The organism is Agarivorans sp. MS3-6 (assembly GCF_054112545.1).
On record NZ_CM134202.1, the window covers coordinates 574245 to 1035617 of the forward strand.

At 44.0% G+C, this 461373-nt stretch carries 399 protein-coding genes, 22 tRNA genes, 1 other RNA gene, 2 pseudogenes and 1 riboswitch (1 of these 425 cut by a window edge); of the genes and pseudogenes, 176 read left to right on the forward strand and 248 right to left on the reverse strand.

Annotated features, from left to right (window positions below; genetic code table 11):
- The 57 genes from rfbC to gyrA form a co-directional block, all read right to left on the reverse strand.
- A protein-coding gene (rfbC, locus tag ACVFI8_RS02660) for a dTDP-4-dehydrorhamnose 3,5-epimerase (protein WP_457872970.1) crosses the window boundary here: on the reverse strand, positions 1-89 show its start. The gene continues 457 nt to the left of window position 1, outside the view; the window shows 89 of its 546 coding nt (coding positions 1-89); the start codon lies at positions 87-89; its stop codon lies beyond the left edge, outside the window.
- Between the two features lie 74 nt (positions 90-163).
- The gene (gene rfbA, locus ACVFI8_RS02665) at positions 164-1048 is read right to left on the reverse strand and encodes a glucose-1-phosphate thymidylyltransferase RfbA (RefSeq protein ID WP_457872971.1); all 885 of its coding nucleotides are present in this window, start codon (positions 1046-1048) and stop codon (positions 164-166) included.
- Positions 1049-1187: 139 nt separating this feature from the next.
- The gene (locus tag ACVFI8_RS02670; protein ID WP_457872972.1) at positions 1188-2633 is read right to left on the reverse strand and encodes a lipopolysaccharide biosynthesis protein; all 1446 of its coding nucleotides are present in this window, start codon (positions 2631-2633) and stop codon (positions 1188-1190) included.
- A 2-nt stretch (positions 2634-2635) separates the two neighbouring features.
- Positions 2636-3286, reverse strand: a complete 651-nt coding sequence (locus tag ACVFI8_RS02675) for an ABC transporter ATP-binding protein (protein ID WP_457872973.1) — start codon at positions 3284-3286, stop codon at positions 2636-2638.
- On the reverse strand, positions 3283-4068 hold the full coding sequence (locus ACVFI8_RS02680; RefSeq protein WP_457872974.1) for an ABC transporter permease: 786 nt from the start codon (positions 4066-4068) through the stop codon (positions 3283-3285). The genes ACVFI8_RS02675 and ACVFI8_RS02680 overlap by 4 nt, the downstream gene beginning before the upstream one ends.
- On the reverse strand, positions 4068-5180 hold the full coding sequence (locus tag ACVFI8_RS02685; protein ID WP_457872975.1) for a glycosyltransferase family 4 protein: 1113 nt from the start codon (positions 5178-5180) through the stop codon (positions 4068-4070). Before ACVFI8_RS02685 ends, ACVFI8_RS02680 begins: the two co-directional genes overlap by 1 nt.
- The gene (locus tag ACVFI8_RS02690; protein WP_457872976.1) at positions 5164-6318 is read right to left on the reverse strand and encodes a glycosyltransferase; all 1155 of its coding nucleotides are present in this window, start codon (positions 6316-6318) and stop codon (positions 5164-5166) included. The genes ACVFI8_RS02685 and ACVFI8_RS02690 overlap by 17 nt, the downstream gene beginning before the upstream one ends.
- Positions 6315-7334: a glycosyltransferase family 2 protein gene (locus ACVFI8_RS02695; protein ID WP_457872977.1), complete on the reverse strand. Its 1020-nt coding sequence runs from the start codon at positions 7332-7334 to the stop codon at positions 6315-6317. The genes ACVFI8_RS02690 and ACVFI8_RS02695 overlap by 4 nt, the downstream gene beginning before the upstream one ends.
- Position 7335: 1 nt before the next feature.
- Positions 7336-9039 (reverse strand): polysaccharide biosynthesis/export family protein, encoded by a 1704-nt coding sequence (locus ACVFI8_RS02700; protein ID WP_457872978.1) that lies wholly within the window; start codon positions 9037-9039, stop codon positions 7336-7338.
- A 4-nt stretch (positions 9040-9043) separates the two neighbouring features.
- Complete coding sequence (locus ACVFI8_RS02705; RefSeq protein ID WP_457872979.1) at positions 9044-9430, reverse strand: hypothetical protein; 387 nt, start codon at positions 9428-9430, stop codon at positions 9044-9046.
- A 42-nt stretch (positions 9431-9472) separates the two neighbouring features.
- Positions 9473-10507 carry an undecaprenyl-phosphate alpha-N-acetylglucosaminyl 1-phosphate transferase gene (locus tag ACVFI8_RS02710; protein ID WP_248714957.1) on the reverse strand — a complete coding sequence of 345 codons (1035 nt, stop codon included), beginning with the start codon at positions 10505-10507 and terminating at the stop codon, positions 9473-9475.
- 238 nt (positions 10508-10745) lie between these two features.
- Entirely contained in the window at positions 10746-11747 is a 1002-nt protein-coding gene (locus ACVFI8_RS02715) for a response regulator (protein ID WP_457872980.1), read from the reverse strand.
- 231 nt (positions 11748-11978) lie between these two features.
- Entirely contained in the window at positions 11979-12734 is a 756-nt protein-coding gene (locus ACVFI8_RS02720) for an MlaA family lipoprotein (protein ID WP_248714955.1), read from the reverse strand.
- Positions 12735-13062: 328 nt separating this feature from the next.
- Complete coding sequence (ccmI, locus tag ACVFI8_RS02725; protein ID WP_457872981.1) at positions 13063-14331, reverse strand: c-type cytochrome biogenesis protein CcmI; 1269 nt, start codon at positions 14329-14331, stop codon at positions 13063-13065.
- Positions 14331-14801, reverse strand: coding sequence for a cytochrome c-type biogenesis protein (locus tag ACVFI8_RS02730; protein ID WP_457872982.1), 471 nt, complete (start codon positions 14799-14801; stop codon positions 14331-14333). The genes ccmI and ACVFI8_RS02730 overlap by 1 nt, the downstream gene beginning before the upstream one ends.
- Positions 14802-14803: 2 nt before the next feature.
- A complete protein-coding gene (locus tag ACVFI8_RS02735) occupies positions 14804-15334 on the reverse strand; it encodes a DsbE family thiol:disulfide interchange protein (RefSeq protein ID WP_305883156.1) in 531 nt (176 codons plus the stop codon).
- A complete protein-coding gene (locus ACVFI8_RS02740) occupies positions 15335-17329 on the reverse strand; it encodes a heme lyase CcmF/NrfE family subunit (protein WP_248714952.1) in 1995 nt (664 codons plus the stop codon).
- 12 nt (positions 17330-17341) lie between these two features.
- The gene (ccmE, locus tag ACVFI8_RS02745) at positions 17342-17836 is read right to left on the reverse strand and encodes a cytochrome c maturation protein CcmE (RefSeq protein WP_457872983.1); all 495 of its coding nucleotides are present in this window, start codon (positions 17834-17836) and stop codon (positions 17342-17344) included.
- Positions 17833-18039, reverse strand: coding sequence for a heme exporter protein CcmD (gene ccmD / locus ACVFI8_RS02750; protein WP_457872984.1), 207 nt, complete (start codon positions 18037-18039; stop codon positions 17833-17835). Before ccmD ends, ccmE begins: the two co-directional genes overlap by 4 nt.
- A 1-nt stretch (position 18040) precedes the next feature.
- Positions 18041-18796 carry a heme ABC transporter permease gene (locus ACVFI8_RS02755; protein ID WP_248714949.1) on the reverse strand — a complete coding sequence of 252 codons (756 nt, stop codon included), beginning with the start codon at positions 18794-18796 and terminating at the stop codon, positions 18041-18043.
- Between the two features lie 32 nt (positions 18797-18828).
- Positions 18829-19494, reverse strand: a complete 666-nt coding sequence (ccmB, locus tag ACVFI8_RS02760) for a heme exporter protein CcmB (protein WP_248714948.1) — start codon at positions 19492-19494, stop codon at positions 18829-18831.
- Entirely contained in the window at positions 19494-20138 is a 645-nt protein-coding gene (ccmA, locus tag ACVFI8_RS02765) for a cytochrome c biogenesis heme-transporting ATPase CcmA (protein WP_457873805.1), read from the reverse strand. Before ccmA ends, ccmB begins: the two co-directional genes overlap by 1 nt.
- 219 nt (positions 20139-20357) lie before the next feature.
- Entirely contained in the window at positions 20358-20783 is a 426-nt protein-coding gene (locus ACVFI8_RS02770; RefSeq protein ID WP_305883155.1) for a DUF2802 domain-containing protein, read from the reverse strand.
- Positions 20784-21272 carry a chemotaxis protein CheW gene (locus tag ACVFI8_RS02775; protein WP_248714947.1) on the reverse strand — a complete coding sequence of 163 codons (489 nt, stop codon included), beginning with the start codon at positions 21270-21272 and terminating at the stop codon, positions 20784-20786.
- Positions 21273-21413: 141 nt separating this feature from the next.
- The gene (locus ACVFI8_RS02780) at positions 21414-22238 is read right to left on the reverse strand and encodes a chemotaxis protein CheW (protein ID WP_457872985.1); all 825 of its coding nucleotides are present in this window, start codon (positions 22236-22238) and stop codon (positions 21414-21416) included.
- Complete coding sequence (locus tag ACVFI8_RS02785) at positions 22235-23020, reverse strand: ParA family protein (protein WP_248714945.1); 786 nt, start codon at positions 23018-23020, stop codon at positions 22235-22237. The genes ACVFI8_RS02780 and ACVFI8_RS02785 overlap by 4 nt, the downstream gene beginning before the upstream one ends.
- A complete protein-coding gene (locus ACVFI8_RS02790; RefSeq protein WP_457872986.1) occupies positions 23017-23958 on the reverse strand; it encodes a flagellar motor protein MotB in 942 nt (313 codons plus the stop codon). Before ACVFI8_RS02790 ends, ACVFI8_RS02785 begins: the two co-directional genes overlap by 4 nt.
- Positions 23915-24661 carry a flagellar motor protein gene (locus ACVFI8_RS02795; RefSeq protein WP_457872987.1) on the reverse strand — a complete coding sequence of 249 codons (747 nt, stop codon included), beginning with the start codon at positions 24659-24661 and terminating at the stop codon, positions 23915-23917. Before ACVFI8_RS02795 ends, ACVFI8_RS02790 begins: the two co-directional genes overlap by 44 nt.
- The gene (locus ACVFI8_RS02800) at positions 24654-25787 is read right to left on the reverse strand and encodes a protein-glutamate methylesterase/protein-glutamine glutaminase (RefSeq protein WP_457872988.1); all 1134 of its coding nucleotides are present in this window, start codon (positions 25785-25787) and stop codon (positions 24654-24656) included. Before ACVFI8_RS02800 ends, ACVFI8_RS02795 begins: the two co-directional genes overlap by 8 nt.
- 25 nt (positions 25788-25812) lie before the next feature.
- A complete protein-coding gene (locus ACVFI8_RS02805) occupies positions 25813-27921 on the reverse strand; it encodes a chemotaxis protein CheA (protein ID WP_457872989.1) in 2109 nt (702 codons plus the stop codon).
- Between the two features lie 11 nt (positions 27922-27932).
- Positions 27933-28673: a protein phosphatase CheZ gene (locus tag ACVFI8_RS02810; RefSeq protein ID WP_457872990.1), complete on the reverse strand. Its 741-nt coding sequence runs from the start codon at positions 28671-28673 to the stop codon at positions 27933-27935.
- A gap of 13 nt (positions 28674-28686) precedes the next feature.
- On the reverse strand, positions 28687-29070 hold the full coding sequence (gene cheY / locus ACVFI8_RS02815) for a chemotaxis response regulator CheY (RefSeq protein ID WP_055734955.1): 384 nt from the start codon (positions 29068-29070) through the stop codon (positions 28687-28689).
- 126 nt (positions 29071-29196) lie between these two features.
- Positions 29197-29916, reverse strand: a complete 720-nt coding sequence (locus tag ACVFI8_RS02820; protein WP_248714939.1) for an RNA polymerase sigma factor FliA — start codon at positions 29914-29916, stop codon at positions 29197-29199.
- Positions 29909-30802, reverse strand: coding sequence for a MinD/ParA family ATP-binding protein (locus ACVFI8_RS02825; protein ID WP_305883154.1), 894 nt, complete (start codon positions 30800-30802; stop codon positions 29909-29911). Before ACVFI8_RS02825 ends, ACVFI8_RS02820 begins: the two co-directional genes overlap by 8 nt.
- Positions 30792-32228: a flagellar biosynthesis protein FlhF gene (gene flhF, locus ACVFI8_RS02830; RefSeq protein WP_457872991.1), complete on the reverse strand. Its 1437-nt coding sequence runs from the start codon at positions 32226-32228 to the stop codon at positions 30792-30794. The genes ACVFI8_RS02825 and flhF overlap by 11 nt, the downstream gene beginning before the upstream one ends.
- 31 nt (positions 32229-32259) lie before the next feature.
- On the reverse strand, positions 32260-34371 hold the full coding sequence (gene flhA, locus ACVFI8_RS02835) for a flagellar biosynthesis protein FlhA (RefSeq protein ID WP_248714937.1): 2112 nt from the start codon (positions 34369-34371) through the stop codon (positions 32260-32262).
- Positions 34372-34469: 98 nt separating this feature from the next.
- The gene (flhB, locus tag ACVFI8_RS02840) at positions 34470-35597 is read right to left on the reverse strand and encodes a flagellar biosynthesis protein FlhB (RefSeq protein WP_248714936.1); all 1128 of its coding nucleotides are present in this window, start codon (positions 35595-35597) and stop codon (positions 34470-34472) included.
- A gap of 19 nt (positions 35598-35616) precedes the next feature.
- Complete coding sequence (gene fliR / locus ACVFI8_RS02845) at positions 35617-36396, reverse strand: flagellar biosynthetic protein FliR (protein ID WP_248714935.1); 780 nt, start codon at positions 36394-36396, stop codon at positions 35617-35619.
- On the reverse strand, positions 36396-36665 hold the full coding sequence (locus ACVFI8_RS02850; protein WP_248714934.1) for a flagellar biosynthetic protein FliQ: 270 nt from the start codon (positions 36663-36665) through the stop codon (positions 36396-36398). The genes fliR and ACVFI8_RS02850 overlap by 1 nt, the downstream gene beginning before the upstream one ends.
- Before the next feature lie 17 nt (positions 36666-36682).
- Positions 36683-37429 carry a flagellar type III secretion system pore protein FliP gene (fliP, locus tag ACVFI8_RS02855; protein ID WP_248714933.1) on the reverse strand — a complete coding sequence of 249 codons (747 nt, stop codon included), beginning with the start codon at positions 37427-37429 and terminating at the stop codon, positions 36683-36685.
- Positions 37419-37823 (reverse strand): flagellar biosynthetic protein FliO, encoded by a 405-nt coding sequence (gene fliO / locus ACVFI8_RS02860; protein ID WP_457872992.1) that lies wholly within the window; start codon positions 37821-37823, stop codon positions 37419-37421. The genes fliP and fliO overlap by 11 nt, the downstream gene beginning before the upstream one ends.
- On the reverse strand, positions 37823-38194 hold the full coding sequence (fliN, locus tag ACVFI8_RS02865) for a flagellar motor switch protein FliN (protein WP_248714931.1): 372 nt from the start codon (positions 38192-38194) through the stop codon (positions 37823-37825). Before fliN ends, fliO begins: the two co-directional genes overlap by 1 nt.
- Before the next feature lie 19 nt (positions 38195-38213).
- A complete protein-coding gene (gene fliM / locus ACVFI8_RS02870; protein ID WP_248714930.1) occupies positions 38214-39239 on the reverse strand; it encodes a flagellar motor switch protein FliM in 1026 nt (341 codons plus the stop codon).
- A gap of 9 nt (positions 39240-39248) precedes the next feature.
- Entirely contained in the window at positions 39249-39758 is a 510-nt protein-coding gene (gene fliL / locus ACVFI8_RS02875; RefSeq protein WP_248714929.1) for a flagellar basal body-associated protein FliL, read from the reverse strand.
- A gap of 83 nt (positions 39759-39841) precedes the next feature.
- Entirely contained in the window at positions 39842-42040 is a 2199-nt protein-coding gene (locus ACVFI8_RS02880) for a flagellar hook-length control protein FliK (protein ID WP_457872993.1), read from the reverse strand.
- Positions 42041-42135: 95 nt separating this feature from the next.
- Entirely contained in the window at positions 42136-42582 is a 447-nt protein-coding gene (gene fliJ / locus ACVFI8_RS02885; RefSeq protein ID WP_248714927.1) for a flagellar export protein FliJ, read from the reverse strand.
- Positions 42583-42649: 67 nt separating this feature from the next.
- Entirely contained in the window at positions 42650-43996 is a 1347-nt protein-coding gene (gene fliI, locus ACVFI8_RS02890; protein ID WP_248714926.1) for a flagellar protein export ATPase FliI, read from the reverse strand.
- Positions 43974-45002 (reverse strand): flagellar assembly protein FliH, encoded by a 1029-nt coding sequence (gene fliH / locus ACVFI8_RS02895; RefSeq protein WP_248714925.1) that lies wholly within the window; start codon positions 45000-45002, stop codon positions 43974-43976. The genes fliI and fliH overlap by 23 nt, the downstream gene beginning before the upstream one ends.
- A 3-nt stretch (positions 45003-45005) precedes the next feature.
- Complete coding sequence (gene fliG / locus ACVFI8_RS02900) at positions 45006-46040, reverse strand: flagellar motor switch protein FliG (protein ID WP_248714924.1); 1035 nt, start codon at positions 46038-46040, stop codon at positions 45006-45008.
- The gene (fliF, locus tag ACVFI8_RS02905) at positions 46030-47748 is read right to left on the reverse strand and encodes a flagellar basal-body MS-ring/collar protein FliF (RefSeq protein ID WP_371923119.1); all 1719 of its coding nucleotides are present in this window, start codon (positions 47746-47748) and stop codon (positions 46030-46032) included. The genes fliG and fliF overlap by 11 nt, the downstream gene beginning before the upstream one ends.
- 18 nt (positions 47749-47766) lie before the next feature.
- Positions 47767-48111, reverse strand: a complete 345-nt coding sequence (fliE, locus tag ACVFI8_RS02910; protein ID WP_248714922.1) for a flagellar hook-basal body complex protein FliE — start codon at positions 48109-48111, stop codon at positions 47767-47769.
- A 71-nt stretch (positions 48112-48182) separates the two neighbouring features.
- Positions 48183-50375 carry a putative bifunctional diguanylate cyclase/phosphodiesterase gene (locus ACVFI8_RS02915; RefSeq protein WP_457872994.1) on the reverse strand — a complete coding sequence of 731 codons (2193 nt, stop codon included), beginning with the start codon at positions 50373-50375 and terminating at the stop codon, positions 48183-48185.
- Positions 50376-50621: 246 nt separating this feature from the next.
- Positions 50622-51848, reverse strand: coding sequence for an EAL and HDOD domain-containing protein (locus ACVFI8_RS02920; RefSeq protein ID WP_457872995.1), 1227 nt, complete (start codon positions 51846-51848; stop codon positions 50622-50624).
- 155 nt (positions 51849-52003) lie between these two features.
- Positions 52004-53284: a 3-phosphoshikimate 1-carboxyvinyltransferase gene (aroA, locus tag ACVFI8_RS02925; RefSeq protein ID WP_457872996.1), complete on the reverse strand. Its 1281-nt coding sequence runs from the start codon at positions 53282-53284 to the stop codon at positions 52004-52006.
- 16 nt (positions 53285-53300) lie between these two features.
- Entirely contained in the window at positions 53301-54410 is a 1110-nt protein-coding gene (gene hisC / locus ACVFI8_RS02930) for a histidinol-phosphate transaminase (RefSeq protein ID WP_457872997.1), read from the reverse strand.
- A gap of 9 nt (positions 54411-54419) precedes the next feature.
- Positions 54420-55508, reverse strand: coding sequence for a 3-phosphoserine/phosphohydroxythreonine transaminase (gene serC, locus ACVFI8_RS02935; RefSeq protein WP_457872998.1), 1089 nt, complete (start codon positions 55506-55508; stop codon positions 54420-54422).
- 110 nt (positions 55509-55618) lie between these two features.
- Positions 55619-58348: a DNA topoisomerase (ATP-hydrolyzing) subunit A gene (gyrA, locus tag ACVFI8_RS02940; protein ID WP_248714916.1), complete on the reverse strand. Its 2730-nt coding sequence runs from the start codon at positions 58346-58348 to the stop codon at positions 55619-55621.
- 205 nt (positions 58349-58553) lie between these two features.
- Here gyrA and ubiG point away from each other — a divergent pair, with 205 nt between their 5' ends.
- The 7 genes from ubiG (at position 58554) to ACVFI8_RS02975 (ending at position 65437) form a co-directional block, all read left to right on the forward strand.
- Complete coding sequence (ubiG, locus tag ACVFI8_RS02945; protein ID WP_457872999.1) at positions 58554-59285, forward strand: bifunctional 2-polyprenyl-6-hydroxyphenol methylase/3-demethylubiquinol 3-O-methyltransferase UbiG; 732 nt, start codon at positions 58554-58556, stop codon at positions 59283-59285.
- Entirely contained in the window at positions 59278-59952 is a 675-nt protein-coding gene (gene gph, locus ACVFI8_RS02950; RefSeq protein WP_457873000.1) for a phosphoglycolate phosphatase, read from the forward strand. The genes ubiG and gph overlap by 8 nt, the downstream gene beginning before the upstream one ends.
- Positions 59953-60240: 288 nt before the next feature.
- The gene (gene nrdA / locus ACVFI8_RS02955) at positions 60241-62526 is read left to right on the forward strand and encodes a class 1a ribonucleoside-diphosphate reductase subunit alpha (RefSeq protein ID WP_457873001.1); all 2286 of its coding nucleotides are present in this window, start codon (positions 60241-60243) and stop codon (positions 62524-62526) included.
- 49 nt (positions 62527-62575) lie between these two features.
- The gene (nrdB, locus tag ACVFI8_RS02960) at positions 62576-63706 is read left to right on the forward strand and encodes a class Ia ribonucleoside-diphosphate reductase subunit beta (RefSeq protein WP_248714912.1); all 1131 of its coding nucleotides are present in this window, start codon (positions 62576-62578) and stop codon (positions 63704-63706) included.
- On the forward strand, positions 63706-63993 hold the full coding sequence (yfaE, locus tag ACVFI8_RS02965) for a class I ribonucleotide reductase maintenance protein YfaE (protein ID WP_248714911.1): 288 nt from the start codon (positions 63706-63708) through the stop codon (positions 63991-63993). The genes nrdB and yfaE overlap by 1 nt, the downstream gene beginning before the upstream one ends.
- Positions 63994-64121: 128 nt before the next feature.
- The gene (locus tag ACVFI8_RS02970) at positions 64122-64994 is read left to right on the forward strand and encodes a hypothetical protein (RefSeq protein WP_248714910.1); all 873 of its coding nucleotides are present in this window, start codon (positions 64122-64124) and stop codon (positions 64992-64994) included.
- 92 nt (positions 64995-65086) lie between these two features.
- Positions 65087-65437 (forward strand): DUF3802 family protein, encoded by a 351-nt coding sequence (locus ACVFI8_RS02975; protein WP_248714909.1) that lies wholly within the window; start codon positions 65087-65089, stop codon positions 65435-65437.
- A gap of 9 nt (positions 65438-65446) precedes the next feature.
- Here ACVFI8_RS02975 and ACVFI8_RS02980 read toward each other — a convergent pair whose 3' ends face one another.
- Positions 65447-66379, reverse strand: a complete 933-nt coding sequence (locus ACVFI8_RS02980) for a LysR substrate-binding domain-containing protein (protein ID WP_248714908.1) — start codon at positions 66377-66379, stop codon at positions 65447-65449.
- Positions 66380-66547: 168 nt separating this feature from the next.
- Here ACVFI8_RS02980 and ACVFI8_RS02985 point away from each other — a divergent pair, with 168 nt between their 5' ends.
- The 5 genes from ACVFI8_RS02985 to ACVFI8_RS03005 all read left to right on the forward strand — a co-directional run bounded on the left by ACVFI8_RS02985 (position 66548) and on the right by ACVFI8_RS03005 (position 71944).
- Positions 66548-67768: a pyridoxal phosphate-dependent aminotransferase gene (locus tag ACVFI8_RS02985; protein WP_457873002.1), complete on the forward strand. Its 1221-nt coding sequence runs from the start codon at positions 66548-66550 to the stop codon at positions 67766-67768.
- Between the two features lie 131 nt (positions 67769-67899).
- The gene (locus ACVFI8_RS02990; RefSeq protein WP_457873003.1) at positions 67900-69201 is read left to right on the forward strand and encodes an anti-phage deoxyguanosine triphosphatase; all 1302 of its coding nucleotides are present in this window, start codon (positions 67900-67902) and stop codon (positions 69199-69201) included.
- A 266-nt stretch (positions 69202-69467) separates the two neighbouring features.
- Positions 69468-69917: a CBS domain-containing protein gene (locus ACVFI8_RS02995; protein ID WP_457873004.1), complete on the forward strand. Its 450-nt coding sequence runs from the start codon at positions 69468-69470 to the stop codon at positions 69915-69917.
- Between the two features lie 524 nt (positions 69918-70441).
- A complete protein-coding gene (locus tag ACVFI8_RS03000) occupies positions 70442-71308 on the forward strand; it encodes a dienelactone hydrolase family protein (RefSeq protein ID WP_457873005.1) in 867 nt (288 codons plus the stop codon).
- Between the two features lie 51 nt (positions 71309-71359).
- The gene (locus tag ACVFI8_RS03005; protein ID WP_457873006.1) at positions 71360-71944 is read left to right on the forward strand and encodes an acyl carrier protein phosphodiesterase; all 585 of its coding nucleotides are present in this window, start codon (positions 71360-71362) and stop codon (positions 71942-71944) included.
- 136 nt (positions 71945-72080) lie between these two features.
- On the opposite strand, the gene aceA is transcribed toward ACVFI8_RS03005, so the two are convergent.
- The 5 genes from aceA to ACVFI8_RS03030 form a co-directional block, all read right to left on the reverse strand.
- On the reverse strand, positions 72081-73391 hold the full coding sequence (gene aceA, locus ACVFI8_RS03010) for an isocitrate lyase (protein ID WP_248714902.1): 1311 nt from the start codon (positions 73389-73391) through the stop codon (positions 72081-72083).
- 948 nt (positions 73392-74339) lie between these two features.
- Positions 74340-75044 carry a phosphate signaling complex protein PhoU gene (gene phoU / locus ACVFI8_RS03015; RefSeq protein WP_248714901.1) on the reverse strand — a complete coding sequence of 235 codons (705 nt, stop codon included), beginning with the start codon at positions 75042-75044 and terminating at the stop codon, positions 74340-74342.
- 25 nt (positions 75045-75069) lie between these two features.
- A complete protein-coding gene (gene pstB / locus ACVFI8_RS03020) occupies positions 75070-75888 on the reverse strand; it encodes a phosphate ABC transporter ATP-binding protein PstB (RefSeq protein WP_248714900.1) in 819 nt (272 codons plus the stop codon).
- 27 nt (positions 75889-75915) lie between these two features.
- The gene (gene pstA / locus ACVFI8_RS03025) at positions 75916-77571 is read right to left on the reverse strand and encodes a phosphate ABC transporter permease PstA (protein ID WP_248714899.1); all 1656 of its coding nucleotides are present in this window, start codon (positions 77569-77571) and stop codon (positions 75916-75918) included.
- Positions 77572-77593: 22 nt separating this feature from the next.
- Positions 77594-79807 carry an ABC transporter permease subunit gene (locus ACVFI8_RS03030; protein ID WP_457873007.1) on the reverse strand — a complete coding sequence of 738 codons (2214 nt, stop codon included), beginning with the start codon at positions 79805-79807 and terminating at the stop codon, positions 77594-77596.
- Positions 79808-80126: 319 nt separating this feature from the next.
- On the opposite strand from ACVFI8_RS03030, the gene ACVFI8_RS03035 reads away from it, so the two are divergent.
- Positions 80127-80630 (forward strand): glycine cleavage system protein R, encoded by a 504-nt coding sequence (locus ACVFI8_RS03035; RefSeq protein ID WP_457873008.1) that lies wholly within the window; start codon positions 80127-80129, stop codon positions 80628-80630.
- A gap of 46 nt (positions 80631-80676) precedes the next feature.
- Entirely contained in the window at positions 80677-82782 is a 2106-nt protein-coding gene (gene ppk1 / locus ACVFI8_RS03040) for a polyphosphate kinase 1 (protein WP_457873009.1), read from the forward strand.
- Position 82783: 1 nt separating this feature from the next.
- Here the strand turns inward: ppk1 and ACVFI8_RS03045 are convergent, their stop codons facing one another.
- Together ACVFI8_RS03045 and ACVFI8_RS03050 are read right to left on the reverse strand one after the other, a co-directional pair.
- Entirely contained in the window at positions 82784-83248 is a 465-nt protein-coding gene (locus ACVFI8_RS03045) for a GNAT family N-acetyltransferase (RefSeq protein ID WP_457873010.1), read from the reverse strand.
- Positions 83249-83281: 33 nt separating this feature from the next.
- The gene (locus ACVFI8_RS03050; RefSeq protein ID WP_457873011.1) at positions 83282-83917 is read right to left on the reverse strand and encodes an HD domain-containing protein; all 636 of its coding nucleotides are present in this window, start codon (positions 83915-83917) and stop codon (positions 83282-83284) included.
- A 571-nt stretch (positions 83918-84488) separates the two neighbouring features.
- On the opposite strand from ACVFI8_RS03050, the gene ACVFI8_RS03055 reads away from it, so the two are divergent.
- The 5 genes from ACVFI8_RS03055 (at position 84489) to ACVFI8_RS03075 (ending at position 88264) form a co-directional block, all read left to right on the forward strand.
- Entirely contained in the window at positions 84489-85298 is an 810-nt protein-coding gene (locus ACVFI8_RS03055) for a glycoside hydrolase family 11 protein (protein WP_248714893.1), read from the forward strand.
- A gap of 128 nt (positions 85299-85426) precedes the next feature.
- On the forward strand, positions 85427-86479 hold the full coding sequence (locus ACVFI8_RS03060) for a hypothetical protein (RefSeq protein WP_248714892.1): 1053 nt from the start codon (positions 85427-85429) through the stop codon (positions 86477-86479).
- Between the two features lie 380 nt (positions 86480-86859).
- Positions 86860-87492 (forward strand): DUF2975 domain-containing protein, encoded by a 633-nt coding sequence (locus ACVFI8_RS03065; protein ID WP_457873012.1) that lies wholly within the window; start codon positions 86860-86862, stop codon positions 87490-87492.
- A 12-nt stretch (positions 87493-87504) separates the two neighbouring features.
- On the forward strand, positions 87505-87747 hold the full coding sequence (locus ACVFI8_RS03070) for a helix-turn-helix domain-containing protein (RefSeq protein ID WP_248714890.1): 243 nt from the start codon (positions 87505-87507) through the stop codon (positions 87745-87747).
- Between the two features lie 25 nt (positions 87748-87772).
- Entirely contained in the window at positions 87773-88264 is a 492-nt protein-coding gene (locus tag ACVFI8_RS03075; protein WP_457873013.1) for a hypothetical protein, read from the forward strand.
- A gap of 44 nt (positions 88265-88308) precedes the next feature.
- On the opposite strand, the gene ACVFI8_RS03080 is transcribed toward ACVFI8_RS03075, so the two are convergent.
- From ACVFI8_RS03080 to ACVFI8_RS03090, 3 genes are all read right to left on the reverse strand, one after another.
- Entirely contained in the window at positions 88309-90420 is a 2112-nt protein-coding gene (locus ACVFI8_RS03080) for an alpha-galactosidase (RefSeq protein WP_457873014.1), read from the reverse strand.
- Positions 90417-93548 carry a beta-galactosidase gene (locus ACVFI8_RS03085; RefSeq protein WP_457873015.1) on the reverse strand — a complete coding sequence of 1044 codons (3132 nt, stop codon included), beginning with the start codon at positions 93546-93548 and terminating at the stop codon, positions 90417-90419. The genes ACVFI8_RS03080 and ACVFI8_RS03085 overlap by 4 nt, the downstream gene beginning before the upstream one ends.
- Before the next feature lie 409 nt (positions 93549-93957).
- Positions 93958-94905: a hypothetical protein gene (locus tag ACVFI8_RS03090; RefSeq protein ID WP_457873016.1), complete on the reverse strand. Its 948-nt coding sequence runs from the start codon at positions 94903-94905 to the stop codon at positions 93958-93960.
- Between the two features lie 296 nt (positions 94906-95201).
- On the opposite strand from ACVFI8_RS03090, the gene ACVFI8_RS03095 reads away from it, so the two are divergent.
- On the forward strand, positions 95202-95690 hold the full coding sequence (locus tag ACVFI8_RS03095; RefSeq protein WP_248714885.1) for a GNAT family N-acetyltransferase: 489 nt from the start codon (positions 95202-95204) through the stop codon (positions 95688-95690).
- Here the strand turns inward: ACVFI8_RS03095 and ACVFI8_RS03100 are convergent.
- The 6 genes from ACVFI8_RS03100 to phoB form a co-directional block, all read right to left on the reverse strand.
- A complete protein-coding gene (locus ACVFI8_RS03100; RefSeq protein WP_248714884.1) occupies positions 95687-96562 on the reverse strand; it encodes a Dyp-type peroxidase in 876 nt (291 codons plus the stop codon). The genes ACVFI8_RS03095 and ACVFI8_RS03100 overlap by 4 nt on opposite strands.
- Before the next feature lie 1006 nt (positions 96563-97568).
- On the reverse strand, positions 97569-98018 hold the full coding sequence (locus ACVFI8_RS03105; RefSeq protein ID WP_457873017.1) for a tetratricopeptide repeat protein: 450 nt from the start codon (positions 98016-98018) through the stop codon (positions 97569-97571).
- Between the two features lie 138 nt (positions 98019-98156).
- Positions 98157-99131: a PstS family phosphate ABC transporter substrate-binding protein gene (locus tag ACVFI8_RS03110; protein ID WP_457873018.1), complete on the reverse strand. Its 975-nt coding sequence runs from the start codon at positions 99129-99131 to the stop codon at positions 98157-98159.
- A gap of 124 nt (positions 99132-99255) precedes the next feature.
- The gene (locus tag ACVFI8_RS03115) at positions 99256-100734 is read right to left on the reverse strand and encodes a transglycosylase SLT domain-containing protein (RefSeq protein ID WP_457873019.1); all 1479 of its coding nucleotides are present in this window, start codon (positions 100732-100734) and stop codon (positions 99256-99258) included.
- A 103-nt stretch (positions 100735-100837) separates the two neighbouring features.
- A complete protein-coding gene (phoR, locus tag ACVFI8_RS03120) occupies positions 100838-102139 on the reverse strand; it encodes a phosphate regulon sensor histidine kinase PhoR (RefSeq protein ID WP_248714880.1) in 1302 nt (433 codons plus the stop codon).
- A 6-nt stretch (positions 102140-102145) separates the two neighbouring features.
- Positions 102146-102838 (reverse strand): phosphate regulon transcriptional regulator PhoB, encoded by a 693-nt coding sequence (gene phoB / locus ACVFI8_RS03125; protein ID WP_248714879.1) that lies wholly within the window; start codon positions 102836-102838, stop codon positions 102146-102148.
- 348 nt (positions 102839-103186) lie between these two features.
- Between phoB and ACVFI8_RS03130 the strand changes: the two genes are divergently transcribed.
- The gene (locus ACVFI8_RS03130; protein ID WP_248714878.1) at positions 103187-104068 is read left to right on the forward strand and encodes an HAD-IIB family hydrolase; all 882 of its coding nucleotides are present in this window, start codon (positions 103187-103189) and stop codon (positions 104066-104068) included.
- A 2-nt stretch (positions 104069-104070) separates the two neighbouring features.
- Positions 104071-105282 (forward strand): glycosyltransferase family protein, encoded by a 1212-nt coding sequence (locus ACVFI8_RS03135; protein ID WP_248714877.1) that lies wholly within the window; start codon positions 104071-104073, stop codon positions 105280-105282.
- Between the two features lie 195 nt (positions 105283-105477).
- Here the strand turns inward: ACVFI8_RS03135 and ACVFI8_RS03140 are convergent, their stop codons facing one another.
- Positions 105478-105879: an XRE family transcriptional regulator gene (locus ACVFI8_RS03140; RefSeq protein ID WP_457873020.1), complete on the reverse strand. Its 402-nt coding sequence runs from the start codon at positions 105877-105879 to the stop codon at positions 105478-105480.
- Positions 105880-105996: 117 nt separating this feature from the next.
- Here ACVFI8_RS03140 and ACVFI8_RS03145 point away from each other — a divergent pair, with 117 nt between their 5' ends.
- From ACVFI8_RS03145 to ACVFI8_RS03155, 3 genes are all read left to right on the forward strand, one after another.
- Complete coding sequence (locus ACVFI8_RS03145; protein ID WP_457873021.1) at positions 105997-107139, forward strand: hypothetical protein; 1143 nt, start codon at positions 105997-105999, stop codon at positions 107137-107139.
- Between the two features lie 65 nt (positions 107140-107204).
- Complete coding sequence (locus ACVFI8_RS03150) at positions 107205-107927, forward strand: hypothetical protein (RefSeq protein WP_457873022.1); 723 nt, start codon at positions 107205-107207, stop codon at positions 107925-107927.
- A 241-nt stretch (positions 107928-108168) separates the two neighbouring features.
- Positions 108169-108885 (forward strand): flagellar brake domain-containing protein, encoded by a 717-nt coding sequence (locus ACVFI8_RS03155; protein ID WP_248714876.1) that lies wholly within the window; start codon positions 108169-108171, stop codon positions 108883-108885.
- 14 nt (positions 108886-108899) lie between these two features.
- Here the strand turns inward: ACVFI8_RS03155 and ACVFI8_RS03160 are convergent, their stop codons facing one another.
- Positions 108900-110615 (reverse strand): sugar phosphorylase, encoded by a 1716-nt coding sequence (locus ACVFI8_RS03160; protein WP_457873023.1) that lies wholly within the window; start codon positions 110613-110615, stop codon positions 108900-108902.
- Positions 110616-111031: 416 nt separating this feature from the next.
- Between ACVFI8_RS03160 and galU the strand changes: the two genes are divergently transcribed.
- Positions 111032-111856, forward strand: coding sequence for a UTP--glucose-1-phosphate uridylyltransferase GalU (galU, locus tag ACVFI8_RS03165; RefSeq protein ID WP_248715607.1), 825 nt, complete (start codon positions 111032-111034; stop codon positions 111854-111856).
- A 29-nt stretch (positions 111857-111885) separates the two neighbouring features.
- Here the strand turns inward: galU and ACVFI8_RS03170 are convergent, their stop codons facing one another.
- Positions 111886-112335 carry a GNAT family N-acetyltransferase gene (locus tag ACVFI8_RS03170; RefSeq protein ID WP_457873024.1) on the reverse strand — a complete coding sequence of 150 codons (450 nt, stop codon included), beginning with the start codon at positions 112333-112335 and terminating at the stop codon, positions 111886-111888.
- A 287-nt stretch (positions 112336-112622) separates the two neighbouring features.
- Between ACVFI8_RS03170 and ACVFI8_RS03175 the strand changes: the two genes are divergently transcribed.
- The 3 genes from ACVFI8_RS03175 to trhP all read left to right on the forward strand — a co-directional run bounded on the left by ACVFI8_RS03175 (position 112623) and on the right by trhP (position 115715).
- The gene (locus ACVFI8_RS03175; RefSeq protein WP_248714873.1) at positions 112623-113138 is read left to right on the forward strand and encodes a DUF4124 domain-containing protein; all 516 of its coding nucleotides are present in this window, start codon (positions 112623-112625) and stop codon (positions 113136-113138) included.
- 121 nt (positions 113139-113259) lie between these two features.
- Entirely contained in the window at positions 113260-114168 is a 909-nt protein-coding gene (rdgC, locus tag ACVFI8_RS03180; protein WP_248714872.1) for a recombination-associated protein RdgC, read from the forward strand.
- A 179-nt stretch (positions 114169-114347) separates the two neighbouring features.
- The gene (gene trhP / locus ACVFI8_RS03185; RefSeq protein ID WP_248714871.1) at positions 114348-115715 is read left to right on the forward strand and encodes a prephenate-dependent tRNA uridine(34) hydroxylase TrhP; all 1368 of its coding nucleotides are present in this window, start codon (positions 114348-114350) and stop codon (positions 115713-115715) included.
- 101 nt (positions 115716-115816) lie between these two features.
- Here trhP and ACVFI8_RS03190 read toward each other — a convergent pair whose 3' ends face one another.
- The gene (locus ACVFI8_RS03190) at positions 115817-116983 is read right to left on the reverse strand and encodes an Lcl C-terminal domain-containing protein (protein ID WP_457873025.1); all 1167 of its coding nucleotides are present in this window, start codon (positions 116981-116983) and stop codon (positions 115817-115819) included.
- 359 nt (positions 116984-117342) lie between these two features.
- On the opposite strand from ACVFI8_RS03190, the gene ACVFI8_RS03195 reads away from it, so the two are divergent.
- The 5 genes from ACVFI8_RS03195 (at position 117343) to ACVFI8_RS03215 (ending at position 121532) form a co-directional block, all read left to right on the forward strand.
- Complete coding sequence (locus tag ACVFI8_RS03195; RefSeq protein WP_457873026.1) at positions 117343-118755, forward strand: ATP-binding protein; 1413 nt, start codon at positions 117343-117345, stop codon at positions 118753-118755.
- A gap of 11 nt (positions 118756-118766) precedes the next feature.
- Positions 118767-119453, forward strand: coding sequence for a response regulator (locus tag ACVFI8_RS03200; RefSeq protein WP_457873027.1), 687 nt, complete (start codon positions 118767-118769; stop codon positions 119451-119453).
- A gap of 93 nt (positions 119454-119546) precedes the next feature.
- Positions 119547-119813, forward strand: a complete 267-nt coding sequence (locus ACVFI8_RS03205; RefSeq protein WP_457873028.1) for a hypothetical protein — start codon at positions 119547-119549, stop codon at positions 119811-119813.
- Positions 119814-120159: 346 nt separating this feature from the next.
- Positions 120160-120432 carry a YfhL family 4Fe-4S dicluster ferredoxin gene (locus ACVFI8_RS03210; RefSeq protein WP_457873029.1) on the forward strand — a complete coding sequence of 91 codons (273 nt, stop codon included), beginning with the start codon at positions 120160-120162 and terminating at the stop codon, positions 120430-120432.
- A 215-nt stretch (positions 120433-120647) separates the two neighbouring features.
- The gene (locus ACVFI8_RS03215) at positions 120648-121532 is read left to right on the forward strand and encodes a mechanosensitive ion channel family protein (protein WP_248714865.1); all 885 of its coding nucleotides are present in this window, start codon (positions 120648-120650) and stop codon (positions 121530-121532) included.
- Between the two features lie 154 nt (positions 121533-121686).
- On the opposite strand, the gene ACVFI8_RS03220 is transcribed toward ACVFI8_RS03215, so the two are convergent.
- The 5 genes from ACVFI8_RS03220 to ACVFI8_RS03240 form a co-directional block, all read right to left on the reverse strand.
- On the reverse strand, positions 121687-123303 hold the full coding sequence (locus ACVFI8_RS03220; RefSeq protein ID WP_457873030.1) for a methyl-accepting chemotaxis protein: 1617 nt from the start codon (positions 123301-123303) through the stop codon (positions 121687-121689).
- 312 nt (positions 123304-123615) lie between these two features.
- Positions 123616-124713: an OmpA family protein gene (locus ACVFI8_RS03225; protein WP_457873031.1), complete on the reverse strand. Its 1098-nt coding sequence runs from the start codon at positions 124711-124713 to the stop codon at positions 123616-123618.
- Positions 124714-125194: 481 nt separating this feature from the next.
- The gene (gene katG / locus ACVFI8_RS03230) at positions 125195-127366 is read right to left on the reverse strand and encodes a catalase/peroxidase HPI (protein ID WP_457873032.1); all 2172 of its coding nucleotides are present in this window, start codon (positions 127364-127366) and stop codon (positions 125195-125197) included.
- Between the two features lie 470 nt (positions 127367-127836).
- Positions 127837-128514, reverse strand: coding sequence for an LrgB family protein (locus ACVFI8_RS03235; RefSeq protein ID WP_248714861.1), 678 nt, complete (start codon positions 128512-128514; stop codon positions 127837-127839).
- The gene (locus tag ACVFI8_RS03240) at positions 128511-128918 is read right to left on the reverse strand and encodes a CidA/LrgA family protein (protein WP_248714860.1); all 408 of its coding nucleotides are present in this window, start codon (positions 128916-128918) and stop codon (positions 128511-128513) included. The genes ACVFI8_RS03235 and ACVFI8_RS03240 overlap by 4 nt, the downstream gene beginning before the upstream one ends.
- A 92-nt stretch (positions 128919-129010) precedes the next feature.
- Between ACVFI8_RS03240 and ACVFI8_RS03245 the strand changes: the two genes are divergently transcribed.
- Positions 129011-130021 carry a 2-hydroxyacid dehydrogenase gene (locus ACVFI8_RS03245; protein WP_457873033.1) on the forward strand — a complete coding sequence of 337 codons (1011 nt, stop codon included), beginning with the start codon at positions 129011-129013 and terminating at the stop codon, positions 130019-130021.
- A gap of 129 nt (positions 130022-130150) precedes the next feature.
- On the opposite strand, the gene ACVFI8_RS03250 is transcribed toward ACVFI8_RS03245, so the two are convergent.
- Positions 130151-131050: a LysR family transcriptional regulator gene (locus ACVFI8_RS03250; protein WP_457873034.1), complete on the reverse strand. Its 900-nt coding sequence runs from the start codon at positions 131048-131050 to the stop codon at positions 130151-130153.
- A gap of 122 nt (positions 131051-131172) precedes the next feature.
- Here ACVFI8_RS03250 and ACVFI8_RS03255 point away from each other — a divergent pair, with 122 nt between their 5' ends.
- The 3 genes from ACVFI8_RS03255 to ACVFI8_RS03265 all read left to right on the forward strand — a co-directional run bounded on the left by ACVFI8_RS03255 (position 131173) and on the right by ACVFI8_RS03265 (position 135181).
- Positions 131173-133074 carry an alkyl/aryl-sulfatase gene (locus ACVFI8_RS03255; RefSeq protein ID WP_457873035.1) on the forward strand — a complete coding sequence of 634 codons (1902 nt, stop codon included), beginning with the start codon at positions 131173-131175 and terminating at the stop codon, positions 133072-133074.
- Positions 133075-133154: 80 nt separating this feature from the next.
- Positions 133155-133415 (forward strand): hypothetical protein, encoded by a 261-nt coding sequence (locus ACVFI8_RS03260; RefSeq protein ID WP_457873036.1) that lies wholly within the window; start codon positions 133155-133157, stop codon positions 133413-133415.
- Between the two features lie 593 nt (positions 133416-134008).
- Complete coding sequence (locus ACVFI8_RS03265; protein WP_457873037.1) at positions 134009-135181, forward strand: DUF1624 domain-containing protein; 1173 nt, start codon at positions 134009-134011, stop codon at positions 135179-135181.
- Positions 135182-135254: 73 nt separating this feature from the next.
- Here the strand turns inward: ACVFI8_RS03265 and ACVFI8_RS03270 are convergent, their stop codons facing one another.
- Positions 135255-135638 (reverse strand): nuclear transport factor 2 family protein, encoded by a 384-nt coding sequence (locus ACVFI8_RS03270; RefSeq protein WP_248714854.1) that lies wholly within the window; start codon positions 135636-135638, stop codon positions 135255-135257.
- A 330-nt stretch (positions 135639-135968) separates the two neighbouring features.
- Between ACVFI8_RS03270 and ACVFI8_RS03275 the strand changes: the two genes are divergently transcribed.
- The 3 genes from ACVFI8_RS03275 (at position 135969) to ACVFI8_RS03285 (ending at position 138610) form a co-directional block, all read left to right on the forward strand.
- A complete protein-coding gene (locus ACVFI8_RS03275; protein ID WP_457873038.1) occupies positions 135969-136370 on the forward strand; it encodes a DUF4345 domain-containing protein in 402 nt (133 codons plus the stop codon).
- Between the two features lie 293 nt (positions 136371-136663).
- Positions 136664-137296 (forward strand): glutathione S-transferase family protein, encoded by a 633-nt coding sequence (locus tag ACVFI8_RS03280; RefSeq protein ID WP_457873039.1) that lies wholly within the window; start codon positions 136664-136666, stop codon positions 137294-137296.
- Between the two features lie 123 nt (positions 137297-137419).
- Entirely contained in the window at positions 137420-138610 is a 1191-nt protein-coding gene (locus ACVFI8_RS03285; protein ID WP_248714851.1) for a class I SAM-dependent methyltransferase, read from the forward strand.
- A 153-nt stretch (positions 138611-138763) separates the two neighbouring features.
- On the opposite strand, the gene ACVFI8_RS03290 is transcribed toward ACVFI8_RS03285, so the two are convergent.
- The 6 genes from ACVFI8_RS03290 to ushA all read right to left on the reverse strand — a co-directional run bounded on the left by ACVFI8_RS03290 (position 138764) and on the right by ushA (position 144281).
- Complete coding sequence (locus tag ACVFI8_RS03290) at positions 138764-138970, reverse strand: cold-shock protein (RefSeq protein WP_248714850.1); 207 nt, start codon at positions 138968-138970, stop codon at positions 138764-138766.
- A 252-nt stretch (positions 138971-139222) separates the two neighbouring features.
- Entirely contained in the window at positions 139223-139888 is a 666-nt protein-coding gene (locus ACVFI8_RS03295) for a DUF3047 domain-containing protein (RefSeq protein WP_457873040.1), read from the reverse strand.
- A 128-nt stretch (positions 139889-140016) separates the two neighbouring features.
- Positions 140017-140400, reverse strand: a complete 384-nt coding sequence (locus ACVFI8_RS03300) for a hypothetical protein (protein WP_248714848.1) — start codon at positions 140398-140400, stop codon at positions 140017-140019.
- A 459-nt stretch (positions 140401-140859) separates the two neighbouring features.
- Entirely contained in the window at positions 140860-141240 is a 381-nt protein-coding gene (locus tag ACVFI8_RS03305) for a CBS domain-containing protein (protein ID WP_457873041.1), read from the reverse strand.
- Between the two features lie 113 nt (positions 141241-141353).
- Complete coding sequence (locus ACVFI8_RS03310; protein WP_248714846.1) at positions 141354-142358, reverse strand: lipase family protein; 1005 nt, start codon at positions 142356-142358, stop codon at positions 141354-141356.
- Between the two features lie 261 nt (positions 142359-142619).
- Entirely contained in the window at positions 142620-144281 is a 1662-nt protein-coding gene (gene ushA, locus ACVFI8_RS03315) for a bifunctional UDP-sugar hydrolase/5'-nucleotidase UshA (RefSeq protein ID WP_248714845.1), read from the reverse strand.
- A 229-nt stretch (positions 144282-144510) separates the two neighbouring features.
- On the opposite strand from ushA, the gene hutW reads away from it, so the two are divergent.
- Positions 144511-145866 carry a heme anaerobic degradation radical SAM methyltransferase ChuW/HutW gene (gene hutW / locus ACVFI8_RS03320; protein ID WP_457873042.1) on the forward strand — a complete coding sequence of 452 codons (1356 nt, stop codon included), beginning with the start codon at positions 144511-144513 and terminating at the stop codon, positions 145864-145866.
- 109 nt (positions 145867-145975) lie between these two features.
- Complete coding sequence (locus ACVFI8_RS03325) at positions 145976-147022, forward strand: acyltransferase family protein (RefSeq protein ID WP_457873043.1); 1047 nt, start codon at positions 145976-145978, stop codon at positions 147020-147022.
- A gap of 55 nt (positions 147023-147077) precedes the next feature.
- Here the strand turns inward: ACVFI8_RS03325 and ACVFI8_RS03330 are convergent.
- From ACVFI8_RS03330 to ACVFI8_RS03355, 6 genes are all read right to left on the reverse strand, one after another.
- A tRNA-Ser gene (locus ACVFI8_RS03330) sits at positions 147078-147168 on the reverse strand.
- A 53-nt stretch (positions 147169-147221) separates the two neighbouring features.
- A tRNA-Ser gene (locus tag ACVFI8_RS03335) sits at positions 147222-147312 on the reverse strand.
- 109 nt (positions 147313-147421) lie between these two features.
- Positions 147422-148420 carry a Gfo/Idh/MocA family protein gene (locus tag ACVFI8_RS03340; RefSeq protein WP_457873044.1) on the reverse strand — a complete coding sequence of 333 codons (999 nt, stop codon included), beginning with the start codon at positions 148418-148420 and terminating at the stop codon, positions 147422-147424.
- A 162-nt stretch (positions 148421-148582) separates the two neighbouring features.
- Positions 148583-150679: a TRAP transporter permease gene (locus ACVFI8_RS03345; protein ID WP_457873045.1), complete on the reverse strand. Its 2097-nt coding sequence runs from the start codon at positions 150677-150679 to the stop codon at positions 148583-148585.
- Positions 150680-150745: 66 nt separating this feature from the next.
- The gene (locus tag ACVFI8_RS03350; protein WP_248714840.1) at positions 150746-151750 is read right to left on the reverse strand and encodes a TAXI family TRAP transporter solute-binding subunit; all 1005 of its coding nucleotides are present in this window, start codon (positions 151748-151750) and stop codon (positions 150746-150748) included.
- Positions 151751-151921: 171 nt separating this feature from the next.
- On the reverse strand, positions 151922-152644 hold the full coding sequence (locus ACVFI8_RS03355) for a substrate-binding periplasmic protein (RefSeq protein WP_248714839.1): 723 nt from the start codon (positions 152642-152644) through the stop codon (positions 151922-151924).
- Between the two features lie 157 nt (positions 152645-152801).
- Between ACVFI8_RS03355 and ACVFI8_RS03360 the strand changes: the two genes are divergently transcribed.
- Complete coding sequence (locus tag ACVFI8_RS03360; protein WP_248714838.1) at positions 152802-153476, forward strand: L,D-transpeptidase family protein; 675 nt, start codon at positions 152802-152804, stop codon at positions 153474-153476.
- Between the two features lie 24 nt (positions 153477-153500).
- Here ACVFI8_RS03360 and ACVFI8_RS03365 read toward each other — a convergent pair whose 3' ends face one another.
- The 3 genes from ACVFI8_RS03365 to ubiT all read right to left on the reverse strand — a co-directional run bounded on the left by ACVFI8_RS03365 (position 153501) and on the right by ubiT (position 157160).
- The gene (locus ACVFI8_RS03365; protein WP_248714837.1) at positions 153501-155396 is read right to left on the reverse strand and encodes an ATP-binding protein; all 1896 of its coding nucleotides are present in this window, start codon (positions 155394-155396) and stop codon (positions 153501-153503) included.
- On the reverse strand, positions 155396-156562 hold the full coding sequence (locus ACVFI8_RS03370; RefSeq protein WP_248714836.1) for a sugar ABC transporter substrate-binding protein: 1167 nt from the start codon (positions 156560-156562) through the stop codon (positions 155396-155398). The genes ACVFI8_RS03365 and ACVFI8_RS03370 overlap by 1 nt, the downstream gene beginning before the upstream one ends.
- Positions 156563-156683: 121 nt before the next feature.
- The gene (gene ubiT / locus ACVFI8_RS03375; protein ID WP_248714835.1) at positions 156684-157160 is read right to left on the reverse strand and encodes a ubiquinone anaerobic biosynthesis accessory factor UbiT; all 477 of its coding nucleotides are present in this window, start codon (positions 157158-157160) and stop codon (positions 156684-156686) included.
- Positions 157161-157308: 148 nt separating this feature from the next.
- Here ubiT and ubiU point away from each other — a divergent pair, with 148 nt between their 5' ends.
- Positions 157309-158307, forward strand: a complete 999-nt coding sequence (gene ubiU, locus ACVFI8_RS03380; protein WP_457873046.1) for a ubiquinone anaerobic biosynthesis protein UbiU — start codon at positions 157309-157311, stop codon at positions 158305-158307.
- Between the two features lie 13 nt (positions 158308-158320).
- Positions 158321-159196, forward strand: a complete 876-nt coding sequence (locus ACVFI8_RS03385) for a U32 family peptidase (protein WP_248714833.1) — start codon at positions 158321-158323, stop codon at positions 159194-159196.
- Positions 159197-159205: 9 nt separating this feature from the next.
- On the opposite strand, the gene nlpI is transcribed toward ACVFI8_RS03385, so the two are convergent.
- The 6 genes from nlpI to hemA form a co-directional block, all read right to left on the reverse strand.
- On the reverse strand, positions 159206-160087 hold the full coding sequence (nlpI, locus tag ACVFI8_RS03390) for a lipoprotein NlpI (protein WP_457873047.1): 882 nt from the start codon (positions 160085-160087) through the stop codon (positions 159206-159208).
- A 122-nt stretch (positions 160088-160209) separates the two neighbouring features.
- On the reverse strand, positions 160210-161067 hold the full coding sequence (gene kdsA / locus ACVFI8_RS03395) for a 3-deoxy-8-phosphooctulonate synthase (protein ID WP_248714831.1): 858 nt from the start codon (positions 161065-161067) through the stop codon (positions 160210-160212).
- Between the two features lie 10 nt (positions 161068-161077).
- Positions 161078-161842 carry a SirB1 family protein gene (locus tag ACVFI8_RS03400; protein WP_248714830.1) on the reverse strand — a complete coding sequence of 255 codons (765 nt, stop codon included), beginning with the start codon at positions 161840-161842 and terminating at the stop codon, positions 161078-161080.
- A gap of 49 nt (positions 161843-161891) precedes the next feature.
- On the reverse strand, positions 161892-162743 hold the full coding sequence (prmC, locus tag ACVFI8_RS03405; protein ID WP_457873048.1) for a peptide chain release factor N(5)-glutamine methyltransferase: 852 nt from the start codon (positions 162741-162743) through the stop codon (positions 161892-161894).
- On the reverse strand, positions 162733-163824 hold the full coding sequence (prfA, locus tag ACVFI8_RS03410; protein WP_248714828.1) for a peptide chain release factor 1: 1092 nt from the start codon (positions 163822-163824) through the stop codon (positions 162733-162735). Before prfA ends, prmC begins: the two co-directional genes overlap by 11 nt.
- A 68-nt stretch (positions 163825-163892) precedes the next feature.
- A complete protein-coding gene (gene hemA, locus ACVFI8_RS03415; RefSeq protein ID WP_248714827.1) occupies positions 163893-165149 on the reverse strand; it encodes a glutamyl-tRNA reductase in 1257 nt (418 codons plus the stop codon).
- A gap of 201 nt (positions 165150-165350) precedes the next feature.
- Between hemA and lolB the strand changes: the two genes are divergently transcribed.
- From lolB to ychF, 6 genes are all read left to right on the forward strand, one after another.
- Positions 165351-165932, forward strand: a complete 582-nt coding sequence (gene lolB, locus ACVFI8_RS03420) for a lipoprotein insertase outer membrane protein LolB (protein WP_457873049.1) — start codon at positions 165351-165353, stop codon at positions 165930-165932.
- Positions 165925-166803 (forward strand): 4-(cytidine 5'-diphospho)-2-C-methyl-D-erythritol kinase, encoded by an 879-nt coding sequence (ispE, locus tag ACVFI8_RS03425; RefSeq protein WP_248714825.1) that lies wholly within the window; start codon positions 165925-165927, stop codon positions 166801-166803. The genes lolB and ispE overlap by 8 nt, the downstream gene beginning before the upstream one ends.
- A 67-nt stretch (positions 166804-166870) precedes the next feature.
- Complete coding sequence (locus tag ACVFI8_RS03430; RefSeq protein ID WP_248714824.1) at positions 166871-167812, forward strand: ribose-phosphate pyrophosphokinase; 942 nt, start codon at positions 166871-166873, stop codon at positions 167810-167812.
- A gap of 207 nt (positions 167813-168019) precedes the next feature.
- On the forward strand, positions 168020-168646 hold the full coding sequence (locus ACVFI8_RS03435) for a 50S ribosomal protein L25/general stress protein Ctc (RefSeq protein WP_248714823.1): 627 nt from the start codon (positions 168020-168022) through the stop codon (positions 168644-168646).
- Positions 168646-169236: an aminoacyl-tRNA hydrolase gene (gene pth / locus ACVFI8_RS03440; protein WP_248714822.1), complete on the forward strand. Its 591-nt coding sequence runs from the start codon at positions 168646-168648 to the stop codon at positions 169234-169236. The genes ACVFI8_RS03435 and pth overlap by 1 nt, the downstream gene beginning before the upstream one ends.
- A 25-nt stretch (positions 169237-169261) precedes the next feature.
- Positions 169262-170353: a redox-regulated ATPase YchF gene (ychF, locus tag ACVFI8_RS03445; protein ID WP_248714821.1), complete on the forward strand. Its 1092-nt coding sequence runs from the start codon at positions 169262-169264 to the stop codon at positions 170351-170353.
- Here ychF and ACVFI8_RS03450 read toward each other — a convergent pair.
- Positions 170343-170480 (reverse strand): hypothetical protein, encoded by a 138-nt coding sequence (locus ACVFI8_RS03450; protein ID WP_248714820.1) that lies wholly within the window; start codon positions 170478-170480, stop codon positions 170343-170345. The two genes, ychF and ACVFI8_RS03450, sit on opposite strands and share 11 nt — an antisense overlap.
- Positions 170481-170745: 265 nt before the next feature.
- On the opposite strand from ACVFI8_RS03450, the gene ACVFI8_RS03455 reads away from it, so the two are divergent.
- The 7 genes from ACVFI8_RS03455 to ACVFI8_RS03485 all read left to right on the forward strand — a co-directional run bounded on the left by ACVFI8_RS03455 (position 170746) and on the right by ACVFI8_RS03485 (position 171676).
- A tRNA-Met gene (locus ACVFI8_RS03455) sits at positions 170746-170822 on the forward strand.
- A 34-nt stretch (positions 170823-170856) separates the two neighbouring features.
- Positions 170857-170941: transfer RNA gene (locus tag ACVFI8_RS03460), tRNA-Leu, on the forward strand.
- A gap of 27 nt (positions 170942-170968) precedes the next feature.
- Positions 170969-171043, forward strand: a tRNA-Gln gene (locus ACVFI8_RS03465).
- A gap of 118 nt (positions 171044-171161) precedes the next feature.
- Positions 171162-171236 (forward strand) — tRNA-Gln (locus tag ACVFI8_RS03470).
- A 143-nt stretch (positions 171237-171379) separates the two neighbouring features.
- A tRNA-Met gene (locus tag ACVFI8_RS03475) sits at positions 171380-171456 on the forward strand.
- Between the two features lie 22 nt (positions 171457-171478).
- Positions 171479-171563 (forward strand) — tRNA-Leu (locus ACVFI8_RS03480).
- Positions 171564-171601: 38 nt separating this feature from the next.
- Positions 171602-171676: transfer RNA gene (locus ACVFI8_RS03485), tRNA-Gln, on the forward strand.
- Positions 171677-171837: 161 nt separating this feature from the next.
- Here ACVFI8_RS03485 and ACVFI8_RS03490 read toward each other — a convergent pair.
- Complete coding sequence (locus ACVFI8_RS03490) at positions 171838-172992, reverse strand: FAD-dependent monooxygenase (RefSeq protein WP_457873050.1); 1155 nt, start codon at positions 172990-172992, stop codon at positions 171838-171840.
- 218 nt (positions 172993-173210) lie between these two features.
- On the opposite strand from ACVFI8_RS03490, the gene miaB reads away from it, so the two are divergent.
- The 5 genes from miaB (at position 173211) to lnt (ending at position 178670) form a co-directional block, all read left to right on the forward strand.
- Positions 173211-174638 carry a tRNA (N6-isopentenyl adenosine(37)-C2)-methylthiotransferase MiaB gene (gene miaB / locus ACVFI8_RS03495; protein WP_248714818.1) on the forward strand — a complete coding sequence of 476 codons (1428 nt, stop codon included), beginning with the start codon at positions 173211-173213 and terminating at the stop codon, positions 174636-174638.
- Positions 174639-174701: 63 nt separating this feature from the next.
- Complete coding sequence (locus ACVFI8_RS03500) at positions 174702-175763, forward strand: PhoH family protein (RefSeq protein ID WP_248714817.1); 1062 nt, start codon at positions 174702-174704, stop codon at positions 175761-175763.
- 1 nt (position 175764) lies between these two features.
- Entirely contained in the window at positions 175765-176211 is a 447-nt protein-coding gene (gene ybeY / locus ACVFI8_RS03505) for an rRNA maturation RNase YbeY (RefSeq protein WP_248714816.1), read from the forward strand.
- A 22-nt stretch (positions 176212-176233) separates the two neighbouring features.
- On the forward strand, positions 176234-177118 hold the full coding sequence (gene corC, locus ACVFI8_RS03510; RefSeq protein WP_248714815.1) for a CNNM family magnesium/cobalt transport protein CorC: 885 nt from the start codon (positions 176234-176236) through the stop codon (positions 177116-177118).
- A gap of 1 nt (position 177119) precedes the next feature.
- On the forward strand, positions 177120-178670 hold the full coding sequence (lnt, locus tag ACVFI8_RS03515) for an apolipoprotein N-acyltransferase (RefSeq protein ID WP_248714814.1): 1551 nt from the start codon (positions 177120-177122) through the stop codon (positions 178668-178670).
- On the opposite strand, the gene ACVFI8_RS03520 is transcribed toward lnt, so the two are convergent.
- A complete protein-coding gene (locus tag ACVFI8_RS03520) occupies positions 178651-179145 on the reverse strand; it encodes a zinc ribbon-containing protein (protein ID WP_248714813.1) in 495 nt (164 codons plus the stop codon). The two genes, lnt and ACVFI8_RS03520, sit on opposite strands and share 20 nt — an antisense overlap.
- A gap of 303 nt (positions 179146-179448) precedes the next feature.
- Here ACVFI8_RS03520 and leuS point away from each other — a divergent pair, with 303 nt between their 5' ends.
- The 17 genes from leuS to ACVFI8_RS03605 all read left to right on the forward strand — a co-directional run bounded on the left by leuS (position 179449) and on the right by ACVFI8_RS03605 (position 197137).
- Positions 179449-182028 carry a leucine--tRNA ligase gene (gene leuS / locus ACVFI8_RS03525; protein WP_248714812.1) on the forward strand — a complete coding sequence of 860 codons (2580 nt, stop codon included), beginning with the start codon at positions 179449-179451 and terminating at the stop codon, positions 182026-182028.
- A gap of 51 nt (positions 182029-182079) precedes the next feature.
- Entirely contained in the window at positions 182080-182574 is a 495-nt protein-coding gene (locus ACVFI8_RS03530) for an LPS-assembly lipoprotein LptE (protein ID WP_248714811.1), read from the forward strand.
- Positions 182575-183585, forward strand: a complete 1011-nt coding sequence (holA, locus tag ACVFI8_RS03535) for a DNA polymerase III subunit delta (RefSeq protein WP_248714810.1) — start codon at positions 182575-182577, stop codon at positions 183583-183585.
- Positions 183572-184219: a nicotinate-nucleotide adenylyltransferase gene (gene nadD / locus ACVFI8_RS03540; RefSeq protein ID WP_457873051.1), complete on the forward strand. Its 648-nt coding sequence runs from the start codon at positions 183572-183574 to the stop codon at positions 184217-184219. The genes holA and nadD overlap by 14 nt, the downstream gene beginning before the upstream one ends.
- 59 nt (positions 184220-184278) lie before the next feature.
- Entirely contained in the window at positions 184279-184623 is a 345-nt protein-coding gene (rsfS, locus tag ACVFI8_RS03545; RefSeq protein WP_248714808.1) for a ribosome silencing factor, read from the forward strand.
- Positions 184620-185090 carry a 23S rRNA (pseudouridine(1915)-N(3))-methyltransferase RlmH gene (gene rlmH, locus ACVFI8_RS03550; RefSeq protein WP_248714807.1) on the forward strand — a complete coding sequence of 157 codons (471 nt, stop codon included), beginning with the start codon at positions 184620-184622 and terminating at the stop codon, positions 185088-185090. Before rsfS ends, rlmH begins: the two co-directional genes overlap by 4 nt.
- 9 nt (positions 185091-185099) lie before the next feature.
- On the forward strand, positions 185100-186962 hold the full coding sequence (gene mrdA, locus ACVFI8_RS03555) for a penicillin-binding protein 2 (RefSeq protein ID WP_248714806.1): 1863 nt from the start codon (positions 185100-185102) through the stop codon (positions 186960-186962).
- Between the two features lie 2 nt (positions 186963-186964).
- Positions 186965-188077, forward strand: a complete 1113-nt coding sequence (gene rodA, locus ACVFI8_RS03560; RefSeq protein ID WP_248714805.1) for a rod shape-determining protein RodA — start codon at positions 186965-186967, stop codon at positions 188075-188077.
- Between the two features lie 8 nt (positions 188078-188085).
- Positions 188086-189060 (forward strand): lytic murein transglycosylase B, encoded by a 975-nt coding sequence (mltB, locus tag ACVFI8_RS03565; protein ID WP_248714804.1) that lies wholly within the window; start codon positions 188086-188088, stop codon positions 189058-189060.
- Positions 189050-189865, forward strand: coding sequence for a septal ring lytic transglycosylase RlpA family protein (locus ACVFI8_RS03570; RefSeq protein ID WP_457873052.1), 816 nt, complete (start codon positions 189050-189052; stop codon positions 189863-189865). The genes mltB and ACVFI8_RS03570 overlap by 11 nt, the downstream gene beginning before the upstream one ends.
- Before the next feature lie 93 nt (positions 189866-189958).
- Entirely contained in the window at positions 189959-191137 is a 1179-nt protein-coding gene (locus tag ACVFI8_RS03575) for a serine hydrolase (RefSeq protein WP_248714802.1), read from the forward strand.
- A gap of 140 nt (positions 191138-191277) precedes the next feature.
- Positions 191278-191541 (forward strand): DUF493 family protein YbeD, encoded by a 264-nt coding sequence (gene ybeD / locus ACVFI8_RS03580; RefSeq protein ID WP_248714801.1) that lies wholly within the window; start codon positions 191278-191280, stop codon positions 191539-191541.
- The gene (gene lipB, locus ACVFI8_RS03585; protein WP_457873053.1) at positions 191541-192197 is read left to right on the forward strand and encodes a lipoyl(octanoyl) transferase LipB; all 657 of its coding nucleotides are present in this window, start codon (positions 191541-191543) and stop codon (positions 192195-192197) included. Before ybeD ends, lipB begins: the two co-directional genes overlap by 1 nt.
- The gene (gene lipA, locus ACVFI8_RS03590; protein WP_248714799.1) at positions 192194-193162 is read left to right on the forward strand and encodes a lipoyl synthase; all 969 of its coding nucleotides are present in this window, start codon (positions 192194-192196) and stop codon (positions 193160-193162) included. Before lipB ends, lipA begins: the two co-directional genes overlap by 4 nt.
- A 319-nt stretch (positions 193163-193481) precedes the next feature.
- A riboswitch (cyclic di-GMP riboswitch) is annotated at positions 193482-193568 on the reverse strand.
- 169 nt (positions 193569-193737) lie between these two features.
- The gene (locus ACVFI8_RS03595) at positions 193738-195393 is read left to right on the forward strand and encodes a response regulator (RefSeq protein WP_248714798.1); all 1656 of its coding nucleotides are present in this window, start codon (positions 193738-193740) and stop codon (positions 195391-195393) included.
- 182 nt (positions 195394-195575) lie between these two features.
- Entirely contained in the window at positions 195576-196556 is a 981-nt protein-coding gene (locus ACVFI8_RS03600; protein ID WP_248714797.1) for an ion channel, read from the forward strand.
- A gap of 101 nt (positions 196557-196657) precedes the next feature.
- Positions 196658-197137: an FKBP-type peptidyl-prolyl cis-trans isomerase gene (locus tag ACVFI8_RS03605; protein WP_248714796.1), complete on the forward strand. Its 480-nt coding sequence runs from the start codon at positions 196658-196660 to the stop codon at positions 197135-197137.
- 54 nt (positions 197138-197191) lie between these two features.
- Here the strand turns inward: ACVFI8_RS03605 and ACVFI8_RS03610 are convergent, their stop codons facing one another.
- The 6 genes from ACVFI8_RS03610 to ACVFI8_RS03635 all read right to left on the reverse strand — a co-directional run bounded on the left by ACVFI8_RS03610 (position 197192) and on the right by ACVFI8_RS03635 (position 202784).
- A complete protein-coding gene (locus tag ACVFI8_RS03610) occupies positions 197192-198427 on the reverse strand; it encodes a cystathionine gamma-synthase family protein (RefSeq protein ID WP_248714795.1) in 1236 nt (411 codons plus the stop codon).
- Positions 198428-198497: 70 nt separating this feature from the next.
- A complete protein-coding gene (gene iadA, locus ACVFI8_RS03615; RefSeq protein WP_457873054.1) occupies positions 198498-199646 on the reverse strand; it encodes a beta-aspartyl-peptidase in 1149 nt (382 codons plus the stop codon).
- Positions 199647-199706: 60 nt separating this feature from the next.
- Positions 199707-200426 carry an ABC transporter permease gene (locus tag ACVFI8_RS03620; protein WP_248714793.1) on the reverse strand — a complete coding sequence of 240 codons (720 nt, stop codon included), beginning with the start codon at positions 200424-200426 and terminating at the stop codon, positions 199707-199709.
- Between the two features lie 10 nt (positions 200427-200436).
- Positions 200437-201135 (reverse strand): ABC transporter permease, encoded by a 699-nt coding sequence (locus ACVFI8_RS03625; protein WP_248714792.1) that lies wholly within the window; start codon positions 201133-201135, stop codon positions 200437-200439.
- A gap of 58 nt (positions 201136-201193) precedes the next feature.
- The gene (locus tag ACVFI8_RS03630) at positions 201194-201958 is read right to left on the reverse strand and encodes a transporter substrate-binding domain-containing protein (protein ID WP_248714791.1); all 765 of its coding nucleotides are present in this window, start codon (positions 201956-201958) and stop codon (positions 201194-201196) included.
- Positions 201959-202013: 55 nt separating this feature from the next.
- Complete coding sequence (locus ACVFI8_RS03635) at positions 202014-202784, reverse strand: ABC transporter ATP-binding protein (RefSeq protein WP_248714790.1); 771 nt, start codon at positions 202782-202784, stop codon at positions 202014-202016.
- An 843-nt stretch (positions 202785-203627) separates the two neighbouring features.
- Here ACVFI8_RS03635 and ACVFI8_RS03640 point away from each other — a divergent pair.
- From ACVFI8_RS03640 to rlmA, 4 genes are all read left to right on the forward strand, one after another.
- Positions 203628-205169 (forward strand): DUF3360 family protein, encoded by a 1542-nt coding sequence (locus ACVFI8_RS03640; protein WP_457873055.1) that lies wholly within the window; start codon positions 203628-203630, stop codon positions 205167-205169.
- Positions 205170-205295: 126 nt separating this feature from the next.
- Positions 205296-207578, forward strand: coding sequence for a formate C-acetyltransferase (gene pflB / locus ACVFI8_RS03645; protein ID WP_457873056.1), 2283 nt, complete (start codon positions 205296-205298; stop codon positions 207576-207578).
- Positions 207579-207669: 91 nt separating this feature from the next.
- Positions 207670-208410, forward strand: a complete 741-nt coding sequence (pflA, locus tag ACVFI8_RS03650; RefSeq protein ID WP_457873057.1) for a pyruvate formate lyase 1-activating protein — start codon at positions 207670-207672, stop codon at positions 208408-208410.
- Between the two features lie 29 nt (positions 208411-208439).
- Entirely contained in the window at positions 208440-209237 is a 798-nt protein-coding gene (rlmA, locus tag ACVFI8_RS03655; RefSeq protein ID WP_457873058.1) for a 23S rRNA (guanine(745)-N(1))-methyltransferase, read from the forward strand.
- Here rlmA and yfbV read toward each other — a convergent pair.
- Positions 209225-209686, reverse strand: coding sequence for a terminus macrodomain insulation protein YfbV (gene yfbV / locus ACVFI8_RS03660; RefSeq protein ID WP_248714785.1), 462 nt, complete (start codon positions 209684-209686; stop codon positions 209225-209227). The two genes, rlmA and yfbV, sit on opposite strands and share 13 nt — an antisense overlap.
- 301 nt (positions 209687-209987) lie before the next feature.
- Between yfbV and ACVFI8_RS03665 the strand changes: the two genes are divergently transcribed.
- Together ACVFI8_RS03665 and pta are read left to right on the forward strand one after the other, a co-directional pair.
- Positions 209988-211187 (forward strand): acetate kinase, encoded by a 1200-nt coding sequence (locus ACVFI8_RS03665; protein WP_457873059.1) that lies wholly within the window; start codon positions 209988-209990, stop codon positions 211185-211187.
- A gap of 71 nt (positions 211188-211258) precedes the next feature.
- The gene (gene pta, locus ACVFI8_RS03670; RefSeq protein ID WP_248714783.1) at positions 211259-213394 is read left to right on the forward strand and encodes a phosphate acetyltransferase; all 2136 of its coding nucleotides are present in this window, start codon (positions 211259-211261) and stop codon (positions 213392-213394) included.
- A 549-nt stretch (positions 213395-213943) separates the two neighbouring features.
- On the opposite strand, the gene ACVFI8_RS03675 is transcribed toward pta, so the two are convergent.
- From ACVFI8_RS03675 to ACVFI8_RS03695, 5 genes are all read right to left on the reverse strand, one after another.
- Complete coding sequence (locus ACVFI8_RS03675; RefSeq protein WP_248714782.1) at positions 213944-214297, reverse strand: P-II family nitrogen regulator; 354 nt, start codon at positions 214295-214297, stop codon at positions 213944-213946.
- Complete coding sequence (locus ACVFI8_RS03680; protein ID WP_457873806.1) at positions 214287-215081, reverse strand: DUF1538 domain-containing protein; 795 nt, start codon at positions 215079-215081, stop codon at positions 214287-214289. The genes ACVFI8_RS03675 and ACVFI8_RS03680 overlap by 11 nt, the downstream gene beginning before the upstream one ends.
- Positions 215081-215815, reverse strand: a complete 735-nt coding sequence (locus ACVFI8_RS03685; protein ID WP_248714781.1) for a DUF1538 domain-containing protein — start codon at positions 215813-215815, stop codon at positions 215081-215083. The genes ACVFI8_RS03680 and ACVFI8_RS03685 overlap by 1 nt, the downstream gene beginning before the upstream one ends.
- 111 nt (positions 215816-215926) lie before the next feature.
- The gene (locus ACVFI8_RS03690; RefSeq protein WP_248714780.1) at positions 215927-216814 is read right to left on the reverse strand and encodes a class I SAM-dependent methyltransferase; all 888 of its coding nucleotides are present in this window, start codon (positions 216812-216814) and stop codon (positions 215927-215929) included.
- Positions 216804-217859 carry an AI-2E family transporter gene (locus tag ACVFI8_RS03695; protein WP_248714779.1) on the reverse strand — a complete coding sequence of 352 codons (1056 nt, stop codon included), beginning with the start codon at positions 217857-217859 and terminating at the stop codon, positions 216804-216806. Before ACVFI8_RS03695 ends, ACVFI8_RS03690 begins: the two co-directional genes overlap by 11 nt.
- A gap of 100 nt (positions 217860-217959) precedes the next feature.
- Here ACVFI8_RS03695 and ACVFI8_RS03700 point away from each other — a divergent pair, with 100 nt between their 5' ends.
- Positions 217960-218436, forward strand: a complete 477-nt coding sequence (locus ACVFI8_RS03700) for a 2-amino-4-hydroxy-6-hydroxymethyldihydropteridine diphosphokinase (RefSeq protein ID WP_457873060.1) — start codon at positions 217960-217962, stop codon at positions 218434-218436.
- Here ACVFI8_RS03700 and ACVFI8_RS03705 read toward each other — a convergent pair.
- Positions 218395-219108 carry an SDR family NAD(P)-dependent oxidoreductase gene (locus ACVFI8_RS03705; RefSeq protein WP_457873061.1) on the reverse strand — a complete coding sequence of 238 codons (714 nt, stop codon included), beginning with the start codon at positions 219106-219108 and terminating at the stop codon, positions 218395-218397. The genes ACVFI8_RS03700 and ACVFI8_RS03705 overlap by 42 nt on opposite strands.
- 86 nt (positions 219109-219194) lie before the next feature.
- On the opposite strand from ACVFI8_RS03705, the gene ACVFI8_RS03710 reads away from it, so the two are divergent.
- Positions 219195-220097 (forward strand): TIGR01777 family oxidoreductase, encoded by a 903-nt coding sequence (locus ACVFI8_RS03710; RefSeq protein WP_457873062.1) that lies wholly within the window; start codon positions 219195-219197, stop codon positions 220095-220097.
- Between the two features lie 12 nt (positions 220098-220109).
- Here the strand turns inward: ACVFI8_RS03710 and ACVFI8_RS03715 are convergent, their stop codons facing one another.
- The 5 genes from ACVFI8_RS03715 to ACVFI8_RS03735 all read right to left on the reverse strand — a co-directional run bounded on the left by ACVFI8_RS03715 (position 220110) and on the right by ACVFI8_RS03735 (position 225221).
- Positions 220110-220799: a DNA-3-methyladenine glycosylase I gene (locus tag ACVFI8_RS03715; protein WP_457873807.1), complete on the reverse strand. Its 690-nt coding sequence runs from the start codon at positions 220797-220799 to the stop codon at positions 220110-220112.
- 273 nt (positions 220800-221072) lie between these two features.
- Entirely contained in the window at positions 221073-222071 is a 999-nt protein-coding gene (locus ACVFI8_RS03720; protein WP_457873063.1) for a CobW family GTP-binding protein, read from the reverse strand.
- Positions 222072-222138: 67 nt separating this feature from the next.
- Positions 222139-222546 carry a MerC domain-containing protein gene (locus ACVFI8_RS03725; RefSeq protein ID WP_457873064.1) on the reverse strand — a complete coding sequence of 136 codons (408 nt, stop codon included), beginning with the start codon at positions 222544-222546 and terminating at the stop codon, positions 222139-222141.
- 36 nt (positions 222547-222582) lie between these two features.
- Positions 222583-223044 carry a Fur family transcriptional regulator gene (locus tag ACVFI8_RS03730; protein ID WP_248714773.1) on the reverse strand — a complete coding sequence of 154 codons (462 nt, stop codon included), beginning with the start codon at positions 223042-223044 and terminating at the stop codon, positions 222583-222585.
- 317 nt (positions 223045-223361) lie between these two features.
- Complete coding sequence (locus ACVFI8_RS03735) at positions 223362-225221, reverse strand: TIGR00341 family protein (RefSeq protein WP_457873065.1); 1860 nt, start codon at positions 225219-225221, stop codon at positions 223362-223364.
- Positions 225222-225695: 474 nt separating this feature from the next.
- On the opposite strand from ACVFI8_RS03735, the gene ACVFI8_RS03740 reads away from it, so the two are divergent.
- From ACVFI8_RS03740 to ACVFI8_RS03750, 3 genes are all read left to right on the forward strand, one after another.
- Positions 225696-226490 carry a transporter substrate-binding domain-containing protein gene (locus ACVFI8_RS03740; RefSeq protein WP_248714771.1) on the forward strand — a complete coding sequence of 265 codons (795 nt, stop codon included), beginning with the start codon at positions 225696-225698 and terminating at the stop codon, positions 226488-226490.
- A 102-nt stretch (positions 226491-226592) separates the two neighbouring features.
- Positions 226593-227540, forward strand: coding sequence for an amino acid ABC transporter permease (locus ACVFI8_RS03745; RefSeq protein WP_457873066.1), 948 nt, complete (start codon positions 226593-226595; stop codon positions 227538-227540).
- Between the two features lie 19 nt (positions 227541-227559).
- Positions 227560-228285, forward strand: coding sequence for an amino acid ABC transporter ATP-binding protein (locus ACVFI8_RS03750; protein ID WP_248715604.1), 726 nt, complete (start codon positions 227560-227562; stop codon positions 228283-228285).
- Between the two features lie 73 nt (positions 228286-228358).
- Here ACVFI8_RS03750 and ACVFI8_RS03755 read toward each other — a convergent pair whose 3' ends face one another.
- The gene (locus ACVFI8_RS03755) at positions 228359-229225 is read right to left on the reverse strand and encodes a LysR family transcriptional regulator (protein WP_248714769.1); all 867 of its coding nucleotides are present in this window, start codon (positions 229223-229225) and stop codon (positions 228359-228361) included.
- Between the two features lie 155 nt (positions 229226-229380).
- Between ACVFI8_RS03755 and ACVFI8_RS03760 the strand changes: the two genes are divergently transcribed.
- Positions 229381-230103, forward strand: coding sequence for a sulfite exporter TauE/SafE family protein (locus ACVFI8_RS03760; RefSeq protein ID WP_248714768.1), 723 nt, complete (start codon positions 229381-229383; stop codon positions 230101-230103).
- Positions 230104-230120: 17 nt separating this feature from the next.
- On the opposite strand, the gene ACVFI8_RS03765 is transcribed toward ACVFI8_RS03760, so the two are convergent.
- The 9 genes from ACVFI8_RS03765 to gltX all read right to left on the reverse strand — a co-directional run bounded on the left by ACVFI8_RS03765 (position 230121) and on the right by gltX (position 238521).
- Positions 230121-231569 carry an HDOD domain-containing protein gene (locus ACVFI8_RS03765; RefSeq protein ID WP_248714767.1) on the reverse strand — a complete coding sequence of 483 codons (1449 nt, stop codon included), beginning with the start codon at positions 231567-231569 and terminating at the stop codon, positions 230121-230123.
- Positions 231570-231744: 175 nt separating this feature from the next.
- Complete coding sequence (locus ACVFI8_RS03770; protein WP_248714766.1) at positions 231745-232740, reverse strand: GGGtGRT protein; 996 nt, start codon at positions 232738-232740, stop codon at positions 231745-231747.
- Positions 232741-232750: 10 nt separating this feature from the next.
- Entirely contained in the window at positions 232751-233443 is a 693-nt protein-coding gene (locus ACVFI8_RS03775; RefSeq protein ID WP_248714765.1) for an iron-sulfur cluster assembly scaffold protein, read from the reverse strand.
- 112 nt (positions 233444-233555) lie between these two features.
- The gene (locus ACVFI8_RS03780) at positions 233556-233957 is read right to left on the reverse strand and encodes a hypothetical protein (RefSeq protein WP_248714764.1); all 402 of its coding nucleotides are present in this window, start codon (positions 233955-233957) and stop codon (positions 233556-233558) included.
- 129 nt (positions 233958-234086) lie between these two features.
- A tRNA-Ala gene (locus tag ACVFI8_RS03785) sits at positions 234087-234162 on the reverse strand.
- 21 nt (positions 234163-234183) lie between these two features.
- Positions 234184-234259, reverse strand: a tRNA-Ala gene (locus tag ACVFI8_RS03790).
- A gap of 144 nt (positions 234260-234403) precedes the next feature.
- Entirely contained in the window at positions 234404-236101 is a 1698-nt protein-coding gene (locus tag ACVFI8_RS03795) for an ATP-binding SpoIIE family protein phosphatase (protein WP_248714763.1), read from the reverse strand.
- A complete protein-coding gene (locus ACVFI8_RS03800; RefSeq protein WP_248714762.1) occupies positions 236101-236412 on the reverse strand; it encodes an STAS domain-containing protein in 312 nt (103 codons plus the stop codon). Before ACVFI8_RS03800 ends, ACVFI8_RS03795 begins: the two co-directional genes overlap by 1 nt.
- A 621-nt stretch (positions 236413-237033) precedes the next feature.
- Positions 237034-238521 carry a glutamate--tRNA ligase gene (gene gltX, locus ACVFI8_RS03805; protein ID WP_248714761.1) on the reverse strand — a complete coding sequence of 496 codons (1488 nt, stop codon included), beginning with the start codon at positions 238519-238521 and terminating at the stop codon, positions 237034-237036.
- A 229-nt stretch (positions 238522-238750) separates the two neighbouring features.
- On the opposite strand from gltX, the gene ACVFI8_RS03810 reads away from it, so the two are divergent.
- The 5 genes from ACVFI8_RS03810 (at position 238751) to ACVFI8_RS03830 (ending at position 239516) form a co-directional block, all read left to right on the forward strand.
- Positions 238751-238826 (forward strand) — tRNA-Val (locus ACVFI8_RS03810).
- A gap of 47 nt (positions 238827-238873) precedes the next feature.
- Positions 238874-238949: transfer RNA gene (locus ACVFI8_RS03815), tRNA-Val, on the forward strand.
- A 146-nt stretch (positions 238950-239095) separates the two neighbouring features.
- Positions 239096-239171, forward strand: a tRNA-Val gene (locus tag ACVFI8_RS03820).
- Between the two features lie 47 nt (positions 239172-239218).
- A tRNA-Val gene (locus tag ACVFI8_RS03825) sits at positions 239219-239294 on the forward strand.
- 146 nt (positions 239295-239440) lie between these two features.
- Positions 239441-239516, forward strand: a tRNA-Val gene (locus ACVFI8_RS03830).
- 301 nt (positions 239517-239817) lie between these two features.
- On the opposite strand, the gene ACVFI8_RS03835 is transcribed toward ACVFI8_RS03830, so the two are convergent.
- Both ACVFI8_RS03835 and ACVFI8_RS03840 read right to left on the reverse strand, forming a co-directional pair.
- Positions 239818-240435, reverse strand: a complete 618-nt coding sequence (locus tag ACVFI8_RS03835; RefSeq protein WP_457873067.1) for a DsbA family protein — start codon at positions 240433-240435, stop codon at positions 239818-239820.
- Positions 240429-241298: an MBL fold metallo-hydrolase gene (locus ACVFI8_RS03840; RefSeq protein ID WP_457873068.1), complete on the reverse strand. Its 870-nt coding sequence runs from the start codon at positions 241296-241298 to the stop codon at positions 240429-240431. The genes ACVFI8_RS03835 and ACVFI8_RS03840 overlap by 7 nt, the downstream gene beginning before the upstream one ends.
- Positions 241299-241400: 102 nt before the next feature.
- On the opposite strand from ACVFI8_RS03840, the gene ACVFI8_RS03845 reads away from it, so the two are divergent.
- The gene (locus ACVFI8_RS03845) at positions 241401-242291 is read left to right on the forward strand and encodes a LysR family transcriptional regulator (RefSeq protein WP_248714758.1); all 891 of its coding nucleotides are present in this window, start codon (positions 241401-241403) and stop codon (positions 242289-242291) included.
- A 21-nt stretch (positions 242292-242312) separates the two neighbouring features.
- Here ACVFI8_RS03845 and ACVFI8_RS03850 read toward each other — a convergent pair whose 3' ends face one another.
- The 5 genes from ACVFI8_RS03850 to smc form a co-directional block, all read right to left on the reverse strand.
- A complete protein-coding gene (locus ACVFI8_RS03850; RefSeq protein WP_248714757.1) occupies positions 242313-243623 on the reverse strand; it encodes a hypothetical protein in 1311 nt (436 codons plus the stop codon).
- 258 nt (positions 243624-243881) lie between these two features.
- A complete protein-coding gene (gene focA, locus ACVFI8_RS03855) occupies positions 243882-244721 on the reverse strand; it encodes a formate transporter FocA (protein ID WP_248714756.1) in 840 nt (279 codons plus the stop codon).
- Positions 244722-244848: 127 nt separating this feature from the next.
- Positions 244849-246858: an NAD-dependent DNA ligase LigA gene (gene ligA, locus ACVFI8_RS03860; RefSeq protein ID WP_457873069.1), complete on the reverse strand. Its 2010-nt coding sequence runs from the start codon at positions 246856-246858 to the stop codon at positions 244849-244851.
- A 70-nt stretch (positions 246859-246928) separates the two neighbouring features.
- Positions 246929-247900: a cell division protein ZipA gene (zipA, locus tag ACVFI8_RS03865; protein WP_457873070.1), complete on the reverse strand. Its 972-nt coding sequence runs from the start codon at positions 247898-247900 to the stop codon at positions 246929-246931.
- Positions 247901-247920: 20 nt separating this feature from the next.
- Positions 247921-251352: a chromosome segregation protein SMC gene (gene smc / locus ACVFI8_RS03870; RefSeq protein ID WP_457873071.1), complete on the reverse strand. Its 3432-nt coding sequence runs from the start codon at positions 251350-251352 to the stop codon at positions 247921-247923.
- Between the two features lie 102 nt (positions 251353-251454).
- Here smc and cysZ point away from each other — a divergent pair, with 102 nt between their 5' ends.
- On the forward strand, positions 251455-252219 hold the full coding sequence (gene cysZ / locus ACVFI8_RS03875) for a sulfate transporter CysZ (protein ID WP_248714752.1): 765 nt from the start codon (positions 251455-251457) through the stop codon (positions 252217-252219).
- Positions 252216-252515: a hypothetical protein gene (locus tag ACVFI8_RS03880; RefSeq protein WP_248714751.1), complete on the forward strand. Its 300-nt coding sequence runs from the start codon at positions 252216-252218 to the stop codon at positions 252513-252515. The genes cysZ and ACVFI8_RS03880 overlap by 4 nt, the downstream gene beginning before the upstream one ends.
- On the opposite strand, the gene ACVFI8_RS03885 is transcribed toward ACVFI8_RS03880, so the two are convergent.
- Positions 252512-253987 (reverse strand): HD-GYP domain-containing protein, encoded by a 1476-nt coding sequence (locus ACVFI8_RS03885; RefSeq protein ID WP_457873072.1) that lies wholly within the window; start codon positions 253985-253987, stop codon positions 252512-252514. The genes ACVFI8_RS03880 and ACVFI8_RS03885 overlap by 4 nt on opposite strands.
- A 288-nt stretch (positions 253988-254275) precedes the next feature.
- Here ACVFI8_RS03885 and cysK point away from each other — a divergent pair, with 288 nt between their 5' ends.
- From cysK to ACVFI8_RS03925, 8 genes and pseudogenes are all read left to right on the forward strand, one after another.
- Entirely contained in the window at positions 254276-255244 is a 969-nt protein-coding gene (gene cysK, locus ACVFI8_RS03890) for a cysteine synthase A (protein WP_248714749.1), read from the forward strand.
- A 416-nt stretch (positions 255245-255660) separates the two neighbouring features.
- Positions 255661-255918 carry an HPr family phosphocarrier protein gene (locus ACVFI8_RS03895; RefSeq protein ID WP_248714748.1) on the forward strand — a complete coding sequence of 86 codons (258 nt, stop codon included), beginning with the start codon at positions 255661-255663 and terminating at the stop codon, positions 255916-255918.
- A 46-nt stretch (positions 255919-255964) separates the two neighbouring features.
- Positions 255965-257692 carry a phosphoenolpyruvate-protein phosphotransferase PtsI gene (ptsI, locus tag ACVFI8_RS03900; RefSeq protein WP_457873073.1) on the forward strand — a complete coding sequence of 576 codons (1728 nt, stop codon included), beginning with the start codon at positions 255965-255967 and terminating at the stop codon, positions 257690-257692.
- 44 nt (positions 257693-257736) lie between these two features.
- Positions 257737-258246, forward strand: a complete 510-nt coding sequence (gene crr / locus ACVFI8_RS03905; protein ID WP_248714746.1) for a PTS glucose transporter subunit IIA — start codon at positions 257737-257739, stop codon at positions 258244-258246.
- 154 nt (positions 258247-258400) lie between these two features.
- Positions 258401-258766 (forward strand): ArsC family reductase, encoded by a 366-nt coding sequence (locus tag ACVFI8_RS03910; protein ID WP_248714745.1) that lies wholly within the window; start codon positions 258401-258403, stop codon positions 258764-258766.
- Positions 258763-259909 (forward strand): annotated as a pseudogene (gene dapE, locus ACVFI8_RS03915) (succinyl-diaminopimelate desuccinylase). Before ACVFI8_RS03910 ends, dapE begins: the two are co-directional and overlap by 4 nt.
- A gap of 5 nt (positions 259910-259914) precedes the next feature.
- Positions 259915-260598, forward strand: a complete 684-nt coding sequence (locus ACVFI8_RS03920; RefSeq protein ID WP_248714744.1) for a M15 family metallopeptidase — start codon at positions 259915-259917, stop codon at positions 260596-260598.
- Positions 260598-261299 (forward strand): hypothetical protein, encoded by a 702-nt coding sequence (locus ACVFI8_RS03925; RefSeq protein ID WP_457873074.1) that lies wholly within the window; start codon positions 260598-260600, stop codon positions 261297-261299. Before ACVFI8_RS03920 ends, ACVFI8_RS03925 begins: the two co-directional genes overlap by 1 nt.
- Positions 261300-261476: 177 nt before the next feature.
- Here ACVFI8_RS03925 and ACVFI8_RS03930 read toward each other — a convergent pair whose 3' ends face one another.
- Both ACVFI8_RS03930 and bamC read right to left on the reverse strand, forming a co-directional pair.
- Positions 261477-261875 carry a hypothetical protein gene (locus ACVFI8_RS03930; protein WP_248714742.1) on the reverse strand — a complete coding sequence of 133 codons (399 nt, stop codon included), beginning with the start codon at positions 261873-261875 and terminating at the stop codon, positions 261477-261479.
- A 275-nt stretch (positions 261876-262150) separates the two neighbouring features.
- On the reverse strand, positions 262151-263332 hold the full coding sequence (gene bamC, locus ACVFI8_RS03935) for an outer membrane protein assembly factor BamC (RefSeq protein ID WP_457873075.1): 1182 nt from the start codon (positions 263330-263332) through the stop codon (positions 262151-262153).
- 234 nt (positions 263333-263566) lie between these two features.
- Here bamC and ACVFI8_RS03940 point away from each other — a divergent pair, with 234 nt between their 5' ends.
- Positions 263567-264094, forward strand: coding sequence for a glycine cleavage system protein R (locus tag ACVFI8_RS03940; protein WP_457873076.1), 528 nt, complete (start codon positions 263567-263569; stop codon positions 264092-264094).
- Between the two features lie 16 nt (positions 264095-264110).
- Complete coding sequence (bcp, locus tag ACVFI8_RS03945) at positions 264111-264575, forward strand: thioredoxin-dependent thiol peroxidase (protein WP_248714739.1); 465 nt, start codon at positions 264111-264113, stop codon at positions 264573-264575.
- A 12-nt stretch (positions 264576-264587) separates the two neighbouring features.
- On the opposite strand, the gene ACVFI8_RS03950 is transcribed toward bcp, so the two are convergent.
- Positions 264588-265664 carry an AI-2E family transporter gene (locus tag ACVFI8_RS03950; RefSeq protein ID WP_248714738.1) on the reverse strand — a complete coding sequence of 359 codons (1077 nt, stop codon included), beginning with the start codon at positions 265662-265664 and terminating at the stop codon, positions 264588-264590.
- Positions 265665-265674: 10 nt separating this feature from the next.
- Positions 265675-265902 carry a sulfurtransferase TusA family protein gene (locus tag ACVFI8_RS03955; RefSeq protein ID WP_248714737.1) on the reverse strand — a complete coding sequence of 76 codons (228 nt, stop codon included), beginning with the start codon at positions 265900-265902 and terminating at the stop codon, positions 265675-265677.
- A 126-nt stretch (positions 265903-266028) separates the two neighbouring features.
- Between ACVFI8_RS03955 and bepA the strand changes: the two genes are divergently transcribed.
- The 3 genes from bepA to ACVFI8_RS03970 are packed head-to-tail and all read left to right on the forward strand — an operon-like array spanning position 266029 to position 268221.
- On the forward strand, positions 266029-267471 hold the full coding sequence (gene bepA, locus ACVFI8_RS03960) for a beta-barrel assembly-enhancing protease (protein ID WP_457873077.1): 1443 nt from the start codon (positions 266029-266031) through the stop codon (positions 267469-267471).
- Between the two features lie 23 nt (positions 267472-267494).
- Positions 267495-267845, forward strand: coding sequence for an arsenate reductase (glutaredoxin) (gene arsC / locus ACVFI8_RS03965; protein WP_457873078.1), 351 nt, complete (start codon positions 267495-267497; stop codon positions 267843-267845).
- Positions 267838-268221, forward strand: a complete 384-nt coding sequence (locus ACVFI8_RS03970) for a DUF2069 domain-containing protein (protein WP_457873079.1) — start codon at positions 267838-267840, stop codon at positions 268219-268221. The genes arsC and ACVFI8_RS03970 overlap by 8 nt, the downstream gene beginning before the upstream one ends.
- Positions 268222-268230: 9 nt before the next feature.
- Here ACVFI8_RS03970 and hda read toward each other — a convergent pair whose 3' ends face one another.
- The 3 genes from hda to upp all read right to left on the reverse strand — a co-directional run bounded on the left by hda (position 268231) and on the right by upp (position 270673).
- On the reverse strand, positions 268231-268935 hold the full coding sequence (gene hda / locus ACVFI8_RS03975; protein WP_248714733.1) for a DnaA inactivator Hda: 705 nt from the start codon (positions 268933-268935) through the stop codon (positions 268231-268233).
- Between the two features lie 70 nt (positions 268936-269005).
- The gene (locus tag ACVFI8_RS03980) at positions 269006-270001 is read right to left on the reverse strand and encodes a DUF2066 domain-containing protein (protein WP_248714732.1); all 996 of its coding nucleotides are present in this window, start codon (positions 269999-270001) and stop codon (positions 269006-269008) included.
- A gap of 45 nt (positions 270002-270046) precedes the next feature.
- Complete coding sequence (gene upp, locus ACVFI8_RS03985; protein ID WP_248714731.1) at positions 270047-270673, reverse strand: uracil phosphoribosyltransferase; 627 nt, start codon at positions 270671-270673, stop codon at positions 270047-270049.
- A gap of 131 nt (positions 270674-270804) precedes the next feature.
- On the opposite strand from upp, the gene purM reads away from it, so the two are divergent.
- Complete coding sequence (gene purM, locus ACVFI8_RS03990) at positions 270805-271887, forward strand: phosphoribosylformylglycinamidine cyclo-ligase (RefSeq protein WP_457873080.1); 1083 nt, start codon at positions 270805-270807, stop codon at positions 271885-271887.
- Positions 271888-271895: 8 nt separating this feature from the next.
- Positions 271896-272537, forward strand: coding sequence for a phosphoribosylglycinamide formyltransferase (gene purN, locus ACVFI8_RS03995; RefSeq protein WP_248714729.1), 642 nt, complete (start codon positions 271896-271898; stop codon positions 272535-272537).
- A gap of 31 nt (positions 272538-272568) precedes the next feature.
- On the opposite strand, the gene ACVFI8_RS04000 is transcribed toward purN, so the two are convergent.
- Together ACVFI8_RS04000 and lpcA are read right to left on the reverse strand one after the other, a co-directional pair.
- Positions 272569-273333 (reverse strand): class II glutamine amidotransferase, encoded by a 765-nt coding sequence (locus ACVFI8_RS04000; protein ID WP_248714728.1) that lies wholly within the window; start codon positions 273331-273333, stop codon positions 272569-272571.
- Between the two features lie 40 nt (positions 273334-273373).
- The gene (lpcA, locus tag ACVFI8_RS04005) at positions 273374-273949 is read right to left on the reverse strand and encodes a D-sedoheptulose 7-phosphate isomerase (RefSeq protein ID WP_248714727.1); all 576 of its coding nucleotides are present in this window, start codon (positions 273947-273949) and stop codon (positions 273374-273376) included.
- Positions 273950-274163: 214 nt separating this feature from the next.
- On the opposite strand from lpcA, the gene fadE reads away from it, so the two are divergent.
- Positions 274164-276635 (forward strand): acyl-CoA dehydrogenase FadE, encoded by a 2472-nt coding sequence (gene fadE / locus ACVFI8_RS04010; RefSeq protein WP_248714726.1) that lies wholly within the window; start codon positions 274164-274166, stop codon positions 276633-276635.
- Positions 276636-276762: 127 nt separating this feature from the next.
- Positions 276763-278289 carry a DUF3369 domain-containing protein gene (locus tag ACVFI8_RS04015; RefSeq protein ID WP_248714725.1) on the forward strand — a complete coding sequence of 509 codons (1527 nt, stop codon included), beginning with the start codon at positions 276763-276765 and terminating at the stop codon, positions 278287-278289.
- 97 nt (positions 278290-278386) lie between these two features.
- Here the strand turns inward: ACVFI8_RS04015 and ACVFI8_RS04020 are convergent.
- From ACVFI8_RS04020 to ACVFI8_RS04050, 7 genes are all read right to left on the reverse strand, one after another.
- Positions 278387-278463: transfer RNA gene (locus ACVFI8_RS04020), tRNA-Asp, on the reverse strand.
- A gap of 39 nt (positions 278464-278502) precedes the next feature.
- A tRNA-Asp gene (locus tag ACVFI8_RS04025) sits at positions 278503-278579 on the reverse strand.
- 23 nt (positions 278580-278602) lie between these two features.
- Positions 278603-278679, reverse strand: a tRNA-Asp gene (locus ACVFI8_RS04030).
- Positions 278680-278715: 36 nt separating this feature from the next.
- Positions 278716-278792, reverse strand: a tRNA-Asp gene (locus ACVFI8_RS04035).
- 146 nt (positions 278793-278938) lie between these two features.
- Positions 278939-280192, reverse strand: a complete 1254-nt coding sequence (locus ACVFI8_RS04040; RefSeq protein ID WP_457873081.1) for a TIGR03503 family protein — start codon at positions 280190-280192, stop codon at positions 278939-278941.
- Positions 280193-280197: 5 nt separating this feature from the next.
- Complete coding sequence (gene dnaQ / locus ACVFI8_RS04045; RefSeq protein ID WP_256469335.1) at positions 280198-280974, reverse strand: DNA polymerase III subunit epsilon; 777 nt, start codon at positions 280972-280974, stop codon at positions 280198-280200.
- A gap of 248 nt (positions 280975-281222) precedes the next feature.
- Positions 281223-281939: a class I SAM-dependent methyltransferase gene (locus tag ACVFI8_RS04050; protein ID WP_457873082.1), complete on the reverse strand. Its 717-nt coding sequence runs from the start codon at positions 281937-281939 to the stop codon at positions 281223-281225.
- 71 nt (positions 281940-282010) lie between these two features.
- Between ACVFI8_RS04050 and gloB the strand changes: the two genes are divergently transcribed.
- Together gloB and ACVFI8_RS04060 are read left to right on the forward strand one after the other, a co-directional pair.
- Positions 282011-282781 (forward strand): hydroxyacylglutathione hydrolase, encoded by a 771-nt coding sequence (gene gloB / locus ACVFI8_RS04055; RefSeq protein WP_457873083.1) that lies wholly within the window; start codon positions 282011-282013, stop codon positions 282779-282781.
- 61 nt (positions 282782-282842) lie between these two features.
- Positions 282843-284444, forward strand: coding sequence for a LysM peptidoglycan-binding domain-containing protein (locus ACVFI8_RS04060; protein ID WP_457873084.1), 1602 nt, complete (start codon positions 282843-282845; stop codon positions 284442-284444).
- Here the strand turns inward: ACVFI8_RS04060 and ACVFI8_RS04065 are convergent.
- The gene (locus ACVFI8_RS04065; protein ID WP_457873085.1) at positions 284434-285258 is read right to left on the reverse strand and encodes an endonuclease/exonuclease/phosphatase family protein; all 825 of its coding nucleotides are present in this window, start codon (positions 285256-285258) and stop codon (positions 284434-284436) included. The genes ACVFI8_RS04060 and ACVFI8_RS04065 overlap by 11 nt on opposite strands.
- Positions 285259-285383: 125 nt before the next feature.
- Here ACVFI8_RS04065 and ACVFI8_RS04070 point away from each other — a divergent pair, with 125 nt between their 5' ends.
- The 3 genes from ACVFI8_RS04070 (at position 285384) to ACVFI8_RS04080 (ending at position 290207) form a co-directional block, all read left to right on the forward strand.
- Positions 285384-286265, forward strand: coding sequence for a patatin-like phospholipase family protein (locus ACVFI8_RS04070; protein ID WP_457873086.1), 882 nt, complete (start codon positions 285384-285386; stop codon positions 286263-286265).
- A 123-nt stretch (positions 286266-286388) separates the two neighbouring features.
- Positions 286389-288050 (forward strand): methyl-accepting chemotaxis protein, encoded by a 1662-nt coding sequence (locus tag ACVFI8_RS04075; RefSeq protein WP_457873087.1) that lies wholly within the window; start codon positions 286389-286391, stop codon positions 288048-288050.
- Between the two features lie 495 nt (positions 288051-288545).
- Positions 288546-290207 (forward strand): methyl-accepting chemotaxis protein, encoded by a 1662-nt coding sequence (locus tag ACVFI8_RS04080; RefSeq protein WP_457873088.1) that lies wholly within the window; start codon positions 288546-288548, stop codon positions 290205-290207.
- Positions 290208-290272: 65 nt separating this feature from the next.
- Here the strand turns inward: ACVFI8_RS04080 and purL are convergent, their stop codons facing one another.
- On the reverse strand, positions 290273-294166 hold the full coding sequence (gene purL, locus ACVFI8_RS04085) for a phosphoribosylformylglycinamidine synthase (RefSeq protein ID WP_457873089.1): 3894 nt from the start codon (positions 294164-294166) through the stop codon (positions 290273-290275).
- Positions 294167-294346: 180 nt separating this feature from the next.
- Here purL and mltF point away from each other — a divergent pair, with 180 nt between their 5' ends.
- Both mltF and ACVFI8_RS04095 read left to right on the forward strand, forming a co-directional pair.
- A complete protein-coding gene (mltF, locus tag ACVFI8_RS04090; RefSeq protein WP_457873090.1) occupies positions 294347-295816 on the forward strand; it encodes a membrane-bound lytic murein transglycosylase MltF in 1470 nt (489 codons plus the stop codon).
- A gap of 108 nt (positions 295817-295924) precedes the next feature.
- Positions 295925-296059 carry a hypothetical protein gene (locus tag ACVFI8_RS04095; protein WP_256469334.1) on the forward strand — a complete coding sequence of 45 codons (135 nt, stop codon included), beginning with the start codon at positions 295925-295927 and terminating at the stop codon, positions 296057-296059.
- Here the strand turns inward: ACVFI8_RS04095 and tadA are convergent.
- A complete protein-coding gene (gene tadA, locus ACVFI8_RS04100; RefSeq protein WP_248714714.1) occupies positions 296039-296554 on the reverse strand; it encodes a tRNA adenosine(34) deaminase TadA in 516 nt (171 codons plus the stop codon). The two genes, ACVFI8_RS04095 and tadA, sit on opposite strands and share 21 nt — an antisense overlap.
- A gap of 146 nt (positions 296555-296700) precedes the next feature.
- On the opposite strand from tadA, the gene ACVFI8_RS04105 reads away from it, so the two are divergent.
- The gene (locus ACVFI8_RS04105; RefSeq protein ID WP_248714713.1) at positions 296701-298626 is read left to right on the forward strand and encodes a methyl-accepting chemotaxis protein; all 1926 of its coding nucleotides are present in this window, start codon (positions 296701-296703) and stop codon (positions 298624-298626) included.
- 165 nt (positions 298627-298791) lie between these two features.
- Here the strand turns inward: ACVFI8_RS04105 and pnp are convergent, their stop codons facing one another.
- From pnp to rlmE, 14 genes are all read right to left on the reverse strand, one after another.
- On the reverse strand, positions 298792-300906 hold the full coding sequence (gene pnp, locus ACVFI8_RS04110) for a polyribonucleotide nucleotidyltransferase (RefSeq protein WP_248714712.1): 2115 nt from the start codon (positions 300904-300906) through the stop codon (positions 298792-298794).
- Positions 300907-301090: 184 nt separating this feature from the next.
- Complete coding sequence (gene rpsO, locus ACVFI8_RS04115) at positions 301091-301360, reverse strand: 30S ribosomal protein S15 (protein WP_016402372.1); 270 nt, start codon at positions 301358-301360, stop codon at positions 301091-301093.
- 102 nt (positions 301361-301462) lie between these two features.
- Entirely contained in the window at positions 301463-302410 is a 948-nt protein-coding gene (gene truB / locus ACVFI8_RS04120) for a tRNA pseudouridine(55) synthase TruB (RefSeq protein ID WP_248714711.1), read from the reverse strand.
- Complete coding sequence (rbfA, locus tag ACVFI8_RS04125) at positions 302411-302839, reverse strand: 30S ribosome-binding factor RbfA (RefSeq protein ID WP_248715601.1); 429 nt, start codon at positions 302837-302839, stop codon at positions 302411-302413. It abuts the gene before it with no gap.
- 90 nt (positions 302840-302929) lie between these two features.
- Positions 302930-305584, reverse strand: coding sequence for a translation initiation factor IF-2 (gene infB / locus ACVFI8_RS04130; RefSeq protein ID WP_248714710.1), 2655 nt, complete (start codon positions 305582-305584; stop codon positions 302930-302932).
- A gap of 22 nt (positions 305585-305606) precedes the next feature.
- Positions 305607-307103 carry a transcription termination factor NusA gene (nusA, locus tag ACVFI8_RS04135; protein ID WP_248714709.1) on the reverse strand — a complete coding sequence of 499 codons (1497 nt, stop codon included), beginning with the start codon at positions 307101-307103 and terminating at the stop codon, positions 305607-305609.
- 12 nt (positions 307104-307115) lie between these two features.
- Complete coding sequence (rimP, locus tag ACVFI8_RS04140; RefSeq protein ID WP_248714708.1) at positions 307116-307574, reverse strand: ribosome maturation factor RimP; 459 nt, start codon at positions 307572-307574, stop codon at positions 307116-307118.
- Positions 307575-307719: 145 nt separating this feature from the next.
- Positions 307720-307796, reverse strand: a tRNA-Met gene (locus ACVFI8_RS04145).
- A gap of 53 nt (positions 307797-307849) precedes the next feature.
- Positions 307850-307935: transfer RNA gene (locus tag ACVFI8_RS04150), tRNA-Leu, on the reverse strand.
- Positions 307936-307942: 7 nt separating this feature from the next.
- Positions 307943-308287 carry a preprotein translocase subunit SecG gene (gene secG, locus ACVFI8_RS04155; protein WP_248714707.1) on the reverse strand — a complete coding sequence of 115 codons (345 nt, stop codon included), beginning with the start codon at positions 308285-308287 and terminating at the stop codon, positions 307943-307945.
- A 160-nt stretch (positions 308288-308447) separates the two neighbouring features.
- Positions 308448-309785 (reverse strand): phosphoglucosamine mutase, encoded by a 1338-nt coding sequence (gene glmM, locus ACVFI8_RS04160; protein WP_248714706.1) that lies wholly within the window; start codon positions 309783-309785, stop codon positions 308448-308450.
- Complete coding sequence (gene folP, locus ACVFI8_RS04165) at positions 309785-310615, reverse strand: dihydropteroate synthase (RefSeq protein WP_457873091.1); 831 nt, start codon at positions 310613-310615, stop codon at positions 309785-309787. Before folP ends, glmM begins: the two co-directional genes overlap by 1 nt.
- 62 nt (positions 310616-310677) lie before the next feature.
- Positions 310678-312606 (reverse strand): ATP-dependent zinc metalloprotease FtsH, encoded by a 1929-nt coding sequence (ftsH, locus tag ACVFI8_RS04170; protein ID WP_248714704.1) that lies wholly within the window; start codon positions 312604-312606, stop codon positions 310678-310680.
- A gap of 49 nt (positions 312607-312655) precedes the next feature.
- Positions 312656-313285: a 23S rRNA (uridine(2552)-2'-O)-methyltransferase RlmE gene (rlmE, locus tag ACVFI8_RS04175; RefSeq protein WP_248714703.1), complete on the reverse strand. Its 630-nt coding sequence runs from the start codon at positions 313283-313285 to the stop codon at positions 312656-312658.
- Positions 313286-313399: 114 nt separating this feature from the next.
- Here rlmE and yhbY point away from each other — a divergent pair, with 114 nt between their 5' ends.
- Complete coding sequence (yhbY, locus tag ACVFI8_RS04180; RefSeq protein ID WP_248714702.1) at positions 313400-313696, forward strand: ribosome assembly RNA-binding protein YhbY; 297 nt, start codon at positions 313400-313402, stop codon at positions 313694-313696.
- Between the two features lie 42 nt (positions 313697-313738).
- On the opposite strand, the gene ACVFI8_RS04185 is transcribed toward yhbY, so the two are convergent.
- From ACVFI8_RS04185 to dnaK, 16 genes are all read right to left on the reverse strand, one after another.
- A complete protein-coding gene (locus tag ACVFI8_RS04185) occupies positions 313739-314230 on the reverse strand; it encodes a hypothetical protein (protein ID WP_457873092.1) in 492 nt (163 codons plus the stop codon).
- A gap of 169 nt (positions 314231-314399) precedes the next feature.
- The gene (locus tag ACVFI8_RS04190; RefSeq protein WP_457873093.1) at positions 314400-315005 is read right to left on the reverse strand and encodes an HAD family hydrolase; all 606 of its coding nucleotides are present in this window, start codon (positions 315003-315005) and stop codon (positions 314400-314402) included.
- A gap of 56 nt (positions 315006-315061) precedes the next feature.
- Complete coding sequence (gene greA, locus ACVFI8_RS04195) at positions 315062-315538, reverse strand: transcription elongation factor GreA (RefSeq protein ID WP_248714699.1); 477 nt, start codon at positions 315536-315538, stop codon at positions 315062-315064.
- A gap of 147 nt (positions 315539-315685) precedes the next feature.
- Positions 315686-318904 carry a carbamoyl-phosphate synthase large subunit gene (gene carB, locus ACVFI8_RS04200; RefSeq protein ID WP_248714698.1) on the reverse strand — a complete coding sequence of 1073 codons (3219 nt, stop codon included), beginning with the start codon at positions 318902-318904 and terminating at the stop codon, positions 315686-315688.
- A gap of 19 nt (positions 318905-318923) precedes the next feature.
- Entirely contained in the window at positions 318924-320066 is a 1143-nt protein-coding gene (gene carA / locus ACVFI8_RS04205; RefSeq protein ID WP_248714697.1) for a glutamine-hydrolyzing carbamoyl-phosphate synthase small subunit, read from the reverse strand.
- A gap of 317 nt (positions 320067-320383) precedes the next feature.
- The gene (gene pulA / locus ACVFI8_RS04210; RefSeq protein WP_248714696.1) at positions 320384-324391 is read right to left on the reverse strand and encodes a pullulanase-type alpha-1,6-glucosidase; all 4008 of its coding nucleotides are present in this window, start codon (positions 324389-324391) and stop codon (positions 320384-320386) included.
- Between the two features lie 347 nt (positions 324392-324738).
- The gene (gene dapB, locus ACVFI8_RS04215) at positions 324739-325551 is read right to left on the reverse strand and encodes a 4-hydroxy-tetrahydrodipicolinate reductase (protein WP_457873094.1); all 813 of its coding nucleotides are present in this window, start codon (positions 325549-325551) and stop codon (positions 324739-324741) included.
- Positions 325552-325982: 431 nt separating this feature from the next.
- Positions 325983-326822 carry an ABC transporter ATP-binding protein gene (locus tag ACVFI8_RS04220; protein ID WP_457873095.1) on the reverse strand — a complete coding sequence of 280 codons (840 nt, stop codon included), beginning with the start codon at positions 326820-326822 and terminating at the stop codon, positions 325983-325985.
- A 21-nt stretch (positions 326823-326843) separates the two neighbouring features.
- Positions 326844-327866, reverse strand: a complete 1023-nt coding sequence (locus tag ACVFI8_RS04225; RefSeq protein WP_457873096.1) for an ABC transporter permease — start codon at positions 327864-327866, stop codon at positions 326844-326846.
- 72 nt (positions 327867-327938) lie between these two features.
- On the reverse strand, positions 327939-329276 hold the full coding sequence (locus ACVFI8_RS04230; protein ID WP_248715600.1) for a CmpA/NrtA family ABC transporter substrate-binding protein: 1338 nt from the start codon (positions 329274-329276) through the stop codon (positions 327939-327941).
- A 292-nt stretch (positions 329277-329568) separates the two neighbouring features.
- Complete coding sequence (locus tag ACVFI8_RS04235; RefSeq protein ID WP_248714692.1) at positions 329569-330189, reverse strand: FKBP-type peptidyl-prolyl cis-trans isomerase; 621 nt, start codon at positions 330187-330189, stop codon at positions 329569-329571.
- A gap of 67 nt (positions 330190-330256) precedes the next feature.
- Positions 330257-330739 (reverse strand): GNAT family N-acetyltransferase, encoded by a 483-nt coding sequence (locus tag ACVFI8_RS04240; RefSeq protein ID WP_248714691.1) that lies wholly within the window; start codon positions 330737-330739, stop codon positions 330257-330259.
- A complete protein-coding gene (locus ACVFI8_RS04245; RefSeq protein ID WP_248715599.1) occupies positions 330720-331574 on the reverse strand; it encodes a M48 family metallopeptidase in 855 nt (284 codons plus the stop codon). The genes ACVFI8_RS04240 and ACVFI8_RS04245 overlap by 20 nt, the downstream gene beginning before the upstream one ends.
- Positions 331575-331620: 46 nt before the next feature.
- Positions 331621-332163: a bifunctional adenosylcobinamide kinase/adenosylcobinamide-phosphate guanylyltransferase gene (gene cobU / locus ACVFI8_RS04250; RefSeq protein WP_248714690.1), complete on the reverse strand. Its 543-nt coding sequence runs from the start codon at positions 332161-332163 to the stop codon at positions 331621-331623.
- A gap of 290 nt (positions 332164-332453) precedes the next feature.
- A complete protein-coding gene (gene dnaJ / locus ACVFI8_RS04255; RefSeq protein WP_248714689.1) occupies positions 332454-333593 on the reverse strand; it encodes a molecular chaperone DnaJ in 1140 nt (379 codons plus the stop codon).
- 114 nt (positions 333594-333707) lie between these two features.
- Positions 333708-335624 (reverse strand): molecular chaperone DnaK, encoded by a 1917-nt coding sequence (dnaK, locus tag ACVFI8_RS04260; RefSeq protein WP_248714688.1) that lies wholly within the window; start codon positions 335622-335624, stop codon positions 333708-333710.
- A 291-nt stretch (positions 335625-335915) separates the two neighbouring features.
- On the opposite strand from dnaK, the gene ACVFI8_RS04265 reads away from it, so the two are divergent.
- Positions 335916-337250 (forward strand): dicarboxylate/amino acid:cation symporter, encoded by a 1335-nt coding sequence (locus tag ACVFI8_RS04265; RefSeq protein WP_248714687.1) that lies wholly within the window; start codon positions 335916-335918, stop codon positions 337248-337250.
- 72 nt (positions 337251-337322) lie between these two features.
- On the opposite strand, the gene can is transcribed toward ACVFI8_RS04265, so the two are convergent.
- From can to grpE, 3 genes are all read right to left on the reverse strand, one after another.
- Positions 337323-337925, reverse strand: coding sequence for a carbonate dehydratase (gene can, locus ACVFI8_RS04270; RefSeq protein ID WP_248714686.1), 603 nt, complete (start codon positions 337923-337925; stop codon positions 337323-337325).
- 98 nt (positions 337926-338023) lie between these two features.
- Positions 338024-338281, reverse strand: coding sequence for a DUF1289 domain-containing protein (locus ACVFI8_RS04275; protein ID WP_457873097.1), 258 nt, complete (start codon positions 338279-338281; stop codon positions 338024-338026).
- Positions 338282-338489: 208 nt separating this feature from the next.
- On the reverse strand, positions 338490-339122 hold the full coding sequence (gene grpE, locus ACVFI8_RS04280) for a nucleotide exchange factor GrpE (RefSeq protein WP_457873098.1): 633 nt from the start codon (positions 339120-339122) through the stop codon (positions 338490-338492).
- Positions 339123-339275: 153 nt separating this feature from the next.
- Between grpE and nadK the strand changes: the two genes are divergently transcribed.
- Positions 339276-340157 carry an NAD(+) kinase gene (gene nadK, locus ACVFI8_RS04285; protein ID WP_457873099.1) on the forward strand — a complete coding sequence of 294 codons (882 nt, stop codon included), beginning with the start codon at positions 339276-339278 and terminating at the stop codon, positions 340155-340157.
- 41 nt (positions 340158-340198) lie between these two features.
- Positions 340199-340903: a flagellar brake domain-containing protein gene (locus ACVFI8_RS04290; RefSeq protein ID WP_248714682.1), complete on the forward strand. Its 705-nt coding sequence runs from the start codon at positions 340199-340201 to the stop codon at positions 340901-340903.
- Between the two features lie 55 nt (positions 340904-340958).
- Here the strand turns inward: ACVFI8_RS04290 and ACVFI8_RS04295 are convergent, their stop codons facing one another.
- The 5 genes from ACVFI8_RS04295 to ACVFI8_RS04315 form a co-directional block, all read right to left on the reverse strand.
- Positions 340959-342170 carry a multidrug effflux MFS transporter gene (locus ACVFI8_RS04295; RefSeq protein WP_457873100.1) on the reverse strand — a complete coding sequence of 404 codons (1212 nt, stop codon included), beginning with the start codon at positions 342168-342170 and terminating at the stop codon, positions 340959-340961.
- A 158-nt stretch (positions 342171-342328) separates the two neighbouring features.
- A complete protein-coding gene (locus ACVFI8_RS04300) occupies positions 342329-343186 on the reverse strand; it encodes an ABC transporter permease (RefSeq protein WP_248714680.1) in 858 nt (285 codons plus the stop codon).
- 8 nt (positions 343187-343194) lie between these two features.
- The gene (locus tag ACVFI8_RS04305; protein ID WP_248714679.1) at positions 343195-344052 is read right to left on the reverse strand and encodes an ABC transporter permease; all 858 of its coding nucleotides are present in this window, start codon (positions 344050-344052) and stop codon (positions 343195-343197) included.
- Positions 344042-345154 (reverse strand): ABC transporter ATP-binding protein, encoded by a 1113-nt coding sequence (locus ACVFI8_RS04310; protein WP_248714678.1) that lies wholly within the window; start codon positions 345152-345154, stop codon positions 344042-344044. The genes ACVFI8_RS04305 and ACVFI8_RS04310 overlap by 11 nt, the downstream gene beginning before the upstream one ends.
- 48 nt (positions 345155-345202) lie before the next feature.
- Positions 345203-346273 carry an extracellular solute-binding protein gene (locus ACVFI8_RS04315; protein WP_248714677.1) on the reverse strand — a complete coding sequence of 357 codons (1071 nt, stop codon included), beginning with the start codon at positions 346271-346273 and terminating at the stop codon, positions 345203-345205.
- Between the two features lie 221 nt (positions 346274-346494).
- Between ACVFI8_RS04315 and recN the strand changes: the two genes are divergently transcribed.
- Both recN and ACVFI8_RS04325 read left to right on the forward strand, forming a co-directional pair.
- Complete coding sequence (gene recN / locus ACVFI8_RS04320; protein WP_457873101.1) at positions 346495-348162, forward strand: DNA repair protein RecN; 1668 nt, start codon at positions 346495-346497, stop codon at positions 348160-348162.
- Positions 348163-348239: 77 nt separating this feature from the next.
- Complete coding sequence (locus ACVFI8_RS04325) at positions 348240-348599, forward strand: outer membrane protein assembly factor BamE (protein ID WP_248714675.1); 360 nt, start codon at positions 348240-348242, stop codon at positions 348597-348599.
- A gap of 51 nt (positions 348600-348650) precedes the next feature.
- On the opposite strand, the gene ACVFI8_RS04330 is transcribed toward ACVFI8_RS04325, so the two are convergent.
- Both ACVFI8_RS04330 and ACVFI8_RS04335 read right to left on the reverse strand, forming a co-directional pair.
- A complete protein-coding gene (locus ACVFI8_RS04330; RefSeq protein WP_248714674.1) occupies positions 348651-348998 on the reverse strand; it encodes an RnfH family protein in 348 nt (115 codons plus the stop codon).
- Positions 348998-349426 (reverse strand): SRPBCC family protein, encoded by a 429-nt coding sequence (locus tag ACVFI8_RS04335; protein ID WP_248715598.1) that lies wholly within the window; start codon positions 349424-349426, stop codon positions 348998-349000. The genes ACVFI8_RS04330 and ACVFI8_RS04335 overlap by 1 nt, the downstream gene beginning before the upstream one ends.
- Before the next feature lie 100 nt (positions 349427-349526).
- On the opposite strand from ACVFI8_RS04335, the gene smpB reads away from it, so the two are divergent.
- Positions 349527-350012 carry an SsrA-binding protein SmpB gene (gene smpB, locus ACVFI8_RS04340; protein ID WP_248714673.1) on the forward strand — a complete coding sequence of 162 codons (486 nt, stop codon included), beginning with the start codon at positions 349527-349529 and terminating at the stop codon, positions 350010-350012.
- A 91-nt stretch (positions 350013-350103) separates the two neighbouring features.
- Positions 350104-350470: a transfer-messenger RNA gene (ssrA, locus tag ACVFI8_RS04345) on the forward strand.
- A 153-nt stretch (positions 350471-350623) separates the two neighbouring features.
- Here ssrA and ACVFI8_RS04350 read toward each other — a convergent pair.
- Complete coding sequence (locus tag ACVFI8_RS04350) at positions 350624-351181, reverse strand: DUF3592 domain-containing protein (protein WP_457873102.1); 558 nt, start codon at positions 351179-351181, stop codon at positions 350624-350626.
- A 75-nt stretch (positions 351182-351256) separates the two neighbouring features.
- On the reverse strand, positions 351257-352990 hold the full coding sequence (locus ACVFI8_RS04355) for a PKD domain-containing protein (RefSeq protein WP_457873103.1): 1734 nt from the start codon (positions 352988-352990) through the stop codon (positions 351257-351259).
- Positions 352991-353333: 343 nt separating this feature from the next.
- On the opposite strand from ACVFI8_RS04355, the gene ACVFI8_RS04360 reads away from it, so the two are divergent.
- From ACVFI8_RS04360 to ACVFI8_RS04370, 3 genes are all read left to right on the forward strand, one after another.
- Positions 353334-354311 (forward strand): AraC family transcriptional regulator ligand-binding domain-containing protein, encoded by a 978-nt coding sequence (locus ACVFI8_RS04360; RefSeq protein WP_457873104.1) that lies wholly within the window; start codon positions 353334-353336, stop codon positions 354309-354311.
- A 438-nt stretch (positions 354312-354749) separates the two neighbouring features.
- On the forward strand, positions 354750-355469 hold the full coding sequence (locus ACVFI8_RS04365) for an outer membrane protein OmpK (protein WP_457873105.1): 720 nt from the start codon (positions 354750-354752) through the stop codon (positions 355467-355469).
- A 248-nt stretch (positions 355470-355717) separates the two neighbouring features.
- Complete coding sequence (locus ACVFI8_RS04370) at positions 355718-356767, forward strand: hemolysin family protein (RefSeq protein ID WP_248714667.1); 1050 nt, start codon at positions 355718-355720, stop codon at positions 356765-356767.
- 330 nt (positions 356768-357097) lie between these two features.
- Here ACVFI8_RS04370 and cynS read toward each other — a convergent pair whose 3' ends face one another.
- The 3 genes from cynS to ACVFI8_RS04385 all read right to left on the reverse strand — a co-directional run bounded on the left by cynS (position 357098) and on the right by ACVFI8_RS04385 (position 360213).
- Positions 357098-357547, reverse strand: a complete 450-nt coding sequence (gene cynS, locus ACVFI8_RS04375) for a cyanase (RefSeq protein ID WP_248714666.1) — start codon at positions 357545-357547, stop codon at positions 357098-357100.
- Positions 357548-357624: 77 nt separating this feature from the next.
- Positions 357625-359346: a protein kinase domain-containing protein gene (locus ACVFI8_RS04380; protein WP_457873106.1), complete on the reverse strand. Its 1722-nt coding sequence runs from the start codon at positions 359344-359346 to the stop codon at positions 357625-357627.
- 9 nt (positions 359347-359355) lie between these two features.
- Entirely contained in the window at positions 359356-360213 is an 858-nt protein-coding gene (locus tag ACVFI8_RS04385) for a formate/nitrite transporter family protein (RefSeq protein WP_248714664.1), read from the reverse strand.
- 504 nt (positions 360214-360717) lie between these two features.
- On the opposite strand from ACVFI8_RS04385, the gene ACVFI8_RS04390 reads away from it, so the two are divergent.
- Positions 360718-362442 (forward strand): tetratricopeptide repeat-containing sulfotransferase family protein, encoded by a 1725-nt coding sequence (locus ACVFI8_RS04390; protein WP_248714663.1) that lies wholly within the window; start codon positions 360718-360720, stop codon positions 362440-362442.
- 79 nt (positions 362443-362521) lie between these two features.
- On the opposite strand, the gene ACVFI8_RS04395 is transcribed toward ACVFI8_RS04390, so the two are convergent.
- Positions 362522-362830, reverse strand: coding sequence for a hypothetical protein (locus ACVFI8_RS04395; protein WP_248714662.1), 309 nt, complete (start codon positions 362828-362830; stop codon positions 362522-362524).
- Between the two features lie 27 nt (positions 362831-362857).
- Positions 362858-363427: a phosphoribosyltransferase gene (locus ACVFI8_RS04400; protein ID WP_248714661.1), complete on the reverse strand. Its 570-nt coding sequence runs from the start codon at positions 363425-363427 to the stop codon at positions 362858-362860.
- 96 nt (positions 363428-363523) lie between these two features.
- Between ACVFI8_RS04400 and ACVFI8_RS04405 the strand changes: the two genes are divergently transcribed.
- Positions 363524-364123 (forward strand): phosphoribosyltransferase, encoded by a 600-nt coding sequence (locus ACVFI8_RS04405; RefSeq protein WP_371923118.1) that lies wholly within the window; start codon positions 363524-363526, stop codon positions 364121-364123.
- 63 nt (positions 364124-364186) lie between these two features.
- Here the strand turns inward: ACVFI8_RS04405 and ACVFI8_RS04410 are convergent, their stop codons facing one another.
- The 4 genes from ACVFI8_RS04410 to ACVFI8_RS04425 all read right to left on the reverse strand — a co-directional run bounded on the left by ACVFI8_RS04410 (position 364187) and on the right by ACVFI8_RS04425 (position 370400).
- On the reverse strand, positions 364187-366919 hold the full coding sequence (locus ACVFI8_RS04410; RefSeq protein WP_248714659.1) for a right-handed parallel beta-helix repeat-containing protein: 2733 nt from the start codon (positions 366917-366919) through the stop codon (positions 364187-364189).
- Positions 366920-367058: 139 nt separating this feature from the next.
- The gene (locus ACVFI8_RS04415) at positions 367059-368786 is read right to left on the reverse strand and encodes a DEAD/DEAH box helicase (RefSeq protein ID WP_248714658.1); all 1728 of its coding nucleotides are present in this window, start codon (positions 368784-368786) and stop codon (positions 367059-367061) included.
- A gap of 184 nt (positions 368787-368970) precedes the next feature.
- The gene (locus ACVFI8_RS04420) at positions 368971-369276 is read right to left on the reverse strand and encodes a hypothetical protein (RefSeq protein WP_248714657.1); all 306 of its coding nucleotides are present in this window, start codon (positions 369274-369276) and stop codon (positions 368971-368973) included.
- Positions 369277-369431: 155 nt separating this feature from the next.
- The gene (locus ACVFI8_RS04425) at positions 369432-370400 is read right to left on the reverse strand and encodes a sensor domain-containing diguanylate cyclase (RefSeq protein ID WP_248714656.1); all 969 of its coding nucleotides are present in this window, start codon (positions 370398-370400) and stop codon (positions 369432-369434) included.
- A 532-nt stretch (positions 370401-370932) separates the two neighbouring features.
- On the opposite strand from ACVFI8_RS04425, the gene ACVFI8_RS04430 reads away from it, so the two are divergent.
- On the forward strand, positions 370933-371208 hold the full coding sequence (locus ACVFI8_RS04430) for a nitrogen fixation protein NifW (RefSeq protein ID WP_248714655.1): 276 nt from the start codon (positions 370933-370935) through the stop codon (positions 371206-371208).
- A gap of 227 nt (positions 371209-371435) precedes the next feature.
- Positions 371436-372614, forward strand: a complete 1179-nt coding sequence (malE, locus tag ACVFI8_RS04435) for a maltose/maltodextrin ABC transporter substrate-binding protein MalE (RefSeq protein WP_248714654.1) — start codon at positions 371436-371438, stop codon at positions 372612-372614.
- Positions 372615-372663: 49 nt separating this feature from the next.
- On the opposite strand, the gene ACVFI8_RS04440 is transcribed toward malE, so the two are convergent.
- The 5 genes from ACVFI8_RS04440 to ACVFI8_RS04460 all read right to left on the reverse strand — a co-directional run bounded on the left by ACVFI8_RS04440 (position 372664) and on the right by ACVFI8_RS04460 (position 378609).
- Complete coding sequence (locus ACVFI8_RS04440) at positions 372664-374127, reverse strand: nucleoside hydrolase (RefSeq protein ID WP_248714653.1); 1464 nt, start codon at positions 374125-374127, stop codon at positions 372664-372666.
- A 12-nt stretch (positions 374128-374139) separates the two neighbouring features.
- Positions 374140-375507: a GGDEF domain-containing protein gene (locus ACVFI8_RS04445; RefSeq protein WP_248714652.1), complete on the reverse strand. Its 1368-nt coding sequence runs from the start codon at positions 375505-375507 to the stop codon at positions 374140-374142.
- A gap of 96 nt (positions 375508-375603) precedes the next feature.
- A complete protein-coding gene (locus ACVFI8_RS04450) occupies positions 375604-376119 on the reverse strand; it encodes a hypothetical protein (protein ID WP_248714651.1) in 516 nt (171 codons plus the stop codon).
- A gap of 271 nt (positions 376120-376390) precedes the next feature.
- The gene (locus tag ACVFI8_RS04455) at positions 376391-377404 is read right to left on the reverse strand and encodes a M48 family metallopeptidase (protein ID WP_457873109.1); all 1014 of its coding nucleotides are present in this window, start codon (positions 377402-377404) and stop codon (positions 376391-376393) included.
- Positions 377405-377409: 5 nt separating this feature from the next.
- Positions 377410-378609 (reverse strand): YjgN family protein, encoded by a 1200-nt coding sequence (locus ACVFI8_RS04460; protein WP_457873110.1) that lies wholly within the window; start codon positions 378607-378609, stop codon positions 377410-377412.
- A 535-nt stretch (positions 378610-379144) separates the two neighbouring features.
- On the opposite strand from ACVFI8_RS04460, the gene ACVFI8_RS04465 reads away from it, so the two are divergent.
- The 8 genes from ACVFI8_RS04465 to ACVFI8_RS04500 all read left to right on the forward strand — a co-directional run bounded on the left by ACVFI8_RS04465 (position 379145) and on the right by ACVFI8_RS04500 (position 397837).
- A complete protein-coding gene (locus ACVFI8_RS04465) occupies positions 379145-390379 on the forward strand; it encodes a T1SS-143 repeat domain-containing protein (RefSeq protein ID WP_457873111.1) in 11235 nt (3744 codons plus the stop codon).
- Between the two features lie 7 nt (positions 390380-390386).
- Positions 390387-392513: a type I secretion system permease/ATPase gene (locus ACVFI8_RS04470; RefSeq protein ID WP_457873113.1), complete on the forward strand. Its 2127-nt coding sequence runs from the start codon at positions 390387-390389 to the stop codon at positions 392511-392513.
- On the forward strand, positions 392506-393825 hold the full coding sequence (locus tag ACVFI8_RS04475; protein ID WP_457873114.1) for an HlyD family type I secretion periplasmic adaptor subunit: 1320 nt from the start codon (positions 392506-392508) through the stop codon (positions 393823-393825). Before ACVFI8_RS04470 ends, ACVFI8_RS04475 begins: the two co-directional genes overlap by 8 nt.
- A gap of 16 nt (positions 393826-393841) precedes the next feature.
- Complete coding sequence (locus ACVFI8_RS04480; protein ID WP_457873116.1) at positions 393842-395152, forward strand: TolC family outer membrane protein; 1311 nt, start codon at positions 393842-393844, stop codon at positions 395150-395152.
- Positions 395152-395763: an OmpA family protein gene (locus tag ACVFI8_RS04485; protein ID WP_457873117.1), complete on the forward strand. Its 612-nt coding sequence runs from the start codon at positions 395152-395154 to the stop codon at positions 395761-395763. The genes ACVFI8_RS04480 and ACVFI8_RS04485 overlap by 1 nt, the downstream gene beginning before the upstream one ends.
- Before the next feature lies 1 nt (position 395764).
- On the forward strand, positions 395765-396679 hold the full coding sequence (locus ACVFI8_RS04490) for a substrate-binding domain-containing protein (protein ID WP_457873119.1): 915 nt from the start codon (positions 395765-395767) through the stop codon (positions 396677-396679).
- Between the two features lie 113 nt (positions 396680-396792).
- Entirely contained in the window at positions 396793-397440 is a 648-nt protein-coding gene (locus ACVFI8_RS04495; protein ID WP_457873808.1) for a 3'-5' exonuclease, read from the forward strand.
- Between the two features lie 94 nt (positions 397441-397534).
- Positions 397535-397837: an RNA recognition motif domain-containing protein gene (locus tag ACVFI8_RS04500; RefSeq protein WP_248714647.1), complete on the forward strand. Its 303-nt coding sequence runs from the start codon at positions 397535-397537 to the stop codon at positions 397835-397837.
- Positions 397838-397870: 33 nt separating this feature from the next.
- Here ACVFI8_RS04500 and ACVFI8_RS04505 read toward each other — a convergent pair whose 3' ends face one another.
- From ACVFI8_RS04505 to ACVFI8_RS04515, 3 genes are read right to left on the reverse strand one after another with little or no spacing between them, the layout of a single operon-like run.
- Positions 397871-398155: a Fis family transcriptional regulator gene (locus ACVFI8_RS04505; protein ID WP_248714646.1), complete on the reverse strand. Its 285-nt coding sequence runs from the start codon at positions 398153-398155 to the stop codon at positions 397871-397873.
- A gap of 8 nt (positions 398156-398163) precedes the next feature.
- Positions 398164-401277 (reverse strand): efflux RND transporter permease subunit, encoded by a 3114-nt coding sequence (locus tag ACVFI8_RS04510; RefSeq protein ID WP_457873120.1) that lies wholly within the window; start codon positions 401275-401277, stop codon positions 398164-398166.
- Positions 401277-402308, reverse strand: a complete 1032-nt coding sequence (locus ACVFI8_RS04515; protein ID WP_457873122.1) for an efflux RND transporter periplasmic adaptor subunit — start codon at positions 402306-402308, stop codon at positions 401277-401279. Before ACVFI8_RS04515 ends, ACVFI8_RS04510 begins: the two co-directional genes overlap by 1 nt.
- Positions 402309-402709: 401 nt before the next feature.
- On the opposite strand from ACVFI8_RS04515, the gene gltS reads away from it, so the two are divergent.
- The 6 genes from gltS (at position 402710) to ACVFI8_RS04545 (ending at position 406266) form a co-directional block, all read left to right on the forward strand.
- A complete protein-coding gene (gene gltS / locus ACVFI8_RS04520; RefSeq protein ID WP_457873123.1) occupies positions 402710-403939 on the forward strand; it encodes a sodium/glutamate symporter in 1230 nt (409 codons plus the stop codon).
- A 180-nt stretch (positions 403940-404119) separates the two neighbouring features.
- A complete protein-coding gene (locus ACVFI8_RS04525; protein WP_248714642.1) occupies positions 404120-404437 on the forward strand; it encodes a hypothetical protein in 318 nt (105 codons plus the stop codon).
- A gap of 101 nt (positions 404438-404538) precedes the next feature.
- Positions 404539-404970, forward strand: coding sequence for a DUF3429 domain-containing protein (locus ACVFI8_RS04530; RefSeq protein WP_457873125.1), 432 nt, complete (start codon positions 404539-404541; stop codon positions 404968-404970).
- Between the two features lie 11 nt (positions 404971-404981).
- Entirely contained in the window at positions 404982-405383 is a 402-nt protein-coding gene (locus ACVFI8_RS04535) for a thiol-disulfide oxidoreductase DCC family protein (protein WP_457873126.1), read from the forward strand.
- A gap of 30 nt (positions 405384-405413) precedes the next feature.
- Positions 405414-405677 carry a DUF3081 family protein gene (locus ACVFI8_RS04540; protein ID WP_457873128.1) on the forward strand — a complete coding sequence of 88 codons (264 nt, stop codon included), beginning with the start codon at positions 405414-405416 and terminating at the stop codon, positions 405675-405677.
- A gap of 91 nt (positions 405678-405768) precedes the next feature.
- Positions 405769-406266: an Mpo1 family 2-hydroxy fatty acid dioxygenase gene (locus ACVFI8_RS04545; protein WP_457873129.1), complete on the forward strand. Its 498-nt coding sequence runs from the start codon at positions 405769-405771 to the stop codon at positions 406264-406266.
- Positions 406267-406566: 300 nt separating this feature from the next.
- On the opposite strand, the gene ACVFI8_RS04550 is transcribed toward ACVFI8_RS04545, so the two are convergent.
- Together ACVFI8_RS04550 and ACVFI8_RS04555 are read right to left on the reverse strand one after the other, a co-directional pair.
- Positions 406567-406746, reverse strand: a complete 180-nt coding sequence (locus ACVFI8_RS04550) for a hypothetical protein (protein ID WP_248714637.1) — start codon at positions 406744-406746, stop codon at positions 406567-406569.
- 88 nt (positions 406747-406834) lie between these two features.
- Positions 406835-407740, reverse strand: a complete 906-nt coding sequence (locus ACVFI8_RS04555; RefSeq protein ID WP_248714636.1) for a hypothetical protein — start codon at positions 407738-407740, stop codon at positions 406835-406837.
- A 161-nt stretch (positions 407741-407901) separates the two neighbouring features.
- Here ACVFI8_RS04555 and ACVFI8_RS04560 point away from each other — a divergent pair.
- From ACVFI8_RS04560 to ACVFI8_RS04580, 5 genes and pseudogenes are all read left to right on the forward strand, one after another.
- Positions 407902-408114 (forward strand): annotated as a pseudogene (locus ACVFI8_RS04560) (VF530 family protein); the annotation flags it as partial.
- Between the two features lie 121 nt (positions 408115-408235).
- Positions 408236-409174 (forward strand): lipid kinase YegS, encoded by a 939-nt coding sequence (gene yegS, locus ACVFI8_RS04565; RefSeq protein ID WP_248714635.1) that lies wholly within the window; start codon positions 408236-408238, stop codon positions 409172-409174.
- Between the two features lie 415 nt (positions 409175-409589).
- On the forward strand, positions 409590-410213 hold the full coding sequence (locus ACVFI8_RS04570; RefSeq protein WP_248714634.1) for an NAD(P)H-dependent oxidoreductase: 624 nt from the start codon (positions 409590-409592) through the stop codon (positions 410211-410213).
- Positions 410210-412135, forward strand: a complete 1926-nt coding sequence (locus tag ACVFI8_RS04575; RefSeq protein WP_248714633.1) for a monovalent cation:proton antiporter-2 (CPA2) family protein — start codon at positions 410210-410212, stop codon at positions 412133-412135. Before ACVFI8_RS04570 ends, ACVFI8_RS04575 begins: the two co-directional genes overlap by 4 nt.
- Before the next feature lie 142 nt (positions 412136-412277).
- On the forward strand, positions 412278-412931 hold the full coding sequence (locus tag ACVFI8_RS04580; protein WP_457873131.1) for a DsbA family oxidoreductase: 654 nt from the start codon (positions 412278-412280) through the stop codon (positions 412929-412931).
- Here the strand turns inward: ACVFI8_RS04580 and ACVFI8_RS04585 are convergent.
- The 7 genes from ACVFI8_RS04585 to ACVFI8_RS04615 are packed head-to-tail and all read right to left on the reverse strand — an operon-like array spanning position 412928 to position 418280.
- On the reverse strand, positions 412928-413419 hold the full coding sequence (locus tag ACVFI8_RS04585; RefSeq protein WP_248714631.1) for a chalcone isomerase family protein: 492 nt from the start codon (positions 413417-413419) through the stop codon (positions 412928-412930). The genes ACVFI8_RS04580 and ACVFI8_RS04585 overlap by 4 nt on opposite strands.
- Complete coding sequence (locus tag ACVFI8_RS04590; RefSeq protein ID WP_248714630.1) at positions 413412-413885, reverse strand: DUF2878 family protein; 474 nt, start codon at positions 413883-413885, stop codon at positions 413412-413414. The genes ACVFI8_RS04585 and ACVFI8_RS04590 overlap by 8 nt, the downstream gene beginning before the upstream one ends.
- A 4-nt stretch (positions 413886-413889) precedes the next feature.
- Positions 413890-415113 (reverse strand): class I SAM-dependent methyltransferase, encoded by a 1224-nt coding sequence (locus ACVFI8_RS04595; RefSeq protein ID WP_457873133.1) that lies wholly within the window; start codon positions 415111-415113, stop codon positions 413890-413892.
- 22 nt (positions 415114-415135) lie between these two features.
- Positions 415136-415870 (reverse strand): DUF1365 domain-containing protein, encoded by a 735-nt coding sequence (locus tag ACVFI8_RS04600; RefSeq protein WP_248714628.1) that lies wholly within the window; start codon positions 415868-415870, stop codon positions 415136-415138.
- Positions 415867-417120 (reverse strand): NAD(P)/FAD-dependent oxidoreductase, encoded by a 1254-nt coding sequence (locus ACVFI8_RS04605; protein ID WP_457873134.1) that lies wholly within the window; start codon positions 417118-417120, stop codon positions 415867-415869. Before ACVFI8_RS04605 ends, ACVFI8_RS04600 begins: the two co-directional genes overlap by 4 nt.
- Positions 417121-417843, reverse strand: coding sequence for an SDR family NAD(P)-dependent oxidoreductase (locus tag ACVFI8_RS04610; RefSeq protein ID WP_457873135.1), 723 nt, complete (start codon positions 417841-417843; stop codon positions 417121-417123).
- On the reverse strand, positions 417840-418280 hold the full coding sequence (locus tag ACVFI8_RS04615; protein ID WP_457873136.1) for a nuclear transport factor 2 family protein: 441 nt from the start codon (positions 418278-418280) through the stop codon (positions 417840-417842). The genes ACVFI8_RS04610 and ACVFI8_RS04615 overlap by 4 nt, the downstream gene beginning before the upstream one ends.
- Before the next feature lie 146 nt (positions 418281-418426).
- On the opposite strand from ACVFI8_RS04615, the gene ACVFI8_RS04620 reads away from it, so the two are divergent.
- The 3 genes from ACVFI8_RS04620 to ACVFI8_RS04630 are packed head-to-tail and all read left to right on the forward strand — an operon-like array spanning position 418427 to position 420370.
- Positions 418427-419041, forward strand: coding sequence for a hypothetical protein (locus tag ACVFI8_RS04620; protein ID WP_457873138.1), 615 nt, complete (start codon positions 418427-418429; stop codon positions 419039-419041).
- A gap of 32 nt (positions 419042-419073) precedes the next feature.
- On the forward strand, positions 419074-419700 hold the full coding sequence (locus ACVFI8_RS04625; RefSeq protein WP_457873140.1) for a sigma-70 family RNA polymerase sigma factor: 627 nt from the start codon (positions 419074-419076) through the stop codon (positions 419698-419700).
- Positions 419693-420370: a ChrR family anti-sigma-E factor gene (locus ACVFI8_RS04630; protein WP_248714622.1), complete on the forward strand. Its 678-nt coding sequence runs from the start codon at positions 419693-419695 to the stop codon at positions 420368-420370. The genes ACVFI8_RS04625 and ACVFI8_RS04630 overlap by 8 nt, the downstream gene beginning before the upstream one ends.
- 60 nt (positions 420371-420430) lie before the next feature.
- Here ACVFI8_RS04630 and ACVFI8_RS04635 read toward each other — a convergent pair whose 3' ends face one another.
- A complete protein-coding gene (locus ACVFI8_RS04635; protein ID WP_457873141.1) occupies positions 420431-422008 on the reverse strand; it encodes a methyl-accepting chemotaxis protein in 1578 nt (525 codons plus the stop codon).
- Positions 422009-422183: 175 nt separating this feature from the next.
- Entirely contained in the window at positions 422184-423125 is a 942-nt protein-coding gene (locus ACVFI8_RS04640) for a chemotaxis protein CheV (RefSeq protein WP_248714621.1), read from the reverse strand.
- A 254-nt stretch (positions 423126-423379) separates the two neighbouring features.
- Here ACVFI8_RS04640 and trhO point away from each other — a divergent pair, with 254 nt between their 5' ends.
- Positions 423380-424366: an oxygen-dependent tRNA uridine(34) hydroxylase TrhO gene (trhO, locus tag ACVFI8_RS04645; RefSeq protein WP_248714620.1), complete on the forward strand. Its 987-nt coding sequence runs from the start codon at positions 423380-423382 to the stop codon at positions 424364-424366.
- Positions 424367-424413: 47 nt separating this feature from the next.
- Here trhO and ACVFI8_RS04650 read toward each other — a convergent pair whose 3' ends face one another.
- From ACVFI8_RS04650 to ACVFI8_RS04665, 4 genes are all read right to left on the reverse strand, one after another.
- Positions 424414-424920 (reverse strand): RNA methyltransferase, encoded by a 507-nt coding sequence (locus tag ACVFI8_RS04650; protein WP_457873142.1) that lies wholly within the window; start codon positions 424918-424920, stop codon positions 424414-424416.
- A 120-nt stretch (positions 424921-425040) separates the two neighbouring features.
- Positions 425041-425517: a VF530 family protein gene (locus ACVFI8_RS04655; RefSeq protein ID WP_457873144.1), complete on the reverse strand. Its 477-nt coding sequence runs from the start codon at positions 425515-425517 to the stop codon at positions 425041-425043.
- A 141-nt stretch (positions 425518-425658) separates the two neighbouring features.
- Positions 425659-426522, reverse strand: coding sequence for a DMT family transporter (locus ACVFI8_RS04660; protein WP_248714617.1), 864 nt, complete (start codon positions 426520-426522; stop codon positions 425659-425661).
- 120 nt (positions 426523-426642) lie between these two features.
- The gene (locus ACVFI8_RS04665; RefSeq protein WP_256469331.1) at positions 426643-426768 is read right to left on the reverse strand and encodes a hypothetical protein; all 126 of its coding nucleotides are present in this window, start codon (positions 426766-426768) and stop codon (positions 426643-426645) included.
- Positions 426769-427004: 236 nt separating this feature from the next.
- Between ACVFI8_RS04665 and ACVFI8_RS04670 the strand changes: the two genes are divergently transcribed.
- A complete protein-coding gene (locus tag ACVFI8_RS04670) occupies positions 427005-427904 on the forward strand; it encodes an HAD-IIA family hydrolase (RefSeq protein WP_248714616.1) in 900 nt (299 codons plus the stop codon).
- Positions 427905-427911: 7 nt separating this feature from the next.
- On the opposite strand, the gene ACVFI8_RS04675 is transcribed toward ACVFI8_RS04670, so the two are convergent.
- The 4 genes from ACVFI8_RS04675 to ACVFI8_RS04690 all read right to left on the reverse strand — a co-directional run bounded on the left by ACVFI8_RS04675 (position 427912) and on the right by ACVFI8_RS04690 (position 438064).
- On the reverse strand, positions 427912-428325 hold the full coding sequence (locus tag ACVFI8_RS04675; RefSeq protein ID WP_248714615.1) for a hypothetical protein: 414 nt from the start codon (positions 428323-428325) through the stop codon (positions 427912-427914).
- 83 nt (positions 428326-428408) lie between these two features.
- Positions 428409-433826 (reverse strand): response regulator, encoded by a 5418-nt coding sequence (locus ACVFI8_RS04680; RefSeq protein WP_457873145.1) that lies wholly within the window; start codon positions 433824-433826, stop codon positions 428409-428411.
- Between the two features lie 356 nt (positions 433827-434182).
- The gene (locus tag ACVFI8_RS04685; protein ID WP_457873146.1) at positions 434183-437005 is read right to left on the reverse strand and encodes a glycosyl hydrolase family 8; all 2823 of its coding nucleotides are present in this window, start codon (positions 437003-437005) and stop codon (positions 434183-434185) included.
- 348 nt (positions 437006-437353) lie between these two features.
- On the reverse strand, positions 437354-438064 hold the full coding sequence (locus ACVFI8_RS04690; protein ID WP_248714612.1) for a pirin family protein: 711 nt from the start codon (positions 438062-438064) through the stop codon (positions 437354-437356).
- A gap of 345 nt (positions 438065-438409) precedes the next feature.
- On the opposite strand from ACVFI8_RS04690, the gene rsgA reads away from it, so the two are divergent.
- From rsgA to ACVFI8_RS04715, 5 genes are all read left to right on the forward strand, one after another.
- Positions 438410-439465 (forward strand): ribosome small subunit-dependent GTPase A, encoded by a 1056-nt coding sequence (gene rsgA / locus ACVFI8_RS04695; protein WP_248714611.1) that lies wholly within the window; start codon positions 438410-438412, stop codon positions 439463-439465.
- A 172-nt stretch (positions 439466-439637) separates the two neighbouring features.
- Positions 439638-441050, forward strand: a complete 1413-nt coding sequence (locus ACVFI8_RS04700) for a hypothetical protein (protein ID WP_457873147.1) — start codon at positions 439638-439640, stop codon at positions 441048-441050.
- Between the two features lie 759 nt (positions 441051-441809).
- Positions 441810-442988, forward strand: a complete 1179-nt coding sequence (locus tag ACVFI8_RS04705; RefSeq protein ID WP_457873148.1) for a glycoside hydrolase family 11 protein — start codon at positions 441810-441812, stop codon at positions 442986-442988.
- A gap of 20 nt (positions 442989-443008) precedes the next feature.
- Positions 443009-443977 carry a HEAT repeat domain-containing protein gene (locus ACVFI8_RS04710; RefSeq protein WP_457873149.1) on the forward strand — a complete coding sequence of 323 codons (969 nt, stop codon included), beginning with the start codon at positions 443009-443011 and terminating at the stop codon, positions 443975-443977.
- Between the two features lie 438 nt (positions 443978-444415).
- Positions 444416-445327 carry an SMP-30/gluconolactonase/LRE family protein gene (locus ACVFI8_RS04715; protein WP_248714609.1) on the forward strand — a complete coding sequence of 304 codons (912 nt, stop codon included), beginning with the start codon at positions 444416-444418 and terminating at the stop codon, positions 445325-445327.
- Positions 445328-445389: 62 nt separating this feature from the next.
- Here ACVFI8_RS04715 and ACVFI8_RS04720 read toward each other — a convergent pair whose 3' ends face one another.
- Complete coding sequence (locus ACVFI8_RS04720) at positions 445390-445812, reverse strand: hypothetical protein (protein ID WP_457873151.1); 423 nt, start codon at positions 445810-445812, stop codon at positions 445390-445392.
- 189 nt (positions 445813-446001) lie between these two features.
- On the opposite strand from ACVFI8_RS04720, the gene ACVFI8_RS04725 reads away from it, so the two are divergent.
- Both ACVFI8_RS04725 and ACVFI8_RS04730 read left to right on the forward strand, forming a co-directional pair.
- The gene (locus ACVFI8_RS04725) at positions 446002-447912 is read left to right on the forward strand and encodes a glycosyl hydrolase 53 family protein (protein ID WP_457873153.1); all 1911 of its coding nucleotides are present in this window, start codon (positions 446002-446004) and stop codon (positions 447910-447912) included.
- Positions 447913-448047: 135 nt separating this feature from the next.
- Positions 448048-449781 (forward strand): hypothetical protein, encoded by a 1734-nt coding sequence (locus ACVFI8_RS04730; RefSeq protein WP_457873154.1) that lies wholly within the window; start codon positions 448048-448050, stop codon positions 449779-449781.
- Positions 449782-449898: 117 nt separating this feature from the next.
- Here ACVFI8_RS04730 and ACVFI8_RS04735 read toward each other — a convergent pair whose 3' ends face one another.
- Both ACVFI8_RS04735 and ACVFI8_RS04740 read right to left on the reverse strand, forming a co-directional pair.
- Complete coding sequence (locus tag ACVFI8_RS04735) at positions 449899-450576, reverse strand: response regulator (protein WP_457873155.1); 678 nt, start codon at positions 450574-450576, stop codon at positions 449899-449901.
- A gap of 4 nt (positions 450577-450580) precedes the next feature.
- Positions 450581-452194, reverse strand: a complete 1614-nt coding sequence (locus tag ACVFI8_RS04740) for an ATP-binding protein (RefSeq protein ID WP_457873157.1) — start codon at positions 452192-452194, stop codon at positions 450581-450583.
- Between the two features lie 236 nt (positions 452195-452430).
- Between ACVFI8_RS04740 and ACVFI8_RS04745 the strand changes: the two genes are divergently transcribed.
- The 3 genes from ACVFI8_RS04745 to ACVFI8_RS04755 all read left to right on the forward strand — a co-directional run bounded on the left by ACVFI8_RS04745 (position 452431) and on the right by ACVFI8_RS04755 (position 455552).
- Positions 452431-453402, forward strand: coding sequence for a tripartite tricarboxylate transporter substrate binding protein (locus tag ACVFI8_RS04745; protein WP_457873159.1), 972 nt, complete (start codon positions 452431-452433; stop codon positions 453400-453402).
- Positions 453403-453510: 108 nt separating this feature from the next.
- Positions 453511-453975, forward strand: a complete 465-nt coding sequence (locus ACVFI8_RS04750; protein ID WP_457873160.1) for a tripartite tricarboxylate transporter TctB family protein — start codon at positions 453511-453513, stop codon at positions 453973-453975.
- A 26-nt stretch (positions 453976-454001) separates the two neighbouring features.
- Complete coding sequence (locus ACVFI8_RS04755; protein ID WP_457873161.1) at positions 454002-455552, forward strand: tripartite tricarboxylate transporter permease; 1551 nt, start codon at positions 454002-454004, stop codon at positions 455550-455552.
- 50 nt (positions 455553-455602) lie between these two features.
- Here ACVFI8_RS04755 and ACVFI8_RS04760 read toward each other — a convergent pair whose 3' ends face one another.
- The 3 genes from ACVFI8_RS04760 to sstT all read right to left on the reverse strand — a co-directional run bounded on the left by ACVFI8_RS04760 (position 455603) and on the right by sstT (position 460185).
- A complete protein-coding gene (locus tag ACVFI8_RS04760) occupies positions 455603-456727 on the reverse strand; it encodes a tetratricopeptide repeat protein (protein ID WP_457873162.1) in 1125 nt (374 codons plus the stop codon).
- Positions 456724-458760 carry a DUF3857 domain-containing transglutaminase family protein gene (locus ACVFI8_RS04765; protein ID WP_457873164.1) on the reverse strand — a complete coding sequence of 679 codons (2037 nt, stop codon included), beginning with the start codon at positions 458758-458760 and terminating at the stop codon, positions 456724-456726. The genes ACVFI8_RS04760 and ACVFI8_RS04765 overlap by 4 nt, the downstream gene beginning before the upstream one ends.
- Positions 458761-458961: 201 nt before the next feature.
- Positions 458962-460185 carry a serine/threonine transporter SstT gene (gene sstT / locus ACVFI8_RS04770; protein WP_457873165.1) on the reverse strand — a complete coding sequence of 408 codons (1224 nt, stop codon included), beginning with the start codon at positions 460183-460185 and terminating at the stop codon, positions 458962-458964.
- Between the two features lie 365 nt (positions 460186-460550).
- Here sstT and ACVFI8_RS04775 point away from each other — a divergent pair, with 365 nt between their 5' ends.
- On the forward strand, positions 460551-461300 hold the full coding sequence (locus ACVFI8_RS04775; protein ID WP_457873167.1) for a TetR/AcrR family transcriptional regulator: 750 nt from the start codon (positions 460551-460553) through the stop codon (positions 461298-461300).
- Positions 461301-461373: the final 73 nt, after the last annotated feature.

The following is a 461373-nucleotide window of genomic DNA, read 5'->3' on the forward strand; positions in this document are numbered from 1 at the left end:
AAGGTTTCCATAAAAAAACCACGGTCGTCACCAAATACGGTAGGTTCGATAATTTTTACATCAGGTATTGCTGTTTCTACAAATTTCATTGCTGTCTCACTTTAGCTTCGGGCTTCGGGCTTCGGGCTTCGGGCTTCGGGCTTATCAACACTCAAGCAGTAAATTAACTAAACACTTTGTTTTTAGTTAAGGCCATTAAGTACTGCCCGTAGCCATTTTTAAGCATGGGTTTGGCTAAGGCTTGTAATTGCTCGGCACTAATTAACCCTTGTCGGTATGCAATCTCTTCAGGGCAACATACCTTTAAACCTTGACGTTTTTCTAATACCGATATGAAGTGTGCAGCTTCGAGCAGAGAATCGTGGGTGCCAGTGTCTAACCAGGCGCTACCACGCCCCATTAGCTCTACGCTTAATTCACCTTTTTGTAAGTAGAGGTTATTGAGATCGGTAATTTCTAGCTCGCCCCGTGGTGATGGTTTAATTGTTTTGGCCATTTCTACCACATGTTGATCATAAAAATACAAGCCTGTTACCGCATAATTTGATTTAGGTTCTGCTGGCTTTTCTTCTATAGATACTGCTTTGCCGCTGTCATCAAAGTCAACTACGCCGTAACGTTCGGGGTCGTGTACATGGTAACCAAATACACTAGCGCCAGTGGGTTGTTGATTAGCTTTTTTAAGCGACAGGCTCAAATCGTGACCATAAAAAATATTATCACCGAGAACCAAGCAAGCAGAGGCCCCATTTAAAAACTCTTCACCCAAAATAAAGGCTTGCGCTAAGCCATCGGGTGAAGGCTGAGCGACATAAGAAAATGTTAGCCCCCATTGCTCGCCACTACCGAGTAACTCTTTAAAACGCGGCAACTCTTCAGGCGTAGCAATGATTAAGATGTCTGTTATGCCCGCTAACATCAGAGTAGAAATCGGGTAATAGATCATTGGTTTATCATAGACAGGCATGAGCTGCTTACTAATTACTTTAGTTAACGGATAAAGTCGGCTACCGGAGCCGCCCGCTAATATAATTCCTTTTCTTTTCACATTTTTACCTTAGCTGTTCACGAGCAAGAGGATAACAATCACTTAACCGATATATTATTAGCTACTGTGTATAAACTGGATGCAGCCCAATGTAGCTGCCATACTTACATTATCAAGACAATTGATTGCTTCATATATTTTAATTGAGTTCTCTAATAGTAGCGACCAATATGTTACCAATACCAAACAACATCAGTAATACTGCAGCAGCTAATGTCAGATTGTATGACACCTTAGGGTATCTATTATCTTCTGGTTTTGTTGGAGCTTCTACACCGATCAAATACTTTATTTGACGATATGCTTCAATTCTTGATTTCTCCAAGGATACCTGAGATGACGTATAAGCAGACAAAGCTAATTCGAGCTCGATTTTATATCCTGTGAACCTTGCTAATAACTGACTAACAGACAATCCATCAGAGTTAGCGCCTTCTATATTAATGCCCCGCTGTACGGTCAATCGTTCACGCTCTATAGCTAATTGCTCATACAAAGAATCCAACTTTGCTTTCGCCATTACTACTTGCGGAGCTTGACTACTCATATTTGATTCTAACGCTCTTAATTCCGCCTGAGCAGTAGCGAGTTGTCCCTCTATAGCGTAAGCAATTTGCGAAAGAGCGGCGCCTTCAGCTTCAGGGTCTAACAGATTATACTTCTGCTGAAAACTAAGTAAATTTTGCTTTGCTTTTTGTAATCTTTTTTCAACTAAGTCATGCTCGCCTTGAATAAATTCAAGTTGTGCATTTGCTAACTGGTGCCCAATGGAATTAATGTACCACTCAGCCCTCTGCGCTATCGCTTTACTAAGTTGGAAGGCATATTCTGGTTCGAATGCTCTAACATAAATAGTCACTATTTGAGATGACTCATCGATATCTACTTGAACCTGGTTTTGAAAAAATTTAAACCCTTCTTCTTGCGTGGAATCGCTAGATAAACGACTAAACCAGTCAACCGATTGTTGACTAAAATGCTCCTTAACACCTAAGTGTTCTTGTAAATATTGGAGCATGTCATTTGAATATACGTAGGCCTTTACTAACTGAGGGTCAGTATTGCCGCTGCTAACTCCTAACCCACTTAATATAGCCATGGAAGCATCCATAGTAGCCATACTATCGGGCTGCTGCACAATGAGTTGCATTTTACTTTCAAACCGCGGACTAGCTATAAATAGCAAATAAATAGCAAAGATCAACCAAGGCAATACAACCAGAACCATTAATGGCTTGAGAAAAAACGACAAAATTGAACTTCTTTTAACTGTAGTTTCTGCAGTTTCTGTTTCTGAGGAAGCCCCTATACTGACCACTTTTTGGCTACGTTCCGGCTCAAACATTTCGGGAAATTGAGCTTTAGCTACTAGTCTGTATTGATTGTATAGTCGATTAATATCTGGACCATCACTTTTCAATACTTTAGCGCGCTGAATTAAACGATAAGATAATAAAATGTCAGTATGTGAGACATCTATTGCCAGTTGTTTCACATATTGAGGATGATTCCATTCGTCTTCAGATGCTTGTGCTTTTAATTTCAAGTAGCTTTCTTCAGCCGCTTTTGTAGTGTTTTCAACCATATTCATAGTACCTGGTATTGCTCAATAGCATCTTCTAAGTCGTTGTAGAACATGAGTTCCCCATTATGTAAGATAATTGCGCTATCACAAAACTGTCGAATTTCTCTCAAATCATGACTTACCATAATAACATTGGCCTGTTGGCTGCGCTCCAATAGAGCTTCTTTTGCCTTCTTTCTAAATTTAGGATCACCTACCGACGTCGCTTCGTCGATTAAATAGATATCGAAGTCTATAGATATACAACACGCAAACGCTAATCTGGCTCGCATTCCGCTAGAGTAACCTTTTACCGGTAAATCGAATTTTTCACCGAGCGCAGCAAATTCGACAACGTCTGCTTCGAAAGCACTTAAGTCAGCAATACCATTAACCCTGCCAATAAAGCGAGTATTTTCTCTTCCGGTCATCTCTCCATGGATTCCTGTCGCGAGCGCGACAGGCCATGAAATATTCAGGTCGGTAACCACCCTACCGCGATTAGGGTATTCACTGCCCGCCAATAATCGAAATAGCGTAGACTTCCCCGCTCCGTTCGCCCCTAAAATGGCAATATTGTGACCATCTGGAATAGTAAATGATACATTCTTTAATATGTATTGGTCACCTAACTTAGAGGGGTAAAACTTTGTCAAATTTTCCAATTTAATCAACGACTAATTGCCTTTTTCCAATAAACGCTATAAATAGAAAGTGCGAGAAATACAGTTGTTATGGTTACCGTTAATAAAAAGCCAAAACTGACACCTACCGCTCCAAAGGAAGGATAAGCAGCTTGTCTGGTTAACTCAATAGCATGCAAAATGGGGTTCCAATCAAAATATTTCCAATAGTCTTTTGGCATATCTTGTAAACTAAAAAACACTCCCGATATAAAAAATAGTGGCCGTGTCATTACCCCTTCTACTTTGCTAACTTCTTTCACAAAACATCGCGCAATACCAAAAATGAGACCTAGTGAAGCACTAAACAGCCAAAGAGACAAAAACACTACAAGGCTACTTAGAGGATCATGGAACGTGATATCAATATGTAATAAAAACATCATTACAAATAATAACAAAACGACGAATATTTTTACGATCAGCTCAAATAAGGCAGCTGCAACTACTGAACTGATCGGTTGCACTTGCCTAAATGCATAAAGAGACTTATTTTTGGAAATTGAATTAGAGCACGCGGTCATTGTTGATAAAAATAACTGGATTAACGTCATACCGTAGGCCATAAAAGCGAATGTAGGGATGGTGTGAGTTTCACCGCCATTTAGACGCCCCCTAATAATAGACAACATAAGTATAAATAGAACGGGTTCTAATACCGCCCAACTGACGCCTAATTTGTCATTAAATCGTCCACGAATTTCACGCAAAAAAATGGCAAAGATTACATCTTTCCACACAGCTAAACGGCTGCGTTTTAATACTGTGGCCATTAACCAACACCCTTTTCAGGTTTAACGGCGACTCGCTGAGCATGGCTGCGTTGCGAAATTGAAAGAGAAAACTCAGAGAGAACATCACTAATAATTGAAGGCATCTCACTTAACTCTTGCTGCATGTTGTTTTGCATGTCCTGCTTTAATAGAGGGCTATTATCCAGCTTTTGTAACTGCAGTGCAAAACTGGTATCGATTTCATCGGGTAACCATAAAGCAGATTTCAGGTTTTTGGTGTAAAACGGTATTTGGCCTACCGGCCTCACTAGAGGAATAAGCCCTTGCTGCATCGCTTCTAATACGATCATCGCCATGCCTTCATTTTTTGAAGGCAACACTAAGTAACTAAAGTTGGCTAGCGTAAAGGGCACTTGATTTGGTAACAGCGCCGGATGAAACTGCACATGTTCACCCAAGCTCAACTGCTCACCCAAAGCGATAAGTTCGGCTTTAGCCCCTTCGTCGGGGCCGTATATATCTAAGCGCCAGCCATTGTCTAGCTTACGCATTAAGCTAAGTAGTTGCAGGGCTGTATTTAAGCCTTTATTAGCGGCAACACGCCCGATGAAGACCATTGATTTTGGGTGTTTTTCTGCCGGCACCTTTGCTTGCGGTATAAAGTGGTGGATTATAGAGACGTTTTTCTGCGTTAGCGGCATGATAAAGGCTTGGCTGGCTTCAGAATCTGTACAAACCTTGTCAGATAACCTTAGTGACAACTGACTACTCAGCTTGTCCAGCCAATGCTTAAACCGATTATTGTGAAATATGAACGCGGTTGAGATGCCAGTGAATAAGCTAATCACCCATAACAACGGTTGGCTACGCCACAAAGAAAACATCGCCCACTCTGGCTGCAGTTTAACCATTAGCTTATAGGCTTTAAAGTAAGTGATGGGGCTAAAGCGCTTGCCATTGATAATGTGCAGCCGTTGGCCTAGTAACTCTTTAGGTAAGCTGTCCACCAAGCCTTGCTCCGCCTGTTCTAAGCACACAAGGTGATACTCGATTTGCTCAGGTAAGTTGCTTAGCAAATACAATGCAGCGTTTTCCACTCCACCAATTTTTAGATGTGGCAAAACATGGACTAATTTAACGGGCTTTAACATTCTTCACCAGATGTAGGTAACGCTCAGCCACTTGTTCTTTAGCAAAACATTTTTCCATCTCTTGCGAATGCACTAACACATGCTCTTGTTGGCAAGTGCTCACTATCGCAGCCACTAAACACGGCATATTTCTTATTGGCACAATGGTTGCACCCACGGCGCCTCTTACCGCCTCTCTCACCCCACTGCAAGCGGTAGCTATAACCGGCGTGTTTAGCAATAAGGCTTCGATAAGTACTGTTGGTAAGCCTTCGTAGTCAGAAGTTAGTAACAATGCTTTGGCTTGTTGTATTAATGGGTAGGGATTGCTCACATGCCCAACAAAATGCACCTTATCGCTAATATTTAGCACATAAGCTAAACGCTCAAGCCGTTTGCGTAAACGCCCTTCACCCGCTATCACCAAAGGCTGGGTAACCTTGGCTTGTGCATAGGCTCTTAATAATCTATCAAAGCGTTTTTGCTTATCTAAGCGCCCTACGGCAATAAGATAGTTATTGGGCTGCAATTGCAACGCTAAAGGCAGCAGCTGCTCGCCCGCTTTTAGGCGAATATCTTCAGCATCAATAATATTGGGGATCACTTCAATCATGTTATCGGTGACTTTAAGCCGACGCCGAATATCATTTTTAACTGACTTAGATACCGCTAGCTTGGGTCGGTTTTTTATCGACCTTGCCATCACCATCATATTGACCTTACTCGGCAGCCACCATTTGGCCTTGAGCTGCAAACTTTTTTTATTGTGCAGCACCATGTAGCAAGGCATTTGGCTGACTTGTGAGTAAAGCACTTTAGAATAATGACAATGTAAAAAAGCCACGTCGATGTCTTTTTCTAGCAGTAATTGCTCTAGCTCGGCACTTTTCCGCTTGGCTTTTAACCTGTAAAATACCAAGCCACCAACGCTATACTTGGCTATTCGCCTAACTAAATCGGTTTTCTTATTATTATTGTTAAGCAAACCTTTACTGTTTAGGCTGCTAATTTTAACCCCTTCAGGGGGCAAGATATCGGTGGGTTTTGCGACAATGATTTCTGATTCAATACCGCGTGAGCCAAGTTCTTGACATAAATTGAACACAGCTTTAGTCACACCGTTTCCATCAATACGATTAATGATATGTGCTACTTTCACTGTTGGCCTTGCCCCGCGTACTTTGTTTTACTGAAGCTTAATCGTAGTATGTCTTTAAGCAATGAGCTACTTGCTGCTGCATAGTAGTGATAGTAATTGGCCCGCCAATAGTGCGCCAAGCATTTAAAGCCAGCTAAACGGGCTTGTTTTCCTTGAATGATCGACAAGCGAAACTCTTGAAATGACTTTACTTGTAAGATTAATGCGCGCTGTTCACTTGAGCAATGCGCTGAGTCAAGCAAAGCTTGGTAAGCTTTCAAACGCATAAAAAACTCAGGTGGAAATTGATTACGCCAATAGCCTGTTAGCGCTTTTTTAATCTTCGTAGCCGTACTTTCGTATTGAGCACCCAAGGCATTTTGCTGATGTTGCCGATATTTAATTAATCTTTCAGGTATTAGACCAATGGCATCATTTTGTGCTGCTTTCAAGGCCAACCAGGCATCGTGAGGGTATTCACTATTTAGCGGCAACTGCTGCTTTACAAACTGCTTAGTGAGCGCCACCGTTGCGCCGGTCACCACGTTATGTCGAAGTAATACCGATAAAGCTTGTTGTTGATTAAAACGCTGCTGATTTAAAGACGAGAAGTGCACACACTGCCATAAGTCTGGCTGAATGATATTGAGCGCTTCGTCGGTGCGGTAAGCGTCACTAAATACCATCTGTTTATTAGGGTGTGACACCAAGTATGTTAGCTGTACTTCGGCCCTATTGCTTAGCCAATAGTCATCTTGATCGCTGAGCAATATATACTCTTGGGTACACAGGCTGAGCGCTTGCTCAAAGTTCTTAATAAACCCTAGGTTTACCGGGTTTTCAACTAATTTAAGCTTGATAGATGGGTGATTTTTTGCAAACAACCTGACCAGCGCCAACGAGTTATCGCTTGAGCCATCGTCACACACCACTAACTCATGAGGTGGGTGACTTTGCTTAGCGATGCTTTCTAGCTGCTGCTGTAAAAATAGAGCTCCATTAAAGGTGCACATGGCTACAGAGTATGCGGATAGCATATTAGTCTCGCAGTACTACGTTAGCAGCAACAGCGATTTGATAGATAATCTGAGTGATATCTTTAACGGTTTGCATCGTTTTGGCATCAACTTTTGGCATCACCAAGATCTGATCACCAGCCACTAAGGTTTGCTGAGGTGAGAAGTCAATCATACCATTAGCATGCACTATCGCTATTCGCTCAATATCTGCACGCTCGGTAAATCCACCCGCCCAGGCTATGTAGTCGAGTAACACCGCATTTTCATTAAACACAATTGCTTGCGGCATCAATACTTCGCCCGCCACCTGAATAAGATCGCTTTTAGGCGGGATGATTATCTCGTCGCCTTGCTCTAACCTTACATTAGCCACTTTACCGTTTGAGGCCAAAATAACCTTACCAAGTGGTTCAATTTGACGGGCTCGCTCAACAAACTGCAAAATTAACTCTGCTTCTTTTTGGCGAATTAAGGCTTCGCCATCTGACGACGCGGGCGCGGTAAATACACTTCGCTCTAAACGACGTAACGATTCTTCAATCAGTTCTTTTTGCTTTAAGGCGACACTTTCACGTTGAATATAAATTGATTGGGTATCGGCCAGATCAGGTTCGACAGAAATATAATCAAGTAGCTCTAATAAACGCGCATCTTTATTTACGGTGTAATAAGACGGCCCTAAATAACTACCTGATATTTTAACATCCACAACCTGCGGGCGTAGATCATCGTTAAAGGTGACTGTATCGCCATCTTTAAGCTCGTAAGACTGAAACTGCCTAAACGGTAAATACACCGATACTGGGCCAGAGTCTCTATTGCCCGCCACTGCTACATGGCTAATTTTAGCCATTGGGCGCGCATAGTCAGTTAAACGTTGGCCTAAAGATGTTTGTTCTAATAGTTCAAATCGAAACGGGTAACGCGCGCCCCCCTCTACTGTGACAGTAGGGCCTTGCTCTCCCACCAAGATAACGTCGTTATCTTTGAAAGTAACTTTTGGCAATACTCCGTTTCTTAAGAAGTCATAAAGATCAATGACTTGTAATGGTTTGCCATTTCTGATGATGGTAATATTACGGTAGCTACCTCTTTCTGAATCTACCCCGCCAGTGCGATTTAAATAATATAGTACGCTGTCTGACGCTAAGCCCGCGTATTGACCAGGGCGCAATACCGGGCCTGTTACAAATACACTAACCGGTGTGGCATTTAGTAGGTTGACATACACGTTAACGTTATTGGTATATACCGCTCTAATTTTACCAGCAACAACATTATTTACTTCTGTTGCTGGTACCTCAGATACCTTAATAGGACCAATCTCAGGGATGAAAATGTTGCCTTGATTATCTACCGTTACAATAGCAGCATGGCTTACCGCCCCCCATATTGCTATCGATATCTTATCGCCTGGTGCAACGATATAATCAGGATTTAGCCCATCGCTACGCTCGGCCTCGTAGCCACCTGTAAACAAATTAGCGCCATAAGGCGGCGGCAGACCTTCTTCGCCTACCGGCAATACATTCGCTGAACTAGGGTTGATTGATTGACTAGGGTTGATTGATTGACTAGAAGACGCCACTCTAGATTGGCCAGCGAGAGCTTCTGCTTGAGAAGCGGGGATCAGTTCATTAGCTTGAACAACACTTAGACTGAGAGACGCAATAGATACCGCTAACAGAAAATGACGAGTTAAAGTTTTAAAGAGATTTTTCACAAGCTTAACTACCTAAATTCAGGTCATAGGTTAAATCTGAAACAGCTGGAGACGAGAGGTACCAAGCATTATCTGTTCGTTGTTTACAGGCGACTCTTATTTCAGGTGAATCTTGAGTGTTGATTTCTTGCGCTTCAAACCTACGGCACAATTTACCACTAGCTGATTGATATAAATCTAGAAGGGTAATTTGATAAATTGATACTTGCAGCTGCTCGTAGGTTTGACCGCTGTCTAACACTGCCCAATAGGATTCGGGAATGAGGTTTTTGTCTTTCTCAATAACATTTTCTACCAACTCGCGGCTCGCCACAGGTTGTTCGATAGGTTTAGCGCAGCCTAGCATTATGCCGCTCACACCAAACACTAACATCCATTTAAACATTCTCATTAGTTCAACTATCTTTTTTTATAAGTTTAACAGTTCAAGCACCTAAACAAGGCTCTTAGACTTTATTTGACCCACTATAGCGTTATACAGAAAGAATGCGAACAAGAAGCTAGCGAACAGCAAAGGTTCTGGCATTTTGTACACGCAACTCACCACCCCAAAACAAGCCATGCCCAAGGCTAATAGACAGACAATCGCTAACACCTGCTTTTTACTGTAACCGGCGTTAAGCAGGCGGTGGTGAATGTGGCGGTGATCGGCTTTAAGTGGTGATTCGTTAGCTTGTACGCGATGGATGACTACTGAGGCCATATCCATTAAGGGAAGACCCACCATCCACAACGCGGTAGCGGAAGTGAAGCTAGGTGTACTACTCTGAGTACCGCCAATCAGTAGCCAAACCACACTGTAGCCTAACAGCATGGCACCGGCATCGCCAAGAAACACCTTGGTTTTAAATGGCGGCACGGTTAAATTCATCAGCAAGTAAGGGATAAGCGCCACTGAAAGGGATAAGGCTAACATGGTGTTAAAGCCGATGCCGTTAAAAGAGAACAATAGTGCCATTGAGGCAAAGGTGACCATGGCCACCCCTCCCACTAAACCATCGAGGCCATCTAACATGTTAAAAGCGTTAATAGCGCCGACTACAGCTAAAGCGGTGAGTAGGTAACTTGCGCTGCCTAGGTAAATATCTCCCATGCCCACCAAATCACCTAAATTAAATAGAAAGTGTTCCATTTGAAAACACAAAAATAGGGTAATCAGGATCTGCATGAATAACTTAAACTTGGCCGACAGACCCGAACGGTCGTCGATGACTCCCAGCAATACACACATCAGTGCGCCGGAAAAATAAGAAATACTGTCTGAATCAAAAGGAACAAATACGAGGGTACTGGCAGCTAAACCAAAGAAAACAGCAATCCCCCCCACCGCTGGGACGGGACAGTCGTGGTTTTTTCGGCTATCGGGAATATCGTGTAAGCCAATAAACTCAGAGAATGGCTTTAAAAAAGCCAGAGCGACAAACGTTAATACTGTGGTTCCCAACAGTAAAAATATCAGAGATGTCATGAAAAACCTTAGCCTAATACTTTCGAAAAATCCGTTTGTTAACTACCCATTGTCGCAGATACAAAATTGCGAGCAATTATCCATTAGCACTATGTTGTGCCTTTATGAATGCTTTAGGCGACATGAACAACTATGATTATGGCAGTAAATTACTAAATCACAACAGTGAACGCCGACTCGGACATATTAACCCAAAATCGACAAAAATAGGAAGGAAATAAACAAACAATTCTCTCAATTAGCCTACAGGAAACAATTTTAGGCTAATGCGATCTTCAACTAAGTTACGAAAGCGAAGGCTGAAACCGATATCAGCCAGTTGAGCCACCCCTTCGGGGTAACGGGTATCTGCGCGAAGACCTAAAGCAAGGCCCGGATGAGCGGCATCGAAAGGTTTTGGCGCATCAATCAAGCCGGCATTAGCATAGCGAACTTGGTCATGCTCAATGATGCCATATAAACATGCTGCGGGGGCGCGTAGGTCTGCTGCTTTAATAATGTTGTTTAAGGATTTTAAGGCTTCACTGGGTTGCAGCGCGGTAGGGTCGTTAACCAAAAAGCGGTTCCACATATCTTGAAAGAAGCCATTAACGATAACCGCTGCTACTACCCCTTCATCGCCAAGCAGGCAGATATCCACCACTAAAAAGCCAACGTGATGCTCATCGATTTGCTTAATAATAGGGAATAAGGTTTGGCCTTTAAGCCGATAGTGGCAAAAAAAGCCGACTATTTCTTGGGTCGCCTTAGGAAGAATTTCACGCAATACTAAACTGGCTTGAGCGTCGTTGGCTCTGAAGTGGGCTTTGTGCTCATCAAATTCGGCAAATTCCATTTGCAAGTCTTGCTCTTCTGCCATGGATAAGCTCGACAAAATGGTACTGATTAATTCTTGAAAATCGGTGAGAGGTTTAACCAAAAAGTCACTGGCTCCTAATTGCAGAACCCTGCGCAAGTCGGCCATGGTACTTTTGCCAGAAATGACAATAATGCTGCCGTTATAATTGTCTAAGCGCTCCAGCAGTTCGACACCATTCATGGTAGGCATCACTAAGTCCATTAATATTACGTCGTAATGTTGTTGGGCTAAGGTCTCTAAGGCTTCTTGGCCATTTTCTACGGCGCACACCATCGCACCTTGCTGAGTGAGATAAGCAAGTAACTGCTGACGAAATACCACTTCGTCTTCAACAACTAATATAGAAATTCCATATAATGGATTTTCAGCTTGCAGCGACATTCCTTAGTCACCTTTTCCTTATTTATTAATACGTTATTAATTAAACCGTGGTCTATCCAGTTGACTATATAAGCAAAAACGCGATAACGCCAGTAAGCAACCGTAAAAAATAACCAACAAAAAACTAACATTTTCATAAACACACAAGGCAGGCATTTAATACAGCAGTATTGAAGATGGCTAGCCGATGATAGAACTTAAGCCTATTTGCATAAGCATAGACTAGCTCGGCTAATATTCTTCTATCTCGTCTAAATATTCTTCTAGGGCATCGTCTACGTCTTGTTTTGAAGACGTTGGCGGCTTGCCGTTGTAGAAACGGTACAAACGATATTGCAAATAGGCATCTTTAACAAACGAGTAACTGTCTAGGGAGTTATCTAATAAAGGTTCTTGTTCAATCACTGAAGCACGCTTGTAGAGGCCATCTAAGCCCCACTTTATTGCTTGTTCTGTTAAAGTAAGGCCGGTTAACGGCGACGCAAAAGCGTCTATCCAGTCTCCCACTTCTTTACGAACAGTGGTTGGGCCCAACACAGGCAACATAACGTACGGGCCTTCTGGTACACCATAAAAGCCCATTACATCACCAAACTCTTCAATGTCACGGGTAACTCCAGAACGCCCCATAAGATCAAAAATCCCAAACAGGCCAAAGCTAGAATTAAACAAAAACCGCACTAAGTTATTCGAGGCTCGCTCTACTTTACCTTGCAGTAAATGGTTGGCAAAACTGGCGGGTTCTTCCAAATTACGAATAACGTTATTGACCGCTTCGCGTAGACCGAAGGGCAAATATTCTGCGTAAACATGGGTAACCGGTCGGTACAAAGGTTTGTCTAAATACTGATAGTTAAAATTCCACATGCTGCGGTTAAACCCTTCAAAGGGGTCTGAAAAGTCTTGGATTTCTTGGGCACGCGTCGGCAAAACCATTGAAAAAACGGTGGTAAACAACGCAAAAAACCAAACAACTCTATGTGGCACCTTACACCCCTTCCATGGCGACTTAATACCAAACTAAACAAATTATTAGCCATTCTGATGCGCGAAAAACAGCCACTATGCCTAGCAACGAGTAATCAGGATAAGCCCTTACTGTAATGCTTATTTCAATAACCGCGCGCTACCTGAGAAAGCTTCAGAACAACAATTTGTCTCAATTAGTATTACTACAAGCAGAGCTGGTTGAGTGTTAACAAGCTCTATTTTAGGAAATAAAAAGAGGCTGCATGGCAACCTCTATGCTTATTATGGCATCTAGTTACGAAACTGAATAGCAAAAATTATTAAGCTTAAAGTTAATAAGGTAACGCTATAGCTGAGTATCTATCAGTAGGGTTATCACATCTTCGCCCTCTTGACTTACCGGGGCCGATTTACCTTCCCAATCTCCGTCAGTAGTTTGCACATTATTGTCATAGGATAAACGTGCGGTGATGTAAAAATCCCCCTGCTGAGACAATTTTAGTCCCTCCATCATACTGTCGTTATCAGAAAGATTAACCGTAACTGGAAATTGCGGGTGGGCAATTTTTTTTGCGGCTAAGGGCATAGGTGGCCCATTCACCGCTTTAGCATAAACAAACAAGAAGCTTGAATCAGGTACCGAGAGCCCTTCTTTAATACTCACCCTAATGTTGTAGCCTGGCTCGCTGGCTACCCGCTCTTCACTAGGAGCTTGCGGTGCCTCTGTCGTAGCGTCTTTAGGGGGCGCTGTTTGCGCCAATTGGCCTTTGGCAAAGTCGATGCTTTGTTGCAGCATCAGCTCGCGCTCTGAGCCTTTTTCTACCAAGCCTAGCATGCGAGACCAACGATCGATGGCTAACTGAAACTGTTGTTGTTCAAGCGCCATAAAGGCGTATAAAGACCACAGCTCTAACTCACTAGGGTTTTGTTGCAGGGCTAGCACTAACAAACGCTCTGCTCGAGCTTGCTGAGCAGGCTCTCCACTGTAAAAAAGCGCTTGGGCGTAAATGGTAATATTGTTGGTGCTATTGGGCTCTCGCTGGTAAGCCTGCTCAGCGGCATCAGTCATAATGTCTAAGCGATTTAAGGCTTGGCCAACCTTTGCTAATAAAAACCACCCTCGAGTATCAGAGGGGTCTTGGTGTAATTTAGTTCGCAAGCCAAGCGCGAAGTCGGCTAAGTCTTGCTCGCTGACTTCACCACCTTGCCCCAGCAGCACTTTATTACTTAGCTCTGGCATGTTTTGCACAATGGCTTGCCAGTCTTGAACCTGTTCACTACTGCCTAGCTTCATATACAAGCCGATTGAACTGGCCACTACGAAAAACACCCCTGGCAACACCACCCAAGTAGATAGCTTTAGGCTCTGCTTAGGCTTATCGGCAGGTATGTCATCTAACAAGTTGTGTTGTAGCTCGCTGACTAGCACTTCGCTGTCGTCTGCTAAGCCTTGCTGGTCTTCTTTCTCAATTTCAGCTAAGCGGTCTTTGTATAGGGTCGTATTCAAATCAGTTTGAGATACCGATGTATTGTTCTTTGAAGCACGCAGCGGCAGTAATACTATCGCCACTGCTAGCAACGTTAACACGGCCGCAGCCAACCAAAACGCTGTCATTATTTATGTTGCTCCGTTTTTTTAATTAATTCAGCTAAGCGCTGTTGCTCTTGCTCATCCAGCGCTGGCTTGGCGCCTTTTTTACGCCTTGATAACTGAAATATGGTTAAACCACCAATTATAATAATGCCAATAGGTGCTAGCCACAGAGTTAACACCGCGGGTGTTAAGGGAGGATCATAACGTACAAAGTTACCGTAACGCGCCACCATGTAATCTAATACTTGTTGCTTATCGCTACCCGCTTTGACCATTTGATAGGTTTTTTCTCTCAGATCTTGCGCCAAACCCGCGTTAGAATCAGAGATATTATTGTTTTGACACTTCGGGCAACGCAACTCTCTGGTTAACTCGCGAAACAGTTGTTCTTGCTCGGCAGAGTCAAACTGATGCGCTTCAATGGCGGCCATCGCCAGTTGAGAAAAAGTTAACATTAGGCCGACGACCAAAGCGGTAATAAGTTTATTCATGTTTACTCCAAGCCTGCAAAAATAGGCCCAAGGGTTTGCTGCCAGTTACGCTGATTAACATCCCCCACATGGCGGTAACGGATCACCCCCTGACTATCGATGAAATAGGTTTCGGGCGCGCCATAAACACCCAAGTCTAAGGCTAGCAAACCTTTACCATCATAAAGGTTTACTTGATAAGGGTTACCTAACTGCTCTAACCAAGAGATAGCTTTATTACGGTCATCTTTATAATTAAGGCCAACAATTTTAACCCCTTGTGCTGCCAGCGAGTTTAAAAAGGTATGCTCGGCACGACAAGTAGGACACCACGTGGCCCATACATTAAGCAATAAGGGTTGCCCTTTGAAAATCTTGGCATCATGTTGCTTATCTTGCTGATAGATATCTTGCAAGGTGAATTCAGGGACTGGCTTGCCAATTAACACCGACTCTAGTTCAGTGGCGTCACTGTACAAACCTCGGTACAAAAATATCGCCACTAACAGAAAAGCAACTAAGGGCAGCATGAAATACATTAAGCGCTTATTCACCTAAACCTCCTCAGCCAAAGCTTTGGCTTCGCTAGCCGTTTTACCGCTAAGTTGCTGCTGCTTGACTTTAAAGCGATAACGTTTGTCAGCCATCGCAAAACAACCGCCCAGCGCCATAATCAGCGAGCCTAACCAAATCCAGCGAATAAAGGGTTTATAGTATAAGCGTACAGCCCAAGCCCCGCCGGGTAGTTGCTCACCCATAGCGGCATACAAATCTCGCCAGAATCCAGCATCAATGGCCGCCTCTGTCATCATATTACGCTGTACTCGATAAAAACGTTTTTCAGCACGTAAGGTAGTGGCCAATTGCTCGCCTTTATACACGTCAATCACGCCTACGTGACCTTCGTAATTAGGGCCTACCAAGGGCTCAACCTGCTTAAAGTGAAAACGATAAGCGGCAAAGGTAACAGAATCACCGGCTTCTAAGCGCAAGTCTCGCTCAATGCTGTAATGACTAGTCATAGAGATACCAATTACCGATACCGCCAAACCAATGTGCCCTAGCACCATGGCCCAATGAGAGCGACTCAACTTGGTGAGTCCGATGCTAAAGGTATGTCGATGGGTGGCACGTAAGTACACCTCTAAGGCGGTACAACACACCACCCAAACAGCGAGTACCAATGCCATATAGGCTAAGGCGTAAAATTGCGGAGCCAATAGCTGCAGTAACAACAGCGGTAATAGCAAACTTATCGCTGCTATCACTAGTAAAGGTTTAGTGAGAGGGCGGATATCTTGACGTTTCCAACGCAGTAGTGGGCCAATGCCCAAAGCCAGCGCAAACGGCACAATCATCCAACTGAACATGCGGTTAAAGAACGCTTCGCCAATCGAAATACTGCCAAGGCCAATCTCTTTATGAATAAGTGGTAACAGTGTACCTAGCAATACCACTACTAATGCAGCGACCAGCAGAATATTGTTAATTAATAAAAAGGTTTCTCGCGAAAATAGATTATAGGTGCCACGGCTTTTAACCTGTGAACCACGGATCGCAAATAGCAATAACGAGCCGCCAATGACCACTAACAAGAAGCCTAAAATAAACAAACCACGAGCGGGGTCACTGGCAAAGGCATGCACCGATACCAACACGCCAGAGCGAACCAGGAACGTACCTAATAAGCTTAAAGAAAATGCAGAAATAGCTAACAGCACTGTCCATGATTTAAATACACCGCGCTTTTCAGTGACCGCTAATGAGTGCAATAGCGCGGTGCCCACTAACCAAGGCATAAACGAGGCATTTTCAACCGGATCCCAGAACCACCAACCGCCCCAACCGAGTTCGTAGTAAGCCCACCAACTCCCTAAGGCAATACCTACCGTTAGAAATACCCATGCTGCCATTGTCCAAGGTCGAGACCAACGCGCCCAGGTAGAGTCTAAGCGGCCTTCGATAAGCGCTGCAATAGCAAAGGCAAAAGCGACCGAGAACCCCACATACCCCATGTATAACAACGGCGGGTGAAAAATAAGCCCTACATCTTGTAACAAGGGGTTAAGATCTTGTCCGTCGACGGGGAAAAACGGCAAGGTTCTGTCAAAAGGGTTGGACGTGAGCAGAATGAATAAGTAGAAACCTACACAGATCATCCCCATTACCGCCACCACCCGAGCCACTGCCGATAATGGCAAGCCTCGGCTAAATAAGGCTACCGCTGCCCCCCAAGCCGATAAGATAAGCGCCCACAATAGTAATGAGCCTTCATGGGCGCCCCACACTGCCGACAAGCGAAAATGCAAGGGCAACTGGCTATTAGAGTTATTGGCAACATACGCCACCGAGAAGTCGTTAATCGCAAAGGCGTAACTAAGGATAACAAAAGACAGCGTCACAAAGGCAAACTGCCCCAATGCCAAAGGCCGAGCCAGCTTCATTAATGTCACACTGTTTTTGCTCGCCCCCCAAAGAGGATAAATACTTTGTAAGATGGCTAACGTTGTAGCAAGAATGAGTGCGTAATGTCCAAGTTCAGGGATCATAGTTAACCGCCTCTAGTGCGTTGAGCCCTGTAATTGGGCCTCTGTATATTCTGGTTTAAAGTGTTCCATGCCAATTAACGCTTCGGCCACTTCTGACGGCATGTACTCTTCATCATGCTTGGCTAATACTTCAAAAGCCGCGACGGTATTCAGATCGCTAAGTTCACCTTGGGCAACAATACCCTGCCCCTCTCGAAATAGATCCGGCAAGATGCCTTCATAGGTCACGGTGACTATTCCGCCGCCTGCATCACTGAGCTTAAAGCTCACTGCTAAACTGGTCTCTGAACGCTCTACCGTACCCGGCAATACTAAACCGCCAATTCTGAGACGCTGCCCCAATTCAGGCTTTAGTGCCTTTGGCCCTTTACCCTCTACCAATTCAGTAGGTGTATAAAACAAGTCTATATTTTGCTGTAAAGCAAAAAGCAACAAACCGATTGATGCGCCTAAGCCAACCACAATAGATAAAATAATTGTTAGGCGTTTTTTACGTCTAGGGTTCATAAGCGTTCAGTTACCTCTTTTGCTGCTTGAGCTCGCTGCTGGCGCGCCGACTGGCGAGCCACAGATTTAAAAATAGCATTGCGTTTTACAATACTGTCGACCACAACGGCAATCATCGCTGCGGCGGTAACGCCAAAAGCTAGCCACACATAAAATCCGTAGCCGCCCATAGCAAGAAAATCGCTTAAAGATTCAAATTGCATGCTAATTACCCTTTGCTTCAAGCTGTTTATTAATGAGTTGTTGTACCCAAGGCCTACGTTGCTCTCGGCGTAACAGTTCAGTTCTGAAGCGAATTAAACTTACCGCCCCTAAAAATAAAGCGAACGCTAACACGTTAATCAGCAAAGGCCAAAGCATTCGCGAATCGATAGAAGGTTTAGCAAACTTGGTAATAGTTGCACCTTGGTGGAGGGTATTCCACCACTCTACTGAGTAATGAATGATGGGAAGATTTATCACACCAACGAGACTTAAAATACCTGCCGCTCGGCCAGCCATGGTTTTATCTGAGAAGGCATTGTATAAGGCAATAACCCCAAGATATAAAAACAACAAAATAAGCTCTGAGGTTAAACGCGCATCCCACACCCACCAAGCGCCCCACATTGGTTTACCCCAAGCGGCACCAGTGAACAAGGCAACAAAGGTGAATACCGCGCCCACCGGGGCGACGGCTGCTACATACATATCAGCTTGTTTGATCTGCCACACTAGGCCAATAAAGGCTGCAATTGCCATTGAGGAGTAGGCCCCCATAGACATAATGGCAGATGGCACATGAATATAAATGATGCGGAAACTATCGCCCTGCTGATAATCAGCAGGGGCAAATGCCAAGCCCCAAATTAAACCCACTGTAAAACTGACAGCAGCAAATACACTAAACCACGGTATAAACTTACCCGCTAGCTGGTAGCTTGCTTCTGGTTTTGCATAGGGATGTAGCCATTTCCACATAATTGAAAGTTCTCTCTGTCCAAATTATAACGTTAGTTAATACTGACTTTTAGAGCCGCAGCGGTTGCAAAGGGGGCTAAGGTTAACGCTGCCAAACTAATGGCCCCCATAATCGCTAAATGGCCCGTATAGGGCAAGCTTAAAGATGCCGCTTCAATCGCCGATGTTGCAAAAATAAGCACTGGAATATACAAAGGCAAGATAAGCAGGCTCAATAATACCCCACCTTTACGCAAGCCCACTGTTAAGGCCACCCCTACAGAGCCAATCAAGCTCAATACCGGCGTGCCTAACAGCAGGGTATAAAAGGTCGCTTGAAAACTTTGCCACTCCAAGGATAGCAATACCGCCAACAAAGGAGACAACAACAAAATAGGTAGGCCGGTTATTGACCAATGGGCAACGATTTTGGCTAATGCGATCAGCGGTAAGGGCGAACCACTAATCACCATCTGCTCCAGCGAGCCGTCGGCATAATCGTCGCGAAATAAGCGCTCTAAAGATAGCAATGAAGATAACAGCGCTGCGACCCACAATATGCCAGGTGCTATACGCGCCAACAGGGCCGGTTCTGGGCCCACGGCAATGGGAAACAAGGTGATAACAATTAGAATAAACCAAAGCGGATTTAATACATCGGATTTTTGGCGAAATGCAGCCAGCAGCTCACGCTTGATAACAGCTAAAAAGGCCTGCATTACATGGCATCCTCAAACGAAGGCTTAATGGTTAAAACGCGGTACAGGTTTTTACTTAAGCTTAACTCTTGATGGGTTGTAAGCAACACCATGCCGCCCGACTGTGCATGCTCAACAATAACCTTTTCCAAATAGGCAACGCCTTGCTTGTCAATGGCAGTAAAGGGTTCATCCAATATCCACAACTTACATTTTACTAGCCATAAACGCGCTAGACCAACACGCCGTTGTTGTCCGGCAGATAGGTGTCCTACTGGTTCGTCTTCAAGCCCGGCTAAACCGACGCGAGCGAGAATGGCATACAATTGATTCGAAGACTGAGATTGCCCCGCTAAACCGAGGTAAAACTGCAAATTTTCGAGAGCACTTAACTCTGCTTTTACGCCCGCATGATGGCCTAAATACAAACAGTCTTGGTGGTAACGGTCGTAAGTTTGTGCGATAGCCTGCCCTTGCCAACTAATATCACCGTGCTCGGCTCTTGATAAGCCGGCAATAAGCCGTAATAAGCTGGTTTTACCTGCTCCATTTGGCCCGGCAATTTGCAATATTTGGCCTGGCTCTAGAGAGAATGACAAATTGTCAAAAAGCACTCGGTCTTCTCTAACACAACACAGGCGTTTGACTTGCAGCATTCCATTCATTCTTGGTTTGGTAGGTTGTTCGGATGTTATCACAGCTAAACCTTAAATCTAGCTTAAGCGACTGATTTAAGGGATTAGTAAAGAAGAACTGCGGCGAGAATAACAGAACATGCAAATCGTGTTAATCTCAAGCCTAAATCAAGTGTGTGCTTTTTAAGGTTATACCGTCTTCACAGCTAAACATAACGGAAAATACCGAACTCTAGGTGCGTTAGCAGCCTAACTAGCCTGCCCTTTTATTTTATTGCGCAAACTGAGTAGCAGTTCAGCTTCGGCTTTGGGTAGCTCACATTCGCGCATCACTTCTTCTAAGTCAGCACCTAACTCAACCAGTTTTACCGCTCTAGTATAAAGCTTACTATCAGGGTCTTGCGATTGGATTTCTGAGGTACGTAAAAAGGCTTGTTCAACTTGCTCACTTTGTCGTTCCAGCTCTTTTACTAAAGAAGCATTAGCAAGATGAATTTCTTGCAATTGCTTTTCAACAGAGCGGTGACTCACTAACAGGTTTTTTGTCACCACTTCTAAACTTGCCATTTTTTTGTCACTGCTAGCCACTTGTTGTTTTGCCTTATAAGTAAGCCAATAGCCACCTATAAGGCAAATAATTGTCGCGAGCAGGGCAGTAAGATTAATCCAGTCCATTTACAGTGAGCTTACTTCATCCCATTCGTCATCAGATAGTAGCTTGTTTAAGTCTACTAAAATCAACAATTGTCCATCTCTATTGCTCACACCTTGAATGAACTTGGCGCTCTCTTCGGTGCCAACATTCGGGGCAGAGTCAATCTCTGATGAACGTAAATAAACCACTTCGGCTACACTGTCGACCAAAATACCAATTACCTGAGACTCTGCTTCGATAATCACAATACGCGAGTTTTCAGTAATGTCGGACGACGGTAAACCAAAACGTGAACGGGTATCGATAACGGTAACAACATTACCGCGCAAATTAATAATACCTAACACGTAATCTGGCGCGCCCGGTACGGGAGCAATTTCGGTATAACGCAGCACTTCTTGTACTTGCATTACGTTAATACCGTAAGTTTCACTTTCTAACTGAAATGTCACCCATTGAAGTACTTCGTCTTCAGCTACGTTTTCTGCAATGTTACGTTGCTCGCTCATCTGAATGTCCCTTTTTTATTGTTCATGAGTCCGTTAGGATCTCGCAACTCTTATCTGTTCAGTATATATCATAAGTTATAAAACTAAATGACGGATTTTCCTACTCTTTCAACTAAAGAAACCCGCCAAGCTCTCATTAATTTAGTGTCCTTCGATATTCACACCTTGAGAAAGCATTGCTAGTAGTTCTTCTACGTGCACTAATGCGCACATTTTCTTCTTCACCATGCCTGCTAACCAGCGGCGCTGACCAGGTACCTTACGCCACTTAACGTCATCGCGTGTTAAGCGTTCGGTACCAAATAGTTTTTCACAGCTCAAACCCCATGGGCTCTCTCCAAGCATAACGACATATTTATATTCTGGGTCGAAAGGTTGATTAGGCATCACCCATTTTGCGGTATCGACCACTGACAATTTTTGCTCGCGCTCGATCATGATTCCAGCAAACCATTCGGGCTTACCAAATAAAGGACTGACCTCACTGATTCGATGAATGCCACCTAATTCTGTTAAAGGCACCCCAAAGGTCACGCCGGCCACTTCAAAAAAGAGCGCCTGAAACTCATCATCGGTTTCGATGTTTTGCCACTCTGCGGCTTGCGGCTGTTCAACAAGCTCTGGCTCTGTCTGTTGTAAGGTTTCTGCTTGCGGTGACGCAACTACAGCCTCAACAGTATCTAGCACTGCCGGTTCAGCCACGGTGGGTTCAACCATGGTTGGCTCTACTTGTTGCTCCGGTAGCTCTTGTATCGGCAACAGAATAGGCGGAGCGTCGCTCATTGCGGCAACCCGCGTTTCTGCTTCAGCAAATAGCGTTGCTAAAGGTTTAACCTGAGGTTCTGCAACCAATGATGGTCTCTCTACAGTGGCTTCGCTAGGTTTAATCACTGGGGCGCTTTCTTCATTCAGCAATGAATCAAAATAGCTGCCTAGTGCTTGCTCCATTAATTTGTCACTGTTCATAATAAGCCCTGCTCGTCTGTCATTTGTAGTAAATGGGCCAGTAGAGTTTGATAGGCAAAAACACCACGACAGTTTTTAATATGGTAAGACGGCGGAGCATGACGCAAGCTGGCATCACGAAACTTAGTGTCAATCGGGATAACCGAGTTCCAAATGTTGTTGGGGTAGGTTTCTTGTAAGTCTTTTAAGGCTGCTAATGAGGCTCGGGTACGTTTATCGTACATAGTAGGCACAACCGTATAACGTAAGGGATCCGGACAAGAACGTTGCATAATCGCCAAGGTTTTCACCATGCGCTCTAAACCCTTAATGGCCAAAAACTCTGTTTGTACCGGGACTAACACACGGTCGCTCGCGGCTAATGCATTGACCATCATCACACCTAATACCGGCGGACAATCTATCAATACATAATCGTACTTGTCTTCGATTCTGGCTAGAATGCGTTTTAAAATAAGCCCCATGCCTTCACGTTGACCTAGCACTTTATCTAAGGTCGCTAAAGCCATACTGGCAGGGATGATATCCAAATTGTCGAAGGATGTAGCCTGAATACTATGAGTGACCATGGCATCGTCAAGCTGAGCATTTTGATAAAGCTCATACAAGGTGCCTTGCACACTATCTACATCAAAACCCAAATAACTGGTTAACGAGGCGTGAGGGTCAGTGTCGAGTAGTAATACTCGTTTGCCCTGTTGCGCTAACAAACCGGCTAACGATATCACCGTGGTGGTTTTACCCACCCCACCCTTTTGGTTAGCAACTGTCCAAACTTTCACTTATCATCCTGCCTTGTTGTAAACCTAACCCCACCACCTTCAAGTGGTACAGCCAACATAGTATCACTATCAGGCTTAGGCTTTGGTTTTTCTGTTGTCATCGTCGATTTCCCGTCTTCGACAATAGGCGCCCTTGGTGGCTGCCAACGCTTATTAGACAAGGCGATGACGACTCGCCTGCTCTTACTATGACTTAACTGACCGGTTTGAGGGGAATAGTGTGCATAGGCTTCAATCGCCATGCGTGCTGGTTGCACACCATTCGCTTCTAGTTCTCTTAATACACGGGTAGCTCTAGCGGCTGACAACTCCCAGTTACTTGGGTAAAGCGCACTGTCAATGCTGTCTTCATCGGTGTAACCGCGCACCCGTAAATAGTTATCCACCGTTTTTAGTTTGCCTGCCAACCGGATTATAATTTGTTCGGCTGGTTTAATCAGGTAAGCGCTACCACTGGCAAAAAACAATCGACTATCTAACTCAATACTTAACCATTGATCGTCATAACTCACTATTATGTCGTCAGTATGCAGATAATCTTTAAACTCTAGCGCAATTTGCTCTGCCAACATTGGCAAAGGTTCTAATTCAGGCTGATTTTTAATCACATCTTCAATAACTGCTTGGTTATTGTTTTCTAAAATAGTATCCCCTTCGCCCACCAAGATTGAGTGGTTTGAGTCTTCAACCGCTGGCGGTTCACTAATTTCTAATAGCGCGATAGCCTGTTGTAGACGCTGTTGTAACTCTGGGTATTCTTGTTCATTGGCTATGGCCATTGAGTACAGCACCACAAACAGCGCAAACATCAAGGTCATGTAATCCGCATAAGACACTAACCAGCGCTCTGTGTTGGCATTGCGCTTTGCGGGTGCCGCGTAACGATGCCGCATCTCAGTCGATATCCACGACAAAGCTTTTAAGACGTCGTTGCACATCTAAACTACTGGCACCTTCGGCGATAGACACTAAGCCCGCTAAGGTCATTTCTTGGTAAATAGCGCGATCGCCGGCTTGTGCACGTAACTTATTTGCAATGGGAAGAAATAAAAAGTTAGCGAAGCCCACCCCATAGATGGTCGCAACAAATGCAACGGCAATGCCCTGACCTAACTGTTCTGGGCTGCTGAGAAAATCCATGGCTTGAATTAACCCTAACACTGCGCCTAATATTCCTACAGTAGGGCAATAGCCCCCCATCGCTTCAAACACACCGGCTTGACGATCTAGCCGACTCTGCTCAAGATCTATAACGTCTTCTAAGGCTTGTTTTACTTGTTGTGGCTCGGCGCCATCGACCAGCATTTCTAGGCCTCGTAGGCTGAAACTATCGGCATGCTGTTGTTGAGTTTCTAAAACCAGATAACCGTCTTTTCGAACAGTATTAGACCAGCTCAATATTAACTTTATCTGGCTTTGGGTATCGTAGCTAGAATTTTGCCAAACTCTTGGCGCGGCTTTAATCGCTTGCAGAAACTGGGCTGAAGGCGTTTGCAACATCACCGCCCCAATAGTGCCGCCTAAAACGATAAATAAAGCATGTAGGTTAATCAGATCACTTAGCTCGCCGCCAGCCAACATATGACCGAAGCCAACTGCAGAAAACGCCAAAAATATACCAAAGACGCTAAGTTTATCCATTTCCTATTTCCGCGACTATCGCATCTGAGAAACGCTCTAGTGGCAGTTGATTAGAGGCTAAACCGGCGCTAGCGACGGCTTGTGGCATACCGTAAACAACACAACTAGCCTCATCTTGAGCCCAGATTGTTGAGCCTTGTGCTTTTAACAGGCGACAGCCGTCTCTGCCGTCTGCCCCCATCCCGGTGAGAATCATGGCTAATACGTTGCCTTGATGGCTTTTTGCTAAAGACGCAAAAGTAATATCGACACAAGGTTTGTAATTTACTTTGTCATTGCCCTCAATGATACGGATTCGACCGTGGGCACCTCTCGACTCAATCAGCATTTGTTTGCCGCCAGGTGCAAGGTAGGCCCAGCCGGGTCTTAAGTCATCACCGTCTTCTGCTTGTTTGACATTTATTTTAGATAAGCTGTTTAAACGTTGGGCAAATGCAGCAGTAAAGGTCGCGGGCATATGTTGAACCAACAGAATAGGCTTAGAAAAACCCGCGGGGATTTGAGTTAATATCATTTGCAAAGCTACGGGGCCGCCGGTGGATGTGCCAATGGCAACCAATTTATAGCGCTTACCAGAAGGCTTAAAGCGAGTAGCAGGGCTTGGCCTCTCAATGGTTGAGGTAGCTACAGTGGTTTTATTTACTGGAGAATGACCCGTTGATGGACTAACGCGCCTTGCTGAAGGTGTTGAGCTTGCAGGGCTAATTGGCGCACGGCGCGCCATAACACGGCGCCGAGCGATTGCTTTTACCCGTTGTTGCAGTAAGCTAACTGCTTCTTCGCGGTCTCTGGCAATATCCTCAAACTTTTTGGGAATAAAGTCTAAGGCACCTGCGTCTAAGGCCTCTAAGGTGGCTTTTGCGCCGTCATGAGTAAGAGAAGAAAACATCAATACCGGTGTAGGATACTTAGCCATTATCTCTTTAACAGCGGTGATCCCGTCCATCACTGGCATTTCAATATCCATGGTAATCACATCGGGCTTAAGCCTAGCGACCATTTCAATGGCTTCTTTACCATTTTTGGCGGTTTCAATCACTTCTAACGCAGGATCTGCGTTAATTATTTCGCTTACCCTACGTCGAAAAAAGCTTGAATCGTCAACTACTAAAACTTTTATAGCCATACTCAATTCTTCTTGGAGGCAACGCTTACATTTTACGAGCGTAGCGTTTTAACAGACTAGGGATATCGAGTATTAGAGCGATACGGCCATCACTGGTGATAGTCGCTCCTGCCATACCAGGAGTACCTTGCAGTAACTGGTCAAGCGCTTTAATCACGACTTCTTCTTGGCCAATCAGGTTATCAACCACAAAACCCACTTGCTGAGGACCAATTTGCACGATCACAACATGGCCTTGCGAACTTCGTTGACCGGGCTGCATATTCTTAATTAACCAATCCTGCAAATAAAATAGCGGAATCGCTTTATCTCGAACAATAACGGTTTCTTGGCCGTCGACAACGTTGGTTTTAGTTAAATCAAGGTGGAAGATTTCATTAACACTGGTTAGCGGTAAGGCAAATGTTTGCTTGCCAACATCTACCATCAAGGTAGGTAAAATAGCCAGCGTTAACGGAACTTTGATTTGCAGAATGGTGCCTTCGCCTAACTTAGAGTCGATATCAACCGATCCATTAAGTTGGGTGATGCTGGTTTTCACCACGTCCATACCCACACCACGCCCAGAAATGTCTGAAATTTCAGTTTTGGTAGAAAAACCAGGGGCAAAAATCAAACTGTAGGCGTCTTTATCTGGCATGCGAGCCGCAGCATCAGCGTCTAACACTCCGCGCTCAATGGCAATGCCTTTCAATTTGTCAGCGTTCATGCCGGCACCATCATCTTCAATTTTCAATAAGATGTGGTCTCCTTCTTGAGAAGCAGACAAACGAATAACACCGGTACGAGGTTTACCTGCAGCGACACGAATATCAGGCATCTCGATACCGTGATCTACTGAGTTTCTGACTAAGTGGACCAAAGGATCGGCGAGAGCTTCTACCAAGTTTTTATCGAGGTCGGTCTCTTCACCCACTAATTCTAAATTAATATCTTTCTTCAGGCTTCGCGCTAAATCACGTACCACCCGAGGAAAACGACCAAATACTTTCTTGATCGGCTGCATACGCGTTTTCATCACCGCGCCTTGCAAATCTGCGGTCACCACGTCTAAATTAGCGGTGGCCTTAGACATATCTTCGTCGTTACTCACTAAACCTAAACTGACAAGGCGGTTTCTCACTAATACGAGCTCACCGACCATGTTCATTATCTCGTCTAAAGTACGAGTATCAACACGAACCGTGGTTTCGCCTTGCGGTGCTTGTTTAGCGGCCTTCGCTGGCTCTTTAGCCGCCGCAGCAGGCTTGGCCGCAGCGGCGGGCTTAGCAGCCGGTTTTGGCGGCGCTTTTGGTGCCGGTGTCGCAGCTTTGGCTGCTGGAGCCGGTGCTTTTGGCTCAGGCGCTTTTCCTGCACCATGTAATTGGTCTAACAGTTTTTCAAATTCGTCATCGCCTATTTCACCATCACTAGCCGGGCTAGCAGCAGCGGTTGGCGCTTTAGCAGCGGGAGTTTTTGCGGTGGGCGCATTAGAGCCATGCAGCTCATCAAGTAGTTTCTCGAATTCGTCATCAGAAATATCGCCTGCACTGGCAGCACTCGGAGGGCTAGCAGGGGCTGGCGGAGTAGCGGGCGCATTGGGCGCAGCACCACCATGTAGTTCATCGAGCAAACGTTCGAATTCGTCGTCACTGATTTCATCAATGCTGGCACCACCAGCAGCGACATCAGCAGCAGGCGCAACCGGTTCAACAGGCTGCTCTACCACCACTTCTGGTTCTGGTGCAACCACCTCATCGGCGGACTCTGGTTTAGAGAGTTGATGTAAACGCTCGATAATTTCAGGAGAAGCAGGGGTTAAGGGCTCGCGAGCTTGCACTTGACCAAACATATCGTTGACCGCGTCGAGAGCTTCAAGGATTACATCCATTAACTCTGAAGATACGCCTCGCCCGCCATTACGGAGAGTGTCAAAAACGTTTTCTGCACCGTGACATACATCAACCAGTTCAGTTAATGACAAAAATCCCGCACCGCCTTTTACGGTGTGGAAACCTCTGAAAATGGCATTCAATAGGTCACTATCATCAGGACGTTTTTCTAAATCAACCAACTGCTCAGAGAGCTGTTCAAGAATCTCTGCCGCCTCTACGAGAAAGTCTTGTAAGATGTCTTCATCTACATCAAACGACATGCGCTACTCCCTTAAAATCCTAAACTAGATAACAGGTCATCAACATCATCTTGATCGTTGACTACGTCATCCCTTTGCTCTTTATTTATTATTGGACCTTCAGCTTCTATCGCTGATTTGGTGACCGGCTCAGCTTTAGCTAATTCGCTTTTCTCTGCACCGAATAAAGTCAGCATTTCTACCAAACTTTCTTCTACCTCTTGCACTAAGGTGATGACTTTACGGATCATTTGCCCGGTGAGGTCTTGAAAGTCTTGTGCCATCAATATCTCTGTCAACATGCTACGTAGTTTATCTGCATTTGTTGAAGAACTATTAAGGAAAATATCGATTTGGTGACACAGCGCCTTAAATTGGCCCAATTCAATTCGCCGTTCCATCAAACTCTGCCAAATCGGCATTATATCGTTGATGTCACTGGTTAATTTATCAGCAATGGGTAAGCCAGACTCTACCGCGTCCATGGTTTTGTTGGCTGCTTGGTCGGTCATTTCAATGACGTAATTTAAACGCTCTTTAGCGTCTGGAATTTCTTGATTCGCCAGCTCGTTAATACGCATATCGAGCTTAAAATCATTTAAAGAATCGTGGAGTTGACGAGTGAGCTGCCCAACTTTATCAAATAGCAGATTAGCTTTAGGTGCGCACAACTCACTAACGAGTTGATTGGCCTCTGCTACATTGCCTTGTTCAAGCAACGACACCAATTGTTTGGCATCAGCTAACGAAATAATCGGATTATCGGTGCTCACGCATCTTCCTTTATTATTGTAATCGTTCGAAAATCTTATCTAGCTTCTCTTTTAATGTAGCAGCAGTGAACGGTTTCACAATGTAGCCATTTACACCAGCTTGTGCAGCTTCGATAATTTGTTCGCGCTTAGCTTCTGCCGTTACCATTAACACAGGCAAATGAGCAAGGCTTTCATCGGCACGAATATTTTTCAATAAATCGATGCCTTCCATGCCAGGCATGTTCCAATCTGTTACTACAAATTCGAAATCGCCACCTTTAAGCATCGGTAATGCCGTATTGCCATCATCAGCTTCATGTGTGTTATTAAAGCCAAGGTCTCTCAATAGGTTTTTAATAATCCTTCTCATTGTTGAAAAATCGTCAACAACCAGAATTTTCATATTTTTATCCAAGGTACTTCCCCCAACAGGATGCTTGCTAGCTCACAACTGAGCCATAAATTTATAATATGTAGATATTATGCCTTAATAAACACAATATTAGTCCATCTTTTATTAGTTTTGTAAGGATGAATTTCGCTATTGTGTCCAATCTCGCATTCGAGTTTTCACTCTGGCCAGTGCTTGACTATGAATTTGGCTCACACGAGACTCACTTACGCTCAATACTTCACCAATCTCTTTTAGGTTTAATTCTTCGTCGTAATACAAAGACAATACGAGGGCTTCACGCTCTGGTAGCCCCTTAATGCACTCTGCTAAAGACTGCTGAAAACGTTGGTTGGCAAAGCCTTCAAAGGGACGATTAAGCTCGCGACTTTCTTCGCTTGAGATAACATCTTCACTTACGCCGAGGTCTTCAATGCCAAGGATTCGGCCACTATTAACATCGGCCAGCATTGAGTGGTATTCATTAATACTCACTCCCAGTTTTTCGGCTATTTCTGCGTCTTTGGCATCACCATTTTTTTCTCTTTCTACCGCCGCAATCGCATCGTTAATAGCGCGGCTGTTTTTATGTACAGATCGTGGTACCCAATCACCTCGACGAATCTCATCCAGCATAGAACCGCGAATACGGATCCCGGCATACGTTTCAAAACTCGCCCCTTTAGAGCCATCGAAATTACGGGCGGCTTCAATTAATCCAATCATGCCTGACTGAATTAAGTCGTCAACGATGACGCTTGCTGGCAATCTAGCCATAAGGTGGTGGGCAATCCGTTTAACCAAAGTCGCATGACGCTCCACTAAAACATTAGTGTCGTTCACGCTGGCATAAGCGGCAACTTTATTCACTAAGCTGTTCTCTATTTTTGCGTTGACCAAATTCGAGAAGATTCTCGATGAAAAACTCTAAATGTCCACCCGCTTGCTCTGGTATTGGCCAAGTGGTGGCTTTATTTGCTAAGGAGCGAAACGCTAATGAGGCCGGTGATTTTGGATACGCTTCTACAACAACCCGCTGCTTTCTTACTGCCAACCTAACGTTATTGTCATAAGGGATACAAGACACCAATTCTAAGGTTGCATCGAGAAACCGGTCTGTGACTCGGGTAAGCTTAGCAAACAATTCTTGCCCTTCTCTTAGGCTACGTATCATATTGGCCACAATTTTAAACTTATACACTCCATGATTATTAGAGAGTAGCTTAATCAGCGCGTAAGCGTCAGTTATTGAGGTGGGCTCGTCACAAACAACCACAACAATGTCTTGTGAGGCTTTCGCAAAACTTAACACCATATCGGAGATACCTGCAGCAGTATCAACCAACAAAACATCAATCGGCGTTTTTAGGCTGCTAAATGCGCGAATCAAGCCTGCATGCTCTGCCGGGCTTAACTCGACCATTGACTGAGTACCAGAAGTGGCAGGGGCAATCAGAATGCCGTTAGGCCCTTCTACGAGCACTTCGTCTAAGGTGCACTCTCCCGATAAGACATGAGATAAGTTTTTAGTTACCCGCAAACCCAGTAATACATCTACGTTCGCTAGACCCAAATCGGCGTCTAATACCATAACGCGTTTACCTTGTGCGGCCATGGCGATACCCATGTTTAGGGTAACGTTGGTTTTACCTACCCCACCTTTACCACCGGTGACAGCGATAACTTTTACATTATTTTTTTGTTGCATCATTCTGAGGCCGCTAGCTTGATCAAATTCATTATCTTTAGAATACATCTGAAACCTTCTGCTGCTCGGTTTCACTGAACCAGAAATGTTGTTGGGTATTGGAGTCCATCACTGATAAAGCTTGCTCTATCAACTTACTCGGCTCGGCCACCGCTATATCTTCTGGTACTTGCTGACCATTAGTCACGTAACTTATTGGTAAAGCGTGGCGCAAAGTGACATTGAGTACTTCACCTAAGGCTAAGCTTTCATCCAATTTGGTAAGTATGGTACCAGCTAAGGGAATGCGTTGGAATTGGTTCACAGTTTCTTCAATTACTCGGCGCTGAGCATTGGCTGACATGACTAAGTAGTTGCGAATATTAACGCGACTATTTTTCACCAACTTGTCTAATTGCTCATGCAGACGCAGATCGCGCTGACTCATTCCGGCTGTATCAATTAGCACCAATTTTTTGTCTTTAAATTGATAGAGTAGCTGCGATAACTCTTCTTCGTCATTGGCTACGCGAACAGCACACCCCATAATTTTTCCATAGGTAGCTAACTGTTCGTGAGCACCAATCCGATATGTATCGGTGGTTATCATTGCCACACTGTCGGGGCCATGGCGCATTGAAAATTGGGCCGCTAACTTCGCAATAGTGGTGGTTTTACCCACACCAGTAGGCCCCAGCAAAGCGATTGCGCCACCTTTCAATAAGATTTCATCTTGACCCACCGGTAACTGATTGGCGAGTAACTCGCGTAAATGCTGCCAACCTTCTTGAACCCCTAACTCTTCAGGGATGTAGCCGGCAATTTGGTCTGCCATGTCTTCATCAAAGCCAACCACTTGTAACTGCTTTATCAACATTGCTCGTACAGGCTCTTGGCGCTCTACTTCCTGCCACATTAAACCCGATACTTGATGCTCTAGCAGCTTACGCATGGCTGCCATTTCTTTCTTGAGCTCGCCGACTTCGCTGGCACTGGCGTCTTGAGCAACCGGATTAGGGCTTCGTTGTTGCGCTTTACTTGATAACGAACCTTGCTGAACCCAGCCTTGTTGCTGCGCAATTGAGCGCGGAGCTTGAACCGTGCGAGGACGCTGGTTGTCTGCTTGGCTCTGAGATTTGGCGCGAGTAGATTGCTGTAAATTTTCTTTCTGACGTTTTTGATGACGCTGCATAAAATTAGTGAGATTGTCTTTTAGGCTAGCGTTTTCGTCAAAATCATGACTAGGGTGACTGTTTGTTGGCGTTTTACGTGCAGGTGAACTTGGAGCAGCCGATAATTTGACACTATCTTCAGCCAACTCTCGCGTTGTGGTACTGGCTGCCTCGCCGGCGCTTGAAGGTTCAATGGCAGCTACGATCTCGATGCCACCAGTAACCTTTTTGTTAGACATTATCACCGCATCACTGCCAAGTGTTTCTTTTACTTCAGCAAGTGCAGTTCGCATGTCTTTTGCAAAAAAGCGTTTCATTTTCACTGTTCACCTTCCTTTTGCCAGTACGCTGAGGCTACTGCCCTACTGAACTCACAATACGTATTTGTTTGTCTTCTGGTACTTCTTGATAAGAAAGTACTCTTAACGCTGGTAGTGCTGTTTTAACAAACCGAGACATGCTTGAGCGCAATATTCCCGAGGTTAATAAAATAGCAGGTTGGCCAGCCAGCTCTTGGTTTTGACATGCTTCAGTGAGTGACACTTGAAGTTTCTCAGCCAAACCAGGCTCCATCCCTGCTCCATCATTTCCAGCTGCCTGCATAGACTGATGCAATATTTGCTCCAAGTCTGGCGATAAAGTAATGACGGGTAATTCAGCTTCGCTGCCAATCAACTCTTGGACAATCAGGCGTTTTAGGGAAATGCGGCATGCTGCGGTAAGAATATCTGCATCTTGGCTCTTCGGACCATACTCCACTAAGGTCTGAACGATGCTGCGCACATCACGCACCGGCACCCCTTCATTAAGCAAGTTCTGTAGTACCTTAACCACCGTTGATAAGCTCAATACATCTGGTACTAAGCCTTCGACCAATTTAGGTAAGTTATTACCTAGCATATCCAACAAGTTTTGAACTTCTTCATGGCCCAGTAGGCTCGAGGCATTATTGGTCAGTAACTGGCTCAAATGGGTAGCAACAACCGTTGCCGAATCGACCACGGTGTAACCAAGTGTTTGCGCATGTTCACGTTGTTCTGTAGCAACCCAAGCAGCTTCTAAACCAAACGCTGGATCGGTCGTCGCCTGCCCTTCTATCTTACCAAAAACTTGGCCAGGATTAATCGCCATTTCGCGGTCATGGAATACTTCAGACTCGCCGTAAGTCACCCCCATTAAGGTAATTCGATACTGGTTTGGCCCTAAGTCTAAGTTGTCTCTAATGTGCACTGCGGGCACCAAAAAGCCGAGGTCTTGAGATAATTTTTTACGCACGCCTTTGATGCGCGCGAGTAATTCACCCCCCTGAGTCTTATCGACTAATGGGATAAGGCGATAGCCCACTTCTAAGCCAATAACATCCACCGGTTGAACATCGTCCCAACCTAGCTCTTTCGGCTCACTGCTAGACCCAGTATTTGCTGTGGATGGTTGTAGCGCGGTATCGGCCACTTTTTTCGCGTCAGCTTTATGGCGCATCCACGCTGCGCCTAAACATACCGCGGCACAAGTTAAAAATGCTAAATGCGGCATGCCTGGCACGATACCCATTACAAATAGAATCGACCCACAAATGATCATGACCCGAGGGTCTTTAAACATCTGCAGACTGACTTGCTCGCCCATATCGGCTTCGGTATTTTGGCGAGTCACAATCAAGGCTGCAGCAATAGATAATAATAGAGATGGGATTTGTGCAACCAAACCATCACCAATGGTCAGTAGTGTGTAGACCTCAGCAGCCTCACCGAAGGTCAGGTCATGCTGAGCGACACCAATGATAAAACCGCCAAGAATGTTGATGAACAAAATCAATATCCCGGCGATGGCGTCACCTTTTACAAACTTACTGGCACCATCCATTGAACCGTAAAAGTCGGCTTCGTTGGTGACATCAGCTCGGCGTTCTCGCGCTTGCTCTTGGTCGATAATGCCAGCGTTAAGGTCGGCATCAATCGCCATTTGCTTACCCGGCATGGCATCCAAGGTGAAGCGTGCGCTTACTTCTGCAATCCGGCCAGCACCTTTGGTTACCACCACAAAGTTGATAATCATTAAGATTAAAAACACCACTAGACCTACGGCGTAGTTACCCCCGATCACCACCGAGCCAAATGCTTCAATAACATTACCCGCTGCGTTGCCACCGTTGTGACCTTCCAGTAATACGACTCGAGTAGAGGCAACGTTTAACGCCAAGCGTAATAAGGTGGCAATTAACAACACGGTGGGGAATACAGCAAAATCTAATGGTCGTTTAGTATAAACCGCCACTAGCAGCACGATAAGCGCCAGTGAAATGTTAAAAGCGAATAAAATATCTAGCAGCCAAGCTGCCATGGGTAATACAACCATACCCAAAGTGGCTAGCACCACCATTGGGGTGCCAAATCCTTTTATGATATTTACATCAACTTTTTTTAGATCTTTAAGCTTAAAGCTGGTGAGGCGATTGATGATTTCCATAAATGACGAAATACTGACTTCTTAACGACTGATTGAATGAGAAAAGCAATAACTGAGCCAACAACTAAGCTTGGGAAAGCGGAAGGATAAAATTGCGTTCAATATCGCAACTCGTTTGGAATAGGTAAGTCATCGGCAACCGGCTTAGGCCGCTTACCTTTACCTTTGCGGTATTGCTCCAACTGGAAAACAAAAGCCAGAATTTGGGCCACCGCTATGTATAAGCCTTCTGGTATATCATGCCCTAATTTCGTGGTGTGAAACAATGAACGCGTTAAGGCGGGTGCCTCCATGATGGGAACTTCATAGTGGCGTGCAACTTCACGAATTTTCATTGCTACTTCATCTACGCCCTTAGCCACCACTTTTGGCGCGCCCGTCCCATTGGTGTCATATTTTAAGGCCACCGAATAATGGCTTGGGTTAGTCACCACCACATCTGCTTGCGGCACATCGGCCATCATTCTGCGCGCAGCCATCTCCATTTGTAGACGACGGATCCGGCCTTTAACCTCAGGGCTACCTTCCATGTTTTTGTGTTCGTCTTTAACCTCTTGCTTAGACATTTTCAGCTGTTTGGTGTGGTTCCATATCTGATAAGGCACATCAATGATCACAATAACAATAAGGCTACATACTAAGGCCAACAGCATCCACTGCAGCATATCTAATGCATTGACAATTGAACCAGGAATGGACTGCATGCTTAACGATAAGATATCAGCAAATTTCCAGCGCAGTACAAACCATACCACCCCAGCTATCACCAATACTTTCGCGACACTTTTTATAAATTCAACAAAGGCCTGAACCCCCACCATTCGCTTAATGCCTTGCTTTGGCGACATTTTACTGGCTTTCGGCCGCATAGCTTCCCAGCTGAAAGAAATCCCCCCGAGCAAAGTATTGCCAATGAAAGCTGCCAGCATAATAAAGCTCATAATCCAAATTAATGGGCTTGCCAGCAAACTCGCCATTGAACCAATGATTTTTAGCATCAAGTTTACATCAAACACTTGCTCTCGAGTTAAACTGAAGGCCAGCTGAAACACCTTTACCATTGCCTCGGCTAACATCTCACCAAAGAACATGATGGACATTGCTGCCACAATCAACACCGCGGCGGTACCGAGTTCTTTTGAACGAGCTACTTGGCCTTTATTTCGCGCATCATCGAGTTTTTTCCCCGTGGGGTCTTCGGTTTTTTCTTGATCGTCATCCGCCATAAGATTCTCGGCCTAAGGCTTAACACCCTATTTGAAGCAAGCTACACGCTGTGCTTCGGCCAACCTCCCACTGTCGTTCGAAATGTGCCAAAAAACCACCAATGGTGAGCCACAAAATAAATAGCCCAAATAACATACTGACCGCAAAACCAATACTAAAGATATTCAGCTGTGGCGCTGCCCGAGTCATGATACCAAAGGAGAAGTTAACCAATAACATGGCCACCACAGAAGAAATAGATAAGGCTAACGCCGCCAAAAACAACTGAGAATACCACCCTGCCAGTTGTTGATAATCAATACTTGTTAAACCGTTCATGCCAATAGGGATGGTTTCAAAGCTCATTGCTATTAGGGTAATTAATTGTAAATGGCCATCCATTGCGAGGAACAACAAGGTAGCTAACAATAAATAGAATTGGCCGACAACCGGTGTGCTTTGGCCATTATTAGGGTCAACCATCGAGGCAAAACCTAAACTGGTTTGCATGGCAATGATTTGTCCACCGACCACAAAAGTTTGCATCAGTAGCTGTGAAATAAAGCCAATTGCCGCACCAATCAACACCTGCTGCAAGATCACAATAATCGCTTGAAAAGAAAACACTTCAATGCCTTGAACATCGGGTAATACCGGTACTAGCGCGAAGGTGATCGCTAAGGCGAGTAATAAACGCACTCTAGTGGGCACAGATTTACCCCCAAAGCTTGCCAAAACCATTAATAGCGCGGCAACTCTAGTTAACGCCCATAGGTATTGGCCTATCCATGCCAATATAATATCGGCAGAAAATTCCATTAACCCACGACCTGAGGGATCATATCCACCATGGTAAAGAATAGCTCCATGAGTTTTGCAGTAAACCAATGGCCAGCAAACATCAGTGAGGCCAAAGTGACCAATAAACGGGGTAAAAAGCTTAAGGTTTGCTCGTTAATTGAGGTGGCAGCTTGGAAAATAGCCACCATTAAACCCACTAAAAGGCTGGGAATAATAGCTGCTGATACCAACAGCATCACTTGACCTAAGGCAAGGCGGAATACATCAACAAAGACTTCCGGTTCCATCTAGCGGCTCCTTATGTCTATACGCCAAAACTATTAGCCAGGGTGCCCATAACGAGGCTCCAGCCGTCGACTAATACAAACAGCATCAGTTTAAAAGGCAGCGATACAATCATCGGGGAAAGCATCATCATCCCCATCGCCATCAGAATACTCGCCACGACCAAATCAATCACTAAGAAAGGAATAAACAACATAAAACCAATCTGGAAGGCGGTTTTTAACTCTGAGGTGATAAAAGCAGGAATGAGTACGTTAAATGGCACTTCTTCAGGAGAACCTACTTCTACTTTGGCTATTTTTACAAAGGTTTCTAAGTCGGTAAGCCGAGTCTGGGCGAGCATAAACTCTTTCATCGGCTCTTTAGCTTGTTCAAACGCCTGCATCGATGTGAGTTCTTCACTCAAATAAGGCTGTATCGCATTAGCATTCACTTCTTCTATCACCGGCGACATAATGAAGAATGTTAAAAATAGCGCAATACCAATAATGACCTGATTAGATGGGCTTTGTTGTAAGCCCATGGCTTGCCGTAGGATAGACATCACGACAACAATTCTGGTAAAGGAGGTCATCATAATCACTAAAGCCGGCAAGAATGATAACGCGGTCATCAAGGCTAAAACTTGCAGCGTCACCGAATACTCTTGCCCGCCATCTGAATTTGTTGTCATGGTTATGGCCGGAAGAATACCATCTTGGGCGTAACTAGGCAGGGCAAACATTGCAAGCATTAAAGCTAGCCAGTAGCAGCGCTTATTTTTCATTTTTCGACAACATTCCTTGCAGCTGTTTAGCAAACTGACTGGTCACTTTGTTGGTTTGCACAACCAGTGGTTGCTCTAGCTTATCAAGCAGGTTAATTGATTGGGCAGTCACACCGATCAGATACTGTTGCTCGCCCACTTCCACGACCATCACCCGCTCACGCGTACCCAAAGCCAGGTTTGCCACCACCTTTGCTTGGCCGCCGGCAAACTGGCTTAAGCGCGTTTTCTTTAATACCCAAGCACAAACAAATATTGTTACCAGCACCACAGCTAAAGACATAATCCAAGACAACAGCTCAACTTGGCTGCTAGGCGCTTTGGTCATAGCCTCTTCAGCTGCTACCGGTAGGCTTATGCTAAATACTAGGCTCAATAAGGTTCGTATTAACATTATTTAAGCTTTTTAATACGTTCTGTTTGACTAATGACGTCAGTGAGTCGAATACCGAACTTATCGTTTACTACCACTACCTCACCGTGAGCAATTAGGGTACCGTTAACTAATACATCCAGAGGCTCACCGGCAACGCGATCAAGCTCTACAACAGAACCTTGGTTGAGCTGGAGTAAATTGCGAATACTGATATTGCTGCGACCCACTTCCATAGAAATGGTTACCGGAATATCCATAATCGAATCGAGCTTACGCTGTTCCTCTTCGCTAATCGGCCTAGATTCGTCGACAAACTCCTCTAAAGGCGCAGGTTCTGCTTCCGCCATCGCTGCTGCCCACTCATCAGCCATATCATCTTGATCACTCATAGTTGTTCCTTATTGTCTATCACTCATCACCGGCAGGTCGGCGGCTACTGACCACCATTTCTAAGTCACTTTTTACAGTGTCTGGGCGTTTTAGTTGAGTATCAATTTTTAATGCCATTCTTTCGTTACGCTGACCCATTTTAACTCGGTAGCTAGGTAGGTCTTCAACATAAAGCATGGCTGTTTCTGGCATTTCTACCGGTATAATATCGCCAGCTTTTAGCTCCATTAGTTGCCGCAAGGTTACATCGGTTTCTAACAGTTTGGTATGCAAACCTACTGGTACATCCATGATTTCATCACCCAGCGCAGAACTCCAACGCTGGTCGGTATCTTGTTTATCACTTTGAACCCCGGCATCGAGTAGCTCTCTTATGGGCTCTAGCATTGAGTAAGGCATAGCAATATGGAAGTCACCACCGCCACCGTCTAGCTCAATATGAAATGAACTTACCACGATCACTTCTGTGGGGCTTACAATATTGGCCATTGCCGGGTTTACTTCTGAATCAAGGTAATCAAAGCCGACATCCATCACTGGCGCCCACGCCTCTACGTAATCTTCAAAAATAATTTTTAATAGCATTTGAATGATACGACGCTCGGTGGGCGTAAACTCGCGGCCTTCGATCTTAGCGTGATAACGACCGTCACCCCCGAAAAAGTTTTCTACCAAAATAAAGACTAAACGCGCCTCCATGGTCACCAAGGCAGTGCCTTTTAGCGGTCGAAAACGAACCATATTTAGACTGGTGGGTACAAATAAGGTATGCACGTATTCGCCAAATTTAATCATTTGCACGCCGTTGATTGATACTTCAGCAGTGCGGCGCATCATGTTAAACAGGCTGATTCGCATGTGACGAGCAAAACGTTCATTGACCAACTCCAAGGTTGGCATTCGGCCCCGAACAATTCGGTCCTGAGAAGAAAAGTCAAATTCGACCACACTGCCAGACATTTCTGGTTCAATGATGTCTTCTTCTATGTCATCGACACCATGTAACAGCGCATCGATTTCGTCTTGGCTTAATAAATCGCTCACAATGTTCCTTTATTGCATTACAAAGCCAGTAAATAGTATTTTCTCTACCACCACTTTACCGGTAATTTCTTTTAATGCTTTTTGTGTTTCAACGAGTGAATTTTCACGTAAGGTATCTTTACCTTCTTGGGTCGACAAGTCTTCGACCGATGCCGCGCTAAAGACACTCAGTAATGTACCTTCAATTAGCGGTATATGTAATTTTGCCATTTCTTCATTGTCGGTGCCTCTCACCAATAATTGTACTTTGATTTGTACTAATCGATCTCGGCTATCACCCACAATATTAAACACAAAAGGGCGAGGCATCCCTACATATAAGGCCGTATGGGTAACACTTGAGGTGGCTTCTGCTGCTGGGGTTGCTGCTGCAGGGGCTTGATCATCACCTCCGCTCATCAATAAAAACCCAACTACACCGCCAATAAGTAATACCACTACTATTCCAATGATGATAAACAGCTTTTTCTTACTGCCACCCTCACCGTCTTCTACTTGTAACTCTGATTCTTCAGCCATCTGTGCTTCCGTGAACTTGCCGCTAAACTGCTTTTATTATTACATAGTTAAGAGCCGCTTCAACAGCGCCACGATGAAATAATCTAAGCGTAGAAGTCAATCCCATCACTATTTGCTTGGTTTGCCAGCAAAGCGCTCAGGTCTTGCTCAGTTGATTCATCAACTCCATCAAAGTTTGTGCCCATTCCGGCACTGGCCGATTGACCCTGCCCATGCTGAGAGCTGCCACCTTGATGCTGTTGATTAACATGACTCTGCCCTAATTCTATCCCCTGTTGCTGCAACATTTCTCGTAAACGAGGCATGGTTTGCTCTAACGCTTCTCTGGCTTGAGGGTTTTGTACTTGAATTTGCACTGAGACTTGTTGGTCTTGATTCATTTGTAAACGAATGTGCATACTGCCAAGTTCGGCTGGGTCTAAGCGGATTTCCGCTTTTTGCATACCTTGGCTAAGCATGTATTGAACCCGTTGGTTCAGTTCTGCAGGGGCTTGATAGTGTGCTGGATTTAATCGCTGATTCATTTGAATATCTTTATCAAGCACCTGATTAGCTTGCTGTGCTTGTTTTAAGCTGACCTCATTTGACAGCTCAGCTCGGTTAGCGATGTCGGCCCCAGATACTGCCCGAAAAATGCTGTGATGATCTTGCGGGCGTGGTGCCTCAGAAGCATTGACAAGAGTAGCCGGTTGAGCTTGAGTTTGTTGGCCGGGTTCTCTATGGCTGCCTTCTTGCTGATTAGAATGTTGCTCTGGGCTACTGCCATCTGACGAGATATTGCTTAACTTTTCGGAAAACTGGTTTGCTTCAGCCGCGCTCGCTTTGTGGCTACTTGAGTGATTGACTTGAGTAGTTAATTTGGGCTCTTGCGACAGCACTACTTGCTCTTTGGTGACGGCAGAGCTGGATTCAAGCGTTTGGCTAGTCGCAGCGGTCTTTGCGTCAGTTTGTGCAGCGTTATGCTCTACAGAAGACGGTGGGTTGTTGATGACCACTTTGGCTGGGCTTCTGTTTTCATTAGCGCCCTCTCTCACTAAAGGCTTGTTCTCCGTTGTTTGGCTATTCCCTGATATGTCACCAGCACTATGTTTGGCCTGCTCTGAGTGGCTTTTATTTGCAAGGCTAGCATCAATGTCTTTCTTCTGAATAGGTTCTAGCTGCTTAGCGTTATCGGCATTTTTAGGCATTTTGTCAGCGTCTAAAGTATTCGCGGCCGATTTACCCGTTTGATTTCCATCGACGGGTAAGGCTTCTTTATTAGCCGCTAACTTTGAGCTGTCTTGCCCCTGCCCTGTTTTAGTTTCTAGTGCATCTTCACCTTTGACCGCCACCTGCTCAGCGTTAGTGACAGACGGAGCTTGCTCTCGTTTCACTGCGTCTGTGTGCTGTTTAGTGGTAACAAGCTCTGCTGCCACGGCCAAACCTTCGCCCTTTTTATTTTCGGCGGAAACACTGTTAGACGCCAACTGTACGCTGTTTGGGCCGGGTTCTGCTTTACCACTGGTCTCTACGCTATCTTTAGTGACGCTGGCGTGATTGGGGATTAACGCGCTTGTTGCGCTAACAGATTTAGCCTCTGATGATTGGCTAGCAGCTCCATTACCTTGTGCTTCTTGACTGGAACGACTCACCTGGCCACTGGTATTCGCGCTAGCTTGTTCAAGCATTGCGCCATCTTTAACGAGAGCTTTCCCCTCAAGCACCTGGCCATTGTCTGCCTCAGCAGCGTTGACGGTGACTTGATTGTTTGCGCTGGCTTTGGCCTCTATTTCCGCTTGTTGCGTCGGCACATGGGGCGCTAGTTTATTGTCAGCAGCCACTGGCGGCAATTCTCTGCCGCTTGCCTCACCGGCTTTAAGCTCGGCTTTACTCGCTAACAAAGCTTGCTCTGGCTTGGTTTCAGAATCAGCTTGCGCTTCAAGCCCGGTGTCTGCATCAATGTCTATGCTATCGACTAAAGGGTCCAAGCCACTGGTTGTGTTTGCTGCTTGCTCGGCTGACTCTAAACCTTTAGCCATCTGCGTTGCTTCAGCCAACTGCTGTAGCAATTCACTAGGGCTTTGAGCCCTTGGAGAAACGCTCGATGCCTTACTATCACTGGCGTTAGCGGCGCTATATTGTTTTTCTATTGCGGCACGTAAAGGGCTATCAGCTTTAGGTAATAGCGCTAGCTCTTTGACCATGTTGGCAAAGTCTTTTCCTTCTGCTGAAGAGGCAGTGGAAGTGCTATCAAGTGACCCGAATTGATTAGCATTTGCAGTGTCTGTTAACAATAATTCCATATTGTTGCTTACCTTTACGATTTGTCATTATAGTTTTAATTGAAGCTGCAGTTAAACTGCTCGCTTCAAAACAAAGCAATATTTGCGCCAGCAGCTTAAACTTGCACTTGACCACGCAAGTGAGAATACAAAGCGTATTCGTCTAGTAGCTTTTGTTCTTCGCGACTTTGTTGTTGCTCTCGTAACTTTATTTGTTTGGCTATCAGCATTTCCATGGCTTTCCTTTTTGCTTGCAAGTCCAACCATTGTTTACGCTTGAGTAACACGTTTTTCTTTACCTGCTCAATGCTCTTACCCTGCTGAACACTGGCTTGTTCAAGTTTTTGAATAAATACTTGGTATTGGTGAAAGCTATCAGCATAAAAACCATCAACACCTTTAGCTAAAGCTTGATCAAGATAGGAGCGTCGATATTGTTCTAAGTGGGCTAATTGCGCTTCAAACTCACCAAGCTGTTGCTGCGCCTCGGCCATTTCTCTGGCCGCATCTTGTTCTTGATCGTGTAGGCGTTCGGCCAATAAATGTAATGCTCTTCGTGCCATGATCAACTCCTAAATAACACCCTGAGACAGCTAAATGATTCTAAGCCAAGCGCCCCTTAACCAACCGTTAGTTGAGCGGGCCTTGCGCGTTGATATTTGCCATTTGCATGGTTCGTTCCATACGCGTCAGACTTTCGTCATATGCAACCACTTCTTTCATCTCTTGCTGCAAGAACTGATCCATATGGGGTTTCATGGCAATGGCTAAATCAATCCGTTTATCGGCACCGCGCTGATAAGCGCCAATGGCGATAAGGTCTTGGTTTTGTTGGTAGGAAGCATTGAGTGATTTAAGTTGGCGAGCCAATTGTTGGTGGCCGTCGCTGGTCACCGCTGGCATTACACGACTAATAGATTTTTCAATATCCACCGCGGGGTAATGCCCGGCATCGGCCAATTCTCGTGATAACACAATGTGGCCATCCAAAATGGCTCTGGCTGCATCGGCGATGGGATCTTGTAAATCATCTCCCTCGGTTAGCACCGTAAAGAAGGCAGTGATAGACCCCTGCCCTTCAGCACCATTACCCGCCCGTTCAACCAAGCGAGGTAACTTAGCAAATACTGAAGGTGGGTAGCCTTTTGTCGCTGGCGGTTCACCAATAGCCAAGGCTATTTCACGTTGAGCTTGCGCATAACGAGTCAGCGAGTCCATCAGCAACAGTACATTGAGTCCCTGGTCGCGGAAATACTCAGCAATGGTCAATGTGGTATCACAGCCTTTTAGGCGCATCAACGGTGATGCGTCGGCTGGGGCCGCCACCACCACGGCACGTTTGCGCCCTTCTTCACCTAAGATTTCGTCAATAAATTCTTTTACTTCTCGGCCACGTTCACCGATTAAGCCCACCACCACCACGTCAGCTGTCGTGCCACGAGTCATCATGCCCATGAGAACACTTTTACCGACACCTGAACCGGCAAATAAGCCCATGCGCTGGCCTTGACCAACGGTTAATACCGAGTTTATTGAGCGTACCCCCACATCGAGTGGCGTTTTAATCGGCATTCTGCTCATCGGGTTTAGCCGAACAGAACTTAAATTAGTCACTTGTTTACAGGCGATGTCGCCTAAGCCATCTAAAGGTTTTCCGACCCCATCAATAACCCTGCCGAGCAATTCCATACCCACCGGTACACCATGATTTTCATGCATAGGGATGACTCGGGCTCCCGGCAAAACGCCGGTTAACTGCTCGCTAGGCATCAGAAATAATTTGTCGCCAGAGAAGCCCACTACCTCAGCTTCTAAGAAGCCATCGAGGGTTTCAACCGAACACAAAGATCCTAAGGGAGCCCGACAACCTACAGCTTCAAGCGTTAGGCCCACAACACGGGTTAGTTTGCCTGCCACTGTGGGTTTATTGCGGCTATGCTGGGTTTGATACCGCTTAAGTCGTTGATTCAGTTTCATCGTTTTGGCCATTTTGACGGATGAAAGACTGTAAGCTTTGTTTGATCACTTCATTCATGTCGACCGATACCGAAGAAAGATCGTTTTCAATGAGGCAATCACCTTGGGTAAGGCTGCCATCGGCTAACAGTTGCCATTGTTTTTTCTCTCTAGTATCAGCGGGAAATACTTGTTCGATAATAGCGAGATCAACTGGATGAAGATGGATCCTAATATGCTGTTTTTGCAGGGGCAATGCTTCAACGGCTTGTTTAACCGTTTTAATTATCACGTCGGGGTTAGTCACTAACTCGACTTGGACAATTTCTGCGGCCAGCTTCATGGCTAAATCAAGCACTTGTTGCTCAACTTCATCGTCTATTTGGCGATTCGGTTGATGAAGTTGTCCAATCAGGCTAGACCAATTTGCACTCAACTCATCAATTTGCTGCTGCCCCTCGTTTAAGCCTTTGCTTAAGCCTTCTTGCTGACCTTGAAGGATACCTTGCGCTAACCCCTCTTCGTGACCGCTGACTAAACCTTGCTTATGTCCTTCTTCTTTGCCTTCTGCAAAACCTTCTTCATAGGCCGACTGGCGCAGCGCCTCTAACTCTTCAATGGTCATCGGCTCAAAGTGGATTTCAGGCTCTTGCTCAACAGGCTCTTCACTGAACCAAGCCGGTTTCATATTGAAGGCGTTACTGGCGGGATCTTTGACCTCTTGTTTTACCTCGGTAAAATCTGGCAGAGGCCAGGCGATATCGTCCTCTTGGCTAGGCTCACTGGCTGGCGCAGCTTGTTGGCCGACATCGGCTAACATGTCATCGATGGCTGCTTGCTGATCAGTGGATACTGGTGTATCCGCATCATTGTCAGCGGCTGCTGCTTGGTCAGCGGGTGGTTGCTGAGTTTGCTCTAACAGCGCGGCAATATCGTCATCGTCCATTAAGTCATTAGCAGTATTTGTTTGCTGCTCTGGAATGGATGAGGATGGCTCAGCATCGTCTTGTTTATCGTGTTCAGTCATGGTTTATAAGAACTCATCCCCACCACCACCGCCTATCATAATCTCTCCGGCTTCAGAGAGACGGCGAGCAATAGATAAGATTTCTTTTTGGGCGGTTTCAACTTCACTGACTTTAATTGGCCCCATGGCTTCCAAATCGTCCTTGAGCATTTCCGCTGCACGTTTAGACATGTTGTTAAAGATCTTATCTTTAAGTCCGTCATCTGCCCCTTTAAGCGCTTTTTGCAATAGCTCGCCGGGAACATCTCGTAACAAGGTTTGAATGCCGCGGTCATCAATGTCCACCAAATTCTCAAAGACAAACATAAGATCTTGAATTTGTTGAGCCATTTCTTCATCGCTCTCGCGAATTGAGTCCATTAACATGCCTTCCATATTGGTATCTAGGAAGTTCATGATATTAGCCGCTGCTTTCAAGCCGCCCATTTTGGCTGCTTGAGCGCCAGCTTGGCCAGCGAACTGTTTCTCCATGATTTCGTTCAATTCGGTTAATGCTGCTGGTTGAACTTCTTCTAAGTTAGCAATACGCATCATCAAGTCCAAACGCACTTTGTCTTGGAACTGCGACATAATTTCGGCAGATTGCTCTGCTTCTAAGTAAGACAATACGATGGTTTGAATTTGAGGGTGTTCGTTTTGAATAATGTTGGCGACTTGGCGAGCGTCCATCCATTTTAATGAATCGAGACCCTTGGCTCCACTGCCCATGATGATTTGGTCAACCAAACTAGACGCTCGGTCTTCACCCAAGGCGGCGGTAAGCGCTTTACGCACAAAGTCTTGGCTACCAATACCGATGTTGGTGTATTTTTGGATATCATCAATAAACAAACGGTGTACTGCTACCACCCGCTCGTGAGAAAAATCCTCTAACGAGGCCATCGCCATACCTAAGCGTTGAACTTGTTTTGGCTCTAGATGGCGGAATATAGTCGCCGCATCATCTTCATTGAGGCTCAGCATTAAAATCGCTGCGCGCTCAATACCATTCATATCTCCCAAAACTTCTTCTGGGTTGATTTCGTCATCATTTGGCATCGTTAATTACCCAATCTTTAATCACCATTGCCGCTAGGTCAGGCTCATTAGCCACCAGTGCACGAACGGCTTTCAGCATATCTTCATCTTTATGTAAGTCTGGTAATTTCAGCTGTCCATCGCGTATACCAAAATCTACTTCGGTATTGTCAGCTGAAATTAACTGTAAGTCATCATCATTTTCGTAAGCGGCTAGTGCAGCGTCTAAATCGGTTTCTGCATGTTCAGAGTCTTCACCATTGGCCAAAATACGATTAAGCATTGGTCTAACAACCGCGACAATCAATACGATCAGTACTAATACACTAGCCGCTATACGCATCGCCCGCCAAAACCAAGCTTGCTCCCAAACAGGCAAATCAGCTTCGGTAAAAATCTCTGGTCTTGAGAACGGTACACTGACCACTTCTAAAGTATCACCTCGACTCAAGTTGAAACCAACGCCACCCTGTAGCAAGCGACGAATACTGGCAATTTGCTCAGCGTTACGCGGTTCACGCGTGGTTTCTCCCGCGTCAGAAACTTGACTGTTGTAATCTAAAGCCACTGAAACACTTAAGCGCCTTACTACACCCACCTGTGAACGCGTATGGCTAATGGTGGTATCTAATTCATAGTTTCGCGTTGACTCTTTATGGCTACTGCCCGTTTGAGCTTGCGCATTTGCGCCTCCCGCTTGCTCAGGAATATCAGCGGCAACAGGAGGTTGATTGGTTAATGCTCCTGGAATGCCAATAGCGCCAGCGCCAATATTATTATCTTCAATGGTATATTCACTGCGAACCGCTGGTAAATCAGGGTTGAAACGCTTTTGGGTCTGCTCTACCGAGGTGAAATCTAAGGTGACATCCACTTCCGCGGTGTAATTACCAATGCCAACCACCGGAATCATAATCGAATCAATTTTGTCTTTGTATTCACTCTCGCGCTTACGCTCCATCTCAAACTCTTTACGGGTACGAGAGGATAGAGGGTCTTGGCTACCGGAGTTTAGTAGGCGACCATTTTGGTCTGTAACTGTGACTCGGCTTGGTATTAAGCCCTGCACTGCTGAAGCAACAATATCTACGATCGAGTCAATTTCTTCCTGCTTTAAGCCGTTACTACTTCTTAAATTAACCACCACAGTCGCCGAAGGTTTTTGCTCCCGGCGGGCAAATACGTTGCTTTTAGGTATCGCTAGTAGCACCTGAGCGTTACTCACGGAGTTCATTTGCTCGATGGCAGTGGCTAATTGACGTTCACGGCTAAGCTTTAAGCGCTCGCCTTCTAAACGCTGGCTAACACCAAAGCCCATATCGTTCAGTAGGATTTGTTCGCCGCCAGGGGTTGACTCAGTTAAACCAGAGCGACGTAGTTTGAGTTTAATATCTTGATATTGCTCGGCATTAACCAATACGGTATTGCCTTCGATGGTATAGGGGATTTTCGATAGGTCTAAAAAGTCTAAGGTTTCGACCAACTCAGGGGTCGTCATACTGCCCAAGGGACGCATTTCTGGCTCTTTCGCCCACATGAGTAAAAATACCGCCATGGCCAGACAAATCGCTAAGGCCAAAATCATAATGATTTGGCGCAGTACGTCGCCATTGCTCAAGAATGACAATGCTGAACTTTGCTGCTCTGTTGCTTCTAAACTATCAGCTTCTGCACCTGAACCTAATAGTGCGGGTTCTTGACTCATTGCGTTACTTCCTTCGCTTGCCATCTTAATTTCCTAGCCAAATTAAACCGGCATAGACATGATTTCTTTGTATGCATCAACAAATTTATTTCTTACCTGAACCGTTGCATCAAAAGCAACGCTGGATTTTTGGGCGGCGATCATCACATCACCAATACTCACGCTGTGATCGCCTAAATCAAAACGTGTACGTAACTCATTAGCCTTCGATTGATGGCTATTTACGTTATTAATCGCGTCGCTTAACAGGCTGCCAAAGTCACTGTTTACTTTAGAAACACCTAAGGGGCTATTTGCTTGGCCAATATCTTGAGCAATACCAGCGGGTTTCATTTCACCGGCCATTGATTGGAGTTCGCTAAACAAGTTTGCTGACTCTATTCTCATGATTTCCCTCTACCGCCAGATTAATGGCATTTGTCTATGTTATGTAGGGAAAAGCAAAAGGCGCGCCAAGATTAGTTAACGACGAGTCGAAGGTTCTCTTTGGCCCGTGTTTTTAGGAGGTAATGATTAACAAAATCTTTTTCTGGCTGAGGTCTAGCGAAGAAATAACCTTGCGCTTGCTCACAGCCCATGACCGACGCTAGATTAGCTTGGGTTTGGGTTTCAATCCCTTCGATCAATACTTGATACTTCATACTACGGGCGATCATAACCATTGCTTTAACAATATGTTGATCAGATAGATTGTCTTCTAAACCAACCACAAAAGCACGGTCAATTTTCAAAATGGTAACGGGCAGATGTTTTAGATAAGCCATTGACGAGTAACCCGTACCAAAATCGTCAATCGCGATACCAAAGCCTGCATCACGCATTCGTTGAATACTGGCTTTTGCTTCTAAGGGTTGCTCCATCATCGCGGATTCGGTAATTTCGATACAGATACGTTGGGGGTTAACTTGCCATTGGCGAGCATAACTAATCGCTATTTTCTCTGCGTGGCCCAAAGACACGGTACTCGCTGAAAAATTCACTGACAGTTTAAAACCCTCGGGTAACTGATTAGCGTATCGCGCCATAAAGCGCATCGCGTTTTGAAATACCCATTTATCCAGTTGTAGCACTAAGCCTGTTTCTTCGGCTACCGGTACAAATTCATCGGGAGAGATGGCGCCATCAGCAGTAAACCAACGCAATAGCACTTCTGCGCCAACGATAGTGTTTGTTTTTAAGCAATATTGAGGCTGAAAATATAATTCTAATTCGTTATTACCAATCGCTTTTCGCAATTTCGACTCTAAGGTTAATTTGACCAAACCCGCTTGACTCAAATCTGGATGATAGCGACAAATGCTCGCCCCTGTCTTAACGGCATGGTTCAGGGCGGTAAAGGTATTAGCTAATAGCGTGTCGCTGTGCAAGGCTTCTCGGCGAGGGTGATAGGCGCTATAGCCAACATGGCAACGCGTCAATAATTGCAGTTGTTCTAAGCGCAACCAACCCCGACAGCTTTGAACGATCTGCTTGGCAATCTCAATAACCTCTTTATCTTTATTTATTTGTGGCACTACCACCACAAAGTAATGATGGTACCAGTAGGCTAATTGCGCATCAGGATAGTGTTTCTTTAGGCTTTTTTGTACTCGCTTGGCATAGGCTTCTTTGGTGACCTCGCCTAAACGCTGACCAAAGTTTTCAAACACTTCGTTTTGTCGCGGAAAATCGAACATCAACACCGACAAAGGCATTGCGTCATCTAGCCAATTGGTAATTAATCGCGTGATTTGGCGTCGATTAGGTAAACCGGTGACTTCATCATGGTTTTTCCAATAATCTAATTGCTCTCGTAGTAGCAGGTTTTTATGGCTTGCTCGGCTAAGCTGCTGTCGAACCAGCAGAGTAATAGACGCCGTTATAGCCGCAACTAACAGCACGCCCAAAAACCACCAATAGGAGAACAACGAAGCCTGTTTATGAGGTGCAGCATAAGCTTGCCAGCGATGATAGCTTTGCTCAGTAAAATTAGCTTCTTGAGAATTAATACTGCGATTGAAGAGGGTAACTAAAGGTTCCCAGTCATCGCGAATAGCAAATTGGTGCGGCAATGACGGTGCCAACTCGACCGCTTGCTGTAGCCGCCATTGCGGCATGGCGCGCAAATGCGCGGCAACTTCATCGCTACCAGCCACTAAGGCAACGGCTTGTTGTTCGGCCACCGAGCGAATAGCCTCGATCAAAGTGGGATATAACAAAAGCTCTACACTGGGGTAAAACGTTAACAATGCTTCATGGGCGCTACTTCCAGATACCACCGCCACCGCTTGCCCAGAAAACTGCTGCATATCAGAAAAACGGGCTTTATCCAAAGGCTGGAATAAGGCTAGAGGTTGACTCCAAGTGGTTTGGGTATAACGAACAAAAGGATTGAGCCGTCGGTGATTGCTGGCGTTGCTAAGCATATCCACTTTACCTTGCTGTAAAGCCAAAATAGCTTCAGATACGCTAGCAAAGATTTTGTATTCAAGTTTTAAACGGGTTTGAAAAGCAAGTTGATTTAGCACTTCTACTGCATAACCTTGCGGAATGCCAGCATCGTCGACATATTCCAAAGGTAGGCTGTCGGCAATGACCGCAACTTTCACCTTTGGATTATCTTCAAGCCATTGATATTCATTCGCATTGACAATATAAGCATGAACGCTCAATGACCAACAGCAACCTACCACTAGCAACGTTAAAATTTTAACGAGGCACAACCGCAAACTATTTAGCTCCTAAAAAATACCACTGTCTTGGCGTTCTTCGGGCCAAGTACAATTTATCGAGAGAAATATTAACAAACTCACTCGTATCTTAATTTGATTTGAACTCAACAAAATACACTAAAACTTAGGTAAATGAGCATTCAACTCACAAAACTGGCAGGTCAGTCCAAAAACCCACGTTCTTCATTAACCGGAAGCGATCATCGACTGGTATTGCTCACTCCATAGCAGCGCTTGCAAATTCAATTGTTCAACTTGGCTATAGTCCATTCGCAACTGCACAGCTAAACGTTCAGTTAAATACCAATGCCCCTGCTCATAAGACTTAATGGTTAACAACATTGACCTTAATATCGATGGCTGCTCACTGCACAAAGCATCTCTGATTTCTTGGTCTAAAGGTAAACTGTACAACAAGTCATAAAGCGGTTTATCTAAAATAGCATCGAGCAAAGAAAACAAACCACACAAGAACGCAGCTTCACGCATGGCTGGCGATTTACGCATCGCCACTAGCTCACAAAAGCGCGCTCTATGCACCGACATTCGTACTAACTCTCTCGGTTTATGACTCACCGACATAGCACTTGCTAACAAGGCGACTAACTTGCGTAACTGAGCATTACCAATATACACAACCGCTTGTTTTATCGACGTTATATCGTCAATAATAGGTAAATTACCGGAGTTAACAAAACGTAATAACTTATAGGTTAAGCCCGTGTCACGTTCAAAGTAACGTACCACCTCGCTGACATTAACATCTTCTTTGGTTGCGGCATAAAATAAACGAGAAATCATCAGGTAGCTAGCGTCAAGATCCTTTGACAACTGCATCTCAGGCTTACAAAAATAATAACCTTGAAAGAAATTAAAACCTAACTCTGACGCTTTTAAATACTCTTGTTGGGTTTCAACTTTTTCAGCTAATAATTTAATATTCTTTCGCTTTTTAACCGCCGCAAATAAACTCTCGAGCTGCTCGAAAGGCGTTCGTTGAATATCCACTTTAATTAAGCGAATAAATTTTAGGTAAGGTTCCCATTCATCTTTGTAGACAAAGTCGTCGAATGCTAGTCGGTAGCCACGATGAAACAGCGATTGACAGCGCTTGTACAATTTTTCACTGGGTTTGACGGTTTCAAGAATTTCAATCACTACCTGTTTATTGGGCAGTAACTTGATGATCTCAGAGTGTAGGCTTTCTTCAGAAAAGTTGATTAAAGCAGGCTTACCTTGGGTTATCGCCTTTAAGCCATCATTAAGCTGGGTTCGAACAATAAGCTTAGAGGTCGCTTCATGAGGGTCAATATCCGGAAATACGTTCTCTGGGCCATCTCTAAAAAGCAATTCATAGGCGACAACTCGCTGCCGGCGATCAAATATCGCTTGGCGCGCAGTATATACATTCATAGTTATTAGTTACCGTTTTTGCCGTGTTTTAGTATTGGCTTTTTGCCTATTTATTTTTAAACCCAGTGATACTTGGGTCAAAACACGGATGAAAAAAAAGAGTCACACTGTGACTCTTTTAAGATTAACTAAGTTACTAGTAATTATCGACTTATTTATTCGCTAAGTTGTTGCAAGCGATCAAAATAATCGGGAAAAGTTTTAGATGTGCATTTCGGATCATTAATCGTTACCGCGGTATCGCTTAAAGCCACTAAAGAAAAACACATAGCCATACGGTGATCGTCGTAAGTATCAATCGCCGCATGGTTCAGTTTCTGTGGTGCGGTCACTTCAATAAAGTCATGCCCCTCAACCACTGTCGCGCCCACTTTTCTCAATTCTGTCGCCATCGCCGCTAAACGATCGGTTTCTTTAACACGCCAGTTGTACACATTTCGGATACAGGTTGTACCCTTAGCAAACAATGCTGTAGTGGCAATGGTCATAGCCGCATCGGGGATATGGTTCATGTCCATATCTACGGCACTTAATTCACCGCGGCGAGCGATAATATAGTCGTCTCCCCATTCGATGTCTGCTCCCATCGCCGCTAGCACATCAGCAAACAATACATCGCCTTGCATCGACTTTTTGCCAACGCCGGTCACTTTAACTTCACCGCCTTTAATCGCACCAGCGGCCAAGAAGTAAGAAGCCGACGAGGCGTCACCTTCAACTAAAAACTCACCCGCGCCACGGTAAACTTGCTGACCTTTAACCACAAACCGCTGATAATTATCGTTTTCAACCTCAACCCCAAAAGCTGCCATCATCTTTAAGGTGATATCAATGTAGGGTTTAGACACTAAATCACCGACAATCGAAATCTCGATGTCTTGCTTAGCGTAAGGTGCGGCCATAAGAAAGGCCGTTAAAAACTGACTTGATACCGAACCATCGATATCAACCTTACCGCCCTGCAAGCCAGTACCACTGATCTTAAGCGGCGGATAGCCCTCATTTTTTAAGTAAGTGAGTTTTGCGCCTACTTGACGTAATGCATCGACTAAAGCGCCTATTGGTCGCTCTTCCATGCGCGGTTCACCGGTTAAAGTGAACTCGCCTTGACTCAAGCACAAGGCTGCACATAGCGGGCGCATTGCTGTACCAGCGTTACCCAAAAACAGCTCTTCGGCTTGTTCAAGCTGAAATGCACGGCCTAAGCCATTTACTGTGCAGCGACTACGGTCTTCAGACAATTGGTAGTTAACACCCAATTTCTTTAGCGCGTTTAGCATGTGACGGATGTCGTCACTATCAAGCAGGTTACTTAATACTGTTTCGCCTTCAGCTAAGGCGGCTAACAACAAAGCACGGTTTGATACGCTCTTTGAGCCTGGTAGATTAATTTCACCATTAATACGCGAAATAGGCTGTAAGGTTAGTTGTTCCATGTTTCGAGTTCTCTACTTATTTAGTGCCAATAAGCTGGCTTAATGCTTGAATAAAGGTTTGATTTTCTTGCTCAGTGCCAATACTTACCCGCAAATAACCCGGCATTTGGTAAGGCCCAACAGGGCGTACAATCACACCCTTATGCAACAACTGCTGATAGAGTGCTTCGGCATCGCCATCTGGCGCTAAAAAGCTGATAAAGTTACCTTTAGACGGGATAAAAGTAATCTTATTGTCGCTAAAGAAGACGCTTAACTTAGCTAAACCTTGCTGATTTAAATCGACACTCTGCTGCAAATACTGCTGATCGTCTAAGGCTGCGACCGCCGCCACTAAGCTCAAGCTATTAACGTTAAATGGTTGGCGTAATCGATTAAGTAAGTCAGCTATCTGTGGGGTTGAAATTGCATACCCCACACGCAAGCCAGCTAAGCCATAGGCTTTAGAAAATGTACGAGTAATCACCAAATTAGCAAATTCACTCAGCCAAGCGGTTGATGGCGCTTGTTCTTCGACCGACAAATACTCGTAATATGCTTCATCAAGCACCACCACTACATTTTCGGGAACACGCTGCATAAAGCCATATAGCGCTTCACTGGTGAGAAAAGTTCCGGTTGGATTATTCGGGTTCGCGATGAATATTAAACGCGTTTTGTCGCTTATTGCCTCAGCCATGGCGGTCAAATCGTGGCCCCAATTTTTAGCCGGTACCACAACCGCTTTAGCACCAATCGCTTGAGTAACGATAGGATACACCACAAAAGCATGCTGTGAGAAAATCACTTCGTGCTCAGGGCTAACAAATACTCGAGCAATTAAATCTAATACATCGTTAGAGCCATTACCTAAGGTAAATTGCTCGGCCGACAGCTGGTATTTATCCGCCAAGGCTTGCTTTAGATAAAAACCATTGGAGTCTGGGTAGCGCGTTAATTCTGCCACCGCTTGTTCGATAGCCACGCTTGCTTTTGGGCTCATCCCTGTTGGGTTTTCATTAGAGGCCAATTTAACAATATCGCTAATGCCTAGCTCGCGCTCTAATTCATCAGTAGGTTTACCTGCTTGGTAAGGGCGTAATCCTTGAATACCCTCGTTCGCTAAGGCCTGAAAATCACAACTCATGTTTTATCCTTAGCTATTACGCTTAGCAAAATCATCCATGAAGGCCACTAAAGCTTGTACCCCTTCAATGGGCATCGCGTTATATATACTGGCGCGCATGCCGCCTACAATACGATGGCCTTTTAGCGTGACGAGTCCTGCAGCCGCAGATTCAGCTAAAAACGCAGCATCTAGCTCGCTGTTAGCCAATTGGAAAGGAATATTCATTTTAGAACGGTTTTCAGCTGCAACATTATTTTGGTAGAAATCGCTACCATCAATAAATGAATACAGTAGCTCTGCTTTGGCAGCGTTCTTTTCGACCATCGCGGTTAATCCGCCCTGTGCCTTTAACCATTTAAAGACTAAGCCCGCCAAATACCATGAGTAAGTTGGCGGCGTATTAAACATAGAGTCGCTGCCAGCCAACAAGCTGTAGTTAAAGATATTTGGCGTTAATGGGTGTGCTTTATCTAATAAGTCTTCACGCACAATGGCAATGGCTAAGCCAGATGGGCCAATGTTTTTTTGCGCCCCTGCGTAAATAAGGCCAAATTTGCTTACATCAATGGGTTGCGACAATATGGTTGATGAGAAATCCCCTACCAATACCATGTCACCGACGTCTGGGATTTCATCAATAGCGATGCCTTCAATGGTTTCATTGGGGCAATAATGCACATAGGCGGCGTCTTGATCTAGTTGCCATTCAGCGCTTGCTTTAACCGCTACCTGACCGTTTTCGTCAGTCTTTAAGGCATCGAACACTTTGGCATCTGCGTGTTTTTCGCCTTCGGCTACCGCGCTTTTAGACCACTGGCCGGTAGTAATAAAGCTAATAGATGTTTTCTCACCCAATAAATTGAGTGGAGCTGCGGCAAACTGACCACGCCCACCACCTTGGCAAAACAACACTTTATAGTTATCTGGGATATCGAGTAAATCACGTAAGTCTTGCTCGGCTTGTGCGGCCATGGCGATATATTCTTTACCGCGATGACTGACTTCCATTACTGATACACCTAGCCCCTGCCAATCACAAAACTCTGCTTGTGCTTGTTGCATTACAGCTTCAGGTAACATGGCAGGACCTGCACAAAAATTGTAAATTTTATCCATGTTAAATCTCTTACTAATATGTTGTGTGCGACCACTTTTGTGGTTCGTATATTGTTTTTAAAACAAAAACGAGCGGCTAAAAGCCGCCCGTTGTTTTTATTACTTTTTTACTATTCTTCTGGTTCGGGGTCACTGCTAGCAGCTTCATCACCGCCAGCTGCAGGCTCTTCACCACTGCTTGGGCTAGATTCTGCTTCAGCAGTGCCTTCTGCGTCGGCCACTTCACCTTCGGCTAGTTCGTCTAACTCTGGCTCTTCAATCTCGTCGATGCGCTGTAAGCCCACCACTTTCTCTTCTTCAGAGGTACGAATTAAAGTAACACCTTGAGTATTACGGCCTACCAATGATACTTCGTTGACTCGAGTACGCACTAAGGTGCCCGCGTCGGTAATCAGCATCATTTCTTGCGCTTCAGTAACCTGAACAGCACCGACTACCAAGCCGTTACGGTCACTCACTTTGATAGAGACCACACCTTTGGTTGCACGGCTCTTAGCTGGGTACTCTTCAAGTCGCGTACGCTTACCATAACCATTTTCAGTGGCGGTTAAAATATCACCATCACCGTTTGGTACAATTAGCGACACCACTTTTTGACCTGCGTCGAGAGAAATACCACGAACACCTGCTGCAGTACGTCCCATTGGGCGTAAAGCCAATAACTCTTCGCCAGTTTCTGGGTCAAGTTTCACGGCGCCGGTTTCGCTGTCGCGTTGCTTCTCGTTAAAGCGAACCACTTTACCTGCGTCAGAGAACAACATAACTTCATTGTTACCGTCAGTAATGTCTACACCAATTAATCGGTCATCATCGTTTAGGTTAATCGCGCGGATACCGCTTGATAACGGACGTTTAAACGCGGTAAGCGGGGTTTTCTTAACCGTGCCATTAGCGGTTGCAAACAAGATGAACTTGTCTTCTTCGTACTCACGTACCGGCAGAATCGCGGTAATACGCTCATCTTCAGTTAACGGTAGTAAGTTAACAATTGGCTTGCCACGGGCTTGGCGACTAGCAAGAGGCAATTGATACACCTTCATCCAGTACACTTTACCAACAGTAGAGAAACACAATACTGTATCGTGAGTATTCGCCACTAATAACTTCTCGATGAAGTCTTCATTCTTCATCTTAGTGGCGGCTTTACCTTTACCACCACGACGCTGAGATTCGTACTCAGTAAGCGGTTGGTACTTAACGTAGCCTTCGTGAGAGAGGGTAACTACCACGTCTTCTTCGTTAATTAAGTCTTCAATTGATAAATCAGAGCTGTTTGCTGAGATTTCAGTGCGACGCTCATCACCAAATTGTTCTCGAACTGCGATTAGCTCATCTCGAATGACTTCCATCAAACGCTCAGGCGTATTTAAGATGTGCAGTAATTCTGCGATAAGATCTAACAGCTCTTTATATTCGCTGATGATTTTTTCGTGTTCTAGACCGGTTAACTTGTGTAAACGTAAATCTAGAATAGCTTGTGCTTGAGTAGGCGTAATGAAGTACTGACCATCACGAATACCAAACTCTGCTTCTAACCAATCTGGGCGAGCGGCGTCGTCACCGGCGCGTTCTAGCATCGCCGATACAGCACCGAGGTCCCAACCCTTCGCGACCAAGGCAGCTTTTGCTTCAGCGGGCGTTGGAGAGGTTTTAATTAGCTCAATAATTTCATCGATGTTAGCCAGTGCAATCGCTAGGCCTTCAAGGATGTGGGCACGGTCACGGGCCTTACGTAATTCAAATACGGTTCGGCGTGTCACTACTTCGCGGCGGTGACGAATGAAACATTCGATCATCTCTTGCAGGTTGAATATCTTAGGCTGGCCGTTATCAAGCGCCACCATATTCATACCAAAAGACACCTGCATTTGGGTTTGTGAGTACAAGTTATTTAGTACCACTTCGCCCACAGCGTCGCGTTTCAGCTCAACCACAATACGCATACCGTCTTTATCTGACTCGTCACGTAATGCTGAAATACCTTCTAATTTCTTATCTTTTACCAGCTCGGCCATTTTTTCGATTAAGCGAGCTTTGTTCACCTGGTAGGGGATCTCGTGAACAATAATGGTTTCTTTACCGTTTTTATCGGTAACCACTTCTGCTTTTGAGCGAATAGATACTTTACCGCGACCAGTGTGGTAAGCCTGAATAATGCCAGCTCGACCATTAATAATACCGGCGGTTGGGAAATCAGGAGCAGGAATATACTCCATCAACTCGTCAATACTAATATCTGGTTTTTCTATCATCGCCAAACAACCATTAACCACTTCGGTTAAGTTGTGTGGTGGGATGTTAGTCGCCATGCCTACCGCAATACCAGAAGAACCGTTAACTAATAAATTAGGCACTCGGGTTGGCAATACTTCAGGAATTTGCTCAGTACCATCGTAGTTTGGTACAAAATCAACGGTTTCTTTTTCTAAGTCAGCCAGTAATGAATGGGCTAACTTATCCATACGGATTTCGGTATAACGCATTGCCGCAGCAGAGTCGCCATCAACCGAACCAAAGTTACCTTGACCGTCAACTAACATGTATCGCAGCGAAAATGGCTGCGCCATGCGAACAATCGTATCGTAAACAGCACTATCACCATGTGGGTGATATTTACCAATTACATCACCTACCACACGGGCAGACTTTTTATAGGGTTTGTTCCAATCATTTCCCAGTACGTTCATTGCGAATAGCACCCGACGGTGTACTGGTTTTAAACCATCACGTACATCCGGCAAGGCACGCCCCACAATAACGCTCATGGCATAATCAAGATATGAACTCTTTAGTTCATCCTCAATATTGACCGGCGTAATCTCTTTTGCAAGATCGCTCATAGACGACAAAATCCTTCGTTTTTATTGCTTTTTACAAATACTCAGCGTAATCGCAAACTTTACCATAAAATAGCGACCTTAACAGGCCTGATGTCGCTCTTTTCTATTAGAAAAACGAAAAAACACCAGAATTGAACAAAAGCTTGTGACTGCGATTCACAAGTTCATATAATGCCTATAAATAGTGACGTGGATTGATAAAATAATGGAACAGCGCAATACAAGCGAAAATGTTGACCACCAAGAGATTGCTCATTTTGCAGGTTTAGCCTCGCGTTGGTGGGATAAGCAAGGTGAATTCAAAACCCTGCATCAAATCAATCCGCTACGACTTGACTATATTGAACGTGGTTCGGTTGGCTTATTTGGCAAGAAAGTGCTGGACATTGGTTGTGGCGGCGGCATTTTAGCCGAGAGCATGGCGGTACGCGGCGCAGATGTCACAGCCATCGATATGGGGAAAGAACAAATAGAAGTGGCCAAACTGCATGCCTTAGAAACAGGCACCCAGTTACGTTATCTGCAAACCACGGCTGAAGCCCATGCCGACACTCACGCGGCCACTTATGACGTAATTACTTGTATGGAGATGATTGAACACGTGCCCGATCCAGGCTCGGTGATTGCGGCGTGTGCGCAACTGGTGAAACCCGGCGGGAAAATCTTTGTTTCAACCATTAACCGTACTCCCAAAGCCTACCTTTATATGATTCTAGCGGCCGAGAAACTATTGAAGATAGTGCCTAATGGTACTCACCAGCATGACAAGTTCATTCGTCCTTCAGAATTACTGGCTTGGGCTGATCAAAATGGATTGCGCTCAGAAGCCATTAGCGGGGTACAGTTTTTGCCGATTATTGATAGCTTTAGCTTAAGCACCAATGTTGATGTGAATTATATGGTGCAGTTAGCCAAGCCGGAGCAAAACCATGAATAAACAAGCCGCGGTGTTGTTTGACTTAGATGGAACTTTATTAGATACCGCGCCTGATTTAGGCGCAGCGGCAAACTATGTGTTAGCCCAATACCAACGAGCACCTCTTAGCCTAGCGCAAGCGAGAGAACTCAGTTCTCATGGCGCCATTGGCTTATTAAAAGCCGGCTTTGGCGACGATTGGGCTAGCCAAGCCCAAACAGAATTGCGCCAACAGCTGCTCGATTACTATCAACAGCACATATGTGAAGGCACAGATTTCTTCCCCGGCATAAAAGAAGCGCTGCAACTACTCAATCAACGCGCTATTCCTTGGGGCGTGGTCACCAATAAGCCGGAAGGCTTAAGTAAACAATTGCTGGCTTATTTCCCTGAATTTTCGCAGTGCGGCGTATTGGTCGGTGGCGACACTATTGCTCAGCGCAAACCGGATCCTGAACCGATGCTGCTGGCTTGTAAAAACATCGCCGTTGAGCCAAACAACTGTTTGTATGTTGGTGACGCTGAACGAGATATTGCAGCGGGTAATAACACCAATATGACAACGCTATTAGCCTTATGGGGCTACATTTCAGCGCATGATAAAACGGATGACTGGGCGGCCGATTTACATTGTCAAAAAAGTGAGCAACTCGAGCAAACAATAAGCGACTGGTTGAATGATTTGTAAGCAAGTTCAAGTTTTATAAAAATAATTTTTTTGGCTAAAAAATCGTGAAAAAAACCTTGCATTGGTGCCAGCTGTTTAACACATACCGATAGCTAGTTAGTAGTCACTAACATTCATGAGTTATCTGCAAGTTATACACAATTTTTACACTTTTCCTAGATCTTGCTTAAAAGCCAAAACCTCATTATCTTGTATCCATAAATGTAAAAAACACTATATCTAGTGGCTAAAGAAAAACAGAGCAACTAGATAAGCAATAGCGAAATTAGGATAATAGGCCCCCCCTTCATGAATAAAGATCTACTGGTAACCAAACGAAGCGGTAAACAAGAAGCGATCAACTTAGACAAGATCCACCGAGTGATTACTTGGGCCGCTAAAGGGCTTAATAATGTATCGGTATCGCAAGTAGAGCTTAAGTCACACATTCAGTTCTATTCGGGGATGGCCACTAAAGATATTCATGAAACCATTATTAAATCTGCAGCCGATTTAATCTCGCAAGAAACGCCAGACTACCAATTTTTAGCCGCGCGTTTAGCGGTATTCCACTTGCGTAAAAAAGCCTATGGCCAATTTGAGCCACCGAAGCTGTACGACCATGTGGTAAAACAGTGTGAAGCAGGTCGCTACGACATGCACTTGCTGCAAGACTACACGCCTGAAGAGTTTGCCCAAATGGATGATTTTATCGATCACTGGCGTGATATGGACTTCTCTTACGGTGCCGTTAAGCAATTAGAAGGCAAATACTTGGTTCAGAACCGAGTAAGCGGTGAAATTTACGAGAGTGCGCAATTTCTCTATATTCTGGTAGCCGCTTGTTTGTTTGCCCATTACGACAAATCGGTACGCTTGCAGTACATTCGTCGTTTTTATGATGCGACCTCGAAGTTTAAAATTTCATTACCTACACCGATTATGTCAGGTGTACGTACCCCTACGCGTCAATTTAGCTCTTGTGTACTGATTGAATGTGGCGATAGCTTAGAGTCTATAAACGCAACGGCGTCTTCTATTGTTACCTACGTGTCGCAACGTGCAGGCATTGGTATCAATGCTGGTCGCATTCGCGCCTTGGGCAGTGAAATACGCGGTGGTGAAGCCTTCCACACCGGCTGTATCCCTTTTTATAAATACTTCCAAACGGCAGTAAAATGTTGTTCGCAAGGCGGCGTTCGCGGTGGTGCAGCCACTATCTTCTACCCGTTTTGGCATTTAGAAGTAGAATCGTTATTAGTACTTAAAAATAACCGTGGTGTAGACGATAACCGAGTTCGTCACATGGACTACGGTGTGCAGCTAAACAAATTGATGTACCAGCGCTTGGTAAAAGGTGAAAACATCACCCTATTCTCGCCAAGTGATGCGCCTGGCCTTTACGATGCCTTCTTCCAAGACCAAGACGAGTTTGAACGTTTGTATGTGCAATACGAACAAGACTCAAACGTTCGTAAACAGTCGATTAAAGCGGTTGAGCTATTCTCACTGCTAATGCAAGAGCGCGCCTCTACTGGTCGTATTTACATTCAAAACGTCGACCACTGTAATACTCACAGCCCATTTGACCCAGTACAAGCGCCAGTGCGCCAATCTAACCTATGTTTAGAAATCGCCCTGCCAACTAAACCATTACAGCATGTACACGATGAGAATGGTGAAATTGCCTTGTGTACCCTCTCAGCCTTTAATTTAGGTGCGATTGAAAACCTGGATGAGCTTGAAGAGTTATCAGATTTAGCGGTACGTGCTTTAGACAGCTTATTAGATTACCAAGATTACCCAATATTAGCGGCTAAAAAAGGCTCTGATGGCCGCCGTACGCTTGGTATTGGTGTGATTAACTATGCCTACTACTTAGCTAAAAATGGCACCAAGTACAGTGATGGTAGTGCCAATAACCTGACCCACCGTACTTTTGAAGCGATTCAATACTGGTTATTGAAAGCCTCTATGCGCTTAGCCAAAGAACAAGGCGCTTGCCCAATGTTCAACGAGACCACTTATTCGCAGGGTATTTTACCTATCGACACTTATAAGAAGTCATTGGATACGCTGAGCAACGAGCCGCTACATTATGACTGGGAAGAGCTGCGCAACGAAATCACCACCCATGGCTTACGCAATTCAACCTTGTCAGCGCTGATGCCATCAGAGACTTCAAGCCAAATTTCTAACGCAACCAATGGCATTGAACCACCGCGTGGTTTCATTAGTGTTAAAGCCAGCAAAGACGGTATTCTTAAGCAAGTGGTTCCTGATTTTGAAAACGTTAAAGACAACTATGAGTTGTTGTGGGACATTCCCAATAACGACGGTTACTTACAACTCGTTGGTTTAATGCAAAAATTTGTAGACCAAAGCATCTCGGCCAACACAAACTATGACCCATCGCGTTTTGAAGGTAACCGTGTACCAATGAAAACGCTGATTGCCGACTTGCTAACCGCCTATAAATACGGGGTTAAAACGCTGTATTACCATAACACCCGAGACGGTGCTAGTGATCAACATGACAACATGAAACCAGAGCCAGAAGACGATGATTGCGCTGGCGGTGCATGTAAGATTTAAGCCAAGTTTACGCGCTCTAGCGCAACATGAATGTTTAGGAAAAATGTAGATGAGCTACTCAATTTTCACACTAGAAGCCAACGATGCCACTAAAGAGCCAATGTTCTTTGGGCAGCCGGTAAACGTGGCCCGTTATGACCAACAGCGTCATGAAATTTTCGAAAAACTAATCGAAAAACAACTGTCTTTTTTCTGGCGTCCAGAAGAAGTAGACGTAAGCCGAGATCGAATTGATTACAATAAGTTACCGGCTCACGAGCAGCATATTTTTATCAGTAACTTAAAGTACCAAACCCTATTAGACAGCATTCAAGGGCGCTCGCCTAATGTCGCCTTGCTGCCTTTGGTGAGTTTGCCAGAGCTAGAAACCTGGATAGAAACGTGGGCCTTTAGTGAAACTATTCACTCACGTTCATATACCCATATTATTCGTAATGTAATGGGTAATCCTGGTGAAGTGTTTGATGACATCATGCAAAATGAAGAAATTATCAAACGCGCTAACGATATTGCCGGTTACTATGATGACCTGATTCAAGCCACGTCTATTTACCATTTACACGGTGAAGGTCAGCATGAAGTTGATGGCACAATCCACAACATCACTATTCGCGAGCTAAAGAAAAAGCTTTATCTATGTTTGATGTCGGTAAACGTTTTAGAAGCGATTCGCTTCTACGTAAGCTTTGCTTGTTCATTTGCTTTTGCCGAGCGAGAGCTCATGGAAGGCAATGCCAAAATCATCAAACTGATTGCCCGTGACGAAGCCTTGCACCTTACCGGCACCCAGCACATGATCAACTTAATGCGCGAAGGTAAAGACGATCCAGAAATGGCCGAAATTGCTGCCGAGTGTGAAGTAGAAGCGTGGCGTATGTTTACCGATGCAGCAGAGCAAGAAAAACAATGGGCCAAGTATCTATTTAAAGATGGTTCAATGATTGGTCTGAACGAAGAAATACTGTGCCAATACGTTGAATATATTACTAATAGTCGTATGCAAGGTGTTGGCTTATTACCTTGCTTCGAAGATCGTAGCAATCCGATCCCTTGGATTAATTCTTGGTTAGTCTCTGACAACGTACAGGTAGCACCGCAAGAAGCTGAAATAAGTTCTTACCTAGTGGGCCAAATTGACTCTAGTATCCACGTAGATGATTTTGAGGACTTTGAACTGTAATGTCTCAACAAGAAGGGCGAGTTATTGCAGGTGGTATTGAGGTGGTCGTAGATGGCCACCACAAAAGCATTTTAGAGGCCTACGAGCAAGCTGGTTTTACCCCAGAGTACCACTGTCGTGAAGGTGTTTGTGGCGCCTGCCGAACCACCTTAGTGAAAGGCGAAGTGGAATACAGCCACACGCCTTTAGCGAACATCCCGCAAGGCCAAATACTCAGTTGTTGCAGCAAGCCCAAAGGCACTGTTGAGCTCGCAGAGTTACCCCCTGTAAAACAAAAAATAGCCTAAATCCCTCCAAACATTGCGAGCATGGCTGGCAATGCTTGGGCTATACTGTGAATAAGACCTTCAGTTTTACGCTTAATGACAGATAACAAAGATACGTCTTTTTTATTTGTGTTGCTTGTGAGGCCGTAATGATCATTCGACGCCAACCGCTGATTGTGATTAGTAGCTCCCTATTATTGATTACCGCTGTGCTTATTGGCTGGAAAGTCATGAGCGCGCCCGCCATTGGCGAAACCGCCATTTGTCGTGCGGCCATCGCCACCCATTTTATGCAACGCCAGTTAGGCCAAATACAAGCGCTGCCCGATTACCCTCACCAGTATGTTAGCGCTAGCCAAGTCGGTGATGTGCCTAAATCGATTGGCTGCCAGATTAGTGGGCAATTGATTAGCATAAGCGAACAACAACAAGCGCTCGCCAACCTCTATTTCCAACAGAAACGTCATCAAGTAGCGATCATCGTGCCTCGAGCAGCGGCGCCTAACCGAGTGAGGTTATTTACCCGAGAGCAACTGACCTTTCCGAAAGTGCGCTTAGCTAAACATGACTTAGCCACCGGCATTCATGAAATGTACGGTGAAGGATTTGATACCAACCAAGTGATTCAGCAAACGGTTGCCTTAGTAAAAGCCAATCATATTTGTGGGCAGTTAGAGCGCCAACAAGACTTAAAACTGTCACCGGTGCCAGTCGAAGATAGCTATATGAAGCAAGCTCATAAACTAACCCCTTATCTGATAAATTTGGTACAGCGCTCGCCACTTAATGTTGAAGAAATGCTTAAAACCAAGCAGCAAATTGCAGATCTAGAACAAGGATTTCAAAAAAATACCGAAAGCTTGGTAAGCTGGCTTAACAAAACCGAGAGCAGCACCCCGATAGATAAACGACTACTGGAATACCATTTACGCGATTTAAAACGGGCTAATCCGCGTTTAAATATACCGAGTTCATGTAATCAGGCCTATATCCACTCGGCAGAATTAACCCAAACCTTGTGATCGACAACAAAATTATTCTATGACAGGTTTTTTTACACCCTAATCGTTATACACTAGGCGAGCATTTTGAATATCGAGAGGAACTTTGCGCGATGGTTACAGATAGTGAAGGATACATTCAGCTTATAGGTTTTTTAACCGATAACTTGGCGTTGTTTGAGCATACTCGAACGCAACAAAACCCTTTGACTATATGCGACTACGTGACAGAGCAATTGGCTGAAAGCGTCATGTTAGTCTGCAGACAACATGAGCACCTAGACAGTGAGCATCGCTTTACCGTGATTAGAGAGATTGATTCGGTAGTGAATGACTTGGAACAAGTATTGTCAGGGGTATGGATGCGCAGCCCTACTCAGCAACAACTGCAATTTATTGATGAGTTTGTCGGCTTGATCAAAAACATGTTCGACAATCAACTTATCGCCATTGACCCTATTTAAGCCTGCCAATCACGATACATCTTCCTCATCAATGTTCTTAATGCCATCTAAATGGCTAAAGCAATGTTCACGGGCAATATTTAAGAAAGCATCGATATAAGCACTATCTTGATGACTTTGGTGTTTGGCTGCGTACAAGTTTTGCCATAATTTTCCATCACCCAAAGGCCGAGTAACGATATAACCTTTTTTAACATACTCGGTTAAGGCCCAGTTAGGCAGCACTGCAACCCCCCTACCACTTGCCACTAACTGCATCATCATAATGGTCATATCAACTTTTCGAATAGCCAAAGGTTCTACCCCTGCAGGGTCTAAAAACAAATTAAACAGATCTAAACGATGGCTATCTACCGGATAAGATATCAGTACTTGCTTGGCAAAATCTTCAGGTTCGATCAGCGCCTTCTTGGCTAAGGGATGATTTGGACTTAGCGCCAAGGTGGGCTGATAAGAAAAAAGCGGGGAAAAAATAATTCCCTCACTGGGTTGGGGATCAGAGGTAATCACCAGATCCAATTGCCCCTGAGCCAACTCGGGTAATGGTTCAAAGCTAAAGCCACTACTAAAATCTAGCTCTACGTCTGGCCACAACGCTCGGTAGTTGTCGATAGCAGGCATTAACCAGTTAAAACAGCTATGACACTCTATCGCAAGGTGCAAGCGCCCTGCTCCACCGTCAACTAAACGGGCTAATTCTCGCTCGGTATGCTGAACTTGTTCAATCACACTATCGGCTAAATCTAATACTCGTAAGCCAGCCATTGTGAAACGCAAGGGCTTAGTTTTACGCACAAATAGCTTAGCGCCAATGCGCGATTCTAAATCTTTAAGCTGATGAGACAAAGCCGATTGAGTCAAACACAAACGTTGAGCAGCCACCACTAAAGAGCCTGTTTCTCTGAGGGCTTGTAAGGTTTTTAGGTGTTTGAGTTCTAACATTGGCTCACAATATAAGGCTAAAATTTAGTTAAGTTTATCATTAAGTTGCTAGTACTCACTGTTTAACTAAACAAAAAACCAAGAAAAAACTAAATACTCTTAGCAAATACTTGCATGCAGCGGCAAAAAATAAGTTAATAGCCCTATTCGCCAACGGTCGTAAAAATCATGCATCAAATAGTCAAATCACATAAGCTCGACAACGTCTGTTATGACATTCGTGGTCCAGTACTGAAACAAGCCAAGCGCCTTGAAGAAGAGGGGCATAGAGTTCTTAAATTAAATATAGGCAATACCGCCGAATTTAATTTTGAAGCGCCAGAAGAAATTTTGGTCGATGTTATTCATAACCTGCCTACCGCTCAGGGTTATTGTGACTCGAAAGGATTGTTTTCCGCCCGCAAAGCGGTGATGCACCATTACCAACTGCAAGGGTTGCGCACAACCACCCTAGAAGATATTTATTTAGGTAACGGCGTTAGTGAGCTGATTGTTATGGCCATGCAAGCGCTATTAAACAACGGTGACGAAATGCTGGTACCGTCACCTGATTACCCTTTATGGACAGCTGCCGTAACGCTGTCAGGCGGCAATCCCGTTCATTACCAATGTGATGAAGAGGCGGACTGGTTCCCCGATATCGAAGACATACGCAGCAAAATCACGCCGCGAACCAAAGGCTTAGTGGTAATTAATCCGAATAATCCAACCGGTGCAGTATACAGCAAAGAAATATTGCTAGAGTTGGTAGAGCTGGCGCGTGAACATAACTTGATTTTGTTTGCTGACGAAATCTATTCAAAAGTGATATACGATCAAGCCCTACATATTCCAATGTCGACCTTGTCAGATGACGTACTAACACTCACCTTTAACGGCTTATCTAAAGCTTATCGAGTATGTGGTTTTCGTTCTGGTTGGCTACTCGTTAGCGGGCCTAAGCATCGGGCCAAAGATTATATTGACGGCTTAGACATGCTAGCTTCTATGCGCCTATGTGCCAATGTACCGGTGCAACATGCGATACAAACGGCATTAGGCGGCTATCAGAGTATTAATGAGTTGATTGTGCCTGGTGGGCGTTTATACGAGCAACGTAACCTGGCTTGGCAACTGCTTAACGATATTCCAGGGGTAAGTTGTGTAAAGCCGCAAGGTGCCATGTACTTATTTCCGAAACTTGATGTGAAAAAATTCAACATTAAGGACGACCAACAATTTGCCCTCGACTTGCTCCAACAAGAAAAAATCTTGGTGGTACAAGGTACCGGCTTCAATTGGTCTAAACCCGATCACTTCCGTATCGTGTTTTTACCACGAGAAGAAGAGTTGCGAGAAGCCATTGGCAAAATAGCCAACTTCTTAGAAGGTTACCGCCAAGCAGATTAAGCAAATACCTAAAAAGACTAAAGGGCGCTCACTAGCGCCTTTTTTTATCCGTGCTGTTTAGTATAAGGTCATGTAATTTTTAGAAAAGGTAGTGTAATGTAAATTAAACGCTTTAGCCTGGAGCTATCATCATGACCGAATTAAGCCAACAAGCTGGCACTGCGCGCTTCGCCGAAGAACAAAGCCAACGACGTAATGATCATAGAACCCCTTGGCAACGAGACCGCGCAAGGATCCTTCACTCAGCAGCATTTCGGCGTTTACAAAACAAGACTCAAGTATTGAGCATAGGCAACAATGACTTTTACCGAACTCGACTCACTCACTCTCTGGAAGTTGCCCAAATTGGCACCGGAATTGTCGGGCACCTGCAAGCCAAAAACCAAACCCTCAATAACTACCTTCCTGAGTTAAACCTCATTGAAAGTCTTTGTTTAGCCCACGACATTGGTCACCCCCCTTTCGGTCACGGCGGTGAAGTAGCTCTCAACTATATGATGCGCGACAATGGTGGTTTTGAAGGCAATGCTCAAACCTTTAGAATATTAACGAAATTAGAGCCCTATACCAAAGATGACGGGATGAATCTCACCCGCCGCACCCTATTAGGCATTATCAAGTATCCTTGTTTGCTAAGCCAATTACAGCGCCACCCCTTACCACCTGTCGCTAAAAGCTTTAGGCAGCTTAAAGTAGCAGATTGGACCCCAGCTAAAGGGATTTATGACGACGACCAGAGCCTTTATAACTGGGTTCTGGCTAGCTTAAGCGCTAAAGATAGCGATCGTTTCACCCAATCCAAAACAGTAAACCCTTTACGCCATAAAAAATCCATTTATAAGTCTTTAGATTGCTCGATCATGGAGTTAGCTGACGATATCGCCTATGGGGTTCATGATTTAGAAGATGCCATTGTAATGGGGATCGTCAATCGACAAGACTGGCAAGAGCAAGTGGCTTCGGCCATTGCCGATATTAAACAATGCTGGTTGGCCGATGAAATAGGCGCGCTATCAGTAAAGCTCTTTAGCCGCCACCATTATGACCAAAAAGATGCTATTGGCAGCTTAGTTAATGCGTTTATCACATCAATAAGCTTGCAAGCACAGCAGCGCTTTGATGAGCCATTGCTCGATTTAAAAGCACAGATGGCCCCTCCCATGGCGCAAGCCTTAGAGGTGCTTAAGCGCTTTGTACTACATTACGTTATCCAGACGCCCGAGATTGAAATGGTGCGCTTTAAGGGGCAGCAAGTCGTAATGGAGTTATTTCAAGCATTTGCCAGTGACCCAGAGCGCTTATTGCCGTTAAATACTCGAGTTCGTTGGTTAAAAGCTGGTGAAGACCAAGAGAACCCAGCGAGAGTTATTGCCGACTATATTGCGGGTATGACCGATGACTATGCTAATCGACTATTCCAGACCTTATTTTAATAAGCTCAACCACCAGACTAAGCGCCCCTAGATACAACACTGCGTTTAATCGCTTTAGTTCTATTTGCGGTAACAGACAGCATAGAATGCAGTATAAGTTTGCTTAATAAGCAAATTTTCTGCTGCTTTTTTTCTGATTTTTCAAGCTACTCGACAACTCTCACTGACTAAAAACCAAACCGTCAAATTCGTTGATTTTTATCAAGCCGTTTTCAGCATAAGCTTCTAAATTTAAAGGTGAGTGTAACTAAAAAGAGGCGACCGTTATGATTAAAGTATCAGACATCATGACAACTAATCCGCACACTGTTTTTGAGCAGACGACCTTAGAAGAGGCCGTTAGCTTGTGTAAAGAACATAAAATCCGTCATCTACCGATTATTGATGTAAACGAACACTTGATCGGTTTAGTCAGTGAGCGGACTTTACTTGCCGCGCAAGAATCATCGCTAAGCAAAACCACCGCTTCACAACGCCGCGCCCATGAACAACAAGTCATGCTTAAACATATTATGCTAACTAAATTGCATACCGTTGCTCCAGCAGCCGGAGTAGAAGAAGCAGCCAGGCATATAGAACGGTATCGAATAGGCTGTTTACCTGTTGTAGAGGGCAAAAAGCTCATCGGGATAATTACTGATACCGACTTCGTGGGAGTGGCAATCTCCTTATTAGAAATGCTGGCAGAGCAAGAACCTATCGCCCCTGATAACTAAGTAACATTACAACATATAATGAAAATTAGGTGATGTAGGTCTCAATGGCCAGGCTAAACTTTACTATTTTAGTAAAAAAATTACATAAAGAGATTGTTTTGTGAGCGACATCACGTTATTATCAAATCATAAATCGCTAGGTGCTCTCATCCTATAGCGTCTTTTCAGCCGATACTGAAATTGTCGATTTATGGGGCTTACTAATAGCCCGCTAATTTGCCTTTGCAATAGCATGTATTAGTCATTCCTTATGTTTTTTTAGTCCAGCCTCGCGCTGGATTTTTTTTTTGCCTAACGGTTAACGCAGGCGGTTGTCGCGCAAACACTAGTCAATAAAAAACCATTAACCCAATTGCAAACGTAGTCACATCATTTTCAATAGTGGAGCTCTAACTTTAAAACGTTTCTGCTTGGCCGGTTGCTGTTATATGCTTACCTTCAACAACCTCAGTGTACTCAAGACTGTTTTTTGAAACATACACTGCGAGTAACCACCATCACCTCTGCTAAAGGGTAAGCTAACGATGCACCTGGTTTTCCGCTTCTTTGCGCTATTTTTGTTCACTGTCAGCATAGCTAGTGTAGCTGACGACATAGGCGAAACAGTTTGGATCCCAATGTCCGACCCGGGGGTATTCTGGGATAGCCAGATAAAGCTAGAAGCCACCTTATATATGCCCGAAGGTGAAGGGCCTTTTCCCTTAGTCGTGTTTAATCATGGCTCAACTGGCCCAGGTATTATTGAAGAAAACCTAAGCATTAGGCCTTGGGGTTTAGCGGCTTTCTTGACTCAACAAAATATCGCGTTATTGGTACCAATGCGCCGAGGGCGAGGGTTATCAGAAGGCGATTACAATGAATCATATAACTGCAGTGTTAATAGCGTAGAAGCAGGCTTACGTTACGCGTCACAAAGCTTAGATGCCGCTTTTGCTTTTATCAAAGAACAACCTTGGGTTGACCCAAATAGAATAGTAATTAGTGGCAATTCACGGGGCGGTCTGCTTTCGGTTATTTACGCCGCAAAACATGCTGAATTATTTAAAGGTGTAGTCAATTTCTCAGGTGGTTGGATGGGCGAGCAGTGCCAAATAAATGCCCCCAGTGCTAGCAACGTAGGCTTGTTCACCAACGCGGGTAAAACTAGCCCTCTGCCTCACTTATTTATATATGGGCATAATGATGCTTATTACTCTGATGAGGCGATTCAAAGCTATATAAGCGCATTTAAAAAAGGCGGTGGGCAAGTGGACTTTCAATTTTACCAATTAGGTAACGAAGTAAACGGCCACGAAATTTTTTATAAACATGCCGATTTGTGGTTATTTGGTTTTAACCAGTTTTTACAACAAACAGGTATGGTCAGTAACACCCCATTGACTGAAGAATAGATAGCGAAATAAATCACTGCACAGAACAGCCCACTAATATATGCTTAAGCGATGAACTATCTTGCGCATTTCCATATCGCCCAGCATACCTCAACCTCCATTTCTGGCGCTTTACTGGGTGACTTCGTAAAGGGTAATCAATGGCAAGACTACCCACTCGTCACTCAACTTGGGATCTTGCTACATCGGCAAGTAGATAGCTTTACCGATCAACACATCGCTGCCGAGAAAATAAGCCTGTGTTTTCAACCTGCCCTGCGTCGCTACAGTGGAATAGCCTTAGATGTTTACTTTGACCACTTGCTCACTCAGCAATGGGAAAACTACGCGTCACTCCCGCTCAACACGTTCATAAAGCATTGTTACCAGCAACTAAAGACATCCCCCTTAAATGACCGAGCCTTAGTCACGGCAAACCATATGCGTGAATATAATTGGTTAAAACAATATCAAACCAGAGACAACATTAAGCTTACGCTACAAGCGATAAGTAAACGCTTACGTCGCCCAGTACGATTAGACTTACTGATGGATGATATTGATAAGCATGAAGCAGTCATTGAAGCCGTATTTATCAGGCTTTATCCGCAAGTACTTTATAGGGCTGAGCAGTTTGTTAAACAACAAAGCCTATAACTGGGCTCGTCGCTTAGCTAAGTGAGCGCTTACAAGGTAAGCTACATTGACAAAAATAAAGAGCAGCTCAAGAGCTGCTCAAAGGGTATTAACTTAGCTTTTTATTATTGGTTTTATACTTAGCTTAACTAAGCGTTTAGCTAAATTGCTCTTCTTCGGTAGAGCCAGTTAACGCGGTGACTGAAGACTGACCACCTTGAATCACGTTAGTTACTTGGTCAAAATATCCGGTACCTACTTCTTGTTGGTGCGCGACAAAGGTATAACCACGGTCAGCAGCCTGGAACTCTTTCTCTTGAACCATGTTCACATAGTGCTTCATGCCTTCACCTTGAGCGTAATTATGCGCGAGGTCGAACATGTTGTACCACATGTTATGGATACCGGCTAAAGTGATGAACTGGTACTTGTAGCCCATGTCACTCAGTTCTTGTTGGAACTTAGCAATTGTTTCGTCATCAAGGTTTTTACGCCAGTTGAAAGAAGGAGAACAGTTATAGGCTAATAGCTGGTCTGGGTATTTAGCATGGATGGCTTCAGCAAACTTACGGGCTTCTTCTAAGCACGGAGTAGCCGTTTCACACCAAATCAAATCCGCATACTCGGCATACGCAAGACCGCGACTAATCGCTTGGTCTATACCGGCATTTACTTTGTAAAAGCCTTCAGCGGTGCGTTCGCCTTGAACAAACTCTGCATCATAGGGATCAACATCAGAGGTGAGTAAGTCTGCGGCATTGGCATCAGTACGTGCAATCACCAAGGTGGGGACTCCAGCAACGTCAGCTGCAAAGCGAGCCGCCACTAGTTTTTGTACTGCTTCTTGGGTTGGAACCAATACTTTACCGCCCATATGGCCACATTTTTTCACTGACGCGAGCTGATCTTCAAAGTGGACACCTGCCGCGCCCGCCTTGATCATATTTTTCATTAATTCGAACGCATTTAATACGCCACCAAAGCCAGCTTCCGCATCGGCCACAATAGGTAAGAAGTAATCTAAGCCACCATTTGCAGGTGATAATCCATTTGCCCATTGAATTTGGTCAGCTCGTTGGAAAGAATTATTAATACGCTCGACGACTTTTGGCACAGAGTCTACCGGATACAAAGACTGATCGGGATACATGCTTGATGCTGAGTTGTTATCCGCCGCTACCTGCCAACCAGACAAGTAAATAGCTTCAATACCTGCTTTAGCTTGCTGCACAGCTTGGCCGCCAGTAAGAGCGCCTAGGCAATTTACGTAACCTTTTTTGGCTTGACCATTGACTAAAGACCATAGTTTTTCAGCACCGTGACGGGCAATGGTATTTTCTGGAATGACTGAACCGCGCAATTTAACCACTTCTTCAGCGCTATAAGGACGCTTAACTCCTTTCCAGCGAGGGTTTTCGGCCCAGTCTTTTTCTAATGCTTGAATTTGCTGTTCTCTTGTTAATGTCATGTTCAATCCCTCTTAGACTTCTATTCCTAAGTACAGCAAGCTGTACTGCATATTCACGTAGGTTATTTAAGGCCGCTTATGATTGCGGATTGCCTTATGGCTATGGGTCAATTGACCGATAAAATATGGCTGAGTACTTTTAGTTATTGTTGTTTTATCTAAAAATACTAAGCCAAAGTTTGGGGAGCTCTATTCAGCCTTATTATTGCTATTGGCTGAGGCCTTTCCCCCCGTTTCTAGCGTTAATGATGTGAACGCTTTTTTTTACTGCGTTTATCACATCAAATTGGTCGACTATATACTCATTCCCGCTCGGCCCTGACTAGGGCCCTGTTTATTGGCTTATACAGGTCAAAAACTGTAATCATCTTGTATCTGCCAGAAAACTTACATAAAAAACAAAGTAATTCCAACACTGTTAAAACTAAAGTATTACAGGCTCATATTTTAAAACGCTTGTTTCAAAACCACTTCAAGAGCCTGTTTTTTATACCACCCAATAAACAAAACGCAAAGCTTTTTTTAAAGTATTAACTCTAATTAGCCAACAAGACATTAACATACCGTTTACCACTAAGGTCTCAAATGGTTGTAAAATTACGAAAATTAATTACAAATTAAGGAGTAACAAAGAAAACACTGCAACAACCTTTACGTTTACGTAAAGGTAATGGGTATATTGCATTTACAAATAAGAACAATTGAATAGCTAATTATTCAAATAAAGCATGTGCTTACACGTCATTTTAAACGGCCGTTTAAAATATTAGCAGGTAGGATATTTATCAGAATAAATTTACAAAGAAGCTGAAGGACCCACAGATCGTTATAATACAAAAGTTTTTGTATTCACTGCTCAGACCAGAAAATTGAAAATAAAATAAAATAAATTTTACTTAAAGTAAAAAAGCTGACGTGAAGTCAGCTTTTCTCAGGCTAGTTTTAAGACTAAAGCAGTTTTTCTACTTCATCACCGGCTAAATGCCGTACGTCTTTACCTCGTACAAAATAAATAATGTACTCTGCAATGTTTTGACAACGGTCCCCTACTCGCTCTATGGCACGAGCAGCACTTAGGGCGTCAAGCACCTGAGGGATTGAACGAGGATCTTCCATCATGTAAGTCATTAGCTCACGAATCAATCGCTCATACTCTTTATCCACCTTCTTATCTTCTTGGTGAACCCTCCACGCCATATCAACATCCATACGGGCAAAGCCATCGAGTACATCGTGCAGCATCTTAGCGGTATGCTGACCTAAATGCTCCAGGCTGGTTAACGACGCTTTAAAGGGTTTATCCATATTGCGCTCAACCATTCGAGCAATACTTTCAGCAGCATCGCCAATTCGCTCTAGGTCGGCAATGGTTTTAATGATTGCCATAATCACCCGTAGGTCACTCGCTGCCGGTTGGCGTTTAGCAATGATACGGGTACATTCTTCATCAATAGCCACTTCGTAAGAATTGACTTTGCTATCGGTAGAAATAACCTTATTGACTAACTCGGCATCGGGACGGTTTAACAAACTCAAGGCGTCATTGAGTTGCTGTTCAACTAAGCCCCCCATTGCCATAATTTGATTACGCACATGATCGAGTTCAGCATTAAACTGACCAGATATGTGTTTGTTCATGTTCAACTTATCCATAATTATTCCTCAGCTACGGACTTTATTAACCGTAACGGCCAGTAATGTAATCTTCAGTTTGTTTCTTCGCGGGTGTTGTAAACAAGGTATTAGTATCAGCATACTCCACCATATCGCCCATATACATAAAGGCGGTTTGATCTGATACACGCGCCGCTTGTTGCATGTTGTGAGTAACTATCACTACCGTATAACGACTCTTCAAGTCGTTGATTAATTCTTCGATAGTTAGAGTCGAAATGGGATCAAGTGCAGATGTTGGCTCATCCAATAACAGCACTTCGGGTTCAATGGCAATAGCACGAGCAATGACCAAACGTTGCTGCTGTCCACCAGATAAACCAAATGCATTTTCATGCAAGCGGTCTTTTACTTCTTCCCACAATGCAGCGCCGCGCAGCGAACGTTCTACTGCTTCATCTAATACCCGGCGATCTTTCACACCTTGCAGGCGCAATCCATACACCACATTTTCGTAGATAGACTTAGGAAAGGGATTAGGACGTTGAAATACCATCCCCACATTACGGCGCAAAGCCGCTACATCGACACTCTTATCGTAGATATTTTGCCCATGCAGCAAGATTTCGCCACTGATTTTACAAATATCGACTAAGTCGTTCATGCGGTTGATACAACGTAACAAGGTTGACTTACCGCAGCCTGAAGGGCCAATAAACGCGGTAACTTGCCCCTTAGGAATCTTCATCGATACGTCAAATAAGGCCTGCTTATTCCCGTAATGTAGATTCAAGTTTTTTACTTCTAAGGCTGTTTGTTCTGCACTTAAGTTAGCCAAGTCTATTTTTGTATCTCGACTGTTTTCTGTATTCAAAGAAATCATTATTTTTCCTACAAATTTGCCGTTAGCTTATTGGTCTAACGTTTTAAACTTTTCACGTAAACGGTTACGGATCTGAATCGCAGCTAGGTTTAAACCTATGATAACCGTGACTAACAAGAAGGCTGTCGCGTAAACCAGTGGTCGAGCGGCCTCTACATTCGGACTTTGGAAACCCACATCATAAATATGAAAACCTAAGTGCATAAATTTACGCTCTAGGTGAACAAACGGGAAGTTTCCATCTAATGGTAAGGTGGGCGCTAACTTCACCACCCCTACTAGCATCAAAGGTGCTACTTCACCGGCCGCCCGCGCTACCGCCAAGATTAAACCGGTCATAATGGCTGGGCTGGCCATGGGAATAACAATTCGCCATAGGGTTTCAGCCTTGGTTGCACCTAAGGCTAATGAGCCTTGGCGCACTGCACTAGGGATCCGTGATAAACCCTCTTCCGTGGAAACAATCACCACAGGCAAAGTCAAAATGGCTAAGGTTAACGCCGACCACATCACACCTGGCGAGCCAAAAGTAGGTGTTGGTAATGACTCGGTGTAGAACAATGAATCGATACTCCCACCCAGCATATACACGAAGAAACCTAAGCCAAATACGCCATACACAATAGAAGGAACACCCGCTAAGTTAATCACTGCGATTCGAATCAAACGGGTAAAGCTGTTATTGCCAGCGTATTCGTGCAAATAAATAGCGGCTACAACACCCAGCGGGGTCACAATCACCGCCATTAGCATAACCATGAATACTGTACCAAAAATGGCAGGAAATACTCCCCCCTCAGTATTCGCTTCACGAGGCTCATCGACAATAAACTTGCCCGCTTGGTGAACCCAATGGCCAGCTTTTTGGAACCAGTTCATCTCATTAGGGAAGAACACGTCCAACACGTTATCCATAGGAATCGTGACTAACTCTCCGCGCATATCACGAATAATTAACTGGTCACGTCGTGCATCATCGCGATAAGCAAACAATTGCTTCTCTAACACTAAGTAGTCTTGATGCAATTGCTCGGCATCGGCTTCGATACTGGCTAATAGCGTATCGTTAAGCTCACCATTCATTTCAAGCTTACGTTGCTTTAAACGCAGGCGCTCAAGCTTGTAGTTGATGCTACCAATATCATGACGCTGCAAAGAATCCGCTTGTTTAATGATGCCATTAGAACGTTCTAGCAATTCAAATAGCTGAGCATGCTCGCTATCAGCGGCGGCATCTATGGTGTCACTACCCTTTACAATACCTTCTACATAACCATAAAAGTTACCGTTGGTTCTACGTTCAACCACGGCCACATTGGAGGGAACACGTTTAGACAAGATTTCATTTTCGGTTAACCAGCGAAAATCCAAATTTACGTATTCACGGTTACCGGTCTTAATCAGTATCCTTTCAACAAAATCACCTTTTAGGCCTTCAGTATTAGCACCAGACGCATGTAAACGCTCAATTGGCACCAATTCGGTTTCATAAAGCTCACCAATGACCGTTTCATTTTTACCATACTGATTAACTTCCATTTCAAGCACTGGGCTTGGCCAGAAATAAACTAAACCGCGGGCAGCGATTAATAGCAGCAAACCTATTACTGCTACCAAGCTAATGCTTACTGCACCGGCTGTCATCCAAATCCACGGGTTACCTGATTTAAACCACTTATTCATCGGTTATTTCCCATATCCCTATTTACAGCGAGCTGTATTTTTCGCGAAGACGCTGACGAACAAATTCAGCAATCGTGTTAAATATGAAGGTAAACACAAACAATACGAACGCGGCTAAAAACAGCACTCGATAGTGTGAGCTTCCAACTTCTGACTCTGGCATTTCTACCGCAATGTTTGCCGCTAAAGTACGCATCCCTTGGAAAATACTCCAATCCATCACTGGCGTGTTACCCGTCGCCATTAATACGATCATAGTTTCACCAACCGCACGGCCTAAGCCCATCATCACGGCAGAGAAGATACCAGGGCTTGCGGTCAGAATGACCACCTTAGTTAAGGTTTGCCATGGCGTAGCGCCTAGCGCCAAGGAACCATTACTCAAGTGCTTAGGCACAGAGAAAATAGCATCTTCAGCGATCGAGAAAATCGTAGGGATAACTGCGAAACCCATTGCTAAGCCCACTACCATAGAATTACGCTGGTCGAAGTTAATGCCTAACTCATTGGTTAGGTAAAGACGCGCGTCTCCATCAAACATCCAAGCTTCTAGCATTGGGCTAAGCTGAATACAGCCCCAGCCAATAAATATTACTACCGGAATTAGCACCAACACATCACAGCCTTCGGGCATCATCTGTCGCAGTTTCTTAGGTAATTTTGACCACGCAAACGCAGTGGCTAAAAATCCAATAGGCAACAACAGCATGATGGCTATAACACCGGGTAGATTGTCTTCAATCAGTGGCGCTAGCCACAAACCAGCCAAAAAGCCCAAAATTACCGTAGGTAAGGCTTCCATAATTTCGACGGTAGGCTTGACCACTTTGCGTAATGAAGGGGACATAAAGTAGGCAGTGTAAATCGCGCCTGCGAGCGCAATAGGTGCGGCAAATAACATCGCATAAAGCGCCGCTTTTATCGTACCAAACGATATTGGTACCAAGCTAAGCTTAGGTTCAAAGTCATCACTGGCTGACGTCGACTGCCAAACATACTGGGGTTCTGGGTAGCCTTCGTACCAAATTTTACTCCATAAGGCACGCCAGGTTACCTCTGGGTGCTCATTATCAACGTGATAAAACTCTAACCCGGCAGCCGTTTCACTCAAAAGCCCACTAGCGCGCGGTGAAAAGGCCAAACTTAAACTGTTACTACTATTGGTATCTTCGCGAACTAAGCGACCGCCGCCAGTGGTATGAAATATCGAAATAGCGCCATCTTCGGTGCCAACAGCAAACCCTTTACGGAAGTACTCAACACCTATATCGAGAATGTTAGCGCCCGCATCAAACTCCCGAATTTGGGTCAGTTTTCGCGCGCCATTTTTCGCTACATCAAACCATTGAGACACTTTACCGTTGTCGTTAGCAACAATTAACGAGCTCGCGCCAGTTAACAACGCCACGTTAGTGACATTGGCATTACTGCTATTAATAAAGTCTACCGAGGTGAGTTTTACATCATCAACATCTGAAATATTGTAGTTGGCTAACTGATTACCACTTCGAATATATAAGCGGCGTAAATCAGGCGTCACCAGCATTTGATCTACGGTTTTTGACAAGCTAGGAATCGTAGCACGCGACGCCACCCATTCTAAAGACTCGCTGAACATGTCTTCTTCAGCTTCCAATCGAACCAGTAAGCCACGCCCATCATCAGTAATGGCAGCAAAAACCGCAGACTCTTCTTCACGCTCAAAAGCCAATTTAGTAATCGCATGCCCTTGGTCGTCGATGCTTAAAGGGGCATCTCCCATTGGGTAGGCTAAACTTGGCGTTATTAGACGCTTATCATTGGGGTAGCTCACACTGAACTTAGGAGCCACCACATAGGCTTCACCTTGTTCTGTCGCATAAGCCACTAAACCCTGATTAGGTACTGTACGGTCAGCGGCGGTAATGTTGGCCTCTAGCTGATAGTCGTCAAACTCGCGCTGTCCATCGGTTAAATTGAAAAAACGTAAACGCCCATCAGCATTGAAGCGATAAGCAATTTCATTTTGTTCTTCCACGCCGATAGCAATGGTACTACTGTTGTCATGCAGTGGAATAGTCTTCAATTTTTCTAGGCTGGCCCCATAAAAAATAGGCGCAACAACATATAATAAGTAGAAGAAGATTAAGATTAGCGCCAAAAGCACCACTATTCCGCCAGCACTTACGCCCCAGCGGGTTAGTCGATCCTTAATTTGCCGCTGGGCACTGCTATTAAATGACACTGACTGCGTCATATATCCCTCACAATTTAATAGGTCTGGCGAAAGTATATGGCAGTTTTATGACACTATTGTTACAGAGTGAAATACTAAAAAAAAAGTCACTTATAACAGCCGAAAATGCGGCGATAACACTATCTTTAGCAACTCAATATGACAATAATATGTATCTAATATTAAAGATAAAAAAATCAGCTAAGCTTAGAATATTAAGGGGTTATAACGCACAGAGTGGCTTCCCTAAAGCATAAAAGCTATGCATACTTTAGATTCTGGGTAGACACAACAATACTCTGAATTTATCCGACTAGTCTTACCATTCAAGGAGTATTTTATGAAACAATTGGTTATCAGCGTTTTAGGCAAAGACCGTCCCGGTATTGTTGACCAGTTATCCTCGTTAGTCGTAAAACATCATGGAAGTTGGTTAGCCAGTAGCCTTACAGAATTAGCAGGGCAATTTGCTGGTATCTTGCACATAGAAGTCGCCAAAGAAAACGTTGCAGCCTTAAGTGAAGAATTACTCAATCAGCCACAGCTACTCATTAATATAGCCGAAGGTAGCGACAGCGATAACACCGCCGATGAACAGGTGATGATTACGGTTACCGCCAACGACCGCGTAGGAATTGTTCAAGAAGTCACTCAGGTGCTAAATTCATTAGGCATTAGCTTAAGCGAAATTAATACGCATGTGGGCAGCGCGCCCAATTGGGGAGGTCTTATTTTTACCGCTCAGTTATTGGTTCCCTGTGCTAGCGATGACCAACGCAACCTGATTCAAGATTCTTTAGAATCCTTAGCTGACGATTTAATGGTCGACTTCTCAGACGAATAATACGCACAAGTGGCAATGGAAAAGTTTTAGATAAGATAGGTGTAAAATGAGCGACAGTCTTTATATTGAGAAAGAGCTAAGTTGGCTATCGTTTAACCAACGGGTTTTGCAAGAAGCACAAGATCATTCAGTGCCAATCATAGAACGAGTCAGGTTTCTCGGTATTTTTTCGAATAACCAAGATGAGTTTTATAAAGTTAGGGTGGCAGCTCTCAAGCGCCGAATTATCTTAAATGAGCTTAAACAAACCGATGACGGCTCTATTAAGTTACTCAATGATGTACAAGCGAAACTCGCCCAACTACAGCAAGATTTTGATGACACCTATCGGGAAATCATCCTGACTTTGGCTCGCCGTAATATCTTCTTAATCAACGAAGACCAATTGAGTAGCAACCATCAAAACTGGGTGAGAAAATATTTCAAAGACAAAGTATTACGCCATATCACCCCGATTGTTATTACCAAACGTACTGATTTGGTTCGCTTCTTGAAAGATGAATACACTTATCTAGCGGTAGAAGTAAAAAAAGGTGAAAAAGAAGACCACCTATTAATAGAAATACCTACCGATGACTTACCGCGATTTGTCGTGCTACCACCAGATGGCTCTAAGACCCGAAAAACCATGATTATTCTCGATAATATCATTCGTTTTTGCTTAGACGATTTACTCAGAGGATTTTATAAATACGATTCCTTGGCTGCCTACTCAATTAAAATGACCCGCGATGCAGAATACGATCTGACTGATGAAGTTGACCAAAGTTTGTTGGAAAAGATGTCTGAAGGCATTAAACAACGTTTAACCGCCGAACCGGTTCGCTTTGTTTACGATCGGGAAATGCCAAATAGCATGATCAAACGGCTTAGCAAAATGCTACACATTTCTAAGTTAGATCACAGTGTTAGCGGCAGCCGTTACCATAATTTTAAAGACTTCATTGGTTTCCCTAATGTGGGAAGGAAATATCTAGAAAACGCCAAGTTATCAGCCTTAAACTGTAACGATTTTGACCAGTTTGATACCGTATTTGACGCCATTAGCCAGCGGGATATTCTGCTTTATTACCCCTACCATAAATTCCGTTATATATCTGAATTTGTCCGCCAAGCCTCTTTCGATCCAAAAGTTAGCAGTATTAAGATAAATATTTACCGGGTAGCGAAGAAATCCCATCTAATGAATTCGTTAATCGATGCGGCGAATAATGGTAAGCGCGTAACCGTGGTGATTGAATTGCGCGCCCGTTTTGATGAAGGCGCGAATATTGGATGGGCACAGGTACTTACTGATGCAGGTGTTAAAGTGGTATTTGGCGTTCCGTCTTTAAAGGTACACTCCAAACTGCTGTTGATTACTCGAAAGGAAAACAACCAACGGGTGTTCTATAGCCACATTGGTACTGGTAACTTCCATGAAAAAACAGCAAAAATATATACCGACTTTGCTCTGTTTACCAAAAGCCAAGAAATAGGCCAAGAAGTTGAAAATGTCTTTCGTTTCATTCATCAACCTTATCGCCGTTTTAAGTTCCAACACTTAATTGTTTCCCCCAACGAAACGCGCAGACGCCTATTTAGCCTTATTGACTATGAAATAAACCAAGCCAATGCCGGTAATCGAGCAGCAATTACCATTAAGGTTAACAATCTGGTTGATAAAGGCATCATTACTCGACTTTACGCAGCCAGTAAAGCTGGGGTAAAAATACGTATGATCATTCGGGGGATGTGTTCTTTAGTACCAGGGCTAGAAGGTATTAGTGACAACATAAAAATCATTAGTATTGTAGACCGTTTTTTAGAACACCCACGGGTTTTTCACTTCCACCATGCCGGCGAAGAGCAAGTGTATATCGCTTCTTTCGATTGGATGACTCGAAATATTGAAGAGCGAGTAGAGGTGGGGGTTCCGATCTACAACGAGGAACTCAAGCGCCGAGTGATCGACTTACTTGATTTACAGTTTGCCGATACCACTAAAGCTAGGATCATTGATGCCCAGCAGCAAAACAAATACGTACCAAGAGGAAACCGCCGTAAAATCCGCTCACAAATTTGGACTCATGACTACCTAAAGGCGATTGAATCTCGACCACTAAAACCGGTAGAACCCACTAAGACCATCCAGCCCAATAAAGGCGATTAAACTAAAAAGACTTACTCATATTTATACCAGTAACTTGATAATCCAGTTGCTGGTATAAATGTTGCGCCTTAGTATTGTGCGAAAATACGTGCAACGAGATTTTATCCCCGCCCAGTTGTAAGACACATTTTTCAGCCTCTAGCTGCGCCGCCTTAGCATAGCCGCATCTTTGAAAAAGAGCATAAATTTCAAGATCGTAAACAAACGCACCAGCCCTTGGTTTATGCCTATCAAACATTAACCAGAGGTGCCCTACTGTTTGTTTATGATGCACAATCTGCAATAAATAATGATTTGGCGTCGCTATACCTTGTGGCAATAGTTTTTGATGAGCACCTTTAGAATCTTCCAAAGACTCTTCATCTGAGCAGCGCCCAGCTTGAACATTGTCCTTCGCATAGCTGACAATTGCAGCAGCCAAATAGGTAGAGAACTGCTGTTCGGTCATCGCAATCAGTTGTATCACTGAAATCAAGCTCCTTCCATTAAGTCTATAATTTTAGCTAGGTCTTAACTCGTGCTTAAGTTGCTGTAGGTAGTTCAGCATAAACTGGGTGCGTAACTGAGCTTCGCAACGAGCTGACGGGGTACAAACCGATTCACTGATGTGCAGTAGCTTGCTATAAAAATGATCGAGGGTATATTCTCGATCGTCGGGACATCTTTGCAGGCAAAAGGGATCGTGTTGGTTATATAGTGGTCGGTTTAAGCTGGTGCCTACCTGTAAACAACGACTAAGTCCTATCGCACCTAAAGCATCAAGCCGGTCAGCATCTTGGACGACTTCCGCCTCTATACTATTAGGTTTTACATCCGCGCTATAACTATGAGCCACAATCGCATGGTGAATGGCTGCAAAGTAGGCCTGCGGATAGCGTATACGGCTTAGAAATTCGAGCGCTTTATCGGCAGCCATTTGCGAAGCTAAATGACGTTGAGGGTGGTTTTTAGCCAAAGATACACAATCGTGTAACCAAGCCGCTGGCACTACGACCTCTAGTTGAGCGTGTTCTTGCTTCGCCAGGTGCTTGGCTAAAGCGACCACTCGGCGAACATGATCGATGTGATGGGCACTATCACTATGCTCAAGATCGCAAACGAACAGCGCGCATTGTTGCTCTAAGTCAGCTAACACCACATCCCCTTATACATTTTTTATTGGCGCCACGCTAACCATAATATCACCCACTGTCAAAGCGCTTTAAAAGGAGATGAAAACAGCGTCGCTTATTACAGCGGCTTTAGCGTTATCTTGCTTAGGTGAAGAAACGACGACTTAGTTAAGGCGTTTGGTATACAACTATCATCCTGGCAGTCGACATCATTTTGACTAATTACGTATTTAGCCTGTTTATTTTGGTGATTGTTGAGTAAAGTACAATATATCGTTAAAAAGCGTGAACTCGCGCATTAAAAAGTATAATCACACAGCCCTACCAATTTATTCAATATATTGCATTGTTTTTTCTGCCATTCCCTTTTCGTTATTTAGTTATCACCTACCTTTCATTGTTTATCATGACGCCGCCGCGCCTTTTGATCTTTTGAATTGACCTAAAAAAGACAAAAAAACAATACTAAATGGCAACAAAAAATTCACATTATAACCGCGTTTTCGAACGCTCTTTTGACGAGTTGTATAGTCGCAATACATAAGCCATGTATGACTAGTTCGTTGGTACTTTTAACGAAATTAGGACACTTTAATGAAGACACAACTTTTAGCCTTGTCACTCGCTTTAGGCGGATTACTCACCATTACCCCAAGCACCAGTTATGCTGCAAGCATCACCAAAACGATTTGTGATCCAGCTGGAGACTCTGATAATGGTTACGGCTCAGGCACTTATCGTGGACATTTTTACTCGTGGTTTGAGCTAAGCCAAAATAATATAAAAACCTGTGATGTCAAGATTGGTTTTTATAACGATGCTGGTCGCCATTATCGAGCCGAATGGAACATGGCCAAATCATGGGGCGAAGATGCCATTGGCGGCTTAGGTTGGAGCAAAGGGGCTAGATACCGAAAAATTGGTTATAACGTGGGTGAATTAACCAGTAATTCCAGCATTCAAAAAGCATTGATAGCCCTTTATGGTTGGTCTTGTAGTGGCAGTACCTCTCAAGAGTATTATGTGGTCGATACTTGGAAAGGCCCAGGCCAGTTTGTCCCTTGGGATGAAACAGCAGGCGCTCCTGCTAGCTCTAAAGGAACAGTAAATGCTAATGGTGCCACCTACGATGTGTATCTGGTTGACCGTGATGGCGCACAATTTTGTGGCAGTGGAGACAGTCGTAAATTTAAACAATATTGGAGTGTTCGCCGCTCACCTACCAAGACAGGTGACAACCATAATTTGAACTTTGGCCCTCACGTCAATCGGTGGGACAACTCAGATTTGGGCTTTAAGCGTGATGGCTTAGCAAACGGATATCAAATTTTGGCCATTGAAATATTCGGCGATGCTAACACTAATCACAAAGGTGCGGTCGATGTATCGCTGTGGTTAAGATAATGAATAAATAAAGCAACCAAAGAGATTGAATTAGCCCGCTCAATTTAATCTCTTTCTAGCAACACGTATTCAATTAGTATTTAGAATAACGTACTATTTTTCAGTGAATAAACCATAGAGGTTGAGTAATGAAACCTGTCATCGCGCTGCTGTCAGTCGCTACTTTATGTTTTGCTGGCGGATATCAATATGCACTTTTTAGGCATTCAGGGCCGTCGAATTATTCACAACACCAACAAGACGCTAGCGTATCAAGCTTTGTTGAAAGCCGTGCAACAAGTGCAAACATACCAGATGGTAGCTATACGCAAGATAGCGCTTTTAAGGCCCCAAGTGACTGGCAAGCTGAACCTGACCTGAATCGAGCTAAGCCTAATACGCCGGATCAGCGTACTATCGACGAATTAGACAGTATTCTGTCGAGCATAGACAACATTAACGAGCAAGACGATAAAGGCCAGATTATTGCCAATCAGTTCGATTTACTTAAACAAATGTTAATAAGTAGACCTGAACAGTTAGCTTATACCGTCGCTCAGCTCGATGACTACTCTATTGATGACCCTAAATTCAAACTGCTCATGTCGGTAATACAAAACATGCCCAACAACACTGCCGATGAAGCTTTATTTTCACTAGCAAAACAATATGGAATGTATTCTGACCCCGAATCACAACAAAAATTTGTGACCTTATTGGCCAGTACAACTTCAACGATTGACTCTGAAGAGATCGTACAAGGTTTAGTTGATTTATCCGTGATGGAACACACCGATAGCAACACCCGATTAGAGGCACTCAGTTTACTTAAACCCTTCCAGATTGAGACTGCTGAGAAAAACTTGTTGGTCACTGAAATTGAAAGCCTTATATATAAAAGCAATGCTTCAGACGCTGAGTTGCTGTTACCACAATTGATGCGCTTTGCCATTGACGAACAGCGAACAGCTATGGCAACCGATATGTTGTCTTACGATAACTCTGAATCACTGCGAATGGCTGTATTAGAAAATATAAGCGCAGGCAGTATAAGTGTATCGGACAACGTAAAAATTACTCTCTTGGAAATGGCAAATAATGACTCTGACCCGCTAAATATGGCGGCGAAAAATACCCTAATTGATAGCGCAACACTCAGCCATCAAGAATATTCCCAACTAAGGTATCATTCCCCTCCCTAAGGGCATCAACAGTGTTTGCTTTATCCCATAAACTCGCTGTTCGCCTGCGCTAATATTGGCCTCATGGCAGTGGTTGTTAAGACAGTACAACATGCTCTTTACTATCGTTTTTGTTCGGTATTGGCTCATATACCCAGCAAATTAGGCGTAGCAATGATGGCGGGTTTTCATCGACCTCATAGTATCTCAATTAACGTAAATACCCTTCAGTAGCGCCAGCAAACAATCCAAAAAGAATAAATTCCTGGTTTACAAAAAGACTAAATTCATTCATTATTTAACGATAAACGATAAATAAATGTCATTTTTAGTAATATTGGTCGGCAAGGAAGAACAACAATATGCAATCAATTCAGGCCATAAGCGCAGTAGGAAAACACATGCGGCGCGTATTATGGGGCTTGGTATTTTTCGTGCTGTTATGCTTAGTGGGATTTCCCAGCGAGTTGGGCATTGATATTGAACCGATGAAAAAAAGTCCGTGGGTGTTTAGTTTTTATACCGTCACAGACATGGTAACGGGGCCCCCCGTTGACGAATTGACAAATCTGCCGCCTCATTTCAGGCCTAAAACGCTGAAGCCTCCTCATCTGCCCTTATCCATTTCTCATCGGATTATTACCGTTGCCATTTTTTTTGCCACTAGTGTGCTAATTGCCTCACTAATATGGCAAATAGACCGCTTATTTAAAGCCTATAGTGCTGGCAAGGTATTTACGGTAGAAACCGCCAAATATTTTCGCTCAATTGGGTGGTTTTTAGTCGCTTTGTTTCCAGTAAACAGTATTTCAAATTATTTCATTGAACAAATAGTACTGCCGCTTAAGCGACCCTTTCATAAAGGTCCACCTGATAATTTATATGACGTAATGCCTCCCGATATGGAGTGGACGGCCATTCAATACATCAGCTTAGATTTCCCATTATTGCTAGCAGGTTTATTTATGGTTGTTGTTGCATACGTCATGCAACTTGGTGTGCAAATACAGGCCGATGTAGACGCCACTATTTAATAGGAGTTGCCCATGGCGATCGTGATTAATTTGGATGTGATGCTAGCGAAACGCAAGATGCGCTTAAACCACTTATCTGAAGCAGTGGGAATTTCGATTCAAAATTTGTCGGTATTGAAAACAGGTAGAGCAAAGGCGATTCGCTTTTCGACACTCAACGCAATTTGTCAGGTGTTAGACTGCCAACCCGGTGATTTATTAGAATACCAACCAGATCAGGATGCCCCCGAAACTGACGGGCTTAACATAAAATAAAATGCCAGTTCATCAGGACGTTAGCATGATAAATAGACTTAAACAAAACCTACGGGTGATTGCCCCTATACTGGCACTAGCTTTCTATTTAGGTGGCGCACAAGCTGAATCTTTCAGTGAGTTGGAAGATCCTTTTGTGGTGATAGACTATGACGCCTCAATTACCCGGCTACCCAGTGAATATCAACAACAAGCAAGAGAGTGGCGCAAGCAATTACTTGGCTTAGAGAGTCAGTTAAGCCAAGAAACAGCTAATCAGCATTTACGCCTTGAAGTAAGTTTTAATGCTTTATACCAACAACTTGAACAGCTGTTTTATGAGGCGAAAATAGACGTTGTCAAAGTTAATATATTAGAAGAACTGCCCGCAGAGGAACAATTGAGCGTATTAAAGCTGTGGCGTGATATTCAAAGCAAAGAAATAGCATTACTTGCAGAATACTATAACCAAAACACAGAACAGCAACTCGCCGAACAATATGCTCGATTAGATGAGATATTAAGCTCGCTAAATTAGCAACACCTTATAAAGGGTGCGCTAAGCGCCCCCTTGTCTTTAGATTACAGTTGGCGAGTAACCTTAATCAATAATGCTGATTCGGGATCCATAATTGGCAGCTGTAAACCCAGCTTCATCAAGCTATCACCGCTAAAGTCAGTCGCTTGATTTATCCAACTTGGTCGTTGCTTCATAATGTGTTTAAAGTCGGGTTTATCTAATACCTCTACCCAATACCGTGCTTTAGGATCTAGGTTTAGTAATTTTAGTGCCCCCGGTAAACTGTAGCTTGGCATCGTTAACTGCACCGCCCAATATACCCCTTCTCCCGTTCGCTGATCTTGCACACCATAGGCTTGCCAACTGGCATCAGATTGCGGTAACTGCTGCCAAGTACCACTGTGTAACAGCGGGCGTAGGGTTTTATGCAAGGCGATATAGTGAGCAAATTGTTGCCGTTCTTGCTCTTCTACAGCGACTGGATCCAACTCCACCCCCATATGTCCCAACAAAGCGGTAAGGCCTCTAAAGCCAATGCTATGTTGCCGATAGGTAGTATGGCTATGCGCTGGACCAATGTGCGACCCCATCACTTCAGGCGGGAAGAAATACAACATGGCTGGCTGCATTATCTGCCGCTCTAAAGCATCATTGCTGTCAGATAACCAAAAACGCTGACTGCGTTTGAGCACCTCATAATCGATACGCCCTCCGCCTGACGAACAACTTTCAATTTCCAAATCAGGGTGGCGCTGAGCTAACTCATCAAGCAACGCATAAAACGCCTTAGTTTGACCATGCACCGCGGCTTCACCTAAGTGACTGGGTTGCACTAATTCTCGGTTCATATCCCACTTGATATAAGAAATAGTATACTGGCTAAGTAGGCTATCTAGTCGCGCTAATAAATAATCAAATACTTGGGAATGCTGTAAATCCAATACATATTGATAGCGTCCTGTTTTTTGCTGATAACCCGCTTGACCAAGGATCCAATCAGGATGTTGACGGAACAAATCGGAATCAGGATTAACCATTTCAGGCTCAAACCACAGACCAAACTCCATGCCAAGGGCAAGAACGTGGTCAATCACCTCCTCCAAGCCGTTCGGATATTTTTGCGTATCGAGATACCAATCCCCTAAGCCGGCCTTATCGTTATCTCGCCCAGGAAACCAACCATCATCAATAATAAAGCGCTCAACCCCCATATCTGCGGCTAAGCTGGCCATTTTTTTGATATAAACAGGGTCATGGTCGAAGTAGATCCCTTCCCAGGTATTTAGATGAACTGGCCGAGCTTTAGTTTTGGGAAACCGTAGGATATGTTGACGGACAAAACGGTGAAAGTTTGCACTCATTTGATTAAGGCCATTGGCCGAATAACTGGCATACAAAATCGGTGTTTGATAAGTCTCGCCTTGCTCTAAACCGACTTCGCCACTTAATAATAACTCTTCAGCTTGTAACCAGCGCCTGCCATCGGTTTTCACGCCGCTTTGTAGCCGATGGTTGCCGCTCCACGCTAAATGAAACCCATATACCTCGCCTTGCTGATGATTAAAACCTTGGCTGCCAATCATTGCACCAGGGAAGTATTGATGAGAAGTACGACCACGACGATTTTCTTGAGCGATGATCCCACGCTCTAGAGGCTGACGATACTGCTGAAACTCTTTTGTCCAGCGACCGTGCAGTGATAATAATTCATTACATTGTTGAGGAAGAGGCAAGGTTAACGCTAAACGCTGCAAGTTATAACGTTTAGCCCCTAAGTTGCTCAACGTAGTTTGCAAGGTCAGTACATCACTGGCTTCATCTAGATTCACACTGAGTTGCAGCGCTAATTGTGCACGCGTGTCTTGCGCCTTGATGGTGAGATGACTATGCCCACTTAAGCTGCAGCTAGCAGTAAAGCTTGGGCACCAATCTTTACCTGCCCGGTTCCCCTCTAAGCCGGGGCTAGCAAACCAGCCCTCGCTCGCTTCTGGACAAACCGTTAATGCGACATCTTCATCTAAACTCGCTTCGCCAACGGGCCGAGAAATAGCACTTAATAAGTTATCATCTAAAGGGTGGTTTAGCTTAGCCCCCCAATAAATTATTTCCGGTAAGCTACTGGTTTCTCTCATAACCACACTGCTGCTTTGTCCGTATAAATGATAAATGCTCATTGCTCTGACCCTTTAACAGCAAATTCAATTTGATAATGATAAAACTCAGCGTGTACTTGGTGTTTAGGGTGAACCGATGGACTCCAGGAATCATCGCCACCCACTCCTTGATGCGCGACATCAAGCTGCACATACACCGTTCCACTATCACTTAATTGATAGTTGTGCGTCGCTTCACTCAACTGTTGCTGGCTGTATCGTCGAGCAGCAAACTGCAAGCTTGGTTGACACTCTATTAGCACCATTACGCCCTTATCGTGGTTTAACTCCAGCTGGCGAACGGCTCCCCTTCCTCCGTTTTCACTAGGATAAATATAAGGTGTATGTAGATCATCAATGCTCGATTGATAACGTCCAACCATGGCTGACGCCAAGCGATCACGGTAGTTTTCATGTGGTCCCAAGCCAAACCAACTCACTTGACTAAATTGTTTATCTAAGCTGAGTTCTAAGCCTACCCGAGGTAACGGTGGCAAATAAGGCGCAGCATTAATAGTCACAGCCAGCTTTACTTTGTCGGCACTGATAACAAAGCGATGTTGTACCGAAAAGGCCAAGCGCTGTTCAAAGCTATAATCACTGTTACTCTCTACCAGCCAGCAACCATTGCTTAATTGGGAAAACTCAAAGCCTACATTGTTACGCTGCAGTTGGTCTAAACCGGCATTCTGCCAACGAGCTATCCAAGAGTTAGGGTCCATTTGGCTCGCTTCGCTGACCCCAATATCGTTATCTAGCGGTGCACGATAGAAATTATCGGTTAAAGCGGCGCTAAATAATTCGCTGCCAGCGGATACCCATGATAGCCACTGAGCGGAAACACCATCAAATACTACCGTTTGCTGCGCGCTAACAAAGCTAATTAGTGAGTCTTGCTGCTGACACTTGACCTTTGCTTTGCTTAACGCCCCTTGCCTGATTAAACCGCCCATCGGCAGCTTAAACTGCTGGTGAGCCACACAGTAACCAGCTTTCGCCCAGTGCTTATCTTCTCTAAGTTTTACTTCAATGCTTAGCCATAATTCTCCACTGAGTTGCTTGGATACCGCCAACAAGGCTTCAGCAGGAAGCTGCAGATATTGCTGCTGTTGAGGAGCCAGCCTTAGCTCCAACTCTCCTTGAGTAAACAATTCACCTTGCTGCTCAATCCGCCAGAATAGACTCACATCGCGGCTATCGGTAAACAAATACTCATTGCTAACGCTAAATCGTCCTAGTGCTAAATCATCGGCTTGTATTTGCCAATATTGCTGTAAGTATTTAATTTCAGCCAAACTTGGGTGTGCTGTTCGATCAGGAAAAACCAAGCCATTAATGCAAAACTGTCGATCATTGGGCTTGTCACCAAAGTCTCCACCATAAGCCCAGTAAGCATCGCCAGACTCGGTGTATTTGGTAATACCTTGGTCAACCCAATCCCAAATAAAGCCCCCCTGCAAGCGAGGATGTAAACGAAATGCTCTCCAGTACTCTTCAATACTGCCTAAACTATTGCCCATGGCGTGGGCATATTCACACAAAACTAATGGTCGTTGCTCATGAGGGTCGCCGATATGGGCGGTAATAGCACGCTTGGGTATACCTTCACCGCCAGTATCCCAATCGACTCGTGCATACATCGGACAAAGTATGTCAGTTGCAGGGGTATTAGCACCACCACCTTCATACTGGATAGGTCGGCTGGGATCAGCTTGTTTCAACCACCCGTACATCGCATCGTGATTGCTGCCATAGCCAGATTCGTTCCCCAGAGACCAGACAATAATCGAAGGGTGATTTTTGTCCCTAGCCACCATTCTAGTAAGCCGCTGCATATAGGCATGCATCCATTGCGGATCGTCAGATAAACGACACATAGGGAACATGCCATGGGTTTCTAGGTTGCTTTCATCCACCAGCAATAGCCCGTATTCATCACACAGTTCATACCAGCGAGGATGATTAGGGTAATGGGCGGTGCGCACCGCATTAAAGTTATTCTGCTTAAGCAGTTTAATGTCTTGCACCATCCTTTGTTCGGTCATGACATGCCCTAATTCAGGGTCATGCTCATGGCGGTTTACTCCGCGAATTAAGAGCGGCTTACCGTTTAGTGTTAACAAGCCCTTATTCACTTCTACACAACGAAAGCCTAGCGAGCTTTGTTCAACTTCTAGCAATTCTCCGCTCGCATTAAATAAGCCAATTACTGCTCGATATAAATGCGGTTGTTCATCACTCCACAGCTTAGGCTGAGCCACCGGCTTGCTCAAAACTATCCGATCTGCAAATCCCCCCTTCTCATCGATGAGCTTATTGTTAGTATGCCCCACCAGTGCGGAGCCAAACAGGGGGGTGTCACCGTCATAGACTTGTAGCTCGACATAATAGCTATCAAGCTCGTTCAGCGCCCCTCCCGCTAACAGCACTTCCACCTCAAGCCGTGCATCGCGATAACAGGCATCTAATTGGGTTTGAATTGAAAAATCAGCAATATGTATTTGAGGTTTTGCGTAAATAGTCACATCGCGAAAAATGCCACTTAACCACCACATATCTTGGTCTTCCAAATAACTGCCATCGCTCCAGCGATACACCACCACAGACAGTTGATTTTCGCCCTGTATTAAGTACTCACTAATATCAAACTCGCTCGCTAAACGACTATCTTGGCCGTAACCGACCATCTGTCCATTTAGCAATACATGAAACGCCGAGTTCACACCATCAAATCGCAAGCGTATCTGCTTACCTTGCCAGTCACCTTGATAGTTAAAGCTAGTGCGGTACACCCCTGTAGGGTTATCGCTAGGCACTAAGGGTGGCGTTACTTCAAAGGGGTAAATAACATTGGTATATATCGCTTTGTCATAACCATGTAGCTGCCAATTGCTCGGCACTATCAAGCTTTGCCATTGCCCCTTAGCACCGGCTAACAACTGGTCATTGAGTATTTCGGGCTTAGCCAGTAAACAAAACTGCCATTCGCCGTTAAGATTCAAACAATGAACGGGATCTTGCTTATCTAAAGCCTGCTTTAGGTTTGGCCAAGACCGCAATGGCACGTGAGACGCTAAACGATTGCGCTCTGTAACTGCAGGGTTTTCCCAATCTCGGTGGGCTAATAATGTGGCGCTTAAGGGCGTCATTCCTTTCTCCATTGTCCAAACCATATAGGCTAAATGTCGAGTGCATTTATCATTATGGAATGATTTTAGTTGGCCTGCCCACCTGATAATGAGAACCTAATCACGAAAGCGGGAAAACGTTTACACTTGAATTACTCAGCTAAACTCGAATTTACAAAACAAGCGACGGCTAGCAGCCTTAAAACAAACTTGATCAAAGCTCAGCATTGCAGTGTGGATGTGAAATAAAGAAAACTACGTCAATAGTGAGCCTACGGTCCTGCCTTTGTTAATAAACTTAGACGCTAACGACAGAAAGGCTTATATAAACGCAAGAAACGAGGAGTGGCGAGAATAGGTATTGAGGAGAACTTCGAGCAATGCCCTAACATACAGCCTCCTGTTACCCATTGAGGAGGCTGAAATGCATCTATTGAGCTTTCAGGCGACCCAAACGGGTACTAATAAAACCCAGCACAGCCAACACAAAGATACCAAAGGTACTTGGTTCATTAATCCGAGTAATAGTGGTGGGGTCTGAAGGGTCTCGGGCCCATACGTTTAAATGCGATATCGCTTGGGCATTTCCCCTCTGATTAGGGAAATCGTCGGTATCTAGCGTGCCTGATAATTTGTAAGGCGTGTTGAAGTCTAAGCTCGATGCAGGGTAAGCGAGGAGTTCTGCAGCAAAAATATCGATGAAGTCAAAATCATAAATAACGAAACCGTTACCCGCCTTAATTGAAATAGCCAAGTGGTCAAAGGTAGCCTCTCCCAACAGCTGTGAGACTTGATCAATAATGGTAGGGTCAGTTTCAATCACCCAATTTAGCGCGGTACATTCTCCATCATCACTCACAACACAGGTGAAGGTCATATCTAACAAAGCATCAATATCTAAAAAAGAGCCACCGTCAACGATGGGACCAGCTTGGTTATAATCCACAGCCAACTTGTTATCACTGCCAACCTCTCCGCCGACACTGGCTAAATGAATCCAACCAGGGTCATCGGCAATGCCCACAGGGAAATTGTCTAAATTTTGTAGCTCGGAAGGCTCAATAAAAAACAAGGAATCATCAGGCCCGTATTTGGTGTTCAACAACCCATCGTCTTTTTGGCCAATGTTCACCACTGGCGCATTAGCGCTACCATCATCATTGCCATCAAACACCAAACAAGAAGAAGCGGAATAAGCAGGAGATGCTCCCCCCAATAATTCGTTAAACTGTCCTGACTCCATGATTGACGTTAACTGAACATTGTCGGTGTTACATACACCATCGGGCACAAAGGCGGTCACTGGTGTCGCCCAAGTGTTTATCGAAAACATCAAAGCCAAAGAAACACTCAACGCATTAAAAATTTTAGTACTCATAAAGCCCTCGGTTACTGCCATTAGGTTTAAGCGCCTATCTAAGTTAAACCAAATACTGTCTTATATGCTAACAAAGCATAATTCACGCCACCCTCACATAACGATTACATATCAACAAGTTGATTTTTGTATCAACGAAGTCAAGTTAACGACTTGTAAATAAAACCGACAAGTGTATAAGATTTATTACACTGATAGAATCATCTATTAATCAATAACTTATTAGTAGCTTTACGAATAGTACCAAGGCTGAGCACTTGCTATAATTCACGCAAAATACTAACAATGGCCTCTTAATGACCAGCACCGTTTACTACCTTGAGCAGACCACCCTGCAACAACTAAAAGCTAAACCACTCCCCACTTCTATACAGGTGTGCGAAGTCATCGAAAACCAAGCACTTCGAAGCGAACAGTTTTACCGTGAAGTGGGTCAATATTGGCAGTGGACCGATAAACTAATTTGGTCAGCGTTGCAGTGGCAACACTATACTGACGATCAAAGCTTACGTACTTTTGGCGCTTTTTTTGAAGGGCAATTTGTCGGCTATTTCGAGCTATACAAGCAGCAAGATGCAAGCGTAGAAATTGCCTACTTTGGCTTGGCTAAGCCATATTTAGGACAAGGTTTAGGAGGCAGCTTACTGACTCGGTGCATAGAAACCGCCTGGCAATGGCAAGCAAAACGAGTATGGGTACATACGTGTGATTTAGACCATCCCAGCGCGCTGGCTAACTACCAAGCGCGTGGAATGACATTATATAAAACAGCATTAGAAGATTAACGTTGCAAGTAGCTAAGGTCTAATTGCTCACCATTAACCGGTGGGCACCAATAATAAGCCGTGCTTAAAGGTCTGCTAAACTCAAACAACCCATCTTCAATGCCATCTTCGCAACCCAACATTCGCTTTAACTGTGCTTCAAAAGGGTAAAGACTGTTTGCAAAACACACAAAATTTAGGCCGCATTGCTGATCTTTTACCCAGGGTAAACTTCTACGTAACATGAAGGCTTCTGGAGTAAAACTCTCCTGAGCAGTGCGCCGCACGTGGGCAGAAGGAGGCGATTCAGCAAACTCTACATTATCACTTTTACGACGACCAATAATATTGTCTTGATGTTTGCTTGGTAGCATATTGAAGTGTTTTAGTTGATGTTGCCATTTTTGTACCGCTAGCATGGATGAACCAGCCATGCCCTTATCACCCATTAAGCTCACCACGGACTCAGCATTATCTTCAGGGTTTTCAGTGCCATCTTCATAACCTGTTAAGTCTTTGCCACCTTGATGACAAAAACCGTCTAATTGCTCATTGATACTAAATGTTGGACACAATACATCTAACCACTGCTGTACACGCAGCATCACTTGACCAGGATCGCCACCACTTAAGCGCAACCAAAGATCGTCCTGGTTGGCTGGGCTAGTGCGATTAACACCAACAATGCTGTTAGCAGACTTGAATTCAGGGATAGTTTTGCCTAATTGAGCGATTAGCGGAGCACCAAAACCCACTAAACTATCTTGGCAAGAGTATAGCGCGCTAAACGCTTGTATACATGACGCTAGCTGTTGATTATCTACCAAGCTAAAACGCAGAAAGCAGGCGTAACTGGAGACAGGCTTAAGAATTTGCGGTTGAATACACGACATAAGAAACTCTCATTCATCAATTATTACCTAGCAGTATAATTAATTTTGAGAAGTCGTTATTTGATTAAGCGTAAAATAATAGATTAACTAAAGGAGGCCGCTAACTGATTAGCGAAAAAAGAAAAAATCCCTGATGCGTTGATGCAATCAGGGATTTTAGAACATTTGACTCATGGTTTATTCTCGCTCAGTTGACTATTGCTATCTCGACTAATAAAAGTAGAGCGCTAAGTGCTAAGCTCACATGTTCAAATGTGAGGATTAACGGTGGATGTTTTTAGAATCAGTCGCCTTGTTGTAACCATCAGCTTTAGTGAAATAATAGGTTGTGTATAAAGAACCAAAGTAATCAAACATAGTGTTGCTCCTAATGAAAATAAAGTGTGATCCAAGTCACAACTTAGATATTAATGTGACATACGTCACATTGCAAGTCTAATTTTGCTTCAAGCAGAAATTTTTCTATACCAGCTGAACCTGAGTCAACTAAGCAGGCATAAAAAAATGCCTGAATGAGCGAACTCGTTCAGGCACTGGGGTTAATTTGATTCATTACATTCTTCTCTGTTGTCGTTTACCTTGCCCTAAGCACCCGAAACGAACACAAGTCAATAATGCTGAACCAATGATCGGATGAAGAACCATATATTCACCTGTCAGCTTAATCTAGCGGTGAATATCTTTGCGAGTTTCGCAATAGAAGTTGTAATCATCGGCTTTAGTAACGTAATACGCTGAGTAGGTAGCAAAAAAGTAATCAAACATAATATTTCTCCTAAGTGTTTAATATTATTAGTGTCTTGGAACAATAGTGATCCAAGTCACACTTACAATTTAGTGTGATACAGATCACATTGCAAGTGACAATTTGATTACATTTAATGTTTACTCAGATCTACCAATGAAATGATTTTCAAGCCCTGTTCAGCGTGATATTTAGCTAGTAGACGTCTTCCAGCGCTATAAATCACTAGCAGCAAAATACTTCATTCAAGGACGAACAACATCATTCCTTAATTTTATGCTGCTGTATTGCCACTGTTAGCTGTTGCTGCTCGACACAATTTTCACAAAGCAACTTAAGTCGTTCAAGATTCTCTTGGGCACGGACTACTTGACCAAGATTCAAATACAACTCGCCAAGGTATTCTAAAGCCCCTAGGTGGGAAGGATCGATTGCCAGCGCTTGCTGATAGGCATAAAGCGCTTCTGGATAATGCGCTTGCTTCCTTTGGCTAAAGCCTAATAAATTCCATGCATCAGCCGATCGTCGGCCTTTTGAGCTGTCAACGTACTTGACCAACCAAGTGCTAGCTCGCTCATAGTGTTGCTGAGCTAGCATTTTTTCAACATAGGCTAAGGCACTCTCGTCAGTACTAGAGTCATAGCGGCCACTGCCTGCAGAAAAAGTAGGCAAAGACACGAGGCTTAGTAGTAATACAATTAAGACTTTCATTTTTATTCCTGATCTCATTATCTTGTTATTACTACGTCCCATCAGCGTAATTAGTTTTTAATGAAATGATGGCTATGCTTAGACCCCTAAACCTAAAAACCCCCGCCAAGGCGAGGGTTTGTCAATTAAGCCAGTCTCTTAAAGAGAGATACCTAATTTTTCGAGGTCAGCCATAACTACTTTCGAAGGTAGTGGTACGTAACCGTCTTTAGCCACGATTTGTTGCCCTTTCTTGGACAATATCATTTTAAGGAACTCACGATCCATTGGCGCTAAAGGCTTATTAGGGTGCTTATTTACGTAAACGTATAGAAAGCGAGATAGAGGGTATTTGCCGGTAGCAGCGTTGTCTAATGTCGCCGCGATGTAGTCATTGCCTTTCTTCGATAATGCTACAGCTTTAACACCTGACGTTTTATAACCAATACCAGAGTAACCAATCGCGTTCAACGAAGAAGACACTGATTGAACTACAGATGCCGAACCTGGCTGCTCATTGACAGTGTTCTTGAAATCACCTTTACATAGGGCTTTTTTCTTAAAGTAACCATAGGTGCCTGATACTGAGTTACGGCCAAACAACTGAATGTCTTTATTCGCCCATGACCCATCAAGCCCTACATCACTCCAGCGTTCAGCTACACCATTCTCACCACATTTTAGTGTCGACGAAAAAATCGCATCTACCTGAGCAAGGTTTAAACCTTCAATCGGGTTATCTTTATGGACAAATACTGCCAAAGCATCAATTGCTACGCGAACTGCTGTAGGCTTGTAACCAAAGCGTTTTTCGAAGGCTTCAATTTCTTTACTTTTCATTTGGCGGCTCATAGGGCCGAACTGAGAAGTTCCTTCGGTTAAAGCTGGAGGAGCCGTCGATGAACCGGCGGCTTGAATTTGCACATTTACATTTGGATATTCACGTTTAAACTCTTCGGCCCATAAAGTCATCATGTTGGCTAAAGTATCTGAACCGACTGATGAAAGGTTACCTGAAATACCTGTAGTTTTTTTGTATTCAGGAAGAGTGGCATCCAGGCCAGCTGCAAGTACGGTAGTTGTAAGCAATGAAGCAGAAATCGCTACTGCACTAACAAGTTTTTTAAATGTCATCTTTATCTCCATAAATGACGTGTGAAGTTATTTTCGTCATGTAGTATTGGTGAATTCGATGACAATTATATTTCTCTAGTGTGACAGTTGTGTGTCAGTCTCATTATTTCGTAAAAAAACGGTCTTATTCTTCAGCACGTTCAACTTCAAGCTCTAAAGCCATCGTATAAGCAATATAATATTTGTAGACGTTAGATACGTAACGTACTGTTTCTTTACCTATAATTTTTCCTGCTGCAATTTCAACATTACCAAACCAAACATTAGGATCTAAATTCATTTCTTTAGTTAAACGGCGCATTTTGTTCATTTTGCTGGGGCCTGCATTGTAAGCAGCCCAAATAAGCGCCATGCGTTCACTATCTTCAATGTCGTGCTGATTGATATAGTGCTCTCTTAGCCACGCTAAGTACTTTATTCCTGCAGCAATGTTTTGCTCTGGGTCATCAAGATTGTTGTAGCCCATTTCTTTAGCCGTTGAAGGCAATAATTGCATAATTCCCTTCGCGCCACGGTGGCTCACTTTACTGTTGTCTAAGCCCGACTCTTGATAGCCCTGCGCCACAATAGCTAAATAATCAAATTCATATTCACTAGCATACTTTTTAAATAGAGGGGCGTAACGATTAAAACGATTACGGTCTTCAGAGTTGGCGAGACGATTGATCCAAGCCGTATGGTCAAAGTAACGATTTAGGAGCGTATTCCCTAATAAACTCCCCTGCTTCACCTGCTTATTGACGAACTCCTGTAAATTTTTCTGCAATTGAGGGTTTGTTTTACGTACCGCCCAGCCTAGGCTTTGCCCTTCGCTGGTGGTTAAGTGGTTATCAACTCGAATGTCCTTGAACACTTTTTCCCACAAATGCGCCTTGTAGTCATCTATTACTGTGTACTTCATCACCCCTGCATTTACCATCTCAAGAATATCCTCAGAGAGTAAATTACCATCGGCTTCAACCACCTTAATGGGCTTTACGCCTTGGCGTTTCAATGTGAGGTTCAATCGATCAAGATGCTCAACGTAACTACTGCCATCCATCACATATACTTTTTGACCTGATAGCTCTGCCCATTGTTCTGGTTTAGCGGTGTCTTTATGACTCACCAGCACCTCACTAATACCTTCAGCATTGCCTAAGGCAAACCGCAGTTGCTTTTTACGCTCTGGAGTGGCGGTCAAAAAGGCTGCCACTATATCGCCTCGGCCTGCTTCTAAGGCAGGTATCAGCTGATCAAAATGAACTGGCACTATTTTAACTTTGGTTTTTTCTACATCTCGGCGAATGCCTTTATTCAAAAATTCTTCATATAAGCGCAATAACTCAATTTGAATACCGAGGGGGCGCCCGTCGGCTAGGTGGAAGTCAGATTTTCCGTAGGTCACTAAAGCGCGAACGATCTTACGCTGCTTGATATCAGCTAAATCGCCAGTAAACGACTGCTGAATATAATAAGGGAAATGCAGCAAGTCTGAATCTTGCTCTGTGTCAGCGGCGCTAGACGTAGCTTCTGTAGCGTGACTTAGGCCAAGGCTAAGCGACAGTATGCTAGTCAGCAATATTAGGTATCTAGACAGGCGGTAGGGAAGAGTTAATCGCAAAAGAATACCATTTAAAATCAAACTTATAGTTCAGTATAAGCTTAATTTTTCAAAAAATGGTAGTTAAGCAAAAAGCTGTGAAGCTAGGCAAGCTTCACGCGGCTTATGACTCGTTAGTAAACAACTTTCGTGGTAACACAAAGCTAAAGGTACTGCCTTTATCCAAAGTGCTTTTAATCTTCAATTGACTATCGTGATGTTGCAATGCATGTTTAACGATAGACAAACCTAGGCCAGCCCCACCAGTATCACGAGAACGCGCTCTGTCTACTCGATAAAAACGCTCTGTCAGTCGCTGTAAGTGCTTTGGCGCGATGCCTGGACCAGAGTCTTTTACTTTGAATAAGGCTCCTTGAGGGATCAAGGATAAGCTTACGGTTATTTCTCCGGGCTCTGTACAATACTTAATGGCATTGCCTAATAAATTGCCGCAAGCACTGCGCAATTGCTCGCGTTCGCCTTGAATGGTAACCCCCGCTTCAATGTTAAAGCTGAAGGTTAATTGTTTATCTTTGGCCAGCCCTGCTACGTCTGCCTCTAAATTGCTTACCATAGCCGAAAAATCTATCGACTCTTGGCTATCCTCAACTGAAGCCGACTCAATTTTTGCCAGTGTAAGCAGTTGGTTAACTAAATTTTCCATTCGGCTGCTTTGATCAAGCATGGTGTTGCGAGCTTTGCCCCAGATCATCGGATCCACTTGGTCTTGATCCAGCATTTCTAAATAGCCACGCAACACGGTTAACGGTGTGCGTAATTCGTGGCTAACGTTAGACACAAAGCGCTTACGCATTCTTTCCAATTTGCGCAGTTGACTCACATCTCTAACCACCAACAAGAGTTGCTGCTGACTATACGGCATTGCCCTAAACTCCAGCCAAACATCGGCTTGAACAGGGCTCATTATTTCTAGCGGCTGGTCAAAGTCTCCTTTGCGTAAGTAACTGACAAACTTGGGGGTTCGAACTAAATTGGTCAAATACTGGCCTGCATCAGCTGGCCACTTTAAGCCCAAAATGCTCTGCGCCAACTGGTTACACCAAAGTATCGCGCCGTCTTGGTTGGTCACAACAATAGCATCAGGCAACGCTTCAGCGCCCAGACGAAAGTATTTCATCAATTGGGCAAGTTCTCGTTCGCGGCCTAAGCGCCGCTTTAGCATATTGTAAATACCGTGAAATACCGGTTCCCAACTGCCAGAACCGTGAGGAGGAGAAAGTTTTCGCTGGTTATACAACCAATTAAGTAGTTTGTGCTGCTGGCTATACATCCAAATGATATGGCTAACCGCCGCTAACAAGCACATTTCTAATAAGTAGCCCGTTAAGGCACCTAAAACGAACAAGGGCGAGTACACTAATGCCACTCGCCATACTACCCGTTGCCAAGAAAAAGGCACAAACATCCGTATTTACTTCGCTCTAGTTGAAAAACGGTAGCCAGAACCACGTACTGTTTGAATGAGTCGATCATATCCTTGATGGCCGATGGCCTTGCGTAAACGACGAATATGAACATCAACAGTACGATCTTCTACATACACGTTAGTACCCCATACGTTATTTAGTAGCTGCTCTCGGCTATAAACACGCTCAGGGTGAGTCATAAAGAAGTGTAACAGCTTAAACTCTGTCGGCCCCATATCCAAGGGTTCATTTTCAACACTAACACGATGAGATACCGGATCTAAACGCAAGCCCTGAACCTCGATGGTTTCTTCTAATGAGGTTGGCGAAATTCGACGTATCACCGCTTTAACGCGGGCCATCAATTCCTTAGGAGAAAACGGCTTGGTTAAGTAATCATCCGCTCCTGCTTCTAGGCCTTGAACTTTATCTTCTTCTTCACCTTTAGCGGTAAGCATAATCACCGGTATTTGGCGGGTAAGGTCGTGGCGACGCATATGCTTAATAATCGAAATACCACTACCACCGGGTAACATCCAGTCTAATAAGGCTAATTCTGGGTAGGGTTCAGTGAGTTTTTCAATAGCTTGATCATAGTCAGCGGCTTCAATAGGTTCATAGCCATGCTGCTCTAATACAAAGCACAACATCTCACGAATGGGCGCTTCATCTTCTACTACAAGGATCTTCCTAGGCATTCCGTTTATCTCAATCTAAGAAACTGTGGCAATTATGCGACGTATTAATGACAGATTTATGACAAGGCAGAGTGTAAATCAAACACTTAGCTAAATATAGCCAGCAAATTACCACATTACGACAAAGCACCATAGTGGTGCGCATTTTAAAGAACCCGCTTATTTGCACCAATAAGGCTCAACATTAATCGAAGTTAGCACTAACAAAACTTTATTTATAATTTTAAAACTAAGCGTAAGACACTAATAAATAATAACTTTATATCTATAGCAAGTATCACCTTAGCAATTGTGGCATTGCTCGTGCTTCTCCAAATATAAACTCGTCAAAGAGTATTAAGGAATCTCATGCAACATATAGCCAAGCAACTTTCGCCAGCCGAATTGCATATTACATCCAGTAACTTGCTGGTGTTTACTGATTTAGACGGGACCTTGCTCGACCACGACTCTTATAGCTTAGAGGCTGCCTTACCAAGCCTAAACCAACTTAAATTGCTGGATATCCCGGTTATCTTCAATACCAGCAAAACCTTTATGGAAGTGTTAGAAATACAGAAAAAACTGTCAATGGAACAGCCATTTGCGGTTGAAAATGGCTCAGCTATTTGTATCCCACTCAATAGCCCATTGCTCATAGAAGGTATGGATTCGCTTTCTGTTGGCAAACGACATTGGAAGATAAAAATATTTGGCCCCAGCTACCCTGATATATGCCAATACCTAAGTGTACTTCGCCAAAAGCATCATTTTCGCTTTCAAGGCTTCAATGACATGAACGTAGAGGAAGTGCAACTCCACACAGGTTTAGCAAAATACGATGCCCAATTAGCAAAACAACGGATGGCCTCCGAGCCAGTAGTTTGGAACGATAGCCAAGAAAATCTAAGCATTTTTATTAAAAAACTTGAGGACCATAACCTCGAGGTTGTTCAAGGAGGGCGTTTTCTTCATATCAAAGCGCGCTTTGACAAAGCAGATGCAATGATGTGGCTAAACCAAGTTTATCAAAGCAACTTTCAACATGACTTCATTAATCTGGCTTTAGGTGATAGTGACAATGATAGAACAATGCTTGAAAAAGCTGATGTCTCGGTGGTGATCCCACGTAAGCATTCTGCTGCGCTATTTATCGACCACCCACATTGCACTTTAGCACCTCACTCTGGCCCGCACGGCTGGAACCAAGTAGTTCAACAAGTTTTACAATCTTTTCTAAACGGAGCATAACCATGGCTGACTTTTATCAAAACGGCATTGTTACCACCTTACATAACCTTACAGACCGTCCACTAGAAGAATTAGAGCAAGAGCTCATTGCTTTCTCTAAAGTTAGACCTATGAGTTTAGTGCTCCCCTCCTTATTCTCTGAACTAGAACGTCCCGCTTTGGCGAAAATTGTAAAAGAACTGGCCAAGGTTCCTTATCTTAACGAAATCATTATTGGCCTTGATGCGGCCACCAAAGAGCAGTTTGATTATGCTAAAGAGTACTTTGCTGATTTACCGCAGCACGTGCGAATTTTGTGGAATGACGGTCCACGCTTAAGAGCGCTAGACGCGCAACTTGCCGAGCATAATCTAGCCCCAAAAGAAGCGGGTAAAGGACGTAATGTTTGGTATTGCTTTGGTTACGCGTTAGCCTCTGGTAAAAGTAAAGCCATTGGCCTGCACGACTGCGACATTATTACTTACGACCGCAGTATGTTAGCGCGCCTAATGTACCCAGTGGCCAACCCCTTGTTTAACTATGAATTCTGTAAAGGATTTTATGCCCGCCATGCCGATGGGAAACTCAATGGCAGAGTGGCCCGTTTATTGGTCACGCCCTTGTTAAAAGCCTTGAAAAAGATCGAAGGCTACGATGACTACTTAGAGTATTTAGACAGCTTTCGCTATTCACTCGCGGGTGAATTTTCAATGCAATCAGATGTATTGAATGACTTAAGGATCCCATCAGATTGGGGTCTTGAAATTGGCGTACTATCAGAAATTTACCGAAATCACTCTACCAACCGAATTTGTCAGGTAGACATTGCTGATGTATATGACCACAAACACCAAGATTTAAGCTTAGATAACTTGGATGCTGGTTTAGCCAAGATGGCCACCGATATTAGTAAGGCTATTATTAGAAAACTGGCGACACAAGGCCATACCTTCAGCCCCGGTAAACTGCGCTCATTAAAAGCCACCTACTACCGCATAGCATTAGATTTTATTGAAAACTACCACAGTGATGCCTTAATCAACGGCCTCACCTTAGACCGACACGCCGAAGAAGATGCTGTAGAACTTTTTGCCAAAGCCGTTATGTCAGCTGGTGATACTTTCTTAGAGAACCCTTCAGCGACACCGTTTATTCCAAGTTGGAACCGCGTACAAAGTGCCGCTCCTGATTTCTTAGAGCGTTTGTACGAAGCTGTAGAAGCGGATAATTGCTAGACTTTTCTGAATAATCCTTTCGCTCGGCAGCCTGCCTGCCGAGCACTTTTTTGTTGCTAATTAGTACGCCCCGATTTGAATCGAACAAATACCAAGAAACGGTAATGAGTAACCCCGCCCCTAAATTTGACCATCTAAGTTTTGCTACTGAACAGCGCAAACACTTGATACTAGAAGCTGAACAACAATTTGGCTTTAAGTCTTTTTATCGTGTAATAGTTTGTCTATTTTATAAATAGTGTCTAGCTCATCAGCACTGCGTGAAAGCAGCTGATCCCACATCTTTAACATTGACGCTTTTGCGGGAGGCTTTACCCCGGCCTCTCGTTCTTCTGCGGTAAGAGGCAGTAATTGCACCACACTAATATCCATCGCTTTTGCAATGGCACATAGATCCAGTAGTGTTAGCTGACTGGTGCCCTCTCGGTCGAGCTTTGCGTAGACAGAGCTGGTGGGTAAACCGGCGTTACCCGCCAAGTTTTTCCTAGACCACTTCAAATTAGCCATTAAAAACTCAAGACGCTCAATTTGCATACTTCTTATTTGGGCATCCGTAAGTCCGAAAAATTCATACCCTTCGCTCTCCAACTTTGGCATTCCAAAATCCATAAACCAGCCTATTTATCCTTCCAATATATAGAAACCCCCTTTGCTAAGCTATTTCCAAGTTAACAAATCAACGCTTATTAGCGCTCAACCTCCAAGGCGAATACAATGAACAAACTAAGCAAACGAGCAGTAAAATCGGCGACGACTCTATTACTGGCCACCGTAATAAACGGATCTTTTGCAGCAAACAAACCGGGTGATGACCTCCCTTATTTCGACGCTCAACGAACAGCCCAACAAAACACTGTTGAAGTGGTCGACTTCACCGGTAAAACTAGTCAAGAACTGGCCGCTTTTTTAGCGTTACAATCTCGAGTACAAGCCCCACAACATGTCATCGACGCCTTTGAGGTGGCTGTTGAAAACAACCGTAAAATTGCACCCGACTACACCGCAATGATGGAACAACAAGCTACCATTCGTGGCGTATCCGTTGCTCAGCTTTTTGCTGAGGCGAGCGTAACCGATTGGCAAGTGAACCAAACCATCATTAAATCATTGGCCGCTAATCAGGATGTTAAAGAATTAAATGGTTGCACCACAGTGGCCTTTAATAATGGCATCGTTGGTCAAACTAACGACCTATCAATCAAAAATTTAAGTTCAGATACCATGATGGTAAAAACCAACGACACGATATTTTTGCCAACCGATGGTGCACACTTTCAAGGCATGGGTAAACACGTCGGAATAGTTATTAATTTTCTGGGGGTAACCGCAGGAGAAGACGCATTAGGAAACAACAACCTAATCTCAACAGATGCGCTCTTCGCCGCAGCCACCAGCGCGGCGTCTATACAAGACTTTATTAGCAAAATAGAAGGCTACAGCACCATTACGCCGCTTAATTTCACCCTAGCGGATGATCAGGGTAATCACGCAGCGATACGGATACACGCAGAAGGTATGGAGTTATTAACCGGAGAACAGCGCGGAATTGGTCACGCCAATCACACCGAAAATTTTAAACAGCAGATATTTGAAAGCATGACCCCCTTTGAAGCTAACCAGGCCTTTTTCAATACTTTTGCGCGTGAAGAAGCAGTGTCTGCCTTTTTGGATTACTCACCAGAGCTAAGTGTTGAGTCAATGCAATGGCTGTTTAATCGTAAGCCGATCAATCTCTCCAAATTCCAGGGCAAAGATTTTGTCACCGTAGAAGCAATGGTATTTGACCTAAAAAATGGATGTGCTTATGTTGCTGGTGATAACCCTCGCTTTACTGACTACAGCAAAACCTGCTTCTGACACTCACTCATTGCGCACTGCAAGGTGCGCCTTAGGCAATCTTTAATACAATTATTGGTACTACTATGAACTTAATCTTAAAAATACTATTGGCTGTTGGAGTAGTGATGGCTATTTCCGGCTGCGAACCAGAAGGCGGTATTGACCTTACCAAAAAATGTGCGCCAAATTGCATGAAAAGTGGTGGCAATAACGGTGGTAAAACACCTGTATCACCAAATCCAGAAATAACCATAACCAGTGGGATATACCGAGACTCTGCCAACGACCATGTGGCGACGATTGACAAAAATGGCCGGGTGCTTTTTTGGGATGATTACACAACAGATCGAGAATTAGAACAACGCGGCTTAGTGCAAACGCAAGTGCGACTAAATAGCCAGTACCGCGAAGAAAATGCCTGTACCATTGCCTATAACGGCGCTCGCTTTCAGCACAATTATAGCTTTGAGAAGACCGGGTCAAGTTTGCTGTTCTTCACCTCTTGTGGCGATGCTAGAGCTTACCAAAAATCGCTTAACCCAACACCAGCCAGGACCACTATAGCCAGCAAAAATTCAATCTCCTATTTGTACACCGCAGCGGGCGAGTCTCTAGAGCTAAGCGCGGATGCCTTAACAAACATCGACCAACAACAAGCGATACTTAACGATAACGGTCTACTAAGTTTACCTGCGCCTTACCAACACTGTACTCAAGAATATTTTTTGGATGAACAAAGTGTGGTAATTCTAAGCAGCCCAAATTGTGAGTCGACTGGTTTTGAGTCTGGGCTTTACAGCCGCTAATAGCAAAAACAGAGGCAAGGCTTGTATTAACTAGATTCGGATGAATAGCAACAACATTGTTGAGCAAACGCTGCGCCAAATTGTTCAACATTGTAGCCCTTACACCCGCAGCCTGCCTGCCGAGCACTTTTTTGTTGCTAACAAACACCAGCCGTTCGTGAAAAGTCAATTTTAGATCAACTCACTCATTCATACTTCATACCAATAACATAACGACTCAGGATATTAGGGGTGATTGGTATTGAGTAAACATCAAATAAGCAACGACAGAGCATTAATTGTCAGTACACTTACCAAGCTAAGCCCAGGCGTAATGGTAGACATTCAGCTATCTGCTGGTGACAAGCTACGTCTAAAAGCCAAATTGGTGGGCTATGAGGAAGGTGGATATTTTGCATTTTCACTACCAAAGCAGGTATATCATCAGTATCAAGACCGCTTATTTGAAGGTAAAAGCTGTGTGGTAAGAATGATCATTGAAGGTGAGTCTGGATTATGTGTTGCCTTTAAATCACAAATAATCACCTTAAATAAAAAACCACAAATTATGCTGTTTACTCAATACCCTGAGCAAATTGAATTCATTCGTTTACGTAAAAAAAACCGAATAAACACCCATTTACCGGTATTGCTAACGGAACAACAAGCGCCTAGCGACACTGCATCCATCGATCCAAGTGATCGTTTGGAAGGGGTAGTACTCGATTTATCTGAAGATGGGTGTCGGGTTGAATTAGCAGCCCCGCAAGGCCAACACAAATCATCATTGGTATTTGTACAACTACTCCTTCGTTTTCCGCTTAACCCCGACAAACCAATATTGTTAAACGGACAAGTTAAAAGCCAACAACGCTGCGCCAATAATAAGGTACGTGTCGGCATTCAATTTGAATCTAACAAATACCTTGAAACGGTATTTAATAAACTCAATTTATTTAGTCATCCAAGCTTTGCTTAAACAGCCAATAAGCTTTATTTCGGCGCTAACCACAACACTTGATAAGGTTTCAATTTGTAATCTGCTAAGCTGACGTTCTCTTCGCTCAGCAAGTCGTCACATTGTTCCAAAAAAGCCTTTGGTAGCTGAGCTAAGTGCTCCAATTGTTGAGGGTATTTAGTCAGGTTGAATACCGCTAATACCGAATGAAATTTATCAATATAACTGTCTCTTGGCGCATCGCCTCGCTGCATAACAAATACCGCATCGCCGCAATCGTAAACCCGCTGAGCTGACTCAGGGTGAAAGGCCGTGATGGTTTTACGTAATGCTAACAAGGCACGATAGCGCTGAAAGACTTGTGCTTGCGGGCTATGCTCTTGAGCCAATAGCGTTTCAAATTCCTCTCTTTGCCAACGATGGCGATTGATAGAACGCGTGCGACCGGTTTGTTCTACTAAAGACTGATCGTTAGCGGTAGCCGTTAAGCTGTGAATATAAATGCCAGGGATGCCTTGCAAGCTCAGTAACAGCTTTTGACTACACAAAAAGCGCTCTACTTGCCACTGATCTGATCCAGTTCGGGTACCTTGCAGCGCATCAAATAAAGAGATATTGAGCTCATAGGGGTTTTGGGTACCGTCACCGTTAGACTTCATGCTAACAAACCCACCAAAGTTATGAACCGATTCGCCTAAATCGGCAATTTCGTGCTTAGGAATAATCTGCTCTACTGCTCTCACCCCGATGCCGTCATGAGAAGCGACAAAATTGAAGTAGTTACACCCTTTTGGCAACGCGACTAAATCACGAGCCCAAGCGGTTAAGTAGTGGCCATTACCTCGGTTTAAGGCGTGCAGCAACAGCGGTGGCAAGGCAAACTGGTAGACTAAGTGGGCTTCATCACCATCGCCAAAGTAACTAATGTTTTCCTGATGGGGCACGTTAGTTTCAGTTATCAACACTAAATTCGGATCCAATTGCTCCATGACCCAGCGTAGCAGTTTCACTACTGCATGCGTTTGGGGTAAGTGAATACAATTGCTGCCCAGAACTTTCCAAACAAACGCTACCGCGTCTAAACGCACAAAGCGCGCGCCTTGTTGCAGATAGAAGATAAAAATGTCGACAAAAGCCAATAGCACTTTGGGATTAGAAAAATCGAGGTCTATTTGATCATCACTAAAGGTCGCCCATACATGTTTTATCCCTTCTCGTGTATAAACATCGACGATCAGAGGGCTGGTTCGAGGTCGTGTCACTGCGCTGTAATCAAGCTTAGGATCTGACTCTATAAAGTAGTCTTTACCTTCACCTGAACCGTTTACAAAATCGTTAAACCATAAACTTTGTCTCGAACAATGATTCATGACCAAATCAAACATTAACTCGAAATCTTGGTTCAGCTGCTCAATGTCTTTCCAATCGCCCAAGTTGTAATTGACTTGGTTATAGTCAATTACCGAGAAACCGTCATCAGAACTAAACGGGAAAAAAGGCAGTATATGAACCGAGCTAATCAATCCGGTTAAATACTCCCGCAAAAACTGATGCAAACTTTGTAAGGGTGGTAAACCACCACTTAATACGCTATCCCCATAGGTAATGAGAATAACGTCTTTTTCAGACCACGCTTGGTAACGAGGAAAACCAGCTTGGGCGGCTTCAACTTTTGAGAATATCTGCTTACTCAGTGGCTCAATTAACGAGGGTTCAAAAATTTGTTTTAACAGGTGTTCGAGTTGCTGCATACACGGCCCTTAACAATCAGCTAATACTGTTAGGCAAAAAGATTCCAAGTAACGTGCCAACCCTCAGGTAAACGACCTATTTTAAAAAATACACGCTAAGCAATTGTAAAATATACATTTAAATACTTAGTAGAAACAGCGGTTGTTTTATTGCTTATTTATTGAGTCATTTTTCAAATCGTTATGTTCATTTTTGATGCATTGGTATAGTTCAAGCACCGACAGCGCACCAATACAGTGCAAAAATATCAACGACACTATCGACAAACAATCGAGACAATAACAATTAAACTAACAAATACAATTACTTAACATGCTTCACATTGAGTACTGGCACTGCTCTTGCTGTACTAAATATAGTATTAATATCAAATCAACCTCACAGCAAAGAGCTGTACCAAGGAGTTTGTATGACCATGATTAAGAAATGTCTATTTCCTGTAGCGGGTTACGGTACGCGGTTTTTACCTGCCACTAAATCGATGCCGAAAGAGATGTTACCGATTGTAAATAAGCCTCTGGTTCAATACGGGGTTGAAGAAGCGGTTGCTGCCGACATGAGCGATATGGCCTTTATTACCGGTCGCGGAAAACGCGCTATTGCTGATCACTTCGACATTAGCTATGAACTCGAAAATGAAATAGCCGGCACCAGCAAAGAGGAGTATCTAAAAGAAATTCGCCACCTAGTCGATAATGTGAATTGTACTTACACTCGACAGAAAAAAATGATGGGACTAGGCCACGCAGTTCTGTGTGGTGAAACACTCATTGGCCAAGAACCCTTTGGCGTTGTGTTAGCTGACGACTTATGTTTTGGTGATGATGGCGGCGTACTGGCACAAATGGCAAAACTTTATGAACAGTTTCGCTGTTCAATCATTGCGGTGATGGAAGTCCCTAGAGAAGAAGCCCACAAATATGGCGTGATAGAAGGCGAAGCCTTACGTGACGATCTATTTCGAGTGACGTCGATGGTTGAAAAACCGCCGCTAGGAGAGGAGCCTTCTAACTTAGCAGTGATTGGCCGCTATATTCTGACCCCAGATATTTTCAGCTTATTACGTGATACCCCTCCGGGCAAAAATGGCGAAATACAATTAACCGATGCCTTACTGACCCAAGCTCAAAACGGCTGTGTCATGGCCTATAAATTTAAAGGTAAACGTTTTGATTGCGGCAGTGTAGAAGGATTTGTTGACGCCACCAATTATTGCTTTGAAAACTTATACGGCAAATAGCGCTTACATCGATACGCCAGTGATAAGTATTACTGGTGTATCAATTGCTTACTGGGGTAAGGATCGAAGCCCATATGTACCAAAGGATACCCGGTGTAACGCTCTGGGCGCTTCCAAAGGACTTCGAAGCGATGACGCAAGTAGAAACTAAATGCCTCTGAATTATCGGCAAACAAATGTAATTCTAAGCGAGATCGTAAACTTTTTGCCAACTCTAATAATTGCGAACCAATGCCCCTTCTTTGCCAGTTAGGCGCTACAAATAGCGCGATCAGTTTATGGTCGACTAAGGCTAGAAAGCCGCAAATTTGTTTTGATACTTCAGCTACCCATACTTCAGATTTAAACTGATATAAGCGCTGTAAAGCCTCTTGTCGCTCCCACCAATATTTTCCAGGCAAAAAATCATGAGCTCGTAGGCTAGCCGATAACCATATTTCACTAATATCGTCATAATCCGTGTCTTTTGCTTGTCGCAAAGTTAAACCTTGGGCAGTAGTGAAAGAGTTCAATGTGTTTTTCATCAAGAAGTGATCAATGTTTGCTGATTATGGTAGCCATCTATTAAACATGGTGTGAAACAGATCGAATTTCCTAGGCTGGTAGAAGATGTAGATCGCAGTTTACAATGAAAGGCTGTTTCATCAGCACCAAAGTGACCCGCGCCAAATAAACTAAGAAATATTAAAACTAACTGAGAAAGCAAAACTTAATGCCGATATAATGCTTCTACATTATAAGAGAAAACTCAATATTAAGGATGATAATGAGCTTAACTAACATCTTAAAACTCTTCAGTTTAACTATCACTCTCATGGCAACAATGACAAGCAATGCGCAAGTTTATAAGTGGGTAGATGAAAATGGAACCACTCACTTTAGCTCGCAGCGCCCCGCACATGATAAATATCAGGATATAGACATCAGTGTGTCTCCCAAGAGACAAGCGAGTAAAGAAGTACAAGAGTTTGCCGAAAGTCTCCAGCAAGCTGTACTCACCGACCACGGTGATGCACAACAACTTGACTGCTCCGCCGCGGTGGTAAATAGCAAAGACCAATTAAGCTCGATGCAAGCGGTCAGCCTTAAGAACCTACAAGATGGATACTTAAGCCAAGCTGATTATGACCAGGCCAAGGTTGCAATCAGCGGGGCAAAAAATCAAATTTCGACCCAAGAATGCTTAAGCGCCACTGGCCCCGTGAAAAAATTCTACCTATGTATGAGCAACCAAATGAATCATGTGATGCGATGCGGAAAAAAATACGATTATGGCGCATAAGCACTGCGATGAACTACAAACGCTAAGTTCACATCGATGTAAAAAAAGCGTAAATCAGCACTGACAAGCCAAGTAGTTTTGTTAGAATAGCGCCCCTAATTTATTAATGAGTTATTCCGTTATGTGGTTTAAAAATTTAATGTTGTTTCGAATTACCAAAGAATTGGAACTCGAACCAGAAAAGCTAGACGCCACCTTAGAAGAGCTAAGCTTTACCCCTTGCGGAAGCCAAGACCTAAGCAAATTTGGTTGGGTAACGCCAATGGGCAAATTTGGTCAAAGCATGATCCATGTTGTGGGCAATGAGTATTTAGTATGCGCTAAGAAAGAAGAGAAGATGCTACCCGCATCAGTAATTCGCGATACCTTAGCCGATAAAATTGAGCTAATCGAGCAAGAGCAACAACGCCCGCTTAAAAAAGCTGAGAAAGATGCGTTAAAAGAAGAAATTGTCATGACGCTATTACCGCGTGCCTTTTCTCGTACCAGCTTAACCTACGCATGGATAAGCCCAGACAATAACTTAATCGCGGTTGATGCTGGCAGCGCCAAAAAAGCTGAAGAAGTTATTTCACTATTACGTAAATCTTTAGGCAGCTTACCGGTTACGCCCATTAACTTAGCCAACCAAGCCGATGTAACCATGACCGACTGGATCAATGAAAAAGCTATTCCAGCCAACTTTGAACTGGGCGAAGAAGCTGAGCTACGCAGTGCCCTAGAGGGTGGCGGTATTATTCGTTGTAAAGAACAAGACTTGTTCAGCGACGAAATTAAAGTGCACTTAGATGCCGATAAGTTTGTAACCAAACTTGAACTAACGTGGGCAGAATCGGTTCGCTTTGTGATAAGCGAAGATATGAGTATAAAAGGAGTTAAGTTCACCGATACCATTACCGAGCAAAACGAAGACATCGAAAAAAGCGATGTGGCCGCGCGTTTTGACGCCGACTTCGCACTCGCCAGTGGCGAGCTGAGTAAAATGGTGCCTGATCTTATCGCCGCTTTAGGTGGCGAAATAACCAGCTAAACACCCCCATAAAACTTACCTATTTCACCAGCCATTAACATAGTTTCAAGTACTTAGTTACTGGCTGGCGATTTTTTAATCAAAAGCATTGCAAGCCCTCTTCTCTACGCGTAAAATGCGCGCCCTTATTGTGCTGTACGCAGCCCTTCTCAATGATTCGACTCAGACCCGGAGCTTTGATGTTTAAACCAGAATTACTGTCGCCTGCTGGCAGCCTTAAAAACATGCGTTACGCTTTTGCCTACGGGGCAGATGCGGTTTATGCTGGCCAACCTCGCTATTCCTTACGTGTAAGAAATAACGAATTTAATGCTGAAAACTTGCAGCTAGCGATTAACGAAGCACACGCACAAAACAAAAAGCTGTACATGGTCAGTAACATTGCCCCGCATAACGCCAAGTTGAAAACTTACCTGCGAGACATAGAGCCCATCATTGCGATGAAACCTGATGCACTTATTATGTCTGACCCAGGCATGATAATGATGGTGCGCGAAGCGTTCCCTGATCAAACTATTCATCTTTCGGTTCAAGCCAATGCCATTAACTGGGCTACCGTTAAGTTCTGGCATCAACAAGGTGTAGAACGGGTGATTTTGTCGCGCGAATTATCGCTAGATGAGATCGAAGAAATCCGTATGCAAGTGCCTGAAATGGAACTTGAAGTATTTGTACATGGCGCATTGTGTATGGCCTACTCTGGCCGATGTTTGCTGTCTGGTTACATCAATAAACGTGACCCAAACCAAGGTACTTGCACCAACTCGTGCCGTTGGAAGTACAACGCCCACGAAGCCAAAGAAAACGAAGTCGGCGACATTATTGCGGCACAACCGCAAATTGTAGAACCCACCTTAGGCGCAGGAGCCCCTAGCGACCAAGTATTCTTGTTGCAAGAGCAAGGTCGACCTAATGAGTATATGCCAGCCTTTGAAGACGAGCATGGTACCTACATTATGAATTCGAAGGATTTACGTGCTATTCAACACGTAGAGCGTTTGACTAAAATGGGTGTGCATTCGCTTAAAATTGAAGGCCGTACTAAGTCATTTTATTACTGCGCCCGTACTGCACAAGTTTATCGCCAAGCGATTAACGATGCAGTAGCGGGTAAGCCTTTCGACCCAAGCCTAATGGGTACCCTAGAAAACCTAGCGCACCGTGGCTACACCGAAGGTTTCTTACGTCGCCATACGCATGATGAATACCAAAACTACGACTACGGCTATTCAATTAGCGACACCCAACAGTTTGTGGGTGAAGTAGCAGGCCGCAATGCGGCAGGCCTTGCCGAAGTGACGGTTAAAAACAAATTTTTGTTAGGCGACACCTTAGAGTTAATGACTCCACAAGGTAACCTCAACTTCAAATTGGAGCACCTTGAAAACAAAAAGGGTGAGCTGATTGATGACGCTAAAGGCAGTGGTCATACGGTATTCTTACCCGTACCCGAACATGTAGATTTAGAGCATGCACTCATCATGCGTAATCTACAAACAGGACAAAACACCCGAAACCCACACCAAGAGACTGAAACTAAAGTGTAAATAAGCATTGCCTGTCTAGGCTAATCAGTTTGTTTACCCATTAGCACTTACCCGCCGATAACTCATTGCTATCGGCTTTTTAGTGCCTATACACCCCTTAACTAAGGTGCATCTCTGACTAAACGCACATAGTTATAATAACGTTCTCCTCCCTCGCCCAAGGCGCCACCTTGATATTTAGTATCAAATCGCACACCACCCGCACCGTGGAAGTCATTTCCCTCGCCGTCGCTTGCCGTTCCAAATGCCACATACCATGCGTAATAATATTCTTGGCTATCACTACCCAAATAGGCGCTAGTACTAGACCAAAAATAACCATAATCCTTGTCATATACAGTCTCGTCATCTCTCAATTCTGTAATATCAAAAAAATCGGTATCAATAGCAGGCCCTAGGTCTACCTCATTTTGCGCACTAGGAGAGTGAGTGTAATCAACAATGCTGTGCAACTCTTTAATATTAGGCACCCGCCAATCAGTGTAACTTGCCAGCGTTGAGTCTGTTGCATAGGCCAGCGCTTCTTGCCAGTTCATACCATAGCCGCTGTCTTGTTGTGCCCACATTAAGCCTGTTGCTATGTCAGTAATGGTGCCATCATCATTGTTGACAAACTGATTCACGCCGTAACGATCTCCGCGCACAGCGCGTACATAGTTACCCATTTGGCCAGAGGCATAAGCTTTTATGTGACCAGAACCGTGGTTCACCCCAAAGGCGGCTGAGTCAGGTCCTGCTATGGTGCTCCCAACATAGACCTCCGTCCAATATTGCTCATCCTTGCTGACGACACTGCCCGCTAAACCAAAATAGCTCGTATCCAAATAAGGCCAACCTATTGAAAAGTCACTTAATGAAAACAGTTCTTTAGTGCTAGGAACCCGCCAATCACTATAGCCAGCTAACGCTAAGTCATTACAATAATCCACCGCTTCTTGATAACTCAACCCCCGGTTGTCGGGGATTTGTTGCCACATTAGGCCGGTGATATTGTCGCTTACGGTGCCATCGTTGTTATCGGTGAAACTAAAAGGATTTCCTGAATATTGAGCATCTTGACCAAAATAGTCCTCTCCAGCAACGGGGCAATTAATGACAGCGCCATCATTGTCTAAGCAATTTACCTGCCCTGTGTCGGCCAAATTGAAATCCAAAACATCGTTGGCTTCTTCACTGCTATCGATAATGCCTTCGATGCCATTACACCCACAAAGGACGATCCCTAAACTGACTATACTTAAACGTTGAGGTAGGTATGTTCGCTGCATTATGGCTCCATCCTAAAGCTTATCCCGCGTTATTTACCCCTCGATTATTGACAGTGAATATGCAAAAGAGATGGAGAAAAAAGGGAAATTGGCAGTAATTGCCTTGGCGCAGAAGTCCGCCACAAATAGGTGGTCAACACGTTCGCCGACGCTTCTCTATTCACCTAAGTCAGTCTTCATCTTTTCTGCACAATTGGCGAACAAAATGCTTGTTATACTGAAGTGAGGTGACAACGTTCTCACTGACTAAGGCTTGAGCAAACGCAGCCTTCCGATCCACCAAACTATGATACTCTGAACATGGCTCAGATTAAGCGTTTACCCAACGCTACGGTATTAACCATAAACGTCTCTAAAGTATGACCTTAACTCAAAAACTAAGTACCGCTTTTATCGGTATCACTTTATTTATCCTTGCGGCAACTTTGCTACTCGCGCGTTGGAGCTTTGAGCGCGGTTTTTTAGACTACGTCAATGCGCTTGAGCAGCAACGACTTCAGAGCCTTTCAGCAGAACTGTCTGTTGAATACCAAAAAGCTAACAATAATTGGCAGGCGATCCCTAGTAGAACCATTGATCACCTCATTGAAAGGTCAATTGAGGGAGCATCGAGAGAACTTGGTCAGCCTTCGGGCCATAGGCGCCCGCCACCCCCTCGATCCCCTGACTTCAACCAAGCGCCTCCGCCTCCTAGGGTGGCGGTACCTACCTCTCTTTATGATGAAACAGGAACGCTCATCGCAGGGCCAATGCTCAGCGACATTGCAGAGCTTACAGTGGTTGATATTTATGTTGAAAACAGCAAGGTTGGTGAACTTCACAGTGCACCAAAACGAAAGTTCTATTCGCTTCAAGAAACTGCGTTTTCTCAACACCAAGCGCGCACCAGTATCATTATTGGCTTAATTTGTTTGGCTATTTCGGTGTTTGTTTCAGCCATACTTGCCCGCAAGTTACTGGCCCCAGTGAAACGACTATTGGCAGGTATATCTGAGCTATCAAAAGGTAATTACTCAAACCCCATAGGCGAACGGCGCAACGACGAATTAGGCGCGCTGATCCGCGATTTAGACAGACTAGGCCTACAACTAGAACATAACCGCAGCGCTCGCCGCCGCTCACTGGCCGATATATCTCATGAATTACGCACTCCGGTTACCGTATTAACCGGAGAAATAGAAGCGATTAAAGACGGTATTCGTCCCTTAGGCATGGCTCAGTTACACTCAATAGACAATGAAGTGTCTCGATTAAGACGACTCATTGAAGACCTATACTTACTGTCACTATCTGACATTGGTGGTCTACATTATCATTTTGAAACACTCAATCTCGCCGAGTATGTAGGCCAAGTGGCACAGCAGTCCGCGAGGCGAGCAAACGAGCAAGGCCTTTCACTAAATATGACGTGTGATGCGCAACCACTCATCAACGGTGACCCAGTACGCATACAACAACTACTAACCAACATTGTGGATAATGCTCTCGCCTATACTGACTCCCCTGGCGTTATTAACATTGCGCTAAAGCAAGGCCCGCATGAGGTTTTGCTTTCGGTTAAAGATTCAGCGCCCGGTTTGGGTGATGCTCCACCAGAGCAACTCTTTGAGCCGCTATATCGTCAAGATTCTTCACGTAGCAGACGGACCGCCGGAGCAGGTTTAGGCCTAACTATTTGCAAAAACATTGTTGAGGCCCATCAGGGTAGTATTACCGCTGCACCTGCCGAACTTGGCGGTATAGCCATTGAAATCCGTTTCCCCTCCCTTTAAATGAGGTACCAATGAATAACAGCACAATTCTTATCGTTGAGGATGAAGAGAAAATTGCTCAGTTGTTAGCCGACTATCTACGCAATGATGGTTTTCAAGTGAGCATCCTTCACGAAGGCACTCATGCAGTGAGCGCGATTAAAGCGTCTAAGCCGGCCTTTGTCATCTTGGATTTGATGCTGCCAGGTATGGACGGTTTAACCATTTGCCAACAAGTTAGACAGTTTAGCGACGTGCCAATTATGATGATTACTGCCCGAGTCGACGAAATTAGTCGTTTGCTGGGTTTAGAGCTAGGTGCTGATGATTATGTGTGTAAGCCATTTTTACCTAGAGAAGTGGTCGCCAGAGTTCACACTATTTTAAGGCGGGTGCGTTCGATATCGATGGAAGATAGTCATTCATCTATCCAGTATCGCAATATCAAATTAAAGCCTGAAGAATTTAAGTGTTTGGTCAATGACAAAGACCTTGAACTGACCCCCGTTGAGTTCAAACTATTACAAACCTTGCTAGAGCACCCCGGTCGCGTATATTCGCGTGAACAACTGATGCAACAGTGTTATTCCGACAACCGAATTGTGAGTGAACAAACCATTAACAGCCACATTAAAAACTTGCGCAAAAAAATAACTGAGGCAGCCAATGGTGAAGAAGTCATTCACTCTATCTATGGTATTGGCTATAAAGTTGAATAAAACAAAAATTCGCTATTTCTGCATAATCACTACGCAATGTTTGCATGATGCTCAACTAAACTGTAGTCACTCATCAAATAATAGGATTTAGACATGTGGCTTAACAAACTTTCCCATAAATCACTGCTAACAGCACTTATCGTCGCTGGCCTGGCGCTTCCATTAACGACGGTGCAAGCTAAAGGGCCGCGTAAACCACCTCAAGAAGCCATAGATGCTTGTGAGGGGATGTCAGAAGGTGATAGCTGTAGTTTTTCAGGTAGAGAAGATGAAGCAATGAGTGGTATTTGTGGTGCACCACCACATGAAGAAGATGCTGTACTCGCATGTATGCCAGAAGGCGGCCCGGAAAGACAATAATTGTCAGTGTAAAAACCATGCTGTAGCAAGGATGCCGTGGCGTGGTACCTAGCTCTATCGCTAGTCCATAGCATTAATATTTAGCACCAGTTTACAGCTGACCATTATCACCAATGTGACTCAGTTGGCATTTTTCTGCATTATGGTAGAATGCGCCCGCAGCTTGCACCTAGCGTGATCATAATAAAACTACAGTGACCTGTGCGTCATCGATTCATAACAACAAATCATATTTGGTTATAAGCAATTAGCATTCATAAAGCCTTAGCATTATTCTGCCCAATGACAGAAATAATCGGGTTTTGTAATCGACGGTATTGATAAAAAATATTACGAGTATTGTTTTATGGCCCTGAAAATTAGTAAAAAATGCATCAACTGTGACATGTGTGAGCCAGAGTGTCCTAACCAAGCCATCTCTTACGATGGCGTTATTACGGTTATCGATCCCGATCGCTGTACAGAATGTAAAGGCCACTACGAGCGCCCTACTTGCATTGACGTATGCCCGATCGATTGCATAGCAGTAGACCCCGCTCATAAAGAAACCGAAGAACAGCTGTACGATAAGTTTGTAGCCTTGCATGGAGACTTACTGATAGCAAAGGGCGCAGTGTAAAACTTTAGGTCTCTCGCCATACCAACAAAAACTCTATAAAACAAATACTTGCCATTCCTTAACTGGCACCTATTGCTTCTTCAGACAATCCAAGGTGTGGCTGTCATTTATCGCTCAGGTAAAGTGAATCAATGTCTAAAAATACACGCATCTCATACATTTAGCGGTAAACTCTAATTAAAATTAGGCTTGTTTATACATATCAAGGAAGCTCAATGAACATTGACAAAATAAATGAAGTGCTCGCGATACCGGTTTTCACCATTCAAGATAAGGCCATCAGTTTAGGCGACATTTTGCTTATTCCCTTTTTACTACTGCTTAGTTACCTCACACTGAAAACTATTATCAAATTACTAGTCAGGCGTATGACTCGCAAAGGCGTAACGCCGGATGTGATTCATTTAGTCAGTCGCATCGCTTACATACTTGGCATAGTAATAGTGTTAGTAATGGCCCTAGAACTGATCAACATCCCCATTACCGCTTTTGCATTTCTTTCCGGTGCGATAGCTATCGGGGTAGGTTTTGGTGCACAGAACATCATCAACAATTTCATTAGTGGCTGGATTTTGATGTGGGAGCGCCCGATTAAAATCGGTGATTTCTTAGAAGTTGATGGAGTGAAGGGCAATGTTGAAGCCATTAATACTCGCTCAACCCGAATTCGCCGAACTGATGGCGTACATTTACTGATCCCAAATAGTAAATTGCTTGAGAACACCGTGATCAACTGGACGTTAATTGATACTCGAACGCGTACCACTATTAATGTGGGCGTGGCTTATGGCTCACCTTGCCGCCAGGTCGCGTTGTTAATTGAACAGGCAGTAAAAGAACAAGAAGCAGTATTAAGCCAACCCGCCCCCACAGTCGTTTTTAACGACTTCGGTGATAATGCCCTAGCCTTTGTGGTGTATTTTTGGGTCGAAGCCCAAATGGAAGGACAACTTAGGCAGGTGAGCAGTGAGATTCGGTTTAGAATTGATGAATTGTTCGCTGAGCACGACATTATCATCGCTTTCCCACAGCGCGATATTCATCTAGATGGCGCGCTAACAATTTCTCATGCTCAGCAGACAAGTAGCACTGTCGCTTAGTTTCACCCAGCAGGCGCAACCTTGCCCTGCTGATATTTTAATCTGGCGTAGCATGCCGACTAAACAAATTGTAAATCACCATGCTACTTCCACAATTAGCGGTCTTTATTCTCTGACCAATCGGTTTTAGAAACGAATAGTAATACCGCACCAGTTATACTTTATAGTCATTGACCATCGTTCTTAGCTGGGTGGCTAATGCCACTACACGGTCACTGATAATGTTATCTTCACTGGCATCTTTGGCGGTCAATTCAGCGATATCTTGAATATTAGTAACATGAATATTCACTTCGCTAACCGCTTTATTTTGCTGTTCGGCAGACAGTGCCATTTGCGAATTTAGTTCGGCTATCTCGCCACTATGGCTGGCAATATTATCTAAAATGTCACACAACTCATTAATATGGCTTTCTGAATCTAGCGCTGAGCGATTAGCTTCGCCCATGACATCAACCACCCGATCCTTTTGCACACTCAACTGCTCGTTAATCGCTTTTATTTCGTCGGTAGATTGGCGGGTTCTGCTCGCCAACGAGCGCACTTCATCGGCAACCACCGCAAACCCTCTGCCTTGCTCTCCGGCACGGGCGGCTTCAATCGCAGCATTTAGGGCTAACAAATTAGTTTGCTCTGCAATCGCAGAAATAGTATCAACCATCAGGTTCACTTTCTCGCTGCGCTCACCCAACTCTGCCAGGCTTTGATTGGCCTTATTAACGATGCCCACTAAAGTTTGCATATGGGTCAATATTTGCTGAGCCTTATTGGCCCCCGATTCAACTTGTAAATTGGCCCCTTGAGTTCGTTCTGTAGTGTATTTAGCGTTTTGTTTAACCTCATTGGATGAAGCTTCAATTTCCAATAAGGTGGCTGCCACTGAGTCGGTCCCTGATTTTAGGCTAACCACCGATTGCTCGGTAGACTCAGCCACACTTTTTACTCGCTCAGCCGCATTATGCAACTCTTCACTACTGCTAGAAATGTGGATCAGATTTTTTCTAAAAGAGGCGACTAAACTGTGAATAGAAGCGTATACCCCGCCTATTTCATCATGCCGCTCATCGCTGAAATCTACGCGTAAATCAGAATGGGTGGAAGCCTCTAGCAAACGACTACGCAATAGGTTAAGCCGCTTGGCCACCGCACTGCGAAATATCAGCCCCAGCATCAACATACCAACAAAAAAGACGATAGCTAACAAGCCGGCCTGCTTAAACAACGCGCTATAAATCGCTTGCTGGGCATGCGCTAAAGAAAACTCCACTTGAATCACCGCCGCAACGTCTCCTTCTTTACTGGTAAGGTGACACGACAAGCAATCAATGCCGCCGTGATCTTTACTCATAAACACCGGTTGTAGCGCCGTAATAATCGGCTGACCATTGGCCATACCCGCTATCGATAAACGCTCCCCTTTAAAAGCCTGTTGCTGACTAACATTTAAACTGGGTAAAGGATCGTTGGGATGAAACATACTTTGAATAGGCGTAGCGGGGATTAAACGAATATCGAGGATATTATCTTGGCTTAGCATCTTCTTATGCAGCAGCTGTTTATTAGCCATTGCCCCCGATAACATCAAGGTATTTAGGGCTTCAAAGTAACTATCACTTAGTGATTTTATTTGCTGATTAGCCATCTCACGAACTAAGGTTTGTTCATGGCTATAGGTGAAACTAAGTGTAATAGCAAGTAGCGACAGGCCAACAATAACCATAGTGATATACAGCTTTGCTGCAATAGACCAACGATAAAAAATCGCCCTCATAAGTATCTCCGCCCTTAAGAATTGAATCCGTTCAACAATCCCCATTTAACCATAGTGTAAAAACCACAAAAATAAATTGATATTTTTCGCAATATACTCAGCCCTAGTCATCACTACGTTAAACGGTGAGACACTAAGGCTAACAAGCAAAAGCCACCTTGAAGGGAACGGCTATTCGGGCCATAGCTAATAACGCTAAATATTGGAGGACATAATGCTTAGATTGACTCGCCCCCAAAAAAAAGCCAGCGACTGTTTTAGCTGGCTTTTTGCCCAATAAACGATATTTGTCAGCCCAAACAGGCCGTAACACTAAAATAGTTTAAAGATTTTGCCCGCAGTATCGGCTGCTTTGCCAATATCATCGAGGTCAATGCCGCTAGACTCTTGTTCCGCTTTGCTGTTGTTGGTTGAGTCCGTTTGCTTAGTGTGCGCAATTTTCGGAGCCGCTTGTTGCTGTGCTTCTACGATGGCTTGCGCATTCAAAGCAGTAATTTCAACTCGACGGTTTAGCGCACGGCCTTTGTCAGTGCCGTTATCGGCGACAGGCTGAGTTTGACCACGGCCAATGGTGTTTAGGCGGTCCTGACTAATACCATGTTCGTCAATTAAGTAATCCATTACTGCCTCAGCACGTGCTGCAGACAGCTTACGGTTGTCACGTTTAGCGCCCACATTGTCGGTATGACCAACAATGTCTATCTCAAGTTTGGGGTAGTCGCTAAGCACTTGGGCTAAATCGGCCAGTTCACCAGCAGAATCAGGCTTAATTTCAGCCTTGCCGGTATCAAATAGAATACCGTACAAATCGATTTTACCGCTTTCAACTAGGCTAAGGGCGATGGGCGAGATGAGCGAGTCGTTAAGTTGTTCTTGTTCTATAACATATTGAAATACATGTGTATAAGAAGAAATCTCCGTCACAAAAACAACTAAGTTAAGATTCCCTTTACGGGCTGCTAAATAACGTGCTTTTCCCCCATTTAGGTAATTATCACGGCCATCATCAAATATTCGACGAAGATCGTGAGTGCTAAAATTTTTACTACAAGCCTTATCGCATTCAAAGAGTACCTCCATTCCCTGCCGTTTTGCCAAACTCAGGTAATTACGGAACGCTTGTGTAAGAGATATATTCGAAGGCAGTCGATAATCAATATAGGTATAATCACCGCCAATAGATTCGGTTTTATCGACGATCCACTCATGATCTTTTTTATAAGGTTCACTTAGTATTAGGTTAAGCTCATCGTACTCCACTTTATCGTAGTGCTTAATTACAGCATCAGGAATACGATTAAAAGCAGGATGATCTTTACCTTGTCCAGCCAGTACAGAAAAACAACTTAAGCCCATTAGTGCGCTCAAGCCCAACACTAAGCTTTTACGCAAACACTTACTCAACAACATTCTTTTAACATCCTTATCAATAACTAAGGACAAAAATATCAAAAATAGTTAGTAATTTCTATTCAATAACTTAAAGAAGCGAAACTTAATCTAGCAGCTCTATGGATATGAGTAACAAAGCCATTGATGCGCTCAATGCAAATATCAACTATTGCTAGGGTCTGTTGATATTTGCTGATGGTTTTTGCAGCAATTTATTAGCCATTTAGGCAAGGCAGTGAGTGTGCAGTTAAGTGGGCTTAATAATCACTCGCTAACGCTGAATAAATGGCTAAGAAATGCTGCCCGAAGGGTTCGGATAAGCGAACTTTACTCTTTGTTAAGCACTTCTTGCTTAGCCCACTAGGCTTCTAAGTGCTCGCCGCGATTAAAGCCCGCTTATCTCGAACAAAATTTCAACACCAAAGATCAACAGACCCTAGTAAATCCATTAAATAAAAAGGGCTCCATAAGGAGCCCGTTAGTTAATTATAGATTGAGCTTATACATCGAAGCGATCGGCATTCATTACTTTAGTCCAAGCAGCAATAAAGTCTTTGGCGAACCTTTCTTTATTGTCGTCTTGCGCATAAAACTCGGCGTAAGAGCGTAATACCGAGTTAGAACCAAACACCAAATCAACCCGTGTTGCTGTCCATTTAGCTTCTCCACTAACACGCTCACAGATATCATAAGAGTTTCTGCCAGTTGGTTTCCAGGTGTTAGCCATATCGGTAAGGTTTACGAAGAAATCATTAGTCAGTGTGCCAACCTTGTCGGTAAACACTCCCGCTTCAGAATCAGCATGATTGGTGCCTAATACTCGCAGACCACCAATTAGCACGGTCATTTCTGGCGCACTTAAGCCCATTAATTGAGCGCGGTCGAGCAGTAACTCTTCTGCGGTAACCACATAGTGCTTCGGCAAGTAATTACGAAAACCGTCTGCTTGTGGCTCCAATACTTCAAAGGACTCCACATCCGTCATCTCTTGGCTCGCGTCACCTCGGCCAGCCGTAAACGGTACAGCCAAGTTTAAACCCGCTGCTTTAACGGCGTGCTCAACACCCACATTACCAGCAAGTACAATAACATCAGCAAGACTTGCACCAGTATCTGCAGCAATTGCTTCCAACACACTTAATACTTTAGCCAGTTTTTCTGGTTCGTTAGCCTGCCAATCCTTTTGCGGAGCAAGGCGGATCCGTGCCCCATTGGCTCCACCACGTTTATCAGAGCCACGATAAGTACGGGCGCTATCCCAAGCAGTAGTCACCAATTCGGCTACGCTTAGGCCGCTATCAGCAATGCGTTGTTTTACTGCATCTACATCATAAGATGTTGCTCCTGCTGGAATAGGATCTTGCCAAATAAGATCTTCGGCTGGAATATCGGGCCCGACATAAACAGACTTAGGCCCCATGTCGCGATGGGTTAATTTGAACCAAGCTCGCGCAAAGGTTTTAGAGAAGTACTCTGGGTCATTCTTAAAGCGCTCAGAAATTTTGCGATACTCTGGGTCTACTTTAAGCGCCATATCTGCGTCGGTCATCACCGGGTTGTAGCGAATGTTCGCATCTTCAACGTCAACCGGTTTATCTTCTTCTTTAATATCTACAGGCTCCCATTGAACAGCTCCTGCAGGGCTTTTTGATAGCTGCCATTCATAACCAAACAGCAATTCAAAATAACCATTATCCCATTGGGTTGGATGGGTGGTCCAAGCACCTTCGATACCACTAGTAACGGTATCTCTGCCGATGCCACGCTTGCTATGGTTATTCCAGCCTAAACCTTGTTCTTCAATGCCCGCGCCTTCTGGCTCTGCGCCCAATAAAGAAGCGTCGCCATTACCGTGACACTTACCTACAGTATGACCACCAGCAGTTAAGGCAACGGTTTCTTCGTCGTTCATCGCCATACGTGCAAAGGTAGTACGCATATCTTGAGCAGTTTTAAGTGGGTCTGGCTTACCATCTACGCCTTCAGGGTTTACATAAATCAAGCCCATCATTACTGCAGCCAATGGATTTTCTAAGTCGCGTTCACCAGAGTAACGTGACCCTTCTCCGCCACTTTCTGCTAGCCATTCTTTTTCAGCACCCCAATAAATGTCTTTTTCTGGGTGCCAAACATCTTCGCGTCCAAAAGCAAAACCAAAGGTTTCTAAGCCCATTGATTCGTAAGCCATATTACCAGCTAACAGCATTAAGTCGGCCCAGCTAAGTTTGTTGCCGTATTTCTTCTTGATTGGCCATAATAGGCGACGCGCCTTATCTAAATTGGCATTATCTGGCCAAGAATTTAACGGTGCAAAACGCTGGCTACCACTAGCACCGCCCCCGCGGCCATCTGCAACACGATAGGTACCAGCCGAGTGCCAAGCCATACGAATCATCAAACCACCATAATGCCCCCAATCTGCTGGCCACCAATCTTGGTTGTCGGTCATTAAGGCTTTTAAGTCTTTTTTTAAGGCTTCTACATCAAGGGTTTTGAGCGCTTCGCGATAACTAAACGCCTCACCAAAAGGGTTGGTTTTAGTATCATGCTGATGAAGAATATCTAGGTTCAGTGACTTGGGCCACCAATTCATATTTGCTGCTTGGGGGGTGGTTGCTCCGCCATGCATCACAGGGCATTTACCACCAGAGCCATTATCATTCTCTTTCATAGTCACTCCTTAAATATCACGTTTATATTGTTTTTATATCGGCTGTAAGAGCAGCCTTAGACTAATTTCCAACTCGAAATTAAGCGTATAGCCATATCGTTGAGCAAGCCAATTTGTATAACCTATCGCAGCGATAAGCGGCGATAACCTTATAAAAATAATGGTTAATTAGAGTTTTAACCCAAAGTAAGTAGGAAGGGCCAAGAGCTTTACAATTCTTTACTTTGTGGTTAGCAATTAGAGCGTAGAACCCACAACTATTTGACCAAAACTTATGCAACTGCGGTGGTTGAAACTATAACTAAACTTACTAGCACATTAGGTAAGCTTAGCGCTAGAAACTAGGTGAGTTGCTGGAAGTTAGTCCGAAACATCCGGGCTATGAGGCTTAATAGGGAATAAAGTGTTCAGTGAGCGAGTGTAGGCATCAAGTGAATACATCAAGCTTTAAGGGTAGAGCAAGATTAAGTTCAGGCAAACAACGGCACAATAAGTGGACAAAGCATTGCACTAAAAGTAGCACTGAGCACTAGGGCTAATGCGCCGTAAGCGCCATGCTGGTGGCCTTCTTCGGCGATTCTTGCAGTGCCTAAGGCGTGGCAAGCCGTGCCCATGGCAATGCCTTGCGCTTTGCTTGAATGCACACCACACAGTTTTAGCACGGGGATCCCCACCACAGCCCCTACCAAACCGGTGATGACCACAGCAATGGCGGTTAAGGCTGGCTGACCAGCAATTTGTTCACTGATCAACACGGCAATGGGTGTAGTGACAGATTTTGGTGCCAGTGACGCGGCGATTTCGGGGGTAGCGCCCACCAACAAGGCCATGGCGACAGTAGTACTAATGGCTACTGTCGCTGCCACAATGATAGTAATAATAATTCTTGGAAGTTCTTTTTTTATCTCATGAAGCTGCTTGTAAAGTGGCACGCCTAACGCAACCACCGCAGGCTCTAGCAGTTTACTTAACCAACCGCTGTACTGGTTGTAGTCGTTAAAGGGAATATCTAAGGCTAATAAGGCGATAACTAAAATAGTGAGCGTAATCAGTACTGGGTTTAGCCAGGTGACCGACAAGCGTTGCTGTAAGTGTTTAGCGGCAATAAACAAGGCAATAGTGAGAGGTAAATAGAGGAAGTTAATCATGGTTTAGCCTCGCCTTTTAATGCGCCCTTCTGCTCTGAAGTATGCTCCCAATGCTGGTAAAGCTTGCCTACCACCACCAGCAACACCAAGGTAGCTACAGCGCAAGTCAGTAACATTGCCGGTAAAGCCTGTAATAAAGTTTCAATATGATCGACTAAACCGATACTGATGGGGACAAAGAGAAGTGACATCCAACGCACAAATTGATTAGCGGTACGCTCTACCCAAGACAAGCGAATCCAACGGAATTGTAAGGCGATGGTTAAGGCTAACATACCCATAATGCTTGCAGGGAGAAGCTGTCCGCTTATTTCACTTAGCCAACGACCAAGCCACAAAGCTGCGTAGATAACTAACAGACCAGAGCAAATTTCTAGTAACACTGATTTCTGAAACTTTCTCATAACACTTGTCGACTTTTGTTATTGAATGACGCTATTATGTAATAAAATTACAAAACAAGCTATCGTTAGCTAACATTGTTTTAGGAGACGCTATGAAGATCAGTTTTTTCAGCGCTAAGCGCTATGACCGCGAGCATTTCGATGCCCAAAATACATCTTCAGCTGTAAGCATTGAGTACTTTGACATAACTCTATCTGCCAAAACGGCACGTTTAGCACATGGTGCTGATGCGGTATGTGCCTTTGTGAATGACGACTTATCGGCAAGTACCTTACAAGAGTTACACAAAGAAGGCATTAAGCTGATATTGTTGCGCTGTGCGGGGTTCAACAATTTAGATATAAGCTGTGCTGAAGAATTAGGCATAACGGTATCTCGCGTACCCGCCTATTCACCTGAAGCGGTAGCCGAACACGCGATAGCTTTGATGATGACGCTAAACCGTCGTATCCACAAAGCGTATCAACGCACCCGTGACGCCAATTTCTCCTTAGAAGGTTTAACCGGGATGAATATATTCGGTAAAACAGCGGGGGTCATTGGCACCGGAAAAATTGGCTTAGCCACGGCGCGTATTCTTAAGGGGTTTGGCTGTAAGTTGATTGCTTTTGACCCTTACCCCAACCAAGCTGCTTTAGATTTAGGTATTGAATACGTCAGCATGCCAGAGTTATTGGCGCAATCACAAATTATTACCTTGCACTGCCCGCTAACGCCTGAGAATACCTACCTCATTGGTAAATCGGCCTTCACCCAGATGCAAAAAGGCACCTTATTAATTAATACCAGCCGCGGTAAATTAGTCGATTCAACCGCCTGTATTGAAGCCCTAAAAGACGGCACCCTAGGCGGCTTAGCCTTAGATGTATACGAACATGAAAAAGAGCTATTTTTTGAAGATTTATCCGCTGAGGTGATTCTTGATGACGTATTCCGCCGCTTATCGGCATGCCACAATGTTATTTTCACCGGCCATCAAGCGTTTTTAACCCAAGAAGCCTTGCAAAGCATTGCAGATACCACGCTAGTGAATGCTAAAGCCTTTAGCGAAGGCCAACGCAGCGGTAACGAAGTGACTGCCGAAGCGATTGACAATAGCTAGTCCCCGTTAACGTAAAGCGCGTTAATAAAAAGCAGCAGGTAATTGCTGCTTTTTTGTATCTCACAAACCCACTTAATAGCTGGGCCGATTGTGATTGAGTATTTAACGCACGCCCTACTATTTAACTATTTAGTCGCGCCCAGACAGCAAACATTGATCTCGTAACCAGCGGTGGGTTGGCTCATTAGTGCGTGAGGGATGCCAGTACATATTCACTACGATGTACTCTGGTAAAAAATCGGCTTGTAAGCACTTTAAACCAAAAGCAGCACAATGCTGTTTAGCTAAACGTTCTGGCAATATGCCAATACAGTCACTTTGGCCAATCAGTGGCAACATATCCATAATACCGCTAGATTGCCAAGCTATTTGGCGCTCTGCTAAGCCGGCAATTCCCATGTCTCCTAGGTAGCCAGCTCGCTGCTCTGGCTGAGAGTGAATCACGTGTTTTTCACTCAAGTATTGTTCTAGGTTTAGCTGGTTGCAGCTATATCTTGGATGTTGCTGCCTACATACCACCACCAAGCCATCTTGCATGATCACCTCAGATCGCAAATGAGGGTAGCGAGTAGAGTCGGCCTCTATCAGTAGATCCGTTTGGTGAGAACTCAGCAAACTATTCATATCTTGGCCAAATAAGGGCTCGGTTTTAATCGAAGCCATTGGGGCTTGTTCAAATATTCGCTTAGCTAATTGCGGGAACAAGGTAAAACTAAACACACTTAAGGCAGCAATGGTGAACTGGCGCTGACAGTTTGCTGGGTTAAAGTGACGCTGCTCGGGTAGCATGTGCGCAATGCTCTCTACAGAGTTAGCTAAAGCCGGATAAATATCCATAGCATAAGGTGTTGGCTCTACCCCATGGCTGCCTCGCACAAACAAGTTGTCTTTAAATACATCACGCAAACGGGTCACACTTTGACTCACCGCCGATTGGCTTATCCCTAAACGTTTGGCGGCTTTACTGTAGTTTCGCTCCTCTACTATTGCCACAAAGGTAGGAATTAGACTGTAGTCGGAGTGCTTCATATTTATTTCAAACTCAATAAATGCCACATGTTATTAGATATCTTATATCAGTTATCGCCAAACAAATAGTGCTTTCCCTTAACCTACGGCCATCACAAACGTAAACAAGACATTGGCTTGATATGAAAAAAACAACGATTGCTTTATCTGCGGTACTTGCTATTGGCCTTGCCAACGTTGCATCTGCTGGAACGGAACATCGCTTTGACAATGTTGAAGTAACAATTCCCACCCTGTCTCACGATTACTACTTGGGCAAAGACTCGGGTGCGACCCACTACTGGCATGGTGAAAACCAAAACATGAAGTGGACAGCAACCGGCGGTAACGATGCGTTCGACGCTAAGTCAGACAAAGTACATCCGCAACTTACTGCTCATTCACAAAAAATGGAAAAAGGCATTTTTGCGTACCAAAACACCTTCTTCCAAGTTTACGGTTATGGTTTAACCTCGCCAATGATTGTTGACGGTGATAAAGGTTTGTTAATCTTCGATCCGGTTGAGTCTGTAGACAAAATGCAAGCGGTTATGAGCGACTTCCGTAAAGTAACCGGCAATACTAAGCCTGTTGCTGCAGTTATGTACTCTCACTGGCACCCTGACCACTACGCTGGCGTACGTGGTATTGAAGGCGCAGATGACGCGCTTATTATTGCTCACGAAACCTTTATGGCTAATGTAGTAAAAGGTTCTATGGGCGGCACTGGTCCAGCGCTTGGTTTTCGCGTTGACTACTCGCTGGGCACCCTACTTAACGTAGAAGAAGACGGCCGAATTAACGGTGGTCTAGGTCCAGATTTCGAAATCCGTGAGCACAGCCTTATTGCGCCAAACACCTTAGTGGAAGGTAAATTTGGCCAGCTAAACATGGAAATTGAAGGTGTTAAGGTAGAGTTCAAACACGTTCCTTCTGAAGCGTCTGACGAAATCACTGCCTACTTCCCAGAAGCTAACTTACTGTTTGGTTCTGAAGTAATCCAAGGCGAAAGCTTTCCTAACTTGCACACTATTCGTGGCACTCAATACCGTGACCCAAGCATTTGGTTCCCTGGTGTAGATACGCTTCGCGAATATAACGCCGATGTAATGATGGTATCTCACGGCCGACCTGTTGTGGGTGCTAAGCACGTAGACAACACATTAACGGCTTACCGTGATGCGATTCAATATACTTACGACCAGTCAATCAAAGCGATTAACAACGGCGCTACCCAAGAAGACTTGATTCGCGACATTAAATTGCCTAAACACTTAGAAAACCACCCTTGGTTGGGCGATTTCTACGGCTCTATCCGCCATGCGGCTAAGCAAATCTTTGTAGGTGAAATGGGCTGGTTTGATGGTGACCCAACAACCCTAAACCCCACTTATTCTGTTGAAGCCTCTAGCCGTTATGTTGCAATGGCTGGCGGTAAAGACAAGATGATGACTCTTGCTAAGCAAGCGTTTGACTCGGGTGATTACCAATGGGCTGCTGAGCTAAGCACTCACGTTATTCGAGTAGACCTTGAAGACATGAAACCGCGACGACTTAAAGCAGAAGCACTGCGTGAACTAGCTTACCGTGAAACCAATAACAACTGGCGTAACTGGTACTTAACCTCGGCGCAAGAACTAGACGGCACCATTGATTACTCTAAAAAAATCAATCTACAAGCTCCAGACTTAATGGTTGAGTTTAAACCTGCGCAACTGGTTAACGCTTTGCGCTTTAGCCTAAATGCAGAACGCAGTGCCAACCAGCACTTCGCCATAGCTTTTAACTTCTCTGATAGCAAAGAAGTTCACGCTTTAGAAGTACGCCGCAGTGTTGCTCAATTCCATGAGAACTACACTGGCGAAGCTAAAGCTACGGTTAACCTCACTAAACCAGTATTTCTTGGTTTACTTGTGGGCAAGGTAGATTTTTCTGAAGCAGTTAAAGCGGGCTTTATCACCTTAGATGGTGACGCTGCTACCGTTCCAGCATTCTTTGGCTTGTTAGACAAACCAGCAGAAAACCCAAAGATCACTTTGCGTTAATCGCCTAGTCGTCTCTTGGTTATGATGTAGAGCACCATAGGTGCTCTACTTTTTAATACTAAATCAACCATAGGCTAACCATGAAAAAGTATCTGTTAGTAGCAATGCTCACTGTTATTCCAGCAACCAGTTATGCCTGCAGCCACGATATGTTGTTTTCGGCGCCCCATCTACACGACCACGACGCACTAGTAGAGGCCTTAAACCAATCACAAGGCAAACAACCTAAACCGTTTACTCTAAGCGAGTTACCCGCTAAGCCGAATAAAGCTAAATTTCAAGCCAAAGGATTGCGTAAACTGCCCGGTTATAAGATGCCTCCCCCACAAGAAAAAACTTAAAAACCCACCAAAATATGATGAAGCCTTAAGACGCTCACGCAAATTAAAATTGCGTTAAAATACATATATCGGTAAAAAGCTCCACTCTTTACCGCTTAACTAGAGTTATCAACTTCCAACTATGACCAATGGCCGTTTTATAGCGCGTGCACTCATTATATGGACATTACTGATAAGCCAGTACTCCAGCGTAATGGCGTTTGCCGAACAGTTACACCATAGCGGATCCCAACGCAGTTTAAGTACCGATACTAACGAGCAGCATCAAAATGATAACTGTGCTTCACAGTCTTTAATTCAACACTGTGCAACAAGCTTATTAACCAGCAGTTTTACATGGCGCGTAACGACGCCATTTAGCCCAATACTAGAACCATTGGCTACAGCCTATTTACCCTTTACAAACCAGCACCAATTAATTCGCGCGCCGCCTCCCCATTCTCTTATCGTTAAACATACGTATATATTTACGCCACACTGATTAAGCACTAGCGTAAATGGTTACCGCTATAACTTGCAAAGCGCAAGAGTATGGCTTAGTGAACACAGCTTATTTATAGTAAATGAAGCCGCAAAAACAGCGAATGAATTTGATGACTACGATTACAAAAAACACCTACTCGGCCACTATGGTTAAATCACCTAGGCTGGCATCTATTGATGTAATGCGCGGCTTGGTAATGCTATTTATGCTGCTCGACCATGTACGCGAGCGCTTTTATTACCAACATCGAATTACCGACCCCATTACGATTGAAGATACCGAAGCAGAGCTATTCTTTACCCGAATACTGGCTCACCTCTGCGCCCCCATTTTTGTATTTCTTACTGGTGTATCAGCATGGCTATATGCCAACCCTAGTAACAAGGCACCCCGGTCGCCACGCGCGTTTCTATTAAAACGCGGGCTATTTTTAGTTTTACTAGAAGTTACCGTGATTAATTTTTCTTGGTTTGGTAATTACAACGCGCTGTACCTGCAAGTTATTTGGGCCATTGGCATTAGCATGATTGCATTAGCCCTGCTTAGCAGCTTACCTAACAAACTCATTGCTATAATCGGTTTACTCATTGTATTTGGTCACAACGCCTTGGCGCCTATTCAGTTTGCACCAGGAGAATGGGGATATAGCTTATGGACCATACTACATGACCGTAATCAGCTATTTAGTTCCGACACCTTTAGCGTATTTGCCTCTTACCCTGTTCTGCCGTGGATAGGCGTTATTTTACTGGGCTACGCTATTGGCCCGCTATTTAGCAACAAAGTACCGCCTAAGCAGCGCCAGCGAGATTTATTAACCCTATCAGCCAGTTTACTAGGCCTTTTAGCGGTATTGCGCGGCTTTAATATCTATGGCGAAGCCTTACCGTGGCAACTGGGTTCTAGCCATATAGAAACCATCATGTCGTTTTTAAACTTCACTAAATACCCACCGTCGTTGCATTTTATTTTGCTCACCTTGGGTATCGCTTTTGCATTATTAGCGCTATTTGAAACCTTTAATAACAAAGCAACAACAGCCTTAAAAACTTATGGTTCTGCACCGATGTTTTTTTATATATTTCACCTTTACATATTGTTGATTGCTTACAAGCTAGCCATGCTAACGTTTGGGCCCAATGCAGGGGATATTTTTGGTTTTGCAGCACTATGGCAAGTGTGGTGTGTAAGCGCGATATTAGCGGTTGTGTTGTACTTCCCTACTCGGGCGTTTGCCAACTATAAACATACCAGCAACCAAGCATGGATTAAGTACCTGTAGGTGTTTGTCACGTAAATCTTAACACCAACAACGCCGACTTAGTCGTCGGCGTTGTTGTGTAAGCTAAAAGACACTAAAGCATTGAGTTACCGTTAGCGGTTTCTTCCGGCACCATTTGAATACTATCCCAGTGCTCGATAATTTTGCCTGTTTCATCAAATCGAAAAAAATCCATAGTGACGTATTGGTCATTGCCAGGCCAAGTTTGATGAGTATGTAGGGCCACGGTGTCACCTTCGGCAATGCACCTAAGAAATTCTATTTGCTTGTCTGGGTAGTCACGCTGCATCTCGTCAAAATAGTCTATAAAACCCTGCTTACCATTGGCTACCACTGGGTTGTGTTGAATGTAATCCCCTCCCACATAAGCCGCCACGGCTTTAGCGGGTTCACCTAAATAAGCCATTTTGTAAAATGCGATGGCATTGGCTTTGTTTAACGCTAGTTGATGACTCATAAACGCCCCTAACAACAGAATGCTTAACCATTGATACTAGACCACTCGATCCGCTTTGTAAGCCGCTTAAAGTTAAAGAAACAGGCCTGTTTCAATCTCACGTCACACTCAAAGAATAGTATAAGTCTGCCTTAATCTCTTAGAGAAAAACTAAAATCCTAAGCGCAGCTTGCCAATTCAAGCTGATTATTAACCTTCAGCAGTTGCCAAAAACCCTATGCTTAGCCACTTAGATTGCAATAACCACCAAAGCAGCTATTAATTAATCAAAGCTGATGAATTCATTTGCTGTATGTCAAACCGACTACTGAACGAGCACAAAGGATATTTATGACACTGCCACAGAAATTTTTAATCTTAGCTGCTTTTGGGTTGAGCCCTATCGCTTTGTCTTACGGTTTGGCACCACAAACCAGCTTAAATTGGTTATTCGATATATCCGTAAATAGTACTAATGCCACCCATATATTTCGTGCTGTTATGGGCCTTTATTTTGCCATGGTGGTGTTTTGGTTACTTGGTGCCTTTAAGCACAAATACACCCAAGCAGCCTTATATAGCCTCGTGGTTTTTATGCTTGGTCTGGCAGCAGGAAGAGCCGTGAGCTTGGTGGTTGACGGGCCTGCGCATTGGTTACTTATTAGCTATTTTTTACTGGAACTAGCGTTTGGCCTAGTCGCCATAGTCATGTTATATCGGCTTGATTCTGCGAAGGAAGCTAATGCTACCTAAACGACAATCGAAAGCGGCTAGCTTAGCGTAAATTGGCTAAACCAAAATGTTAGTCTTACTATCCAGATACACCATGATTTTACTAACAACACCATGTGATCTTTTAGCGAGGAATCGCTCTTCAATACTCGTTACATTACAGGCTAGCATGCTTTTTCATTCGCTATTTACAACAAGATTAAATTAGTCGATATCAACAAAGCTGGCTAGTTACGGTTTAATCACTCGCTAACGGCAATAGAAGCGTCTATTTTAAAGAACCTGAACCAAACGAAAACTCAAAGGACTGCTGCATGATTACTCTTTACGGTTCGCCACGCTCTCGCTCACTGCGTGTATCTTGGATGCTCGAAGAACTAGCTATAGATTGGCATTACCATTACATTAATTTCCAAGCGGGCGACCATCGCAGTGAAGAGTTTCTTAAACTTAATCCCTGCGGCAAAGTGCCAGCATTAACCGATGGCGACTTAGCATTTAGCGAATCGGCCGCTATCTGCTTATATTTAGCCGAAAAATATGGCCCTCAATTTTTACCCACACCAGGCAGCAAGCAGGCAGCTCTGCATCACCGATGGGTGAGTTTCATTATCAGTGAGCTAGAACAAGCCCTTTGGACAATGGGCAAGCATCGCTTCGCCTTGCCTGAAGCACTACGCTTACCCGAGATGCAAACCACAGCAGAGTGGGAATTTAATAAAGCTGCAGCCATCGCCGAAATGTGGCTGCCAGACAGTGGCTATCTGATAGGTGAACAATTTAGCGTAGCCGATATTTTGTTATGCCAAACACTAAACTGGGCGGTTACTTTTCAACAACAGTTACCAGAAAAACTAATGGCCTATCGCAAACATGTTAGCCAACGCGAAGCCTTACAGCGAGGCTTGGAAAAAGAGCTCAATGGTAAAGCGATGAGTAAGTTATAACTCTCACCCTCCTTGGTTTTAGTGAGCCAAGGCCAAGCTTATTCTATAATTAGCGCAGTCTCTGCTTGGTGAAGACTCTGTAGATGACTATAATGCGCGACATTACAATCTAGGATAAGCATCATGAGCGGTATCATCACCCTTAAAGCCAAACGCGACAAAGCATTGTTGCGCCGGCACCCGTGGATTTTCTCTAACGGTATTCACAAAGTATCTGGCAAACCATTATCTGGCGAAACGGTTGAGGTTTATAGCGCCGAGGGTAAATACTTAGCGACTGCCGCCTATTCACCAGAGTCACAAATTAGAGCGCGAGTTTGGAGCTTCAATCAAGAGCAACAGATTGATAAAGCCTATTTTATTGAACGCTTGCAAGATGCAGAAGCTGCCCGCAGCATTTTGTCTGAGTTTGCTAATACTAACGCTTACCGTCTGGTCGCAGGCGAAAACGATGGCTTACCAGGCATTACTATCGATCGTTATGCCAATGTACTGGTATTACAGTTACTAAGTGCTGGTGCCGACTTCCAGCGTGCTAACTTAATAGAAGCATTGAAACATTGTTATCCTGAAGATGTGATTTACGAGCGCTCAGACGTAGCGGTACGTAAAAAAGAAGGCCTAGCGCCTGCACAAGGGTTAATCCACGGTGAACTGCCCGCACAGCCGATGGAAATAGAAGAAAACGGGCTACGTTTATTAATTAATGTAGAAACGGGCCATAAAACCGGTTACTACCTCGACCAACGCAATAACCGCAAGTTGGTAGGCCAGTTAGCCAAGGGCAAAAAAATCCTTAACTGTTTTTGTTACACCGGCGGCTTTGGCACTTACGCCTTAGCGGGCGGCGCTAAAAAAGTGGTTAACATAGATGTATCAGATGCTGCACTGGACATTGCAGCTAAAAACGTTGAGCTAAATGGCCTCGATGCCAGTAAAATTACCCAGCTAAATGCCGATGTATTCAAGCAACTACGGGCCTACCGTGACTGCGATGAGCAGTTCGACATGATAGTGCTAGACCCACCGAAGTTTGTAGACAGCAAAGCTAGCTTAAATCGCGCTAGTCGCGGCTATAAAGACATCAACATGTTAGCCATGCAAATGTTGCGTCCGGGTGGCATTTTATTGACTTATTCGTGCTCTGGACTCATGCCTACTAGCTTATTTCAAAAAATCGTAGCCGATGCCGCCATTGACGCTAAGCGCGAAATGCAGTTTTTAAAAACCTTAGAGCAAGCTGAAGATCACCCTGTAGGCGGCCCTTACCCTGAAGGCCACTACCTAAAAGGTTTTCTGTGTAGAGTGAAATAACACTCCAACAGCACACTAGCTTTTTAATGCTATAAAAACAAAAACCGCAGGCTAGCCTGCGGTTTTTTATAGGTATAACGCTTCAAACCATTGCACGCTTTAGCGTGTTACACCAATACATGGCGATACGGTTTAATTGGTTAAATATGCAGCTTAAAGTGGAACAACTTTATTTGCACATGGACCTTTTTGGCCTTGGCCAACTTCAAATTCAACGGCTTGACCATCATTCAAAGTTGCGTAACCACCGCCAGCTTGGATCTCTGAGTGATGAACAAACAAATCTTTGCTGCCATCTTCAGGTGTAATGAAACCGAAACCTTTATCGGCGTTGAACCACTTAACTGTACCTTTACTCATTTTTTTTACTCATACTGTTGGTGAAATATAAAAATTATATTCGAATTCACCAGTTCGAATACAAAACTAAACTGTTAGATTGCGCTAAAAGTACTGCTATAGCTTAAAGGCAGAGTTAACACTCAAACACTGTCAATACCATGCCCGCATTCTCGAGTAACTGCAAGCGGCATGACCAGAGTAACACAGTTAAAGGGATTAATGTTGAGACCTCTATTTGTTATTTCTGTAATAAATTAGAACAATAATGCGCTAATTAGCCGTAAAAATGATATCGCCATAGTAGGACTCTGCTTTGCTACCGCTATTATCGGTGTCGGTCATAATGGCGATAACATCAATATAACGATAGGCCTGGAGATTTGCTTGGGCACTTCCTTTATCACCAAAATATTTAATGAGATCGTCATAAACATTGCGTTTTTCACTGTACCATTGGCTTATTAGGTCATCCCTCCCGCGTATTGATAGCATTTTGACATTAGCCCCAGCAAAGGCATTGTTCCACACTCGTCCTTTATCCTGACGGCTTGACCACACATAGCTTAAACACTGAGTGTTCCAAAACAACAACCCGCCGTCGATAAGCACATAGATTCTGGCTACGTAATCATCCCCCTGCTTACTCTGCTCATCCAATAAAGGAAGCTTACTTTCGCTTAGCCAGCTCCAATTGATAAAGGGCGTTGCCAACAAATCAATTTGCGTTCTTAACAAAAGACCTGAGGCTGAATTATCACTCTTTGCCTGTATCGCAATGCGATTTTTATACTGCAATACGCGGTATTGGGTTTCCCTTGAGAAAACCTCATGCTCCCAATCCTTAAGACCGTTGTCCTTTAAAGAGCTTACATTATTCGAAGCAAGGGCACTCAAACTAAGCACGACAGCAAGGACTAACACTACACATCGAAACATTGGCTATTCCCTACAAGTATGTATTCGGATGAAGAAAATATCGGCGAAAGCTAAAAATAACCGTGATCCCTTAGGCTAGCTAGATGTCTTATTCTATACCTCGTTTTGCTGTAACCACTGCGGAGCATTTATTCGGTATGTTGATTGAGTAACTGGTATTGCTGGCTAAGTTCTATTTCTTGTTTACTCAATCTATACATAGCAAAAAATAAAAGTGCTGTAATCGGATTAAAAAAGGGGAAAAGTTGAATACCGGTCAAAGCTAACAATTGACCTCGACTTCTTTTTGAAATAGCTCTTTGTATCCAGAATGCATACGCCAGAGAGAAAAAGACCATCGCATACAAGACAAACGGTGAAAAGCCCAACTCTTGATTCATTATTTCTGGCACAAATATCCAGACACCTGCACCCAATACAATCACAGCAACGGATAGCCAATGAACAATCAGAAATAGCTTTCTAAACCAGCCTAAGCTAGAAAAATTCAATTGGTAGTTATTAATGTCCATATTTATCCTCAAGTTAAAACCCTTCACGGCAGCGCCACTCTCATCCGTCAACCTTTCAAACACTCGGTAAGTAAAAAATACCCGCGCTAAGAAGTGTTGTCATCACATATAAATCACCAGGAAAATTATCACTAATTCATATGGAATTCAGTTAGATAGAGCAAGAAATCACAATATTGTAATTATCCTGAAACTGAAACAGCATGATCATTGAGAACGTGAAAGTCTAAAATGCTGACAGTTAGCCTACACGATCAACTCTCTCGTGATGTTGTAGATTATTGCTTGATTCTTCAGGAAGGCTTGAGAAATCGGCTTGTCTCGATATGTATATGTCAATACATAGTCACCAAAACGCATACGCCAATGGCCACTGCCTAGATTAGACTCAATAATCGAAGTCAGACAGGACCCACTTACCAGTGGACAAAATGGCTTTGAAAGCGACCAAACAAAACGTTACTTATTTAAGTATGCTCTTAGGATATCCGTCGCCGAGACAATGCCTATAAAAAATGTACCTTCCATGACCACGAGGTGGTGAACTTTCTCTTTCACCATTAGCTCACCCGCTTCCTGAACAGACATATCAGGAGCGACTTCAATCACCTTATGAGTGCATAGCTCCCATGCATGTTCTAACTTGGGGTTCACGTGCAAGGTATTAAAATGCACTAAGTCGGTAGCACTTATCACCCCGAAGATTTTGCCGTCAGGTGTTAACACTGGTACACAATGCAGCTTGTTAGCATCGAGAACTTCACAGACTTTTTCAGCCGAATCATCAAGCTCTACACTAATCACATTGCTTTCCATAAAGGAAGTTACTCGACTATTCATAGTACCCTCACTCTTTAATTAACCAACAGCCCTGTATTAACGATAAAATACTCTGTTCTTATGTAATTATAGTTAGATAACCCGCCTTTCGCTTCTGATATATCGGCTAATAATTAGCGATTAACAGACTGTTGCGGTAAGTTATTCCAAAGCTTGAGACTATAGTAAACGGGCATATGGTCGGTAAAACTTATCGAGGTGTCTGCTTGCCACTGCTTTAAATTATCACGCCATTCTTTAAATGACTCTAACAGGTGCTGGTTTATCTCATTTAAATCCATGTTGAGGCTTTTACGGCGAGCTTCCTGCGATTTAAAGGTGCTAAGCACTAACTGCTTATATTGCTCAGAACTCTTCTCTGGTCGCTGATATTCAAGGGTTTGGTCGCTGTGAATATAAACCAACTCACCGGTACTTTCGAAGCAAAACTTTAGCGCGGGTAAATTCGGTGGCAACATCGGGATCGGATCTCTGGCGTGCTCTATTCGCCATGCTGGACGATTGTCTATTAGGCCGTTAAACGCTTTATCACCAACTCTTGGGGCACCATATATATACAAGCCTGTAGCCCGCTTAGTTTTAGCAAAACATAAACTGGCCAGGGCCCCACCTAAACTATGTCCTGTCATCCACATTGGTCGATTGGGGTACAGATCGATTTGCTGCTGAATAAATGCAGCCAATCCAGCTTGGCCCTGCCAAATCTCATCTAGCGCCTTTTGAAACCCGGTATGTACCCGCCCACCTTCGGCAAAAGAACTGGGTAAGGCGTCTAGATCACTTCTTAGTTCATATAAAGCAGATAACGATTTTAGCTCGGTGCCACGAAAACTAATGATTAACACATCTTCATTTGCGGCAGCCATACATTCGGTACCGGTACCTTGGAAGAACCTAAACTGCTCAAAGCCCGCCAGCTTATAGGCCATTCGAGCGAACCCCGGGTGGGTATACGCCAGCAGAGCACAATCGGCTAACCACCAAGCATTCACCTTGGAAAACACTGTATTGGTGGGCTCGAACGGATGCGTCTCTGCCGCATCAAAATACACATACCCCATATCAGGTGGCACAATATCGTAGCTTTTGGGATCAGGAATAGGCTTTATCAATGTCATCACTCATCACTTATGACTAAGCGCCTAGCTTACCTCATTGATAAGCTAAGCGGCTAAAGGCGAACAGCAGTTATTTTTGAAAATTTGAACTGAGCGAATACTTCAGCACATTTGCAGTAACAACTAAATGATGGCTAGCAGCAAACAAACCACCACAAAGCTAATTCAACGATGGGGCGTAAACCTAAATAGCGTGTGAGAAAAAAAACCACCGACTAATGCAGGTGGTTTCTGAAAAGGTTTATTCTAATGTCGGTCTAATTACTGATAACTAATTTCACCTTGGTCATCGAAGTCTGCCGCGTTGATCGGGCTATGCTGCTGCATAAAGGCTTTTAACACCTCGGCATCAACAAAACCGGTATCCACAAAACCGCTATGCTCAGTTATTTTAGGGTAACCGTCGCCGCCAGACGCATTGAAGTTAGGAATGGTAAAACGATAGCTTTCACTTTCTTGCAAGGCTTTACCACCAATCACTACATCACTCACCTTGCCATTAATCACTCGCATACTTATACCTGCAAATTGCGCATAAGCACCAGTATCTACCGGCATAGCAGCCACAACAGCAAGGTATTCTAATACTTCCGCGCCAGTCATATCCACATAGGTAATGGTATTAGAAAATGGCTGAACGGTAAGCACATCTTTATAGCTCACTGCGCCTTCTTCAATAGAGGCCCGCACTCCGCCAGAGTTCATTACCGAAAAGTCAGCATTCACTCGTTGCATGTGAGCCGAAGCAATTAAGCGCCCCAAGTTAGTTTGACCAAAACGAACTTTGTCTCGATCTCCAATTAAGCGGCCGCTGAGATCGGCAATTTCAACATTTAGCTGTTCTTGACCCTGTTCTTGATAAGGAGTCAGCAGGGCGAGAACCGCAGGGTCTTGCGCGATTTCATCCTGCACAAATACCCGTTGTTTTTTTCCATCTACTTTTATTTTTTTCTTTAGGTTAACCGGTATCAGCTGGTAGCTATCTAGGGAAAACTCGCCATTTTTAAACGTATAGTCGGCACGACCAACATATTTACCCCATTCATGGGCTTGAACGATCCACGTTCCATTTTGCTGGTCAGGCTTGCAATCATCACCCGGTTTGAAAGATTCTGCATAGTGATTATCACCTTCCATACAGACAGGCTCTTGAGAATGCCCCCCCACTATTAGGTCTAACTCACCATGGTTCAAGGAGCGAGCCAAGCTCACATCACCGGGTGCATTTACGCCATGTTTTGCATTGGCATAATGCCCCATATGAGTCACAGCAAACACTAAATCTGGCTGTTCCTTTTGGTATAACTCTGCGATGACCTGCTTTGCTTCAAGCTTGGGATCGCGAAACTCTAAGTCAGCCACCGTATCCGGATGAACTAACTTATAAGTATCTTCTGTAGTAAAGCCGATAACCGCAACTTTAACCCCCTGCAAATCAAAGGTTTGATAAGCTTGGAACTTACGTTCACCACTAGATTTTTGATAAATATTGGCTGACAAAAAAGGAAAACCGGCCCACTGTTGCTGCTTAGCCAAAACGTCTAAAGCATTATCAAATTCGTGATTACCTAAAGCCATAGCATCATAGCCCAGTAGGTTCATACCTTTAAAGTCAGGCTCTGCATCCAGTAGATCTGACTCTGGTACACCGGTATTAATGTCACCACCAGAGAGTAATAATACACTGCCCCCCTCGGCGGCAACCTCTTGCCGAATACTGTCAATTAGGGTTTTACGCGCGGCTAAACCATATTCACCATATTTATTCTGCCAAAAACGGCCATGATGATCATTGGTATGTAATACCGTTATTTGATAACTGCGGTCTACTTGCCAAGTTTGACTAGGCTCAGAGCTGCAGCCTACTAGCAGCCCCACTATCAATAATGAGGGGAGAATTCCGGTACGGTAAGCTATCTTCATCTTCAATCCTTGATGACATCAATAAGTTGCTTAATCATAGTTCAACAACAAGCTCTTATAACAGGCTAACAGGGATATAATTGCTTAAACCACAGCAAAAATTTACATCTTAGCCTAAGGTGTTGATGCTTATCAAAATCTGCTTAATTGAAAACATAACTTGGGCTAGATCAATAAACCCCAAATGATAATGATTTACATTTAGATTAAATGATAACTCGAGTAAGTCATGTCTAGCACAACCTGTTCAAGCAACATCGTATTACCTGAAATAATGACCGGTCAAGCAAGCCCTTCTCCACTGCAGTTCGCCTTTACCCAAAAAACCGCAGCGCATGCCAAACACGGGCAAAGAAAAACCCTCACTGGAGATGAAGCACATCGTGAATTGCGTAAACACTTAGATACTCCGGCTACAAGCCTACGCCAGCGGGCTATCTACATACATGTTCCCTTTTGTCGGGTTCGTTGTAGCTTTTGCAATTTCTTTCAATACGCCAGTAGCCAGCAAATGATGGATGATTACTTTAAACTGTTGGAACAAGAGCTAATTGCTAAGTCTCAGTATGCATGGAGCCAAGCAAAACCATTTGATGCTGTTTACGTAGGCGGTGGCACTCCTACCGATTTGACCGCAGAGCAATTATTAAGGCTTGGTAAACTAATTCGCCGCTATTTCTCGCTCACTGCCCTTTGCGAAATAACCCTTGAAGGTCGGCTAAATCGCTTTACTGACGACAAGTTTCAAGCAGCCTTAGACGGCGGTTTTAACCGTTTTTCCTTCGGTGTTCAAAGCTTTAACTCTACAGTACGTAAAGCGGCAAAAAGGCTAGATAAACGTGAATACATACTTGAGCGCTTACACCAACTCACTGATTCAGGTAGCGCGACTATCGCTATCGACTTGATTTATGGTTTACCACATCAAACTCCTGAAAATTGGCAGCAAGACTTGCAAGATGTGGTTTCCAGCGGTGTACATGGGGTAGATTTGTATCAGCTACTCACCTTTGGCGGTAGCGGCTTACAACGCAATATTGATGCTGGTAGAGCAAACGTTCCTTTAAGCACTAGCGACAAGGCCTTAATGTATCAACAAGGCCACCAGTTCTTTAAGGAAAAAGCATTCTCGCAATTAAGTTACTGTCATTGGGCTAGTCACCCTAGGGAACAAAGTCGCTACAACAGCTTAGCTAAACAGGGGGCAGAAATACTGCCTATTGGTGCTGGTGCCGGTGGAAATATCAATGGTTATGGGCTTATGCAGGCAAGAGACATTGATAGTTGGAGAACAGGTATTGAGCATAATCACTGGAGTTTCGAGCAACTCAGCTTACCCGCTGCAAACGCAGAATTAACTGCCGCAATTACCAGCGCCTGTGATCGAGGGGTGATTAAAGCTAGTGCATTTACCAATGGTCAAACACTATTTAAACAATGCCAACCTCTATTTGAAGCGTGGAAACGTAACGGTTTAGTAAGCACGGCTGACGACCAAGTAAAACTCAGTCTTGCTGGGCAATTTTGGTCGGTAAATTTAGCCAACGCCATGAGCAGTTACATACAGCAATATACGAGCATTTAAGTTGCCATTCCAAACCCATGACGAAAAATGCACACACTACGGTTGTTTATTTCGCTCGGAAGCACGATGATTAAAGCACGCTGATTTTATAAAACTAAAAGGGATTTTGGTGTTTGGATCTGTAAGAACTTTCTGGGCTTTAATGGTGGTATTTGGTCATATATTTTGGCTCAGCGACTTTGGTCGCTTTGCTGTCTTTGGCTTCTATATTCTTAGTGGCTACCTCATGACTTATGTGATGCAAAATAGTTACGGGTATAGCAATAGTGGTCGTAAACGATTCGCCCTCAATCGCTTTTTACGGCTTTACCCGGCCTATTGGTTTGCCTGTATCACCAGCCTTATTTTACTCATAGTGTTGGCCAACTATCTACCTGAGACGGGCTTTTCAACAATACGATTACCGCATGATAGCTTAAGTATTCTATCTAATATTACGATGATTTTCCCACACTGGATCCCTCATACGATTACTCCACGATTGTCGCCCGCCACTTGGGCGCTTACGGTAGAAATATTCTTTTATATCGCCATTTGTTTAGGTGTATCTAAAACATTAATAAGAACCTATATTTGGTTGGGCTTATCGATAGCTTTCGTAGTGTTTAGCTACACAGTTGATTTATTTTGGCATGCTCGTTACTTCTCTATTCCAGCAGGTTCTTTGCCCTTTGCAATAGGCTCACTGATTTACTTTATGGTAAAAAACCAAAGCATCCCTAAAAGCTGGAACGTGTTTTTAAAACACCCCGCGGTTATTTTGATCCTTATGGTAACTATTTCAGCGGCAGTGGCGTGGCTAATACCTCAAGGTTTAGACCATCGTGTCGTTGAACTACTCTTTTACTTAAACATGCTAATTAGTGCTCTATTAGTGATGAGCTTGGCAATGGGTTACCAAGTGAGCCAGTTAATAAGTAAGAACTTAGACAAGTTTATTGGCGACTTTTCATACCCCATTTACCTTCTTCACTACCAAGCATCGATGATCGCAAGTGTGCTCTTACTAGGCGAAGTAGCGAGGTTTAAGCCTGTTTTTGGAAGCCTTGATTTGGTGACCGTGTTCACTTTACTCACATTGCTATCACTGATAGTTATAAAGTGTATAGATATACCAGTAGAAAGACTCCGACGAGCAATACGACGTTCTAAGTAATTCTCGATTGGGAGATGAAACGAAAAAAGCCACGCAATAGCGTGGCTTTTTAAAATGGCGGAGGAGGAGAGATTTGAACTCTCGAAGGGCTATTAACCCTTGCCGGTTTTCAAGACCGGTGCATTCGACCACTCTGCCACCCCTCCGCAGGGGTGTTGCTGCGATTAAAAAAGCCATGCTTTGCATGGCAGTCTTAATATGGCGGAGGAGGAGAGATTTGAACTCTCGAAGGGCTATTAACCCTTGCCGGTTTTCAAGACCGGTGCATTCGACCACTCTGCCACCCCTCCGCAGCGGTGTGAATATTACGTATATGACTTTCAAAAGTAAAGGCTAATTCTGTTCAACCGCTCGCAATTCAGTCAATTGGACTGAAGTTTCTGATTAAGTGATGAAATCTTAATCACCACTGGCAACGAAAGGATAACTAACCCCTACTTGATTCAATATTTCATCCATCACTTGCATGGTAGCAACACTGTCATTCCAACTAATCACCTCACTTTGAAGCTTGCCATTGCGAACGCAGCGCATCACTTCTTCAATTTGGTATTCAAAGCCAGAGGCCTTAAATGGAAAATCGATTGTTTTCTCTACTTCTCCGCTAATGCAAATAGAGGCCTTAGTAGCGACCCAAAACATGCTGGGGATCGTAATCCGCCCTTTGGTACCGTAAATAGTAAAGTCATTTGCGGTATCGGCCAGAAAGTTACAGGTGAACTGACTTACAGCCGCTGGGTAGCGCAATATTGCCGTGGTACGTTCGTCGACGCCGGTCACGCCTACATGCCCATCGGCAAGTACACTAACCGGATTATCCCCCATCACAAATTGCGATAACGACACATTATATACCCCCATATCCAGTAGCGAGCCACCAGCAAGCTCTAGATTAAGCAAGCGGTCAGTTTCGTCTCGGGGAATATTGAAGCCAAATGAAGAGTTGATCAGCTTGATGTCGCCAATGCATTTTTCGTCCAGCCAACGACGAACTTGCTGCCAAGCAGGTTGAAACCTAGACCACAGCGCTTCCATCAAAAAAACATTATTTTGCTGGGCAATGTCGACAAGCTGTTGCGACTGTTTGGCGGTAACAGTTAAGGGTTTCTCGCACAGCACGGCTTTACCCGCTTCTAAGCACATTTTTATACTGTCAAAATGAAAACGATGTGGATTAGCAATATAGATGGCATCCACCGCAGGATCATTAACCAAGCATTGATAATCATCCATGGCATGCTGAGCTGAAAAATCTGCTGCAAACGCTTTAGCTCTATCTAAATTAGAGCTGGCGACCGCATAAAGACAAGCATCAGGAATAACCGCTAAGCCTTCAGCAAAGTTGCGGGCTATCCTACCGGGGGCTATCACCCCCCAATTAAACATTTCGGTTGACATACAGCCTTCTATAAGTGAACACTAAAAAAAACATAGTACCCCGTCTTTGTTGGCTTACCAGCCACATTTTACCCCGTAGCTAAGCATAATAGTAAACTGTGAGTCAGCTCAAAATGACAGGCCAGCCAATGAAATAATTCATCATTAATATGCAGCAAAACATTACACCGCAGGTCTACTAAGATCTGCAGCTAAGCGCTTGTTCGCACTACGACTTAAATATCCAACCAAGATGACTAGACTACATAGCGAGAGTAACTGCCAGAGCCATGGTAATGGGCATAATAACAGTAAGGCTAAGAGCCCAAATGAAGCTCGTTCCCACAACAACAATTTACGTTTGTGCCAGCCTTGCATGACTAAAGTAAAGGCATATAAGCCCGGTAGAGCAAAAGTAAACACCCACAACGCAGCCAGCCAGTCGCCATGGACGAGCGGCGTATAGGCAAATAATAGTGGAATAATATAAAGGCCTTTAGCAATCTTCCAAGAGGTAAATCCGGTGGCCATTGGCGGTGATTTAGCAATAGCTGCAGCTGTAAAGGTACATAGGCATACCGGAGGGGTAACATTGCTATCTTGCGATAACCAAAATATCACCAGATGCGATGCTAACAGCAGCATCGCGATGGTAGCATCGTCAAGCAACATCGGTCTTAACAGCGCCATCATTTCATCTGGCATTTGTTGTATCAACTGTTGCGCCTGACTAACACTCAAAGCCCCCTGCTCTGGGCTCACGCCAACTAAGGCTAATACAGCTTGAACCTCGGCACTAATGTCACCCGAACTTAAAACATTAACTAACTCTGTATTGGCCATTAATTGCAACAATGCAGGTGCAGATAAGGTCGCTAATACAATATAAGATGCCGTTACTGGCAGTCCCATACCCAGCACTAAAGAAGCGATGGCCACCAATAGCATTGCCACCAATAAGCTCCCGCCTGACCACTCTGTAATCATCAAAGAAAAGGTATTGCCAATTCCAGCAGTAGCGATGACATTAACAATCAGACCTACCGAGCATAACAGAATGGCTGTCACCACCATGTTTCTAGAACCCAAAGCAAACGCGTCTGCGATGGCTCTTAACCCCATTTTGTTAGGGGTAAACCATGAACTGACGATAACAGCAATGATGGCAACAACCGCTGCGTAAGTGGGAGTGTAGCCAATCACTAACAGCACAATAAGCAAGGTAACAGGAACAATAAACGACAAGCCTTCTCGCATTACCATCGGCAATAAGGGAGCACTAGGTTCCATTATTCGAGTCAAACCAGACTTATAAGATTCGGTGCGCACATAAAAAACTAAAGAGGCAAAATACAAAATAGCGGGCAATATGCTTACCATTACAATAGTACTGTAAGGGATCTGCGTATAACTGGCCATGACAAACGCCCCTGCCCCCATTATAGGCGGAACGATTTGCCCGCCAGTAGAAGCGGAGGCTTCAACAGCAGCAGCAAAGCGCGCACTAAAGCCAGCGTTTTTCATTAAGGGAATGGTCACCACACCTGTAGAGGCCGTGTTAGCAACCGCACTACCAGAAATTGTTCCTGTTAATCCGGAGGCAATTATTGCCACAATACCAGGGCCACCAACCATGCGACTGGCGATGCTTTTAGAGAGGTGAATAACAAAGTCGCCAGCCCCTGAACGTAATAAAAAAGCACCAAACAAAATGAACATGAAAACAAAGCTAGCGGATATTCTAGCGATGTTGCCAAAGATGGCATCATCGCCATAAATACTTCTAAATAAAAGCGTTTCTAAACTTAAACCTTTAAATTGAAATACCCCAGGAACGTAATTGCCCCACCAAGCCAGATAAGAAATAGCAGTAACAATGAGAACCGGGATAACCCAACCGGTCGCTCGGCGGGTCATATCGATGGCTCCCACTATAACAATGGTTCCACATAGCCAATCTAGAGCAACAAGACGAACCCCCCGTTCATAGATCAAGTCTTCGGCAAACAACAAATACACCGCAGAGCATGCGATAGCCACTACCCATCCCCGGTCTAGCAAAGTGGTAAAACGATGTTTTGCTAGCGGCTTCAGTAAACCGCACAATAAAACGAAGCCCGCAAAGTGTAAAATATTTTGTTGTAACACCGCTATGTCGGCAAAAATATTAAAATAAACATGGCCGAGACTAATAATGATCCCTAGAACATACACCAGAGGGACGGCACGCGTGTCTTCAATTTCTTGACGAATACTTTCAGGTACAGCATTCCATTGCATAGTAAAAATATCCTGGGAAGTGGTTAGTTAAATAGCCCCTGACGGGGGCTATTTAGCTGAAAAGACTTAGTTAGCAACTAAGTTATCTGGGATGGTTAACCCTGCTTCTCGGTAATAGCGAGCGGCGCCAGGGTGAAGTGGTGCAGGCAAACCGGCTAATGCTTTCTCTAAAGCCATCGCATTGGTGGCTTTATGAATCGCCTGCAAAAAACCGAGGTTTTCATAGATAGTTTTGGTGAGCAGGTAAACAAACTCTTCATCAACATCGGCATGTACCGCCAAGAAATTTGGCTGAGCCATGGTGTTCCAATCATTATCTTGTTTTGGGTAAGTCCCAGCCGGAATCACATAGCGGGTCCATAAACCTAAGCCCCCATTGGCTTGCTCTATTTGCTGGTCAGTAACATCTAGAGGGGCGACATCTTTTGCAGCCGCTGCAAATAACTTAGTCACGGCACCGGTTGGTGCACCAGCGGGTGTATTAATACCGGCTACTTGACCATTTTGTAGTGCTTCAGCAGAAGGGCCATATCCAGCAGAAAACAATTCCATTTGCTTGTCGATATCAACCCCTAAGTTACCTAACAAAAAGCGATTAGATCCGATTGTGCCGGAATTCTTTTTACCTAATGCAAGCTTCTCACCGGTTAGGGCCAGTAAATCACTGAGGTCACCATTCTTGGCATACTCTTTCTTAACCACAAATTGCTCAACGTTCTGCCATAACATGGTGATAGAGCGTAAATGGGCTTGCTTGCCTTCTTTTTCAAGCGGGCCCGTGCCATTCACTGCATAAGAGCCATATAAGCCTTGTAAAATCGCAAATTGCGCTTCTTTATCACGCAGCAGTTTAATATTTTCACCGGAACCGGCCGAGTTAATCGCAGAGACACTGACTTTGTGTTTCGGTTGGATTTTCACTTTAGTTAAGGTAGCTAAAGCCACACCAACTGGGTAATAAGTACCACCTGTACTGGCAGTCGCTAATAGGTAATTAGTGCCGCTATCAGCTTGCACGGTAAAGGTTAAAACACTAGCAAGTAGTGCAGCCTTTCTAAGCCAGAAACGCATAGTTTTACTCTCCTTAGTAACAGACTTACTGAAGCTGAAGCCAAACCGACAATTTATGAGACGACACTTCAATGATTTTGTTGATTTTTCATCCTAAACACTACTCATAACATTAACAAGGCATTAACATCTTTCTACTACTAAAGTAGCAGTTATATTGACCTTTAAGGGCTATTCAAAATACTTGGTATATAAGTCGCTATAATCTTGAGATAAGCGGACTTGCGCTAAGGCTTGTTGAAAACGATTGAGCTCCTTAGTACTTAAAGATGAGTTAAAGGCAAAGCAATATTCTTTCTCAAAAAGTTGATATATCGGTTTAAAGCTACGCGGGTGGTCATCTAAATACTCTGAAACTAGCGCAATCATGTCTACCCTTCGCAAGGCTAATAACTTAAATGATTGCTCCACTGATTTGGTAGGCACTGCGCTAAACTGTAAGCCAGCTTTGTGCAAATAAGCTTCTATGGCTTGATCTTTTAAGACCGCGATTTTATAAGCGCTTAAATCAGCCAAATTTTGAACAGATAATTGGCTATCACTGAGTACATACAAATTTGCACTGCTTCGATTAATGGGACAAGCCCAGTGAAATAGAGGGAAACGTTGTTCAGTTTTTATAGTCGAAAACAGTGCTGTGTAGTCAAGCTTTTCAAGTAAAGTGTAACCACGCTTCCAGGGCACAATTTTCACCTCTGGAGGTGGGCTACCCAACTGTTTAAACACTAAACCCAGTAACTCAACGGAAAAGCCTGTGACTTGCAGATTTTCGGTATAGTTGTACGGGAAAAACTCTTCACTATAAAAAGTTATCTCTTCAAGGCTATGCGCTTTAGTTGTGCTACTAAGTAAGCCACTAAGAAAAATGACAACCGCCCCTATATGACGCAACATATTGATCCTTATATAAAGTAGCAACGACTCACAAAAGTGGTCAAGGACAAACAGTCCACCAGCGATAGCACTTAGGATAAACTCCAAGTACACTCTCTTTTCATTCTTTAAAAGAGTCGTCGTTTTGAAATTCAACAGGCTGTTTACGACAGCAATTATGGGTATATTTTGCTTCTCTCTTTCTGCTGAAAGTTGGCCAGAGCCAGCAGCGAAGTCCCAGCACAAACGAACAATTAAACAAGTAGTTAAGACTTACCATAACGATAGTCTAAAGCGCCTATTACCGCTATTTGTTGCCGCTAAAGTCGATTACCCGCCACACAAAATAACGCTACTGGCCAGCAAACGCTCTCGTAGACTTGAATTATGGGCAGATAGCGGTGAAGGCCCTAGATATATCCATACTTATTGGATCCGCCATGCTAGCGGTACTGCAGGCCCTAAATTAAGAGAAGGTGACTTACAAGTGCCTGAAGGCATTTATCAAATAGAAGCGCTTAATCCCAACAGCAACTTTCATTTGTCGATGAAGCTTAACTACCCCAACAGCTTTGATTTGAAAAAGGCTAAGCAAGAGCAACGCCACCGTCCAGGATCAAACATATTTATTCACGGAAAAGCGTCTTCGGTAGGCTGCTTAGCAATGGGAGACCAAAATATTGAGGACCTATTTATTTTGGTAGAGCGAATAGGCCCAGGTAATAGCAAAGTCGTTATTGCCCCTCATGACCCAAGGCTACTGCCGCTATTTCCGGTACCTGATCACCTACCTGAATGGACAGCTGATTTGTACCAACAAATTCAAGGTGAATTTGAACAGTTTATTGAATAATTTATGGCTAGGTTATAAGAGAAACTAACGAGGTAGCCTAATTCGAAATCCTAATCCTTGAGGCTCAGCATTAAAACACTCAATGCTGCCCATTAAGTGCTGGTGAACCAGGTTATATACTTGGTTTAACCCTAAACCAACATTGCCTGCACTTCGATGGGTTGTATAGAACGGATTAAAAATCAATCCCAAATCATCATTTTGCACCCCTGAACCATTATCTTGATAATTAATGCAAATCTGCTCTTGCTGCGCGTCTATATAAACTTTGAGATGCGGAAAGCTATGTTTGCTGAAGCCGTGTTGAATAGAGTTATCGATTAAACAAGAAAGTATTAGCTCTAACGCTCGTTGGTTAATCAGTAAACTGGGGTTACTACCACTAATGGATAACTGAATGTGTAATTCACTAAAGGGTTGTAACAGCATTTTTAAGTGCTGTTCAAGCCACGTTTTTAGCTTAATTTGCTGTAAGTTCTCATCGATATCACTACCCGCTAAGGATTTAAAAGTATTTACTAAGGCCGCCGAGCGTTGCAAACTACTTTCCAATAACTCACAGCCTTTGGCACCTTGACTTAGCATTTCCTGCAGTTCTGATTTGGCTAAGGTCCCTTCAGCCAAGCTTTTTTCAATAACTTGGTAATTACTCGCTAGCTGCGAAGCGGCAGTAATACCCACACCCAAGGGCGTATTTAACTCATGTGCCATACCCGCAACTAACCCACCTAAGGCGGCCATTTTTTCTTGTTCTACTAGCTGTAATTGAGTGTCATTAAGCTTCTCTAAAGTATGCTTTAGGGTTGAGTTAGCTTCTTCCAGCTGATAGGTGCGTGCCACCACGCGCTGTTCCAATTGCTCTTGATCACTAATCACTTTGGTGGCCATACTTTTCAATAAGCCTCCTACTTGATTAAACTCTTCAAAAGCCAAATGCGGTACTTGGGTATCGTACTTACCTTGCGAGTACTTAGACACCAAGTGGCTTAATTTGCTTAGCGGTTCAACAATGCGTTTCATCAATAACACAGCAATTATTGTTACCAGTGCAAATACAAACAACAAAATGAGCACAAGATTGAATTGCCGTTCTACTAACAAGCTCCATAAAGAACGGCTTTGAGCGCTAAGTGACAACGACAACGGCTCGGGCATATTGTCTAAGAACAGATCTACATCTATATAAAACCGTCGGAGCGGTACTTCGCCTTTGTTGCCGCGAAATAGAAGCTGTTGTGAAAAAAATAATTCCAAAGAGCCTTGTTGCTCAATTCTCGACTCAACCGCATGCCAAATTGATTGCATTGGAATAAAAACAATTAGCGTTCCTACTTGTTGGCTTTCTTTGAGCGCGTTCAAATTTGACTGCATAATTGGCTGCATCAGTAGCAAGCCCGAGTCGCTGTATATGTCGCGCCCATCAGCAACCAGTTGGGCGAATTCAGGGTTTTGATAAACTTCAATTAAGGTTTGGCTATTGCCTAATTTTACCTGCTGGTTTAAACGGTCTATCGCGGGAAGGTGGGCTTGTATATCAAGCACCTCAGCCTGAAGCGGCGCGCCTTCGATAATTCGCCCTTCTGAATCAACAATATAAATAGCCGACACCCAGTCATTTTGTTGTAGCAACTCACTAATTAGTTGGTTAGATTGAAAACCAAAGATAGCCGACGTAGGCGTTAATATAATGTCATTCACCTGCGCTAAGCTTTGTAAATCTAGAGAGACTTGCTGAACTCGATGCTGAATACTTTGCGCAATATTATTAGCTTTTAAATACAGAGTTTGAGTAACACCTTGTTGATCTTGCTCGGAAATTTGCTTTAACAAGAATGAACCAATAAGAATACTCGGCAGCAAAGCTCCCAGCAGAATGCTGATAGTTAAGAACGTTCGAAGTTGATTAATTTTTACGCTCATTACTTTGCTTGCTGCCCGTAATCTCTATCGGCATATTGCTGCATATATCCACTGGCTTTTTCAGCATCAACTAACCCTTTGTTGAATAACTCGAAACCTTTGCGCATGCCAACCCAAGCGCTCGCTTGAGCGGCCTCTGCAGACATTGGCACAGCAAGCTCTAGCTGACTAAGAATAGCTTGCTCATTGCTAGTAGATTGTTGTTTTATTTGCTGAATCAGGGCTGAGTTAGCTGGCAAAAAACGAGCCTGAGTATGCAAGCGGAGTTGTACTTCAGGTGTCTGTAAAAATTCACTTAATTGGCGCAGTGCAGCCGCTTTAGCTGACGACAAACTTTGGTTAGGAAAAACCAATACTAAACTTGATGATAAAGGTCGAAAAGGACGCTCACCAATGCTTGGTATTACCGCAATCCCCAAGTCATCATCTAACTGCTTTTCAAAATCGTCGATGGCCCATTCACCATTGATCGCGTAGGCAACCTTTCCTTCAATAAAATCTCGATAACCACAATCATAAGCACAATCAGCAGACACTAAGTTGCGCGTGGCAATATTTCGATAAAAGTTTAAGGCATCATGCATTGCAGGTTCGTTCAAGGTCACTTTCTTACCACGGGTCATTCGACCACCAAAGGTATTATAGAAACCGGCAAACCAATACATTTCTGAGTAGTTCCAACCTATGGTTGCTACCCCTTGTTTTTCTATGACTGGCTGCTGTTCCAGTAACTCTTGCCACGTTTTTGCAGGTTTACCTACGAAGCGGCGGTTGTAAAATAGCATCAAGTGGTTTCCCTGCAATATTGGGATCCCGTATATTTTTTGATCGATACTAGCTGTAAGCAGCAGCTCTTTGCTCATATCACTACTAATAAGCGTTTCAGGTACCTCAGAAAATTTGGCTTGGCGGGCGATGCCAATGACATCGGAAGGGGCAAATACAACATCAGCTGACTGACCTTGCATTACCGACTTGATCAAGGTGGGTTTTAACGAGTCTGACGTAATCGTATAGATCGTGACTTGGTGATTATATTGCTTAGAAAACTCATCTAATAGCTCGCTAAAAGCTGCTTTCCCTTGCTCTCTATAATACATAAAGCTAAGTTGTTCAGCGCTTAACTTTGAGCAACAGAAAAAGATTAGTAGCAAACAAACGCGCATATTTCATCCTATGAACCACACCTAGGTTTAGTGTAGTCCAATTAACAATAATTGCGTGTTGAGATTCTATATATTGATAATTAGCAAGCACTTAAGCGCTTGCTAATTGAGTATTAGTCGTTCAAGCAGCTTGATATTTAGCGACTAAGCCAGCGCTTTTCTGGAGGCTATCACTCAACCAATCCGGTAAATTGTCAAAATCTAAATTATCCAGTAGGTTTTTAAGCTCCAAGCCCAGCTCAGTATCACCTTCTACTCTAAGACGGCGCTGAAAAAACAGCGTATCAGGGTCTTCCTGACGACCCATTAGCAAAACAAACTCATTTAAGTTACCAGAGAAACTCACGTCTGCATGTTCAACAACAGATTTTACTTTGAGTTGCTGTGCTTCAAAGGTAATAAACCAACTCGCCGATAAATCGCTGACTTCAACCTTTAACCAGCGATTCTCTAGAAAAGCGAGGTCCCCATCGTCAATGGCTTCGGCAAATGCCAATTTAAGCGCCTTTTCTAAGGCATAGCTCTGAATAGCAAATGGACAGTATCTAGCGGGGATACTTAAGATTCGTGGCATATCTTTCACTAAAGATTTCTTCAAGCTATCTAGCACCTAGGTACCTCATAAAAAATAATCGCATTGGGGCTCAAGTTTACTTAAGTTTGCCTAAGCCAAACCTGCTCTGAGTCAATATCCATTGGAACTAAGCCCAGTAGAATGATGAAAAAACTCATCAGTTGAAGGACTTATGGAATTACTATGCCCTGCAGGTTCATTGCCTGCGGTAAAAGCTGCGGTGGACCACGGTGCCGATGCTATTTATATCGGCTTTAAAGACGCGACCAACGCGCGTCACTTTGCAGGTCTAAATTTTGAAGGTAAAAAATTGGACAAAGCGGTTGACTACCTAAAACAACACCGCCGTCAATTACATGTTGCCATTAATACCTTTGCCCATCCGCAACAACAACACCTATGGTTCGCAGCCATTGACCGCGCAGTCGCTATCGGTGCTGACGTGGTGATTTTGGCGGATATAGCTTTATTAGAATATGCCCAACAAAATTACCCAGAACTTACTGTTCATTTGTCGGTGCAAGCCTCGGCGACCAACGCTTCTGCGATTGCTTTTTATCAGCGAAATTTCAATGTGAAACGGGTGGTATTGCCTAGAGTGTTATCCATTCACCAAGTAAAGCAACTGTCTCGGGCTTGTCCCGACATGGAACTGGAAGTATTTGCTTTTGGTAGCCTCTGTGTCATGGCTGAAGGTCGCTGTTATTTATCATCCTACCTGACTGGCGAGTCGCCCAATACGGTAGGCGCCTGCTCGCCGGCATCTTATGTTCGCTGGCAAGAAACCGAGCAAGGCTTAGAGTCACGTTTAAATGATATCTTAATTGATCGTTACGGGCCCAACGAAACCGCCGGTTACCCAACGCTTTGTAAAGGACGTTTCGACATTGATGGTCAGCGCTCACACGCGCTGGAAGAACCCACCAGTTTAAATACCATCGAGCTGATACCAGAACTATTTGCCGCTAATATTTCAGCAGTGAAAATTGAAGGTCGTCAGCGCAGTCCTGCTTATGTCGCACAAGTGACTCAAGTATGGCGAGAAGCCATTGATAGTTATCAAAGCAATCCCGAGCAATTTAGTGCGAAAAACCATTGGATGAGCCAACTATCCAAATTATCGGAAGGTAGCCAAACGACCTTAGGCGCCTATCACAAGGCGTGGCAGTAACAGAAGGTATATTATGAAGTATGCATTAGGGCCAATTTTATATTACTGGCCAAATCAACAAATTGAAGAATTTTATCATCTCGCTAAAGCCAGCAGCGCTGACATAATCTATATCGGCGAAACGGTATGTAGCAAACGCCGCAATATGAAAGCCAATGATTGGATAGACTTAGCCAAACAACTGCACCAAGCGGGTAAGCAAGTGGTCATTTCAACGATGGCCCTATTGGAAGCGCCATCAGAGGTTAGAAACCTAAAAAAACTCATCGACAATGGCGACTTTATTATCGAGGCTAACGATTTTAGTGCCATTGAAGAAGCGCATAACGCTAGGCTGCCTTTTGTGTGTGGGCCCGCCATTAATATTTACAATGCCTATGCCCTGAACGTATTACTAAAGCAAGGGATGCAACGCTGGGTGATGCCGGTAGAGCTTTCCCGTGATTGGCTACAAAAACTGGTGAGTGAATGCAACGAAATGGGTATTCGCGATCGCTTTGAAATAGAAGTCTTTGCTTACGGTCATTTACCGCTAGCCTACTCTGCACGTTGTTTTACCGCGCAATCGGAAGGCAAGAGTAAAGACGATTGTGAAACCTGTTGTATCAAATACCCTAATGGTCGCCAAGTCGATAGCCAAGAGGGACAATCGTTATTTGTATTAAACGGTATTCAGACTATGTCTGGAGATTGTTACAACTTAATCAACGACCAGCAAAGTATGCAGGGCTTAGTTGATATCGTGCGCATTAGCCCAACGGGCGAAGAAAGCATAGAACATTTAGAAGCCTTTCGCCGTCGTAACCAATCTACCGAGCATTTTCCAACACCCGATAGTGTCAACGGTTACTGGCATCAAATTGCCGGCATAAGAAATCAACAAGAATAAGATTAAGCCCTACAGAGCCAACTGAGCTTGGCTCTCGTAACGACTTAATTCAAACAAGGCTAAACGGTGCTCTACGAAATCATACACATTATTTGCCAACGATAACTTAAAGTAACTACTGGCTAATGGGTGATTGCCTGCCTGCTGCTCTAACTTTGCCATATAAAAATAGGCTTCGCATAAACGCTCTGCTAAATCACGATTATTACCATCCACGTTCGCCGTTTCAGTTAAAAATTGTTGTTGAGTGATTTCGCCCGCGTATAAACGTACGATTTGCCAGCCCCAGTCATCGGTTTTATAGGTCTCGAAGGCTAGGTCTAACTCTTGCTGTGCTTTAGGGGCGTCTGTTTCCTGTTGAATCAGGTATCGCCATAAAACGCGGTAGGGGTCATTGGGCGCTTGATCAGCATAATAATCAACATCGACTACCGCCAACTCAGGCTTGTTCGCGTAATTAAGCGCAATGCCTCGGTAGAAGTAAGCAAAGCTGTAATCGGGTGCGAGTTCAATGGCAGAATCGAAAGATTCAAAAGCGCTATCAAAATCTTCGGCCAAAGTGTAGTAAACCCCTAAGAAGTTATAGGCCTCAACAAAATTGGGCTTTAATTGCACCGCCCGTTTAAAGTCAAAGCGAGCCAGTGCTCGAAGACCGACTCGGTCAAACACAATGCCTCGTTCGTAAAACAACTGGGCTGTTTGTTCTTGGTTGTACTCTCCAGAATTTAACATTTGCCCTAAGCGGGCTAAGGCATTTTCAGACTGGTAGTCAACTTGCAGAGGCGTTGCTAATACTATCGTTGGCAGGGCTTGACTCGAGGTGTTAGCACACCCACTGAGATAAGCTATAGCCACCAACAAAAATCCACTGCGCCAGGCTCGTTTTAACATATTGCTTCCACTCGTTGAATCAAACTTAAGGGCTGCAGCGACAATTACAGCCTCACTATCTGTTTACCCTAACAAGAGAAAAAGCTTAGGGAAACTTAAAATTATCATTATAGATAAATATCTTATTTGGAATGAGTGTCTAAATGATCAAAAGACTTCACCAAGTCATCCAGTGCTTTTATCTGAGTCAAGAAAGGTTCCAACTTAGATAACGGTAATGCACTTGGTCCATCACATCGCGCATTTTCAGGATCAGGGTGCGCTTCAAGAAACAGGCCTGCCAAGCTAGTCGCCATTCCCGCTTTAGCTAGCTCACCCACTTGTTCACGGCGCCCACCAGAGGCCGAGCCCAATGGATCGCGACACTGTAAAGCATGGGTCACATCAAAGATAACCGGTGAACCATTGCTCACCTTCTTCATAGTGCCGAAACCGAGGGTATCCACGACCAAATTGTCGTAACCAAAGTTACTGCCACGTTCACATAAAATAATGTTGTTATTACCGCACTCAGCAAATTTATCAACAATATTACCCATTTGAGAAGGGCTCAAAAATTGTGGCTTCTTAACATTTATTACCGCTCCCGTGTTGGCCATCGCTTCAACTAAATCTGTTTGACGAGCCAAAAATGCGGGTAATTGAATAACATCAGCGACTTCAGCGACAGGGGCAGCTTGAGCAACTTCATGCACATCCGTAATCACCGGAATAGAAAACTGCTGCTTTATTTCTTCCAGTAAGCGTAAGCCTTCTTCCATACCCGGCCCGCGGTATGAATGAATAGAAGAGCGGTTGGCTTTATCAAATGATGCTTTGAAAATATAGGGAATACCAAGCCGGGTAGTGACTTCAACAAAATGCTCGGCAATTTGCATGGCCAAATCACGAGACTCAAGTACATTCATACCCGCGAATAAAGTAAATGGGGCATCATTGGCTACTTTAATTGAGCCTACGTTAATTGTTTTTTGCTGCATGCTGTTCCTCTTAATGCAAAATTGCAGGTTGAGAGTCCATCGTATGGATCTGCACTTTTAGTATCTTCGATAAAGGATCATCTGGACACTGTTCAATAAAATATTCAAAATCGTTAATAGCGACACTATTACAGTCTAACTGCTGATAGATAAAACCTCTATCACGCATCTCATGGGGGTCACCAGGTTTGAGTCTAATCAGGATTTGAGAGGTTTGAAGGGCCCGCTCAAATTCATCTTCGCGTAAACACGCACTTTTTAGTTCACCAAGCCAACGTTTCGTCATGTCGGCAGAAGACATCGGCTCTAGGTTATCGCTTAACAAGCGAGCGAGATTCCCTTTATGGCCACGATGGATCACCTCTAGTTGAGCGACGGTTTTTTGTTCCGCTGAAAACGCATCAAAATAAATACACTTTGTGCCTAGACTAAACGCCAGAATGGTTTGCGCTGGAAATGCTATCGCGTGACACTCAATATCGAGTTTACGCGCGAAGTAATGTAACAGCACCGATAGGCTCGTACCATTACCGCAACGACGCGACAGTACATCGCTAATCAGGGAATTTTTACTGTGATAATAACTCTGCCAATCACTACTAAAACCTAACTCTTTATAAAACAGGTTTTTTAGTTGTTCAAAGCGTTGCTCGGGAGAGTCTTCGATAGGATTGAGTTTTAGCCAATCTAACCAAAGCCTGTGCAAGGTTTTTCTTACCAGCGCAAAAGACTGACCAGAGATTTCTTCTTCAAGACCTAAAATGCGAAAAATCACTGCATCTCTTTCCTTTAATAAATCTATTTTTGTTATTCGTTGCTAATGGCTAGACCAAATAACAACCGCCGCTTACTCGGTCCATTCCACCATAGTCTTGCTCAGTAAAGATTTGGCTATAACCGGCCTTATCTAACAACTGCTGTACAGCTTGTTTTTGGTCATAGCCATGCTCCAGTAACAGCCAACCGCCAGCTTTTAAGTAGTCAGTCGCAGTATCGATGATATGTTTAATATCGGCTAAACCGTTTTGCTCAGAGGTCAAGGCGCTTATCGGCTCAAATCGCACATCACCCTGAGATAAATGCGGATCTTGCGGGTCGATATACGGTGGATTACTCACTATCAAATCAAACGTCTGACCTGAAAACGGCTCAAGCCACGATCCTTGTCGTATATCTACCTCAGACAAATGCAAACTACTGGCATTTTCCCGCGCTAACTGCACAGCATCTTCACGTAAATCACTGGCGTAAACCTTCGCTAAGGGGCACTCACTTGCTATCGCCAATGCAATGGCACCCGTTCCGGTACCCAAGTCTACGATTTCTGTATCGGCGAGGTTAACGATTTTCTTTAGGCTTTGTTCTACTAAAACTTCAGTATCTGGGCGTGGAATCAACGTTGCTGGAGAAACCTTCAAGGATAGCGACCAAAAATCGCGTAGCCCGATGAGATAAGCGACTGGTTGCCCAGCCTCTCGCTTTTCCAGTAAGTCTTGGTATTGCTGCCATTGAAGCTCTGTTAAACAGCGTTCTGGCCAAGTTAACAAATATACCGGTTCACAACCCAATACATGCTGCAACAATACCTTAGCATCCACTTGTGGAGATTCACCCAAGTGAAGCTTTTCTCTAGCCCAATTGAGCGCCTCAGCAATAGAAGGATACTTATCCTTCATTTTCGGCCAATGCTGCCAACTGGTCAGCTTGGAATTCTTGTTGAATAGGATCCAACAATGCTAGCAATTCACCTTCCATGATTTCGTTTAAACGATAAAGTGTTAGGTTAATTCGGTGGTCACTCACTCGCCCTTGCGGATAATTATAAGTACGAATACGTTCACTACGGTCACCACTTGCGACTAAGTCACGGCGCATACTGGTTTCTTCCGCGCGGCGCTTATCATCTTCAGCCGCTTGCAGGCGTGCCGACAATACCGACATCGCTTTAGCGCGGTTTTTGTGTTGCGAGCGCTCTTCTTGACACTCCACAACCACGCCGCTGGGGATATGGGTAATACGAATAGCCGAATCGGTTTTGTTTACGTGCTGACCACCCGCTCCAGAAGCTCGGAAGGTATCGATGCGCAAGTCACCTGGGTTAATTTCAATTTGTTCTGCTTCTGGAATTTCAGGCATGACCGCCACGGTACAGGCCGAGGTATGAATTCGCCCTTGTGATTCGGTTTCAGGAACACGTTGAACACGGTGACCGCCAGATTCAAACTTCATTAAACTATATACGTCTTCACCGTCAATTTTAGCAATCAGTTCTTTATAACCGCCCTGCTCACTTGAGTTGCTAGACATTACCGACATGCGCCAGCCTTGCTGCTCAGAAAACTTGCTGTACATACGGAATAAATTGCCGGCAAAAATAGCCGCCTCATCACCGCCGGCCCCGGCTCTAATTTCCAAAAAGATACTTCGAGAGTCGTTAGGATCACGAGGTAACAACAGTAATTGCAAATCTTCAGACAGCTTGGTCATGCTTTCTTTAGCTTCGTCAATTTCCATTTGCGCCATTTCACGCATCTCAGGGTCTTCATCATTGAGCATTTCTTTCGCTGAATCGAAGTTTTCTTGAGCTTGTTGGTAAGCGCTAAAACAAACCACTACTTCTTCTAATTGCGAGTATTCCTTAGTGAGACCTCTAAACCTATTTTGGTCAGAGATTACCTCTGGCTCACCAAGCAATACTTGTACTTCTTGATAACGCTCTTGCAAGGTTTCAAGTTTAGATATAATTGACGCTTTCATGCTTTCTCTCTTTCAACGCAACATTCCGTCCGCTAACAATTAGCAACGAAACATCATCAACAATCGGGTTATTTTCTTAGGCCAATGGCCTCACGTATTACCGCTAATTCTTCTAAGCGACCATCACGCCCAGCCTTATTTATAGCTTCGGTGGGAGCATGGATTAATTTATTAGTAAGCTGGAAGGCCGTTTCGCGAATAATCAGTGCCGGATCTTTTCCGTTGGCTAACGATTCTAAGGCTTTTTCTACTGCTGCATCACGTACCCGTTCACTGTGACTTCGATAATCACGAATAGTGGTTACCGACTCAAGCGAGCGCAACCACCCCATAAACGCTTCACAGTGTTCTGTAACAATCAGCTCGGCTTGTTCGGCTGCCTCTCGGCGTGATGCCATATTTTGCTCAACAATACCCTGCAAATCATCAACGCTATACAAATAGGCATCACGCAGCTCTCCTACCTGCTCCTCAATATCTCGAGGTACCGCTATATCAACCAAAAACATCGGCTGGAAACGCCGTTTTTTAAGGGCCGTTTCTACCATGCCTTTACCTATAATGGGCAAAGGACTTGCCGTTGAGCTAATCACAATGTCGTAATGAGCTAAATGGTCGGGTATTTCATTTAGGGTAATAACATCGCCAGCAAATCGCTCAGCCAACAACTTAGCCCGTGAAGCCGTGCGGTTGGCCACCATTAGCTTTTTAACGCCCTGATCGACCAAGTGCTTAGCCACCAGTTCAATCGTTTCTCCAGCACCAACTAGAAGAACCTTAGACTGGCTCAAATCATCAAATATCTGTTTTGCCAAACTGACAGCTGCAAACGCTACAGATACCGCATTCACCCCAATATCGGTATCTGTTCTAACCTGTTTGGCTACCGAAAAAGCGCGCTGAAAAAAACGCTCAAGTACACTTCCTACCGCGCCAGCTTCTCGCGATTCGGTATAGGCTTGTTTAATCTGGCCAAGAATCTGTGGCTCACCTAGAATCAACGAATCTAAACCACTGGCCACACGCATCAAATGCGCCACCGCTGTTTGCTGATGATATTGGTAAAGGCACGGAAGAACCTCAGCTTGCTCGAGGTTTTTATAATTAATCAGCCACTGCACCACAGCCGCTGCATCGGTTTCGGCTTCAACAATGTGGCAATAGAGCTCGGTTCTATTACAGGTAGATACAATCACCATTTCTACACCAAGCGCAGAAACCGCATGGTTAAGCGCCTGGTTTACTTGCTCTGGACTAAACGCCACTTTCTCTCGCAAGTTAACGGGGGCTGATTTGTGATTGATTCCTAGAACTAACAGAGTCATCGTTGTGGGGCTGTTGCGCGCCGTATCCAAATAAATAAAGAGCCAAATTGTACGGGAATATAGGGGCAAATAAAAGAAACTCCCGCCCTAACCCGCCTCAATTAGCTAATTTTGCTGTGACAAGGGGACACATCTTTAGCTTTAAAGAATTTACAGCCACCCAGTAGAGCTTTTATACTGCAAAAAAAATACGGATTTATTGTGCGCCAACTCTTTATAATCATTTTGCTCGCTTGCACCATAACAGCCTGTACAACACCACCGCCGATCAGCACGGTTGATAGTGAATGGGAGCGGCACTTAGCAGCGCTAAATCAGCATCAGCACTGGCAGCTCAGTGGAAAAATAGCCTTTATAGGCGACACCACACGCCAAGCAGCTAACTTATTTTGGCAACAAGACGGCCAACGCAGCATACTAAAAATCAATGGGCCTTTAGGTATTCAAGCCATCGAGCTGCATTACCAACCCGGTAAAGTGTGGGTAAAAACCAAAGACCAAGAATACACCGGCAATGATGCTCAGCAATTGGTTAACCGCTTGACGGGTTGGCAAGTCCCGGTTGAGCAACTCCCTAGTTGGCTACTGGGTATTCCAACCCAGAATGACTATCAACTGAATCCACAACATCGCTTAGCTAGCTTTACTACCAAACAACAGTGGACAGTGAGTTACCTAAATTACGGTCAGTACCAAAGCTATCTATTGCCTAGGCAGATGGAAATGCGTTCAGCTGAAAACCTTTTGAAAATTAATATTCATAAATGGCAAATCAATGACTAAGCAACTTTCAAGCGGCCCATGGCTATCACCCGCTAAGCTCAATCTATTTTTATATGTCAATGGCCAACAAGCTAACGGCTACCATGAGCTACAAACCTTGTTTCAGTTTGTCGACTACTGCGATCATTTATATTTCTCCGTAAACAAGCAAGATACTATCTCGCTAAGTTGCGAATTAGATTTTCCTAATGATGATAACTTAGTGGTTAAAGCCGCTAAGCTACTTAAGGCGCATTGCCAAATTGTTCAAGGTGTCGACATTAAACTGGTAAAGCACCTGCCTATGGGTGGAGGCATTGGTGGGGGGTCATCAAACGCTGCTACCACGTTACTGGTGTTAAATGAACTATGGGACTGCCAATTAAACCTTGAACAATTAGCCCGCTTGGGTTTGCAACTTGGCGCTGATGTGCCTATTTTTATTCATGGTCATAGTGCCTTTGCAGAAGGTGTGGGTGAGAAACTACAATCGGTAACCGTGGATGAACCTTGGTATGTTGTTTTGCATCCAGATGTTCATGTTTCTACTGAAAGCGTTTTTGGCCACCCAGACCTAACCAGAACAAGCCCTAAGAGAACTTGGCAACAATTATCAAAGGCTAATTGGCAAAATGATTGCGAAGAAATTGTGGCTAAAGTTTATCCGGAGGTTGCACAAGCTCTTAGCTGGTTGGTAGAATACGCGCCGTCAAGAATGACTGGGACAGGTTCTTGTGTATTCGCCGCGTTTGACAATGAGCGTGAAGCCTTGTCAGTACTGGCGAAACGTCCAAAAAATGTATCCGGCTTTGTGTGTAAAGCCTGTAATCAATCGCCGCTTCATCAGCAATTGACTAACGAAAAAACACTCACAAACACAGCTGGGGCCTAAGAAATAACATTCTTAAGCCCTAAAAAACGTAACGCTCTTTTGACCCGATAAATCTGAGGTTTCCATCGTGCCAGACATGAAACTCTTCGCCGGTAACGCCACGCCCGAACTTGCCCAGCGTATTGCTGATCGCCTTTATACCACCCTAGGTGATATTTCAGTAGGTAGATTCAGTGATGGCGAGATTAGTGTACAAATCAACGAAAACGTTCGTGGTGGAGACATCTTTGTTGTCCAATCCACTTGCGCTCCAACCAACGACAACGTAATGGAGCTGATTGTTATTGTTGATGCTCTACGCCGTGCCTCTGCGGGTCGTATTACTGCGGTAATCCCCTACTTTGGTTATGCTCGTCAAGACCGCCGCCCTCGTAGTGCTCGTGTGCCTATTACTGCAAAAGTAGTAGCAGACTTCCTATCTAGTGTGGGTGTTGACCGCGTACTAACCGTTGACCTTCACGCCGAACAGATCCAAGGTTTCTTCGACGTACCGGTAGACAACGCATTTGGTAGCCCAGTACTTCTGCAAGATATGCTAGACAGAAATCTAGAATCTCCGGTTGTTGTATCGCCAGACATTGGTGGTGTAGTGCGCGCTCGTGCAGTCGCTAAAATGCTAAACGATAGCGATTTAGCGATTATCGACAAACGTCGTCCACGTGCCAACGTAGCCCAAGTAATGAACATTATTGGTGATGTCGATGGTCGTGATTGCATCATGGTTGATGACATGATTGATACTGGCGGTACCCTATGCCAGGCAGCAGCAGCGCTTAAAGCCAAGGGCGCTAAGCGGGTATTTGCTTATGCAACTCACCCTGTCTTTTCAGGTAATGCAGCACAAAACATCACAGAATCAGCACTAGATGAAGTTATTATTACTGACTCAATCCCACTGTCTGATGAAATGCGTAATGTTGAAAAAGTACGTCAATTATCATTGGCACCAATGCTAGCTGAAGCTATTCGTCGCGTGAGTAACGAAGAATCAATATCTGCAATGTTCTAAACAGCATTAAATAAAGATTGATTTAAAAGCGCGGTAATGTGAATTACCGCGCTTTTTTATTGGCTTTCAAAAACGTCAATGGTAGAATGCCGCGCCTTTTGAATTGAAGTGCTTAGGTGTTAATCACTTTTTCACCAAATCAACAAGGTACTGGTTAGAGTTTGGTCGCGAAACTTTAGCCTCATTAATTTATTTGGAGAAACACAAATGTCTAACATTAAACTTGACGCTGAACTGCGTACAGACCTAGGGAAAGGTGCGAGCCGCCGCCTACGTCACGCTGATAAAGTTCCTGCTATCGTATACGGTGCTGGCCAAGAGCCTGTATCAATCACTCTTGAGCAACGCCATGTGATGAAGGCTCAAGAAGCTGAAGCGTTTTACTCTAGCATTATTACTGTAAACGTTGCTGGCGAAGCCGTAGACGTATTAGTAAAAGACATGCAGCGTCATGCCTACAAGCCACGTGTACAACACATTGACTTCCAACGTGTTGATAATACTAAAGCTATCCACAAAGCCGTGCCTATTCACTTCTTAAACGAAGACACTGCAGAAGCGGTTAAAAATGGTGGTAAAGTACATCACTTGGCGACAGAGATTGAAGTTAGCTGTCTAGCTAAAGATCTTCCTGAGTACATCGAGCTAGATGTAGCGAACCTAGAACTAGGTGCTTCACTACACATCTCTGATATCACGCTACCTGCTGGCGTTACATCAGTTGAGTTAGCTAAAGGTGAAAACCACGACCAAGCTGTAGTATCTATTACTACTCCTAAAGGCGTGTCTGAAGAAGCTGACGATTCTGAAGAAGCAGCAGCTTCAGAAGAATAGTGATAAACGATATTCGTTTACTCGTGGGTCTGGGTAATCCAGGCCCCGAATATGCCGCCACCCGCCATAACGCTGGCGCATGGTTAGTCACGCAACTAGCCAACAATCATCACACCCAATTAAAACCAGACAGTAAACATTTTGGACTTACCGGGCGAATTCAGCTGGCAGACCAAGAGCTACGTTTATTGATCCCCACAACGTTTATGAACCTCAGCGGCAAAGCCGTTGCATCTTTGGCTAAATTTTATCGTATCGAACTTGAGCAGATCATGGTTGCTCACGATGAACTTGATTTACCCCCTGGCGTAGCACGCTTTAAAAAAGGTGGTGGACACGGCGGACATAACGGTTTGCGCGATATCATCAGTAAATTTGGTAATAACAAAGATTTTCATCGTTTACGGATTGGTATTGGACATCCAGGTCATAAAGATCGTGTTTCAGGTTACGTATTAGGTAAAGCACCTAAAAGCGACCAAGAACTAATTGATGATGCAATTGATGAAGCGGTGCGCAGTACCGATGTATTGCTTAAAGATGGTTTAAGCAAAGCAATGAATCGATTACATAGTTACAAAGCGGGCTAAGCCCCTTAAACAAATAGGTATTATTATGGGATTTAAATGTGGCATCGTTGGTTTGCCAAACGTGGGCAAGTCGACCCTTTTTAACGCTCTGACTCAGGCCGGCATTGAAGCTGCTAACTTTCCATTTTGTACTATTGAGCCAAATACGGGCGTAGTACCCGTGCCTGATGAGCGCTTAAATGCCTTGGCTGAAATTGTAAACCCACAGCGCATATTACCCACCACCATGGAATTTGTAGATATTGCAGGTTTGGTTGCGGGCGCATCTAAAGGTGAAGGCTTAGGTAACAAATTTTTAGCTAACATTCGTGAAACAGATGCCATTGGCCATGTTGTTCGTTGTTTTGAAAACGACAACATTGTGCACGTATCGGGTAAAGTTGACCCAGCAGAAGACATCGACACCATTAATACTGAGCTAGCACTGTCTGACTTAGATACCTGTGAAAAAGCCCAGATCCGCGTTGCCAAAAAAGCTAAAGGCGGCGACAAAGAAGCCAAGTTTGAGTCAGAAGTGTTGGTAAAAGTCCAAGCACATCTAGAAGCAGATTTAATGCTACGTAGTTTAGATTTAAGCAAAGAAGAAAAAGCAGCTATTGCTTATATGAACTTCTTAACCGCTAAACCGACGATGTACATCGCCAACGTTAACGATGACGGTTTCGAAAACAACCCTTACTTAGATAAAGTAAAAGAAATTGCCGCTAGCGAAAATGCTGTAGTGGTGGCGGTTTGTGCCGAAATTGAAAGTGAAATCGCAGAATTAGACGCTGATGAAAAAGCAGAATTCATGGATGAAATGGGCTTAGAAGAGCCAGGTTTAAACCGTGTCATTCGCGCCGGTTACGAGTTACTCGACTTGCAAACTTATTTCACAGCCGGCGTAAAAGAAGTTCGCGCTTGGACAGTGCCCGTTGGTGCCACCGGCCCTCAAGCTGCAGGTAAAATTCATACCGACTTTGAAAAAGGCTATATTCGCGCCGAAGTTGTTGGTTACGACGACTACATTGAGCATAAAGGCGAGTCTGGCGCTAAAGTTGCTGGCAAATGGCGCCAAGAAGGCAAAACTTACGTCGTTAAAGACGGTGACGTTATTCACTTCTTATTTAACGTATAAGCGCTAAGCTAAAAATAAAAGCCAACTTAAGTGTTGGCTTTTTTATTTCTGCCTGCCAAACAGCGATGTTAATCTCAATGCTCACCAGTAAGGCATTGCCCGCCCCACCGCGCCTATTTCTACACATTAAGTCACCACGTTAAATAGCACTATTTAGTGAACACTGAGAAGCCCTGTTTAGCGGCTAAACAACCCGCTATTTTTAAAGCAAGTTGAAAGCCTTCAACAAAGTTGTGTATAAAGCAACCAGACAAACTGAACAAACGGCCATCACCACGTACACAAAGTGTGCAAACAGACTTTTTTGCGGATTTTTGGCAAAAAAACGGTTGACGCTCCTAGGTCTGATACGCATAATACGCGCCGTTAACAACGCAAAGCGTCGTTCACAAGGCTATGTAGCTCAGCTGGTTAGAGCACAGCACTCATAATGCTGGGGTCGCAGGTTCAAGTCCCGCCATAGCCACCATCTTTCTCACTACCAAGAGTCTGATGTAAAATTTGCGGAAGTGGCGGAATTGGTAGACGCGCTAGATTTAGGTTCTAGTATCGCAAGGTGTGAGAGTTCAAGTCTCTCCTTCCGCACCATCTTTCTTTATGAAAGATACAATTTGTAGGGATATCGCCAAGCGGTAAGGCAGCGGCTTTTGATGCCGCCATTCGTTGGTTCAAATCCAGCTATCCCTGCCACCATTTTAGGCTTGAGTAGTTATACTTGAGTTAAACAACAAGAATTCGCTTTCTTAGTTGTCGGTCTACACTTTACAGTGAAGGCCATCGAAACGCAGTTTCGATGTTAAGTTTCTGCAGGGATATCGCCAAGCGGTAAGGCAGCGGCTTTTGATGCCGCCATTCGTTGGTTCAAATCCAGCTATCCCTGCCACTTTTATTGTGCTCAGGTTATAATCTGGGAAGCAGTAACTGAATAGGGCATTTGCCCAGGTAAGACAGTAAGTACTATGTCGTAGACTAGAATTTGCTAACCCTGCCGAGAAATTTGTAACTTTACCGAGTGAAGATACAAATGGCTATGTAGCTCAGCTGGTTAGAGCACAGCACTCATAATGCTGGGGTCGCAGGTTCAAGTCCCGCCATAGCCACCATTAGTTTTAAGAAGTATTTCGTGCGGAAGTGGCGGAATTGGTAGACGCGCTAGATTTAGGTTCTAGTATCGCAAGGTGTGAGAGTTCAAGTCTCTCCTTCCGCACCATTCTTCTTTAATGAAGAACCCAATTCAAAGAGTTTTGTAGGGATATCGCCAAGCGGTAAGGCAGCGGCTTTTGATGCCGCCATTCGTTGGTTCAAATCCAGCTATCCCTGCCACCTTAAAAGGCCTGCTTTTTAGCAGGCCTTTTTTCTTGTTTCAATTCACCGTCAATAAAAAAACCTGCATCGAGCAGGTTTGCATATCTATCGCTTGATTGTATCTGCTTAAGCACAACTCAAAAATAGGACAAGCCATTATTGTCCAGAGCTAAGATTAGTTAAAGATCGCCCAGCGCATATTTTAAGGCCTGATCTTTGATAGGTCCGCTAGCTTGTACGACTTTAATGGCTAGCTTTCGGAAACGCTGTAACGGCGATAACGAATTTGAAAATAACAAGTAGAACATGTCCATGCTACCTTGCATGACGAGGTTATCGGGACGACGACGCACTTCAAAGCGCCTTAAAGCCTTTGCTTTAGCATCCAGACCACAGTGTTCAATTTGCTCTATTAAACACTTCACATCACGATAGCCGAGGTTTACCCCCTGCCCCGCCAGCGGATTAATAGTATGCGCAGCATCGCCAATAATGACCGCACTGTGTTTGACGTAACTGGCGGCATGGCGTCGAGTTAAAGGGAAACTGGCACTAGCCAGTATCTCAAAACCTCCTGGTAGTGTCGGAAACTCAGCGTCAATGCGTTGCTTAAGCTGCGCTTTATTTAACTGTTTTAAACCACGAATCGTGTCTTTAGCGTCATACCAAATTAATGCCGCATGTTGATCGGCTAGTGGTAATAAAGCGCGAGGGCCAGTCGGGTAAAACTGTTGCCAAGTCGCCGTTTGCTGCGGTGCATCCAACTTAATATTGATGGCCAAACAATCGTGGCGATAATCCCAAGCACTAATGCCTACACCAAGTTGCTGGCGCATGGTTGAATTAGCCCCGTCGGCTACCACCATAAGCTTGGCACTATATTGGGTATCGTCTGCCGCCAACACAATACCTTCGGGGTGATTACTCAGTAATCGGCTTTGCTTAGCAATTTTACAAGTGACCCCCGATTGCTGAGCGACTTGCCAAAGCCCCAATTGGATTATTCGATTTTCAACCATAAAACCTAATTCAGGTAAATCCAGCTGGGCAGAATCAAAGATTAACTTATGTTGGGGGTCTTCCCATACCTGCAACTGCCGGTAGGGGCATAATCGCATCGCATTTATCGCAGGCCAGGCTTGCAACTTTTTAAGCAAGCTAACGCTCGCTTGGCTAATCGCGCTAACACGTAGGTCCATCGCTTGGCTAAGCTCAAAGGCTTTCGGCTGAAAAGACTCTAGCATCAAGACCGATAGACCTTGCAGTGCAAAACCTTGGGCACTGGCTGCACCGATCATGCCCCCTCCCACTACAATAACGTCAAAATTTTCCACTACCGTTCAAACCAGGTTAGATATTTAGTTGAAGTTTAACCCGAAGCCCTAAGCGGATGCGAATCAGCTAAGGAATAATTGTGAATCAGATGGCCAGAGAGCCCAAGCGAACGTTTTTTAGTCTTTTTATGGTAAACAGCATGATTGTCTCTAGTCATCGAAACTTTAAACCAGTAAAATACGCGTCCTTTTTTAGCGATGTAATAAAGAGTAAAACAATGGGAAATAAGCTGCATATAAAAACTTGGGGCTGCCAAATGAACGAGTACGATTCGTCTAAAATGGCCGACCTGCTGGATGCGACCCATGGTTTTCAGTTGACAGAAGAAGCCAATGAAGCCGACGTATTACTACTAAACACCTGCTCTATTCGTGAAAAAGCTCAAGAGAAGGTTTTTCATCAATTAGGCCGTTGGAAGACGCTAAAGCAAAAAAATCCAAAGCTAGTGATTGGCGTAGGTGGCTGCGTAGCTTCCCAAGAAGGTAAAGCGATCCGCGAACGCGCACCCTACGTAGACATCGTGTTTGGCCCACAAACTCTGCATCGTTTACCTGAAATGATTAAACAAGTAAGAGGAGGCGAGAAATCCGTCGTCGACGTAAGCTTCCCTGAAATTGAGAAGTTTGATCGTTTGCCGGAACCTCGCGCTGAAGGCGCTACCGCGTTTGTATCTATAATGGAAGGCTGTAGTAAGTACTGTACCTTTTGCGTAGTCCCCTATACTCGCGGTGAAGAAGTGAGCCGCCCGCTAGACGACGTGCTCTACGAAATAGCGTCTTTAGCCGATCAAGGTGTGCGCGAAGTAAATCTGTTAGGTCAAAATGTCAACGCTTACCGAGGCCTTACTCACGACGACAATATTTGTAGTTTTGCTGAATTACTGCGTTACGTGGCCAGCATTAACGGTATCGACCGCATCCGTTTTACCACTAGCCACCCGATTGAATTCACCGACGATATTGTTGAGGTATATGCTGATACCCCTGAGCTTGTCAGCTTCTTGCACCTGCCTGTACAAAGTGGTGCCGACCGTATTCTTAACTTAATGAAGCGTGGCCATACAGCCATTGAATATAAATCTATTATTCGCAAGCTACGTAAAGCCCGCCCTGACATTGAAATAAGCTCTGACTTTATTGTTGGCTACCCAGGTGAAACTACCGAAGACTTCGCTGACACTATGAAGTTAATAGAACAAATCAACTTTGATATGAGCTACAGCTTCGTATATAGCGCTCGCCCAGGTACACCTGCAGCTGACTTGCCAGACGACGTAAGCGAACAAGAAAAGAAACAACGCTTATACATTCTACAAGAGCGTATTAACCAACAAGCTATGCAGGTTAGTCGCCGTATGCTCGATAGCGAACAGCGTATCTTGGTTGAAGGCCCGTCAAAGAAAAACCCAATGGAACTGCGCGGACGCACTGAAAATAACCGTGTGGTTAATTTCGAGGGTAGCCACGATACCATTGGCCAATTTGTCGATGTGAAAATTGTTGAAGTATTCGCCCACTCTCTTCGCGGTAACTTGCTAAGAACAGAACAACAAATGAAGTTGCGAAATGATGTGGCTCCTGCCACTATTATCGACAAAGCGGATGGGCAAGCAGACCACTTAGGTGTGGCAAGCTTTACCCCCTAGTCGCGCATTTGCAAAACTATTAAGGAGTTGGCTGGTTTTAGCTAAACCAGCCCATAAAACAATTTGAGTAATAAAATCAATTCTATTGAGATTTACCTGGAACCCGCTTCCGGTCCCCGTCTGGCTCAATTATGTGGCCCACTTGATGATAACTTAAAGCAATTAGAACGCCGTTTAGGGGTTGAAATTAGTTATCGCAATAATGAATTTCAAATCACTGGTCGCCATGGTATGTGTTTAATTGCCGCCAGTATATTACGCAGTTTGTACCTGGAAACTGCTCCGTTAAAAGGCGGCGATATTCCAGAGCTTAGCCCTGAGCAGGTGCACTTGGCCATTCAAGAGAGCCGAGCGTTAGATCAAGATGACGACGATAGCCAACACTATGGTAAACAGTTAAACATAAAAACCAAACGTGGCGTGATTAAGCCACGCACCCCAAATCAAGCCACCTATATTGGCAACATGCTAGGGCATGATGTCACCTTTGGTATTGGCCCTGCGGGTACCGGTAAAACCTACTTAGCAGTAGCATGTGCCGTTGATGCGCTAGAGCGCCAAGAAGTTCGCCGAATATTGCTCACGCGTCCTGCAGTAGAAGCAGGTGAAAAACTCGGTTTTCTTCCCGGTGATTTAAGCCAGAAGGTGGACCCATACTTACGCCCACTCTACGATGCGCTGTTCGAAATGCTAGGTTTTGAAAAAGTAGAACGGCTCATAGAGAGAAACGTCATTGAAGTCGCGCCACTGGCTTATATGCGTGGTCGAACGTTAAACGATGCGTTTATCATCTTAGATGAAAGCCAAAACACCACGGTGGAACAAATGAAAATGTTCTTAACCCGAATTGGTTTTAACTCTAGAGCGGTGATTACCGGTGATATCACTCAGGTTGACTTACCTCGCCATCAAAAATCAGGTCTTCGCCACGCCATTGAGGTGCTAAGCGATGTACCAGCCTTAAGCTTCAACTTTTTTCAAGCGGCTGACGTGGTTCGCCACCCAATTGTTGCAGCCATCGTAGAAGCGTATGAGCAACAAGATGAGCGCGATCGTATCGCTGAAGAAAAACAGAAACAACGCCGCGATGCAGCCCAAAAGCTTAGTCAAAGCGGTGGAGAATAAAATGGCAATTGTTGACCTACAAATTGCCAGTGGCGATGAAGAGAATCTTCCCACTATTACCGCATTTGAATCATGGCTTCATGCAACTTTAGTCGAGGAAGATGAAGATACCGAACTCACTATTCGTATTGTTGACGAAGCTGAAAGCCAAGCCTTAAATCATCAATATCGTGGTAAAGAGAAACCCACCAATGTACTGTCGTTTCCATTTCAGGCTCCAGCAGGTGTACCCTTACCATTATTAGGCGATTTGGTTATTTGTCGGCAAGTCGTCGAAAAAGAAGCGGAAGAACAAGGAAAAGCTGTATTTGATCATTGGGCGCACATGGTTGTACATGGTAGCCTTCATCTGCTAGGTTATGATCATATAGACGATCAAGAAGCTGAAGAGATGGAAGCATTAGAAGTAGCAGTGCTGACCAAACTTGGTATCAGCAACCCTTATTAATTGATTAGGTAAAACAACGTATATGAGCGACGACAACCCTCACTCGAGCACCGGCTCTGTCAGGAAAAGTTGGATTGAACGAGCAATTCAGCTAGTACAAGGCGAGCCGAAGAGTAGAGAGGAATTGGTAGAAGTAATTCAAGATGCCAATCAAAGAGAATTGATCGACCAAAACACCCGAGAGATGATTGAAGGTGTATTAGATGTATCAAGCCAACGCGTTAGAGACATCATGATCCCCCGCTCGCAAATGGTTACCTTAGACATAAGCCAAACCATTGCCCAAAGTTTACCTACACTTACCGATGCTCGTCACTCCCGTTTTCCGGTGATAAACGAAGACAAAGATCATATTGAAGGCATCTTACTGGCTAAAGATTTACTCTATTATGCTTTTAAAGAAGGCGGCGGAAAAACCCCGCTAGCTCAAGTGATTCGACCCGCGGTGGTGGTACCAGAAAGCAAACGTATCGACAAACTGCTAAAAGAGTTTCGTAGCGAACGCTACCATATGGCGATCGTGGTTGATGAATTTGGTGGAGTATCGGGCCTAGTTACCATTGAAGATATCCTAGAAATTATCGTTGGTGATATCGAAGATGAATTTGCTAACGAAGAAAATTTGCAAGATGATATTCGCCGAATTAATGACAAAACCTTTGCCGTTAATGCACTCACCGATATTGAAGATTTCAATCATTACTTCAGCAGTGATTTTAGCGATGATGAAGTGGATACTATCGGCGGTTTAGTCACTCATGCCTTTGGCCACTTGCCAGGGCGTGGTGAAAGCATTGATATTGAAGGTTATCACTTTAAAGTTCGAACCGCTGACCGTCGCCGCTTGGTGCAGTTACAGGTTAGCATTCCTGAAGATAAAGCCCTAAACTTGAGCGTTCAAGAATAACATGCCTTTAAGCTTGACACCGCGGCTACGTTTATTAGCCGCTTTTGCTGGTGGGTTAATCGCGCCTTTCGCCTTTGCTCCTTTCGGCTTTTGGCCTCTGATGCCAATCTCCCTATTAGCGTTAATATACTTGTTAAACCCAAAGCAATCGGGCTTTAAGCTTGGCTTATGTTATGGCTTAGGTTGGTTTGGCTATGGGATCCACTGGGTACATGTCAGCATGGCCGAGTTTGGCGGCATGCCACTGGTGGTTAGCATAGCGCTGATGGCCTTATTAGTGACCTACTTGTCGCTTTATCCCGCCTTAGCCTGCTGGCTAGCCAATAAATGGCAAGCAAAACGCGGGGCGGCCTTTTATCTATTGTGGTTTCCTGCCTGCTGGCTATTTTCTGAATGGTTGCGCAGCTGGGTGCTCACTGGCTTTCCTTGGTTGCAGCCCGGTTACAGCCAAATTGATTCGCCATTATCAGCAGTTGCGCCCATTTTGGGATTATACGGTGTTACCTGGTTAGTGTTAGTCGTCGCTGCAGCGGGAGTATTACTAATACGCGGACAACAGCGTATGCGCTGGCTAGCAAGTTTGGCGATTACGGCGCCTTGGTTACTCGGCATCGCTTTAACGGGGCATAGCTGGACCACCCCATCGCCCTCAATGACGGTGGCGCTGGTTCAAGGCAATGTGCCCTTAGACATAAAATGGCTGCCTGAAAATAGAGCTGCCAGCCTGCATATGTATCAACAAGAAACCTTAAACATATCTGATGCAGACGTTATCGTTTGGCCAGAGTCGGCCATTGCAGCGCTAGAATATGACGTCATTGAATTTTTGCACCAACTCGATGGTCAACTATTAGCCAAACAGCAAGCCTTAATCACAGGGGTAATCGCCCATGATCTGCAAACCAACGACTACTACAATGCCTTAGTGACACTTGGTCAAGAGAGCCAAGAAAATAATGCTAGTGCTAGTTACTATTACGAAAACCCCAATCGTTACTATAAAAACCACTTACTACCGATTGGTGAATTTGTGCCTTTTGAAAAGCTATTACGCCCTTTAGCCCCCTATTTCAATCTACCTATGTCTTCCTTTGGCCGAGGTGACCCCTTGCAAACCAACTTGCAGGTAAAAGGGCATCAATGGCTCGCGGCCATATGCTACGAGATTGCTTTTGGCGAGCTTATGCGCCCACAATTTACCGCAAACACCGATGCAATCATTACAGTCAGCAATGACGCTTGGTTTGGCACATCTATCGGCCCACAACAACACCTAGAAATAGCACAAATGCGAGCCTTAGAGTTTGGCCGCCCAGTGGTCCGCTCAACCAATACCGGGGTAACCGCTATCATTGACCGATTTGGTAAAGTGCAGCAACGTGCTCCAGAGTATCAATTGCTCACTTTAAAGGGAGAAATCATACCCGCAACCGGAGTCACCCCTTATCAACGCTTAGGTTTATGGCCAATGGGCTTGATAGTATTAGTCGGCTTTATCGTTCGGCTGCTACCGACACGGCGTAACAAGTCACTTAAGACTGCAGTTCACTAATTGAGTGACGATAAAAACTGTCACCTTGGCAGTGGTCACATCGGGCGATAATTGTTGGATGCCATAATGCGGTCTTATCACCGCATTGCGCGCATTCAATCACTCCTAAACCGATCAGTTCACCACTTTTATAAACCCCCTGATGTTGCAAATCGCCGATCAGCTCGTGCCATTCGACTTGGCTTTGGTCACTCATTTTAGCCAACCAATACCAGATGCTTTCTTTTAGCATCGTCATTGAAGGGCTTTCATCATAAGCGCGTTTGTAGTCACTGCGCCAATCACTTAAGTCTCGCCGCACATAATTTGCAATTAGCTGCCACTCATCTTTACTTAGATCACTAGCTGCTTGCAGGTACTCTTGAGTAGTATCAATTAACTTGGATAGCTCTTCTTGCCCCACTTCACCGCTTTCTTGTATGCGTTTCTCCAAATCCTTCACAAAGGTTTGATAAGCTTTAACTCTTTTTGGCATAACTCACCCGCTCTCTAACGTGCATTATCAGGTTTAAGCATAGACCTTTTGTTGACTAGCAAATGTGCGCCAAACCAGATTTATCTTTTCCTGATCTTCGCTGAAACACCCCTAAGGGCTATATTAACAAGCCCCCTGCAAAAGCTGAGTACAGAGAAATCATCAGCATTGAACTCAACAAGCTAAGATAAACATGCTCCAGCTATTGTTGTCAGCAAGCGGACTCGGTATCCTATGCGGATCAAATACGGTGGCTACGTGCTGCCAAGTCCAAATTTTGGTTTATTCTGGAAGATCCCATAGATGCAAGAGCAATACAGTCCGCGTGATATTGAAACCAAAGTGCAGCAGCACTGGGAGCAAGCGCAAACCTTTAAAGTCGTTGAGCAACCGGGTAAAGAAAAGTTTTACTGCCTATCAATGTTCCCTTACCCAAGTGGCCGTTTGCACATGGGCCACGTGCGCAATTACACCATTGGTGATGTCGTTTCTCGCTACCAGCGCATGCAAGGTAAGAATGTTATGCAACCTATGGGTTGGGATGCATTTGGTCTTCCAGCCGAAAACGCAGCAATTAACAATAATACTGCGCCCGCTAAATGGACTTACGAAAATATTGAATATATGAAAACTCAACTAAAACAGTTGGGTTTTGGCTACGACTGGGATCGCGAGCTAGCGACCTGCAAGCCAGATTACTACCGCTGGGAGCAGTGGTTCTTCACTAAACTTTACGAGAAAGGTTTAGTGTACAAGAAAATGGCCACGGTTAACTGGGATCCAGTTGACCAAACCGTATTAGCCAACGAGCAAGTAATCGATGGCCGCGGCTGGCGCTCTGGCGCTTTAGTTGAACAAAAAGACATTCCGCAGTGGTTTATTAAAATCACTGACTACGCTCAAGAGTTGTTAGACGATTTAGACCAACTAGACGATTGGCCAGAGCAAGTAAAAACCATGCAACGTAACTGGATTGGGCGCTCTGAAGGCGTTGAAATGCAGTTTGGCTTGGAGAATAGCGAACAGTTAGTACCCGTTTATACTACCCGTCCAGACACGGTCATGGGGGTAACTTACGTAGGTATTGCTGCTCAACATCCGCTTGCCTTAGAAGCGGCTAAAACTCATTCTGAGTTAGCCGCCTTCATCGAAGAATGCAAGAACAATAAAGTAGCGGAAGCTGACATGGCCACCATGGAGAAGAAAGGTATGGCCACTGGCCTTAATGCCGTTCATCCACTGACTGGTAAGCTTGTGCCTATCTGGGTAGCTAACTTTGTACTAATGGGTTATGGCTCTGGCGCAGTAATGGCCGTGCCCGCTCATGACCAACGCGACTTTGAATTTGCTCAAGCTTACGGCTTAGATATTGTGGGTGTAATTAAGCCTAGCGATGCAGAGTTAGATTTATCAGAACAAGCATTCACCGAGAAAGGTGTATTGTTTAATTCTGGTGAATTCGATGGTTTAGAATTCACCGCCGCTTTTGATGCCGTTGCCAGCAAATTAGAATCTATCGGCAAAGGTACCAAACAAGTTAACTTCCGCCTGCGTGACTGGGGCGTAAGCCGTCAACGATACTGGGGCACGCCAATCCCAATGCTAAACCTAGCAAATGGCGATGTTGTACCAGTCCCCGAAGACCAGCTACCAGTAATTCTGCCAGAAGACGTAGTGATGAATGGCGTTACCTCGCCAATCAAGGCAGATCCAGAATGGGCAAAAACCGAATTTGAAGGTCAAGAAGCCTTCCATGAAACCGACACTTTCGATACCTTCATGGAGTCGAGTTGGTACTACGCGCGTTACTGTAGCGCCAATAACGAAGACATGATGTTAGATCCTGAGCAAGCAAATTACTGGCTGCCCGTGGATCAATATATTGGTGGTATTGAGCACGCCATTTTACACTTGCTGTATGCCCGTTTCTTCCATAAGTTACTGCGCGATAGCGGCTTAGTTGAGTCAGACGAACCATTTAAGCGCTTGCTAACTCAAGGCATGGTATTAGCTGACGCGTTCTATTACGAAGATGCTAAAGGTGGCAAGGTATGGGTATCTCCGGTAGATGCAGTCACCGAAAAAGATGAAAAAGGCCGCATTACGAGTGCTAAAACTGCCGAGGGCCAAGAGCTGGTTTACGCAGGCATGAGCAAAATGTCTAAGTCGAAAAATAACGGTATCGACCCTCAGGTTATGGTTGATAAATACGGCGCTGACACAGTTCGCCTATTTATGATGTTTGCCGCCCCAGCAGAGCAAACACTCGAATGGCAAGACAGCGCAGTAGAAGGGTCGTTGCGTTTCTTACGTCGCCTATGGAAATTTAGCTTCGAGCATCTAAATGCCGGTGAAGCAGGTGCGGTAGATGTTGCTAGCCTGAATGCCCAACAAAAAGACTTACGTCGAGATGTGCATAAGACCATTGCAAAAGTCAGCGATGACATTGGCCGTCGTCAAACCTTTAATACTGCCATTGCAGCGATTATGGAGTTGATGAACAAATTAGCAAAAGCAGACCAAAGCGATGTAAATACCCGTGCAGTCACACGTGAAGCCATTAACGCAGTGGTATTAATGTTGTCGCCGATTACTCCGCACGTTTGTGACCAACTTTGGACCCATTTAGGTAATGTTGGCGAGATAGATACCGCCGATTGGCCAGTAGCCGACCCAAAAGCCATGGTTGAAGACAGCAAACTTATTGTCGTTCAAGTAAATGGTAAATTACGCGCGAAGCTTACAGTAGCCGCTGACGCCGACCAAGATACCGTACAAAGCTTAGCCATGAACGATGAAAATGTAAGTAAGTTTGTCGATGGTAAAACTATTCGTAAAGTGATTTATGTAGCGGGTAAATTGCTCAACATAGTAGCAAACTAAGCCTTTAGGGCGGGTTGCTTATCGGCCCGCCCTTACTAATTGCGAGATAGCATGAACTATAAAATTGCCAGCGTTGGATTTATTGCTCTGTGTTTAAGTCTATTAACCGCTTGTGGGTTTGCGCCACGAGGCAGTTACTTATTAGATGAAAAACTCACCCAAATTTACGTCTCGTCTAGTGATGAATTTAGCCCGCTCGTTCGCGAGTTAAAGCGCCAGCTTTCTCAAAACAACGTAGCTGTATTTGAGTTTCCTCAAGACGATATCCCCACCTTGCACATCGGCGGCGAAAATATCAGCAAGCGCACCCTATCTTTGTTTGATAATGGTCAAGTAGCCGAGTATGAACTGAGTTATCAAGTTGCTGGCTACTTACAAATTGCTGAACAAGGTAACTTTCCGATTAACGTACAGTTACACCGGGACTTCCAAGATAACCCCCTAGCGGCGTTGGCCAAACAACGAGAGCGTGAACTGCTTTATTCAGAGTTGCGCGTCATGGCTTCAGACCAAATCATGCGCCAATTGGCCACGGTAAGCTGGTAAATGCGAATTTTTGCTGACCGTCTTGCGCAGCAAAACTGCGCCAATTTTAATTGCTTCATCATCGCCGGTGAAGAACCGCTAATTAAGATTGAGAGTATCGACAGCATTCGCCAACAGCTGCAACAACAAGGTTTAGCCGAAGAGCGCTTAAAGTTTACCTTTGATACTGATTTTCAGTGGGGTGACATCTTTGATGCGATGTCTGAATTGTCCTTATTCAGTCAGTACAAACTGATAGAGTTACAAATAGACCGAGCCCCGGACAAAGCGATTCAAAATCAGCTGACTGAATTGTTGCCGCTGATTAACTCAGAAACCCGCTTTTTGCTCAGTTTGCCTAAGGTCACCAAGGCGAACGAAAAACAACAGTGGTACAAGCACTTCGAGCAACATGGCTTAGTAGTAATGGTTTATCCACCAGAGGGCAATCAGCTTCAAGCGTGGGTACGCCAGCGTCTTCAGCAGCACAAATTACCCGCCAGCAATGACCTTATAGCGCTATTGTTACATTACTACGAGGGTAATTTACTCGCGTTGAACCAAGCGGTTGCCAATATTGCGTTACGCTGGGGAGAAAAGCTTCCCTCGCTGAAAGAGATCGAAGCGGGTTTATCTCATGCCAACCATTTTTCTAGCTTTCAATTAGTCGATGCCCTATTAGCTGCTGACTTCCAGCGTAGCTTACTGATCATCAAGCAGCTACGACTAGAAGGTGAAGAGCCAACCTTAATAAACTGGGGGCTAGACAAAGAATTTAAGTTACTACAAATTCTGCAGGCTCAACCTACCAGCCATCACCCCAGCATCTATAAGCAACATGGAGTTTGGAATAAGCGCCAAGGCTTAATTTCTCAGGCGGCCAAGCGCTTCAAACCACAGCAAATAGAGCAAGTGCGCTTGCAAATAGCTGTGATTGACCAAGCCATTAAAGGCTTTACTGGCGATCAAGCTTGGCATCACCTAGAACGTTTAGTTTTCCAACTGGCTTCTCCACATCATGAGCACGCTTAAACTATTTTTCGGAGGGTCTTTTGACCCAATCCATCTAGGACATTTAGCGAGTGCTGAACGCTTGCTCGAGATAACTCAAGCGCAAGACATCACTTTACTGCCTAATGCACTATCGCCACTAAAATCTCGGCAGCACATTCCCCCTCATCAGCGTAAACAACTGCTAGAACTGGCACTGCGGCAGTATCCCAATTTGAAATTAGATTGGCGAGAAGTAGAACGAGGTGGTCACTCCTTTACCAGTGATACCCTTCAAGAACTGTCACTGCAATATCCCAATAATCCCATTGGCTTTGTCATGGGCTTAGATTCGTTTAATTACTTAGACCGTTGGCATAATTGGCAGCAACTCAGTGACTACGCCCACCTGATCGTGATTGCTCGACCGGGCTATCAGTTACACATGTCTAAGCCTCTAAAACAGTGGCTAAACGCTAGACTTTGCCACAATGTTGCAGAGTTAGACCAATCAAAAGCCGGTAAGGTCTACTTCTGTGAATTGCAGCCAATGGATATTTCATCCTCGAAGATTCGTGAAAACATTGCCAGTCAGGTCAACCTGCATACCCTAGAAGATATGCTTCCCGCAGATCTAATCAGTTATATTGTTCAACATAAACTCTACGGCGCTTAACCTAGCTAGACTGAGCATGATATACTTAGCCTTTAAATCCAATTTTTGGGGTGCAATAGTTGCAAAACCAACAACTCGTCGATTTTGTTATCGATAAGATCGAAGATATGAAAGGCCGTGATATTCAAAGCCTAAACGTTAGCGAACAATCAACCATTACCGATACTATGATTATCTGTAGTGGCAACTCCAAACGCCACGTTAAGTCTATTGCTGATAATGTTTTTAGGGAAGCGCGTTTAGCTGAACTTGAAGTCATCGGTATGGAAGGCATTGATGAGTCAGAATGGGTATTGCTTGATTTAGGTGATGTGGTCTTACACGTTATGCAAGACAGCGCTCGTGATTTTTACCAATTAGAAAAGTTGTGGGCACCAAGCCACTCCGAGTCTAAGGCCGGATGAAAATACAGTTAGTAGCGGTAGGCACAAAAATGCCTGCCTGGGTCGAAACTGCCTACCAAGAATACTCCCGCCGCTTTCCCAAAGATATGCCCCTAGAGTTAATCGAGGTTAACGCAGGCAAACGTGGGAAAAACGCCGATATTAAGCGAATTCTTGATAAAGAAGGCGAAGCGACACTGGCGGTAATACCTAAAGGAAACCGAGTGGTCACTTTAGAGGTCACCGGCAAACCATGGACGACTCCACAATTAGCTCAGCAATTAGATGCCTGGAAGATGGATGGCCGAGACGTTAGCCTATTAATTGGTGGCCCTGAAGGCTTAGCACCCAGCTGTATTAAAATAGCAGAACAACGCTGGTCGCTGTCGGCACTAACCCTTCCTCACCCAATGGTTAGAGTGATAGTCGCAGAAACGCTATACCGTGCTTGGAGCGTCACTGCCAACCACCCCTACCATAGAGAGTAGCGACTGATTATGGTAAGAAAACGCGTCGCTATGCGAGACCACTCTGCTGAATCACGATTATTTAATCGTCGTTCTTTGGTCTCAATTATTGGCACTTTTGTATTGATTTGCGTGCTGTTAGGAAATCTTTATTACATTCAATTTGAACAGCATGAAACCTATACCACTCGCTCTAACGACAACCGTATAAAAGTATTGCCTCTGGCACCACCTCGCGGTTTAGTTTACGACAGAAATGGCGTTTTACTGGCAGAAAACCGCCCTAACTTTAGCTTAGAAATTGTGCCTGAAAATGTCGATGACCTCGATTTATTGCTGTCTGAGCTCAGCACCTTACTCGGCTTAAGTGAAACCGACATAGAGCGATTCTACCAGCTTAAAAAGCACACCCGTCGCTTTAAGCCTGTAGCCCTAAAATCACAATTAAGTGAACAACAAGTTGCCGTGTTTGCGGTTCAGCAACACAAATATCCTGGGGCAAGTATTGAGGCTAGCCTGATTCGTTACTATCCCTATGGCGATAGCCTTACCCATCTACTTGGTTATGTTGCCAGAATCAACGCGAGAGATTTAGAGCGCTTAGAAAAAGAAAACAAGCTGGCAGAATACGATGCGACGAGAACCATCGGCAAACAAGGTATAGAGCGATACTATGAAGAAATTCTGCACGGCAACGTCGGCTATCAAGAAGTAGAAGTCAATAATCGCGGGCGAATTATTCGCACCATGAAGATTGTTCCGCCTATTCCCGGCAAAGACTTATATCTGAATGTAGACATTCGATTACAATTAGAAGCCCAAAGACTGCTGGCTGGACGTAGAGGCTCGGCAGTATTATTAGACGCTAAAACCAGCGGGGTGTTGGCAATGGTGTCTAGTCCCAGCTACGATCCCAACTTATTTGTAAATGGAATCAGTAGCAAAAACTACAACAAACTACTTAACTCTACCGACCGACCTTTAATTAACCGAGCCACTAAAGGGGTCTACCCTCCTGCTTCTACCGTAAAACCACAACTTGCGGTGATGGGCTTAGAGCTAGGAAAAATAACCGTAGAGCAGCGTATTTGGGATCCTGGTTGGTTTCAAATTCCTAATACTAAACGCCGCTTTCGAGACTGGAAACGCTGGGGCCATGGTTGGGTTGACGTTTATAAAGCGATTGAACAAAGTGTCGACACCTATTTTTACAAATTAGCCTATGAAACGGGCATCAATGACATGCACGCCTATATGAATAAATTTGGCTTTGGTGAATACACCGGCATTGATATTCATGAAGAAAGTAAAGCCAACATGCCCAGCCGCGAGTGGAAACGGGCAAGGTATCGTCAGCCATGGTGGCAAGGAGATACTATTTCAGTGGGTATTGGCCAAGGCTACTGGACGACAACCCCTATTCAGTTAGCTCAAGCAACCAATATCTTGGCCAATCGAGGTAATGTCATTACTCCGCGAATTTTAAAAAGTGTCGGTAATTCCAATTCTCACATAGGGCTTCCCCCTCAAGTCAAAGAGCCCATTAAGTTAAACGATAGCAACAACTGGCAAGTGGCATTAGACGGTATGTATGGGGTAATCAACAAGAGTAACGGTACCGCGCGTAAAGCCTTTAAAGATACTCGCTATGTTGCCGCAGGGAAATCAGGAACAGCACAAGTGGTGAATATCGCAGAAGATGAAGAATACGATGCAGATAAACTTAAAGAACAGCATCGTGATAATGCCATGTTTGTCGCCTTTGCGCCCTTTGAGAAACCTGAAGTTGTCGCGTCTGTAGTGGTAGAAAATGCCGGTGGCGGTAGCTCAATGGCTGCCCCGCTAATTCGCCAGTTATTTGATCGTTATTTTGAAACTAAAGGCAGTTATTAGTTATGGGGAACTATAGCCAAGAACAAAAAAACTCACTGTGGTGGCGACTCCACTTAGACTGGCCACTGTTACTGGGTTTAGTGGCACTAATGAGCCTGGGGCTATTTGTTTTATATAGTGCCAGTGGTGAGAGTATGGACATGCTAAACCGCCAATTTATCCGTATTGGGCTGGCAGCTGTAGTGATGTTTGTTCTCGCTCAGGTTCCTCCTGATGTATATCTTCGCTGGGCCCCATTTTTCTTTTTTACTGGTTTGGTGATGCTGCTTGCGGTATTGATTGTGGGTGACGTTGGTAAAGGCGCTCAGCGTTGGCTTGATCTTGGTTTTATCCGTTTTCAGCCCTCAGAAATAATGAAGCTTGCCGTTCCACTTATGGTTGCGCGTTATATTAGCCAGCACCCACTTCCCCCGAGCTTCAAACATTTATTGATTGGCGCAACTATCGCTATTGCACCTACATTACTGATTGCAAAACAGCCCGATTTAGGGACTTCATTACTGGTAGCCGCCTCAGGGATATTTGCCCTGTTCCTCGCAGGTATGAGCTGGCGCTTAGTCATGGCTGCAGGAGGAATGATCGCGGCATTCATTCCGCTACTGTGGTTCTTTTTAATGCGTGATTACCAGCGACAGCGGGTTCTCACATTACTCAATCCTGAAAGCGATCCTTTAGGAGCGGGTTATCATATTATTCAATCAAAGATCGCCATTGGTTCTGGGGGATTTTCAGGCAAAGGTTGGCTACAAGGCACCCAATCTCAACTAGACTTTTTGCCGGAGCGTCATACTGATTTCATATTCGCGGTATTTGCTGAAGAATTTGGCTTTATCGGCGTAGTATTGTTGCTGTGTTTATATTTTTACATCGTAGGGCGAGGCCTATTCATTGCCACCCAAGCACAAACCGCTTTTGGCCGCTTACTGGCAGGGTGCATTATCCTCACATTCTTTGTTTATGTCTTTGTAAACATTGGTATGGTAAGTGGCTTGCTGCCGGTGGTAGGTGTTCCATTACCTTTAGTGAGTTATGGTGGTACTTCGATAGTGACACTGATGGCTGGTTTTGGCATTCTGATGTCTGTTCATACTCATAAAAGGCTTTATGCCCAATAAGGATAGCTATGCGCTTGTGCTGTTGCTTGGTTTTTGCTGTTACTCAATTATGGTTTAGCTCTGCGTTTGCCAATACCGAACAACAACGCATGGAAGCGTTAAGCAATGAGTTAAATATTCCTTTAACTCAATTGCAACAGGCCGCAGGACAAGCCCAATACCAACAAGCGGTCATTGATGCCATTACTCGCCCTTGGGAAGCCAAACCATGGCATTTATATCGCGCGCTTTTTCTTACAGAAGAACGTCTAAATGCGGGTATAGCTTTTTGGCAAGAGCATCAGCAGACACTGGAGCGAGCCGAAAAAGAATTTAACGTTCCTGCTCAAATGATCGTAGCCATCATTGGCGTTGAAACCTATTACGGGCGACATAAAGGCACCTATCCAGTTATCGATGCCTTATATACCCTAGGTTTTCATTATCCGAAGCGGGCTCAGTTCTTCAGTAAAGAATTCGCCTACTTCATCCGTTTAGCCGAGCAACAAGGTTGGCAATTAGACGAAGTTAAAGGCTCTTATGCTGGAGCAATGGGTTACGGCCAGTTCATCCCATCTAGTTACATTCATTATGGTGTCGATTTTGACCGAGATGGTGAGATAGATATGTTAAACAATCCGGTAGATGCGATTGGTAGCGTGGCCAACTACTTCAGCAAACATCGCTGGCAATTAGGTGAGCCGGTGGTTCACCCTGCTACTGCGAGTCAAATACAAGCAAAACCGTGGTTAACGAGTGAATTGAAATTGAAAGATACCTGGCAACAATTGCATCAAGCAGGCATCACTACTAAGGTGCAGTTAGCCGATAATACGCCACTAAAGTTACTCGAGTTAGAGGAAGTAGAAGGGCATAGTTACTGGCTTGCAGAGCATAACTTCTACGTTATTACTCGTTATAATCGCAGCCCACTTTACGCCATGGCGGTACACCAGTTTAGCGAGCAGCTCAAGCAAACCAAGGCCCAACTCGATGCTAACTAGCCCGCATAACTCTCAGCCTTTACGTCGCTTATTTAGCCTAGCCCTCACGCTAATTGTTGGCGCGTGTAGTTCACCTCCCAGTGAGCAGCGTTATGGCATGAGTAATGATACGGCGCCGGACTCGGCGCCAACTCTAGCGCACCTAGAAAACCCGGTTCCTCGTTATGAGGCATACAGCCGCCAAGGCAATAGAGATTACACAGTACGAGGGAAAAACTATCAAGTATGGCGCGATATAAAAGAGCATGAGACCACGGGCAATGCATCATGGTACGGTAAAAAGTTCCATGGACACCTCACCTCAAATGGTGAGATCTACGATATGTACAGCTTATCTGCCGCCCATAAAAACCTGCCTTTACCCAGCTATGTGGAAGTCACTAACCTTAGCAACGATAAATCAGTAATTGTTCGTGTCAATGATCGCGGCCCGTTTCATCAAGAGCGCATCATAGACCTCTCTTATGCGGCGGCCTATAAACTAGACATGCTCAAGTCAGGCACAGCAAAAGTCAAAATAAAACTGCTTAAATTTGACAACACAGACTCGAATGCTGAGCGCGCGTTTATCGATGGCAAACAGTATTATGTGCAACTCGTAGCGAGCAAAAATACCGAAGTCATCAGCCAGCATAGAAGCCAACTTGATGCCGCCGGCCTAAGCACCGTATTGATTACAGAAAATGGTTGGCAAAAGCTTCGGGTGGGCCCCTACTACGATGTATTAAGTGCCGAGAACACCTTATTGAAAATGCAGCAAAGCCAATATAAAGATGCTTATATAATTAACCGAAAAGCTAAATAGTCGATTTAGCCTAGGAACTTACCAACACCGCTTAAGTTTTGTTATAGTGAGTGCCGTCCGAGTTTTATTGACTAACAAGCCAAAGAGCCAACAATGATTAAAAATGTATTCCAGCGTGTTAGCTACGCCTCTGTGCTTCTGATTGCAAGTAGCGTGAGTGTCGCTAACGCTGCTCCTCAAGTCATCCCCAACGCCCCTATTATTTCAGCCAAAGGCTATTACTTAGTAGATTTTGATTCAGGGCGAGTGCTCGCAGCCGAAAATGAAGAAGCAAGCCTGGCACCAGCCAGTTTAACCAAGATAATGACCAGCTATATCATTGGTAAGGAAATCAAATCGGGTAAACTAAACCCAAATGATATGGTGACGATTAGCGAGAAAGCTTGGTCTAAAAACTTCCCTGACTCGTCAAAAATGTTTATCGAAGTCGGTAAGCAAGTGCAAGTCGCCGACCTCAACCGCGGTATTATCATTCAATCAGGCAACGATGCTTGTGTTGCAATGGCCGAGCACATCGCTGGTAGTGAAGATTCTTTTGCAAGTTTGATGAACTCTTGGGCTGATCACTTAGGCATGGTGAATACTCACTTCGCCAACAGCCACGGTTTAGATAGCACAGAGCAATACACTACCGCTAAAGATATGGCTATTTTGGCCACAGCGATGATACGCGACGTGCCTGATGAGTATGCTATTTACAAAGAGAAGTCTTTTACCTTCAACGGCATTACTCAACATAACCGCAATACCCTATTGTGGGACAAGAGTCTAAATGTTGATGGCATGAAAACAGGCCATACGAGTAAAGCCGGTTACAGTTTAGTGTCTTCTGCTACCAACAATGATATGCGTCTAGTCGCCGTTGTCATGGGTACCAATTCTTCGAAAGCTCGCGCCGCGGAAAGTAAAAAGCTGCTCAACTGGGGCTTTAGGTTTTTTGAAACGGTCAAGCCCTATCAAGCAGGTGATAGCTTTGTCGAGCAAGCTGTATGGATGGCAGACCAAGACTCTGTAGCACTAGGCGTTGACCAAAACATTGCGCTTACCCTGCCTCGCGGTCAAGCCAGTAAATTAAAAGCCAGCTTTGAGTTAAAAGACGAGCTAAAAGCCCCATTAACTAAAGGCCAAGTTGTCGGTTCTGTGTATTTCCAGGTAGATGAAACGGATGTCGCGGAATACCCACTAGTGGTGCTAGAAGACGTAGAGCAAGGCAGTATTTTCAAACGCTTACTGGATTACATAAAGCTATTTTTTGCTTCTTTGTTTAGCTAACAATTCAAGGGGCTAGCTTATTGGCTAAGCGGCTTCACATAAATCCTAGGTAAACATCACAAAAACGCGTTAGAATAACGCGTTTTTTATTTCCATCTGCTGCTTTATCGAGTAGCTAGATCTGTATTTTTAGGTCAGTTATGCAAACTAAATTTGATGAGTACTTAGAGTTCCCATGTGATTTTACTTTCAAAATCATGGGCGTTAACAATGACACCTTAGACGACCAAGTACTGAGTGTAATTCAACGCCTCGCGCCGGGTGACTATAGCCCTAAAACAAGACCCAGCAGTAAAGGCAACTACAAAGCGATTAGCCTCGTTGTAAAGGTTACCAGTAAACAGCATATAGAAAGCTTATACACTGAGATTGGCGCTATTGAAGATGTCCGCCACGTATTGTAATGCCTGAACAAAACACACTGCTCGTTCGCCACTTAGGCCTGCAAGAATACAATCAAGTCTTCCAAGCAATGCGTGATTTCACCGATCAACGTGATGCTGAACAGACTGACGAATTGTGGCTGGTAGAGCATAAACCAGTGTTTACCCAAGGCCAAGCCGGTAAACCAGAACACTTGCTGGCGAGCAGTGACATTCCAATTGTTCAAGCTGACCGCGGTGGACAAGTCACTTATCATGGCCCAGGCCAATTGGTGGCGTACCCTCTATTGAACATTCGCCGCCGAAAACTAGGTGTGCGAGACTTAGTCACCATTATTGAACAGAGCATTATTCAAACCTTAAGCGCTTATCAAATAGACGCCTACGCAAAAAAGGATGCGCCCGGCGTTTATGTAGACCAGAAGAAAATAGCCTCTTTAGGTTTACGCATTCGCAAAGGCTGCTCTTTTCATGGATTAGCATTAAACGTAAACATGGACCTTAGTCCATTTTTGCTGATAAACCCTTGCGGTTATGCCGGCCTAGAAATGGCCCAAATAAGCGATTTTGTAGATACCCTCACTGTTGAGCAAGTGGCCGAACAACTTACCCAAGTTATGGTTCAGCAACTGGCTTACTGCAATACCGAACATCAACAAGGACTGCCCACACTATGAGTGCAAAGAAAGTGCGTATGGAGCCCGGAGTAAAACTTCGCGATGCCGACAAGATGGCGTTTATTCCTGTGAAGGTAATACCCTCAGAAAAAGAAACAATGCTACGCAAACCAGAATGGATGCGTATCAAACTGCCTTCTGACACCACCCGCATTAATGAAATCAAAAGTGCAATGCGCAAGCACGATCTGCACTCGGTGTGTGAGGAAGCCTCTTGCCCAAATTTAGCCGAATGCTTTAATCACGGTACCGCTACCTTCATGATTATGGGTGACATTTGTACCCGTCGTTGTCCATTCTGCGATGTTGGCCACGGTAAACCCTTAGCGCTAGACAAAGAAGAACCGACAAAATTGGCAGCAACCATTGCCGACATGAAGCTACGCTATGTGGTGATCACCTCGGTTGATCGCGATGACTTGCGTGATGGTGGTGCGAGCCACTTTGCTGAATGTGTAAGCGAAATACGCAAACATAGTCCAAATATTCAAATTGAAACCTTGGTCCCTGATTTTAAAGGCAGAATGGATAAAGCCCTAGAAATCTTAGATAAAAATCCACCCGATGTATTCAACCACAATTTGGAAACTGCACCAGGTTTATACAAGCAGGTACGTCCAGGTTCAGACTATCAATGGTCATTAACCTTGCTTAAACGCTTTAAAGAGTTACACCCTAATGTCCCAACAAAATCGGGCTTAATGATGGGCCTAGGCGAGACTAACGAAGAAATATTGCAAGTGATGCAAGATCTACGTGACCATGGCGTAACCATGCTGACACTCGGCCAATACCTGCAACCCAGTAAGCACCACTTACCGGTGACACGCTATGTACCCCCAGCTGAGTTTGATGAACTAAAAGCCAAGGCAGAAGCGATGGGCTTCACTCACGCCGCTTGTGGGCCGCTAGTTCGCTCTAGTTACCATGCAGACCTGCAGGCTAAAGGTGAAGAAGTAAAATAGCGTCGCTGTTTTTATTTCGGAACAAACAGGAGAGCAGCAGCTCTCCTTTTTTATGGGCGTTTATCCCCATTCACCAGAACCATAATAAGCAGGCAAAGCAATAAGCTGAGCTACCCAGCAGCAGAAAGCTATAATAAAAAACCCGAAAAGTCCGACACGGTTCATTAATGCCAGTAATAGAAGAGAATAAATACGTAGAAACAAATACGCCAAGCTAAATTAGCTTGGCGTTCCAACCAAATACGGAAAGTAATAAACGGTAAATAGACTAACTTACTAAGCAGTGGGACTCACAAAACTACAAATCACACCACTCAACTAAGGCGGTCCAGCCATCTTAAGGATAAGCTCCTTAAGATCTGTAACTTTCCGACCTTGGATCACTCCAAGTTTGGCTTTGACTCAGCGCTGGCGAGACCAAAATACTCACCAACAAATTAATATTAAATCAAATTAGGTTGCTTTGGCAAGATTTAATCATCGATACTAGTAGTTAGTAAAATGTCTATACTTACCATACTTTCATAGCCTTAAAGTTATGCTACGATACCGCAAAAGGACTAGAAAACTCAGTAATGGCTACGCAATACGATTATAGCGGCAAACAGATCCTCATCGTTGACGACCAACGCGCCTTTCAAGTCATGCTGAAAGCTATGCTGCAAAACTTTGGTGCTACCGAAGTCTATTTTGCAAACACTGGCGAAGCCGCGGTTAAAGCCTGCAAAAAGCGTAAATTTGATATTCTACTTGTTGATTACAACCTAGGAACGGGTAAGAACGGGGGTCAACTTCTGGAAGAGTTGCGGGTCAGTAAACTACTCAATGTAGATGCCTTATTCTTCATCATTAGTGGTGACAATAATAAAAGCATGGTTCTCAGTGCACTAGAAATGGAACCCGATGAATTTATTACTAAACCCTTTTCGCAATTCCAGTTACACAATCGCTTAGCGAGGTCGCACTTAAAAAGGCAATCTTTACGCAAAATATATCAAGCGCTAGCCGACAAAGAGTACCAACAAGTTATCACCTTGTGTGACCAACAAATTGAAGCTGACAATAAATACAGTAATTATTGTCGAAATCTTCGCGTAGAAGCCCAAATTGCATTAGGTGAATATACAGCTGCCAAAGCTGCATTAGAAGCCATCTTAAAAGAACGTAAACAAACATGGGCAAAGGCAACCCTAGGCCGCGTTCATCTCTTGTTAAATGACAACCAAAGTGCCATAGCAACGCTTAACCGCTCAATTAGCGAAAGCCCTTTATTGCTTACCGCTTATGATTGGTTGGCGCGCGCTTACCGCGCCGAGGGAGACTTAGACAAAGCGTTAGAAACAGTACTTAAAGCCGCTAAACTGGCAGTAAATAGTATTGAACGTCAGCAACTGTTAGCTGAATTAGCCATGGACGCGGGAGATCTCAGTTTAGCTAAAGAAACCTTTTCTACCATTTTACAACTGGCCCGCCGCTCGATACATCGTGGCCCACACCACCTTTGTAACTACGTGCGCAGCCTGATCGACGAAGCGCAAAGCGAGGACGATTTATACCGTAAGAATCGTTTATTACAAGAAGTGAATTCGGTGTTGTTTCACGCTAGACGTGAAGAAGGTAAAGACGACGATTTCAATTTTGAAGCCTTTGAGGGGATTAGCCAAGCCAGAGTGCATGCCACTAAGGGAGAACTAAATAAAGCCAAGCGTTTACTCTTTGATAGCCATGATGGTTTATTAGATTCCCCCAGCAAGGTAAGCGGCGAGTTATTACCGGATACCTTCTTAACCCTAAATTCTGTCGGCGAATTTGAATACGCAATGCCATTTGCAGAAGAGTTAGAAAAACGCGATAACATCGACCCTGTATCACTATCTTCGGCCCATAAGGTGCTAAAAGCCGAAGACTTTGAGCTAAAATTAGGCCAATTTCGCGAATTTAACAAAATGGGCATTGAAGCTTACGAAGAGCAGCGTTTTTATGAAGCGACCAACTTTTTTGATAAGGCTCTGCAAGTAGCGCCCGGTAATACAGGGGCGATTTTGAACAAAATTCAAGCTATTTTAAAACAAATAAACGCCTCTCCAAAGGGCGTTAGCGGTCAGTTGCTAGGTGAATGTAAAATCACTATCAAACTTCTGGATGGCCTCAAACTCAATGAAAATCATGCTGAACGTTACTCCACCTTAAAAAGTGAATTTCAACAACTTGGGAGTAACCGCGGCAAGTAACCCGCCAATCGAAATCTATAACGTTAACGATTTACCACACTGATATATTTGTTATCCCAAGCAGGCATTAAAAGCTATTTACACCTCTCGCAGTTTCATTTATTTGGCATACACTTATAAAGATTGCAGCGAAGCAAGACTGATTTAGGCTTATGTTTTGTAACGGCCAGCGGGGTATTTGAATGGTGAGATGCGCAAAATGTTTATATCAAGATGCCTCTGGAGCCAGTTGCCAAGAACCGGCCTTGAAGAGTGGTTTATGTTTTTGGCATGATCCTGATGAAGATAAAACTGGGCCCGAAATAAAAGTAAAATTGGAGAACTACGCTAAAGGTGGCGGTGTGCTGCGAGGTATCAGTTTAAAAAAAGCCCAGCTAGTCGATATTGATTTGGTTAAATATAACAGTAAGCAAGGCTACGATATGAGTGGTGCTGATTTATATCGTTCAAACTTGAAAGGAGCCCACCTATTCAACATCGACTTCCAAAACGGCAGTCTGATGAAAGCCGATCTAAGAGGCGCTAACCTAAACCACGCGAATTTAAGCAAAACCAACCTACTTGGCACCAAAATGGATCTCTGTAAATGCGACAGTTTATGTGTTGGTGACAAAATACTGCAAGAACAACTCGGCAGTGCTGCTGAACGCCAGCAAGATAAAGAAGCAATGCATGATTATTACCAACAAGCTGAGGAAATTTATCGCTGTTTACGTAAAACCGCTGAATCCGAAGGCTTATTCACCACAGCAGGTGCTTTTTTAAGAAAAGAGCTCACCATGCGTCGCTATCAAATGCCCAAATTATCTTATCGCCGAGGCATATCTAAATTGGTCGATTTAGTATGCGGTTATGGTGAGTTGCCAACACGAGTAGTACTGACGTCTTTAATCATCATACTTAGCTGCGCCATTGTTTACTTTTTTACTGGTATTCATTTCAACGGCAACATTGTGGCCTTAGACCTCAACCAAAGTGTTAGCCATAACTTCGTGTCTTTTTTTGAATGCTTGTATTATAGCGTGGTCACATTTACCACTTTAGGTTACGGTGATTTTACCCCTGTAGGTTACTCGCGGGCTTTCGCCGCTATCGAAGCTTTTAGTGGGAGCTTCATTATCGCCTTGTTTGTGGTAGTTTTTGTAAAAAAAATGACGCGCTAGCTTACACCAGCAACGGCTGACGACTTCGATAAACAAATATAATGCAATTCTAAGAGTAGTTACGTAAAGTTGTATTAATACATACTTATGGAGGTTCTACATTGAAATTTGTAGTGCTAGCGCTGCTGGCAGTTTTTGTTATTTTATTTATTCTTCGAGCAAACAATGGCGCTAAGGTTACCAAACAAAACCGCCAGTTAGGTCAGGACTTCTTGACCAGTAACGGACAGCAAGAAGGTGTGATTACTACTGAGTCAGGGCTTCAATACAAAGTCTTGGAAGATGTAGTAAGCGATAACGACAAACCCACACCGCACAGTGTTGTAACAGTACATTACCATGGCACCTTACTCAGTGGTTTAGTCTTCGATAGCTCAGTAGACCGAGGGCGCCCCGCTCAATTTCCACTCGGCCAAGTTATCGCCGGTTGGACAGAAGGGTTACAGTATATGAATGTTGGTGAGAAATTTCGCTTTTTCATTCCTAGCCAATTGGCGTATGGCGACCGCAGTGTAGCTTCTATTCCATCAGGATCAACGCTCATTTTTGATGTTGAACTGTTGTCTATCGACACCAAATAGACTTAACCATAACAAAGCGTTGGCTCTGCCAAGGCTTTGTTATTTAGCTAACTATCAAACCTGTTGTAAAGCCTGCTCAAAATCGGCCAATAAGTCTTCTGTATCTTCAATACCGATAGAACAACGGATCATTGTTTCGCTAATCCCCGAAGCTTGTCGCGCCGCTAATCCCATCTCAAAATAGATGGTCTCTGCTACCGGTAAAGCGAGTGTTCGGTTATCCCCTAAATGCGTTGCGTTAATAACCACCTTAGTTTTATCTAAAAACGCGGCGCAATCGATACCGTCAACCAAATCAAAGCTCACTAATGCGCCGAAGTGCTTAAACAATTCAGACGCGCGTTGATGTTGTGGATGTTGCTCTAAGCCTGGGTAGTATACCTTGGCTACTTTTGGATGAGCATCTAGCATCTTTGCTAACGCAAGTGCATTAGCACACTGTCGCTCCATCCGTAGTGCCATTGTTTCTGCACCAACTGATAACAAGTGAGCGGTTTGAGAGCACAAAGCACCACCAAAATCTCGTAGACCTTTTTTCTTAATCTGATTAATGCCCCACATTTTCGAATCACCGCTTCGGTATCCCTCAAAAATATTTGCATAGTTTGACCAGTCGAATAACCCTGTATCGCTAACTGAGCCACCTAACGCGTTGCCATGCCCACCAACATACTTAGACAATGAAGTTACTATGAGGCTGGCCCCAACGGCCTTAGCCTGGAATAAATAAGAAGAGGTTAGTGTATTATCTACCACATAAACCAAACCTCGCTGCTGACAAAGTTCGCCGATACCGACTAAATCAACAACTTGAGTGGCAGGGTTAGCAATGGTTTCCACAAACACCATTTTAGTATTGGCTTGGCAGGCCTCAGCCACTGCTTCTGCGCTGGTTGCATCGACTAAGGTTACTTCAATACCATAACCTTTTAGTGTGCCAAAAATACTGCTGGTATTCCCAAACAAAAAGCGACTCGCTACGATGTGGTCACCGGCTTTCAACAAGGTAAGAAACACCGTGCCTATCGCCGCCATTCCGGTGGCAAATACTAAACTAGCGATACCACCATCTAACATGGCGATTTTGCGTTGAAGGTAATCTAAGGTAGGAGTGGATTGACGCGCATAGGCATGCCCTACTTGCTTGCCTTGAAAGACATCGACCAAATCTTGGGTGGCGGCATATCCATACGGTACCGAGTTATGAATCGGAGCGTGTACAGCACCGTCTTCTACGCCAGCTAAGCGATCACAATGCACTAGCTGGGTAGTAAATCCTTTAAACGTCATAGGGCTACTTCTACTAAAAACCAAGTCGGGCTATTATGCCCCAGCACTGGTCTAAAAACGAGACGCCCACTTAAACTTGTTCAGTCCAAATACTCTGCCCTTTAGCAATAACTTGTTTTATCGCCAAGGATTGAGGGTCAAGCACCACACAATCAGCGTCAAAACCTTTAGCTAATTGACCTTTGTCCCTCAGACCTAAAGTTTTAGCCGGATTAGCGCTAATCACCGACAGCGCAATCTCCAAAGGAACCTTATAGCGTTGCACCGCCTCTCTTGCTGCTGCATATAAACTATCAAGCTTACCCGCTTGCATACCTACCAATTCACCTTCGAGGTTGAACATAGGGAGGCTCGCATTGGCATCTGAACTGAAACTAACTCGGGTCCAATCTAAGCCTTTATCATAAATAGCGTGCAGCGCTTCAGGACAACTAACTTCGCCCTGCTCCAACAATTGAGGACTGGTGCTAGTGGTTAAATCTATAGCCCCGCCTTCAGCTAAGAAGAGCAAAGCGTCATCAAACAAAGCTCGATTGCGATTACAATGAGTAGGATAAAGTTGAGTAATTGATAAGTCTGAGCAACTAACAATCTCTCGCAGGATATTCAACTTACCGTTACCGTCTCCAACATGAAAAAAGCTAATGCCCTTTTTACCCGCAAGCAAACCAGCAACTCTGGCTTCAGCGACAACGTCAATGAACGCCTGCAACGAAGCTTGACTAGCGCGATGATCCGCAATAGCGATTTCGCCTACCCCTATCATCTCTGGGATGAGTATGATGTCTTGTTCAATAGAGCCCGTTATCGTTTTAACAGGAAGATGATAAGACCCCGTATAACAATAACAACTTAAGCCCTGCGCCGATAACTCACGAGCCTTACCTAGTACTTGAGCCGGCGTGCGAGTCACACTGTCGGTACCTAAGGCGCCAACTAAAGTGGTAACACCGGTAGGTGCTGCGTCTGCAAAGCTCAATTCAGCAGTGCGATAAGCAAACCCTCCTTCACCTCCACCACCAGTAAAATGAACTAAAGCATCAACAAAACCAGGCGCTAAAATAGCTCCTTGCAGATCAATTATAGAGACTAAACCAAGGTTACTTTGCAGGGGGATATTTGGCGATACTTCAGCAATTTTTCCATTTGCTATAAGCACATCCATGGTTCCTAACGGACGAGGAGAATAGACCTGAGCATTTTTCAATAAACTAAGCATGATAATTACTTCTTAAACTAAAATAGCCAAAGGGGGCTATTTAGCCCCCTTTGTATGTATTTAACTGAGTGGCCTCAAATGGCGATGCCAGTGTTTTTCCCAATGTTTAAAACCAAACACCAACATGAAAGTAACACATAAATAAATTAACGCAGCGAAGGTGAACGCTTCAAAAGGTGCATAGTATTTAGCATACACATCTCTAGCTGCGCCAGTTAAATCAATAATTGTCACCACACTCGCAATTGAGCTGGCATGTAACATAAAGATCACTTCATTACTGTAAGCTGGTAGAGCTCTGCGTAAAGCACTGGGTAAAATAATTCTTCGCATAGCTTTAGCATTGGACATTCCATAGGCTTTAGCCGCCTCAATTTCTCCACGGGGGGTGGCTACGATAGCACCACGGAAAATTTCGGTCGTATAAGCTGCCGTATTAAGTACGAAAGCGAGCAAACATGGATAGAACGCTTCACGAACAATTGGCCAAAACATCGATTCTTGGATGCCCTCGATATACGTTACACCGTAATAAATAATGTATAACTGAATTAACAATGGCGTGCCACGAAATACATAAGTAAACAACCACACGCTACGGCTAATGAAAAAATTATCTGATGCTCTCATCACCGCTAAAGGTATAGCGATAATTAAACCCAATATAAGCGACAAGAATACCAACTGGACAGTCATTACCAATCCGTCCCAGTAGGTAAGTACTGTGGCTAAGTTAAAAATGTCATTGCTGGCGAGCAAGTTTTCGATAGTTTCATACATAACTTAATCCCTACCTTTCAGTACCAGCACTGAAACGAATTTCTAGCCGCTTAAGAAAAATTTCTGACACGCTGGTTAGCGCTAAATAAACGAATGCAACCGGAATGAAAAACAAAAAAGGTTCATGCACAGCGCCAGCGGCTTCTTTTGCTAAACGCACCATATCAGCCAAGCCAATCACTGATACTAAAGCGGTTGTCTTAACTAATACCAACCAATTATTACCAATACCGGGGATCGCATGACGCATCATTTGTGGCACTGTTATTCTGCGAAACACCTGCATCGCACTCATGCCATAAGCTTTACCCGCTTCAATTTGGCCGTTATCTACCGCCAAAAATGCGCCACGGAAAGTCTCAGCCATGTAGGCGCCAAAAATAAACCCAATGGTGGTAACACCGGCAACAAATTCATTAATATTGATATAAAATTCAATATCAAAACTATCGTACACCCAATCAGACACTGCATTAACCATGATTTGGGCGCCAAAGAATATCAATAACATCAATACTAAATCGGGGACCCCGCGAATCACGGTGGTATAGGCAACAGCGACCCCATTAGCGATGCGATTTTTAGACAGCCGAGCGACAGCAGCCAGCATGCCAAGCGCTAATGCCACTGCTAATGATAAAAAAGCGACTTCAATTGTAACAATCGCCCCCATAAATATAGAAGGGCCGTAACCATGAAGATCTAGCATAATGAATCTCTTAGAAAGTTAACCCGAGCAAGGCTCGGGTTAATGGTAGTGCAAGGGTTTACTTTTTGATGCTGTATTCGAAGTATTTGTCGTTAATTTTGTCGTAAGTACCGTTAGTTTTAACAGTAGCTAGCGCTTTGTTGAACATCTCAATCAAATCACCATCACGCTTACGAGCAGCAACACCAACACCCTCACCTAACTGAACGTTTTCACCTAGCGCTTTAAACTCTGCACCTTTTTCCACTTCTAAGATAGTGCTAACACCAACCGGGAAATCAATAACTACTACATCTAAACGGCCACCTTGAAGGTCAACAACCAAATCATCACCGGTAGTGTAACGCTTGATATCGGCTACTTTTGAATAGTTTTCTGTCGCGTAGGTATCTTGAATAGTGCCACGTTGTACGCCAACACGAAGTCCTTTCAAGGTTTCTGGCTTAGCCGGATCAACCATGCTAGCACTAGGGCCGAAGAAGCCGGTTGGAGTGTTGTAGTATGGTTCTGAGAACAACACTTTCTTAGCACGATCTTCATTGATAGACATTGAAGAGAAGATAGCGTCATATTTACGAGCCAACAGACCAGGGATAATTCCATCCCATGCTTGAATAACCCACTCACACTTAACTTTCATTTCTTCACAAACCGCGTTACCTAAATCGATTTCGAAACCAGTTAATGAGCCATCAGGCGCTTTATATTCAAATGGTTCGTAAGGCACGTCTACCGCAAGGCGAACGACTTCCCAATCTTTTGCTTCAACAACAGTAGTGGTTAGTGCTAAAGCACTCATCATCGCGACTAGTGTTTTTTTCATTTCATTTCTCCATTTTATTTATATTTAGAGCGCTATAGCGCCTTCTTCCATAGTTTTAATATTTCGGCGCAAGAAATTGTTTCATACGCTCGGAATCTGGATTTCCAAATACTTTTGAAGGGCTGCCTTTTTCTTCAACAACGCCTTGATGTAAAAACAGCACCTGATTAGATACATCTCGAGCAAAAGCCATCTCATGAGTCACAACCAGCATGGTGCGCCCTTCTTCTGCCAAACTACGCATCACCTTTAATACTTCGCCGACTAATTCCGGGTCTAAAGCCGAGGTGGGCTCGTCAAACAACATCACTTCGGGATTCATTGCTAATGCTCTAGCTATTGCTGCGCGCTGTTGCTGCCCACCAGACATATGTGCAGGGTAGTAATCTTTGCGATCGTGTAAGCCCACTCTTTCTAAAAAAGCTTCGGCTTGTTCAATCGCCTCTTTCTTAGGTAGTCCGAGAACATGTACCGGTGCTTCAATGATGTTTTCTAATACCGTCATGTGCGACCAAAGGTTGAACCCTTGAAACACCATAGATAGGCGGGAACGAATACGTTCTACTTGTTTATTGTCGGCGGGAAGGCGTTCACCATTACGAGCGTGCTTAAATGCTATTTGTTCACCGTGGAGTAAAATTTCACCTTGAGTGGGGACCTCAAGTAAATTCATACATCGAAGAAAGGTGCTTTTTCCCGACCCTGAAGAGCCGATAATCGAAATCACGTCGCCTTTTCTAGCAGTTAAATCGATCCCCTTCAGTACTTCATTATCGCCAAATACCTTATGGATATTCGATACTTCTAGTGCCGCAGCATCTTGCATACTTTTTACCTTGTTAATAGCTACGTTGAGTAACTAAGCCTTATTTCCCGAGGCGCGTTTTTATTGTTAAATATTTTGTTACACGTTCAACCCCACAAAAAGTATCATTCGAAAAGACAAAACTCAACATATTATGGGGCATTTAGCACAACAACGATTACAAAACACCCTGAACAGCCATTTTACCAGCATCTTTATATTCACGATGAGTGCATAGTTAAGCCGATAACCGTCAACCAAACGCATTTAATTTCAGTTTTCTCAAACCCACATTAATTTAAAGTGTGCCCAAACACCCCACACATCGGGCTAACTGAAAACGCACCTCTTGTTAATCTATTGTAAAAACAATCAATAAATTCGCCCCAATTTGGTGATTTAGATCTCAATCTTTAAACCCTTCTTTTAGTAAGTAAATTACATAATTAGCTCTATCACGGACTATCTCCGGCTTTATACCTTAAAAAAAAGTAATAAAATTACACGAATCAGGGCTTTCTTGATTTAGATCAAATTCCATTTCTTACTTACTTTGCTACAATTTTGCCAACTAAATTATTAGGTAGATGTTGAGATTACTAACAACAAAGCAGCGGGTTTTGTTAATGACAATTTTTTGTCAAATATCACCTTTATTTTGTTAGTATGGCGTCACCAACTTCTGACGTTACCGTCTAAACTTCTACAGCGAAACCGCATGCTGTTATCCATGTGTATATACTCACTATCCTTATATGCTGTTCGTCATAATGAGGCGATTATCGCAAGTGAGAAGGATCTCAAGCTAAACGGCGCGTAAGCGCTAGCGATTAACCAAATTTTAAATTGTTATTTGAGGAAATTATGTCTAGCAATACCAACCAAACTCAAGACGAAGAGTTGAGTTATAAGGATGCCCACCGACCGGCTTCAGAGTTTGATTCGCGTTCAGATTACTTAGATCACGAATTGCAAATCATGAAGCCTCGTCGTTGGGGTGTAAACTTGCCCGGACGTGATTTCCGCTTTGAGTGGGAAGATTTAGTTCCTGCTATTGCCGGTACCATCGGAATCATCGCGATGTATTCTGCGGTAATGATGGCATGGGCAGACGGCCTTACCGAGCGTTGGGACCACATAAACTTAGGTACTGAATTTGCCATTGAAGTAGCACGTGTAGAAATGCTAATTCCGGCACTACTATTCTGTGTTCTTGCTTCAGGGATATTTAACCCGCGCGCTAACCTAGCGGGTAACCATGGACCAATGATCCCATTAATTGGCGCAATTGCTTTAGCAGGTGCACACCCATTAGCACTGGCTATTCTATTGGGTGTATTCGGTCTTTTATTAAGTTTCTTCAAGGGCGGCTCAAAACTAGTTAACCTTACTAGTGAAGGTGTTGCAGGGGGCTTATTAGTATTCCTTGGTTTTGGCGGAACCATGTCAATGATTGGCGATATCCAATCTTGGGCAAAAGGGCTAGAGTCTATCGATGCTGGCGTTGCCGCCGGTGAAATGGGGTATGTAGGCTTAGTGGTATTAGCTGCTACCGTTATCCTCTACGCCTTTTTAGCTAAAATCAACAAACGCTGGCTGGCGATTCCTGCTTGTGCAGTAATGGGACTAGCCATTGCTCTTGCATTTGGTGCAGGCTTTGACCTTACCTTTAAAACAGAAATGGGCTTACCTAACCTAAACCCTATATACTGGTGGGGCTCTACTGAGCAAGGTTGGCAGTTAGGTTTACCTAACCTTGAGCACTTTATTGCTTCTTTACCATTCGCCATTTTAGCGGTTGCAATGTGGTCACCTGACTTCTTAGGGCACCGTATCTTCCAAGAGCTAAACTACCCGCGTGGTACAGACAAAGTACTCATGGATGTTGATGACACCATGACCACCTGTTCAATCCGTCAGATCGTTGGTACAGCAGTAGGTGGTGGTAACATCACTTCAAGTTGGGGGACATACATGATCCCAGCAGCTATTGCTAAGCGCCCAATTCCAGGTGGTGCAATCTTACTGGGCTCACTATGTATTGTGATTGCCATTCTAGGGTTCCCAATGGACGTCGCCGTTTGGCCACCAGTAATGAAGATTGCTTTACTAGTCGGTGTATTCTTACCGCTACTAGAAGCTGGCATGCAAATGATTAAAGATACTAAAGATTCTCAATCTGCTGGTATTTGTATTTTTGCAGCCGCGGTAACCAATCCAGTATTGGCATGGGCCTTAACCATGTTATTAGATAACAATGGTCTTATCGGTAATAAAGAACGCCCTAAAACCTTATCCATGATTGACCGTATAGTGATTCCTGGCACCGTATTGCTAATCTGTTTCGTAGCGATGCTGGCAGTCGGCATGTTGGAAGGTAAATACGGCATTCCAGCACTATTGTAGTTTTAAAAACTTTACCTCTTGGAACAAGCGCTATACTTGTTCCAAGGCTTGATTCCGGTGCCTTTGGTACCGACATCTAAACCATAGAATATTCATTTGTATACCAACTTATAGGTGGGACAAAAAATGGCAGAGAAGAACGATGTATTTGCTAGTGCTTGGGCAGGCTTTGCAGCCGGCGAATGGCAAAATGAAGTTAATGTTCGTGACTTTATACAAACTAACTACACTCCATATGAAGGCGATGAGAGCTTTCTAACTGGCGCAACCGAAGCGACGGATCAGCTTTGGGACAAAGTTATGGAAGGCATTAAAGAAGAGAACCGCACTCACTCACCGGTTGACTTCGATACTTCAGTAATCTCAACCATCACCTCTCACGATGCTGGTTACATCAACAAAGACTTAGAAACTGTTGTTGGTTTACAAACTGAAGCTCCACTTAAACGTGCGATTATCCCGAACGGCGGTATTCGTATGATTGAAGGTTCTTGTAAAGCTTATGACCGTGAATTAGATCCAGCAGTAAGCAAAATTTACACAGACTACCGTAAAACCCATAACCAAGGTGTATTTGACGTATACACTGGCGCGATTATGAAGTGTCGTAAGTCTGGCGTGCTAACAGGTTTACCTGATGCTTACGGCCGTGGCCGAATCATTGGTGATTACCGCCGCGTAGCACTATACGGTATCGACTTCTTAATGGCGGACAAAGTTAAGCAACACCGTTCTTTAGAAAAAGACATGGTCAATGGCTCAGACTTACAAGCGACAATTCAGCTTCGTGAAGAGATTAGTGAGCAACATCGTGCACTAGCTCAAATAAAAGAAATGGCCGCTAAATACGGTTGTGACATTTCTCGCCCAGCAGAAACAGCTAAAGAAGCAGTTCAGTGGACTTACTTCGGCTACCTAGCTGCAGTTAAATCGCAGAACGGCGCCGCTATGTCATTTGGCCGTACAACGACTTTCTTAGACGTATACATTGAGCGTGATATGGCTGCCGGTACCCTTACCGAAAGCGAAGCGCAAGAATTAGTCGACCACCTAGTGATGAAGTTGCGTATGGTACGTTTCCTACGTACTCCTGAATACGATGATTTGTTCTCTGGTGACCCCATTTGGGCGACAGAGTCAATTGGTGGTATGGGTGTTGATGGTCGTACTCTAGTAAGTCGTACTGCATTCCGTTTCTTGAATACCCTTTACACTATGGGTCCTTCTCCAGAGCCAAACATCACAGTTCTTTGGTCTGAGCAATTACCTCTTAACTTCAAGAAATACTGTGCAAAAGTATCTATCGATACCTCATCAATTCAATATGAAAATGATGACTTAATGCGCAATGACTTCGACAACGATGATTACGCCATTGCTTGTTGTGTATCACCAATGGTTGTTGGTAAACACATGCAATTCTTTGGTGCTCGTGCCAACTTAGCTAAAACATTGCTGTACGCAATAAACGGTGGTGTTGACGAAAAGCTGAAAATCCAAATTGGTCCAGTTACCGATAAAATTACTGATTCAGTATTAAACTACGAAGACGTAATGGGTCGCTTAGACGTATTAATGGATTGGTTAGCAGAGCAATACGTGACCGCCTTGAACTGTATTCACTTCATGCACGATAAATACAGCTACGAAGCGTCATTGATGGCTCTTCACGACCGTGATGTACGCCGCACAATGGCTTGTGGTATTGCTGGCTTATCTGTTGCTGCTGACTCTTTAGCTGCAATCAAATTTGCTGAAGTGAAACCAGTACGTGACGAAGACGGTATTGCTGTAGATTTCGAAATCAACGGTGACTACCCTAAATTTGGTAACAACGATGATCGTGTAGATACTATTGCTGTTGACTTGGTTGAGCGCTTCATGAACAAGATCCGTAAGCTAAAAACTTACCGTGATGCGATTCCAACTCAATCGGTTCTAACGATTACATCTAACGTTGTATACGGTAAGAAAACGGGTACTACTCCAGATGGCCGTAAAGCCGGTGCTCCTTTTGCTCCTGGTGCTAACCCAATGCACGGTCGTGACGAAAAAGGCGCAGTAGCTTCATTAACCTCGGTTGCTAAACTACCTTTTGCTAACGCTCAAGACGGTATCTCATACACCTTCTCTATCGTGCCAAACGCACTAGGTAAAGATGACGATACGCAAAAAGCTAACTTAGCCGGTTTGATGGATGGTTACTTCTATCACAACGCTGATGTTGAAGGTGGTCAACACTTAAACGTTAATGTTATGAACCGTGAAATGTTAGTTGACGCAATGGAAAATCCTGAGAAATACCCTCAGCTTACCATTCGTGTATCTGGTTACGCAGTGCGTTTTAACTCACTGACCCCAGAGCAACAGCAAGACGTTATTACCCGTACTTTCACACAAAGTATCTAAACTAAGGTTTAGTAGTTTCTGCTAAGCAGAAACTACGGTTATAATTGACCTTGTCCAAACTATTGGACAAGGTTTTTTTTTGGAGAAACAGATGTCAAAAATTGGTCGAATTCATTCTACTGAGTCTTGCGGAACTGTAGATGGCCCGGGGATCCGGTTTATTGCCTTTATGCAAGGCTGCTTAATGCGCTGTCAGTACTGCCATAACCGTGACACTTGGGACTTACATGGCGGTAAAGAAGTCACCGTTAGTGAGCTAATGAATGACCTTACCCCGTATCGCCGTTTTATGAATGCCAGTGGTGGTGGTGTAACCGCTAGCGGTGGCGAAGCCATTCTGCAAGCCGAATTTGTTCGGGATTTATTCCGCGCCTGCCAAGAGCAAGGTATTCATACTTGTTTAGATACTAACGGCTATGTCCGTAAACATACCGATGTTATCGATGAACTATTAGACGTCTCAGACTTGGTGATGTTAGACATTAAGCAAATACATGATGATGTTCACCAGGACTTAGTGGGCGTAAGTAATAAACGAACCTTAGATTTTGCCCGTTACTTAAACAAAGTCGGTCAAACAACCTGGATCCGTTATGTTGTGGTGCCAGGCTTTACCGATGATGAACAATCGGCTCATGATTTAGGCGAATTTCTAGCGCCATTTGATAACGTTGAAAAAATCGAGTTGCTGCCCTATCACGAGCTAGGCAAACATAAATGGACCGCCATGGGTGAAAACTACCCATTAGCCGGTGTGAGCCCGCCTAGTAAAGACACCATGGAAACCATCAAAAACATATTGCAGCAGTACCACTCAAAAGTAATTTACTAGCACTACTACGTTAAAAGGTTACTGCGTAAATGATTATTTGCCCAATTTGCCAAGCTAGCTTGAGCAAGCAAAATAAACAATGGTTTTGTGACAACGGCCATTGTTTTGACCAAGCCAAAGAAGGCTATACCAATCTACTGGCGGTGCAACATAAGCATTCAAAGCAACCTGGCGACAGTAAAGCGATGCTACAAGCTCGCCAACAGTTCTTGAATCAAGGTCACTTTGCTTTTTTGGCTTCGGCAATCAACCAAACCCTTAATCGCTACCAAGCGAGCAAGATACTTGATATTGGGTGCGGCGAAGGTTACTACACCGAATCAATTCAACACCATCAGGTTCAAGCAGAATCAGTGATAGGAATTGATATTGCTAAAGATGGCGTGAGAATGGCAGCTAAACGCTGCAAACAAGCGCAATTTTTTGTGGCCAGTAACCATCGACTGCCGATTGCTGATGCCAGCGTTGATTGGATCGTTAAAGTATTTGCGCCCAGCAATAACCAAGAATTGCTTCGCGTTAGCCAAGCCAACGCCTATCTACTGAAAGTAGTACCAGGCGCTAATCACCTATCTCATTTGCGCAAGCTACTATATAAAGAGGTGCAATCACACCGCGAAGACGCCGAAGAGATGGAAGGCTGGCAATTAGTCGAGCAACAAAAGATTAATCAACTAAGCGTGTTAAATCAGCAAGATATGAATGCTCTGTGCATGATGACGCCATTTGCATGGAAAAAAAACCAACAATTAGCAGAGCACTTATCTACGCAGCAGCAGTTCGAGATGGATTTTGAATTTGTATTACAATTGTATCAGCGTAATTGATCGTTGAAATCATCGGCTAACACAAAACTTTTATCAAAACGCTTAAAGGCTTTTCTTAGTAACTCCGCTAATTCAGCGTAACGAGGCCGCGTTGCTGCAGGTGTAATACTCTCTCCCGCCTCTTCAAGTTTGTGATGAAGATCACGATACCAAGTCGCTAATGCGGGAGGCAATAGTTGATTAGCTCGGCAGCCCAGCCAATATAACCCATGCATTGGTAACAGAAAAATCACCAAAGCCATCATCAGTGATTGTGGTAATATTTCAGTCAAATTAGCCATATATGGCATCATTACGGTGACCACAGCGATAGCTGGCATGGTTTTCATAGCCAATGAAGTAGCAAAAATAACGCGATTCTCAGGAAACAAAGGAGACAGAATTCGTTGGTTCGGCCAGCGTTTCATATAGCTTCGACCATCATTTAACATTTCAGAGAATTTGCCCATGGGCACCTCGTGTACAAAAATTGACTTAAACCAATAAACTAGTAATTTTTTTACATTTATAGCTAGTTATTAGTATGACATATATGATTGGAAAAACCTTTCAGGTATTATTACTGCGCGAACGGTTTCATATAAATCAGCTTACAATTTAAGTGTAGCTTGATTGAGACCAAGTCACTAGGCCAATTTAATTGGGCGGTGTCTGTAATTGATCGTTTGAAATGGAAAACGTGTCTACTACTCCCTACGTTTTTCCTTTCACTGACTATAATTGAACAAATTCAACAACAGGTGTCTATAGATGAGCAATAAGCTAGTACTCGTTCTTAACTGCGGTAGTTCTTCACTAAAATTTGCCGTGCTGAATGCCGAGAATGGCCAAGAAATAATTTCAGGCTTGGCAGAATGCTTCAATTTGGAAGATGCTCGCCTCAAGTGGAAAAACCAAGGTACCAAACAAGAAGCGAGTTTAGGCGCTTATGCGGCTCACCGAGAAGCGATTGAGTTTATCGTTAAGAATATTCTGGAAGAAAGCCCAGAGATCTTAGAAGACATCGTTGCTATTGGTCACCGTGTTGTTCATGGCGGAGAGAAGTTCACCCAATCGGCCATCATTACTGAAGCCGTAGTCGCCGGTATTCAAGAGTGCTCAGGCCTCGCTCCACTGCATAACCCTGCCGCATTAATTGGTATTAGAGCAGCTCAAGCTTGTTTCCCTAAACGCCCTCATGTGGCCGTATTTGACACCGCCTTCCACCAAACAATGCCTGAAAGCTCATACCTATATGCTCTACCTTACAAGCTATACCGCGAGAAAGGTATCCGTCGCTACGGTATGCACGGCACTAGCCACTTGTTCGTTGCTCGCGAAGCATCTGCAACTTTAGGCCTAGCAATAGAAGATACCAATGTAATTACCGCTCACCTAGGTAATGGCGCGTCGATTTGTGCGGTTAAAAACGGTAAAAGCTTTGATACCAGCATGGGCTTAACACCGCTAGAAGGCCTAGTAATGGGAACCCGCTGTGGTGATATTGATCCTGCTATTATTTTCCACTTAGTAGACCGTGAAGGTTACACCTTAACCGAAGTCAATAACATGCTACACAAACAGTCAGGGCTAATGGGTCTAACTGAAGTAAGTAGCGATTGTCGCTTTGCTGAAGAGGGCTACGCAGAAGGCAAAGAAGCCGCTATTCGTGCGATGAACGTATTCTGTTACCGTTTAGCTAAGAGCATTATGTCTTACGCTGCTTCCATGGACGGTAAATTAGATGCCTTAGTATTTACTGGTGGTATTGGTGAAAACTCGGCCTTAGTGCGTAAGCTGACAGTTGAAAAACTGGCTTTGCTTGGTTTTAGCCTAGATGAGCAAGCTAATTTGGATGCGCGTTTTGGTCAATCAGGTAATATTGGCACCAGCGATAGCAGACCCATTTTAGTTATTCCAACAAATGAAGAAATGGTTATTGCACAAGATGCAGTAACATTAACTCAGTAGTCATACTGAAACACTATCAAGGTTAAGCACTAGCTTAACCTTTTCTACTACTTAACTTAAGAGGTACAGCCGTGGCTCGTACAATTATGTTAATCCCAGTTGGCGTCGGTGTTGGTGTAACATCCGTCAGTCTAGGTATGGTTCGCGCAATGGAACGCAATGGCGTAAACGTAAACTTCTTTAAGCCTATTGCTCAACCCAAAAGCCGTGAAAAAGGCGCAGAACGCTCAACAGCAATTATCCGCCAAGCGTCAAATATCATTCCTCCAGAGCCATTTACCCAGTCTTACGCAGAAAACCTGATAAGTGCTAATCAAATTGATGATTTACTTGAAGGTATTGTTGCCCGTTTTAATTCGGCAACCTTAGGGGCAGAAATTGTGGTGGTGGAAGGTTTAGTGCCTACCTCTGAATCACCTTATGCAACTAACGTAAACTACGGTATCGCTAAAGCGTTAGATGCCGATATGGTATTTGTAACCAACCCCGGTGGCGATACTTCGCAGCAATTAAAAGAGCGTATGGAGATAGCCTGCAACAACTTTGGTGGCTTGAAAAACAAACGCATCATTGGTTGTATCATCAACAAAGTAGGGGCACCTATCGACGAGCATGAAATTACTCGTCCTGACCTTACCGAAATGTTTGATAATAAATCAGATCATTCGACTAATCTTGAAGTACTGCAGATGTTTGGTAAAAGCCCGCTGCGCATCTTAGGCTGTATTCCTTGGAATGCCCCATTAGTTGCGCCTCGTGCTAAAGATTTGGCGAATCATTTAAATGCCGTGATTATCAATGAAGGCGATATGGATACTCGCCTAGGCCGAGTAACCTTCTGTGCCCGCAGTATTCCTAATATGGTTGAGCATTTTAAAGCAGGTAGCTTACTGGTCACCTCTGGCGATCGCTCTGATGTCATCGTATCGGCTTGTTTAGCGTCGATGAATGGAGTGAAAATTGGTGCGCTATTGTTAACGGGCGGATACCAACCAGAACCTCAAGTATTAAAACTTTGTGAGCGAGCATTTGCTACCGGCTTACCGGTCATGCTGATCAATTCTAATACTTGGCAAACCTCGTTGGCGCTGCAAAGCTTCAATGCTGAAATACCGGTAGATGATTCGCACCGCATAGAGCTGGTTCAAGATTACGTAGCAGGTCACATTGACAAGCATTGGATTGAATCATTAACGGCAATCTCAGCACGCGCTCGTCGTTTATCTCCACCTGCTTTCCGCTACCAATTAACAGAAATGGCTCGCAATGCAAACAAACGTATTGTATTGCCTGAAGGCGAAGAACCTCGCACTATCGCAGCAGCGGCTATTTGTGCACAACGTGGTATTGCCCGTCCTGTTTTATTAGGTGACCCTGATATCATCCAACGTATTGCTCATCAGCAAGGTGTTGTGCTGGGCGAAAATGTAGAAATTTTTAACCCTAGCGATATTCAGTCTAAATATGTTGCGCCTATGGTTGAATTACGCAAAGGCAAAGGCTTAACCGAAGTGGTAGCCAAAGAACAGTTAGAAGACAACGTTGTTCTAGGCACTATGATGTTAGCCAACGACGAAGTTGACGGCTTGGTGTCTGGTGCGGTAAATACTACCGCTAATACCATTCGCCCACCTCTACAGCTAATTAAAACTGCACCAGGGTATAACTTAGTCAGTTCAATCTTCTTCATGCTCTTGCCTGATCAAGTATTAGTATACGGAGACTGTGCAATTAACCCTGATCCAACTGCAGAGCAGCTAGCTGATATCGCCATTCAATCAGCTGAGTCAGCTGAAGCCTTTGGTATTGAGCCGCGAGTAGCAATGATTAGCTACTCAACCGGTAGTTCTGGTTCGGGTTCAGACGTTGAAAAAGTACGAGAAGCCACCAAAATTGCTAAAGAACGTCGTCCTGAACTCATCATCGACGGTCCCCTGCAATATGATGCGGCTATCATGGAAAATGTGGCTAAAAGCAAAGCGCCTAATAGCCCTGTTGCAGGTAAAGCCACGGTATTCATCTTCCCTGACTTGAATACCGGCAACACAACTTATAAAGCGGTACAGCGTAGCGCAGACCTAATTAGTATTGGCCCTATGCTGCAAGGCATGGCTAAGCCGGTGAACGATCTATCCCGTGGTGCATTGGTAGACGATATTGTTTACACCATTGCCTTAACGGCGATTCAAGCAGGTCAACGCAAATAGTTACACCGCAATTAGCCATAGAAGCCGATCTTATGATCGGCTTTTTTTTACCTATAATTCCCTACAGTATAGGTTTACAAATCTCTGCATGTTGATTCAAAGCGGCTTGCCCAGCGGTAAGGGTGATTGACAACATATTTTGCAGAAACGTGTTTTTTTGCCTTACAGACAAACTTCAACCAAGCCATTAATCAGCGAATCGACACCCCGACATCAATGAAATGTGGGGGCATAAACTCAAAAAATGACCCAGGGCATAATCAACAAATAAGGTAAGCTTGAATCACACTGCTATTTATGACTCAATAATCCAATAAATAAAGAGAAATAAACTTGAAAAACGATACTTATAATAAAGCGTCAAATCGGGCGCTTCTTTTTTGCACAACAAACAAAAACCTTTAAAAACAACAACATAAAATAAAACACCGCTGTCATACACATATTAATCCACAGATTGTGTGGATAACAATGCCAAAACCCAAAAGTTATACACAAAACTATGAGTTTACTGCATCTTGAACGAATACTTATTCACAACTCACTGAGTTACTCCTGATCAAGTGGCACTTTATGGGTTAAAGCTTGAATTTGATGGGCGACCCCTACTGCCTCCTCAACATCTAATAATACAGCGATACCTTGGCCTTCTTCTTGATCAAACTCTGCCACGGCACTAATGGTATTCAGAATAGGTTTAGCTAAATGACTCTCTACTACAAAGAGTAATACGTCACGTTGAGATTCTAAATTTAAGCCAAAAAAGGTCTTTTTTCGATGAACCCCCTCGCCGCGAGCATTATTGATAACCGTTGCTCCTGTTGCGCCTGCAGCCCGTGCAGAGTCCAACACAACGGTCGTTTTTTGATCGTCAACAAAAGCTAAAATCAATTTAAATTTCATCGTCATCTCCTGACAAAGTAGATCGAGCTAAATAATGGGTCATTTGCGCGTAGGCCAATACAGAAATAATCGGGAACAAACTAGCAAAAGCGATTAAACCAAAGCCGTCTAATAGAGGGCTACGGCCTGGCACCGATTCGGCTAACCCCAAACCTAACGCGGTAACCAGAGGCACCGTTACCGTAGAGGTAGTGACACCACCGCTATCGTACGCCAACGGCACGATAGCTTTAGGCGCAAATACTGTTTGTATAACCACCAGCACATAGCCCGCAATGATGTAATAGTGCAGTGGATCCCCGACAACGATTCGATAACTGCCTAGAGCCAAACCAAAAGCTACGCCGAAGGCTACTGAGATACGCAGGCCACCCACCGATACCGCACCACCCGATACAGCATTTGCTTTAATTGCAACCGCCAGCAAAGACGGCTCGGCAATCGTGGTACTAAAACCAATAGCGGCAGAAAAAAAGTAAATCCACGCATAAGCAGTCCAATGTTCAGATACCACATAGGGCACTGAATCACTTAAGCCTAGAAAATCAGTACTGGTAAGCTGCTTGGCCATGGATTGGCCTAAAGGGAATAAAGCTTGCTCTAAACCTAACAAAAACAACACCATACCTAGAATGACAAACAGCACACCAAGCAATAACTGTTTTGGCTGATGTAAGGGCTTTTTAATGATGAAGTATTGAAATACTAAAATAGTCACCACAATAGGAAGCAAGTCTCCAAGGGTGCTAAATAGGGTTTCAATAAATGCTAAGAAAGCAACCATCAATAGATAATCCCGTACAGCATCACAAACATGATTGGAGTAAGCGAGGCTAAGGCGATGAGACCAAAACCATCGAGCAAGGGATTTCTTCCCTTAATCGAAGCTGCCAAACCTACCCCCAATGCGGTGACTAAAGGCACTGTTATGGTAGACGTAGTCACCCCGCCAGAATCATAGGCGATACCAATAATTTCTTGCGGTGCAAACAAAGTGAGAACAACAATAAGCAAGTAGCCACCAATAATAATTTGATATAAGGGCCAGCCTTTGATGATTCTTACGACCCCAATAACGATGGCGAACCCCACCGCAAAGGCCACGCTCAAACGTAATCCGGCTGCATATTCAGACATGCTTGCTTCGGAATTTTCAATATGTAATGCCTGCGCGGCAACCTCTGCCGCTTCCTTGGCTACCGCCACCAAAGCGGGCTCAGCAATGGTGGTACCAAAACCCAAACAAAATGCAAAAGCCAGTAAAGCGCTCAAACTGCCTTTGTTCGCAAATGCATGAGCAAGATTTTCGCCAATAGGAAATAAGCCCAGTTCTAATCCCATTACAAAAAAGGTCAGCCCTACTACGACCATGGCAGTGCCGGACAAAATACTTAATACATTAGGTAGCGGGCTATCGAGAACGAAAAGCTGAAAGAACAATATCACCACCACAATGGGTGAGATATCACGAAGGCTTTTTAATAGAGAGGAAAATAAGTGAGACAAGCGAAAGCCCATACTAACTCCTTGTATTAGCCCTTTTAATCAAAGACTAATACAAGCTTAGCAGAGCTATCTTAACAGCTAGGCTAAGCACCTTAGTGAAAGCCCGAATTGTGAAGTTTATTGTTATTTAAGGGAATGGTTCTTAAATATGAGTACTTTCAAACCATCATCTCGGCTTTTCTCTAACACTAAAGCTGGGCGCTCTAACGTCTCTACCAATTGCAATTGTGGTGTCTCTTCAGCTATCACATCTAAAATAAATGCTCTGCTTAACCATGGCGCATTTAAACACAGCATGGCGATGCCATCTTCAGTTAACAAGCTAGGTAATTGACGGATAATTCTAGGGTAGTCTTTTTCAACCAAAAAACTGCCCTTCTGCATTGAAGGTGGATCAGCAATCACTAAATCATAAGGGCCGTGTTTGCGTAGTTTTCCCCAGGATTTAAATAAATCATGGCCAAAAAATCGAGCTTTTTTATCATCCAATTGGTTAAGTCGCAAACTGTCTCGGCCAACACTTAAGGCTGCTTTACTCATATCAATATTAACCACCGATTTGGCGCCACCAGCAATCGCCGCGACAGCAAAACCACAGGTATATGAAAATAGATTGAGAACCTGTTTATCTTGAGAATGTTGTTTAACCCATTCTCGCCCTTTGGCCATATCGAGGAACAAACCAAAATTTTGGTGAGTACCCACTTCAATTTTGTAACGAAGCCCAAACTCGGTCACTTCACTCGGTGTTTGTTCTATCCCCCACAAGTGGTTCACTGGCGCCATAGCTTGATCGCGTTGTTGCAAAAAAATCCCTTCGACCAATGGCTGTTCTTTAAGTTGATCCACTAATTGTGTGGTTATTTCTTTCGTTAAAGGTGCATAAGCCACAATCAACATAATGGGCGGTAGCCACTCAATATTGAATGATTCAGCCCCTTTAATACAGTGCCCACGGCCATGAACAACCCGCAAGGCCTGCTCATTTAATAGCGGAAGTTCAAGCTTCATCTATTTGTTTACTCTCTTTTTTCAAATCATCTGGATGGCTCAAGATCCGTGAGAACCAATGGCCACTATTGCTCGATTCTAAGCCAATTTTGATAATCATAGTTAGGGGTACAGACAACAACATACCTACGCTGCCAAATAGCCATCCCCAGAAAATCAATGATAACACCACCACCAAAGAGGACAGGCCTAAACCTTTCCCCATAATCCGAGGTTCGACAATATTGCCCATCACCAAATTCACTGATACATATAAGCCCGCCACCGCCAAAGATTGGCTAGCGCCAAGTTGCAAAAGGGCTAATAATACCGGTGGAACAGCAGCAATTAGCGACCCCACATTGGGAATATAATTCAGTAAAAAGGCCAAAATCCCCCACAAGATAGCGTAATCTAAATCCAACAAACTCAACACGATAGTGATGGGTATCGCCGTAAATAAACTAATCATGGTTTTCACCGCAATATAGCTATTCACCGCTTTAAGAAACTTACTGACCTGAGACATACGTACATCGGGATTGTGGATAGCATCGTGCATCCGCTGCGGCATGGTATCTGCTTCAAGTAACATGAAAATAGTGACCAGCAAAATAATAAATATATTGGCTGCAGCACCGCTCAATCCCGTTAAAGTATTAGCAAACAAACCAAGGATTATGCCCGGGTCAAAATAGTCGGTAACAATACTCATTGATAAATCGACATCAAACTTAGCCGCTAAGGCGACTAGCCCGGCTAAATAATCCAGCAATTGTGCGCGATAGATGGGGATAGAAGCTCGGAAATCGCTAATAGAGCTCCCCACTACACCCGCTAATAGCAAGATAAGGCACACGATAAACAGCAATACCATCATCACTGATATAACCCGAGGGATCCGAAAACGCGTCAAAAAGCTTACAATTGGGCTGGCGATAATTGCGATAAACATCGACAATAAAAAAGGAATTAGCACTGCAGTGGCGGCTTTTAATCCCGCCAACAAAACCACTAAAGCAGCCGCGGTGACTAAGCCATCACGTATTGAGGTGGGTTGATTCACCGTTCACTCCTAGAAATAACTGAACATGCTCAGCAGTTTAGCTTGCATATGCCTTAACTAAAAGGCTAAATAAATGCAAATCAGTAAGAGGGAGCTATAGATGTACTATCTTTGCAGTTTAGGCAGCAACATTAGGCCCCTCCAGCATATCCCAGCAGCAGTAGTTCAATTAAGTAAACGCTTAAGCCCAATAACTGTTAGCGCATTTATCCAAACTACGCCGCTAGGTATAGACGCCGAGCAAGACTTCGTAAACGGTTTAATGTGGTTTAGTAGCCAGCAATCAGAGGCCTGTTTAAAAAGGTTCTTTAATCAACTTGAAGATCGCTTTGGCAGAAATCGCAAAGACCCCTTGTCTAGCAGTAAGTCTCGCACACTAGATATCGACCTCATCGGTGCTGCTCAGCGAGTTGAAGATTTACAACAACTGACTGTTGACCCTTTCTTAGCGCCTCTTAAACAGCAACTATTTGCGACTCAGCCTGAGCTTGACCGTATCGTCAAATTTGAAATAGTTAATGCTCATGGGCAAACCTTACCACTGGGCCATCGAACGACCACCGTCGACTTTAATTGAGCAGGCAGTGAGATAATCATTAGTAATAAGTAACTGAATGGTTTGCCAAATAGGTAATAAGCCCCCCTCTTTAGCTAAGGGTGTTTGCTCAATAACCCGTTCACGATGCGCTTTGTCGTGTTCGTCCAAAAATAACATGGGACCCGGTTCTATAGCATTGACCCTAACCTCTGGAGCCCAATGCCCCGCGTAGGATTTCATCAAATTGGCCAAACCTGCTTTAGAGGCGCAATAAGAGCGAAACAAAGAGTGAGGCTGGTCGGCGTATATATCGGTCATCATGACGACACAGCCCTTCGCTTTCAACAATGCAGGGTGTAAGGCTTCATTGATAAGCTTTGGGGCCAACATGTGTACCGCATACATCGCGTCAAAAAATTCGGCTTGTTGTAAACAACTATGCTTAGGGTCGTCTTTAACAAACAGTGAAGCATTGTGAACTAACACATTCAAGCTTTTGCATTGCAGGCTGATTTCTTCGGTAAAAGCAATCAGCTGCTCACGCAGGCTAAAATCAGCTTGAATAAGCGTTACCCCTTTATTGCGTAACGCAGTAAGCTCAGCACGCTCACTGCGATATTGACCGATCACCTGATAGCCCATATCAAGAAATTGATGTGCAAGGAAAAAACCTAAACGTCGTCCAATACCGGTGATTAAAACTGTTGGCATAATCTATCTATCCTAAAAAAACCTGCTATTGTTAACTAAATCAAAGAGTAACATTACAAGCCCTCGATAAGGACTATGTATATAATATGAAGATTTTACTCACTGGCGGAACCGGCTTTATCGGTTGCCGTTTAGTCAAACACTTACAATTTAGTCACGAACTAACCGTATTGTCACGTAATCCTATAAAAGCTTACCAAAAGCTCGGTCATAATTTGTTAGCAATACCTTCGCTAAAGGACCTAAAGGATTTAAACGACTACGACGCTGTGATCAATTTGGCTGGTGAGCCGATTGCCAATAAACGTTGGACAGAGCAACAAAAGCAACGAATATGCAGTAGCCGCTGGCAACTCACCGAGCAAATAGCCGAGCTATTTAAACAAAGCGAACACCCCCCTCATACCTTCATCAGTGGCAGCGCAGTTGGCTACTATGGCGAACAGGGTCAACAAGAACTCGATGAATCGAGCATTATCGAAGATGACTCATTTCCTCATCAAGTCTGTAAAAAGTGGGAACAAATAGCTTTGCAAGCCGCTTCTGAGCAAACTCGCGTTTGCCTATTACGCACCGGGGTGGTGATAGGTATCGAAGGGGGGGCATTGTCTAAATTGCTTCCTGTTTTCAGATTAGGTCTGGGTGGGCCTATCGCCCATGGTCAACAGCAGATGTCGTGGATCCATATTAGCGATATGGTAGAAGCGATTATATTTTTGTTAAACAATAAGCATTGTCAGGGAGCTTATAACCTAACCGCCCCTAACCCTGTCAGTAATCAAGCATTCAGTGAGGCCTTAGCTAAGCAGCTAAAACGCCCTTGCTTACTGAGAACCCCTGCTTGGCTAATGAATTCAGCCTTAGGTGATATGGCCACCCTGATTGTTGGTGGCCAAAAAGTATTACCAAAGCGCTTAACTAATGACGGTTTCAACTTCCGCTATAAAGATTTGAGCCATGCTTTCAAAGAGATATTAGCTCGCGCTTAATCACCGCAAGTTTTAGGGCTTATTTTCACCAAAAGAGTAAGCGACCACTTGGCTGATTACCGTTAAGGGCATGCTGCTTTGTAGCTGCCAGCCGTTAAAGACCTGCTGCACAGCATTAAGGCCTTTGGCACTTGTGGGGGCTTTATTAACCACTCCTCTGCTGACTAAATACCCCACCACATCATTCGACAAAATAAATGTATCTTTACCCATACGACGTAATGCATAAGAGGCCGAGTTACCACCAAGGCGAGCGCCTTGTTTTTTTAGCATTAACCACAGGCCCACAATGTCGTCGCTAGGCCACTGGGCAATAAACTTGGCAAAGCTGCCATGCTCACGGGCAATGTCTATGATCAATTGCGCGTTGTGCGGCACGGTAATAATTTTTTGGCGATTACGAATAATGCTCGCGTCGTTGCACAACCGCTCAATGTGGCTATCGTCTAACATCAGCATTTTCTCTGGGTCAAAATCAAAAAAGGCACGTTCAAAATCTGGCCATTTGTTCTCTACCACTCGCCAAACAAAACCAGACTGAAAAATCGTTTTAGTAAAAGTCGACAACCAACGGTCGTCACTAATGCCAGCCAAATACTCACTACTCAATGGTGTAGTAAGTATCTGTTGTAAGGCGGCGTCACCGCCTTTTCGTTCAGCAGCTCGCTGCCAAATTGATGAGAAATCTTCAACCAAAGCCATCATCCTTATTAATCGAGAAGCAAACACTATGCTTAATATGCGGCTAATTCTAAACTGTATTTCAGGTTTAGGTCACTGCTGTTTAGCTTTAATTGAGTAATTTTGTCCGCGGCTTAAGGCAGGTAGGCGCTTTCAGGTTTGTGGATGGCTTATACAATAACAAGGTGTGTCTTCATGCACCCACCAATCACCTAAGTAATAAGTGATTGAACAGTACGAGCGACCACTTGCGGTACGCTCGCATTGTCGATCTATTCTACCTGTACCGCGAGCTTAATGACTTAAGCACGCTAGCAACTGGTCTTCTAAGTTCTCATCAAGCTGGTTTGCAATAATTTCTATACGGCTTTCTTGGCAGTCGTCTAGTTCGGCTTCGCTTAAGCCATCGCTGGTGTAGTTATAGCCAAATACGCCGCTGCTCGTAATAAACACCGCTTTTATACGTTCTACTTTTAGGCTAAGTAGCAGTGCGCGCAACTTCTTTCGGTCAAATACTTTGGTGGGCGCAAACCGCCAACCAATGCTATTAAAGCCTTCACCTTGATTGCTGGCTTTTAGGTAACCGCTCTCGGGGATCGGCAACTCTGACGCCAGCGCTTTTTTATGGCTATGGTGATGATGCTCATCTGCCGCATAATTGCTGGCGGTGGCGCCTTGCAAACTGGCAAGATCTATCCTGCCGTGCTCACTAAACTGCACTTGCGCGCCTTTACGGCCATGTTGCGCTACATAGTTAATCAGGGCTTGTTTATCGTCGGCTTGATAAAGATCTAGCTTATTGCCAATGACCCTATCGGCAATGGCAATTTGCTGATTAAACGTATCGTGGCTGGTGTAGCGCGAGTCGGCTAAATGTCTTGCGTCTACGAGGGTTAAGGTTTTGTTTAACGACAGCACTTGCTGGTAGTACTTGGACGAGAGGACTTGTAGTACTTCTTTGGGGTGGCCCAATCCAGTTGGCTCAATCAGCAATCTGTCTGGCGTTGATTCACTTAACAGCTGGTTTAAGGCAATTTGCATCGGCAAACCGGCCGCGCAGCACATGCAGCCACCGGGCACTTCACGAATATAAACCCCCAGCTGTTGGTGCTGACCTTGCAATAACGCGCCATCGATGCCAATTTCACCAAACTCATTGACCAATACAGCCCAGCGCTCGTTCTCTGGTTTATTGCGCATTAACTGCAAAATAGCGGAGGTTTTACCCACGCCTAAAAAGCCGGTGATAATGTTGGTAGGTACGGCGCTAATTGGCTGGCGCTTACTGCTCATGGTGTTGTATTCCAGTGGTTGCTTATTCAGTTTATGGGAGTTCAGTTTTTAGAGTCATTAGATTGCACTATTTGGCGCAGTCGCAGTTTTCATGCTCATGCTGGTGACATAAGCGGTAATTAAGCCAGTGCCCTATTGCCACCGACGTAGCTCCCAATAGAGTCAGCGCTTTTTCGCCAATTTCACCCATTCTATCTTCGCCTAATACAAGAGCCAATACTAATAATGCTAGGCCTATAAAACCCCATACCAGCACTTTAGTACGTTTATGTTGCTTACAGCCCATGGTTAGGGCGTAAATGCTAACCGGTAACACTGCCCCTACCATCCAAAGATGAAAGGCTTCGTTCTGTAGCGGCAACGCGACCATGCTGGGTACCAATATAAATACCAAGGGCAAGGCCAAACAATGAATGGCACACGCAAAGGATAACCCTATGGCAAATTTGTCGCTTATAGCTTGAGATACTTTCATTAACCCTTCTTCCTTGTTTTTTAAGTCGTTTGTTGCTTAAGCCGCTTGTTGCATACAGTCGTCACACAGGCAGTTCATTTCTAGCTGTTGGCTCACTAAGGTAAAACCAGCCTGTTGGGCGTTTAGTTTGAGTTCGGCGATGGTTGAGGCAGCAATACTGATTTCTTTTACTTTGCTGCATTTACCACAAATCAGAAACTGAGGTACGCCATGACTATGGCTGCAACAAATGTGCGCGCAGGCAACATATTTGTTAGCCAAACTAAGCTTGTGCACCAAATGCTCGGTTTCTAAAAACTCCAGTATTCGATACACAGACATAGCAGGAATACTCTCATTAAACAGCTGCTTACAGTAATCAATCAGCTCATAAGCAGAGAGCGCTTTATTAGATTGCACTAAGCCAGACAATACCTGCTTTCGTTTGTTAGTTAAGCGAACTCCTCGCTGCATGCAGTGTTGCTCGGCATGTTTAATAACGCTATCACATTGATCCATAATGAAAACTCACGCTCTGTTTACTGTGTGTGTGGTTAAACTCAAACAAATGTTACGTTGTAACATATCATTAATGCAAGCTTTGATTTTGCATTTTTGATTACGTTTTTTTTACCAAGCCAAACGCGAGTAATGAAGATGAATTTAACAACAAGGATTAAGCTGCTGAGAGGGTATCGCTGTGTTTCGCGGTTACCAGCAAGTTTATCTAGAGACTTGCAGCATACTCGCCGACAAAACAACGCTATAAAGACTGAGGTTTATAGCGGATATGAGATGCCAACTTATTGGCCGACTTGGCTGAAATTACACGCTTATTAACGGCGGATAATAATAGAGGCCTCTAGCGCGAAGCTTTGCCCTAGCTCTTGGGTGATTTGTTGTTTTAGTAAGTCCAATTGTTGGTCACTCATGGCCTGTTTGCTTACCAACTGTAGGTGCAAGGTTAATGGTTTGGCGCTTCGTGCGCGCACCGTTCTTACCAATACGTCGTTAAAGGTTTTGCCCTGTAAACGCTGCACAATTCTGGCCTCTTCCGACAAGCGGTTAAAACTAAACACCAGTGGCACACTCACTAAAGCAACGGCCACTAAGGCGATGGCTAGGCCCTTTTTGGCGCGAGTAAAAGGTGCATAACCTAAGGCTAAAAAGGTTAACGCTGCCGAAAAAACAATACCCGCTAAGTTAGTTAAAAACAGTAATAAGGCGCCAGATGCTACCGATATATCTAACCAACCTAAACCAATGCCAGCTACCGCTAAAGGCGGTACCAAGGCCACTGCAATAGCCACACCCGCTAAGCTTTTGGCGGCATCAATTCGTGCATGGGCATAAGCGCCAGCTATGCCTGAGATAATGGCCACTCCCAGATCTAACAAGTTGGGACTAAGCCGCGCGGCAATTTCTGGAGTGACTAGTTCCATAGGAATAATGAAACTAGCGGTAGCAGCAAACCCTAAGGCCACACACAAACCAGTGGTTAAGGTGCGTATACTGGCGGTCATTAAACTCGGGTCTTGGCGGGTTAAGGCCATAGACAAGGAAATAATGGGTGCCATTAACGGCGCGAGGATCATCGCACCAATAATCACCGGTGCCGAACTGGCATATAAACCAATGGTGGCTAATAAAGTAGATAACACCATTAAGGTAAGAAAAGCTGGCGAAGTAGTGGCGTTATCACGCAACAATTGATAAAGCTCTTTAAATTCATCGGTGGCTGCGTGAGCGATCCACGGTAACGGTCGAGCAGCCATTGCGTTAATGGCTTCGCCTTCTGGAAGGTTAGTAATTTTGCGACTTTCTTTTACTGCCACCACATTGTCTTGGCACACCATGCCCACGGCTGGCAGCATAGACAGCGCTCTATGTTGACACTCTACGTTTAACTCGTTGCCATTTTTCTCAATGCCGTCATGCCAATAAACTATCTCTCGTTCGGCATTAATGGTGATTGACTTAGTTTTAATTAAACTTAGGAAGCGTGGTTTTCTGACCACCCGGCCAAACATAGCCAGAACTAAGAAACGAAACATCTCCATGATGCTACGCGGCGCGATTAACATGCTTTCTAACATGCCATCATTACAATGGGAATCTGGCAGAATTTGTTTCGATAACATTGAACCATGAGCATGTTCGACCACCACCAAGCCCACCACCGATGTTTCAAGGCAAGTTTCACTCGCCGTTGTGATAGCCAGCTTTTGTGGTTTAATTTGGCCAATTTTTTTTATGTTCAACCACGTTTGCGCCATACGCTGTCGCCATGATGCGTTATGCCCCCCGGGGCGCAGATTAAAACTATGTCCAACAACCAGATGATTGAGCACCACTTGCTGATTACACCGTAACAAGTCTATTTGAACAGCTTCAGTTGTTTGAAAGTGTTGTATCGCTTTTTCCAAATTAGCGGTCAAACCAAACGCCCGCCGCGCATGACTTCCCTTAGGGTGTGGCAGCACTGCAATACGCCATTGCTGGTCTGCCGCCAAATCAATAGCATCAGCCAAGTCTTTATCACTGAGGTAACAATACACCAAACTACCCGCTTCAAATTCTGGAGGTTCGGCGCTATCCCAAGATTTAGGTAAAATCACCGTGTCAAATAAAGGGAGTATCTTTTGGCTTACTTGCTCACTAGCACTCGACTCAAACAATAAAAAGCTATCTGCCATTCCTGTGTCCATACAAGAGTTTATGGTTTTACTCAGCATGGAGGCTGTTTTTTCAAACTGCAAGTAAGTTGTCACAAATAGTGTGAATTGAATGGCCGAGTAAACGTAGAAAAACCATTAGCATGTTCCGTTCATTGACTGGCCAGCATTCGCACAATTAGTTTCAAATTTGTACAAACCGTTCAATCATCCAAAAAAACTCAGATTAATCTTTGCCAGCTCTCATCCAGCGTACGCTGCAAGATAAGATCTCGCCAAAGCCTTAAATAACGGGCGTTTAGACGGCTAAGCGGCTAGTTAAATAGTAAAAGAGTCAGGTTTTCGCTACATGTTTGGGTGAAAGCGCCGCTATTCTTCCTTAGCGTATTCTGCTATAACTGGCCTGAAACACTAAGAGTTCAGGCTGTTTTCCAAGGAAAGTACAGAATATGAACTCAATAAAAATAATTAACTATAAACACAACAAGGACTATTATGAAACGTGTCATTCAAACAGCAATTGCTGCAGTTACGCTTTTATCAAGCGCGGCATTTGCGCAACAAACGCTGCTACAAGAAATCACCGAAAGTGGAGAGTTACGCGCTTGTTTTGATGCTGGCTATATGCCTTTTGAAATGAAAGCTAAAAACGGTCAATTCATCGGTTTTGACATCGACTTAGGCAAGCAAATGGCTCGCGCCATGGGCGTAAAATATGTACCTGTAAATACTGCCTGGGACGGAATCATTCCTACCTTGCTTACTGGCAAGTGTCATCTAATAATGGGCGGTATGACCATTACTCCACAACGTAACATGCAAGTTAACTTTGCAGACCCTTACGTTGTCATCGGCCAATCAATTCTATTGAGCCCTAAATTAGAAGGTAAAGTAACTAGCTACCGTGAGCTAAACAGCGACCAATACACCGTAGTCACTAAATTGGGCACGACTGGTGAAGGTGCAATTAAGCGCTACTTACCGAAAACTAAAGTAAACTTGTTTGAAACCCAGTCTGAAGCCGTATTAGAAGTGACCAACGGTAAAGCCGATGCCTTCATCTACGACTTACCTTTCAACGCTATTTACGCGGCAGAGAACCAAGGCCAATTGGTTCACCTAGACCAACCATTTACCTTTGAACCATTAGGTTGGGCGGTACGCCAAGGTGATCCAGACTTTTTGAACTTCTTGAACGGCTACTTGCGTCAAATAAAAGGTGATGGCACCTACGACCGCATTTACGACAAGTGGTTTAAAGATGATGCTTGGTTAAAACAAGTTCAATAGAAAGACCTAAGTGGCGGCCTATAATCGCCACTTTTCTTTAGCGTGTCGCACCCTTTTGCGGCACAGCTAAAGTAAAACTAAAAATCAATAAAAGAGCTTTAGATGCAAACTCAAGCAAGCAAACTTCTGTGGAATGGCGTTTTTGTGGCCATTTTACTTAGCCTATGTGGCCTAATTTACCTCTCAGGCGAAAAAATTGACTATAACTGGAACTGGCAACGCGTTGTTCCTTACATTGTAAACAACGAAGCCGCCAGCGTTAGCGCTCCGCAAGATGGTTACATTGTGGCCAGCACCACTGGACAACTGCAACTAGTATCAGATGCTGGCGATATCCTGGTGAACTTAGCTGATTATGAAAACATCAGCGTTTATGAAGGAGATTTAGTTTTTGAGGGCGACCAACTAGCGTCTTCAGAAGAGTGGCGTATTGGCCCACTGACCGAAGGGTTAATCGTTACTGTAAAAATATCTATATGGTCGCTTTTCTTTGCTATTTTTCTTGGCCTAATTATTGGCCTGATGCGCATTGCCGATAATCCAGCCCTACGCAAATTAGCGATTACCTACATCGAAATCATTCGTGGTACTCCGCTATTAGTACAAATTTTTATTGTTTATTTCTTTATTGGTACGGTCTTCGATCTCGAGCGTTTTACCGCTGGTATCATTGCTTTATCCGTATTTACCGCAGCCTACGTGGCCGAAATTATTCGAGGGGGTATTCAATCAATCCCCAAAGGCCAAATGGAAGCCGCTCGGTCCTTAGGAATGAATTACCCACAAGCGATGGTGAATGTCATTTTACCGCAAGCATTCAAACGCACGCTTCCGCCTATGGCAGGCCAATTTATTAACCTTATTAAAGATTCTTCACTGGTATCGGTTATTTCAATTACCGACCTGACCAAAGCTGGCCGAGAAGTGGTAAGCGGCAGCTTCGCACCTTTTGAAGTATGGTTTACCGTTGCGCTACTATACCTAGTACTTACCAGCAGCCTATCTTGGGCTATTCAACGCTTAGAAAAGAGGTTAGCTGCCAGTGACTAAAGATTATCAAGGCGACGACATGATCGTTGCAAAAAATATTAATAAAATTTATCCCAATGGCTGCCATGCATTAAAAGATGTTTCAGCTAGGGTTTCGCGTGGCGAAGTGGTGGTAATTGTCGGGCCTTCAGGTTCAGGTAAATCGACCTTTTTACGAACGCTAAATCAACTTGAAACCGTGAGTAGCGGCAGTATCCATATTGATGGTACCGACATGTATGCTAAGGGAACCAATATCAACAGCTTGCGCGAAGAAGTCGGTATGGTGTTCCAAAACTTCAATCTATTCCCACACAAAACTGCCCTAGGTAACGTAATGTTGGCTCCGCTAAAAGTGGCTAAACGGCCTAAGCAGCAGGTGGAAGATGAAGCCAAGGCCTTAATGCTTAAGGTCGGTTTAGCCGATAGAATGAGCAACTACCCATCGCATTTATCGGGGGGGCAACAACAACGAGTAGCCATAGCACGAGCATTAGCTATGCAACCCAACATTATGTTGTTTGACGAACCTACATCGGCCTTAGATCCTGAAATGGTGGGTGAAGTACTAGACGTAATGAAAGGCTTAGCTAACGATGGCATGACCATGGTAGTGGTAACCCATGAAATGGGCTTTGCTCGCGAAGTGGCCGACCGAGTATTGTTTATGGAAGAGGGTGAGCTACTCGTGGAAGCCTCGCCCAGTGAGTTTTTCGACAAGCCAGCTCATCCAAGGCTGAAGCAGTTTTTGTCTATGGTTCTGTAATTACGTTGCTAAATAAACGCTAAACAAAGGGAGCTAAGGCTCCCTTTGTTTGCTTGCCAAATACTAAACAGTCCTAACTAAACTGTTGCCAAAAGGCACGCACAATTTCTTTATCGGCGCGCTCTCGTAGCTTGATTAAATAAATAGACTCTTGGCTTCTATAGGCAAATTGTTCCACTTTTAATGACACCAGTAGGCCTTGCTCGAGTTCCTGCTGTACGATGTGCTCTGGCACCCTTGCCCAACCTAATCCCGCTAACAACAGTTCTTTCTTTATGTGGTAGTCATTTACGTACCAGCGCTGCCCCCCTGAAATGACGTTAATGTTGTCTGAACACTTCCCTGTACCTGAATCGGCCAGCAAAATATGCGGCTTATTACGCAGCTTACTTTGCTTTAGCACCTGCTCATGCTGCTTTAACAATTGTGGTGCAGCCACCGTTATCATGCGAATACTCGCTACTTCAATAAAATTAAAGCGAGCATCTAAGCCAATATTTGGCGCTAAGGCTAAATCTGACTGTTGCTTTAGCAGGGACTCTAAAATCCCAGATAAATGGCCAGAACCTAGTTTGAGCTGCAAGTTAGTAAATTGCTTGCCAAAGGCTTCTATCTTGCTAACTAAGGGGGGTAAATAGCACATAGGACTTAGGGTGAGTGAAAGCTCGGGATCAGCGCCCTGAGCAAGTTCGTGGCCGAGCAATTCCAACTCATTGGCCTGCTTTAACAAGCTTTTGGCTTTCACCAAAAAGCGTTCGCCTTCTGTAGTAAGCGTTGGTCGATAGCTACTGCGATTAAACAGCGTAATTGAAAAGTGCAGCTCTAAACTTTTAACAGATGCACTTAACGTGGGCTGGGTTTTGTTTAAATGCTGCGCTGCTGCGCGAAAGCTACCTAGCTTGGCAACACTAACGAAGGCACGTAGCTGCTCATAATTCATGGCTATCCTAGATGTAAATAATCTTCATGTTCAGCTTAAACTATATAGAAAAATATAATCAATATTATCCAAATAAGTAATTATTTATCTTTCATATAATTTGTTATTCTGCACGCACATTCACAAGCTCAATGGCTTACATTGAAAGAGGTAAAGTGGATAGCACGATCATTATCTTGCACTTAGTCGCCCTCTTAACGGGTGTTTCCAAATTCTCAATTGGTGGAATGGGCGCGCTTATTTTGCCACTATTGTTGATTGCCTATCCCGGCGGGCAAGCCCTTGCCATTCTCATCCCATTGTTTTTGTTCACTGACCTACTCACTATGGCGGTGTATCGTCATCAAATCTCCTGGCGGATCCTCGCTAGGTTACTGTTATTTATGGTAGTTGGCAGTGGGTTTGGCGCATTGCTCTTGTCTTACTTAGATACCAGCCGGTTCACTCTTGCCATTGGTAGTATCATTATTGGCATGTTGGTTTTGAGCATCTATTTAGAGCGCAGTAACTCTCAGTGTATGAAAGCGCCTGCTGTGGCCGCTGGCAGCGGAGTATTTGCTGGTTTCATTAGCATGACTGCCAACTCAGCCGGGCCTATCATCAGCTTATATATGATGCAGCAACAATTAGGTAAAACCAGTTATATAAGCACTCGTGCTTGGGTAGCAGGCCTGGTAAATGTTGCCAAAGTGCCCTTATTAATGAGCATCGGTTTACTCAATTTTGAGACGGCAAAAACCAGCTTAAGTGCTCTTCCTAGCTTGTTATTAGGTTGTGCCTTAGGTTTTCTTATTCTTAAGAAGGTAAACCTCAAACAAATGACTTGGGCCATTAGAGTGTTAATTTTTGCTGCGGCCATAAAACTATTAGTGAGTTAGCTTGAATGCCCTGAAGTTTAACGGTTCAGCCTTAGTACGACTGATAGGCATAAGTCAGTTTGTTTAGCAAAATGGATAAACATGTCAAAATCGTCTTGATTCAGGCTTGTCCTATCTGCTGTTCCATCAGCATAAATCAAGGCAATACAACGCCCATCAATAACGAGTGGAGCGAGAAAAAAAGGTTGTTCTCTACTGATACGACGGATCTGGGCATTCATAAGCGAAGCGTAGCGCGGGTTATTTTTGCCTTTAACCCAGATATTACGCTGGTCATTATAGGCTTGAATAAAAACCGTTTCGGTGCCTTTTAAACTCAATTTAAAATCAACTTTGTCTTGCTCAGGCTCTAAGCTGGTGACAAATCGAGGTATCAACTGGTCATGATTTTGATTAACCATTAGTACAATGACTCGATTTAAGCCGATCCCCCGCTGGATCCCTTCCATTGCCGTATGAATAACTAAATTAAGATCTGGGGTTTCTGTGGCCACTAAAGTTAATTCACGTAGCAATTGTAGTTGTAGATTTTGTTTAGTTTGCTCGTCAGTGTGTTCAGGTTCATCATTTGTATCACCATCCCTAAAACCAAAACTCAAGTATGGTTTCAAAGCCCCCGCCCCATAAGAAATCGCCAATTGACGAGTTTCTTCTGTACATTGATTTACCGCTTTGATTAGCTCCGGCAATGGGATCTGCATTTGCTCGGCAATATGCTTAAAGGCTTTTTGTCTAGCCGCTTGATCCTGATCGACCATGGCTTTACTAAATGTGTGAGCAAGATGAATACAGCGTAATTCTGGTGAGCGAGTATTGGGATCTTCCAAAGACTTAACTAACATGGTGCCCATATTCCAGTTGCTGGCTAAACCCACGCTTAGCTGTTGAAAACTGGTACCTAACAAGCCATGAACAATCTTCTCTTCTGTTTCACTCGATGACATTAACTCTTGATCTAAGCGCTCTGTCACCTCTCCACCGATTGTCCAAAAAGCCACTTCACCTAAATTATGTAACAAAGCCGCTATGTAGACTTCCTCTTGCGTTTCCTCGGCGTAATCTCGCAGCATCATCTTGGCCAACATAGCTGCGTGAAAAGAACGCGCCATCAACTTCAATACGCGTTTATAAACAGCCTCGCTAATATCATGGTTTTGCAACAGGCTATCAATCATTCTTGCGGTGATACAAATATGTTTCAAGCGGTCATAGCCTAAGATTACAGCAGCTCGACTAACGGTAGTTATTTGACTGCGGCTTCTATTATAACTAATGCTGTTTACGACTCGTAGGATGCGGGAAGTAAGACCATGGTCGTGCAATACCGACTGACCAAGAATGGCTAAAGAAGAAGTATCATCTTGAGCTATTTTCTCTAATAAGCGTACCGTTGCTGCTAGGGCGGGTAGTTCATGCTCACTAATCCGGTCGACCCATTGTTGGGTACCAAAAGTCTCTTTTCTCATCCGTTACTTACTTTAATTGGCTTACTAAGCAGTATGGCTGGAAAACAACAGAATTGGCCAACAATTTCGTAATATTTGTTATATAACTCAAGCCTTTAGTGACAAAGAAAACAATACAAGATATTTAAAATGTAGCTACTCGCTCTCAACGCACAGCACTAAGAGCGAACAATTGTTATTGAGCTTGCTCGACAGCTACACTCACAGCGACACTCGCGCCGACCATAGGGTTGTTCCCCATACCCACTAAGCCCATCATTTCAACATGCGCCGGAACCGATGAAGAACCAGCAAATTGGGCATCACAATGCATTCTGCCCATCGTGTCGGTGAGCCCGTAAGACGCCGGCCCAGCACCGACATTATCAGGGTGCATAGTTCGTCCGGTCCCCCCTCCAGAAGCCACGGAGAAGTATTCTTTGCCTAATAGTAAGCGTTCTTTTTTATAGGTGCCAGCAACAGGGTGCTGAAAGCGCGCAGCATTAGTAGAATTGCCCGTTATAGAAATATCAACATTTTCATGATGCATAACCGCGACCCCCTCTACGACATCATCAGTTCCATAACAGCGAATACTGGCTCTGTGGCCCTTACCGAACACTTTCTCTTTTACTATATTCAATGTGCCTGTTTGATAATCAAACTGAGTTTGCACATAAGTGAAACCATTCATACGAGCAATCATGTAGGCGGCATCTTTACCTAAACCATTTAAAATTAAGCGTAATGGCTGGTTTCTTACTTGGTTGGCGTATTCTGATATTTTTATTGCACCTTCAGCCGCCGCATAAGACTCATGCCCCGCCAAAAAACAGAAACAATCTGATTGACTAGACAATAAACGGGAAGCTAATTGGCCATGACCTAAGCCTACCTTACGCTGGTCAGCTACAGAACCTGGCACACAAAAGCTCTGCAAACCTTCACCAATCGATAGCGCGGCTTGTTCAGCGGTTTTATCTTGTTTTGAAAGTGCGATGGCAGCCCCCACCACGTAAGCCCAAGCGGCATTTTCAAAAGCAATAGCTTGAGTTTGTAACACGATGTCATGGGGATCAAATCCTCGAGATAGGCATAACTCCCGGGCCGCTTCCAGCGATGCAAGTTTATACTGCGCCAATACTTGGTTAATTCGCTCGATACGGCGCTCTTTTCCTTCAAATTCGACCATTATCTTGCCCCTATACTTTTCTTGGATCAACAAATTGAACGCCATCTTCAAAACGCCCATAAACCGACTTGCTGTCATCTAAAGCTTGATTTGCGTCTATTCCATCTGCAATAGCACTCATCATTTTTCCCATCTGTACGATTTCATAGCCAATAATTTCATTATCTTCATCCAATGCCATACGGGTTACATAACCTTCAGCTAGCTCTAGGTAACGAGCACCTTTCGCTTTGGTGCCATACGCCGTGCCCACTTGCGAGCGCAAGCCTTTGCCAAGATCATCTAAACCAGCACCTACTGGTAGGCCACCTTCAGAGAATGCGGTTTGGCTACGTCCATAAGCCAAATTTTCAAATACTGAACGCATGGCTACGTTTATGGCATCACAAATTAGGTCAGTATTTAACGCTTCCAATATGGTTTTACCGGTTAAAATTTCTGATGCCATAGCTGCTGAATGAGTCATACCTGAGCAACCTACGGTTTCAATTAAACACTCTTCGATAATGCCGTTTTTCACGTTAATTGAAACCTTGGTCGCGCCTTGGTGCGGAGCACAAGTTCCTACGCCATTAGACAAACCAGAGATATCGGTCACTGCAATGGCGTTCACCCATTTACCTTCAACAGGAATGGGGGAATTTCGATGATGAGGTCCTCGAGCTATTGGGCACATGGACTCAATAGTATTGGTAAAAGACATACTTAACACTCCTCAATTCAACCGTTTAATCAATAAGATAGACGATAAGTAACCAAGTAAAAAAGCCAAGCTCCGTGTAATGAGGAAATTGGCTATCTAAGTCATCAGATTTTTAATAAGGTAAACGTGAGCAATCTTTATCAGTTTGAATAGCTTGGTAAAGCGACTCACCATCACTGCCGTTAATAACGAGTTTAACCCGCACCCCGCGATACAAAGACTGCTGTTCCACTTTGCATATATCCGCTTTTATTTGTTGGGCAAACAACTCGGTGTCGTCGCGACTAAACACCTCCCGTGGCAAAGTTAGGTAATAATGTACTAAGTCCCCTTGCGCACTTGCTTGAGTTGCTATTGGTTTGCCTGAGAGCAGTCTTTGTTGATGATTGAAGCTAGCAGCTAAGGCTTGTGCAGCGTGGTCTCGAGTAGGAAGTGGTTCGGCAAAAGCAAGATTGATAAAGGCAAATATACTGCCAGAGAGTAGCCATACAAAATTACGTTTACGCATCAACATAAGCGACACTCAAAGTTAAACATCAAGCTTTGAGTGTAGTTACAGATGGCTTAAAGCAACAGGCCTCATCTACAAGAAAATACCACTAAGTGATACTTTTTGATTCTGATTGACTTAAATCTAAAGATTTGGTGGAGCTACGCGGGATCGAACCGCGGACCTCTTGCATGCCATGCAAGCGCTCTCCCAGCTGAGCTATAGCCCCGATATACGGTGGGATGTGAATTGGTGGAGCTACGCGGGATCGAACCGCGGACCTCTTGCATGCCATGCAAGCGCTCTCCCAGCTGAGCTATAGCCCCAAAATCACATTGCTTTCAAATCAATAAGCCTTGAAAGCGAGCAGAATTCTAAGCAGCCAGCCTTATGCTGTCAACCGTTTTTACTCATAAACGCTTCACCTGCTCATTTAGCCAACAATTAGGGCGACTTAAGTTCAATTTTTCTCAATATTGACAACGATAAACGACCTTTAGTACTGAACCGTTTTCTAAAATATCTAGTGATTCACACAACGACTCCACCAATAACAAACCTCTCCCAGAATACTGTTGGGGTTTAGCTTGTTGAGATAATTTTAGTTGGTCAAAACCCGCGCCACTATCCTCTACAACAATGGTAAAATCTCGATTCACTTTACCATCATAGCTAATCGATATTTTTACCCATCCCAACTCTAGTTGATCGGCCCTTAGCTTTCGTTGATGATAATAATTTTCAAAGCCCTCAGCGGAGTTTTTCAATGACGAATCAAGCTTTAACACACCGTGCTCATAGGCATTGTTGTATAGCTCACTGACCACCGTGAACAAAATATTCCGGTCAACATGATTAACTGACAACTCTTGGAGAGACGTCATCAATAACGGGATCGGCATGAGCGTTTTTAAACTATCCGCATCTAAACTTAATTGCCAAGTCCAACAGCCTTTTTGCACGGTGATATTTGCATTGCTGTTTTCTTCCAATGCGCTGGGGCGGCTCAGTAAATCAGGCAGTTCTACCATACTAATATCGTCAAGCTGAGGCGCATTTTGGCAAAAGGAATGCAGCTGTTCTTGAATAGAAGCAATGAAAGATGCGTGATCACGCTTATTCTTAATGGCGTGCTCTAAACGTTGCTGGCCAAACATTTGCTGATGTTGGTTTACTGCCTCGGTGACTCCATCACTTAATAACAAAACATGATCGCCCTTAAGCCACTTTAGTTGCTTAAGTTCAAATTCAAGATCAACTTGAATACCTAAGGGTAAACTTTCAGAAAGAGCCCTATCTCTGATATCCCCCAGCTGATTATTAAAGATAAGCAGTTCCGGCATTCCGCCATTCCATACGCGCAAAGATTGTTGCTGTAGTGATGCTTCGACTAAAATTCCAGCCATAAACATGCCAGTAGGTAATAAACGAAATAATCGTTTGTTTATTTGCTGAAGAATGGCGTCGGCAGAATAGCCTTTACGGGTCATACCTCGAAAAATATCTGCTACTGGCATTGCGCCAATTGCAGCACGCAGACCGTGCCCAGTAAAATCACCTAACAAGAAATTAATGTCCCCATTAGGCCGATATTCGGCAAACACCACGTCACCTGAAAAAGTAGAGGCGCTGTTTAAAGAAATCAATAACTCTTTATCTGCGCACAGAGAGTTACTCACCGCACTACTAAATACGCGCTCGGCTAACTCTTCTTCCTCTTGACGCTGAGAATGTAACCGGCTGATTTCATTATAGATAGCTCTTGTACGCTCAAACCCTAAGACCTTCGCTTTAAGCACAGCCTGGTGAACGGGTTTAAATAGAATGTCATCACCACCGCAAGCAATACACTTAACCAAGGAGTCTACATCGGTTTCTGCGGTGACAAATAGAATGGGGGTAAACTGGCGTCCGCTGATTTGCTTTATCTGTGCCGCCGCTTGGTATCCAGCCACTTCAGGCATAAATACATCCATAAATACAATATCGATATGCTGCTGCTTGAACAGGGTGACCGCTTCTTTACCATTTTCAGCAAAAATGACTTTATAGCCTATGTCACCAAGAATTTTCCCCAGCAATAAACGGCTAATACGAGTAGGATCTGCGACTAAGGCCGTACCTTTTACCGCTCGATTTAAAAAGCTAGCGATGTCATGCTCAAGCACTAGCTTTCAATTTTTAGCAGTTTGTCAAAATTAGCTACCTCTAGAATTTTCAAGATAGCTGGCGACGGTTTACGAATAATAAGCCCCATAGCCTGACTTTTTTCAGTATGCTCTTTCAATAAAAGCATCATGCCAAGTGCTGAGCTGTCCATGTAATCAGCAGCACTCAAATCTAAGATTAATTGCAGCCCCTCTACAGATATATTCTCGTAACATGCTCTAAAGTCGCGATGTAACGAATAGTCAAAGCGCCCTGCCACAATAATTGTCAGTTGGCCAAGCTCTCGATTTAATTGACTACTTATAGACATCTCTGCTCCTTGTATATACACACTATTAATTTTAGATAGTGACATCTAATTGTCTGACCGGTATTGATAACCAATCTAAACTAGCACCTACTAATATGAAAGAAAATATGAACATGCAACATCCTGTTTTTCTTGCTTAAAACCAACCATATCATTAGCTGATAGCCGATCACCATAGCAATTAGTGAACAAGCCGGACTAGCGGTCAACAATAATCACAAAACAAGCAACTATTAAGTTAACTACGGTGACGTAAGAATGGATCAGAAAACATTCAAATATATGAATTGAGTACCAAGCTTCCGCTAACAGTAAGATCCAAATGACGATACTTAAGGCTATAAATGAGATCTAAATTGGATTTTTATAAGGGGACCCACCGACAAAAAGCAAACTGTGAACTATTTCATGGTTTTCGAGCGTTGTTTTATCGCAATATGCCTTATCAGCTAATGCATATTAAAGGAACACGATGAGTATCAAGCTTCAATTGCAGTTCTTGTTAGCCCTAGGCTTACTTTTAGCCGCTTGTGGTAGCATATTATTGGTATAATAATTTAGCGGAAAGATTAAAAAAGCCAACTCAATATGAGTTGGCTTTTTATTATCTGAGCTAGGCCATTACCAGCTAGCTTTGTAAGCACGATAAGCTTTGTCCAAAGATTTAGCCTGTTTTTTACTTACACCTACATGGCTAAGAGCAAAACGCAAACGCGCTCGACTCATGTCTGAACCTAAAATAGCCATTGCATCAACCACCGATGTAGAGCTAGTTTTTCCGGTAATAGCTACAAATACAGGCTCAAGAAAATCACGGATCTTCACATCTAAGTGTGTAGACAATTGTTTAGCAACAGCAAAAACGGTGTCTTTATCCCAGCTGCGTTGTTCTTCTAATTGCCAAATAAACATCTGCAATAAACTACGCACTTGTTCTTCTTCTAGTTTACCCGCTGTCAGCAGTTCAGGCGCGTACTCAGGCATGCCAGAAACAAAGTGCCCCGCTAAAGGTGCTAAATCACTCATTACTTCAAGGCGAGCCTTAGCTTGTGGAATAATGCTCATCAACGTTTCTTGATTATACGCCCACTCTACTAGTCGTTGAGCTAACTGCTCATCACTTAACTCTTCGCGGATCCAAAGACCATTAAGCCACTTTAGCTTTTCAACATCAAAAACAGGCCCACCTAAAGAAACACGTTTCATATCAAAGTGCTCAATCATCTCGGCTAAGGTGAACTTTTCACGCTCATCTGGCATAGACCAGCCCATACGGCCAAGGTAGTTAAGTACCGCTTCTGGCAAAAAGCCCATTTTACGGTAGAAATTAATGCTGGTTGGATTTTTACGTTTACTTAACTTACTTTTATCTGGATTACGCAACAAAGGCATATGACCTAGCACTGGCGCTTCCCAACCTAAATCTTGATATAACTTAAGTAGTTTTGGTGCAGAGTTTAACCACTCCTCACCTCGGAATACGTGAGTAATTCCCATCAAATGGTCGTCTACTACGTTGGCTAAGAAATAAGTAGGCAAACCATCTGCTTTAAGCAATACCTGCATGTCTATCTGTTGCCAAGGAATTTCTACTTCACCACGTAAGTAATCGTTAAAGCTAAAGCTACCCGACTCAGGTATTTTCATCCGCACAACGAAAGGTTTACCTTCCGCTAAATTCGCAGCCACTTCTTCTGTACTAAGTGTTAAACCACGACCGTCATATTTAGGTTGTAAACCTTCAGCCATTTGCTGCTTACGCATTTCATCTAATTCTTCAGAGCTTGCAAAACAATAAAATGCTTTACCTTCTTCAATCAGTTGCTGGGCATATTTTTTGTAAATATCGCTACGTTCGCTTTGGCGATAGGGGCCTACAGCGCCGCCACAGTCTGGGCCCTCATCCCACGCAAGACCTAGCCAACCAAGACTGTCATATAATGCTTGTTCTGATTCACGTGAGCTACGCGCTTGGTCAGTATCTTCAATGCGCAGAATAAACTCACCGCCATGTTGCTTAGCGAAACAGTAGTTAAATAGTGCAATGTAAGCGGTACCTACATGTGGGTCACCCGTTGGTGAAGGCGCGACGCGAGTGCGAACTGTCATGATTATTCTCTAAGTAAGTGTTAGACCGAAGTAATTGCCGCGGATTTTACCACACCAGCAAAAATTCGCTAGACAAGAGCCTTGCGAACATTAGCTTAAATGAGCCGAAAAATTGCCCTGCGAAGTTGCCATATTAGTCAATTTGACGAGATTTTGTGCAAGCAGTCATTTTCCTTAAAATTTGCGTTGACACCCACGCTGACCTCCCTATAATACGCCCCCACAAGACGGTCGCTTAGCTCAGTTGGGAGAGCATCGCCCTTACAAGGCGAGGGTCACTGGTTCAAGCCCAGTAGCGACCACCATATTTAAACAAATGGTTCATTGAACGGTTTGTAGTAAGACACAATTCGGTCGCTTAGCTCAGTTGGGAGAGCATCGCCCTTACAAGGCGAGGGTCACTGGTTCAAGCCCAGTAGCGACCACCATATTTAGACACTAATGATTTAGTGTTTTTGGTGGGTAAGGGCGTCGCCCTACTCTCTACATGGCGAGAATCACAAGTTCAAGCCCAGTAGCGACCACCATATTTAAACAAATGGTTCACTGAACGGTTTGTAGTAAGACACAATTCGGTCGCTTAGCTCAGTTGGGAGAGCATCGCCCTTACAAGGCGAGGGTCACTGGTTCAAGCCCAGTAGCGACCACCATATTTAAACAAATGGTTCATTGAACGGTTTGTAGTAAGACACAATTCGGTCGCTTAGCTCAGTTGGGAGAGCATCGCCCTTACAAGGCGAGGGTCACTGGTTCAAGCCCAGTAGCGACCACCATATTTAGACACTAATGATTTAGTGTTTTTGGTGGGTAAGGGCGTCGCCCTACTCTCTACATGGCGAGAATCACAAGTTCAAGCCCAGTAGCGACCACCATATTTAAACAAATAGTTCATTGAACGGTTTGTAGTAAGACACAATTCGGTCGCTTAGCTCAGTTGGGAGAGCATCGCCCTTACAAGGCGAGGGTCACTGGTTCAAGCCCAGTAGCGACCACCATATTAAGAAGGCCTGCATTAATTGCAGGCCTTTTTGCTTTCTGGCAAATAGGAAACTCGAACCTATTGCTTAGCCATAAAGAGCGGGAGAGCACCGCCCTCCTCTTTGCTAGGCGAGGGTCACTGGTTCAAGCACCGTTGCGACCACCATATTAAGAAGGCCTGCATTAATTGCAGGCCTTTTTGCTTTCTGGCAAATAGGAAACTCGAACCTATTGCTTAGCCATAAAGAGCGGGAGAGCACCGCCCTGCTGGTTCGCTTTATAAAACGAAGATTAGTCCTCAGCTCCATATGGTAATAGTTATTTACATAAATCGGCTACTATTGCATTCCACAGCTGGGTGTTTCCATAAAAATCCGTATGAGGCAGCTTAATAAGCTCCCCCTTACGGGCCAATAATAAACTAGGAAACCCTGTCACCTGCCAACGTTGCATTAACCATTGAGTGTGCTCAATTTGTTGTTCAATAGCATTATGCTCTAATCCCTTGTCCCATTCCTGCTCAGAAATGCCTAGTTTTCCTGCTAAGTACTTTAGTACCTTGATATCACTAGTATCTTTAGCCTGAACAAAATGCGCATTTTGGATGGCCTTTAACATTTCAAAACCTTTTGCCTGAGTTCGCTCTACTAAGTCGATAGCTTTAGCGGTTAAATAAGAATCTAAGACTATTGTTTCATTACCGGCAATTTTTGTTTTGTAAGCTTCTCCAAATTGCTGACCAGTTAAAGACTCAATGCTTTGATCAAAGCGTTTTACTTTACTGCGAAAAGAAGCATCCATAACTTGTCGTTGAATCATCCCGCCTGCATACATTTTTAGTTCAACTCTAGAGTTCAGCCGCAACGCTTCCACTAGAGGGGTAGCACCGAAGCACCAGCCGCATAGCGGGTCGTAAAAATAATGTATTGTTACCACTTCATCTCTCCCATATGCACCTTGGCCCCGATATCAAGAGCTACTGCTAAGCCCGCAGATGGGTAAAGTGTTGTCATTTTCATGATAAGCGCATCGCTATCAGTGCTGTCACGTTTTGCCTTAGAAAAAGCCTCTAAATACTCTAGGGTATAACTGATATTGCTGATTTCAAGTGAAGTACCAGCTTTCATATGACCAGGTATAACTTGCAGTGGTTGTAGTGCTTGCATTTCTTTGAGCTGCCTTTTCCAAGCCTCTAGAGCTTGACGACTTTGAGTATCTGCAGTCCAAACATGTAACTGCCCAAAAACCCCAATATCACCCAAGATCGTCTTACTCGATGGTATCCATAAATAAGGTCGATGAGCTAAAATACCGTCATCGGCCTTAATCTCTACTTTATATCCATCGACTGAGAATGAAGATGCCTTGTACGCATCAGGCAGCACTGGTGAGTTAGGAGCGTTGTTGAACATTTTAGGCCCCCAAAAAGCCAGCTTGGCAGCCATTTTCTTGGCAATAGCATCTCTCACTGCGGGCGTAGCAAAGACCTTAACATCTGGGAACAACTGCTTAAGTGTTTCTACGCCAAAGTAGAAATCAGGGTCGGCTTGACTAACAAAAATAGTGGTTAAATGCTTACCTGAATCCAGTACATTGGCGGCAATACGTAATGCATCCGCTTTGGTGAATCCAGCATCAACCACCACTGCTTCTGTTTCACCATAAATCAGGGTGGAATTGACGTGAAAACTGTTTGAATCAGCGTTATATACTTTAAGTGTCAGAGGGGCTTCACTCGCGCCCCAAGTCGCGGTAGTAAGCAATAGCGAACTGGCTAATAATATTAGGTTATTGAGCATTTCTTATATCCATGTTTTGAGAAGACCATGAAATAGTAGGCACTTGACCTGCTCAAATATACATTCAATAATGAGCAACATTATTTCTTAATTCGTGCATATATGGATAGAGTAACTGCTGCGAAAGTATTTGTTGATGTCGCTCACTCAGGTAGTTTCACTGCAACAGGGGAGCGGTTAAACATGTCTCGGCCAATGGTGACCCGCTATATCGAAGCCATGGAAGATTGGTTTAACCAGCGCTTGCTACATCGCACAACCCGAAAAGTTAGCCTAACAACTGCCGGAGAACTGTGCTTACCTAATATTGAACAATGGCTAGATACGATAGACAATATGGTTGGTCAAGTCGCCCCAGTGAACGAGTTAGCGGGTTCAATCCGCATAGCTACCAGCATGTCCTTTGGACATTCTCAATTAATCGTAGCCCTCAGCGATTTTATGCAAAAGCATCCTAAAGTATGTGTCGATATAGACTTACAAGATAGCACCGCTGATTTGGTAAAAAGTCGTATCGACTTGGCAATTAGAATCGCAGCAAACCCTGCCGCTAGCTTAATAGGTAAGCCGATAGCTAAATGCCACTCAGTCTTGGTTGCTAGCAAGGCATATATGGCACGCCAACCTAGCCTAAAGCAGCCCGACGATCTTAGTGCGCACCAATGTTTAGGATACAGCAACTTTGATCAGCATATTTGGCATTTAAACCAGCGGGATAAACACCGTTCTGTAGCCGTTAATTGTCGTCTTAGCGCCAATGAAGCCACCACGCTAATGCAAGCTTGTCTCTGTGATGCCGGAATAGCGATGCTTCCCACCTATTTAGTTAATCCGCTTATCGCCGATGGTAGCCTATCAAGAGTACTGCCTGAATGGACACCTAATGAGATGAACATTTATGTACTTTACTCCTCAAGAAAACATTTGCCCGCAACCGTGCGGGCATTAATCGATTTTCTTAGTGTCTATTTCAACGCTCACCCTTGGGAGTAACAGGCGTAAAAGTGAGAGGCTTTATGCCTCTATCTGTTTCCTGAAAAATTGGATCATTTCATCACGAGTTTTACGGTGGTTAAGATGAAAAATGTCCATCGGAAATAACAATTCAATCACCCCTGTATCAAACATGCGCTTCACTTCATACTCGTTGTGCGCAACATCTTGCTGATACATATAGTTTAACCAAGTGCGGTTGGTGTGAATAATAAACTCAACCCGCATTCCACCAAGGCGAGCGAAAAACTTCATCATTGGCGTTTTATAACTCGACCCCACCGCCGAACCACGATATTCCGACCTATCGGTTAAGGTATCGGAAATATCTTCCAGTACCATTAAAGAGTTTGCTTGCGACGCACTGCGGGTTAAGTGCTTTTGAAAAGCCTTAATATCACTAACTGAATCTAGCACAGCCATTAACCCTAGCTCGTCGTCTACCGCAACGGCTGGGTTCTTCTGGTTTTTACGCAGTAGTTTTAACACTTTAGCTTCTGGTGGTTTTTTACGAATAGATACATACACTGGGATCTTACGCTCCCCAACGGTGATACTACGCCGCTTGAGCAAGGTAAGCTTCTCACGCTCACCTTGCTGTACTAATTTTGCTTGGTGAGTATTCAATACCTTTACTTCAGAGCAGGCATAATCTTCTACTTGATGTTTAGAATGTAAATAAACGGGGTCGAGCTCGCCTATCTTCAGCTCATTACTCCACACATAACCGTTTAAAAATTTTAAGAATGCTGAGAACTTATTCTCAATTTCAGTTTCCCTCTCCCGTTGCTCAATACTGCCAGCTAAAGTCATCAGTATTAGCTTGCGCCGCGCTTCAAAGCGCGCCTTTTTATGGTAATCATCGTTAAACATAATCAACAATAACTCAACGGGGTTATTGGTGACTTCAATTTCGTTGGTATTTTCTATGTGTGAGGCATAAGGAGATAAAATTTTACCTTTTATGGAGTGAATCACTGCATCTGCTGTCCGCGCATACTCATCAATGCGGCTCTCAATTTCATTCAAGTTGCCATCAATACCAAACATATTACCAAGTAGATGCAAGGCACGCTCACTGCGTTGTTTACGTAAACTAGCATCATTAATTAGAGCTTGGATCTGAGAGAAGTTATCGATCCCCAAAAACTCAAAGATTTGACTACGTAAGGCTCGATACTTAGACACATTATTACTATCAAGCTGCAACTGCTTTACCCAAGTTCGAACAGATAAAGAAAACGGATGTACTACAACAGCATCACGACTCACCGCAAACGGGCCATCTTGCTGAAGGGAAGTAAAAACACTATTTGGAGAAAGAACCGACATAAGCTACCTAAACGCGAGCAACAGCAATAACTGACAATGATTAATCAAAGCAAAATATACACCAAACTGTATTAACAATCAGGTGCTTCACTCAGTCTGATATTTTATTTAAGCTTTTCTTGACCAAACGGCCAAAATAGCGCCTCATTTTACGGCAACAAACCAAATGATGTTGTCATTAACACTCGCCAGCGCGAGTTATGCCTAATTTTGATGCACCCCAGCACCGAAATTAAGCACAGACTGGCTAACGCTTTTTTAAGGTCTGCGCAGATAAATAAGCCAATAACCGAGACCAACAAATACGCCCCCACCAATAATGTTGCCGAGTGTTACCGGAATAAGGTTGTTTAAAAGGAAGTTACTGAAGGTCAAATCGGCAAAGTCTGCGGCACTTAACCCCGTAGCTTGCCAAAACTCTGGTCCAGCTATGGTTTTTATCCCAATCGCCATGGGTACTTGAAACATATTGGCGACGCAGTGCTCAAAGCCCGCAGAGACAAACATCGCTACCGGCAATATCATCACCATCACTTTATCGGTTAAACTGCGGGCACTAAACGTCATCCATACCGCTATACACACCAGCACGTTACACATAATACCTAACGCAACCGCCTGAGAAAAATCATGATGTAGCTTATGCTGGGCAATACGCATAGTGTTAATGCCTACCTCGCCATCAGCAAAGGTATATTGCTTAGTCAGCAGCATTAACAGTACCAACAAAATCGCCCCGGCAAGGTTACCCAAATACACCAAAGACCAATTTACGCATAAGCTTTTCCAGGAAATTTTACCACTGGCTTTTGCCACCAAAGTCAGTACCGAACTAGTAAATAACTCACCACCAGTAATGATCACAAAAATGAGCCCCAAGCTAAAAGCGACACCGCCAATCAGACGAGTAAAACCCCATGGAAAATCTCCCGCACCGGTTGTCACCGTAGTGTAAAACACAAAGGCAATACCAATGTGGGCGCCCGCAGTTAGCGCTAACATAAAAGCTTTAAGCGGATCTTTAGTCGCTTTGCTTACGCCAACATCAGCGGCCTTTTCAGCCATTTGTGGGGGGAGTAAGGAATCGAACTGGCTCATATTTTTCACTAATTCAGTGTAGATTAGCTAAAGAATAGTCGAATATGCTGCTTACAGATTAGGGGGTTATAAATCACTATAAATAGCAAAAGGCCCCTAAGGGCCTTTTTTAGGTGATAACTGCAGATTAATGTTTAAGTAAATCAACCAGTTGCTGTTCGTTCCATACCTCAATGCCCAACTCTTGCGCCTTAACCAACTTAGTGCCCGCAGCGTCGCCAGCAATCACGATATCTGTTTTTTTAGACACGCTGCCGGTAACCTTTGCACCTAGAGTTTGCAGAGCTTGTTTGGCTTCGCTGCGGCCCAATTGGCTTAGCGTTCCGGTTAATACAATTACTTTACCATTCATGGCTAAATCTTCTGTAGCTCGCTCTTCTATTGAAGGCCAGCTTAGCTGCTCGGCCAGATCAGCGACTAATTTAGCATTTTGCTCTTGAGTGAAGAAGAAGCGCAAATGCTTAGCCACAATCTCACCTACATCGGGTACATCCTGTAACTGCTCGACACTTGCTTTAGCAATAGCCTCTAAGCCTTTAAAATACTGGGCTAAATTACTGGCGGTAGCCTCTCCTACTTCGCGAATACCTAAGGAATATATGAAGCGCGCTAAGCTAGTTTGTTTAGCAGCCTCAATCCCCGCTAACAGCTTGTCCACTGACTTCTCTCCCATGCGATCCAATTGCATTAATACGTCGCGTTTTTGGTGTAGATGAAAAAGATCCAGGGGCGTTTCTAGTAGCTTTTCTTCGACCAACTGTTCAACCAGCTTATCGCCAATCCCGTCGATGTCTAAAGCCTTGCGAGCCACAAAATGCTTAAGGGCTTCTTTGCGCTGTGCGCCACAACGTAGGCCTGCAACACAACGAGCCACCGCTTCACCTTCTATCCGTTCAATGGGGCTATCGCAAACAGGACAGCTTGTCGGGAAGTGTATTTCTGTCGCGTCATCAGGGCGGCGCGCCAAAATGACTCCAGCAACTTGCGGAATAACGTCACCAGCACGGCGCACAATGACGCTATCACCAATGCGCACACCCAAACGCTCAATTTCATCAGCGTTATGCAAAGTGGCATTACTGACTGTAACGCCACCAACAAATATTGGCGCTAAACGCGCTACTGGGGTAATCGCTCCAGTACGACCGACTTGAAACTCAACATCACGCAATAACGTGATTTCTTCTTGAGCAGGATATTTATGAGATGTTGCCCAGCGCGGTGCCCGTGCTACAAAACCAAGTTGCTGTTGAAGTGCTAAAGAATCAACTTTGTACACCACCCCATCAATTTCATAACTCAAGGCATTACGTTTATCACCAATGGCTTGAAAATACTCAAAACAAGCATCACTGCCAACCACCGTTTTTATCTCAGGGCATACAGGTAAGCCAAAAGACTTAACAATCTGTAAGTTACCAAAATGGCTATCACTTAGTTCTTGGCTCACAACCCCCAATGAGTATGCATAAAAAGCTAAAGGGCGAGTAGCGGTTACTGTGGGGTCCAATTGACGTAGGCTTCCTGCCGCAGCATTACGTGGGTTAGCGAAGCCTTTTTCGCCCTTTTCTTTTGCTTGCCGATTTAAGCGTTCAAAGCCCGCTTTAAGCATGAAAATTTCGCCACGAACTTCTAATCTTTCAGGCCAATCACTGCCTCTTAAACGCAACGGAATAGAGCGAATCGTTTTTACATTTTCAGTGACATTCTCACCCGTTGCGCCATCCCCACGAGTAGCAGCCTGTATCAAAATACCGTCTACATAAAGTAAACTGACAGCGAGGCCATCTAACTTAGGTTCGACACAGTAAGTAACGGAATTTACACTTGTTAAACGATCTTGCAGTCGTTTGTTAAACGCTTTTAGCTCATCTTCACTAAATACATTGTCTAACGACAGCATGGGCATTTCATGCTGAACTTGTTCAAAAGCCGATAAAGCTTTACCACTCACTCGCTGAGTGGGTGAATCATTACGCAGCAAATCAGGATGTTGCTTCTCTAGCGCATCCAATTCGCGAAATACACGGTCATACTCTGCATCAGGAACCGTGGGTTCGTCGAGTACGTAATATTGGTAGTTATATTGCTCAAGCTGAGCTCTTAAATGCTCTATTTTTTGTGCTGGCTTGTCCATGGGCGACCTTCAAATAAAAAAGCCTTTCCAAAGTTCACATCTGGAAAGGCTTTAAAACAAATACAAGAAATTAGTTTACAAGCAATTGTTTACGTTCGTATTCGCGAACACGTTGCTCATAATGATTAACGGTTTGCTTGGTTAAAGGATTACGCTGGTCATCGAGCATAATCGCGTCTAAGTCTTTTGCTAGCGTCACCGCTGCGTTATACATTAAAGCAAAGTTTTTAGTGGGCTCACCTTTACAAGGCACTGTCATAAAAATACTGACGCCACGAGTTTCTAACTGATCGATAGTGTTCAAATCAAAAGTACCGGGGTTAACCATATTGGCCAAGCTAAAGATCACCGGCCCTGCTCCGCTATTATCTAGATGACGGTGGAAGATATCCATCTCGCCATGGCGTAATCCAATCTTTTCAAGGCTGGCTAACAAGGCTCCCCCCTTTAAAAAACGCCCGGTCTGTGCCATCACATTTAAAATGAACACATCATCAGGCGCTTGCGGCTCTGGTAGGGGCTCAGCGACAGTTTCGATAGATTGCTCTGCCGGCTGCTCTTTGGCTTCGTCCATATCAAAAGCAAATTCGGGTTCAGGCTCAGATAGGCTTACTTCAGAGCTTGGTTCTGGTTCCAAACCACTTAAGCCCTGGCTATCAGCCATTACCGGCGCTTCATCAACCGCAGAGAAATGAAACTCAGGCTCTTGGCGTTGCGCAGTTTGCTTAGATACAGTTTCAACATTAATATTACTTGAAGCTGATGGCACAGGCTCAGTTACTGCTTTTTGTTGAGGCTCAGCATTATCAAATTCAGTGATAGCGTCATCGATGGGATCACCGATTACTCTAGCCTGGCCGACGCCAAAATCATCAAAACCTTGCTCATCACGCGATTTGGATGAGTCTTTGCTGCTAATATTTGTCTTGGGGTTAACCAGTTTTTCAGGACGTTGTTTGCGACTACTCCAAAAACCATGAGCGAGCAAAGCAATGATTAATATGATTCCTACAACGATAAGTACGATGCGTAATTCCTGCATTTAACTGTTCTCTAAAGCTATTATTCCACCATGGCTATCGCTTCTGCGATATCCACTGCCACTAAGCGCGAAACGCCGGGCTCCTGCATTGTAACCCCAGCGAGTTGCGAGGCCTTTTCCATAGTCACTTTATTGTGACTAATAAATATAAACTGAACCGTATCCGACATACTATGCACTAAATCAGCAAAACGTCCCACATTTACTTCATCTAAGGGAGCATCCACTTCATCAAGCATACAAAATGGCGCAGGATTTAAGCGAAATATAGCAAAAACCAAAGCCAAGGCCGTCAAAGCCTTCTCTCCCCCCGACAACAAGCTAATGCTAGCATTCTTTTTACCTGGAGGCCGAGCCATTATGGTTACACCCGTTTCAAGCAAATCATCAGATGACAATTCTAACCAGGCTTTCCCGCCACCAAACACCTTAGGGAATAGCTGTTGCAAGTCAGCATCTACTTTAGCAAATGTTTCACTAAATTTTGAGCGAGTTTGTCGATCAATTTTAGCAATTGCCGCACGAAGTACCTCAATAGCAGCTTCTAGGTCAATAAGTTGCGCGTGTAACTCCTGATATCGGGCATTTTGCTGATCGTACTCCTCTTCAGCCGCTAGGTTTACCGCCCCTAAGCGTTTTATCCGTGCATCTACTTGACTAAGCTCGCTATGGTAATCATCTTCTAAACGGGCTTCAGGTAAAGACAGCTCAAGATGTTTAAGCTTGTCGCCCTGCTCAGCGAGTTGTTCAAGCAATATTGTGCGCCTTGCTAACAAGTTTTGTTGCTTAATCCGCTGCTCGGTGCCTTGCTCTACCATCTGCTTAAGGCGCATTTGAGCCTCTTTCAATTGCAGCTGCCTTGTTTGCTGTTCACTCACTGATTGTTGGTGCGCTATTGCGGCCTTAGCTTGCTGTGCTTCTAATATCAGACTTTGATCAAGCAATTGTTCTATATGCTCAGCCAGCTGTTCCAGCTGCTCATTATGGGTCTCAGGCTCTACACTTAACTGTTGTTCCAAGTCATCTAACTTTTGCTTCTGATAAACCTGCTGCTGTTGCAGAGCTTGATAGTTAGCTTGCTGTTGGCCAATCGCTAACTGCAATTGATGAGTGGCAGTTTGCTGTTGTTGCATACTCGCGCGAAGTTGCTTTACAGCTGCTATTGCTTGTTCAACCTGTTGCGGCAAACCTAGCTGCTGATGCTGCTGGTTTTCTAACTGATGCAGCTGAACCGCTAACTGCTCTTCTAGCACTAGCTGTGACTCTTGGTCTTGTTCAAGATTTAGGCCCAATTCCTCTAGCTGCAGCTTAAGCTGTTCAGCTTGCTGTTGAGTCAACTGCTGCCGCTGCTCGAGTAATGCCAAACGACTTCGCCAATCCCCAACCTCCACGTGTAAATCTTGCAATGCGCAACTCACCGCCGTTATTTGTTCCTTGAGTTGAATTTGCTGCTGCTCGAACAAAACCTGTTGCTGCCTAAATACTTGCTTGGCAGAATCCAATTGGGCCAAATTATCACTAAGTTCTGACCGCTCTTGCTGCAAACTTAAGAGTGAAAGTTGGTAACTGGGCGGACTAAGTTGTTGCCAATATTTACCTAGCCATTCACCTTTGGCTGTAATCAGTGACTGCTCAGCACTTAGATACTCCCGTAATAGCAAAGCCTGCTCCAGTGACTCAACTAACAATACTTGACCACATAAGTAACTAAGATCTACATTTTCAAGCTGCTCGGCCAAACTTTTTAAGGCTGCAAGTTGTGGGGCTAAAGAGCGATTAAAAGGTTCTTTTGGCGAACACAACGCTAAGGCGAAATGAGGTTCTAGGGTTTCACACCACTCCGCTTGAAGCCAAGTAGCCAATACCGTATCGGCTGCCAACTCCCAACCAGACTTAATACCGATGACATCAATGAGTGGGCGTCTTGCCTTGGTATCTACCTGCGCCAATAGCTTATCGACCCCTTCTAACCGAGTACGTTCAGCAGTGTACTGTAAATTATGTTGCTGCTGCTGGTGATGACAAGCTTGCAGCTGCTGGCGGTTGGTTTGTTTATCATCTTGCAGAGCGTCAAGTTGTTGCTGTAGCTGATTTAACGTCGGTTCAGCAACCGCTATTTGAGCGATTAACTCATGGATTGACTTATCGTCATCACTATTATTCGTGAGATCTGCAAGCTTTTGCTGCAATTGATTAATTTGCTGTTGATGCCTTTGCTGTATTTGCTGACAATGGCGCAATTGCGCTTCTGTTTGCTCAACGGCATGCTTAAGCTGCTGATGTTTCCTAAAGTAATCAGCTTGCTGCTTCTGTTTCTCAGCACTGAGCTGCTCAGCATCCTCAAGCTTCGGCTCCAACTCCAATAAGCTATGTTGTTGCAACGTCAATTGTTCTTGTTGCTCAAATAAAGAGTCGTTTTCGCTGGCCAATTGTAAAACTAAAGCCTGTAAATTTTTTTTAAGCTCAGTTTGCTGTTTACTATTATGAATTCGTGTTTGTTCAGATTGACTCTGTTGCTGCTTGATATGAACCTGTTGTTGCTCTAACTTTGCTAACTCTGTTTTTAATTCAAAGCTTTGCTGTTGTAGTTGCTGTTGGGCTTCTTGCTGTTCAACCAATAGGTTATTTAATAAGGTGAGGCGATTCTCCGCTTGAGTTATCAGGTATTCTTCTGCCCGCTGGCTTTGCTCAGCCTGAGCATTATGTTCGCTAGCCCCTTCGATACTTTCATCTAGCTGTCGTAACTCTTGCAAACAAATCAACGCTTTTAGCTCTCGATGACGAGCGCGGTATTGGCGATAACGCTTGGCAGCTTGGGCTTGGGTTTTGAGTTTGCCGACCTGTTGTTCTAACTCAGACTCAATATCGCGTAACCGCAAAATATTTTCGTCAGTATGTTTAATCCGTAGTTCGGTTTCACGGCGGCGCTCCTTGTATTTTGAGACGCCCGCCGCCTCCTCAATAAACACTCGCAACTCTTGCGGCTTAGACTCAATTAGGCGACTTATCATCCCCTGTTCAATAATGGCATAACTACGCGGACCTAAACCTGTTCCTAAGAACAAATCTGTAATATCACGTTTGCGGCACTTTACACCGTTTAACAAATAGTTATTTTGACCATCACGGCTCAATTCTCGGCGCACAGCTATTTCACTATAACTCGCGAATTCTCCGCCAACCCGCCCCTGTTGATTATCAAAAATCAACTCAACCATGGCTTTGGAGACTGCTGCACGCTGCGTTGAGCCGTTGAAAATCACATCGGTCATTGCACCACCGCGTAAATGACGGGCATTGCTTTCTCCCAGTACCCAACGTACCGCGTCGATCACGTTTGACTTACCGCACCCGTTTGGCCCAACAATGGCGGTCATATCAGTAGGGAACGGAATAGTGGTTCGGTCAACGAAGGACTTAAATCCGGCAAGGCGGATTTGTTTCAAGCGCATAAACGGTTTTGCTTTATTTGTTGCTATTGTTACGCAAGACTTTACCAGAGCTATCAACGCTTTGTAATATAGCAGTCCATAAACAAATGAGGGATCACAACAATGACACAGAGTTCGCTAGCTTCTCGCAGCGGCATATCATACATCGCGCAGGGTTTTAGTTTAATCACTCAACCTGGACTGCGACTTTTTGTAATGATTCCACTGCTAGCAAATATCTTGTTATTTGGTGCTGCTTTTATTTATTTGTATCAACAACTTGGTAGTTGGGTACAACAAATTGTCGATTACTTACCCAGCTGGTTAGATTGGTTAAGCTGGCTGATTTGGCCCAGCGCAATTATCGCTATTTTAATGGTATTCGGTTTCACCTTTAGCATTATTGGTAACTGGATTGCCGCTCCCTTTAACGGCTTACTGGCCGAAAAAGTCGAGCTGCATTTAAGTGGAAAAAAAATTGACGATATGTCTTTAGTGGATTTAATCAAAGATCTACCAAGAATCTTCTCTCGTGAATTACAAAAACTATGGTATTGGCTACCTAAAGCATTAGGGATATTACTATTATTCTTGATTCCAGCCATAGGTCAAACCGTGGCGCCGGTGTTGTGGTTTCTGTTTACCGCCTGGATGATGAGCATTCAATATATTGATTACCCTTTTGATAACCACCGGGTCCCTTTCTCTACTATGCGTGACCAACTAAAGCAAGACCGCGTCCGTAATAGCGGCTTCGGTGCGATCGTTTTATTCTGTAGCACCGTACCTCTGTTAAACCTTATCATTATGCCTGTGGCAGTGTGTGGCGCCACTGCCATATGGGTAGATATTTATCGAGATAAACTGGTTGAGGAGAAATCATCATGAAGGCAAAACCCATGTTATTAGCAAGCTTAATACTAGGTTTAAGCTGTCTTAGCTTTTATTCTACATCAGCAGAAAGCAGCGCCTTACAAAAAGTAAGCTATGCCGAAGCCCAAGAAATGAACCTAAGCAAAGTTGCCCAGAAAACATTCCTGAATAGGTTAGATCTAGATTTAGCCGAAAAAGAAGGCCTTGAGTGGGCGAACACGCAAAATGCCAGCCATTACTCGGTTTATACACTGGAGCGCAGTTCTAAACGCGAGCGCTACCGAGTATCGGTTGTGCTTTACACTAATTAAACCACAGGCTCTGATTTATCTTGATATTGAGCAGCAATGTCAACAAATTGCTGCTCACATCGGCAAAATGCCTCTACCACAGCAGGGTCAAAATGCTTGCTCTTACCCTCTAGAATGATTTGCTTGGCTTTGTCGTGAGAAAAGGCAGGTTTATAGACCCGCTTGCTAATAAGAGCATCATACACATCTGCTAATGCCATTAAGCGAGCGCTAAGAGGTATATCTGTTCCAGCAACACCGTGAGGGTAGCCACTACCATCCCACTTTTCATGATGGGACAAAGAAATTTCCTTGGCATATTGTAAGAATGCAGCATCTTCAGTACCAAATTGCCGTTCAGCCTCCGCTAATGCATCTGCTCCAATTTGAGGATGCTGTCGCATAACCAACCATTGTTCGTCATCTAATTTACCCGGCTTAAGCAAGATGGCATCGGGTACCCCGACTTTACCTATATCATGCAACGGCGCAGATTTATAAATAAGCTCAATAGTATGATCACTGAGTTGTTCAGCAAAGCCCGCCTCAGATTGCAACTCTTCAGCTAAAGCTTTAACGTAATATTGGGTACGTAAGATATGGGCCCCCGTTTCGTTGTCTCGTGTTTCGGCCAAAGTAGCTAAACTATGAATGGCAATATCGCGGGTTTGATGTAAAGAGCGGGTACTGCGCTTTAAGCTCGCTATCATGGCGTTGGTTCGTTGAGCAATAACACCAAATTCATCATTGCTACTTACGGTAACCTGACTGTCCAGATCTCCTTGCTGTACACACGCTAAGGTTTTATTTTCATTTGCTAATAACAAACTCAAATTTTTAGAATAACTGCTTATAACCCGCATTACATAAGCCATAATTACCAATACTACAAAGGCTATTTCGATCACGATAAAACGCTGTGCTTGCTGCATAGAGTAGCGCTCGTTTCCTACCGTCACTAACCAATCCAAATCTTTATTAATCACCAGAAAAATAACTAAGGCTAAGACCAGCGCACTTATTGCGGCAAACAAGGAGAACTTTTTACTGACCGGTAAAGCCTGCTCGTCGATTGGTAGATGCTCATCTCGCTCAGATAGTTGATGAGCAATGGTGTTTTCTTTTGATAGCGCCAAGTCACAAGCCACATAAAAACCTAAGGCAGTTAGCCCCAATAACACTTTCAGGTTAGATTCCCAAGGAGGATCAAAAAAGCTCGTATTATAGATAACAACCATCACACCAGCCAAAATGAACATTATAAAATCAAGCCTAAACTGGGCGCTCACCTGTTGCTTAAGTGCTTGCCGCTTAATCTTGTACATAAACAGTGCTCTAAGAACAAAAGTGGCCACAAAACTAATAACAATAGGGAATAAAAGTTGAAAAATAGTTTGAGACTCCAAAAAAGGACACACTTGTACGCCATAAATTGAAAACAACAACATAGCGACGAGCCAATGTTTATTTGCCAAGCGGGTGACCTGATCCATTTAGTTTTTCTCTCTTAGGTGATTGTTAATAAACAGTAATTCAGCTCGAAGCATTGTGAGCATAAACGCTTGTAGTGTAAATATAGACCGTTCAACTCAACAAATCTTCGTAAACGACCTCTAAATAGTAGTTACAATAGATTCAATTTATCTCTTAATTACATACCTTATAAACAAACGTTACTTCACCTTATGAATAAGCGCGTTATGCTAGTACGACTATTTATGTTGCAAGGCGCGAACAGCCTTAGATTGTAGCAACCGTAAAAACCTAAAAAGGAAGTTTCAATGAGCAAGATATATGAAGATAATTCACTAACTATTGGCCGCACCCCCCTAGTTCGCCTTAATCGCGTTAGCAAAGGCAACGTACTGGCAAAAGTAGAAAGCCGCAACCCAAGCTTCAGCGTTAAGTGTCGCATTGGCGCAAACCTAGTATGGGATGCTGAGAAAAAAGGCTTGCTTGGCCCTGGTAAAGAAATCATTGAACCAACCAGTGGTAACACCGGTATCGCATTAGCATTTGTCGCCGCATCGCGCGGTTATCCGATTACGCTAACCATGCCTAACACCATGAGCCTAGAGCGTCGTAAGCTGCTTAAAGCGCTTGGAGCTAACCTAGTATTAACCGAAGGCGCTAAAGGTATGAAAGGCGCAATAGGTAAAGCCGAAGAAATTCGTGATAGCAACCCAGAGAAATATGTATTACTCGGTCAATTTGATAACCCTGCTAATCCAGAAATCCATGAAAAAACTACCGGTCCTGAAATCTGGGAGGATACCGATGGTGAGGTTGATGTGTTTGTAGCAGGTGTAGGTACAGGCGGTACACTTACTGGTGTTAGCCGTTACATTAAGCTTGAACAAGGTAAAAACATTACTTCCGTTGCTGTAGAGCCGGTAGATTCTCCGGTTATCGCCCAAGCAAAAGCGGGTGAAGACCTAACACCAGGCCCACATAAAATTCAAGGTATCGGTGCAGGCTTCATTCCTGGCAACCTTGATTTAGAGATGGTTGACGTAGTTGAACAAGTCACTAATGAAGACGCTATTTCAATGGCACAACGTCTCATGGAAGAAGAAGGTATCTTAGCTGGTATTTCTTCTGGAGCGGCAGTTGTAGCGGCTAACCGTATTGCAGAGAAGCCTGAATACGCAGACAAAACCATTGTGGTTATTCTGCCAAGTTCTGCTGAGCGTTACTTATCAAGCGCCTTGTTTGCCAATATTTTCACTGAGCAAGAAAACGTTCAGTAAATGAAATAAGTAAACCGAATCATTAGAGCGACCTAAGCGGGTCGCTTTTTTTTGCGATCAACACTTTATTTTCACCGAAAAATAACATTATAGACTTGTGCTATTTTTTTGCAAAAACTATACTCCATCGCGTTAAATGTTACCGTTTTCAATGTATCTGAATGTAACCAAAAGTATCAAAACAGATACATTGTTCACAGCGATAAATTAAGTTTAATTCATATTATTCATTAACTTAAGCTGAAAACAGCTTTGTAATATTAGGTAACTTTGTACAATTAAGGTTAAAAAGTTGACGCAGATTAATTTTTAACTTTATTTTTTACGTTATTTTTCAGGTGAAAACCTTTTACTAATAAACGTCTAAGCTTATATCAAGCATTAGACGGCTAAATTAAAAAATAAGGAATGTACGCATGTTTGAGAAAAGTGTTGTAATTACTGCAGAAAATGGTCTTCATACTCGCCCTGCAGCTCAGTTTGTTAAAGAAGCTAAAGCATTCGCTAGTGATATCACTGTTGAAAGCAATGGCAAATCAGCTAGCGCTAAAAGCTTATTCAAACTTCAAACTCTTGGCCTGACTAAAGGGACCAGTGTGGTTATTCGCGCTGAAGGCGATGACGAAACAGCTGCAGTAGAAAAACTTGTCGCTCTAATGGATGAACTCGAATAAGTCTTTTTTTACCCATAAACGAGTTTCAACTAAATAGGTGTAGGTTATGATTTCAGGTATTCCAGCTTCCCCAGGAATTTCATTTGGTAAGGCGCTATTGCTTGCGGAGCAAGAAGTAGTAATAAACCAAACTAAGATTGATGCGAGTAAAGTAGACAGCGAAATTCAACAATTTTTCGATGGCCGTAGTGCGACTTCAGCTCAACTCGAAGAAATTAAAGTAATGGCAGGCAAAACCTTCGGCGAAGAAAAAGAAGCTATCTTCGAAGGCCATATCATGCTGTTAGAAGATGAAGAGCTTGAAGAAGAAATTCTAGCCTGCATCAAAGAAAACTTAGTCTCAGCGGATAATGCGGCTCATACTATTATTGAGCAAAATGCTCAAATGCTAGCTGAGTTAGATGATCCCTATTTAAAAGAGCGTGCGACTGATTTTCGCGATATCGGTTCTCGCTTAGTCAAAAACATCCTTGGCATAGACATTATTTCTTTGAGCACCATTACCGAAGAAGTTGTATTGGTGGCTAACGATCTAACGCCTTCTGAAACCGCTCAAATTAATCTAGATAAAGTATTAGGTTTTGTTACCGATATCGGTGGCCGAACATCGCATACTTCTATCATGGCTCGCTCTCTTGAGTTGCCTGCGATTGTGGGTACTAACGATATCACTAAGCGCGTTAAAAACGGTGACATCATTGCGCTAGACGCAATCAACAACGAAGTGGTTATTAACCCAAGCGAAGAGCAACTCAATACCTACAAACAGCGCCAGCAAGCTTATTTAGATGAAAAAGCCGAGTTAGCCAAACTAAAAGATTTACCCGCTATTTCTTTAGATGGCCACCAAGTGGAAGTATGTGCCAATATTGGTACCATCAAAGACGTCGATGGTGCTCACCGCAACGGTTCTGAAGGTGTGGGCTTATATCGTACTGAATTCTTATTTATGGACCGTGATTCACTGCCGACTGAAGAAGAACAATTTGAAGCTTACAAAGCTGTAGTAGAGTCTATGCAAGGCCATCCGGTGATTATCCGTACTATGGATATCGGTGGTGACAAAGATCTTCCTTACTTAGACTTACCCAAAGAAATGAACCCATTCTTAGGTTGGCGCGCAATTCGTATTTTCTTTGATCGTGAAGAAATTATGAATGCCCAACTTCGTGCACTACTTCGAGCTTCGGCCTTTGGTAAAGTGCGCATTATGTTCCCTATGATTATTTCTGTTGAGGAAATCCGTACACTTAACGGCGTATTAGACACACTAAAAGCAGAACTTAAGCAACAAGGCATCGCTTACGATGACGAAGTTGAAGTAGGTGTAATGGTAGAGACGCCAGCAGCGGCAGCTATTGCTCATCACCTAATTAAAGAAGTTGATTTCTTTAGTATTGGAACCAATGACTTAACTCAGTATACTTTAGCGGTCGACCGAGGTAATGAACTGATTTCAGCACTGTACAACCCAATGTCTCCAGCGGTACTAACCTTAATAAAACAGGTTATCGACGCTTCACATGCCGCGGGCAAGTGGACAGGGATGTGTGGAGAATTAGCCGGTGACGAAACCGCAACGCTATTATTAATGGGTATGGGTCTTGATGAATTTTCAATGAGTGCCATTTCTATACCTAGGATCAAAAAACTGATCCGCAATTCAAATTATGCTGATGTGAAGAAACTAGCTGATGAGGCTTTATCACTGCCTACTGCGAGTGAAATAGAAACATTAGTTGATAACTTTGTTAAACAAAATGCCGTCTGCTAAGATAGCTTCAACTACACAATACATAAGAATTTAGGAGCTCGATAATGGGTCTATTCGACAAATTCAAAAAAATGGTTTCTGACGATAGTTCAAGTAAAAGCGGTATTGATATTATTGCTCCACTGTCTGGTGAAATCGTTCCTATTGAAGAAGTGCCAGATGTAGTCTTTGCTGAAAAAATTGTTGGTGATGGCATCGCGATTAAACCTAGCGGCAACAAAATGGTAGCTCCATGTGACGGTACTATTGGTAAAATTTTCGAAACTAATCATGCATTTTCATTAGAGTCTACTGATGGTATCGAGCTATTCGTCCACTTTGGTATCGATACTGTTGAACTTAAAGGTGAAGGTTTCACTCGCATCGCCGCTGAAGGGCAAGAAGTGAAACAAGGCGATGTTGTTATTGAGTTTGATCTAGCGGTTCTTGAAGAAAAAGCTAAATCAACTCTAACACCGGTTGTGATCTCTAATATGGATGAGATTAAAGAGTTAATTAAGAAATCTGGCTCTGTGACCATTGGTGAAACGCCGGTACTTACTATCATCAAGTAAGCACAACAGAAATAAACTAAACCACGCTTTATAGCGTGGTTTTTTTTGTCTTTTTTCAGCTAACTACAACTAATTACCGCACGAGACTCAATTGACCGATGAGCTTTTCGCTGAGCTCTGGTATTCTAATGCCAAAATATTAAAGGGAATTTACATGCCTGATACCAATATCGTCATGTTCGGCATCCCCAACTGCGACACAATAAAAAAAGCCCGCCGTTGGTTGAGCGAACACAACATCGAATTTAACTTCCATGACTATCGTAAAGATGGTGTCACTCAACAGCAAATTGTCCGTTGGTGTGAACAGCTAGGTTGGGAAGCAGTGCTTAACAAGCGTGGCACAACTTATCGTCAGCTTAGTGATGAGCAGAAAGAAAACCTTAACCAGGACGCTGCGATTGAGCTATTAGCCCAATATCCAGCGATGATTAAGCGACCCCTGCTGCAAGTTGAACAACACTACACTCTGGGTTTCAAAGCCGAGCTCTACCAACAACTCTTTTTTCCGGAAGCATAAAACACATGTCTGATAGCCCAGTGTTACATCTAGCCAAAGATCTCATAAGCCGACCATCAGTGACGCCTGAAGATTACGATTGTCAAAAACTAATGGCCGAACGCTTGAGCCCTGCGGGTTTCAATATCGAAGAAATGGTATTTGAAGACACCACTAATATGTGGGCCCGCAAAGGTAAAACCAGCCCACTGTTTTGTTTTGCTGGACATACCGATGTCAGTGCCGCCTGGTCCTGCAGAAAAATGGCACACTCCCCCTTTTGAGCCAACCGTTATCGATGGCGTATTGCATGGTCGTGGCGCTGCAGATATGAAAGGTTCTTTAGCTGCTATGGTGGTCGCTACTGAACGCTTTGTCGCTGATCATCCAAACCATAAAGGCTCTATCGCATTTCTGATCACCTCTGACGAGGAGGGGCCGTTTATTAACGGTACCACTCGTGTGGTTGATACTTTAATGGCCCGAAATGAAATTATTGATATGTGTTTAGTAGGAGAACCCTCTTCTACCCACCGCGTTGGCGATGTAGTTAAAAATGGTCGCAGAGGGTCACTCACTGGCGATCTCGTCGTGAAGGGTATGCAAGGTCATGTCGCCTACCCGCATCTCGCGAAAAACCCGATTCATGACGCCGCTCCTGCCTTAGCCGAGCTAGCAGCAATGCATTGGGATAATGGCAATCAGTTTTTCCCTCCCACTAGTTTTCAGATAGCGAATATACACTCTGGAACGGGTGCCTCTAATGTAATACCTGGTGAGCTAGATGTTCAGTTTAATTTCCGCTACTCAACCGAACTTAGCGATCAAGACATTGTTAAACGAGTACATAACATCTTTGATAGCCATGGCTTAGATTATCAATTGGACTGGACCTACAACGGCCAACCTTTTTTAACTGAAGAAGGCGACTTTCTTAGTGCGGTTAGCGCTGCAGTGACCAAAGTGGCTAAAACAGCCCCTGAGTTACTCACTACAGGCGGTACTTCAGATGGTCGATTCATTGCCAAAATGGGTACCCAAGTAGTTGAATTAGGGCCTATTAATGCCACTATCCATAAAGTAAACGAGTGCGTGAAGGTAGCCGATCTAGAACAGCTGACCGATATGTACTACGAACTATTGGTGAACGTACTTGGACAGTAATCGGCATGCCAGTTAATCAATTAGCCCTGTACGGGCTAAGTAAAGACTTACTGCTCAATGTTCCCAATCTCGGTTGGGTGCATAGAGAGGTGCTGGCTGATTTAGAAAACTTGCGCGCTGCTGCTAAACAGGCCGGTTTCCAATTATCCATTTTTAGCGGATACCGAGACTTTCAGCGACAACTGACTATTTGGAACAATAAATGGAATGGGCTTCGTCCGGTACTCGATGCTGATAGTAAGCAAATTGATACCTCTACGCTTAGTAAGCAGCAAAAAATGCATGCTATTTTACGCTGGTCGGCACTACCCGGAGCAAGTCGCCACCACTGGGGGTGCGACTTTGATTTGTACGACCCAAGCTTACTCAAGCCGGATCAATCACTTGAACTTATCCCCCAAGAGTATGCTGCTAATGGGTGCCAACACCCCTTTGCTTTATGGTTAGAGCAACACGCTCCTCAGCATGGTTTTTTCTACCCCTACCACCATTTTCAGGGAGGGGTGGAGTTCGAGCCTTGGCATTTAAGCCATTGGCAGACCAGCTCAATGTTAATTAGCCAGCTTGAGCCGCAAGCAGTACTTTCCCACTTAAAAGCCGCCAATGTTGCAGGCTTTGCCACTATCGAAAAACACATTGATCAACTATTCAACCAGTATGTTACCAACATTTGTTTACCGGAGAGTTAATGCCAAGTTTGTACTCAATTTTATTCGTTAGCCTGGTCGGCAGCTCATCTATCGCGTTTTTACTCATCATGTTAATTCTGCATAAAGGCGAACTATGCCCCGGCCAGAAAGGCAGAATTCAACGCCAAATAAGTACCTTAGTGAGTTTTATTACCTTAGCCGGATTAAGCGGCTTTGAAAGCCAGCAAGACAGTTGGTTAGTAGTGTTGGTGTTTGCCAGCGCATTGATTGGCTGGGGGTTAAGCTATCGACTGAATAAGCTTAAACACAAACGGAGCCTGCCCCTGATGACTTGGTGGGGAATGGGCGCACCTCTACTGGTGGTTGCCGCGACGCTAACCAGCCTCAATGGTGTAATACTATTTAGCCTCCTCACCAGCGGTGCTGCCATTAGCCACTGGCTAATAGTGAAAGCTAAGCACCGACTAAGTAGTTTCGATAAGCTGTTACCCTTACTCGGTCTAATTAGCGCTATGCTTAGCATGATGACAGTGTGTATTTACTTGCTGCTGAATCAGCAGTTAGTAGACAACGTTGAGTCAATTAAACAATTTGTGATTATGACCACGTTGCTGGTTAGCGCCTGCTTGCTATGGTTAGTTCCGCAATTTAGAAAAACGCCACCACCAGCCCAGCTATTACTCGCCGTCGCTTTACTTAGCTTTATATCTAACTTGAGCCTTCAAAAGCTTATCGCTTAATCCAGCACTTGTAGGGGTAATAAGCCCACAACATGTTAGTTTACTCATGATATTAGCCTTTGAGCTGTACGCGAGTTGATAGCTATTGAAAAAAGAGCAACGATAAGTTCCTCCTTGTTCAATAGCAATAATAAAAACAGTGGAGTCAATCTAAGCCAGCCGCTAGAGTGCTAAGGGCTACTTATTTGTGGCTTCCAAATAGGTGTCCCTGGCTTTAACAGAGCCAGCTTGCTCGGCATCCAGAACAAACCTTAGCGCCTTTTGGTCATTCCCTTCAGCAACAGCTTGCTTAATTAGCTGCTCAAACATCGCTTCAACTTCTGGCTCTATATTCGCTATTCGCACATCACTGGTGGCTGTATTCCCGCCGATGCTGTCAGCACTAGAGTTACTGGCTACAGCACTTGTTGTAGTATTACTACTAGCCTCGTTAGCACCGATACTATCAGCACTAGAGTTACTCGCTTCGACACTTTCCTTTGGACGCTCTTGCATCGTGTTATCTGTATTCATTTCTTGATTATGACTACAAGCACTCAATGCCAGTAATAGGCTAACAGCTAACATTGCTTTCATGATTATCTCCTGATTATCTCAGTGACACCTTTAAGCCATAAGGATCTAAACCCCAAATACAGGCTTCTATTTAGGTATATAAATTTACCTACCAAAAAAATTCAACGAACATTTTTTGCTCATCAACATAGTATAGCTTTACTTACATCGGTAGAGTGATTTTATTATCATGGAACAAGGAGTTAAAGAGTTAAGCAGCTAGCTTATTACATTTTTCATAGCAACAAAAAAGGCCCCGTTTGGGACCTTATCAATGTTGGTTCAGGTTGATGATACTAGCGCGACAAACTATCGCTAGTATCTAAGCCCATCTTCATCAAAATAGCCAAATATGGATATAGGCCCTTCACTTCACTAGGCTTCAGTATCACCCCTTCTGCATCAGCTAGGGTAATTTGGGTTACATTGCCATTTGACCCGACCGTAAACAAATAGTCTTTTTCTTCGAACTCCATGCTCGCTAAGCCATAACTTTCTAAAACGTCTTCTGGAGGTCGATCGTAGCTTAAGAATAAACTACCAGAGTTTTCGATGTAGTCAGTGATAGTAAACCCAGCAATAGGTAAAACCAAACGCAAGCGTTTCATGGTTTTTTCCATGTTAGCACGCGCTCTATAGTATGAAGCTCCACCGTCTTCTACCAAGACCAAACTTACCGTTTCATCAAAGAGTTGTTCTTTTTCCGCTTCACTCATAACGGCTAAACGTTCGCTCTCGCGTTTTGCAACTAACTCAGCCTCTAAAGCCTCTCGACGCTCACTAACATAACCAATCAAACGGTTTAGCTCTACAATTGCCAAACGCTCTTTATCAAACTCATCCAGTTGCAATGGCAAATCGCTGCCGTCTCGATACATTTCTGCATCGACAAAATCCACCGTTAAGCCCGCTGTACGGCCATGTGGTTTAACGTCGATTTGGTAAGTAAACTTTTGTCGCTGTTCCAGTGTTTTATCACGCGTAAACCAACTACCCTCGATGACTTCTTCATCAACCAACCAATTCGACGCTATTTTAGCTTGCTCATCATTACGCTCAACAACCGATGAATTACGATAAGTAATATAATCAGTCACCAGTTGCATTATAGTTTCACTGGTTTCTTCAGCAGTTTCTGATTGTAATATGTCAAACCAAAAGACCAATCCTTTATCTGTTTTTTCGGTTCTACTTCCAGCAATTAACGGAATAATCTGTACCGGTGAGCGAACATCAACAGCACCGCCTAACAAAGGCTCGCCGTCTGGCTGAGGGCTGGGTATATTGAATTCGTTACTGGTATTCGGTGGCTTAACCCCCTCAGGGATAACTAAAGGTTCAACTTGAGCAACGTCAAGGTAATCGAAGTCGCGCTCTGCTTGACGGTGTTTAACTGCGCTATCTGAGCAGGCCATAAGAGTTGTCACAAGAACACTCAAGAATGCGAGCTTAATGGTTGGAAAAGAAACTGGTTGCATATCTCACTACATTTACAAACAAAACTGTTGAACTGGCACTCAGCTTCGACCTGCGAAAGCTGTCCAGAGTAAGGCCGTTATACTACTCAGCCACTTTAATAAACACAAGGTGAAAACCATCAGGGCTTGATACAAACTCAGCTTTTCCTATTACTGTCACTTATCTCTGCTAGAAATCACTTCTTTAAGCAAGTATCCTGAAGTTCTCTATCAGCGATGTAATAAAAATATTATATGAGTCAACACTTAGTAGTTACTGCACTTGGCACCAATCGCACCGGCATTGTGAATGAACTTACTCAACTAGTTGCTAGCTGTGGTTGTAATATTGTTGATAGTAGAATGGCCTTGTTTGGCTCAGAGTTCACACTGATCATGCTTGTGTCAGGCTCGCACAATGCAATCATTCAGATTGAAAACCGTCTACCAGCAAGCGCGCAAGAACTTCAACTACTCACCGTATTAAAGAAAACTTCTCGCCACGAATTGATCGATTATTCACACTCCGCCGTTTTGCAATTATCGTTGCCGGATACAGCAGGTGTTATTAGTAAAATAACCCAGTTTATTAGTGACAACAAAATGAATATGGTGAGCCTGAAGTCTAACTTATTTAGCAAAGACAGTGTTGAAATGCTACACGCCGAATTTGAAGTAAAACTCAGTCCAGAACATCAAACAATCGATATTGAACAGCAATTTGCTGAATTGTGTAATGAACTAGGAAGCGAAGATTTCGGTCTACAATTCTTATCTAATTGAGTAATAAGGAATAATAATGAAGACGCTTACTGCAGGTAGCGCCGCGCCGCAATTTGATTTACCCAATCAAGATGAAAAACGGATAAAACTAAGTGACTATGCGGGTAAAAAAGTACTGTTTTATTTTTACCCTAAGGCTTTGACACCAGGTTGTACCACACAAGCTTGTGGCTTGCGTGACAGTATTCAACAATTGGCTGACGCCAATGTTGTCGTGTTTGGTGTAAGTCCAGATCCAGTAAAACGCTTACCCAAGTTTATTGAGAAGCACCAATTGAATTTCGACTTATTATCGGACGAAGACCACCAAGTGGCCGAACAATTTGGTGTTTGGGGACTGAAAAAATTCATGGGTAAAGAGTACGACGGTATTCACCGCATCAGTTTTTTAATTAACGAACAAGGTGTCATTGAGCACGTGTTCGACAAATTTAAAACGAAAGAGCACCACCAAGTGGTGCTCGACTATTTAGCGGGTTAATACTCAACGCCTTTAAGGCTGAGGAAGCTCTTCTTCAGCCTTTTCACCATGCGGCCAGGCGTTCATAACCGCTTTTACTAAAGTAGCTAAAGGAATAGCGAAAAACACTCCCCAAAACCCCCATAAGCCACCAAACACTAATACCGCGACAATAATAGCTAAGGGGTGAAGGTTAACTGCTTCAGAAAATAGCACTGGAACTAATACATTGCCGTCGATCATCTGAATGATGCCATAAGCTAAGATTAAATAACCAAATTGAGGGCTTAAGCCCCATTGAAATAGGCCAACCATGGCTACAGGTATAGTCACAGCAAAAGCCCCAATAAAAGGTATCAGTACCGACAGCCCAACGAGTACTCCAAGCAATGCAGAATAACGTAAATCCATTACCGCAAATACGATATAGCTGGTTCCACCGACAACCAATATTTCTATCGCCTTACCTCGAATATAATTTATCACCTGACCATTCATTTCCGACCAAACCTGAGTCAGTAAACGTCGGTCATTGGGCAAAAATCGCGTCACGCTATTGATCAGCAATGTTTTGTCGCTAAGCATAAAGAACACCATTAATGGCACTAATACGCTATACACCATGACCGTCGCTAAATTGACGATAGATGCGAAGGAAGACTGCAACATTTGCTCGCCAACTCCCATTAAGCGAGTTCTAACGTTATCAACGACACTTTCAACTAATGCGCCATCAATAAACTCGGGGTACTGCTGAGGCAGTTGCTCCAACCATTGCTGACTACTGTTTAGCATAACGGGGTATTCAGCAATTAAATTCATTCCCTGCCCCCATACCGTAGGCAATACTCTAAGTACCGTAAACGTCGCGATAAGAAAAAATACCAATAGTACTACAGCACTAGCCAAGCCTCGTTTAAAGCCATGGCTTGCTAAAAAACTTACTGGCCAATCAAGTAAATATGCAAGTACTAAAGCAATAAGTAATGGCGCTAATAAATCGCCGAGAAAGTACAATGAAACAAACCCTATCACCAACACCAAAGCCATAGCTACGGCTTCTGGGTCGGAAAACATCCGTTGATACCAACGAGAGATCACTTTAAACATAATTGCTGCTTTATTCCTTAAGCGAACGAACGGTAATAGTGACGAGAAAGCCACCTAATTCTTGATTGATAACGACCCGATGACCTAGGCGCTGAAAATACTTAGGAATATCACTGCGCGAGCCAGCATCACCTAATAGTAGTTGCAGCTGTTCACCCGATTTAGCCTGTTTTAACCACAGCTTACTTTCTAATAAGGGCGTTGGACAACAATGTTTTTCGAAATCTATGTAAAGCATTAATATTCATTACCATAAAAAACCAAAGCTATTATTACAGTCTATGGGTAAGGACTCAATTTATAGCTTTTGAATAACAAGCTAAATCGGGGTATTCTCGCGATACTAATCTAATGAAAATGGAAAATGATGACGCGCCTCGCTCAACTTTTTTTAGCTAGTATGCTAGTTAGTTATGCTCCACTGATGTCAGCCAACAACCAATTACCTGAAATAGGTACTGCTGGTGCGTCTGCTCTATCGATAGACAAAGAGGTTATTTACGGCGAAGCTTACATGCGAATTATTCGAGCGAGCCACCGTATGACCAATGATCCGGTGTTATCAGAATATATTAGCGAATTAGGTAATCAGTTGGTCGCTAAAGCAGACCAAGTGCGCACTCCATTTAACTTCTTTTTAGTGACCGATAACGAAATAAATGCTGCGGCCTTTCTTGGTGGTTATGTGAAAATTCATACCGGTTTGTTTCTCTACGCTGCGACTGAAAGTGAATTCGCCTCGGTGATTGCTCACGAGATTGCCCACGTGACTCAGCGTCATATCGCCCGTAGTATCGAAAACCAAGCCGCAGCGCAAAACTTATCAATGGCAGGTATGTTGGGTTCACTGTTGTTGGGCTTAGCTAACCCCATAGCAGGTATTGCAGCACTACAGGCTACGATGGCCGCAGGTGTTCAAAACTCGATTAACTATACCCGAGCTAACGAATTTGAAGCAGACCGAATAGGCTTAAGAACACTAGCCAATGCCGGATATGACCCCAGCGGTATGGGCAGTTTTTTCGGTAAACTGTCCGAGAAATATCGATACGCCAGTAAGCCACCACAAATGCTCATTACTCACCCACTACCTGAGACTCGAGTAAGCGAAGCCCGTGCGCGCGCCAATCAATATCCGCACCGTTTTATAGCGCCATCGTTATCATTCCAGCTTGCCAAATCCAGAATTATTGTCCGTCACGGAACCCTAAACCCCAAAGAGGCTTTAGATTATTACCAGCAACAAATTACCCGCAAAGAATACCGCATTGAAGACGCGGCTTTTTACGGTAAGGCCCTGGCATTGTTTGGCTTAGGCGAATACCAAAAGTCACAGGCTATTATTGACGGTTTGGTAAAGCGTCACCCAGATAACCTGTTTTTGTTGGACACCCTGACCGACCTTGATGTGGCGCAAAAACACTATGAAAAAGCGATTAGTCGTTTAAAAGAAGCTCAACCTCGCTATCCGGATAACCAAGTGATTATATTAAACCTATCACATGCCCTAAGCGAAGATGGTAAGTTTGAAGAATCCGCTAAATTACTAGACCGATACTTACGTAATAAACCGAATGATGCGCTAGCTTGGGGAGAGTTAAGCCGAACCCAACGTAGATTGAATAATATGGCAGCCAGTCACACCGCCCAAGCGGAGTATTTATCCCTACATTCAGATTATCGACGAGCGATTGACGAACTACATAGCGCTTTCAATTTAACAAAAAACAATCTAGAGCAAGCGCGTATTCAAGCGAGAATTGAACAGTTTAAATACGCAGAGCAAGAATTAGAAGCTCTTAACTAAAGCAAACTCATTAAGGAACAAACATGGCTAATGTAAGCATATTACATAATCCGCGCTGCTCAAAGAGCCGCCAAACTTTGCAACTTTTACAAGATAAAGGCATTGAGCCAGAAGTCGTCTTATACCTAAACACCCCACCCAGTGAAACAGAGATTAGCAATATCTTAGCTATGTTACAGCTAGAGCCTCGCCAGCTGATGCGTACTAAAGAAGATATCTACAAAGAACTCAACTTGGCTGATAGCGCGCTAAGTTCAGAACAGCTAATAGCAGCAATGCACGCAAACCCTAAGCTTATTGAACGCCCTATTGTGATTAACCAAGGGCAAGCACGAATTGGCCGCCCACCAGAGCAGGTACTTGAGATTGTCTAAGCTTTCCACACCTCAGCTATTAAATTTGGCAAAGGCTAGTTATCTAGCCTTACTTATATGGGTACTACTATGGCATTTATGGTTATCACCGCCCGCTGAAATAAGCGTCATATTAATGCTGGTATTTTGGGTGCTGCCCTTGTTGTTTCCTTTACAAGGGATCTTAACCGGCAAGCCTTACACATACGCTTGGTCCTGTTTTATCCTGCTACTTTATGTATTGCACAGCACCACCTTATTGGTGGTTTCCGTTGAAGAACGCTGGCTTGCAGCCATTGAATTAGTGTTGGTTTTAGCCGCATTTTGGTTTGGCTTAAGCTATGCCAAACAACGAGGGAAAGAGCTGGGTATTGGTTTAAAAAAAACGAAAAGATAAACAGTCAGACTAAATATCGAGTATTTCTTTAACAAATGGCACAGTCAGCTTACGCTGTGCCGTAATGCTCGCTTGGTCGAGTACGTCTAGCTTATTTAATAAGGTTGGCATATCGCGTGATAAGCGTTTCAATAGGAAACGGGCAACTTCGAGTGGCATCTTTAGCCCACGAAGTTCGGCACGCAATTGTAAAGCACTCAACTTTTGCTCATCATCGAGTTCATGCAATTTATAGGTTAATCCCCAGTTTAACCTAGACTGTAGATCAGCCAAACTAAATGATAACTGTGGAGCAGGGGCATTGGCAGTCACGATTAAACGAGTTGTAGACGCTAATTCTTTGCGGCGATTATAAAAATCAAAAATCGCTTCTTCCCAGGCGCTAATACCAACAATCGCATCAATGTTATCTAAGCACACCAAGGCCATTGTTTCCAAACCTTCTAACATTTGCGGAGACATTGCCTCATGCAAGTCTAGAGGTAAGTAAGCACTTGCAGATCCAACATCTGCCATCTCGGTACAACTGGCGTGCAATAAATGAGTTCGACCGCTACCCTCTCCCCCCCAAAGATATAACATCCGCTCGCCTTTATCTAAGGCAAGATTACGCAAAGCATTCAATAGCTGCTGATTATCGCCGGGGTAGAAACTAACCAAGGTTTCATCATCAGGTAAATGCACTGGGAGTGATAATTGTGGAGAAAAACTCAATGTAATAAATCAAAGCCGATACAAAACTTGCGTTATTGTACCAGCTCACTAAGAAGATGAGAAATTTTTGCTATTGGAAATAATAGTACTTTGCTTTCGTTTCGTCAGCTTGAAAGCGTGGGGCAATATCCAACGAAGACTTTAAGTCTTGCCAAGGACTCAGTAACTGAACTTCAAAGGTAAATACATCATGTTGCACCTTGTGCAACATGATACTAGCAACGCTGGGCTGCTGGTTAAGGAAACGCTCTAGCTCAACAGATTGGCTGATCGTGGTGATATTAGCAAAGCTAACTAATATCGCCTCATCAGCATTCTCCCCAAGCATCACTCCGTAGCGCTCAGCTAACTTCTCAGTGACCGCGCTAATAGCAGAGGTCGATACTTCAGCTAAAGTCCCCTGAACCACGCCTGAGTCTAACTGGGTTTGCGCATTACTATCTAATAAGCGCCACTGGATTTGCCAATGACTTCCTTGTGGGTATTGACGAAAACTAAGAATAAGAGGAGCAGAATAACGCTCACTGGCTCGATACACTGGGCCATCAAAGCCCCCCCATACATCGTTTACGCTCAGCGCCATGCTATCCTCAAGATCCATAACCGGTAAACGGATAGGCAAACCAAGCAATTCGGCTTGTTCTCTGGCGTTTTGTAACCAATCTTGTTGATCACTGTCAGCTAATAACTGTCGATTAAAATCTTGCTCGTTAGCGTACCACAACACGATATTGGGACGTTGTTTGCCCCATAGTCGCAACTGAGCTTGCATCAATAATTGATTAACCTTAGCTTCATTAAACAACACAGAGATTTTTTGGTCACGATAAGAAAACTGTTGAATATAAGGGTCTATATTCGCTTTAGCCTTAGCCACTAGCGGGTTCGATTTACTCGAACTGTCTCCAGTTAAGCGCAGCAACAATAGTTCAAAAGCCTGTTGTTGGTCTTCTTTATTAGTACCGTTTGCCGCCGCTTCAATTCGGTATAAATCGTTTTGCTGCGCAGCCTGTACTGGTAATAATACCAGGGCTATAACAAGTCCCAACAACCACTTTTTAATCACTACACTCTCCCAGATAAACCATTATATACAGACATTCACACTAAATTATTTGGTTCCGAATATCTTGTCACCCGCATCGCCCAACCCCGGAAGGATGTAACCCTGCTCATTTAGCTTTTCATCAATTGATGCAGTATACAAGACCAAATCAGGGTGTGCAGCTTCTAAGGCCTTTAATCCTTCAGGTGCAGCTACCAATACTAAAACCACAATATCTTTACAGCCTTGTTCTTTTAGCAAATCGATGGTGGCGATCATCGAGCCACCGGTAGCTAACATGGGGTCTACGACTAAGGCTAAACGTTCTTCAATCTGACCGACCAGCTTATGGAAATAAGGCACAGGTTCTAAGGTTTCTTCATCACGGTAAATACCAACAACACTGGTCTTCGCTGAAGGCATGTGCTCTAACACACCGTCCATCATTCCCAATCCCGCACGTAAAATAGGCACTACAGTGGCTTTTTTACCTTTAATTTGGTCAATAGTAACTGGACCGTTCCAGCCGTTGATAGTGACTTGCTCAACGTCCAAATTAGCGGTGGCTTCATAGGTAAGTAAGCTAGAAACTTCGCGAGCGAGCTCTCGAAAACGCTTAGTACTGATATCTGCTTCGCGCATTAAGCCAATTTTGTGACGCACTAAAGGATGTTTTACTTCAACAACTTTCATCTCTATTCCTTTGAATTACAGGTTTGTAAGCTGGTAGTGTAAACCAAGCTTGATATTGATATGTTAGCAAAAATCAACAAAATGTCTTAGTTATCGTTTATTACTGTTCCAGCGACGCGAACACTGCTAAAATGTCGCGAAATTTTTTTCCATGTTCGTTGCAAGGTAATCCCGTGACTAAACCAAACACTCCTTTAAGTTATAAAGATGCTGGCGTTGATATCGAAGCTGGTAATGCATTAGTAGAACGTATTAAAAGTGTAAGTAAACGTACGCAGCGCCCTGAAGTAATGGGTGGACTAGGAGGCTTTGGTGCACTTTGTCAATTGCCGACTGGCTACAAAGAACCTGTATTAGTTGCTGGCACCGATGGTGTAGGGACTAAATTACGCCTTGCATTAGATTTGGAAAAACACGACACCGTGGGTATCGACTTAGTCGCCATGTGTGTAAACGACCTTATTGTCCAAGGTGCCGAGCCCTTATTCTTCCTAGATTACTATGCAACCGGTAAACTCGACGTAGATACTGCCGCAGATGTAGTTAAAGGTATCGGTCAAGGTTGTGAGCAATCAGGTTGTGCACTGATTGGTGGTGAAACCGCTGAAATGCCAGGCATGTACCATGGTGACGACTACGACATAGCGGGTTTCTGTGTGGGCGTTGTTGAAAAAGCTGACATCATTGATGGTACTAAAGTAGCTGCCGGTGATGCACTTATCGCACTTGCATCAAGTGGCCCTCACTCAAATGGTTACTCTTTAGTTCGTAAAATCCTTGAAGTATCAAATGCAGATCCTAAACAAGCTTTAGGTAACAGTACGTTAGGTGAGACCTTGCTCACTCCAACCAAAATCTACGTTAAATCAGTATTAGCGCTACTTAAGCAATGTGAAGTACACGCTTTATCACACATCACTGGTGGTGGTTTCTGGGAGAACATTCCTCGCGTATTACCTGCTGGCGCCAAAGCAGTGGTTGACGAAAACAGCTGGCAATGGCCTGAAGTATTCAACTGGCTACAAAAAAATGGCAATGTTGAGCGTGAAGAAATGTACCGCACCTTTAACTGTGGTGTAGGCATGGTCATTGCTTTACCTGAAGCTGAAGTAAACGCTGCACTTGCCTTATTGACAGAGCACGGCGAAACAGCCTGGAAAATTGGCCACATTGAAGATGTAGCTGCCGGTGAAGGTCAAGTAGAGTTTAAATAGGATAGCTAATGGCGCGCAACATTGTTGTATTGATATCAGGTTCAGGGACTAACCTGCAAGCCATTATTGATGCCTGTAAAGAGGGGCGTATTAACGCCTCTATCGCCGCTGTTATCAGCAACAAGGCCGATGCATTCGGCCTTGAGCGAGCGCAACAGGCAGCAATTAACACGGTAGTTGTAAACCCTAAAGAATATAGCGACCGCAACAGCTACGATCTCGCCTTAGCAGAAGTCATTGAACAACAGCAAGCGGATTTAATCGTTATGGCCGGCTTTATGCGCATCCTAAGCCCAGCTTTTGTGGAACGCTTTAGCGGAAAAATGCTTAATATTCACCCTTCATTATTGCCTAAGTACCAAGGCTTACATACTCACCAGCGGGCCATAGAAGCCAACGATCAAGAACACGGTTGTAGCGTGCACTTTGTCACTGCTGAGTTAGATGGTGGCCCAGTAGTATTGCAAGCAAAAGTGCCTGTCTTCGAAGAAGATACCGCTGAAGACCTCGCGGCAAGGGTGCTAGTCCAAGAGCACGCTATTTACCCTATGGTCATTAACTGGTTCATGGAGCAGCGTTTATCGATGGACGGCGACGTCGCCCTACTCGACGGACGACAACTGCCCAGTAGCGGTTACGCTAGCAATTAAAAAAAGCGCCTAGGCGCTTTTTTACGTTTAACTACTGTAACTCTCCGTCCTTAAACAATACATAACTACCACTGGCAATTTTTTGCCAATGCTCATTATTGGTTAAAGGCTGGGTAGCAATCATGGTAACAACATCATTAGGGGTTGTTTCTTTACAAAAATCGATGGTCACATCAGCATCAGCCAATTGTGCTTCACCAAAAGGCGCACGGCGAGTAATCCAATGTAAATTGGTTGAGCAATAGGCCATCACAAATTCACCGTTACTCAATAGCATATTGAACACACCTTTTTCTCGTAACTGATCTGCTAGGCTAGCTACATACTTAAACATCGCTTTCATGTTGCTTGGTTTACGTGGATATTTAAGCCTAAGTTGCTCCAAAATCCAACAGAAAGCCCGCTCGCTATCGGTAGCGCCTATCGGCTTATAGAATCCAGTATCTAACTGTTTATAAGCTTTTAGTTGGCCGTTATGTGCGTAAGTCCAATTTTGGCCCCATAATTCACGGGTAAAAGGGTGAGTATTCTCTAACGAAACGCAACCACGATTAGCTTGCCGTATATGGCCAATTACCGCTTGGCTTTTAATCGGAAAAGCTTGAACTAATTCGGCAATTTTAGACTCACAGCTTGGAGCAGGATCTTTAAAGCTACGACAGCCCTTCCCTTCATAAAAGGTGATCCCCCAACCATCTACATGTGGTCCAGTCACTCCACCACGTTGCACTAGGCCGGTGAAAGAGAAACAAATATCGGTAGGAACATTCGCACTCATTCCCAATAATTCACACATACCACAACTCGCTAGTTTACTTTTGGGGTGAGATACTGATTTATTCAGCCATGTATTTTTCAATTAATTGAATCAAGATATGAATCACCTTAATGTGAATCTCTTGAATTCGATCAGCAAAGCCAAAATGTGGAACTCTAATTTCCACATCAGCCAGGCCAGCCATTTTACCGCCATCTTTACCTGACAAAATAATGACTTTCATGCCTTTTGCTTTGGCCGCTTCAATCGCTTTAATGATATTGCCTGAGTTACCACTAGTACTAATACCAAACAAAACATCACCAGCTTGCCCTAAACCTTCGATGTAACGAGAAAACACAAATTCGTAGCCATAATCGTTACTGACACAAGATATATGACTAGGGTCAGAAATAGCAATGGCCGGATAGGCGGGACGATCTTCGCGGTAACGCCCTGTCAGCTCTTCCGCAAAATGCATAGCATCACAATGCGACCCACCATTACCACAAGCTAAAACCTTACCTTGCTGTTTAAAAGTGTCAGCTAATAAACGAGCGGCTTGCTCAATCGCGTTAATATTTGTGTCATCGGCTATAAATGCAGATAACACCTTGGCCGCTTCTTGTAACTCGTCAACAATCAAATTTTTCATTAATTTATCCTTTTTAAGGCAAGGCTTAATAGTCGAACACTATACCAATTTTTCAGCTTCAAATCAGCGCTCTAAATGCGCTAAAAGCAAATTTGTTAAGCGAATAATACACAAACCATATGTTGTAATTTTGTAAATCACTTGAACATTTGTAACCAATGCGTTACAAATAACCAAAGAGGTCGGACCTCTAACCAAGTTCAAGGAGATTTAAATGTTAAGTTACTTACCGTTGTTGGCCATTGTTGGCATTGTGATATTAGTGGGCGGGCTCGCCTATTTCCGAGCTTCACTGATTGCCTTTAGCTTAGTCATTACAGCTGCGCTGCTTGGCTACAGTGCCATATCCCCATTTAGCGAGCTTTTCTGGTTAGGCTATTTAGTGGTCGTTGGCGGTGTAAACTTCAAACCACTTAGGCAACAACTGATTTCTAAGCCACTATTTAACATGTTCAAGAAAATCATGCCGGAAATGTCTCGAACAGAAAAAGAAGCCATTGATGCGGGCACCACCTGGTGGGAAGGAGAGCTTTTTCGCGGAGCGCCAAATTGGAAAACCCTGCATAGTTACCCAGCCCCTCGCCTCAGCCCAGAAGAACAAGCCTTTATGGATGGACCGGTAGAGCAAGTATGCGCAATGACAAATGATTGGGAGATCACCCATGAGCTGGCCGACTTACCAGAGGAAATTTGGGATTTTTTAAAAGAGCACAAATTTTTCGCCATGATCATCAAAAAAGAATACGGCGGTTTAGAGTTTTCTGCTTATGCGCAGTCTTGCGTATTGCAAAAGCTAGCAAGTATATCAGCTGTATTGTCGAGCACCGTAGGCGTCCCCAACTCACTAGGACCAGGTGAATTACTACAACACTACGGAACCAAACAACAGCAAGACCACTATTTACCCCGCTTAGCAGAGGGTAAAGAGATCCCGTGTTTTGCTTTAACTAGCCCAGAAGCCGGCTCTGATGCAGGCTCGATTCCAGATGCTGGAGTGGTATGCATGGGTGAGTGGCAAGGTGAGCAAGTGCTCGGAATGCGTATCACTTGGAACAAACGTTATATTACTTTAGCGCCAGTAGCCACAATATTGGGGCTAGCCTTTAAACTATCCGACCCCGATGGTTTATTAGGTGGGCAAGAAGAGTTGGGGATTACTTGTGCCTTAATCCCAACCGATATTGAAGGCGTCGAAGTCGGTCGCCGTCACTTCCCTCTTAACATCCCGTTTATGAACGGCCCAACGAAAGCCAACGATTTATTTGTTCCGATTGATTATATTATCGGTGGCAAAGCGATGGCAGGCCAAGGCTGGCGCATGTTGGTGGAATGTCTATCGGTAGGCCGCGGTATTACTTTGCCTTCTAGTGCCACTGGTGGCATTAAAAATGCCGCATTAGCCACTGGCGCCTATGCGCGCATTCGCCGTCAATTCAAATTACCGATTGGTAAAATGGAAGGTATTGAAGAGCCTTTAGCTCGCTTGGCGGGTAACGCTTACATGATGGGTGCCGCCTCGGATTTAACCGTTACAGCAATTGACCTTGGCGAGAAACCCTCGGTCATTACCGCTATCGTTAAATATCACCTAACCCATCGCGGCCAACGAGCCAGCATTGATGCGATGGACGTGGTCGGCGGCAAGGGGATCTGCTTAGGTCCTAAGAACTTTTTGGCTCGTTCATATCAAGGCGCCCCCATTGCTATCACCGTTGAAGGTGCAAATATCCTTACTCGAAGTATGATTATTTATGGCCAAGGAGCGATTCGTTGCCACCCGTATGTCCTCGCCGAAATGGAAGCAACTCAACATCCAGATTTCAATCAAGGTTTGCAACAATTTGATAAGGCACTATTTAGCCACCTTGGTTTTGCTACTAGCAACTTTATCCGCAGTTTCTGGTTTGGTCTCAGCGCCAATAAACTGGTTAAAACCCCTTTTTCAGATCAAACCGCGGTGTACTATAAGCAACTCACCCGTTTTAGTAGCAATCTAGCATTATTGTCTGATGTAGCTATGGGTACGTTGGGCGGAAACCTAAAACGCAAGGAACGTGTATCAGCGCGACTTGGCGATATGCTAAGCCAGCTATATCTTTGTTCTGCCGCCCTTAAACGCTTTGCTGATGATGGTAGAAAAGCCGAAGATTTACCGTTGTTACATTGGAGTATGCAAGACTCGCTCTATCAATTACAAACAGCTCTAGATGAGTTATTACGTAACTTTCCCAATCAAGTTGTGGGCAAACTAATGCGTTTGGTTATTTTCCCATTGGGCACTCCACTGCATGCCCCAAGCGATGCACTTGACCATAAACTAGCGCGCATACTCCAGCAGCCTAGTGAAACACGTAACCGTGTAGGACAAGGGCGTTTCGACAGCAGAGTGGCAGGTAATGTATACGGTGAGTTAGAGCAAACCTTAGAGGATGTGCTCGCTTGTGAAGCTATCTATGAAAAAACCTGCAAGGCTTTAGCTGAAAAACGTCCATTCACTCAACTGGACAAACTTGCTGAAGAAGGGCTCGCACTCGGGGCTATCACTGAACAAGAAGCGGCGTTAATGCGTCGGACCGAGCAAGGCCGATTAAACGCGATTAATGTTGATGACTTTGATCATCAACAACTGGAAAATACCAAGGCTACAAAGACTCAGCGTACTACCGAGCTAGATTCAGTCGCCTAAGTCCCCCCCCCCACCTTGTTAAAGCGAGCCAAGTTGGCTCGCTTTTTTTATATATAAAACAATCAACACATTGAATTTATGCTGAAAATACTCTTTACTTATACAAAATAAGAAGCACGGAACGCGAATGAATAACGACATATTTGTGCTAGATGATACGGTTAGCGCGACAAGCCCACTCAAAGAACAATGGAAATTGCTAATTGTTGATGATGAACCCGAGGTTCATGACATTACTACCATGACTTTATCTCAGTTTGAGTTTGATAATAAGTCGATCCAATTTTTACATGCAAATTCAGCTACAGCAGCTAAAACGGTGTTAACTGAACATCCCGATATCGCCTTAGTACTGCTCGACGTGGTAATGGAAACCGATGACGCGGGGTTGCGCCTAGTCAAATACATCAGAGAACAATTGAATAACCAAAGTGTCCGTATCGTGCTTCGCACTGGGCAACCAGGTCAAGCCCCTGAAGACGAAGTTGTCGAAAACTATGATATTAATGACTATAAAGATAAAACCGAATTAACCTCGCAAAAGTTACGCACGTTAATCCGCTCTAGTTTACGTTCTTACCGAGATATCTGCTCTTTAGAGAAACACAAGTTAGGCTTAGAAAAAGTAGTTAGAGCATCACGTGGCATTTTCGAAAAAACGGCGTTATTTACCTTTGTTGAAGGCGCTTTAGAGCAATTAGCGGCTATTTTAGATATTGAAGATAGCTGTATTTATCATGTTGAGCAGTTTGCTTATAAAGTCAAATCAACCCAACTACAATTACTCGCCTACCAAGGCCCACAACGCCCTACTGAGCTTCAGCAACAATTGACTGATTTCCCTCAACCACAGCAAGCACTCTTCAATAAAGCTATCAGCACCAAGAAAAACATCTTTGAACATAACACCTTAGCAGTCTACTGTGAAAATACTGCGCATAGCTTATTATTTTATATCACCCGTCAAACTCCGTTCAATCAAGCAGAGCATCACTTTATCAATCTGTTAAGCGAAAATATTATTGCCGCTTTAGAGAACATACGCCTCAATGAAGTGATAACAGAGAACCAGAAGGAAGTGTTATATCGTTTGGGTGAAATTGTTGAGACACGCTCCAAAGAATCCGGCATGCATGTACGTCGAGTGTCCTTATTTACGGCCCTGTTAGCAGAGCAAAGAGGGCTTCCGCCGTTAATGGTTGAGAAACTTAAGCTCGCTTCACCATTGCATGATGTCGGCAAAGTAGCCATACCTGATTCTATTCTGCATAAACCCGGTAAGTTAGACGAAGCCGAATGGGAAATAATGATGACTCACGCCGAGATTGGCGAACGAATGCTAAGTGGTTCCAATATAGAGGTCATGCAGCTGGCTTCTGAAATTGCTGGTTCACACCATGAGAAGTGGGATGGCTCGGGTTACCCAAAGGGCTTACAAGGCGAGCAAATCCCTCTCTGTGGGCGTTTAACAGCCCTTGCTGATGTATTTGATGCTTTAGGTAGTATTCGTTGTTACAAGAATGCTTGGAATGACCAAGAAATTATAGAGTATTTGAAACAACAACGAGGCTTACAATTTGACCCTCAATTAGTCGACAGCCTCATCGATAATTTCGAGCAATTCCTTGCGATTCGCGAAAAATACCAAGACTAGTACCAGTATAAGTACAGCGGCACGCTGTACTTTGTACTCATTGACTAAACGCCAGATACAAAAAAACCTCGCATTAACGAGGCCTTATGTTTAGTAGTGGCGGAGTGGACGGGACTCGAACCCGCGACCCCCGGCGTGACAGGCCGGTATTCTAACCAACTGAACTACCACTCCGCATATACTAACGTCACGATTGTATTACTTATTCAATGCTGGCGGAGTGGACGGGACTCGAACCCGCGACCCCCGGCGTGACAGGCCGGTATTCTAACCAACTGAACTACCACTCCTACGCATTAAATTGTTTCGTCGTTGGCGGAGTGGACGGGACTCGAACCCGCGACCCCCGGCGTGACAGGCCGGTATTCTAACCAACTGAACTACCACTCCGCTACATCGAAACATTACACACAGACTAAACAGACTTGGCGGAGTGGACGGGACTCGAACCCGCGACCCCCGGCGTGACAGGCCGGTATTCTAACCAACTGAACTACCACTCCGCAGAACCATCTCGTCTGGTGCGGCGCAGATAATACGGTTATGCCTATGGTGAGTCAACAAAGAATTGCCTTATTTCTTTAAAAATCTGTTCAAGCGCTGATGTTTTAGCCAAAGCGATGACCTTTTAGCCATAACGGTTAAAAAATCACTCGGGTGGCATCTTTAATCCACCAGCCTCATCCATTTTAGGTTCTGCAGTCACGCTGGTTTCTGAAGCTTCACGCGCTCCCTTTAACGCTTCAGCAAAAGCTTTGCGTTTTCTCCACCAAATAAAGCCAAACGCCGAACCGACGAGTATTAAAAACCCACTAACCGATAACAAAATGATCAACCACAGAGACATTCCAGGATCTTCGACCTTGACCGGTATAGGCGCTACAACTTTTGGTGGCGGTGGGGGGGGCGGTAAAATCACAAAGTCTTCTTCCGGTAAATCAATCACGATCTCTCTGTTTTGCAGAGTAGTCGCCAGCAAGGTGCCCATTACGCGGTAGCGTCCTTGTTCTTTTGGGGTGGGCAAATCCACGGTAAACTGCTCACTCGTCGCATAAGTTTGAAAGGCCTGCTCCCAGCCAACGTTGTTATACACCTTGCCACTAATCACCACTGATTCAGGCTTGAGTTCATCGGTATCAATGACCAAAGCCATCCGCGCTTGCCGCTCCTCATCTTTCGGCGACATCACTTTTATCGCCACAGGATTAGGATAAATGAGTACCGGAGAACGTTGAGCACGAGTAAACACTTGGTTGAGCGTACTAATCACCATCTCGTATTTACCGGGGCGAGCCTCAAGCTTTACATGAGTAGTAAAAATACCGTCGTCGGGATACTCATCATGATTTTTCCCGTCATCATAAAACTTGCCTAGCTCTAACCTTCTTATTTCGACCTGTTGATCGTCTGATAGTTGTTGGCGCATTAACGCAATATTCATCAACGCTTCTTTAAGCATGAGCTCTAAATCGATACGCTCTCCTTTAGTGCTTAAACGAGCAGTGATTTTAAGCCGTTCACCTTGATAGAGTTGATGGGGTATCGGGTCTGTGGTGAGTTCTACTTCACTGAGTATACGAACCCTATTACGCCCTTTATTTTCGGCCACTGCTTGCCAAGGACCGCGCATCGGGTTAGCAATGGTAACAATGTCTAACTCGTCTGTTTCCAGCCAACTCACATTTTTGGGCACGTCCCAAGCGTAAATTTTACTTCCATCGGGGCGAACCAATATTGCGGCGGGCGAACCGGGGGTTCGATAAAGTAAAAACGTGGCTTTATCGATACTATGATCTAGCCTAAAACGGTTGTCGATTAGCGGAATATCCCGGTTTTCAAAAACCGTTGTAGCCTGCAGTGGTAACACTAAACATAAGCATAACCATAGGGTTGTTTTTATCATTATAATTAGTTTCGCCAGAGACACTGGCCTCCCTTTTTTTCAACCAAATCTAAACGTTCCTGATGATTCACTAGCTCTTGCTCGGTAGCAAACACTACCTTTAAAGGAGCTCTGTTGGTGTCAATAGGTCGCACACCTGCACCATCACCACTCCCCTTTTGCTTCAAATTTAGTTTATTTTGACCGCCGGTCATTTTCAGGAAAACATCAGCCAACAACTCAGCATCAAGCAAAGCGCCGTGATAGGTTCTTGAAGAGCGATCTACACCATAATAGTCACTTAAAGAGTCCAAGTTTTTACGAGCAGGTAAAGGCTTATTACCCGCTAATTGAATCTCTCGTTTATTATATTCGCCGCGTCGTGCCACCAACAGCGAATCGGTAATACTACAAATATCGGCACACTTAGGCATTGCTTGAGTTAATGTGCGAGACATCATGGCAAACTCGTGATCTAGGAAGCTAATATCAAAGTTTGCGTTGTGGGCCACTAACTCGGCTCCGCGAATAAACTCAATGAAATCGCGGGCCACTTCTCTAAATAAGGGTTTATCAACCACGAACTCATCGGTAATACCGTGAACACGTATCGCATCTTCATCAATTAATTGTTCTGGGTTGATATAAACATGAAAAGTATTGCCCGTTAACTTTCGGTCAATCACCTCTACGCAACCAATTTCAATCACTCGGTGGCCTTGATAAATGGGGCCACCACTATCATTCATACCGGTGGTTTCTGTATCAAATACCACTAAGCGGTGGTTCTTGGCTTGGCTCAAAATAGCTCCTATACGACACTATGCGGATAATATCTCTAGTTTAACAAAGATATGCCAAAAGAAGTTTACTTGTTTAATCGTGTTCATTAGCGCAAAAAGGGCAAGCCTAACCAAACCCACTTCATTTGACTCAATCAAGTAAACAAACAGGGAATAAATAACAAGACCAGCAAATGACGGAAATCAACGGGCTGCATAATGAGTGATAGATGCTCCGGCTGTTGCTAAGGGAGAACAACAGGCCGCCTTTAACCACTTATAGAAGAAGGAACCGAGATACGACGTTTAACTCGCCACGCTTTTTTAATTGGCGTGAGCGGTGCCCGGCGCTTTCTTGCCACGATAAAATAAGCCGAGGCAGTGACCCTGAAGTAACGTTTCCCCCAACGCTCAAACCACTTTGGCGCTGGGCTACTGTTAATAAATGAGGTGTAAGCGAAGCGCTCATCATTGAGTATTTCAAAACCTAATAAATTTAACCAATCTTTTACTCGTGCAGGCGTAAACATTCGACAAGACCACGGCATACCACGCTTGCGAAATGGAAAATAACGACGTAAACCGACCAAACTAAAGGGATTAAAGCCACTAATAATAACGTAGCCATCGGCAGTAAGAACCCGCTCAACTTCGCGTAAAATTTGATGAGGGTCTCTAGAAAAATCCAAACAATGCGCTAATAAGCAAAGGTCTAAACTGCTCTCTTGAAAGGGCAATTGTTCTGGTTCAGCCCTTAAGCCAACTAAATGTCCTTTATGAGCAACATTAAGTTGATGACGAATCATTGATGCATGACAATTCAACTGAGCACTTAAATTGCCTAATTTAAGCATGTGGTACCCAAAGGCCACGGGTAAATATTGATCAAGCAAGCTTTGTTGTTGCTCCATCAACCAATCACCTAGAGGTAGATCTTGCCAGAAGTCTGGGCTGGCTATTACATCGCGTATTTTTGCCGGTTTCATCAATTCCCCGTACCAATCTACTGCAGTTAAGGCAATAATGTCCCAACGACTTTAACGACAGAGATATCATAATGCAAATCATCCATATTCCTGCCTTCAATGATAATTATATCTGGTTAGTAAAAGAGCCTGATTGTAACGATTGTATCGTAGTCGATCCTGGTGATGCGCAGCCAGTGTTAAAGCGCTTAGCTGATATGAACTGTCAATTAAGTGCAATACTGATTACTCATCATCATAGTGATCATATAGGGGGGGTAGATGCCTTATTGGCGGCCTATCCACATGCCCAAGTATTTGCGCCTAGTAACGCTCGTTATCACTTTCCTCATACCGTTGTTAAGGGTGGCGTGAAACTGACGCCCAATGGCTTGCAAAGCAAGATAAGAGTAATTGAAGTGCCAGGGCATACACTAGATCACGTTGCCTATTTAGCAGATGACCACCTTTTTATAGGTGATACCCTTTTTTCCGCTGGCTGCGGCCGACTGTTTGAAGGTAGCGCCAAGCAAATGCATACCTCTCTGAGCAAAATTAAGGCATTAGCACCCGAGGTGCTCATCTATGCCGCCCATGAATATACCCAGGCCAACTTGCAATTTGCCTTAACGGTAGAACCTGACAATGTTGCACTACAAAAATATCAACAACATGTCAGCAAACAAAGGCAAATGGGCCTGCCTACCCTCCCCTCCAGCCTTAATGAGCAATTGGCTATCAATCCATTTTTACGTTGTGGAGAAGATAGTATTCGTGATTCAGTCGCACTAGAACTGATGCAACCACTAAACAATGAGATAGAAGTGTTCGCAGGTTTAAGATCATGGAAAGACCGCTTCTGACTTGCTAATTAAAGCCGACCTCAATACCATTAGCGGCTAATTAACACCAAACGGATAGATCATGAAAGCGCTCATAGTTGGCCTTTTTACATTGTTATTGGGCGCTTGCCAACTGACGACACCTACCACTCAAGATGCAGCGGTGGCTGTAGAAGAGCCCGCCACTAAACCATTAGACGCTCAGGCAGCAAAACCTGACGAGCGGGCACTCACGCAGTCAATCACCGATCAAGCCACAGCTACCGACGCTGAATTAGTTAATGCCCCTGTCGTTTACGACGACGTGTGGATTCGAATCGAAGACCAGTTATCCATTCCATTACCTGAAAATAACCGCCGCCTACAAGCACAGTTAAACTGGTTTCTAAAACACCCCGATTATATGAACCGGGTGTCACAACGCGCTAACCCCTATTTATTTTTTATTGTTGAAGAAATAGAACGTCGTGAACTGCCGCTTGAATTAGCCTTGTTACCGATTGTTGAAAGTGCCTTCCAACCTTTTGCTTATTCTCATGGGAGAGCTGCAGGTATGTGGCAAATCATTCCCGGTACAGGTACGCGTTTTGGCTTACAACAAAACTGGTGGTATGACGGACGTCGAGACGTATATGCCTCAACAAATGCCGCGCTCGACTACCTAGAATATCTCAATAAGTTTTTTGATGGCGATTGGTTACATGCTTTAGCGGCCTATAATTCTGGCGAAGGTAGAGTAAGAAGAGCGATAAGAGCGAACCAAAAAGCGGGCAAAGCCACCGATTTTTGGTCTTTAGATTTACCTAAAGAAACTCGCGCCTATGTGCCTAAATTACTGGCCTTAAGTCAAATGCTAACAAACCGAGAGGCCTACCAGTTAAATATTCCAGCGATAAGCAACCAGCCTTACTTTCAAAAAATAGATACCCATAGCCAAATTGACTTAGCCTTAGCAGCCGATTTAGCGGACATAGAACTTAAGGAGCTTCACCGTTTAAATCCAGGCTTTAACCGCTGGGCTACCGCTCCAGACGGACCACATTACTTAATGATACCAGTAAAAAGTATCGCTAATTTTGAAATAGCCCTAGCGTCACTATCAAAAAGCGACCGAATGCAGTGGGCACGCTATAAAGTTAAACCTGGTGATAGTTTGAGTGTTATAGCCAAGCGCTACAATACCACTAGCCAACAAATAAAAGAGCTGAATCAACTCAATAGCACTCGAATAAGGGCAGGCCATCACCTACTGGTCCCCGTGTCATCTAGAGACCAAAGCGCTTACACTTTAAGTCAAAGCCAACGACTTGCGGCCAAGCAGAATAAACCTCGTGGCGATATTAAAATGAGCTATACGGTAAAACCTGGCGACAGTTTTTGGAGTATTGCTAAGGCCTATAAAGTCAACCATCGCAATATTGCCAGTTGGAATAGTATGGCACCAACCGACACGCTTAAGCCGGGTAAAAAGCTGGTTATTTGGAAAAAATCTAACGCCAGTGATGAACGGACTCAAACGATCACCTACCAAGTAAGAAATGGTGACTCGCTGTCCCGTATAGCTCAGAAGTTCAAAGTGTCGGTCAATGACTTGCTTAAATGGAATGATTTAAGCAAAAGTCACTACTTACAACCCGGCCAAAAGCTGAAACTGCATATTAATGTGGCAGAGGTTAGCGCCTAAGCAAACTAAAATTAGCTAATAAAGCGTTATGATCAGAGCTTTCTGAAATAACGCTTTGGCTACTATTTAGGCTGAGCCCTCGGTAAAAGATGTGGTCCAGAGCCTTACCGAAAAATCGCGTTCGGTCATCAGGCTTAAACTTAACGGTTTTTAGTTGGTGAGCACTGATAAATTGTTCAAGAATCGATAGCCGGCCTTCGCTCCAAGTATTGAAATCCCCCGCCAACACCATAGCGCCATCATAAGCTGCCAACCAAGGACCTAACTGTTGTAACTGCTTCATATAGTCATCTTCACTCAAGGTAAAATTGATGCTATGCACGTTGATCAATAACAGGTCCTGCCCTTGCCAGTGGTACAACTGTAATAACGCAGACTTAGGTACACGGATCCATGGCTCTGTGCTTAACGCTAAACAACTTTGAATACTGGCTTGTTTGGCAAAATTCATCACGCCTAAGCCATCACCCAGCCACTCAAAAGCTATTGCTTGGTACTGATGCCATCGAGGGCCTTCCGACCACCTAGCTAGCTGCTTACGACTTGCCTCTTGCAATAGAATGAAGTCTGCTTGCTGGCTTATAGCTGTAAAAGTGGCTAGCCAGTCAACATGTTGTCCCTTGTAACTATTCCATACTGCGATAGTAAATGGTTCAGTATCGTTTAAGCGCTGAATAGCGTCAGGTGATGGAGGTGTATACTGTAATGTTTGATTATTACAGTCGGGCAATTGTGCATGGCTTAGCCAACTAGTCACCAATAAAAAGGTACATAGCAATAACTTGCTAAGCAAAACACGCCAATTATTTTTCAAACTACACCTACCTATATCCCCAAACGAAGCCGCTATTGATTAAGCAATTAAGTTATTTCAATAAAGGCTAGCGATGTCAAAAATATGCGACATACTTTAACTATCATCAATCAAGGAAATGACGAATGCAATCAAGTGAGGCGAGAACCTTAGTACCTATCTTTGCAGGAGGAGGAACTCGCCTACCCGCACACATCGGAATTTTGGCAGGCCTAAAAGAGCTCAACGTAGACTTTACTCACATTGTAGGCGTATCTGGCGGGAGTATTATCAGTTCACTATTTGCCAGCGGAATGAGTGTAGCGCAAATCAAAGCGATAGCCTTAGACACCGATTTCGAGCAATTTAAGGGCTTCTCCCTCATCAGTTTATTACGTAACGGTGGCTTGTGTTCCGGCGACAAATTTGAAGCTTGGATAGATGATTTATTGCAAGGAGCTCGATTCAAAGATCTTCCAATGAAATTGCATGTTGTTGCTACCGATGTACGTTCAGGTTCACCAGTCGTGTTTGATGCCATAAAAACCCCCAATGAAAAAGTATCTCGAGCGGTGCGGTTTTCAATGTCGATCCCGCTTATTTTTTCTTTTAAGCCCTATCAAGATCATCTCATGGTTGATGGTAGCATTTTGTCTGAAGATGCTTTACATCAAGACTGGGCCACCGACGGCACCCCTGTTATCTGTTTTCGCTTACGTGGCGATAACGATATAAAACCTTTACAAACCAACGGTATCTTTCCTCTAGCCGCTTATATCTCACTGCTTATTCGTACCTTTATGACGACTATTTCCCGTGAGTACGTCAACGAGAAGTTTTGGCACCGAACCATCGTTGTCAATACCGGTAATACATCTCCTGTAGATTTTCATTTAAGCGATAAAGATAAACTACGATTGTTTGATATTGGCTATAAGACAGCACTCGATATTGTTCCCACTAAAATTTGGCATCAGCAGCACCCAGCTCCTGCCATTGTTGGAAATGATAACAATCGAAACATTTAATTGGCTTTGAAAACAAAGTCTTGATCACATTTACGAATTGATTTAAAGCTCAGCAAAATATTCAACACTAAGGCGACTACACTTACAATAAATTGCTAACTAACTATTGAATGGAATATCAATATGTCGCTAACCATACGTCAACGCTTAATTTTCTTAGCGCTTGCTCCAGTGCTGATTTTGGCCGCGAGTATCCTTGTACTCACCGTGACTGAAACTCAAAAATTAATCAACGAGCAATCATCTGAAACTCGAGAAAACATGTTAAATATGAAGAAGGTAGAACTTAAAGCCTTCATGGACATGACTTATTCCTCCATTTCCGAAATTTACGAAAACGGCGGAAGCTTAGACAGTGCATTACCACTGCTAAAGCGCCTTGAGTATGGAGATACAGGCTATGTATTTGGCTACACCAATAAGGGGCTTAGAGTATTTGTTGGAAATTCTGACAAAGGCATCGGCGACAACTTCTGGTCACTACAAGATAAGCAAGGCCAATACCTGATTCAAGACCTGATTAAAGCGTCAAAAAAAGGAGAGTTCTATACCTACTATTTCCCTAAACCGGGCGCTTCAGAACCCCTACCAAAGCTTAGTTACGCGCTGTATTTGGACCGTTGGAACCTGATGATCGGTACCGGGTTTTACACCGATGACGTTGAAGAAATGATTGAGGTAATTGAAAGCAATGCAAATGACAGTTTAGATGCCTCATTAGTGTTTATTTGCTTTACCGCCGCCGTTTTACTCGGGTTTGCCCTAATAACTGGCTACTTCATCAATCGAAGCATTATGGCCCCATTACAAGATCTCAATCACTCGTTTGAAAAGCTGGCCAGTGGCGAGGCTGACCTAAGTGCCCGCTTAAAAACCGATTACGTGCATGAGTTTGGCCAGTTGGCAACCAACTTTAATGCCTTTATCGAACTGCTACATGAAATTATCAGCATGGTTGGAAAGGTTTCGCATGATGTGGCCGATGAAACATCTTCAATGTCGAACAGAGCAAATACCGTTGACCAACTGCTAGTTGAGCAACGCGAAGAAACAGAACAAGTGGCGACCGCAATGACTGAAATGACAGCCTCTGCCCATGATGTTTCTGACAATGCTAACCAAGCTGCTGAGTCAGCACAGCAAGTTGATAATAATGCCGAGCAAGCCATGAACACCGTAAATAGTGCAGCAGAAACGGTACAATCCTTAGCCAATGAAATAGGTGAGGCCAGTGCTGTCATCGCCAAACTCGAAGGTGATGTTCAAAACATTTCATCGGCATTAAGCGTGATTCAAGGAATCGCAGAACAAACCAACCTACTGGCATTAAACGCTGCTATTGAGGCTGCTCGCGCCGGCGAACAAGGCAGAGGATTTGCTGTAGTGGCTGATGAAGTTCGTCAATTAGCTAGCCGAACTCAACAAAGTACCGGCGAAATCCATACTATGATTGAGCGCTTGAAAAGCGGCTCTGACGCCGCGGTATCTGCCATGGATACCAGCCAAGGGCGCAGTGGCGATGCGGTTACTGGCGCTAATGCGGCCAGTGAGGCCTTGTTATTAATCAAACAATCGATACAACATATTATGGATATGAATGCGCTAATTGCCACCGCGACCGAACAACAAAGCCATGTTGGCCAAGAAATTTCTCAACGCATCGTGCATATTGCAGATCAATCCAGTCAGTCGGCATCCTTGGCTCAAGAAAACCGCAACGGCAGCATAAACCTCAATGAACGAGCCGAACAACTAGAAGAGTTAGTCAAACGTTTCACCTTGTAAGCTTGACAGCAACGAATAAACAGCCCTCATTTAGTGAGGGCTGTTAGGTGATAATTCGAAGCCCACATCATCTCCTTGTTAAATGGCGATTGAGCGATAAAATCGAGACAAGCAGCCGCTCAAAAAATGACAATAAACTCAGTTAAAACAGAGCCTTTATCACAATTATAAGGCTTAAGCCCAAGATGCCCTCTCCCTACACCAACTGCCGCCTATACTGATATAAGAACTCCTCAATACATTAGCGCATTAGCTATTTATAGCTAATTTGGAGACAGCAACTACGTTGGCTGTTAAGGCATTTTCTACGCTGTATCGTGCCCAAATATGTTCACCATGCAATTAAGCTCAGATGTAGCAACAAAAATCTACCTATCTTTGGTATTGCTTAGGCGGGAATGGCTATGATTCACAAAACTCAATCTTCAACTATGTTAGCCTCCCCTAATATTATAAATAATTTGTAACCAAAACGTCATCGCGAGGGAATCTGCAATGTCATTAACCATCCGTCAACGCCTTTTAGTGTTAGCTTTAGCTCCGGTTCTTATACTGGCTAGCTGCATTTTGCTGCTGACTTACTCTGAAACCAATGAACTTAGTCAAGCGCAGTCTGCCCAAACAGAGCAAAGCATGCTATCCATGAAACAAGCTGAATTAAAAGCTTATATGGATTTAGCATATTCAGCCATTGCAGACATATACGAATCAGGGGGGAGCTTTGAAGACGCCCTGCCCATTCTTAAGCGTCTACAATATGGAGACTCGGGTTATCTGTTTGGCTACGACAAGACCGGTACTCGGGTATTACTCGGAAAAAGCGATAAGGGTATAGGTCAAAACTTTTGGTCATTACAGGATAAAAAAAACCAATACCTTGTTAGAGACCTACTCAAAGCGTCTAAAAATGGAGAATACTACACTTACTACTTTCCAAAACCCGGCAGTAATGAAGCACTGGCAAAGCTAAGTTACGCTATCTATTTGGATAAGTGGGATATCTACATTGGCACCGGTTTTTACACCGAAGATGTTACTGCGATAATCGCCGAGTTAGAGGCTCACGCTAAACAAAGCCTGCAGTCTTCAATGCTATTTATCATGCTTACCGGCTTGGTATTATTAGGTGTCGCTTTGATCATTAGTTACTTTATCAACCGTAGTATTATGGCACCATTGCAAGACTTAAATCAGTCATTTGCCCGCTTAGCCTCTGGTGATGCAGATCTTAGCGCGCGCTTAGATACGAATTATGTTCACGAATTTGGTCAGCTAGCCACCAATTTCAACGCCTTCATCGCTTTACTCCATGACATTATCGGCATGGTGGGAAAAGTGGCTCACGATGTGGCCAGCGAGACATCATCAATGTCAGATCGTGCTAATACCGTTGACAAATTGTTGGTTGAACAACGAGAAGAAACCGAGCAAGTGGCTACCGCGATGACAGAAATGACCGCATCAGCCAATGACGTATCGGATAACGCTAACCAAGCCGCCAGCTCTGCTCAAGAAGTGGACAATAATGCCGGACAAGCCATGAGTACGGTAAGTTCAGCGGTAAGTACTGTGCAGCAATTAGCCGATGAAATAGGCCAAGCCAGTGAAGTAATAGGCAAGCTTGAAAGTGATGTACAAAACATTTCATCCGCGCTTGGCGTCATTCAAGGCATTGCCGAGCAAACCAATTTATTAGCATTGAACGCCGCTATTGAGGCCGCGCGTGCTGGCGAACAAGGTCGTGGATTTGCAGTTGTCGCTGATGAAGTTCGACAATTGGCTAGCCGCACACAGCAAAGTACTGGCGAAATTCATACCATGATTGAGCGCTTAAAAAATGGTTCTGATGCAGCTGTATCAGCGATGGATAGTAGCCAAAGTCGCAGTGACGAAGCCGTAAGTGGTGCGAACGCCGCCAGTGATGCGCTTCAGCTCATTAAAGAGTCGATTCAACACATTATGGATATGAATGCGCTGATTGCTACCGCAACCGAAGAACAAAGCCATGTAGGCCAAGAAATATCACAGCGGGTAGTACATATTGCCGACCAATCGAGCCAATCAGCCTCACTCGCCCAAGAAAATCGCGCGGGTAGCTTGACCTTGAATGAACGGGCAGAACAACTAGAAGAGTTAGTCAAACGCTTTACGCTATAGCTTGCCTTAGGCATTAAAAAGCCACCTTGCGGTGGCTTTTTTTATTGCGAAGCATAAATGTTAGGCTAGCCTACATTAACTCGAGCATTACGGAACATACGCATCCAAGGGCTATCTTCACGCCAGTCATCCGGGTGCCAAGAGTTTGCAACCGTGCGGAATACACGCTCAGGGTGCGGCATCATAATAGTGACTCGACCATCTTTACTTGATAAACCAGTAATCCCCAACGGTGAGCCATTCGGGTTCGCGGGGTATTGCATGGTTGCGTCACCGTAGTTGTCAACGTAACGCAATGCGACTGTACCACTTTGCGCAATAGCGTCTAGATGAGCCTGATCACGCACTTCAACGCGGCCTTCACCATGTGATACCGCAATTGGCATTTGTGAACCCGCCATACCATTCAAGAAAATAGACGGTGATTGCTGAATTTCAACCAAACTGAAGCGGGCTTCAAAACGCTCTGATTCATTGCGCACAAAGCGTGGCCATAAATCAGCGCCAGGGATTAATTCACTTAAGTTAGACAACATTTGACAGCCGTTACATACACCTAAAGCAAACGAATCACTACGCTCAAAGAATGCACTAAATTGCTCACGAGCGCGCTCATTAAACAAAATCGACTTAGCCCAACCTTCACCCGCTCCCAATACGTCACCGTAAGAGAAGCCACCACAAGCCACTAGACCGGCAAACTTGTCTAAGCTAACCCGCCCAGCAAGTATGTCACTCATGTGAACATCAACCGCGGCAAAACCGGCTCTGTCAAAGGCTGCAGCCATTTCATGATGCGAGTTTACTCCTTGCTCACGCAAGATAGCCATTTCTGGTTTCAGACCCTTAACAATGTAAGGAGCGGCAACATCTTCGTTAATGTCAAAGCTCAAACCAACGTTTAAACCAGGGTCAGCAGCATCGAGTTTCAGCTCAAATTCTTGCTTGGCACATTCAGGATTATCACGTAACGCTTGCATCTGTAGGGTTGTTTCAGCCCAAATGCTACGGTAGTAAGTACGGCTGTTAGCCAAAACGACTTCGCCATTAAGGGTAAAGCGAACGGCGTCATCGTCATTTAGCGAGCCGATAACGTGGCTACAAGTAGCTAAACCATGTCCTGCCAATACATTAAGAACTGCTTCTTTATTTTCAGATTTAACCTGAATTACTGCGCCTAGCTCTTCATTGTATAATACCTCAAGAGGTTCTCCAGCCAGCAAATCAAGCGCAACATCTACACCACAATGTCCAGCAAACGCCATCTCTGCAATAGTCGTAAACAAACCTCCGTCACTACGGTCATGGTAGGCAAGCAGCTTTTGCTCAGCGGTTAAGCTTTGAATGGCGTTGAAGAAGCCTTTTAATAATTCAGGCGAATCAACATCAGGCACCTTGTTGCCCAACTGTTTATACACTTGCGTTAAACATGATGCCCCCATGCGGTTCTTACCTTGACCCAGATCGATCAAAATCAAGTCTGTATCACCGGCATCATTACGTAGTTGCGGAGTAACAGTAAGGCGAATGTCTTCGACTTTGCCAAAGGCACTAATAATTAGAGATAGAGGCGATGTCACCGACTTATCTTGGCCATTATCTTGCCAAGCAGTCTTCATCGACATCGAATCTTTACCTACTGGAATAGTTAACCCTAAGGCTGGACATAATTCTTCACCAACCGCTTTAACAGCTGCATATAAGCCAGCATCTTCACCTGGATGACCAGCCGCAGACATCCAGTTGGCAGACAACTTAATGTTATTTAGCGACCCGATGTTGGTCGCCGCTATGTTAGTCAGTGATTCAGCCACTGCTAAACGCGCAGAGGCTGCATGATCAATCAACGCCACAGGGGTACGTTCACCCACAGACATAGCTTCACCATGGTAGGTATCATAACTCGCAGCAGTCACTGCACAGTTAGCGACAGGAACCTGCCAAGGCCCCACCATTTGGTCACGAGCCACTAGGCCGGTTACGCTGCGATCACCAATAGTGATTAAGAAGGTTTTCTCTGCAATGGTGGGTAATCGCAATAAGCGCTCTGCAGCTTCAGCTAAATCCAGCTTACTGCTGTTAAATGCTGGGCCATTAAAGCTTGCTGATTGCACGTCGCGATGCATCTTAGGAGCTTTACCTAACAAAACTTCAAGAGGCATACGAATAGGGTCGTTACCAAAATGTGAATCGTGAAGCACTAAGTCGCGTTCTTCGGTGGCCACACCAATCACCGCATAAAGGGCTCGCTCGCGCTCACAAATAGCATCAAATACCGCCAAATGTTCAGGCGCTACTGCCAACATATAACGCTCTTGAGATTCATTACACCATATTTCTAATGGAGACATGCCCGGTTCGTCGTTTGGCACTGCGCGCAGGTCAAAAATACCACCTCTACCACCATCATCAACCAATTCAGGACAAGCATTGGATAAGCCGCCAGCGCCGATATCATGGATAAAGGCGATGGGGTTCGCATCACCAAGTTGCCAACAACGGTCGATCACTTCCTGACAACGTCGTTCCATTTCAGGGTTTTCACGCTGCACCGAAGCGAAATCTAAGTCTTCACTAGATTGACCTGAAGCCATAGAAGAGGCTGCGCCACCGCCTAGACCAATGTTCATTGCTGGACCGCCCAACACAATGATTTTGGCACCAACTGGGATTTCGCCTTTTTCAACATGGTCTTCACGAATGTTGCCTAAGCCGCCAGCCAACATAATCGGTTTATGGTAACCGCGAACTTCTAAGCCATTAAAACTTTCTACTTGTTCTTCATAAGTACGGAAGTAACCTAAAATATTTGGGCGACCAAACTCATTATTAAAGGCAGCGCCACCCAGTGGGGCTTCCAACATAATTTCAAGTGCATTAACAATACGACTTGGCTTACCAAAATCGCTTTCCCAGGCTTGCTCAAAACCAGGAATGCGTAGGTTACTGACAGTAAAACCAACCATGCCTGATTTAGGTTTTGAGCCACGTCCGGTAGCGCCTTCATCACGAATTTCCCCTCCCGACCCCGTTGCTGCGCCAGGGTATGGCGAAATAGCGGTTGGGTGGTTGTGAGTTTCAACCTTCATCAATATATGAATGGCTTCTTGGTGGTAGTTGTATTGCTTGGTTTCAGCATTAGGGAAAAAACGCCCGGCCACTGAGCCAGTCATTACCGCCGCATTATCTTTATAGGCCGACAATACGTAATCGCTATTCAACTCGTAAGTATTCTTAATCATTTTAAACAGCGATTTAGGCTGTTTTACACCATCAATAGTCCAATCAGCGTTAAAGATTTTGTGACGACAGTGTTCAGAGTTTGCTTGAGCAAACATCATTAACTCTACGTCGTTAGGGTTACGCTTCATTTTTTCGAAATTTTCTACTAAGTAGTCAATCTCATCATCAGCCAGAGCCAAACCTAGCTCTTGGTTAGCTTGCTCTAAAGCCTGCTTACCACCTGACAGAATATCTACAGATGCGAATGGAGCTGGGCTGGCGTGCTCAAATAAAGCGTTAGCTTGGTCTGTTTGCGCGTAAACCACTTCCATCATTCGGTCGTGAATTAGACCTTTTAATAGCGCAGATTGCGCATCGCTTAGTTCAGTGCTTGCTTCAACATAGTAGGCAATGCCCCGCTCTAAACGTTGCACATTGTTTAAGCCACAATTATGAGCAATATCACTGGCCTTTGAAGACCACGGTGAAATTGTTCCTGGGCGCGGCGTCACTAATAGTAACTGTCCAGCAGGAGTATGTTCCGCAATAGTCGGTCCATAAGTTAATAGCTTATCTAATACTTGTTGTTCTGCATCGCTTAGGTCATTCGCTATTTCAGCAAAATGCATAAATTCAGCGTAGATAGAATTAATCGGAAGATCTAGTTCTGCACAACGCTTTAGCAGTTGTGCAATTCGAAACTCAGACAGTGCAGGTGCACCACGTAGTACCAACATATTTATGTGCTCGCTTTTCCTGATGGAGGTGGGAGGGGGAAAATTGCGCGTATTATAGATAAAAACCGAGACAATGGTAAACAAAACGTTAGCTTAACGATGAAAACCAAGCTTAATACTAGACAGTTAAGCAGATATCCATAAAATCGAGTAAAAATATTTGTCTGGATACCAAATTTGATGATTAATCAGCAACGCTCTGCAATTCTATTTGCGTTGCTTGCCTTGTTTTTGTTACAAGGCTGTGAGCCGATACCATTCACTTCCGAGCTTGAACAGATCCGCCAGCGTGGAAAACTACGCGTGGGTACCTTATATAGTCAGCAAATTTTTTACTACGACCAGCACGAACAACCCACGGGCATGGAATACGAGTTACTCGAAGGTTTCGCCGATTACCTAGGTGTTGAGTTACAGATGGTGCCGCTGTATAACCAAACCGAACTTTATCGCGGCTTACATAGCCAACAAGTCGATTTGTTAGGTGCAGCCCTTTCCCCCACTAAAGCCTTACGTGAAAATTTCAGGTTTTCGCCAGAAATATATCAAGTAGATGCGACGGTGGTGTATAAGAAAAATACCCGTAGACCGCGCGACATTAGCCAAGTAGATTCACCTCTTTGGATTACATCGGGCAGTTATCATCAACCCCTTCTGAAGAGCTACCAAAAACAAAACCCCGAATTAACCATTGAGGCCACAGATCGCCTAGACAGCAGTGAATTGCTAAAAAGCATTGTAGACGAAGAGATCCGCTTCGCCCTAGTGGACAATACAACATTGGCGCTACATCAGCGGTTTTATCCTGATTTAGCAGAAGCGTTTACCTTACAAAAAGCCACCCCTGTAGTATGGATGGTAAAACGCCTTCGCGATGACAGCTTATATAGTGCGTTGATCGAATATATCGGTGAAAGGCACAGCAACGGTGACATAAGCCGTTTATACGAACGCTATTTTGGGCATATTCAAAAATTCGACTATGTCGATACTCGGGCCTTTTTAAGAGCCACCGAAACGCGCCTGCCTAAATACACGAAATGGTTTCAGCAATACTCGGGCACTCTCGACTGGCGTTTAATTGCAGCGGTGTCTTATCAAGAATCGCATTGGCGGCCACATGCAAAATCTTTTACCGGGGTTCGCGGAATGATGATGTTGACCCTACCCACCGCTAAATCAGTAGGAGTGACAAATCGTCTCGACCCCGAACAAAGTATTAAAGGTGGTGCAGAGTATTTGCAGAAATTAATTAATCGGGTTCCCGATAGTGTCATAGCTGATGACAAAATTTGGTTCGCCTTAGTATCCTATAATATCGGCTTTGGTCATATGCTAGATGCTCGTCGCATAACCCGCATTCAAGGTGGCGATCCTGATGCTTGGATTGATGTAAAAGAAAACCTCCCCCTATTAATGCGTAAAAAATGGTATCAGCAAACTCGGTATGGCTATGCCCGAGGACAAGAAGCGTACAACTATGTAAATAACATTCGTCAGTATTATCAAAGCCTATTGTGGCTAGATGCCCAAAAGAAAGAATCAGACCGTCGGCAGCAGTTAATGGAAAACCGAGCGCCTTACCCAGTAGAAAATCCTAGCGAAGACGGCGAAAAGCAAAACAATGAAGAGGCAACGCCCAAAAAATAGAGAATAATCTTGACGATATGTCATATTACTGTCATGTTTTATGCTTAGTCTATATGGAGATTAAGCCAGTAAAGCGTCCTACCGAACATAATGGAGAGGATAGATAGTATGATGAGAAAGAAACGCGTTACCCTTCACTCGCCACGCCGCCGCATTCAATTGGCCCGTCAGCATCGTAAGGTTTTATTAAGACAACGTTCTTTTGTGTTGTCTGAAATGGGTTTAGTCGGCTTCGCTGAGTAAACCACTGCTCTGTTGTTTTTTTCGCAATTTATGTTGTTCACGACGTTTGCGAAAAAAACGACTAATAGTCTCACCACAGGTTTCAGCTAATACCCCAGCCTCAACCTCTACTCGATGATTCAAACACTCACTACTAACAATGTTAAACACACTGCCAGCCGCCCCCGTTTTTAAGTCACTAGCGCCATAAACTAAACGTTTAACGCGAGCATGAACCATTGCTCCCGCACACATTGTGCAAGGTTCCAGTGTCACATATAAAGTGGTGTCGAGTAATCGATAATTACCAATATTAGCCCCAGCTTCACGCAGTGCTAATACCTCAGCATGGGCTGTGGCATCATGTAAACTAATGGTTTGATTCCAACCTTCGCCAACGATTTCATTTTGAAAGACCACTACAGCTCCTACCGGTACTTCACCTTGCGCCTCAGCGTACGCAGCAAGCTTAAGTGCGTGATTCATCCAGTCAATATCAGTGTTATTCAATTTCATCTCAGGCCAATAAAAATGTGAGGCTATTGTAAACCTGAATGCCTCACAGGTAAAAGCCTGCTAAATACTTTCAGTTTTCAAAGCGATCACCGATAGTATAAGTAGAGTTATTCGGATTTTGTGGTTCCCAACGGATTGGAGAGTATATGCTTGACCGCTTTAAACACCCGCTGCTCGTGGAAATAAGCCTAGCAATTAGCTTGATGATTGCTTTACAAGTTATCAGTGTAGGAATTAGCAGTAAGCAGGCCACTGAAAAACTCATTACTAAAGTTAGCCAAGAGTTGACCAAAAGCCAGCAAAATCTTGCCGAATATTTGCGCCAACAACAGCAAACGCTAGAGCAAGAGGCTAACCAACAAGCACTAGCGGCAAGTAAAGAATTAAGCCAACAACTAGTGACTCAGCTGGCCGCTCAGCAAAAAAAGTCACTGCTATTTCAAAAACAACAGGTTACCCAAGCGGCTACTAATTTTGCAGCATTACTCGCGTCCTCTGCACCAGCTGCAATATGGGATAACGATATACCTAAGCTGACGCAGCTGGTGCAAGCAGCGCATGCTGACCCTGATGTGGTATTCGCAGTTTTTTTCAATATGCAGGGAAAATACCTTACTCGCCATATTGACCGTCAAAAACCGAAAATTAAGCAGTTACTGACGCGAGGAGAAGGAAAAAAGTCCATTTTTAAAATATTGGATGCGGCAGCCAAAGATCCTGATATTTTACTCATTGAAGCAATGGTGAACCCTAGCGGAGCAGACATTGCTAAGCTTGTTTTGGCGATAGACCTCAATAGAATCAATCAACTGCAAAAAGAATTAAGCCAACAAGGTGAAGTCATTACAGAGCAAATGGGGGCATTGAGTGAGCAACAAATAATCGGCCAAGCCAATGCCGACCTCAGCCAATTTTCAAACATTTTTAAACAACTTGAAGAGTCCAACCACCAGACAGCGTCCAATTTAAATCGAGAACTAGACAAGCAGTCTCGCCAAATGACCGTCAGTTTGCTCATCATTCTAATCGTTAGCGGCATTGTATTACTCATTGCGCTAGCGTGGTTCATGGTGAATCGCGTACTAAAAAAAATTAGTCGTTTATCCATTTCGCTAGAACAACTGGCGGCTAAGGGAGGCGATTTGACGCGGAGCCTTACCGTCGATCGTAACGACGAAATAGGTCAAATGGCACACGCCGTCAATCGGTTTTTGCAGGCTACTCGCGAACTCATCCAGCAAGCGAATAATAATTGTGACAATACCCACCAAAAAATAACCAAGCTAAACCAATCCAGCGCCCTCGCCAGCCAATCGGTTGGCCAACAAACCGACGAATTGGTAAATGTCAGCAGCGCTATGGCGCAAGTAGCCAGTTCAGTGGCTGAAGAAACTCAAGCGATATTATTGGTTCAACAAGAGGTAAACGAACTTCAGCTCCACAATCAGGGAAATAGCCAACTCTTCAGCCAATTAACCGATCTAATTATTCAATTGTTGTCACAAGTTGAGCACGCCAACAAAGAAGTCATCGGCTTTGAAAAACTGAGTAAAGAAATAGCGGCCATTCTCGATGTTATTAATAGCATTGCAGAGCAAACAAATTTGTTAGCGCTAAATGCAGCGATAGAGGCAGCAAGGGCCGGAGAAAGTGGCAGGGGCTTTGCTGTAGTGGCTGATGAAGTTCGCTCGCTAGCCAGTAAGACACATCAATCTACAGAGCAAATCCAACAGGGCATTGAAAAGCTCCAAGCTGGTGCTAAAGCCGCCGTCGGTAGTATAGACAAAGCCACACAACAGGCTGCCTCTTCCAGACAAAGCCTCGAACTCAGTGAATCCATGCAACAGCAAATTGGTACCGTCATTAATCAATTAGCACAGCAGATAGAAGCGATTGCCAGCATGGCAGAAGAGCAGCAAGATGTCTCTCGGCAGGTGGGTGAGTCAGCGGAACGTTTAGCGGAGAATAATCAACGCTCACAGTCTTCGGTCAATCAAACCCAGGGCATAAGCATTGAACTCCAGCAGCTTGTTGAAGATTTACGAAAAACCATGGCGGCATTTACCGTTTAATAGACTAACTATTTGCTTTAGTGAGCATCACGGCAAAACAGTCACTTTAGTGATGGCAGGCAATCAACATATCTAGAGCAAATAAAAAAGCACCGAACATAGTTCAGTGCTTTTTTTGTAACTCGCTATTTAAACGAAATTGGATTTAGTTAATCCAAATAACGCTTATTCAGCTGGCTTCTCAGCAGGCGCTTCGCTAGGTTCAAGTGCTTCTTTAATGCTCAGACGTACACGGCCTTGGCGGTCTACTTCTAGAACTTTAACTTTAACGATATCACCCACAGTTAGGTGGTCAGATACATTCGCAACACGCTCTTGAGAGATTTGCGAGATGTGAACTAAACCATCTTTACCAGGAAGAATTTCAACAAACGCTCCGAAGTCAGCTAGACGAACGACTTTACCTTCGTAGAACTGGCCAGCTTCAACTTCTGCGGTTAACTGCTGAATACGCTTGATAGCTTCTTGAGCTTGAGCGTTGTCAGTAGCGGCAACCTTCACTGTACCATCGTCTTCGATTTCGATTGTTGTACCGGTCTCATCAGTAAGAGCACGAATAGTTGCGCCGCCTTTACCGATAACATCTTTAATCTTCTCTGGGCTGATCTTGATAGTGTGGATACGTGGAGCGAATTCAGAAATCTCTTCACGAGAAGTACCAATAGCTTGGTCCATAACACCTAGAATATGTAAACGCGCGCCCTGTGCTTGACGAAGAGCGATTTCCATAATTTCTTTGGTGATACCTTCAATTTTGATATCCATCTGCAATGCAGAAATACCTTCAGAAGAACCCGCGACTTTAAAGTCCATATCACCTAAGTGATCTTCATCACCTAGAATGTCAGAAAGAACAACAAAGTTGTCGCCTTCTTTAACCAGACCCATTGCGATACCAGCAACAGACGCTTTAATTGGAACACCCGCGTCCATCAATGCCAATGAACTACCACAAACAGAAGCCATTGAGCTTGAACCGTTAGATTCAGTAATTTCTGAAACAACACGAACTGTGTAAGGGAACTCTTCAGAACTTGGCATTACTGCTGCAACACCGCGCTTAGCTAGACGACCGTGACCAATCTCACGACGTTTAGGCGAGCCGATAAAGCCCGTTTCACCAACACAGTATGGAGGGAAGTTGTAGTGAAGCATAAAGCGAGATGTTTGCAAGCCAGCAAGCGAGTCAATCATTTGCGCGTCACGCTCTGTACCTAAGGTACAAGTCACTAGCGCTTGAGTTTCACCACGAGTGAATACCGAGCTACCATGGGTACGTGGTAATACGCCGGTCATTACGTCTAGCGCACGAATCATATCGGGTTCACGACCATCGATACGCGGCTCACCAGCAATAATGCGTGAGCGAACAACGTTTTTCTCTAACTTGCCTAGCTCGTCGCCAATATCTTGGGCATTAAGTTCTGCGTCTTCAGCAGTAATCGCTTCAACAACCGCTTTCTTAATTTGGCCCACTTCAGCGTAACGTTCAGCTTTATCGGTGATTTGGTAAGCTTCAGTTAATTTAGCCTCTGCGAGTGCAGCCACTTTATCTTTAAGTGCCACGTTAACTTCAGGCGCTTGCCAATCCCAAGCTGGTTTAGCAGCTTCTTCGCACAACTCGTTAATCGCAGTAATTACCGCTTTAGATTGCTCATGGCCATATACAACAGCGCCTAACATAACTTCTTCAGACAGCAATTCAGCTTCAGACTCAACCATCAATACTGCGTTTTCAGTACCTGCAACAACAAGGTCTAGCTTGCTTTCTGGTAGCTCTTCAGTGGTTGGGTTAAGAATGTAGTTACCATCGATGTAACCAACACGTGCCGCGCCTACAGGGCCGTTAAAAGGCATACCTGAAAGGCTTAACGCCGCTGAGGTACCAATTAAAGCAACGATGTCTGGCTGAACTTGTGGGTTTACAGAAACCACGGTAGCCACAACTTGTACTTCGTTTACGAAGCCATCAGGGAACAACGGGCGAATAGGACGGTCAATTAAACGTGCGATTAAGGTTTCATCTTCCGAAGGGCGACCTTCGCGCTTGAAGAAACCACCAGGTATTTTACCTGCTGCGTAAGTACGTTCTTGGTAGTTAACAGTCAACGGGAAGAAATCTTGGCCAGGTGTAGCGGTTTTCTTACCCACTACTGATACGAATACTGTTGTATCATCCATAGTTACCAGTACAGCTGCTGTTGCTTGACGAGCAATAGCGCCAGTTTCGATGGTGACTGTATTCTCACCGTATTTAAACGTTTTTACGATAGGATTCACGTGAATTTCCTTTAATTTATGTGCTCTTTTAATTCGCGCTAAAGTATAAAACAATGCTATGGCAAAAGATAACTTTATCCTTACTAAAAGCCTTGTTATCTCGCGAGTTTGTGACTTTTATTTGAGCAACAAAAAAGGGAGCCAACCGGCTCCCTTTTAAATATTCTTTATTGGCGGCGTTAAATTAACGACGTAGACCCAATTTAGCGATCAACTCAGCGTAGCTCGCTTGGTTTTTACGCTTCAAGTAATCAAGCAATTTACGACGTTGGCTAACCATACGTAGTAGACCACGGCGGCTGTGGTGATCGTGGATGTGCTTCTTGAAGTGACCTTGCAAGTGGTTGATTTGTGCTGTTAACAAAGCAACTTGAACTTCAGAAGAACCAGTGTCTCCTGCTTCACGTGCGTATTCTGCAACGATTGCTGCTTTTTCAGTGCTACTTAGTGACATACTAACTCCTAAAATATATAAATTTACTCATCGCCAATCACTAACTCAGCGATGAAGGACGCGCATTATATAGCGACGTTTCAGCAGTTGCAAGCAACTCGCTTAACTATCTACACTTTGAATCAAACGCTTAGGTGCGACTAAGCCGTCATCATTAAGCTGACCAATACCGACAAAACGACGCTGCTCACCAATAGTGATTCTAAATACCTCATGTAACGGTGCACCTGCCACCTGCATAGCTTGTCCTTGCAGCAAATATCCCCCTAGACTTTCAGGAATGTTTACTTCAGCTAAATGAGCTACCGCAGAGTCCATCGGCAACAAAAGAGGATCAAGCAACTCTTTAGGTGCCATCTCACCGTCATTAGCCTGCTCAAGCAGCGCTTCTAGTTGTTCAGGGGTGACCATCCGTTCACTGGGGTAATCTGCCACTTGTGAGCGATGTAGTTTAACGACATGGGCTCCACAACCGAGCATTTCACCTAAATCGTCGATAATGGTGCGAATGTAAGTCCCTTTGCTACAGTGAATGTCCAGCGTCAGCATGTCACCGTCAAGCGAGATAAAGTTATTTTCATAGACAGTGATAGGTCTCGCTTCACGTTCAATAGTAATACCTTCTCGTGCATAGCTATATAAGGGTTTACCATTATGTTTTAAAGCAGAGAACATAGACGGAACCTGATTAATAGGCCCGCGAAACGCGTTTAAAGCCGTTTCTATGTCATTTTGAGTGGATGATACTTCACGTCGCTCAACCACTTCGCCATCAGAGTCAGAAGTATTCGTTCTTACCCCTAATTGCGCGGTGACTTGGTAGCGTTTATCTGAATCCAACAAGAACTGTGAGAACTTAGTCGCCTCGCCTAAGCAAATTGGCAACATCCCAGTAGCGAGTGGATCTAGCGCACCGGTATGGCCAGCTTTTTGAGCAAAGTAAATGCGTTTCACCCGCTGCAATATGCCGTTAGAAGAAACACCAGTAGGTTTATTCAGCAGAAGGATCCCATCAATTGGGCGGCCTTTTTTTCTGCGTCCTTGTCCCATTTATTCGTCCTCTTTCTCTGGCTCTTGTTCTAAGTCGTCACTCAAGGTACGACCCGATGCTTCAGCTTTTTGCTGATCGCTTTTTACTGCCTGGCTAGCCAACTCTGTCATTCGCAAACCTTCACGCAAAGAACCATCGTAATCAAAGCGTAGTTCTGGAACAGCGCGTAAACGCATCGCCTTAGCTAATAAATGGCGAATATACGGCAAGTGTTCTTTTAGGGCTTCAAGGCTAGCCTTGACTGCTTCTTCACTGTCATCTAAAAAAGTCACAAAGATTTTGGCGTAAGCCAAATCTCGAGTCACTTCAACCGCTGAAACCGTCACTAGGCTTAAACGTGAATCTCGTACATCACGTTGCAAAATCACCGCGACTTCTTTTTGAATTTGTTGGGCAACCCTATCTGGGCGGCTAAATTCTCTAGGCATCATTATTCTCCTGATACCACTCACTAGGGAGCGTAAAAACAACAATGGGGGCGAAAGCCCCCATCTTAGAGATGTAGTAAAACCTTACACTTATAGTGTACGTTTAACTTCTACAATCTCAAATACTTCGATTTGGTCACCAGCACGAACATCATTATAGTTCTTCACGCCGATACCACATTCCATACCGTTGCGAACTTCGTTTACATCATCTTTAAAGCGACGTAGTGATTCAAGTTCACCTTCGTAAATTACGATATTGTCACGTAATACACGAATAGGATTAGAACGTTTAACCTGACCTTCAAGTACCATACAACCAGCAATAGCGCCAAGTTTAGGTGACTTAAATACGTCACGTACTTCAGCCAAGCCCATAATTTGCTGTTTGAATTCAGGTGCTAGTAGCCCTGTCATCGCACTCTTAACTTCATCGATTAAGTCATAAATAACACTGTAGTAGTGAAGATCTACGCTTTCCGACTCAATAATGCGACGCGCCGTTGCGTCTGCACGTACGTTAAAGCCTAACACGATAGCGTTAGAAGCAGCAGCTAAGGTTGCATCAGTCTCAGTGATACCACCTACTCCGCGACCAATGATATTAACTTTAACTTCATCAGTAGACAGTTTAGTTAATGAATCAGCAATCGCTTCAAGAGAACCTTGTACATCAGATTTCAGTACAATGTTTAGCTCCTGAACTTCACCTTCTTCCATGTTGGCAAACATGTTTTCAAGTTTAGATTTTTGCTGACGAGCGAGTTTAACATCACGGAACTTACCTTGACGATACAAAGCAACTTCACGGGCTTTCTTCTCGTCACGAACAACAGTAGCTTCGTCACCCGCTTGCGGCACACCAGAAAGACCTAAAATTTCTACAGGAATAGATGGACCCGCAGAATCAATATCTTTACCATTTTCATCTTTCATAGCACGAATACGACCGTACTCTAGACCACAAAGAATGATATCACCTTTTTCAAGCTGGCCATGTTGAACCAAGATAGAAGCAATTGGGCCGCGGCCTTTGTCTAAACGAGATTCAATCACCACACCCGAAGCAGCGCCAATATGGCTTGCTGTTAGCTCTAATACGTCTGACTGCAATACGATGGCTTCTAACAAGTCATCGATGCCTTCACCGCTTTTAGCTGACACGTGAACAAACTGTACGTCACCACCCCAGTCTTCAGGGATAACTTCATGTTGTGATAGTTCATTCTTAACGCGATCTGGATCTGCGCCTTCTTTGTCCATCTTGTTCACTGCAACAACCAGTGGAACACCTGCTGCACGAGCATGCTGAACTGCTTCTACAGTTTGTGGCATTACACCATCATCTGCAGCGACAACCAACACGACGATATCGGTAGCTTTAGCGCCACGGGCACGCATTGAAGTAAATGCTGCGTGTCCAGGAGTATCCAGGAAGGTAACCATGTTACCGTTGGTCTCTACATGGTAAGCACCAATATGCTGGGTAATACCACCCGCTTCGCCGTCTGCCACTTTTGCTCGACGAATATAATCAAGTAATGAGGTTTTACCATGGTCAACGTGACCCATAATAGTTACCACTGGCGCACGGTTGGTTTTCTCACCGGTTGACTCAGCTTCTTGCATCACTTGCTCTTCAAGCGCGTTTTCTTTAACAAGAACCACTTTATGACCAAGTTCTTCTGCTACCAAGGTGGCAGTTTCTTGATCAATCACTTGGTTAATGGTCGCCATAGCGCCCATCTTCATCATCGCTTTAATAACTTCAGTGGCTTTAACCGCCATCTTGCTAGCCAATTCGCCTACAGAGATCGTTTCGCTAATGCGAACTTCACGCTCTACAGGTTGAGCGGGTTTGTTAAAACCATGCTGCATAGCAGTGGGTGTAGCCACCTGAGGTTTATTGTTTTTACGACCACCACGACGAGAATTATTAGAATCATTCTGCTTAGGCTTACGCTTTTTGCGGCGTGGTGCTTCGGCTTTTTGTTCTTGCTCATCTTCTGCGGCACGCGCATAGGTAGAAGTTGTTACGTGATAATCAGCTGACTCTTCACGTTTCTTACGAAGTTTTTCTTCTTCAGCCCAGCGAGCAGCATTTTCTACCGCTAGTTTCTTGGCTTCTTCAGCTTTCTTCTCAGCCTCAGCCTCGGCTTTAGCGATGGCTGTCTCTTCTTGCTTACGTGCTATATCAGCCGCTTCTTTCTCAGCAGCAAGTTGCTCTGGAGATTTTTCAGCATCAGCGACACGTTTCTCAGCTTCTTTAGCTTTAGCGGCAGCAGCAGCAGCGGCAGCTTTTTCTTCACGCTTGATCTTTTCTTCAGCATCACGCTTGGCTTTTTCTTCAGCCGCTGTTTTAGCCGCTGCTTCAGCTTGAACGCGGGTTGCTTCTTCTGCTTCGATGCGAGCTTTTTCTTCTGCTTCTTGCTTTGCTTGCTCTTCTACAGCACTACGTTTAACGTAGGTACGTTTTTTGCGTACTTCAACTTGTACAGCACGAGCTTTACCACCAGTACCAGCTACATTCAGAGTGCTTTTTGTGGTGCGCTTTAAAGTCATACGGCTTGGCGAGGTTTCATCGCCATGCTGTGACTTCAAGTGCTCGAGAAGTTTAGCTTTTTCTTCTTGAGTTACAGTGTCAGTTAAAGATTTAGTAATACCAGCATCTGAAAATTGCTGAATTAATTTATCTTCGTTTGTTCCCACGTCTGTCGCGAGTTGTTTAATTGAAACTTCTGTCATCGGGCTATAGTCCTCCGTCGACCTATTCTTCGTCGCCAAACCAGCAAATCTGCCTGGCGGCCATAATTAGTTCGCCGGCTTTTTCTTCCGACAATTCTTCGATATCTTCTAATTCATCAATGCCTTGCTCGGCAAGGTCTTCTAAAGAAATGATACCTTTACTAGCAAGTACAAATGCTAAATGACGTTCCATACCTTCAAGCGCTAATAACTCTTCACTTGGCTCAGCGTTCTCTAAAGATTCTTCTTTAGCTAAGGCTTCGGTTACTAATGCTGCTTTAGCACGTTCACGTAATTGGTTAACGGTGTCTTCATCTAAGCCTTCAATCGCCAATAACTCGGCTACTGGTACGTAAGCAATTTCTTCTAGTGTGGTAAAGCCTTCTTCAGCTAACACAATAGAAAACTCTTCATCAATATCTAAATACTGAACAAAGGTATCAACCGCTTTTTGCGCTTCAGCTTGGTGCTTATTGTTCGCTTCATCAACGGTCATGACGTTAAGTTCCCAACCGGTAAGTTGAGAAGCTAGACGAACATTTTGACCATTACGACCAATAGCTTGCGCCAAGTTGTCTTGCTCTACTGCGATGTCCATAGAATGGCTATCTTCATCAACAATAATTGAAGCAACTTCAGCTGGAGCCATAGCGTTAATCGCGAACTGAGCTGGATTATCATCCCATAATACAATGTCTACACGCTCGTTATCTAATTCACCAGATACGGCTTGCACACGCGCACCACGCATACCAACACATGCACCCACTGGATCGATGCGACGGTCGTTACTCTTAACAGCAATTTTTGCACGAGAACCTGGATCACGAGCCGCAGCTTTTAGATCAATCATTTCTTCTGCGATTTCTGGCACTTCAATGCGGAACAATTCGATCAACATTTCAGGGCGAGTACGACTCATGAATAATTGAGCGCCACGTGCTTCAGGTTTAACTTCATATAATAAACCTCGTACACGGTCGCCCGGTCGGAAGGCTTCACGAGGAAGCGATTCTTCACGGTGAATCACTGCTTCAGCGTTATTACCTAAATCAACGATGATATTTTCACGGCTAACTTTTTTAACAACGCCCGTTACCAACTCGTTTACTTGATCGAAATACTGTTCTACAACTTGAGCGCGCTCTGCTTCTCGTACTTTCTGTACGATAACTTGTTTAGCTGTTTGAGTAGTAATTCGGTCAAATACGACTGACTCGATTTGCTCTTCTACGTAATCACCCAGTTCTTTATCTGGTTCTTCGTATTGGGCCGCTTCTAAAGTGATTTCTCGGTAAGGGTTTTCGATAGCTTCTTGGTTTTCAACAACCATCCAGCGACGAAAAGTTTCAAAACTTCCGTCTTTTCTATCGATATCAACACGAACTTCAATATCACCTTCATATTTTTTCTTGGTTGCGGTGGCTAAGGCTACTTCCATAGCTTCAAAAATCTTTTCGCGCGGTAATGCTTTTTCGTTAGATACCGCGTCAACAACCAACAAGACTTCTTTGTTCATTCCTGACCCTCTTTAATCAAACTGGGGAACTAGATGCGCTTTTTGTACGTTACCTAGCGCTATCCGGTGTTGTTCTTTTTCAACTGCAAGCACGACAGTATCGTCTTCTACAGCAATGATTTCGCCCTGCCATTTTCGACGATTATTCACTGGCATACGTAATTGCATAAAAGCAATATCACCAATAAAACGTTGATAATGCTCTGCTTTAAACAGAGGACGTTCTAAACCAGGAGATGAAACCTCTAGGTTGTATTCTGTGCTAATTGGATCTTCAACATCCATAATGGCGCTAGCCTGACGGCTTACATCCGCGCAGTTATCCACATTAATGCCATCTTCATGATCAATAAAAAGACGCACGATGGAGTGCTTGCCAGCACTGACGTATTCAATACCCAACAATTCAAATCCCAGCGCTTCTACCGCGGGAGTAAGCATGTCAGTTAGTCGTTGTTCTACAGTTGCCAAGGTTCCCCTCCAGAAACAAAAAAAGGGCGTAATAGCCCAGTTCTAGCACCTAAGGTGCGGCGCGAAAATAACAAAAAGCCCCGATGAAGCGGGGCTTTAAAATTTCTGAGCCTTTTACACTATCACTACCTAAGTATTTGATAGTTGGTTGCGGGAGCCGGATTTGAACCGACGACCTTCGGGTTATGAGCCCGACGAGCTACCAGACTGCTCCATCCCGCGTCCGAATGCCAGTGATTATAACAACCACTAAGACACTATGCAAAAATAACTATTGGTGCCGAGAGCGGGACTTGAACCCGCACGTCCATAGGACACTACCCCCTCAAGGTAGCGTGTCTACCAATTCCACCACCTCGGCAGGTAAACTAGTTTGGAACGTCGCTACCAGGTGTAGCAGGTGAAGCTGGTACATCACCTACTGGAGCTACTTGCTCAGCGATTGGCTGAGACAAATCACCCCACTCATCAACTTGTTTAGTTTGCTGGGCTGAAAGGTTACCCAATACTAAGCTGATAAGAATAAACAACGTTGCGCAAATTGCGGTTGCTCGGGTTAGGAAGTTACCTGAACCAGAAGAACCAAATACGGTATTTGACGCCCCAGAGCCAAAAGATGCACCCATATCGGCACCTTTGCCTTGCTGAATTAACACTAAGCCAATTAAAGTCAGCGCCACTACTAAATAAACTACTAATAAAATTTCGTACATTCTCTTTCACCTAAGTGTGGGTCGGTCTAAATTCCGACCGTCAATTAGTGAAACACAAGTCACCAAAGCGGGCGAGATATTAGCGAACCTCTGTCACTAATACAAGCGCCAACTTCAAAAAACTTTTACTCTGTGTTCAACCGTTTAAATATTGTTCACATTAATCGCAAGCAAGGCGAACAGCTTCTGCAATATCATTGGCGCATTGTTCAACCAAAGCTGAATCAGCCCCCTCCACCATGACTCTTAATAATGGCTCGGTGCCTGATTTGCGCAATAATACCCTACCAGCGTCGGCTAACATTTTTTCAGCTTTTTCTTGAGCCTGCTTAACCAAGGCACTATTAAGCGGATCTGAGTCGCCTTTAAAGCGAACATTAACCAATAACTGCGGGTAAAGGGTCAAATCACTAAGTAAACCGCGAAGCGTTTGCTTTTGCGCCAACATAGCAGCTAAGACCTGCAATGCCGCTACAATACCATCTCCGGTAGTGGTATGTCCTAAACAAATGATATGTCCTGAGTTTTCGCCACCATAAGTCCACCCTTTGGCTGACAATAACTCCATAACATAACGGTCACCCACATTGGCACGAACGAAGGGGATATCCATTTCTGTAAAGGCTTGTTCTAACGCTAAGTTACTCATTAATGTGCCAACGACTCCACCACTAAGGTGCTGACTTAATTGAGCATCTCTAGCCAAAATATAAAGTATTTCATCGCCATCAACCTGAACACCATGTTGATCAATCATCATGACTCGGTCGCCATCACCGTCTAAGGCAATACCTAGATCCGCTTGATGCGCTAACACTTGCTCTGCGAGCATTCGAGTATCGGTTGCGCCACACTTTTCATTGATGTTTAAACCATCTGGCTTATTGCCAATGGCGATTACCTCTGCGCCTAGCTCACTAAACACTTTGGGCGCGATATGGTAAGTCGCACCATGGGCGCAGTCGACCACAATTTTCAAGCCAGCTAAACTAAATTTATTAGGGAATGTACTTTTACAAAACTCAATGTAACGCCCTGCCGCATCTTCAATACGACGTGCTTTACCCAATGCTGCAGACTCTACACATGTCATCGGGTTATCGAGTTCCGCTTCAATCGCTAACTCGAGTTCATCAGGTAGCTTGGTGCCGCCTGCTGAAAAGAACTTGATACCGTTATCGTAATAAGGGTTGTGTGAGGCACTAATAACGATGCCCGCCTCAGCCCTAAAGGTGCGTGTAAGATAGGCTACTGCAGGAGTCGGCATCGGACCAACAAAACTGGCCTGTACACCAGCGGCTGATAAGCCGGCTTCTAATGCTGATTCCAACATGTAGCCGGAAATGCGGGTATCTTTACCAATCAAGACTTTTCGCGTGCCTTTGCTCGACAATACTTTACCTGCCGCCCATCCCAATTTTAATGCAAACTCAGGAGTAATGGGGTATTCACCCACCTTACCGCGCACACCATCCGTGCCAAAATATCGTCTCGTCATTACTTACTCGTCTGTACCATAGAAAAAACATTTAACGCGTCTGCAGTTGCTTGCACGTCATGAACTCGAAAAATTTGCGCCCCTTGCTCTGCTGCTATCATTACGCCGGCTACATTAGCCGCCAATAAATCACTGGCAGGGCGATTTAATAACTTACCAAACATACTCTTGCGCGACATACCCGCTAGTATTGGTAGTTGTAACTGATGGCATTCCGCTAAGCGGGCCAACAGCTGATAGTTGTGCTGTAACGTTTTACCAAAGCCAAAGCCAGGGTCAACTATTATATTGGAACGCTTAACGCCTGCTGCTACGCAGCTCTCAACTCGCGATTTTAAAAAATCGATAACCTCACTGACAACATCGCCATAAAGAGGATTATTTTGCATCGTTCTGGGTTGCCCTTGCATATGCATTAAACAGACAGGGACCGCAAGCTGGGCTGCCACTTCTAGTGCATTCGGCTTGGTTAATGCACATACATCATTGATAATATCAGCCCCACTTTGCACCGCTTGACGCATCACTTCCGCTTTGCTGGTATCAATAGACACTAAGCAAGAAAAGCGCTGTTTAATTGCCGATATCAAATCAACAGTCCGCGCCAATTCGTCTTCCAAAGATACCTCAGGGGCACCAGGTCGCGTAGATTCGCCACCAATATCGATTATATCAGCTCCTTGCTCAAGCATTGCCTCAGCATGTTGTAGGGCCTTATCGTGAACAACAAACTTCCCCCCATCAGAAAAAGAATCGGGAGTAACATTAAGAATGCCCATAATCACCGGGCGCTGAAACTGGTGCGGGCCAATATTAAAAGAAACAGTCATATTCATTTACTTACAAAAAAGCCCTGTAACGCAAGTTACAGGGCTGATAAACAATCTAACAATTACTGAGCGGGATCTTCGCCTACAACTTTAGTTTCATCAACAGAGTCAGTACTATCCGCTTCCTTCTCACCTGAGCTAGGAGGAGTAACATCACTGTCAGTGTCATCCCAATCAGCTGGAGGACGAGGCGTTTTACGCTCCATTAAATCATCAATTTGTTTGGCGTCGATAGTCTCGTATTTCATCAATGTATCTTTCATTGAATGCAAAATATCAAGGTTCTCTTCCAGCAACGATTCAGCACGCTTATAGTTACGATCAATCACTGATCTAATTTCAGCATCAATCGCTTTGGCGGTATCATCTGACATGTGCTTAGTTTTTGCCGCACTTCGCCCTAAGAATACTTCACCTTCTTCGTCAGCGTACAGCAAAGGCCCCATAGACTCTGACAAGCCCCACTGAGTCACCATTTTACGCGCAATTTCAGTGGCACGTTCAATATCGTTACTGGCACCCGTTGAGACTTTCTCATCACCATAAATAATGCGCTCAGCTAAGCGGCCACCATATAAGCTTGAAATCATGCTTTCGAGATGCTGCTTACTATGACTGACTCGATCTTGCTCAGGCAAATACATGGTCACACCCAGTGCGCGACCACGAGGGATGATACTCACCTTGTAAACAGGGTCATGCTCTGGCACTAAACGGCCAACAATAGCGTGTCCGGCTTCATGGTAAGCGGTCATCTCTTTCTCGCTTTCAGTCATCACCATAGACTTGCGCTCTGCGCCCATCATGATTTTGTCTTTAGCTTTTTCAAATTCTTCCATGGCTACGACACGCTTACTACCACGTGCGGCAAACAAAGCAGCTTCATTTACAAGGTTCGCCAGATCTGCCCCAGAAAAGCCAGGTGTACCACGAGCAATCACGCTAGCATCAACACCATCACCAAGAGGCACTTTACGCATATGCACTTTCAGGATCTGCTCTCGGCCACGAATGTCAGGTAAGCCAACGGTGACTTGACGGTCAAATCGACCTGGGCGTAATAACGCAGGGTCTAATACATCTGGGCGGTTAGTCGCGGCGATAACAATAATACCTTCGTTACCTTCAAAACCGTCCATTTCAACCAACATTTGGTTAAGTGTTTGTTCACGTTCATCGTGTCCACCACCCAGACCTGCACCACGCTGGCGGCCAACCGCATCAATTTCATCAATGAAAATAATACAAGGCGCTGATTTTTTGGCCTGTTCAAACATGTCACGTACACGTGATGCACCAACACCGACAAACATTTCTACGAAATCTGAACCTGAAATGGTAAAGAACGGCACTTTAGCTTCGCCAGCAATGGCTTTAGCCAATAAGGTTTTACCTGTACCAGGAGGACCAACCATCAAAATACCTGTAGGTATCTTGCCGCCAAGCTTTTGAAACTTAGTTGGGTCACGCAAGTAGTCGACTAACTCGGCCACTTCTTCTTTGGCCTCGTCACAACCCGCGACATCTGCAAAGCTTGTCTTAATTTGGTCTTCGCTCATCAGGCGCGCTTTACTTTTACCAAATGACATTGCGCCCTTACCGCCACCACCTTGCATTTGACGCATGAAGAAAATCCACACACCAATTAGCAGTAACATTGGGAACCACGAAATGAAGATAGAGGTCAGTAAGCCTTGCTCTTCTGGTTCTTTACCCAAAACAGTTACGTTATGGTTAATAAGATCGTTAATTAGGTCTTTATCATGAAGCGGAATGATAGTGTTATATTTTTCACCAGTACGTTTGGTTACTCCAATATCTTGCCCACTTATCACTACTTCACGGATCTGCTCTTGATTCACTTCCTTAACAAAGGTGGAATAATCCATTTGCCGACCACTGCCTGAATCAGGGCTGAAGCTTTGGAATACAGACATCAAAACCACTGCTATTACTAGCCATAGAATCAGATTTTTTGCCATGTCACTCAAGACGTGAACCTCATCGGTTATAATTTAATAAGAATTATTAACTAGCGTACTATAGTTTAAAGCCGCTAGCTACTATATAGACTTCTCTAGAGCGCGCCCTAGAAGAATCTGGCTTACGCGTTTTCACGCTGGTGAACATAGAACGTACGTTTTGTAGGTATTGATCAAACCCTTCTCCTTGGAACACTTTAACCACAAAACTCCCTTTGGGAGCTAGCACTTCACGGCACATATCTAATGCCAGCTCGACTAAATACATTGCTTTAGATTGGTCAACATTATTATTTCCACTCATGTTGGGTGCCATGTCAGACAACACAACATCAACTTTTTTATCGTCCAACCTTGCTAGCAAAGCATTTAGAACATCTTCTTCACGAAAATCTCCACACAGGAAATCTACGCCAGCAATCGGGTCCATAGGCAAAATATCACAGGCAATGACATGCCCATCTACGCCCAGTTGCTCAACACAGTATTGCGACCATCCACCGGGCGCAGCCCCTAAATCAATGACTGTCATGCCTGGTTTAAGCAGTTTATCTTTATTTTGAATTTCTTCGATTTTAAATACTGCGCGCGAACGCAGCCCAAGCTTTTGCGCTTTTTGAACATAATGATCATCAAAATGTTCTGTTAACCAACGTTTAGAGCTGGCCGTATGTTTTTTATTGGTCACAAATAGTTTCCACTATAGTTACGAAACCACACAGGATAGTGATTATAAAATAGTATTAATTCTTAGATGGCGCTAGAATATGGCTTTTTCAACCCCGAGTAAGTAGAAAGTTTCATGCAACTGACTAACAAACAAAAACAGCACCTTAAATCCTTGGCTCATAACCTTAAGCCAGTTGTGATGCTTGGGTCTAATGGATTGACCGAAGGCATTTTAGCTGAAATAGAAATCGCCTTGGCTCACCATGAGTTAATCAAGGTGAAGATCGCCACTGACGACAGAGAAATGAAGCAACTGATTGCCGATACCATCGTAAGCAAAACAGAAGCCGTAAAAGTTCAGGTGATAGGCCACATTTTGATTATGTATCGCCCAAGCGAAGAAAAGAAAATAGAACTACCTAAAAAATAAAGAAAGCGGCTTGAGCCGCTTTTTTTATATCTGTATTAAATTCTATATCGCTAAAGATACTGTTTGATAAGGTTCTGGCTGTGGGCCTTCGCTGCCACCATACTTTGCATAGAATTCCGCGATAGCTAACTGCTGATTAACCTGCTTTTGCTGCTCTAAATTACCATTAATACTTTCTAAGGCCTTGTAGCTTACCTGCACCGTATTGTTTTCTTTAGTGCTATTACCCGTAGAACTGGTGTAATAGATATCTAACAAGTTTTGTTGATGATTAACGGAAGACATGCCTACAGCAACGTTTCGCTTAGCGTCGATTTCAGCCTGTTGTTTTTGTTGGTAGTCACTTACCTCTTCTCCAACATACAAACGCGCATTACGTTGCTCTTCTGGGCTTAATTGAGCGTATTCATCAGAAATCTTATCGACGATGTCACCGTAACCAGGTTTAACGATAGAGTTACTAGCAGTACTAGAGGCTGCGACACTGGGCTGAGGATAACTATAAGCAGAACTGGAAGAAATTTGAATTGACATATACTCACCTGAATCAGTTAATTAACAACCAATCCATGGCGAACTTTTGTACTATAACAAATCCCTACACTAGGTACAATTTATCATCTGAATATCTAAAATAAGCCAAAAGCATACCTGCGCTGTTTACGCTTGTGCTTGTCCAGTTCCTCCTCTATCCCTGCCACTATCAATTTACCGCTAAGAACTCAGCGAGCTGCATGTTGTTAACCATGACACAGTCCATACCAGCATTATGGGCAGCCTTTAAGCCAAAGGGTGTATCTTCGAACACTAAGCAACGCTCAGGAGGTACTGCTAAGCCCTTAGCGACGCTGAGAAAAGTGTCTGGTTCTGGCTTGTGGGCTTTAACATCTTCAGCGCAAACCATTACTTGAAAATAGCCGGCTAAATTGAGGTTAGTCATTATCCGCTGCATATTGATTCGTTCAGCCCCCGTACCAAGACCAAATTTTTTCGATGAAGCAAATTTGCTGAGCAGTTGGCAACTAGCATCGATACGATCCACCTTCTGCCACAAGGCATCAAAACCGGCACGCTTGTCCTTTAGTAGTCGCGGTCCGTCGATATCTACTCCAAATTGTTGTTGATACTGCTCGGCTATTTTCAAAGTCGGCATGCCACCCCGTTCTGCAACGAAGCCTATATGCACGGGCAATTGTTGTTTCAATAAGGCTTGTTCCCAAGCAGCTAGGTGGGCAGGCATCGAATCGACCAAGGTGCCATCCATATCAAAAATGAACGCGTCATATTTGGAATAATCTATTGATAACAAAATGTACCTCCAATAAAAAACGCAGCTTATAGCTGCGTTTTCAAATTTAAGTCTAGCTAAATGTATTCGACTTTGATGACTTCGTACTCAACCTCACCACCGGGTGTGATCACCGTAACTTCGTCTTCTACTTGCTTTCCAATCAATCCACGCGCAATCGGCGAGTTGACCGAGATACGATTTTGTTTGATGTCAGCTTCGTCATCACCCACAATGCCATACGTAACTTCTTGGTCGGTATTTATATTTAATAGGGTGACTGTGGAGCCAAAAATTATCTTACCCGCATTGGTGATTTTGGTTACATCAATAACTTGAACATTGCTTAGCTTGCCTTCAATATCTTGAATGCGACCTTCACAAAAACCTTGCTGTTCACGTGCCGCGTGGTACTCGGCATTTTCTTTAAGGTCACCATGCTCGCGTGCTACCGCAATATCTTCAATAATTCTAGGTCTAACGACCGTTTTCAAATGCTCTAACTCTTCGCGTAATTGCGTTTCGCCGCGCACTGTCATAGGAACAGGTTTCATATCTACTAACTCAATCAAACTAGAAAAACAGAAAAAAATTTGGCTGTCGATGACAGCCAAATTTACTTGTACTAATAACTGCAGTGTAACGCTATTTTACGCTGCGGTGAAGATCTTCACCGCTTTACAAATAACATTAGTCGCCGATTAAACGATGCGTTTGTGCAATTCTTGAAGAGAAGTCACAGTACCACGGTCATCCGCAGTATGTGCCTGACAAGTGGCAAATGCTCCGTTTAAGGTGGTAGTGTAGTTCACTTTCTGCGCTAACGCAGCGCGACGTAGTTGACGAGAGTCTTCAATAGATTGACGCCCCTCGGTTGTGTTGATTACGTAGCTATATTCGCCGTTTTTCAAGCGATCAAGAATATGCGGGCGACCTTCATGTACCTTGTTCACTAAGCGAGGGTTAATTCCCGCTTCGCCCAAGGCTACAGCAGTACCGTGCGTTGCATCCAGTTCATATCCCAGCTCTAACAGTTTAGCGGCTAGCTCTGCAACACGTTTCTTATCTGAGTTACGTACCGACAGCAATACCCGACCACTCTTAGGGCCATCGTTACCAATACCTAGCTCAGCTTTAGCGTAAGCTTCAGCAAAAGTGTCACCCACTCCCATTGCTTCGCCAGTAGACCGCATTTCTGGGCCTAATATAGGGTCAACACCTTGGAATTTGTTAAACGGCAATACGACTTCTTTCACTGAATAAAATGGTGGAATAACCTCTTTAGTAATGCCTTGCTCGGCTAAAGATACACCGGCCATTACCCTCGCAGCTACTTTTGCAATCGGAACGCCTGTAGCCTTAGACACAAACGGAACGGTACGCGCAGCGCGCGGGTTAACTTCGATTAAATAAATCTCATCGTCTTTAACAGCGAACTGGGTATTCATTAGACCAATAACGCCAAGCTCTAGGGCTAGGGCCCGAACTTGTTCACGCATACGGTCTTGAATCTGCGGGCTCAAAGTATAAGCAGGTAATGAACAAGCTGAATCACCTGAGTGAACACCCGCTTGCTCAATGTGCTCCATGATACCGCCAATCACCACATCTTTACCGTCACAGATGGCATCAATGTCGATTTCAACAGCATCATTTAAGAAGCTATCAAGTAACACAGGCGAATCATTAGATACACTTACCGCTTCTTTAAAGTAGCGACGCAAATCTATTTCATCGTAGACGATTTCCATAGCTCGGCCACCCAGTACATAAGATGGGCGAACCACTAAAGGGTAACCAATGCGCTGCGCTGATATAACCGCTTCTTCAGTGGTGGTTACCGTGTCATTTTCAGGCTGTTTAAGCTTTAAACGATCTACCGCTAACTGGAAGCGCTCACGGTCTTCTGCGCGATCAATAGCATCGGGAGAGGTACCAATAATAGGCACGCCAGCAGCTTCAAGTTCACGAGCTAGTTTAAGCGGTGTTTGTCCACCGTACTGAACAATCACGCCAGTTGGTTGCTCAATGCGTACAATTTCTAACACATCTTCTAAGGTAACGGGCTCAAAATATAGGCGATCTGAGGTATCGTAATCGGTAGATACTGTCTCGGGGTTACAGTTAACCATAATGGTTTCGTAACCATCGTCACGCATAGCCAGCGCGGCGTGTACACAACAGTAATCAAACTCAATACCTTGGCCAATCCTATTTGGACCACCGCCTAATATCATGATTTTTTTGTTATCAGTCGGTTTTGCTTCACATTCTTCATCGTAGCTTGAGTACATGTAAGCGGTATCGGTAGCAAACTCGGCAGCACAAGTATCAACACGCTTGTAAACCGGCAGTACTTCTAAACGATGACGTAATTTACGAAGCTCTTTTTCAGAGACACCGGTGAGTTTTGCCAAACGCGCATCAGCAAAGCCTTTACGCTTAAGTTTGCGCATTGTTGCTTCGTCTAAGCTAGCAACCCCCGCTTTAGCAACTTGCTGTTCTAACAAGATGATGTCTTCAATTTGTACCAAGAACCAACGGTCGATGTTAGTTAGGCCAAAGATATCTTCTACACTCATGCCCGCACGGAATGCGTCTGCAATGTACCAAATACGGTCACAGCCTACGTTTTGTAGCTCGTGTCGAATAGTTTCCATCGCATCAGGTGCATTTAAGTCAACAATCGGATCAAAACCATCAACACCCACTTCTAAGCCACGTAAGGCTTTTTGTAGTGATTCCTGTTGGTTACGACCAATCGCCATCACCTCACCCACCGACTTCATTTGAGTCGTTAAACGGTCGTTGGCACCAGCAAATTTCTCAAAGTTAAAGCGTGGTATTTTAGTCACTACATAATCGATTGACGGCTCAAACGATGCAGGTGTTTGGCCACCGGTAATATCATTTTGTAGTTCATCAAGCGTAAAACCGACGGCTAGCTTAGCGGCTATTTTAGCAATTGGGAAACCTGTTGCTTTAGAAGCCAGAGCTGATGAACGCGATACACGCGGGTTCATCTCAATAATCACCATACGACCAGTATTTGGGCAAATACCAAACTGTACGTTCGAGCCCCCCGTTTCTACACCAATTTCACGCAAAACCGCTAACGAGGCATTACGCATCAATTGGTATTCTTTGTCAGAAAGGGTTTGTGCTGGGGCTACCGTGATCGAGTCACCAGTGTGTACACCCATTGGGTCAAAGTTTTCAATGGCACATACAATGATACAGTTGTCGTTTTTATCACGAACCACTTCCATCTCATACTCTTTCCAACCGATTAAGCTTTCATCAATTAATAGCTCACTGGTTGGAGAAAGGTCTAAGCCTCGAGTACAGATTTCGTCAAACTCTTCTTTGTTATACGCGATACCACCACCGGTGCCACCCATTGTAAAAGAAGGGCGAATAATACAAGGAAAGCCTACTTGCTCTAAAACACCGTAAGCTTCTTCCATTGAATGAGCGATACCCGCGTTCGGACAAGCCAAACCTATGCTCTTCATCGCTTTGTCAAAACGGCTGCGGTCTTCTGCTTTATCGATCGCATCTGCAGTAGCGCCAATCATTTCGACATTGTATTTCTCTAGTACACCTTTACTTTCTAGCTCTAGCGCACAGTTCAATGCAGTTTGGCCACCCATGGTAGGTAACACCGCATCTGGGCGCTCTTTTTCTATGATTCGCTCTACCACTTCCCAATGAATCGGCTCGATGTATGTGGCATCGGCCATTTCTGGGTCTGTCATAATAGTTGCTGGGTTAGAGTTAACCAAAATTACTCGGTAACCTTCTTCACGCAAGGCTTTACAAGCCTGAGCGCCAGAATAGTCAAACTCACAAGCTTGGCCGATAACAATTGGGCCTGCGCCCAATATTAGGATGCTTTTTATATCATTACGTTTTGGCATAAGTTCTGTTGCTCTCTACCTACGCTTGGCCGTTAAGGCGCTGCTCAATTAATTCAATGAAATGGTCAAACAATGGCGCTGCATCGTGTGGGCCGGGGCTTGCTTCTGGGTGACCTTGGAAGCTAAATGCTGGCTTATCGTTACGATGGATACCCTGTAAACTTTGATCAAACAAAGAGAAGTGGGTCATTGTTAGCGTATCAGGCAAGGTTTTTTCGTCTACGGCGAAACCATGGTTTTGCGCAGTAATCATGACTCGGTTATGCTCGATGTCTTTTACTGGGTGGTTACCGCCATGATGACCAAACTTCATTTTCACTGTTTTAGCACCGCTGGCCAACGCAAGAATTTGGTGGCCTAAACAGATACCAAATACCGGAATATCAGTTTCTAGGAAGGTTTTAACCGCAGCAATGGCGTAATCACATGGCTCTGGGTCCCCAGGACCGTTCGATAAGAAAATACCATCTGGATTTAACGCCAATACTTCTTCAGCTGAAGTTTGTGCCGGAACCACAGTCAACTTACAACCGCGGTCAACCAACATCCGCAAAATATTACGTTTAACGCCAAAATCATAAGCAACCACATGAAACTTACTGTCTTCACTGTCTGCAGGTAAGCCATTCACTAAGTCCCAGCTACCTTGCGCCCATGAATAGGTTTTAGCCGTTGTCACTTCTTTGGCCAAATCCATCCCTTTTAATCCCGGGAAACCTTTAGCTTGCGCCAAAGCTTGCGCTTCGTCTAAATCATCTCCGGCTACAATACAGCCAGCCTGAGCCCCTTTTTCACGCAAAATACGGGTTAACTTGCGGGTATCAATATCCGCTATGCCAACCACATTGCGAGACTCAAGATACTCACTCAAACTTTGTTGGCTGCGAAAATTACTGGCTAACAAAGGTAAATCACGAATCACTAAACCACAGGCATGTATGCTAGAAGACTCTTCGTCTTCCGGGGTAGTTCCATAGTTTCCAATATGAGGATAAGTGAGGGTGACTATTTGGCGAGCATATGAGGGGTCAGTTAAAATTTCTTGGTATCCGGTCATTGAAGTATTAAAAACTACTTCTCCAACGGCAGAACCATTAGCTCCGATTGCGGTTCCACGGAACACGGTACCGTCTTCTAATACCAGCAGCGCTGATTTGCTCAAGGCAACCTCCTAACAAAGAACTGTCGACACAACAAAATGGAACTAAAGGGTAAACTTTAGCCCAATATAATAAAAATTTGGCAAATTCCGCGGATTATAGAAGAGATATTGGCAAAGGTCTATCGATATTTATACAAACTTGCAGAAATAGACTGTTAAAGGTTTTATTTGAAGATAAGGCTCAAAATATAATGTTTTGGATAATTGCTTAGCATTAGCATTTTACGTTAATTGTAAAGCCTATCAGCAATCACTGCATCTAAATAAAAAAGCCAAGGCAGTGTGCCTTGGCTTTTTACTACTAAGCAACTATAGCATTAGTTTTCTAGTTCACACATTGAAATACTACCGTTGTCAACGTTATCCGTTAACTCGCCATTTACGGTCAACGTTAAGATGGTATCACCAGCTAAAGTTATTTTGTTATTACCTGGGTCACCAATGGCACTGTCACCTACACGAGCCCAAGCTTGGTAGTCAACGTTCAGTACAAGATTCTCTACACGAGCACCATCTGAATAGGCAATCATTTGAGGATCCCAGTTATCTGCATCAGAAGCCAGTTTGAACTCGTATGCACCTGCCGCAAGCGATACCTGATAGGTATTGTCACCCTTGTATGATAGTGCGTACATTTCATCCCAACCCCAACCGGAGTGACTACCGCGAACCGCTAATTGAGTAGCCAAAGGCCCTGCGTCTGCGCTGTCTTCTAACAATTCACAACTAGCCACTGCAGCTGCTGTAACAACCAAAGTTGGCGCATCAACCGTTGAGAAATCAGTAACAAATGTGACCACCGATTTAGCATCAATAGAAAAGCTTAAATCTCCGCCATTGTACTCAAGCGTTTTAGCTGTACCTAGCTCTAGCGCACCTTCTGTTGCTCCGTAGTTAACATCACCCCAATCAGCATCTGCAACTTTGAAGCCATAATCTCCAGCTTCTAAAGTCGTGGTGAACTCATATTTACCATCTTTAGTAAACACCAATTCATCTTCTGGATTCCAAGTATTTACACCACGGATGAATATTTGAGTATCACCAAGCGGTGGAATTGCACTTACGTCTTTATTTGAAGTATCAACTGGAAGACCTGTACCACGTTCACCATCTCTTGGCTGAACAAATACTGCAGTAGTACGAGCAGGAACAGTAAAGGTTGCATCAGCAAAGCTTGCACCCTGTACCACTGAGTCTGCAGAATCTTGTTGAACTTCGTGCAAGTCAAAACCTGTTGCGCCTGCAACTTCAAAGGCTTGCTCTTCATCAGTTGCGTTTAATACAACTACAATAGCATCATTGTTTTCGTCTAAATCAGCCCCAGCACCCGTGCCGTTGTCGATAGACATAACAATTAGGCCTTGTACTTGCTCTGCACCCACATTGCGGAAGTCAACACGCGCTTGAACCTCTGCGGCTGTGGTTAAGCGGAACAAGTCACTGCTTGAACGGATAGTCAGTAGCTCTAAAAATTGCTGTTTGGCTAACTCTATATCTGCTTCTGCAGGCTCTGCAGTTTCATCAGCAATAATGGTTTTGATTAGATCCCAGTTACCACCATCTTTGTCTTCACGAGGTAAGCCAACATTCCAGTTATTATCAGAACCATCAAACCTTACACGGTTAAACCAATCACCAGAGTCGTAGCTATCGCGTTGCATTGATTTAGAACGAAGTAGTTCAGAACCCATGTGAATAAACGGAATACCTTGGCCAAGCATAACAGTAGACAAGCTAACAGTTTGCATACGCGAGCGGTCAGCAGCTGTTGTACCGGTAGCTGCTTTATAGGCGTTATTGTCCCATAAAGTTTGGTTATCGTGCTTAGATACATAAGAAATGTTTTCTGATGGATTCAAGGTATAACCAGCTTTAGCTCCATTATAGTTAACATCCTGACCACGCTTGGTATTTCCTGCAGAATCCAAAATTACGAATTTCTGTAAGTTACCTGCCATACCCACACGAATTAAGTCTTGGTTATGAAGCGCTTCTGTACGGTAGTTGTCAGCGTCAGTGTTTAACTCATTTAAGGTATCAGCATTACCAAAACCTTGAGTTTTACGAATGCCTTCGCCACTATCAAACGGGCTACCACCACGAACCGCGTCACGTAGACGGTCAGAGAACGTACCAATTTCGGTACCAGCCATATTCCATTGAGTCGCTTGCTCGAAGCGGGCATTGTTGGCTACTTCACCAAAATCCCAGCCTTCGCCGTAAAACAAGGTATCTTCATCTACTGCACGAACCGCTGCTAAAGAATCAACCATTAAGTCTTTTGGTTGGTGACCCATCAAATCGAAACGGAAGCCGTCAACATTATATTCCTTAGCCCAAGTAACTAATGAGTCAGTCATTAGCTTACCCATCATAAGGTTTTCAGTAGCGGTATTATCACAACATGTTGATGTTTCTACGCCACCGGTGTTGGCATCACGACGGTGATAATATCCAGGGACAATTTTGTCTAACACAGACTTATCGTTTACACCTGAAGCATTGGTATGGTTGTACACGACATCCATAACAATTTTTAGACCCATATCATGAGTCGCCTTCACCATTTGGCGGAACTCTAGAATTCGAGTAGTACCTTCAGCGTCGGTAGCGTAACTGCCTTCTGGCACAGTGTAATGGTAAGGGTCGTAACCCCAGTTAAAGCTATCAAGACCGCGTAGGTCATTCATCAACGACTGCGCATCACCAGTGCTAGGCTCAAAACTAGCTAGCTTCGCTTCAATCGTGCCAGAGGCATCGGCACAGTAATCATCGGTTTTATCAATTTTTGTACACAAATCAGCTAGCGGCGCATCGATGTCGATTGCACCTTCTTCGTCTACTGTCGCGATATCAAAAGCAGGGAGAATGTGAAGTGTGGTTAAGCCAGCATCTTTCAGCGCCTGAAGATGAGTCACCGACTCACGTTCTTCTTCAGTAAGCGCTAAGTATTTACCGTTTAGTGCTGCAGTACCTTGAGTATCGCTCACACTAAAGTCACGCAAATGTGATTCGTATAAGACGTGGTCTACATCGGCTTCAATTTCTGGATGCTCGTAATCATCCCAACCTGCGGGTTTAATTTCATCTGCATCTAGGTCAACCACTAATGAATACATTGAGTTAGTTGATAAGGCTAGAGAGTATGGGTCGGTAACCATACGGGTTTCAATGTTTCCAGTGGTTGGGTGGTATACGGTCACTTCGTAACGGTAGTATTTGCCAACAGCCCCAGCCTGCTCTACGGCCCACACACCATTGGCCGCTTCTTCCATAACAACAGCTTCACCCGCTGAACTCATGTCTTCTTCGTTGTATAAGTATAACTTAACGCTTTGCGCGGTTGGCGCCCACACCTTAAAGCTAACCTCATCACCTGAAACAATCGCACCAAGCTCTTCAGCTAATGCACCGCCATCACCCTTAACGAAAACTTCGTCAATCATGCCAGGCTTTTGCACTTGAGTCGCTGAAGTAGCTTTACCTTCGGCGTCCATCGCGACTACAACAATTTGGCTTTTTGCAATGGTTTTAAGTACTGCATCATCTACAGCTATTTTGGCCGCTGACAAACCAGCTAAATGCGGGAAGCGTGCTTTAGCATCATCAGACAAATCGCCAGCTGTTAACGCAATTGCGGTACCGCCAGTCACTTCTTTAGTATCAGGGTCCATGGCAATGCCATTTTCCAAATCGTAACGAAGCTCTAAAGAAGCTGCATCACCGGCTGATTCCCATGCGATAGTGTCAGCATCAACCCAATGGGCTTTGGCGCCATCAATGGCTACGGGGCGCTCTGCTACTGGCGCGTAGAATAATTCGCTGCTGCCATGGAAACCGAATAGACCTTTATCTTCTTGTAGCTTGGTCAGCTCAAACTTAGAGTTAGCGCTGCCAAATGCTTTATCATCACCGTTGTGTAAAATGAAGTTCATACACTCATGCGGATCTGATGCGTCTGGGTCAACGGTCAATACATAGTAAGCACCGTAGGTTTCACTGATACCAGTCGCAGCTCTTGGTGAACCCCAATCGGTTCCCCCATCAGCAATACCCATAGCTTCTAAATCAGTACTAGTACAACCTTCGCCATTCCAAAGGTGTAAACCCCAACCTTCATAAGCAGATTCGTCTACACGCTCATGGGCTTCATCGCGTTTGTAATAAACAACAACTTCATTTTCACCCGCGGTGTACAAACCATCAATGACGCCTCCACCGCCACCGCCTGGAGTCGTGTCATTATCACTACACGCACCTAGCAATGCAGTTGCTAGAATTGGCATTGTAAGCCTTGCTAACTTACTAATTTTTATATCCATGTCAGCCTTTCCTTTCCTATTGCCGAACCGATATTCAGCAATTATTGTTTTTTATGTTTTGAATTTTTAGCTCTCGCCTCCGACGGGCGAGATGCACATAAGGTAGGTTTTAGTGGCAAAAAGGACTGTGACGGCAGCGTAATTTTGGCTAACAGAATGTTGCAGAGCGGTGTTTTTTACAGCCTTTGTGAGACGGCTCAAAGAACAAAATCCTTGAAAACGGTTTCAAGAAAACTCATGATAACGCTTTCAAGAGCATCAGCCGAATAAAACACTAAGACTAAATTTAGATGTAAAAAAAACACCGCAATACGGTGTTTAAAAAATGAACGGGAATAGGGCCCTATTTAGTCATTAAGATCTAACACATCACGCATATCAAACAAACCATTTTGCTTATCTTGCAACCAAACTGCTGCTCTTACTGCGCCATTAGCAAAAGTCATGCGACTTGATGCTTTATGGGTAATCTCAACACGTTCACCAATATCGGCAAACATTGCTGTATGCTCGCCCACGAGATCACCCGCACGAATAGTCGCAAAGCCAATGGTATCTCTGTCTCGTTCACCAGTGATGCCTTCACGTCCGTAAACAGCAACTTTCTTTAGGTCTCTTCCCAAGGTATCAGCGATCACTTCACCCATCCTCAAAGCGGTGCCAGATGGCGCATCTACTTTATGGCGATGGTGGCCTTCAATAATTTCAATATCGGTATAATCGCCCATCACCTTGGCAGCCACTTCCAATAATTTGAATACGAGGTTAACGCCCACGCTCATATTTGGCGCAAACATAATAGCAATATCGTCAGCAGCCTCTTTTAACTGTTGTTTTTGCTCGTCACTGAAACCTGTAGTACCGATCACCATTTTTTTGCCATTGGCTTTTGCCCAAGCAACATGAGAAAGGGTTACCGTTGGGGCAGTAAAGTCGATAATAACATCGATATCGTCTTTGGCTTGTTTAAGGTCATCAATGATCGCTATGTTAAGCGTCCCCAAACCTGCTAACTCGCCGACATCAACGCCAATTAAGCTGGAACCAGGGCGTTCAGTCGCTGCACCTAATACCGTTGAAGCACTGTTATTTACAGCTTCTAGTAAGTTTTTACCCATTCGACCGTTACATCCAACAATAGCGACTCTTACTTGCGACATCCTTTTATCCTTTCGTTTACGGTTCGTACAACTGCAATATGCAACGGACTATAACAAAGCAAAAAAGATAAAACGAGACTGCTGTAATTCACGAATAAAGCTTTGATAAATATTGCAAGCTATTGAGCATGGTTATTGCGCCGCGACGCTAGGCCCCGCTTTGTTCTTGCTAGAGCGACAAAATGCCCCGGCACCACAATGAAAACAACTAAAAATCAGTCATTTATGAGCATTTTCTAACTGAGAGCAAAGCGCTTTACTCCTGTCCATTGCAAGCCGCTTTACCGCACATGATATTCACATTACCTCAAATCAACCGCTACAATTCCCTGACCCTTAAGCAAAAAAACGCCCTCGTATAAGGGCGTAGTGTTTTAGCAAAGTACTGAATTGAACCAAGATAAACTAAGCGCTGGCTTGCGTACTGTTGTTTAAGCGGCCTTTTCAGATTTAACCAGTTTAGGCTTTGCCTTTTCACTGGCCTGAGCAGGATTACGCTGACGCTCATAAAGAAACTTCAATACTTGTGCGCGATAATGGTTGTATTCAGCGTCATCAGCTAGTGCTACACGATTTCTAGGTCTATCTAACTCTACTGTTAGGATCTCACCAATTGTTGCTTCAGGCCCATTGGTCATCATGACGATTCGATCAGACAATAGCACCGCTTCATCTACATCGTGGGTAATCATAATCACGGTATTATTAAGTTCTTGCTGGATCTCCATCAAAGAATCTTGCAAATGAGCACGGGTTAAGGCATCTAAAGCGCCAAACGGTTCATCCATCAATAACACTTTAGGCTGCATCGCTAAGGCACGAGCAATGCCGACCCGCTGCTTCATACCACCAGAAATTTCATCGGGTCGTTTATGCATGGCGTGAGTCATATGTACTAATTCTAAATTGTGTTCGATCCACTCTTTCATTTCGAGTTTAGATTTTTGCCCCTTAAACACTTCTTTAACCGCGAGCTCAACATTTTGATAAGCGGTCAACCAAGGCAATAAAGAGTGGTTTTGAAACACTACCGCCCTGTCAGGGCCAGGCCGAGTCACTTCTTTACCTTCTAATATCACACCTCCTTCGGTGGCATTATATAAGCCCGCCACAATATTTAGCACGGTAGACTTACCGCAACCAGAGTGGCCGATGAGAGAGATAAATTCGCCCTTATCAATTTTCATATCAACACCATTTAGCGCTCTAAATGGCCCATTTTTGGTCGGGAAGTCGATGCTAACGTGATCAATTTCTAGATATTGTGACATAGGTATTTCCTTTAACTTTGCTTAGCGCGCGCTTTCTGGTGTTGAATGTGAAATCAGTTTTTGTAGGCTTAACATTGCCCAATCTAAGACATAACCGATAAGACCAATAACCACTACAGCCGCCATAATCCGGCCTAAGGAGTTAGAACTACCATTTTGAAATTCGTCCCAAACAAACTTTCCAAGGCCTGGGTTTTGCGCCAGCATTTCAGCAGCAATCAATACCATCCAACCAATACCAAGAGAGATACGTAAACCGGTGAAGATCATCGGCAATGAGGCAGGAATGGCAATTTTGAACACTTGCTTACTCCAATGAAGCTGGATCACTTTTCCTACATTAATCCAGTCTTTGTCGATTGACGCGACGCCAGTAGCAGTGTTAATCAGAGTTGGCCATAAAGAACATAGGGTTACGGTTACCGCTGATGTAACGAAGGATTTTGAGAATGCAGGATCATTGCTTACATACACGGCACTCACCACCATGGTAACGATGGGTAGCCAAGCCAGTGGCGACACGGGTTTGAGAATTTGAATAATGGGGCTGACCGCACCATATAGCTTTTTGTTTAAACCACAGGCAACGCCAATAGGGATAGCGATAACACTCGCTAATATGAAACCGGTAAACACGGTGTACAAGCTAGTCAATATTTGATCAAAAAAGGTTTCTTTGCCGGTATAAGGACGAATCTTTATGGTGGCATCTGGGTTTTTGGCTAACTTCTTGGCATTACGCTCGTCCTGACGCACATAAAATGCTTTTTCTTTTTCGCGCTCCTCATGATGCTCCGCCACTAAGCCTTGGTATTGCTGCCAAACTTGAGCGGGTCCGGGCAAGGTGCCTAAGCTGGTTTGCACTTTAGCAGCAGAAATGCTCCACAATAACAAAAACACGGCAATAGCCAGTAACGGAAGACCGATACGTTCGAAAATGTCACTGATTTGTTGTTTGGGGTTTTCTCCACTGGCTAAACGGACAAATGGCACCATGGGTGTCAGGCCTACTGTTTCTAGAGAGTGAATTAATTTATCTTTCATCACTACAACTCCTTTTGCGATTCGATATTGCCGGGCGACCTTCCGCCCGGCTGCTCTCAATGATTATTTGGCTTAGATCTTGTCGTCTTTTTTCAAACCAATAGTGAACTTGTCTAGATAGGCATTAGGTTTAGAACCGTCATAAACAATGTTATCGATGAAGTGTTTTTGAGGTGGTTTAAAGCCTGATTCAGTCGCAAAATTAGGGAATTCCGATGCATCAATGACACCATCAGCAATCAACTCTTTAGCTGCAATAGCGTAAATATCAGGACGGTATACCTTTTTAGCGATATCCATATACCAAGAGTCTGGTTTGTTGTCAGAAATTTGTCCCCAACGACGCATTTGCGTTAGATACCAAATGGCATCACTGTAGTAGGGATAAGTGGCGTTATAACGGAAGAATACGTTAAAGTCAGGCACCTCGCGTTTATCACCTTTCTCATACTCAAAGGTACCCGTCATGCTGTTAGCAATTACATCGTAATCGGCACCTACATACTGGCTCTTAGACAAGATTTTAACTGCTTCTGGGCGGTTTTTGTTGTTCTCTTCATCTAGCCATTTGGCCGCTCGAATCATCGCTTTAACCACACGAATATGCGTATTAGGATATTCATCAGCCCAGCCTTGGCTCACACCAAATACTTTCTCTGGGTTGTTTTTCCAAATTTCATAGTCAGTCACAACCGGAACCCCAATGCCTTTAAATACAGCTTGTTGGTTCCACGGTTCGCCCACGCAATAGCCGTAAATAGTGCCGGCTTCCATGGTTGAAGGCATTTGTGGGGGTGGAGTTACTGACAGCAAGGCATCAGCATCAATTTTTCCTGAAGTATCCCCTTTATGAGGAGCGTAGTAACCAGGGTGAATACCACCTGCAGCCAACCAGTAACGTAGCTCGTAGTTATGGGTAGATACGGGGAATACCATGCCCATATTAAATGGCTTACCTTGATCTTTATAGCTATCAACCACCGGCTTTAAGGCGTCGGCTTTAATTGGGTGGACAGGTTTTCCACCTTCATGGGGGACATGGGGCTTCATTTGTGCCCAAATATCATTAGATACGGTGATCGCATTACCGTTTAGGTCCATACTAAAAGCGGTAATGATGTCTGCTTTTGTACCAAAGCCAATGGTGGCTCCGAGCGGCTGACCAGCCAGCATGTGCGCACCGTCAAGCTCCCCAGTAATCACCCGATCAAGCAATACCTTCCAGTTAGCTTGAGCTTCAAGCTGAACATATAAACCTTCATCTTCAAAATAGCCTTTTTCGTAGGCCACAGCTAAAGGAGCCATATCGGTCAGCTTGATAAAACCAAACTTTAAATCTTCTTTTTCAGGCTCACCGATTTCAGCATGACTAAAACCAATAAAGCTAGCCGACACTATCGCCGCAGCCATAGTGGTTTTAATAATGCGAGATAAACTTAAACGTGTTGATTGTTGCATTCCCTGCTCCTGCGTTACCTAAATGGGTATAACTCTAATTGTTCACAATTAGGGAGTTGCCAAGGACGTGCCAAGATCTAGATCACATTTTTTTAACACCTAAAATCATTAACTTAGGAAATTCTTTACCTCTAAAGGAGTATTTGGATTTTTCTTGTTAATTCACTAACTTAGAACACAAGTGCACAAATCTGGCGCATAAAAAAACCGGCTGATTAGCCGGTTTTTATATTGAGATTGGGTTTTAGCCTAAAATAGCTAACAGCTCAACTTCAAAGACTAATGCAGCAAACGGCGGGATAGCCGCGCCAGCACCTTGCGAGCCATAAGCAAGCTCTTGAGGGATGTAAAGCTTCCACTTATCGCCCACTTTCATACGTTGTAACGCTTCAGTCCAGCCTTTAATTACGCCGTTAACTGGAAATTCTGCAGGTTCGCCACGTTGTACTGAGCTATCAAATACTTCACCAGAAATTAACGTACCTTCATAGTGAACTTGCACTTTACTGCTAGCGGTCGGGGTATCGCCTTCACCTTCAACCAATACTTCATATTGAAGACCAGTTTCAGTTTTGTTGATCTCTGGACGTTGGCCGTTTTCTGCTAAGAACGTCTCGCCTTCAGCCATTGCTTCTTTATGCTGCTCAGCTTTTTTAGCTTCAATTTCTTTGGTGATTTCTTGGAAAGCTGCGCCAATTACCGCTTCGTCTAGCTGTGGCTCAGCACCGCTCATCACATCACGGATACCATCTAACATAGCATCAACTTTTAAGCCGTCAAAAGCTGCACGCTCAATCTGCTCACCAATTTGAAGGCCGTAGCCATAACTTGCTTGCGCTGCTGCGCCTTGATATTTATCGCTCATTTCAACTCTTAAAATTAATCATGAAAAGAACAAAATGTTACCATAAAGTCTTGCGAAAAAGGCGTAATTAGCAGACTAATTCAGCCTTTTTTTGTATGAATGGTGATCCAGAAAACTCCAGCTCACGCTGCTCACCAGTGAATTTAAAACCTAAGTGACGATAAAAACCTTGAGCGTGTTGATTATCCTCCATCACCCAGCAATGTAAGCGAGTAGCAAAGGACATTTTTGCCGATTGACTCGCTGATTCAAACAAGGCCCTTCCCCATCCTTTCCCCATCGCTTGGGGATCCAAATAGAGCGCCGTTAACTCAACACCTTCGACTTGTTGGTCAAGCATGACAAAACCTTGAACATTGGGTCTCGCTAATACCCACGTGGTATAACTGGGGCTGATTAAACGTTGTGACCACAAACGATGGTGTAATACTTCAGGTAATTGTTTAAACATAGCCTGAGTCACTTTTTTATTGTAAACATGCTGCCAACTACGCCGCTGCACTAAACTAATTTCAGCGGCGTGTTTAGCTTTAGCTAGCTGGATTGGCATCAGTGTTGGTTTCAGTATCTAGACTAAATTGTGCTGGGCGCTGGCATTGTGGCTGTTTGCCTTGCGCTATCGCTTGTTTTTCTAACTGTATAGCTCTGCTCATGCGCGCTTCTAAATCAGCTATACGGGTTGTATTTGAGGGGTGGGTTGAAAGAAACTCAGGGACTGAACCGCCGCCAGCCTTCGCCATATTCTGCCAAAGCGTCACGCTAGCCTGAGGATTAAAACCGGCACTAGCCATCAGGTCTAAGCCCATAAGATCAGCCTCACTTTCTTGGGTTCTTCCATAAGGCAACAATACCCCGTATTGCACACCTAAGCCCAAAGCAGCCATCGCAACGCCTTTATGTTTAACCTCATCGCTCACCCCAATAGCGATGGCAGCCACCGCCGTGCCGATGCCTGCAATTTGGTTTTGTGATAAACGTTCATTACTGTGTTCTGCTAATACGTGGGCTATTTCATGACCGATTACAGTGGCTAGCTGGTCTTGATCTTCAGCCACTTTAATCAAACCGGTATATACGCCAACATGGGCGCCAGGTAAGGCAAAAGCATTTACCTGCTCAGAGTCAAATACCACGACTTCCCATTTCTCTTCACCGTAGTGACCGGGTATTTCGGCGGTTACCGCATTCGAGATACACGCCACGTAATCATTGGTGGCTTGGTCTGTGACTATTTTTTCTTGTTTTTTTATTTCTTCAAAGGACTGAGCACCCAATGCACTCATTTTTGAATCATCATAAAGTAATACCCGCTTTCTTCCGGTTGGAGAAGCGGAACAACTTAGTAATGCGGCTAGCGAAACAACCCCTACAGCCAACTTTAGCATTTTGTTCATTTATGCATTTCCCTTTTTAAGGCAACCTTAAAAATTGCTATTCCTTTAATATTAGTGGCAATCCGGCACTAATGAATACAACCCTATCGGCAATGGTAGCCAATGCTTGATTTAAACGCCCTAATTCGTCGGCAAACATTCGCGCCACAGCATTATCAGACACCAAGCCTAAACCTACTTCATTGGAGACAATCACAATATCACTGTCTATCTGCTTTAGGGCTTCTAACAACAACGAAGACTGCCGGTGAATATCGACTAACTGTAACTGCGGTGACTTGTCCGTGCTTAACCACCACCCTAGCCATGTCGACATACATTCCAGCAAAATTGGCTGCTGCAAGTGGGCGTAACCAGCTAATACCTCAGCTAAACACTCTTCAGTAAAATTTAATTCATGGGTAGTAAAACGGCCGTTACGCTGACGTTGATGATGGTCAATCCGCTGTGCCATTTCATCATCACTGGCTAAAGACGTTGCAATATAAACAGATGAACCGATAAGGTCATCAGCAAACTGCTGTTCTGCCCAGCGGCTTTTTCCGCTTCGAATACCGCCCAATACCAAGGTTATCATCATTCACCTTAACTATACTCATCGCAATAAATGGCGAATCATTGTTCGTTGCTAAAAACCCAATAATGCTGTTTATTTTTCCGATTGTAGAATAACGACCTAGTGACAATAAATCGTATTTTCATACCGCTTATGCCGAGTCAATTTACCGGTCTAAAATAATTCTTGTCGCTATGATTTTGGTAAATAGTAGCATAGACAAAACCAACAACAATAGTTCAAAAACCAATAACTTAATGTAAATGATAGCCATAAAAAAAGCGGCTAACGCCGCTTTTTAATCGCTTCATTGATTAACTGGTTAGGTCATCGAAAAACTTTTTAACACCATCAAAAAAACCTTCAGCCTTTGGCTTGTGTTTGCTACTTGCAGACCCGCCACAACTGTCCTCAAAGTCACGTAATAATTGCTTTTGAGTATCATTAAGCTTAACCGGTGTTTCTACTGTAACTTTACAGATCAAATCACCAATTGGTCCGCCTCGTACCGACTTAACTCCCTTACCACGCATTCTAAACATACGACCGGTTTGAGTTTCAGCAGGTACCTTAAGGCTTACTCGACCATCTAAAGTGGGCACTTCGATTTCGCCACCTAAAGCCGCCAATGTAAAACTAATTGGCACTTCGCAATATAGGTTATTTTCTTCACGCTGGAAGATGGGGTGATCTTTTACATGTACTTGAACATACAAATCACCGGCTGGAGCACCGCTCTCGCCCGCTTCACCTTCACCGGATAAACGAACGCGGTCACCAGTATCTACACCTGCGGGGATACTAACCGATAAGGTTTTAGAGCGTTCGTAACGGCCTTCACCATGACATTTATGGCAAGGATCTGAAATAATTGAGCCTTTACCTTTACAGGTTGGACAGGCTTGCTGAACCGCAAAAAAACCTTGACGCATTTGCACTTGGCCTTGGCCATGACAAGTACCACAAGTTTTTGGGCTCGAGCCTTTTTTAGCGCCACTACCATTACACTGTTCACAGTGTACTAAGGTAGGCACTCGAATTTCTTTTTTAACACCTTTTACCGCTTGCTCTAAGCTCAACTCTAGGTTGTAACGTAAATCAGAGCCACGTTGAGGCTGACGTCGACCACCGCCACCACGTCCACCACCAAAAATATCACCAAAGATATCGCCAAATGCGTCGCCAAAATCACCATGCCCGCCGCCAAAACCACCCGCTCCGCGGTTAGGATCGACTCCAGCATGACCATAGTGATCATAAGCTTCTTTCTTTTGGGCATCGTTCAGTACTTCGTAAGCTTCTTTTACTTCTTTAAATTTCTCTTCAGAAGCTTTATCACCTTTAGTACGGTCGGGGTGATATTTCATCGCCAAACGTTTGTAGGCTTTTTTAATTTCTCGCTCACCGGCATCTTTGCCTAGACCAAGAACTTCATAATAATCGCGTTTTGACATAATTGGAGTTCTGCTTTCTTACAAGCTAACAGCTTGGAAGTATTGGCGTTGATAGACACACGGGCGTTGTTTTCACAACGCCCGCTATTTACTTACTAAAGTATCGAAGACAAATTATTTTTTGTCGTCTTTCACTTCTTCAAACTCAGCGTCAACCACATCGTCTTGAGCAGGAGCTGCTTGCTCGGCATCTGCCGCGCCTGCATCTGCTTGGGCTTGTTGCTGTGCTACTTCCATCAGTTTTTGAGAGGCTTCAATCAAAGCTTGAGTTTTAGCTTCGATCTCTGCTTTATCTTCACCTTTAGTTGCTGCTTCTAATTCAGTCACTGCGGCTTCGATTTTCTCTTTATCTTCAGCAGGAAGTGCTTCACCGGCGTCTTCAATTTGCTTGCGTGTACCATGTACTAAAGCATCGGCTTGGTTACGAGCTTGAACTAACTCTTCAAACTTCTTATCTTCTTCAGCATTAGCTTCCGCTTCATTAACCATCTTATTGATTTCGTCATCTGACAAACCAGAAGAGGCTTGAATGGTGATTTTTTGCTCTTTAGCAGTATCTTTATCTTTAGCAGATACGTGCAAAATACCGTCAGCATCTAAATCAAAAGTTACTTCGATTTGTGGCACGCCACGTTGTGCAGGACGAATACCTTCTAGGTTAAATTGACCTAAAGATTTGTTGTCTGCAGCACGTTTACGCTCACCCTGAATAACGTGAACCGTTACCGCACTTTGGTTATCATCGGCTGTTGAGAATACCTGTGAACCCTTCGTTGGGATGGTAGTGTTTTTCTCAACTACGCGTGTCATTACACCACCCATAGTTTCAATACCCAAAGATAGTGGCGTTACGTCTAGTAGCAATACGTCAGTTTTATCGCCAGACAATACTGCACCTTGAATAGCTGCACCCATCGCGACAGCTTCATCAGGGTTAACGTCTTTACGTGGCTCTTTACCAAAGAACTCGGTAACTGCTTTTTGTACTAGTGGCATACGTGTTTGACCACCCACTAGGATTACATCGTTGATGTCACCCACAGATAAGTCAGCATCTTGCAAAGCGATGCGTAATGGCTCTAAAGAACGTTGTACTAATTCTTCAACCAAAGACTCAAGCTTAGAGCGAGTTACTTTGATATTAAGGTGTTTAGGACCCGAAGCATCAGCGGTGATGTAAGGTAGGTTTACATCAGTTTGTTGAGCTGAAGACAGTTCACACTTAGCTTTTTCAGCGGCTTCTTTTAAACGTTGCATCGCTAACGGGTCTTGCTTAAGGTCAAAACCTTGGTCTTTCTTAAATTCTTCAACCAAGTAGTTGATCAAGCGGCTATCGAAATCTTCACCACCTAAGTGAGTATCACCATTAGTGGCTAACACTTCGAAAGTTTTCTCGCCATCTACTTCATCAATTTCGATGATAGAGATATCAAAAGTACCACCACCTAAGTCGTATACAGCAACAACGTTGTCGCCTTTAACTGAGTTTACGCCGTAAGCGAAGGCTGCAGCAGTAGGTTCGTTGATAATGCGTTTAACATCTAAACCAGCAATACGACCAGCATCTTTAGTTGCTTGACGTTGTGAGTCGTTAAAGTATGCAGGTACCGTAATAACCGCTTCTGTAACGGCCTCACCTAGGTAATCTTCTGCTGTTTTCTTCATTTTCTTCAATACTTCAGCAGAAATTTGCGGTGGTGCTTTCTTCTCACCTTTTGCTTCTACCCAAGCGTCACCGTTGTCAGCATTTACAATTTTGAACGGCATAATTTTAATGTCACGCTGTACTTCGTCATCGGTGAAACGACGACCGATAAGACGCTTAATAGCAAATACAGTGTTAGTTGGGTTAGTTACCGCTTGGCGTTTGGCTGGTTGGCCAACTAAGGTCTCGCCATCCTCGGTGTAAGCAATGATAGAAGGTGTTGTACGATCGCCTTCAGCATTCTCGATAACTTTAGGGGTATCGCCATCTAAAATCGCAACACAAGAGTTAGTGGTGCCTAAATCAATACCAATAATTCTACCCATAATGGTGTTCTCCAAATTCTGTTTATAACTAATTTTTTGTTGTTGGAACTAAGGTGGGGGCGTCAATTTTCTTTTCAAGGGAAAAACTAAAAAAAAAGCTAAATAGCTTGATATCAAGTTGATTACTTTCCATTCAACTTTTACCACCGCAAAAGAAACAGCAGCACATAAAACCACCAAAAACCGAACAGGAAGTAGCTAAAATGCCATTAGATATAACCTGTGATACTATAACCTTAACTTTAAGTTATATGCAGAGCATTAATCTGCATAAAAATAGAGAGAAGGGAAATGATCAACACTGCAAAACTGAGCCTCACACATAAGATAATAATCGGTATGATTACCGGTATTGCACTAGGGGTTTTCTTACAAACATTTTTTGCTGATTCAGTGCTAGTTAAAGACTATCTGGTTGACGGCATTTTAAATATTACAGGGTCTATTTTTGTTGCCAGCTTAAAAATGCTAGTTGTGCCATTGGTATTTGTATCCTTGGTATGTGGCGTGTCTTCAATGAAAGATACTGCTCGCTTAGGCCGCCTTGGTGGTAAAACAGTGCTTCTTTATTTAGCCACGACAGCGATTGCCATTTCACTGGCAATGGCGGTAGCACTATTAGTTCGTCCTGGCACAGGCATCGAACTAGTGGCTGAAACGGCCTTCCAGGCTAAACAAGCCCCAAGTATTAGCCAAGTCATTATCGACATGTTCCCGGATAACCCTATTGCCTCCATGGCACAGGGCAATATGTTGCAAATCATTGTATTTGCATTGTTGTTCGGTATCGCTATCGCAATTTCAGGTGAACCAGGCAAGCGTATAGCCAGCCACTTTGAAGATTTCAATGTAGTGATTATGAAATTAGTCACCATTTTAATGAACCTTGCTCCCTATGGCGTATTCGCGCTGTTAGCCAAACTGTTCTTTGGTATTGGCTTCGACGCGATTTATAGCCTGCTAGGTTACTTTATGGTGGTACTGGTTGTGCTACTGATTCACGCTTTGGTGGTTTACCCCACCTTACTCAAAGTACTTACCGGCTTAAATCCGGTTTTGTTCATCAAGAAAATGCGTGAAGCAATTGTATTTGCGTTTAGTACTGCTTCCTCTAACGCCACTATTCCAGTGACGATGGAAACCGCTACTCATAAATTGGGCGTACGTAACTCAACGGCTTCTTTTACTATTCCCTTGGGCGCGACCATCAATATGGATGGCACTTCAATAATGCAAGGTGTGGCGACCATTTTCATCGCTACCGTTTATGGTATTGATTTAACCGCCGGTAACTTTTTAATGGTGATTGTCACTGCAACTTTGGCATCAGTGGGAACAGCAGGCGTGCCGGGCGTTGGTTTAATTACTCTGGCCATGGTCTTACAACAAGTAGGGCTGCCCGTTGAAGGTATTGCTTTAATCATCGGCGTAGACCGTTTGTTAGATATGGTTCGTACGGCGGTCAACATTACCGGTGACAGCATGGTAACCGTAGCAGTCGCTAAATCAGAAGGGGACTTAAACCTAGACACTTACAACAACCCGCTAGCGGGTTTGTCGGAAGAAGAAGTTCACTTACCCCATGAAGCAGAGCCAAATGCTACAGTAGGCTTAGAAAAGGCCTAACCATATAAAGTACACAATAAAAAACGCGGCTTTATGCCGCGTTTTTTATTTTTGCGTCAACTACGCTAACGCTTACTCGATACCACTTATAGAAATATCAAGATTGTTTAAAATGCCATTCTGAATCGAATAAATACAACCATGAACAGATAGCTGTTGGCCGTTGCGCCAAGCATTTTGCAAGGTAGTGGTTTGGGAGACATTTTTCACTTGCTCCATCACATTTAATTCACACAAACGGTCGGCACGTAATTGTTTGTCTTCAATGCCATCAAGCTCGGCTTGATGAAAGCGATAAACGTCTTTTAAATGGCGCAACCAGTTATCAATTAAGCCGTGCTGCTCCTTTTCCATAGAGGCCAATACTCCACCACAGCCGTAATGCCCGGTCACAATAATATGTTTCACCTTCAATACATCGATTGCGTACTGAATCACCGACAAACAGTTTAAGTCAGTATGTACAACGACATTAGCAATATTCCGATGCACGAAAACTTCACCCGGAGGAAGGCCAGCAATTTGATTCGCAGGAACTCTACTATCACTGCAACCGATCCATAAATACTCTGGATTCTGTTGTTTTGAAAGTTCACCAAAGAAATCAGGATCATTTTCTTTGATTCTATGCGCCCACAGTCGATTATTCTTAAATAACTGGTCAATGTCGCTCATCTATTCCTCTTTGCTACAACTAGACTCTGAGCAGTATTTTGCCCGATGCGCTCGGCGACTGCTAGCATTACCCTGCGAAACACTGATCTGACCAGCAGCTAGTCATCGAACGGGAGTTCAGCTTGAGGAGCGTCTTGTGATGTTTTGTCTGCCAATAGTTGGCGCTGCTTACGAATAAAGTACAGCTTACGTTGCTTGCTTAAACGCAACACATTTTGCTGCTCTGCAGGGCTCAGCCTCTGCCAAGAGAAACGTTCTTCTCTACTACGAAAACACCCCATGCAAAGCCCACGGCTGTTGGATTGACAGATACCACGACAGGGATTGGGAATATCAAAAATTTCGAGCTGTTCCATGAATTACTACAACTCCCCTCCAGCCAATACGAACAATACTTATTCAGACTATAACAATGGCATAGGCAATGCTTAGAGGTCAAAATTTTAAACAAAAGTATGTCAATTCCTCACCATTTAGCTGAACACTTAAGTTTACTCCCCTAATAATGTTCAAAAAAAGGCACAAAAAAAGGGCCTACAGGCCCTTAACATCGTAATGGCTTGATTAAGCGCTGGTATCTACTGAAGCAGCTTTTGAGATCATTACCATTGCAGGTCGTAATAAACGGCCATTCAGTTCATAGCCTTTTTGCAGAACGGCTACCACTGTATTTGGTGCCACACCTTCTACCTCTTGCATGCCCATTGCTTGATGTTTAGCGGGATCAAAAGCTTGATCTTGCGGCGATACGACCTCAATACCAAACTTCTTAACTGCATCGATAAGGGTTTTAAGGGTAAGCTCTACCCCTTCAATCATCGATGACAAGGCCTCATCCTCACGGTTGGCATGTAATAAAGCCATTTCCATATTGTCGATGACAGGTAACAGCTCATTGGCAAATTTTTCTAAGGCAAACTTACGGGCTTTTTCAACTTCTTGTGCAGAACGACGACGAATATTGTCAACTTCAGCTTTAGCGCGAATTACCCCATCTTTTTGCTCAGTAACCGTTTGTTCAGCAGTCGCCAAACGCTCTAGTAACTCAGCAACGCTGATCTCTTCACCCACAGATTCAGCGTCTGCCTCTGCTTCCATTTCAGCTTCTAGCTCAGCTTCAATCGCATCAACTTGCTGTTCTACTTCGTTTTCTACTACAACTTCTTCTGATTGCGCTTTATTTTGCTCGCTGCTCATGCAGGGTCTCCGTAATTCTTCACAAATAACTCTAATCTGTTGCATATTATGGGGATCAAATAGATGCTTTCAAGTGATAGACGCGATAAAACTAGCTGAGTTCTTAATGGACACGCTATAATCAGCGATAACACAAAGTGAAATCAATAAGTTATGACTAAAGCTTTCAATACCATTGGGTTAATCGGAAAACCACATCATGAGGGTGCAAACAACACCCTTACCGCGCTATACCATTGGCTTACTCAACAGTCTTATACGGTGTTAGTAGAAGAGCTAACCGGCCAACAACTAGACATTGACGGGCTTAACTTAGTCAGTATTACTGACTTAGGGCAGCAAGCCGAGTTAGCCATTGTAGTGGGCGGCGATGGTAATATGCTGGGAGCCGCGCGTGTTTTATCCGGTTACGATATTGCCGTTATTGGAGTCAACCGTGGAAACTTAGGCTTCCTTACCGATTTAGATCCAGATGATTTTGAACACCCCTTGCAACAAGTGCTACAAGGAAAATTTGTCACTGAAAATCGCTTTCTATTAGAAGCAAGAGTGATGCGTCATAATACGCTCAAAAGCTGCAATAGCGCCGTCAATGAAGTGGTACTTCACCTCGATAAAGTCGCCACCATGTTGGAGTTTGAAGTATATATTGATGATCACTTTATGCTTAGCCAACGTGCCGACGGCTTGATTATCACTACCCCTACTGGCTCTACTGCTTATTCACTTTCAGCTGGAGGCCCTATTCTCACCCCTAATTTAGATGCGATAGCGTTAGTGCCCATGTTCCCGCATACTTTAAGCTCTCGGCCGATTGTGGTTGATAGCCAAAGTGAAGTGAAACTTAAGCTATCTTACGACAACAGCGAACATATGAATGTGAGCTGCGATAGCCACGTTTCACTCCCGGTACTACCGGGAGACGAAGTAATTATAAGAAGACAAGCAAATCACTTGCGCCTGGTTCACCCCGAGAACTATGATTACTTTAAAATATTACGAACCAAACTTGGCTGGGGCAGCAGACTGTTTTAATCTAAGCCTTACAATTATCATCGCATCAGGGAAGTGAATCATTGAGCACAACTACCTCTCCACTGGTTAAACAGCGTCAACTAGTTGTTGAAATTATGCGCCAACTTTCTTTTGGCGATATTCTCGATGTGCAATTTGTTAAAGCAGGTGATGTGCGTATCAAATGCCGGTTAATCGGCGTTGATGACGGTAATTTTCTAATTTTTGCGGTTCCCAAAACTGCCCAACAAAGCCACGGTGATGTATTAGTTGAAGGGATGGCTTGTATTATTCGCTCAATAATTGAAGGTGAAGCCGGTCAATGTATCGCCTTTCGCAGCATCATCACAGACATAATTAAGTCGCCCAAACACCTTCTATTTGTAAAATACCCCTCTGAAATCGAACGTTTTAGTCTGCGAAAACAGCAACGGGTTAGCATTCGAGTTCCGGCGACCATGACTCACCGATCGTCAGTGAGCGATCACCAAATTGAAGATAGCCTCAGTTTCGATGGGATCATCTTAGATTTATCTGCTGGAGGCTGTCGCTTTAAACTCGCTTGGCCTGCGAGTAACGGCAAGCTGCTGTTAGAAGATGTATTTATCTATATTCGCTTTCCGGGTCACCCCGACAAAGATGCGGTCGTCGAGGGAAAAGTGAAAAGCCAAAGCCGTGAAGGAATCGACCACCTATCTGTAGGTATTCGTTTTGAAGGAGAAACGGAACTAGAAGAAGTCTTTAAACACCTCGCTCTAGACGTTTAACCCCATCATTAGCTACCATCTTAAGTGCAACTATTGTCGATATAACATCGCAAGTTCATGCTTTGTTTTGTTGCCAGGGAACTCGGTCAAATAAAGTAATTACCACTAAGCTAAATAACGCCACAAATAAGAAACCAAACACCACCGGATAGCAAGTATCGTTAAAACTTAGACCGATTAAACTACCAATTGGAATGGCCACCAACGTTGATATAAAGGCAACAAAAGCTGAGCCCATGCCCGCAATAGCACCAAGCGGTTCCATCGCTATAGAATTTAAATTACCGAACAAGATACCAATACAGAAAAAAGCAGGCACCAAATAGGCCATTAAAACCAGCAACGGCGGTACACCAGCATTAGCCAACAATATGATACAAAATAGACCCGTTAGTAGCAGTAAGCCCCATAAAGCGTAATTAATCATCTTACGCATGCCTAACTTTAGCACTAAGCGACCATTGACCAGTGAAGCTACGCCCACCGCACAAGCAGCAACAGCAAATAACAAAGCAAAATTGTCGCCTTGGTCGTATAAGTGTATAAATATTAAAGGGGCACTGTTTAAGTAACCGATAAAACCACCAAAAACCACACCGGATACCAAGGTATAAACCAACGCGGTGCGCTCAGCCAAGAGGAATTTCAAACCTTCAACAAAGCTTTTTACTGTAAGTGGTCGGCGTTTGTCTTCCACTAAGGTTTCCTCTTGGTACAAAAAGAACCAAAAACCAGTGGATACCGCCATGATTAACAACATACCAAAGATCCAGCGCCAATGGGCAACACTCAGAATTAACTGACCCACAGCAGGGGCTAAAATCGGCACGACAATAAATACTGAAAACACCACCGACATAATACGCGCCATTTCGGCGCCTTTTAATTTGTCTCGCACCAACGCCATGGTGATAATTCGCGGTGCAGCCGCCCCCATACCTTGCAAAACGCGCCCAACGATTAGCCAGTTAAAAGACTCTGATAAGATACAAATGATGCTACCGCTGATAAATAGCAAGTAACCTACATAAATTGGCGGCTTACGGCCAACTGCATCTGACCAAGGGCCATAAAATAATTGCCCTATCGACAAGCCAATAAATAAAGAAGTGATGGTCCATTGAGCCTGAGTGGCTTGCGGTAAATTGAAGTCGTTTGCAATGGCTACCAGTGCAGGCAACATCGCATCTACAGATAATGCCACCAGAGACATCATTGCCGCTAACAAAACAATAAACGCTTTAGCGTTGCTATTTCCAGTGCTCACCTGTTACTCCTAACTCCCTACAGAAAACAGGTCGTTATATCACGAGAAAAGTTGAATAGCGATAAGTAATGAAGTTGGCTACAGTAAGGCTACAAATAATCTAAAAGTCACAATAAAACAGCAGCTATAACCAAATAGCTGCTGTTTTATCGAATTTACTAAGTGTTGTTTTTTTGCTCATTATCAAACAGCATGGATATCAGAGCGATGAGTGCAGAGCCAAGCATTAACAATAGTGATACCGCATTTAGCACCGGCGTGGAGCCTTCGCGTAAACGGTCATACATGGCAATAGTTAAAGGGGCGTCAGAGCCAACTAACATCAAGGTGGTATTGAAGTTCTCAAAAGACATAAGAAAACTCACCACTCCGGCGCCAAGTAAGGCAGGGGTAAGAAACGGCAACACTACGGTAATAAAAGCAACCCAAGAACTTGCTCCCAAATTTAACGCGGCTTCTTCTAAACTAAAGTCAAATTTACGTAAACGAGCTAATATAACTAAAGTTGAAATAGTAGTGATAAACGCCACTTGGCCAATCACCACTAGGCTAAAACCGGGTCGTAACCATTCCCATTCCCAAGCAAAGGTATTCTCAATACTATTTGCCAAACTACTACTGGCCACCAAAATGGCAACCCCAAGGATAACGCCAGGAATGACCAGCGGTAGCAATAAGCCAATGTATAGCCAGTTTTTCCCAGGAAAATCGAAGCGAACAAACAACCAGGCATTTGCAGTAGCCAACACAATAGACACGAGGGTTACCAAGCAAGCAATTGAAGCGCTCACCCCAATACTAGAAAGCAAGCCGTCATCATATAAAATCCCTAATTTAGGTTCGGTTTGGCCGATAAACCAATCTAAGGTAAAACCTTGCCAAGGCAGGGCTGGATACAAACTATCATTGAAAGCAAAGATTGCCACAATGGTTAAAGGTAAGGCCAAAAAAACTAAAAAACCGACCATGTAAAATTGGTAAAGCGATTTAGCCGGACCGCGTAGTTGATGTAACATAAATCCCCCTATCGACCCAATGTTCGGCTAAACGACTGACCACTAAGCTTCAAGCCTAGGGCCACAACAAACGAGGATACCAGTAACAAGATCACACCAAAAGCGGCCCCTAACTCCCAATTAAAGCGGGTGATAAACTGGGTGAAAATTTGCTCGGTAAACCACAGGCTGTCTTTCCCACCTAATAACCTTGGGGTGAGGTAATTACCTAAACACAGCATAAACACCATAATACAACCAGACACTATGCCAGGCATCGCGTAAGGAACAATAATGGAACGAGTAACATCCCAACCGTTTCCGCCTAGGTCATAACCGGCCTCAATCAAGCTTTTATCTAGACCTTCTAAGGTACTCACCAGCGGCACCACCATAAATAACATCGAGGTATAAACCAAACCGATTAACATACTTACATCGTTATACAGAAACTCGATAGGTTGCTCGGTTAACCCCAAGGCCATAAGCCCTTTGCTTATCACTCCAGACTCTCGCAGCAGAATCATCCAGCCGTAAGTACGCACTAACTCACTGACCCAAAATGGCAATAAACAAGTCAGTAATAACAAGCGTTTTGATTTGCCCTTAGCCACTTTGGCAATGAAAAATGCCACTGGAAAACTCACTAACAAAGTGATGAAGGTAGCTAATAAGGACATCCACACGGTACGCATTAGAGTGCGCCAGTACAGTGGTTCACCAAAAAACTGTTGATATTGGTAGCCACCCACGCTATCGCCTGCTGCGTAATCTCGTTTAATCAAAGATAACTCAAGCATTTGCATGTGTGGCAACACAATCAGCAATACAAACCACAATAAAAATGGCAGCAATAACAAGTAAAAACCTAGGCCTTTAGCTTTCACTGCTCGCTCCTTTTACAATGCACATTGCTTGCTCGGCATTCCAATAGATGCGCAGTAAACTGCCCACGCTGATGTTATGCAGCGCCAAATTTGCGCCTGGGGCAACTTGATAGACCTCATTATGATGGGTATCTCGAACCATTAAAGTAGAACTCGCGCCATCAAATAAACACTCTTCAACAACAACATCAAACTGGTTATCAGCTTGAATATCTTGCCCTGCCTTAGCAATACCGATAACTTCAGGTCGAACAAAAATGTTGACCGTAGTTTTGGCAATTTGCGGTACTTTAGTTTCCACGATCAAGTGGCGTCCACGCGCGGTTTTTAATAAAGCCTTCGCTTGGCGCTGTTCACATACCACCGCTGATAACTGATTAGTTTGTCCCACAAATTTGGCCACAAAGGCGGTATCGGGTTGAAAGTAGAGCTGCTGTGGGCTGGCAACCTGTTCAAAACGGCCATTATTCATCACTGCGACTTTATCAGACATCACCAAAGCTTCTGATTGGTCGTGAGTAATATAAATAAAGGTGGTACCAAACTCTCGTTGCAGGTGTTTTAGCTCAACCTTCATTTTTTCTCTAAGCTTTAAGTCTAAGGCGCCCAAAGGCTCGTCAAGCAATAGCAAGCTTGGCTCTAATACCAAACTACGCGCGATAGCGATTCGTTGCTTTTGGCCGCCTGATAGCTGTGAAATCTGTTTATCTTGGCTTCCGTCTAAGCCAACTCGGCTAAGTACATCACTGATTTTAATTTGCCGTTCAGCAGCCTTAACCCCCCGACGCTTTAAGCCGTAAGCGATATTCTCGGCCACGTTCATATTGGGAAAGAGTGCTAAATGCTGAAACACCATATTCACTGGGCGTTTATTAGGCGCTAATTCGTTGACCCGTTGTTGATGAATTCTAATCTCACCCTTACTGGGCGATTCGAAGCCCGCTAGCATTCTCAACAACGTTGTTTTGCCACAACCGGATGGCCCTAAAATAGAAAAAAACGATCCCGCTTCTACATTAAAATTTAAGCCATCAACCGCAGTGAAGTCAGAAAATTGCTTGGTGAGACTTTCACATTCCAGATCAAATTTAACATTTGCCACTATAAAAACTCACTTTGAAATTTAAAGGGGCCGGTTGGCCCCATACACTTATTTTGCCGCTTGAACGCGATCTAATACCTTACCTTCCATGGCTTCTAAGCCCGCAGGTACAGCCGGATACCACTTGATGTTGTCGATATCATCACTAGAAAAGCTGGCGTTAAATTGGGCCTTAGCCACTTCGTTAACGTAAGCATCCGATCCTTTTGAAGCAGTGAAATTACCTGCAGACTCGGTGATTTTTGCCGCTATTTCAGGGCGCATAACAAAGTTGATCCACTGGTAAGCCGCATCAACCGCCTTTGATTTTCTTGGGATAGCAAAAGTGTCAATCCACCCAAGAGCCCCAGATTTAGGTGCAACAAATTGAATATTCTGTTGGTCACGGTTGAGCTTCCAACCACCAGCATCCCAAGCCATGGCCGCAACCACCTCATTTGAGCGCATTAAGTTCATTAACTCATCACCGCCAGACCAGTAAGCTTTAACGATAGGTTTACATTCGACCAATTTTTGTTCTACTTGATTCAATATTTGCTGGTATTTTGCAGGGTCAGAATAAGCAGCAAATGGGTCTTCTCCCAACGCGAAAGCAAAACCAATCAGAGTTGGACGCTTCAAACGATAAGACACTTTGCCTTTATATTTGTCTTGGCATAAGTCGGTATAATCAGCGACATCTTTGGCCATTTCACCGTTCACCACTAAGCCACTGGTTCCCCAAACGTGAGGGACGCCAAATACTTGGTCGCCTACTGCGGTGTTTTTCTTAGTGGCGTCCAACATAGAGGTAATCATTTGTTGCTGTTCAATACGGGTTAGATCAATAGCCTGATAAATGCCGAATTGCTGTTGAACACCAGTAATGCGGTCTTGGCTAGGCTGGGCTAAATCAAAACCAGAGCCGCCTGTTGCACGTAACTTAGAGATCATGTCTTCATTGTTTGATTTGGTCACCTTCACTTCGATGCCCGTCTCTTTTTCAAACAGCTCTATCACTTCTTGTGGGGCGTAACCACCCCAAGTGAGTAGACGTAAGGTTTCTGCACTGGCTTGTGCGCTAACAATTGCACCCATGCTAAGCGCTAAAGCACTCAGTGTTAAACGTTTATTCAACATAATATTCTTCCATGTATTTATAGGGTTAAGTAGTAAACCAAGTTGCTTGGTTTGAATACATCGCTCGAATGATAAACATGCACTACTTTTATGACACAAATGTGAAGGTACAAGCAACCGAAAAATAGGATAAAAAACAATCAGTTTTGAATTTTAGCTTGCAAGCTCAAAAATAGAACTATATATTTATACAGCAACTGTATGAATAAACAGGTATGGAAATGCTCACTCAATTAAGCGTACAAAATTTTGCGATTGTTCGATTTCTTGAACTCGACTTACATCAAGGTATGACCACCATTACTGGCGAAACCGGTGCCGGTAAGTCGATTGCGATTGACGCACTAGGCTTGTGTTTAGGTAATCGCGCCGAAGCATCAATGGTTAGGCAAGATGCCGACAAAGCTGAAATCAGCGCTCAATTTGATATAAGTACCAATCAGCGAGCCCAATTGTGGTTACAACAAAATGAGCTGCTGAGTGACGACGAATGCATTTTGCGTCGAGTAGTCACTAAAGAAGGCCGCTCTAAAGCTTATATTAATGGCACCGCTGTACCTTTGGCACAACTTAAGAGCTTAGGCCAATACCTGATCAGCATTCACGGCCAGCATGCACATCAACTGCTGCTAAAACCTAGCCAGCAGCTTTCTATCGTCGACCAATATGCCGCTCATCCGCAGTTAATAGGCGAAGTAAAACAAGCCTACCAAATGTGGAAGGGCCTGTGTAACGAGCAAGAGTTAGCAGAACAACAGCAGAAAGAACTCGCCGCTCAGCGACAACTACTTGAATACCAAGTGAAAGAGTTAGACGAATTTGCCCTTCAAGAAGGCGAATACCAAAGCATTGAGCGGCAACACCAATGTTTATCACATAGTACCGAGTTGCAACAAACCAGCTACCAGCTTACTCTGTTGCTGGGCCATGACGAACAAGTCAATGTGCTTGATATGCTGGCTCAGGCCTGTAAAACCACCAGTCAGCTACTGGAGTTAGATCCCAAATTAGACGCCATCAATAACCTACTGCACGAAGCCCAAATACAAGTTGAAGAGGCCACATCACAACTTAGCCATTACAGTGAAGAGCTAGACGATGACCCTGAGTTATTTGCCGAGTTAGAACAACGCCTCAGCCTCGCCCTAGAACTAGCCAGGAAGCATCAAACCACCCCTGAGTTATTACCTGAGCTGCATCAAAACTTACACACCCAGCTCAATCACATGAGCCAACAAAGCGAACGTTTTGAGCACCTTGCCGAAGAAATTGAAAAAACATGGCAACACTATCTTGGCAAGGCGAATAAACTATCTAAAAGTCGCGAACGTGCTGCTAATAGTCTCAGTAAATTGATCACTAAAGAAATACATAAACTCAGTATGGCCAAAGCACAATGTGAGTTTTCAGTTCACAGTGATGCCGAGCAGTTTATCAATGCTAATGGTATTAACCGCGTTGAACTACTAGTAAGAACCAACCCAGGTCAGCCGATGCAGGCCATCGAAAAAGTCGCCTCAGGCGGTGAGCTATCCCGTATTGGCTTAGCCATTCAGGTTATCTGCTCGGCCAGCATTTTAACCCCTACCCTCATTTTTGATGAAGTTGATGTCGGTATTAGTGGCCCAACAGCTGCTGTAGTAGGCAGCATGCTTCGCCAGTTGGGTAAGCAATGTCAGGTACTATGTGTCACTCACCTTCCGCAAGTTGCCGGACATGGACACCAACAAATGTTAGTGAGCAAGCAGCAAAAGAAAAATGAAACCATCACTAATATGCAAACATTGTCAGCAAAACAACGCTTAGAAGAATTAGCGCGTTTACTTGCCGGGGACGAAATTACCCCTTCAGCCCTCGCAAACGCGCAAGAATTATTAATCAGCGACTAATTTCTTCGCGATCGATGCTTCTTTTTCTGGCGGGGCTTAGTTATGATGCCTTCCTTAACAAGGAGCTTCGATTAACCATGCGTTTTACAGCAAAGATTTTTATCCTACTAGCCAGTTTAAGTCTAAGTGCCTGTTCAGCCTTTGACTGGATGGTATACAAGATTGATATTCCCCAAGGCAATTACATCGATGATGCAAAGGTAGAACAGCTTCGAATCAACATGAGTAAAGAGCAAGTGCGATTTGTGCTGGGTACGCCAATGTTAATTGATGCTTTTGAACAAGAGCGCTGGTATTACTTATATAGTTACCAAAACGGTAATGGCCCGCTAGAAAAGCGTAACTTAGTGGTTCAATTTGTAAACGACCACTTAGCCTTAATTGAGGGTGACTATGAAGTTAGCGAAGACTTTATGGTGCCATTAGATGCCGGATAGTTCTCACTAATAGCAAAAAGCCAGATAATCATTATCTGGCTTTTTTGTTTGTTAACTGTCGGTAGTTTTTGCCTTAGGCCTACCACCGGTGGTTTTATCGGCCCTACCGGCAGCTTTAGCCCGCTCGGCACGAATTTTTCTTAGCTCTTTAGGATCAGCAATTAGTGGCCGATAAATTTCTATTCGGTCACCATCGTGCAACATTTGGCTTAATTTAGCCGCTCGACTAAATATGCCTACCGATGCAGATTCAGGGTCTATTTCTGAAAAATGGTCCACAATACCCGAAAGCTTAATAGCGGTTAATACATCACAACCCTGCTCTACCTTGCAAGCCAACAGTACTTGGCGCTCAGGCAAGCCATACACAACTTCAATATTTATTTGCTCACTCACCACTAATACACCTGTTTTGCTCTATCTACGAACGCTTGCACCATATTACCCGCTAACTCCTGAAAAACCCGACCAAAAGCGGCTGCAATCAACTTATTACTGAATTCAAAGTTCAAATCTAGCATCACCTTACAGGCTTGCTCGTCTAACGCGATGAAATGCCAGACACCCGTTAAAGACTTAAATGGCCCATTGACCAAGTTCATCTGAATTGATTGGTCTTCGGTTAAGGTGTTTTCAGTGACGAAACTATTTTTTATCCCAGCCTTGGCTACGCCCACTTGCGCCAACATACTCGACGGACTCTCTTCGAGTATTTCACTGCTCACGCACCCCGGTAAAAACTGTGGGTACGCATCAACATCATTGACTAACTGGTACATTTGTTTGGCACTAAACATCACCAAAGCACTACGGTTTACTTGCGGCATAACCCACTCTTTCTTCAAATCTGGCAACATTTTAGCATTAGCTTGGCTAATCCGCACAATATCAGTTTTAAAGCCACGCTGCATGCGTATAATAGCCGCCATGAGCAAGAAAAAATCAAAATCAAAAGTAGGTTCTAATACCATCGCGCTAAATAAAAAGGCGCGCCATGATTACCGTATCGAAGACAAATTTGAAGCGGGTATGGAACTACAAGGCTGGGAAGTTAAATCCATGCGAACCGGAAAGGTTAACATCGCGGAGAGTTACGTTTACGTACGCGATGGTGAAGCTTTCATTTCAGGTTTAAACATTCAACCACTGTTATCGGCATCTACCCATGTAGTGGCCGACCCAACACGTATTCGTAAACTGCTGCTTAATCGGCGCGAGCTAGATAAGTTGATCGGCGCTGTAGAACGTCAAGGTTACACCATTGTGGCTACCGCCCTATACTGGAAAGGCTCTTGGGCTAAACTAGAAGTAGGCTTAGCCAAAGGTAAAAAAGATCAAGACAAACGCGAAGATGAAAAAGACCGCGAATGGCAGCGTACTAAAGACAGAGTAATGAAACACAGCTTTAGGTAACTAGCGGCCTAAACTGGACAAATAAACAGCATTCAAATTTTAGTGTCTATCTGTTTGCATAGCGCTTGTGTTAGAATAGCTGAGTAATTCCGGGGCTGAATTGGATTCGACAGGATCAGGAAGGCTTGTGGAGCATGTCGTGGGGCGGTTTGCCACGTAAAAAGCCGCAAAAAAATAGTCGCAAACGACGAAAACTACGCACTAGCAGCTTAATAACCCGCTAGAGCACTTCTACCCTAGCTTCCGCTTGTAAGACGGGGAATCATAGAAGTTCAAACCCAAACAAGATAGCGAGGGATGCTTTGACTAGAGAGCTGAACCGCGAAATAGAATTCTGGTATGTTAGTAAGTGGCGTGTTTGTTCGCAGCTTGCTAACGAGATTAAAGACAAACTAAGCATGTAGCGCCATTGGTTAGAATGGTTTTGGACGCGGGTTCGAAACCCGCCAGCTCCACCAACACCAAAAAAACGGTAACTCATTGAGTTACCGTTTTTTTATATCTAAGCCGCTGAGTTAGACGTATAAAAGCACTTTTATACACGTTTTTCCGCTAGTCTTTATAAGTACAGCTTCTATCAACCACTATCCAAGCAATCTTTAACCAACTGATCAATAACGAATAATGCCTAACATACTCAGGCTAGATATTAATACCGCTGTAAACCCTATCAGCTGTCTGATGAAATGGACTGCATGCATGCCCGGTTTATAGACATTGGTAAACGGGTCACTAGGCTTATAGCGAATCATTAACTGCTTTAAGGATGATATTTCATCAAGCTTAGCCTGCGCTATGGCGCGCGTAGTGTAATCAGCGCTAAAATCATATTCGGTCCCTGTATACACGTTCCCCCCCACTGAGAAACGGCATTGAATAGCCGGCGCATAGTAGCGAACAGATTTGTTAGAGGTATGATGTTTGAGATAACAACGCTCTAGGGTGGCAATGGCTACTGGCCAAGTTTTGCTCTGTTTAGCCTCTTCTTTACCCACAAGCCCAGTAATAAAAATAAATACACCAAGAATGATAAGCATCACCCACGCAACGTTGTCTAACCAAGGCCAATCGCCAAAAACAGCGCAAGGAGCAATAAGAGAGAAAACGAATAAAAACCACGTTGAATATTGGCTTTTACCCAACGCGAGTTTGATTAAAAATGCTTTCATTGGCTCATCGTCCTACTGCCTTTTAGTTTTGTTTTGTTAAACAAGTACACCGTAAGAAGTACGCAATAGGGTCATTTATTCATTTGTCACAGTGACAATGCGTTGGAACGTATCTTGGTCACCTGATTGATCAAGCACCTTCAATATCACCGTGTAATCTCCAGCAGTAGCGAATTGGTGAACAGGATTAGGTTCGCCAGACACTGAACCATCACCAAATTCCCACTGCCATTGAGACACTACGCTAGTACTTTGGCTATTATCCGTGAACTCGCTCTGAAGCCCATGGGTACTATGCGTAAAGTGACTTAACACCCCTTCTTCAAATAACTTTATTTTCACTGCCTTAAACGCCGTAACCACGTCTTGAGTTGGCAGGCCTAGCTCTCCGGCTGACTCAATAATACATTTGGCGGCATCGGGTAATGTAGAATCGGCTTGCCAGCAAGTCTTCGCTGCATGTAAAAACACCTGATATGCAGACGCCACTCCCCATTGATTCGATAGCAAATAAAACGGATAAGTGATTAATCCAATACGAAGGTAATAGTTGTCACCAGCCTCGCTGTAGTCAAAATAGCTAGCCACTGCGGCAGATTCAGTGATGATAGAATCTAAACGTCGGGTTGCCCCATGAGATTCAGCACCATGAATCCAAAGATGTTCCGCTTCGTCATATTGAAATTCATGCTTAATTAACACCCCTGATATGTCAGAAAAGGCCTCGTGTAGAGTTCTCCCATCAACACTCAATTGGTTAGGAAATAGTGTTAAGGCAGACACTCGGCTCAACACGCCATGAGCCACTTCATGGGCAATGACGTCGAGTGACGCGGTAGAGTACTGACTAGGATAGCCATCACTAAAACTGGCGTAGGTACCGTCCCAAAATGCATCTACAATAAATTCGTAACCGTAGTGCACTCTTAAACGAATCTTGTCTTCTAGCGGAGGCTCGCCCAAATGCTTAAGGAAAGTGTCATATACAAAGGTTCCGTAAAACATCGCGTCATTCAGTGTTGAATATGTCCACACGCCTATTTCGTCAGATATTGCTTTATATTCATTGATTGGCGATTCACCACATAAGAACTGGTATGGCGGATAGGCCGCTTCATTCACCTGATTAGGTCCCGGCGAGTAGACCCCACTTTCCCAATTTGTGTCCCTGCGATTGTTCATATCTGAAACAGCAACCAGCCCATTATCATATTGGCAGGTTCCCCCTGCAGCTGCCGATTTATAAGCAAGTATTTTGGGTCGCTCTACTCCATAGTACCAAGCTTCCTTTTCATTCCCGCCAGAACCTGAAACTTCTGCATTACCTTTAAAATCATCAAACTTTACAACAGCTTGCTTAGCCAGTTGCGGGTCTTCATTGTTGATAAGTAATAATAATTTGTTAACACCTTCCGGCACCGAAGTATTATTTGGCAGCGCCACATTATAGGGATGGTTTAATACCAATTGGAGTATCGGATCACCCACCGGCCGCGCTTGTTGGTCTAACCAATATACGCTGACATCCAAATTTTCAGTAAACGCTTCCCCTTGAGCATTGCGAATGCTCATATGAATAGCGCCAGATAGCTGGTCAATGGTGGCGTCTCTATCTCTAAAGTAAGCTTTTTCTATATATGGGATTTGGCTAACCACCACGGTCTCTGCATCGCCTCCACCACCGCCACAAGAAGACAACAACATCGCGATTAGCGTGGCGTTTGCTAAATTCCCTAGATGCCTAACTGTAAGCCAGTTAAGTGTGTTTTCCACAAAGGTGGACTGGATATTTAAGATGCTAAAATTCACTGATGACTATCCCTGTCTATAAATGCTTTTTTTGGTTTTCTAAGTAAGTCATCTGGCACTATGGCGCATTAACTTGGAGCTTGGTTATACCGATTGAGTAAAGCGCCGCTACTTAAGCTTGAACCTATCTTGCTAGGCCTTAACTCGAGCAAGTAGATTAACGCTTTCACAAATGACACAGCAAGGCATAATGGCACTGTAAGCTGGTTTCTCATAAAACCTTCAAGCGCTTTATTGTAACTAAACATTTAAGGAGGCTAAATGTCCCGCGGTATCTACGAGCTGTCCCTTGGTATCATTAATGACTGAACCGAGCACTGTTATCACTGTGTCAGTAGCCTCTATGAAGGACTTGATCAAGGCGTGTCTATTGCTTCCTCCCATCGGCAAAGATCAGTACCTGCGTTTACACCTAAACCATGAAGATACACAAAACCCCTTAGCTCGTGTTCCAGAGGCCCGTCTATTAGCGCTGTGGCATCTGTTAGCCGAATTTAGCCCATCTGATGATTTCGGGCTAATTTTAGGCCAAACGATTGACCCTCAGTCAAAAGGTTTATTGGCCAGTTGGGTGAGCCAATCTGATAACCTTGGAGAAGCGTTGAATGTTTTTCAACAAAACATTGCCTTGATGAATGCCTCTGAACGCTGGGAAATTGAACATGATCAAAAAATCTGCTCACTAACGCTTTATATTGACGAAAATAGGGGTTATCCCTACCAAGCTATTGAACGCAGTATGGCCGCATTAGTATCATGGGCTAGAGCGCTCAGCTCGGACTATCTCTCCATCCAAAGTGCTAGTTTTACTTTTAAGCAACCCGCTTATCTAGACAAATACATCGCAATTTTTGGCGAAAACTTAAGCTTTAACGACACTCAAAACCGGCTGTCATTCTCCTCAAAATTGCTTGAACACCCCATAACAACTGGCAACCGTTACCTAAAATCTGTCATGGCTAAGTCAGCCTCCGAGGCATTAGATTCCATTAAACACCCACAAAAAATCAAAAACCAGGTAGCAGAGATAATCGGAGAGCATCTTACTGAAGGCCATATTATTCGAGTTGATGATCTCAGCGCGCAATTGCATATGAGTCGCCAAACGTTGTATCGCAGACTAGAGCAAGAAAAGACCAGCTTCGTGGCTATCGTTGACCAGATCAGAAAAAAGCGTGCAGCAACGCTCATTAGAGCGGGAAAATTAACTATTCTTGAAATTAGCTATAGCCTAGGTTTTAGCGACAGCAGCAGTTTTCACAAGGCTTTTAAGAGATGGTTTGGTGTCACGCCTAGGGAGTACCCCCCTCCCCCAGAGTAATGCCCATTACTTTGCACCGAATCTTTTGCGGCATAAAACCTTTTACTTCAATCAAATACGCCCTGGTCGTAGTGGCGAAAACCTCCACGTTTTGTCTCAAAGCCAGATACGTTCAGATGCTAGGGCGACACGAAACCAATCTATAACAAAATAATCATGCCTCCCAAGACTAAAGCCACACTAAAACAAAGGGTTATATTGGTGAAAATGTATCCATCAGCGCATGTTTATTGTGCATCAACGTCCTCACTGAAGATTAACCCCACTCACCAGCCAAAACTAAATAAGACAACATAAACCCCTAAAATAAAACAATAAATAGTCATCCCATATTTAACGAAAAGAAATTCTTGACCACTTGGCCAAGTTATTGCTTCGTAGCCAACGACTGACCAAATGGTCAAGTAAAAAGTTATTACACAGTAAGGGAATACAATAATGAACAAACGCATCAAGTTAGCTTCTTTAGCATTATCTAGTTTAGTCATTGCCGGTTCGGCTTCAGCCGAAATGCAGTGGAGTGACTTTAGCCTAAGTTATCTTTACGGTACCGATTATGAATTTACCCCAAATGGTAAAATGCAGGTAATGACGCTAGAGCATACCAGCGGGCACAGCTGGGGAGACAACTTTCTGTTTATCGACAGAACAATGCCATCTGAGGGAGCAAGTAGCTTTTATGGAGAGCTATCTCCACGTTTGAGTTTTGGTAAATTAACCAGTAGCGACTTAAGTTTTGGGCCGATTAATGATGTGCTCATCGCGGGTACATGGGAGATGGGCGATGGCTTTGATAACTTCTTATACGGGGTAGGTGTAGGTTTAACTATTCCAGGCTTCCAATTCTTCAACCTTAACCTTTACCGTGCCAGTAACGATCTCTGGGATGATGACAATCAGCTATCTATTAGTTGGGGTGCACCGTTCAGCATTGGCAATCAAGATTTCTTAATTGATGGCTTCATGGACTGGTCAACGGCCAGTGATACCAATAAGTCAGAAATGAACCTAACTCCGCAATTTAAGTGGAACGCGGGTAAAAATTTCAACTTGAAGTCACCACTCTACTTAGGTGTTGAGTATGCCTATTGGAACAATAAATACGGCTCTGATGTAGACGAGCGCGTGGCATCATTGTTAGTGAAGTGGCACTTCTAAAGCAGACTTATGCTAGCCGGTCAGTAGTGTCTGGCTAGCTAGTCATCAAGGTAATCATATTCGACAGCTCAAAAATTGAACGCTAAAAATCAATTTTTTTTGATTTTTCTATAATCCCTAGGCACATCGTGTTAGTAATACCTCTAATCTAAGGCTAAGTCTAAGTCTAAGTCTTTAATACAAGTACATGTGTTTACATGAACCTGTTGCTAATGGCTGAATCTTTCTACAACTATATGGTGGGTTAAGTGTTTCTTTTAGTGAGTTTTTTGTGTCTTGCTATTTTTGTGTCCTTTCTATGTTCGGTGCTAGAGGCTGTGTTGCTCAGCGTATCGCCTAGTTATATTCAGTTGCAGCAGCAACAGTACCCCAAAATGGCCAGCAATTTAGCCAAATTGAAAGACAGTATCGATAAGCCTTTAGCGGCAATTTTAACCCTCAATACCGTAGCACATACTGCCGGAGCGGCAGGTGTAGGTGCCCAAGTAGCCTCACTATACGGCTCCCAATATCTGGCTATTTCGTCGGCCATTATGACGGTGCTGGTATTGGTATTATCCGAAATCATCCCCAAAACCTTAGGTGTAACCTACTGGCGTAAGCTGGCCCCTTTCGCCGCTTGGCTGCTACCGATAATGATTAAGGTTTTTTATCCTTTTGTTTGGTTAAGCGACCGTATTACCGATCGCATTGGCAAGCATGAAGAAGACTTCTCAAGCTTGCGCGAAGAAATCAGCGCATTAGCCGAACTGGGTCACCAGCAAGGGGTGATTGAGCCAGGTGAATCGCAAGTATTGCGCAACTTACTGCAACTAGAAAAGTTAAAAGTCACCGAAGTAATGACCCCACGCGCAGTGGTACATCGCATCGAACAGCAAAGTACCGTGGCCGACTTTATTGCATCACACTTAGCCGAGCCTTTCTCGCGGATCCCTGTATACCAAGATGATCGCGACAATTTTGTTTCCTATGTACATAAGCAAGACATCATGGGGGCGGCACTCAATAATCTTGGTGATAAACCAGTAGGTGATTTGTCTCGTGATCTACTCATGCTACCCGCCAGTGTCAGCGTGCGCCATGCCTATCAGAGCTTGTTGCAAGCCCGCGATTTAATTGCAGTGGTAGTAAACGAATATGGCGAAGTACAAGGTTTACTGACTATGGAAGATATATTGGAAACCTTACTTGGCCAAGAAATCATTGACGAGAGTGACGCCATTGAAGATATGCAACGCCTAGCTCGCTTCCAATGGTTACGCCGTTTACGTAGTAAGAAACAACGTTACAGCCGCTAGCTTTATCTTTAAGTACTTAGCCTTACAGTAGGTTTCGCCTTGACGGCGACTCCCTTTTTCTTTGAAGACCAAAGAAAAAGGGAGGAAAAAGAAAGGCCGCCCTGCATCTTCTCGCTCCTAGGATCCTCCCACTAAAACCCAACAATTGAAACTCACTACAGTCAAACAACCATTGGCTTGTTCGCTTAAGTACTATGCGACTCAACGCAGGTGAAGGGGAAGTAACAGCCAAGGAAAATACAGAGCGATTATTACTAGATAACAAAGAGTCGAGTGACAAACCAAAAAAATCAGCCCTGCGGCTGATTTAAATACACTTTAGCAACTAAATTAATAGGTCTTGTAAGGCAAGAACTTACCCGATAACACCACATTTACCCGATCACCGTTTGGGTTTTCCTCACGCTTAATATCCATAGAGAAATCAATCGCGCTCATAATGCCATCACCAAACTCTTCGTGAATGAGTTCTTTGATAGTGCTGCCATATACGTTAACCACTTCATACCAGCGATAAATAAGCGGATCAGTTGGCACAGCCGTTGGCAGCGAGCCTTTGTAAGGGGCTATTTGCAACCAGGCTACGGCTTCGTCAGATAACTCAAATAAGTCGCCCACCACTTCAGCTTGAGACTTATCAAAGGTCATTTGCCCTAAACAAGCGGCGGTAGTCCACTCTTTAGACAAACCAATGGCCGTTGCCACTTCACTCCATTTAATGCCTTTTTTCACTTTAGTGGCAACAATTAACTGGGTTACTTCTTCTCTACTGGTAATCATCTGTGCTTCCTTTCATTTACTGTAATGATTCATAACATCGTTTAAAAACAATACTGACTGAATGGCTATCACGCTCGCTAGGTACTCACTAAATAAAGTACCACCCCAGCTAAAATCGCAGATATTCCCTGCCATACAACCACCGGGTTACGCTCTACTAAAGGTGCCCGTGTTTTATGTAAAAAGTCTTTATTAGGTTGGCGCAAATCACAGAGAAATTCGGTGATTTGTTCTTGGCGCTTTTGGGGGTTAACTTGTAACGCTTTTTCTAAAGCATCATCTATCCACACCGGTATTTCACTGTCTTTATCTAGCACCGATTGGTAAACCAAGCGTTTTTGCGCAGCTCGGCTTTTGGCGCCTGCCACTTTTGTCCCGTAGGGGTAACGCCCAGACAACATGTAATAGCTGATAACGGCTAAAGAGAACAGCTCGGCACGAGTGCTTCCTCCCTCACCTAAAAACAACTCTGGGGCAGAGTATAAGGCAGTGCCTAATAAATGCTGTTGGGTTATCTCTTGGGTTTGCTCGGCAAGACCTGCCGCCCACACAGAACCAAAATCGATAATCTTAATGGTGCCGGTTTTATCTATCATGATGTTATCGGGCTTGAGATCTTGATGCAGCATGTCCATGCGATGAAACGCTCGCAATCCTTTAGCCACCTGCTCAACAATTTCTCTGACCCTGCTAAGGTCGGCTTTTGGGTTGTCGGTAATCCACTGAGCGAGTGTTTGCCCTTCTACGAATTCAAATACGGTATACAAATAATTACGTTCACGCGGGGTTCGGTTGGCTTTGAGCACATACGCACTGTTAATGCGCCGTGCTATCCATTCTTCAGTAAGAAAACGCTCTAAATACTCTGGCACCTCGCGCATATCAACCGACGGCGTTTTAAGAATAACCTGCTGACCCGATTGCTCATCTAAGGCCAAATAAACATGGCTACGACTACTGGCATGAATTTGTCGAACAATGCTGTAACCATCAAACTGCATTCGCGCCTCTAACAGCGGCGGAAAAGGCAGCACTTCGACTTGTTTCTTGAGAAGCAGACCGGTTTGTGACGCTAGTTGGTCTACTCGAATAATTTGTAAGCTAAGGTTATCGTCACTACCTGCCGCATAGGCTTGTTCAACGATATGTTTGGCGGCGGCTTCTAAATCATCAGGATAGTTTTGAATAGTGCTGTTCACCAACGCGGCATCTATAAACTCATACACACCATCAGTAGCGAGTAGAAAAATATCGCCGGTGCTTACCCGTAAACTTTGGTAATCAAACTCACAGTATTCACTGATACCTAGGGCTCGACTTAGATAGCTTTTATTTTCACCGGCCCATAAGCGGTGATCTTTTGTCAGTTGCTCTAGGCCATTGTCATTTAAACGATAAACCCGCGTATCCCCCACATGAAAAATATGGGCGGTATTTCCCTTAATGACCAAGGCACTAAAGGTACATACATAACCTTTGTTTTTATCGTAGTGATAAGGGCTTTGTTGCGACTGGGAGTACAACCAAGAGTTGGTAGCGTCTAGCACCTTTTCTGCCGAGTGCTGCACAGACCACACTTCAGACGTACAATAATAATCGTCTAAGAAACTTTTTACTGCTGTTTCGCTAGCGACTTGGCTAACTTCGCTGCTGCTAATGCCATCGGCCATAACAGCAGCGAACCCTTTGTGACTAAGCTGCGAGCCTCGCGGAGTAGATACGCCATAACAATCTTGATTAAGCGCCTTACGGCCTTTATCAGAACACTGGCCTATCGAAACACTCAGCTGGCTCGTCATTGATTAACCTTATGCGTTAACAGAAGCTGTTTTGCTAGGCGCTTCTACCGCTGATTTAGCGACTTTACGCTTAGGCGCTGTTCTGATGTGCGTGGTGTAAAGGGTTAGACCGGTAAAGGCTAATCCGCCCACTAGGTTACCTAAAGCCGTAGGGATTTCGTTCCAAAGGAAGTAATCCATCACCGAGAAATCACCGCCCATGATTAGGCCAAATGGGAACAAGAACATGTTTACTACAGAGTGCTCGAAGCCCATGTAGAAGAACAAGAATATTGGCATCCACATAGCGATAACTTTACCGCTAACATTGGTAGAAATCATCGCGCCTACTACACCCATTGATACCATCCAGTTACACAACATGCCGCGAACAAAAATAGTAAACCAACCTGCCACACCGTGTTCTGCATAACCTACGGTACGCGCTTCACCAATGGCTGCTGCTTTAGCACCCACCGCACCAGCTTCGATGTTAAAGCCGTAAGTGAAAATAAAGGCCATCATCACCGCAACGGTTAAGGCTCCACCAAAGTTACCTAAAAACACTAAGCCCCAGTTACGCAACAAGCCAGGTACATCTACGCCGGGCCGTTTATCTAACAGCGCCAACGGCACTAAAACAAACACTCCAGTTAATAAGTCAAAACCCATCAAATAAAGCATACAAAAACCAACGGGGAACAAGATTGCCCCGATTAAGAAGTTACCGGTGTTTACCGCAATGGTAATAGCAAAGATAGCGGCAAGCGCCAAAATGGCCCCCGCCATAAATGCGCGAATAACGGTATCTCGGGTTGACATGAATACTTTAGATTCACCGGCATCAACCATTTTGGTAACAAACTCTGAAGGAGCTAGATAAGACATAATATTTCCCTATATTGCTTAGTAGTAAAGTAAAACTGTCGGTTTGATTCAGCGTGTTCATTGGTACGTACCAGTGATACACCTTTCACAAGTAGAGCACTTGGCTCTTGATTTACTTGCTGCTTGGGTCTGTCCTTGACCTACAACAAGGATTTTGCAAATGTTGCGCCAGCTCACACAAAAACCACACAAAACCCCAACAATGCAGTAACCATAGAGGCTTATACCGTTCTTTTAGTTTACTTTTGATCACCACTAGTTTGATATATTGCACTGCATTCGCCTCGTCTTGCACCAAATAAGACCACGAATGAGGATTCATCGCTGAAAATACAGCCAAATCACGCTTAATTACCGGTTAATCAATAAATTCGCTGAATAGATAACGTTTTTTCGTGAAACCAAATTTGTGTTTTGCAATGAGATAGGCGACGCAGCATATTGTTGAAGCTTGTTATAAAGTAATGCGCATTTATCGATAGTTGCGAACTATAGGAAAAACCAATGAAGCCCGAGATGCGGCACGCCATTATGGAAAAAGCGGTTAAGGCCCTGCAAGCTGGCAAGTACAGTCAGGCTATTTCAACCATAAACAAGATCAACAAGCTAAAATCACAGCAAGACTATAAAAGCCTTGAGTTAGAAGCCTATGCGCTGTTTCAGCAACAAAAAATTGACCGCGCATTAACTCATTACCAAAACCTGCTAGCCTATGCTGAAAATGACCAACAAAGAAATGCTACCTACAAAAATATTGGTAATGCCCAAAAAGCACTAGGCTTCACTCAAGCCGCAATTGCCTCATATCAGCAGTGCTTTAACTATGACAGCAGTATTGGCAATGCCAACATTGCCGCCTCATTAGGTGAATGCTATTTAGATGAAGACCGCTATTCAGAGCTAGAAGCCTTAGCGGAAAAGATGCAAAGCTGGTCAGGGTATTTCGCCCCAGCCCAAGCCTTATTGATATCGGCGGCAAAAAAACAGAATCAAAAACAAATAGCGCTAGCGCGTATAGAGGCCTTACTCGAACACTCAACATTTGTTGAAGAATGGCAATTGGAGTTCTCCATAGACACCTTAATGTTTATTAGAGAGCACCACAAAGCGGCCCAACTGCTAAAACAAGCCGAATTAGATTTTGTCAATAAAGCATGGATTAGTTATTACCAAGCAGAGTTAGCAGCACGAGATAATAAGCACCAACAAGTCATTGAATTGTTATGTAATGAACGACTTGAACGTTTAGATTTTATGCGTAAAAAAGCCGCTTATAAACTACGCGCAGAAGCCTACGATAAGCAGCAACAGTTTGCTGAAGCCTTTGTCGATTTCACGGCTATGGCCAAATTAAACCACCAACGAGCGCAAAGTTTAGTGTTAAAAGATAAAGTCGCACTTTACCAAAAGCTTGATCTTTCTTTCTTAAAACCAACCGAAGCGAACAAGGAAACAGGTGCACAACCGGTATTTATGATGGGCTTTAATCGCTCGGGCACAACCCTGCTAGAAAACATCTTAGATACCCATGAAAAGGTGACAACATTGAGTGAAACCCGCTCATTGTTTAACGTTACTGAGGCATTCAGCCTACAGCTGAAGAAACGTTACCCACAAGATTTGCCCAGCTTAACTGAACAAGAGTTAAGCTTGCTTCGCCAAGAGTATTTTAGTTATTTAGACTCAATCAATATCGAGTTAAGTACAAGCAACTGCCTTATCGATAAATTTCCCCTTTACACCATTGATATACCGCTGATAGTAAGTCTATTTCCAAATGCCAAAATTATCTTTTGTTTACGCCACCCCGCCGATACGTGCTTAAGTAACTTCCAACAAAACTCAGCCAACAACCAAGAACAAGCTCGGCTAAACCGTTTAGAAGACTGCTTCAAGCGTTACCAGCAAGTGTTTACCCTGTTTAAGCGCTACCAAAACGAGCTCAACTTAAACATGCATTTTGTACGCTATGAAGACTTAGTCGACAACCTAGAGCAAGAAGCGAGCAAAGTATTTGAATTTTTAGGGCTGGAGCCAAGCGCAAACTGTTTACACTTCGATAAACACGCACAAAAGAAAATCGTGCTATCGGCTTCAAGCAACCAGGTAGTAAAGCCTATTTATACAGAATCACGCTACAAGTGGCTTAATTACCATCAACACCTTGCCCCCCATATCCCACTGATCAATGAGTTTATTGAACAGTTTGAATATCAAAAAGTTGGATAAAATAGCGTATAAATCAGCAAAAGAGCGCTTTAGCCTAAGCCCTAACGAATAAGCGCTCACTAACAAAAAATACTAGCCACTAGGTAAGTTTAGCCTTATTCAGCCGCTCAAAAGTCGGGATATTCAGCCAATCTTCATCCAGTTTAGCTATTGCTTGCTTGTGGGCTTGTCGATCAATGATACTTTCGCCAAAGATTTGTAAATGAGCCTTTTCCATCAGTTGATTGCTGGTGGCCTTATCCAGTAATCCTAAGGTTTCTCCCGCATGAATGAAGCCTTCTACCCGCCCCTTTATTTGCGGGCTACTCGTCTCGAGTTTAGATTGGGTAAATAAGGTCAGCAACTTCTCATAACATAGCTGCTGAAATTGCTGTTTAGAAACATCCATGCTTTGAATTCCTTTTACAGTGACTAGTTACTCTGGCAAATGGTCTTTGATGATCTGGTATAACTCAGGGCGATATTGAGCGATTTCTTGGGGGTTTAAGCCTTCCAGTGAATGCGGATACTTTAACCATTGACTGGTTTCATGTAGATAATAATCTGGAATGCGATCAGTTTTATTACGTTCAGGTTTAAAATACGGCACTGCTACACGAATGTCTTTGGGGGTATTAAGTCTCGCTAAGCGGCTTAGCTCACCAATGATCGCCTCTATAGAGCGCCCTGTATCAAATACGTCATCAACAATCAGTAGACGGTCGTGCTGCTGCACATGCTTGACTAGGTAATTAAGGCCATAGACCTTTACTTGCTTGGCTTGGCTGTCAATAGCCGCAGCATATGAAGAAGTGCGGATCGCGATATTGTCACTTTCAATGCCGTGATAAGCTAAAAACTCTTGCACAGCGATCCCTATGGGGGCTCCTCCGCGCCATACCGCAATAATAAAGCTAGGTTTAAAGCCACTTGCTAGCACCTTTTCGGCCAAACGAAATGAATCTTCCAGTAAGTCTTGTCCGGTGATATAAAGTTTGTCGCTCATAATTACCTGCTATAAAAAAAACTGACCTTTCAGTCAAAGGTGTAGTATAAAACTATCATTATAGAACCCGTTAACTCAAGGATACTTTCCATGCCAATGAGCCAACCAACAGCCCAACTGGAAAAACGCTATTTAGATGAAGATACGCTGATTCAAGATTCATTTCGTTTAGCGGTGCATATTTTTGAGAGCGGCTTTCGCCCCACTTTCATCGTGGGCCTTTGGCGGGGTGGCAGTGCTGTGGGTATTTACGTACAAGAGTGCCTGCAAACCCTGGGGGTAAAAACAGACCATATTTCAGTACGCACCTCTTATCAAGGGCAAGCCAATTACCAGCAAATTCTAGAAGCGCCCGAGTCAATCAGGGTTCATGGTATTCAGTATCTATTAGAGAACCTAAACGTTGACGACAGCTTATTGATTGTAGATGACGTATTTAGCAGTGGCCATAATGTTGCGGCGGTGATTAATCGCTTAAAAGCAAAACTAAAACTCAATATGCCCCGCCAGGTGAAAATAGCCACCTTATGGGAGCGCCCAAAGTTTAACCAAACATCGCTAACACCCGATTTTTGCTTGCATCAAACCGAGCAGTGGTTGGTCTTTCCCTATGAGTTAACCGGCTTAAGCGTAGAAGAGATAAAACAACACAAGGGCTTTGTGGCGCCGTTAATAAAACCTGAGTTACTCGGCTAACACTAGCTTCAAATATCAATAAAGCGGCTATTAAGCCGCTTTATTGATCGTTATAACGCTACATTAGTACTGGTATTCGTAAGCACCAATATCAAAGGCACTGCCACTTGGCCTAGTGTTACCATCTAGGTCGGTAGTGATCGAATCGCTCAAGTCCAAGCCGTTGTCGATGGCAATAGAATCAGGCAATAAGCGATAGCCATTTTCAGGATCTACCCCAGGAGTGTCGGTGAAGATGTTGTTTGCATTGGCATACTCAGTGTAACGATTGGGGAGAATGTTATTTTCGTCACTGACGTATTGTAAAAAATATTCATCAGAATAGTCAGGTTCCAACAAACGAACAACCAAGTTATTTTGAAAAACTGGCCGGGTTTCAGTAGTGTAGTTAATCACGCCGTAAACATTCACCAGCGTGTTATTTTGAATAACGGTATTACTGCTGGCCCAGTAACCACTGGTCCAAATGTACACACTGTTGTCACTTTCAAAACTAAATAAGTTGTTATCAATTGACGTATCGCCCTGAGATTCAATCAGAGAAAGGTAAGATGAGTACTCAACGCTACTTTGCACAACTTTATTCGAATTGAATAGCAGACCTCCAGAGCTAACAATTATTCCTCCTGAGTTACCATCTAAGTAGAATCGATTATTTGTAAAAGCCCCGCTGGCTATTTGAAAGTTACTATTACCTAAATAGACAGCAAAGCCATCAAGACTTAAAAAATGATTTGATGTTATCGCGCCCTCTGCATAATAGTCTGATTCTTCTGGCTGCAACCATAGCTCAACATTAGGGTTTGCCTTAAGCTGTAGCGGTTTATCTATTGATAAATGTCCGAGGTAAATACCTGATTCGACATCCACATCAATTGTAGTAGCATTATCAATAACGGCCTGCAGCACGGACATATTCTGCCCAAAAGAAAATGAAGTATGAGATTGAGTGGTTCGAATCAAATTGGGGCGGTAAATAGTATCTACTTCTAATTCTAACTCTGCCTTCCCCATAGCGGCGGGCTTATTTAGCTGAACTGTAAATTCATCCCACCAAGATATATCGAAACACTCAAACTCAAGCTCACTAACCGTGCATTTAGCATTTGAGTAATCGACTGAAACAGATGCTATCGAAAGGCCGAGATTGTGGCTGTTTAGTTTGCCACGAATATTCCCTCTATCTGCATAAATACTGCCTCTAGGGTCAGCGTTAACACGAAAGCTATAATCAAATTTATCTTTGAGTGTTCCAAGCTCAAACCCCAGTTGATAATCAGACACCCAAAGCGCTAAATCACTGCGTATGGGTTCAATATACATATTTAAGCTGTTGCGACTAAATGGGAAATCCAGATCCAAATTAGCTTGAGTATTAACTATCGTTGTGTCTTTAAAAACTACATTCAACTGAACTAATAAATCATCTCCGGCGAAACTCTCTATATTAGATAAATCAATGTTAGGGCAACTCAAAAGTTGGGAGCCATCTTCAGACTCCTCAATGACACAACCATGCTTACTGCTAGAGACAGACCAAGAATGCACCGAAGGCAATGGCATGGTAATTAGCACACCATTAACCAAAGGCAATAAGCCTTGGTCGACTGCACCGTAGAGATACAAGTCTATGGTTGCGTTTTCTTCGACAAACAGGGTTTCTAAATAATTATATATTGATACATCAAAATAAGGGTATGAATAAAAATCCTTTGGGTCTCGGTCAGCTAAATACTCGTAGTAATCGATAAAACCATCTTGATCAGAATCAACGCCATCATTTGAAAAGTTGGGGTCTAAGCCCTTAGCTATTTCCCAAGAGTTCGGAATACCATCGCCATCATCATCAGCGATATCACTATAGTTCTGATCGTTTAAGTACCAAGCAGGTACCTTGGTATCGACTTCAAGCATTCCATCTCGATTGCTATCAACAGAAACGTGCACAAAAGCATTGTCAGCGTTAAGTACAACTTCACTTCGCTCGCTAGTTAAAGTTAGCGTTCCACTTTGCAAATTATCATCGTAATCAACTACGATAGGCTCTGGAGTGACTAAATCTACATAGCCCTTATCTGAAAAATAAATGCGACCAGCGATACGCTGTTCGTCGTCATCAATACAAGAATAATAAGTAGCAACTAAGTCTTTTTCTAATACTGATACTTTATCTGTAGTCAGCAACATATTAGATGTTATCGATTGCTCACAGGTCGACATTCCGGAAATGTCGACAACCCCACGTAGAAGAGTAAATTCAGTACCTGATTGCTCACGAAAATCATCATAATAAATATCGAAGTTTATTGGCTGTAAAGAGCTCAAGTCCCACTTATGATAATCGAAAACGATTCGGCCCGAATATACGACGGAGCCATCATCACAATTTTTATAGTTTTCCTGGTATTTACCCACGCCCGTGTTTTGATTTAGATTTTCTGAAATGGTTACACTTCCACCATAAGGACAACTTTGGGTTTCTGATGCGCGGGCACTAACCGTGTCACTCGCTAACTTAGCGCGATTTACTTTATTGATTCGGTGTTTTGCCGAGCTTTGTAATAGAGGAGTAGTATCGCCATTAAACAAGTATTGAAGGGTGGGATAAATATCGTCGGCGGTTAGCGAAGCACTTTTAGTGCTACCTTGATATTGTTCCATCAGTAATTCAGCTGATACTTCCGGCGTAGAAATAGAAGTTCCGCCTCCATCGCCCCCCCCGCCGCCACAGGCAACTAAAGACAAAATAGCTAGACTCGAAAGAAAAAATTTGGACACAGTAGAAGAGCAATACACGCTAACATCCTTGTTAGTTATTAGAAGCTTAGGGGGTTTACTGACACTAAAATAGATAGTCTACTCAAGATAATGACAAATGGGATCAAAAGCCATACCCCATTTGCAGCAAACACCCCGCGAGAGCTTTAGCATCACATTAAAATTGCTGATTAGCCTTTCTATAGTTGCCCTGGTAGTCAAAAATACGGTGTTCAATAACCCAGTAATGCTTTTTCTTTTTGCCGATGACAAAGTCTGGGGCAACTATACCGCCAATTAACTGCTCTGCTTGTGAAGCGCTACTCACATCACGCTTAGTTCCCTCGACGCGTCGAGCAAAAACAGTATTAAACTGTTGCTTGGCTTTGGCGTAATCAAAGTTAAAGGATTCACTTAGCTCTGCGCCATCTTCATCGTGATAAATAAGCTTTAGCTTATTCCCCTCACTGCTAGCAGACATGCCACTGCACCTAAGCACAGTTCGATCTTTGAGCTGTAAGGCATCTTTAAGCTGATTATCGGGGTCGATTAGCTGAAAACCACAGCTATGGCATTGCCGTGCTGCTATGTCATTCTCAGCATTACATTGCGAGCACTGTTTGTATTTGTAACGATATAAACACTGCACTTGAAGAGTTGGGTTTGTGGCGTCTTCGACTAAGCCTTGGCAACGGCGGCCATAGTGCTCAATAATGTCGCCGTCTTTGTCGGTCATCCCCCAGAACATATTGGCAAACTCACATTGTGGGCAACTCACCTGTACTAAGGTGCTATTTGGGTTGGGTTTAGTTTCACCGATCTCGGGCTGGTATAAATCGTAATTATTGCCCGCATAATCAACAATTAGACAATCGCTTTTGCCTTCAAACAAACGCAAACCGCGGCCTGCAATTTGCTGATATAAACTAACCGATGCAGTGCGGCGTAAAATGGCAATCAGATCGACATGCGGTGCGTCAAAGCCAGTTGTGAGCACCGATACGTTAACCAAAAACTTAAGCTGCTGCTGTTTAAACTGCTCAATTAACTGGTCACGCTGCAGGTTTGGTGTATTAGCAGTAATCACCGCCGTTTGCTCATCAGGCAAATAATGAGCGATTTCTTTAGCATGATTAACCGTAGCAGCAAATACCATTACCCCGCGGCGCTCTTCAGCCAAATGCAATAACTGTTTACAAATGGCTTGTGTCACCCGTGGGCAACCCGATAAAAACTGGTCTAGTTGCGCTTCATTGTATTGGCTTGGTAGTTCATCAAACTGATAACGTGCGGCAGGTGCATCAACCACGACCGGTTGAGTAAGATAGCCTTGACTAATTAAATGCCGTAAGGGCAGCTCAAAAATACACTTTTTAAACCAAGCTTTGTCACTGCCTCGTACATAACCATGGTAATGCTGTTGGTAAATCCAGCCTTTATCTAACCGATAAGGGGTGGCGGTTAAACCCAACACTTTAAGCTGGGGGTTTTGCTGTTTTAAATGTTCAATAATAACTTGGTATTGGCTGTCACTCTCGTCACTCACACGGTGACACTCATCAATCACCACTAAGGAATAATAGCCCGCAAATTGTTCGAGGTTTCTGCTTAGCGATTGCACACTAGCAAAGGTAACTGAAAACTGGTTTTGCTTAAGCCCTAAACCCGCTGCAAAAATACCAGATTGAAAACCATAAGCTTGGTACTTACTGTGGTTTTGTTCCACCAGCTCTTTGACATGCGCGAGCACCAAGATAGGATGTTTTGCTAAACGGGCTAGCTCGGCGATAACGATGCTTTTCCCGGCCCCAGTGGGTAAAACCAACACTGCTGCGTCATCACTTTGGCGAAAATGGGTTAATACCGATTCCACCGATGTTTGCTGATAATCTCGCAGTTGTAACATGAAGCTTTAGACCTACGGTTTAAAATAATGAGCTATATTATGCCACGTTTCTAGATTGGAGAAGGATAGCGAATTAGGCGCGTTTAGATACTCGATATTACTAATGAAATAGGCTAAGCGGTGCAGTGTAAACAACCAAAAGCCGATTTATTAGCCACCGCACTATTAACTATTCAGACGTAAATCAGGCGCTTAATGCATCACTGCAAGGTGCTTCGCGGTATTTCATTCGCTTATAAATCAATACCGATACCATGGTAAGGTTAGCGATTAGTACTAGGGATGTGGTCACCGACAAGAGGGGGTCGCCGACGATAAAAACCGTATAGCTCCAGGCCAAAATAGCGTTGCACTGAAACATTATCCAACTTAAAAATGAAATGTCTTTAGCGGGGCCTTTGGTTCGCATTAAGCGAATAATTTGCGGGCTAAAAGACAAGATAGAAACTATCCAACTAAATGGATAGAGCATTTGTATTAACTGTTCCAAGTAAATCTCCGATAGCCAAACGCGCCATCCGAGGCGAACAGTCATACCATTAGTGCAGGCAAACAAACTTATATAAAAATGAATCGCGATAGTACAGCAAACATCAACAAGCGGTCAAAATATAATCATGCTCATTCAAGTTGAATTGCGCTACATCAATTAGTGGCTTTATGTGCATACATGTCTTTGTCAGCCAACTCTAACAAATACGCTACATCCATATCTAAGTCTACGTTTGTATGGCCGATTGAAACCGAGTATTCAGGCAACTGTTCTTGGCTACTCTGGCCAAATGTCTCAGTAAAGCGTTGCTCAATCGCATCAAAATCAGCGTCTTGTTCTATCAATACCAACGCAACAAACTCATCACCTCCCCTTCGGCCCAATACATCAGAGCTTCGCACGCAGCTTCGCATTGCTTGTGCCACGTCGATTAACACTTCATCTCCCACCGCATGGCCATGGTGATCATTAAGTAGTTTGAACTTATCAATATCTAAATAAAATAAGCCTAACCGTGAGCCCATGCGTTTAGCTAAACGGATCCGTTGCTGGGCCAGCGCGCTAAACCCCCTACGATTATTTAATTCGGTTAAAGGATCTGTCACCGCCAACTTTTGCATTTGAACGTACAGATCGAGCAGCGATAGATCAGCTTCCAATATATCTTTAAGCTGTTCGATTAATTCAAAATAGGTTTCTTCGTAGTGGGTCTCTCGGTAGTCCATCACACAAAATGTCCCGAAGGGCTTCCCATCAGGCCAAAACACCGGCACCCCCAAATAAGAACGGAATCCATCATTATGTACTTCAGGGTTAGTATCCCAGCAGGGATCTAAAGGGGCGTTCGCCACATACAAACTTTTTCGTGTTTCGACAATTCTACGACAAAAGATATTGGCTTCAGGTTCTATAAGCACGCCTGCTGGGTAAGGGTTGGATGCTTGATCACTGGCAATAGTCACTTGAAAGCCTGAAGCAGTGCATTGCACTAAAAAACCTGCGGGAGCATCAAACAACTTAGCAAGCAAGTTTACTGTGCGCTGCCACTTAGTCAGCGATATCAGATCACTGGGGTTATTTAGTATCCACTCATCAGGATCAATGGCAGGCTTTATCGGCATAACTACCTCTATTGCTAAGCTAGGTATACATTAAAAGATAGCAATAACCGAACCAAAGTGAAGGAGAATGACAATACCACTGCGTGATGCCCCATAGAAAAGCGCCCAGCAAGTTCAATATAATTAGTTAAATTAGTAACTTAGAGAGTTATATGAAAAAAGAGGGATTAACCACACTAAACAGTTTTTTTCTAGACAGTCAGTTCGTGATCATTTTTAGCTTTTAGCTAATAAGCCAGCCGTTTTTCAAAAACTTCCAGTAATAAACGCTAACAAGACTATCAGCACCCTAGTTTAAGAGTTTGATCTTATAAACTTCGTTAGTAATAAATATGCTCTATTAACATCACCAAATGGCTGAAATAGCTAAATGCTTACAGTGAAATATAGTGTCATGTTTTTTAACACCTTGTTTGAGGGTTTGCCTATCGCTTTTTATTTTCTCTTCAGAAAAATGCACCTCGCCTTACGCCATATCAACAAATGCCTCGCCTATTTTGATAAGCTTTAAGCCCCTGAATTGGAGTATTAGATGGCCAATACCGACATAAAGCAGGTGATCGAAAACTTTACCTGTATTGAACAAGCGCTGCACTTTTTCGAAATAGATTTCGATAATGGCTTTATCAATCAATATCGCGAACCTTTAGTTAAACACTTCAATGGCAATCTGATACTGAGCAAAGCCGATGACTGGTTCACAGCACGCCGCGCGTTAAAGAATGCCTACTGTAAGATTCAACGTGGGCGGATAGATAAACATACTCGTTCGGCTTGCCGTGGCTGTACATCTTGCGAGCGAAGGTAAAAATACGTATTCACTCTCCGTAAGGTCTCTTTGTCCAAACTGGCTACTGCTCTCTACACATCTTCAACTCAAGGTTTAGTCAATTAGCCTCTATTAGGTTTTATCTCTCATTTTTACTAAGCACTTGTTATTGATTGTGATTAAGCTCAATTGTCGCACTTACCTTTATTGCAATAAGCGAATGATTTTTCAATGCTGGTGATGCAAGTTATTGGGATAATATAAAAATGAAAACACGGAAGACAAGCCTTGCACTAACATTGCTAATGAGTGTGTTAAGTGCGCCAAGTTACGCTGAATCTGTAGAGCCAAGCCTCACTATTTGGACCGGTAAAAGCCACTCGCAAATGCAGCTAATTGCCGAACAATTCACTAAAAACACAGGGGTAAATGTTGACGTAAAGCGCCCAGTAGACATTACCGGAAATTTTGAGATTCAAGCCCGCAACGGGGAAGGTCCAGATGTAATATTTTGGCCACATGATCGCATAGGTGACTGGGCTAACGCAGGCTTAATCAGTGAATTACGCCCTAGCCAAACCCTAATAGATTCAGCCGTAGGTTATGCTTGGGACGCGGTCAAAGTAGAGGGTAAGATTTACGGTTACCCAATCGGCGTGGAGGCGATTAGCCTTATTTATAACAAAGCTTTAATTAGCCAACCGCCTAAGTCTTTTGAAGAGATTTTTGCCTTAGATCTGCAACTCCAAGAGCAACATCAAAGTAAAGCTATCCTGTGGGACTACAACAATACTTACTACACTTGGCCACTACTCGCTGCCGACGGCGCTTACGTTTTTGCGAAACAAGGCGAGCAATACAACGTAAAGGACACGGGTGTTAACCACCCTAGTGCGATGTATGCCGGCCACCTATTAAAAAGAATGCTTGATCAACAAATTATGCCGCGCAACGCCGATTACTCAATAATGGACGCAAAGTTTGTTAAGGGAGAAGTGGCGATGGTGATTAATGGCCCATGGTACTGGGATGAATTAAAGAGTGTGGGCATGGACTTTGGTGTAGCCCCGCTTCCGCAGATAAATGGCAAACCCGCTAAAGCTTTTGTCGGTATTTGGAGTGCGGTAGTGAATAGCGCGACAACAAACCGCCAATTAGTCGATGAGTTTCTCAATTACTATCTGATGACCGTAGACAATCAACGCTTACTATTTACCAGTGGCGACTTAGGTGCAATGGCCAATTTACAGTTACAAAATGAACTGGCCGACAATCCTAAAGTGCAAGCCGTTTACGCCAGTGCCGCCCAAGGGGAGCCAATGCCGAATGCTGCTGCCATGGGCAAGTTTTGGGCAGCGATGGCCACTACTCTAACCAATATTACGACCGGTAGGCAAGGTGTTGAAAGTGCGCTAAATGCGGCCGCCAAAAGGATAATTCGCTAATTTTATATCAATGAATGCTGAATACTATTCAGCATTCATTGAAAAGCCTCTATACGATACTGCGTGACAAGCCTACCTGCCGGCCTTCTTCCATTTCCCACTGCACGCCGTAGGGGTCAATCCAATAGAAAAAGGTAATCGGGAATCCATCTAGCTTATCTGGGTGGTAATCATCGGCGGGATTAATCATGCGAACACCCGGCTGCTGCTTTAGGTATTTAAAGACTTCATTGCAGTTACTCACCTCCATAGCCACATGCCTAGGGCCACCTAAATCATAGGTTTTTGGCTGTACCGGCAACTGCTGAGCCCCTTTGGGGTAACGATAATGCATTAATTCCAAGTACATCCCTGCTTGAGGGTGTTTTAAGAAACGTACATCAACATCCACCTTGCCATCACTTAATCCCGCATCTAGGGCGAAGCTGCTCATGGTGACGTGTTGATAATCCATTAGCTCACCCTGAGGGTCTCTGGCCAACTCAAAGCCTAAAGCTGATTGATAAAACGCAGTCGCCTTTGCAATGTCATCCACTATGATGTTGATGTGTGACATGCCCAAAACAAAATGCTGCATATCATGCGCTTTAATCCGGTCTAAGAGGAGCGGTTTACTTTGCTCAGAAATACTTGTGCAATAGCGAACAGCACGACCGCTATTAACCGCTTCAGAACAAATGAGGTAGTCTTTATCTTGTCCTTTTTCAGTATCACTAGGGCCTGATACTATTTCTACATCCCATTGCTCAGCGCTAAACCAAGCCGCGTTAATCACGTAAGCTGCAGCGATCAAATCAAAAGGATTAAAGCCAGCGGCGCCAAACACCAGCTCCCACTCTAATAACCAAGGCTCAGATTTTTTAGCTAAATAGCCGGCTACTTGACTGGTATTAAGCATCGCTAATAAGTCATGTTGTTTAATCCAAAACGAATTGCAGGCTTCGTAAGGCACCAACGTTATCGATAATGGACTATCTAGTAGCACTTTATAGGCGCTAACATCCGCTTCAAAGTTGAGATCTCTGAAAGGCTTTGGCTGATGATGCCCAGAAATAAAGTGCTGGTCAATACTGCGCCTACCAGCCAGTAATACCAGTTCATCAATCTTGCTCAACAGCTGGGGGTAATGCTTAACCAACAATGCAATATTGGTGGCGGCGCCAATACCAATAATACTCATATTCCCCTCTTCAAGCGCAGCAGCCATCGCTTTCACTCCATCCGGTACCGACTGACTCCCTTCTCCTAGAGGCGCACTAGCCCCGCGACTTACCACCACACTATTTGGGCCAAAACGATGAATAAAATCCGTCGCCACTTGAGTAGAGATGGCAATATCATTGGTATTTCCCAAAGTAGAACTAATACCGACCACATCAACTTCAACTGAACGCAACAAAGCCGCAATAGCGTAGCCATCATCCACATCACAGTAACTGACCGGACTATTCTTTTTACCTAAAGTGATATCACTGTCAATCCACAAGCGAGTTTGCGGCTTTACTGTTTTCATTGTTGAATTTCCCTATTCATTAGTTGGTACCCATTGCTTCATTTCTATCGCATTACGGCCTGCAGATTTTGCTCGATATAAGGCTTCATCAGCCATCTGATAAAGCGGATCAATACTGCTTACGCTAGGCAAGTCATCAGCGTCAACAAAGGCAACACCAATAGACATAGTCACTACGTCAAAAGGCGGATTCTTGGGGTGAATGATTTCTAAGCCTTCCAATTGCTGACAAAGCTGCATAGCCATTTGTTGAATGTCTTCAATATTTTGCGTTTGTAGAAGAATGACAAACTCCTCTCCGCCTAAGCGAAAAGCCATATCACTGGCACGACGCATGGTAGATTGAATACTCAGCCCCACCCTACGCAAAACACTGTCGCCCTCTGGGTGGCCTAGGCCGTCGTTATAAGCTTTAAAATTATCGAGGTCACAAATCAAAAAACCCACGCAACTGTTGCTTCTGGATGCTTGCTTGAGATAACTGGGTGCACGTTTTTCAAAAAGAAAACGTGAGCCTAGCTTAGTCAGAGGATCCAAAGAGGAGCGTTGCTCCAGCTCTACCATTTGCCCTTGCACTCGCTTAACCATTAAGTCAAAACGCCGAGCTAAAACCCCTAATTCATCCTTCCGAGTCAGCTCAGTCATGCCGGACAAATTAATATCTGCCACATCGCCACTCATTGACTCAGCGAGACGCTTAATCGGCTTCACTATCCACCAGCTTGCCCACATAATAAGCAGCACAGAAAAAAGTATTGCCACCATGGCTTCTCTCACTAACTGCATTTGAATATCGTGTTGCAACTTAAAAAGGTGCTGGGCATCAAAAAACAACCAAATGCTGCCGCCTTTTTGGTTACGCAACGCCAAATGCAATAGCATTCTTTGATTATCTGAATCTAGTAAATGCCCACCTAACTCTATTTGCGGTAATGAATAGACAAACTCAAAATCGAGTTTATGTTTTTGATCTAGGTGAAAACGCAGCAAACGCTCTTGAGCACGACCTAATAGAAACGCCAATTTAACTTGGTCAGAGTCGTTGGCTGAAAGCCGCTGCTGAAGCTTGTGAATTTGTTGTTCTTGCTGAGCAATATCAGCATCACTGATGTTGGTTTTCCATACTTGACCGAGCTCTTTAGCGTAGGCAAAAGCAAATTGCTTCGCTGAAAAATCAGAGATAGCATCCACTTCAAAATATAGTAGGTCTTCACTGGCGGCATACAAATCCAAAGCCGATTGTAATTTAATGTTGGTATAGTTTAACCCTGCGGCTGAGGGACTAACTAAATCAATAATGCCATTACTCACATTTAACGCACTCGACACAGCGTGTGAGATTCGAGTATCCCATTCACTTTGGTATCGGTTATAGCTCATCGTTAATACCAACCACAAAACCAGCACCAAATGTGATGCTAGTAGGAGTTGGCCAATTTTGAGCTTATTAACTAAGTCAATAAATGGCACGTTAACTTATTTATCTTCAAATAAGTCGATAACTGGCACGCTACAGGTTCCATTGATACAAATATCTTGGTAGGCCGTATGGCAGCGCCCGCAAAATTCAGGTTCAAAAGTAGGGTGCTGTGAACTAATGTCTAAGCCATTGGTATCATAAGTACCGTAAATAGGTTCTCCGGCAAGGTGCTCCGTAACAAACACAACCCCTGGTGTTTCATAGACTCCAACGACAGTAATGCCGTCACTGTAGGGCCCGTGAGTGGCATATTGGTCAATTTTATCGGGGTGAACATAAGTGGTTAACTTGGTTCCTTTACCCTCATTGATCCAATTATAAGCCGCTACAGCTTCTTGAATAAATAAAGGGGTTTCTTCTGGGAGAACAACATCCTTGCCTGGCACCATACTCACATTAGCCACCGGCCATGAGCGCCAATCTTCAGGATAACTGGCAATAGATGCCGCGTTACAGCAAAAGCTCACCAACAATAAAAACTGTGCGAAAAGCGCACACCACAACTTACTCATAGTACGTCCTTGTCATGAATTGTAATGCTTATAGATATTAGCCAAGTCTAAAACTACCCAATAAAAGGTATATCAGCAATATATAATAAACATCATATACCTGAACTGCGGGTCAATTCGAATACTTCAGCACCCTAAACGCAAAAAGATGGCACTGAGGCCATCTGCATTTTAGAATTTTTCAGGTTAATTCAAAACCGCGAGCTGGCCCTTAGGCTGTTCACAGAAGAAAAAATGGAGCAAGCAAAGCGAGTTTTAGCCGTTTATCCCCTTATTGCTTTGATTTAACGCAACTTTCAAGCCGCATCAATCGCTCTTCATCACCAGGGTGGCTACTCATCCAAGTAGGAATATCGGATTCTACATGCGCAAATAGGACCTGATAACCCGCCATCAGCTGTTGCTGAGGCAAGCCTAACTTATGGCTCCATTGGCAAGCAAATAAATCAGCCTGAGTTTCAGCTTCTCGTGAATAGCCAGAGCTTAAACCAAGTACTGCACCACTCATTAAGCCATCAACCAATAGGCTACTATCCCCCACCATCAACACAACAGCAGTACTAACAATGGTAGAGCGCACCAAACTTGCCATCACATCGTTGTTGGCAACGTGAGCCAGTTCGTGCAATAAAATACCGTTTAGCTGTTCTGGCTGTTGCATTAAGCCCACCAGTTGGTCGCTGACAATAATACTACCGTTGGCGAGCGTAAAGGCATTCGCTTCCTCACCCAGTTTGTAAAAGAGTAACTGTGGTTTAGGGCTTAGGGTACCAATTCCAGTCACCAAGGCTTGAAAATGTTGCTGGATTTGCTGCTGCTTGATGGGATCAACAGTGCTTGGCTCAAAGCCTACAGACTCTAAATGCGCAAGCGTGCGCTCACCTAACTCCAATGCAATAGCTTCGGGTAGATGAGCAGCCAAATACTGTGATAAGCGGGGTAAACCTTGCTCAATGCTTAAGTATAAAGCGCCACAGCTAAAAACAACGGCAAACATAATCACCAATAGGTTTCTCTCTAGATATTTAACTAAAGAGTGCTTAGCGTGTTTATCCAACCACGCATTAAGCCGTTGCGGCTGATCGGCAACAAAGCGATCTCCATTGCTAAAGCTAACCGCTCGCGGCTGATTACCAATCGCCATTGACAACTCAAGTTCGGAGAGCTTGGCGCGCACAGAGCCTTGTTCATGCTGAAGTTGAAGCCACCCTTCGTCAGAGCAATGCAGCTGTGCCACGCTCACTAAAGAACTATTGGCAACAAATACCTTTCCGCTAATAATCATGAGGTTTAAATTACGCCAATCTCAATACTAAAGGCATCAGCGACTTCATCAGCAATCGCGGCCTTGGTATCACTCACCTGGTTTTGTGTAGCAATATGAGTAATGTCACCAGTTACCGAGGTAGCATCAGCGATGAACTTAGCCATGCGAATTTTTGCCAGCGGAATGGCTAAACCTAAAGAAAATACACATATCAGCATGTTACTTAGCATCACCCCAAGAAAGGCCAATGGCTTTACTTCAGAATTCATATACAACTGACCATCTAGCTCTGTTTGACCAAATTGATAGTTTCTTAAGCAAGCTTGCAGATATGCCGTTACAAACCAACCCAGCAAAAAGAAACTTAAATAGACAGCTGCTAACAAACCCAAAATAACGGTCTGAGAACTGAGCGCATCCTGCAAACCACCTTGGCTTAATTGCATCAACACACCACCTAATTGACTAAAGTCAGCGTTAAAGGCAGCAAAAGCGATGCCAGCGAGCGCCAACATTAATACCAGCGTAGCCAATAAACCTATCGCCGCCACTTTCAAAAACACCTTAAATACCGCGTTAACATCAATCTCAGCGATAAACTGCAATTCACCCCACTGATAGCCATTCAATACGTAGCGGCTCATTTGAGTGGTCATTAAGGCATACATGTAAGTTGCGCCTAAACCCACCACAACCACACCAACAATACCTGCGACCACCGGCGAAATTAACGAACTAACGAATATCACAGCACTTACCACTAGCATGAAGCCAAGCACATACAATACCGGTAGCACGAACAAGGCCATATAGGCGCCGCCATAGCTCCCTGAGAAATTAAAACGCACATTGCGATAGCGAGTAACACGGCAATCAAAGCGAAGATTTCTAACCACTAGAACCGGCATCAAAGCTACAAAGGCCAAACCTAAAATGACACTTGCAGCCTCACTCACCGCAGGTAAGGTAGCCCAAGCGATCAGCAAAACCACAGCAATGATCCGACCCACTAATATTTGTAAAGGTTTAGCTAGGTACTCAAAACTCTCATCGGCTAATTCAGTATTGCCATAAAAATATTGTTTGTTACGAACCTTGGCCCACGCAGAGTAGATACCTAAGGTTAAAATGGTAAGAAGAACGTTAACGATCCATATACCAAAATATTCCCCGACCTTACCGTAAAAGTAAAAAGGGTTAATCTTTTTTGTCTGACTGTCCATGCCTAACTTCCCTGATATTTATAAAGTGATTGATATAACTATATTTAAAATTAGACGAGGATAATAAACACTTTAATATTATTTTTGTTAATAAAAATCAAACTATGGGGTTGCGACCGCTACTTGTTTGTAAAGATATCGTTTTCGATCACATTTCAAGTAAGGAAACACAAAGCGCTAACAATAAAGATGACTGACAAATCAGTGATAGTAACGCAATGTCAGTGGTGAAATCGCTGAACGCTAGCCAAGATACCCAATGAGCAGCTAACGCAACATTGAGAGCCCGCCTTCTAGTGCATTAGCATTAGCGTCAAGCCATCAGGGACCAACCGAAAATCAACGATAAAAAACCATTAACGTCTTTAAAATTATCAGGCTCACAACATTATACGTTTTCTTCTATCTGTAGTTTTTGCTATCACCGATTTAGCCTTTCGCGCTTATTAACAAATTTCTTATATTTCCTTCAATAACCAAAATTATTGTGCTAAACATTATGTTAGAGAAATGTTGTTTACAGTAAGGGCTAAGGATGAAGCCAGTTGTCTACACGGATATACAAGGCCAGATATGGAAAGTAATGGCGGATGGCCAATGGCTAAAAGTTCAGCCCTCAGAAATTGTTGATACCAGTGTTCCTTTTGTACAAAACCTCGTTCAAGCTTTGACCAACCAACCAAACACCGAAGAATGGTTGGATCAGAACAGTGCAGAGCAACAACCTGCCCCCCAGTACAGCCCAAACACTAACAACAGTAACCAAGGCCAATCCGGTCAAGGCTCTTCCTTTGTTGTAAGAGTGCAACCCACTTTAGATGAAACCATTCCGCAAGCGGGCTTTGAAACCCAAGATAATCTGCCACTTTTTTCAGATAGCGACACTCAAGGAGTTGAAGCCGACAGCATTCCCCCGCTAAGCAACAATGCCGCGTTAACCGTCACCATTGAAGACGGTGGTGACGGCTATGAAAATCAGTACGAAGTGCCTAGCGTTAGCTTATTTGGCGATGCACCTGAAGTGGAAGATGGCCGGATAGTCGTTGTAACGTTAACAGACACATCCGGACAACAATTAGTTATTAACGCGCTAGTGAATGACAACACTTGGCGTTACGACGGCTTAGATATTAGCAGTTTAGCTGAAGGGCCTATCAGCGTTTATGCTTCTGTTACTGACTATTTTGGCCAGTTTGTAGAGGCAAGTGATGCCACTATTAAAGACGTAACCGCTGAACTAGATGCCATGATTGATGGTCAAGGCGATAATTATATAAACCAGTACGAACAAGCAACTACCTTGCTCCGTGGCGAAATAAATGACATAGAAAACGGCCAAACAGTACTCGTTCAAATTAGTGATGTTCACGATAACCGGCTTAATTTCACCACTCGAGTTAACGATGGCCAGTGGCAAATTGCCGATAGTGACCTTTCAAGTTTGCACGATGGTGAACTAATAATGAACGCTAGTTCTATCGATATTGCAGGTAACCCTACTCACGCAAGCTCAAGCATTATTAAAGATACTCAAGCCCAGATTACCGCCACTATCGAAGGCAACGGCGACAACTACCTTAACCAAGCAGAAGTCCCCAGCACACGCTTATTTGGTGAGGTCATTAACGTAGAAGACGGGCAAGCGATTGATATTGTGCTTACCGATAGCCATGGCCTACAACTTAGCTTCGAAACGGTGGTGACTAATAATGCATGGCAGCTAGCCAATATCGAACTATCTCAACTTGCCGAAGGCCAAATAACCATTACAGCCACTACCTTAGATAAAGCAGGCAATATTGCAGCCTCTAGTTCAACCATCACCAAAGACACTCTAGCCGATATTTCGGCAAATTTTGACGGTGTAGGCGACAACTACATCAACCAAGCCGAAGTAAGCAACACTCGTTTATTTGGTGAGGTAGCCAATGTAGAAGATGGGCAAACGGTATTACTTACAGTGACCGACAGCGTTGGCAAGTATTTGGATTTTTCGACAACAATACTAAATGGCCAATGGCAAATTGCCGATAGTGACCTTTCAAGCTTGCACGATGGTGAACTAACAATTAGCGCTAATTCTATCGATATTGCAGGTAACCCTACTCACGCAAGCTCAAGCATCACTAAAGATACTCAAGCCAACATTACTGCCACTATTGAAGGCAACGGCGACAACTTTCTTAACCAAGCAGAGGTCCCCAGCACGCGCTTATTTGGTGAGGTCATTAACGTAGAAGACGGACAAGCGATTGATATTGTACTTACCGATAGCCATGGCCTACAACTTAGCTTCCAAACGGTGGTGACTAATAATGCATGGCAACTCAGCGATATCAATTTATCTAGCCTGCAAGACGGTGAACTCCGTATTATCGCCAGCACGACTGATATAGCCGGCAACCCAACCAGCGCTGAATCAACGATTATTAAAGACACCCTAGCCGATATTTCGGCAAATTTTGATGGTCTAGGCGACAACTACATCAATGCCATCGAAGCCCCTACCGCACGATTATTAGGTTCAGTAGAGAATGTTGAAAATGACCAAACTGTCGATATTGTCATTACCGATCCCAACGGGATGCAACTCACGTTGCAGAGTGTGGTTAATAACAACGCATGGCAACTCAGCGATATCAATTTATCTAGCCTGCAAGACGGTGAACTCCGTATTATCGCCAGCACGACTGATATAGCCGGCAACCCAACCAGCGCTGAATCAACGATTATTAAAGACACCCTAGCCGATATTTCGGCAAATTTTGATGGTCTAGGCGACAACTACATCAATGCCATCGAAGCCCCTACCGCACGATTATTCGGTTCAGTAGAGAATGTTGAAAATGACCAAACTGTCGATATTGTCATTACCGATCCCAACGGGATGCAACTCACGTTGCAGAGTGTGGTTAATAACAACGCATGGCAACTCAGCGATATCAATTTATCTAGCCTACAAGACGGTGAACTCCGTATTATCGCCAGCACGACTGATATAGCCGGCAACCCAACCAGCGCTGAATCAACGATTATTAAAGACACCCTAGCCGATATTTCGGCAAATTTTGATGGTGTAGGCGACAGCTACATCAATGCCATCGAAGCCCCTGCCGCACGATTATTCGGTTCAGTAGAGAATGTTGAAAATGACCAAACTGTCGATATTGTCATTACCGATCCCAACGGGATGCAACTCACGTTGCAGAGTGTCGTTAATAACAACGCATGGCAACTCAGCGATATCAATTTATCTAGCCTACAAGACGGTGAACTCCGTATTATCGCCAGCACGACTGATATAGCCGGCAACCCAACCAGCGCTGAATCAACGATTATTAAAGACACTCTAGCCGATATTTCGGCAAATTTTGACGGTGTAGGCGACAACTACATCAATGCCATCGAAGCCCCTGCCGCACGATTATTCGGTTCAGTAGAGAATGTTGAAAATGACCAAATTGTCGATATTGTCATTACCGATCCCAACGGGATGCAACTCACGTTGCAGAGTGTGGTTAATAACAACGCATGGCAACTCAGCGATATCAATTTATCTAGCCTGCAAGACGGTGAACTCCGTATTATCGCCAGCACGACTGATATAGCCGGCAACCCAACCAGCGCTGAATCAACGATTATTAAAGACACTCTAGCCGATATTTCGGCAAATTTTGATGGTCTAGGCGACAACTACATCAACCAAGCCGAGGTAAGCAACACTCGTTTATTTGGTGAGGTAGCCAATGTAGAAGATGGGCAAACGGTATTACTTACAGTGACCGACAGCGCTGGCAAGCATTTGGATTTTTCGACAACAATACTAAATGGCCAATGGCAAGTTAACGAGAACTTAAGCGAGTTAACCGATGGCACTTTACAACTCAATGTACAAACCGTCGATATAGCAGGCAATCCCACCAATGCCATCAGTACCATTCATTTGGATACTGCGATACCAACCATTGATATCGATACCCTAGATGGCTTTAGCATTACTCAATTTAAAACCGGCTTACTCACTTCTTTGCAAGGCACTACCACCGGAGTTGAACAAGGGCAAACGGTAACCATCGAAATCAACGATGGTGAACAGCAGGTTACTGCTAACGCGAGTGTTGATGAAAATGGAGACTGGCTAACCAGCATTATAGATATTGATGGGCTAAATAATTTGTCGGCTTGGACCTTGAGCGCTCGGGTAAGCGATATTGCCGGAAATAGCGTCAGTGATGCCTTACCCATGCTAGATGAACCCGACCCTCACTTATTATTTGAAACTGACCTATATCAATCAGGTGTATTAGTGAGTAACTCTCTAATCAACATTTTTGACGCACAACAATTCCACTTTGCCGATGAACAACCCGAATTGATAGGTATAGAATCAGAAGGCGCTGCCATTAACCTGACGATGGCCAATGACAGTAGGATGATTGAAGGACGCACTACAGATACCGGTGATGTAGTTTTCCGCTTCACAATATTGGCTGATAATTCAGTACAAACCCTCATCTATCGGGCACTAGACAATGACTTAAATACTGATGAGTCGTTTCTAACACCTATTATTGCTGCGACCCAATTCGATACAGATGGCACCAGTGAAACAGTATTAACCCCTTTAGTGATTGCGCTAAAAGATTCTATACCACAAGTTATTAACGACTCAGCAGAGGTGACCGAAGGCGAAAGGGTTTACGGAAACCTCATTGATAATGATTTTAGCTTAGATGGCTCACTAAAAGTAAGTCAGGTCAGCGTCAATGGCGAAACCAAAGACGTCAGTATTATACCAGCCGTTTTTGAAACCGAGCATGGTCGACTCGTCGTTGACGACTCAGGCTATTGGTTATTCACCGCGAACCGCAATTTAAACCACCAGCAAGTTCAAGATTTTAATTTTGAGTATCAGGTCACCGACAGCTCGGGAGATACAGCTAATGCAAACGGCAACATAGTGATCACTGATGGTGAAAATGGATACTTTGTTGATGACTTAGCGGTTAGCGCTGAAGCAAGTTTAGATGATGCTCCTAATGTTTACACTGAAACATTTACGCTAAAACCAGGTAGCGATAACCCTGACCCTAACAGCCTTCAATTTAGTGAAACCAGCTTAGTGGACCTTGCGTCACTTGCATTAACGAGTAGCGTGCACCTCAACAAGCTTTCTTACAGCTTAAGTGATGATGGCAAAACCCTAACCGCCGAAGTTCCCTTTGTTGGTGTCGTGTTTACCCTAAGTTTAACGGGTGTTGCAAATGGTGACGTAGTTATAGGCACAACTACGCTAACAATGTTCGACAATATTAATCAATGGAGTAGTAGTGACCTCACATTCCTAAAACTCACGATCCTATCCAGTGACTTAGATGGTACCCCTAACCAAGACGGGGTTATCGAATGGGTCATATCGGATGGCAACAACCCTCAATTAAGTAATAATCAAGCAGTGGTCATTGATGAAGCAGAGTTAAGCGATGGTGAGATCATCACAACCGGTAGCTTTGAGCTCACCATCGGTAGTGACTCCATTGATGCCTTGTATTTTGACTACCAACAAACAGCGCTAAGCAGCGGCGGAGAAAGCTTGTCTTTCGCGGTTAGCCCCACCGGCTATATATTAACCGCTTATACTGACGATGTGAGCGACCCGGTGTTTATGGTGGAGATACTCGATAGCTTTACCGGGCATGAAAGCGCCACGCTTAACTACCAAGTCACATTGTATAAAGGCGTTGACCAAATAGATGGTGAGCAGTTCCCCATCACCCTTAATGTTAGAGATACCGATAACGATACACAAAGCCTTGACTTAAATATCAGCATCAACGACAGCAGCGATATTACTGTTCATGTGGCTGACATGCAGTTAAGTGAATCACCAAAAGCCTCAAGCTCGCCAATATTGGCTTTATCTCGTGATACAAGCACCATTCAAATATCGGCCAACCAAGACCCCATTGACCAACTTTACCTGGATATCGTTAACGGGCAAGCAGTCATCGATTCATCAGGTAACACTCTAAGCCAAAATGGCCAAGCGCTAAGCTGGCGTGATAACGCCGATGGTAGTTATGACGCCTTGCTAACGGATAACAGTGTAGTATTTTCAGTACTATTGCCAGAAGACATTGCCATCGCAGCAAACACCTCCGCCAACCTTGAATTACAAATCGAGCTATTTAGCCAGCTAGATCATCACTCTGGCAACGACTCAAGCTTAAATATTGCCTTGCCAATTAAAGTCTCAGATACCGACGGAACAAGCCAAACTTCCGTTTCTATGGTCACTATCTATGACGGGCTAGACCCTTCTATTTCAACACTAGGAAGTATGCAAGCTGATGAAGATGGGCTAATAGGCAATAACACGGCAGATGGTGTCCAGTCTGTAGACCCCATCATGGCTATCAATACCGGCAGCGATGATATTAGTGATATACAAATAGATATAGATGCATTTAATGCCTTAGCCATTACTTCTAACGGCAGCTTAGTCAGCTTAAGTAATGCCAACAATGACGGTTGGTATGTGGCTAACAATCTTGCCGATCAAGCTGTTTTTCAAATTAAAGTAAATCTAGACGGAACTACAGAATTTCAACTATTTTCGCCTTTAGATCACAGTAATGCCGATGGCGAAAACAACTTGGCACTCCTCTTTTCAGTAACAGTCATTGATGCCGACGGCGACGTAAGTGCAAGTAGCAGCGTTGAAGTTAATGTTACAGATGCCGTACCTATTAGCGAGAATCGCACCCTAGATTTAGTTGAAGGCGAAAGTTTCACGACCCAACTACTAAACGAAACAACATCAGGCAGTGATGGGGCTAGCATAGTTAGTTTTGACTATAACGGCGTGACTTACGCTATCCCCAATGGCAGTTCTGTTACCCTTGATTTAATCAACCCGAACCTAATTAGCGAGGTATATGGTGAGTTAACGATTTCTTCTAATGGCCAACTCAACTTAAGTACCGAACCCGATGTTACTGAAACACCAGCTATTGTAGATTCAATCTCCTATATCGTGGAAGATTTTGACGGTGACCAGGTGACCAGTACCGCGACACTTACGCTCGGTGACTCGCCTGGCGTTATTAGAACCGAAGACGTGCAAACAACCGAAGACAACAGTGTTGTTTTATCTATAGAGGTTCGCCCTGGAGACACCGATCAAAATGAATCGGTAAGCGCCATTCTAATTGATGAAACCTCACTAAATGGCGGTAGCCTATGGCTAGGCACTGAACAGTTAGTGGCATCAGGAGGCGTAATAACCATTACTAATTTGGCAGTCTCTGATAGCAATGCATCACCAAATGGCGTTTTACGCTATCAGCCTCAACAGCATGAATCATTGACGACCAGCTCCGTAAACTTAGCAATTAGTTCCACCATTAATACCGACCTTGGCATGAGAACTATTAACGCTAGTATTGCTGTAGACGTTTTACCGATAGCCGATACCCCCGAGTGGGATGGTAGTTCCCAATTTACATACAACTTTGTCGAAGACGATGGTAATGACCACCCATTAGATATTACTGCAAATTTGGTTGATAGCGCTGATGGCTCAGAGTCTTTACTTTATCAATTTGCCGATTTACCCAGCGGTTTACAGGTGACCATTAATGGCAACGCGATTAATGAAAACAAGCAATATACACAAGCGCAATTAGACCAAGTGAGTGTAAAGGCTGATAACAACTTAGCGGGAAAATTTGTTTTTAGCCTAATAGCTATTGCCACCGAAGCAGGAACTGTATTTGCCAACCCTAGCGACCAATACGCACAAACCAGCCAAACAATCACAGTAAACATACAACCGGCTGCCGATTTACCCCATTTGTCGGTAAATGATGTTAAAGGGCTAGAAGATCAGGCGATTGATTTAAGCACAGTGATTGCTGGCCAGCTTGCAGATACAGACGGTTCAGAGACTCTTAGTTACAAAATAGTGGTTGATGAAGGTTGGTCAATCGTTGGCGGTAGTAGCTCTTTAGCGAGCCCCAATACGTATTTAGTGCTGGCCGACGAGATCGAATCAGGCTTAGTCTCACTGGTACCAAAACAAGATATTAGCTCTTTTACAGAAAATTTAAGCATTACTGTTTCAGCAATAGCTACCGAATCTACCATCGATGGCTTAGTTCCGTCGCCAGTAACCGCAGAAAGTGCCCCGCAAACCTTAACGATCGAATTGGCAGGAGTAGTTGATGCTCCTGAGGTATCCGATGGTGGCAACGGCCATTGGATATTCGACCCCATTGACGGAGTAATTAGCAATCAAAGCGATTTTAATGAGGACCAACTGCTCCCCTTAGATTTTGTCATCTCTACCAGTGATAACGATATCTCGGAAGAGATTAATCTACTCATTACTAATATCCCCAGTACTATTACTTTGGTTAATCATTTAGGCGAACCCTATCCACTTGAGCCCGTGGGGAAAGACCCTGTTACCGGTGGAATATTTCAAATCAGCAATGATATTCTTTCACAAATATTTATAAAAACGGCTGAAGATTTCAGCGGCAATCTAAAGTTTGACGTTTTCGCAATATCTACTGAACCAGACGGTGACAGTGGAGAGTTTGAATACTCTGTCAACATAGAAGTTAAACCTGTTGTAGACGAAACCGATGGCAATGATTTAGCCACCCAAGCAATTGAAGACAGAAGCGCTTCCGTTAACCTACTCCAATCATTAGGCTCTGATGCCGATGGTAGCGAAGCGATAAGCGCTTATACCATCGAGAGCTTACCTGATGGTGTAACTTTGTTTTATGACGGTTCACCCATAGAGGTGTTCTCTGGGGGCTTAGACTTAACAACACTGTTTGACTCCTCTACCACTAGTTGGGAAGAATTCCTCAGTAGCGGAAGAATTACGCTGCAAGCAGACCAAGATTTGAGTGGTAACTTTACTATTCCAATCCGTTACCAAGTTACCGACACTTCGCCGACAGGGTTAATCGATCTCAAAACACTGACAGCTGAACTCCAGGTAAATGTAGCTGCTAAAGTTGAGCTAGATACTCGATTAAGCGCCACATCAGAACCGTTAACCAGTGTCGATGGTAGCGCCATTTCGCTTGACGGCAGTGTATTGTTCATAGAACAAGATATTGATGGTTCAGAATACTTAGATTACATAGAAATTGTGATTCCTGATGGCGCTTTTTTTGAAGTAACTCACCCCAACGGCGTCACCATGAGCGCCGACAACAACTGGATCATTCCAGCTACAGGGCTTACTAATGATTCTACAATGGAGACAGCCGCTGACATCCTAGCTGGGGCGACACTGTATAGCGCACTAAATGTAGATAGCGTAATTATTACTGTAAAGGCACGAGTATTAGACGGTGAAGATGCTAGGTTCATCTCTGCTCCCTTAGAAATACAAGTTAGTGGGCACACTGGCGATACAGGAGAACCATGTTCGCCATCAGCACCTGGTAACCTTTCAAGCTCAACCATAGACGCTAATGAAGGTGAAGACATTAGCGTAACTGGACATTTAAATGGCGATATATCTAATGACCCCGGAGATGTTATCTCTTTCTACATTGCAACAGATGATTTACCCGAGGGAGTAGAGATTGAAGGCAGTGGCATCTACCCTGATTACAATGCGCTTGGTCAAATAAACGGTTACACAATTTCGGCCGAAGGTATTGAGACAATGACCTTAGTTGGCCTAGATGATGATTATGCGGGTCAATTGGCTATTCCTGTAACGGTTGTGGTAACAGCGACGTGCTCTGGTGATAGCATCACTGAACAACAGACGATTACCATAGCTGTTCAGCCAATAGTTGATGAAGTTTTATTCAGCGCGGCCACCAATACCATTTTAGAGGACACCACAACTAACCTAGATTTGGCCTTTGTATTAGGCGACAGTAACATTGTCGGCGAAGGTATTGAAACGGTGACTAGCCTTACCTTGTCCGCGCCTGAAAACGCCCAGTTCATCGGTGATAGCAGCATTCTGATAGATAATGGCAATGACACTTGGACAGTACTTGACCCCAGTCGATTAAACGACATTGAGTTTAGGCCTCCCAACAATTTTAGTGGCCAACTTAGCATAGGGATTACCGCCAATATTGTCGATCAAGCCGATGGCATGACCGACAACCAAACTAAAAGCACCTCAGTCGTTATCAATGTTCAACCAGTAACTGATTTAGTGTTGGTTGACGCAATTGATAGTACTGGCGATGAAGACAACTATATTCAGATTGATGGTTTACTCGCCATTGCTGTTGACCAGGACGGTTCAGAAACTATTGCCTTAAGTATTCAAGGGGTGCCTGAAGGGGCGGTGCTGAGTTACTTCAATGGTAGCAACTATCAATTACTTGAAAATGACGGTTTAGACGGTGGAAGCTTCAATGGTAATCCTACCTATAAGTGGGGCCTAGATAGTAGCCAGTTATCACACGTATATTTAACCCCGCCACTGGATTTTAGCGGCGATATACCGCTCAGCTTTGAAGCGATAAGCATAGAGACAGGAACCAGTGACTTTAAGGTAGCCAGCCAAGATTTCTTAGTAGGAGTCAATCCAATTGGTGATGATGCTCAATTTTTCGATGTACCGGAACATATCAACGCCATTGAAGGTGACGCAATTAATATTCCGGTGAATATCAGCAGTTTCGAAAGCAACAGTGATGAATCTATTTTACTCACTGTTAAAGTGAATAGTAGCTCAGACCCTTCAGCTTTAGTCGGCTTAGACCGCATAGCGATAGATGGTCAGGAAGCTAAATTTAACGCTATAGCAGGCAGCTATACTGCATCGTTACTGATCACAGCTAGCAGTGTTGCCAGCTTCGAGCTATACGCTGGCGATGCTTTTGGCCACATGGATATAACACTTTTCTCCGAGACCAAAGATAGTGCTTACGTACTAGGCTCGTTGCAAAGTGATTTAGGAGAAGCGGCAGTTGAAAACTTAAGCATCGATATCAGCCCCCTACCCGATCCGCCCGTCGTGAACCTTCTCTATACCCAAATTATTTCCGAGCAAAGTGGCTCTATTCCGCTTGGTATTAGCATGGACTTGATCAACCCCGCCAGCAACGAAGTGGGCAAGCTAACCATTTCAGGTATTCCCAGTGGTCTAGAAATATCAGGACAAACCATTACCGATGGGGAGTTAGTCGTAAATATGGCCGACGTGGCGAATCTAGCGATAACGGGCGGATATAATGCGTCCACAGATTTTACCCTCACCATCGATAGCTTTGCCAAAATAGACGGTGATAAGGCCAATGGCACTAGCCAGCAATTACACATCAGCTTAGTTGACCCCGCCGAAGACACTTTAGCAGGCGGTATTCAAACCAATCTGATTATTGGCGGCGCTGGGGATGACTTCCTTAGTGGGGGCTTGAACGCTGATACGTTTGCATTTAGAACTGAAGACCAAGGTTCTGCGGCCAATCCAGCGCTAGATATTATTAGTGATTTTGATGCCAGTGAAAACATGGACACTATCGATTTAAGTAGCATTCTAAATGGCTTAGGTGTTACCGATGGAGCTTCAGCACAAACTTATATCAGCCTCAGCGAACAATCTGGCTCAGCACTTTTAACCATCAAACCAGATAGTAGTAATGTTACCCAAAACATAAGCCTATCGGGGGTAAGCCTAGATGATTTATATAAAGGAGACGCTGAGCTTGTTAGTCAGTCAGACTTACTGCAAAAAATGATAGACGACCAGAATTTGATAGTGAGCTAAGGAACGCATGGAACAGCAAGATCTTTGGTTAAACAGTATAGAGTGCTTATGTGCACACTTTGGGCAAGGCTATAGCCGCTTAACCATTGTGCGCGGCTTGCCTTTGGAAAATGGCGAGCTCACCGCCGACTTATTTGCGCGAGCCTGTCAACATGCTCAGCTGAACGCAAGCCCTATAAACTTTAAGCAAGCGCAAGGGCTAAATGCACCTATAGTTGTCGTTGACCAGAATCAGCAGCTACGAATAGTCACGACTATCAATAAACAAACCGTTAGTTACTTTGAAGTAGATGAACCTGAAACACTAAAACAACAGACCAGAGCAACTTTTACCACAGAAGTGACTAAGCAGGCTTGGTTAGTCACTCCGCAATTGACTAACGACCCTCGGGTTGAACAATTACACAAAAGCAAACCCAGGCACTGGGTTTTTTCAGCCATTGATGAAGTCAAACCTTGGTATAGAGACTTACTGCTTGCCTCAATTTTTATTAACTTGTTAGCTTTAGTCGTACCGCTATTTACCATGAACGTATACGACCGCGTCGTGCCCAATCAAGCGTTTAACACGCTATGGACATTAGCGGCTGGCGTAAGCGTTGCTTTGATATTTGATTGGTTACTCCGTAAAGCCAGAAGCAACATCACCGATATGGCTGGCAAGCAAATCGACAGCACTCTATCGGCCAGTATCATGGAAAAAGTACTGGGTATGAAGCTTGAAAATAAGCCTCAATCTGTAGGCGCCTTTTCTCGGCAAATTCAAGACTTTGATAGTGTGCGGGAGTTTTTCACGTCAATAACCTTGGTCACTTTAGTTGACCTCCCTTTTACCCTATTCTTTTTGGTGTTGATTGCCTGGTTAGGTGGCACCATGATGCTTGTGCCGTTAGCTGTATTACTCGCTCTACTGGCGTTTAGCATGTTTATGAAGTCTCGCATTGCTACCAGCATGGAAGAAAGCGCCAAGCTTTCAACTCAGCGCCAAGCCGAACTATTTGAGAGCCTAACTAGCCTTACCGAGTTAAAACAATTTAATGCCGAAGGCAGCAGTCAAAAACGCTGGGAACAAACCACCAGCCAGATGGCTGATTGGCAAATTCGTTCTCGTCACCTAAGCAACTTAGTCAGTCACTCTATCGTTAGTAGTCAACAAATCGTCACCATTTGTTTGATTGTTACCGGTGTATACCGCATTTCCGAAGGCTTACTGAGTATGGGAGGCTTAATTGCAATTGTCATGTTAAGTGGCCGAGCTGCAGGCGCGATAAACCAACTGTCGATGTTAATTCTTCGCTACCAACAATGTCGTGCAGCAATTACTGGATTAGAGCAAGTAATGGCACTTCCTCAAGAACATCAATCACAGCAATTAGTTCAACAAGGCAGCTTTAAAGGAAAGATTGCTTTCGACAAGGTGAGCTTTAGCTACCCAGAACAAAGCTTCTCTGCACTGAACGATATAGAACTCCAAGTTCTATCAGGCGAACGCCTAGGTATTATTGGCAACGCTGGCTCTGGGAAATCGACTTTAATGGCCTTAATGGCAGGCCAGTATGGAGCAAGCAGTGGCCAAATAGTATTTCAAGACATAGATTCTTCGATGTGGCCGCCCAGTGTATTACGCGAGCAAATTGGTTGGTTGGGTCAGCAACCTAACTTAGTATTTGGTAGCGTTGTGCAAAACATCATTTTAGGACGCCATCAACTCGACGAACAAAAACTCGCTTGGGCCATCGCTCAATCAGGTTTACAGAATCACCTAGAACGACTAAGCAATGGCTTAGAAACACAAGTTGGAGAACGAGGATTATTACTTTCCGGAGGGCAGCGCCAAGCAGTAGCGCTTGCCAGAGCTCTTTATCGACAACCTAAATTACTATTACTTGACGAACCGATAAGCGGATTAGACCAAAATAACCAAAACCTGATTAAACAGTGTTTAAGCCAATTACCCAGAGATATGACCTTAGTCATTAGCTCTCATCAACAAAGTATATTGAGTATTTGCGATCGTATCATTGTATTAGATAGAGGCCATATCATCGCCAATGATAAACCTTCAGTAATATTAGGTTTACAAGCCAAGAAGCGCCACTCAGTGAGTATTGTAAGAGAGGCTAAACATGACTAACCAATTGGCGTGGCAACAACAACGCTTAGCCCAGCAATCACGAAAAATCGTATGGCTATGCGCAACCCTGGTCATTGCCTTAATTATCTGGGCTGCTTTGGCAACATTAGATGAAGTAGTAGTAGGCGACGGTAAAGTAGTGCCCTCCTCGGCGATCAGTAAAATACAAAGCTTAGAGGGCGGCATTATTAAAGAATTGTTAGTGGATGTAGGTGACAACGTCAGCAAAGGGCAAACACTACTGGCATTAGAAGACACCCGTTTTAGAGCAGCCTTTCAGGAAACCGAGCAACAACGCAGTACTTTATTGGCCCAAGAAATCCGCTTAATAGCCGAGTTGGCCAGTGTCAACTTAGACAACAAGAATCCTAAATGGCAACAACAAGTGTTAATTGAGCCGCAGGTTTTGGCATTTATCAATCAAAATCAACGAGCTCAAGCTAGCGCCCAAGCGAACTATGAACAACGCATCCGCCAACTAAATTCAAAATTGGAAGAGGCCACGTTAGCCATTGAACAACAGCAACAAACCTTACATGATGCGGTTGGTAATCAGCGTACCTTGCAGCACAGTTTAGCCATTGTCAGTGAAGAAACAGCCATGTTAGAAGACGTTGTGGCTAGTGGTGCAGTAGCGAAAGTAGAACTGCTCAAACTTCAGCGCGACAAAGTACAACTAGAAGGCGACATGGCCAGCGCCAAGCTCATGGAGACAAAGCTAAAAGCAGCGATCAATGAAGCGATTGTTGAGCGCCGCAATATTGCCATAGAGTTCAGGACTAAAGCCCAAGCGCAGTTAAATGAAGTATCAGCACAATTAGCGCAGCTAGATGAAAGCCAACGAGCAGTCGCCGACCAGCTTTATCGAACCAAACTAAACTCGCCGATTGCTGGCACAGTTAAAGATATTTTAGTGCGCTCGATTGGTGGTGTAATACGCCCCGGTGAAGCCATCATGGAAATCGTACCGCAACACAGCAAGCTGATAATAGAAACCAAAATAGCCCCTCAAGATATTGGCTTTATTCGTGAAGGCTTGCCTGCAATGGTTAAATTTACTGCCTACGACTTCGTGGTTTATGGTGGACAACAAGGCGTAGTTACTTACGTGAGCGCCGATGCCTTGCAAGAAGAAGACGGTACTACCTACTACCGCGCTCATATTCAATTAGAACAAAATAATGCATCCAGCTTGCAAGTCATTCCGGGCATGCAAGCCATGGTAGACATTTTAACCGGAAAAAAATCAGTACTTAGTTATTGGCTAAAACCGCTTTTGCGGGCAAAAGCCAGTGCCCTTCGTGAACCCTAACGGATGAGGAAAAGGAATGCGTTCATCTGTAATATTAGCGGCAGCTTGCTTAATAAGCGCTAATGCCGTAGCACTTTCATTAGAAGAGTCAGTGGCTAACGCCATTGATTATAGTCCAGATATTGCTGGTCAATATGCTCGTTTTCAATCGGTATTGCGTGACGTAGATGGCGCTCAAGCGTCCTATCTGCCGCAAGTCAATGTGTATGCTGCAACAGGTTATGAAGACACCTATTACAACAGCGGTGTACAGGTACCCAGTGATGAACGAAACCTAAATCGCACCGAAGTGGGCATCCGAGCTTCGCAATTGATCTTCGATGGATTAAAAACCAATGCCAATATATCGCGCTTAAGTTACGAAGCAGAATCTGAGCGGCTGTTACTATTATCTGATGCAGAGAACGTTGCCTTGGATGTAGTGAGAGTTTATCTCAACGTCTTAAAAGCACAAACCGTACTGGAGTTAAGTCAGCGCAATGTACTTGAACATGAAGAAATTTATAACGATATCCTAGAACGAACCCAAAAAGGCTTAAGTAGCAACTCTGATTTAGCACAAATTTCGGCGCGAGTTGCTACATCTAAAAGTTCGATGATTGCGGCCACCAATAACCTTTATGATTTAAGGGCCCAATACTCACGCTTAGTGGGTTTGCCTCCAGAAAGCCTAGTAAAACCACAGTTCGACAAAAAGTTAATTCCCAATAATAAAGAATTAGCTATCCAACAAGGTATTGACGCACATCCAGAAATCCAATCAGCGATGGCCGATATTGAAGCAGCCCACCAAGAAACACGTCGAGAGCGCGGCAATTATTACCCTGAGTTCAACCTAGAAGCCGTAGCAAATCATAATGATAATGTTGGCGGTATACGTGGCCCAGATAGAGATGCTCGAATTATGCTAACCATGAGCTACGACATTTTCAGTGGAGGCCGAACAACCGCTAACACCGAAGCCGCAGCTTGGCGGAGTGAGCAAGCTCGAAGCACTCGGATACGTGCGCAACGCGAAGTAGTAGAAGGAACAACCTTAGCTTGGCACGCATATGAATTATTAGCCCAGCAAAAAAACCTGTTGCAGGTGAATGTTGATGCCGCCAAAGCCGCTGAATTAGGCTACGAAGAGCAGTTTAATGTCGGTCGACGAAGCTTACTTGATGTATTGGACGCTAAAGTTGAGGTGTTTCTCGCGCGGAAAAATTACATAGAAACTGATTATGAACATGCGCTGGCCGCCTATCGGATCTTAAATGCTATGGGACGGTTAACCTATGCGCTTAGGGTTGAATATCCCGAACAGTGGCAAACGGAGGACCAGTAATGAATAAACGATTTTATCCCGTTATATTAGGCTCATTATTTTTATTCGCCTGTGCCGAAGCGCCGAATACTCATGTTAGTAGACACCAAATTGACGATCTTCGCGATCAGGATACTGATGGGGTGATTAACCAGCGTGATAAATGCCGAGACACCCCCGCAGGCACCTTAATCGACAACGTCGGTTGTGCCGTTTGGCTAAACGAGCAATCTTACGCAATAGACAACATCTTATTTGATTTAGATAAGTCTAATATCCGCCCTGAGCAGCAAGCCAAAATCACAAGTTTTGTTGCAGTGCTGAAAGATAACCAGCAGCTACAGTTAACTTTAATTGGAGATACGAGCAGTGAAGGCAGCGAAACCTATAACCACGCCTTAGCTAAGCAACGTACCGATACAATAATAAAAGCCCTCGTTACACAAGGCATAGATAGCGAGCGCGTCGCAGTTCAGGAGTACTATCAAGATACTAACTACACAGCTCAACTAAAACAGCGGAAACGCCGTGTGATTGCGGTATTTGCAGAGCAACAGTTAGCACCGCAGACTTTTTGGACTATTTATAGCTCTGAGAGAAATACTTTAAATCCTAAACAAGAGGCGCAGTAGAATGACCTTTATTAGATTTTGTATAACTTTGTTACTGCTAATCTCTTCATTTACTTGGTCAGCGAGCAGTCAACGCCTGTTAGTTGAACCTGAGCTTGTAGAACCGGTAATTCGTCTCATCAAACAGGCCAACATAGCCCCACATTTAGGCATTATAAAAACCGCTACCGTGGCGCAACATTTTATCGAAGGAAAAGGTCAAATCGGTATTAGCTCGCAACGCTGGCTTGATAGCGAAATGGCTTCCTTCACTCAGCGTTATGGCTATCAACCCACTGAACTATTTTTTAGCTCTGACGCTGCGGCTATAATGGTTCATCCAGACAACCCCTTAAATGCCATCGATATGCAAACCTTAGGAAAAGTATTTAGCTGTCGAAATAGTGAGCTGAACTATCATTGGCATGATCTGGTGGTGTCATTAAGTGAAGACTTAGGACAAGTTAAACCCTTTGCAGTTACCAATGAATTAGCGCAACACCGTCAGTTTTCAGAGTTAGTCGCTTGTGATAATGGCGCAGATAGCAACGCCGTCCAACTAAGCCGCTCTCAACTTAGTGAAACACTTAATAGCCAACCGGCGGCAATTGCTTATACCTTATACGCTAGCGATTATCAGGGAGCTAAAGCCCTGCAGCTAATTGACAAACAAGGTGAGTACTTTGATTTAAACCACCAAACCATTTTGTCTGGGCGCTACCCCTTAGCCAATGTTTACTACCTATACTTAAATTTACCACCGCAAGGCCACTATTCTCACCCGGCCTATAAACAATTCATTCAATACGCTCAAACCGAAGACGCACAACAAGTACTTTCTCAGTTTGGATTTATCCCTTTACCAGAAGAAGCCTTACACAGAAACTTAGTGACTTTGGGCCAAATTAGCCCTGAGATATCAGGTGGCTATAAATAGCGTCTCTTATTTAAGCAGGCAATAAAAGCGATACATACCCGAGTATTTATCGCTTTTCTAAATTGAGTTTGAGCGTTACCATTAGCCTTTAGTAACACAGCCCAAGAATTGCTATTTTGAATACTTCTTCCCCTGCCAATACCGCTGTCATTCTCGACTTTGAGACCACCGGCTTATCTCCTAACCAAGGAGATAGAGCGATTGAAATAGGCGCAGTATTGCTTGAAGATGGTGTAGCCACTCAGCGTTTTCAAGAATTAATGAATCCAGGGTTTAGGGTGAGTTCATTTATCGAAAGCTACACCGGCATTAGCAACCACATGCTGCAAGCGGCGCCCCCTTGTGATGAGGTGATGGAGCGTTTCTATCAATTTATCGGCAAGCACAATTTAGTGGCGCATAACGCCTCATTTGACCAGCGTTTTTTAGCGGCCGAATTTGCACATATAGGTCGTCAAATCCCTGGGGAGTTCGCTTGTTCTATGCTGCTATCAAGGCGTTTATTCCAAGATGCCCCCAATCATAAATTGGGCAGCTTAGTCGCCTATAAGAACATTGATAACAATGGGGTGTTTCACCGAGCCTTGGCCGATGCCGAGATGACAGCAAAGCTCTGGTTATGTTTACTCGAAGAATTAAATCAAGAGTACCAATTGAACGAACCCAGTTTTACACTAATGCAGAAAATCAGCGTTAAAAGCAAAAATGCCGTTAGCCAGTTTTTAACCCGCTCCTCTTGCCGAGGACCGAAATCAATATAAGCACAGATAGGGCGAATGTTTCGTAGCTTAGCACTACACTTTATGGGACAATCGCCGCCCTTTTTTAAGTCGCCCATCAACCAACAGGTGCCCCATGAACTTATTAGTCCGTAACTTAGCTCGCACAATTACCGAAACCGAGTTATCCGCCTTATTTGAAGCCCACGGAGAAGTGCAAAACTGTGATTTGGTGATGGATAAAGAAAGTGGAAAGTCAAAAGGCTTTGGCTTTGTGGAAATGGCTGACTCTGCAGCAGCGCAAGCCGCCATTAACGCCCTGAATGGCACTAAACACTCAGGCAACAAAATACGCGTTAAAGTAGCCGATGAAAAACCAGCTGAACCTCAGCCTGATGCAGATACCGATACTGGCAGCGTGTGGCCTGAAGTTGAGTAACGATTAATCCGCACCTTTAAGCGAGTATCTGATTTACTCGCTATCAAACTGAATCTGTCGCTTGGCATTGCGCAAAACAATGCCTTTAGTCGCTAATTGTTGGTCTATTTTCAGCATAAGTTGTTTTGGCTCACCAACTTGCTCAGCCGCCAGCAAGGTGGCGCGGTTATGATAAACACACAGCACCTGTAAACTATCAGGGAACCGCTGATAGTTTACTTTGTGGCTTATCCAAGAAAAACCTTCATTGTGCAATTTGGCAGCCTCACACACTTCAGTTAAGGCCGTGACAATGTCCTTATCGCGCTTCTTGTCCATTTTCCGCATTATTTTTCACTATCTGGTAAAAGTCTAGCAGCGTGTAATTGCTGATTGAGTTGCTCGGCACGGGCTTCAGGTGAACCACTGAGCCCACCGAGTAAATGATACAAACACGGTACCACAAACAAGGTAACAAAGGTGGCGAGCAACATGCCACTGAATATAACAATACCGATCGCGAAACGAGTTTCAGCCCCTGCGCCGGTGGCCAGCAACATAGGTACCGCCCCCAGTAATGTGGTCATAGCGGTCATAATGATTGGCCGTAAACGATTTGTCGAAGCCTTAATAATCGCTTCTTTTACCGCTAAACCTTGGTCGCGAAGCTGGTTGGCAAACTCAACAATCAGGATCCCATTTTTAGTCGCCATACCAATCATCATTAATAGCCCTAATTGGCTGTAGATATTAAAGCTTTCTCCGGTAATTAATAAGCCAAGTAAACCACCTAATAGCCCCAAGGGCACCGTTAGCATCACAATGGCGGGGCTTATAAAGCTCTCAAACTGGGCTGCTAACACCAAGTAACACACCAATAGTGCCATGGCAAACAGCAGCCAAATTTCCCTTTGGTTATCATAGAATTGCTTAGACTCTCCCGCATAATCAACGGTATAACCACTGGGTAGGATGTCGCTAGAAGCTTGGTTTAAAAACGTTAGCGCTTCGCCCAAGCTCACCTTGTCAGCTAAATTGGCTTTAAGGTTAATCGACTTTTTACGCTGGTAATGGAATAAGCCACGTGCCGAAGCCACATCGGTAGCTTCGACTAATGAATCTAAAGATACCAAGGCGCCGCTATCACTACGTAAATACACTTTACTTAAGTCACTGGGTGACTGAAACTGGCTCTCATCGGCTTTAAGGTATACATCGTACTCTTCGCCAAACTCTTCAAAACGCGTTTGCGCCCTGCCCCCCAATAACACTTCTAAAGTACTGGCGATATCTTCAATACTAATGCCCAATTCTCGGGCAGCCAAACGCTTCACTTGCAGCAAAATTTCGGGGGTGGTGGGATTATAATCTAACTGTACCCCGTGCATTAAACCACTATCTTTGGCTTGTTGTTCTAGTATTTGGGCATATTCATAAAGCTGCATATAGTCATCACCTTGCAACACGAATTGCACGGGTTCTCCCATGCCACCACCAAAACTAGGCTGATAAGGATAAACTTTTACATCTGGCACATCATGAGCAGCAGAGCGAATCATTTCGACCACTTCAGAGGCATTCTCTGATCGTTCACCCCAATCCTTCAAGCGAACAATAAAGAAGCCTTGGTGATCCGCCCAAGAACCAAAAGCAGGAGCAGAATAGTTGAGTGTAGCGATTGGGCCATTTTCACTCATCATCGGCAATAAGCGCTGCTCAATCTGCGCCATACTGTCTAACATGCGCTGATAACTGGTCGCCTCAACCCCTCCCACGTATACGTTCACTACGCCACGGTCTTCTTTCGGAGCAAACGCCGGTTGCTGTTGCTGATAAGCCCAAACCAATAGACCCATACACATTACAACCACCGTTACCGCACTAAACCGATAATGGATGATATTCGCTAATAAATCAGCATAACGCAGTTGCAGCGCCGCCATTGCGCGGCCAACTGAGCGACTCAGCCAAGTGGCTTTATTGGGATCTTTTTCAAACAGCTTACCGGCCATCACTGGCGCAAGCGTTAAGGCCACTAAGGATGAAAAAATCACCGCCGCTGACAGTAATACAGCAAACTCGGTAAACAAGTCACCTATCTTACCCTGCATAAATACCAAAGGTAAAAACACCATCACCAATACTACGGTGGTGGCAATTACTGCAAAATTGAGTTCTTTTGCGCCACGAAACGCGGCGACTAAAGGTGGCTCGCCAGCAGCGCGGTGACGAATAATATTCTCAACCACCACAATGGAATCGTCTACCACCAATCCAATAGCCAAAATTAAGGCCATTAAGGTGACTAGATTGATGCTATAACCCAATAAATAAGCCACTGCGAATGCGGCAACCAAAGATACAGGTACCGTAACAGCGGGGATAATGGTGGCGCTTAAACGCCCCAAAAACAAGTACAAGACAGCAACCACCAACAGTGCACAAATCACTAGCGTAGAATAGACTTCGCTAATGGCTTGGCGAATAAAGATAGTACTGTCGTAATCTACCGTTAATTCGGCACCTTCAGGTAAGAACCGCTGTAATTGCTGTAGTTCTTTATGCACTGTGTCGGCGACGTCTAAAGGGTTGGCTTTAGACATGGCTACAATGCCCAAGCCCATGCTGTCTACCCCATTGCTTTTAAAAGTGGTGGTATCTTTTTTAGCACCAATGTAAATATCCGCGATATCTGACAAGCTGATACTATCGCCACTCAAATTGGCTATTTGTAACTCGGCAAAGTCGTCAGCTTGCTGATACATGCGCTCCATGCGAACGACAATGTTTAAACTGTCATTTCTGACATAACCTGCAGGCAATTGAAGGTTTTCTCGGTTAAGAGCGGCTATCACATCGTTAGTAGTTAAACCGCGCCCCGCCATTGCGATGGGATCTAATTCCACATACATCACCCGTTCTACCAAGCCTGAGGTATTAACGGCACTGACACCAGGTAGCAGGCTTAATCGCTCAATCAGAATACGTTCTGCAAAGTCACTCAGCTCAACGCGATCTTGCAAGGTCGCAGTAAGATTCAGCCACATAAATGGCGCTTCTTCACTGTCATTTTTGCGAACTACTGGTTCATCGACGTCATCAGGTAAACGATTACGAGCACGGCTCACCGCATCACGCACATCACTCACCGCCGCTAACATGTCTGAACCTTGCTTGAAGGTGATTGTAATCCCAGACCACCCATCCCAAGACGAGGACCAAATATAGTCAATACCGTCAATTCCGCTCAGTTCATCTTCTATCGGTTTTGTGATTTGTGATTCAACGATAGAGGACGCACTGCCGCGATAAGGCGTGCCAATAGACACTACGGGGCTTTCTATATCAGGCATTTCGCGCACGGCCAACTGGCTATAACCAACAATACCAAATAGCATCAATAGCAAGCTAAGCACTATCGCCGCTACCGGGCGATACATCGACAGGTCAGAAATTTTCATCAGTTTAGTACTTCAACCTCGATACCATCATGCAGCTTTACCAACCCTTTGTGTACCACTTTATCGCCAGCGTGTAAGCCGCTGAGCACTTCTACTACATTGTCACCACGCAGCCCTAGTTTTAGTTCAACTTTCTCTACCTGTTGCTGGTTAAGGCGATAAGCAAAGCGACGGTCTCCGTCATAAGCGATAGCTTGCAAGGGGATGAGTAAACGCGGTGGTGCGTTTAAGGCTAACTCACCGGTCACCAAAGTGCCTGGTGCGATCCCCGCTTGTTGATTATCAATCGACAATTGAATGTAAACATTCAAGCTTTCGCCCCGCACTCGGCTATCAATACTGGACACCCTTGCCTCAAAGACCCGCGAATCTACACCGACTTGATGCACTGAAGCTTGCTGGCCAACTTTAATTCGCCCCAAGTAACGTGCCGCCACCGGAACATTTAAACGCAGGGTATCGGCATTATCTAAGGTCGTAAGCGTTTTATCGTTATCCAGCAGTTGGCCGGGACTTAAATCTACCAAACCTAGATTACCGCTGAATGGTGCTCGAATGGCTCGGTCCTGTAAGGCTGCCTCGGCGAGGGCTAGCTCGGCTTGCTGCATCGCGACTTCTGACTGGTAGCGGTCAACTTCGGCTTGAGTCGTCGCGCCTTTAGGCAACAGCTGCAGTAAATTTTGATGTTGGCGCAATATGTCATCAAGACGGGCTTGTTCCCGCTGTAAAACTGCGCGTTGATGGCGGTCGTCAAGTTGCACCAACAGCTGACCAGTTACGACCTTTTGGCTAGACTTAACCGCTATAGATTCGATTCGCCCATCCACCTCAGCCTTAATGTTCACCGAGTGAGCAGAAAAGACATTGCCCAATAGATGAACATGTTCACGCAGTTGCCCCTCTGCTAACGCTACCACTTCTACCGTGACAGGTTTATTGGGCGTAACTGCTGACTGAGTAGCCTTGTTACTGTAAAACATCCATGTAACAACAGTAATTAGCGCCACCATAACTACAATGATGCGTGCCATTATTTATTTACCTCTACAAACAGAGTGCAGACTCTAACGCAAGCCGAGCTAATAGGTCTATCACTTGTTAGTAAAAACACTTATAAATGCGAATGCGGCAACATTAAAACCCACAAAACCAACAATTTGCAAAATTAAACATCAAAAAATATCGACCGCAAGCATTCTAACCGCCACAAGTGCGCGAGGTTATATTAGATAAAGCGCTAGCTCATAAGAATATCAGTGTATGAATCTGTGGTTTACTCTCAACCATGATATACCTACACTAATAAACGTTTTTACCGTTGATTAATTGCAACTTTTTTGCTTTTTAGCAGCCCAAGTAAACGGATTTTACTTAGTGAGTGAAGCAACGACTTACTGAAATCACATACAGATATTGATATATAGGGTATTAAATGGGTATTGAATTGAACGATGGGGTTTTACTATTCGACTCCTTTTTCACCGCCACTATTGGCATTCTGGTTCTGTTCATTGGACGACGGATTAATCAGGCGGTAGGCTTCCTTCGTGAATTTAGTATCCCTGAACCGGTAACCGGCGGCATTTTATTTTCAGTAATGATCGGCCTAATTTATGCGCTTACATCTATAGAAATAGAGTTCACCCTAGTCGCGAGAGATATTTTGCTGGTGTACTTCTTCACCACCATTGGCATTAACTCAAGTTTAAAAGATTTACTAAAAGGCGGCATGCCTTTAGTCATTTTACTGGGTATAACCATTGCCTACATGATTTTGCAAAACCTAACCGGTATTACCGTTGCAAAAATATTTGGCTTAGAATCTGCAGTGGGCATGCTTGGCGGAAGCGTCTCGCTGATTGGCGGTCACGGAACAGCCATTGCCTGGGCTCCAAGAATAGCCGAAGAATTTGGCATTAGTAACGCCATGGAAATAGGCATAGCCAGCGCCACTTTTGGCCTAATACTAGCTAGTTTAATGGGTGGTCCCATTGCTCAGTTCCTGGTTAATCGCTACAAGCTAAGCCCTAAAAAAGAGGAGCCGCTCGATATAGGTGTTGCGGAGAAAGGCAAAAACAGCAACATCAATGGTTTTGATTTTCTAGATGCGATTTTAGCGATCCATGTTTGTATTATTCTTGGCTTTGTTCTAAATGAAGCGATTGCGCAGGCAGGCCTACAGCTTCCGCTGTTTGTTACCTGTTTATTCGCCGGTATTGTTATCACCAACTTGGTACCGAAAAGCTTGCCACGTTTAACCGGTACCAAATGGCCATCACGTAAACCCGCGGTGGCACTCATAGCCGACATTTCATTGGGTACCTTTTTAGCCATGTCGTTAATGAGTATGCAGTTATGGACCTTAATTGACTTAGCTGGGCCAATTGTAGCGATTCTTGCAGCACAATTTATTATTGCCATTTTGGTCAACATATTTGTGGTATTCCCAGCCATGGGCAGAAACTATGATGCCGCGGTGATTTGTTCCGGTTTTGGTGGCATATCTTTAGGCTCAACACCTACAGCTATGGCAAATATGTCGGCGGTTTCACAGCGTTATGGTAACTCTCATTTGGCTTTTATTATTGTGCCTTTAGTGTGTGCCTTCTTCATCGATTTAGTGAATGCGCTATTAATACCGTTCTTCCTCGCTAACTTCTAGTCAGACCAGAGGGAATGCCTTAAGGGCATTCCCTTAAATAAATAAGCGTATGTTTTTTATTACTATTTACAGGTAACTTCACTTGTTCTTAAAAAATATTTCGACAACACCTGACTAATTTCTGCTATACCTTAAACAACGGCTTGGTTTCATTACTCCCTACTTTACGGAGGCGCGTCTATGACGATGATCAGCGCTAAACAGTTTTCTGAGTGGCTACGTGAACGCTTTGGTGACGATGAAAAAGGTGTTTGCCTGTCGCGCGAAGATATCAACCAATTAACCGGCCGCCAAAGCTTTTCATTAGGTTTCGTTCACGACATTCACTATGAATTAATGCCGCATGGCATGGGCTTTGTTACCGATACCTGCCGAGAAACCTTTTATCTGGTGCCAATCAATAAACGCCCTTGGCGACAACATCTGGAACAACAGTATGAACGAGAATTATTTTGTAACGTACTGCCACTAGATAAGTCCGGCACCACCGGCGGATAAACCGACGCAAAAAAGCGTGCTTTTCTAGCCCCTAACAACGACAAACGATCCAATGCCCCCTTTGATGCGTATTCTTAATATCGAATAAACGGGATGGCATCGTGGAAAAACTACAGCGCAGTTACACCTTACTTGGGTATGCTGGTTTAGGCTTATTTATAATACTTAGTGTTGCTGTGATCATTCAGTTGCCTCTTTGGGCTCATAGCCCAAGCCAATGGTTCCTCTTCTATAGTGCCGTGATATTAAGCTTTCTAAGTGGTAGTTTATGGGCTCAAGCTATGAACGGTGATACTTTTGGCTACAAACAGTTATTCACCAGCAATGCTGTTTCCTTAGTCGGCTTTGCTTGTTTGCTTTTACCTTCCAGCACTAGCGCCTTAATCATTCTTACAGGCGGCTACATCTATATTTATTACTGTGAATGGCACGGGAAAAAGCGTAGTCGATTTTCCAAACACTACCAAAAACTGAGGTTTAGGCTTACCTCAGTGGTCGTTTTTACTCATCTACTGGTTGCTTGCTACCAGTAACCGGAGGTTTTATGCAATTAAGAATTTTTTATGACGGTCAATGCCCCTTGTGTGCAGAAGAAATGCGCCAACTAAAGTTTTTTGACCACCGAGAACTGATCGAGCTACAAGACATTAATCAAGCTGACTTCGTGGATAATTTTCCACATATAGACCGCTCTCAGGCTACTGATATACTGCACGCCGAAACCGATGCGGGTACCCTATTACTGGGCTTAGACGTCACCGCTCAAGCATGGGGATTAGTGAACCAAAAGCCTTGGATTCAACTATTACGAACACCTCTATTGAGAGCTGTTTCTGACAAAGCCTACTTGGTATTTGCTAAAAATCGCTTCAAAATTTCTCGACTACTTACCGGTAAAGCGCGCTGCGATGAACAAAGCTGCGGTATCGGCAAACAGTATGACTAATCAACTGAACCTTAGCTGATGGAGGGTTTAATGCAGCGAATTGTAGATGTGAGCTTGGTGTTGCGGGTATACGAAAAAATTACTCGCTTAGGAACCAAGCACAGTGATGGTTACCTCTATGAGGGCCTAAATGCTAATTCTGATTGGGATGGCTACACCATTACAGTTAGTAATCAGCAACTTGGCCTGAGTATTTTTTTTCACAACAAATATCAATTCTCAGTTCACGATGAAAAAGTTATCGATACTTTTATTAAACAACTTGAACGGATTGATAAAAGTCAGGTTTCCTGAGATCTAGCTCGCAAGTTGTCTCCCTATAGCTTCGGGTTTGAGCGGTAGGCGCTATGCTCTCAAAGAACTACTCACTTCAGCAGGACGCCAAGTGAAAGTCAAAACCGTAGAACAGTGGTTTAGCGAATATGCGGTAAGCCACCAACACCCCAGCAACAAAACTATTCATTGGATTATGGTTCCAGCTATTTATTTTAGTTTTGTGGGTTTGTTATGGTCGCTCCCCTTAACGGGGATAAATTCAGACACTCATAACTCATTCCCATGGTTAAACGCAGCCAGTCTATTAGCACTGCCGGTCCACTGGTTCTATGTACGTCTATCAAAGCCCTTGGCCTTAGCCATGATGCTATTTACCATTTTTTGTTTTTTACTGTGTGAGCTACTGATTTCTATCAGCCCTCTCCCCCTTTGGCAGCTAAGCTTGTCTATTTTTATTATTGCTTGGCTTGGTCAGTATATTGGTCACAAAATAGAAGGTAAAAAGCCCTCGTTCTTTGAAGATATACAATACTTATTGATTGGGCCGCTTTGGCTAATGGGCTTTGTTTTTAACTATCTAGGCCTTGAATACTCACCCAAAAAATAAGCCGCTTTGATTGATATGCTTAGTCTGTCAATACCGAAGTCTAGATGTTCTAGCGCAAAAAATAAGCCGCTTTGATTGATACGCTTAGTCTGTGAATACCGAAGTCTGTGATTACCTAAGTCTGGATGTTTTAGCGCAAAAAAATAAGCCGCTTTGATTGATATGCTTAGTCTGTGAATACCTAAGTCTAGATGTTCTAGCGCAAAAAATAAGCCGCTTTGATTGATACGCTTAGTCCGTGAATACCGAAGTCTGGATGTTCTAGCGCAAAAAATAAGCCGCTGTTGCGGCTTAGTCTACTTACACTTTAATGTTTATTGTTTCGCCTAGTCCTGGTCTGCTGGCTGGCGCCTGCTCAGGAACATCGGCTGCGGCAACGAGTTCTTGTACAGCTTTACCGTCTTGTTCTTGCTGGCTTTTAGCCAACTTGGCTGATATCACTTCCATTGACTGAGAAGTGCTTGCACCATTGATTTCCATTCTACCTCCTATTCCTGGTTATCATGCCTTTAGCGGCATGTCTGAGAAAAACTTTAGCCAGTTAGTTGCAAGGCGTCGTTTTTAGTAGTTAACCTTCACAAGTTTCGGTCGTCAATTGATGCTCTCCTTTGTCACTGCCTGAGGCAATGACAAATTCACTGACAAATCGGTAACAAGGCACTTGGCCCTGCATGACAATGGCGCTGATAGTGATCATGCCCTTATTACCCGAGCGATGATTACTCCATGCTTCTGTATCCCCCTGCTTGGGTTTTTTCATCAACTTTGTCATCGCCTTGGTATACTGTTCCCTATCTTGAGGGGTAAGACTATCTGCGTCTTTAAGACCTAAGCGCTCTGTGGTGTTTTCGCCGATTTTATCAATCAAGTTAAATGGTGAAGTTAATATCCCCCCAACAAAACCGGTGACTAAGCCCCGGCTAGCTTCTTTACCGGCTTCTTCCGCTTTACCTACCAATTCATCGGCACTGGCAATCATTTGCGGTATTTCATCGCGCAAGGCTTCACTTTCAGCTAACACCAAAGGAATTTGCGGTACCACCTTGGCTATTTGCTGGTTGGTCCCACGCACCGAGGTATTGGTATCATCAACCCGTTTCAATATAGCGGGCAACTCTGCACGCCATTGATCAGATTGCTCAATGATGGGATCTATGGATTGGCCAATCTTTGATACTTCATCAATAATTAACGGTAACTGCTGGTTAATCGTATCTATTCGGTTAAGTACTTCAGGGATCAGCGCTTGATAACCCGCACTTTGTTCGATAATTTGTGGAATGAAGGCTTTTAGCTCGGCAATTTCAGTCATGATAGGGTCAACCCTTTGAGCAGTACTATCAACTTGCTGCAACATCGCAGGTAATTGCTCTCGAAAATGACGCAACTCCAAAGTGAAAAATACAATGGCAGCAGCCAATACAAATAAACCGAGGCTCGTCAGTATTCTGGCGACGCGTAGCAAACCTTCCATAGAAAGATGTTTCCTTTTGAATAAAAGCTCGGTCAAGCTTAACCTATATAGTCGCAGGTATCAGCTTTGTTGCTTGCAAATAAAATTCTCTCGTTTTGCTTTCCCTGCAATAAACTGGAACTGATATAATGGCCAAGAACTTACAATTGGCCTTACACACTATGACCCAAGCAAACAACCCCCTTCACGGGAAAACACTGGAAAGTATTCTTAGCGAATTAGTCGACTTTTACGGTTGGGAAAACATGGGAGCAAGAATTAATATTCGCTGTTTTACCCACGATCCCAGTGTTAAATCTAGTTTAAAATTTTTACGAAAAAACCAATGGGCTCGTGACAAGGTGGAAAATTTATATTTAAGAATGAAAGGCTTAGCATAATTAACTTGTTATTTTTTTAGCCAGCCATTCTACATTATCAACAAAACTAGCGTCAGTAAGCATTAAACCCTATAGTAAAGCCATCGCTAAGAGACTGATAAAATAAGGAAATGCCGTGCAACTCCGACTCATTTTAAACGGTAAAAAAGCTCATCTTCCTGAAATTCGAGACGCCATTTATACTCTTCGCGCTCAAGGGCACGATATTCAAATAAGAGTTACTTGGGAAGGCGGCGATGTAGCGCGTCTCGTTAGCGAAGCACACCAGCAAGGCTGGAATACCCCAGAGAAAAAGCTGATGATTGGTGGTGGAGATGGTTCAGTACAAGAAGTCGTATCAGCCTTAATGTGCTACCCACTAGTACAGCGCCCCAGCCTTGGTATTCTGCCTTTAGGTACCGCCAATGATTTTGCCACGGCTTGCCAGATCCCCACTAGCCCACTTGAAGCGATACAGTTCGCGCTAGAGACCTCGCCGCAAATGGTTGATGTAATGAGCGCGACCAACTTAGAAAGCCAGCAACAATACTATTTTATGAATGTACTTACAGCGGGTTTTGGCGCGCAAGTTACCGCCGAAACGCCCGTAGAATTAAAAAACTTTTTAGGGGGTGGCGCTTATACTTTGTCTGGCATTGTGCAAGCCATCAACTTTCGCCCCTACTTAGGTGAACTCACCAGCCCAGATAAAAGCTTTAAAGGCGGTTTAATTATCGGCGCGCTATGTAATGGTAAACAAGCTGGCGGTGGCCAAATACTCGGCCCAAACGCCTACCTAAACGATGGGTTAATGGATGTATGCATTGTACGAGACTTCCCCGCAACGGCGCTCAGCCAAGTATTACAAGAAGCCACCGCGTTCAGTAATGGCGAGCAGCAAGACGGCGAATATGTGATGAGTTGGCAAACGCCTTGGTTAGAAACTCAATCTGAGCAAGCAATTCCCACAAACTTAGACGGCGAGCCCCACATATTTAATCACGCTAGATTTGAAGTTATAAAACAAGCACTTCCCTTGCTCATTGCCAAATCTAGTCCTTGTTTGGCTAGGTAAAGGGGAGAGGCTAGCGGTAATAATGTGGCAGCTTTAGTTTTAGCATAGCTATACCGCTTGGATAAACTATTTCGACTAAGCTAAAAGATAAACCACAGGCATTGAGAGTGTATATGTTGAGGGGAAAACCACGCCCTCACTGTTGAGTTGCCAGTGCATTGCTAGAAAATATATCAATTGAAGGTAAATAATACTTCAACCAGCTAAAAATGCTGCCAGCGCAATACAAAAAAACATTTTCAGCACTCTATCTAATTCGTCACTATCACATGAAAAGTCGACCTCAAAAGATCACGCTGAATGAATACATTAATCAACTTGAATTGCTCATTTTACTTGTATCCGATGGGTAAACCTACCTATATTGGAAACTGTGATACAACAGCCTGTAAAGCGGGCTCAAAAGGACTTATCAATGACCCAGCAGAAACAGAAGGTATTGTTACTGTTTGCTCACCCTTCGCAAGACCGTTCCGAAATTAATCGCCCAATGTTTAAACTGGCGAATAAAATTGAAGGGGTAACAGCCATCGACCTCTATCGCGAATACCCGACATTTAGAATAAATGTCGATAAAGAGCAACAACGACTGTTAGAACACGATGTTGTCATCATGCAGTTCCCTTTATATTGGTATTCAACACCCGCTATTTTAAAAGAATGGCAAGACTTGGTACTGGAATATGGCTTTGCTTATGGTCACGATGGCGACAAACTTCATGGCAAAACGCTACTCTGTGCCCTAACAGCAGGAGGGGCTGAATCCGCCTATCGTGACAAGGGTTACAACCATTTTACTATTCGTGAATTACTGCATCCGCTAGAGCAAACAGCCTCCCTCACCGGTATGCGCTATTTAGCGCCTTTTACGCTGTTTAGTTCTAGAACCGCGAGCGATGAAAAACGCATTGATGGACATCTTAAAAATTGGTCGACGCTACTTCATGGTTTAGTCGATAACAGGATTGATTTACGTCTGGCCGCGAACTTAGAAAAGCTCACTTCACTTCCTGAAGAACTTTTTATGGAGGTATTATGACGGGGTATTTTTTACAAGCCTTTGTTTACCTGATTGCTGCGGTACTGGCAGTTCCCCTAGCCAAAAAATTAGGGCTGGGTTCAGTATTAGGCTACCTAATCGCTGGGGTTGTTATTGGGCCTGTGATTGGTTTAGTCGGCACTGAAACTGCCACTATTCAGCACTTTGCCGAGTTTGGCGTAGTCATGATGTTATTCGTTGTGGGCCTAGAGTTAGAACCGAAAATGCTCTGGGGAATGCGCCATAAGCTGATTGGCTTAGGGGGCTTACAAGTCACCTTAAGTACCTTGGTTGTGATGGCGATAAGTTTAAGCTTTGGTTTACAGTGGTCAGTCTCTCTTGCCATAGGTCTTATTTTTTCACTCTCTTCAACCGCAATTGTGCTGCAAACCTTTAATGAGAAGGGCCTAAGCAAAACAGACGGTGGCCGTTCATCATTCTCAGTACTGCTATTTCAAGATATAGCGGTAATTCCCATGCTCGCCCTAATTCCTCTACTAGCGCTACCGGAGTTAGTAGAGCAAGCCGAACGCTTAGGCGAAAAAGCTGCTGAGCACGGCGACAGCTTAAACATTGCGGCTCACCTACCGGGATGGGCCTATGCCTTGGTTGTAATCGTTGCCATCGCCACCTTGGTGGTAGGTGGCCATTACCTTAGTCGACCGCTGTTTCGCTATGTAGCCAGCTCTGGCTTAAGGGAAATTTTTACCGCCGCCACCTTAATGCTGGTCATCGGCATTGCTGCTCTGATGGGGCTCATAGGATTATCCCCCGCGCTTGGCGCATTTTTAGCGGGTGTCGTGCTGGCCAACAGTGAATTTAGACATGAATTAGAGTCAACCATTGAGCCCTTTAAAGGTTTATTGCTAGGGCTATTTTTTATTACTGTAGGTGCCGGCGTTGATTTTGGCGTATTGCAACAGCATTGGCCTAAAGTCATCGCGATGGCCTTAGCGGTAATGCTCATTAAAGCCGCAGTACTGTTTGTGTTAGCCATCATCTTTAAAATTAAGAACAGTGACCGCTGGTTGTTTGCTTTAAGTTTGGCGCAAGCAGGTGAATTTGGCTTCGTATTACTCAACTACACGGTACAAAATAATGTCATCCCTCAAGACATTTCACAGATATTATCTTTGGTGGTCGCTTTTTCAATGTTCTTAACCCCAAGTCTATTCATACTTTATGACAAGGTGATTTTACCGCGTTACGCGCGAGCAGAAAATCATCAAGACCCCGATGAAATTGATGAAAAAGGTACCGTGATTATCGCGGGCATTGGCCGTTTCGGACAAATTGTTAACCGCTTTTTAGTCGCCAATGGCATTAGTACCGTGGTGCTGGATCACCAAGCGGGTCAAGTAGAGTTAATGCGTAAAATTAATATAAAGAGCTATTTTGGAGATGCCACTCAACCTGAACTGCTGCACACAGCGGGCATTGAAGAAGCCAAACTTATGGTAGTAACCATTGACGACAAAGAACGGGTTAGAGAGATTGTAAAATACGTAAAACATGCCTTTCCTCACGTTCGTTTAATGGTCAGAGCTTTTGACCGAGGCCACGCGTATGAGCTGCGTAGCTTAGGCGCTGACCATATCATTACCGAAGCCTACTATTCAGCTTTGGAGATGGGTGGGCGAGCGCTATCAGAGCTAGGTGTTCACCCTTATAAAGCAGAGCAACTTAAAACAGCCTTTGACCAAATAGAAAAAGATAATAAAGATAAGCTCTATCATACTTGGCTGGCGAGTAGTGAAGACAACCGATTTAATAACGACTATCGTGAATTGTTCCTGCAATTAGAAGCCTTATTAGGTAAAGCGATGAGTAAAGATCGTAGTGATGGTCACTCACTTACCGAGCGCAGTTGGACGCCGCCTCCTAAAAACTACCAAGATGACTTTAAAGACAAAAAAACTTGAGGTAATAAGCGACATTTTTACTACAGCTAAGCGCTTAGTCGGCGCTTAACTGTCGCCTGCTTTCTAGGGTAAGCGGTAACTATCTTGCCAACTATCATGGGACTAGCGCATACTTAAGCCTCTTACATTTAGGGGGCAAATTATGTCTGCTGGTATATCTCTTCGTATCGATATTGTTTCTGACGTGGTTTGTCCTTGGTGCATCGTCGGTTACTTGCGTCTGCAACAGGCATTAAGCCAACTTGATGACAGTATTCGTCCACATATTCAATGGCACCCGTTTGAACTAAACCCTAAAATGCCAGCCGAAGGTCAAGACCTGCGTGAACATATTCAACAAAAATATGGCAGTACGGTTGAGCAAAGCGAAACCGCCCGCGAGCAACTGAAAAACATTGGCCAAGAGTTAGGGTTTAGCTTTAACTTCAGTCAAGACTCAAGAATCTACAACACCTTTGAAGCTCACCAATTACTGCATTGGGCTCAGCCTTATGGCAAACAAACTGAGCTAAAACTGGCTTTATTCGACGCTTACTTTAGCCAAGGAAAAGATCCTTCACAACGTAACAACCTGCTCGATAGCGTTGAACAAGTTGGATTAGATCGCGAGTTAGCAGCCCGAGTATTAACTGATGAGATTTATGTAGCAGAGGTACGTAATAGCCAACAAAACTGGCAAAACCAAGGTATACAGGCCGTGCCCGCTTTTATCTTTAATAACCGCTTTTTATTGTCGGGCGCCCAGCCTGTTGAAACCTTATTACAAGTGATAGATGAGTGCTTACAAAAAAGTTAGTTTGCTCCGGTTAATGAGCGCCGTTGCTTCGGATAACGACTGTTTTCTGACAACCAAATATCTAAGAAATGTTGACTAAATAGCTGCTCATCTAGCGAACCAACATGCTCACCATTTAAGTAAAATCGCCCTTGGTGAGCCGATTCAGCCACCAATTGCAATTGGTCACCCTTTTGCAAATCAGTCCAGATACTAGACAGCTTGCTTAACCACTGCTGACAAGGCGCTTCATCACACACCCCCAAACGTTGCCATTCGTCCTGAGTAGCTTCAATAAGCTTGTTACGCTTAATGTCCCGCAGGTAATCAATGGTCAACACCATCGGGTAGCGGTCTTGTTGATAACGACCATCAGGGCTATGTAAACTGACAGTATAAACAGGCCAAAATAGCACCTGCAATTTGGCATCACCGACCAATTGCAAACTGTCGACCGATTCAACGGGAGAAACACCTACAAGACTGGCAAAAACTAAAGCTTTAAGCATAGCGTTTCTCCAATAAGGTTTGAGCAAGATAAGCAAATACGCTCCAAAGCGGCAGCAAAATAAGCAAACCCAGCCATACACCCGGCTGTAGTGAAAAGACCTCTGCAAGGCTGGCTAAGTAGTAAGAAACCGGCCCCATTACTGCAACAAAAATGGGCATGATCGGTTTAGGTAACGAAGCTAAGGTAGGCAAAAATAATGCAAAGCTACACCACAATAACATCATAAATAGTGGCAAGTTTGTCGATGTAAAACTGAGTACTCCTAGCTGAACCAGTAGCAGGTCTAAAAGCACACCAACAAAAGCCAAAATAGAACAAGGTAATAACACCGCCCATTGGTAGTGACGCACCTGGAAGAACATCAGCGCTGCAATCCCAACGAGCATAAAGCTTATTGCTTGCTCGCCCCAAAAAAAGGCAGCTAGCCAATTGAGCTTAAAGGCAACCAATACCGGCCATTGCATGAGACTAGCCTTTGACCAAAGTGAGCTGTTCAGTACCGGTATTATGACTACGAAAGCCGGCTTCACAATAGGCAAAATAAAAGTGCCAGAGGCGGTAAAACTGTTCATCAAAACCGAAGTTTTCGCCGCTACTTTTACGCTGTTGTTGAACCTTGTGATGCCAGTGTTGCAAAGTATCTGCGTAGTCTATGCCCATTTCTAAACGCTGAATGGGCTTGAGCCCTTGTTGAGTAAACAACTGATTTAACAAGCTTGGAGAAGGTAAAAAACCGCCTGGGAAGATAAACTGCTGAATAAAGTCTACTGTTTTGCTGTAAGCAGAAAAGCGACGGTCATCAATGGTAATCGCTTGCAGCAGCATAACACCGCCGACTTTAAGGCGACTAGCGCAGAGCTGAGCAAATCCCGGCAAATAACGCTCTCCCACCGCTTCAATCATCTCAATCGACACCAATTTGTCATATTGGCCCTCGAGCTCGCGGTAATCTTTATTAAGCACCGTAATTAAGTGCGCTAGATCTTGCTTTTCGATTTGCTCACAAACGTAAGCATGCTGTTTGTCAGAAATCGTCGTGGTGGTAACTTTGCATCCGTAATGACTCGCGGCATAAATTGCCAAACCGCCCCAACCTGTACCAATTTCTAATAAATGGTCAGAGGATTCGAGCTTTAGTTGCTCGCAAATACGTTTCAGTTTGTTGGACTGCGCTTGCGCCAAACTGATATCTTGGCCTGCAAATAAGGCTGAAGAATATTGCATCTGCGGATCCAAAAACGATTGATAAAAATCATTACCTAAATCGTAATGAGCCAAGATATTCTTCTTGGCTTGACGCTTATGATTGCGTCGAAAAAAGTGCTGCACCTTAAACCAAGTGCTGGTGAACCAATGTAGTTTCCGATCTAGGCTATCCAAATGGTCTTGGTTATCGGCAAGTAACTGCAATAAACGATGAAGATTAGAACAGCGCCACAGACCTTCCATGTAGGTTTCACCTGCTGCGATGCTTCCACCTTTAAGAATACGAGGAAAGACTTGAGACTCTAAAATATGAACTTCCACCGTATCAGGGTGATCTTTTTCGCCTAAGTGTACCGACTCATAACCAGCCTGGCTCATCAAAATTGCCCCTCCTTTTAACCCATCGAAGGTTTTTAAAACTAGGTGACGTGTCCAATCTAAGCCGGTGGAGGCAGAAGTCGAAGAGAGCGATTTAGCAGTAGTCATAGGGGTTCCTTTAAGGCAACTATCAATGGTTTTTGTCACTGGCAGGGTGACCATAAAAAGGCACTTTTTTGATCCACAACTTCATAGCTTGCCAGTAAATCCCTGCTACAACCTTTAGAGTAAGCAAAGGGTATGATTTAATAACGCGGCGAAGGCTGGAAGAGTTCAACGGCTGCTTAATTAAATTTATTCCTGCGCTAAACTCTTTATTCTTTCTCCAGCAATCTATCACCACCATGACCTGCTGCTCGATCAGTTTTACCTGCCAGTGGTAGCGCATGTCCATTGGATTAAATGGAGAGACATGGAAGGCTTTTTCATGGTCTTGTAAATTATTTAAATCCAACCAATATTGGTGTTTTTCTTTCCAAGGGGTATTAGTGACTTCAGCCAGCATATAATCAAATCTTTCACCATCACCATACAATACAAAATTGACCGGACTAAAGTACCAGCCCAAGCAACGAAGTTGCCCCAGCAACACCACTTGCTTAGCGTGATAGTCTGGCTGAAAGCCTTGCTGCGCCTTAATCGCTTTATCGCGAATGGAGCCAGACTGTTTGCCAAGGTAATCCCCTTCTTTTAAGCGAAACCAAGGCAAAAAACGACCAAAGTTTTTCAGTTCTTTACGAACAGCTTGCTCTTCGGCTAAATCGATCCAAGCGTAATAAAGCCGGTAACTAAAGCCATGTTTACGGGGCATAAAGCGTTGGTGAAAAGTATCACCAAAGGCGATGGAAGAATGCTGAATACTCATAATTCGATTCCAAACTTTTGACATACTTCAACCGCTGAACGCACCCCATCCTCATGAAAGCCGTTATGCCAATAAGCACCACAGAAATAGCTATTATTGTGGCCGTTGATTAGCTCGCGTTGCTGCTGTGCGGTAAACCCTTCTACCGAGAACACCGGGTGCATATAGTTAAAGCGTTTAATGACTTTATCTTCAGCTATCGGTTCAATCGGGTTTAAGGTGACACAAAACTGCGGCGCATCTTTAAGGCCTTGCAGACGATTCATATCATAGGTAACACTCGCGAGCCGGTCGCCTCGCTCGCTGCTCGGCGGTAGTAGGTAGTTCCAACTCGCTCGGGCGCGATGAATACTCGGTAATAGGCGCTCATCAGTATGTAAAATCACTTCATTGGCTTGGTACTTTAGTTTTCCAAGAACTGCTTGCTCATCTTGGCTAGCTTCATCACCTAATACCGACAAAGCTTGATCACTATGGCAAGCAAACACCACCGCGTCCCCCTGCCACTGCCAACCATCTTTGCAGGTGATAGCGACCCCATTATCAGCGCGTGTGATGCTGCTCACTTGACTGTTTAAACGAATTTGTTCTTCTAAGCCTGCTAACAAGGGCTTGATATATTGTTTAGAGCCACCAGGAATAACATACCACTGAGGTCGATTGGCGACGTCCAATAAACCGTGGTTAACAAAGAACCGAGCGAAAAACTGCATAGGGAATTTGTTAATGCCGTTCAGTGAGGATGACCAAATGGCCGCCCCCATTGGCAGCAAGTAGTTTTCTTGGAACATTTGTGAAAACCGGTGTTGCTGTAAAAATTGCCCTAAACTCACTGAGGTATCCAAATCTACTGCTTGCTTAGCCAATTTATTAAACCGCAAAATTTCTTTGATAAACCTATAAAAGCGGGGCTTAAAGAAATTACTTCGTTGAGCAAACAAGGTGTTTACGTCATGGCCGTTATATTGCAGATTTATCTCAGGGTTAACCACACTAAAACTCATCTCTGAGGCTTGCGCTTCGACCCCTAACTTAGCCAATAGTTTGTTAAATAAAGGATAAGTGCGATCATTAAAGACAATGAAACCAGTATCCACAGCGTACTCTTTACCATCGAGTTCTACTTGGTTCGTTGCGGTGTGCCCGCCAAGGTAATCGTTTTGCTCCAGTAAAGTAACGTCATGCAGCTCTTTTAATAAATGCGCACAGGTCATGCCGGATATTCCAGCACCGATAACTGCTATTTTCATCTATGCTCCTTCCTTATGAGCTAAACGGCGACAAAGCGCCTGCTGCCAAGTTTTTGGCAAACAATTTAATACATGTAAAAAACCACTAAACATGGTTGGAAAATTAATCACAATTTTACCCTTTGCCAAACCCGAGATAATGTATCTACTGGCTTGCTGGGGACTAATCATACTGGGCATATCAAAGGTATTTTTGTCCGTCAGCGGGGTTTGAACAAAGCCTGGCTGAATGCAATGAACCGTTACTTGCTTATCCCCTAAATCAGTACCGATAGCTTGAGCGAGATAATGCACCGCGGCTTTACTGCTACCATAGGCACCTGCCTGACTAAACGGTAACAAGTGGGCTAAACTCCCTACTAATGCTAATTGTGAACCGGGCTTTAGTTGGCCCCACAAGGCATCTAAACAGTTAGCCATGGTTTGCAGGTTACTCTGCCATACGCGGCTAAATAACTCGGCATCAAATTGTTTTGGGTCAAGGTACTCGCAATTACCAGCGCACAACACAATTAAGTCCATTTCAGGTAATGAGTTAAAACTATTGCGTACCTGCGACAAGTCTGCCAATTCGATTTGCAGCGGCGTGACCCCTTGGGTAGACAATTGTTGTAAACGCGTTGCATCGCGACCTTGCCCCCACACTTGGTGGCCAGCAGCGACATAATCTAAAGCGAGCTGTTTACCAATTCCTGAACTGGCTCCTGTAATGAGAATATTCATTGTGCCAAGCCATTTTTTAGTTTCTTAGACAACCAGCCTATCACTGGAATGTGATCATGCAGCATGGCACTTACATCATAGTAATCGCGGTGGTAGTAAATTTTTTCCGCGAACTTCAGGTGGCTAATACCATCTAAGGCAATTAAGCGGCCATTACCCAATTTCGGATGAGCAAACTGCATTTGCCAAGTTAGGCTAAATTCACCGTCGGCAATTAAGCGAGATGAAAAACTAAACTGACATTTGTCGGTATTTTGCAACAGATGCTCAAAGTAGTGACTGAGGTCTTCGAGGCCGTGCAAATGATGCAGTGGATCAATGAATTCTATATCCTCTGAGTATATCTCGGACAAGCGACCTACTTGGGCCATTCCAAGCTCAGCATAAAACTGCTCAAGCTGTTGAACGATGGCTGGCAATTGTGGCGAACTTTTCATGCAATATCCTGTTAGCTAAACAAATCTAAGCATTTGTTTCTATTATTGTTAATAATAGTACGTGACAGATATTAAGAAAGATCATTCATCTTTTTTTGCTTTTAGTACGTTATACCTATCAAACCCCGCTTTTTTAGGAAGATTGCTTGCGTCAACCACAGCTGTACCCACTGATTATCCGCAGAGAACATTTTATGCCGGAACGCAACGCTCAAATAAGCGGCGAAGGTATGGCGTTCATAGCCAGCCTGCGCGCGGCAGAAAAAGCCGGCGGTATGTGGTTAGCCTTTCAAGACAGTAAGGGTAGATGTGCGGTAAAACCACAGGACATTATTAGTTTTGCTCAAATCAAGCATATCGACTGGTTGAGCCAAGCGCGTATAACAGTAGACTTTACCGTTTTGAGCTGGGGAGTGGTTACCTCTAAAGCGCCTACTTTTTGCTCCACATGGATGACTCAAACCATTGAAGCCACCCCCTGTGAGCTATGGCCGATGATGCTTCAGCACAAAAATGTGCAGGACCTACAGCAAACGCTGCAGAAAATTAACGTCACTTACCCAGAATTGAAGGTTACTAATCTCAATCAAGAGCTTGAAAACAACCAAGTTAAAAGCCTTTGTTGGCGTTGGTTAGAGCTTCTGCCTTTACCTATCAACACCAAACAGCGTTTGCTTAAGTCGCCTTCTGCTTCGTTATGTATTCGTTATTTAGGGTTTATTTTGAGACAAAGTGATCGTTTTAATCAACTACCCCGTTAATCAGTTATCAATCCGACAACGATTTAGGCATTATGGAAATACACAGATCTCAATCGACAATCGGCGGTATAAAAAGCCCCATGACTAGTCATGTATCTACGTCCAATAAAGACGATGAAATTGCCTTGCTGCTGTCCAACATAGCTAGCGAGCAATGCAGAAAAAGTTATGACCTGTTATTCCGACAAGTTGCCCCTCGCTTACTCAATTTAGCCCGTAAGCAATTTGTAAACGAATCTCTTGCTTTGGAAATGGTGCAAGAGACTATGCTCAAGCTTTGGTTGAAGGCAGGCCTCTATGACGCCAGTAAAGGTAATGCCATGACTTGGATTTTTTCAGTGTCGAGAAACGTAAAGTTTGACTTGATGCGAAAAGGCAAGCACCAACAAAACTGGATTCAAGGTGATGACCTATGGCCGATTCTTAGTGAAGAAGAAGACGCAGAAAAAATTGCTTCTGAAGACCAAGAGCTAGTGAGTGAAGAGCTTAAACAGCTAATCACTCGCTTGCCTGAAGAGCAAGCCGACATTGTTAGGCGCGTATATTTGCATGGCGAATCCCAGCAACAAGTGTCTGAAATTTTAAATTTACCGCTGGGCACTGTGAAAAGTCGCCTCAGATTAGCGCTGAAAAAAATGAAGGAGGTTTTGGATGACTAGCATTCAATTTCATCCGGTTGAGCAAAGTCTTAACCTATATGCTGCCGGTCAGTTAGACCCAGCAATGAGCATCATGGTCAGTACCCATTTAGAGTTTTGCTCAACGTGTCGTCAAGCCGTTCACGCTGTTGAGCAAAAATTAGCGACTCAGCTTGAAGAAGCTAAAGCTGATGCTATGAACAGTGAGTTGGACTCAATGCTGCAAATGATTATGCAACAAAGTCCCGATACGGTGATTGAGCCTGCCAAACCTCAATTACAACAAGAGATTAACTTGGGTAATAAACGCTTCCCTCTGCCGCGTGCTTTACAGGCCCACCCTCAACACATTGGCCCTTGGGGAAGATTGCCAGGTAAAATTCAACGTGCGCGCGTTGATGCAGTCAGTGATAGCAAGATGAATTTTATCTATATGGATAAAGATAGCGCCTTGCCTGAACATACCCATCAGGGACAAGAAATTACCTTGGTGTTGGCGGGTACTTTTATTGATGACGCAGGAACTTATGTACCTGGTGACTTCATTATTCAAAACGCTGAGAACAAACACACTCCCAGAACAGCCGCGAACCAAGACTGTTTGTGCTTAACCTTGCTGGATGCACCCTTGCATTTCACCTCAGGTTTAGCTTCACTGCTAAACCCATTTAGCCAACTGTTTTTTAAGTAAAAATAATCCGTGCTAAAGATAAAAACCAGCCTAATGGCTGGTTTTTATCTTTACTCACATTCAGCTTTCAGCTTTAAAGCCAATTCTAAATCCGCCCCAATGCTTACCATTAACCAAAATGGGAAACGATAAATCATGCATAATTTCACCGGTATCCCGCTTGTAAGTTTGCAGCAACATACCATCGTTATTAGTAGCACAACGAATACCCGTAGGGTCATTAAACATACGTTTCGTTCGGCTATTAGCGACATCAATGTCATAGCGACCGGTTAAAGCTTTAGAAAAACACCGATTATGAGTCGGAAAATAACCTTTTTTATCAACGGCCCCAGCATAAATAATCGCGGTATGTCGCTGTAAAATTGGCTCTTGAACCGCGGGAAAATGTTGGTCTGTATAAGTATCAAATGCTGTCGAAAATTTGGCAGGGTTAGTGTTAGGAATGACTTTATAGCTAGGGCTAAAGATCTGCTGTTCAGTAAACGCACCTTTCGCTAAGCCCTTTTCTAAGCAATGCCCACAAGCTAATGCCGCGGCTTTTGCCTCTTCAAGAACGTGTTGATCAAAGGTATCCACTTTATAACCATCTAAGGCTTTAAATATGGCTTCTGTGGTAGTCGATAAACTAAATGCTTGACTAGATATTATTTCACTCTGGTCGCTAGTTGTTTTTAAGGATTGGCTTATTTGTCCAATAGCCTGAGAGATATCACTAGTGCTTTGGTTGTTCTCGTGTAAAGACCTGTCTATATTTTCTAACGCATCAACGGCTAATTGTGATCCGCTCGATATTTGGGTAAAGCTTTGTTCTAACTGCTCTATACTTGATGAAACAGTCGCTGTTTTGGTTACCACTTGTCCCATTAAATTTGAGGTGCGATCGGTATCGCTACGAATTTCCAACAACATTTTGGCAATATCACTCGTAGCCTGTGCGGTTTTGCTTGCTAAATGTCTTACTTCATCGGCCACTACCGCAAACCCTCTGCCTTGCTCACCCGCTCTGGCGGCTTCAATAGCCGCATTTAATGCCAACAAGTTGGTTTGCTCAGCCACTGAATTAATCACATCAGTGATAGTTTGAATTTGGTCCGTTTTCCCCTTCAGTAGCTGCACTTCTTCAGCCGCATGATGTACATCAGCACTTAAATCATTAATCGCCTCCATACCGGTGACAACATGTTGCTGGCCATGACGGCTATCTAGAGCAGCTCGCTTGGCACCACTGAGTATTTGATCTGCTTGCTCTGACAGTCCTTCGCTACTATGACTTAATTGCTCTGCTGCCACCGCAATACTGCTGGCATGCTCGCCATTTTTGTCGACAGCCTTATTTAAACCATCAACAAAAAAAGAAACCTCTGCAGCACCGATCGCTATTTTACTTGCTGAACGGCTGATACTGGTAGCAGATTTGTCGATAGAATCACTAGATTGATGTTGTTCTGTCATCAATCTAGATTGCTGATTTTGCCGCAGAGTAAACAGCGTCACCGTACCACTAAGTACAAGCGCAATCATCAGCTGAACAGGCAATATAATACTTGTGGTACTCAACCATTGTGCGGTATTCAATACAACAATGATAGCAACGAAGCTTGCAACAAATACCCGCCATCCACTATATCCGATCATCTGATTCTACCTTCAATGAAATTCAATAAATCTATTGTCTACAGTAACTTATTCGCCGGATAAAAAATAACCACCGAGACTAAAGTCTAGTCTTGGTGGTTATTTAGTTTGTCATTTTGAGAACTGCCCAGTTAAATTTGCTATCGATAAAGCCGCCCCTTCGCGAATAAATGCCTTATTCGAGAGATTCGCGCATTCGTTGCTGTACGACATCCACCAGAAGGTCAGGTTGGAATTTAGAGATAAAGCGATTACAGCCTACTTTTTCAACCATCGCTTCATTAAAGCTGCCACTTAGTGAGGTATTGAGAGCAATAAACAACTCGCCCATTCGGGCATCCCCCCTAACTTCAGCAGTTAAGCGGTAACCATCCATTTCAGGCATTTCGGCATCAGTAATCATCAATAGGATTTCGTCATATACCGATTTGCCACTATCGGCCCACCCCTTCAGCATATTAAGGGCCTGTAAGCCATTTTCAGCTTCAATAATTACCATACCCAATTGGCTCAAGGTTGCCTTTACCTGCCCTCTGGCAGTTGATGAATCATCAACCACCAATACCCGCTTACCGTTTAGTTGGTTAGCCACCTCGTTATCTAACACTTCTTCAGAAATGGCTACGTTATAACTAACAATCTCTGCGAGAACTTTTTCTACGTCAATTATCTCTACTATACGGTTGGCATTTTCATGTTCGATACGCGTGATAGCGGTTAAATAGTTACCCCGTCCAACCGTAGAAGGCGGCGGCAAAATATCCTTCCAAGAGGTATTCACAATGTGCATAACTTCGCCCACCATGAAGCCTTGCACAGTACGGTTATACTCGGTAATTATCAGATTACAATCACCCGCAACTGACGACGGTGGCATTCGTATCGATGCTCGCAGATCAATCACTGGAATAGACTTCCCACGAATGTTCACCACGCCCGAAACATGAGCGTGGGAGCCAGGTAGCTTATTCATTCGCGGTAGTTTAACCACCTCTTTCACTTTAAACACGTTAATCGCAAACAGCTGCATTGAGTTGAGTTTAAATATCAACAATTCTAAGCGGTTTTCGCCCACCAGCTGGGTTCTTTGGTCCACAGAGGCTAAAACACCAGACATACTACTCAACCTATTCCATGTTAGTTAATTCCTACAGTATAGCCGCCACACGCATTGCAGCAAAAACACTAGTGTTTATAGAACATCGATTTAGCGGACTAGCACACAGATTTAGCCTCCTCCTTGGTTAAATTAGTGCAACATAAACACACCCCCTCGCTACATAAGAGCTGCATTTGGTAGCAATTTCATTACAATAGGCTTTTTTTAAAATGTGCTTCGGGATTACGCCCCGGTCGGCAAAGGAAATCGGTATGAGCCAAATCACTATTTGTGCCCTCTATAAGTTCGTTCGTTTAGATAATGTCCAAAAACTACAAGCTCCCTTGCTGGAGCTAATGAAACAACAGCAAGTTCGAGGCACCTTGTTGCTAGCCGAAGAAGGGATTAACGGCACTATTGCCGGGCCAGCCAGTTCTATTGAAGCGGTGTTGCAATGGCTAGAAGCCGATCCGCGTTTAACTAACATTGTAAATAAGCGTTCCTTTAGCGAGCAGCAACCGTTTAATCGCTCTCGGGTAAAACTCAAAAAAGAAATTGTTACCATGGGGATTGAAGGGATAGACCCAAACCATGTGGTTGGCTCCTATGTAAAACCCAGCGACTGGAACCAGTTAATTGCTGATCCAGAGGTATTAGTGGTAGATACCCGCAACGATTACGAAGTGCAGCTAGGCAGCTTTAAACATGCCGTAAACCCCAAGACAGAGACCTTCAGAGAGTTTCCGGCTTATGTTGCTGAGGAGTTAGACCCACAAAAACACAAAAAAGTCGCGATGTTTTGTACTGGTGGGATCCGCTGCGAAAAATCAACCGCCTACTTAAAAGAGCAAGGTTTTGCTGAGGTTTACCACTTAGAAGGTGGGATTCTTAAGTACCTTGAAGAGGTACCAGAGCAAGAATCTTTATGGGAAGGTGATTGTTTCGTCTTCGATGAACGGGTTACCGTAGATCATCAATTACAGCAGGGGCAATACCAGCTATGTAGTGGCTGTCGTATGCCAATATCGCCTAGTGACCTTCAAAGCCCTAAATTTGAAAAAGGTGTAAGCTGCCCGCATTGTTGTGACGCGCTCACTAGCGAACAAAAAACACGTTTTAGAGAACGTGAAAAACAAGTGCAATTAGCCAAGCAACGTGGTGAGCAACATGTAGGTATGGAGGCGGCCAAACACAGCGAACAACGCCGCCAGCAAAAACAACAGCTACGTCAAGCACAGCGCGGAAAATCAGCAAAGTAAGATCTCGATGCTGGTAAGTACTTAGTACCTACCAGCAGGCCTATACTTCATTTAGCCTTTAGACGATTATTGACATCACGACTAGTGCGGATTAATTCATCACCACCCAGCACTTGCTCTGATTTAGCTAAACGGTCGTACAACACAACATTAACCGTAGCGGCTAGGTTTAAGCAGCCTTTAGTAGGGATATAAACCACTTCGTCAGCTTTATCCACCAGCGCTTGGCTAATCGAGCCATCTTCTGGGCCAAAAATATATAGCGCCTGTTGGGGATGCTTAAAATTGGGCAGTGGAGTTGCGCCTTCGGCTAACTCGATGCAAACAATTTTCACCCCAGCGGCGGCCTGTTCGGTTAAATCTTCGACGCCGCTTAACGGAATATTCAAACTCTGATTCTTGGTATCGGTATTAAATCGAGCGGCGCGCGCATAGCGCTGACCAGTGTAAAATACAGCCTCAGCGCTAAAGCACCCAGCTGCACGCATGACCGACCCCACGTTACTGGGGCTTTTAGGATTAACCAGACCAATTTGAACCGATACTTGTTGCATATTTAAAACCGAATCTTGTGATAATGAGGGCACAGCTAATTAGCGCCCTAAACCAATACTGAAAAGTGAGCGAATCATACCTGAAATCAAGTGTCTCTGCCCCCAACTCATCGAGAAGAACTACTTTGGAGAAGAAGCCCATGGGTCAAAAGGTTTGCCCTCTTCAGTGGCTGAATCATTCTCTTGATGGCGAGGTTTTGCTGCAACCTTAGCGCGGTAGTTGGTTTTAGCTTGGGTTCTAGATCTAGGCTTCGGTTTATTCTGTAGTTGTGGCTTTGCCGTTATATCAATCACAACTGGTGCTCGCGGTTTTTGGTCAGCCGGTACAATACGGTCTCTAGGCGGTAGAGCATACTGCTTATCATCAGGACGAGGGAGATGTTTAAAACGGTATAAATAAAAGGCCTCCACCTTTTCTCTCGCCCATTGGGTTTTGCGTAAGAACTTAAGACAAGACTGCGTATTAGGATTGTTTTTAAAACAATTCATATTCATCGCAAAGGCCAGCGTTTCCCAGCCATAGTGCGCAACAATCTCGTCAAGTAAGACTTCAAGTTTAACGCCATGCAAGGGGTTGTTTTGTTGTAATTCTTTCATAAGAGTTCCTAAAGCCAAACAAGTGAGAGTGCATGCATAAACGCATTATAACAGCACTCTGAACTAAATATTTACCCTACTAAGCCACACGCCTAAGCATCTACCATCAAGGGATTAATACTAACGGTTAATAGCGAACCACTAGATTAATCCTCGAGCCTTAGCCCAGCGCTGATTAAGCGCCAAGGCGGCTAATATAATGGCGGCGCCAATACTCAGCCGCAACACATCGGCATCGTGGTTCCATATAAGCAAGTTGACTGCAATACCGGCCGGTATAAGCAGGTTATTGGCAACAGCCAAAGCACCAATATTGACTAAAGTAGCGCCTTTATTCCATGCAAAATATCCGAGACCAGAAGCAATGGTACCCAGATAAATAAGCACCCCCCATTGGGTGACGGTACTCGGTAATTTAGCGCTGTTTCCTAACAGAGCATAAGCGACTAGAGCAACCACTAAAGCACCAATGAAAAACCAAGCAAATACCGTTTGTTGAGTGAGCCGCTGAGGCGAATTTGCCATTAGACGTTTATAAGCCACTTGGCCGGAGGCAAAACACAGATTTGCCCCCTGTACCAATAAGAAGCCAGTAATAAAACCTTGGTCAATACCTTGATAACGAATCGCAACGGCACCTAAAGTTGCGATCAAAGCACTCACCAAGAACTGCGAATTGAAACGACGCTCAAAAGCATCGTTTACCAAGGTGACATAAATCGGCGTCATTACGGTGAACAGTAATACCTCAGGTACCGACAAATACAAAAATGACTGATAATAAAAACCGTACATACAGCCTAATTGAATCGCACCTATCAACATTAGTTTGAGCGCTAGAGAACGATTTACTTGTGTAGGTTTTAAAAAAGGTAAAAACACCAAAGTAGCTAATGCCACTCGCATTAATACCGAAAACCACGCATCAACCTGGCCTGCAAGGTAAACCCCAATTAAGCTAAACGAAAAGGCCCATAACAGGGTCACTGATAATAAATAAGGCATAATTACTCTAGATAGAAATCAAAGGCTTGAGTGTAATGATTGTGAGGCGGAAACCAAGCAGAGAATAGCAAAATAACGCGTTTGTGTTGCGTAGCGGTTTTTAGGAACAAAAGTCGCACGCTATTCGTTCAGCGCTAGTGGGTTATTTCCAGGCACCGCACAAATATTTTGCGTTATCTGGAGTTCGGGTAAATGGCTGGCATTGGCCACACTTTTGGCTTGCATTTTCCATTGATTTAATTCCATTTAATTTAACTATTCATCGACAATATAGCGTACTAATTAGTGCTAAATGGCCGTCTAAAGGTGTTTGCAGTCGACGGTAATTTATTCGCTGCACTCAAAGTTCTCGGTAGGACGACGCTTATTTAGTTACTCACTCACCTTAACGCTGCTAAGATCCAGTAAGGCTTGGTTAACTATTCAAATTTTCACAAAAATCTGCCACAGTAGCGCTCTATTTTTTGCTGAGGTTTTACACCATGTTTTACAGCCCGTCAGAGGCATTTAACGCCTACTTAAGTATCCCTGAACGCATGCCCCAAAATGTAGCGGTGGCCAACTGCCAAACCATCAATAGCATCACCGATATTATAGAGCAGATTGATGTGTTTTTGTTTGATGCCTACGGTGTGTTAAATGTTGGCGGCACCGCAATTAAGGGTGCCAAAGAACAAATTACCAAACTACGTGAAGCGGGAAAAATGGTGCTGGTAGTCACTAACGCAGCTACCCAAAACAAGCAGCAGTTATTCAATAAGTTTGTTCGACTCGGGTTTGACTTTAGCGATGCAGAAATAGTCAACAGCCGAGAAGTTCTGCTGCAATACATGGATTTACAAAGTCATTCTCGTTTAGGCGTAATCACCCTACCTGAATTTCATTTATCTATTCAACGACCTTGTTTATATCCAGAAGACGACGCATTTTGGCAGGCCGAAGAGTTTTTATTTTTAAGCGGGCAGGCTTGGAACGAGCAGCTTCAGCAACGTTTTATTGAGGAACTTCACCGCCAGCCGCGCACCGTTTGGGTGGGTAACTCAGATTTAATCGCTCCATTAGAAAGTGGGGTTTCGCAAGAGCCTGGCAGCTATACCCTAACCCTTCCCGATGAGCTTTACCCTAACGTTCGTTGCTTTGGCAAACCTTACGCGCCTATTTTTGAAGAAGCCTTAAGCAGAATCAAACAAGGGCTAGGAGACATTAACCCACAACGTATTGCGATGATTGGGGATACCCTACATACCGATATCTTGGGGGGGAATGCGATGGGCTTTAAAACCGTGCTGGTGACTCAACACGGTTTTTTAAGAGACTTAGATGTGGACGAACATATACGGCGCAGCCAAATAACACCGCATTACCAACTAAAATCCATCTAGAAAACACTCAGTGAGCAGCCATTTTTTTTATCGGTTTATCGGTGAGAAAAGCGTGTAAGTCTTGACACTTTTGTTGGCGCTGAGGGGCTTGCATTTGCCCCCATTCCTGCTCTGCAACATGAATCAGATTGGCGACCACAGAATCCATAGTTTTTTGCTGTTCAGTGGCCATTTTGCTTACCTCTTCACGCCCTTGTTTAATCTCTTGCTGATGACTAACTCGCCATTGTTGAAAATCGTCACTCAATGATTGATTGGCCGGATCAACGCGGCAAAACCCGGTTAAGGAATGATAAATAATGGATTGAGCAAACAGTTGTTGATTATTGCTGATTGAGGCTTTAGGAAATGCCTGCACTGAACTAATACCAAGCAAACCAGTAACAACAAACAGTAAGCCATAGCCTTTACATGGATTCATTTACTTGCTCCTAAAATGTTAAGTCTAACTAAATCAACTGAACAGAGAGCCTTGGCAGGGTAAAGCCCAAGCTATGATTCAGCTTAGCTTAATAAGTTCTGTAATTCGTTTAACTGCTCGGCAGCGGTTTCAAAATCATATTCTGCAGCCGCCTTATTCATTTTTACCAGTTGCTGCTGAATGGCTTCGGGATATGTCAATTCGGCAAGCCGTTCGATAAGGTCTACCGCATCAGCATCATATTCTTCTAACTGAATAGCCAAACCCGCCACTGCCTCAGTGAGTGCTAGCAGGTTGGATGCTATTTGGCTGTCACTTTCCGCGCCTTGCTGAGATTTATTCATAGATGGGGGATTGTCTTTTGACTGAGGCAACAACGCGTCTATCTCGTTCAATACATCCGCGAGATGGATAGCCAGTTCACCCACTACTGTTTGGATCCGCTCATTGCTATTGTCAAACCGCTCGCCTGGCTGTCCGGGTGCAATTGATTCTGCGATAGCCTCTAGTGTTCCTGCACAAGCCTGAAGGGTAATAGCACCAATATTGCCAGCATTACCTTTCAAGGTGTGCGCTAAGCGCGTAGCCAATTCCCAATCAAACTCTCCAGCGGCTTGTTCAAACTGGCTAATAAAAACCTGCTGGTTAACAGCAAACTTTGAGAGCATTTTTTTATAAAGGCTGGCGTTTCCATTACAGGTCGCTAAACCCGCTTGTTGATCGATAAATACAGTATCTAAATTCTTCAGCTCACCAAGTGTTACATCATCCGCAGGCACTGAAAGCCTATGCTTATGTTTGAGTCCCGACGCACTAACCCACTTTGCCAATGTGGTGATCATCAGGTCTACATCAATGGGTTTGCTAATATAATCGTTCATACCTGCGCTAATAACCTTCTCGCGATCTCCACTCATCGCATTTGCTGTCATTGCGATAATCACGATGTCGTTATTAAAGCGTCTTATTTGCTGAGTGGCAGAGTAGCCATCCAATACCGGCATCTGTATATCCATTAACACCCCGTCGTACTGGTGATGTTGAAGCATATCGACCGCTATCTGACCGTTCTCGGCTAACTCACAGCTCACTCCTATACTAGTAAGTAGCTCCAGTGCTAAATCTTGGTTTAATTCATTATCTTCAACTAATAAAACATGGGCGCCATCAAGCTTTTCTTTAGCTTGAGATAACTTATCGCTAATCGTGGAGAGTGGCGTATATAAGGCAATATCCCGGCCACTGATACGAACTAGCTCGTTAAATACCGCAGAGGCGGTAATCGGCTTAGCCAGATATGAACTCACGCCAGCTTCTTCGCTACGCGCTTTAAACCGAGCATGATCATAGGCCGACACCATAATGAAGTTTATGGGATGACTACCTGCTTCTTGGCGCAAGGCTTCACAGGTGGCAATACCATCCATATCAGGCATGCTCCAATCTACTATTGCTATATCAAATAATTCAGGCTCGGCAGAGACTAAAGCGATAGCTTCAGTACCAGAGTGAGCAGTTTTAACAGTAGGGCCAAATGAAGAAACAATGGACGCCATAATATCTGCAGCACTTTCATTGTCATCCACCACCAAAATGCTCATATCGTTGAGGCTATTAGCATTTACTGAACTGCGTAAGCGAGGTCGCTCAGGGTTTAAGGTAAACCATGCGGTAAATATAAAATCAGTGCCTTTTCCCAGCGTACTTTCTAACCAAATTTCACCGTTCATTAATTCTACTAAGCTTTTACAAATGGTTAAGCCTAAACCGGTACCACCGTATTGACGGGTAGTAGAAGCATCAGCTTGTGTAAAAGATTGAAACAGCTTTAGTTGCTGCTCTGGAGAAATGCCAATACCAGAGTCTTTGACCGAAAACTGCAACTTAACTTGCTGTTCATTTTGCTCAATGACCGTCACTGAAAAAACGATTTCTCCTTGCTCAGTAAATTTAATCGCATTACTCGCCAAATTGGTAAATATTTGGCCTAAGCGCAAGGGGTCGCCCATTAAATTATTGGGAACGGTTGGCTCTATTAGGGTGAGAACCTCTACCCCTTTATCTTGGGCTTTAAGCTCAATTAAATTTAGCTGGTTTTGTAAGATATCGTTGATGCTGATATCTAAACATTCCATGGTTAATTTACCCGCTTCAATCTTAGAGAAATCTAGAATATCGTTAATGATCCCTAATAAGGAGGCAGCAGCATGCGACACCTTATTAAGATAACTGCGGGTCTTGCGATCCAATTCTGCGGTTAATGCTAAATGAGTCATACCAATAATGGCATTCATTGGGGTGCGGATCTCATGGCTCATATTCGCTAAAAAATCAGACTTAGCTTGGTTCGCATTATCGGCTTCTTCGATAGCGTGGCTTAATTGAACATTCAAGTCTTTCATTTCAGAAATGTCATAACACCAAAATAACACTGCCGGTTGTTCTTTAAATTCGGTATTCAGGTAATTAGCGAAGCCGGTAAAGTGGCTACCGTCGGTGCGTTTGAAATCTATTTCTTGATTGACTACCGCTTCCCCCCGACGCAATTTATCGTAGCAGACTTCTCGCTGCTCTAAGTTCCTATAGATATCACTAATCGAGAACTGGTCGAGATCTTCAGCCGCTACACCAAACATATCTCTAGCCGTTTTATTTGAAAACAAAGTATGGTTATCGGCGACAATCGCCACCCCGATCGGGGCTGAGTTGAGCATATCAAACAACAATTGCTCTCTCTCTTGTAAGCGTTGCTCAGCCTGCTCACGCGCTTTGATTAATCCGGCTAATTTTCGGTTCCAAAATAGCGCCAGTAGTACCAGTATCACGGCAGCAATAACGACCTGCCACACTAAGGTGTAATCGATTTTTTCTATGACTTTGTTAGGTACCCATTTAGAGGTGATACTGTTCTTTTGTTGCTGGGTAATAGCGGCGATTGCTTTACTCACTATCGATTGGAGTAAAGGCTGGCTTTTAAGCGCGTATAACGTAGAGGCTACGCTTTTATCAAAGTCGCCAGTGACCGCCAAATTGCTATAGCCGCGGGTTTGAATCATATAATTGAGTACTAAAACAGTATCAACCATACCGTCAATATCACCACTTGCAACCTGCTCTATACCTTGCTCCGTTGACTTAGGATAAACCCAATTGATGTCAGGGCTTTGTTCTACTAACGAGGCGGTTTGAGAGGCACCTTTAATGATACCTACAGTCTTTCCTCTCAAATCGTTTAACGAGTTAATAAACCCTCGTTGTGTAAGGCCTGCGTAACTCACTTCGCTTTTGATAATAGGGAGTGTGGTCAGGTAATCCAATTCAAGATGACTATTGCCAAAAGCCGCAGATGCCAGCATTACTTTGCGGTGATGAATAAGCTTTAATGATTGCTCCCAAGAGTCCACCGCCACCGGTTCAAATACAATGCCGGTACTGGCACTAATCAATTGTAAGTTGTCAGCAATAATGCCGATATATTCACCATCGCTGTCTAAGGCCTCATAAGGCAGTGCCGCTGGGTCTACCGCAATTTTAACCACTGGGTTGTCTCTGATCCATTGCTGTTCAGCCTCACTTAAATTAAGCAATTGTCCCGATAGTTCATGACGTTCATAAGTGAGTCGCATTTCTGCTAACTCAGGACCGTTTAGGTCACTGAATTGCCGTAAATCAGGCACATTAGCTGAGATGATTTTTTCTGGTGTATTTGCTTCCGCGTAAAAAGTAATACGGCCTACTTTATCAGTACTATCGTTATGCAAGAAAAAGCTTTCTTTAGATAAACGGCTCAGTTGAGAAACTTGGATTGCGTCTACCGTTTGTAACTCGCCATCGATCTCTTGTAACTGCAAAATAACTTTTCGAGGCGAATCTGAACTCACCGAAATAGCTTTGATGTTAGAGCTTTTGAAAAATACCCTAAGAATACTTCTCAGCTTTTTAATATTGTTATGAAAAATATAAGGCGCTACTAAATCAGCAATTAAATTGGCACGTTTAATTTGATGAATAAAATTGGATTGCAAATACAGTTGCACCAACTGCTCGTAGTCATCACTCTGTTTTAAGGTTATTAAAGCTTGGTTAAATAAATCTCGAATTTGCTCATCTCGAAAAGACACCTTATAACCCACATTAGGGTTAGCAAATATACGATGAAACCTATAATCATCAACCAGGCTATTGGTCATGCCTGAATTACGAATGGTCCACTTGACTAACTCTTCATCAGCGATTAATACCTCTGCATCGCCTGAGAAAAATTCGGCCAACGACAATTCTTGAACCAACTGCTCTCGAAAACTAGAAGATTTTAGCAAGCTGGCACCAAATTCAGAGGCATATAATTGCTTAGCGCCACCAAAACTGGTCACCGTGTAGTTGCTAAGTTGGCTGGGCGAAGTGATATCCAAATTATCCATTTTACGTGTGACGGCAACATTGCTAAATTCAACGATATCGTCTGAATAAAACAAACCATCTTGTTGCTCTAGTACGCCTGCAGAGAAGTCTAAACTCTGATCTTCATTCAAAATAGTTTGACCGCGAAATGTGGGCAACTGTTCTACCGTTTCAATTCGGTAACCAATCGACGATAACACTTGGCGAACTATTTCATATTCTAGCCCTACTTCAGAACTCTGATCGTACATGTAAGGCGCACGGCCATAACCAAAAGCGCCATTCATGATTTTTTGAGAAGAACTATTGGTAAGCCAATGGCCTGAGATGCGATTACGGGTTTCTATATCTATATGTTCAATCGCTTTATTAATTACCGACAGTAATAATGGTGACTGCTTTGCTACCCCCATTGAAATAGCGATGTTTTTCCGCTCGCTAATTACAGTGTTCTTTTTAATATTATTTAAGCGCAGCTTATTTTTTATATATAAGGTAGAGCTCAGCTCACCAATGGTGCCATACACTTCGCCGTTGGCCACCGCCCGTAAACAATGGGCGGGCTCTTCATAGTATTTAAGCTGAATATTGGGGTAATGCAGCTTTAACCAATTAGTTTGCTCGTAACCTTTTATCACCGCTAAGGTTTTCCCACTAGCGCTATCAATAGAGACTAATGTAGGACTATCTTTTAGGGTAAAAAGGTACTCGGTATGTAACAGATAAGGAGTTGAAAAATAGGTAAAACTTTCTTTTTCCTGATCATTAAACATCATCGGGATTACGTCAAAACGCCCTTGCTTTAAACCCTCCAGCATGTCTGACCATGGTAAGCCCACTTGGTATTTAAATCGTAAGCCACTTAGCCTTTCAATTTCATTGAGATAGTCTCGCGAGATCCCCTCGAACTCGCCTGCGTCGTTGATAAACGCATAGGGGAAAAAGTTTGCATCAGGGGCAACTAATACTTCCCCTTGATTTGCGATCCATTGCTGCTCTTCAACACTTAAATTTAGGCCCGATGCGAGGGTGCAGTTTGCCAGTAACGTTAGGGCAAAAAACACACTCCCTAGCGCTAAAAATCGTTTCCATATAGTCAAATCATTCACCGAATATTATGTCGTTAACGACAACAAGCTGACCACGAGCTTATCTTAGGTTTATGTCTACTAATGATAATAGACCATTGAATCAAAGCGGGTTTGTTACAAGCTAAACTATGCGCTGTCAGTCAACTTGGTCACAAAATTTAATGAAGTTCTGCGTTTTAAGGAGGATATTAAGGCGTTGATGTTAATCAGTACTTTATTGTCTTGAGGTGCTAATACCGCTGACAACCATTGATAGCTGGTGTCAATGTAGTTTGATTCGGAAGGTTATTCGCAAATCCCCTAAATCTAGCGATAAAAAGAACATGGCAAAAAACGGCCATGTTCTTTTACTTATCCCATACTCATTAATTAACGGGAATAAATTTGATCCAGTTAAGATTGAAGTTACCTTGCTGAATATTAAAACGCAGCGTTTGCTGACCGCCATCAACCACTACATTGTTATGCATTTGGCTTTGCCAGTTTTGCCAACCGCCAGTAGCACCTACATTAGTAGCAGCGACCACCTGCTGGCCAGCCAACTCAATGTTATATTGACCACCGCCTGGGTTAGACGCTACCCGAACCTCAATTTGATAGGTGCCGGCGGCTAAATCTACGCTGTATTCCAACCACTCTCCAGCTGCTGTCCAACCTAGGTTGTAACCGCCACCGAGATCAGAGGTGATTTGCAAATCAACATCATCACTGCGGTAACTGCCACCCGCGTTACCACTGCTGGTATCATAAAACTGAGTGTAATCTTCCGCTTGCAGCAATACCTCACTTGGCGCAACGGGGTTACCACCACCGGTACTGCTACCACTGTAAAGCTTATACCAATCTAACAAGGTGTCGTTTTGGCCTACATCGCTTTCCAATACAAACTTCAAGGAACTAACACTACTACTTAAACTAAAGTTTATGGTCTGCTCTGTGCGACTAGTACCACTAAAGCTGCTTGTTCCGATCTTTTGAGACCCCGCATAAACACTGATTCCTGCAGCGGTATTATTACTTGACGAACCATTGATAACTAAGCGGTAAGAACCCGCGTTCAAGTTGCTGGTATTTACTGTTACTGCTTCAGAGTTACCGTAAAGAATAACCCCGGCATAGGGAGAGGTAATAGGTTGACGATAAGATGGCGAAATCACACCATTTTCCAACTGTACTTGCTCTAACAGCTCGCCTTCTACTGGTGGTGTACCACCGCCATCGTTAGCACTTACCGTAATAGCTACACTAGCATTCGCGCTAGCTTGTCCGTCACTAAGGGTATAACTAAAGCTATCACTACCTACAAAACCACTGTTTGGCGTATAACTTAAGGCGTTACCTACTTGGCTAACGCTGCCGTTACCGGCTTGAGTAAAGCTGGTAATAGTTAAACTATCACCATCGGCGTCGCTGTCATTTTGTAGAACTTGAATATTAACAGCCGTATCTTGCTGGGTACTTGCACTATCGTTGTTCGCAACCGGAGGCTTATTTCCACCGGTTGGTGGAGGCGTAACCACATCACACTCACCCGCTGGACAGATGATGCGATAGTTACCACTCAGGGCCAACATACCAAACATGTATAAAGTACCATCGTAATAACGGTATTTTCCGCTGGGTACAGGGGTATCCCAAAAGGCTTGCACAAACTCCCAAGAGCGTTCGTTATCAGAGGCTAAACTGGCTAAAGCATTCATCGCGACTAAGCCCGGTGAATGATCAGAATTGTTTTGGTAAGGCGTACCATCTAACTCATACAAACTTGAGTAAGAATCAATGCCTTCACTCTGGAAAAAACCTTGCAAAGCGTTTACATAATCGGTTTGCCAAGGATCATTTTGCCACCATGCAAAGTCCATTGCAGCGTTACCTACAGTGCGCCAAGCGTCGTATTGGAAGGTATCTTTCCAGTGTTGGAAGTCACCATGTGGAGTACCATCAAAATAGGCGTAGTCTGGGCTTAAACCATTAGCAGGGTTAACCGTGGTTTTTAAAAATTCACGACTAGTTACTGCTAAGCCTGCCCAAAAATCATTATTATTATCGGCCCAGCGAGCCCACAATTCGTAAAAGGCCGGTAGGTGATAAGACGGATCGGTCCAGTTTCTGTCAGTGGGAGTTGCTGGCGAGAATACAATTTGGTTTTCCGCATGGTTAAACAAGCTGAATTCTTCAAGTTGCCCTTGGTTGTTGTAGCGAGTTTCGCCATTACCATACATATCTTTTAGGATCTGATTGGCTTGTTCACGATAATTATAAATACCGCTACCATCCCCCCACAAGTGGGATGCAAAAAATAACGCCGTAACAAAGTATTCCTCGCCATCAGGCGCTGGATTGGCATCTTGTATATTGCCGCTAGTGCTTACCTTCCATGCAAAATAACCTTTGTTATTGCCTGATTTATTTAACGAATAGGTATGTGCCCACTTCCACAACTTGTTGAAGTCTTCTTGTCGGCCCATTTGCACGGCCATCATCATGCCATAAGACATGCCTTCACTACGCACGTCGTTATTGCCTACATCCCAGATATAAGCCATGTCATTACCTACCGGGATAAACAAGGCTTTGTTGGCGGTGTCACTACTATGAAATAGCTGGTCGTAAACCGCTTGGACTTTGGCATCCACTTCGGCTTGAGAATATCCCAACTCTGCAAACATATTACGATAAACACCCGTTTCATAGGCGCCTGCGCTAGGTAATACCGGTGGCGGTGGTGGTGGCGCAACATCACCAACACGATGTAATTCAAACCAATCTAATAAGGTATCGTTGCTACCGTTATCGGTTTCCAACTTAAATTGCAGGGTAGAAGAGCTGGGTTGAGCATCTAGCTTAAAGCTAATGCTGTTTACCGAGGCACTGGTCCCTGAGAACTCGGTAGCCCCGAGTTTTTTGCCGGCCAAATAGACACTAATACCGGCAGTATTATTAGCGCTGCTAGCACCGCGAATATCTAAACGAAATTGACCCGGTATATTACTTAGTTGGACTTGAGCCTCTACGCCATCGTTATCGGCGTAGGCAGCCACTCCGTTAAACGGGCTATCAATTAAACCCGAATACCCCGGCAGCAAACTGCCATTCTCTAACTCAAACTTTTGTAACACTTCGGCTGAGCAGAGCGGTGACAGCACCGTTAGGCCAATCAGCGCCAATGTTGGTTTATTAAAGATCATTCCTTTCATCCTCATATATAATGTCTGCACGCGAGTGATGCCAATATTTTATTTTGATATCACTCTTATTTAGCTCCCTTATTGGTAGAGCGAGCTGTTTTTATATCGTATGCAGCACAAACCATAGCAGCGCTTAAAAAAACGCCAATACCAGATGAAAGCTATCATTAGTGTAAAAAGAAAGATCGTACAAAAAATAGGCGGAACTGTGAGCCACGTTAACAAAATGTTAATAGTGAAAATTCAAGAGGTGGGCTTCAGTCGATAGAAAGACATTAATACTGTGAAGTAACAACAAAACCCAACACTCTGCAAGCTTGGCTGTTTTGAATGATGAAAACGCGCCACTTAAGCGCTAGGTAAATCAAACCATAATGCTTCCAAAGGATGGTCTTCGGTCAAAATGGTCATCGCTTGCTCACCCGACAAGCCCACGCCATCGCCAGGCCGCACAGTATAGCTAAAGCCAGATGCTTGCTTTAAATTTGCCGCCCCCGATATCACCTGCAAATAACCGCATGCTTTAAGCACTTCTAGATTGAATTGGCTATTAGCGGGTAACAATAAACGGTAAATGGCAGCGTCTTGATTGAGTATTAATGAACCATCTCGACCGTCATGGGTTACTAAGGCAGTGAGTGGTGATTGCTGATTTATGGAGGCTTGCTGATAACCGGGAGCTAAACCTTTTTGCTGCGGCTTAATCCATATTTGTAAAAATTCTAAGGATTGTGACTGAGAGGCATTATATTCTGAATGACTAACGCCAGTGCCAGCGCTCATCACTTGAATGTCACCAGCAGGTACTTGGTAGCGATTACCCAAACTATCAATATGCTCTACCACGCCCTTGGTAACATAAGAAATAATCTCCATCTCTCTGTGCTGGTGAGTATCAAAACCTTTACCAGGAGCCACGTGGTCTTGGTTAATCACCCTTAATACTGAATACCCCATATGTTGAGGGTCGTAGTAATGGGAAAATGAAAAGCTATGCCGGCTTTTCAGCCAACCCAAATCTGCTAAGCCTCGCTCGCTGGCAGGTCGAAAATAGTGCATTTCGCAGTCCCCTATCACTTAATTCATTTTATTTACTATCACTTTACTGATAATACGCAGTGACTTACTTAAACGTTTTAAATTGGCACATATTTATTTCGCTTACTTTAAGGACCGAACAATGCCACGAAGTCATTCAATTAATTATGGGTAAAGCCCTAGAATTTTGATATTATTTAGGCGATTTTAAATCACCAGCGAGGATTCATAATGATTGTAATCAATACTCCACGGGCTCAGGAAAACGCATAGTCGTTCTCTCCTGCTCAGCCCGGTTCGTGCCGGGGCGTTATAACGACCCCTATAATTTTAAACACAGCACCTATGTGCTTTGGGGTAATCTCAATGAGTATTTCTTTTTCTCTATCGCAACTTGGATGGAAACCCTTTTTTCAACAACAACTAAATTTAAACGAGCTCAGTTCATCTGTGCCTGCTCGGGTATTTGAGCAACACCGTAGTGAGTATCTGCTGGCAACAGAATCGGGTATGCAACGGCTCAACATTACTGCCAATATGCCTAAAATGGCGGTGGGTGATTGGCTGCTCATCAACACACAAGACACCGGTGAGTCCAGCTTTATAAAACAGCTGGAACCAGCCACGTTATTTAGCCGTAAAGCAGTAGGAACACGCGCCGAATTGCAGTTAATCGCTGCCAATGTTGATACGGTATTTATTGTTTGCTCGTTAAATAGCAACTTTAATTTAAGCCGCATAGAGCGCTATTTGGCATTAGCCAATGAGGCTAAGGTTGACCCTGTAGTGGTGTTAAGCAAAGCCGATACGTGTGATGATGTTCCACACTATCAACAACAAGTTCAACGGCTTGACCCATTGTTAATGGTTGAAGCAGTGAATGCATTAGATACCAATGATGTAGCCAAACTTGCAGCATGGTGTAAACAAGGCCAAACAGTCGCGTTTATGGGGTCTTCTGGCGTAGGTAAATCAACCCTAATTAATACTTTATTAGGTGAGGCAACGAGCCAAACAGGTGCAATAAGAGAAAGCGATAGTAAAGGCCGCCATACCACCACTGCGCGCTCGATGCATTTAATGGCGGAAGGTGGATTGTTACTTGATACTCCTGGAATGCGCGAGTTGCAGCTTAGTGATTGTGAAGAAGGCGTAAATGCGACCTTTAATGACATCACTGAATTAGCCGAGCAATGTAAGTTTGCCAACTGCCAACACAATAGTGAACCGGGTTGCCAAGTACGGCTAGCGATTGACCAAGGTGAACTAGACGAACGCCGTTTAGTGAATTACCAAAAGTTAATGCGTGAGCAACAATTCAATGCGGCCAGTATTGCAGAGCGCAGAGCTAGCGATAAAGAATTTGGCAAAATGGTTAAGTCTGTTCAATCAGGATCTCGTCATCGCAAACAGCGAGGATGATTAGCCAACATCGATAAACCGTATCAACGCTTAGAGAATGTCTTCACTAAGCGTTTTTTAATTAATACGCATTAAAAAACATAACCATATCTAAACTGTGGTTTTAAGCACTATATTTTTTCAAAGCCCATATACAATAAAATCAAACTCTTAAGTTGTATAAGGATGTGGTATGAAACGTGTTTTGCTTAGTGTTTGTTTATTAGCTAGCGGCAATTCCCAAGCGACAGCCCCCGCAATTCCTTCAGCCCAGCGCTGGCTCGAGAGTGTTGAAAAAGAACTTGCCCCCTTTTGGCTACATCAAGACGCTGCTGGACACCCTATAGGTAACTTCCCTACTTATCGTTGTAACGACGGTTCGCTGTATCAACAAATGGAACCCTGTGATGATTTAGCTTTTGCTCCCGAATGGATGAAACCTCACCTTGGTGAGAGTTATACCCGCATGCAAGCTAGACACACCTTTGTATACGGTGTGATTTTTCACCTCACCGGAGACAAGCAAGCGCTAGAACTAGCCAAAGCAGGCGTTGATTATTTACGCGAACACTTACTTGAAGAACAAGGTTCGGTAATTAGCGTAAGAGAAGCTGGCCGATCCATATACTCAGCCCAGCAACGTACCACTCAAGACTTAGCCTATGCTCAATTAGGTATGGCTTTCTACTATTACCTAAGCGGTGACCAACAAGTGCTCGCCGACATACTTAAAGTAAAAGACTATATTTTTGAACAATACTGGGATGCTGATAGCCAGCGACTGCGCTGGGTAAACGCGCCTTCAAATAACGGTAGCGGCGATGAAATAGAACTGGTCGCCCAACTGGATCAAATTAACGGCTACATGTTGCTGGTATCCCCCCTCTTACCTGAGCCTCACAAAAGCCAATGGGACACTGACCTTGCTAAACTGCTCGATACCATCATAAGTCAATTTCTTCGCCCTCAAGAGTTTCGTTTTTGGGGGACCAAACATGGTCAAGAATACCAACTAGATTCAGCTCGGCATAACGATTTTGGTCATACCGCTAAATCATGGTGGATGACGTGGCTAGCCGCTGAATATTTGGGCAATAGCAAACTCGCTCGGCAAAGCCAAGCAGGCTTAAAACAAACCTTAGACGCCGCATTTATTGAACATGGGGAAGGCGGTTGGCGACGTTTGCCCAACGGCGCTCCCGCTATTTGGTGGGAATACGCAGAGCTGGATCAATCAGCGGCAACACTGGCGCTAGTTGATCCCAGTGCTAGCCACTACTTAGCCAGTACCTATCCGCAATGGTTTGACCGCTTTATTGCTGAAGATGGTGGCACCTATCCAGTAGCGAACAAAGGCTTAAAAATACATCTTTGGAAAAGTGATTATCACTCCCTTGAGCATGCTTTAGTCGCTTACTTAACTAGCGCACAACTTAATGGGGAACCAGCAAGATTATATTTTGCTATGCCAGCCAACCAAGCGGCCTTGCGTCAGCCTTACTTCTATCAAGCGAAACAAGCTCAAGCTAGCAAGGTAGGTGAGTGGCAAGGTTTACCGATTAGTGAAGTAAACTATCAAGGAATAGGTATTAAACAGCACAACTAACAAAACCAAGCGGTGGTCGAGCAGATCTTGCTTGGCTGCCTCGCTTTAATACAAGGCTGACACGAACACATCAAGGCCCTCATGTTTTATCATTTACAGTTATCCTTTTTCACCATTGCAAACCTTCTCATCAATAAGAGAAAAAATTGTTATACCGTGTGAAATTTTGAACTAATTTTAGCCACCTTCAACTCTGTAAATTTTCATGTCAGTTTACTAAGAGCTTGATAAAATTATCAAATATCACCAAAAATAACCTGTCCCCTTCCCCTATATGATTGACTTCCACGATATGTATTTCGTGAGCAATGTCGAGTTTACAACCGATAGGCGTTACATATTCAGACAATAACTCCATTCAGTACATTGACCAAGCCAACTCTCAGGACTTTAATCTTACAGCGTTCAAAAACCACCCACATTAAGGGTGCGCTTAGGTTTCTTCTGGCTAAACCAGTAAATATAAGAAATCGAACAAGTAGATATGTTAACGCTAACACCTTGTCGTTAAATGAAAAATAACGGCTAAAGTCATCTATTTACTCACTGCATATCAGTGAAATGGGTGTCAAAAAATAAACGAGTTCGAACTAAAGTGGTCTTCACGAAAGCACAAGCTCGCCGAAAAGGCAGCATTGACTCACTCCTGTTTTAGTACTCACAAACCGAGGCGTCGGATAAAACTCCCACGCCAATAACTTGGATGAGCGAAGCCTTGCAGTTCTTCGATTCATTTGTGTAATCCTATGAGGAATAACAATGAAAACAACAGCAATAGCATCAACCTTACGTACCGTCGCAAAAGTGGCGATAAGCGGGAAAGGCTTCGCCACGGCAATCGCTTGTGCCGCCATCGTTTCCGTTTCGTCAGCTCAAGCACAAACACTGACGAGTAACCAAACTGGCTACCACAATGGATACTTCTATTCGTTTTGGTCAGAGAACAATGGCAGTAATGAAGCCACCTTCACCTTAGGTAACGGTGGTAATTACCAATCAAGCTGGTCCAACGTTGAAAACTGGGTAGGCGGAAAAGGTTGGAAGCCAGGTGGCCGTAAAAACGTCAAATATTCGGGGAGCTACCAAGCGAACGGAACCAGTTATTTGGCGCTATATGGGTGGACTCGAAACCCATTAGTGGAGTATTACGTCGTTGAAAACTGGATCGGTTTTAACCCAAGCACCGGCGCTCAAAACCTGGGTACGGTAACCACCGACGGTGGCACTTACGATCTGTACCGTACTCAGCGTGTAAACAAACCTTCTATTGAAGGCAATGCCACCTTTTATCAATACTGGAGCATTCGTCGTAACAAACGTTCCAGCGGAACCATCACAACCGGTAACCACTTTGATGCATGGGCGCGCAGCGGCCTGCAGTTAGGCAGCTTCGATTACATGGTTATGGGAACCGAAGGTTATCACAGCAGCGGCAGTTCAAACATCACTGTTAGCGAAAGCGAAAGTGGTGATAATGGCGGCGGTGACAACGGCAACGGTGGGAATGGCGTAACACCCCCCAATTATGCTGTGCGCTTACAAGCTAAACACAGTAAGAAATGTTTAGACGTAGCCAGTGTAAGTAACAACAACGGCGCTAATATCCAGCAATATAACTGCGGTGGTGGCAACAACCAAAAATGGAAGTTTTACAGTCAAGGGAACGGTTGGTACACCATTCAAGCTCAACACAGCAGGAAGTGTTTAGATGTTGCTGGGCCATCAACCAACAATGGCGCCAATATTCATCAATACGCTTGTCATAACGGCAGCAACCAACAATTTAAACTGTATGACCAGGGCGGCGGTTGGTTTACCTTGCAAGCTAAACACAGCAGTAAATGTGTTGAGGTAGCAAGCTCTAGCCAAAATAACGGCGCTAACGTTAATCAATATTCTTGCCATAACGGCAGTAATCAGCAATTTAAGTTCAACTAACTGCTTAATCGCATTTAGCTTTGGAAGAGACGGTCTCTGGCCGTTTCTTGCCTGATTCAACAGTTTTGGTGATGATGATGCGTGTAATAAAAATAGCGATGGTGATGACTCCAAGTTTAATTATGTTAGTAGTGCTAATCGTCATATTTGTAAGCAAGCCAAATGCGGAGGTAAATCGCCAGATCATCACAGATTTAAAAAACGACATTGAACAGCTGCAATTAAACTTAGAACATGCCAAGGCTCAGTTACAACAGGCGGATCAGCAAGGCCTAGTCGGCACTCAAAATGTAGACTCTCCGTGCAATGCTCCCAGAATTCCCGTTTCGCTTAGTCAACACGCCAACACAGCTAAAATGGAAGCCTCCTCTTCTCCGATTACTGCGACTGAATCAAGCCTACAAGCGCTGCTAATGGTGGCTAACGAGCATCCATTCGAACTAGAACATAAGATTAACGCCCTGCTACAGAGTGAAGATGAACAGCAGCAAGCCGCTTTAAGCCGTGCTTTATATGCGTGGAGTCAACAACCAGAGACTCTGCCTGATTATTTAGTTACCTCTATTTACGACCAAACAAGCGAAGATAATATACGCCGAGTCAGTGCACAAGTATTAGCCCAACGTGGCGACTTTAGCCTACTTGAAGATTACGTAGCAGAACAATCACTTGCCATTAACAGTGACCAAGACCAGCAGCGTAGCCAAGCCTTATATGCGCTTGCGCAAACCCACAACAATATTGCCGTTCCCCACATTCTGCCTCTACTTAGCGACGCCAATGACACCATACGAACCGATGCTTTGTTAGCGTTACTCAGCACCGGCAATGCCTCTCATGCCGACATTGCAATGGAGCTGATTAACGATAGCAATCATCAAATCAGCCAATTGGCCCAAGACGTTGCTATAAGCCTAAATCAGCTACCAGAGGATGCGAGGAAGCGAGTCACTCAAGTGGATATAGCACAAAATACTCCTGAATTGTAAACTTAAGATCCGTACAAACTGATCCCTGAGTCATTTTAAGCTGAGCATTAGCAAAGCAAGAAGCTGCAACGCTCGAGTAAAGCCTAAACCTCATTTCATCATAATAGTTACGCTTAGTTGCCGATAACTACTCGCTGTTTTGGGTTTGCTTGGCGCGGTAGATAGCTAGCTCACAATAATCAATAAACCCACCCCCAACACAGAATGCAAGCTCCACAAAACGCAACTTAGCCATTATCGCGCTTACCAATATCACTAATTCCATGAGCAAATAACTCTCTAACTTAAAGACTTATCACCTCAACTTGCGCCAATTCGCAAAAGTACAAATTATTCATGAAACAAAACATCGTCACTTTATGAAGTGTTACCATCGACCGCCGACGATTCGGATGAGAAAATCCCCTTAAGTTAAACCCAATAATCAAAGGAACAGGCATGACAAATACGCCCAAGGTTGAATGTATCTGGCCAGCACAAGCTCAATTAGGCGAAGGTGTTATATGGATAGAGCGAGAGCAAGCCTTGTATTGGGTAGACATCATAAAAGAAAGCCTGCATCGCTATGAACCTGCCACAGGCAAACAACAAACCTGGCAACAACAACCGATGATTAGCGCCATTTTGCCCACGCAAATAAAGGGTGAACACCCAACGTTTATTGCCACCTATGCTGATGGCGTTAAACTGCTACGCAACAACATCACTTATCCGCTCATTGATCCCGAACCACAAGCCCCTGATAATCGCTTAAACGATGCTTGGGTATCCCCAAATGGTGACTTATGGCTAGGCTCTATGGATTGCGCCATTAAGCAAGCCAGCGGCCAGTTTTACCGCTTAACACCACAATTAAAGCTTGAGTCCTTGCCACAGAAATACTGGGTAACCAATGGCCCTACCTTTTGTGCCAACCAACATTATGGCTACTTTGTCGATACCGAAAACTTCGTAATTTTACGCGCCAGCATTAGCGATAATGGGCAATTAGATGAGTTACAGCCATGGCTTGAGATAGACCGCAGTTTTGGTAACCCTGATGGGATTACCCTAGATGCCCAACAGCATTTATGGGTTGCCCATTACAATGGGGCTCAAGTGAGCCGTTATACTCCAGAAGGCATACTAGAGCGGCAAATAGCGATTCCTGCTCTTAACGTCACCAAGTGTGCCTTTGGCGGACCAAACCTAACAACGCTGTATGTGGTAAGCGCCCGCGCCGGCATGAGCCCTCAACAACTAAATAACTATCCTTTAAGCGGGGGAGTATTTGCCATTGAGCTAGAAGATATCCAAGGCTTAGCCACCCCCGAGTTTGCCATGAGCGAGTGGCCAGAAGGACTTGTTTAAACAAACAAAAAGGCTTAAGCAATTGCTTAAGCCTTATAGACCGATGTTCTGGGTAAATAAGTCTAGATGTTTTGACAATCTTTATAGGTTTTTACCTTACCTACAAAACCATTCTTTCCTCTAAGGTTCACCAGCAAACCAAAGCCATACTTGAGAGCTTCAGAAGTGGCCTCATCTTCGCATACCCTCTTCAGTAATTTTTGGGTAACGGACGCAGCAGCCTGAGGGTTCCACTCCATGCGATTGTGAATTAAACGATAATCATAAACAATAACATCGCTTGATAAATAGCAGCCAATCTCAAATTTAGTATCTTTGTAATGAACCAAAGAACAGCTGTCTACAATTCTTTGACGAACAGTTTCTTTATGGGGCGCATTAAGCTCTGTTTGGTAACTGGCAGCCACTTCTTCCACCGTTGGTCCCGTTGCTGCACAAGCCGAAAGGCCTAACACGAAAAATCCTAACAACACACTAGTTTTCATACTTCATCCTTGAATCAAACACAGCGAAATTAAATCACCAAATAACAATCGAATCAATAAAAAGACCTTGTAAGTTATATAGATAAGTTCGCTTAAAAAATGTTGTAGAGTAAAATGGCGCTCACAATACGCCTTTCGATTAACTGCGATTATCTACTCAGTATTCAACCAATAAGCTAAGCCACACTCATGCCACTCCGCCATTACTTCATGTTCATGGTACTCGTTGTCAATTTAGCGGCCTGCCAGTCGAGCGGTATAACCACCAACAAGCGAAACACGCCAGAAACTTCAGGCCTCATCGTTCAATCCATTGAGGGAATTGACGATAGCTTAATCAAAGGCGTAGACCTTTCTTCGATTATTGAAGCCGAAAGTAAAGGGGCTAGGTTTTATGACCAACACGGACAAGCTCAAGATATATTTAAGATCCTCGCTGACCATAACGTGAACTGGGTAAGAATTAGGCTTTGGAACAAGCCTTACGATGTTTATTGGTCAACAGAGCTAACCAAGCATCAAACTCCAATACAGGGGGCGATCGGCGGTGGTACCAACGATCTAGCAACGGCCATTGAGATCGCTAAGCGGGCCAAAAAACACAATATGCAGGTATTGCTTGATTTTCATTACAGTGATTTTTGGGCAGACCCTAAAAACCAAAGAATACCTGGCGAATGGCTAAACCTAGATCAGGCTGAGCTTGAAGACGCCCTTTATCAATTCACCTACAACAGTTTAACCAATATGCAGCAACAGCAAGTGTTTCCGGATATGGTGCAAATTGGCAACGAAATAGATAATGGTTTTGTGTGGCCCAAGGGAAAAACTATCACCAGCCCAGCAGCTATCGCATTAATTAAGGCGGGCATAACTGCCGCCAAAGATGCCAGCCAATTAGCCAAACGCCCACTTCCAATAATGTTACACCTAGGCGAAGGCGGCAATACAGAAAAGTTACTTAATACCTTCGACTCATTTGCTGCAGCCAAGCTGGACTATGACATCATTGGCCTGTCTTTTTATCCTTATTGGCATGGCGACATAAACACCTTGCAGTACAACCTCAGCACCTTATCTCAACGCTACAAAAAGCCAGTGGTGGTGGCTGAAACCGCTTATGCCTACACCTTAGACAACCTAGACAACACCGATAATATATTTGGCAAACAACAACAAAATGATGGTGGTTTTACCGCATCAGTTCAAGGCCAAGCCAGCGCGTTACGCGAGATATTTAATGCCGTAGCAACAGTACCCGCGCAGCAAGGCTTAGGCGTATTTTACTGGGAACCGGCTTGGTTGCGCGGAGGGTGGGTAACCGGCCAAGGGAATGCTTGGGAAAACCAAGCCTTATTTGACCTAAACGGAAAAGTACTAGCATCAATGAATGTCTTTAGCTTGATACATCAAGATGCCTTAAGTGAAGCCCCTATACTGGTGTCTACCGCGACGCCCACCTACCAATTTTCTAAAAATCAAAGCATCACCCTACCCGATACCATTGCAGCCACATACAGTGACGATTCTATACGTGAAGTCCCGGTTCAATGGTCATTAAAAAACCTCCCCAATAGTCAGCAAGCAGGTACTTATTCACTCAGTGGCTTAAGCAACACTCAACATCCAGTAAACGCTTGGATAGTCGTTTCTAATCAAGAAAATCATATCACTAACCCTGGTTTTGAAGATGGTCATTTAGCGCCTTGGCACTCATCAAGTAAGGTGTTTAAAGTCAGTAACGAGCAAGCCTTAAGCGGGCAATACGCGCTCAACTATTGGGCAGGAAAATCGCAAAAAGTGGCTTTAACTCAAGAAATTACAGGGCTTCCAGTTGGACGTTACCAGCTGAGTGCTAACATGATGGGCAAGCCCTTAAAACAAGGCAGCATTAGCTTGCTGGCCAGTACCACAACTAAACATTACCCGCTGCGTTTTTCCCCTTCAGGGTGGAACAACTGGCAACATTACAGTACAGAAATAGTGTCAGTTACAGATGGAAAGTTATCACTAAGCATCAAAGCAGATTTGCCCGCCGATAGCTGGGGGTGGATAGACGATTTACAATTGGTATTGCTTGACGAGAACTCAATACAATGAGTGCATATTATTAATTTACTTATTAATTGAAGTTATTCTTTGCCAATGATTTAATAGATTTTTTTAGTAATCATAGCGCTGTAACCCTATAGGTTTCATCTAAAGATTATGGGCATTTATACAATGGAGTTTTAGATGAAAAAAGTTCTTATCGCGGGCGCTGTGCTAGCGATTGGCGCAAGCGCGGGTGGTTATTGGTATTCACAACAAGCGGGGCCCTCGGTGTCTAGCGATGATGTACTGGCTTACGTACCAGCTGATACCGCCATATTCTCAGCCCAACTGAAGCCATTCCCGGTAAAATCCTATATCAACTCTTTGTCTAGCTCTTACAAAAGCTTACCTACAGATGCCTTTGACGAAGCAGACATTAGCGACCCGCGTGGTAAGTTCTTTTTAGCCTTATTTAACAGCTACAGCGCCGCCTTAAAAGATGGCCAAACCTTTGTTGACACCTTTGGCCTTGCCGATAATCTGCGCAGCTACTTTTATACCCTAGGCGCTGTGCCGGTCATTAAAGTAGAAGTGAGTAAATCCGAGGCTGTATGGGCATGGTTAGATAGCGCAGAGCAACAAAGCAGTTTCACCCATACTAAGCAAAACATCAAAGGTATTGAGTACCGCGCGTACACCTTAAATGATGAAGGCGACGACGAAACAGCCGACCTGATAGTTGCCATTAACAACAACATGCTTACCATTACCCTAAACACCTCTTTTAACGATCAAGCCGTGTTAGAAACAGCGCTAGGCTTATTACCTGCTAAGCAATCTATTGCCGACACGACACTGATAAGCGACAGCCTTACTAAACATGGATTTTTAGACGACGGTATCGGCTTTATTAACCATCAAGTCATTGCTAAGGCGATGACCACTACCGACGGTAACCTGCTGGCCAAACACCTTACTAAGCTGGTGGAAAAAGCCAATGATCAATCCTTAACCGAACTTCGTAATGCTACTTGTGACCAAGAATTTGCCAGTATTACCAGTAACTGGCCTAAAACAGTGGTAGGTTTCGACCATTTAAGTATTAGCGACCAAGAAAGTCGCTTTGACGCTCGTATGGTGGTTGAAAGTAACAACAACGTACTGCTAAAAGCCTATCAATCTATGAGTGGCTTTATTCCTTCTTACGCCTCTAAAACCGAAGATGCGGTATTTAGCATGGCCTATGGCATTGATGTAAACCAACTGGTACCTTCGCTACTGTCAGTATGGGAAGAAATGCTGCAACCAAGCTACCAATGTGCTCCATTAAACCAGATCCAAATGGCTATGCAGCAGCAAAACCCAGGCATGGTTGGCATGATGACCGGTATGGCGAACGGCCTTAAAGGCATAGGCATAGCCGTCTTTAACTACCAATTAGCTGATATTAGCCAACCTGAAGAACTAGAGAGCTTAGATGCGATTATCAGCGTATCGGCTGATAACCCAGCCGTTCTGTTTGATATTGCCAAACAGTTCTCTCCAGAACTGGCCAGTATTGCTTTACCCGCTGATGGTAGCCCAGTTGACTTAAGTGGCTTGTTACCTATTCCACCGAATATGAACATTCAACCTAAGTTAGCCCTCAAAGGTAATCACTTAGTGTTATTTAACGGAGAACGCGCCGCCACAGTGAGTGAGCAGCTAGCCTCAGAGCCGGTGCAAAACAACGGTTTACTCAGCATGTACATCGACTACCAACAAATGTTCGAGCCTATCGTAAGTGGCATTGAGCTAAGCGGTGAAGAAGTACCCGAAGAGTTATTAGAGTTAAAAGACTACCGAATCAAAGCGCAGGTGAATATGCAGGTAAATGACCAAGGTATTTCCTTTGGTTCTAGCATGACTAGCCAAGCAGACAGCGCCGTAAACTAAGCATTATTTTTGCAACGCTAATACTAAGGCTCGCAACTGCGAGCCTTTTTTGTGTGTGCAGATAACAAAGTATTCTGCCTACCCGACTAGTTTGCTTAAATATAGTTCTTAGCCAAACTACTTAAGCCGATGATAAACCCGCTCTGGTCTACCAACTGCACCATAGGCCACTTCTGGGTTTAGCTCATTACAACTGACTAAATATTCCAAGTAGCGCCTTGCAGTGGTTCTGCTACTGCCAATTTGCTTACCCGCAAGTTCTGCCGTTAAGGCGGAATGCTCGGTAAATAAAGCCCGCACCTTATCCAATGTTACCGCGTCTACCCCTTTAGGTAAGCGCTTCTTAGCCTCGCCGACTACGCCTTCGCTCATTGGCATGAGTTTATCTACGTCTTGCTGCTCAAAAGAGCTATTTTGATCAAGCCTACGTAAATAGTTTCGGTAATTATTGAGAGACTCTTGCAAACGCGGAAATACCACGGGTTTGAGAATGTAATCGAACACGCCATTACGCAGTGCCTCTTGCAAGGTCGCGGCTTCTTTAGCGGCGGTTAGCAGCATTACATCTATGGCTAGATCTTGGCTACGAATGTGTTTTAGTAGCTCTAGGCCTGTACCGTCTGGTAGGTATACGTCTAACAACACCAATTGCGGCGGTTTAGCGTTTATGTGGATCATCGCATCGGCAATGCTCAAGGCGATACCCGATACTTCAAAATCACTTACCCGCAGCAAATATTGGCGGTGAATCTCGGCGATGCCCGCGTCGTCTTCAACTATAAGAACCTGAATCAAATCGCTACTCCTGCTTTAACTGCTTGGGAATATACACGGTGAAACGGGTGCCCGATTGGTCACTACTAAACTCTACATTGCCCCGTAAAATTTGTACCGTTTCTTTGACTAAATATAACCCTATACCGTGGTCACCTTGGGTTTTAGTAGTCACACCTTGCTCATAAATACTCGGCTGTAAGTTATCTTGAATACCACCGGCAAAGTCTTCTACTTCTATAATGATGTCATTGCCTAAATCGGTCATCGACAGCGATACCGGTTGGCTAGTATTGCGGTGGCGTGTGGCTTCAAAGGCATTGTCTAAGAGGTTAGCCACTATGGTAACAATTTGCTCTGAACCACAATGTGCAGGTAAGTCGGTTAAGCTGCTATCGGGGTCAATTTTTAGCTCTAATCCCAACTCACGTGCGCGATGAAATTTACCCAATATACAACCCGCAATTACTGAGTCGTCTACCGCTTCTATTAAAAAGTGAATCAATTCTTGAAACTGATCGTTCGCTTGGCCAATAAAGGCCAAGGCCTTATCGCCCTCGCCTAATTGAATTAATCCCGCAATGGTATTGAGCTGATTAGAATGCTCATGATTTTGCACGCGTAAGGCTTCTGAGTGAGCTTTAATTTGCGATAACTGCTGAGTGAGTAAAGTGATTTCGTCTTTGCGACGAAAGCTAGATACCATTCCAATAAAGCGCTGATTGTGATCGTTCATCGGGATACGGTTAGCAATCACCAAGTGGCCATTAAGTAGCAGCTCTACATCGCTTTGCGCTTGAGGTTGGTCAAGCAGCTCAACCATATCGCTATCGGGTAACCAATCACGCAGAGCCATACCTACAGGGTTGATTGGCTCGCCGATTTTATCTTTATCCAGTAAGCGCATCGCGTTGGCATTTACGTTAGTAATTATACCCTCGCGGTTGATGGCAATAACACCCTCACGAATGGTATTTAGGGTGGCTTGTAGCTCTGCATACAGCCGGGTCATTTGCTCCGGCTCAAAACCCAGTAAAGTATCTTTAATCCGCTGCGCTAACCACCAGCCAATTAACATGTTTAGCGATAACACCCCCATCACTAACAGCGCCATAAAATGCAAATAGGGTTGTAATTGCACATCAATTTTTTCGAGCAAATAACCTACCGATACAATGCCAATAATGTCGCCTTGGCTATTACGCACTGGCACCTTACCGCGCACCGATACCCCTAACGATCCTTTGGCTTGAGAGACATATTCTTGGCCTAACACTAGCGCTGCGTGGTTATCACCGCCCACCATGGGCTTGCCAATGCGCTCGCTTTTGGGGTGCGCCAATCTAATGCCTTCAACATCGCCTACCACAATAAAACTGGCTCCCATGGTACGGCGTAGTTCTTCGGCTAAGGTTTGCAAGCTATCGCTGTCGCGTCGTCCCACGGCGCTTACTACGTCGGGCAGTTTGGCGACAACTCTGGCTACGTCTAGCGCGCGTTCGCCTTTGTCTTGGTATTCGGAGTCGCTCACATACCAATAGCTGGTTACTACCACAATGCTAAGTTGGATTAGGCTGTAAACCAGCATAATAAGCAGCAAACGGGCGCGGTAACTGGGTAAGCGAGCTTGTTGATACATCTAAACATTTCCTTATTAACTAACAGTGAGCTTAGCACGAGCAGGCTTCACAGCTCTCGTGAACAATATGCACTTAATCACCAATATGGACTTTAAAGCCAATACTTGGCTTTCATTTCTATATTGCGCACTTCCGTTAACATTAATTTAACTTTGTTTGTCAGCAAGCAGTTTTAAGGCTTGGCAACAATCGCTTCCAGTGAACCTGGAACCCCCATGTAACAAGGAGAGAAAACATGTTAGCCAAGATTAAATGGGCAAAAACATTAGTAGGGGCCGCTGTATTGGCCACCAGCCTAAGTGGAGTAGTTCAGGCAGAAGAAATACATTTTCTTATTCCCGGCGGTGCCGGTGGTGGTTGGGACGGCACCGCTCGAGGCACCGGTGAAGCCTTAATGAAATCAGGCATTATCGACAAGGTGTCATTTCAAAACATGAGTGGCGGCGGCGGTGGTAAAGCCATTGCTCACCTAATTGAAACAGCCAAAACGCAAGAACACACCTTAATGGTTAACTCTACCCCTATTGTGGTTCGCTCACTTACCGGAGTATTTCCGCAATCGTTTCGCGATTTAACCCCTATTGCTGCCACCATTGCTGACTATGGCGCGTTAATTGTACGTAACGACTCCAAATATACCCACTGGGAGCAGGTGGTTGCCGACTTTAAAGAAAACCCCAATAAAGTAAAAGTAGCTGGCGGTAGTGCACGCGGTAGCCTAGATCACCTTATTGCAGCAGCAGCCATTAAGAATGAAGGCTTAAACCCAATGAAGCTACGTTACGTTGCCTATGATGCTGGCGGTAAAGCCATGGCGGGTTTACTCTCTGGCGAAACAGCCTTACTGTCAACGGGCTTAGGTGAGGCCTTGGAAATGGCCAAAAACGACCAAATTCGCATCCTTGCTATTACCGCAGAAAAACGCGTTAAAGATGCGCCAGAAGTACCTACCCTAAAAGAGATGGGCAACAATACTGTGTTTGCTAACTGGCGTGGTTTCTTTGCTGCTCCAGGCACAACGCCGGCTCAAGCAGAGAAATTCTCCGACCTCCTTAAATCTATGTACGCCACTGAAGAATGGGAAGTGGTTCGCTCGCGCAACGGTTGGGTAAACAACTTTGTACCTTACGGCCAGTTCTTTGGTTTCTTAGAGCAACAAGAAGAAACCGTAGGTAGCCTAATGAAAGAGCTCGGCTTCCTAAAATAATCCTATTAGCCAGCAACTCCCTTGCTGCTTTATTTGCTTACCCGCAGTACTAGGTTAAGCACCGGTGTCGAGTTCGACACCGGTATTTTTTAATACATGGAGCTAACAATGCAAATTAGCAATCAACGAATTGGCGGCCTAATTTTTCTGCTGTTCTCTTTGTTTTATGGCTATTTTAGCTACGACATCCCGCTATTTTCTGGGGCCGAATTTGAACCGTTCACCCCCCGTACTTTGCCACAATTTTTAGCCTTAAGCGGCATTACTTGCTCGGCAATTTTGCTGATTACCGGAGGCAGTGATTTTCGCGTCAGCGTAAAACACTTGGTGTGGCAACCGGTAGCTAAGCTGCTGGTAGCGATGTTTGCCTATGGCTTACTAGTAAATTGGTTAGGGTTTGTTTTAGCCACCATTATATTTTTAGTGGTTAGCTTTCGCGTTATGGGTGAAACCAAACACAAAAAAGCAGCCACAGTAGCAGTAATTTTCACTGTAGTATTTTGGGCGCTACTCACTCAAATACTCGATATCTACCTAGAACCTGGACAGCTATGGCACTGGTTTAACGCATAAGCGCTGAGCTAACCAAGGAGTAACAGATGTTAGACGGAATTTTAACCGGGCTTGGCACCGCCATAATGCCCATGAACTTAATGATGGTGGTAGTAGGTTGCTTGGTGGGTACTTTTATTGGCATGCTTCCTGGGCTTGGGCCAATTACCGCCATCGCATTGATGATCCCCCTAACTTACAGCTTAGAGCCATCGTCAGGCCTTATCTTAATGGCTGGCGTATATTACGGCGCAATTTTTGGCGCATCCTCTTCCTCCATTTTAATCAATGCACCAGGCTGTAGCGCTACCGTAGTCACTGCTTTTGATGGCAACCCATTAGCCAAAAAAGGCCAAGCCGGTAAAGCACTGGCTGTAGCCGCTTACGCCTCGTTTACTGGCGGTACTTTAGGGGCAATAATGCTGCTAATAGCGGCCCCCGCTTTGGCCTCTGTATCCTTAAGTTTTCAAAGTGCTGACTACTTTGCGCTAATGGTGTTAGGTTTATCGGCGGTGGCGGCGTTCTCAGGTAAAGGGCAAGTGCTAAAAGCCATAATGATGACCATATTAGGTTTAATGCTTGCCACTGTAGGTACCGATAGAAGCGAAGGCGTGGAACGCTTCACCTTTGGTCAACTTGATTTAATTGACGGATTTAGCTTCTTATTATTAGCGATGGCTACCTTTGCTTTAGCTGAAACTTTAATGTCGGTACTTAAACCAGAAGATGCCGGTAATAGTGCTAAAGAACAAAAAATGATGTCAGAACTGGGTAGCCTTAAGTTAACCAAAGAAGAAGTGAAAACTATTGCCGCACCCACTCTTAGGTCGTCTTTCTTAGGTTTTTTTGTGGGTGTATTGCCCGGCGCCGGCGCTACCATCGCCTCATTTTTGGCTTATGGTGTAGAACGTAATCTAGCCAGCCCTGAGGATAAAAAGAAATTTGGCGAAGGTTCGTTAAAAGGCTTAGCTGCCCCAGAATCGGCCAACAATGCTGCGTCTACAGGCTCTTTTGTACCGCTGCTTACCTTAGGTATTCCAGGCTCTGGCACCACAGCAGTATTGTTAGGTGCATTAATTGCTTACGGTATTCAGCCGGGCCCACGTATGTACCTTGATCACCCCGACCTATTTTGGTCGATTATTATCTCTATGTATTTTGGCAACGTGATTTTACTGATCCTCAATTTGCCGTTAATTCCCTATTTAGCCAAGTTGCTCGATATTCCCCGCCCTTATTTAATCCCAATGATTCTGTTGTTTTCGATTACTGGCGTATATCTGGTGTCGTTTAACAGTATGGATATCACCATTATGGTGGCGGTGTGTATGGCGGCGCTGGGGCTAAGGTTACTCAATTTCCCCATGGCTCCCATGCTGTTGGGCTTTATTTTGGGTGGAATGCTAGAAGATAATCTGCGCCGCGCACTGCTAATTGGCGATGGTGAACTGAGCTTTTTGTGGGAGCGCCCCTTAACCCTTACCTTTATTAGCATTGCCGCGCTGGTTTTATTTACTCCAATGCTTCGCCCGCTGTGGGAGCGCAGCAGAGCAAGAGCTGAATACGAGCAAGCTAAACGAAACGCAGCGAGCAAATAACCTTAATAATAAGTAGACCTGTAGCTCATTGCAGGTCTACTTATTACACACTACGCAGCCTCTTTCAGATAAGCTTGGTACCGATGATAGAAGTTAGAGTTAACAAACTCTTTGCCTTCCTCTATATCAATCAAATCCTGTCGTGAGTATTCAACATAGAAACGGTCTCTAAGTACATTTAGCAGTAGCTCGGATTGCTCAAAGTTTTGTGTTTTTAAAGAAATGCCCAGCAACCAAAAGTAACCATTTGAATCGAAAGGATGCTCTAAAATAGCATCGTGTAATAGCCTTGTTGCAGTCTCAGCATCACCAGCCAAAACATATATAGTCGCCAATTCGGCGAGAATGCGAGGATCATTTCTAACCACCTCTGGTAACTGTTCAATACAGTCTAAAGCAGCTTGGTAATCCATTTGGTCTGCATAATAGAGATAAAAGCGAGAGTGAATAGGTTTGTCTAACTCAATAAAGCGTTTAAACGATACCGGCATTTCTGGGCTTTCGGCTTCCGCGTGATAAACCATCAATACACTTAATACCAAATCATTTGTTTGCATGCTCTTAGGCAAACGTTGGTAAGAAAATGCCACCTTATCAGTGCCCATTTTTGCTACATCATCAAAATAGGCCTTAAGGCGAGCATTATCGTCGTCTGATACTTTTGAAACAACGTTCTGAACCGTGCTCACAAACATCGAGCTAATGCTGCTACTCAGTAACACATTTTCTATGTCAACAAGCTTACTGTAGTACCAAGTCAGTTTATAAAATGCAAATGCATCCCCCTCTGTAGCACGATAATAAGCCACTTTTAGAGAATGATTGGCCAGCTCACTACCAACATAAGCCCATTCAGTATTTAACTGTTCTCCAGCAACGTCTATAAACCTATCACTAAACATCGTTACCAGCAGCAGAGCATCTTTTTCAGAAATTGAATCAACCTCAAATTGATTCTTCATATATTCTACGCTTTCTTCGTATGAAAAATGTACGCGTAATGTTTCTACTGCATTTTGGTTGAGTTGTTCCACCAGTTCGATGTGAAAACGCTCGCTACTATTATTGTGAACTTGCTTTGTCTTGCTTTCACTTACCAAGGGCGCAGCAGGCTTGTCGTTAGCAGCACAAGCATTTAGAAACACACATAATAGGATTACTGTAGACCATTTCATAGATCCGCCTCCAACACCTTGGCGTGTTTTATAGATAGTAAGTAATCAACCAATTTTGCCACCGACGATTGAGAGCGGTCCTCATTAACATTGCTCACGCTGTAGCTCATACTTAAGCCTTTGCGTGCCTCACGAATCATCTCTATGTACTTTTCAGTATCTTGTGGCGGTACAGCCCTAACTTTGCTGCTATAAGAGTGACTAAAAGAAATAGTCCTTTTTTTATAGTCAAAAGCAGTGCCTAACTTAACAAATTGATTTTCCTGATTACGACTAGAAATAAGGCTTGAGAAATCAACATCTTCGGGAAGTATTAAGTTAGTTAGCTGATAGACAGAAATAGGTGAACCTAACGCTAAAGACTGCTGGCGATTAACCTTGTCAGGTATATCTAAAAAGTTGTCAACTAAATCAGAATAGAGTTCAAATACAGCCTCTCCATCCGATAGTGTCCAAAATTCTGGTACTAGGTAAGATTCACTAATAGTCAGTTGATTAGTGTTAGCGTCATCCACTACTTGAACGGCTTGTAGGCTGCTAAGTTTTGGGTATAAACGTTGGTAGTACTCTAAGTACTCCTTCGACATACGCTTGGCACTCTTACTGGCCACACGGTAACGCATTCTATCGGCTTGTGTGCCTGTATAGGTGCTTTTAATCAGCAACTCTACTGGTGACTGATAGTCAGCCGCTTTATAGGTTTGTTCAAATATAATTCGGTTATCTATGGCTTGGTAGTCGGGCATTTCTGACAAAGAGCTATTACCTTTGGCAACCACCAACGCATCACCTAAAGAGGATTGAACAATATAATTTAAACTCGTCGCTTGATAATTTTTAGTGGGGTCAATCCAGTATTCGTTACCATTAAAATCAAAGCGAACAATGGCATGATTAAACAGATTATATGCAGGAATAAAATCTCGGACGGTGTTTCGATTATAGGTTGAAACTAAAACAGGATAGGCATCAATTCCCAGAGATTTAAGCGCGGTCACCAGCAAAAACGATTTGTCTTTACAATCTCCATAGCGGTTATCAAATACCTCAGCAGGAGCGTGTGGGCGATGGGAGTTTTCGCCAAGCTCAACCCCTAAATAACGAATATCTTGTTGAACAAAACTAATAGCTTGCTCCACTGCCGTCTGTTTTGGTAGTGCTTGCAGCTCTTCCAACCAGCGATCAAATTCATTCGATTTTCCTGGCGAATGTTCAAATAAACCTAAAGCCCAATCGTTTACACCTTTCCAATCGTCAAAGTCGCTGACTAACCAATATGGCTGAGAAAACTCCCAAGATGGTTCATCACCATCAGAGTAATAAGCAGGAACATCAGTTAAGCTTAAAGAATAGCGGGTCTCTTTGGCCCGTTTATCTACATTAATCTTCACATCTGTTTTTATTAGCTGGTGATTCAATTTACGCTTATTCGGTGCAATAACACTAACATTGGCTTGCTTTACTTCTATGCCCCAGCCCAGCTTAAAAAAGTGGCTGTAGTGGCCTTCAAATACCGGATTAGAGCCTACTATGCTGTAGCTATATTCGATAACATCACCAGCTCGAATATCTTTCAACCAAAGTTGTAGCTGCTTTTGCCCCGAATAAATTTTGCTACTTTTTTCAGGTTCAATGTCCACTAAACGCACATCATGCTCAACCAAACGCGACGACGACTGGCCGTTTCTAATAACCTCAACCTTATGCATTACCACTGTTTGATAATCAGGGCTAAAAGTAATACTTAGATCAGAGTTATCTTCAACACCAGCCGCATCATTAACTTGGTAGCGATATTGATAGAAGCTCTGAACAACATCTAAATTCAAGTTCACTTGTGCGTCATACAGCAAATACTCTAAAGACTCTAGCCCCTCACCTATTTGAGGCGAGTTAAGATCAGCTTCTGTCCAGCTTGGTACTGTTGAGATTTGCCAAAAATTAGATGAGCTGGCGTGAACCACGGAGAGTGGTAACCAAGAAAACAGAATAGTAATAAAACATATACCGAGATACCTAAAAAAATCAATCACTGCGCTTCCTTATGCGTATTGATAAGGCAAACATGATAATGATTAGGCGCTAAAAAGAACAGTTCACTATTGATATATAGAGTTATTTTATTGCGTTATTACAAATAACAGCAGGAGAGTTAAACAATGATGTAGTGACTGGAAGAATAGTATAGAGAAACCCTCACATTTGTTAAACATCAAAATGTGAGGGCGAATGAATTACGCTTTATCTTCTGCTGCTTGGCAACATGCTGCAGTAAACAATACGTCGGTAGAGCTGTTTAGGGCTGTTTCGGCCGAATCTTGCAATACACCAATAATAAAGCCAACAGCCACCACTTGCATGGCTACGTCGTTAGACACACCAAACAAGCTACATGCTAGTGGGATAAGCAGTAACGAACCACCCGCCACACCCGAAGCACCACAAGCCGATACAGCCGCCACAACACTTAATAAAAGCGCAGTAGCAAAATCAACTTGAATACCCAAAGTATGTACAGCCGCAAGAGACAACACCGTAATGGTAATCGCTGCGCCGGCCATGTTAATGGTGGCTCCTAACGGAATAGAGACTGAGTAGGTATCTTCATTTAGATTTAAGCGTTTAGCTAAATCCATGTTTACTGGAATGTTTGCCGCCGAGCTACGGGTGAAAAATGCGGTAACGCCACTTTCACGCAAACACTTAAATACCAGCGGATAAGGGTTACGACGAATTTTGTAGAATACCAACAGTGGGTTCATCACCAAGGCAATTAATAGCATTGAGCCAATAAGCACCAATAGCAACTGGCTGTAACCTAACAACACCGAGAAGCCCGTTTGCGCAATGGTATTTGCCACCAAGCCAAAAATACCAATTGGCGCTAAGCGAATAACAAAGCGCACAATACTTGATACACCAGCGGCTACGTCATTAAACAGGGTTTTAGTGGTATCTGATGCGCTATGCATAGCAATACCTAAACCAATTGCCCAAGCTAAAATGCCGATGTAGTTACCATTCATAATGGCGCTAATGGGGTTATCTACCACCTTAAATAACAAGGTATGCAATACTTCACCAATGCCTTGCGGTGGGTTTGCAGAGGTCTCCGTGCTCACTAAAATCAGTTCTGTTGGGAACAAAAAGCTCATACCAACAGCGGTAAGCGAAGCTGCAAAGGTACCTAATAGGTACAAGTAAATAATCGGGCGTAGTTGGGTATTTTGGCCGCGTTTATGGCTAGCAACAGACGCCGCTACCAATACAAAAACTAATACCGGAGCAACGGCTTTTAGCGCACCAACAAATAACTCACCAAATAAACCCACGGATGTCGCTACCGTTGGCGCTGCGATAGCTAAGATACTACCCGCAACAATACCGATGAGAATTTGCAGCACTAAGCTACCTTGGGTAAAAAAACGTAATATGCTGTTGTTTGCTTGTTGTTTCATGCTTCTTATTATCCTTTAGTGAAGCTATATAACTGGCGAAGACGTAACCATATAGGATGAAACACCAACTTTAAACCAAATATCGATATAATATTGACGCACCACAAAAACTTATTCAGATAAGCAGTCTAAACACTAAGCTCCTCACTTGCGCTTTGATAAAAAGCCATGCCGCGACCTGATTGATCCGTTAATCACTATTTCAACTTGCTCAACACATCCGTCACTACTTACACTTCAAAGAAGCGTCGAGTTTTTTATGCCCCTAAAACATCAAATCAAAATAAAACTTGAATAATAATTAAGCCAAGAGTATAAATTGACGTATCGTCAAATTATGACGATGTGTCACCAAAAGAGAACACATGAATACAAAAACCAGAAAAGCCCAAGAAGTAGCGAACCGCGAAGAGCTGTTATTAGACATAGCGCTCGAGCTAATGGCAGAAACCGGCTTTGCGGGCTTAACCATGGATAAAATTACCCAACGGTCTGAGTATTCTAAAGGCACCGTTTATAATCACTTTAACTGTAAAGAAGATGTGTTATGCGCCTTATGTTGTCGCTCAATGCGTATTCAAATCGATTTATATCAGCGCATTGCTACCTTTGAGGGCTGTACTCGAGAAAAGATGATCGCCATGGCGTTTGCCTATCAACTTTTTAGTCGTCTTTATCCAACGCTATCAATGGTGGTATTAAGTATGAAAACCCCCAATATCTTGGAGAAGACCTCGAGCGCGCGTAGCGCGAATGTGAATGAACATGAAGACAGAATTCTTGGTACCGCCATTAAATTGATTGAACAAGCCGTTGACTTAGGCGAGATCCCAGCGAGTAAAAACGTAAATGCAAATGCGGCTACTTTTGCTGCGTGGTCAATGGCTTTTGGCACTAATGCACTCACCAGTGCGGTGTCAAACAAACAAACTCATGGCTGTTCTAGCGGCATGGATACTCAGTATGCCTTACTCTACAACGTTAATTTGTTGTGCGACGGCCTAGCTTGGAAGCCGTTATCTGATGAGCAAGACTACCTCGCCACTTGGCAACGTATTGGGCAAGAGTTATATGCCGGCGAGCTTGCAACACTGGAGCAAACGGCACACCTGTAATATCAGCTTTACATAGGCCCTTAAACTCGCATCGCCAATTTAAGGGATTAACAAGAAAAAGTGCCAAGTTGTT

Excerpts from the sequence above, each read along its gene's own strand:
- ACVFI8_RS02670 (WP_457872972.1), bottom strand. The coding sequence starts at position 2,633 with ATGGTTGAAAACACTACAAAAGCGGCTGAAGAAAGCTACTTGAAATTA.
- ACVFI8_RS02680 (WP_457872974.1), bottom strand. The coding sequence starts at position 4,068 with ATGGCCACAGTATTAAAACGCAGCCGTTTAGCTGTGTGGAAAGATGTA.
- ACVFI8_RS02685 (WP_457872975.1), bottom strand. The coding sequence starts at position 5,180 with ATGTTAAAGCCCGTTAAATTAGTCCATGTTTTGCCACATCTAAAAATT.
- ACVFI8_RS02695 (WP_457872977.1), bottom strand. The coding sequence starts at position 7,334 with ATGCTATCCGCATACTCTGTAGCCATGTGCACCTTTAATGGAGCTCTA.
- ACVFI8_RS02705 (WP_457872979.1), bottom strand. The coding sequence starts at position 9,430 with ATGAGAATGTTTAAATGGATGTTAGTGTTTGGTGTGAGCGGCATAATG.
- ACVFI8_RS02710 (WP_248714957.1), bottom strand. The coding sequence starts at position 10,507 with ATGACATCTCTGATATTTTTACTGTTGGGAACCACAGTATTAACGTTT.
- ACVFI8_RS02715 (WP_457872980.1), bottom strand. The coding sequence starts at position 11,747 with ATGTCGCTGCAAGCTGAAAATCCATTATATGGAATTTCTATATTAGTT.
- ccmI (WP_457872981.1), bottom strand. The coding sequence starts at position 14,331 with ATGACAGCGTTTTGGTTGGCTGCGGCCGTGTTAACGTTGCTAGCAGTG.
- ACVFI8_RS02730 (WP_457872982.1), bottom strand. The coding sequence starts at position 14,801 with ATGAATAAACTTATTACCGCTTTGGTCGTCGGCCTAATGTTAACTTTT.
- ACVFI8_RS02740 (WP_248714952.1), bottom strand. The coding sequence starts at position 17,329 with ATGATCCCTGAACTTGGACATTACGCACTCATTCTTGCTACAACGTTA.
- ccmE (WP_457872983.1), bottom strand. The coding sequence starts at position 17,836 with ATGAACCCTAGACGTAAAAAACGCCTAACAATTATTTTATCTATTGTG.
- ccmD (WP_457872984.1), bottom strand. The coding sequence starts at position 18,039 with ATGCAATTTGAATCTTTAAGCGATTTTCTTGCTATGGGCGGCTACGGA.
- ACVFI8_RS02755 (WP_248714949.1), bottom strand. The coding sequence starts at position 18,796 with ATGTGGAAATGGCTACATCCCTATGCAAAACCAGAAGCAAGCTACCAG.
- ccmB (WP_248714948.1), bottom strand. The coding sequence starts at position 19,494 with ATGCAGGCCTTTTTAGCTGTTATCAAGCGTGAGCTGCTGGCTGCATTT.
- ccmA (WP_457873805.1), bottom strand. The coding sequence starts at position 20,138 with ATGAATGGAATGCTGCAAGTCAAACGCCTGTGTTGTGTTAGAGAAGAC.
- ACVFI8_RS02770 (WP_305883155.1), bottom strand. The coding sequence starts at position 20,783 with ATGGACTGGATTAATCTTACTGCCCTGCTCGCGACAATTATTTGCCTT.
- ACVFI8_RS02775 (WP_248714947.1), bottom strand. The coding sequence starts at position 21,272 with ATGAGCGAGCAACGTAACATTGCAGAAAACGTAGCTGAAGACGAAGTA.
- ACVFI8_RS02780 (WP_457872985.1), bottom strand. The coding sequence starts at position 22,238 with ATGAACAGTGACAAATTAATGGAGCAAGCACTAGGCAGCTATTTTGAT.
- ACVFI8_RS02790 (WP_457872986.1), bottom strand. The coding sequence starts at position 23,958 with ATGTGCAACGACGTCTTAAAAGCTTTGTCGTGGATATCGACTGAGATG.
- ACVFI8_RS02795 (WP_457872987.1), bottom strand. The coding sequence starts at position 24,661 with ATGGATAAACTTAGCGTCTTTGGTATATTTTTGGCGTTTTCTGCAGTT.
- ACVFI8_RS02800 (WP_457872988.1), bottom strand. The coding sequence starts at position 25,787 with ATGGCTATAAAAGTTTTAGTAGTTGACGATTCAAGCTTTTTTCGACGT.
- ACVFI8_RS02805 (WP_457872989.1), bottom strand. The coding sequence starts at position 27,921 with ATGTCGTTTGATGTAGATGAAGACATCTTACAAGACTTTCTCGTAGAG.
- ACVFI8_RS02825 (WP_305883154.1), bottom strand. The coding sequence starts at position 30,802 with ATGTATTCTAAAGATAATGAATTTGATCAAGCTAGCGGCCTCAGAATG.
- flhA (WP_248714937.1), bottom strand. The coding sequence starts at position 34,371 with ATGGAAATCATCAATCGCCTCACCAGCTTTAAGCTTAAAGATCTAAAA.
- flhB (WP_248714936.1), bottom strand. The coding sequence starts at position 35,597 with ATGGCGGATGACGATCAAGAAAAAACCGAAGACCCCACGGGGAAAAAA.
- fliR (WP_248714935.1), bottom strand. The coding sequence starts at position 36,396 with ATGGAATTTTCTGCCGATATTATATTGGCATGGATAGGCCAATACCTA.
- ACVFI8_RS02850 (WP_248714934.1), bottom strand. The coding sequence starts at position 36,665 with ATGGAACCGGAAGTCTTTGTTGATGTATTCCGCCTTGCCTTAGGTCAA.
- fliP (WP_248714933.1), bottom strand. The coding sequence starts at position 37,429 with ATGAAAAATAAGCGCTGCTACTGGCTAGCTTTAATGCTTGCAATGTTT.
- fliO (WP_457872992.1), bottom strand. The coding sequence starts at position 37,823 with ATGTTAATACGAACCTTATTGAGCCTAGTATTTAGCATAAGCCTACCG.
- fliN (WP_248714931.1), bottom strand. The coding sequence starts at position 38,194 with ATGAGTGATCAAGATGATATGGCTGATGAGTGGGCAGCAGCGATGGCG.
- fliL (WP_248714929.1), bottom strand. The coding sequence starts at position 39,758 with ATGGCTGAAGAATCAGAGTTACAAGTAGAAGACGGTGAGGGTGGCAGT.
- ACVFI8_RS02880 (WP_457872993.1), bottom strand. The coding sequence starts at position 42,040 with ATGGAATTATTGTTAACAGACACTGCAAATGCTAATCAATTCGGGTCA.
- fliJ (WP_248714927.1), bottom strand. The coding sequence starts at position 42,582 with ATGGCACGAAGAGCATTACATTTATTGGCCGAACGCCTACACGATCAA.
- fliI (WP_248714926.1), bottom strand. The coding sequence starts at position 43,996 with ATGAAACTGAATCAACGACTTAAGCGGTATCAAACCCAGCATAGCCGC.
- fliH (WP_248714925.1), bottom strand. The coding sequence starts at position 45,002 with ATGACTGAACACGATAAACAAGACGATGCTGAGCCATCCTCATCCATT.
- fliG (WP_248714924.1), bottom strand. The coding sequence starts at position 46,040 with ATGCCAAATGATGACGAAATCAACCCAGAAGAAGTTTTGGGAGATATG.
- fliF (WP_371923119.1), bottom strand. The coding sequence starts at position 47,748 with ATGGCAAGCGAAGGAAGTAACGCAATGAGTCAAGAACCCGCACTATTA.
- fliE (WP_248714922.1), bottom strand. The coding sequence starts at position 48,111 with ATGAGAATAGAGTCAGCAAACTTGTTTAGCGAACTCCAATCAATGGCC.
- ACVFI8_RS02920 (WP_457872995.1), bottom strand. The coding sequence starts at position 51,848 with ATGAATGTATATACTGCGCGCCAAGCGATATTTGATCGCCGGCAGCGA.
- aroA (WP_457872996.1), bottom strand. The coding sequence starts at position 53,284 with ATGGAACAACTAACCTTACAGCCTATTTCGCGTATTAATGGTGAAATT.
- hisC (WP_457872997.1), bottom strand. The coding sequence starts at position 54,410 with ATGAGTTGTGATTTTCAGGCCTTAGCGAACGAGGGTATTCAAGGATTA.
- serC (WP_457872998.1), bottom strand. The coding sequence starts at position 55,508 with ATGGATAAAATTTACAATTTTTGTGCAGGTCCTGCCATGTTACCTGAA.
- gyrA (WP_248714916.1), bottom strand. The coding sequence starts at position 58,348 with ATGAGCGATCTTGCAAAAGAGATTACGCCGGTCAATATTGAGGATGAA.
- ubiG (WP_457872999.1), top strand. The coding sequence starts at position 58,554 with ATGGAACAGCGCAATACAAGCGAAAATGTTGACCACCAAGAGATTGCT.
- gph (WP_457873000.1), top strand. The coding sequence starts at position 59,278 with ATGAATAAACAAGCCGCGGTGTTGTTTGACTTAGATGGAACTTTATTA.
- nrdA (WP_457873001.1), top strand. The coding sequence starts at position 60,241 with ATGAATAAAGATCTACTGGTAACCAAACGAAGCGGTAAACAAGAAGCG.
- nrdB (WP_248714912.1), top strand. The coding sequence starts at position 62,576 with ATGAGCTACTCAATTTTCACACTAGAAGCCAACGATGCCACTAAAGAG.
- yfaE (WP_248714911.1), top strand. The coding sequence starts at position 63,706 with ATGTCTCAACAAGAAGGGCGAGTTATTGCAGGTGGTATTGAGGTGGTC.
- ACVFI8_RS02970 (WP_248714910.1), top strand. The coding sequence starts at position 64,122 with ATGATCATTCGACGCCAACCGCTGATTGTGATTAGTAGCTCCCTATTA.
- ACVFI8_RS02975 (WP_248714909.1), top strand. The coding sequence starts at position 65,087 with ATGGTTACAGATAGTGAAGGATACATTCAGCTTATAGGTTTTTTAACC.
- ACVFI8_RS02980 (WP_248714908.1), bottom strand. The coding sequence starts at position 66,379 with ATGTTAGAACTCAAACACCTAAAAACCTTACAAGCCCTCAGAGAAACA.
- ACVFI8_RS02985 (WP_457873002.1), top strand. The coding sequence starts at position 66,548 with ATGCATCAAATAGTCAAATCACATAAGCTCGACAACGTCTGTTATGAC.
- ACVFI8_RS02990 (WP_457873003.1), top strand. The coding sequence starts at position 67,900 with ATGACCGAATTAAGCCAACAAGCTGGCACTGCGCGCTTCGCCGAAGAA.
- ACVFI8_RS02995 (WP_457873004.1), top strand. The coding sequence starts at position 69,468 with ATGATTAAAGTATCAGACATCATGACAACTAATCCGCACACTGTTTTT.
- ACVFI8_RS03000 (WP_457873005.1), top strand. The coding sequence starts at position 70,442 with ATGCACCTGGTTTTCCGCTTCTTTGCGCTATTTTTGTTCACTGTCAGC.
- ACVFI8_RS03005 (WP_457873006.1), top strand. The coding sequence starts at position 71,360 with ATGAACTATCTTGCGCATTTCCATATCGCCCAGCATACCTCAACCTCC.
- aceA (WP_248714902.1), bottom strand. The coding sequence starts at position 73,391 with ATGACATTAACAAGAGAACAGCAAATTCAAGCATTAGAAAAAGACTGG.
- phoU (WP_248714901.1), bottom strand. The coding sequence starts at position 75,044 with ATGGATAAGTTGAACATGAACAAACACATATCTGGTCAGTTTAATGCT.
- pstB (WP_248714900.1), bottom strand. The coding sequence starts at position 75,888 with ATGATTTCTTTGAATACAGAAAACAGTCGAGATACAAAAATAGACTTG.
- pstA (WP_248714899.1), bottom strand. The coding sequence starts at position 77,571 with ATGAATAAGTGGTTTAAATCAGGTAACCCGTGGATTTGGATGACAGCC.
- ACVFI8_RS03030 (WP_457873007.1), bottom strand. The coding sequence starts at position 79,807 with ATGACGCAGTCAGTGTCATTTAATAGCAGTGCCCAGCGGCAAATTAAG.
- ACVFI8_RS03035 (WP_457873008.1), top strand. The coding sequence starts at position 80,127 with ATGAAACAATTGGTTATCAGCGTTTTAGGCAAAGACCGTCCCGGTATT.
- ppk1 (WP_457873009.1), top strand. The coding sequence starts at position 80,677 with ATGAGCGACAGTCTTTATATTGAGAAAGAGCTAAGTTGGCTATCGTTT.
- ACVFI8_RS03055 (WP_248714893.1), top strand. The coding sequence starts at position 84,489 with ATGAAGACACAACTTTTAGCCTTGTCACTCGCTTTAGGCGGATTACTC.
- ACVFI8_RS03060 (WP_248714892.1), top strand. The coding sequence starts at position 85,427 with ATGAAACCTGTCATCGCGCTGCTGTCAGTCGCTACTTTATGTTTTGCT.
- ACVFI8_RS03065 (WP_457873012.1), top strand. The coding sequence starts at position 86,860 with ATGCGGCGCGTATTATGGGGCTTGGTATTTTTCGTGCTGTTATGCTTA.
- ACVFI8_RS03070 (WP_248714890.1), top strand. The coding sequence starts at position 87,505 with ATGGCGATCGTGATTAATTTGGATGTGATGCTAGCGAAACGCAAGATG.
- ACVFI8_RS03075 (WP_457873013.1), top strand. The coding sequence starts at position 87,773 with ATGATAAATAGACTTAAACAAAACCTACGGGTGATTGCCCCTATACTG.
- ACVFI8_RS03080 (WP_457873014.1), bottom strand. The coding sequence starts at position 90,420 with ATGAGCATTTATCATTTATACGGACAAAGCAGCAGTGTGGTTATGAGA.
- ACVFI8_RS03085 (WP_457873015.1), bottom strand. The coding sequence starts at position 93,548 with ATGACGCCCTTAAGCGCCACATTATTAGCCCACCGAGATTGGGAAAAC.
- ACVFI8_RS03090 (WP_457873016.1), bottom strand. The coding sequence starts at position 94,905 with ATGAGTACTAAAATTTTTAATGCGTTGAGTGTTTCTTTGGCTTTGATG.
- ACVFI8_RS03095 (WP_248714885.1), top strand. The coding sequence starts at position 95,202 with ATGACCAGCACCGTTTACTACCTTGAGCAGACCACCCTGCAACAACTA.
- ACVFI8_RS03100 (WP_248714884.1), bottom strand. The coding sequence starts at position 96,562 with ATGTCGTGTATTCAACCGCAAATTCTTAAGCCTGTCTCCAGTTACGCC.
- ACVFI8_RS03105 (WP_457873017.1), bottom strand. The coding sequence starts at position 98,018 with ATGAAAGTCTTAATTGTATTACTACTAAGCCTCGTGTCTTTGCCTACT.
- ACVFI8_RS03110 (WP_457873018.1), bottom strand. The coding sequence starts at position 99,131 with ATGACATTTAAAAAACTTGTTAGTGCAGTAGCGATTTCTGCTTCATTG.
- phoR (WP_248714880.1), bottom strand. The coding sequence starts at position 102,139 with ATGTTTGTGCCTTTTTCTTGGCAACGGGTAGTATGGCGAGTGGCATTA.
- phoB (WP_248714879.1), bottom strand. The coding sequence starts at position 102,838 with ATGCCTAGGAAGATCCTTGTAGTAGAAGATGAAGCGCCCATTCGTGAG.
- ACVFI8_RS03130 (WP_248714878.1), top strand. The coding sequence starts at position 103,187 with ATGCAACATATAGCCAAGCAACTTTCGCCAGCCGAATTGCATATTACA.
- ACVFI8_RS03135 (WP_248714877.1), top strand. The coding sequence starts at position 104,071 with ATGGCTGACTTTTATCAAAACGGCATTGTTACCACCTTACATAACCTT.
- ACVFI8_RS03140 (WP_457873020.1), bottom strand. The coding sequence starts at position 105,879 with ATGCCAAAGTTGGAGAGCGAAGGGTATGAATTTTTCGGACTTACGGAT.
- ACVFI8_RS03145 (WP_457873021.1), top strand. The coding sequence starts at position 105,997 with ATGAACAAACTAAGCAAACGAGCAGTAAAATCGGCGACGACTCTATTA.
- ACVFI8_RS03150 (WP_457873022.1), top strand. The coding sequence starts at position 107,205 with ATGAACTTAATCTTAAAAATACTATTGGCTGTTGGAGTAGTGATGGCT.
- ACVFI8_RS03160 (WP_457873023.1), bottom strand. The coding sequence starts at position 110,615 with ATGCAGCAACTCGAACACCTGTTAAAACAAATTTTTGAACCCTCGTTA.
- galU (WP_248715607.1), top strand. The coding sequence starts at position 111,032 with ATGATTAAGAAATGTCTATTTCCTGTAGCGGGTTACGGTACGCGGTTT.
- ACVFI8_RS03175 (WP_248714873.1), top strand. The coding sequence starts at position 112,623 with ATGAGCTTAACTAACATCTTAAAACTCTTCAGTTTAACTATCACTCTC.
- rdgC (WP_248714872.1), top strand. The coding sequence starts at position 113,260 with ATGTGGTTTAAAAATTTAATGTTGTTTCGAATTACCAAAGAATTGGAA.
- trhP (WP_248714871.1), top strand. The coding sequence starts at position 114,348 with ATGTTTAAACCAGAATTACTGTCGCCTGCTGGCAGCCTTAAAAACATG.
- ACVFI8_RS03190 (WP_457873025.1), bottom strand. The coding sequence starts at position 116,983 with ATGCAGCGAACATACCTACCTCAACGTTTAAGTATAGTCAGTTTAGGG.
- ACVFI8_RS03195 (WP_457873026.1), top strand. The coding sequence starts at position 117,343 with ATGACCTTAACTCAAAAACTAAGTACCGCTTTTATCGGTATCACTTTA.
- ACVFI8_RS03200 (WP_457873027.1), top strand. The coding sequence starts at position 118,767 with ATGAATAACAGCACAATTCTTATCGTTGAGGATGAAGAGAAAATTGCT.
- ACVFI8_RS03205 (WP_457873028.1), top strand. The coding sequence starts at position 119,547 with ATGTGGCTTAACAAACTTTCCCATAAATCACTGCTAACAGCACTTATC.
- ACVFI8_RS03210 (WP_457873029.1), top strand. The coding sequence starts at position 120,160 with ATGGCCCTGAAAATTAGTAAAAAATGCATCAACTGTGACATGTGTGAG.
- ACVFI8_RS03215 (WP_248714865.1), top strand. The coding sequence starts at position 120,648 with ATGAACATTGACAAAATAAATGAAGTGCTCGCGATACCGGTTTTCACC.
- ACVFI8_RS03220 (WP_457873030.1), bottom strand. The coding sequence starts at position 123,303 with ATGAGGGCGATTTTTTATCGTTGGTCTATTGCAGCAAAGCTGTATATC.
- ACVFI8_RS03225 (WP_457873031.1), bottom strand. The coding sequence starts at position 124,713 with ATGTTGTTGAGTAAGTGTTTGCGTAAAAGCTTAGTGTTGGGCTTGAGC.
- katG (WP_457873032.1), bottom strand. The coding sequence starts at position 127,366 with ATGAAAGAGAATGATAATGGCTCTGGTGGTAAATGCCCTGTGATGCAT.
- ACVFI8_RS03235 (WP_248714861.1), bottom strand. The coding sequence starts at position 128,514 with ATGATTAACTTCCTCTATTTACCTCTCACTATTGCCTTGTTTATTGCC.
- ACVFI8_RS03240 (WP_248714860.1), bottom strand. The coding sequence starts at position 128,918 with ATGAGAAAGTTTCAGAAATCAGTGTTACTAGAAATTTGCTCTGGTCTG.
- ACVFI8_RS03245 (WP_457873033.1), top strand. The coding sequence starts at position 129,011 with ATGAAGATCAGTTTTTTCAGCGCTAAGCGCTATGACCGCGAGCATTTC.
- ACVFI8_RS03250 (WP_457873034.1), bottom strand. The coding sequence starts at position 131,050 with ATGAAGCACTCCGACTACAGTCTAATTCCTACCTTTGTGGCAATAGTA.
- ACVFI8_RS03255 (WP_457873035.1), top strand. The coding sequence starts at position 131,173 with ATGAAAAAAACAACGATTGCTTTATCTGCGGTACTTGCTATTGGCCTT.
- ACVFI8_RS03260 (WP_457873036.1), top strand. The coding sequence starts at position 133,155 with ATGAAAAAGTATCTGTTAGTAGCAATGCTCACTGTTATTCCAGCAACC.
- ACVFI8_RS03265 (WP_457873037.1), top strand. The coding sequence starts at position 134,009 with ATGACTACGATTACAAAAAACACCTACTCGGCCACTATGGTTAAATCA.
- ACVFI8_RS03270 (WP_248714854.1), bottom strand. The coding sequence starts at position 135,638 with ATGAGTCATCAACTAGCGTTAAACAAAGCCAATGCCATCGCATTTTAC.
- ACVFI8_RS03275 (WP_457873038.1), top strand. The coding sequence starts at position 135,969 with ATGACACTGCCACAGAAATTTTTAATCTTAGCTGCTTTTGGGTTGAGC.
- ACVFI8_RS03280 (WP_457873039.1), top strand. The coding sequence starts at position 136,664 with ATGATTACTCTTTACGGTTCGCCACGCTCTCGCTCACTGCGTGTATCT.
- ACVFI8_RS03285 (WP_248714851.1), top strand. The coding sequence starts at position 137,420 with ATGAGCGGTATCATCACCCTTAAAGCCAAACGCGACAAAGCATTGTTG.
- ACVFI8_RS03290 (WP_248714850.1), bottom strand. The coding sequence starts at position 138,970 with ATGAGTAAAGGTACAGTTAAGTGGTTCAACGCCGATAAAGGTTTCGGT.
- ACVFI8_RS03295 (WP_457873040.1), bottom strand. The coding sequence starts at position 139,888 with ATGTTTCGATGTGTAGTGTTAGTCCTTGCTGTCGTGCTTAGTTTGAGT.
- ACVFI8_RS03300 (WP_248714848.1), bottom strand. The coding sequence starts at position 140,400 with ATGGACATTAATAACTACCAATTGAATTTTTCTAGCTTAGGCTGGTTT.
- ACVFI8_RS03305 (WP_457873041.1), bottom strand. The coding sequence starts at position 141,240 with ATGAATAGTCGAGTAACTTCCTTTATGGAAAGCAATGTGATTAGTGTA.
- ACVFI8_RS03310 (WP_248714846.1), bottom strand. The coding sequence starts at position 142,358 with ATGACATTGATAAAGCCTATTCCTGATCCCAAAAGCTACGATATTGTG.
- ushA (WP_248714845.1), bottom strand. The coding sequence starts at position 144,281 with ATGAAGATAGCTTACCGTACCGGAATTCTCCCCTCATTATTGATAGTG.
- hutW (WP_457873042.1), top strand. The coding sequence starts at position 144,511 with ATGTCTAGCACAACCTGTTCAAGCAACATCGTATTACCTGAAATAATG.
- ACVFI8_RS03340 (WP_457873044.1), bottom strand. The coding sequence starts at position 148,420 with ATGTCAACCGAAATGTTTAATTGGGGGGTGATAGCCCCCGGTAGGATA.
- ACVFI8_RS03345 (WP_457873045.1), bottom strand. The coding sequence starts at position 150,679 with ATGCAATGGAATGCTGTACCTGAAAGTATTCGTCAAGAAATTGAAGAC.
- ACVFI8_RS03350 (WP_248714840.1), bottom strand. The coding sequence starts at position 151,750 with ATGCGTTTCTGGCTTAGAAAGGCTGCACTACTTGCTAGTGTTTTAACC.
- ACVFI8_RS03355 (WP_248714839.1), bottom strand. The coding sequence starts at position 152,644 with ATGTTGCGTCATATAGGGGCGGTTGTCATTTTTCTTAGTGGCTTACTT.
- ACVFI8_RS03360 (WP_248714838.1), top strand. The coding sequence starts at position 152,802 with ATGGGTATATTTTGCTTCTCTCTTTCTGCTGAAAGTTGGCCAGAGCCA.
- ACVFI8_RS03365 (WP_248714837.1), bottom strand. The coding sequence starts at position 155,396 with ATGAGCGTAAAAATTAATCAACTTCGAACGTTCTTAACTATCAGCATT.
- ACVFI8_RS03370 (WP_248714836.1), bottom strand. The coding sequence starts at position 156,562 with ATGCGCGTTTGTTTGCTACTAATCTTTTTCTGTTGCTCAAAGTTAAGC.
- ubiU (WP_457873046.1), top strand. The coding sequence starts at position 157,309 with ATGGAATTACTATGCCCTGCAGGTTCATTGCCTGCGGTAAAAGCTGCG.
- ACVFI8_RS03385 (WP_248714833.1), top strand. The coding sequence starts at position 158,321 with ATGAAGTATGCATTAGGGCCAATTTTATATTACTGGCCAAATCAACAA.
- nlpI (WP_457873047.1), bottom strand. The coding sequence starts at position 160,087 with ATGTTAAAACGAGCCTGGCGCAGTGGATTTTTGTTGGTGGCTATAGCT.
- kdsA (WP_248714831.1), bottom strand. The coding sequence starts at position 161,067 with ATGCAGCAAAAAACAATTAACGTAGGCTCAATTAAAGTAGCCAATGAT.
- prmC (WP_457873048.1), bottom strand. The coding sequence starts at position 162,743 with ATGAAGGATAAGTATCCTTCTATTGCTGAGGCGCTCAATTGGGCTAGA.
- prfA (WP_248714828.1), bottom strand. The coding sequence starts at position 163,824 with ATGAAAGCGTCAATTATATCTAAACTTGAAACCTTGCAAGAGCGTTAT.
- hemA (WP_248714827.1), bottom strand. The coding sequence starts at position 165,149 with ATGACTCTGTTAGTTCTAGGAATCAATCACAAATCAGCCCCCGTTAAC.
- ispE (WP_248714825.1), top strand. The coding sequence starts at position 165,925 with ATGACTAAGCAACTTTCAAGCGGCCCATGGCTATCACCCGCTAAGCTC.
- ACVFI8_RS03435 (WP_248714823.1), top strand. The coding sequence starts at position 168,020 with ATGTCTAACATTAAACTTGACGCTGAACTGCGTACAGACCTAGGGAAA.
- ychF (WP_248714821.1), top strand. The coding sequence starts at position 169,262 with ATGGGATTTAAATGTGGCATCGTTGGTTTGCCAAACGTGGGCAAGTCG.
- ACVFI8_RS03450 (WP_248714820.1), bottom strand. The coding sequence starts at position 170,480 with ATGTGTAGAAATAGGCGCGGTGGGGCGGGCAATGCCTTACTGGTGAGC.
- miaB (WP_248714818.1), top strand. The coding sequence starts at position 173,211 with ATGGGAAATAAGCTGCATATAAAAACTTGGGGCTGCCAAATGAACGAG.
- ybeY (WP_248714816.1), top strand. The coding sequence starts at position 175,765 with ATGGCAATTGTTGACCTACAAATTGCCAGTGGCGATGAAGAGAATCTT.
- corC (WP_248714815.1), top strand. The coding sequence starts at position 176,234 with ATGAGCGACGACAACCCTCACTCGAGCACCGGCTCTGTCAGGAAAAGT.
- lnt (WP_248714814.1), top strand. The coding sequence starts at position 177,120 with ATGCCTTTAAGCTTGACACCGCGGCTACGTTTATTAGCCGCTTTTGCT.
- ACVFI8_RS03520 (WP_248714813.1), bottom strand. The coding sequence starts at position 179,145 with ATGCCAAAAAGAGTTAAAGCTTATCAAACCTTTGTGAAGGATTTGGAG.
- leuS (WP_248714812.1), top strand. The coding sequence starts at position 179,449 with ATGCAAGAGCAATACAGTCCGCGTGATATTGAAACCAAAGTGCAGCAG.
- ACVFI8_RS03530 (WP_248714811.1), top strand. The coding sequence starts at position 182,080 with ATGAACTATAAAATTGCCAGCGTTGGATTTATTGCTCTGTGTTTAAGT.
- holA (WP_248714810.1), top strand. The coding sequence starts at position 182,575 with ATGCGAATTTTTGCTGACCGTCTTGCGCAGCAAAACTGCGCCAATTTT.
- nadD (WP_457873051.1), top strand. The coding sequence starts at position 183,572 with ATGAGCACGCTTAAACTATTTTTCGGAGGGTCTTTTGACCCAATCCAT.
- rlmH (WP_248714807.1), top strand. The coding sequence starts at position 184,620 with ATGAAAATACAGTTAGTAGCGGTAGGCACAAAAATGCCTGCCTGGGTC.
- mrdA (WP_248714806.1), top strand. The coding sequence starts at position 185,100 with ATGGTAAGAAAACGCGTCGCTATGCGAGACCACTCTGCTGAATCACGA.
- rodA (WP_248714805.1), top strand. The coding sequence starts at position 186,965 with ATGGGGAACTATAGCCAAGAACAAAAAAACTCACTGTGGTGGCGACTC.
- mltB (WP_248714804.1), top strand. The coding sequence starts at position 188,086 with ATGCGCTTGTGCTGTTGCTTGGTTTTTGCTGTTACTCAATTATGGTTT.
- ACVFI8_RS03570 (WP_457873052.1), top strand. The coding sequence starts at position 189,050 with ATGCTAACTAGCCCGCATAACTCTCAGCCTTTACGTCGCTTATTTAGC.
- ACVFI8_RS03575 (WP_248714802.1), top strand. The coding sequence starts at position 189,959 with ATGATTAAAAATGTATTCCAGCGTGTTAGCTACGCCTCTGTGCTTCTG.
- ybeD (WP_248714801.1), top strand. The coding sequence starts at position 191,278 with ATGCAAACTAAATTTGATGAGTACTTAGAGTTCCCATGTGATTTTACT.
- lipB (WP_457873053.1), top strand. The coding sequence starts at position 191,541 with ATGCCTGAACAAAACACACTGCTCGTTCGCCACTTAGGCCTGCAAGAA.
- lipA (WP_248714799.1), top strand. The coding sequence starts at position 192,194 with ATGAGTGCAAAGAAAGTGCGTATGGAGCCCGGAGTAAAACTTCGCGAT.
- ACVFI8_RS03595 (WP_248714798.1), top strand. The coding sequence starts at position 193,738 with ATGGCTACGCAATACGATTATAGCGGCAAACAGATCCTCATCGTTGAC.
- ACVFI8_RS03600 (WP_248714797.1), top strand. The coding sequence starts at position 195,576 with ATGGTGAGATGCGCAAAATGTTTATATCAAGATGCCTCTGGAGCCAGT.
- ACVFI8_RS03610 (WP_248714795.1), bottom strand. The coding sequence starts at position 198,427 with ATGACGTTTAAAGGATTTACTACCCAGCTAGTGCATTGTGATCGCTTA.
- iadA (WP_457873054.1), bottom strand. The coding sequence starts at position 199,646 with ATGCTTAGTTTATTGAAAAATGCTCAGGTCTATTCTCCTCGTCCGTTA.
- ACVFI8_RS03620 (WP_248714793.1), bottom strand. The coding sequence starts at position 200,426 with ATGTATGAAACTATCGAAAACTTGCTCGCCAGCAATGACATTTTTAAC.
- ACVFI8_RS03625 (WP_248714792.1), bottom strand. The coding sequence starts at position 201,135 with ATGCTAGATCTTCATGGTTACGGCCCTTCTATATTTATGGGGGCGATT.
- ACVFI8_RS03630 (WP_248714791.1), bottom strand. The coding sequence starts at position 201,958 with ATGAAAAAAACACTAGTCGCGATGATGAGTGCTTTAGCACTAACCACT.
- ACVFI8_RS03635 (WP_248714790.1), bottom strand. The coding sequence starts at position 202,784 with ATGCAAGATGCTGCGGCACTAGAAGTATCGAATATCCATAAGGTATTT.
- ACVFI8_RS03640 (WP_457873055.1), top strand. The coding sequence starts at position 203,628 with ATGTCTAGCAATACCAACCAAACTCAAGACGAAGAGTTGAGTTATAAG.
- pflB (WP_457873056.1), top strand. The coding sequence starts at position 205,296 with ATGGCAGAGAAGAACGATGTATTTGCTAGTGCTTGGGCAGGCTTTGCA.
- pflA (WP_457873057.1), top strand. The coding sequence starts at position 207,670 with ATGTCAAAAATTGGTCGAATTCATTCTACTGAGTCTTGCGGAACTGTA.
- rlmA (WP_457873058.1), top strand. The coding sequence starts at position 208,440 with ATGATTATTTGCCCAATTTGCCAAGCTAGCTTGAGCAAGCAAAATAAA.
- yfbV (WP_248714785.1), bottom strand. The coding sequence starts at position 209,686 with ATGGGCAAATTCTCTGAAATGTTAAATGATGGTCGAAGCTATATGAAA.
- ACVFI8_RS03665 (WP_457873059.1), top strand. The coding sequence starts at position 209,988 with ATGAGCAATAAGCTAGTACTCGTTCTTAACTGCGGTAGTTCTTCACTA.
- ACVFI8_RS03675 (WP_248714782.1), bottom strand. The coding sequence starts at position 214,297 with ATGAAATTTAAATTGATTTTAGCTTTTGTTGACGATCAAAAAACGACC.
- ACVFI8_RS03680 (WP_457873806.1), bottom strand. The coding sequence starts at position 215,081 with ATGGTTGCTTTCTTAGCATTTATTGAAACCCTATTTAGCACCCTTGGA.
- ACVFI8_RS03685 (WP_248714781.1), bottom strand. The coding sequence starts at position 215,815 with ATGGGCTTTCGCTTGTCTCACTTATTTTCCTCTCTATTAAAAAGCCTT.
- ACVFI8_RS03690 (WP_248714780.1), bottom strand. The coding sequence starts at position 216,814 with ATGAAGCTTGAACTTCCGCTATTAAATGAGCAGGCCTTGCGGGTTGTT.
- ACVFI8_RS03700 (WP_457873060.1), top strand. The coding sequence starts at position 217,960 with ATGTACTATCTTTGCAGTTTAGGCAGCAACATTAGGCCCCTCCAGCAT.
- ACVFI8_RS03705 (WP_457873061.1), bottom strand. The coding sequence starts at position 219,108 with ATGCCAACAGTTTTAATCACCGGTATTGGACGACGTTTAGGTTTTTTC.
- ACVFI8_RS03710 (WP_457873062.1), top strand. The coding sequence starts at position 219,195 with ATGAAGATTTTACTCACTGGCGGAACCGGCTTTATCGGTTGCCGTTTA.
- ACVFI8_RS03715 (WP_457873807.1), bottom strand. The coding sequence starts at position 220,799 with ATGGCTTTGGTTGAAGATTTCTCATCAATTTGGCAGCGAGCTGCTGAA.
- ACVFI8_RS03720 (WP_457873063.1), bottom strand. The coding sequence starts at position 222,071 with ATGAGCAGTAAGCGCCAGCCAATTAGCGCCGTACCTACCAACATTATC.
- ACVFI8_RS03725 (WP_457873064.1), bottom strand. The coding sequence starts at position 222,546 with ATGAAAGTATCTCAAGCTATAAGCGACAAATTTGCCATAGGGTTATCC.
- ACVFI8_RS03730 (WP_248714773.1), bottom strand. The coding sequence starts at position 223,044 with ATGGATCAATGTGATAGCGTTATTAAACATGCCGAGCAACACTGCATG.
- ACVFI8_RS03735 (WP_457873065.1), bottom strand. The coding sequence starts at position 225,221 with ATGGCAGATAGCTTTTTATTGTTTGAGTCGAGTGCTAGTGAGCAAGTA.
- ACVFI8_RS03740 (WP_248714771.1), top strand. The coding sequence starts at position 225,696 with ATGAAACGTGTCATTCAAACAGCAATTGCTGCAGTTACGCTTTTATCA.
- ACVFI8_RS03745 (WP_457873066.1), top strand. The coding sequence starts at position 226,593 with ATGCAAACTCAAGCAAGCAAACTTCTGTGGAATGGCGTTTTTGTGGCC.
- ACVFI8_RS03750 (WP_248715604.1), top strand. The coding sequence starts at position 227,560 with ATGATCGTTGCAAAAAATATTAATAAAATTTATCCCAATGGCTGCCAT.
- ACVFI8_RS03755 (WP_248714769.1), bottom strand. The coding sequence starts at position 229,225 with ATGAATTATGAGCAGCTACGTGCCTTCGTTAGTGTTGCCAAGCTAGGT.
- ACVFI8_RS03765 (WP_248714767.1), bottom strand. The coding sequence starts at position 231,569 with ATGAGAAAAGAGACTTTTGGTACCCAACAATGGGTCGACCGGATTAGT.
- ACVFI8_RS03770 (WP_248714766.1), bottom strand. The coding sequence starts at position 232,740 with ATGGTCGAATTTGAAGGAAAAGAGCGCCGTATCGAGCGAATTAACCAA.
- ACVFI8_RS03775 (WP_248714765.1), bottom strand. The coding sequence starts at position 233,443 with ATGTCTTTTACCAATACTATTGAGTCCATGTGCCCAATAGCTCGAGGA.
- ACVFI8_RS03780 (WP_248714764.1), bottom strand. The coding sequence starts at position 233,957 with ATGTTGATGCGTAAACGTAATTTTGTATGGCTACTCTCTGGCAGTATA.
- ACVFI8_RS03800 (WP_248714762.1), bottom strand. The coding sequence starts at position 236,412 with ATGTCTATAAGTAGTCAATTAAATCGAGAGCTTGGCCAACTGACAATT.
- gltX (WP_248714761.1), bottom strand. The coding sequence starts at position 238,521 with ATGACAGTTCGCACTCGCGTCGCGCCTTCACCAACGGGTGACCCACAT.
- ACVFI8_RS03840 (WP_457873068.1), bottom strand. The coding sequence starts at position 241,298 with ATGCTCAATAACCTAATATTATTAGCCAGTTCGCTATTGCTTACTACC.
- ACVFI8_RS03845 (WP_248714758.1), top strand. The coding sequence starts at position 241,401 with ATGGATAGAGTAACTGCTGCGAAAGTATTTGTTGATGTCGCTCACTCA.
- ACVFI8_RS03850 (WP_248714757.1), bottom strand. The coding sequence starts at position 243,623 with ATGTCGGTTCTTTCTCCAAATAGTGTTTTTACTTCCCTTCAGCAAGAT.
- focA (WP_248714756.1), bottom strand. The coding sequence starts at position 244,721 with ATGAGCCAGTTCGATTCCTTACTCCCCCCACAAATGGCTGAAAAGGCC.
- ligA (WP_457873069.1), bottom strand. The coding sequence starts at position 246,858 with ATGGACAAGCCAGCACAAAAAATAGAGCATTTAAGAGCTCAGCTTGAG.
- zipA (WP_457873070.1), bottom strand. The coding sequence starts at position 247,900 with ATGCAGGAATTACGCATCGTACTTATCGTTGTAGGAATCATATTAATC.
- smc (WP_457873071.1), bottom strand. The coding sequence starts at position 251,352 with ATGCGCTTGAAACAAATCCGCCTTGCCGGATTTAAGTCCTTCGTTGAC.
- cysZ (WP_248714752.1), top strand. The coding sequence starts at position 251,455 with ATGACACAGAGTTCGCTAGCTTCTCGCAGCGGCATATCATACATCGCG.
- ACVFI8_RS03880 (WP_248714751.1), top strand. The coding sequence starts at position 252,216 with ATGAAGGCAAAACCCATGTTATTAGCAAGCTTAATACTAGGTTTAAGC.
- ACVFI8_RS03885 (WP_457873072.1), bottom strand. The coding sequence starts at position 253,987 with ATGGATCAGGTCACCCGCTTGGCAAATAAACATTGGCTCGTCGCTATG.
- cysK (WP_248714749.1), top strand. The coding sequence starts at position 254,276 with ATGAGCAAGATATATGAAGATAATTCACTAACTATTGGCCGCACCCCC.
- ACVFI8_RS03895 (WP_248714748.1), top strand. The coding sequence starts at position 255,661 with ATGTTTGAGAAAAGTGTTGTAATTACTGCAGAAAATGGTCTTCATACT.
- ptsI (WP_457873073.1), top strand. The coding sequence starts at position 255,965 with ATGATTTCAGGTATTCCAGCTTCCCCAGGAATTTCATTTGGTAAGGCG.
- crr (WP_248714746.1), top strand. The coding sequence starts at position 257,737 with ATGGGTCTATTCGACAAATTCAAAAAAATGGTTTCTGACGATAGTTCA.
- ACVFI8_RS03910 (WP_248714745.1), top strand. The coding sequence starts at position 258,401 with ATGCCTGATACCAATATCGTCATGTTCGGCATCCCCAACTGCGACACA.
- ACVFI8_RS03920 (WP_248714744.1), top strand. The coding sequence starts at position 259,915 with ATGCCAGTTAATCAATTAGCCCTGTACGGGCTAAGTAAAGACTTACTG.
- ACVFI8_RS03925 (WP_457873074.1), top strand. The coding sequence starts at position 260,598 with ATGCCAAGTTTGTACTCAATTTTATTCGTTAGCCTGGTCGGCAGCTCA.
- ACVFI8_RS03930 (WP_248714742.1), bottom strand. The coding sequence starts at position 261,875 with ATGAAAGCAATGTTAGCTGTTAGCCTATTACTGGCATTGAGTGCTTGT.
- bamC (WP_457873075.1), bottom strand. The coding sequence starts at position 263,332 with ATGCAACCAGTTTCTTTTCCAACCATTAAGCTCGCATTCTTGAGTGTT.
- ACVFI8_RS03940 (WP_457873076.1), top strand. The coding sequence starts at position 263,567 with ATGAGTCAACACTTAGTAGTTACTGCACTTGGCACCAATCGCACCGGC.
- bcp (WP_248714739.1), top strand. The coding sequence starts at position 264,111 with ATGAAGACGCTTACTGCAGGTAGCGCCGCGCCGCAATTTGATTTACCC.
- ACVFI8_RS03950 (WP_248714738.1), bottom strand. The coding sequence starts at position 265,664 with ATGTTTAAAGTGATCTCTCGTTGGTATCAACGGATGTTTTCCGACCCA.
- ACVFI8_RS03955 (WP_248714737.1), bottom strand. The coding sequence starts at position 265,902 with ATGCTTTACATAGATTTCGAAAAACATTGTTGTCCAACGCCCTTATTA.
- bepA (WP_457873077.1), top strand. The coding sequence starts at position 266,029 with ATGATGACGCGCCTCGCTCAACTTTTTTTAGCTAGTATGCTAGTTAGT.
- arsC (WP_457873078.1), top strand. The coding sequence starts at position 267,495 with ATGGCTAATGTAAGCATATTACATAATCCGCGCTGCTCAAAGAGCCGC.
- upp (WP_248714731.1), bottom strand. The coding sequence starts at position 270,673 with ATGAAAGTTGTTGAAGTAAAACATCCTTTAGTGCGTCACAAAATTGGC.
- purM (WP_457873080.1), top strand. The coding sequence starts at position 270,805 with ATGTCGCGAAATTTTTTTCCATGTTCGTTGCAAGGTAATCCCGTGACT.
- purN (WP_248714729.1), top strand. The coding sequence starts at position 271,896 with ATGGCGCGCAACATTGTTGTATTGATATCAGGTTCAGGGACTAACCTG.
- ACVFI8_RS04000 (WP_248714728.1), bottom strand. The coding sequence starts at position 273,333 with ATGTGTGAATTATTGGGAATGAGTGCGAATGTTCCTACCGATATTTGT.
- lpcA (WP_248714727.1), bottom strand. The coding sequence starts at position 273,949 with ATGAAAAATTTGATTGTTGACGAGTTACAAGAAGCGGCCAAGGTGTTA.
- fadE (WP_248714726.1), top strand. The coding sequence starts at position 274,164 with ATGTTAAGTTACTTACCGTTGTTGGCCATTGTTGGCATTGTGATATTA.
- ACVFI8_RS04015 (WP_248714725.1), top strand. The coding sequence starts at position 276,763 with ATGAATAACGACATATTTGTGCTAGATGATACGGTTAGCGCGACAAGC.
- ACVFI8_RS04040 (WP_457873081.1), bottom strand. The coding sequence starts at position 280,192 with ATGATAAAAACAACCCTATGGTTATGCTTATGTTTAGTGTTACCACTG.
- ACVFI8_RS04050 (WP_457873082.1), bottom strand. The coding sequence starts at position 281,939 with ATGAAACCGGCAAAAATACGCGATGTAATAGCCAGCCCAGACTTCTGG.
- gloB (WP_457873083.1), top strand. The coding sequence starts at position 282,011 with ATGCAAATCATCCATATTCCTGCCTTCAATGATAATTATATCTGGTTA.
- ACVFI8_RS04060 (WP_457873084.1), top strand. The coding sequence starts at position 282,843 with ATGAAAGCGCTCATAGTTGGCCTTTTTACATTGTTATTGGGCGCTTGC.
- ACVFI8_RS04070 (WP_457873086.1), top strand. The coding sequence starts at position 285,384 with ATGCAATCAAGTGAGGCGAGAACCTTAGTACCTATCTTTGCAGGAGGA.
- ACVFI8_RS04075 (WP_457873087.1), top strand. The coding sequence starts at position 286,389 with ATGTCGCTAACCATACGTCAACGCTTAATTTTCTTAGCGCTTGCTCCA.
- ACVFI8_RS04080 (WP_457873088.1), top strand. The coding sequence starts at position 288,546 with ATGTCATTAACCATCCGTCAACGCCTTTTAGTGTTAGCTTTAGCTCCG.
- purL (WP_457873089.1), bottom strand. The coding sequence starts at position 294,166 with ATGTTGGTACTACGTGGTGCACCTGCACTGTCTGAGTTTCGAATTGCA.
- mltF (WP_457873090.1), top strand. The coding sequence starts at position 294,347 with ATGATTAATCAGCAACGCTCTGCAATTCTATTTGCGTTGCTTGCCTTG.
- ACVFI8_RS04095 (WP_256469334.1), top strand. The coding sequence starts at position 295,925 with ATGATGAGAAAGAAACGCGTTACCCTTCACTCGCCACGCCGCCGCATT.
- tadA (WP_248714714.1), bottom strand. The coding sequence starts at position 296,554 with ATGAAATTGAATAACACTGATATTGACTGGATGAATCACGCACTTAAG.
- ACVFI8_RS04105 (WP_248714713.1), top strand. The coding sequence starts at position 296,701 with ATGCTTGACCGCTTTAAACACCCGCTGCTCGTGGAAATAAGCCTAGCA.
- rpsO (WP_016402372.1), bottom strand. The coding sequence starts at position 301,360 with ATGTCACTAAGTAGCACTGAAAAAGCAGCAATCGTTGCAGAATACGCA.
- truB (WP_248714711.1), bottom strand. The coding sequence starts at position 302,410 with ATGGGACAAGGACGCAGAAAAAAAGGCCGCCCAATTGATGGGATCCTT.
- rbfA (WP_248715601.1), bottom strand. The coding sequence starts at position 302,839 with ATGCCTAGAGAATTTAGCCGCCCAGATAGGGTTGCCCAACAAATTCAA.
- infB (WP_248714710.1), bottom strand. The coding sequence starts at position 305,584 with ATGACAGAAGTTTCAATTAAACAACTCGCGACAGACGTGGGAACAAAC.
- nusA (WP_248714709.1), bottom strand. The coding sequence starts at position 307,103 with ATGAACAAAGAAGTCTTGTTGGTTGTTGACGCGGTATCTAACGAAAAA.
- secG (WP_248714707.1), bottom strand. The coding sequence starts at position 308,287 with ATGTACGAAATTTTATTAGTAGTTTATTTAGTAGTGGCGCTGACTTTA.
- glmM (WP_248714706.1), bottom strand. The coding sequence starts at position 309,785 with ATGACGAGACGATATTTTGGCACGGATGGTGTGCGCGGTAAGGTGGGT.
- folP (WP_457873091.1), bottom strand. The coding sequence starts at position 310,615 with ATGACTGTTTCTTTTAATATTGGCCCGCACCAGTTTCAGCGCCCGGTG.
- yhbY (WP_248714702.1), top strand. The coding sequence starts at position 313,400 with ATGCAACTGACTAACAAACAAAAACAGCACCTTAAATCCTTGGCTCAT.
- ACVFI8_RS04185 (WP_457873092.1), bottom strand. The coding sequence starts at position 314,230 with ATGTCAATTCAAATTTCTTCCAGTTCTGCTTATAGTTATCCTCAGCCC.
- greA (WP_248714699.1), bottom strand. The coding sequence starts at position 315,538 with ATGAAACCTGTTCCTATGACAGTGCGCGGCGAAACGCAATTACGCGAA.
- carB (WP_248714698.1), bottom strand. The coding sequence starts at position 318,904 with ATGCCAAAACGTAATGATATAAAAAGCATCCTAATATTGGGCGCAGGC.
- pulA (WP_248714696.1), bottom strand. The coding sequence starts at position 324,391 with ATGGATATAAAAATTAGTAAGTTAGCAAGGCTTACAATGCCAATTCTA.
- dapB (WP_457873094.1), bottom strand. The coding sequence starts at position 325,551 with ATGTCGCAAGTAAGAGTCGCTATTGTTGGATGTAACGGTCGAATGGGT.
- ACVFI8_RS04220 (WP_457873095.1), bottom strand. The coding sequence starts at position 326,822 with ATGTCACAATATCTAGAAATTGATCACGTTAGCATCGACTTCCCGACC.
- ACVFI8_RS04225 (WP_457873096.1), bottom strand. The coding sequence starts at position 327,866 with ATGAAAGATAAATTAATTCACTCTCTAGAAACAGTAGGCCTGACACCC.
- ACVFI8_RS04230 (WP_248715600.1), bottom strand. The coding sequence starts at position 329,276 with ATGGCTGCGGCGATAGTGTCGGCTAGCTTTATTGGTTTTAGTCATGCT.
- ACVFI8_RS04235 (WP_248714692.1), bottom strand. The coding sequence starts at position 330,189 with ATGAGCGATAAATATCAAGGCGCAGCAGCGCAAGCAAGTTATGGCTAC.
- ACVFI8_RS04240 (WP_248714691.1), bottom strand. The coding sequence starts at position 330,739 with ATGCCAATCCAGCTAGCTAAAGCTAAACACGCCGCTGAAATTAGTTTA.
- ACVFI8_RS04245 (WP_248715599.1), bottom strand. The coding sequence starts at position 331,574 with ATGCTAAAGTTGGCTGTAGGGGTTGTTTCGCTAGCCGCATTACTAAGT.
- cobU (WP_248714690.1), bottom strand. The coding sequence starts at position 332,163 with ATGATGATAACCTTGGTATTGGGCGGTATTCGAAGCGGAAAAAGCCGC.
- dnaJ (WP_248714689.1), bottom strand. The coding sequence starts at position 333,593 with ATGTCAAAACGCGATTATTATGAAGTTCTTGGTCTAGGCAAAGATGCC.
- dnaK (WP_248714688.1), bottom strand. The coding sequence starts at position 335,624 with ATGGGTAGAATTATTGGTATTGATTTAGGCACCACTAACTCTTGTGTT.
- ACVFI8_RS04265 (WP_248714687.1), top strand. The coding sequence starts at position 335,916 with ATGATCAACACTGCAAAACTGAGCCTCACACATAAGATAATAATCGGT.
- can (WP_248714686.1), bottom strand. The coding sequence starts at position 337,925 with ATGAGCGACATTGACCAGTTATTTAAGAATAATCGACTGTGGGCGCAT.
- ACVFI8_RS04275 (WP_457873097.1), bottom strand. The coding sequence starts at position 338,281 with ATGGAACAGCTCGAAATTTTTGATATTCCCAATCCCTGTCGTGGTATC.
- grpE (WP_457873098.1), bottom strand. The coding sequence starts at position 339,122 with ATGAGCAGCGAGCAAAATAAAGCGCAATCAGAAGAAGTTGTAGTAGAA.
- nadK (WP_457873099.1), top strand. The coding sequence starts at position 339,276 with ATGACTAAAGCTTTCAATACCATTGGGTTAATCGGAAAACCACATCAT.
- ACVFI8_RS04300 (WP_248714680.1), bottom strand. The coding sequence starts at position 343,186 with ATGTTACATCAACTACGCGGTCCGGCTAAATCGCTTTACCAATTTTAC.
- ACVFI8_RS04315 (WP_248714677.1), bottom strand. The coding sequence starts at position 346,273 with ATGTTGAATAAACGTTTAACACTGAGTGCTTTAGCGCTTAGCATGGGT.
- recN (WP_457873101.1), top strand. The coding sequence starts at position 346,495 with ATGCTCACTCAATTAAGCGTACAAAATTTTGCGATTGTTCGATTTCTT.
- ACVFI8_RS04325 (WP_248714675.1), top strand. The coding sequence starts at position 348,240 with ATGCGTTTTACAGCAAAGATTTTTATCCTACTAGCCAGTTTAAGTCTA.
- ACVFI8_RS04335 (WP_248715598.1), bottom strand. The coding sequence starts at position 349,426 with ATGCCGCAAGTAAACCGTAGTGCTTTGGTGATGTTTAGTGCCAAACAA.
- smpB (WP_248714673.1), top strand. The coding sequence starts at position 349,527 with ATGAGCAAGAAAAAATCAAAATCAAAAGTAGGTTCTAATACCATCGCG.
- ACVFI8_RS04350 (WP_457873102.1), bottom strand. The coding sequence starts at position 351,181 with ATGAAAGCATTTTTAATCAAACTCGCGTTGGGTAAAAGCCAATATTCA.
- ACVFI8_RS04360 (WP_457873104.1), top strand. The coding sequence starts at position 353,334 with ATGAAGGACTTGATCAAGGCGTGTCTATTGCTTCCTCCCATCGGCAAA.
- ACVFI8_RS04365 (WP_457873105.1), top strand. The coding sequence starts at position 354,750 with ATGAACAAACGCATCAAGTTAGCTTCTTTAGCATTATCTAGTTTAGTC.
- cynS (WP_248714666.1), bottom strand. The coding sequence starts at position 357,547 with ATGATTACCAGTAGAGAAGAAGTAACCCAGTTAATTGTTGCCACTAAA.
- ACVFI8_RS04380 (WP_457873106.1), bottom strand. The coding sequence starts at position 359,346 with ATGACGAGCCAGCTGAGTGTTTCGATAGGCCAGTGTTCTGATAAAGGC.
- ACVFI8_RS04385 (WP_248714664.1), bottom strand. The coding sequence starts at position 360,213 with ATGTCTTATCTAGCTCCTTCAGAGTTTGTTACCAAAATGGTTGATGCC.
- ACVFI8_RS04390 (WP_248714663.1), top strand. The coding sequence starts at position 360,718 with ATGAAGCCCGAGATGCGGCACGCCATTATGGAAAAAGCGGTTAAGGCC.
- ACVFI8_RS04395 (WP_248714662.1), bottom strand. The coding sequence starts at position 362,830 with ATGGATGTTTCTAAACAGCAATTTCAGCAGCTATGTTATGAGAAGTTG.
- ACVFI8_RS04400 (WP_248714661.1), bottom strand. The coding sequence starts at position 363,427 with ATGAGCGACAAACTTTATATCACCGGACAAGACTTACTGGAAGATTCA.
- ACVFI8_RS04405 (WP_371923118.1), top strand. The coding sequence starts at position 363,524 with ATGAGCCAACCAACAGCCCAACTGGAAAAACGCTATTTAGATGAAGAT.
- ACVFI8_RS04415 (WP_248714658.1), bottom strand. The coding sequence starts at position 368,786 with ATGTTACAACTGCGAGATTATCAGCAAACATCGGTGGAATCGGTATTA.
- ACVFI8_RS04425 (WP_248714656.1), bottom strand. The coding sequence starts at position 370,400 with ATGCCGATAAAGCCTGCCATTGATCCTGATGAGTGGATACTAAATAAC.
- ACVFI8_RS04430 (WP_248714655.1), top strand. The coding sequence starts at position 370,933 with ATGGCCAATACCGACATAAAGCAGGTGATCGAAAACTTTACCTGTATT.
- malE (WP_248714654.1), top strand. The coding sequence starts at position 371,436 with ATGAAAACACGGAAGACAAGCCTTGCACTAACATTGCTAATGAGTGTG.
- ACVFI8_RS04440 (WP_248714653.1), bottom strand. The coding sequence starts at position 374,127 with ATGAAAACAGTAAAGCCGCAAACTCGCTTGTGGATTGACAGTGATATC.
- ACVFI8_RS04445 (WP_248714652.1), bottom strand. The coding sequence starts at position 375,507 with ATGAGCTATAACCGATACCAAAGTGAATGGGATACTCGAATCTCACAC.
- ACVFI8_RS04450 (WP_248714651.1), bottom strand. The coding sequence starts at position 376,119 with ATGAGTAAGTTGTGGTGTGCGCTTTTCGCACAGTTTTTATTGTTGGTG.
- ACVFI8_RS04455 (WP_457873109.1), bottom strand. The coding sequence starts at position 377,404 with ATGATTATTAGCGGAAAGGTATTTGTTGCCAATAGTTCTTTAGTGAGC.
- ACVFI8_RS04460 (WP_457873110.1), bottom strand. The coding sequence starts at position 378,609 with ATGGACAGTCAGACAAAAAAGATTAACCCTTTTTACTTTTACGGTAAG.
- ACVFI8_RS04465 (WP_457873111.1), top strand. The coding sequence starts at position 379,145 with ATGAAGCCAGTTGTCTACACGGATATACAAGGCCAGATATGGAAAGTA.
- ACVFI8_RS04470 (WP_457873113.1), top strand. The coding sequence starts at position 390,387 with ATGGAACAGCAAGATCTTTGGTTAAACAGTATAGAGTGCTTATGTGCA.
- ACVFI8_RS04475 (WP_457873114.1), top strand. The coding sequence starts at position 392,506 with ATGACTAACCAATTGGCGTGGCAACAACAACGCTTAGCCCAGCAATCA.
- ACVFI8_RS04480 (WP_457873116.1), top strand. The coding sequence starts at position 393,842 with ATGCGTTCATCTGTAATATTAGCGGCAGCTTGCTTAATAAGCGCTAAT.
- ACVFI8_RS04485 (WP_457873117.1), top strand. The coding sequence starts at position 395,152 with ATGAATAAACGATTTTATCCCGTTATATTAGGCTCATTATTTTTATTC.
- ACVFI8_RS04490 (WP_457873119.1), top strand. The coding sequence starts at position 395,765 with ATGACCTTTATTAGATTTTGTATAACTTTGTTACTGCTAATCTCTTCA.
- ACVFI8_RS04500 (WP_248714647.1), top strand. The coding sequence starts at position 397,535 with ATGAACTTATTAGTCCGTAACTTAGCTCGCACAATTACCGAAACCGAG.
- ACVFI8_RS04505 (WP_248714646.1), bottom strand. The coding sequence starts at position 398,155 with ATGGACAAGAAGCGCGATAAGGACATTGTCACGGCCTTAACTGAAGTG.
- ACVFI8_RS04510 (WP_457873120.1), bottom strand. The coding sequence starts at position 401,277 with ATGAAAATTTCTGACCTGTCGATGTATCGCCCGGTAGCGGCGATAGTG.
- ACVFI8_RS04515 (WP_457873122.1), bottom strand. The coding sequence starts at position 402,308 with ATGGCACGCATCATTGTAGTTATGGTGGCGCTAATTACTGTTGTTACA.
- gltS (WP_457873123.1), top strand. The coding sequence starts at position 402,710 with ATGGGTATTGAATTGAACGATGGGGTTTTACTATTCGACTCCTTTTTC.
- ACVFI8_RS04525 (WP_248714642.1), top strand. The coding sequence starts at position 404,120 with ATGACGATGATCAGCGCTAAACAGTTTTCTGAGTGGCTACGTGAACGC.
- ACVFI8_RS04535 (WP_457873126.1), top strand. The coding sequence starts at position 404,982 with ATGCAATTAAGAATTTTTTATGACGGTCAATGCCCCTTGTGTGCAGAA.
- ACVFI8_RS04540 (WP_457873128.1), top strand. The coding sequence starts at position 405,414 with ATGCAGCGAATTGTAGATGTGAGCTTGGTGTTGCGGGTATACGAAAAA.
- ACVFI8_RS04550 (WP_248714637.1), bottom strand. The coding sequence starts at position 406,746 with ATGGAAATCAATGGTGCAAGCACTTCTCAGTCAATGGAAGTGATATCA.
- ACVFI8_RS04555 (WP_248714636.1), bottom strand. The coding sequence starts at position 407,740 with ATGGAAGGTTTGCTACGCGTCGCCAGAATACTGACGAGCCTCGGTTTA.
- ACVFI8_RS04570 (WP_248714634.1), top strand. The coding sequence starts at position 409,590 with ATGACCCAGCAGAAACAGAAGGTATTGTTACTGTTTGCTCACCCTTCG.
- ACVFI8_RS04575 (WP_248714633.1), top strand. The coding sequence starts at position 410,210 with ATGACGGGGTATTTTTTACAAGCCTTTGTTTACCTGATTGCTGCGGTA.
- ACVFI8_RS04580 (WP_457873131.1), top strand. The coding sequence starts at position 412,278 with ATGTCTGCTGGTATATCTCTTCGTATCGATATTGTTTCTGACGTGGTT.
- ACVFI8_RS04585 (WP_248714631.1), bottom strand. The coding sequence starts at position 413,419 with ATGCTTAAAGCTTTAGTTTTTGCCAGTCTTGTAGGTGTTTCTCCCGTT.
- ACVFI8_RS04590 (WP_248714630.1), bottom strand. The coding sequence starts at position 413,885 with ATGCAATGGCCGGTATTGGTTGCCTTTAAGCTCAATTGGCTAGCTGCC.
- ACVFI8_RS04595 (WP_457873133.1), bottom strand. The coding sequence starts at position 415,113 with ATGACTACTGCTAAATCGCTCTCTTCGACTTCTGCCTCCACCGGCTTA.
- ACVFI8_RS04600 (WP_248714628.1), bottom strand. The coding sequence starts at position 415,870 with ATGAGTATTCAGCATTCTTCCATCGCCTTTGGTGATACTTTTCACCAA.
- ACVFI8_RS04605 (WP_457873134.1), bottom strand. The coding sequence starts at position 417,120 with ATGAAAATAGCAGTTATCGGTGCTGGAATATCCGGCATGACCTGTGCG.
- ACVFI8_RS04610 (WP_457873135.1), bottom strand. The coding sequence starts at position 417,843 with ATGAATATTCTCATTACAGGAGCCAGTTCAGGAATTGGTAAACAGCTC.
- ACVFI8_RS04615 (WP_457873136.1), bottom strand. The coding sequence starts at position 418,280 with ATGAAAAGTTCGCCACAATTGCCAGCCATCGTTCAACAGCTTGAGCAG.
- ACVFI8_RS04625 (WP_457873140.1), top strand. The coding sequence starts at position 419,074 with ATGGAAATACACAGATCTCAATCGACAATCGGCGGTATAAAAAGCCCC.
- ACVFI8_RS04630 (WP_248714622.1), top strand. The coding sequence starts at position 419,693 with ATGACTAGCATTCAATTTCATCCGGTTGAGCAAAGTCTTAACCTATAT.
- ACVFI8_RS04635 (WP_457873141.1), bottom strand. The coding sequence starts at position 422,008 with ATGATCGGATATAGTGGATGGCGGGTATTTGTTGCAAGCTTCGTTGCT.
- ACVFI8_RS04640 (WP_248714621.1), bottom strand. The coding sequence starts at position 423,125 with ATGTCTGGTGTTTTAGCCTCTGTGGACCAAAGAACCCAGCTGGTGGGC.
- trhO (WP_248714620.1), top strand. The coding sequence starts at position 423,380 with ATGAGCCAAATCACTATTTGTGCCCTCTATAAGTTCGTTCGTTTAGAT.
- ACVFI8_RS04650 (WP_457873142.1), bottom strand. The coding sequence starts at position 424,920 with ATGCAACAAGTATCGGTTCAAATTGGTCTGGTTAATCCTAAAAGCCCC.
- ACVFI8_RS04655 (WP_457873144.1), bottom strand. The coding sequence starts at position 425,517 with ATGAAAGAATTACAACAAAACAACCCCTTGCATGGCGTTAAACTTGAA.
- ACVFI8_RS04660 (WP_248714617.1), bottom strand. The coding sequence starts at position 426,522 with ATGCCTTATTTATTATCAGTGACCCTGTTATGGGCCTTTTCGTTTAGC.
- ACVFI8_RS04665 (WP_256469331.1), bottom strand. The coding sequence starts at position 426,768 with ATGGAATTAAATCAATGGAAAATGCAAGCCAAAAGTGTGGCCAATGCC.
- ACVFI8_RS04670 (WP_248714616.1), top strand. The coding sequence starts at position 427,005 with ATGTTTTACAGCCCGTCAGAGGCATTTAACGCCTACTTAAGTATCCCT.
- ACVFI8_RS04675 (WP_248714615.1), bottom strand. The coding sequence starts at position 428,325 with ATGAATCCATGTAAAGGCTATGGCTTACTGTTTGTTGTTACTGGTTTG.
- ACVFI8_RS04685 (WP_457873146.1), bottom strand. The coding sequence starts at position 437,005 with ATGATCTTTAATAAACCAACATTGGCGCTGATTGGCCTAACGGTGCTG.
- ACVFI8_RS04690 (WP_248714612.1), bottom strand. The coding sequence starts at position 438,064 with ATGCACTATTTTCGACCTGCCAGCGAGCGAGGCTTAGCAGATTTGGGT.
- rsgA (WP_248714611.1), top strand. The coding sequence starts at position 438,410 with ATGAGTATTTCTTTTTCTCTATCGCAACTTGGATGGAAACCCTTTTTT.
- ACVFI8_RS04700 (WP_457873147.1), top strand. The coding sequence starts at position 439,638 with ATGAAACGTGTTTTGCTTAGTGTTTGTTTATTAGCTAGCGGCAATTCC.
- ACVFI8_RS04705 (WP_457873148.1), top strand. The coding sequence starts at position 441,810 with ATGAAAACAACAGCAATAGCATCAACCTTACGTACCGTCGCAAAAGTG.
- ACVFI8_RS04715 (WP_248714609.1), top strand. The coding sequence starts at position 444,416 with ATGACAAATACGCCCAAGGTTGAATGTATCTGGCCAGCACAAGCTCAA.
- ACVFI8_RS04720 (WP_457873151.1), bottom strand. The coding sequence starts at position 445,812 with ATGAAAACTAGTGTGTTGTTAGGATTTTTCGTGTTAGGCCTTTCGGCT.
- ACVFI8_RS04725 (WP_457873153.1), top strand. The coding sequence starts at position 446,002 with ATGCCACTCCGCCATTACTTCATGTTCATGGTACTCGTTGTCAATTTA.
- ACVFI8_RS04730 (WP_457873154.1), top strand. The coding sequence starts at position 448,048 with ATGAAAAAAGTTCTTATCGCGGGCGCTGTGCTAGCGATTGGCGCAAGC.
- ACVFI8_RS04740 (WP_457873157.1), bottom strand. The coding sequence starts at position 452,194 with ATGTATCAACAAGCTCGCTTACCCAGTTACCGCGCCCGTTTGCTGCTT.
- ACVFI8_RS04745 (WP_457873159.1), top strand. The coding sequence starts at position 452,431 with ATGTTAGCCAAGATTAAATGGGCAAAAACATTAGTAGGGGCCGCTGTA.
- ACVFI8_RS04750 (WP_457873160.1), top strand. The coding sequence starts at position 453,511 with ATGCAAATTAGCAATCAACGAATTGGCGGCCTAATTTTTCTGCTGTTC.
- ACVFI8_RS04755 (WP_457873161.1), top strand. The coding sequence starts at position 454,002 with ATGTTAGACGGAATTTTAACCGGGCTTGGCACCGCCATAATGCCCATG.
- ACVFI8_RS04760 (WP_457873162.1), bottom strand. The coding sequence starts at position 456,727 with ATGAAATGGTCTACAGTAATCCTATTATGTGTGTTTCTAAATGCTTGT.
- sstT (WP_457873165.1), bottom strand. The coding sequence starts at position 460,185 with ATGAAACAACAAGCAAACAACAGCATATTACGTTTTTTTACCCAAGGT.
- ACVFI8_RS04775 (WP_457873167.1), top strand. The coding sequence starts at position 460,551 with ATGAATACAAAAACCAGAAAAGCCCAAGAAGTAGCGAACCGCGAAGAG.